We start from the raw sequence: 461373 nt of genomic DNA on the forward strand, positions 1-461373 counted from the left end.
AGCCTCTCGCTCTCCAAGGAGGACACATGTGAGTTCGTCGGCATGCTGTGGTCCACGGTCGGAGGGGTGTGCAGCGTGGTGAAGGAGAAGTGCATGGCCGAGGCCCAGCAGCCGCGGGCGGACGAGGCCCCGGCGCCTGCGGAGAGCTGTCTGCCGCCGGCCGAAGCGCGCACGGGCTGCACCGCGACCGTGGCCGAATACGAGGCGTGCCTGCTCGCGCACGTCACGCAGGTCCGGGCGCTCACGTGCGCTTCGACCGAGACCGACCTGGAGGCGCCCATCCCGGCGTGCGATCTGATCTCGCAAAAGTGCCCGGATCTCGCCGGCGGCGACGAGGAAGAAGGCCAGGGCGCCACCCAGCCCTGACGCCGCCGCGCGGCGCGCCTCGCGGGCCGCTGCCCACCTCGGGCCGCTCGCGGGGCGCTCCGCCTCCTGCTCCCGAGCGCGCTCACGCCCGCGGGCCTCACCGACGTCGCGATCGGATATCTTCTGCGCAGTGGAGCCGGTAGCCTGGCGGTGGGTAGCCTGCCGGTCCACGACGCGTTGGAGGGCTTCATGCTGAAGAAAGTGGCATTTACGATGTTTCCGGTGAAGGACACGCCGCGCGCTCGCGCTTTCTACGAAGGCACGCTCGGCCTGCGCGTGGGCAGCCACTCGGACAACGGGGTGTGGACCGAATATGACCTGCCGGGCGGCGGCTGCCTGGCGCTGTTCAATCACCCCGATCCGAAGTCGGCTGCCGCGCCGGGCGGCGCGAGCATCGCGTTCGAGGTCGAAGACCTGGACGTGCTCGTCGCGCGGCTCAAGAGCGAAGGCGTGGAGTTCATGGCCGACGACGTGCAATCGCCGGTGTGCCGCATGGCGGTCATGCAAGACACCGAAGGCAACACCATCATCTTGCACGAGCTCAGGAAGAGCGCATGAAGCCGGCGCGGAGGGCGCGCCAGGGACCGCCCGTTCGGATTGCGCCCGGACCGGGCTGAGCGGATCGCGGGCAAGCCCCGCGCGGTCCCGTCGGTGTGCTTCAGCGCAACCACCAGCTGCAACCCGCCGCGACCCGACCAAAAATCGCTTGCTCAGCTCCTCACCGCTGAGGCCGGATCGCTGCCGCAGCTCGCGCAGAAACCAGCCCAGTCCATCGGGCCCCGGAGCGCCGCTGCTCCGGGGCGCAGGCCGCCCCTCGCATATCGCGGCCCGGGTCTCTTCGGCGACCCCCGGGGTCCCGCCAGTTTCTCCTTAAGTATCCATGGCTTGTGCCTGCGTCTGGTCTTGCGCGGCGCCCACCAGGACTCGGCCGGATGCCGTCAGCACCCAGAGCCCCGTCCGGTCGTCGGGGATGCACAGGGCCAAGATCCTGCTATAATGTATAGTTCCGGCATGTCGTCCAGGAATGCCGTGCTCGCCGAGGCCCTGCAATTTCCGCCGGAGGAGTGAGCAGACGTCGCGAAGCGCTTGATCGCCAGCCTCGACGGACCCGCGGACGAGGACGTTGAGGCGGCCTGGCTCGCCGAGGTTGAGCGACGTCTATGAGCGGGAGGAATTACACCTGCCCCGCTCGCGACATGGCCAGGATCGCCCCGAACACGGCGCAAGGTACGATCCATGACCACCGACGCCACGCGCGAGGGGAGGTCCCGAGTTCGCGGTTCAGGGTGGGAGCGGGCTGCTCCTCGCCGGGGGCGGGCTGCTTTGCATCAGAGGCGGGGTGCTCCCCGCCGGGAGCGGGCTGTTCTTCGTCAGCCGCAGGGCGCACGGGGCCGCGACCCTACCACGCGCTCGCGCCACCACGACGCGCGCGCACGATCCTCGCCGCAACGAGCGGCCTGGGCGCCGCCGTGCCGGCGTACAAGGCCAGAGCGCGCAGGACATCCGGGCGCACCGGATGGATGCGGCGATGGATCTGACCGGTCCCGTAAGCGACGATCACGAGCATACCAGTATCACCCACAAGAACGCCTCGATTGCTGGACGCAAACTTTTACGCCTGAATTGCAGCAAAGACCACGCAGACGCGCGCATTGTCTCCAGCGCTGAGCCGCGCTGCTCATCTACTCTTTGCATGCATCACGTTCTTACCTTGCTCGTGGTCACCGCTGCTTCCATCTCGTGCACGAGCGCCATCGACACGACGTCAGAAGGCGTTTGCGAGGGCGCGGGACGCGTGGGATCTGCCGCTTCGAGTACACGGCAAAGTATCTGAACCCGTTTCCGTCGATGACCGAGGTCGAGGTCGAGGTCGAGGACTCGCTGTGTGGCGGCCAGCTGAAGCGCAGGATGTCCCGGTCTGGGAGCTCGCGTACAATCATTACGTGGGGCGCAAGGGCCAGAGCCTGCCCCGGAGCCGCAAGGTGCGCGATCGCATCCGGAGCCAGTCCGGCAACAGCAGGGACGAGACCAACGTGCAGATCACCTGGGAGGCGCTGACTCACGGCGACACCGGCAGCGCGGGTACCCCGTAGCGCGCCAGGACATCGGTTGCCGCAGGTGCCCCGGCGCTCGCGGCGGCTGCACCGAGGGAGTAGCGCTCCGGGCGCTGCGGCGCGACACTGGCCTCAAGGTGAGGTCACGCTCCGCCGCGGCGCGGCTCTTCATGGTCTCGGCGGTGCTCGCGGGCGGCGCGGTCGCGCGCGCTCAGCCGACCGCCGCCCCCTTGCGCATCGAGTATCGCGCGGAGGCTGGATGCCCGACGGAGGCGGATTTTCGCGCGCGCGTCAGCGCTCGCCTCCGCCGGGCCCTCGGGGAAGCGGACGCGGCGAGCGCATACGTCGTGACCCTCGAGAAGCTCGATGGCCGCTTCGCCGGGCGCCTCGGCGTACGTGGGGCGGACGGGACGGCATCCGACCGCGATGTCGCGGGGGACACCTGTGACGATGTCGTCGCCGCGCTCGCGGTGGTGACCGCGCTCGCCATCGACGCCCAGCGCGCGGACGCGCCCGCCGCGGTCGCCGCCCCCGTCGCTGCCGCGTCCGCGAGCACCGCCGCCGCGCCGCCTCGGCCCGCCGGCAGCGGGCTGGCTCGCCCACCCGCGCCACCCCCGCCTGCCGGTAGCGGGCGGACGCGTCCACCCGCACCCGCGCCCGCGCCGGACGTCGCGACGCACCTGACGCTCGGCGCGCAGTTCCTGCTTGGCGAGAGGATCGGCACGCCCTCCTTCGGCGCGCGCATCTTCGCGGAGCCCCCCGTCGGCGCGATGGACCGCGGCGTCGGCCCGCTGCGCTTCGGCGCGGGCCTCGAGGCGGCCTCCGACATCCCCGCGGCGGGCGGCTCGGCATCGTTTCTTCTCGTGGCCCTCGCCGCCGACGCGTGTCCGCTCGGCGCGACGGTCGGCGCCCTGCACCTGGCCCCCTGCGCGCGCGTCGAGGGCGGCCTCCTCGCGGCGAGCCGTCGAGGCGTCGCCCCGGTCCGCAGCGCGACGCGCGGGTGGCTCGCGCTCGCCCTGCCGGTGCGCGCGCGGCTGCCGCTCTGGGGTCCGTTCGTGCTCGACGTCGAGGCCGGGGTGCGGATGCCGCTGCTGCGCGACGGCATCCTCGTCCAGGGCGCCGACGCCGTCGCCCGCCCGCCGCCGCTCGACGTCGTCTCCGCGCTCGGGCTAGGCTTGACGATTCCGTGATCTCGGCGCTCGCCTGCGAACATAGCGGCAGAAGACGATGATCAGCGCGACCCGATCCGGCCCCCCTCCCCGCGCGGCGGTCGCGCGCGACGCGGCCGTGGCGGCGCACGCGGAGCGCGCCGAGCGGGTCGCGCCGTCGCCCTCCGCGGAGCGCTACCGCGCGCTGGTCGACGCGCATTTCGACTTCATCTGGCGCTCGCTGCGCGGGCTCGGCGTGCCCGCCGGGTCGGCCGACGACGCCGCGCAGCACGTCTTCCTGATCGCGCATCAGAAGCTCGGCGAGATCGCGCCCGGCCGCGAGCGCTCCTTCCTCTTCGGGACGGCGCTGGGGGTCGCGGCGAACGCGCGCCGCGCCGGGGCGCGCCGGCGCGAGCTCTGCGATGACGACGCCATGGCGGTCGCGGCCGACGACGCGCCGAACCCGGAGCAGCTCATGGAGATGAAGCAGGCGCGCGCGCTGCTCGACGAGGTGCTCGACGCGATGGCGGAGGACCTTCGCGTCGTCTTCGTCCTCTTCGAGCTCGAGGGCGTCCCGACGGAGGAGATCGCCGCGATGCTCGAGCTCGCGAAGGGCACCGTCGCGTCCCGCCTCCGGCGCGCGCGCGAGGAATTTCGCGCGATCGCGAGGCGCATTCAGGCGAGGGCGCTGCATGGGGGAGGCAACCGATGACCGATCCGAAGCGGCTCGGAGAAGACGAGTCGACCGAGTTCGAGCGCACGCTGCTCCGCTCGTGGAAGCACGAGTCGCCGCCTTCGTCGGCGCGCGCGCGCGCTCTCGCCATCGCCGGGCTCGCTGCGGGGACGAGCGCCGCGCCCGCCGCGCCTGCCGCGCCCGCGCCCGGGGCGGCCACCGGCAAGCTACTGTCGCTCGCGAAGTGGGGCCTCGGGACGGCGATCGGCGCCGGCATGATCGGCGCGGGCGTCGCGCTCCTCCGCCCTGCTGCGCCTCCCTCCTCGGCGGTACCGTCGAGCGAGCCGCCGGCGGCAAGCGCACCGCCCGTCCCCGGCGAGCCGCCGGTGGCAAACCCACCGCCCGTCGCGCCCGCATCGACCCCCACCGCGCCTGTGACGCGCGCGCCGCTCCCGCTCCCGGCGAGCGCCCTGCCGAGCCCAGCGCCCCCCGTCGCGAGCCCGCCGCGCTCGAAGAGCACCACGCCGCGCGCGCGATCCGCGCCCGTCGCGCCGACCGACGCGCTCGGCGAGCAGGTCGCCATGATCGATCATGCGCGTGACACCCTCGGCGCCGGCGACGCGGCGGGGTGCCTCTCGGAGCTCGACGCCTACGACAGGAGGTTCCCGCGGAGCGCGATGGGCGAGGAGGCCACCGTGCTCCGCATCGAGGCGCTGCTCCGCCTCGGGGATCGGGCCCGCGCGGCCGACCTGGGCCAGCGCTTCCTCGCCTCGCGCCCGACGAGCCCGCACGCCTCGGGCGTGCGCGCGCTCCTCGGCGCGACGACGAATCCGTGATCGAACGGCGCCCGCGGACACATAGCGACAACAGCGACAAGCGACGGGGCGCTCCTCACCGAGAGCAGATGGCCATCAGGCGCACCGGCGTGAACGTGCTCTCAAGAGCGCTCCGTAGATGACTCGTGTGCTCGGCTCGTCGAACATGTCGAGTTCATTCGACACGAGAACCTTCAACAGAGAGGCTTCGTATGGTCTGGTCATCATGGTCTATGCGCCGCGTGCTGCACGCGGCCCTGGTGGGAGCGGCGGTGTCAAGCCTCTCGCTGCCGGGGAGCGCCGCGGCGCAGGAGGCGATTGCTCCTGCGTGGGAGGAGCGCGAGGCTCGGGAAGACATCGCCCAGCGGCGCGAACGCGCCGCGCTCCTGGCGCCGCACTTCACCGACGCGATCAGGATGCATTCCTCCTCGATAGCGCTGCCCATCCTCTTCAGCGGCGTCGGCGCGGCGGGCCTCGCGTCGAGCCTGGCATGGAGCGCCGATGCGCCGCAGCCCACCGATACACCGCTGCGCATCGCCTTCGCTGCCAGCTCCGCGGCGATACTCGCCGGAGGCCTCGCCGGGCTCGCTGTGCCGGAGACCTACCGGCGAGACACCCTGGGGACCGCCGGGCTGCTCTCGCAAGGGAGCCTCTGGCTCGGGTTCGCGTTCCTTGAAGACGACGGGCTCGCGAGGATGACGCCCGTCGCGCTCTCGGCTGGATTTTACGTGTCCGGCTTCCTCGCCGGTCTGAACCTGGCGCTGTCCGACTACACGCCGGTCTCCCGGCTCCGCGCCGACCATGCGCTGGTGGCGACGCCCGCGTGGCGCGCGCGGCTGTCAGGCGCGCAGATCGCGAGCATCGAGCGGGATCTGCTGGGCACCGCGCCTGCGATCCCGAACTGGGCCGTCTACCTCCCGGCCGCGCTCGGCGGGGTCGTCGCCACCGTGCCCGCATGGGACGGCGATCTGCCGGTGGAGACGCGGGTGCTGAGCCTGGCGAGCGGCCTCCTCAACTCGGCGTGGTCGTTCGCCCTCATGGCCCACGATCATCCGGCGCAGTCCTACCAGCAGGACCTCCGCAGGGCCGGCCTTCGCGTCGCGCCTTCGGGCCCCGACGGCACCGCGGGCCTCACGGTCTCGGGCGAGTTCTGATGCGTTGTCCCCCGAGGACTGCCGCGGCCCGGGATCGTGGACAGGCGAAACCCGGGCCAGCGTCCAGCGGGCCCAGCCGGCGGTCGGCGAGACGGGACATGGTTACGCCTCGGCACGGCGAGGCGACTGAGGTAGTGTCGATGGCCGCCGTGACGAGCTCCTAGCCCATGTCGGCCACGGAGAGGGATCATGGATCGTTCCGTCTACATCACCAGCACTGGCGCTTTCTTGCCTGGCAAGCCGGTCCCCAACGAGGAGATGGAGCAGTACATCGGCAAGATCAGCGACAGGCGCTCCAGGCTCGGGCGCCTCGTCCTCCGGCAGAACGGCATCAAGACACGTCACTATGCGTCGACGCCGGACGGCGTGCCCCTTCACAGCGGCGCGGACATGGCGGCTCGCGCGATCCGGGACGCGCTTTCCCGCAGCGAGATCGCCGCGGAGAGGCTCTCCTTCCTGGCGGCGGCCACCACCCAGGGTGACCTCCTCGTCCCCGGCTTTGCCAGCGCGGTCCACGGCGAGCTCGGCCTGCGGCCCATGGAGATCGCGAGCTTTCAGAGCGTCTGTGCCAGCAGCATGATGGCGTTCAAGTCCGCCTACCTCCAGCTGAAGGCGGGCGAGCACGACTGCGGCGTGGCCTGCGCAGCAGAGCTCTCCAGCCGCTTCTTCCGACCTGGCTTCTATGCCGATCGGGAGCAGGAAGGCGAGGACTCCTCCGCCTTGATGGAGACCGAGTTCCTCCGCTGGACCCTCTCCGACGGGGCCGGCGCCTGGCTCCTGGAGACCCGGCCGAACGAGGGGCGCCGCTCCCTGAGGGTGGAGTGGATCGATCTCTGCTCCTACGCCGACCGCTTCGACCCCTGCATGTACGCGGGCACCTCCAGGAACCGGGCGGGTGAGAGGAAGCCCTGGAGTCACTACGACAGCCCTGCGCTCGCAGCGCAGCAGGGCGCCCTCGTCCTCAAGCAGGACTTCGATCTGCTTTACCGCATGTTCCCCGTGTGGGCGAAGCACTACCTCGAGCTCGTGGATCGGCGACGGTTGAGGCCCGGAGCCATCGACCACTTCCTCGCGCACTACTCGTCCCACTCTCTCCGCGGAGAGATGGTCAAGCTGCTCGCGAAGACCGGGGCGATGGTGCCCGAAGCTCGCTGGTTCACGAACCTCTATTCCCAGGGGAACACGGGGGCCGCATCCATTCTCCTCATGTTGCACCAGCTGATCGAGGAGCGGGATCTGCAGCCGGGCCAGCAGGTCCTCGGCTTCGTCCCGGAGAGCGGCCGCTGCGTCATCGCCTTCATGCTGCTCACGGTCGTCTGACCCGCCGTCATCCCCAGGGAGGTTCAGGATGCTTCCGGAACGTACATCGCCTCGAGACGAAGACTCACCGCAGGCCGTCCTGCGCGGCCTGTCGTCCATCTGGCTGGATTTCGAGTCCCAGGTGCATCACATCCCGATCGTGCGGCGCGTGATCGAGCGTCGCATTCGCCTGGCCGATTACCACGAGCTCCTGCTGAACCACCGGGCGCAGGTCATGAACGGGGCGCTCTGGATCGCGCGCGCCGCCTCCAGCATCGGCCACGACTTCGCCGAGCTGCGCTCGCGCTTCATCCGCCACGCGGCCGCGGAGCACCGCGATTACCTGATGCTGGAGCAGGACTACCTGCAGAGCGGCGGCGACCCGGCCGGGCTCGCGCGGCACGAGCTGAACATCGGCAGCGAGGCCCTGTCTGCCTGGATCTTCCACCGCGCCGATCAGCCGAACCCCTTCGATCTCCTCGGCGCCATGTACATCATCGAAGGCCTCGGCAAGCGGGTCGCGGCCCGGTGGGCCGAGCATGTGCAGTCCGCCCTTCGCCTGGAGGCGCAGGCCGTCAGCTTCTATCTCTATCACGCGAAGGCCGACGAAGATCACCTGGGCGAGCTGGAAGAGGTGCTCCGCTGTGGTATCTTGGATCTCCCGCGGATGGCGCCGAGGATCCTCAAGACCGCCCGGGTCACCGCGCGGCTCTACCGCCTCCAGCTCGAGGAGATCGGGAGCTACTGACATGGATTTTCAGGACCTCTTCAGGAAGATGAAGCACGACCCCAGGGATCCCGATCCGTGGCTGGCCTTGTACCTGGATCGGTCCTTGCCGATCGACGAGAGGGCCAAGGCCGCCCTCCTGAAGAGCCAGCGCAGCACAACGCGCAGGGTCGTGATGCCGATCGTCAGGCCGTTCGCCCGCCTGTCGATCTCCGGCATCAAGCTCATGAAGATCCTCGTCCCGGCGAGCTGGCAATCTCCGTGGCTGTTGCATCGGTCCATTTACTGGGGTCTGAGGCTCTTCGTCGCCCCGGAGGCCAATTACCTCATCCTGCGCCACTTCACCATCGGCACGGAGATCTTGAAGTTCATCGAGGACAACGTCCCGGGCATCGAGCTCGAGACGACAACGCCGCTGAGGACCCGGAGGCTGGAGGACCTGCTGGACAACACGTTCACGGTCCACGATCTGACCTTCTACAACTTCATCATCGAGCTGAACGAGAAGCTTCGCGCCCAGGGGCGTGAGATCGAGCCCCGGAGGTCGATCGACTTCTCTGCCATCACCGAGGACGACGCGAGCATCGACGACCTCCCGGACACCTGGCTGAACGTCGTCGACCTGCAGACCGCCATCGAGATCTACACGCCGCTCTATGCGCTGTTCCTGTCTGACCACCATTTCTGGCGGGCGAGCAATTCGTTGCAGCTGGACGAGATCATCGCGCTCTACGTCGGCAAGATCCTGGACGACCCGCTGCCTGTCGCCCTTGTGCACAACCATCATCCCATGGTGCCCAGCTCGACGCTCGAGGCCGGGTTCCGGTTGACGCTACATGGCCTCGACTCCGAGACCCTGCACGGACACCTGAGGAAGCTGAAGGCAGAAGCGGGGAGAGCGGCGGCCCGGGGAGCCCTCGCGCCGTAGCGTCACGATCTTCACCCCCGGTCTCGAGGTCGGGTAGCGCCTGCTGGAGGCGACCGGCAGCCACCGCACGATATCCAGAGGCCGGGGCCGAACCCGCCGTGGTGCATCACCGACGCCGCACGCTGGGGCCGCTCGAAGGGGCGCGCCTTGTCGCCGGCTCGTTGTGCTTTTCCTTCTCCCTGGGCGCCGCCTGACCCCGGTCGTCGTCGATCATCGCGGCGAGATTGGCCAGCACGCGGCGCAGCAGGCCGTGGAGCGCCTCGATCTCCCGAGCGGAGAGCCCGGCCGTGGCCTCGCCGTTCGACTGGCCGAGGAGCTCGAGCGCCCGTGGCATGACCTCTTCGGCGCGGGCGCTGAGGCGGATGCGGGTGGCCCGGCGGTCGCGCGGGTCGGGCGACCTCTCGATCAGGCCAGCCTTGTCCATGCGCTGCAGCAGCGCGGCGGCGGTGGGCTGCTCGACGTGCGTACGCTGAGCGATCTCCGCCTGGGTCAGAGACTCCTCCTCGGCCAGGCAGAGCAGGACCGGGATGTGGGCGACGCCGAGCCCCAGCGGGCGCAGCTGCGCCTCGGCGACGCGCATGAACGCCCGAGCGGTCCGGGTGACGAAGTAGCCCGTGTCGTAGTCGATATCCATCGGTTGCCACCCTACAACATAGCGTGCTATTCATACACATAGCACGCTATGTAATTGGTCCTTTTCAGGGAGAAACGCTCATGATCCTCGTCACCGGAGCCACCGGACAGCTCGGGTCCGCCGTCGTCCACCGCCTGCTGGAGCGCACCGCCGGCGCTGACATCGCCGCGCTCGCGCGCGACGAGCGCAAGGCCGCCGGCCTCGTGGCGCGCGGCGTCTCGGTCCGGGTCGGCGCCTACGACGACGCCGCCGCTCTCGACCGGGCGATGGCCGGCGTCGACCGCGTCCTGCTCATCGCGGGCAACGCCCCCCAGCATCGCGTGCAGCAGCACCAGAACGTCATCGACGCGGCCCGGCGCGCCGGTGTCGCGCTGTTCGGGTTCGCCAGCCGGTCGCTGAGGGACGTCCACGCCTCGGAGAACGCGCTGATGCGCGACTATTTCGAGACCGAGGACCGCATCCGGCGCAGCGGGCTGCCCCACGTCCTGTTCCGCAACGCCCTGTACCTCGACACCGTTCCGCTCTACGTCGGTGGCGCGCGGGTCTTCGAGACGGGCATCCGGCTGCCGGCCGGCGACGGTAGAGTCGCCTACGCCCTGCGCCGCGAGATGGGCGAGGCCCTCGCCAACGCCATGCTCGACCACGAGGGCGCGGACCGCACCTACGTCGTCGCCGCCCCCCGCAGCTACACCTTCGACGACGTGGCGGCCGCCCTCACCGAGGTGTCGCGCAGGACCGTTGATTACACGCGGATCTCCGACGAGACGTACGTCGCGGACGCCATCCGGGCCGGCGTGCCGGAGCACCTCGCCCGCCGCTACCTCGGCTTCTACTCCGACATCCGGGGCGACCAGCTGGACGAGACGAGCTCTGACCTCGAGACGCTGCTCCGGCGCACGCCCACCACCCTCCCGGAGGGGTTGCGCGAGGTCTTCGGGCTCTCGACGTCAGGCGCTCGCTAGGGCAGCGATGCACTGATTTCCCCCCTGGAGCGACAATCATGATCGAGCATCGAACCATTCGCTTTGCAAGCTTCACCTGAGCTTCGGGCCAGGCGGGGAGCTCGGCTTCGACCTGGGCCTCTTCTTCCCGAAGGCCAAGGCGACTCCCGAGGAGGAGGCCGAGGCTCGTCCCATCTTGATCTCGCTCTCCTTCGGCTCCGGCGAAAGCAGCCTGGGGAGAGCGGCCGGTGCGCTCGCGCGAGGCTCTGATGACCGATCCAGCCGTGGATCGGGGCAAGATCATGGTCACGGGGGTGTCGCGCCTGGGCCAGGCGGTTCTGCTCACGGGCGCCTTCGACGAGCGCATCGCGCTCACCGCCCCGGTGGCGGGGGGCATGGCCTTTCGGTTCTCGGGCGCCGAGATGGGCGGTGGGCTCGGACAGGGCATCACCGAGATCGTCGCTCAGAACACCTACTGGTTCGGGCCGCTCCTTCCCGAGTTCAGGAACCAGACGGAGCGCCTCCCCTCGGACCAGCACTGGCTCCCCGCCCTCACCGCGCCGCGGCTGTTCATTCTGTGCAACTCGCTCGACGATCCGTACGGAAGGGCCTACGCGGCCGTGCAGTCGTATCTCGGCGCTCAACCGGTGTACGACTTCCTCGGCGTTCCTGAGCATCTGGGACTGCACTTCCGGCCCGGTGGGCACGGCGCCACCGAGGAAGACTGGAACGCCATCTTCGACTTCGCCGATCAGGTCCTCCTGGGGAAGCCGGGGGCCCGGCGCTTCGACGTCATGCCGCCGCGCGGGGATACTCCCTAGCCCGATGCCCTTCGTGCGCGGCCGAGCTTCGTGCAATCGTTCCTGGCCGAGCTGAAGCTCCAGTAGGCGGTCTTGGTGGAGCCGATGACCGTGAACTGACAGCTGCTGGAGGCGACGCCGTTGCCGGTGGCGATCGCGAGGCTCCAGGCGACGACCCGGAAGGTGAGCGTCACCGGTGTGCCCGCCGGCAGATCGGAGATCACCACCGCCGAGTCCTTGAACCGCGCCGCGGTCGAGGCGCCAGGACCGTAGCTCGGGAACTGCGTCGAGTCGTGCCCGTCACCGGCCGCGGCGATCTCCGCGTCGAGCTCGCCGATCCGGGCGAGCGATCGACCGTGGGCAGCGCCGGCGACGGTGCGGAGGTCGTTGTTCCAGACGACGGGACCGGCCTCGCTCAGACCGTGACTCGACCGGGGTCGAGCCCGATCCCGACACCAGTGCAGTTGCCATCCATGGTGGAGAAGTCGACATGACCCGCCCGGGAGCCCCTGTTCGCGCACGCCGCAACAGGCCCCTGTCACGGGCGGTGGACAGGTGTCAACTACGCGTGACGATCGGCGCCGGATCCAGCGGCGCGATCGCCCGAGGAATGCGCGCGGGGAGGGGTGGAATGGCCATTGCTACAGGCTACAGAGTACAGGGACCGGCAACCCTGAAAGTACCAGGAGAACACGATCATGAGAAATCGACTCGCCACCGCCTTCCTCGCGCTCACCGCGCTCGCTGCGACGGTGAACTGCACCTCTGTCAGCGGCGGCTCCGCGACAGGCACAAGCCCATCGCAGATCGCGTGCGATAGGCTCGACGAAGCCGCCTGTCTCCTGCGCGAAGACTGCGCTCCGCTCTACGGCGCGGGCTCGGACACCACGTTCGTCAGGTGCGCGGACGGCGCCCTCACGTGCGATGTCGACGCGTGTCCTGAGCCGCCGCCCATGGAATACTGGACATGCCCGGACGGAACCCGCATCTACCCTGCATGCACGCCGACGGATGGGGACTCCTGCGGCTGGGTTTTACCGGCGTGCACTCCGGACGTGAGCGGCGTCTGCGACGCCGACGCGTGTGGTGAGCCGCCGCCCGCGGAATACTGGACATGCCCGAACGGAACCCGCATCTACCCTGCATGCACGCCGAAGGACGGGGACTCCTGCGGCTGGGTTTTCCCGGTGTGCACTCCGGACGCGAGCGGCGTCTGCGACGTCGACGCGTGTCCTGAGCCGCCGCCCATGGAATACTGGACATGCCCGGACGGAACCCGCATCTACCCTGCATGCACGCCGACGGACGGGGACTCCTGCGGCTGGGTTTTACCGGCGTGCCCTCCGGACGTGGGCTCGCGCTGATCGCGCTGCTCGCCGGCGCTCCAGCGCTCGTCGCGGGGTGCGCCGGGGCGACCGGGGAGGCGCCCCGCACGCCGCGGCCCGGCGTCCACGTCGCGCTCATGCCCACCGCATGGGCCACCGAGGCGAGCGTCGAGGGCGTCGACGGCGACAGCGCGATGGCGTCTGCGCTCGCGCGGCGCGGGGGCGCGCGGGTCTCGCGGCTCTCGGCGCGGCTGTCGCGCAGCCCCGGCTGCGCCGACGACGCCGCGTGCGTGCGGGAGGCGGCCCGCGCGCTCGGCGCCTCGAAGATCGTCCGGACCGAGCTCGCGGGGCTCGGCGCGACCGTGCTCGTGCGCGGCACGATCGTCGACGTGGAGACACAGATGAGGGAGCAGCTCATGCAGGAGGTCGTGCACGACGCGGATCCGGCGCGGCTCCGCGCCGCGATCGAGCGGCTGGGCGAGCGGCTCGCGAAGCCCTGGGCGCCCCTCCCGCCGGGGCCGCGCCACGCCTGGTACGAGGAGCCGTGGCTCTGGGTCGGCGTAGCCGCCGCGGCGACGGCCGGCGCCGCGGCCGGGATCGGCGTCGCGCTGAGCAGCGGCGAGGGCGACCCCGACGTGGTGCTCACCCCGCCATGAGCCGGCGCCGGCGCGATCCTCCGGCGCGCGAGCCTGGGCAGGGCGCCGCGAGGGGAGCCTCTCCCGCCCTCCGGCGCACGCTCGCGCTCGGCGCCGCCGGGCTCGCGCTCGGCGCGGCAGGGTGCGCGGAGCCGCCCGCGCTCGACCTGATGCTCGTGCCCGATCCGAACGTGAACACGACCGAGCAGCTCCTCGCGCACGTCCAGCAGGCCGTGCTCGTCGTCGACGCCGAGGAGGGCCTTTACGCACCGGGCGAGGAGCGGTCGCGGGGCGGCGTGCAGGTGAAGAACGCCGACGTGGATGCGGCGCTCGAGCTCGTATTCACCCTCTCGATCGAGCGGGAGCGGCTCCCGATCATCCGCATCGAGCAGGGCAGTCTACCCGACGTCTCGCTCAGTATCCGGGTGCTCGGCCTGCAGGCGAGCCCGGCGCCGGGCAGCTTCGTCGCGCGCGGCGAGCTGATGGGGGCGCGCTTCGCGGCGCCGCCGCCGATGATGACGGTGCCCTTCAACCTGCGGCCGGAGGTGAGGCCGCCTCGCGTCGAGCGCGTCTTGCCCGACGATGGAGGCGTCGCGCTCAGATGTGCCGTGCCTTCGCTCGTCATCTCCTTCTCGCGCCCCATCGACGAGGCGAGCCTGCGCGCGCCGGGCGCCGTCACGATCACGCCAGATCCAGGGCCGATCTCGGTGGCCATGGATCCGTCAGGGCTCGTCGCAAACATCGCCACGCCGAGGCTCGTGGGGGTCGACAGGCTCGCGTATCGCGTCACCATCGCCAGCGCGGTACGCGATCCGACAGGGCAGCCGCTCGATCAGGTCGCGGCAGAAGCGGGCGCGCAGGGGTATCTCGGCGACTTCTCCCTGTCCTGCGAGCCGCCCCCGACGGAGCCGACCGAGCCCCCGTGCGCGCCGGACTACGCGTGTCCCCTGGGCGCCGCGTGCGTCGGCGGGGTCTGCCTCCCCAGAGACTGCCCCGTGCCGTGCCCGGGAGGGCGCGTGTGCGATCGGCTGCGCGCCCTGTGCGTCGACGACTGTCGCGCCGACGCGCTCTTCTCGCCGTGCGCTCCGGAGCACCGCTGCGACGCCACGAGCGGGATCTGCCGCTGACGGCGCACCCTCATCGCGCGAGCTCCGCGAGGAGGGCGTCGAGCTCGGCGTTCGTCGCCTCGTAGCGCCTGTCGAGGAACGACTGCAGCGCCGCCGCGGCGCGGCCCTCGGCGGCGCGCGTGTCGGCGCCGCGCGCACGCGCGGCGCGGAGCAGGGCCCCCACCCGATCGAGCTTTCGGCGCAGGATCTCCTGGTCGAGCCGCAGCCCGGCGGTGGTCGCGACGAACGTGTCGACCTCGGAGGCCGCCGCGGCGACGTCCCCCTCGGCGAGGGCAGCCTCGGCGCGCGCCGCGGAGGCGCGCAGGCCGGGCGGGAGGTCCGCGGCCTCGATCCCGCGCTTCGCGAGCGAGGCGCGGGCGGCGTCGAGCCGAGCGCGCAGCGCGGCCGCGCGCTCGTCGACCGGCGCGCCCTCCAGCCTGGCCGGTGGCGCAGCGAGGGCTTCGCCGGCTTCAGCGCGGGCGGGCAAGCCGCCGTCGGCGGCAGACGGCGCGGAGGCGCCCCCGGAAGGCGCGGAGGCGGCTGCTGGGACGCCGCCGAGGGGCCATGACGCGCTCGGAAAGGACGCTTTCGCCGCGACATCCCCGGCCGCGGGCGCCGACGGGACCCCGGCAACGCTGTCCCCGCTCACCGCCGTGGCGACCGGAGCGGCCCCAGCCGCGGGCGCGGACGGAACCTCGGCGGCCGTGCCTCCGCTCGCCGCCGTCGCGACCGGCGCGACCCGCATCGGGATCGCACGCGACGCCGCTCCGCCTGCGCGCAGCATGCGCTCTCCGACCAGCGCGCCGGCGAGCAGCGTCGCGGCGAGCGCGGCGATGGCGGGCCACGCCGCGCGGGCGGGCTGCGGGCTCCCGGCGCGGGGCTGTCCCGTCTCGGAGGAGGGCGCGGCGCGCGGCGGCTCCGGCGGCGGCGCCGGGGCAGGGTCGGGCGCGCAGGGCGCCGGTCCGGGCAGGGCAAGGGCCTGCGCGCCGCGGGCCAGCCAGGCCCGCTCGTCGCCCCGGAGCTCGGTCTCGAGCAGCGGGGCGAGCGCGCCGCGGAAGGCGGCGGCGGTCGGGAATCGTTCCTCGGGGAAGCGCGCCAGCGCGCGGGCGAGCACAGGGTCGAGGCGCGGGTCGCCGCCGAGCGACGAGGGCGACCGGCGCGGCGGATCCTCCGCTGCGCGCAGCAGCGAGAGCTCGTCGGCTGCGTCGAGCCAAGGCCGGCCGGTCACGAGCTCCCAGAGGAGGATCCCAGCGGCATACAGATCCGCGCGCGCGTCCACGCTCGATCCGGTCACCTGCTCGGGCGCGAGATACGCGAGCTTGCCCTTGATGACACCGGTCCGCGTGCGCGCGTCCCGGAGGCGCGAGCGCGCGATGCCGAAGTCGCCGAGCTTGACGGCCCCCTCGCGCGAGACGAGGAGGTTCTCCGGCGTGACGTCGCGGTGCACGATCCCGAGCGGGCGGCCCGCCGCGTCCGTGGCGCCGTGCACGAACGCGAGCACGTCGAGGAGCGTCGCGGTGACATGCAGCGCGACGCCGAGCGGCACGGCCTCCCCGGCGCGGCGGGCGGCGGCGAGGATCTCGGCGAGCGTTGCCCCTTCGACGTGCTCGAGGACGATCCATCCGCCCGCCGCGTCCTCGCCGTGCTCCAGCGTACGGACGAGGGCCGGATGGACCGGCGTCGCGAGCGCGCGCCCGAGCTCTGCCTCGTGCACGAAGGCGCGGACGAGCTCGGGATCGCCCCGGTGCTGAGGCAGCATCCGCTTCAGCACCGCGCGGGAGGCCCGCTCGCCGCGCACGAGGAACACCTCGGCCATCCCGCCCACGGCGATGCGGCGCACGACGAGCCAGCCGGGGGCGGCGGGGCCATGGAGGTCGCCCTCGGCGGCCGGCTCACTCGACCCGGAGGCCATGCTTCTGCATCAGCCGATAGCACGACTGGCGGGAGAGCCCGGCGAGCCGCGCGGCCTCGGAGACATTGCCCTGCGCCCGCGCGAGGAGGTGCTCGAGGTAAGCTTGCTCGAAGCGCTCGGTCCATGTGCGCTTCGCCTCGTGGAACGGCTCACCGACGGGGATCGGCAGGCCGCCGAGCTCGGCGCCGCCCGGCGCCCCGCTCGAGGTGCCGAGCAACGACGCCGCCGGGACCCCTGGGAGCGTCAGGAACCGCTCGACGACGTTGCGCAGCTCGCGCACGTTGCCCGGCCATGTGTGGCTCGCGAGCAGCTCGAGCATGGACCTGGGCAGATCGATCGGGGCGCCCGGCGCGAGCTTGCCGAGGAAGTGGCTGACGAGCCGCGGGATCTCTTCCTTTCGCTCTCGAAGCGGCGGGAGGCGGACCGTCACGACAGAGAGCCGGAAATAGAGATCTTGCCGGAAGCGCCCGGCGCGGACCTCGGCCTCGAGGAGCCGGTGCGTGCAGGCGATGTACCGGACGTCGATGTGCCGCGGCCTCGGCTCGCCGAGGCGGCAGACGGTGCGCGCCTCGAGCGCGCGGAGCAGCTTCGGCTGGAGCTCGAGCGGGAGCTCGCCGATCTCGTCGAGGACGAGCGTGCCGCCGTGCGCCGCCTCGAAGAGGCCCTCACGGGCCTCGGTGGCGCCGGTGAACGCTCCGCGCGCGTGGCCGAAGAGCTGCGCCTCCAGCAGCGTCGGGCTGGCCGCGCCGCAGTCGAGGATCACGAACGGCCCATCGCGCCGCGGAGAACGCTCGTGGATGGCGCGCGCGGCGAGCTCCTTGCCCGTGCCCGAATCGCCGAGCACGAGCACCGTCGCGTCGCTGCGGGCCGCGCCCTCGAGGAGCGCGAAGGCGGCGCGCATCGGCGGGCTGTGGCCGAGGAGATCGCCGAAGTTCATGGCACGCGAGAGCGGGAGCTCCCGCGCCCCCGCCTCGAGGGTGAAGGAAAGGCGCGTCTCTCCGGCGCGGATCTCCGTGGCCTCGCCGAGCCAGACTTCGCCGGTGCGCCGGCCGTCGACGAACGTCCCGTTCGTGCTCCCGAGATCGCGCAAGCGGAAGCCGAGGGGCGTGGCAGCGATCTCGAGGTGGCGCGCGCTCACCGCAGGATCCGCGAGCGTGAAATCGACGTCATCGCTCGCGCCGACGACCACCGGAGCAGCCTCGACGGCGATCGTGTGGCCCGCGCTCGGCCCGTCCACGGCCGTGAGGCGGCCGCGGGGGACGACGAGCCGCGGACCGCCTGCCACCTCGATCACACGGGTGCCGCGGGCCTCCGGTTGTACGCTGCGCTTCGACACAAGGGCCTGACCGTAGCGTACCACAGGCCCATCGGCGCTCGATCGTTATGCCTGGCGAGGCCCGCCGGCCGTTTCAGAGCGAGAATTCCATAGTTGACGCAAGTGCGCACGGCTCTCCGGGAGATCAGCCCCATGGCGGCAAGGGCGCGCGGCGCGGCATCTTGATCGGCGTCCTCACAAGCTCGGCGCGCTGACGCGCCTCTTCGTCGAGAGCGTGGAGCGGTTGTACGAAGAGCGCGCTGTGCGCCGAGGCGCGCTCAGTCCGGACGAGAGCCGCGGGGGTGCTCGCATCGTTGGTGCTAGTCCCTGTACCGCGGTATTGTACAGCGGCCCTCGTCCTGGCATGCTGTGCGTGATCGTGAGGCTGGCGCTGCCGGCGCAGCCGGGCGCCGGCCCGCCGGGCGGCGAATGAACCAGGATGAGCCCATGCCGAGCAAACCGAAGGAACAACCAGAATCCGCGCTTCCGAAGGGCATCGGGAAGCCGGCGACTCGAGCGCTCGCTGCTGCTGGAGTCTCTCGCCTGGATCAGGTCACGCGATTCTCGGAAGCCCAGCTCCTGGCGCTCCATGGCGTGGGGCCGAAGGCGGTCGGGATCATCAAGGCCGCGCTCGAGGCCCAGGGAAAGTCTCTCGCCAGGAGCGGGTAGCCCTCGCCGGCCACGCGCTGCATGACGCAGCGCCCGGCTCCGGCGGGCGGCTACCTTGATCCGGCGTCGGGCCGCCGGGGCAGCTCAGTCGCCGCCGCTGACGCGATGGTTGATGTACTTCCCCGCCAGCTTCCCGAGCTGGTTCGCCGCGTCCCGCGCGCGCCCGCCGGTCGATGGGTTGAACAACGTCGCTGGCGACTTCGCCTCGATCAGGATCTCGTCGAACACCCTCCCGGCCGGGTCGGTGATCTGCACCGTCGCTTTGAGGAGCGTGTGCTTGTTGAAGACTCCCGTGAAGATGCCGGGCTCGTAGAACGTCACGTTCGCGCGGATGAAGAACGGCGCGTCGGCGGCGCTGATCGCCTTGACGACGATGGCGTCCTCCGACGCTGCCTCCGCCATGAGGGCCTCCGTGAACTGCTCGTTCATCGCCGCCTTGTCCTCCTGCCAGCTCTGCCGCTGCTCGGCGTCCTTCTCGGCCATCCAGTCGGCCTCGGTGACGTCGCCGACCTCGAGGGCGAGGAACGCCACCGGGACGACAGCGAGGCGCCCCTTGCCGTAGAACGGGTTCGGCACAGCCTGACGGGTGGTCTTCCAGGGATGCCCGCACGCGGCGAGCAGGGGAGTCAGGCAGAGCAACAGGATCCAGAGCGCATGTCGACGGTGCACGGAGGGCCTCCTTCTCAGGCGGTGGCGGCGCGCGGGTGCGCGGGCACACGATGCTAGCGGCAAGCGCCGCCGGCAGAGCAAGAAAGCGCGCGCCGCCCGCGAGCGTGGGCGCGGGCGCGGACGCGCGGGCGAACACGGCGAGCCCACTCGAGATGCTTGACAACAAAAGTTGTCAATCTAGGATGGTCGTCGTGCTGGACGTGGAGGTCATCGAAAACCCTGCCGCGGCGGTCGTCGCGCTCGACCCGATCCGGAGCCGGTTGCTCTCGGAGCTGGCGTTGCCGGCCTCCGCCGCCAACCTCGCGGAGCGGGTGGGCCTGGCGCGCCAGAAGGTCAACTATCACCTGCGCGCGCTCGAAGCGCACAAGCTGGTGCGGGCGGCGGGCGAGCGCAAGTGGGGCGGCCTGACGGAGCGCCTGTTCGTGGCGACCGCGAGCGCCTATGTCGTATCGCCGGGAGCGCTGGGGCCTGTCGCCGCGGATCCACGGCGGACGGTGGATCGTCTCTCGGCGAGCTACCTCGTCGCGCTCGCCGCGCGCGTCGTTCGCGAGGTCGGCGGGCTGTGGCGCCGCGCGCTCGGCGCCAAGAAGCGGCTGGCGACGCTCTCGATCGACACGGAGATCCGGTTCGCGTCGGCCGCGGAGCGCGCCGCCTTCACCGCCGATCTCGGCGAGGCGATCGCCGAGCTCGTGGCGCGATACCACGACGCGAGCGCCGCCGGCGGGCGCGACCACCGCCTGCTCGTGATGGCTTATCCGAAGCCGAGCGATGAACCGAAAGAGGAGGAGACATGCCGATAAGGAGCGACGCACGAAAGCGCTGGGTCGAGCTCGAGTTCCTGGTGCCCGGGACGCCGGAGCAGGTGTGGCACGCCATCGCGACGGGCCCCGGCATCAGCGCCTGGTTCGCGCCGACCACCGTGGACGAGCGCGCCGGCGGGAAGGTCGAGTTCACGTTCGGCGAGGGCGTGACGTCCTCGGGGACGATCACGGCGTGGGAGCCGCCGACGCGCCTCGTTTACGAGGAGCACGGCTGGAGCGGGGACGCGCCGCCCCTCGCGTCGGAGTTCGTCATCGCCAGCCGCTCGGGCGACAGGTGCGTCGTGCGGCTCGTGCACAGCCTGTTCTCGACAAGCGACTCCTGGGACGATGAGATCGAGGGGTTCGAGCGCGGCTGGCCCGGCTTCTTCCAGGTCCTGCGCCTGTACCTGCGTCACTTCGCGGGCCAGAACGCCGCCGCCGCGCGCGCGCTGCGCGGAACCCCTGGCACGCATGCCGAGGTCTGGAAGCAGCTCGCCACCGCGCTCGGCGTCCACGGCCCCAACCTGGGTGAGCGACGGTCGGCGCCGGCAGGTGCCCCGCCGCTCGCCGGCACCATCGAGCACGTCGAGCAAGGCGACGAGACCTGTGAAGTCCTGTTGCGTCTCGAGCAGCCGGCGCAGGGCATCGCGCTCCTCGGGAGCTACCGCTGGGAGGACAAGGCGCGCGTCGCCGTCAGCCTGTTCTTCTACGGCGATCGAGCGGCCGAGACCGCCGCGGAGCTCGAGCCACGATGGCGCGCCTGGCTGGAAGCTCGCTTTCCGGCGAACGCCGTGCAGAAGGCGAACGCGTAGCGGCCTGCTCCGCCGGCAGGCCCCCGGGGCTAATCGTTGATCCAGTAGCGATAGCCGTTGGTGCGGAAGGGCACGGCGAGCTCGCGGCAGACCTCGGCGATCACATCGGGGGTGAAGAAGTAGTTGCGGATGCGGGCGAGGTGATCGCCGTCGGTCTCGACGGTCCAGACGGTGCGCACCGCGGGGCCGGTGTCGTGATCGAACCAGAAGAGCAGCAACAGCGCGCCGCGATGCTCGCGCACCTCGCAGCGCGGCGGGCCGCCGAGGTAGCCGACCAGGTGCCGGGCATCGACCCCGCCGGCGTCGGTGGTCGTGATCGGCGAGAGGCTGCCGACGAACGACCCGGTGTGCGGATCGGCCGGGGGCTCGCGCCCGTACTCGGTGACCACGCCGACGATCTCGGTGATCGAGCTGTCGAGGAGCAGCGAGGTCAGGGCCGGCAGGTCGCGGGCGTTGAAGGCGGCGCAGAAGGCGTCGAGCACGCCCGGCGCGGGTGCCCGGGGCTCGTCGGCCTCGGGCGCCACCAGCTTGCCGCGGCCGCGGTGCAGCGCCGCCTTGACCGCGCCGACCGAGGTCGAGAGCGCCGCGGCGACCTCCTCGAGCGAGAGATCGAACACGTCCTTGAGCACCACCGCCGCGCGCTCCTGGGGCGACAGGTGCGCGACAAGGGTGCCGGCGGCCTCCCGTGACGCCCGCGGCTCGTCCAGGGCTTGGCCTGGCGCCGGGCGCGCCGCCGCGGGCTCCGCAATGGCATCGTGCTCGAGCCGCCGCCGCCGGGCGCGGTCGATCCACAGGTTCGATGCCACCCGGAACAGCCAGGCGCGCGGGTTGGGCAGCTCGTGGAACAGCGTGCCGAGGGTGACGAAGCCGCGGGCCATCGTGTCCTGCACCAGGTCCTCGGCGTCCCATGGGCTCCGGGTCAGGTAGCGGCAGTAGCGGTACAGCTCGGGCCGGAGCGGCTCGAACACATCGAGGAACCGCTGCCACGATGCCTTGACGTCGTCGCTCAGCCCGCGGAGGTCGCCCGGCTCGTGGCTCATGCCCAGACCGGCTCGTAGCACAGGACCGACAGCCCGCCGCCCAGGTTCTGGGTCCGGATCTGCCGCAGCGCGAGGCGCCTGTCGCGGCGCGCGAACAGCGGCGTGCCGCCGCCGAGCACCACCGGGTGCACCACCAGACGGAATTCGTCGACGAGGCGGTGCTCGATCAGGGTCGACACGAGGGCCGCGCCGGCCCACGCGACGATCGGCTTGCCGGGCTGCCGCTTGAGCGCGGCGATCTCCTCGGGGTTACGGGCCACGCGGGTGTTGGCCCACGCGGCATGCGCCAGGGTCCGCGACAGCACCACCTTGGGCAGGGCGTTCATCTTGCGGGCGAACGAAAGGTCCTGCGGCGAGCGCGGGCGAGCCTCGGCGTCGGGCCAGTACTGGAGCATCAGCTCGTAGGAGGCGCGGCCGTACACGGCCAGGCCGACGGAGTCGATCATCTCGTCGCAGTACCGCTCGAACTGCGGGTTGCCGTCCTGGAACCAGTCCAGCTCGCGGTTCGGCCCCTCGATGTAGCCATCGAGCGAGGTGATCATGGAGACGTAGAGGCGTCGTTCGGTCGGGGTTGTCGTCGTCATGGCCCACCAACGAACGGCGCGGCCGGCAGGATACGGGGGGACGAGGAAATTGTTGCGGGCCGACCCCACCCAGGTTGGGCCGACCGGGCCCCACCCAGGTTGGGCCGACCGGGCCCCACCCAGGTTGGGCCGACCGGACCGACCGCTGCGCGACGCATAGGGGCTCCTCGGGCCTGACGTCATCGCGGAGCCAGGGACGAACTTGGGCTTCTTCCCTGGTGCCGGCGGACGATCGAAAAAAAAAAAAAAACAACAACGATTTCAAATGGTTCCGCCTTGCGGTCGGCCAGGTCCGCTTCCGGCATGGCCCAACGCGGGCCCAATGAATAGGCGTTTGCGGGACTGCGCCGGGACCTCGCCGCCGCTGCTGCTCAGGCGCAGTCCCGCAAACGCCTATTCGTTCTGCGCTCCCGGTAGTTCGACACGAACTACCGGGGTACGCGCCCGGAAAGAACATCAAGGCGTGTCGCGGGGTTAGCTGTTCTTGGAAGCGCCGCTGAGGGGCTGAAAAACGGGGGAACGAAGGGCTCGATTTGGTAGTTCTGAGCGCCCCTCGACGCCGCGCGGACGTGACCCCGAGGGGGCGCCGGGACCGGCTGCGATCGCGGGTGCGGCCGGGCCGTGGCGGTAGCGGCCATCGGCGGCGTCGCGTCAGATCCATCGCACATCGGCCCACGCTGCCAACGGAACTGCGTCCATTCCGTGCGGTGTCGGTCGTGGGGCGCTCCTCATCGGCAAGGAGCTCGGGCAGCCTCCGCGCGTCCGGCGCGCTCGGCGAGCACGTCCAGCCGCGGATTGGCTTCGTCCTCGGTCCAGCACGTCGGCAGGTTGGCCGTCCAGGTGTTCCCGGGCAGCCGGACGGAGCCCACGCCGTTGGCGCGCATCGCTCCTATTGGTTTGCGGTCGACGCGAGCAGCCGGCTTCGGGTTTTCCGTCAAGCTCGCCGGGCTCAGCGAGTCCGCGTCGGGCGCAGCAATCTCCTCGGACGACGACGGGCGCTCGTCGCAGCGGCTCGATCGCGCCCGCCGGCTTGGCGGACGCTGGCACGCGGGCGACGTCGTGCAGCCCAGGGCGCACCGCCGTCCGTGCGCTCTCACGGCCACGTGGACAGACCGCCAGTGACAGCAGCCTGACGAACACTGGCGCCGCGGACAGCTGCGCAGTGGCCCACGCTCTGGACGGTATGACCCATGTCCATTGGGGTACCCTCCTCCAGGTTGCATTTGACGACCAATCCTGCCATCAGAAGAATTGGTTGCATCGCCAGGTTCTCCGGGCGGTACCAAAGGGGGAAGTAACCGATGAGAACGGAATGCGGACGGGTCGCATCGGCGGCGATGTTCGCTCTCGTGCTCGGTGTCGCTTCGACGCAGGTAGAGGCATCGGAGCTGAGCGCCGGTGTAAGTCTCGGCTGGATCCAGGCTGGCACTGCGCCGCGCTTCGCGGTAGGCCCGCATGCTGCGATATCGTGGCACCTTAAAAAGAACCTCCTGTTGAAGGTTCATGATCTGTGCAGCGTTGTGCCTCCAATCCAGATAGGCGGACCCGGCGCTTACAATCACACCTCCGTTGCCCTTGGATACAGCTGGATGGATGGCGACATTGGCGTGGGCCCATCGGTTGCGCTCTACTTCATGCCAGCGTGCGGAAGCACCTTGTGTGGACAGGTTGCCGGGGTGGCGGTAGGCGGACATGCGCAAGCCAGCGCGTACATTGCGGGGCCGCTGGGCATATCGGCGAGCGCCAACCTGGATTGGATCGACGGAAGAAGTCTTGTTCTACCAGGCTACGCATCCGTCGTTGTTGTTGCCGGCCCCGTGATGCGATGGAGTTCCAGATGAGCTCAAGAACGAGCCTGCTTTTCATCGTAGCTATCGCAGTTTGGGTGTTGGCGGCATGTAACTGGACGGTGGGAGACTGCTACCCTCGCGAGGAATGGACCTCGGGCGCAGGTGCGGGGCCAGGTTCGGAGCCCGTTCCGGTCTTCAGCTCCAGCGCAGCCGGTGACTTCGGTGATGCGCCATCGGGAGAACGGCAAGGCGCCGGCGAGCAAAAGATCCAGTGCAACAAGACGGATAGTTCAGACGAAGAGGAAGAAGAGCGCCCGAGAGACAGCTCGGAGAGTCCGACAAATGGCACATGCTCAGGCCCCGGTGACACCGCCGGAGACGGCCAGACTTACGTATTCTGTAGCGACATCTGCAGCTCGAAGTGTCCGCCGGCCGGAGTGAACGGCTTCTCGCCAACCATCTTCAATTTCGTCACAACGATCCACGACGATGGAACAGGAGAATCGGGAGGCTGGCAAAAAGCCACCGTTAGTCTGAAGGTCAAGCGATGGGTTGAGATATATCCGGAGTTCTGGGAATGTCCACAGATGACGTTCGGGATGCCACTGCGAAACAAAGCTCAGGGGCAAATTCCAGCGGACGAGGCCGCGCGCATCAGTGCCGATGTAGCGACCAAAGCTTCGCGTAAAATAATGAGGGCAAACCCCACTATTCCGCGAGGAATCTACTGTACCATGTTAAAGGACGAGATGGACATCAGCCTCCGCAAGCGCGTGGATGGGTCCAGAGTCACACAGCCATGAAGCACGGGGTCGAGGAGTTGTTCGACGTCGTATATCGCTACTACCCTCGGCGAGTTCCGTACGAGGATCTTGGTCGCGTGCAAACAGAAGAGAATCGTCGGCTGGTGGACGCCCGTCGCCGAGCCGGCGCCGACTGCGAACGGTGGCTTGGCATGTTGCGGCGCCTGCGTGAGCAGTTCCCCGAGAACGAGGTCGACAATTTCTCAGTTCATCTCGCGATGGGAAGTCACGACGGCTGTTATTCCGGCTCTCTCTATCTTCCGAAGGCCACCGGAGAACACCGACATGCAATCGAATTGAGGGTGAGCTTCCTGGTCCCTTATTACATCGTCTACAGCTCGCGCCTCGTTGATGATCTCGAGGGGATCGAGAGGAAGAAATCGCTCCGCGCGACGCCACCTCGTGCCGTCACGATCTTCGTCCATGATACGGCCTACATCCTGCCCGCCTGGGTTGGCAAGCTGATCAAGCTGGTCAGGCCCGAGCTTGTCGAACCACCTTCGATGGAAGATAAACCCACGCGGCAGGTCATCTCCTTTGAGCTATCGCCCGATGAGCAGCCGTACGCTGCAGGGATCGCCCAAGAGATCGAAGCGACATGGGGATACGAGCGCATGCCGCCGGAGGTCGGCAACGTGGTCGTGCCGGACGTGGCGACCAATCTACGACATTTGGGAGAGGCCAGGCTATACGATTGCCTTTTTTCAGACGCATGGTAAGCCGTTGATGCTCTCAACCTCGACACTCACCGACACCCCAAGCGATCTGGCAGAGCATGATGCGCAGCGGACCGGGCTCGAACCGTCCACAGCGGGCCGAGCTCGCCGACGTGTCCTTCGACCTTCGCGCCCGGTTCTATCAAGCCGGATAGCTCGCTGCGGTAAGCTTCAATCCAGTTATTCAGGAAAGCGCAGCGTCTCGACCTGAATGCCGTCCTCCCCCGTGATCGTCTCACCCGACCAGTCCCAGCTGATGCCGCCCTTGCCCGGCGGACCGAGCTCGTAGGTGACGCCCTCCAGCGTGAGCTGGTCCTCGTCGAGGTAGGCGATGCCGATCGAGTCGCCGCCGCGCCCGGGGCCGCCGTAGCCGCCGTCGCCCCCTCGGCCGCCGTCGCCACCGTCGCAGGACCACGTGCCGTCCCCCACGGCGCCGCCGAGCTCGCCTCGCCCGCCTTTGCCACCTTCCTCGGGCTCCCCGCCGTCGCCGCCTGGACCCGCGTCGATGGTCGTGATGACGCTATCGCGCAGCGTCACCTTGGCATGAAGCGCGACGATGCCGATGGTCGGGTGCCCGTTTTCGCCCCCTCGGCCACCCCTGCCACCGCAGCCGCCAGCGCCGCCGGAGCCGCCGCCGGCGCCTCCCTTGGTGGCCACGCCGCACACCGCGAGCTCGCCTCGACGGCCGCCGCCCCCGCCGCCGCCTTGACCCGGCATCCCCCTGCCGCCGTCGCTTGCCCACTCACCCACCCAGCCTGTCTCGGTGATGCGTCCGATGCCTTGACCCGCGGCGCCGACGGCGCCGATCATGCCGGAGAGCCCGGGGGATCCATTGCTGCAATGGGCGCCTGGCACGTCTCCGCCTCCTCCCCAGCCACCCTGCCTGGAGTTTGGGTCTGGCATCGGCTCCCCGTCGTTCCCGTCCTCCGCGCCGTCGGGGAGCCCGTCGCCTCCCTTGCCGCCAACGCTCGGGATTCCACCGTCGCACGGATTCACCACCGCCGGGCCGCCGGGAACGGTATCCGCCGAGCACGCATCGTCGCCGTACACGCCATCCGGTCCGTCCGCTGCACGATGTGGCCCGCGCCCCCCATCATGACCTGCCCAGCCGTACGACGTGCCAACCTCGCTGCGGATGAGCTCCACGACCGTGTCGGATTGCACGAGCATTCCGGTCGGGCCGCCCGACTTGAACCGCATGTCGACGATCGTCGATACACCGTCCGCGGCTCCCGTATCTCCGGCGCTCGCCGGTACGACGAACAAGGCGATGCCGTCGATAGCTGAAATCTGAAGCAGCGAGCGCGTGTCGGGCATGCGATCCCAGTCGATGCAGCTGAAGCCTCCGATGAGATCCACGCCGGAAGGCAGCGTGAGGGGCCCGAAGAAGCCGTCCGCGCACGCGAACACGCGCCCGCGTCCGGTACGTGCGAGCTCCACGGCGCGCTGCAACGTGCGCACGGGCCGCTCCTTCGTACCCGGGTTCGTGTCGTCGCCGTCGCCCCAAACGCCGGCCACGAACACCCCGCAGCCATCCTCCCACACGTCCGCGGCGAGGCGCTCGAGACAGAACGACTCTGTCGGCGCGTCCCCCTGACACGAGGAGGTGCCGTCGCAGCCCGTTCCGCCCGGCTCGTTGGGACCCGGTGCGGTGCCGCAGCCGGCCGCGACGAGGAGCAGCGCGGGGGACAGATAGATCGCTCTTGTGGTTCGCATCGTTCTTCCTCGATGTCGCGTCGTGCATGGGGGGGGACATTCACTGGGGCGGTGGGGGATCGGGGACGTCGAATTGACGGTAAGGCACGGAGTCGCCCTGCAGGCCCATCCCGACGTGGTCATCAGGCGCTGCATTGCCGGCGAGGCCACCCTCCCCACCGCTTCCGGCCTTCGCGGGGGCGTCCGGCCCGAAACTCACGGAGGCAGCGATGGACGCGACGCCATACGAAGGGCCGCCGAGGCCACCTCCGGCATCGCCTCCGCGGCCGCCGTTGCCTCCACGGCCGCCGCTGCACCCCCTCCACATGTTGTTATAGCCGAGCCCACCGTCACCGCCCATAAGCCCCAGGCCGCCTGGTTGGCCCGTTCCGCCGACCCCACCCCGGCCGCCGTTGCCCGCAAACACCTCCGTCCGCTCGAGCGTCAGCGCGCTCCCCTGCAACGCAATGATGCCGATGCTCGCCCCGCCATAGCCGCCGCCCTTGCCTCCCTGGCCGCCGCAGCCCCCGCTTCCTCCCGAGCCGCCGGCCGCCCCGGCTTGAGGTCGGCCCGCCGGGCACGCCGTCATCTCGCCGCGCGATTTGCTGCCGCCACCGCCGCCGCCCCCCTGGCCGACGCCGCCCTTCTTCCCGTCCTCACCACGGACACCGATCCATCCATCGTCGCTGAGGAATCCTGGACCCAAGGCGCCACCCGCGCGATCGGCGTGGGCGCCGTGTGCGCCATCGTTGCCGTCGCTGCATCTCGTGAGATCCGAGCCGAGCCCCGCGTGGCCGTCATTTTCCGAAGTCTCCGCAGGTGCGGGCTGTCCCGTAGCGCCATCGCCCCCCGATTCGAGGTCGCCGTAGCCCCCAGATCCGCCCGTCGACTCGATGCCGTCGTCGCACATCGTCACGACGGGGAGAGCGCCTTTCGCGAAGTCCGCGGTGCAGGCGTCCGCGCCGTCGTTCCCCTGCACGCCGTCGCTGGTCGGTTCGCTGCGCGCGTCCTCTCCCGGCTCCCCGTCCTTGCCGTTGCGCGCGATGATCTGGCTGTCCCGCACGATCGCCCGGGCCCCCGAGCTCAAGATCATCGCGATCGACGACTTTCCATCGATCGCGGAAGCGTCGGCCGCCACGGCGCGCACACCGACGATCAACGACGTCGCGTCGCCCCCCGCGATGCCTGCATCTTCGCCCCCGAGGACCCGCACCGGGATCCTCGCAGGCGGTGCGATGACGGTCGACGCCTTCGGTCCGATGGCCGACCATTCATACGACCAATCGCTGCCGCCGTCACAGAGGCGGCTGCCCCAGAGGTCGACCCCAGAAGGCAGCGTGACCTCCTCCTCGAACAACCCGCCGCACGCATACACGCGCCGGGTCGCAGCCTCGCCGTTGCCTCGTCCGCTCGCGGCGATCCCGATCGCGTGTTGCAGGGTCTTCACCGGTGCGTCCTTCGTGCCAGGGCTCCTGTCGTCACCCAACAACGGGCTGACGAATACGCCGCACTCGTCCAGCGCCATTGTCGTCGCCGGGTCGCCGTCACAGAGAGTCGGCTCAGGCGCAGGGGCGCACTCCATTACTTCCCAACAATCGTCGCGGTACGAAGTGCAAGCTAGCAGCGTGCTGCTCGCTCCCCACGCACAGACCACGACAGCAACGGCGGCGGCCAACGCTCTTCGGTTTTCCCGTTGCCGCATCCCCTCGGTACCCGGCATGGTCACCACACCCCCTCGATCCTCACGCCCGTCTCGTGCCCGGTCACGACGGGCGATACATTGACCCGATCCTGAGCTGGCGTGCGTTCCAAGAAGGAGAAGTCGGTGAAGAAGGACGCGGCGGTGGCCGCGCCGATCACACCGCCCGTGATGACGAGGGCCGTACCCACCCGGTCGGACAGGTTGCGCGCGTCGCGCAGGCGCCGCAGCTCGCCGCACGGCGAGCGCTCTGGCGCTTGCCAGCACATGGACGAGCTCGATCTTGGGTCGCTCTTGAGCTGGTCACGCCGAGCGCTCATATCCTGGTCGAGCTTGCTGGCGCTGAGCATGAGGATGGCGCCTGTCGATACGGTGCCCGTCGCGAGCGTGATTCCCACGACACGCAGCGTCCCCGGCCAGGAAGCCCACGGGCTGGGGGCCTGAGCGCGCGGAGCCGGCAAAGCGCGCACGGGGGTCGGCGTCGTCGACGCGGCCTCCTTGGCGCTGCTCGCCTCCTTGGTGCTGCTCGCCGCCGCACACAGCAACGGCATCGTGAACTCGTGCTCCGCGCCTGCCACGGCGCGCAAGGAATGAAGCGCGTCCTTACAGCCCGGTGCACGGCCCCGCACCATGTGCTGGCCCGGCTCCAAGAACAGCGTGTAGGTCCGCGCGGTCCGGCCGATGCGCTTGCCCCCGATGAGCACCTCGGCGTCGGGCGGATCGACCGCGAGCACGAGCCGCGCGACGTGCGGCGCTGCGTTGCGCTGCCCTGCCTCGAATCGCTGCTGGAGCGCTTCTGGCAATGCTTCGCGCTGTTCGAGGCTCCTGGCCAGGTGCTCGGCCGCGTCGCGGTACTTGTGCAGCGCAAGCTCGCAAAGGCCGAGCTCGCCGGCGAGCTCCGCGCGCTCCACCTCGGTGCTGCTCGCCGCTTCCGCGGCCTCGAAAGCCGCCTTGTAGGCAGCGTATGCCTCGGTCCACAGCCTGGCCTTGCGTGCTGTCCGACCCCGGCGAACATGCTCCTTCAGCGTCGCCCCGTCGCTCGGTCCCGCCTTGGGATGGATATCGCCCGCGCTGGACGAGTTCGTGAAGCCTGTTACGGCCCCGAGCGTGAGAAGAATCGAGAGCGAATGCGCAATGTAACGCATGTAGCGACGGTACTGACGCCGACTGCTCGGCGTCAACCGGCAGAAACCGCCACACGTCGGCGGTTTTTGCGACAATTGGCGGCCGGATGACGGAATGCGCTCGTCCGTCCGCCGGACCTGGTCAAATGTAGTCCAAGTCGCCACATGCGGCTACTTTGTCCGACCGAACTTGTTCCTCGACTCATTTTTCTGAACCGTTTTGGCCGCCTCAGGTGTGCTGCTGACCGTGGACAAGCCAGCCACCGTCTCCCTCGGCTTCGAGCTCTTCCGGCGCCTGGCCAGGCGCCACGGTGTCCCGGCGCGAAACGCTGAGGATGTCGCCCAGGAAGCGCTGCTGCGGGGGTTGGACGCCGACAAGCGGATCGAGCCGGGCGGCGACCCGGCGCCGTACCGCGTCACGATCGCCGTCAACCAGGCGCGCAATCACGTCCGTGACACGCGCTGCCGCGGCGAGGTGCTGACGTCGTTCGATGCGTGCGAGATCCGAGATGAGTGCCCCACGCCGGAAGAGTTGCTCCGGAGACGGCAGCGGGAAGAGCTCACCCGGCAGTTGCTCGCCCAACTCGATCCCAACCACCGGGATCTCTTGATCAAGCACGACCTCGAGGACATCCCGCTCGCCCAGATCGCCGCCGAGCAGGGGGTCCCGCTCGACACGGTGAAGACGCGACACCGGCGGGCGCTCGAGGAACTCGAGGCGCAGGGCGGACGGTGGCGGGCGCGGCAGCGCTCTCACGGATGGGACGACAGCGCCTGCGTGCCGCTCGCCTGGGGGTTCCGCCGTCGCGCGTGGCGGGTGGCCTCGCTGCGCCGTCTTGGGATGAGGATCCTCGTTCAGGCCGCGCTCGTCGTGCTGACGGGCGCGCTCGTCTCCGCGGTGCCGCCCTTGCCCGACCCGGAATCGCGGATCAGGGCGGCGGCGGTCTATGCCCCTGCCACCGCACCCGCGACGCAGGACGCCGTGGCGCCCCCCGCGCGAGGTGGCGCCCACAGCGCCGCGGGTCCCGCCGGCGGAGACGGGGCGCCCGACGCAGCGGCGCCCCCCGCGGCGATCGTCCACGAGATCTCGTCGCGCACGGAACACGGAAGCGCGCACGGCGAAGCGATGGCGATCGGCACGCCCGCTCCCTCGAACGCGAAGACGACAAGTCACCGGGCCGCGCCTCCGGCGAGCGTCGTTCGACCGACCGCCGGCGAGGTCGAGAGGAGCCTGGTCGACCAGGCGCGGAGGGCCATCGAGGCCAACGACGTCATGGCCGACGTCGAGGCTCGCCGGCTGCTCGAGGCCCACGCGCGGCAGTTCCCGCGAGGGCGGCTCGCCGCCGAGCGCGAAGCGCTGTTCAGGCAGCTTCGCTGAATCGTCGGCTACCCATCAATAGCTAGGCAGGCGGGGATAGCGGTGCTGCTTTCACGCAGCGCAAGGCCGAGATCCGCCTTGTTTCGGACAAGAACGCTCACGTCCAGGAGGCGAAAGGTCATGGAAGACATGCTGGGTGCGATGTGGCTCGTGTCGCCGCTCGGGCTCGCGATGATCGCGTGCGTCGCGATCGGCTTCGCGGTCACCGCGCGCGAAGCGCTGGGACGAGAGCGCGGGATTCGCGAGGCGCGCGAGCACGCGCATGATGACGAGGAGGCAGCCCTCACCGATGCGAAGGAGCAGGCAGCGGACGAGCGGGACCGATACCGGCGCCTTTTGGACTGTCACGTCGACGCGGCGCTCGCAGAGCTGACAGAGGTCCACGCGCGCCCGGTCCCCTGGCCAGGAAGGGTCCTCGAGTCGTTCTGCGCGACGATGCCTTCGTGGAGGAGGAAGCTGGCCGAGAGCACTGGGTTGGACCCGCGGGAGGTGGAGCGGCTGCTGAGGAGCGAGCTTCCTATGACGCCCGGTCTTGCTCGGCAGTTGGAGGCCTTCACCGGCACTCCTGCTCGGTACTGGGAGCGCCTCTGGCGGCTGCACGACGACCACCGGACGGACGCCGAGGAGACCGTGGTGATCCAGGTCGGCGAGCCCGTGACCAAGCGCGAGAGCTCGGCGCCGCCGACTCCGCCCACGATACCTGCCCGCGCGCTCGACGTTCCTCCGCCTGTGGTGCCGTCTCCCGAGCTTGCGGCCAGGAGCCCGCGCGCGAAGCTCCCGCCGCCTCCACAGCCGCGCCTTAGGTCGCCGCTCCCTGTCCGCGCCGCCACGGGGACAGAGCTCGTCCGGCGCGCTGCCACGCTGACGAGCTTCCCGGTACAACGCGGCGAAGCGGGGGCGAGCTCCCCCAACGGGGCCGACTGGGAGGAAGCAGAGCGATCTCCGCTGAACACGACGCTGCCGGGAGTAGGGGGCCATGGATGAGCGCCGCCGCGCCTCACAGCTACACGCCATCAGGAGCCTGCTGGCGACCATGGCACCGCTCCGGGAACTGAGCAGCTACGGCTGACGTCTTCCTTTGGCCGCGGACACCTCCGGGGAAGACCGCGAGCCGGTGCCGCATGTGTGCGGAGACGCGGCATCATCAGATGATGGGCGATTGCCCGCGGGGGAGGGTGAAGCCATGGGTCGTCTGTCGAATGACGACGAACGCGCCGCCGCGTGCGCGCGCCTATTTTGCCCGGCGGTGGTACGTGCCGTGCTGCGCTGGCTGCGGAGACTGGGGGTCCCACTATGCCATCGTGCGGATGTCGCAGGTCAAGTCTGGCTCAACGCCTGGGAGAGCTGGCCCAGGTTCGATCCGAAGCGTGGCAGGCCGGAACGCTGGTTGAACGCGATCGCCGTACACGTTGCCTCGCACTATCACAAGCGTATGCAGCACCGCAGGGAGGAGCTCGTCGATTTAAGCGATGTAGCCGATCCAGCACCGGATGCCGCTGCTGCGATGGAATCCGACAGCATCAGATCGGGCGCCATTGACGCGGTGAACGAGCTCGATCCGCAGCTGCGCTTCGTTCTCGTGGCACATGATTTGTATGGGATCCCGATGGCCCAGGTGGCAGAAGACGCGGGGCTACCTCTCTCTACGCTCTACAAGCGACGCACCAAGGCCATGGCTGCGCTGCGCGACATCATCGGGCTTCGGGTAACCATGGAGGACTTCGCCCGGAGAGTGGGGTCGCAATGAGCATCAACGATGAGGCAGCCCTGAGGTCAAGGACTTTAGCGCTCTCTTTGCGCGGCTGGCCGGCTTCGGCTCGGCAGCGGTAGCGTTCGGCGTCGTCAGTGCAGGTCGTTTCGGCATGGACGTCTCCCTTCGCCCTGCTCGGGCGTCGTTTCGCTTGTGCTTGAGCGCCTCGTCGCGTCCACAGGAGCGAGCTGTGGCTCGATCAACGATCCGCATTCACAGGCCGGCGGTCGCCGTGGTGGCCTGGATGCACGCTGGGGGTCCGAAACGGGATCGTGGAGGCGCAATCTAACGCACGGCGTGTTCGACCCAAAGGCCGATCACCCTTGGTGCTCGCGCGCTCATCCACGTGGCCCTCTTTCACGCTCCCAGTGTGACGCGCTCGTGGCGCACGTCCCCCGTGTGGGGGAAGTCAGTGCACCGAGGCCCTCCTTGAGGTCGAGACCGGCCTCGACGGAGCCGTTACCGCAGCGGCGCCAAGTCCCTTGTCGATCGAGCGCTGCCGACGGCGCGCCTTGATCGCGGCATTCTTCATGCCCTGCGCCTGCTGCTCGACCGCCTGTGCTTGCAGCCGCAGGCCCTTGGCCGAAGCGGCCGCTGCGCTCTGCGCATCGTAGACCGTGCCGTCGCGCCACATGGCCCACAGCACCCCCGACAGCCGGCGCGCCAGCGCCACGACCGCGACGTGGCGACCCCGGCGTTCGGTGATGGCATTGGCCCATCGGCCCAGCGGGTCGTCGCCGCTCTTGTGCCGCAGGAACGTGTGCGCAGCCTGCGTCAGCAGCGTGCGCAGATAGGCGTTGCCTTGCTTGGTGATCGAGCCCAATCGCCGCTTGTCGCGCCCCCCGGAGGTGTCCTCTAAGGGGACCAGGCCCAGGTAGGAGGCGAGCTGGTGGGCGTGGTGAAAACGCTTGGCTTCGTCCACCACCGAGACGAACGCGGCGGCGACAACCAGCCCCACGCCGGGTGTCGTGGTCAGCCGCGCGATCTCCGGCTCGTGGGTGCACAGCTGCTCGAGCGCGGCATCGGCCAGCGCGATCTGAGGGGTGAGCATCTCCAGCGCCGTCACCAGGGGGCCAACGAGCCGGCGGGTCTCGGCCGGCAAGGCCGCCGCGCTCAGCACCTTAAGGAAGCCCTCGGTGGTGCACGTCGCGAGCTTGTGTCCGCACGCGCGCACGATGGCGCGCACGGTGGTGACATATTGGGCCCGCGTCTCGACCAGCGCGCGTCGGACGGCCAGCTGGTGGCGGATGGCCCGCCGGCGAGGCGAAAGCACGTGAGCGAGCGGAATGCCCCCGCGCTCGACGGCGCGCGCTAACGCCTCGGCATCGAGGCGGTCATTCTTGCGGCCGTGCTGACCAATGCCGAGCTGACGTGCTCGCGTGGTGTCGACGACCAGCACATCGTGACCCCAGTCGCGCAGCTTGTCGTGCACCGCCCAGGCCTCGCGGCACGCCTCGATCGCCACCCGGGCCGGCGAGGACGACGGACCGAGGACATCCTGAAGCGAATCGAGCGAGCGGACCGTGCGTCGTAGCACCACGGCCCCGCCCGCCACCTCGCAGAACGAGATCTCGTTGACCCCCAGATCCAGCGCTACACTTCGCATGGCTGACCTCTCCTGGGCCCCCGTCTTCTGCGTCTTCGGACGCGTGGGGGTGCCCGCAGGCCACCCTGCAGGCGAGAGGTCAGCCATACTGCTTGCTGCTCCGAGCGGCTCTTTCTTGCGCGCTCCTCTCCGGAGTGATCCTCCCCCGCTTCCGCGGACAGTTTCATTATGCCGCGAACGCGGTCACGTAGGTCTTCAATTCGAACTCGATCGGGCTCATGTAGGCGAGCCGTGAATGCCGTCGTTTCAGGTTGTAGAAGTTCTCGATGTAGTCGCCGATCGACGCGATGGCGGCCGCTCGCGTCGGGTAGCGCTCGTGCTCGACCAGCTCCGCCTTCAGCGTCGCGAAGAAGCTCTCGGCCACGGCGTTGTCCCAGCAGTCGCCGGCGCGGCTCATGCTCGGGATGAGCCCATGCGCCCCGAGCACCCCGCGGTAATCGTCGCTGGCGTAGGGGCTACCGCGGTCCGAGTGGTGCACCAGCCCAGGCGCCGGGCGGCGCGCTCTCAAGGCGGGCGTCAGCGCGGCGAGCGCCAGGGCGCGATCGTTGGTCGCGCTCGCGGCCCAGCCGACCACGCGGCGCGAGAACAGGTCCAACATCACGGCCAAGTACAGCCAGCCCTCGTCGGTGGGGATGTACGTCACGTCGGTCACCCAGACCTGGTTGGGGGCTTGGGCGTCGAACTGCCGTTCGAGCACGTTCGGCGCGATCGGGCCCTTGTGCCGCGAGTTGGTGGTGCGGCGGAAGCGCCGCTTGCTGCGCGCCGCGAGCCGCTCCGCGCGCATCAGCCGTGCGACCCGCTTTTTCCCGACACGGATGCCGCGAGCACGCAGCTCGGCGTGGATGCGCGGGCTGCCATATCTGCCCCGGCTCTTGTTGTGCACAGCCCTGATCTGCGCGCTGAGCTGGGCATCGGCCTTGGCTCGCGCGGACACCGAGCGACTGGCCCATGCGTAATAGCCGCTGCGCGTGACCTGCAGCACCGCGCACAGCACCAGCACCGGGTAGTGCGCCTTCTCCGCGTCGATGAATTCAAACCTCACTCGCTCTCCTTCGCGAAGAAGGCCGCCGCTTTTTTTAAGATGTCGCGCTCCATCTCTAGCCGCTTCACATCGCGGCGCAGCCGCTGCAGTTCCTCACGCTCCAGCGTCGTCAACGCCCCCGGCGGGCCGTGGCCCGCGTCGGTGTCCGTGCGCTTGATCCAGTCGCGCAGCGCCGTCTCGGTCAGGTCGAGGTCCTTCGCTACCTGGCCAATGCTCCGGTCGCCCGCCTTCGCCAGCCGTACCGCCTCCGCCTTGAACTCGGGCGTGAACGCCCTCCTCTTTCTCCGTCCCATCCCTGCCTCCTGGTGCCTCCGGGGGTGTCCACGGAAGCGGGGGAGGACCAGAGCCTGGAGCCCCCGCCGGAGGCCTCCGTCCGCCCATCGCCCGCAGCTTTGTCCGGCTGGAGCGCGCAGGAAGAGTCAAGGGCGGCGGAGCCGGCGAGCTCCGCTCGCGAACCCTTGACGCCTCCGAGCACTCCAGCACGCTCTGCAGCTGCCGATGGGCCGACCGCCACGGTGCTGCGGGCTGCCTTCGCAGGCCCCGCCGCGCGAACGCGTCGAGCAGAAGCTCGGGTCGGTGCGGTCGGCATCGTGGGTCCAGGCGCCGCTTGGGCTGCCTCATCCCATCTAAGGCCTGGTTGTGCACTTCCCGCGCGACTTGGACGACCATGAGGCCGAGCGAATCATCGACGCTCTCATGAATGATCAAAGGGGTCATCAAGGTGTCACCTGTCGCAGCCGGTTACGAGGACGACCTGAACCGGCAGCGGGTCAAGCGAGAGCTGCGCGACAAGATCCTCGCACTTCTGGGTGAAGAATAGGCGTTGGGCTCGGCTCGAGCGCCACCCAGCCGAGCTCGTTCGGCCTCGGGCGGCAGCGGGAAGAAGTCGCCGGCGGCGCGACCCAGCACCAGGCTCTCGAGCCGATCCATGACGTAGAGCCCGTAGTGCGCCGCGATCCGCACCGTGTCGAGCAGCAGCAGCTCGCACGGGTAGTCGCGCATCATGATCGCCAGCCTGCGCAGGGTGCGCAGCGAACGGACGCGCCGCTTGAGCAGCGCGACCTCCGCGATCACCTCGTCGCCGCCGTACGAAAGCTCGCGCTCCTCGGGCGACGGCGTGTCGCGCGTGAAGACCTTCTTACTGCGCGGCGGTCCGTGCTCGGGCGCGGTCACCCGTGTATCGAGAGCTTCGCGCCGGCGGCGACGAGCTCCTCGTGCACGCGGACGAGGTTGTTCTTGCACCGCCGCCGGCTTACCCAGCTCGGCGTCCGGCCGAATCGCTCCCGCACCTCGCGCAGCAACCAGCCCAGATCGAGCGCGTTGTCCGCGTCGCCCGCGCGCAGCATCCGCTCGAGCAACAGCGCATCCGCCTCGCCCAGAGCCCACGCCGTTGCCCGTGTCCTGCCCCAGGCGAGGAAGCAGCCGCACCCGCTTGTAGCCGTCGATCACCACCGGCCGCTCAGACGAGGCCAGGTTCACCGCGACGATCGGCGCCTGCTGTCCGACCTCCGCGAGCGACGAAAACAGGCCCGCTCCCGCGCCGGGCTGCGGCCGCGAAGCTTTTCGTAGCGAAGGTCGAGCTGGTGGAACTCCAGATCCATCGGGCACCGGAGCGCCACTGCTCCGGGGCGCAGGCCGACCCGCGCTCGACGCGACCACCGTCGGCCGAGGGGTGGACCAGTTTTCGCGACCAGAGGCGGGTCAATTCTCGACCATGAAGCACGTGCTGAACCGCGGCGGTCTGGCCGTCCGCAGCCCCCTCGACGGCCCCTTCGGTCCGAGGCGGTGAACGGACCCGTATGTGTCCGGCAATCTCCTGATGATGCGGCCCGCGCCGTGTCACCCATGCGCGACGCCTCCGGCTGCGCGTCCGCCGTGCCCCCGGCCCGCGGAAAGGCAGCGACTGCCGCCGGTGTTAGACGGACCTACCCTATGGCGCTGGGCAGCATTTGGGCCTTGCGACGCAGAGCCGAGCCGTGCGACTTTCCGTAGGGGGAGGTTACTGAAGGCGACGATCTAGACGGATCTCGTGCGGCGGCTTCGGTTGACCAATCGACTGATAGTTGGACAGACAGGATGACCACAGATTCACGAATTGTGCGATGATAGAAGAGCAACTCGGACTGAATATTGGCGATTTCGCCCGCCGCCTTCACGATTCTCTCGGGGCCGCCGCAAATAAAACAACATCGGCCCAACTAGGATTGTTCATTGATACTACATTCTTTGCTGGCTTGATGCGCGAAGAAGGTCAGTTCGCAGCGTTCTCGATCGCGCTTGTTGACGATGAGATGCTCTCTGGCCACGGCGTGAACAGACGGGAGTGGAACCCAATACGATTCCACACGCCTAAACCATTCGATCCCGGGGTGATCGCCAAGCTCGCCCCGGCAATCGATCGACGCCAGACCATTATCGCCGTTTCCCAGCAAGACGCGGGCCTGGTCATCAGCGGTATCATCCGAACAAACACGGGGCGATACCGCTTTGCTCGCGGCGAATCGTTGTCATGTAGTGGTCTTGTGTACGATCCTATTATCCTTACGGTGACAGACATCGGCACCATCACCGTCGACATTGGCCGCCGTCGATTTGCAACGATTTCGAAAGGTAGGGTTCTTCAGGATGGAGTGGGCATTTTCGAGGGGGGCCGGCTCTTTTCAGAACTATACAAGTACGCCACCGCCTCCGGGCTAGACGCAAACATTTATGCCAGATTACTGAAACGTACTATCCATAACTTGGCTGATCGCGGACATGGTGGTATCGTATTGCTAGTTCAGGAAGGCGATCTGTCTTCCTTGGACATTCGCTACTGCACCAATAATGGATCGTCGGCCATTCAGGATGCTATCCGTTTCGCCGAGGGTGATCCACTGGGGTCCACGATCGATATTGGAAGTGTATCAGTCCTCGGCACACCAGAGCCGGATCCCACACAGATTGAAATTGAAAGACAGAGGCGCCGGGCAATCAAGGAACATGAATTTGAGCAAGATGTTGCCAGTTTCGCTGCCGATCTGGCGAGTATTGATGGGGCACTCGTGCTTCGACGGGATCTGTCAATCGTCGGCTTTGGAGCCCACATTCTATGCGCTGAGCCAAAGGAGGTGCCAATCCGCCTGGCTCGCGACACGGACCCGAAGGGTTTTGCCGATGTGAGCACATCGCCGTTGCTCCGACTCGGGACGAGACACAACTCTACCGCCCGCTTCTGTTACAACCACACTGATACGATGGCATTTGTGGTTTCGCAAGACGGCATCGTGTCTTGCCTTACCCGATACGCTGGTAACGCGGTAACGCTCTGGAGGCCCGTCGCAATGGAGCGGCACTGGTGATAGGATGCGCTGACAAGAGCTGCCCAACAAGCCGCTGCTGCCGACGGCGCTCCCGCGCCGCGGCAGACCGGCAAGTCGTTCATCGCGGCCCCCGCTCTGTCGCGTCCGTGTCCACGGGATTGGGAATTCACGGTCGTCTGGTCAGCGCGCAGATGTGCAACTCGTCCGTGCCCTTCTGTACGTGATGCTCATCGAGGATGAGGAGCCCTTCTCAGGCATCATAGCTGCTCGCGCTGCTACCGCCTGCATCGCTCGTGCTCGCGCCATCGCTGCTCTCCGACGAGCCCCGCGCGAGGTTCACACCCGAGCCGCCACCCGCAGCCTGACCGCTGCGACGCCGAGCGGCACCGCCGCAACCCCCTTGATCCGCATGAGTCACCTCCGCGTGATTTCGTTGACCGAGCAATGATGCCCGGGCGGTGGGCGCCAATACATTGGGATGGAACGCGCGGTAGTCACAGGCGGCTCAGGAGCCGCGGGAGCGGCGCGTCGACGCACCCTCACGCGCCTGGGAAGCCCGCGTGGTCTTCGACGCTGCCCGAGTTTTCCCGGCAACTCGGGCAGGGCCTTCGCGCGCCTTCGTCTTGGCCGTGCGGCGCTCGCGCTCGTCCTTAAGCACCTTCCGCTGGCCGCGCCAGCGCGTGGTCATGTCGAGCACGTAGGACGCGAGCGTGACTGGGTGCCTCTCACCCACACTTCGCCGCCTGTCTTCGAGCGCCACCGCAAAGGCCGCCTTGTCGCTCCAGGCAGCGGGGTAGTCGTACCGATCGCATTTGAACCAGAGGACGATGAACGCGCCGTGGCGCGCCCCGGTCGGGAGCATGTACTTCTCGACGAGCTGCTCTTCCAGGCGATCGATCAGCAGGCGTTCTCCGTAGCCTTCGTGTGCGACCTTCAGCTCCAGGATGACGCGGAACGTCGGACCTTCGCCCATAGGCCGCTGGATCAACAGATCGCAGTAGCCCTCTCGGATCGGAATCTCGTCGTCGATGGTGGCAACAAGCCCGGCGCTCTGGAGCTCCTTCCTTAATAGAGGCCAGAGGACGTTCTGGCAGTCCGTCTCCTGTTTCGGGCGCTGGGCGTTCCAGAAGCCTGCGACCGCCTCGGCGCGCTTCTCGAATCCTTCGGCCAGGCGGTCGAGGGCGTCGCAGGTCCACTCGAAGAGGTCGCGCTCGGTGTGCACAGCGCCGACGCGCTCTCGATTTATGAAGTCGAGCAGGTCTCCGGCCGACCAGGCCGACATCGACAAGCGGCTCTCGACGTCCTCGCTGACGTGGCTCAGCCAGCGGGCATCCACGTAGTCGGCGGCTGCGCGCAGGCGCGCCAGTTCGCCGATGGTGCTTGCGCGATCGACGGCCTCCATGATGCCGAGGAGGAACGCTTGCAGGGAGCCCGACCGATGCCAGCGGCTCGTCGTAGGGGTCGCTCGAACGAGGGCGTACCAATCGGCGAGCATGCGCACGGCGTTCGCAGAGGCGCGGGCAGCGGCCGACATGAAGAACGACGCACCGCCTTTCTCTGAATGGGATCTGGGAAAGATGATGTCGTCATCCAGCAGCGGAACGCGTCCTTGCGAGATCCGCTCCTCCAACTCGGACCAGGCCCAGGCGTCGCCAGCCTCCAGCAGGAGGAGCAACGCCAAAAAGGTGGCGGCGTCGTGATGGCGCGGGTTCATCTCGTCGCTGCGGATGACCTCGCGACGATAGTGTTCTTTCAGCGCCCCTGCATACCCGGAAGGCTTGAAGCGCTCCAGGTAGGAGATCATCTCGTAATCTCCGAGAAGCCCGACCTCTCCTCGCTCCAGCCGCTCCAGGCATCGGTGCACATAGAGATCGCTGCCGAGATCGCGCAGGTAGGTGAGCACGGTGCCGGGCATGAAGAAGTAGTCCTCGCCTTCGAGGATGTGGAAGATACATCGGCGCCATAGATCCGGGTCGGCCTGCCGCAAGTCGTCGAGGACCACGGCCCGAGCCTGACGGTTACCGCGGGATAGGAGCGTATGACATATGTTTTCGAGCTTCGTTCCCTCGTTCGCGTTGGCCCGAACCACCTCCGCGAGGTTTGCTCGCAATTCGAGCAATCTTTGCTCCGATGACGGCGTGACATGCTGCGGGGTCAACCAGAAGTGTGACGAAAACGCGGGCGCACGAGAGCGAGCAAGGCTTACGGCGTCCGCGGTGCGGTGATCCTCCAGCCATCGATGGATGGCATGAAACAAAAAACTATTCTGAGCTTTCGTGAGTCCATCGCAGGAGCCCGGCAGCAGATCGAGCAGGGCATCGCCGGCCGCATTGGCAAGCCCCCACGACACCTTGTAGACCTCGAACGAGGCGCTCCCCGTCGAAAGGGATTGCATCGCATGATCCCAGACGCGGCGAAGCAAGGCCGGGTTTGCTTGAAGAAGCCGGCTCGCGGTCGCATCACCGAACTCGGAGCTGTAGTCTGCCTGAGACCAGTCCTTTAGGATCAGGTCTACAGGTACGTCGTAGAAGCCGATTTTCTGAGCCTGTTGGTACAGTCCTTGGAGAGCGCTCCGCCACAAATCGCCCATTTGCTCCTGAACGGAGGGCATGACGGAGAACGCTTCCTTCAGCGCTTCGGGCGTGAGCCGCGAGCAGTAGCGGTAGATCTCCCCCTCCAGCGGACCGTGCATCGTCGTGTCTCTTCTTCCACGGAGAATCCTCGAGAAGTAATCAGCAGGCGAGGGCTCCTCCAGGAGAGCATACGCCTCGAGAGCCGTGGCGCGGATGTTATCGGAGTCGTCGTCGAACAAGCCGTGCAGCCGACGCACCGACGCAATATCCCTCGTCGCGGCGACCACCCTGAGCGCTGTGTTTCGTACGGTGACGTTCTGCGCCGTGTCGAGCGCGAGCTTCACCATGATCGGGTTCAGCTCCAGTGCCCCACCCCACGTTTCTGCGACGGCCACGCCCCAGTCTCGCGCTCGGGGATCATCGCTGCTCAGGTAAGGCGCGAGCAACGAGGCAACATCATGCGGACGGAGCTTCCGCAGAGCATCCTGAGGCGATCGACCATGAGGTCGCACGCCGACCCAAGGAATGCGATCCTGGACTATGCCCCGATCGATGATCTTCCTCGCCAGGGTGTCAGGTACCTCCTGAGGTAGAGCGGCGGGCTCTGCGAGGCCTGCAATGAGAGGCTCGTCTTCAAGCAGGTGTTCACGGTAGCGGTGATCGCGCTCCGCCAGCGCCATCGCGACGCCCCGAAGATTGACATGCACGCGCTCCGGGCCGTCCACCGGGACGCGCAGGAGTTGTCGCTGCTTGCGCAACGGCATCCCGTCGAGCGCTTCGGCGGTCAGGTGCTCGTGATAGAGCTGGTGCACGAATCGGCAGCGCCCGTCCTGCTTCACGAAGAGGGGTTGCTGGACCAGCGCGCTCACCGCCTCCGCCGACGGTCGGTGCCGGTGCTCTCCGAGAGAGCGCGAGTCGTCCAGCCAGTCGACGATCTCTTGCTCGGAGAACTCCGCATTGACGAAGGTTGCAAGACAGGCGACCTGGATGGCCAAGAACCGGAGTTTCTCAAAGGAAGGCCCGGGGGCACGCGCCACATCCTTCGGCTTCCGTCGCAGCATTTCCTTCAAGCGCTGGTCGACACAGATCCTCCTGGAAGGAGGGAGAGGACGGCCGGCGGCGAACTCGCGGGCCAGGTAGAAACCGTCGAAGGGCGTCTCCAGCAACCCTTCGATCCCGCGCTCGTAGCACTGTACCCTGAAGCGACGCAGGTTTGCGGCGTTCGGCACGATCTGCGCGTATGCTGCGTCGTCGAGGCGGTCCGCGCCGTAGGTGACGAACCCCTCGTCGACCAGCCAGCGCGGATCGTACGCCACGCGCCGGCAGGTCACGCTCACATGGGCAAGCGTGGCCGCGTGCGTGCCGAAGAAGTGTTCGACGTCGACAATGCGCCCAGCGTCCGGCCGTGCCTCATCGAGGGCGTCGAGGAAAAGCGCGCATCCGGCGGAGTGCTCCTGCCGTGCGCGCCGGAAGAGCCCGCCGCTCTTGCGGTCCAGCACCTCTTCGATCGGCGTCTGCGAGCTGAGCAGCTTCAACCACTCACCGAAGAGAGGAAGCGGGGCCGCCTCGTCGGCGAGGAAACGCTCCGCCGCCTGCTCGAACGCGAACTGGAGAATGCGGCTCTTGCCTGCCCCGGCATTCCCGAGCAGGACGAGCCGCCTCTCGCGGTGCAGCTCGTCGTCCGGCAGCACGCCCAGCGCCCGGGCCCTATCACGATCATGCGCCCACCAGATGAGTGGGTTGCTGATGCCGTACTCGTCCACGGGACGCTGCTCCTTGAGCACCAACCGGCGGACATAAGGCTCCCGGAGCTTTGCAAGTTCGCGTCGCACCTCGGCCAGGCGCTCAAGCACGAACTGCCGCGCGTTTTCCAGGAAGGTCATGACCGCGCCGGGGATCCCGGAGCGAGTCGAGCACCGAAGGGGCGCCCACGCTTCCCTTGTCCAGCGCCTGATGTCACGGACGTGTCGAAGAGCTTGCCCATACGCCTGCCTGCCCGCATGTTAGCCGTCGCGATGCGCGGGCCGGAAGCGTCTTCGAGGAGGAGCCATCCGGCAAGCGCCGCCCGCTGCACGGCAAAACGCTGCCAGCGGGCGTCGATCGCCTTCCGCGGTGCGGCGAGAGGCCGGCTACGATCGACGATCGCCGCAGAAGGTGCACCGAACAGGCGTCCACCATCGACGACCGCCGAACCCGGGGCGACATTCGCCGCCCCTCCGCCGACGATCGCTCGACCACCGCCGACGATCGCCTGTCGCCGACGCGCGCGCCTTGGCAGGCGGCGTGCCGACGCGAGTCGATGGGATCTCAAGTGGAAGCTCAGGCATGGCGGCGCCAAGGCGGAGCGCGGCGCCGTCACCTGGGAAGCCGAGCAAGCCGATGGATCCGACGGGTGCTGCGCGCCCGCGGCTCATCGGCCGGACGTTAACGCTCGGGTGCTGCGCCGGCCAGCGGGACGCGCTGGAACTCCGCCCGCGGCCGGCACCGTGCCTGGGGCGCGTCGATTCGTTCGAGCTGGCGGACGGCCGAGATGGGGGTCGAGCAGGCGTGCCTGGTGTCCCCTGCCCTCCGGCCACGACCTCTGCTTCTTCGTCCGCCCCACCACGCGACACGACGGCCCCGAGCACACGTGCTGCCGATCACCAACGCGAGGATCAGGCAGCCCGGCACGGCCGCGCACGGCGCATCCCCCGAGCGTCGCACATCGCCCCCCCGTCGCGGCCCGTGCGCCTACCACCGATTCGATCCCGAACGCGCCGGCGGCGCGCTCGACGCGACCACCGTCAGCCGGGGGGTGGACCAGTTTTCGCGACCAGAGGTGGGTCAATTCTCGACGATGAAGCACGTCCTGAACCACGGCGGCCTGCCCGGCCGCAGCCCCCTCGTCGGCCCCTTGGGTACGAGGTTGTGAACGGACCGGTATGTGTCCGGCAACCTCCCTATGAGGCGGCCCGCGCCGTGTCACCTATGCGGGACGCCTCCGGCGGCGCGTCGGCCGCGCCCCCGGCCCCCCGGAAAACGGCGACTGCCGCCGGCGTTGGACGCATCTACCCTATGGCGCTGGACGGCATTTGGGCCTTGCGGCACCGAGCCGGTCCGTGAGACTTTCCGTGGGGGGGTTACAGAAGACGACGATCTAGTCAGACCTGGTCCGGCGGCTTCGGTTGACCAATGGACTGATAGTTCTGTGAACAAGGGGACGAAGGCCACGACCTGCAAGGCGGCACCATGAAAGACCAGTCTCATGGCTGAAGAACGACGCAAGGGTGACCGTGTTGGTCCCTGGAGACTCGAGCGTTACCTCGGCAGGGGCGGAAACGCTGAGGTCTGGGAGTCCATACACGACCACGGTTCGCGAGCAGCGCTCAAGATGCTCAACCAACAGTTTTGGAAACCGGGAAGCCAGCGATACAAGCGATTTTGCGACGAGATCACAGCCCTTCAACAACTGCGTTCCCGACCGGGGGTCTTGACGCTCATAGATGCCTGTGCGCCGGAGCAACCTTCGCACGACTCCCCGCCGCGGCTCGCAACAGTGCTGGCGATAGAGGTTACAAAGTACATCAGAAAAAACGACGCTTCTCTCGCCGACGTTGTGGATGCCATTGCGACATTTGCCGAAACACTAGCATCGTTGCATGCAGACTCGTACTTTCACCGCGACATAAAGCCAGCCAACCTCTACAACCATTCCGGTGCGTGGGTCATCGGCGACTTCGGTCTCGTTGACTTCCCGGAAAAGACGGCCGAGACAGTCCACGGCGAGAAACTGGGTGCGGAAAACTACATCGCACCCGAGATGCTACTGGGCAAACCCGGCGTCAGTGGCGCCAGCGTGGACGTATACGCTCTAGCCAAAACCCTTTGGGTACTCGCTGCAGGGCAAAACTACCCACCGCCCGGCCTCCAGCGTGTCGAAGATCGCGGCCTAGTATTAGACGCGTACATATCACACCCACGTGCGTACCTTCTTGATCGGCTTATTGAGCACGCAACGAGCCCGAACGCTTCTGACCGCCCGAGCATGGCCCAGATGGCCGCCGAGCTTCGCGCCTGGCTGGCCGCCCCTGTGTCTGTCAGACTCCCGTCGGATCTCTCAAGTCTCGCATCACGACTCGCCGCCTTGCACGAGCCGGCCAGAAGAGCCGACGAACTTCAGAAGGCTCGTTTGGAACGTGCCAAGGAAGCATTTCATACTTTGGAATGGCGGCTTCGTCCGCTCGTTAAGCAACTCTCGGAAGTGGTTCCATTTCCTGTCGAGTTCGACGCCGGCGGGCTCATACGCAACATGGCCCGTCAGAATTTGGCAGGCAAAGAGGACGAGTGGAACACCGGCATTGAAGCCACCGTTCGGAGCCCCGGCGACGTACCCGTGACGCTTTGGTCTGGAGCAGCTCTCTTTCTCATGGCTGATGGTAACCTGTGCATCGCCGCCGCTCATGCGGTGTCGGAACATCCCGCGCGCGGGCCAATTACGAAAATATGGATGGACTTACGCACTGTAAGGGTTGGGTCAGCGGAACAGGAGCAAGCCATTGGTCACCTCGTAGACGATCTTTGCGAACACGTTCGTGAGGCAGTGGAGGGATTTCTGTCGGCTCTTGCCTCGAAGTTGTCGAACGAGTCATGAGCAGCATGGCCATCACTCATCACCCGAGCGGCCACGTGCCACGCCTCGGAACAATGCGTGCCCCGCGGCTGGATTGCGCGCCCCGATTGCGATGGCTTTCGAACTTTGAATTGCTACTGACACACCCCTGCACTGCGCAGGGGCGCGCAGCAGAATTCAGCCTTGGTCGCACAAGAAAGAGCCTTCTCAGGTGGTTCTAATGACAGACGACTCGCCCCCCCAGAAAGTCTTCCGCCCCGAGTATCGCCCGCCTTCGTACCAGCTACTCAACCTGCTACTTGGACAAGCGGATGCGGGCATCGAGTGGCTTGAAGTTGGTTTCCGTCATCTCGCGGCAGAATCCAGCGCTGGCGGTAGTGAGCGTGTCCAAAGCCTCGCCGACACCTATGGCGTCAAGGTTAACACCTTTGATCCCGCGTCCCTGCGCAAACAGTGGGCACACTTGCAAATTGTCTCAGTGTGGCAGTACACAGAGCTATTCATGGACAGCTTTCGACGCGAGTTTCCGCGTCAATTCAGGAGCCGCAAGAGCAAGGAGAGCCCGGTTCATTACCTACTTGACATTCTCGGTGTCGCGGAGCGCAAAGCTGGTTCCATCGAGGTCGGAGTGCTGGAGTACTACCGGTTAGTGCGAAACCGGTTTCTTCACGAGCCGGATACAGAGGAGCCCAGGAAGATTTCATCGCGCCGTGACAGTCTTCGTGCTGCTCTCATCGGTTCTCTCTATCAACGCCTAAATGCTCCGAACGAAGTAGAGAACATCGGGTTCGACGACTTCATCCTCTTCACGCGCGCCCTCAAGAATTTTGCTCGCAACCTCTGTGCGCATGCGCAACCGACGGCAGAAGAAATATGTGTATTGGTGAAGGCAGACAAGAGCTTCCTTCGAAAGGTCCATTCGTGGCAGGAAAGCCCCAGGATTCACGCCATCGTTACCGGATACTTGCGCCAGCGCTTCGGACCTTTCGCAGCACCCACAAGCCATGCTACGCTCGTCTCCGTCCCTGACCTGCTAGCTCAACTGGTAGAGCTCCCCCTCCAGGAGCCGGCTGAAACCCAGCCGGTTGCTGAAGGGGGAGGACGAGGTTCGAGTCCTCGGCAGGTCTCCAAGAAAGGGCGTGGCTCGTGACGACACCGTGGGCCAAGGTCCGACGAGCGCGTACATTCGTGCCGAAGCGGCACCGGCTACCACCAAAGGAGGGCGGAACAAGGAATTCCCCCTCAAGATATTCGCTCAGATCATCCGGGGCCAAGGAGAGGGTTCATCCTCAAACCATCTTGCGAGGAGTGGCGGTTAACATGCGCTTGCACCCCGACGAGCGACGGAGGGGCACCTGCGGCGCCCCTCCGTCGCTCACGGGTGAAGCGCGCGTTAGCAGGACGATGACGCAGTCGCAGACCGGTCGAAGCGAACCTCATGACAGGTCAAGGAAGTCCTTATGAACGTGAACGAAGTTGCGTCTATCCTGGGCGTTTCTAAGGAACAGGCGATTCTCGCGATCGAGGAAGGTGTCGAGACTCCTCGAACGCGAACGCGCGTTCGTCTCCCCGCGGTCGAGCTCCCTCACGGATTCGATATCGCCCAAGAGCACCTTGAGGCTTTCATTGCGACCTTTGAACAAGAAGAGCCCGGCCGTCACCCGCCCATCGGGGTCAGGCGCGCACTTTTGCTGGAATCAGGCTACAAGTGTGCTGTATGTCTTGATAGTGCCCCATTGGAGTTTCACCACATCCTTGAGTGGGCGAAGCTCCAGCACCACGATCCCGAGCACATGCTCACCGTTTGTGCAAACTGCCACAGCAAGATCACCCGCTACAGCTCGCCTGACGTGGTCGCACAGAAGCAGATAAAGGGGAAGCTTCGGGCACGACGTGAGGGCGAGGCGTCCCTTATTGTCGTGCAGTCGACCCCCGCAACGTCGACGCCGCTTAATGCGACATCCAAGGATCCCGAGCCAAGGACCGACACCGCTGCGTGGTCGGACTTCTCGTTCGACGACGCTCCTGAGCCGGAGCTGGTTCAAGCCGTCGCCATTACGCCAAACGCGGCTTCCCCTCAGTTTGAACCACTTATGCGCCAGATCTTCTCTCGTGAGATAACTTATTCTGGCCCGAACTCGGAAGAGCTTGAATGGCTCGGTGCCCTCCTCTTCGCCAAGATTCCACGAGTCGATGTATCCGAACATTGCATCACGCTTCTGAGGGTCGTGCGCACCATAACCCAGATACAGCACATACTTTATCCCGAAGCCCACGGGACGGACTGGATAGACGTCGACCGCCTGAAGGAAGCCACAGCGAATGTTCTTGCAGAGGGGGACGCTGACCTCAGCAGGCTGAGCGACTTCACCGACTCAGCAATTTCTGCTGTGAGAAGTCGAATGTTTCTCCAGTTCAGGGATGTCGATCGATGGCATCCTGGGATGGCGAGCGGATCGGGGTGGGTTGAAGAAGCCGCATTGTCGTTGATTGGAAGCAAGATACTGAAGAAGACAGACCCTCCGGAATCGAAGACGTGAAGCGTGAAGAACGAGCCTGCTAACGTGCAGTTGCATTCGATGGACGCCATCGCAGCGCACGGCGCTCTCCGGTCGCCGTGCTTGCTCAGGACGCCAACGGTTGCACTGCACGTTAGACCGCTCTGTATGTGCCGGCCTGATGCATGGGTGGAGCGGGTATGACTAGCACGTCACGCGCGACCGGAACGCCTGAAGAGCACGCTGTCTTCGCTGAATTTTGCGACGCTACGGATCTTGTGCAAAGTGACTTCCGCTTCCTCGATGCACCAGATTTTGTACGCCCGGACATGTCCCTGGGAGTTGAACTTGTCTCGTATCATCGCGATCTTCACGAGAGTTCCTCCCGCTCGAGTGGCTCGGCACGTCGCGCTCGAGAGGCGCGACTTGACCAGCTGCTGTCGCAGGCGAAGGACTGCATCAGCGCCCGAGGTCTGCCTCGCGTTGATGTGTACGTCTTTCCGGACCGCGGCGACTCCGGCCGCATTCCGCAGGGACTTGTTGGTGACCTGGTGGATCTTGTGGCGCGGGGGGCAGCCGAGACGCCAGCGGATAACCTTCCCGGATCCCTGCGCGATGTGCTCAGCCACGTCATGGTCGCGCCGACGCCAGATTACCAAACGGAATCCATCTGGCAAGCTGTCGTGGCCGACTACCTTGAGGTCGAAGAGTCCGCGGTCCAGGCAATTCTTGACGCCAAGGAGCTCCTACTGCCTGCGTATCGCGCTCGCGTCCGGAGTATTTGGCTTCTAGTCCATGGTTCTCGAAGACCTTCCGTCGGTCTGCCAGGACATGGTCGATGGTCAACCCACGGCCAGCTGACCAGGGCCGTTCTCGAGCATCCCTTCCGCAGCTCGTTTGATGGTGTTTACTATCTCGATCGAGACTTGGGTCGATGCGATCGTCTCCGGATCATCCGCAACACGCAGGCGGTCTAACTCCGGTTCGCAGCAGACGCGGCCCTCGCGTTTGCTCGGCCGGCGCAGCTGAACCTGGTAGCCAGCGCGATGCGCCGGAGCTCCGCGTGTGGCCGGCGTCGTGCGTGGGGCGCGTCAATTAGTTCGAGCAGGCGGACGGCCGAGATTGGGGTCGAGCAGGCGAGCCTTGTCCCGTGCCTGATGCGTGCTCGGCGTTACCTTCGAGTGAACCGACCCCGCTCGTGGGAGAGGACTGGCATCGGTGCGGGCTCGCCCCCGTCGCCGGACGCCGCGGGCACGGCGAGCAGCCGGCCGATCGCCTCGTGGACGACACCAGCCGCAACGTGATCCCCGAGGACGACGGCGCGGCTGAGGGCGCTGGCGAGCGAGGCGACCACGGCAGCGCGCGGCGACGGGTCGGTCGGCGCGAGCTCTCCGATCCCGAGGCTCGCGAGCTGGGCCCACGTTGGGTCCATGCCTTCCGAACGGGTGCGATCCGTCGTCACCCCCCTCCCAAATCCCGGGGGATCCAACAGATCGCGACGGTTCACCACCGCAAATTCGTCCTTGGGCGACGTCGCTGGTGCAGAGGAGTGGACGACGGAAGGTGCAACGATCTCAACAGTTTCATGGGACAGGGACGTCTGGGTCCTCATTCCGTTGTGGCCCAGCGCGGGCCCAACCGGCCGCCTTCGGATGCTTCAGCGTCCACCTCGGCGAGGGCGGCAGCGTCGCCCCGGGCCAGCGCCTGGCGGGGCGACCCGGAGGCGAGGGTAAGAGCGAAGCGCGGTTCTCCGGCACACTCACGTACAAGCTGCTGAGATGAGGCGCGCGACCCGGGCCGGGTCGCGACTCCCCAGGTAGCTGAGCCCAGGCAGTGTCAGTGTCGCGCGGCCGGCTCAGTCCAGCGGATCTCCGTCCTCGTCCATCGCGACGGCGAAGGGCCCCTCGTTCGGCCCGGCCGGCATCACCCACCGGCCGGCCACGGCGTCGGGCGGGACGCCGGCGAGCTCCGCGATGCGCTCCTGCCAGTGCTCGGACGCCTCGGTCGCGCAGCGAATCACGGTGGACGCCGTCTTTCCCGCCGCCGGCTCGGCCTCCAGCGCCACGGCGACCTCTGCCGCGAGCGCCGCGTCCGCCTCGACGATCACGGCGTCCGGATCGGACCGGCGGATCAGATCCGCGACGCGCGCGGCCTCCGACGAGCCGAGCACGTACGTCCCCACCTGCGCGCGCTGCGCTTCCACGAGCCGGCCCAGCGCGTCCTTGCCCCCCTCGCCCAGCGAGGCCAGATCGAGCGGCACCGCCCGCGTGCGGGCCGAGAGCCCCGCCTCGGCGAGCGCTTCGGCGACGGCGCGCTCGTCCACGATCTCGCCTCCAAGCACGGCGACATCGCCGAAGCGGTGCCGACGGACCACCTCCCTCGCGGCCAGCGAGGCGCCCTCATGGAGCGCGATCCCCGCCCGCGCGCACCCGATCCGCACGACCGGGAGCGCCGCGCGCGACGCCGCCGCGCTGGCCAGGAGCACCGCGGAGATGCCGTATCCCCGTACCAGGTCGAGGCACAGGAGCACGAGGCGGGCCGCCGACACCCGCGACAGCGTGGCGTAGGGGGCGTGGCGCGTGTCGGAGAGGTGGATGATCCGGTGCCCCTGCACGAGCGACGCGATCTGCGACGGAAGGCGCGCGGCGGCGCCGCGCTCGTCGAGAATAACGAGGGTTCGCTGGCTGGATGAGCTCATGATTGGCGGGGGGCGAAATTTAGCAGGTGGAGCAGACCGTTCGGAAGGCGGCCGATCGAGTAGGTGGCACGATTCACGCACGCGCGCTGGGCTGGCTGCCCTGACTTGGACTCCAGCCCTTCGAGCGTCTCCCTGGGCGTGTAGGAGCCCGAGTGCACCTGTCCCGGCGCGAGGGAGCGGAGGGCCGCGTCGTCGCGGGTCATGATGTCCCGCAGCGACCGCAGCGCCTGGTTGCGCGAACGGAAGACCCGCTCGTGGGGGAGGGCTGCCATCGGTGCGGGCTCGCCCCCGTCGCCGGACGCCGCGGGCACGACGAGCAGCCGGCCGATCGCCTCGTGGACGATACGAGCCGCGACGTGATCCTCGAGGGCGACGGCGCGGCTGAGGGCGCTGGCGAGCGAGGCGACTACGGCGGCGCGCGCCGGCCGACCCGTCGTCTCGGGCCGCCGTGGTCGCCTCGCTCTCCGAGACGCTTGCCAGGGCCGCGGCCTCTGCCGTCGAAGCTGGGTAGAAGGTTGTAGCTACCCCCGCCATCCCAACCTGGGTGGGCACGCTCAACCTGGGTCGGCACGCTCAACCTGGGTCGCTCAACCTGGGTCGGCGCGCTCAACCTGCGCGCTCAACCTGGGTCAGGTCACTCAGGGCCGGGCTCCACCGCAGTCGCCCGGGCAATTGCAGTCGTTCTCACCCGCGCCGCAGGCGCCGTCGCCGCACCTCGCGCAGAGGTGCGCGTCGGGCGCCGTGGTCACGCACGCACCGTCGACGCGCTCCATGCGCGCGATGGGCGTCAGATCCGGGCAGCAGGTCGTGAACGACTTGCCCGACGCCATCCCTCCCTCGCCCGAGCAGCGCGACGCAAGCGCCGCGCACGAGCCGTCGGCTTGCTGGACATACCCGGGCAAGCAGTCGCACTGCGGCCGCCGGGGGCGCAGCACCGGCACCGTGCCGGCCGGACCTCTCGGCCCGAGCTGAACGGCGGTCGCCGCCGAAGACCGCGCCGGCGCGGCGCCGTCCGGGCTCGCCGGCGGCGGGGGATTGGCCCCCTCCGGGCCCGTCGGCCCCGCGGGAGGCGTGGCGATCTTGCCGTCGGGCGTCTGGGACTCGACCGGGATCCAGTCGACGATCTGGCCGTCCGGCGTGACCGTGGTGGCCACGACGTGCTGGCGGGGAGGCCGCGGCGTTCCCCCCGGCGCGCAGGGGTTGTCCGCGCCCGGGCGAGGGGGCCCCGCCGGCTCGGGCTCCCCAGCGGCGCAGCCCGTGGCGAGGAGCAGCAGGGGGCACAGGACCAGAGCAAGCTCTTTCATGGACATGGAAACACGGTAGCCCGCGGGATCTTACGGCGCCGCGCCGCCTGCACCGACGGACACCGTGGCGGAGCGGCCGGCGCCGCGCGGGTGCCTCGGAGGTGACGCAGCGGCGGGGGTGTTGTAGCCGCAACGATCGCTGTGCCGCGCTGTGGACCTGGCCTTGGCTTGCTGATCGCGGGCGCCCTCGCGGGCGCGTGCGCTGCCGCGCCGGACGCGCCCGCGCGGCCGAGAGGCGAGGTCGAGGCGCCGGCTTTCAGCGCGCTGCCTGGGGCCGCGGGGGCGGCGCGGGTGCCCATGCCGAGGCCGGCGCGGGCGCGGCTCGGGGCGGCGGTGAGCGCGAACCGGGCCTGCGAGGGGTGCCACGAGGAGGTGGCGCGGGAGTGGCGCGCGTCGCTCCACCACCGGGCGAACACCGAGCCGGCCTACCGGCGGGCGTTCGCGATCGAGCCGATGCCGTTCTGCCGGGCTTGCCACGCCCCCGAGGCGAGGCCGGAGGAGCCAGAGCCGGAGGCGCTCGGGGCGCTCGGGGTGGGGTGCGTGACCTGCCACGTGACGAGCGACGGCGAGGGCGAGCTCGCGGGGCAGGCGGTGGCGCCGGTGCTCGCAGCGCCGTGGGCGGGGAGCGGGGCGCCGCCGGCGGCGCCGCACGCGGTGATCCGGGACGCGCGGTTCGGGGGCGCGGACGCGTGCGCGGCCTGCCACGAGTTCGCGTTCCCCACGGCGCGGGGGCGGTCGGCCGCGGAGCTGATGCAGTCGACCCTCACCGAGCACCGCGCGTCGCCGGCCGCGGACCAGCCCTGCGCGGCGTGCCACATGCCGCGCGGGCCGGGGGGGCGGCGCGGCCACGGGTTCGCAGGATCGCGGGACGAGGCGCTCGTGCGGAGCGCCGTGGCGGTGACGGCGCGGCGGCGCTCGGCGACGCGCGTGGCGGTGACGCTCGCGCCCGCGAACGCCGGGCACGCGTTCCCGACGGGGGATCTGTTCCGGAGGCTCGAGGTGTCGGCCGAGGCGCTCGGGCCCGACGAGCTGGTGCTGGGGCAGGACGAGCGCTACCTGACGCGGCACTTCGTCCTGCGGCCCGGGACGATCGGGCGGAAGCTCGTGGCCGACGATCGGGTGCACGCGGAGCCCGTGACGGTGGAGCTCGACGTCGGGGCCGCCGGCGAGGGACGGACGATCGCGTGGCAGGTGGCCTACCAGCGGGTGGCACACCCGAGCGGGGTGGACCTGCGCGAGGCGGAGATCGAGGGCGAGATCCGGGTGGCGTCGGGGAGGCTCGCGCCGTGAGCGGACGAAGGAGGAGCGATGATCGGGCGAAGGGCGTGGTGGGGGCTGGGCGGGCTCGTGATGGCGATGGCAGGGTGCGGACCGGCGCCGGCGCCGCGGGCAGCGGACGGGCCGCGCGCGGAGGCCGCAGCAGAGGGGCCAGGCGCGTCGGGTACGGCAGGCGCGGCAGGCGCGTCGAGCACCGTGGGCGCGGCGGGCGGGGTAAAGGCGGACGAGGCGACGACGCCGGCGCCGCCGCCGAGGTCGGCGTTCACGCCGGTGGCGCAGGTCCCGGCGGAGATCGATCTGCGGCTGCACGCGGTGGAGGGCGCGCTGCTCGTGTCGACCACCCATCTGATGACGCCCGAGGGGGAGCAGGTCGCCTCCGCCGTCGGCGTGCTGAAGGATGGGAAGATCGAGTTCCCGAAGCGGCTGCACGTGCCGGGGTGGTGGGTGGCCGTGATCGGCGTCCACGGGCGCTATCCTGACCAGCTCGACCTGATCGCGACGGGCACCACGGGCCGCACCGGCATCGCCGAGCACTACGTGCTGGGGGCGCAGGGCTGGGTGCAGCGGGTGAGCGACCAGGGGCTGTCGTTCACCGGGGTGGCGAGGATGGGCAGCTCGCTCGTGGGGCTGGCGGGGCCGACGATGATGGGGGTCCCGAAGTTCATCACGCTGCGCGGGCCCAGGGTGGGGCTGACGATCACGCCGGCGCCCAAGAAGAGGCCATGCCGCGGGTGGGAAGCGCCGCTGCCTTACCCGGAGACCGAGGTCCGCCCGCGGGCCTTCGGGGCGACGCGCGATGGGACCGCGCTGAGCTACGGGGAGGACTGCAGCGGCGAGGGCGCCCTGGAGGTATGGAAGCCGGGCGAAAAGCGCGCGACCCTCCTGCCGGTCCCGGCGCGGTTCGAGGGGCAGCTCCCCGACGATGCGCGCACGCTGATCCTGCCGGGCCCCGGCGCGGACGAGGCGTGGATCGTGGACGGGGTCGTGCTCCGCTACAAGGACGGGGAGCCGAGGCCGATCGACCCGCCGGCGAAGGGCGCGCACGTGCTCACGGCGTCGGCGGCGCCGGACGGGACGCTGTGGGTGATCGCGGACGGGGCGCTGTTCGCGCGCAAGGGCGAGGCCTGGGAGCAGGCGCCGCTGCCCGACGGGGTGAAGGCCCAGGACGTTGTCGTGGGGAGCGACGGGGCGGTGTGGGTGGCGGCCGGCGGGGCGATCCTGAAGCACGGCGGCGCCAGCGAGGCCGCGGGCGCGGCGCCGGGGCCCCTCCAGCTCCAGAAGGGGCCGCCGCCGAAACCCAAGGCGAACCGGCCCTTCCCCAGGCCCGGCGGGCCGACGTGCCCGCAGAACCTCGTTGTGCTCTACACGTTCAGCAAGACGGCGCCGGACGACTACGACTTCCCGCTGACGCGCAAGGCGCTCAAAGGACGCACGGAGTTCTCGCCGGCGCGCTTCGTCGTGACGCGCGACAGGGGGCAGCGCTTCTTCGCCGCGTTCGTGCCGAGCTGGGATCTCGCGAAGAAGCTGCAGGAACGGATCAAGACCGACGTGCAGGGCTCGACGCCGCAGATCGTGTGCGCCGAGCCGGAGGTGGTGCGGGATCTGAAGCTGGATCTGAAGACGGGAGAGGTCGCGAAGTGAAGACGGGGCGGCGGTGGGCGGGATCGTAGGTGACACCGCGGGCGACCTCGAGGCGCGCGAGCAACGATGGCGTTGGAGGACGCCATGGCGGGGGCGGGCCCGGCGAGAGGCGCTGGAGCAGGCGCGGGCGCTGAGGTCGGCCCGGGTGCGGACTTCGCCGCAGGCACGGGGGTCGGCACGAGCGCAGGCGCCGGCGCGAGGCGGGTCTCGCGGGGAGCGAGCTCTGGGATGCACCCGTGATCGCGGAGGTCCCCCCGGCGTCTGCGGCTCCGGGCGATGCGCGAAGTACGACGGCGCGCCGACCACGGCCATGCTCAGATCCGCGCCGCACGGGATCGCGATCATGTCCTGCGGCACGGCCTCCGCGAGCCGCACGCCCGCGTCGAAGCCCTCGGCGGGGGTGACCCGACCCGACCCAGGTTGGGGTGGGGTGGGGTGGCCTGGTGCGTAGCACCGGGTAGATACGCGACTGGACGCACTGCGGCGCGCGCTCAGCGCGGCCGATCCGCGTCCGCAGCCTGCGCCGCGACGAACGCCGCGGGGCACGGCGTGAAGACGCCGTCCACCCCGAGGTCGCGCAGGCGCGCCAGGTCCTCGACGTGCTCCACCACCCAGACCCACACCCGCTCTCCGCGCGCGTGCGCCCGCCGCAGCCCGCGCCGGCTCAGCACCGGCCGTGCGCCATGGAACTCCGGGATCATCAAGACGCCGCCGGTGCACGGCGCCAGCGCGTCGAGTCGCACGCGCTCCAGCAAGACGCGCAGCAGCACCTCGCGCGACGTGCCGGCGAACAACCAGCCTGGCTGCGCGCTCCGGATCGCGTCCACCACGCGCGGCGTCTCGCTCGCGATCACCACGCGCGACGCCGCGTCGTGGCGCGCCACGAGCGCCGCCACGTCCGCCGCAATCCGCGGCTGCGTCGCGTGGATGTCGAGCACGAACCGGTGCCGCGGGAAGCTGGCCAGCACGTCGTCGACCGTGGGGATGCGTACGCCGCGCTCGCGGTGCGGATGCTGCCCCCGCGCTTCGAACGCGAAACCCGCGTCGAGCCGGGCGAGCGCGGGATACGGCAGCTCGGCGACGCGCCCGCGCGCGCCCGTCGTGCGCCAGGTATCTTCGTCGTGGTGCGCGACGAGCACGCCGTCCGCCGTCCGCCGGACATCGAGCTCGATCACGACGTCGCCCGGGAGCGACGCGGCATGCTGGAACGCCTCGAGCGTGTTCTCGGGCCGCTCGGCGGCGCCACCGCGGTACGCGATGATCCGAAATCCATCCGAGAGCAGCGGGTGGCGGTGGCTCGACATGCGCGCACCGTAAGGCCCATCGCCTGGGGCGCGCATTCACTTCGGATAAGATCGTGCGCGCTTGTCGGGCTGGCCCTGCGCTGATAGCTACGTCGCCCGTGCAGGGCTCCTTCGCTGCGGTCCGCGAGTTTCTGGCTGGCTACGCACGCATCCCCGAAGAGGAGATCCGCCATTTTCTCGGCCTGACTCGGCTGGTGCGCTTCGAGCGCGGCGAGTTCATGACCCGCGCCGGGGAGCGGCCGCGCGAGTTCGGCCTGGTGCGGAGCGGCCTGATTCGAAAGTTTTACGTCACCTCGCGGGGGCGCGACGTGACGCGCGGCTTCGCCGCGGCCGGCGAGCTCGTGGGCGCGTATGCCGCCTTGCTCGGCCGCTGCGCGTCGCAGCTCAGCGTGCAGGCGCTCGAGGACTCGAGCGTGCTCGTCGCCGACTTCGAGGCCTTCGAACGCATGTACGACCGGCATCCGAGCTGGAACACGCTGGGGCGGCGCGTCGCCGAGGCCCTCTTCGTCGAGCGCGAGCAGCGCGCCGCGGAGCTGCTCACGCTCAGCGCCGAGCAGCGCTACGAAGCGCTGCTCGCCCGCAATTCCGCGCTCGTCGAACGCGTCCCACAGTACCAGATCGCGTCGTACCTGGGCATCACGCCCGTCTCCCTGAGCCGCATCCGCGCGCGGCGCGCGGCGCCGAAGCGCGTGACGTGATCCCGGGCGACCCGCCCTGGGCTACCGTTGTCGTTCCGCGGCGGGCGGCGAAACCGGCCGCCTGCGTGGCCACCCGACCTGGAGTCGCTGCGCGCTCGCCGCCAGGGACACGGAAACGAATCGCAGGGACACGATAAGGGCCGCAGGGGACACGATGAGGGCCGCAGGGGACACGGGACACAGGCGGCGCGCTACGCGCAGCAGCAGGGGCTCACGACGGCGACACTGGCGCTGTTCGTGCCATCGGACGACGACGGGGTGCTCGCCGCGCTGTCAGGGGACGAGGTGCTCTCGGGGCTGAAGGTGACGACGGTTGCGATCGGGTGGGACTGAGCGGAGGAGAAGCCGCGACCGGGCGGCGGGGCCGACCGGGCGAGCGAAGCTTGCACGCGCAACCCGGGTCGGGCGGCACGGAATATCACATTCGGCAAACGCCTCGTTGACCGAGCGTGGCCAAGCGTCGCAGAATGATCTCCATGCGTGGTGGAACTGCGAACGGCGAGCACATTGACGCACTAATCGTAACAGCTGTAAGGGAAGAATGCGATGCGGTGCGGGACGTCGACACCGGTGCTGTCGCGGGCAGCGCGTGGGAGGAGCGCGAGACTTCGACGGGTCTCGAGCTCTTCGTGCGCAGCTTCGGGGTGGAGAGTGGCGTCCTTCAGATCGCAGTGACGCGGGCCTTCGGCATGGGCAGGGAGCAAGCAGTGATGGCAGCAGCCCCGCTGCTCGAACGACACCCCACAATTCGTTGCCTCGCCATGTGCGGAGTCTGCGCCGGTCGCCGTGACGACGTCGCACTCGGCGACGTGATCATTGCCGATAGGACGTGGCCTTACGATGAGGGGAAACGCAAGGTCGTGATCGATGATCATGGAAATCGCATCGAGCGCTTCCTTGGAGACATGGACCTCTATCGAATTCATCCGCCCGAGTGGAAGCACCGGGCAGAGCGCTTCATACCTGATCCTGGAGCGCCCTGGCTCGCACGGCCGACTAGCTACGAGGACCAGGGTAACTGGCTCCTCGAACGGCTCGCCCGGGGCGAGAACCCCATCTTGCATCATGACCGGAAGACAAAGTGCCCCAATTACGAGTCGGTCGTGAAGCAACTCTGGAAGCTAAAGTGGCTCGCCGATGGGGAGCTGACGCTTACCGAGGCGGGGCAGAAGCACATCCGGCGCCTGATGACCCTTCAACCCGACGGGCTGCGCGATGCCGGCCCCTTCAAGGTTGTGGTCGGCCCGGTCGCATCAGGTGCCCCCGTGGTGGAGGATCCGACGATCTTCGAGCGACTCGTGACCGAATCGGCCATGCGCAAGGTCATCGGTCTGGAAATGGAGACATCCGCTATCCTCGCGCTCGCATACCTCAAGCAACTGCCTTTCGCCATCGTCATGAAGGGTGTGATGGACCACGCTGACGTCTTCAAGAGTGACAATATGAAGACGTTTGCCGCCCGTGCTTCAGCCGAGTGCCTGATCGCGTTTCTCCGCGAGAACCTTCCACCACACGCCGCGAAAGAACCTCTTGATAACCTCCTGGTCCCGGGTACGTCGGAGCCGCCCGAAGAGGCGAGCCCCGCCGCGCTGCTAAACGCTCGCCACGAGGTCGTGCCCTTCTTCGGCCGCACTGAACTGCTCCAGGAGATCCATTCCTGGTGCGATAATCCGGCCTCCGTGCGTGCACGCCTTTTCTACGGCCCCGGCGGCATGGGCAAGACAAGGCTCTTCATCGAGGCGTGCGCTCGGCTGCGACGCGAGGGGTGGCGAGCGGGCTTCGTTCCAGGAGATGTTGACAGGGGGCAGCTTGAAGCGCTCATAGCCACCGAACGTCCCACGCTCGCGGTCATCGACTATGCCGAGAGCCGCCCGGACCTGCGCGACCTCCTCGCACCTGCGGCGCATCTGCGTGCCGGAAAGGGTTGGGGTCGGCTGCGCTTGGTGCTCCTCGCGCGCAACAGCGGCGACTGGTGGACGTTCCTGCAGGGTTCTGATGCCCAGGTGGGAACGCTGCTCGGCGATCATGCACCGCGAGAGCTGTTACCCGTGGTTGCCAAGGGTCACGCGCGTGCGGTGGCCTTCCAGGAGGCGGCCGTGAGGTTCGCGCGCATCTTGGGGAAACCCGTTCCACTAGCGACGCCGTCGCTCGACGACCGGCGCTACGATCGGGTGCTCTACGTGCACATGGCAGCGCTCGCAACAGTGGAGGGATGGCAGTTCACCCCCGATACATTGATAGGCAGCATGCTCGATCATGAGCAGCGCTTCTGGAGTTCACGCTTCCCGCACGGTGAGTTCTTCGACGCGCAGCGGTTCACCGAGCGGATGCGACGCGCCGTGGCCGCGCTTACGTTACGCGGCGGAACGTCGAGCCGCGACGCGGCGGCGATGCTGGTGGGCCGGACAATGGGGGAGCGCGACGAGAGGATCATCAACCGGTATGTCCTGTTCCTGCACGCCCTCTACCCTGGGCAACGCGACGCCTCCGGCGGAAGAGTCTACCTAGGCGGGCTTGAGCCTGACCTGCTGGGCGAGGCCATGGTCCACCGGACCCTCTCGCTGGAGGACGGCAACGCGAGCACATACCTCGACCGCGTGTTCGATCGCGTTAACGAGGACGCGCTCCGGACTGCATTCTCCGTGCTTGGTCTCTTGTCGGAGAATCACCCTGAAGACGCGGATCCGTGGCTCGCGCACTTGCTAGGGCGCGACGTGGCGAGCCGGTCATTGCCAGCTTTCGCGGCAGCCAAGGCGATCGGGGAGCGCACAGCGCATGCGCGGCTCGGGACAGTGCTCGCGAGGGCGCTCGAGCGGGAGGGGACGGTCGAGCTCGCAGCGCAAATGCAGAAGGCAGGACTGCCAGAGCGCACGGTGTCCCTCCGCGAGGTGGTGCTGTGGGCTGAAAACAAGTTATTGGAGTACCCGCCGGAAGGATCTGATCTGGACATATTGGCCGAGCGAGCACGCTTGCTGAACAATCTGGGTGAGAGGCTGAGCGCGCTTGGACAGCGGGAAGCGGCGCTCACCTCCACCCTAGCGGCTGTCGCGCACTATCGCACGCTAGTGGAGCAGCGGCCCGATGCCTTCCTGCCCGTCCTAGCCATTAGCCTTAACAATCTAGGAAATCGGCAGAGCGAACTAGGGCAGCGCGAAGCGGCGCTCGCTTCCACCCAAGAGGCCGTCGGCATCCGCCGCAGGCTGGCCATACAACTGCCCGATGCCTTTCTGCCCGACTTAGCCGCTAGTCTTAATAACCTGGGCGGTAGGCAGAGCGATTTAGGGCAGCCGGAAGCGGCGCTCGCTTCCACCCAAGAGGCCGTCGACATCCGCCGCAGGCTGGCCAAGCAGCGGCCCGATGCCTTCCTGCCCGACCTCGCCGGTAGCCTTAGCAATCTCGGCATATTTCAGCGCGAGGTAGGACGGCGAGAAGCGGCGCTCGCCCTCACTCAAGAGGCTGTCGCCATCTGCCGGACGCTGGCCGAGCAGCAGCCCGATGCGTTCCTGCCCGACCTCGCCATGAGCCTCAACAACTTGGGCATCACGCAGAGTGAACTGGGACAGCGGGGAGCAGCGCTCGCTTCGATCCATGAAGCCGTCGATATTCGCCGCAAGTTGACCGAGCAGCGGCCCGATGCGTTCATGCCTGATCTCGCCATGAGCCTCAACAACCTTGGAAATCAGCAGTGCGAGTTGGGACAGCAGGAAGCGGCGCTTGCTTCCACCCAAGAATCCGTCAATATCAGACGCAGGTTGGTCAAGCATCACCCCGATGCGTTCATGCCTGACCTCGCCGGTAGCCTGAGCAGTTTGAGCGTGAGGCAGAGCGCGATGGGGCAGCGCAAAGCGGCGCTATACTCCATCCAGGAGGCTGTCGTCATCCACCGGGAGTTGGCCGAGCAGCGGCCCGACGCGTTCATGCCTGACCTCGCCATGGGCCTCACCAACTTGGGCAATCGGCAGAGCGCGGTGGGGCAGTGCGAAGCGGCGCTCGCTTCCACCCAGGAGGCTGTCGCCATCCACCGGAGGCTGGCCGAGCAGCAGCCCGATGCGTTCCTGCCCGACCTCGCCATGAGCCTCAACAACTTGGGCATCACGCAGAGTGAACTGGGACAGCGGGGAGCAGCGCTCGCTTCGATCCATGAAGCCGTCGATATTCGCCGCAAGTTGACCGAGCAGCGGCCCGATGCGTTCCTGCCGAACGTTGCCATAAGCCTCGACAACCTCGGCGGGCTGCAGAGCGAGCTGGAGCAGCACGAAGCGGCGTTATCGTCCGTCCAGGAAGCACTCGACGTGATCTGGCCCTTCTTTCTCGCCTTGCCTCCTGCCTTTGGGGGTGTCACCTCCAGCATTCTTCACAAGTTGAGCCAACTCCTGGAGATGCTTGACCAGCCGGCCTCACCCGAGTTGCTTAAGCGCATCGAGTTGTTTCAGAGCAAGTCCCCGAAGTGACTCTCGACGCCCCCCGGCGGAGCGTGACTTCTCGCTCCGATCAGGTTCAGTGGAGCGTCGAGAGCGGCACGGCTGACCGCTCCACCAGGACCGCCATCGGTTCGTCATCGAGATCGTGCGCCGCCAGGATGCGGCCTCCGGCGGCAGCCTCGACAGCGCGTCCAGGAGCGCCGCTCGTAGCTGCTCGGCGGTGCCTCCTGTTCGCTATTGCGTGTGCGCCTTGCGCGGCCGGCCGCGCTTGGTTTGATCAAGAGTTGCACGACGGAGGAGTGCGCCGGGTGCGACATCGAGCGCGCTTGCTACTGCCGTGGGCGTACACAAGCTGATTTTGTCTCAACTTCACTCTATTTTCTGAATGAAGTACAGATCCAGGTCGGCAGCCTCTCGGAAGCGCATCTTGGGTCACGTCGTGTCGCCCCTCACGGGCCGGAGCCGCTTCGAGCTTCCTCGGCCCCCTCCGGCGCCGCCGCCGGCTGAACCCTGAAGTGGCCGAGCACGGTCCAGGCGTCGAGCGCGTCGTCCTCGCTCGGCCTCGGGCCGATGTTGTGGAGGACGAGCGGGAGGCCGCGCGGGCCCTTGCGATCGCTGACGATGCCGACGTGATCCGGCGCGCACGCAGGGCACCGCTTGAGGGCCCAGACCACGATATCGCCAGGCTTCCATGTGCTCACCGCGGCCTCGTCGAACGTCCTCGGGAGCGGCGTGGCGTGGGCGCGCAGGTAGGTGAGCATCGGCCCGACGCGGCGATGATCGATGTTGCGATCGGGGCGCTCGACGGTCGTGTAGGCGGCGCGGCGCGCGAGGACGTCCTCGTGGATCATCTTCTGGAGATCGACGCCCGTGGCGCGGACGGCGCGGATGACGACATCGGTGCAGACGCCGCGATCGGGGGCCGGATCGCCGCCCGGGTAGCCGATGGCGACCCAGGCGGGATCGTAGGTGACGCCGCGGGCGACCTCGAGGCGCGCGCGGGCAACGATGGCGTTGGAGGACGCCGCGGCGGGGGCGGGCCCGGCGAGGGGCGCTGGAGCAGACGCAGGCGCGGAGGTCGGGCCGGGCGCGGACTTCGCCGCGGGCACGGGGGTCGGCACGGGCGCAGGCGCAGGGGCCGGCGCGACGCGGATCTCGCGGGGAGCGAGCTCTGGCGAGCTACAGGCCAGGAGGGGGACGGCGGCGACGAATGCCCAGAAGCGTGAGCTCATGACCCCTCCTCGGCCGAGGAGGACGATCTGTGACATGGCAGCGCGCGACGCGGCCCCCCGCTGCCGTCTTCCGGCAGGGCCGCGCGAGCGGGTAGGATGGGCGTCGATGCTGGCCTTTCTCAGGAGGCGGCGGCGCGCCGCCGTCCGCCGCGCGCCCTTTCCGCCTGCGTGGCGCGCGATCCTCGACCGGAACGTGCCCTGCTTCGGCCGCCTCCCGGCCGAGGACCAGGAGGAGCTCCTCGGGCATATCCAGGTCTTCCTGGCCGAGAAGCCGTTCGAGGGGTGCGGCGGCCTGGAGATCACCGACGAGATCCGGGTCACGGTGGCAGCGCAGGCGTGCCTCCTCCTCCTGCACCGCGAGACCGACTACTACCCCGAGCTCGAGGTCATCCTCGTCTACCCGAGCACCTACGTGGCCCGCGGCCGGGAGGTGCGGGACGGGGGCGTCGTCGTCGAGGGCGGCCGCGCGCGGCTCGGGGAGTCGTGGTCGCGCGGCGCGGTCGTGCTCGCGTGGGACGGCGTCCTCGCGGGCGCGGCGGACGTGAGCGACGGTCACAACCTCGTGCTCCACGAGTTCGCGCACCAGCTCGACCAGGAGGAAGGCCCCGCCGACGGCGCGCCCGAGCTGCCCGAGCGCTCGATGTACGCCGCGTGGGCGCGCATCCTCGGCCGCGAGTACGAGCGCCTCCTCCGCGACGAGGCGAGCCTCAAGCGCACGGTCATCGACCCGTACGGCGCGACGAACCCGGCCGAGTTCTTCGCCGTCGTCACAGAGGCCTTCTTCGAGAAGCCACGCAAGCTCAGGGCGAAGCACCCGGAGCTCTACGATCAGCTGAAGGCGTTCTATCGGCAGGACCCGGCCGGACGATAGCGCGCCGAGCGCCGCCGCCTTCACCACCCCGCGCGCGCGCCGAGCGCCCGTGCGCCGCCCGTCGTGGTATCTCCCTGCCCCCTCGATGGCTCGAAAGCGCAAATCCAAGTCCCGCAAGCGCAACGCGCCCCCCGCGCCTGCCCCGGCGTCCCCCGCGTCGCCTGCCTCCGCCGCGCCGCCCGCGAAGCGCGTGCGCTCCTTCCGCCTTCGCCTCAACCTCACCGCCCTCGAGCTCGCCTCCGGCCACGACGGCCTCCTCCGCGGCGCGCCCGAGCCTGTCCTCCTCGTCGCCGCATACCTCCTCTTCCCCCCTGACCCGGGCGCCCCGGCCCGCCTCACGGCCCCTCGCCCGCTCGGCCGCACCCTCGTCCGTTTCAGCGCGCCGCAGGGCCGCTTCCCCGTCGTGCTCACCCTCCGCGCTCCCATCTCGTTCAAGGCCCGCGCTCGCGCCCGCGAGGACGACCGTGTCCTCCTCCTCGCCCTCGCCGTCGAGGAGGACACAGGCAAGGAGGTCGAGCGGCTCTATGCCCACCTCGCCGACGCAAAGCACCTTCGCCTCTGGGACCTCGACGCCCCCGTCCCTTCCCCGTCGACCCTGGCCGAGCTCATCGCCGCGCCGTACCTGCGCGACCACGCGGCGCCCGTCCGCGTCGGCGTGCTCGACGACCGCGGAGATCTCCGCGACACGTGCCGCGCCGACGACTTCGTCGGCGCCTGCGCGGCCGTCGTCTCGACGGCGCGCCACGAGGACGCGCTCCGCTTCCACTTCGTCTCCGAAGGCGGCCGCAACGACTGGACCGCCGTGACCACCGTCAGCGTCGACTGAGGCCCTGCCGCCCGGCGCCGCGCGTCAGCGGAACACGCATCGACGCCGACAGCGCACCTGGACCGCCCAGCCGCGCGACCGGGGCGCCGGGGGAACCTCGAGGTCACGCCGCGCGACGAGCTGCGCCGGGGAGGTCGGGCGCCTGCGGCTTCAGCAGGCGGGCCAACGTCTTCACGGTGAACTCGCGGCTGAAGAAGCGAAGGAGAAACGTGGAGAAGTTGTTCCCTGCGCCGTGGAGGACCGAGGCGCGGCCGGCCACGAAGGCCGCGAGGCCGAGGCGCACAACGTCCTCGGGCCGCGCCCTCTTGCTGGTCCCCGGGACCTCGCCCGAGCGCTGGAAGAACGGCGTCTCGGTCGCGCCAGGGCACAAGGCGAGGACGCGCACGCCGCGCGGGCGGTACTCGGCCCAGAGCGCCTCGCTGAAGGAGAGGACGAACGCCTTCGTCGCCGCGTAGACCGCGAAGTACGGGATCGGCTGGAAGGCCGCCATCGACGCCACCTGGATGACGCCCCCCTGACGCCGCTCGACCATGGGCATGAAGAGATGCGTGAGCTCGACGAGCGCGCCGACGTTGAGATCGATCTGCTCGCGTTGCGTCGCCAGGGCGAGGCCGTCGAAGGCGCCGTGGACGCCGAAGCCGGCGTTGTTGACGAGGACATCGACGTCGAGCCCCTTGGCCCTGACGGCGTCGAAGACGCGCTGCGCGGCGCCCGGAGCGGTGAGATCCGCGGCGATGACATGCGCCTTGCCGAGCTCCGAGGCCAGCGCGGCGAGCTTCTCTTCGCCGCGAGCGACGAGGACCAGGGTCGCCCCGCGCCGCGACAGCTCGCGGGCGAACGCCTCGCCGATGCCCATCGAGGCGCCCGTGATGAGCACCGTCTTGCCCGTGAAATCAAAAGCATTCATGCCTGGAAGATGGCCTCCAGCGCGCTTGTCGACAACGGACATCAGTGGTAATCCGATTTCCACGGATGCAAAACGCCGGCCCTCCGCTCTGGGACGATCTCCGCGTGCTCCTCGCGCTGCACCGCCATCGCAGCTTCCTCGCCGCGGGCAGGGCGCTCGGGGTCTCGACCTCCACGGCGGCGCGGCGCATCGACGCGCTGGAAGCGGCGCTCGGACGGCCGCTGGTGCGCCGGGGCAACGGGGGGACGTCGGTCGAGCCCGACGCGCTCGATCTCGTGGCGCTCGCCGAGCAAATGGAGAGCGGGATACACGCGATCCGCCGTGACAAAGGGGAGGAGGCGCTCTCCGGGACCGTGCGTGTGTCGCTGAGCGATGAGATCGTGCGGCCCGTCACGCAGCTCCTCTGCGAGCTCCGGCGGCTGGTTCCGGCGCTGCAGCTCGAGATCCTCTCCGAGACGCGGCTCGTCGACCTCGCGCGGCGCGAGGCGGACATCGCGATGCGCTCGAGCAAATCGTCGTCTCCCGTGGTCGTCCATCGCGCGGTCGGACGGGCTTCGTTCGGGCTCTACGCCGCGCCGAGCTACGTCGAGCGGAGGCTGCGGGGCGGGCGGCTGAGGACGGCGGAGTTCGAGCGCCACGATTTCGTCGGTTACGAAGGGATGATGGGGCCGACGACGAAGATGACGTGGCTCGCGGCTCACGGGGCGAAGCGCTTCGTCCTGCGGTCGAACTCGCACCACGCGCTCCTCGAAGCGGCGCTGCAGGGCCAGGGGATCGCGCTCATGTCCGAGACCGCGGTGCGCTCGATGGGGCTCGTGCGGATCGAGGTCGACGCGGAGCTGCCGTCGCTGCCCATCTACATCGCCTACCATCGAGAGCTGCGGAAGGTGCCGCGCGTGCGCCTCGTGCTCGACACGCTTGACGCGGCGGTGCGCGACGCGCTTCGCTAGCCCGCCGTGGGCACGCCCGAGTGAGAGGCGCGGCTACTCCTGCGCCCCTCCGCCGCCTCTCTTGCGGATCGCGTTGCCGAGACCGGCCACGTAGTCCGCCTTGCCGAGATCGACCCCGTTGTGGCGAAGGATGTCGTACGCCGTGACCAGGTGAAAATAGAATTGCGGGATTGCCCAGTCCTTCAGGTAGGCAAATCCCTTGAGCTCCAGCACCAGGTCGTCGCGCAGCGGGACGGAGATCTCCCGGTCCTCCGCGCCCTCGAACGCGGCCGCCGGCGCCGCCTCGAGGCGAGCGATCGTCCTGGTGATCCGCTCCTTCAGCGCCTCCAGCGTCTCCTCGCCAGCGTCCAGACGCGGCGCCTCCTTGCCCATCAGGCGCGCCGCGCAGTCCTCGGCGCCGTGGCAGACGAATTGCACCTGCTTGAAGAGCGGGAACATGTCCGGCGCGAGGCGTCCGTTCACGAGCACGGCAGGGTCAAAGCCCTTCGCGCGCGCGTGCGCCTCCCCCTTGTCCAGGATGCCGAGCAGGTTGCGCAGCATCATCACCAACGAGTCGACCGCCATCGCGTGCATCGGAACCCTCATGAGACCCTCCGGGAGTGAGGGGCGCCTTCGCTCCTGCGAGCGAGCCGCCCTGAGCGGCGATGACTACCTCACAACCGTGCCCGCCGCGAGCCCGCCGCCCGAAAACGCGTGCGCAAAGCTGCTGAGGGGCGGGTAGGACGTCGAAGACCCGCTCGCCACCCCCTCGCCCGGTGCCCAGCCCTGCCCCGCGCGCCGGTCAGGGCCGCCTGAAGCGCGGTGCTCCGCATCGGGAGCTACACGACGCTGCCCGGCCGGTACCAGTCGAAGTTGTTGTGGAACGGAAAGCTGTTGATCCCCACGCTGATGCTGACATCCAGCGCGCGGACATGGTGCCACCAGCCGACCGGGATGAAGAGCGCCTCGCCCGGCGCGAGCACGGCGTCCTTCACGAGCACCGGGCTCATCGGGTCCTGCTCCGGGTCCCGGTCGGCGTACATCGCGCGCGCGCCTTCGAACAGCGACGTCTCGAACGGCGCGATCATGCGGTATCGCTTCCTGCCGTACACCTGCCCGAAGAGGATGTTCGACGTGTCGTAATGCAGCGGCGTGACGGTCCCGGCGGGGCCGAGCCACAGCGCCGAGCTGCCGAGGAGCCGCTGCGCGGCGCAGTACCCGTCCGGGAGCACCACGTCGTCCAGCAGCGAGCCCAGCCTCGTCCGCTCGAGCACACGGTTGTTGGCGACCATGTAGAAGTCGTTCGTCTCCGTGCGCGCGGCCTCGATGCGCGCGACGAAATCGCGCAGCGACGTGCTCTGCGTGTGCCGCGCCGCGTGCATGTCGTAGTCGGGATCGCTCTGGCGCCCCGTCGTGATATCGACAACGACGTCGCCGAACGCCTCGGCGAGATAGGCCGGAGTCCACCGGCCACAGGCGGGCCAGCGCGTCACCACGTCGGTCAGGATGACCGGGATGTTCCCGGCGACATAGACGTCGCGGAGCTCCGCGGCTGACACGCCCGAGCGCCGTGGGATCCCCGTCGGATCGAGGGCGTTCGACGCCATTCTCTGCTTCAGCCGCACCAGCATCTCCTGCTGCCGCGCCGACCGGGCAAAGGGCCGGGCAGCGAGGAAGATGGGCGAACGGACGATCGTCGAGAGCAGCTCCGTCGCCTGGGCGCGGGTCACGCCCGCTGCCTGGAGCTGCTCCGACACCACGCCTTCCGGCACGCCACGAAGCAGGTTCTCCGTGGCCCAGCGCCACCACTCGGGCGCAACTTCCAGCTCGCGATCACGTTCGCCCATCTTCCACCTCACGAGATCAACGGATGCACCGGCGCGCCCCTCGAACACCTCACTCGCACGGCGGGGGCATCGGCGGCGGCATCGGCGGGATGATCTCGCCCCCCTCCCCGTCCGGCATCGGCGGCGGCATCGGCGGGATGATCTCGCCCTCGTCGCCGCACGGCGGCGGCATCGGCGGGATGATCTCGCCCTCGTCGTCGAGAGGAGGATGCATCGGCGGGATGATCTCGCCCTCATCGTCGAGAGGAGGATGCATCGGCGGGATGATCTCGCCCTCGTCGTCGAGAGGAGGATGCATCGGCGGGATCACCGTCGCGCCGCCACAGCACTCGTCAGGTTGAGGCTCGGTGGCGGGCTGATCACCCTGATTCCCATCCTCGACGCCGGGCGCACCACAGGCAACCACGAAGGCTGCAGCAGCCGCAGCGGCAGCGCGGGATACCCCCCGAACCAGGGCCGCCGTCCGAGGCGGGGGCGTGGGCCGCGGCGATAACAACGATGCATCGTCCGAAAGAAAGAACCGTGACATGAACACCTCCGCTTCTGCATCGTGCACGACATGTGCCATCCCATCGGCGCCTGAAGTCCCTGAATTTCGTGTCGTTTGTGGGTGTGACCCGAGGTCCCCGTCCCCCGTGGCCCAGAGTGGCTCACGCTTCGTGGCTCAGGCTCAGCGCAGGGCCCGCGCGAGCGCGGCGTCGTCGACCTCCTCCTCGGCGGCGTGCTCCAGCGCCGTGCGGAGCGCGTCGTCGGCCGTGGCGTCGGCGGCGACGCGGATGCGGTCCCGCGCCTCGGGGTAGCCGGCGATGCGCAGCAGGAGCGCCGCGCCGATCCGGCGATCCGGCGGGGAGTCGGCGTCGTCGAGGGTGTGGAGCACGTCCTCGGGGTTCAGGGTCGTGGCGCGGTAGTCGCCGGCCGCCATCAGCTTGCGGAGCTCGTCGCGCCACGCCGCGAGGTCGCGGCCGCGCCGCTCCAGCGCCGCGGCGCCGCGCGGCGCCGCGCTGCCGACCGCGGACGCGTGCGCCTCACGGATGCGCTGCGCGAGCGACTCGGTCAGGTCTTCCCCCGTCCTGAGCACGACCGCGGCCTCGCTGCGCCCGTGAGAGAGGAGGAGCCGATCGCCGCGCGTCTGGACCGCGGTGAGATCTGTGTAAGGCAGCCAGACGCTCGCGAACGGCCGCTCGACGCGCACGCCGTCGCTGCCCACCACGACCCGGGTGCGCCGAGCGGCGCGGCGGAAGAGCCAGGTGGACGCCAGGGTGAGGACCAGCCACGCCACGACCAGCGGGGCGTGGCTGAAGAGCGGCCTGGAGATCGCCCCGAGCGTGACGAGCCAGAGGCCCATGAAGACCGGCATGCCCACGCAGCCGGCCACGAGCTCGCGGTTGACGCCGCCCAGCGAGACGGCGACGCGCCGCTCCGCGGGGCCGATCCCGAGCGCCGCGAGCAGGCGCGCGCCCTCCCGCTCCCGCGCGACCTGCACCTCGAGCACCCGCCCCCCGCGCAGGTGGAGATCGACCCGGACGCGCAGCGCGGACACGACAAGGCCCGAGCGGAGCTCGGCGCGCGGGACCGAGCGCTCCACGGCGCCGAAGGTGAGGCGCAGCCCGTCCTCCCCGGCGACCACGCGCACCGGACGCTTCCGGCCGAAGGCGGTGGTGCTGAGCAAGGCGCTCACCAGGGCGAGGCAGAAGGCGATGGGCACGCCGAGCAGGATCGATACGAGCGCAGTGAGCGCGAATCGATCGAGGCTCGAATCGCCCAGCACCTGGGCGAGGACGACGGCGATCGTGCTGACGACGAAAGGCCCCGCGATCGGGAGCAGCGCGAGCCCCCCGATGACGCGGCCCAGGCCCTCGTAACGCCGCGCGACGCGCCGGCTCGTGAGCTCGAAGGAGGGCCGGGACGCGGGCGGCACCGACACGATCTCCGGATCAGCTCGACCTGGAGGGATCGCCGACGCCCGCGCGCGAGATCCAGCGCGCCGCGCGACCGCGCCCGGCGCAGAGGGCTTGTCTCCACGCGGGCGCGCGCATCGCCGCCTCGTCCTCACGCCCGCAGCGACGCTGGCGCGGTCCACTCCTCCGGTTGTGCCTGACATGCGCGGGGTTCACTGGTAGAGTCGCACGCATCGCTTGGGCCATTCTGCGCCCTTTGTTGAGGAGATCTCCAGTATGTCCTTCTCGGCTCGTTCCTTTGCCTTCTTTGCTACGCTTACGCTTGCGTCCGTGGCCGCGTGCGGCGGCGAATCCGACTCCGGAAGCGGCGGCGCCGGCGGTGACGCCGCGGGCCCCGGGAGCACGTCCTCCGGCGCCGGCGCGGCCGGCGGCGGCGTCACAAGCGGCGGCGTCACTACCAGCGGCGTCACAAGCGGCAGCGCCACAAGCGGCAGCGCCACAAGCGGCACCGGCAGCGCCACGACGGGGACCGGCGGCGGCGACGCAACCACCAGCACGTCGACCGGCAGCGCGGGTTCCGATGCGTGCAGCATTTTCTGCTCCGACTTCGAGGGGGGCTCGCTGCCTTCCGAGCTCCAGTTCTTCCCCGAGTACCTGCGCCCCAACGCGGCCGACTACGTCAAGCTGGACAGCACGGCTCACAGCGGTGCGAGCTCGGTCAAGGTCTCGGGGACGGGCTTCAGCCAGATGCTCGGCGTCCCCGTGCCGACCACGTTCTGGGGCAGGGTCTACCTCAGGAGCGATACAGACATCCAGATGGGCCACAACACCTATGTCGCGGCGACGACCTCCGACGGCAATCCCGATAATGGCGAGGCCATCCGCATCGGCGAGCACCAGTGTCAGCTCGAGCTGAACCGCAAGTCCGACGACGCCGAGAAGCTCTCGAACGGCGGGATGTACTCGTGCACCGGCGGCGTGAAGCTCGTCGCGAACACCTGGTACTGCCTCGAGTTCTACTATGACGGGCCGGGCAGGGAGGTGCGCGTGTTCGTGGACGACAAGGAGGTCGACGCGATGCACGTCACGGACTGGGGGCCGTACGACTACAAGACCTTCAAGTTCGGATTCGAGAAGTACCACGGCGGGAACAAGACGATGTGGTACGACGATCTCGCGCTCGGGGCGGAGCGCGCCGGCTGCGGCCCGTGACGGTCGCGCCGCGGGGGTGACGCTGGCCGGGGGCGCGCGCTGCGGCGGCGCCCCCGTCAGCCGCCCGGCCGCGCGCTGGCCCCGGGAGCGCGCGAACAGCACATCACGCGCACGGCGATGGTCATGCCCTCGACGAAGGCCTCGCGCGTCCCGGCGCTGTGCTTCAGCCCGCGCGCCGAAGCGTGCAGCGTGGCCGCGAGCTGGCGCCCCGTGATCCCCAGAGGCCGGTAGACGGCCACGAGCCCGGCGGCGCGCAGGGCCCTGGCCACGGCCTCGATGAACTGCCCCTCGCGCTGCGCCATCATGGGGCCGACGAGCTCGTCCGAGACGGCCGACAGGTCGGCGGCGCCGGGACCGAGCGCGCCGACGAACCGGCCGACCCACGCGTCGAACGCGCCGACCAGCCGCCTCTCCAGGGGCAAGTCCGCGTCGCCGAGCGCGGCCGTCGCGGCCGCGAGCGCGGCGCCGAGGAAGTGCTCCACCGACGCGCGAAACAGCTCCTCCTTCGTGGCGAAGTGGAGGTAGAGCCCCTGCCGCGAGACGCCCGCGGCGCGCGCGATCTCGTCCATCGAGGCCTTCCGGAGGCCGAAGCGCAGGAACACCGTCAGCGCCGCGTCCATCAGCCTGCGGCGGCGCGCGTCCTCGGCGGGTCTGTCGGTGGAGCTCGCTCCGGTCACGGATGACGATTTTGACAACGAGAGGTCAACCTGTCAATGCTCGCTTCTTGACAGGTTGTACCGGGATCGTCACGCTCGTCGAGTGCGGCAGTCCGACCCCCCGGCCGATCGCGCTCCCGGGCCAGGCGGCGCCCCGCCTGCGGCCGTCGCCCCTGGCTCGCCGCCGCCCGACCTCGCCGCCCCCGGCGCCGGTCGCAGGGGGAAGATCGGCGCCGTGGCGGCGGTTGTCGCGCTCCTCGTCGTCGCGCAGCGCGCCGGCCTGTTCGAGACGTTCGGTGAGCCCGCGCGGATCAAGCTGGCGCTCGTGGAGCTCGGGCCGTGGGGGTACGTCGCGTTCGTGGCGGCGTATGCTGCGCTCCAGCCGTTCGGCGTACCGGGCACGGTGTTCATCCTGGCGGCGCCGCTCATCTGGCCGTGGCCGGTGGCGTTCGCGCTCTCCATGGCGGGCACCATGGCGGCGAGCGTCGTGGGCTTCTCGTTCGCGCGCTTCGTGGCGCGCGACTGGATATCGCGGCGGGTGCCGGCGCGCTTCCGCGCCTACGACGAGGCGCTGGGGAAGCGGGCCTTGTTCACGGTGTTCATGCTCCGCCTCGTCTTCTGGATGCCGCCCATGCTCCACGCCTTCTTCGGCGTCTCCAGGGTGCCCTTCTGGACCCATGTCTGGGGCTCGCTGGCCGGGTACATCCTGCCCCTGCTGGCGACCGCCTATTTCGGTCAGAAGGTCTTCGACTTCCTGCGCAACGCGCCCCCCGCGGTGTGGATCGGCATGGGCGCGACGACGGTCGTCCTCCTGGTGGTGCTCTTTCGGGTCGCCCGCCGCTCGCGGCAGGAGATCCGCCGGTCCACCCCGGCGCGCCCGAGCCGCCCTGCTGAAGCCCGCGACTGACGCAGCGAGAACCGCGTCGGCCAATGACCGATTTGCCGTGGCTCGAGGCGACCGGCCGACGTCATCCTCGGCGCGCGGTCGTCGCGCTTTCGCGTCCATGGGCTCGACGCCCATCGATGCGTAGCAGAAGAACACGCCCGGTTCATGGTATGGACGGACAAGGTAGCGCAGCCATGGGACGGGGGAACAGGGAGAGCCGGTGATGGTTCAGGGCAGCCGGGGCAGTGAAATCGAGTCGCCGGAGCCATCGGGCGGCCAACCTGGCCGCTCGGTCCAGGGAGCTCGCGTGGCCGGACGACAGGCCACAGGAGAAGAGCCCGGCCGCTCGGCGCGCGATGCGAGTCGCCTCGCGGAGCCACCCCTGCGCGGAGCAGGCGCCCGCGGGACGCCCGGCGCTCATACCGTGGGCGTCATCACCCCCTATCTCGACGGCTCGTTCTGGAACCCGGTCCTGAAGGGCATCCACGAGGCAGCGCAGCAGCACGGTTGTCGGACGCTGGTGATGCGCGGCACGCCCGCCGCGCTCCAGGCCCCCTCGCTCGCCAGAGAACAGGTCGATGGATGGATCGTCGTGATCGGGGTGGACGGCATCGAGCAGCTCGCCGCCGCGCGGGTCCCGCTCGTCGTCGTCGGCACCCATGTCCACCAGGGCAACTGCCCATCCGTGATTCCGGACAACCACAGCGGAATCCGGAGCGCGGTGCGCCATCTGATCGAGCACGGGCACCGGCGCATCGCGTTCGTTGGCTGCTTCCACGAGTCCGATGTGCGCGTGCGCTTCGAAGCCTACAGAGTGACGCTCGCCGAGGCGGGGATACCGTTCGATCCCGCGCTGGTCATCCGGAGCGACGACAACTGGTATACCGGCGGCGAGAACGCCGCTCCGCAGCTCCTCGCGCAGCGGCATGCGTGCACGGCGGCGGTCTTCGGGACCGACAAGAATGCGCTCGGGATGATACCCTTGCTGAAGGCGGCGGGCGTCCGTATCCCCGAGGAGCTGGCGATCGTCGGCTTCGACGATGTGCCGGAGGCGCAAGCCGTCGACCCGCCGCTGACCACCGTACGCCAGCGGTTCGAGATGATGGGGAGCGCCGCGTGCGATCTCGTCGTCTCGATGCTCGCCGGCGAGACCGCCCCGCCCGACCTCGTGCTCACGCCGAACACCTTGATCCAGCGGCTCTCGTGCGGATGCGACGTGATCCGGAGCTTGCTCGACGAGGACGCGGCGTCCGGGGACGGCGCCGGCAGCGACCTGGACCGACGGATGGTCGAGCTGCTCCTCGCGCCCGAGCGCCTCGCGCCCACCACGTCGCCCGCCGCCGTATGGCCAGGGGTCGCCGTGGTGCTCGAAGCGTATTCGGCGGCGCTCGAGGGCGCCGCGCCCCCGCCGGCGAAGGAGCTGGAGCGCGCTTACCTGCAGGCCGTCGGCATCGCGCCCGATATGGGCACCTCGATGGCGATCGTCCGCCTGCTCCGCCGGTTCCACGAGCGGCGCCGCGAGCGGCTGGGTGGAGACGCCGCGTCCGCGCAGCGGGTCGAAGCGTTCCTGGACAGCGCGCACCTCTCGCTGGCTCGGGCTCGGCTCAACGTCGAGACAGACGCCGTGACGCAGCTCGGGAGGCTCGTGAGGTCCAACTATGACGTCGGCCTCGCGCTGCTCAGCGGCTCCCAGCAAGAATCCCTCTCGCTCTCATGGCTTGCGAAGACCGCCGCGATCTGGGGCTGCCTCGCGCTCCGGGAGGACGCGACGACGCTCGTCGTCGCCGGCGCCTACAGCCGCGATGGCGGCGCGACGCCGCCGATCGGCGGCCGCTATCGGCTGGAGGCGTTTCCTCCTGCGGATCGGCTGCCGCCCTCGGCCACGAGCGGTGCGCTCATGATGATCCTCCTGCCGATCCGCACCGCCCGACGCGACTGGGGGATCCTGGCGCTCATGGGGCCGACCCTCCGCGAGCTGGCCGGCGACGAGGGAACGCTCGGGGTCTGGGCGTCGCAGCTCGCCGCGGCCCTCGAGCGCAACGAGCTCGTCCAGTCGCTCTCGGCGAAGAACGCGGAGCTGCAGGGCGCCTACGTGATGGAGCGCGCGCTCTCGGAGACGGTGCGTGATCTCGGCTGCCCGCTCATCCCGCTCCTGCCCGGCGTGCTGCTCGTGCCGCTGATCGGCGCGATCGACCGGAACCGCGCCGTCCAGGTGCTCACGGCCGTGGCCGAGGGGGTGGGCCGGCACGAGGCGCGCTTCGTGCTGCTCGAGCTCACCGGCGTGCCCGCCGTGGACGCCCAGGTCGCCCACGCGCTGGGCCAGACCAGCCGCGCGGTCGCCCTGCTCGGCGCGCGCGTCATCCTGGTCGGCCTGCGCCCCGAGATCGCCAGGAGCCTCGTGGACGTGGAGCTCGGCGATCTGTCCACCTACTCGTCCTTGGCGTCAGCCCTTCACGAGCTGACGACAGGGGGCCTCCGCCCAGCCGGCGCGAAGCGCGGCGCAACGCGCACCGCCTGATGGCCGGGGCGAGAGGAGGCGTGGACATGCCTGGGGTCGGCGTCGCGCCGCGCCTGGCCGCGCGCCGCGCGCCTCTCGGGTGATCACCTGTAGAAGCCGACGTCGTCGATATAGACGTCAAAATCCTCGCCCTGCGCGAACCGGAACTCGATCACGTAGAGCCCTGCGACGTCGAGGGCCTCGGCGGTGGGCTCGGCGCCCGAGCCGTCGCGCGTGAGCTCCTCGAAGGGGATCACGACCGGGGCCCACTCGGTGCCGAGGCGCGCTGTGTAAAACCAGTGGTCGAAGCACTTCTTGGCCTCATCCTCTCCCGATTCATCGCAGATCCCGCCCGCGGGCTCCGAGACCTTGTCCGAGATGTTGACCTTCATGGTGGTCACCGCGCCGGCGTCGCCGAGCTTGGCCCAGAACACGATACCTGTGTACGCCGACGCGTCGTAGGCGAACAGCCCCATATCCGGGCCGTTCAGCGCGAAGCCGACCCCGGCGCCCCACACCGTGAAGCCGGACCCGGACGTGTGCATCGCCATCGTGCTCTGGCCGCGCGGCGGCGTGAGCGCCTCCGGGATGAACCCGGCGGGCATCTCCTCCGTGTGGACCGGGGGAGTCTGCGTGCCCGTTCCATCATTGTAGCTGTACCAGTAGCCGACCCTGCCACCCGCCTCATCGACGGCGCCGTCGCCGTCTTCCATGTCGTCGATCCACTCGACGTCCGTGGGCACGACCCCCTCGCCCCCGCCCGCCCCCGCGCCGCCCGAGGCCGACGACAGACCGCCCGCCGCGCCCGACGCGCCGCCCGCTGCCTCCACCAGGTGGTAGCTGTCGTCCAGCCCCGCGAGCGCGGTGCACCCGCCGGCTGTGAGCGTCCACGCCGCCCAGAACCATGCTGCGCGCCTCTTCGCCATCTCTTCTCCTACCACCGCCGCGCGGGCGCGGTCCACGGCCGCGCGCGACCGCCGGCGGCGCGGCGCCAGGCGATCGGGCTGTGCGGAGCGAGGTTGCACCGTGATTCATCGCGCGCAGCGGGGCGACGGCTACCGTGTCGCGAATCACCACATCGCAGGGGCTCACTCGTCGATGACCGCCTGGACGATCCCGTCGAAGAACTCCGCGTTCCCGACCGCGTCGAGCATCCCGTTCCACCCGATCTCGTCGAACGGGTTCGGCAGGCCGTGGTTGGTCAAGAGGATCCCGAACAGCTCGCGACGACGGTCGATCCACATGAAGGTCCCCGTGCCGCCCGCCTTCCCGTAAGAGCCCCTCGATAGGCGCATTCCTCCGCTGGAGAAGCGGCGCGTCGCGAGCTCCCAGCCGTAGCCCTTGGGCGTCGACAGGAGGTTCGCCATCGGGGACACGTCGGTCTCCGCCGCCGTGACCTCGGGCGTCTGGTCGCTCACCATCGCCGCGGCGGCCTGGGGGCTCAGGATGCGGGCGCGGCCGTAGTGGCCGCCGTTCAGGATCATCTGGCAGAAGACCGCCATGTCGATCGCCGTCGAGAAGACCCCGTCGCAGCCGACGACGCCGCCGAGCACGTAGTCCTGCTCGTCCTGCACCTCGCCGCGGACCATCCGGCCCCGGATCTCGGAGTAGCCCGTGGCCGCGGTCCGCGGGATCAGCGCCGCCGACGGGTTGAAGGTCGTGTCGCTCATGCCGAGCGGACCCCAGATACGCTCCTTCGCGAAGGTGTCGAGATCCACGCCGGCGGCGGCCTCGATCACCCGCCCGAGGAGGCGGTAGGTGAGATCGCTGTAGAGCACCTGCGTGCCGGGCACGTACTCGAGCCGCGCCTCGGCCATGCTCCGCCAGATGTGCTCGTCGTCCGGATCGTCCTGGAACGGGGCGTCCATCGGCAGGCCGGCCGCGTACCGGAGCATGTCCCGCACCCGGATGGCGCGCTTGCCGTTGGCCGCGAAGTCCGGCACGAAGTCGGCGACCCGATCGTTCAGCCGCAGGACGCCGTCCTGCACGAGGATCAGCGCCGACGTGGCCGTCGCCAGGACCTTCGTGATCGAGAGGAGGTCGAACAGCGTGTCGAGCGTGACCGGCTCGTTCTCGCCGCGGACCCGGGAGCCGAACGCCCGGTGCCCCACGATCTTCCCCTGCCGCGCGATCAGGGCGACCGCGCCCGGGAAGAGGCCGTCCTTCACCCGGCGATCGATGCGCTCGAAGACATCCTCGATGCGCTCCGAGCTCATGCCCACGCGCTCGGGACGCCCGGGGACGAGCTCGCCGTGGCTCGGCGCGTGCGTCGGCGCGTGCGTCGGCGCGTGCGTCGGCGCGTGCGCCTCGGCCACCCGGGTCGACAGGATCGACGGCGCGAACGCAGCCACCGCCGCCGTGTGGCCCAGCCCCTGAAGAAGACGCCTGCGATTCAAAGGTCCATGCTCAGTACACATGATCGCTCCTGATCCGTGAGGTGGCGAACCGCGATCCGCGGGAGACAATCCGCGCGTGCGGAGACCGCCTGGAGGCTCTCCGCGCGCTGCCGTTCAGGTCACCGTCGCCGCCCTCAGCGGTCGCAGAGCAGAGAGCAGGACGCGTGCCGGCCGGCGGACCCAGCAATTTGCGGCGCCGCCGCGCGTCCGCTCCCGGTGACCGGCGCGCCGATCGTGCATCCGCTTGCACGATCCGGACGAACTGCATGGATCTGCATGATTCGTGCAAACCGGCGCGCGGCGCCGCGTAGGATGTGCTCGTGGACGAAGGCTTTCCCGGCAGCGATGCGCGGGGCTCCTGCACGCCCCTGCGGCTCGCGATCGTGGCGGGCAGCACGATCGCCTTCGCCCCCTTGCCGCCCCGCGGCTGCGTCGTCCTCGGCCGCGACGAGGGGTGCGACGTGCGCATCGACGATCGCTCGGTCTCGCGCCGGCACGCCGTCCTCCACGTCGGGCCCCCGCTCCGGATCGAGGATCTCGGGAGCGTCAACGGCACCTTCGTCGGCGAGCCGCAGCTCCCGGCGCTGACGGCGCGGACCCACCGCCTGCGGCGCCTCTCGCGCGACAGCGCCGAGATCGGCATCGGCGAGCGCTTCAACCTCGGCGCGACGACGATCGTGGTCGGCCGCGCGCCCGCGGAAGCCGCCACGGAGCCCGACTGCTGCCACGTGCCCGCCGGCATCGTCGTGCGAGCGCCGGCGATGCTGGGGCTGTACGAGCAGGCCGCCCGCGCCGCGCGGAGCCTCATCAGCGTGCTCGTTCTCGGCGAGACGGGGGTGGGCAAGGAGGTGCTCGCCCGGACCCTCCACGCGCGCTCGCCGCGGGCCAGCGGCCCCTACGTCGAGCTGAACTGCGCCGCGCTGCCGCCGTCGCTCCTCGAGAGCGAGCTCTTCGGCCACGAGAAGAGCGCCTTCACGGGCGCCACCCAGGCGCGCCCGGGCCTCCTCGAGTCGGCCCACGGCGGCACGCTCTTCCTGGACGAGATCGGCGAGCTGCCGCTCGCCTTCCAGGCGAAGCTGCTGCGCGTCCTCGAGGACCGGAAGGTGCTCCGCATCGGAGGCCGCGTGCCCCGCCGGATCGACCTCCGCTTCGTGGCGGCGACAAACCGCGATATCGAGGCGGAGATCGCCCGCGGCGCCTTCCGGCAGGACCTCTACTTCCGGCTGAACGGCATCTCGCTCGTCGTCCCGCCGCTGCGCGAGCGGGTCTCCGAGATCGGCCCGCTCGCCGAGAGGTTCCTCGAGGAGGCGTGCCGGCAGCTGGAGCAGCGCAGCGCGCCGCGCATCTCGCCGGAGGCGCTGGCCGTCCTCGAGGCGTATTTCTGGCCGGGGAACGTGCGCGAGCTGCGCAACGTGATCGAGCGCGCGGCGGTCCTGTGCGCGGGGGACTCGGTCGAGCCCGTCGATCTGCCGCCGCACCTGGCGTATGGCCCCGCGCCGCCGCTGAGCGGACCGCCGCCGAGCGGACCCGCGCCGCCGCCGTCGAGAGGCTCCATGCCGCCGCCGTCGTCGAGAGGCTCCACGCCGCCGCCGCCGTCGAGGCGCTCCACGCCGCCGCCGCCGTCGAGAGGCTCCACGCCGCCGCCGCCGTCGAGGCGCTCCACGCCGCCGCCGCCGTCGAGAGGCTCCACGCCGCCGCCTGGGCCCGCGCCGCCGTCGGCCGGCGACCTCACCCCGGCGCGTTGGGGGCCGGAGGGCGAGACCGCCGAGGGCTCCGGGCCTCCGGCAGAGGCCGCCGCGCCGCCGGGCGCCGACGCCATGGCGAGGCTCCGGCTCGAGATGAAGGCCGTCGACCGCCAGCGCGTCCTCGAGGCGCTCGAACAGTCCGCGGGCAACCAGACGCGCGCCGCGAAGCTCCTCGGCATTTCGCTGCGCACGCTGATCAACCGCATCGACGCGTACGGCATCCCGCGGCCGCGAAAGCGGCCGCCCTGAGCGCTCACGAGCGACCGAGCGCAGGCTGCGCTTCTGGTACGAGTTGAAGTACCCCCGCTCGCCCTCCAGCCTGCTCGATCGTCGCGTGCTGCCAGCCCCAGTCCGAAGGGGGCTTTCCCCATCCAGTGGGTGCCGGAATCACCTCTCCCATCGCTGGATTGATCTGCCGTTCTGCGGCGAGCGCATCATTGGCGAGCTGAAAAATCATTTGGGTGCGGCTCTTCTGGAACGAGGGCGTTTTGCTCATTTCACCCGGCGCAGTTTGGGTCGAGGCGGCGGCAGCGGTGAGGGGACATCGCCTCCTGCATAACGTGCACGGTGCGTTCGGTCATGCTCCTGCTGCAGGTGGAACGCCCAGTAGGCTTCGAAGTCGCCGCTCGAGCGCAGCGAGCGGAGGCGCAGCACCGCCTCTGCGCCTTGGAGCGACCAGCGAGCCCCGGTGCGGTCCATGCGATCCTTGACGAGATGGCGGCATGCGCCCTCGATCACCCCCGTGGCGATGGGCAGCCCCGCTGCGAGCGCGCGATCGTAGTGCAAGAGCGTCCGATGCTTCACGAGGTAGCCGATGCAGGTATCGAGCGTCACCGCTGTCCCCATGTCCACCACGCGGCTGCTGGCATGGCGCCGGATGGTGCTGGCAATGGCTCCGGCCGTGCGCCCCGCGAGCAGCTCGTGCAGCCGGCACGTCACCCACTGCTCGACCTCCTTGGTCCCGTCGGCGAAGAAGCAGTGCGCGGCCTTCCAGAGATATTCAAGCACGTGGATGATATCGAGGACTATTGTGATCTCGACGCATGCCTTCTTCGCGGCGCGCTTGACCAGGGTGATCTGGTCCTTGTTGCCGTCGACCAGCACCACCCACCGCCGAAGGCGTTCCGGATCGCGACGCAGGCCTTCAGCAAACGCCGCCGAGATCACCTCTCGCGATGACTTCTCCACGCTCGCCCAGACCCGTTTGTTCACCGGCCGCGGCCGTTGCGCGGCGACGTCATGCACAGGGCGCAAGTCGTTCACGATGTCGTCAGGCGTGCGGACCCAGGGGTCTATCGTGTAGAGGGTGGCGACCTCGGCCATTCGCTTCCGGTTGCGCTTCTCGCCCTTGGCGAGGCGCTTCGTGAGCTTGTGTTTCCCCGCTTCCGCAGCCTTCCGCGTCGCAGGTCGGAGGTCTTCGCGCCGCATCGCGATCCCCTTGCCGTCGAAGCTGAGTACCAGCAGCGCCTGAGTGTCCTCGACTTCGACGGCGCGGGTGGAGTAGAACGCATCGAAGTCCTGCGCGGCGCGCTCCGCGAGCTCCTCCACCTGGCGCTTCGGCACCGCGGCGCCGGTCGATTTTCTCAATCCCTCAACGACCTCATCGAACGAGCTGCGGGCGGCGCTCTCGGCGACGTAGCGACGGACGCTGTGCGAGTAGAGCTCGTCCGGGAGGCTCAGCGCCGCATCCATCGGATGAAGACCGGGGACGCCCGGCGCCTGATAGGCCGCGCGTGGCACATCGACCTCTCCGACGACCGACATGAGCGCTCTGCTGCTGAGACGTCGATGCTTGCGCTGAACGCCGTCCGCGCCCTTGACCTCCACGGGCCTTTCGCGCTCGGCCCGAAGCTCGAGGTGGGCCTGGAGGAGCCGCCGCTGGTACTCGCGCCCCTCGTCGACGACGAACCCCTCCAGCTCGGCATGCGTGCTCTCCATCGACTCGGATGACCGAAGATGCTTCTCCATGGCTTCTGCCTGCTCCCGGGCGCTCTCGAAAGGGTCCTGACCTGCTGCAACGGCGTACGCGGCGCTCACGACCAAGTCCTCCTGCCGGTCCAACCTGCCTGTCGGGACCGGCCTCTTGCAGAGGCCATGGATACGTCAGATTCGTGGAATTTCAACGCGTTGCATTTTCGCGCCCGGAATTATCACCTGTGGCGAAGTATACGATCGTCAATCCGTCGAATGTGGCCTCGCCCGCGCCCGGATTCTTTCACCTCTCGCGGCCGAACCTGGGCTGCGGCTTCGCGCTTGGGCCGGCGGATAAGTGCACGGCATCAACGTCGCAGGGGGGCCAAGTCCACCGGCTACGTCGACGGGCGTCTGCGTCGATGTGATAGGGGCGCGGTCCCAGGGACCGCGCCTTCGGCGCAACACCATGAAAGCGCACGGACTTTTGTCGTCGCCAAGGATCTACACCCAAATCATTTCATCGCTGTTGCCTGTGATTGGTGTGGTGCTCGTCAATTCGGTCCGACGTACTCGATGACGACACGTCGCAGCGACAGCGCCATCGCGGCCGCCCTCGCGCACAGCAGCGCATGGATATCTCGCGGACGTCAAGCGCCGCCCGGATACCTGCGTTCGGCGGAGATGCGATCTCTCTGGGGTGAGGGGCTTCGATCAGCTCATCGGCCTGCGCCCCTTGGCTCGTCAGCGCACTGGAGAGAGAGGAACGGCAAGAGCGCTCGACCGGGAGCCCCGAGGAGAGCAAGAATGCGCTGGCGGCGAGGGCGCCGTGCTGCCCAGGAAGCGGACGGCGCCGTCCAGGAATCCGGCGCGCCGTCTGCTGCATCCAGCCAACGCGCACGTCTTCACGGCGCCATCGGCGCGCGTCCCGGTCCCGTCGCTCGTCCAGGACACGCCCGTGCTCCCCAGGCAGGGAGGTGAAACCCCGCCACCTCGCCGGCCCACGGGCTCTTGCCCCGGGGGGCACCCCGGGGGGCGGAAGCGATCGTCGCCGTCCGGCTCTGCGAGGGGGACGCCCTCTTCGTCGAGGAGCAGAAAGGTGCCGCCGAAGAGCGACAGTTGCATGCACGCTTCGAGCGGGGAGACCTCGGGGGCCTCGCTTTCGTGCTCTTCGATCGGCCGGTCGTCCACGAGCTTCCTTCGCCGCAGCCACCGCATCATGCGCCTCTCGACGCGCCCAGCGACAGCCGCGATGTCGTCGCGCGAGGGTGCAGGGCCCTCGCGGAAGACCACCTCGGGGCCATCTTACCCCGCTCCCGCCGGGCCGACGCCCGGCGGCGCCACGGCACGCTCCAGCGCAGCGCGTCCTCGATCTGTGCGGCGCTTGCGTGCAGGCAGCGCCTTCAGCGCGGCATCCTGGAGGGGCGAGCCCCCGCGCTTGGAGGTCATGGCCTCCAGGCCACAGCCTCCACACCGGCGCCTGGAGCATTCTAGCAACAGTGCTGGCGTGCTCCCATTCCGGCGCTCGCTCGACGAGCGACCCCTCAAAATCGCCGGAGATCCGCGCCCACCGCACTGGCACGCAGCGTGCTCAGGAGGGAGGACAGCCCGTCGAACAATCAATCCTCGACCGGAGAGAACCCATCATGAAATCTACCGCATCCATCCTCGGCAGCCTCGTTGTCCCCTTCGCCCTCGTCGGTTGCCTCTCGGACTCCGAACCTCACGATGAGGGGCTCATGGACGTCGAGGAGGCCGCCGCCTTCCCCGAGGCGGCCCGCGCCCCGACGGAGGCGCAGCCGTCCGAAGGCATCGGCGCGCAGAACACCGCGCCGGCCGCGGACGCCCTCGCCCAGCAGACGCTGAGCCCCGTCGGGAAGTCTGGCGCAGAGATCGCGGTCAGCTCCGGCGGCGCGCAGTCCCTCGTCCTCCTCCAGCTCCCGATCGTCAACCTGCTTTATAACCCCGGCTTCGAGAACGCGCAGGCCGGCATCCCGTCGGGCTTCATCGATCATGGCAACGCCAACGCCTCATGGTTCGCCGGCTGGGGCACCGCGGCGGGCTCCTGGCCTGCCACGAGCAATGACCTGAACTACGGCGCCATCGCGACATGGCTCAAGACCGACGTCGTGCACACGCCCAACAGCCGCAGCCTCCTCGTGTCCGCGACGACGACCAACGGCGGCATCGCCCAGCAGTACTGGACAGCCGCCAGCCCGCCGCCGAACAACGCTTACCTGCGGTTCAGCGTCTGGGTCTATACCGTGACCGGTCAGGTGACGATCGGGCTCGGCAGCGGCGGGACGGGTTATACCACCAGGACCTCGACCCAGACCGGAAAGTGGGAGTACCTCCAGACCTGCGGCACGTCGTTGAACAACGAGGTATATATCTACACGATCGGCGGGCCGGCCGTGTACTACGTGGACGACGCGAACGTGTCGGCGACGCCTTCGCGCCTCCTCGACCAGTATTGCACGCCCGGCGCCGTCGTCTTCTGATCCACGCCTCCGCCGCTCGGCTCGCGATCCCGCGCAAGCCGGCGTCAAGAGGTCGTGGGGGTCTTGCTGGCGCTCGCGAGACCTCGCCGTGACGCGCGCGGCGGGAACGCCCAGGTCGCTCCGTCAGTCACCGTGGAAGCGGTTCTGGGCGACCAGTTCGTGTTCTTCTCGCTGCGGAAGCAGGTGATGCTGGCGTCCGGTCAGGTGTTGAAGTGAGGCCCATTGTCGGTCGAGTACAGGACGATGGTGTCCTCGGCGACCCCGAGCTCGTCGAGCTTCGAGAGGATCTTGCCGATGTACTCGTGTCCGTGCTCTCGTCGTCGATGGTCTCCATCCGCTCGCGCGTGAGCGGGCCGGCTCGTGGAAAGCCTGAGCTCCACGCCGCGCTGCTGCTGCATCGCTCAGTCGCTGCAGCACGGCGCCCCGCCGGGGGCGCCGCAGGTCGCCGGATCGTCGTTGGATGGGCAGCGGCTCGGTCGGGATGCCCAGATGGGTCAAGATCGCCACGAGGGCCTCGCGCTGCGCACGTTGACCGATATCGGCGATGATCCGCCGGCGCCCACCGCACGAACACGCGAGCACGTCCTTCAGATCGATCGGCCGGTCGTCCACGAGCTTCCTTCGCCGCAGCCACCGCATCATGCGCCTCTCGACGCGCCCAGCGACGGCCGCGATGTCGTCGCGCGAACGCGTACGGCACCCCGCGGCCGCGGAAGCGGCCGCCCTGAGCGCTCAGGAGCTGGACGAGAGGGCGGCGCCCCCCTGGCTCCGCGCACCGGCCGCCCCCTCCCGGATCCCGCGGAGCGCCGCCTCGACGTCCCGCTCGGCGCCGAGGGCGAGCCCCCGCTCCGCGAGCGCGCTCGCCGCGACCGAGTCGCTCCCGGCGAGCGCCTGCTCGGCCGCGTGCAGGTAGAACTCTACCGCGAGCCGCGACTCGCCGCCCCGCTCGAAGTGCTCGGCGAGCACCTTGGCGTCGTGCTCCCCCGCCTGCAGCAGCCACTCGGCCGCCAGCCTGTGGCCGAGCGCGCGATCGTGCTCCGGGAGCATCGCGTAGCAGCCGTCCCGGATGAGCGCGTGCCGGAACGCGTACTCCTCCTGGTCCGAGAAGCGGCTCTGCTCGCGCCGCTCGAGGAGCTCGCGCTGGAGCATCCAGGGCAGCCAGTCCACCGCCAGGGTCGAGCCGCGGGCGTCGCCCAGCAGGGCGAGCGCCCCCTGCTTCCAGAACGTCTCGCCGAACACGCTCGCCGCCCGCAGCAGCCGCCTCGCCTCCGGGGGGATGGCCTCGAGCCTCGCCTCGACCATGCCCAGGATCGTCTCCGGCAGCCTGTCCGCCCGCCCCTCCGCGACCGCCCGGATGAGCTCCTCCAGATAGAAGGCGTTGCCGCTCGCGCGCTCGACGAGGCGCGCGACCTCCGAGGGCGGGAACCCGTCGCCGAGCATCTGCCGCACGAGCTCCTCGGCGGCGCGGCGCGGCAGCGCGCCGAGCGTCATCTCGTGGATCTCGCTGCCCTCCCAGAGGACGGGGAAGGCCTTGCGCACCTCGACGCGCGCCAGGTAGAGCACCGCGAACGGCCGGTCGCGGAGCTCCCGCAGGACCCGCGCGATGAGCTTGAGCGACGCCGCGTCGCCCCACTGGATGTCCTCGAGCACGAGCAGGTACGGCCCCGCCGCGCACGCCGCCTCCATGAAATCGAGGTAGGCGAGCGGGATCTGGTCGGCCATCAGCGCCGGGCTCCGCCGCGCCTCCTGGAACCTCGGATCGGCCTCGCTCGGGAACGGCGTGCCGACGATCTCGCCGAGGAAGGCGGCGATCCGCGTCGTCTGGCCCGCCCCGAGCGCCGGGGCGCGCGCGACGAGCGAGAGGAGCCGCTCGCGCTGCGCCGGGGCGGGCTCGCCCCCGGTGATCCCGGCCGCGCCCCGGAGCGCCGAGCCGAGGAGCGAGAACGGCGACCCGGCGCTCAGCGAGTCGCCGCGGCCGACCGCGATGGTGAGCTCGGGGTGCCGCTCCCGCAGGACCTCGATGAGCTCGAAGCGCAGGCGGGATTTGCCGATCCCGGGCGGCCCGGTGATCACGATGGCGCGCGGCTCGGGCCCGCCGAAGCTGTCTTCCAGGAGCTCGCGCAGGTTCCGGAGCTCCCTGTCGCGGCCGACGTAGGGGCTCGGCTTTCCGATGAGCGTCCGCGCCGTCCGGCCGACCTCGCGCTCCTGCAGCAGGAAGAACGTGCCGGACCGCGCCGCCTCGATCTCGAAGCGCGCGTCGAGCAGCGCCCGGGTGACGTCGTCGATCCGCACGGGATCGGGCCTCTTTTCCGGGCGCGCCCACGCCTCGCGCTCGGCGAGGGCGAGCAGCGCGGCCGCGCGGTCCATGACCGGCCCGACCGGCAAGCTGCCTGTGTGCTCGGCGCGGCCGGTCGCGAGCACGACCGAGGCCTCCGGCAACACCTGGCCGAGCGTCAGCGCGCACCGCGCCGCGCGCGCGGCCTGCTCGACAGCGTCGCCCACGCCGGCGATCGACAGCACGATCGTCCCGTCGGCGAGCGCGTCCACCCGCGCCCCGAACGGCTGCGCGCTCGTGTGGAGCTTCCTCGTGAGGTCTCCCGGCATGGCGGCGACGACGAGGGTGCTGGCCGAGCCGTCGGAGGCGGCCGGGTGCAGCTCCTTCGCGGCCACCATCGAGAGCAGCCGGAGCTCGCCCGTGGTGATCGCCTCGTACAGCACAGACGGCGCGGCCAGGCCGCTGCTCGGATCGCGCTCGAGGGCCTCGAGCGCCTCGAGCACGGCCGAGCCGTCGCGCGGCCGCTGCTCCGGGTCCTTCGCGAGCATGCGGGCGACGAAGTCGTCGAGCTCCTGCGGCAGGTCGGGCCGGAGGTGCCGCACGCGCGGCGGGTCTTCCATGAGCAGCTTGGCGAGGAGGGCCATGACGTGCTGGCCCTGGAACGCCGGCCTGCCGGTGAGGCACTCGAAGACCACGGCGCCGAGCGAGAAGATGTCGGCCCGCGCGTCGAGGCGGTCGCGGTCGCCGGTGGCCTGCTCGGGGGCCATGTAGCCCGGGGTCCCCATCACCGAGCCGGTCCGCGTCAGCGCGCCGATTGTGCGCTTCATCCGGGCGATGCCGAAGTCGAGCACCTTGAGGCCGGCGACCTCGCCGCCGACGAGCAGGAGGTTGCCCGGCTTGACGTCGCGGTGGACGATGCCCCGCGCGTGCGCCGCCCCGAGCGCCTCGGCGGTCGCGCGGAGCAGGGCGAGGCTCTCCTCGAGGTCGAGCTTCTGGCGGGCGAGGCGCTGCGCGAGGCTCTCGCCGTCGAGCCACTCCATGGCGAGGTAGGGCACCCCGTCGGGGGTGATGCCGTGGGCCACGTGCCGGACGATCCTCGGGTGATCGAGCTCGGCGAGGATCCGGGCCTCGTGCTCGAAGCGGTGCGCGGCGCTGCGGTCGGGCTGACCGAGGAGCTTCAGCGCGACGGGCGCCCCGGTGGCCCGGTCGACGGCGCGGTAGATCGTCCCCATCCCGCCGGAGGCAGCGACGCGCTCGATCTCGAAGCGGCTGTCGATGACCTCTCCCGGACGCATGAGGCGGAGGATGCACCGGCGTCGAGCCGCCATCAACGGTCCGGCGGCGGGGGGCGCCTCGTGTGCGCCTCGCCCCCACGCGCCTCGGCGCGGTCGCGACCGAAGAGGCGATGTGATCGACGCACTGATCAGGCCGCGCCGACCGCTCATCCTGCTCGGTCGCCGGGGTCGTCGGCCGGCTGGGCGGCGCAGGGCCACGCGCCCGCGACGCGCGCGTCGCGCACCGCGTGGGCGTTCCGATTCATTCGTTGACGTCTGCGAGCCGGGTCGTCAAGGTGCGTTTCAAACAATCGTATGAACGATCGAGACCGCCCCGCCCACGCGGACGATCCACGCCAGAGGCTCATCGTCGCCGCGATCGAGCAGATCGAGCAGCACGGCGTCGGGCAGGCGACGGTGCGGAAGATCGCGGCCGCGGCCGGCGTGAACATCGCCGCGGTGAACTACTATTTCCGTTCGAAGGAGGCGCTGCTCGCGGCGGCGCTCGAGGGGTCGATTCGCCACATGCTCGAGGACGGCGAGGAGTTCCTCGCCCGGATGCCCGGCGATCCGATGGGGGCGCTCAGCGGGCTGCTCGACTACTACCTCGAGGGCTGCCTGCGCTACCCGAACCTGAGCAGGGCCCACCTGCACGACGCGTTTCAAGCCGACGACTACAGCGGTCCTTTCCCGACGCTCTTCGCGCCCGTGATCCTGCGCCTGCGCGATCTCGTCCGGGCGGCGGTGCCCGGGCTCGATGAGCGAGCGGCCGCGCATCGCGTGGTGGCCGCGCTCTCGGCGGTCTTCTTTCCGGCGTTCTTCGCGGGGCTCTACGAGGGGCTGAGCGCGCTCGGCACGCCGGCCGACCGCCTCGTCTACGCGCGAGAGCTGGCGCGGCAGACCCTGGCGCCCGCGGAGGGTGTCAGCAATCGAAGTAGCGGCGGAGCCCGGGGCGGATGACCTCCTCGAGGGTCTCGTCGAGCAACACCCGCGCTTCCAGGCCGCTGCACAGCCCGAGCTGCTCGCCTTGCGGCGGGGCAGCTCGCCGCTCCAGGGAAGCGGCGCCTGGGCGCTGGCCACTAGAGCGGCTGGTAGAGCTGGATCAGGTTCCCGCAGGTGTCCGAGAGCACAGCCACCATGACCGGGCCCATCGGGGTGGGCTCCTGGGTGAACGCGACCTGGCGCTCCTTCAGGCGCGCGAACTCGGCCCGGAGGTCCGTCACCTCGAACGCGGTGAGCGGGATGCCCTGCGCGAACATCGCCTGCTGGAACGTCTTCGCCGCCGGGTTGGCGTTCGGCTCCAGCACGAGCTCGACGTCGTCGGGCCCCTCCGGCGAGACCACGGTGATCCACCGGTACTCGCCGACGGGAAGGTCGTGCTTCTTCTTGAAGCCGAGCACCTCCGTGTAGAACTTCAGCGCTCGGTCCTGGTCCTCGACCATGATGCTGTTGAGCTTGATCTTCATCGTTCGCCTCGCTGAGCGGATGGGTCTGGGCCGACTCTGCCAGGACCGCCCGGCTCACGCTTCTCGAAAACTGCGAAAGGCGTCCGGCGGCAGCCGTCCCATCAGGCTGAGACACCCCGGGACGAGCTCCCACGGGAGGGTGCCCGGCACCTGGACCATCGCGCGCAGCCGCCGCCCGTAGGCCGAAGGCGGCACGCCGATCCGCTGCGCGAACAGAGCGCTGAAGCTGCCGAGGCTGGAGAATCCCACCTCCATGCACACGTCGGTCACCGAGTGCCGTCCGGCCGCGAGGAGCTGCTTGGCCAGCTCGAGGCGCTGCCGGATGCGATACTGGTGCGGTGTCACGCCGAACACCGCGTCGAACTGCCGGATGAAGTGATAGGGAGAGATCGCCACCTCCCGCGCCACGTCCTCGATCGACAGCTTCGCGTCGTGCACCTCGGAGAGCAGGTCGCGCGCCCGGCAGAGGCTCCTCAGTGCGTCGTGTCCCAGCAGCATCGCCCACGCCCACGATAGGCTGCAGCAGCGGCGGGCACAAGCGACCCTTCAGCCGCCCTCATCCGCCCTCATCCAGCCGCAACAGGCGGGCTCACCTGGCAGCGAAGCTCTCACCTGGATCGTGCCGCCATGAAGCGACGCGAGCGACCCCACGATGGAGAAGGCGCGGCCCGACCCGGGTCGGCCGGCGCCGCCTTAACCCGGGTCGGGTTGCGCCGGAAGGAACGCGCTCTCCTCGTAGTCGCTGCGGGGGTTCCACGCCGCGTAGCCGGCACAGCCGGCGTCGTCGATCGCCCGGATCTGCTCCCGGATGTGCCACGGGGTGTACTTGTAACGCCGCATCGGACGCGAGCTGTCCAGATCGAAGGCCTGCACCCAGCTGCGCAGCAGCGCGATCCGCCCCGGCAGATCGGCGACCCGGCGCCAGCCGGCGGAGAGCGACGCGCGGAGGGTCTCGTACGGGTGATGGGCAGGGTTCGCGAGCCCGAAGCTGCCGGGGCCCCAGTGCGATGGGTACGGCATCGGCATCACGTAATCGAAGAGCTCCACCGCGTCCTCGAGCCGCTGTCCGATGCCGTCCTGCGGCCCGAGGAGCGTGATCCCGAACAGGTCCGCCGAGATCGGGCGGGACGCCGCGTCGCCGACCTCCGCGCGAAGGAACTCGAAGAACGCCCGGATCGTCGGCGTCCTCTCGTGGATCGGAGTCCGCGAGCGCGGCTCGCGCGCCGCGCCGTAGCGCACGTAATCGTAGTTCACCTCGTCGAAGCCCGCGTCGAACGCCCGGAGCGAGATCTCCGCGATCTCTCGCCATCGCTCCTCCGAGCCCGGATCGTACCAGCCCCGTGGACCGCCCTTGAACGCGACGAGCCGGGCGATGAGGTAAATGCCGGCGTGGCGAAGGGCCTCCAGCTGGGCCCTCGTGGCCTCATCGCCCTCCAGGAGGAGCGCTCCTCCGTTCGACCGGATATCGATGACCAGGGAGTTCAGCTCCGTCCGCTGGACCAGGGAGGAGAGCCGCTCCATCCGGTCCGCGTTCCTCCCCGCCGCGAAGTTCACGTAAATCGCCTTGATGACCGTGGGCATGCCGTTCCCCCCGGGCGAACGTAGAGCACGCCGCCGGCCACCCCCAGGTGCACGACCCCGACGCCCGGGTCACGCCCGAGCTATCCCCGCATCGCCTGGATCGGGCTGATCCGCGCCGCGCGTAAGGCCGGGAAAAAGCCGCCGAGCACGCCCATCGCCACGGCGACAAGCACCGACGCGATCAGGATCCCCGGCGTCGGCTCGAACGTGAACACGATCTCGGAGAAGCTCGCGAAATTGATGGTCGAGAAGCGCACGAACCGCATCCCGAGCGCGGCGAGCACGCCGAGCGCCCCGCCCACCATCGCGAGGAGGATCGACTCGATAAGGAACGACGTGAGGATGCTCATCCGGGAGAAGCCGAGCGCCCGCAGCGTGCCTATCTCGCGCTGCCGGTTGGCGATCGACGCGTGCATCGTGATCATCGCGCCGATCATCGCGCCGATCGAGAAGAACACCGCGATGAGCACGCCGATCCCCTTGATGAACATGCTCGTCCCCTCGGACTGCTTCTCGTAATAGTCGCTCTCGCGCATCACCTCGAGCCCGAGGCTCCGGTTCTGCTCGATCGACGCCTCGAACGCGTCGAACTTGCTGTCCGAGGCGAGCCGCGCGCGCACCGACGACACGCCCCCTTCCCGGCCGAACGCCGAGCGCGTCGTGTGCAGATCGGCCCAGACCTCGGAGTCCGACGAGGAGCCGCCGTCGGAGAACACGCCGACCACCTTCACCGGCCGGTTCTTGCGGAGCTCGAACGACTCGCCCATCGACAGACCCCTGAAGCGGCCGTGGATCGCCTGCCCCACGATCACCTCGTCCGTGCCCGGCTGCGCCGGCCGGCCCTGGATGATCTTCACGTGCGAGCGGAACGCGAGCACGTCATCGGTCACGCCGCGCACCTGGACGTTCGAGACGCCCTCCGTGCCGAGCTTGTCGAGGAGGATGACCGCCACGACCTCCCCCACCCCGTCCGGCTTGCCGTCCTGCCGCTTCGCCACCTCGGCGCTCGCGAGGATCAAGCCGACTTGCTGCTCCTCGACGCTGCTCGCCATCTCGACGTCCGATCCCTTCCGGATCACGAGCGCGACGTCGCTCTGCGCGGTGCGCCCGAGGGTGCGCTCCACGCTGTTCGCGAGCATCAACACCGAGGCGAACACGAACACCACGAGGCCGAGCCCCGCCGCCGTCGCGACGGTCGTCGTCTTGCGCACCACCAGATTTCGAACGTTGTAGGCGACGGGGATCATGAGCGCTCTCTCCCGCTTTCAGGGGGTCGTGGACAGGCTGCGACGTCGGTTCGCTCAGGCCACGCGCCGGAGCGCGTCGGTGACCGAGAGCTTCGAGGCGTTGTACGCCGGGAGGAGCGACGCGATCAGCGACAGCCCCATCGAGAGCAGCACCGCCATCACCATCGTCGAGGGCTCGATCCGGAAGTAAGGGAACATGCCGCCCATGTTCTCCTCCAGCCACCGGCCCATCCCGAGCTCGATGATCGGATAGGCGATCGCGAGCCCGGCGAGCCCCGCGAGCAGCCCGACGGTCGCCGCCTCCCCGATGATGAAGATCCTCACGTGCTTCGGCTCGAACCCGAGCGCGCGCAGCACGCCGTACTCCCGCGACCGCTCCCGGACGCCCATCGCGATGGTGTTGCCGAGGATCATCATCATGATGAGAAGGATGATGATGGACACGGCGTTGAGCGCCGTCAGCACGGCCGACATCATCGCCATGAACGACAGGTTCATCGCCCGCTCGCTCATCGTCGCCGTCTGGATGTCCTTCTCGTCGAAGATCTTGTCGATGGCCGCGCTGATCTCCGCGCTCCGCGAGGGATCGTCGATCCGGGCGGCCATCCAGCCGATCTGGTCGCGGTCCCGCTCGGGGATCGACTCGTTCAGGTAGTCGTAATGGAAGATGAACTGCGACCTGTCGATCGACTTGCGCGACGCCGTGTAGATCCCCGAGACGTTGAACTGCCACGGACCGGGGTAGATCGACCCCTCCAGCGTCACCGTGTCGCCCACCTTCGCGCCGAGCCGCGTCGCGAGGACGTCGCCCACGATGGCGCCCTTGCGATCTCCCTGCCACCGCTCCATGTCCCCGGGCGGGACGACCATCTCGTCGTAGACCTTGAAGAAGGTCGCCGATTCGACCGCCATCGAGGCGAAGAAGTTGTTGGCGTCGCGCGGGTCCTTGCCGCCGAACCAGCTCGTGAACGTCCCCTCCGTCACGCCGGGGACCTCGCGGAGCGTGGCCATGTACCGCTTCGGCAAGGGCAGGATGAACGAGATCTTGTGCCTCGTCGCGATCCGGTCCTTCGCGGCGTAGTCGGCGGCGACGTTCCACGCCGACAGCACCGTCCGGAGGAGCACGAACGCGAGCACCGCCACCGCCGCGCCGATCACGGTCAGCAGCGTCCTGAACTTGTTCCGGAGGACGTTCCTGGCGGCGACGGAGACGAGGTTCATGACAGGTTCCCCTTGTCGAGCCGGCGCGTCACCGTCGCGCGCTCGGCCGCCTGAGGATCGTGCGTGACCATCAGGATGGTCTTCCTGAACTCCTTGTTGAGCTTCTCCAGGAGCATCAGGATCTCATCGGCGCTCTTGCGATCGAGATCGCCGGTCGGCTCGTCCGCCACGATGATCGTCGGGTCGTTCACGATCGCCCGCGCGATCGCCACCCGCTGCTCCTGGCCGCCGGAGAGCTGCCGCGGATAATGGCCCATCCGCTCCTCGAGCCCGACCACGCGCAGCGCCGTCTGCGCGCGCTTCCGCCGCTCCGAGGCCGAGAGGCTCGTGAGCAGGAGCGGCAGCTCGACGTTCTCGGCGGCGGTGAGGACGGGCATCAGGTTGTAGGCCTGGAAGATGAAGCCCATGGTCTTCGATCGGAAGCGCGCCAGCTCGCCGTCGCTCATCCGCGTGAGCTCCTGCCCCGCCACGCGCGCGGTGCCGCGCGTGGGGCGATCGAGCCCGGCGATGAGGTTCAGGAGCGTCGACTTGCCCGAGCCCGAGGGCCCCATCAGCGCCTCGTACGACCCCTCCGGGATATCGAGCGTGATGTCGTCGAGCACCACGATCGGCTCCTTGTCGCGGAAATAGGTCTTGCCGACCCCCTGCAGCTCGACAATGGCCTTCGGCTTTCCATCGCGATACCCGTCGGTCATTCGCTCCCCTTTCCCTTCTCCTTGATCTTCTGGCCGTCCTCGAGGTCGGCCGGCGGCTTGACCACGAGGCGCGTCCCCGGGGCCGGGCCGTCGAGCAGCTCCAGCCCGCCCGGCGCCGGCCCGCCCACCTTGATCGGCACCATCTTCGCCTGGCCCTGGTCGACGACGAACACCACCTTGGCGCCGGCCCGCTCGATCACCGCGGCCTCCGGGACGACCCGCTTCGGCGGCTCCTTCATCGCTTCTTCGGACAGCGCCTCGGCGAGGAAGCTCACCCGCGCGCTCATCTCCGGCAGCGCCTCCTTCGCCTCCCCGACGAACTTCACCTTGACCGGGATGGTCGCCTTGGCGCGGTTCACCCGCTTGCCGATCTCGACCGTCGTGCACCGGTGGCGCTTCGAGGGATAGGCGTCGAGGACGACCTCGCACGGCTTGCCGGGCTCGATGAGGTAAAGGCGCGTCTCCGGGACATCGGTCTCGACGACGAGCGACGTGAAATCGGCGATCTCGACGAGGTGCGGCAGCTCGAGGCCGACGACCTCCCCGATCTCCGGCGGCTTCGACATGATCGTGCCGTTGATCGGCGCGACGATCTTCCTGTCGGCCAGCGTGATCCGGAGGCTCTCGACGTCGGCCGCGGCGGCCTTGACCTCGGCCTCGGCCGCCGCGGCCGACTGCGTGAGGGAGTGCGCGCGCGCGGTCAGGTCCTCCATCGAGGCGCGGCCGGTCACCTGGCGCTCGACCAGCGCCCGCTCCCGCGCGACCTGCTGCTCCACCTCGACGATGCTCGCCCGGGAGGCGACGGCGCGCGCCCGCGCGGCGGCGACCTTGGCCTGGGCCGCGGCGACGAGGCTCTTCTGGTCGGCGTCGTCGAGGTCCACGAGCGGGTCGCCCGCCTTCACCACGTCGCCTTCCTTCACGAACACCCGGGCGATGCGGCCCGGGAGCTTGGCCCCGACCCGGGACACGACCTGCGGGACCACATACCCGGTCGACGTCACCGAGATCGACGCCTGCGCGGGCGAGACCAGCGCGATCTCGGTGGTGGCGACCTCGGTCTTGAAGATCGCGCTCTGCGCCCTCGGCGCGACGAGCACGGCGGCGCCGGCGACCGCCACGAGCGCGAGCACGGCGATGAGGGCGGTGCGGAGCGGGCTCCGCCGATCGGGATCGACGTCCCGCTGGATCCGGAGCGAGGCGAGATCCGAGCTGAGCTGGTCGGACACGGCGCCTCCTTAACACGCTTCGGGCGGGGCGTTCATATTCTAGCGTGAATTCCTGACGCGCGGCGCCAGCCGCCCCTGAAACGCGCCGGTACGGCCGCGCCGCGCCTCGGGCGGCGCTTGCCGCACGCCCAGCGCCGGCACCGTGGCAATCTGCCCGTCCAGACTACAATGCACCTCGCGGGCGGCGTGCCCGCGCCTCAGAAGAGCGTCAGGAGGTGTTCGTGGCCACGGAAGCCGATGATCCGGGCCCGCTCCAGCGGATGATCCGGGTCGATCAGCTCCCGGCCAGGACCGTTTCCGATGCCAGGGGCAAGCTCAGCTACCCGGCCAGGACCGTTTCCGATGCCAGGGGCAAGCTCAGCTACCCGGCCAGGACCGTTTCCGATGCCAGGGGCAAGCTCAGCTATCCGGCCAGGACCGTTTCCGGTGCCAGGGGCAAGCTCAGCTACCCGGCCAGGACCGCTTCCGATGCCAGGGGCAAGCACAGCTACCCGGCCAGGACCGTTTCCGGTGCCAGGGGCAAGCTCAGCTACCCGGCCAGGACCGTTTCCGGTGCCAGGGGCAAGCTCAGCTACCCGGCCAGGACCGTTTCCGGTGCCAGGGGCAAGCTCAGCTACCCGGCCAGGACCGTTTCCGATGCCAGGGGCAAGCTCAGCTACCCGGCCAGGACCGCTTCCGGTGCCGGAGGGATGCTCAGCGAGTCACTGGCGACCCCACGTGGCGACCCGGAGCGTCTTCGTCCCGTGCACCGGGCGGTGCGTTTCACAAACGGACCCGGAAAGCTCCCCGCAATTCTAGGTATGAGCACACCTTTTTCGCGCTCCGATGACACCTCCCGCGCTCCTACCTGGAATTCGGTTCACGCTGCCGCAGTGGAGGTCCTCCCCCGCGCGCTCCGGCTCCTCGGGGTCGCCGAGCCCTGTGTCGACGACCTGGTCCTGGCGGTCCTGCTCGCGGCATACGAGCGCCGGGCTTCGCCGGCTAGTCTGCCGGTACCGCCGGCACTCCAGCCGCCCTCACCGCCCACCTCGAACCTGAGACGGACGCTGGCCCGGAGGGGCGGCGCCCTCGGGTCGGCTGCCGCGGGCAGAGGAGCGCCGTCGCGATGAGCGGCCCCAGGGCCAGATACGGGCTCGGCACGCGCCGGGCCCGCTCCGTCCTCGGACGCCTTCGGGGCGCGAGGCGCCTGACACGCGCAGCCATCGCCGCGGCCATGGACCTGCTCTGGATCACCCTATGCCTGCTCTGGATCGCGGAGGCGCACGCCGCGCCGGCTCCGCCTCAGGCCGTGATGCGGCTCGAGATCATGCGAGGCCCCGGCGCCAAAGGCTGCCCCGACGAGACGTTCCTGCGCACGGAGGTGACGCGCAGGCTCGGCTACGACCCGTTCCGGGACGACGCGCCATGGGCGCTCACGGTCGGCCTCGCGTGGGATGGTGCGGAGCTCGCGGCCTCGCTGGCGCTGCGCGACCCCAAGGGCGAGACCCAGTGGGCCGACGGGTTCGGCACCCGGAATGGCTGCGAGCAGCTGCTCTCCGGCGTGGCCCTCGCGATCGCGGCGCGGCTCCTCGGCACGCCGGAGCGGGCTCCCCCGCCGCCCGCGCCGGCGCCGCCGCCTACGCAGGCGCGGCGCGACGCACCGGCGCCACCCCGCCGGGCCGAGCTGCCACCGGCGCGACCGCGGCCGGAGGCAGCGCCGGCTCCGGCAAAGCCGCTCCGGCTCGAAGCGGGGCTCGGGGTGACGCTGGGCCTGGGAATCACGCCGGGCGCCGCAGCCGGGATGATGCTGTCCCTGGGCGTTCGCCGGTCTGACTGGTCGATCGCGGTGGAGGGGCGTGGGCTCGTCGCTCTGGCGCAGGAGGTGGAAGCGGTGCCCCTCGGCACGAGGGCCTTCACGGCGGCTGCGCTGGCCTGTCATCGCGGCCACTACCTGTTCGCCTGCGGGGTTGTCACAGGCGGCGTCGTCCGGTTCGTCCCTCAGGGTCCGTGGGACGTCGTTCCCCCCGCCCAGCCGCTGCTCGGTGCTGGCACACGGCTCGGAAGCAGGTGGCCCTTCTCGGACAGGTGGTCCGCGTACGGGTACGCCGAAGCTGTCTGGTTCGTCGCGGACGCCGTGCTCCGACGCCGGCACGACCCCAGCGAGACCCCCGCGGCCCTCACCTGGTCGTCACCCCCGGCCGGCGCCGCGTTCGGATTCGGTGTCACGGCAACGTACTGAACGAGCTCGCATGACCATGGAGCCTTTTGACGTTGATCATGATATTTTTCGAAACGAATCTGCAATGACCTACGTAACCAGCCGTCTTGCCATGGATATCCGTTGTCAGCGTGGAGCACTGTCGGGTAGCTTGTCCGGCATGCGCGTCTTCTCCTGGCTGCTTGTGGGACTGTTCTCGTTAACGGCCTGCTCCGGCGACTCGATCATCACCGGTCCCTGTCAGCCTCAGGAATACGGCCACCCAGGTTGCCCATGGCCCGAGGAAGGTGGCGGCGGGGCCGGCGGTGAAGGCGGTGCTGGCGGCAGCGGCGGAGCCGGGGACGGCGGCGATGAAAGCGCCTGCGCCGGCGACTGCATCCCGCCGGCACCACTCGGCTGGTTCGGCCCGGCGCTGCTCTGGTACGGCCCGCCAGACCAGGCGCCGGACTGCCCCGCCACCGCGCCGAATCTCGGCTACGAGGGCTTCGCCGATCTGGCGCCGGAGCCGCTCGCCTGCGCGGCCTGCCTGTGCGATCCACCGGAGGCTGCCTCGTGCCAGCTCCCTCTCGGCTGGTCAGCGCACGCCTCGGCATGGTGCGACGAGGCCGCCGGCAGCGTCGCGAATGCCTTCGCGGCGCCCGACGGCTGGGACGGCTCCTGCACCGCCGCGGACGCGATCCCCGCAGACCAGGACTGCGGCGGGCAGCCGTGCGTGCAGTCGCTCTCGATCGACGCGCCGGCCGTGCTGGTGACCGCCGCGTGCACGCCGAGGATGGACGAGCCGCCCCCGCCGGCTCGACTCGATCCCTGGCAGACCCGGGCGCTCGCCTGCTTGCCCGGCGCCTACACAGAGTGCCCGGGCGACCGGAGCACCTGCATGCCATCGCCGGAGCAGCCCGGAGCTCCGCCGCCCGGCGGCTTCCTGACGTGCATCTTCCACGAAGGTGACGTGACGTGCGCGGACCCTTATCTGGACAGACACGTCTTCTACGGCAGCGCCGACGACACGCGCGGCTGCTCCCCGTGCGCCTGCGGGGAGCCGCAAGGCGCGTCGTGCATGATCATGGCCTCGGTCTACAGCGACGGCGCGTGCGCCGAGCAGGTCGCATCGACGCTCATCAGCTCGATGGCGCCGTTCTGCGGGGTCACGCCGCCCGGCGTCGCCCTCGGCAGCAAATTGGCGGAGGTCGTCGCCGTGGATCCCGGCGGCTGCGTCCCGAGCGGCGGCAAGACGGTCGGCGAACTGCTGCCGGTCGCGCCATCGACGTTCTGCTGCCAGGCATAGCCCTCACACTGGAGTCCGATAGCGGCGGTCACCCGCAGCGGGTGACCGCCTCAGAAATCCCAGAGCGTGTGCAGGTGCTCGTAGCCACGGAAGCCGATGATCCGGGCTCGCTCCAGCGGATGATCCGGGTCGAGGCGCAGGTTCGGAAGGCGCGCGAGCAGCTGCTCCAGCGCGACGCGGGCCTCCAGCCGCGCGAGCGGCGCGCCGAGGCAGAAATGGGTGCCCCGGCCGAAGGTGAAATGCCGATCGGCGTTCGGCCGGCAGGGGTTGAAGGTCGTCGGCTCGCCGAACACGCTCTCCTCGTGGTTGGCCGAGCAGATCGCGAGCTGGACCGTCGCGCGCGCCGGCACCGTCACGCCGCCCAGCTCGACCTCCGTCGTCGTCTGTCGCGCGAGCCAGAGGAGCGGCGAGTCGAGCCGCAGCGTCTCCTCGATGACGTGGCCGAGCTGCGCCGGGTCCTCGCGCACGGCGGCGAGGTGCGCCGGGTGCACAAAGAGCAGCGCCAGCGCGTTGCCGATCAGGTAAAGCGTCGTCTCGTGCCCGGCCAGGATCAGCTGCATGGGCACGGAGATCAGCTCCTCCTCGCTGAGCTGCGCCTCGCCGTCTTCATGCGCCCGGATCAGCGCCGAGAGCAGATCGTCGCCCGGGCTCCGCCGGCGCTCCGCGATCACCTCGGCGAAGTAATGCTGGAACGCGCGCAGCCCCTTCGCCGCCTCCACCAGCTGCGGGACGGGCTCGGCGTTCCAGACCAGCTTGATCCAGCCGTCGGACCAGCGCTTGAGCAGATCGATGTCGGCGCGCGGCATCCCGAGCATGTCGCCGATCACGAGCGCCGTGAACGGGAACGCGAACCGCGGGATCAGATCCGCCCGGCCCTCGGCGGCGAACCCGTCGATCAGCTCGTCGGCGAGCGCCCGCATCTGCGGCTCCATCGCGGCGACGCGCTGCGGGGAGAAGCCTTTGTTGATGAGGCCGCGCAGCCGCGTGTGGTCGGGCGGATCGGTCGTGAGCAGCGTCGGCAGCCGCCCTTCGGGGTCTCCGAGCACGGCGACGACCTCGGGCGCCAGCGGGGTCCTGGGGCTCATCAGGTATTTCGAGGAGAAGCGCTCCGTGTCGCGGAGGACGGTCATGATGTCCTCCGCGCGCGTGACGAACCAGCTGTTCGCCGACGCGTTGAAGAAGACGGGGGCGCCGCGGCGGGCCTCTGCGTAGAACGGATAGGGATCGGCCGGGTGCCCGGGGTCGATGAGGCTGTGCGCGCCGAGGGCGGCGCGCAGGTCGTCAGGGGTTGTCATGCTAAGTGTCTCCTGTTCTGGCGAGATCGCGCGAGCGAGGCGCGAGCGCCCGGCACCGGGAGGGAGCCCCGGCCGCGAACGCCTGTCGATGTTATGCCGTGCAAGCCCGGACACATATACTTGTCCGCTACTTCCCCGCCGGCCGGCCAGCTCCCCCTCGCGGCGAGCCGGCCCCCCCACCGGACCCGAGCGCTGCATGCCGCCTTCCCCTGGATCGACCCCGCCCCCCGACAGCCCCCGCCTCCCCGGCGCACCGGCGCGCCCGCGGCGCTCCTGGCGGGGCTGGGCCGGCTTCTCCGGCCTGCTCCTCCTGGCCATCCTCGTGCCCTTTTTCCTCTTCGCGGACCGCCTCGAGGCGGCGGCGCGGGCGCTCCTCGCGGTCCCGCCCTCGGGCGGCGCGGCGGCGCTCGTGCTGGGGGGGCTGCTCGCGGGCGATGTGGTCCTGCCGGTGCCTTCGAGCTTCGTGAGCACGGCCGCGGGCGGCCTGCTCGGGTTCTGGCGCGGGACGGCGGTCTCCTGGGCGGGCATGACGGCGGGCGCGGGGCTGGGCTACCTGCTCGGCGCGCGGGCGGGGGCGCCGGCCCTGCATCGAATGGTGGGCGAGGCGGAGCTCGCGCGGCTCACGCGCGCCGCCGAGCGGCACGGCCCCTGGTTCCTGCTCCTCTTCCGCGGGGTGCCGGTGCTCTCCGAGGCGTCGGTCGTCTTCGCCGGCGCGGGCCGCATGCCCCGCCGCGCGTTCTTCACGGTGACGGCCCTGGCCAACCTCGGCATCTCGGCCACCTACGCGGCGCTGGGCGCGTCCGCCGCGCGGTTCACGTCGGTCCTGCTGCTCTTCGCCGGGATCGTGCTGCTCCCCGGGATCGCGCTCCTCGTCGTCCGCTTGCCGGAATGGCGGCGGAGGTCGGCGCAGAAGCGCAATGGGCCAGTGACATTCTGACCGCGAGTTTCCGCGCGGGGCTTGGCTTGTATCGGCATAGGGGCGCCGGGTTTCCCCGGCGGCCCCTGCCACACCACCGGACAGGCGGGTCCGCATCCGGCGGTTCGAAGAGTTGAGGTCACGCGGCAAGTCGGGGAAGACCCAGCTTGTCGAAGAACGAGGGTGGCAGCGCGAGGTTGATGAGGCGCATCCCCGAGTTGTGCCACCAGCACCTCCGCTGCGCACGGGCCTTCTCTCACGATCCGGCGTGAGTTCGCGCAGGTCACCGCGCCCTGGCCAGCTTCAGCTCCTTGTTCTTGAGGGTGACCTGCGCGAGCAGAACCGGGCCGTAGTACGGCTCCCAGACGTCATTGGCGTCGCCTACCTCGACGAGGACCAGCTCACGCTCGAGGGCGTCACCATCAAGACCGGACGTCCGGGCAAGGGCGGCCCCCTGTGGAACCACGAGGACAGCACGACGGTGGGAGAGAGCGGCGAGGTCCACGAGACGCTTCGCTTTCCCGAATAGCCGCAGTCACGTCACGGGAGGTCGGCGCGGAGATCCGCGACCGAGTCCACGGGTCAGCTCGCCAGGAAGCTGGAGGCCCAAGCGACCATGGCGGCCGGCGGCTCGCCTTCGCCGTCCCACGAAGCGACCGGCGCTTCGAGCTTGTGCGTGGCAGCTTCGAGTTCGTGCGTGGAAGCGATGCCGCAGGCAGTCCTCGGCAACTCCATGAGAGATCGAATCTTCGCAAGCACTCTTGACACCCACCCTTTGTGCAACGCCCCATCCGTCAGCGATCAGGAAGGAGCCCTCGCCACGCCGCTCGTGGGCCGCTCGGCGGCGCGCGCCGCGCTGGAGGAGCTGGGCGCGTAGCCGTACTGGAGGTTGGAGGTGCTGCCCTGGACCGTCGTGCCCTGGAGCACCACCACGCTGCTCCCGGTGCCCTGCAGCTGGAGATCGATGTCGCCGCCGTCCGTGTCGCACGTGGCCTTGAAATTGATCGAGGTGCCATAGAGGTTGTTCGAGGTGTCCGTCCACATGACGGTCCAGTAGTCGCTGCTGCTGGGCACGAGCGCGGCCGTCCACCCCTGCGCCAGGGTGCTCTGGCCATTCGCGACGTTCTCCCCGATCCAGCACTCGATCCACGTGGTCTCGCTGGTGGTGTGCGAGAGCCAGACCTGGCCGATCCCGTAGCCGAGGTTGTTGGAGACGTAGATGTTCACGTAGGTATTGTCGGACATGATGTTTCCTCCATGCGCGGTCCACGAGGGGTCCGCGCGGTCTGTCCGCGAGCGAGCGAGATGCCCCTCGCGAGCCGCCGTGGCGCGGGGTGCACGGGTGGAGCGAGCCGTCGCTCCTGCCCGTCGCCCCGCGGGTACAGAGGAGTCTTAAGCCGCCGCGCCCGACAGCACCATTACACGAGTCTTACGCGCCCACGCCCGCCGCCGGCATCGGCGTGATCACCAGCCGCTCCGTGCCCACGCGGAGCTGCCGGCTGCTGCGGCGCCGCTCGATCACCGCGGCGGCTCTGGCGAGGCCGGCGGCGCTCATCTCCTGCCGCACCCGGTAGATCTCGACGTTGAGCTTGTTCTCGTCCATCGACAGCATCCGGCAGAGATCGTCGACGAAGACCCAGCCGCGCTGCGGGGGGCCGAGCGACCCCGCGTCGCGGTCCCGGAGCCGGGCGCGCGCCAGCGTGAGCAGCATGTAATGGTGCGAGCGGGGCGGGAGCACGCGCGCGTCTCCGCCTCCCGCCACGGTGAGCTCGACCGCCTCCTCGTCGCGGCTGACCCGGAAGCGCAGCTCGGTCTCGTCGATGCGGCCGGCGTGCTCGCCCGCGTCGTCGGTGGCGGCGGGGGGCGTGGGCAGGTGCAGCGCGAACGCCTCGCCCCCGAGCTGCAGGACCTCGCCGTCGTGGGCCGGGCGCGATTGCCCGTCGATCTCCACCAGGAAGCTCCCGCCCTCGGCCTCCACCACGCAGGCGCGCAGATCGTCCGCCGAGGGCAGGGCGAGCAGGGCGCCCGCGCCGGCGAGGAGCGCGCCGTCGGAGAGCCGCCGCGCCATGGGCACGGGCGGCGAGGCGTCGGCGAGGGTCCACGTCGCCTCCGGATCGCCGAACGCGAGCTGGTCGCCCCCGGCGAGGGCTCGCGCGCTCCCGGGCGCGAGGCGCTCGCCGTTGACGAAGGTGCCGTTCTTGCTGCCCAGATCGCGCACCGACCAGGCGCCGTCGCGGTACGACAGGCGCGCGTGCTCCGCAGAGGCGAGCCGCACCTCGATCCGCACCGCGCACACCGACGACCGCCCCACCAGCGCGTGCGCCGCGAGCGCCGCCCGGGTGCCGCCGCCGCGTTGCTCCAGGATCGCCACGGTCGCGAGGCTACCACCGCCCCCCGCGCGGAAAGAAGGGGCAGCTGTAAGGTTCGCGTCATGGATGCGGCCCGGCAGGTGCTTTAAAGGTAGGATCGACAAGGAGGACGAGGATGACGAAGCTCGACGAGACCGCCGTGGGATCGAAGCCGCGGCCGTATCAGCTCACCCCGGACATGAAATATTCGCTGTCGATCTCGGGCGTGACCAGCGCGTCATGGGCTGTTTACGTGACGGGCCTGGCGTCGGGTTTCGGTGCGATCGACCCCGCGTCATCCAACAGCAACAGCTACCCGACGAACACGGAGCTCTGGGAGATCGATCCCACCTTCCTCGATGACCTGAAGAACCCCGAGACGGGGACGACCCAGATCACGATCGGACCAGGGGAGGAGCTGGGGAATGCCCCTTCGACCCCGCCGCCGGTCGACATGCCCGCGCAGAGCCTGTGGACACCGGTGACGGCATCGGCGTTGCCCCCGGCCGGCCTGTTCCTCGGCACCAACGCCGCCGGGGACCAGGTAGGGCTCGATTTCGCGCTCAAACACAAGACGCCCTGGCGAGGGACCGTGACCTGGTATGTCGGCACGCAGAGTGGAAGTCCGCCGCAATATGCCGTCGACAGCAACGGAATCACCCTGACCTACAACACGGTGAGCTCCCCCGCCGGCGTCACGTGGTACAAGATGACGCAATCGCCGCTGTCGTGGGACCAGCCGGCGACCGTCGGCGGCGCCGCGCTCGGCGTGGGGCTCGCGCAGCTGGGCGATACGTTCTACCTCGCATTCACGAACGCCAGCGACAACACCGTCTCCTGTTCCACCTCCGGGGACGGCGCGACGTGGTCGGACCCGACCTCGATTGGCATATCGGCCGCTGGCGAGCCGGCGCTGGCCTCGCTGGACGGCACGCTGTACCTCGTCTACCAGAAGAGCGGCTCGTCCTCGGTGAAGATGTGCACGAACGCCGGCGAGGGCTGGTCGAAGAGCACCCACACCGGGGCCAGCGCCTCGAGCGCGCCGGCGCTGAGCGTGTTTTCCGCCGGATCGACCAGCGTGTTGTGCATGGCCTACCTGACCGCGTCAGGGAAGCCCCACATGCACGTGCGCACATGGAACGGGTCGCGCTGGTCTCCCAACCATGGCAGCCCGGGTGTCGAGGCGGCGGGCGCGCCCGCGCTCATTGGCTATAACGGGCAGCTGCTCCTCGCCCAGCAAGGCGCCGCCTCGCAGACCATCGAGATCTACGCGACACACGACGTCCAGGCCTCGCCCGAATCGTGGTCCTGGCACAAGACGGCGCTCCTCTGGGTGGACGCGTCGACCTTCACGGTCACGAGCGATCCTTCGGCGCCGGAGCCCGCGAGCCCCCTGGTCCTCTCGAACCCGAGCTTCTGCGTCTACCTCGACCGGCTGTACCTCGCGTTCACGGACGCGCACCAGAACGTCTGGATCTGCTCCAGCGACGACGGCAAGAGCTGGTCTGGCTTCGCGCAGCTCCCTGAGCAGATCGCCGGCTGTGAGGCGCTGGCGAATCCGGCTCTCGCAGCGCTCACCCCCAGCGGCGACGTCACCACGCTCGCCCTCGCGGTTGTCACAGGGAGCGGCGTCTCCGTGCTCACCGCGACCTGATCCCGATCAGCCCGGAAAGGAGCGCGCCGGCCGGATGCCCACGAGCGGCCGGCGGATCCCCGGGCGCGCGCCGAAGCGCACGGCGGCGCGCGAGTACGCGATCGAGCTCCCCCAGCCGCCCCCGCGAATGGCGCGGAAATCGTCGTCCTCCGGGTCGGCCGCCTCGAGCCGCAGCCGCCCGCCCTCCACGGGCGGCCCGCCGTGCCGCCACACGTTCGCGCACCAGTCGCGCGCCGTGCCGCCGAGCCCGCGCGCGCCATAAGGGCTCTCGTCGGTGGGCGGCTCGTCCACGGGCCACGGCGTGGGCTCGCCGCGGTGGATCTCCAGCACGCACGCGAACGCCGGCTCCGCGTGATCCCCCCAGGGGAACAGCCGCCCGTCGGCGCCGCGCGCCGCCTTCTCGCGCTCGGTCTCGTCCGGCAGCCGCCACGGCTTCCCCGTGCGGATCGCCAGCCAGCGCGCATAGGCCCCGGCGACGTGGCCGTCGACGATCGCGGGCCAGCGCTCCTGGGGCGGCGGATCCGGCGTGTCGCGGCGCAGCGCGAAGCGGCCCGCGGCGTCGCGCGTGATCCCCGGCATCCCGAGCGCCTCCGCGAGGACGCCGGGGTGGGCCGCAGGCAGCCCCAGCGCCGCGTTGTCGAGGCCCTGCCGCGCGAGGTCGTCGAGAAACTCCAGGAGCTCACGGTTGGTCACGGAGAAGCGCCGGAGGACGAAGCCGTCCACCCAGATGCGTCGCCGCGGCAGCGCGTCGGCCGCCTCGGGATCGCCGCCGGTCCAGGCGTACCCGGCGGGCACGTAGACCTCGTTGGGGCCGAGATCGCCCTCGCGCGGGAGCGCGATGGGGACGGGCGCGGACGCGCCGGACGGCGTGCTGTCCCAGTGCTCGCCGCGCTCGACGAGCACCGGATAGCGGACCTCCCGGCGCCCCGGCGCCGAGACGCGGAGGAGGTAGCTGCCGTGCGGCAGCGCCGCCGCATGGAGCGGCGTACGGCCCAGCTCGCCCGCCGGCTCCTCGACGAGGCGCCGCCCCCGGAGCACGTAACGGTGCACGGTGACGCGCGCGCCCGGCGGATCGGTGACCAGGGTGACGGCCCCGTCGCCGCGCAGGAACGCCGCGTGCCTGCCGCGATCGTGGGCGCGCAGCAGCACCTCGGCGCGGGCGGCGTCGGCGAGGCGGCGCGCGCGCTCGGCGTCGAGCAGCTGATCGCGGTAGTGGTCGGCGAGCGCGCCGTGCGCTTCGGGCAGCTCGGGGTCGATCGCCAGCGCGCCGTGCACGGCCTGGATCCACTCCGCCTCCCGAAGCGAGGCCTCGCGCTCCAGCCGCTCGGCCTCGTCCTCGCGCTCCCAGCCCGGCGCCTTGGCCTCGATGGCGTCGGACGGCTTCACGCCCGCGAGCGCGCGCCGCGCCTCGTCGCGCGCCGCCGCGGCCCGCGCCCGCAGATCTGCGCGCGCCTCGCCCAGCGCGCGCACGCCCACGAACGCCGCGAGCGCCCGCTCGCGCCGCCGCGCGCCGTCGAGGAACGCCTCGACGTCGCGCGCCAGCGCGCCCGCGTCCGGGTAGCGCGCCTCCACCTCGAGCGCCATGGCGCGCCGGCAGATGGCCGCGAGCTCCGGCGGCACGTCGGACGTCCCGCGCGCCCCGTCGAGCAGCGGCGGATCGTCCGACGCCACCCTCGTTGACGCGGCGGGCGGCGGGCGGCCGACGAGCACGTCGTGCAGCATGGCCCCGAGCGCGTAGGTGTCCGTCGCGGGCCCGTGCCGCCACACGTCGCCGCGCGCCTGCTCGGGCGCCATGTACGCGGGGGTTCCGATGATGTCGCCCGCACCCGTCAGCCCGGCCGGCGCCGCCGCTCGGCCCGCCCCCGCGCCGGGCCCGGCGACATCTTCCCGCTCTCCGGCGCTCCGGGCGATCCCCCAGTCCATCACCAGCACCTCCGCAAACGCGCCCACCATCACGTTGGCCGGCTTCAGATCGCGGTGGATGACGCCGCGGCTGTGCGCGTAGGCCACGGTCTCGCAGACGCGCGCGAACACATCGAGCAGCCGGCGCCGCGGCACGTGCCCGCCGCCCGCGCGAAACGCCTCCTCGATGACCGCCCGCAGCGTCCGCCCCCGCACCTCGGCCATCGTGAACCACAGCTGTCCCCCCTCGAGCTCGCCGTAGTCGTAGACCGCCACGATCCCCGGGTGCGACAGCCTCGCGGTCAGCTCGATCTCGGCGAGGAACCGCGCGCGGCGCGCCGCGGACGGCGCCACGTCGGGCCGGAGGATCTTCATGGCCACGGCGCGCTTGAGCTTGCGATCCCAGACGCGCCGCACCTCCCCGAAGCCGCCGCTGCCGAGCTGGCCCCGATCCTCGTAGCGCTCGGGCAGCTCCAGCGCGCCCGCGAGCGCGCCCGCCGCCCCGGCGCCCGTGGCGGTGCTCTCCGTGTCGTCGCTCGGCGAGAGCTTCGAGGCCATGCGGCGCGGCGATGGTACCGGCAAAGCTCGGCCGGGACAGCCCTCGAGGCGCGCGGGAGGCGCTGAAATACTCGCGTCAGCGCGTAGGTAAAAGAAGCCGGAGCGCGTAGGTAAAAGAAGCGCCTGTCGATCCAGCTCTTTGATGGCGGGGTGCTCGACCCACCGGAGAACGCCATCGCCGAGGCGGATCAGGCGCGATGACGGGGGGTCCGGAGGAGGCAAGCCTTCTCGGAAGCCGCCCTGGCGAGTCGGTCGACGTTCTCGCAAACGCCCGACCGCCCGTCCATCTGGAAGCGCGGGTCGGTTGCGCGTGGCCGTAAGAGGATCCACTCGAACGAACGCGGTGACGACGCGTGCATTTGCAGAGAATCCCGCCCGAGCTCCGCGCCCTCTTCGCGCGCGTGCCGAGGCGGCGGCCCTCGTGCGCCTCGCGCCGCCCGCGTGAATGCGCAGCGCCGAGAAGGAGGACCGCGCTCGTCGCGCTCCCCGGCGCCCCTCCCGCGCGATGGCTTCAGGACGATCGCGCCGTCGTACCAAGCGTGACGAGAAGCTCATCGAGCTGCTCGAACGTCTCGCCCATCCCGCTGTACGCGCCCGAGGCCAGGGCGGCGTCGCGCGCTTGCTTCGATCGATAGAGCTCGTGCAGCACCTGCAGCGTCTTGCCGCCTTTTTCCTCGAGGGTCACGGTCGTGACGGCGCCATCGTCGCCCGCTTCGTCGTTCGTCCACACGATGCGCGAATGCGGTGTCACTTCGAGGTACGTGCCGAAGAACGCCATCGGCTGCGCGGCATCGTGACCAAAGACCAGGCGGTAGCTGCCGCCGGCGCGGATATCCGCTTCGTAGGAAAGTAGAGGCACGGGCATCGACTTCGGTATCCACCACCGCCTGAACAGCTCCGGCGTGGTCCACGCCTGGAACACGATGCGCGCCGGGGCATCGAAGGTCCGTGTGACGACGATCTCGCGATCGGACTTCGGTTCCACCGTCGTGCGATTACTCGTCAATTGGGGCTCACTCTCTTTACTTGCGTCCATCGACGTTCTCCTTTCGTTTCAGCTCCTCGATGACCTTGTCCAGCTCGTCGAAGCGTGCGGCCCAGAGCTGGCGGTACCTCTCGATCCACGCCGTCTCTTCGTCGAGCGGGCGCGGGCCGAGCTTGCAGGTACGCACGCGGCCGACCTTCTCGGTGGTGACGAGCCCGGCCCGCTCGAGGACGCCGACGTGCTTCTTCATGCCCGTGAGGGTCATGTGAAATTTCTCGGCGAGGTCCGTGATCGAAGCGTCGGCTCGTCCGAGCTGCTCCAGAACGCCGCGCCGGGTCGCGTCGGAAAGCGCGGCGAAGGAAGCATCGAGGCGGGCACTCGAATACTGAACCATGTGGTTCAGCATCTAACGCGCGAGTCGGCATCGTGCAAGAGGAGATCGAGCGCGTGCTCCGTCGCGAGCCGACTTTGATTCAGAAATTTGCGACAATTTGCAGCGACAGCGGAATACGGCTCGGCGCCGCCACCCCGCCTCGCCGGGCCAACGCGCCCCCGGCCGCGGGGGTACGGGGCCAGCAGGCGGTTGGACTACCCAATCCCGTACGGGGCAGCAGGCGGTTGGACTACCTAATCCCCGACGACGACGGGTGTGGGTGCGCTATGCCTGGTAGCAGCGCGTAGGTAAAAGAAGCCGGATCGCAGCGCGAAGAAGTGTAGCGCAGCAAACCTAAAGGGTGGGGCCGCGAGTGTCGTGATGGCTCGGTCCTGGGTCGAAAGAGCGTGGTCCGGGCGGCGCCGCGCGCGCTGAGGGGCGCATCGGCGTGCCGTGGGCACACGTGTCCGCCCGGGCGTTGGTCTGGCCCGGGACGCGCGACGCGAGACGCTATACGGCGTCGCCGGGCGCCTTGCGGCGCACAACGGTGCTTTTCCAGTACGGTGGCCGCCGCGTGGACGCTGGGAGAGCGTGCTGGAACATCGGCTCGCCGAGCGCGGAGAGGAAGCGGACGATGTTCCGGGGCTCGGTGACCATGGCGACGAGCTTCATCCGCCCCTTGCAAGTTGGGCACTCGAGGACATCGATCGCACATGTGCGGCGCAAGGGCTCGGCGCGGTTTGTCGACCGCTCGATAGCCGCCACGCTTGCGTTTCGGAGCGGCGTCATCGTCCGCCTTCGTAGGCTCTTCTGGCTTCACAGGGCGCGGTCCGATGCGCTTGCGCGCCAACGTGGGCGACTTGCCGAGGCGAGCACGCCAGCGTACTTGACGGTGTGAAAGCGCGGCGGCGGGACGCTGGCCGCGAGGTGGCACAGGAGCGAGAGCGGATCCATGTCCACCGCGACAGTCCCGTCAGCGAAGGCGCGCTTGAGCGAGAGCCGCACCAGGCCGTCCTGCTGCGGCTCGACGCGCTCCTCTGCGATCGGGGGTCGCAGCACGTAACGCAGCAGCGCCTCCCTCGCCGCGGCATGGTGCGCACCGGCGCGCGTCGTCGTGCCCGGAGCCGTGCGCGCCATGGGAGCAGGTCACCGGTTGCCACGCGCCGAGTCAACTCCAGGGTGACTGCCGCCTGACCCCCATCTCGCTGGCGGCCATCCACCGACCCCACCACGCCCGTGCCCCAGCTCCACGTCACCGGCGCCGCTGTCGAGACGGCGCTGGCGTCGCCTTCGCCACCACGCAGGCGCTGGGCGACGTGCGGCGAACCCCTCTCGAAGCGCTCACGCGCCCTGTTCAGCGCGCAGCGTCGGCACCCCGCCGCCCTCGACCCACGCGACGTGCACCCCGTGCAGGCCCGCAGCCCAGGGAGCCGCGAGCTTCTCGAGGGCCGCGGCCACAGGCGGGCTCTTGCCCAGCCCGATGGCATGGCGGGCGAGGCGCGGGCCCCTGTCGAATGCATGAGGCCAGGCCCGCAGATCTCCGACCCCGGCGCGCTCGAAGGACGAGAGCAGCGCGCGGATCCGGCCGCGCACCCAGCCCAGGCCGGAAGCCACGCCCTCGGGTTCGGGCGCCTCGACGGTGATCACGGCCCAGGCGGCGTGGCGCCGGTGCAGCGGCGGGGGCGCGAGCAGATCGGGCAGCGGATCGCGGCCGGCGGCCAGGGCCGACTCCACGGCTTCCCAGGCGGAGTACAGCTCGTCGGACAGCGTCGCGAGGGCGGCGGCGCCGACGGTATCGCTGCACGAGCGCACGGGCGCCGTCGGCGTCGCGATGCGCACGGGATCCCCGGGCGTGCCGACCGCCGGAGCCGAAGGATCCAGCGCGATAGGCCGGCGAAAATCCCAGGCTGCCCAGGCGCCGAAGAAGCGGGACAGCAGGGGCCCGGGCTCCAGGTCCGGGGCGTCGCAGACGACCCGCGCGGCCAGGACGAGCCATGCGATGCCCGGCAGACCACCGAACGGCGCAGCGTCGATACCCTTTGCGCGAGCCCATGCCTTGACGGCGCGGGCCAGCGCCAGGAATGCCTCGCGGCGCCGAGGAGCAGCGGAGGGAGCGGACGCCGCATCGACAGCCTCGAGCAGCGCGTCGGCGTCGGTGACGGCGCTCAGGGCCACCGCGGCGGCCTCGCCCAGCTCGAGGCGCCGCGCGACGGCGTGCTCGGGTCGCACCGCGCCCGCGTCGACGAGCGTCAGGTCCGCGTCCAGGCCAACCGCGCAGAGCTCGAGGCACGGCACGCGGATCGCCTGCACACGCCGCACGGTCGACGCCTCGGGCAGGGCCGAGCGCACCTGGACCTCGACGGCGTCGAGATCGATGGGCCCCGGCAGGGCGGCGACGAGGTCGAGGTCCGCGCCGGGCAGCGCGCAGCCGAGCCGCCGCGAGCCCGTGACGTGGAGCGCGCCCCCGGGCAGGGCCGCCTTCAGCCGGGCCACGAGCGCTGACGCGCGGTCGGGCTTCGGAGCGCGGGGGGACGCGGCCGGCGCGGGCTCGGCCGCCCAGCGCACCGAGCCGCTGCCCAGCGCGACCGAGGCCCGCACCTGCATCGGCTCGGCGCCGCGCCGCGACAGCAGGACCAGCTCGCCGACCGCGGCCTCGCGGCGGCCGAGCTGCGCGGCCCAGCCGGGCTGCACGCGCGCCGGGTCGTCCACGCGGCCCAGGGTCAGGTGGGGCGTATAGCCCTCGGCGCGCCCCACGCACCGCGGAAAGCGGCGCGCCAGCGCCTGATGCAGCCGCGCCCACGGATCTTTGCCGCCCGCGGCGGGGTCGAGCCAGACGGTGGCGTCCGCGCCGTGCCGGAACGAGCGCGTACCCTCCAGCACCGCGGGGAACGGGCCGACCTCGCGCGCGGCGGCCGAGAGGAGCGGGAGCGCCGCCTCGAAGCTCGACTCGGGCACGAAGCCGAACAGGAGGTTCACGTGCGGCGGCCAGCGGTCGATCTGCGGGTCGTAGAGCGCGCGGATGGCCTGGATCTCGGGCCAGAGCGGCTCGGGCGGTACCCACGCGAGGGCCGTGCGCGCGGTCGTCGCCACGTCGAGGACCTCGCCCGGCGCCTCGCCGACGGAGAGTTCGACACGGACGCCGTAATGGTCGGACAGGAACAGGCCATCCGGCGGAAGCGGCGTCGTCCCTTCCAGATCGGCGGTGATCGGGCGCAGCGCCGCCCCGCGAAACATCACACGATCCAGCCGGGAGGCGCGGCCGGTCAGCGACGAGACGGCGGCCAGCGGGTTGACGGTGGGATCGAACGTGGGCGCCTCGTCCCCGGCGCCGCGGGCCTCCAGCCAGGCGTCCACGAGGCCGAGCTTCGACGCGGGACCCGGCCCGCCGTCATTGAGGTCGCCCAGCAGCACCAGATCGCCCTCGACGGCGGAGAGGCCCACGGCGAGGTCTTCCAGCTCGGCCGCGCGTTTCCGTGCCCCCTCCTCCGCGTGATCGCTCGTGAGGTGCGTGGCCACCACGACGAGCGGCTCTCCCGCGAGCGCCAGCGTCATCGCGACGGCGGCCTTGTACTTCCCCAGGGCGTGCCACCCCACCTCGATCACCGGCAGCCGGCTCAGGAGCAGCAGGTGGCAGCTCTCGACGTCGCGCCCGCGCGGCCCGTCGCTGACGGTGTAGTCGGCGCGGACCCAGCCGGCGCCGAGCAGGAGATCGAGCAGCGGCAGTTCGACCTCCTGCAGCGCGATCACGTCGGCGTCGGCGCGGCCGAGCGCCTCGACGAGCAGCGGCCGGCGCCGCGCGGAGTGGATGCGCTCGGCGTCGTAGCGGTCCCAGAGCGTGTTCCACGAGAGGACGCGCAGCCGCGCGCCCGCTCCCGGCGTGAACCGGGGCGCCGCGGCCTCGGCCGGCGCCCAGCAGCCCTCCGTCGCCTCCCAGCGCATGGCCACGCGCGCCGTGAAGAACGGCGGCCGCAGCCGCTGCGGCGCGCGCACCCGGCCGGCCTGCGTCGTGTCGAGGGAGTCGAGGCCCGTCTGACGATCCCAAACCCTCTCGCCCTCGGCCTCGATGTACACGACCCGATGCCAGGGCAGGTCGCCCCCCGGCACGAAGGCCGGCAGCGGGACGCGCTTGGGCTCCGCCGCGTGCACGTCGATGCCCATCACGAAGCGTGCGGGATCGAGGCGCGCATCCCAGCGGATGCGGTGGTAGATCTCCTCGCTCGTACGCATCGCGATCTTTTAGGTCTCCTTCACGCGAATCGTCCAGTGTGGCGGCCAACTGAAGCCTCCGGCCAGAGATTCATCTCTCCGGGGAGGCTGTCGACAGCCTCCGGCCAGAGATTCATCTCTCCGGGGAGGCTGTCGACAGCCTCCGGCCAGAGATTCATCTCTCCGGGGAGGCTGTCGACAGCCTCCGGCCAGAGATTCATCGGTGGTGGCCGGATCCGGCCACTGGGCTGGGCTGGTTGAATTTGGGTTCTACCCCTCCGGCGTGTCCGACGGGCCGGGCTTCGAGGCGAACAGATCGAGCTGGACCGGGTCACGGGGAGGGTCGTCCGCCCCCCCGGACGACTTCGTGCTCCTCCTCCTCCAGTGCGCAAGAAAACGAAGCCGGCTCGCCGCGCGAGGAAGTGTGGCGCGGCGAGCCGCCGTGGCCGGACGGCGCGTGGCGCGAAGCCTCGTTCATGGGTCGCGGTGAGGAAGCGGGCAATGCTGCCTCAGGATCTACCCGTCCCTCCGTGAGAGCGCTCGGCTTCGGGTACTGAAGACACCCGAGCAGCTCCGGGTCGAACCTCGTGATAGGTGGCACGGGCTCGGTATCAACGGATTGCTCGGCCGTCATGGTTCCATAGACAGGTCATCGGGGGCTGCCGCTCCGGCGGAGCGCCACCGGCGGCGCCGCGGGGCGCCGGCGGGTCACGGCACCGCGTGGCCGTCGGACGGATCGAGCGAGTAGCGCCGCTGCCGCCGGAGCGCGGCGAGCTCCGCGTCGAAGGTGGCGCGCGGGATGTCTGGGAGCGCGGCGCGGAGGGCGTGGAGTGTGACGTAGTTGAGGCGGCCGGAGGCGCGGGCGAGGGAGGAGAAGGCAGCGTCGAAGCGATCGACGAAGGGCACGGGCGGGGCGGCGGCTTGGGTGGGGGCCGCATGGCCGGGGCCGTCGGAGGTCGCGTTGCCGGGGCGGTCTGGGGCCGTTTGGCGGGCAGCGCCGTCGGTCGTCGCAGGCCGCGCCGGCGCGCCGGCGGCCGGGAGGACGGCGTCGGCGAGGAAGAAGAACAGCGGTTTCTTCCCGGTCAAGACGCCGATGGTGCAGGGGAGCCGGCGCTCGGCGATGCGCTGAGCGAGCGCCGCCGTGAACGCGCGGCCCAGGGCAGGCAGGAGGCCCTTGGGGAGCTGCGCCAGATCGACCGCGGGAGCGTCGGCCTTGCGCGCTGACTGGAGCTGCAGCTCCAGGAGCCGATCGGACTGCGCGACCGCCTCGACGTCCTCCGCGAGCAGCACGAGCGTCGCACCGGGCGCTGGCTTCTTCTCGCGGGAAAGCAGCACGCGCGCCTTTGCCTCCTTCAGCGCCTTGCTCGTCTTCGCGGGCTTCTCACCGAAGAGCTCCGCGAGCCGCTCGAGCGTCGGCGGGTACGACGCGCCGCCGAGCTGCTTCTGGGACTCGAGGACGCCGAGGAGCCTCGGCACCGGCGAGGGCGGCGGCTCCTTCTTGCGCGTCGCAGCCTTCTGCCTCGCGGGAGCCTTCTCCTTCGGCGCAGCGGCCTTTCGGGGCGCGGCTGCCTTCTCCGGCTCCCCGGCGCTGTTCCTCCTCGCTGCTGTGGTCTTCGTGGTCGTCGCCCGCGCGCGCGAGCACGATGAGCTGTTCGGGTTCGTGGCCCACCTCTCGAGTGCCCGAGATTACCCGGGCGTCCAGCCATGGGAAGGGGCTCTGCGCCGCCGTGCCGCCGCCGGGGAGGGCGCGCAGCTCGTGTGTCGCTGGGTCGGCGCGCAGCACGGGGCCGTCAGGCGGCGCTGCGTCGGGGGCGGTTCGAACAGGATGGGGAGCACGACAAGGGCGCCGGACGATTTCTTGGCCCGCTCTTCGAGACGAGGGGAGAAGGCCAATCATGGATGGTCCCTCGATCTCGGCTCCGGTGGCTGACCCGGCGGCGCAGGGCGCAGCGCCCCCCCCCGAGATCCGTACGGCGAGCCCGGCGTGTCCGTGCTCCGGGTCCTGTGCGGTCCCTGTGCGCGCCGACCCCGGGGGGCAGAGCGCCGGCTCCGAGCCCGTCGTGCTGGAGCGCGCGCAGCGCCTGTCTCGCTCCGTGCTGTGGAAGCTCCAGCGAGCCTACTTCGAGAAGACGGGCATCGACGCATGGCGCAGCGGCGAGGTGCCCCATTACATCACGTCGAATGCCTTCGTCGCCGCCTCCTATGCGCGGGTCGTGACAGGCTTTCTGCGCGATGTCGCGTCCGCCGGGAGGCGCGCACCGGGCGAGCGGCTCACCATCGTGGAGCTCGGCGCGGGCTCGGGGCGCTTCGCCTACCATTTCCTGCAAAAGTTGCTCGCCGAGCCGCGGATCCCGCTGCTCGAAGGCGCCCTCGTCCGCTACGTCATGACCGACGTCTCGCCCGCGAACCTCGCTTTCTGGCGGGCGCATCCACAGCTCCGTCCCTTCTTCGACGCCGGCGTGCTCGACGTGGCCCTGTTCGACGCGGAGCGCGACGAAGCCCTGCACCTCCAGGTCGCGGGGACGACGCTCGCGCCGGGCTCGCAGGCGCCTCTCGCGGCGATCGCCAACTACGTGTTCGATGGGCTTCCGCAGGAAGCCTATCGGCTGAAGGCCGGCGAGCTGCTCGAGGCGCGGGTGACCCTCCGCGCGCGCGGCCCGGTGGGGGATCGGTCGGATCCGGCGCTGCTCGACGGCCTCGGTGTGGAATACGTGCTGTTTCCCGTGGAGGGAGAGATCGATCTCGACCCGGATTTTCGTTTCCTCGTGGACGACTATCGTGGGGTGATCGGCGACGGGGCATTTCAGATCCCCACGGCGTCGCTCGCGTGCGTGCGCTCGCTTTCGCGGATCGCGGGCGGCGGGCTCTTGCTCCTGTCGGCCGACAGGGGGTATTGCCACGAAGAAGAGCTGCTCGATCGGCCGGAGCCGGACATCGCGCGGCATGGCAGCGTGTCGCTGCCCGTGAACTATCACGCCGTCCGAAGGTATGTGGAGCGGCTCGGCGGGCGCGCGCTCTTCCCACCCCAGCCGTCGCGGAGCTTGTGTGTCGGCGCGTTCTTGATGGACGCTCCCGCGGGCGGCGCGGAGACGGTCGCGGCGTTCTCCGAGGTGGCCTCGGGGTTCGGTCCGGATGACTGGTTTTCGTTGAAGCAGGCGGTGGAGGCGGCGCAGGGGGCGATCGGGCTGCGGCACGTCCTCTCGGCGTTGCGGCTCGGCGGCATGGACGGCAAGTTGTTCATGGATGTGTTCGACCGTGTGATCGAGCTCTCGGGCTCGGCGTCGGCCGAGGAGCGGCGGGCCTGTTTCCGGATGGCGCGGCGCATGGAGGAGCTGCACTACGAGATCGGCGAAGAGCGAGATCTGGTGTTCCATCTCGGTGTGTGGATGCGCGAGCTGGGGTATCTGGCGGAGGCGATTCGCTACTTCGAGCGCTCGTGGAGAGCACGCGGGACGACGCCGGCGACAGCCTACAACCTGGCATACTGCCACTTCGGTCAGCAATGCTGCGAGGAGGCGCTGCGATGGCTCGACGCGGCGCTCGCGGAGGACCCGGACGTGAGAGGGGGCAGGGCGCTGCGCGTGCAGATCGGCGCGGTGATGCGGGACGAGGGGGCGGGGACAGATGGCGGGCGGTGAGCGCCCGCCGCTGCCGCCGCATCCGGCGACCGTGCAGCTGCGAAAGCGGCTGCACCCGGCGATGGAGACCCGACCGCGCCTGGTGAAGCCGAGCCTCCCGCCGCACCCGGCGGCCGTGGTCCAGCGGCATCCAGCGACCGTGCGCCCCACGGCCCTCCCGCCGCACCCGGCCACCGTCGTCCGGCTGCGGCCGGCGATGGGCGCACCGGTTTCAGGAGCCACCGCGGTCCAGCGGTCGTCCATGTCGAAGAAGCTGTCGCCCGGGGAATTCTCGCACGTGCTCGCTGCCCTGGCGCTGGGCATTCCCGTGCCGACGTCGCTCCTCGATCAGCTCACGGCTGGACAGAGCGAGCTGGCATCGATGGTGCGCAGCAACCTGAAGGCGGCCGACCTCAAAGGGAGCGACCTGAAGAGCTTCAACGCCATGGATGGATTCGTGTGCAAGCGCTACACCGCGGACGCGGCGCCGAGCATCGCCCTCGCCTTCACCCACCACGAGCCCGGCAGGCTCCCCAAAGAGCTGAGGACTCTCGTCGACGACCAGCTCCCCAAGGTGAACGACGACAAGCTCTCCGTGATCATCCGCCTCCGGCCCTGCAAGCACTCGAGCCCCATCCTGTCGTCGGTGGTGATCGAAAAGCTCTGCGCGCTCGCGAGGACCGCCGGGATCGGCCACATCATCTTCCTGGGGAAGCAGCCGACCCAGAGCGCCCTCCGCTACTCCATACCCAGCGCCGCCGACATCGTGGACTTCACCGTGGACAACAAGACGACGCTCGCCGCGATCGACAAGGTCGCATCGCATTTCGAGAACCAGCTCACCGAGGAGGCGGCTGGCATCCTCGCCGAGCACCTCCTGCTCTCACGCCTGTGCCAGCGCTTCAGCGTCGTCGCCCAGTTCGGGGCCAAGTCGGGCTACCTCGATCTGCTCGCTTATCCCATCATCGGCAAGACGGGGATCAAGACGTATTCAATCGACTCGACCGACACGAATGGCCGGCTCAAGTCGATGATCGACTGCGGCATCCTCAACGTGGTCCAGGTGAAAGCCACGTCAACCAAGGACGAGAAGCTGAGCGACGGCAGTGCCATCGTCATCCAGGCCATCGATCCGGCGAAGGTCGGCGACATCTCGACTTTTCTCTCGCGCCGCATCGCCGAAGTCCAGCAGCAGAGGAAGGACTTCATCCGACAGCGGGAGGTCGAGGCGAGGAGGGTCGAGGCCGAAGCGAGGAGGGCGGAGCGCGCGCGGGAGGAAGGCACGCTCGAGTGGATGATCGAGCAGGGCATCGGGGGGTCGTGATCCCCCAGGCTCAGTCGTCCTCGCCCTCCTTCACCGGCACGGCCACGTCGGACACCGGCGCCACGATGCCCGGCGTGCGTGACTGCGGCCCGCACTCGAGTCCCCAACGCACGCCGGTGCTGCGCTCGGTCGCGGATGGCCCGATCGATGGCGATGCGGTCAGCGCCGTCGCTGAGCATGTACTGGGGCCCCTGCGCCTGTCTACTCGTCTTCGTCCTCTTCGTCGTCTGCGTCCGTGGTCTCCGGGGCCTCGCGCTCGAGCTGCTCGGTGATGGTCTGCACCTGGATCTCCGCGGCGTGGATCTTCTGGCGGCAGAGCGTCACCAGATAGGAAGCGGACGATGTTCCGGGGCTCGGTGACCATGGCGACGAGCTTCATCCGCCCCTTGCAAGCTGGGCACTCGAGGACATCGAGCATCGCGCTGCCGCCGCCGGACGGCGGCTGCTTCGAAGGCCGAGGCGGACCGCCCCTCTGTTCCAGACGCTCCCTCCACGAGATCGAGGTCGTCGGCCCCGCAGGCCGCGGCGTGCTCGACGGCATCCGCGCATTTCCCCGTCTTGCAGCCGGCCGCGAGGAGCGCGGTCGCAATGAAAATCGACGCCATGAGATAACTCTTGCGCATAATCCAGCTCTGCAGCTCGCAACGTGTGGATGGAGGGGAGCCGGCCGGCCCATGCAGCGCGGCGCCCCGTAAGCGGCCCGCCGTTGCCGCCGGCCCCTTCACCCGATGGAGAACGTGGGGGAGCCAGTTTGGGCACGGGCCGATGTCGATTTTTTGGCTTCCAGTATTGCTGGAATACGGCGAAGATTGAACCGGAGGATCGGCCCGCTCGGATGGGAAGTGATCGCGTCTCGCAACTTTCGGCCGGGCGCATCGCGTACCGGCTCAAGTACCCGACGCGGGGCGCCCCACACCGGATCATGACGCCGGTAAATTCATTGCTCGACCTGCCGCATTGATTCCTCCGCCTCGGCATCCATTGGTGCGATACAGCAGCGTGCTCGCACCGCGCTCGAAATGGCACGGCGCCGTGACACCACGCGTCCCTTCGATACCACGGAAGGACAACTCGGCAGCTACCCGGAGCGGCGGGCCGGGGGGCGGCGGGCCGCGACGCTCGCTGCCGCGGCGGCGGAGGTGCTCGCCGAGCACCCGGCTCGCGCTCGATATGTCGGCCCAAGCTTGCTCACCCCTCCGGTGCCACCGGCAGCCCGAGCAGCCGACCGATCGCCTCGTGAACGACCCGGGCCGCTGCCTCGTCTCCGAGGGCGACGGCGCGGCTCAGGGTGCTGGCGAGCGAGGCGACCACGGCCGCCCGAGGCGACGGATCGGTCACGGCGAGCTCCCCAGGCCCGGGGCTTGACCGCTGGGCCCGGGTTGGGTCCACGCCTCCCAAGGGGGTGCGATCCGTCGTCACGCCCTCCCCAGATCCCCGGGGATGCGACGGAACGCGACGGTTCGCCCCCGCGGAACAGTCCCGCCAGGAACACCTGGTCGATGACGAGCGGGCCGCCGAAAACGGTAGCGAATTTCATGGTGTCCGCCTGTTGCGCCGCCGAGGGTGGCTCCGGTGTGGCCCAGCGGGGCGCCCTCCGCCGCCGCATCGCCCGCGGTGAAGGGTTCGTGGCATCACCGGTCCCACCGTACGCCCACGCTGCACGCGCTGGTTGACATAGAGGACCTTACATGACCGACTCAGTCGGCGGGATCGTACCGGCACAGGACGGACCCGCGCGGCCGAGGCGTGGGCCAAGGGCAGCTTGGCCACGGCGGGATCCAGCCCCGTCGAATCAACTGTTCGCTGGCCACCCAACGTCCCGGCGCCCCGCTGCACGGCGCCGTTGCGCTCCACGGGCCCGCTCGGTACCCTCGGGGGAAAAATGACGTCCACCGCGCCGCAGGGCTGCTGCGAGAGGAGCCATGTCCACCGTTCGGCTCCCCCTCTGACCAGAGCTCTGCCTCCGCCGCCGCTCCCTCCGGCCCGATGAACAAACGGCGCCCCGTCCCCGCTCCAAGGCATGTTGCACACAGCGGCGCACACCGACATGCGAATCAAGCACCACGCCAGGGCCGAACGCCGTGGCTTCGCAGACCGATGAAAGGAGTTCTGACGACATGAAGACGTTCTTGGCTCTTTTTTCCGCCTTGGGTTGCTCCCTCGCCACCTCGCTCGTGCTCGCGGCGCCTCTCCCTGTGACCGGCCAGTGGCGGACGATTGATGAGCAGGGGGTCGAGCAGTCGGTGATAGAGATTTACGAGAGGGGCGGGAAGATCTTCGGCAAGATCGTGAGCCTGAAGCAGCCGCTCGACGCGAAGGGGAAGCCGAAGATCTGCACCGCCTGTGAGGGTGCCGACAAGAACAAGCCCCTTGTGGGGCTCGTCATCATCAAGAACATGGTCCGCGATGACGACGAGTACGATGACGGTACGATCCTGGATCCGAACAACGGCGAGACCTATAGCTGCAAGCTCGAGGCGATCGAGGGCGGGAAGAAGCTGAAGGTGCGCGGCTTCCTGGGCATCTCCCTCCTCGGCAGGACCCAGACCTGGCTGAAGAAGTAGCGGGCATGACGCGGGACCACACGAGGATCCCAGTCGCAGAGGGTGGCGCGTGTGCGGTGCGGTCTCTCGATCCGCCATGCTGAATCCGTTTCTCCCCTTGCAGCCTGCCCGAGCCCACGATGCTCGACCGATCCGCTCGCCAGGGGCTCGAACGCCCTCCGCTCATCCATACGCGCGATCTGGAGGCGGCCCGCGTGCTCCTCGCGACGGTCTACGGCGACCTCACCGCCGACGTCGTCGGCCGCGGTCACCGTTTCGAGTAGCGCGGGGCCGCGGCCGGGCGGCTCCAGGAGGCGGGGCACGCGGTGCAGGCATTCGCGTCATCGCTCGCCTTCCTGGAGGCGGCGCATGCGGCGGTGTCGGGCGGCGCGGTGATCGACGTCCAGCTCCCCGATTTGAACGGCCTCGAGGTGAGGGCCCTCCTGCGCGAGGACGGGCGCGCGCTCCCCGTGGTCTTCACCAGCGACGGCGGAGACGTGAGGGTGGCCGTGGAGGCGATGAAGGCGGGCGCCGTGGACTTCCTCGCCGAGCCCCTCGACGCGGAGGCCCTGCTCGCCGCCGTGGCGCGCGCCCTGGCCCGCGACGCGGAGGCGCGGGCGGCGCGGGCCGAGGTGGAGGCGCTCGCCGCTCGGCTCGCGGCGCTCTCGCCGCGCCAGCGGGAGGTGTGCGAGCGGGTGACGCGGGGGATGCTGAACAAGCAGATCTGGCGGGCGAGCCCGTCGCAGCACGGCACGTTGGCGTCGCAGGGCACGTCCACCGGCAGACAGCCGCCGCCCTGACAGGTCGGGTCGCGCACGGCGATGTAGTCGTGGGCGTGGCCGGAGTGATCGTGAATGCAGGCCTGCACGCTGGCGTTGATGATGATGTAGGGGTAGCTCGCCGAGCCGGTGTAGTGGCAGAGCTGGACCTTGCCGTTGACCGCCAAGAGCGGGCACAGCACGCCGAGGAGGAGCTCCTGGTCCGCCGCGCCGAGGTGCTCGGCGGTAGGCCCGTCGGCCGTGTCCGTGCTGGAGCACGCGCCGCCGAGGCCAGCCACGCCGCCGAGGCGCCCGCGGCGCCGCCGCTGGAGGCGGCGGAAGAGGAGCCGCTGGCCGATCCAGCGTGAGGTGAGCCTGCGGTTGTGAGATCGCTTGCGTTTACTCTAAAAGCCGAGGGGTATTCATAAGATACAGCTCCGCGGACCAGAATGCGTTGTGGTCGCGGGCGAGCGCGCTCCCGAGGGGACCAGAGGTCAGCGCGCCGGCGTCATCGGTCGTCCCTAGAACGCCGAATAGGTTGAAATTCGGCTAAATTCAACAGATTGTGGCACCCGTCGGAGCCGCCGAGGAGCACGCTGGAAGGGCACGGCACCCAGTCAGACGAGAGACCGCAAGGGCGCGAGAGGCGCAAGGGAACAGAGATAGAATTATATTCTTCTCCCTCCTTGCGCCCCTTGCGTCCTTGCGGTCCTCTTCCCATGAGTCGATCTTAGCGGAATTTCAATGTGATCGGCGTTCTAGGGTGAGGCTGAACGCGCTTCCCCCGTGAACGAGGCATAACAGCGCTGCGCAGGTAGCTGCGAGCTTTCTCATCATCATCTCCGTATGTGGATTCGTGGTTTCAACATAGAGACCTACACCCGGAATGGCCGGAAGCGTCACCCTGCGCCGGCACGTCCGAGGTCGCGACCTGGATCGTGATCCAGCTTTCGAAAGCGCAGGCTCTCGTGGTAACGTAAAGGTCTGCCGGCGACCTGCTCCAGCGAGCCCGCCGTTGCCTGAAACCTGAAACAAGGAGGTCGCTCGGATGACACGCAGGGTTCAGCTTCGGATCGTTCTCATCGCTTCTTTCTCTCTCTTGCTCTCGTTCGCCGGGATCCGCCCGGGCGCCGCCCAGTCGAGCTTGCCCTACTGGACCGAGATTCCGCAGGGCGGCGCCGTCCCCGACGCCATCTGGGACGGCGCGAGCGCCTATCACCAGGGCCTCTTCTACATCTTCGGCGGGTTGAACGGGACCTACCCGGATGACGAGCCCGTGGCCGCTTTCAGCGCCTTCGACGTCGACACGGCGACCTGGTACGACCTCGGCCAGTACCCGGGCGGGCCGTCCGCCAGGGCCGAGTCGATGATGTGGTGCGTCGCCGAGGAGGACGCGCTGTTCGTCTCCGGCGGGAGAGGTCCTTTCCGGCGCGGGCTCGACCTCACGCACCAGGACACGTTCCGGTTCGACCCGGCGCACGGGTGGACGCAGATCGCGCAGAGCGCGGCCGAGATCGGGCGCGCCAACCGCTCCACGGAGGCGGTCGCCGTGCGCAAGAAGGGGAAGCACAAGACCGTCGCGTACGCCTTCTCGGGCTCTTCGTCGACGCTGCCGGCCTTCATCAACCGCCCTGACGGCCTCCAGCACAACATGGTCCGCTACAAGAACGGCTGGAAGCAGGTCGCGACCGGCTCGCCCGCCCCGCGCGCTCGCGCCCATCATCCGCTCGTCTACGCCGAGGGCTGGAACGCCCTGCTCGTCTACGGCGGGTACACGAACGACGCCGTGAACGGGACCGGCCTGTTCGCGCCGGAGAACTACCTCGGCGATCTCTGGAGGTTCGACGTCGACAGCGAGACCTGGGATCAGCTCGTCTTCGACGAGGCCGGAGGACCGGGCCACCGCGACAACGCGAAGCTGATCGCCGATGAGCACAACGACGGCATCTGGCTCTTCGGGGGCAGCCAGTTCGACGGGTCCACCCTGTCCGATCTCTGGTACTTCGATCTCCACACAGGGACCTGGACGCGCGTGGACACCGCGATGACGGGGCCGGCGCCGGCGCCGAGGTTCGGCCAGTTCTACTTCTCTCGCAGGACCGCCACGGCCTACGAACTCTACATCTTCGGGGGAGCGACAGCGGAGTTCGCGCCGGTGCTGCTCAACGACATGTGGAGATTGACGATCCCCCTCGGCTGCGGCGGCTGATCGCGAGCGATCCGGGTGGGCTCACGCCTGGACGAGCGGCGCCGGAAGGAGGGAAACCATGAGGCGATGCCTCAGGGAAGCCTCCTCACGATACCACGAGAGCCTGCGCCTCCGAAAGCTGGATCACGCTCCAGGTCGCTCCCCTCCTCCAGATCACCCCCGAGACAGCCGTGCAGGTCGGCGGCGCCACATCGGCGGCTCCCGTCACCATCACGCTCCAGGCGCTCAGCGATCCGTCGCTGCTCCCCTCCTCGCTGCCCACCGCGGATCCGGTGCTCTTCCCGATCTGCCAGTTCGGCCCCTGCCGCGCAGGGACGGCGCTTCAGGTGTCGTGGGGCACGGGCTTGCGCGTGAGCTGGACGAAACCCGCGAGCGCGCCGGGGGCTCCTGTCAGCGCACGAGGGGCTCCGAGGCGTACTTCAGGCCGGTCAGCACCCTGTAGCGGGCGGCGATGGCTTCCAGCTCGCCGGGGGCGAAGACGTCCTCGATACGGTCGAAGCCGTCGGGCGCGCGCTCGTAGGCGACCTGCAGGCACTGCTCCGGACCGTTGCGGCGATTGGCCGCGACGATGGCGGCGGTGGCGGGAAGGCGCTCGGCCTCGTAGGCGGCCAGCGCTTCCACCGGATCGGCATGGGCGGCGAGCGCGCGGACCAGGGCGCGGGCGTCCAGGATGGCCTGGCTCGCCCCGTTGGAGCCGTTCGGATACATGGGATGGGCGGCGTCGCCCAGCAGCGTCATGCGCCCATGGCTCCAGCGCGGCAGGGGATCGCGGTCGACGAGCGGGAACTCGTAGATCGCCTCGGCGCTCCGGATCAGGCCGGGCACATCCAGCCAGCCGAAGCGCCAGTCCTCGAACCTGGGCAGGAAATCGGCGGGGTCGCCCGGCCGGTCCCAGTCCTCCCGTCGCAGGTTCCTGGCGACCGCGAGATCGGCGGCCCAGTTGATCCTCTGGCGGCCGTCCGGCCCCGGTGGGGAAATCGGATAGACGACGAACTTCTGGTCCTGATGCCCGGCAATGATCATGCTGGCGCCGGTGAGGAAGGGCGCCGCCAGGCTGGTCGCCCGCCACAGGATGCGGCCGCCATAGACCGGCGGCCCCTCGTCCGGATAGAGGCCGGCGCGCGCCGCCGAATGGATGCCGTCGGCGCAGATCAGGAGGTCGGCGGGAACCTTCGAGGCCGCACCCGCGCGATTGAAGAAGCGCGCCACGATGCGGCCTCCGTTCTCTTCATGGTCCGAAAGGCGCCGGTCGCAGATCACCCGGCCTTCGCCCAGCCGCTCGACGGCGGCGTCGAACAGCACGTTCTGCAGGGCGCCGCGGTGCAGGGAGATCTGCGGCGCGGCATGCCCGGCGAAGCGGCCGCGCGGCTCGCCCCAGATGCGCTGACCGAAGCGGTTGAAATAGACAAGCTCGCGGGTCGCCACCCCGTTGGCCAACAGGGCCTCGAGCAGGCCCAGCTCGCCCAGCACCTCCACGGCGTGGGGCAGGAGGTTGATGCCGACCCCGAGCGGCAGGATGCTGGGCGCCGCCTCGAACACCGCCACCTCATGGCCCGAGGCGTGCAGCGCCAGAGCCGCGGCCAGGCCGCCGATCCCGGCGCCCGCGACGATCACTTGCATAAGTCCTCCCGTGGACATGCGGCTCGACGCCGCCCCTTGTTGAAGCCGCTGCCCTCTCGATCGCCGGCACGGCGGCCGCGGAGGGTCATCATCGCGGCCGCCGTGCATAGCCCCGATGCAGGCGAGCGGCCCGATCTCGCCGTTCTCGTCGGTGCCGGCGAGCGCGCGGGCTCGCCCATCCTCCGGACGCTGCCCGCCAGCGCCCGGAGGCCGGCGAACCAGGACGGCTTTCGCGGCAGGCGCTCCCGATGTCGCGGGAGCCGATGACAGCGAGACGTCGCGTCACCATGTATCCCGCGGTCCTGGGGACATGCCGCTCGTAGATCAGGGAGAGAGTTGGCCATGGTTCATTTCGAGCTCGACGAGCGCGAAGCGAGAGATATGAGGACAGCGCTGTCCATCCGGCTCGTGGGGATGCGAGAAGAGCTGGTCCATACCGACAATCGAGAGTACCGGGAGTATCTGAAGACGGCGATCGAGCGGCTCGAAGGGGTGCTCCGGCGCCTCGATGCGATCCTGGCCGGGCTGACATCGAGACCGTAGACCGGGAGCGGCCGCTCGATCCAGGCGCCGTCGGCCACGTGCCAGGCGCCGTCGGCCACGTGCACGGGAGGGCCGTGATCGGCGACCCCTCCTCGGCGACGACCGGCCGGGGAAGGATCGCGCTCACGGAGCTCGAGGACGGCCGGTGCGCGTTCATCGGATGGCCGGCCGTCCTCCGCGAGCCCGCTCGTGCCATCCAACTGCTCGGCGACGGGCTGCGAGGCCAAGGAGCCCGGGGCGGGGACTTGAACGGCCCTCTCGCGGGCCCTGCCGCCCGGCGGCCGTTCAAGCCTTGAGGGCGTCGTACTCGCCCGGGCTGTGGATCCTGGGGGGATGGGTGCCACCGCCGATGAAGTCCTCGGTGCGGTCGTACATGCCGAGGGAGAAGGAAATCGAAATGCTTCGGAGACGTCAAGCCCCAACTGCGGGACCTGCCCTCGGTCGACAGACCATTCTGCCATGCGATCCGGCCCTCCTGGAAAACGACGCTGTATCAACAAATCATCCATGGCACGCTCCACGCCATGAACGAGCGCGATCCGGATTAGAGGTTTGCTGTCGCAACACACGACCTGAAGCGGATCTCGATGGGCCGGATAGCGGAAGATGCAACGAAGCTGGCCATGAGGACGACTTGAGCCGCGAACGAGTCGAGCGATGGCGCCTCGACCAGTTCGCCGCGGACGGTATCGGCGACGTGCAAGGCCCCCGCGCCGAGCCCGTCGGAATCGTGCGCATGCCAACCAGCGGCAGGCGCGCGGGGCGCCCGACCAGCGCACCGAACAGCGCACCGAACAGCCCACCTCGACGCCCCGGGGTCGCACGTTTAATCTGCCGCGATGGGGTTCGTCGCGAGTCTCCTCATCGTTTACGGCGTCGCCGGGGTGGTGCTGGGCGCCGCCGTCGCGATCGCGATCGGGCGCTGCCTCCACCACCAGCGGCGCTCGCAGATCGCCGCGTACGCGCGGAGCCCTTCGGCCTCGCCCGGCGCGATGCGCGAGGGGTTCGCCCTCCTCCGCGGCGAGGTCGTCGCGGAGGACGCCGCGCCGGACGACGCGGTGATCGCGGTCGAGATCCCGTGCAGCGGCCGGGCCGGCGCCGCGCCGGGCGCGTGGCACACCCGGGCGCGCGCGTTCTCGCTCCGGCTCCCCTCGGGCGCCGCCGTGCGCGTCGAGCCGGTGTGCAGCCGGCTGAACCTCGACACCACCTTCGTCCCGGCGCGCCGCGGCGGCGTGCCCGTCTACCTGTCCGAGGTCCGCCCGGGCGACGCGATCTACATCGCCGGCTCGGTGCGCCGCGAGGTCGACGCGAGCGCCGCCGGCAAAGGGTACCGCGACGCCGCGCAGGCCTGGGTGCTCCGGGCGCCCACGTACGGCAGCCTCTGCGTCTCCTCGGAGACGGTCATCGCGCACCACGCCCGGCGCGCGCGCTTCCACCGCGCCTGGGCGCTCTCGCTCGGCGCGGCGCTCACGGCGCTGCACCTCGGCCTCTTCCGGGCGTTCCACGCGAGCGTCTTCGGCGCCCTCGGCCCGGCCGGCGACATCGGCGTCGGCCCGGCGGCGCTCGCGGTGCTCTTCGTCGGCGCCGCCGCGCTCGCCTACCGCACCCTGGCCGAGCAGACCTCGCCCTGGACCGAGCTCCGCGTGGAGCGCCCCAGGGCAGCGTAGACCGGCGAGGTGACCGCGCTCCCGGGAAGCGGACGCTGGAGCGGGGGTCGCCTACGCGCTCTCCCGCCGCGGCCCCGGCGGCGCGGCGCCGGGGCCGCCGGCGGAGCGCCCCCGCCGGGGCTCCTCGCGCCGGCCGCGCGCGCCGGCGCGGAGCCGGGCGGCGGCGCCGATCGCGACGGCGGCGAGCGCGGCGAGCCACCCCGAGCCTGAGCCCGGGCGGCGGGCGGCGGGCGGCGCCATGCCGCAGGTGATCTGCTGGTCCGCCGCGCACTCCGGCGAGAACCCGTGGGGAGGGATGGGGTTGCACTCCGACGTGGAGAGATCCCGCGGGGGGTAGATCTGGCAGATGCCCGCGATGTCGTCCGCGTGCAGCGTCCGGAAGTTCATCGGATCCGACCGATCGTACCGCTCGTGCATGGTCGCCTCCGGGCCGGCCTGGGAGTGGTCGAGGCCCAGGAAATGCCCGGCCTCGTGCGTGACGATGGCGAGGAGGTCCTCCCTCGGCGCCGCGGAGTCGTCATCGACGGTGAAGTCGTAGAGATGGGTGTTGATCTCCATGTCGGCGCCCCAGAGATCACCTGTGTTCTTGTCGAACTGCACCGTCGTGAGCGCGAGCATCTCGCTCCTGTGCCCCGCGGCCGCGAGCCAGTCCAGGTCGCGGAAGGCGACCACGTTGGCGTTGCCCGGCACGAGCCCGTCGACGACCCGGGTCTTGCCGTCCCTCGCGTTCAGCTCCACCGCGCCGCAGCTCACGGGCCCGAGGTTCTGCACGCGGAAGCCGGGGGTTCCCCCGTCGCAGGGCGCCTCCTGCCATGTCCTGAACGCGGCATCGAGCACGTCGGAGATCTCCTGGTAGGAGATCTCGCTCGACGCGTCCTCCTGGATGCTGAAGCCGATGCAGCTGCCCGGCCAGCGGAGCGGCTTGCAATAGCCGACCGGCAGGTCGTCCTGCAGGCAGAGATCCGAGACCTTGCAGGTGTTCGAGCGGCAGTAGGCCGAGGCCTGCTGCGCGCTCGCCAGCGCGGCGAACGCGGCAGCCGCGCAAAGGCACCTCGCACTCTTCGTCGACATCGACTCCTCCACGATCGCTTGACCGTACGGCGACGGTACCAGCCCGCGACGGGGGCGTGGGGATTTCGCGGCGGCGCCCTTGCCGCCCGCGGGCCCGGCGCCATCCTGAGCCCATGGGGCGAGCTCGTGGGTGAGGCGGGCGGCGGCGAGGATCCGGCCCAGGACCGGGAGGATCCGGCCCAGGGCGGGGCGGCGGCGCCGAGCTTCCTGTGCGACGCGATGCTCGGCGGCCTGTCGCGCTGGCTGCGCGGCGCGGGGTACGACGCGACGTTCGAGCACGGGATCGACGACGGCGATCTCGTGCGGCTCGCGCTGCAGACCGGCCGGGTGCTGCTGAGCTCCGACGCGGGGGTGTTCGAGCGGCGCCCCCTGCGCACGGCGGCCGTGCGCGGGCTGTACGTGCCCCGCGGGCTGCGGCCGATGGAGCAGGCGGGCTTCGTGCTGCGGGAGCTCGGGCTGCGCGTGCGGGATCCGCGGTGCATGGCGTGCGGCGGCGCGCTCGCGGCCGCGCCGAAGGACACGGTGCGCGGCGCGGTGCCCGGGATGGTGGCGGATCGCTACGACGAGTTCTGGCGCTGCGAGCGCTGCGACAAGGTCCTGTGGAAGGGCAGCCACTGGGAGGGCATCGCCGCCGGCGTGGCCGCGGCCGCGGCCGGCGCGGGCGCCGAGCCCCCCGCTGCGATGTCGATCGCGGCACGTCGACAGCGCAGCTCAACCTGAAGGTCGAGCGTCTCCCCCCGCCCGAACGGCTCGGCGGCCCGGCCGGCGCACGCTACAGGCACGTGTTGTCGACGACCACGCCGGTCGCCTCGAAGCGCTCGGTCTCGGGCTCCCCGTCGAGCGTGGCGGTGATGTCCATGTCGATGATGCACGGGATGCCGGTGGCCGGCTCGGACTCCCACGACATGGTGCCGGCGGCGCCGGTCACCTCGTGGAGCCCGTCGGCGTCCGGCGTGCGCGGCTGCGTGCAGTCGCGCATCTCCCCGGTGAGCGACACGCTGAGCAAGGCCCAGAGCTCCGGGAGCTCGACGGCCGCAAAGCGCGGAGGGCTCTCGGTCGGCCAGGCGAGGTAGAGCGTCAGGCAGCGGTTCGCCTCCAGATCGGCGTGGTGCACGTAAACGCTATCGTGCGCGCCGATCACGTAGTCCGCGCTGGCGCAGGACGTATCCTCCGACGCGTTCATCCCGGCCGCGTGCGCCAGGCACGCATTGCAATAGACGCGCTGATCGCACCCGCAGACCCCCGGGCAGTCCTCGGGACAGTCCCCGAGGCTCGGCCGGGGGACGCACACGCCCTGCGCCTCTCCGGGGCACGCGTCGCCAGCCGTCTCGCGGGTATCGCAGTACTCCGTCTCGCCGCAGGTCGCTCCCGCGCTCCCCCCGCAGACCACCGGCGCCCCGCCCCCGCCGCCCCCCGTCGAGCTTGCGCCCTCGCCGCCCGCGCCGCCCTCGCCGCCCGCGCCGCCCGCACCGCCGCTCCCGGGCGGCGCCTCGGTATCGTCGCCGCAGGCAGCGAGGAGGAGTGCGAAGAGAGCTGAGCCAAGCAATCGACGATTCATGCGCGCACTATGCCATGACCGGTTGCCGGAGAGGAGCTCCACCTGAGGTTACTGCGCCGTGGACGGTGCAGTGAGGCCCGAGAGCGCATCGTGGAAGTCGACAAGAAGTTCTTCGTGGACTTCGGCGCCGAGATGAACGGCGACTGGTCGCCGTGGGGTCTCGACCGAGTCGCTGGACGCCTTCGCGCGCATGGCGAACGATCCGTATTTCAATCCGTGACGGCGGGTGCCCGGGCGTGGTCCCGGGCCCCTTCCTGGCCCTTCGCCGAGGTGTTGCCGCGCCGCCGCCGGCGGAGCGCGCCGGCCAGCACGAGCGCGATCGCCGCGAGCGGCGCCCCGAGCGAGCCCTGCGCGCCGGCCACGCGGCAGCCGCAGCCGCCGTCCGCGCCGGCGCCATCCGCGCCGGCCCCGCCGGCCCCGCCGGAGCCGCCGCCGGCACCGCCGCTGCCACCCGCGCCGACGCTGCCGGCCGGACCCGTGGCGCCGCCGCCCGCGCCGACGTCCAGGCCCACGCCCGTCGAGTCGCCGGCCCCGCTGCCCGCTGTCGTGCTCGGGTCGTCCACGCAGGCGCCGCCGGCGCAGGTCTGCCCGCTCGGGCACACCGCGCCGGCGCACGCGTCCACGCAGGCCCCGGCGTCGCAGCGCTGGCCGGGCGGACACGCGACGTCGACGCAGGCCGGCTCTCTGCAAAGCCCGCTCGCCTCCTCGCACGCGCTTCCGCCCGGGCACGGCGTGCAGGGACAGCTCGGCTTGCACACGCCGCCGTCGCAGACCGCGCCGCTCTCGCAGGTCACATTGCTGCACGGATCGACACAGACCCCGACCCGGCACACCGCCGGGAAGGGGCACAGCACTCCATCGCAAGGCGCCCGGCACGCCCCGCCGACGCACACCTGCCCCGCGTCGCAGGCGACCTCGGCGCAGGCTGGATCGACGCAGAACCCCGCGGCATTGCACGCCTTCTCCGGCGGACACCCGAACTCGCCCCTGCCGCACGCCTGCACGCACACGCCCCGGTCGCAGACCTGATCCGTCGGGCAGAGCTCGCCCTCGTCGGTCGTGCCGTTGCAGTCGTTGTCGAGCCCATCACAGGCCTCCTGCGATGAGGGCACGAGCCCCTGGCAGGTGAGCCCGTCCGCCGCGCACTGGGTCAACCCCGGCGCGCACACGCCGGGCAGCCCGGTCTCGCACGGCTCGCCGCCGCCGGTGCAGGTGAGGCCGCTGAAGAAGTAGACGTAATCGTTGTAGTCGCCGTCGTTGTTGAAGTCGTCGGGGTTCGGGCCGACGCTGCCGTCCTCGAAGGCAACGTAGAACGCGTTCGGCGTGACCACCGAGGTATAGATGACCGCGGTGACCCAGGGGCCGGGCGTGGCGCAGCCCGTGCACACCTGATTCCACCGCTGCTCGGAGTAATGAATCTGCGAGCCGATGAGCGCGAAGCCGATCTGCCCGCCCGCATAGGCGGGATCGCTCCGGATATCCGCCGCGGTGACGAGGGTGCCGACGGGGGCGCCGGCGGGGACGATCTCGTGGATGTCCGCGAGCGCCGGCGGCGCCGGGGCGGCCGGGTCGACGTTGTACCAGCCGACCCCGAGCCGAGCCCCTGTCTGGGTGAGCACGAGCTCCGCCGTGAAGCCGCAGAGCGGCGAGAAGGTGGACGGCGTGGTGTTCCCATCAGCCTGGTAGTCGATCGCCTCTCCCCGATCGGCGAACAGCGTATAGAGCTGGACCTCGCGATTCATCGAGTCCCGCGGCATCACGGCGCCGTTCGGCTGCGTGACCAGCGCGCTCGCGGAGAGCGACGAGAGGCCGAGTGAGAGAGCCCCCAAGAGAATCGAAGCGTACTTCATCACACGGTGATACAGAAACGCGCGCCCCAGCGTCAACGGAAACATTCGATGACAGCAGATGAGCCAAGTGTCGGGCGCCCGCCTGCAACGTCGTTTCCTCGGCGCACCTCGGCGTGAACCGCGGCTCAGCGATCGCGACCCGAGTTGCGCGACCCGGCGCGGCCCGACCCAGGTCGCCGCGAACCGGCCCAGCTCGCTGTGGCCCGCGGCTCGCCTCCGGCGGGCACATCCTGTCGCCAGGTTCAGGACATCAGCCGGCACGCGCTCGGAGCGCTCTCGGGGCGGATACGCGATGCGCGGTCACGCTCGTGCTTGCCGCTCCGGCGCGCCTGAGGCAAGGAGCACCTGCGGCGACGGATCGCAACGCAAGCGGCGCCTCGTCTCCGAGCCAGATCAGACCGCCCCGTGAGCCCATGACAAATCCCCGAATAACAATCGCTGGCTTCGACATCGAATGGGACCTGGAGAACGGCATCAATCAGTGGGCCGGAATGCCCACCCTGAGCATGTGGATCCCGAGCTCGGTGGCCGGTCTGATGTCGGGCATGGTGGCGATGGTGGGGGTCGACCGCTTCAATCTGTGTCTCCAGCTCGGGGGACGGCAGAGCGTCGACGGTGACTGGTCCATCATCAGCACACAGCCGAGCTTCGAGGAGGGCTTCCGCCGGCTCAACGAGATCGCCAGGCCGGCCGGGTGGGGCCGGTGGGACATCGTCGCGCTGGACCGTGAGCGCCGTGAGGCCCGGTATCGCACCTTCAACAACTGGGAGTCGATCTACCAGCGCGCGCTGGAGGTCAGCTGGGGGAGCTCGATGACAGCCGGCAAGCTGGCCGGCATCACCGAGCGCCTGTTCGGGGTCCCCTGCTGGGCCGAGCAGACCGCGTTCGCGGCGAAGGGCGCGGAGTACGACGAGTTCCTGGTCCGTCCGACCCACGAGACCGTCGAGGCGCGGCTGGCAGCGTTCCGCGAGACGGATCAGGCCACGAGCACGGATCTCGCGGTCGCGCTGGCCACGCTCAAGAAGGAGGTCGCCGAGCGGGAGCGGACCGAGCTCGCGCTGCGCGAGAAGCTGCAGCTCATCGAGCAGCAGGAGTCGGCGCTCTGCGCGATGGTGGCGCCGATCATCCAGGTGTGGGACGGCGTGCTCACCGTCCCTGTCATGGGGGGGCTCGACAGCCAGCGCGCGTCCGCGATGATGGAGCGGCTGCTCGGCGCGATCGTCGACAGCCAGACGCGCCATGTCATCCTGGATCTGACCGCGGTCGATGCGGTGGATACGGGCACGGCCGATCACCTGATCCGCATCGTGCGCGCGGTGGAGCTCCTCGGCGCCCGTGTGGTGGTGACCGGCATCCGACCCGCGGTGGCGCAGACCGTCGTGTCGCTGGGCATGGACCTCGAGCGGATCGTGACGCTGCGCAACCTCCAGGAGGGCCTCAAGGCGTGCATGGCCGCGGGCTCCGGGGCTGTATCCCGCCTCGGGTGACGGTGGGTCCCTGCGCGATCCCCCTCCTGAAGAAGCGACCTCGACACCGCGACGACCAGGGGTGAAATCCGCCGATTGACAGAGGGCGCATCCTCTCCTATCGTCATATTACGATGAGAACGACGCCAGAGGCGACCGACCGCTGCTGTCCGCCTGCGCGCGAGCAGGTAGACCTCCGGCCGATCGAGGGCGACGAGGCCGACGAGGAGCTGGCCAGCCTGTCGAAGGCGCTCGGACACCCGGCGCGCGTGAAGATCGTGCGCATCCTGATCCGGAAGAACGCGTGCGTCTGCGGCGACATCGTGGACGAGCTGCCGCTCGCGCAGTCGACGGTCTCGCAGCACCTGAAGGTGCTCAAGGAGGCCGGCCTCATCCGCGGCGACGTCGACGGCCCCCGCGTCTGTTACTGCATCGAGCCCCGGGCGCTCCGGCGTCTGAAGGCCCTCGTCGGGGGGCTCTGATGGCCGTCGCACGTCCAGATTATCGTTTATCGACGATTAACGAAATGAAGTTCCCATGCCCGTGACCCTCCGCGTGTTCGACCCCGCCATGTGCTGTTCCACCGGCGTCACAAGCCCGGCTCGCTCTCTTCGCTGAGCCCGGCCAGGTGAGCGCGGAGGCAGCGCCATGACAGCGCAGTCGGGTACGGACGCCTCGCACGACCACAAGGAACTGAACTCGCATGACCCACGCGAACGCCGGCCTGCTCGGCAAGCTCTCCTTCCTCGACCGCTACCTGACGCTCTGGATCTTCCTCGCGATGGGCCTGGGCGTCGCCCTCGGCTTCCGCGCGCCCGGCTTCACGACTGCGCTCAACGACATGAGCGTCGGCACGACGTCGATTCCTATCGCGGCCGGGCTGATCCTGATGATGTACCCGCCGCTCGCCAAGGTCCGCTACGAGGAGCTCGGCAAGGTCTTCCGCAACAAGCGGGTGCTCACGCTGTCGCTGGTCCAGAACTGGATCATTGGCCCGCTGCTGATGTTCGGGCTCGCGGTGGTGTTCCTGCGCGACAAGCCCGAGTACATGCTCGGCCTCATCCTCATCGGGCTCGCGCGCTGCATCGCGATGGTCATCGTCTGGAACGATCTCGCCAAGGGCGACACCGAGTACTGCGCCGGGCTCGTGGCCTTCAACTCGATCTTCCAGGTCCTGTTCTTCTCGGTCTACGCGTACTTCTTCGCCACGCTCCTGCCGACCTGGCTCGGACTCGAGGGAGCCGTCGTGAACATCAGCATCGGCGAGATCGCGACGAGCGTGGCCATCTACCTCGGCGTGCCCTTCGCCGCCGGGTTCCTCACGCGACGGGTGCTCGTGCGCGCGAAGGGGCGTGACTGGTACGAGAAGGCGTTCGTGCCTCGCATCGGCCCCATCACGCTCGTCTCCCTGCTGTTCACCATCGTGGTGATGTTCTCGCTGAAGGGCGAGACCATCGTGCAGCTGCCGCTCGACGTCCTTCGCATCGCGGTGCCGCTGCTCATCTACTTCGTGCTGATGTTCGCGGCGTCGTTCTTCATGAGCAAGCGCGTCGGCGCGGACTACAAGCAGTCGGCGACGCTCTCGTTCACGGCTGCGTCGAACAACTTCGAGCTGGCCATCGCTGTCGCGATCGCGAGCTTCGGCATTCACAGTGGCGCGGCGTTCGCGGCGGTCATCGGTCCTCTCGTCGAGGTGCCCGTCCTCATCGGCCTCGTGAGCGTCGCCCTGTGGGCGCGGAGGCGCTTCTTCCCCGACACCCCGCTCGAGGTCGCGCCGCCCGCGTGCGCCGGCCCGAGCACTCCCGAGAGCAAGGCCTGACCACGATGAACACCGGCAAGACGATCCTCTTTCTTTGCGTCGCCAATTCGGCACGCAGCCAGATGGCCGAGGGCCTCGCTCGCAAGCTCTTCGGCTCGCGCATCGCCGTGCAGAGCGCGGGGAGTGAGCCGTCGAAGGTGAACCCGTACGCGATCGAGGTGATGCGCGAGGTCGGGGTCGACCTGACGACGCACCACACGCTCATCGCATCCGCGATGGGCGGGCAGCCTTGGAGAAGCGCGGGAGCACGGGTGCTCGCGCAGCTCGTGGGGCCGGCGCGGCGACGTTGGTCGCATCACAGATCGCGCCGCTCTGGGCTACCGGGAACGCGACCGTGGCCGGCGCGCGCGGCGACGGCGGTCATCTGCCCGGGCCGCGTTGACCGGCGTGGGTGGAGCTGGTAGCCCCCTTGGCCGGGCCCGCGCGACAGCGCTGCGCGCCGCCCCGGCGCCGACACGCCTCGGAGGTCCACGCATGTTCCGCAAGACGCTCGCCGCTGCGCTCCCGCTCTCGCTCGCGCTCTCCGCCGTCCCCCGCGAGGCCGCCGCCTCGAACTACCCGCCCAGCTACGATCACTGCGGGCCCACGGCGACGGTGCACACCGGCCCGTTCGAGCTCATCCAGGATCCGGTGCGGAGCGACGCCGCGAAGCTCACCGTGGCCTATCGCGGCTACCTGCGCGCCTATTACCCGGATCACGAGATCAACCTCTACGTCCGGCTGAACGGCAGCGACGCGTTCCTCCCGGCGAGCGCGGGCGCGCACGGCGACGCCTACGTCCTCGCCAGCAACGCGCCCCGCGACTGCGCGTGGTGCTCGCCGCCGCCCGACGACGCGGGCCTGCGCCTCTGCGGCGGCGCGCCGCTCCCGCCGGGATCGAGCGGCACCTGGGTCTGCAATGAGCCGACCGCGGTCGAGGAGGCTCTCTTCCTGTGGGCCTACGATGAGCACGGCCACATGAACGCCTGGGACATCGAGGTGGCCGCCGAGTCCCACGGCCTGTGGGACAGCGACCTCGGGGCGAACTACGCGGCGCGCTTCGAGGCCCGATCGAGCTGCTTTTGAGCGCCCCGCGCGGGCGACGGTGGGAGACACGCAGATGGCAGAGTCGTTGAACAAGGAGAAGGCGCGGCGCGCGGCCTCGCGCCCGGACAGGCCGGGAGAGCAGTGCCGGGCCGAGCCCGGCGCCTTCCGTCCCGTGGTGGACCGGAACCGGTGCGAGGCGAAGGGCGATTGCGTCGAGGTGTGCCCCTATCGAGTCTTCGAGGTCGCCCGCATCACGAGCGCCGATTTCGAGGCCCTCTCGCTGCGCGGAAAGCTCAAATCGCTCGTCCACGGCCGGAAGACGGCGATGACGCCGGACGCGGCGCGGTGTCAGGCGTGCGGCCTCTGCGTCGTCGCCTGCCCGGAGAAGGCGATCCAGCTCGTCCCGGCGCGCGGAGCGGGGTAGCCGGTCCCATGGCCCGGGCGCCCGGCCGGGCTCAGGCGACGCTGCGCGCGGCCCCGGACGCCGGCGCGGCGCCGTACGCGGCGCGGTACCGCGCGCACCGCTCCATGAGCTCGCTCGTGGTCTTGGGCATCGGCACACGCGCGCGCGTGATGTACGAGATCACGTTCTTGCCGCGGACGATCAGCTCGACGCCCCGGGCCGCCTGCTCCCGCTCGGCGGGCGAGGCGTCCGGGCCGAGCAGCGGCTGGAAGGCGGCGAGCTTCTCCGCCGACACGACGAACGACGTCCAGACCTCGAAGATCTCGGGGTCGGTGCGCAGCGTCTCGCACTTCACCTTGGCCGCGTGCGCGAGCTCGCAGGCCAGGCGGTCCAGCCCGGTGAACATCGGCAGGCCCGCGAAGGTGGCGAGCATCTCGTCGCGAATGCCGTCGATCGCCCTCATGCTCTGTGCGATCTTCACGTACCGGCTGTTGTAGAACGCGTCGATCGGGAAGGAGAAGGCCTTGAACGGCTCTCCCCAGAGCTCGTCGAGCCCCTCCTCCCCGCTGCGGTGGAGCACCATCTTCCCGAGGGTCAGCGCCTCGAGGAGGTGCTCTCCGCACTCGCGCATGAGGGCGTTGTCGGGCTCGATGGTGACGCCGAGCTCCTGGATCTCGACGAGCTTGGTGAAGATATCCGCCGCGCGATTGAAGATCGCGCCGGCGAGCATGGCGCCCTTGACGCGCTTGCGCTGCGGGTCGGGCTCGGACTCGAAGGCGCGCCGCGCCTCGTCCAGCCGCTTCCCGGGCACGTTGATGCCGTGCTCGACATGGTTGAACAGGCGCCGCGTCAGCGCCTCGATGAGGCGCTTCTTCGCGAGCAGCGTGTCGGCCGGCGCCTCGTACGCCTTGATCCAGTAGCCGTGATAGTAGACCCGCAGCTGGCCGTCGATGATCTGCTTCTTCCCGAGCGGTATCGCGCTGTCCATGGCCCGCCTCCGATCGGCTGCCAGGCGGCGCCCCGCGCCGGAAGCGCGGGGATGCGTGCCCGTGCGAGATGCGAGTAGCACGGGCGCGAGGCGGCCCGCAAGGCGCGAGCGACGCGATCCAGCAGAGTCGTCCGCCCGAAACCGGGACTCAACCGACAGGAAAGACAGAGGCTCGTGGGGTGATCCCCGCGGCCGCGCGCGCCCGCGCGCGGCCCGGGGCTACTGCGCGCACCCCTCGAGCTCGGCCATCATGCGCCAGAAGGCCATGGCCTTGCTCTCGCAGCTGCCCTGCGTCGTGTGGGTGTGCTCGTACTCCGCGTTGCCGGACGTCTCCACGTCGAAGCGCGGGTGCTGCATCGGTATCTCGACGCCTTCCACCTCCGCGGTGTGCCGCTCGCCGTTCCAGTGAACGTCGAGGTCCTCGAAATCATAGAGGATTTTTCCGTGCTCCCGGGAGAAGTCGCGGATCTGCTGGTTGCGCTTCGCGCGGTTCACGCCGTTGTACTCCTCGTCCCCTGGCCCGGTCATGTAGATGAAGGTCACCTCCGGGAACTCCTGCCCGAGCGCGTCGAGCACGTCGAGGTAGCGCTGCACGTCCTCCTCGGTCTGCTCGGAGATCTCGGACGACCATGCCCACATCGTGTACCGGATCTCCGGGTGCTCGCTGAGGATGGTGCGCAGCTCGTCGACCCCGGCATCGCTCCCCCAGTACTGGTCGCCCACGACGAGGTTGTTGTCGATCATCCCGTCCCACATCCGAAAGACGCCGGTCTCCGCCGGGACGCCGCAATACTCCGTCTCGAAGCCGTAGGCGGGAGAGTTTGCCTCGAGGCTCTCGGCGCCGACGATGATCTGGTAGCCGTGCGAGCGATGGGCATAATGGAAGACGAAGTCAGCCGACTTGAGCGCATCGATGCAGCTCGCCGGGATGCCGTCGAGCGTCGCGTGCCGGTGGTCGAAGGTCCGCGCGTCCGCGGGATCGGGATCGGGATCGCCCCCTGACGCCGTGCTCGCCCCGCCCCCTGACGCCGTGCTCGCCCCGCCGCCCGACCCCGTGTCCGCCCCGCCGCCCGACCCCGTGCTCGCCCCGCCCGTGCCGCTGTCGCCCGCGGGGCGGTCGCCCGCCGGGTCGTCGCTTCCACAGGCCGCGACGCCGAGAGCAAGGGTGAGCCCAACGACGATGAAACTTGAATGGTACAAGAATTTTATCATGGCACTGTGGATTCTAGACGCCGGCAAGGCGAGCGCAACAGGTCTCGCAGGCGATATCGTGCTGGCGCGCGGGGGCCGCGCTTGCGCAGCGCAGCACGCCGAGCGCGGACGCAGCGCGCTGTCGCCGTGAAGGAAGCGCAGCGACGCGGGATGCGGAGGACGAATCCGCTCGTGCTCGGCGACGCGACCCGACCCGACCCGACGTCGATGGAACCGCGGAAGAGGCCCGCGACCCAGAGCGTGCCGCCGGAGGTGAGCGCCATGCCCTCGGAGGAGCCGGCGCTCGACGCGTAGCGCTGGAGCGCCGTCTCCTCCGAGGACGCGCTCGCGTGCAGCGCGAACGGGGTGTAGTCGAGGGTGACGCCATCGTCGTAGCGACCCGCCGCGTAGGCGCCGCCGGCCACGTCGGGCGCGAGGCCGTACATCGTGCCGCTCGGCTCCGGCGTGATCACCCACTCGGCGGTCCCGCTCTCCGTGAGCTTCGCGACGAACGGCGCGCCCTCGATGTCCGCGTCCCAGGCCGGACGGATCGCCGTCGTCGCCACACGCCGCGCACAGGAGCCCCAGAGTCAACCAGGTCGGGATTCTCATCCATGCACCGTAGACGAGCGGAGCCCGCCATCGCGCGTCCCTCGCGCTCCGGCGCTCGACAGAGCACGTTTGCCGCGCCAGATATTACTGAATTCTATCAGCGAGGGTGGACAGCCAGGGACAGACGCGCGCCAGCGCTCGATCTCGGTCTTGCTCGAGCGTGCGTGCCGGCGTGCCGGCCGCCTCGGGCGGCCCAGACGGGGTGTTGGCGATCGCCGGTCGCCTTGTGGCTGTGTGAAGCCCGGAGTCGCCCGGAACGTGGCGCGCGAAAGAACAATCTATCTGTCATCTCCCGGCGCATCGTGGCCGGAACCATTCCTATCCTGTAGGCTCATCTCACCTCCCACGGCGGCCAGGAGGAGGCCATCACCATGCATTATGCCCCGGACTCCGTCGTAGGTGGGAAGTACCGTCTTGAGCGACCGCTCTCGGCCGGCGGGATGGGCTCGGTGTGGGTGGCGCGGCACGTCAGCTTGGGCTCTCGCGTCGCGGTCAAGTTCATGGCGCCGACGTATGCAACGTCGTCCACGTTCCTTGCCCGCTTCGAGCGCGAGGCGAGGATCGCGGCGAGCCTCCGGAGCCCGCACGTCGTCTACGTCCAGGACTACGGCATCGACGACGACACCCCGTTCCTCGTGATGGAGCTGCTCCAGGGCGAGGACCTGGGCACGCGGCTCCAGCGCGTCGGGCGGCTCTCCCTCCTGGACGCCACGCTCATCCTCGTGCAGGCCGGCAAGGCCATCCGCCGCGCGCACGAGGCCGGCCTCGTCCACCGCGATCTCAAGCCGGCCAACCTCTTCCTCGTGCGCGTGGAGGAGGAGCAGGAAGAGGTCGTCAAGGTCCTCGACTTCGGCATCGTCAAGGAGACCCGCGCTCATCTCACGGACGAGGTGACGCGCACCGGCGAGATGATCGGCTCCCCTCACTACATGAGCCCGGAGCAAGTTCGGGGCGAAAAGGACGTGGACCAGCGCAGCGACCTCTGGTCGCTCGGGGTCATCCTCTTCTGCGCCGTCACGGGTGAGCTGCCGTTTCAGGGGGAGCAGCTCGGCGCGGTGATCGCCAACATCCTTGTCACGCCCATGCCGAGCGCCTCCCAGCTCGCGCCCGACCTGCCGCCGGCGATCGACGCCTTCTTCGCGCGGGCGCTGGCCCGCGACCGGGCGCAGCGATTCCAGTCGATCGGCGAGATGATCGGCGATCTCCGCCGGCTCGCCGGCATCGCGTCGCCGTCGATCCCGGATCTGCAACATCCCTGCTCCGGCACACCGAGCTCCGCTCAGCCGAGGATGAGCGGGACGATACCGCTGCACGCCGTGGCGCGGAACAGCGTCCCGCCGGCCGCGCTCCGGTCGGCGACGCCCGGCACCCTGACCGGCGCCGGAGCGACGGCGCAGGAGGCGAGGCCGCAGGCGCCCACGCGCGCGATGCTGGTGATCGGCGTCGCGATGGCGTTGATCTTCGGCGCCGGCGTCACGGTCGCCGTGGGAGAGGACAGCACGCGCGGCAGGGGCGAGGCGGCCGCGGAGGTCTCCTCGGCGGGCGCGCTGGAGCCGGAGCGAGACGCCGTCGGGACGCCGGTAGAACAACAGCTCTCGCCCGAGCCGCCGCCGAACGTGCCCCCCGGGGAGCCGTCGTCGCACGAGCCGCTGACGACCCCTGACGAGCCCTCCTCGGCGGCGGCGGCGACGGTCCCCGGAGACACGCTGGTGCAACCGGCCCCGCCGCGGCCGACCAAGGCAGCACGACCGCCGTCGGCGGCCAGGCCCAGAGCACAGCGTACGGCGGCGCCCGAGCCCGCCAAGCCGCCTCCGGCTCCAGAGCCAGCAGCACCGGAGCTGGATCGCGCTCCCATCCCAGAAGTGCCCTTTTAACGGGTGCTCGGCCGCGCCTGGCATGAGGACCCCGGACGAAGAAAAAGAACCGCCAAGGCGCCAAGGGACGCCAAGAGAGAGAGAGAGATTGAGAGATAGAGGACATCTCCTTGGCGCCTTGGCGCCTTGGCGGTTGAATCTCCTCTCTTTCGAGCGCCGCTTCGGTCAACGCCACCGGTGGTCTTCGGTCTACGACCCGGTGGACTGGTATCGCCGCTCCCCGAAGCGCCAGATGCGCAGCGACACGAGCAGGAACACCACGCCGACCAGCGGTGACGCCCAGCGCGCGGCCTCGGGCAGCGCGGGGACCGTGGGGCGCTCGAGCAGCGCCCCCGCGGGGATGTAGCTCACGAACCCGAGCGGCACGACGAACGTGAAGAAGCGCCGGAACCAGTCGCGGTACAGGGTCAGCGGGTACTGCGCCGCCTCCGTGCCGCCGTAGGTCAGCGTGTTCATGAGCTCGAGCGACTCGACCGTCCAGAAGCACAGCGTGGCCTGGAGCACGAGGAGCCCGTAAAACACGCACGCGCCGCCCGTGATCGCGCCGGCGAGCAGCGCCACCTTGGCTGCTGTCCACCCGACGTCCAGCGCGGAGGCCGCCCAGAAGAGCATCACGAGGCCGACGGCGAGCCGCCCGGCGCGCAGGAACTGGAACTCCCGGGTCGCCACCTGGAAGGCTGTGGAGCGCGGGCGCAGGAGGAGCCGGTCGAAATCGCCGGACCTCACCATCGTGGAGAAGGTGTCGAACCCGCGGCCGAACGACTCGGCGAGCGCAAACGAGACATTGACCAGCCCAAACAGGAGCGCCACCTCCGCGAAGCGCCAGCCCCGGACCGCGCCGAACCGGTCGAACAGCGCCCACGCCCCGAGGAGCTCGATGCCCACCGTGATGAACTGGCCAATCGACCACATCGCGAACGACGCGCGATACTGCATCTGCGCCCGCAGCGACGCGGCGGCGAGGCGGAGGAAAAGCTTCGTTGCGTCCAGCGACATCTCGCCTGCTCCTCGCCCCTCAGCCGCCCTGCACCACGAGCCGCCGCAGGCCGCGCGCCACGAGCACGCGGCCGAGCGCCACGAACGCGGCGGTCCACAGCGCCTGGTGCAGCAGCACGCCCGGGAGCGCCGCGGCCGGCAGGTGGCCGAGGTAGAGGCGGAACGGGGCGTCGACCATGCCGCGGAACGGCAGCGCGTCGAGCCAGGGCTGCATCCACGACGGGAACAGCGGCAGCGGCACGATCATGCCCGAGGCGATGAGGACCACCGACGGCACGATCCGCGAGATGCCGTCGCCGGACGTTGTCCACAGCATCGTCGACGTCACCGCCGTCGCGAACGCGCCGACCAGCGCCGCCGCGAAGGCCATGGCCGCCGCCCACGCGCCCGCGGCGGCGAGCGACGGCGGCAGCGACATGCCGAGGAGCGGCACCGCGACAGCGAACATCGGGACCGCGCGCAAGGCCGTCGGCGCGACGCGCGCGGCGAGCGCGCGGGCGAGCCAGAGGGTGTGGAGATCGAGCGGGCGCGCGAGCTCGTAGCCCACCGCGCCGGTGCGGATCAGCTCGCGCACCTCGGGGTCGGGGTTCGTCGAGAACGGCATCAGCTGGAAGAACGCCTGTCCGAGCCAGGTGTACGTGATGGCCTGTCCGAGCGACATCGGCGGATGCGCGCCCGGCGCGGCGTTCGCGTAGAAGGCCTCGAGCACCATCACCTTGATCAGCCCCCAGAACAGCTGCGTACCGAACCCGGCCGCGGCCGCGGCGCGGTACTGCAAGAGCGCGCGGAAGCGCGCGCGAAAGACGGCGAAACAGGCGGCCAGATCCGCGAGGTGAGCGCTCACGGCCGCGCGCCCGCCGCGCCGTAGAGCCGCGCCACGATCTCGTCGATGGGCGGGTTCTGCACCAGGAGGTCGCGCACCGGATAGCGGGCCGTGACGCGCCCGACGAGCTCCGCCGTCGAGATCACCGCGGGATCGAAGCGCAGCGTCACGCGGCCGCCCTCGCGGCGGAGCACCTCGGCGTGCGGCTCGGCGATCTCGGCGGCGGGGTCCGTCAGGTCCACGATGAGCCAGCGCTCGGCCGTGACCTTGGCGCGGAGCGCCTCGAGCGAGCCGTCCGAGAGCACCCGGCCGCCGGCGATGAGGAGGACGCGCGAGCACAGGGCCTCGATGTCGTCCATGTCGTGCGTCGTCAGGATCACCGTGACGCCGCGCTCGCGGTTGAGCCGCTGGACGAAGCGCCGCACCGCGAGCTTCGAGACGGCGTCGAGGCCGATCGTGGGCTCGTCGAGGAAGAGCAGATCGGGCGCGTGGAGCAGCGCGGCCGCGAGATCGCAGCGCATGCGCTGGCCGAGGCTGAGCTGTCGCACCGGCGTGTCGAGCAGCGGCGCGAGATCGAGCATCGCGACGAGCTCGTCGCGCGCGCGGGCGTGGTCGGACGCGCCGACGCGGTAGATGTCGCGGAGGAGCTCGAACGAGTCGATCACCGGCAGGTCCCAGAGGAGCTGGGTGCGCTGGCCGAACACGACGCCGAGCCGCCGCACGTGCGCGACGCGCTCGCGCCAGGGGACGCGGCCGTCCACCTCGCAGCGCCCCGAGTCCGGCACGAGGATGCCGGCCAGGATCTTGACCGTTGTCGACTTGCCGGCGCCGTTCGGCCCGATGTACCCGACGAGATCGCCCCGCTCGAGCGAGAACGAGACGCCCGCGAGCGCGTCGACGGCGCGGTAGCGCGGGCGCACGAGCCCGGCGACCGCGCCCCACGCGCCCGGACGGCGCTCGGCCACCCGGTAGGCCTTGCGCAGATCCTCGACGACGATCAGCGGCATGGCGGCGGCGAGGGTCGCACGGGTCGAGTCTCACCCGCCAGACTCTTCACGAGACGTCGCGCACCCAGGAGTGGACGGCGACCGTGCCGGGCAGGCCGAGCGTCGCTCGCCGGAGGCCGCATGGGCCGATTCCGCGATGGCGACCCTGACGCGCGCGGGTTAGCGTGCCCGGCGCGTCGATGCCGACCGATCCCAGCGCGCCCCCGGGCGATCGAGCCCTGTTCCCGCCGTTCGACGGCCCCGGCGGATTCGACCGGATCCGCGCCGATCTGGGCGCCTTTCTCCCGGCGATCCGCGCGGTGTGCGAGCGCCACGGCCTGACGACGAGCGGCCTCTCCGCGTTCGAGCGCGGGACCAACGTCGTTGTCTCGAACGACGCGGGCCAGATCATCAAGCTGTTTCCGCCCTTCCTGCGGCACCAGTTCGAGGCCGAGCGCCTCGCGCTCGCGCGGTTCCACGGGAAGGTCCCGGTGGCCACGCCGGAGATCCTCCGGGAAGCGGAGCTCGACGGATGGCCCTATCTCGTGTTGTCGCGCCTCCCGGGGCGCACGCTGGAAGAGGTCTGGCCCGCGCTGAGCGGGGCGGAGCGGGTCGAGGCGCTCGCCCGCATCGGCGAGATCATGAGGGCCGCTCACGCGCTGCCCACCGGCGGACTGGAGAGCATCGACCTCGGCTGGGACGCGTTCGTCGAGCGCCAGATCGCCGGATGCGAGGGCCGCCACCGGCGAATGGGCCTGCCCGAGCACTTGGTCTCCCAGATCCCGGCGTACCTGGCGTCCGCCCGTCCTCTCCTGCCGACCTCCGTGGTCCCGGTCCTCCTGACGGGGGAATACACGCCGGAGAACCTCCTCGTTACCCCGACGGGCGGGGCGTGGCGCCTCACCGGTATGATCGACTTCGCGGACGCGTGCCTTGGGCCGCCCGAGGTCGACCTGCTGGGCCCGTGCCTCTTCCTCGCCGCCGGCAGCGCGGACCTCCTGCGCGCCTTTCTGGGCGCCTGTGGATACCGGCTCACCGACCTGAGCCCGGCGCTCGGCCGCAAGCTGATGGCGCTCGCGCTCCTGCACCGGTACAGCAACCTCCGATACCAGCTCAGGATCGAAGGATGGGAGTCCCAGGTCTCCTCGCTCTCCGAGCTGGAACAGAGGATCTGGCCGTTCTCGGCCCGCTGATCTCGGCGCGAGATCTCGTGACGGGGAGCCCGCGAGCCGCTGCCGCGGCGCGACGCGCGGCGTAGCCCCGCAGCACGGAGCCCCGCCACGGCGCCCGGCGGTTCCATCTCAAAGAGAAATATCTAACCACGACGTAAATTTTGAAGCTTCCCGTTGCATGGGTCCCTGGTCGCGAAGCACACCACAGGCGTCACAGGCACAACCAGCCTGTGATTTTCCTTTCGCTTCTTCGTTACTTGGATCGGTGATCCTCGTTTGCATCAAGGCAAGGTGACCATGCGTGTTCTTGGCGGTCTGAACGTGCGGCAGGCTCGACCGTGGCAGTGCGCGCGGTCGAGCCTTCCCCGTGAAAGCCCTCAAGCACAGAAATAGTGTAGCTCGCGCGTTCCTCCGGCGCGGCAGCGGACGACCAGCAGATCCTGCATGCCGCCGGGATAGGGCTCATACGGGCACTTGGGTCGCCGGGAGCTGCTCTTTGGCTCGGGCAGTCTCGGCGCGAAGATGATGCCCCGATAGCGGATCTCTGGACCTTCCCGGACAACCTCGTCGATCTGGTGATGAGCAGCCATCCGCAGGATGTGCTCGGCGAGGAGCCTTCCGTTCTCGATCTGCTGCCTGGAGCCGTCGATCCTGCCGGATTTCAGCTCGCACAGGAATACATACACAGGGTTTCCCGTCTCTTCGCGGTGCTGGTAGAAGATGATGTAGTCGCAGATCGAGTGAACCCCGGGCCGCGCCACGAAGAGCGGGAAGACGCGGTCACCTACCGAGAACGTGCGCGGGCAGTCGGTTCGCTCACACGCCCTCGGCCCCCGCGGCCGCCAGGAGCTTCTTGCCGATGCCCTCCAGCCCCTTCGGAGGCGTGCGCAGGAGACCGTACACGCTCCACGCGAAGTACGTCTTTCCCGTGTTGTTCGGCCCTGTGAGGACGATCAGGTCCTTGGACAGGTCCACCTCCGCCTCGCGCAGCGGTCCCAGGTTCTCGACACGGAAGCGCATGGTTTCACCCGCAAGCTACCCCCCTGCCCGCGCCAGGAGCAAGCTCTTCGCTCCGTCTCCTCGCGCGCTCCTGTGGCCGGTCGCCCCGGGCGGTCTGCGCCAATGGAGGAGGCCCGCTGTGGCCCTGCAGCGCGTCGCTGTACCCCGGAGCTCTCAACCCTGCGCGAGCAGCTCAAGCGCGAACGACGCTGGCCATGACCCTGTAAGCGCGCGGCCGCTGTGCGGCGTCCGAGCTACGGAAGAGCACAGCCAGACGTCTTGCCACGCCAGCTCTCACGCGTCTCCAGATGGACGCCGGGCCCTGCCCGGAATAGATCCACATGAGATATTCGATGACCGCGCCTCCCCGCCACCCTGTGACAGCCGACCAGCTTCGCCCGGGAGATCCCTACGAGCTGTCAGAGGGCCGCCTCGTCGAGTGCCTGCCCAGCGGTCGCCGCGGCGGCCGGAGCAACGGCACCGGGTTCGAGGTGCTCGACAGCGATCCGCTCGCCGAGGCCGCCGCGGTCGATCTCGGCGTCTCGCTGCGGCCGGAGATGCTGCGCGCGCCCGACATCGCGGTCGGCCCCATCCCGGACGAGCCCGGCTGGGCCACCGAAGCGCCGCCGCTCGCCGTCGAGTACGCGGACACAGGCCAAGACGAGGCGGAGCTGCAAAGCAAGATCGACGAGCTGCTGGCGGCCGGCACGCGCTGGATCTGGGTGGTGCGCCTTCAGGGCACGCGTCGCGTCGAGCTCTACGAGGCCTCGGGATCGGCCGGGCAGAAGGCGCCGGCTCGCAGGGCGCGGGCGAGCGTCGGCGCGCAGAAGACCCGGCGTCTGCCAGCGCGTGTGGCCTTCCCGGGCGAGGCGCTGGTCGCGCCGGGGGTGCTGAAGAACCCGGTGCTGGTCGAGGCGCTCTACGATCGCGAGGCCGCGCACGAGGCGACCCTGCGCAACCTGCTCCAGCGCAGGGGCTACGCAGACATCGAAGCGGTCCGGGAAGAAGGGCATACGCGGGGACTGCGAACCGCGGTGCGGGACCTGTGCGAGGTGCTCGGCATCGCCCTGCCACCGGACCGCGAGGCAGCCCTCGAGGCCATGGCGGGACCGGAGCTCTCTGCCCTGCGCGAGCAGCTCAAGCACGAACGACGCTGGCCCTGACCATGTAAGGGTGGGACCGCTGTGAGGCGTCCCTGCCAGGAAAGCGGACAGCCAGACGTCTGGCCACGGCCGCTCTCACGCGGCTCCCCTCACCTCCCCCGCCCCTCCCGCCTGCCCAGGCACACGCGCACGTAGTCGGCGACCATCCTCTCCAGCGAGAACCGCTCCCGCGCGCGCTCCCACCCCGCCGCGCCCATGCGCGCCCGCCGCTCCGGGTCTTCCGCCAGCTCCACGAGCGCCCCCGCGAGCGCTTCCGCGTCGCCCGGCGGCACCAGCCGCCCCGTCACGCCGTCGTCCACCTGCTCGGACATGCCGCCGACCGCCGTGGCCACGACCGGCAACCCCTCGGCCATCGCCTCCAGCGACGCGTTCGGGCACCCCGCGGGCTCGGCGATCAGCGCGAACATATCGAGATCGCTCAGGAAAGCGCGCGTGTCGGCGAGCTCGCCGACCCACTCGACCGAGAGCCCCGCCGCCATCCGCCGCAGCGCCTCGGCGTGCGCCTCGGCGCTGCGCTCGACGCCGCCCGCGATGCGCAGCACGTGCGGCGGCAGCCGCGGCGCGGCGAGGCGCAGCGCGGCGAGGAGCTCGTCGAGCTTCTTGTGCGGGTGGACGCGCGCCGCCGTCCCGATCACGAGCCGCGCGCGCTCGCCGGCGGACGCGCGCGGCCGCGGCGCCGCGCCTCCAGCGGCGAGCGGGCGCGGACCGAGCGCGACGCCGTTCGGCACCACGTGCGCCGGCGCCCCGAGCACCTCGGCGGCGAGCGCCGCCTCGGCCCCGAATTTGACGATCACCCCGGCCAGGCGGGCGCCGTAGTCGCGCGGGGCGCGGTACGGCAGCCCGCGGCGCGGCGACGCGAAATAGCGGCGCAGCGAGGCGAAATACATCTCGCCCGGGCTGATGTCGAAGAGCGGAACGTCGAGCAGCCCGTCGGCCAGCAGCACCTTGTGCTCGGCGATCACGTTCCACATCAGCACGGCCTCCGGCGGGTCCTCCTCGATCGCGCGCAGCAGGCGCTCCACCGCCTCGGCCGGCTCGACGTCGGCCGGCGGCGGCACCGCCAGCACCGGGATGCCCGCGGCCGCGAGCGCCCGCCGGCCCGGCGTCGGGTGCTCCGGCTGCTCCTCGATCACGGCCGCCCGGCCGCGCACGCCCGCCGCCGCGAGGCCGAGCAGCAGCCGCCGCGCGCTCGACTGGGCACCGCCGGTCGAGAAGTTGTTCGTCACGAGGAGCAGCCCGTCCCCCCGGCGCAGGCCGCGGTTGCGCGCGATCGCCCGCGGGTAGATCCTCGCATAGCCCTCGGCCATCCGCGCGACGCTGAAGTGCCGCGCCACGACCTCCCGGCCGCCCGGCGGCGCGGCCCGATCGCGCGCCGCCGCCGCGATCGCCTCGGCGAACCGCTCCGGCGCGGCGTCGAGCGGCAGGTGGACAAGCGCCGGGGTCTCGGCCGCGATCTCCGCCGTGCCGCCGGCGCCGGTCGCGACGACCGGCAGGCCCGCCGCGAGCGCCTCGAGGTGCGCGAGGCTCAGCCCCTCGTGGGCGCTCGGCGATACGAGCACGTCGGCCGCCGCGAGCAGGCCGGCCACGTCGGCGACCGCCCCCGCGAAGCGCACCTCGGCGCGCAGGCCGAGCCGGTCGATCTCGCGGCGGATCTCCGCCTCCGCGGCGAGCGCCGGCTCGCTGCCGGGCGAGGCGCTCCCGGCGATCACGAGCCGCGCCGCCCGCGGATCGCCGGCCGCCGCGAGCGCGGCCCGCGTGGCCGCGAGGATCGCCGGCAGGAGGTGCAGCCGCTTCTGCGGCCGCGGGTTCGCCACGGCGAGCAGGACGAGATCGGCCGGCGCGATCTCGAGGCGACGCCGCCACGCCGCGGCCGCGGCCGAGCCACCACCGCGGGCCTCCGGCGCGGCCTCGCGGGCCTCTGCCGGCCCCGCCGATCGGCGCGCCGCCTCCGCCGGCCCGAGATCGATCCCGTTCCAGACCGTGCGCCGCGGCACCGGCAGCGCGCACGCGGCGAGCTCCGCCTCGACCGCGCGCGCGCACGCCACGAGCAGCGCCGCGTCGTCCGGACCGAGACGATCGAGCCCCGCCGGCCAGCCCGCGGCCACGTTGTGCACCGTGACGAGCGGCCGGTACCCGCGCGCGGAGAGGCGCGCGAGGTCGTCGGCGTCGAGCAGGTGCGCGTGCGCGAGATCCGCGCCCCACGCGGCGAGCCCGCGGGCGAGCGCGTCGAAGCGCGCCTCGCGATCGCCGCGCGCCCCGGAGAGATCGAGCGTCCCCGGCGGCGCGTCGAACGTGGGGCGGGTCGGCCGGTACACCGCGTAGACGCGCGAGCGGATGCCGCGGCGGGGCAGCTCGGTCGCGAGGTCGATCGCGATCCGCTCGGCGCCGCCCTGCTGGAGGCTGGTCACGACCTGCGCGACCCGCGGCGCCGCGTCGTCGCACACGTCGAGCGGCGCGTGCCTGACCACGCGCGCGCGCCGCGCCGCGAGCTCGCCCTGGAGGGCGGCGTCGAGCGGATCGCCCGCGCGCAGGCGCGCCGCGACGCCCGCGGCGAGCGGGGCGTCGAGGTACACGCTCGCCGCGCGGGGCAACCCCGGTGGGCGGCGCGCGCGCGCGGCGCGGCTCAGCTCACCGCCCGTCGCCCGCAGCAGCTCGGCCCACGCCGCGGCGTCGGATCCCGTCGCTGTGCACGCCGAGGCCGCGGTCGGCGCCGAGGCCGCGGCGAGGTCGAGCGGCGCCAGCACGGCGCCGAACGCGCAGAGCGGCAGCCCTGTGTCGCTCGGCGGCGGGAACGGATCCAGATCGAGCGCCGCGGACGGCGCGGGCCAGGCGCCCCCGCGCACGAGCCACACCGGCCCCGCCGCGAGCGCCTCCGCCGCGGCCGCGAGCGGCGCCGGCGTGAGGTCGACCGGCGCGAGCCCGGCGAGCCGGAGCGCGCGCAGCGTGCGGCCGGCGCGGGCGCGGTGCGCGGGCGCTTCGGCGAAGACGGCGCAGATCGGAGGGCGCATGCGGGACCGGGCGGCGCGGCTCAGTAGGCCGAGGGATAGCCGCGGAAGGGCGCGGCGACGGCCACGTCCGGCGCGCTCGAGATGCGCTCCCGCGAGCGATGACCGCCCCTGGCGGCGCGCGGCGCGGGAGAGGGCGCCGCCGCCCACGCGGCCGCGCCGAGCTGCTCCACCTCCACCGCAGACGGCGCGCCTCCCGTGTAGACGAACTGCCCGCGCGGGCTCGGCTCGATCGGGACCGACGCGCGCCGGATCACGCCCTTCACGAAGCAGCGGTAGTGGAGCACCGACCCGTGCAGGTGCGGGGGCGCGTTCAGCCAGAAGCCGTCGCCCTGCGGCCGGAACGTCACGCCGGGCGGCGCGCCGGCCATGGGCTTGCGGCGGGACGCGCGGTGCACGAGCACGCCGACGAGGCCGACGACGGCGCTCGCCAGGACGAGGCCTCCGCCGACGAACGCCACCGTCGCCGCGGTCGACAAGGAGCTCGAGCGCGGCGCCGCCGGCCCGGTCGGCGACGCGACGGCCGCGGGGGCGCTCGCCTCCAGCGCGGCGACCACGCGGAAGCCGTTGTCCGCGTTGCGGCTGCCGGGGTCGTTGCGGTACCGCGCCGCGGCGCGCAGGTGCTTCGCGTCCTTGAGCCACGACCCGCCGCGCAGCACGCGCCGGGGCTTGTCGCCGCCCGGCGCCGAGGTCTGCTCGGGGTCGACCGCCGGGCCGGGGGCATAGGGACCGTACAAGTCGCGACACCACTCGTAGACATTGCCGCTCATGTCGTGCAGGCCGAAGGCGTTCGGCTGCTTCTGCCCGACTGGCTTCGTGCCGCTCCCGGCGTTGCCCTTGAACCACCCGAGGGCGGCGGCGGCCCCGTCGTCGTTCCCCGCATAGAACCGCGTCTGGGTCCCCGCGCGGTGGGCGTGCTCCCACTGCGCCTCGGTCGGCAGATCGAAGACGCGGCCGGTTCGCTGCGTCAGCCAGCGGGAGAACTCGCCCGCGTCCTTGAAGGTCACCAGCGTCACCGGGTGCTGGTCGGTCTGCGGGAAGCCGGGCGCCCTCCAGGTGAACTCCTTGCGCTGCGAGAGGCCCTTGCCATCGAAGCCGAACCCGCCGGAGGCGCCGACCTCGGCCTCGGTGCGGTAGCCGGTCTGCTCGACGAAGCGCTTGAACTGCCCGACCGTGACCGGAAACTTCCCCAGGTAGAAGGCGCGGCTCAGGGTCACCTCGCGGATCGCCTCGTCGTCGCCGCGGCCCGCCTCCGCCGGCGGCGAGCCCTGGCGAAAGCGGCCGGCCTTCACGAGCACCAGGTCGAGCTGCGCCCCCCCGAGGTCGATCGCGAGGGCGGGCGCCGGGTCCGCCGCCTGCGCGGCTGCCGGGGCGAGGAGCGCGACGGCCGCCGCAAGGACGAAGACAGGAGGGAGGTCGCGGGAGCTGGGGTGGAGCTGCACCGGCTCAGGCTACCAGACAGCGCGCGCGAGCTGTGCGAGCTCGACGCAACCGCAGCGGCCCAGGGGCCCGAAAGATGCGCTCGCCGCGGTCGCCCTCGCCCCACGCCCTCCCCCTCCCCACCGGAGAGAGGGGCGCGCCGGCCGCGCGGCGGGCAACGCAGGCTGCGCTCTTGCCCCCTTGCCGGACGCGCGTCATGCCTCCGTGTCGCACTCTCCATTCGACCGAGCGCGCTGGCCCAGGCCCGCTCGCGAACCAGCGAGCGACGCAGCCAACATCCCGTCCCTATCGATTGACCTCTTCGCCCGACGCCGACGACATCACGTTAGTCCAGATATCTTTGCAATTCTTAACTCGACACATCGAGCGCGCCCTGGCCACGATGCGTGGCTCGTCTTCCCGCGCGAGGACGTCGTATTCTTGCTACGCGATGGGGACATCGGGAAGCTCGACGCGGCGCTGAGCGTAAGGATCGACGCCATGAGCGATACCGTCGAGGAGCGTCGGAAGAGACCGCTGGACAACGATGTTCTGACGCCGCGGACCCAGGCCGAGGTGCAGAGCGACCTGCTGAGCAAGGATGCCCTGGTCGTCGCGTTCGATCTGCTGCGAGGCGACGATGCAGGCATTGCTTTCGGCGGCGACACCCACTATTGCATCGGGGCGACGCTGGCTCGCCTCGAGGGGCGGATCGCCATCGACTCGCTCCTCAGCCACTTCCCCGAGATGGAGCTCGCGGGGCCGGCGGTGTTCGCTCCGCACCTCTCGATCCGGAAGATGTCCTCGTCACCCGTCTGCCTCCGGCCCGCCAGAGGATGAGGGCGGCTGCGGCCAGTCCGGCGCGGGACAGCCGGCGACGACCGATTTCCCTGGGCGAGCGCGACGCCGCCGCGGGGGGAACAATGCGCGCGCACGATCACGGGCGCGCGCACGACGTGAGACCAACACACAGCAGGGATCAACGCATGCGCACAACTACCTCGCTTATCGCTCTCCTCGGCGCCGTTGCGCTCTTCGGATGTTCTTCCTCGGACACAGGCACCGGGAACGAGACACCGGAGGACCAGCTGCTGGAGCCGCCGGCCGAAGGCGCCGGCGTGCAGTATCGGATGACCTCCACGATCCAGCCGGGGGAGGAGGTCGAGCGCTGCCAGCTCTTCGTGGCGCCGCCGGAGGGGCTCAATGTCAACCGGGAAGTCGTGCGGTACTCGGGCGGGAGCCACCACGTCCTCCTCTACACGACGCCGTATACAAAGATCCCGACCGAGACGATCAACGGTGTTGCCCTCGATGCGACCCAGGTCCACGACTGCAGCAACGGCCCCCAGGCCGAGTGGGACGTCAACGGCGTGGTCGCGGGCTCGCAGTCCCCCGACCGCAACTCCTTCCTCGGCGAGCTCCCGGAGGGCGTGGCGGTCAAGGTCGCCCCGGGCACGGTGCTCCTGATGAACACCCATTACCTGAACGCCTCGAGCGCGCCCCTCGAGACCGACGCGCGCATCAACCTCTACACGATCGCGGACGACGAGGTGGAGATCGAGGCGGGCATGCTCTTCCACTACAACCCGTTCATCAGCGTGCCGGCGCGCGACGAGTCCTCGGCGCGGATGCGCTGCACCACCGAGAAGGACATCTCGGTCGTGAGGATCCAGTCGCACATGCACCGCCGCGGCGTCGGCTACGTCGCCCAGAAGGTCGACCTCGACGGCAAGATGACCGAGCTGTACGCCCACGAAAAATGGGAGGGGGTCCCGTCGCAGGAGTTCACGCCGTTCCTCGAGGTCAAGGCGGGAGAGGCCCTGGACTACCGCTGCGATTTCAGGAACAGCGAGGATCGCGACATCGCGCAGGGCCTGACCACGAAGGACGAGATGTGCATGCTGATCGGGCCGTACTTCCCGCGCTCCCGGGCGTACGAGAATTGCGCGAGCGAGGAGGGGGGCTTCCGCGCCTCGACGTGGTTCGGCTCCGGGACGTCCACGTGCACCGAGGCGCTCTCGTGCCTGAACACGCCCGACCAGGACGAGGCCGCGTTCTACGGCTGCGTGGTGAACAGCTGCGAGAGCGTCGGGCCCCAGCTCTCGAAGGTGATCACCTGCCAGATCAGCGGGGGTTACGGCGCGTGCAACGAGGACTGCAGCCAGGACCCCGAGGCGTGCAACACGTGCATCACCACGGCGTGCGCCGCGGAGATGGAGGCCTGCGAGGCCGCCACGTGCGACTGACCTGACCAGGAGCGGCGCGGCGGGGCGGCTCCCGCCCGCCGCTCACGCCTCCCCCCACCGATCGCATCAGAACTTCCCCTGGATCTCGATGCGCCCGAGGCCCACTCCGGCGCTCCAGACCACGCCGCGCTGCGCTCGCGGCGAGGCGCCCGCGGCGTCGGGCGCGGCGTCGCCGCCGGGCCGGACCACGAGCAGCACGACGCCCGCCGCGGCCGACGCGGCGCCCACGATGAAGCTCACGGTGGACACACGGCCCAGCGTGGTCGCCGCGTCGGCATCGCCCTTCAGCTCGGGCGGGCAGCGCCGGCCGTCGCAGCGCTCCTCGATGTCGGACACCTTGGAGAGCGACACGAGGCCCGTCGCGGCCCCGACGCCGATGCCCACCGCCCCGAGCCCGAACGCGAGCCCAGCCGGCAGCAGCGAGCCGCCGCCCTCCGCGCCGCCCGGGGCGGGCGCGTCGCGGGGCGGGAGCTGAGGCGCGGCGGGCGCCTCCAGCGTCGCGCGCACCGCCGCGAGCTCGGTCTCGGCGTCCTTCCGCGCGTCGAGGAACGCCGGCGGCGGGTCCTCCGGGAGCGGCTCGGCGAGGACCTGCTCGTACAGCTCGCGCGCGGCCCCCAGCTGGCCGAGCTTGCGCTGGCACCGCGCCATGTAGAGCACGAGCGTCGGCGCATGATAGAGCCCGTCCGCCTCCTTGAAGATCTCGAACGCCTCCTGCCAGCGGTCCGCGCCGTAGAGCTTGAGCCCCTCGTGCGCCCTGGTCCGGGCGAGCTGCTGCGCCTCGGCCGAGGCGCCGTCCGGCGGCTTCGCCGCGAGCGCCGGCGCCGCGGCCAGCAACGTCACCGCGAACGCGCACCGGCGAAGACAGTTCGAGAGCATCATCATCCTTTCCATCAGAATCAGAATCCATCCGAAGCAGAAGAGAGCGCCGCGCCTTTTGTCTGCTGCACGGCCTTGCGCGCCCCCACAAGCAAGCTCGCCAGGGCGGTCGACACATTAAGGGGGATCGTGCGCCACCGTCCAGCGGCGTCACGGACGGTCCGGGGCGCGATCTCCTCCGATCCTGGACATTTCGGTCGCTCGGCCCAACGCGGTCACCGCGGCGTCGCCGCGCCGTGACACCGTGGCCAGGACCGGCGCGCAGATCGCGCCCGACGGCGCAGCGGCCCCCGCCGAGATCGCCTCGCCGCGGAAACCGATCGGATACATTGAGCGTGTTACGCCTCATGGATGACCGGTCTCATCAAACGCTCGGAGGAAGTGTCGACGAGAGCGCGATGGAAACTCGATAACGTGCTGACGGACGAGCGGTCGCTCGTGGAGCTGCTCCGGGTGGTCACCGTCGACGTGCACGAGGCGGCGAGCGTCGAGGAGGCGCTGCATCGCACCATCGCGCACATCTGCGACCATCTGAGCTGGCCGGTTGGACACGCGTACGTGCCGGCGGCGGACGATCCCGCGCTGCTCCTCCCCACGGCGCTCTGGTACCTGCACGACGAGGTGAAGTACGCGACCTTCAAGGCGGTCACGGAGGCGACGCAGTTCACCGCGGGGGTCGGGCTGCCCGGGCGGGTGCTCGCCAGCAAGCAGCCGGTCTGGGTGCGCAACGTCACGGAGGACGCGAACTTTCCGCGGGCCAGGCTCGCGAAGAACCTCGGGGTCAAGGCGGGGTTCGCGTTCCCCGTGGTGGTCGGCGCCGAGGTGGTGGCGGTGCTGGAGTTCTTCTCCGACGCCGAGCACGCGGACGACGGGAAGTTCACCGTGACCATCGGCCGCATCGCGCGGCAGCTCGGCCGCCTGTTCGAGCGCAAGCACGCGCAGGAGATGCTGGGCCGCGAGCGGGACTTCATGGCGGGCGTCATGGACCTCGTCGACGGCCTCATCGTGGTGCTCGACGCGCGCGGGCGCATCGTGCGCATGAACAGCGCCGCCGAGCGGGCGCTGGGCAGCGCGCGCGGGTCCCGCGAGCCCCGGTACCTGCGGGATCTCACGCCCGATCCGGCGGCGTCGGCGCAGCTCGAGGGCCTCTTCGAGGAGCTCGGCACGGGCGCGTCGCGGAAGCAGGTGGAGGTCCCCTGGACGACGACGGACGGCGCTCGCCGGGTGACGGCCTGGTCGGGCGCCGTCCTGAGCGGCAAGGACGAGGGGTTCCGGTTCGTCATCATGACCGGCATCGACCTGACGGAGCGCAAGCGCGCCGAGGAGGAGCGCGCGCGGCTGCGGGAGGAGGTGATCCAGGCCCAGGACGCGGCGCTGGCGAAGCTCTCCATGCCGCTCATCCCCATCCGCGACGACGTGCTGGTCCTGCCGCTCATCGGCCCGCTCGAGGCCGGGCGCCTGCGTCGCGTGACCGAGGCGCTGTCGCGCGGCATCGCGAAGCGCCGCACGCGGATCGCCATCCTCGACCTGACCGGCGTGGACGAGCTCGAAGCAACGGCGACCGAGGCGCTGCTCGAGGTGGTGCGGGTCGTGGGCCTGCTCGGCGCGCGGGCGGTCCTCACGGGGATCCGCCCCGAGGTCGCCCACCGCCTCGCCGGGAGCGGCGTGGACCTCGGTCGCCTCGACGTGAAGAGCTCTTTGCAGAGCGGGATCGCCTTCGCCATGAGGGGCCGCTGAGCCCCGGCGTCGGGCGCGCCGAACCCCGCCGGGCGCCGCGACCCGGGACCGATGTCGCTCGTTCTCAACACGAACCGCATCATCACTGCATGGGACACGGGCGAACATGGCCCCCGCTGTGCCCCTGTTTCGTGTTGCAATGCAATGATCCCGAGAAAGGCCCGGTGCAACGATATGCGATCGATGTCTTCGATGCTGGAGCGGCTCGTACGGGCCCGGCTGCCTTTGCTTGTCGCGGCGCTGGCCGCGGCCGCATGCGCGGCCGGGTCGCCGCTGGACGGGGAAATAGGCCCGGAGGCGGCCATCCTGGGCGAGCACGCCGACGCGCTCTCGACGCGCGTCCGGCTCATGGCCGCAAACCTCACGAGCGGCAATCACCAGAGCTACGATCCGGGGCACGGCAGGCGCATCATGCAGGGGGTCCAACCCGATATCGCCCTGCTGCAAGAATTCAACTACGGCGGCAATACAACGTCCGACATTCGCTCCTTCGTGGACGTCACGTTCGGCGCCGGGTTCAGCTACTACCGCGAGGGAGGGGCGCAGATCCCGAACGGGATCGTGAGCCGGTGGCCGATCGTCGCGTCCGGCGAGTGGGACGACACGTCGGTCAGCAACCGGGACTTCGCCTGGGCGCGCATCGATGTTCCCGGCCCGACCGACCTCTGGGCCATCAGCGTCCACTTCCTGACGTCGGGCTCGGGGGCGCGCAACACGGAGGCGGAGCACCTCGTCTCGTTCATCAATACGCACGTCGATGAGGACGATTACCTGGTGATCGGCGGCGACTTCAACACCGGGAGCCGGACCGAGGCGTGCATCGGGACCCTCTCGGAGGTCGTCGTCACGTCCGCGCCCTATCCAGTCGACGGCAACGGGAACGGGAACACCAACGCCGGCAGGACCAAGCCCTACGACTGGGTGCTCGTCGACGGCGCTCTGGAGCCGCTCGAGACCGCCGTTGTCATCGGCGGGAGCAGCTTCGCGAACGGCCTCGTGGTGGACACGCGCGTCCATTCTCCGCTCTCGGCGATCAGCCCCGCGCTCTCGGCGGACAGCGGCGCATCGAACATGCAGCACATGGGCGTCGTGCGCGACTTCCTGATCCCCGCCGGCGGCGCCGGCGGCGGAGGCGGCGCCGGCGGCGGAGGCGGCGCCGGCACGGCCGTCGTGATCATCAACGAGGTCCTCGCGAACGAGCCGGGGAGCAACGTGGCCGGCGAGTTCGTGGAGATCGTCAATGTCGGCTCGGGGGCAGCGTCCCTCGCCGGCTGGACGATCTCCGACAGCACCTCGACGCGGCACACCTTCCCCGCCGGAGCGTCGCTCGCGCCCTCCACGGCCGTCGTGGTGTACGGCAACGCCTCGGCGGTGCCCGGCACCGTGAGCGGCGCCGTCGGCGCGTCCACGGGCTCACTGAGCCTCAGCAACAGCGGCGGCGACACGGTCACGCTGCGGAACGCCTCGGGCGCGACCGTAAGCAGCGTGACGTACGCTTCCACGCTCGCGAGCCAGGACGGCGTCTCGATGAACCGCAGCACCGATCTCGACGGGGGCGCGTCGTTCGTGCTCCATTCCACCCTCGGCGGGAGCTCTTCACCGGGCAAACGCGTGAACGGCGCGGCGTTCTAGCCGGCGTGGCGCTCGGGCGAGAACGGGGTGAACTCACCGCTTCTCGGCGGACTGAGCTTTCTGTATCCTCCTTCCTCCACCGAAGCGCAAGGGAGACCCGTCATGTCGCAACATTGGAAAATTGCGGCCGCACTGTTCACCTTTGCGCTGCTGGATGCCGGCTGCGCGGATGCCGAGCAGGACGCCTCCTCCGGCGCGGCGAGCGGCGGATCCACCTCGGTGAGCTCTGCGTCCAGCTCGACCGGCGGAGCCTCGTCGAGCGAAGCCAGCAGCTCGTCGACAGGCCAGCCGACAAGCAATCCGGTCGAGGTCGATTGCCGCACCCCCGGGGACGGGAAGTCCACCCTGGCCTTCGTCAACAAGTGCGACAAGCCGCTCCAGTTCCTGGGGAGCCTCATCGATGGCGGGGAGCTCGACCCGGGGCAGTTCGCGTGCCGCGACGTGGGCACAAGCGAGGAGCCGCTGTCGTCGCTACGCTACTGGGCGTATGCCGGGTCGGACCCCGGCGGGGGCCGACACACGCTGGCCGAGATGACCCTCAACACCGATTTCAACGACTTCGACTGGTACAACATCAGCCACGTGGACGCGCACAACCTCCCCATGGCGATCGTGCCCGTCGACCTGCCGGATTGCCGGACGCTGTCATGCCCGGAGAGCCTGCTCGCGCGGTGCCCGGAGGTGGGTCACCACAAGGACGCGAGCGGCGCGACGATCTCCTGCGTGAGCCCCGACCGGGATGATCCCACGAACCCCGTGGCCGCGTACTTCGAAGAGCAATGCAAGGACGCGTATTCCTGGTCCGGGGACGACCAGGAGTCGATGGCCGCCTGCGCCGGGGAAGACTACGACATCGTGTTTTGCCCTTGACCTGCTCCCTCACATCCCCGCTCGCCGCGCCGCCGCTCCGGGAGGCGCCAGAGCAACTCGGCCACGCCGAGCAGGACGTAGGCGCTGATCAGCCAGACAACGACGAACGCCGGCGCCCAGCGGGCCGAGATGATCGCGCTCGAGCCGACAACGAGCGCGACCGACAGCGCGGTGCGGGCGTCGAGGCGGAGATCCTTGAACGAGCGGAACCGGAGGGTCGACACCATCAGGAGCGAGAGGAGCAGCGTCGTCGCGAGGACGGCCGGCGCGGCGCCGGCGCCCCCGAGCCGCCCGTCCGCAACGCCATGCTCCATGACGATCGCGACAAGGATCCCGGCCGCGCCGGTGACGGGGAGGCCGACGATGTACCGCGGCGGCGTCGACGATCGGCCCGCCTCCCGGATGGAGATGACGTTGAAGCGAGCGAGCCGGATCGCGCCGCACGCCGCGAAAACGAACCCGCCGAGCACGCCGGCGAGGCCGAGACGGTGCAGCGCCCACTGGTACACGAGGACGGCCGGGGCCACGCCGAACGAGACGAGATCGGCCAGCGAGTCGAGCTCCCGCCCGAACGCGCTCTCGGTCCTGGTCATCCGCGCGACGCGGCCGTCGAGCGCGTCGAGGAGCATCGCGAACAGGATGAGGAGCGCGGCGCGCTGGAAGTCGTCGTCGGACCGCGCGGACGCCGAGAGCCGTACCGCGTCGAAGCCGCAGAAGATGGATGACAGCGTGATCAGGTTGGGGAGGAGAAACAGCGTCTTCCTGGGGGTGCTCAGCGGCCGCGTCGTCTCGCCGCGCGGTCGCTCGAGACCCGCGCCTTGGCCCGATCGTGAGCTCGCGGGGCACAAGCGCTCGACGCCGGCGCCCCGTCCTCCTGGATTGAAATCTGACATGATGGCGATGTCGGCGGGGCACCAGCGCCGCGCGGATCTCGACCCGCGGCGCGACGAGCCCGCTCGCCCGGCCTCGTAGTACACGAGGCCACGCGCCTTCAAGCCGGGAGGCGCGCAGCCGCGCAGGCGGGAGCGCGCGCAGCCGCGCAGGCGGGAGCGCGCGCAGCCGCGCAGGCGCCCCCTGGCGGATCCTCGGGTCGCTAGCCCTGCAGATCGGTGCTGAGGAACACCTCGTGGATATCGATCTTGCTCGGCCCCGCGAACATCTCCTTCGGCGCGCGGTTCCGGTGCGCCTCCGCGAACGCGGGGCTCCTCGTCCAGGCGATGAAGTCGTCCATGGACTGCCACCAGGTCTTGACCTCGTAGAACCCCTGCGCGTCCGGGTCCGGGCTCCACGCGCCGGTCGCGTGGTCCAGCTTCATCGGCTTCGGCCGGTGCACCTCGTTCCGGATGAAGCCGGGCGCGCGGTCGACCAGATGGACCCGGTTCTTGAAGCGGTCCTCGAAATCGGCCTCATGGCCCTCGGCGACGGGGATGCGGTTGGTGACGACGATCATGGCTCCTCCTTGCTGGTACCCGGGGGCCCGCGCCGGCGCGGGCGGCGGCGAGCTTAGCAGCGCTCCCCCCTTTGCGGGGTCCCCGCCTCGCACGTTGCCCCCGCTCGCTGCAAATTATCTTGGAAATTCTCAGAGCTCATCGCAACGCAGTCTGCGGCATGCAACCGGCCACGTCCGGAGTGGCAACTCCGCCGAAATTGGATTGACAGATCGGCCTTTCGGAGCCCTCATCTCGGGAGGTCCCGTCATGAACGACTCCGAGACGGCTCGCGACGTCCCGACAGGAGAGGGGCTCGACCGCTCCGAGGTCGAGGGCGTCGTGCGCCGGAACATCCAGGCGCTCTTGCAGGTACGGAAGGAGCTCGAGCGGAACAAGGGCTTCCAGGAGACCCTCGCCGACGCGATCACCGGGTTCACGGGGAGCATGACGTTCGTCTTCCTCCACGCCGTCCTCTTCGGGGGCTGGCTCGTGGTGAACACGGGCGTCATCCCGGGCGTCAAGCCGTTCGATCCGTTCCCGTTCGTGATGCTGGCGATGATCGCGTCGGTCGAGGCGATCTTCCTCTCGACGTTCGTGCTCATCAGCCAGAACCGCATGCAGGCGCTCGCCGACAAACGCGCCGATCTCGATCTCCAGATCAACCTCCTGGCAGAGCACGAGGTCACCCGTCTCATCGAGCTCGTCGACGGCATCTCCAGGCACCTCGAGGTGCCCCGGGACAGCGACCCGCACCTCGAGGAGCTCAAGAAGGATGTCCACCCCGAGGTGGTGCTGGAGGAGATCGAGCGCGCGCAGCGGGACGTGAAGGAGTAGTCAATACGGGCTCTCCCTAGAAAGCGCCGGTCGCGCCTGACATCGCCGCGAGGTGAGGTGACGAGACCTCCACCGCCCGCAGCCCCCGCGCACCTCGCTTGTCTGGTACAGATTGGGTACCGATACCCCTGAAGACTGTCCGTGAAATCCCCGAAGGCCTTGTCGGGATTCGGACGCTCGCCAGCGTGATTGCAAGCTCGTACTGCGCGGGATCTTTTTGCATCTCTCACAAACCACTCTTGCAAGCACGTGAGTTAAGTGTTAATCGGATGGCGTCCGGGGCGTCGATTATACGATGTCCGCACTGGACATAATTGGACACGGGCGCAGCGAGCCGTCCGGGCGCGGTGCCGCTGTGAGGGCACCTCGTTATCCAGCCTAGCCTAGCCTCTTTCACTCAGGTTCGTGGCGTTTTGCCACGCATTGACCATCGACCCAGAGGAATATGGCCAGTCACGTCCTCATCACCGGTGGAGCGGGGTTCATCGGCTCGCACGTCGCCGACGAGCTCCTGCGTCAAGGGTATCGCGTCCGGGCGCTCGACAGCCTCAACCCCCAGGTGCACGGCCCCGAGCGCCGGCGCCCGGCGTACCTGAACCCGGAAGTCGAGCTCATCGTGGGCGACGTCCGCGACCGGAGCGCGGTGAAGTCGGCGCTGCGCGGCGTGGACGTCGTGTACCACTTCGCGGCCAGGGTCGGGGTCGGACAGAGCATGTACAAGATCGAGGAGTACACCTCGGTCAACAACGTCGGCACCGCCATGCTCCTGGAAGAGATCGCCGAGAGGCCGGTCGCCCGGCTCATCGTCGCTTCCAGCATGAGCGTGTACGGCGAGGGGCTCTACCGGACCGCCTCGGGCGCGGTCATCCCCGGCACGAGCCGCCCGCTCGATCAGCTGAAGCGCGGCGACTGGGAGGTCCGGAGCGAGGCGGGGGAGGCGCTCGTGCCCGTCCCGACCCCCGAGTCCAAGGCGCCGGCGCTCGAGTCCGTCTATGCGCTCTCCAAGTACGACCAGGAGCGGCTCTGCCTCACGATCGGGCGCGCCTACGGCATCCCGACCGTCGCCCTCCGCTTCTTCAACGTCTACGGCCGCCGCCAGGCCCTCTCCAACCCGTACACCGGCGTCCTCGCCATCTTCGCCTCCCGGCTCCTCAACGATCGTCCGCCCCTCATCTTCGAGGACGGGCTGCAGCGGCGCGATTTCGTGAGCGTCGCCGACATCTCGCGCGCCTGCGTCCGGGTCCTCGGCGCCGACGCCGCGGTGGGCCAGGTGCTCAACATCGGCAGCGGGCGATCGACAACCGTGCGCGAGGTCGCCGAGCACGTCGGCAAGGTGATGGGGAAGGACGGGATCGACCCCGAGATCACCGGAAAATCGCGCCTGGGCGACGTCCGGCACTGCTTCGCGGACATCAGCGCGGCGCAGCGCAAGATCGGGTATGAGCCCCAGGTCACCCTCGAGGACGGGCTGCGCGATCTCGCCGGCTGGCTCGAGGGGCAGGTGGCGAAGGACGCTGTCGCCCAGGCCCGCGCCGAGCTGGAGTCCCGGGGGCTCACGGTATGAGCGCCGTGGGTCGCGATTCCAGCGGTGCGGCCAGGGAGCCGGCGCGCCCGGCGCTGATCACCGGCGGCGCCGGCTTCATCGGGTCGAACGTGGCCCACCGCCTGCTCCTGGCGGGAGAGTCGGTGATCCTCTTCGACAACCTCTCGCGCCCCTCCGTGGCGCGCAACGTGGACTGGCTGAAGCGGGTCCACGGCGACCGCGTCACGCTGATCACCGGCGACGTGCGCGACGCCGGCGCGGTCGCCGATGCGGTCCGGCGCGCCTCCAGCGTCTTCCATCTCGCCGCCCAGGTCGCCGTGACCACCAGCCTGGTCCAGCCGGTGGAGGACTTCGAGATCAACGCCCGGGGGACGCTCAACGTCCTCGAGGCGATCCGCGCAGAGAGCGCCCCGCCGCCGCTCCTCTTCACGTCCACCAACAAGGTGTACGGCGGCCTCCCCGACGTCCCGCTCCGGTGCAGGGATCGGCACCATGAGCCCGAGGACCCGGAGCTCCGCGCCTCCGGGATCTCGGAGGCCCGCCCGCTCGACTTCCACAGCCCGTACGGGTGCTCGAAGGGCGCGGCGGACCAGTACGTGATCGATTATGCCCGCACCTTCGGGCTCCCCGCGGCGGTGTTCCGGATGAGCTGCATCTACGGACCTCGCCAGTTCGGGACCGAGGACCAGGGGTGGGTCGCTCATTTCCTCCTCCAGGCGCTCCGGCGCGAGCCGATCACCCTCTACGGCGACGGGATGCAGGTCCGGGACGTGCTGTTCATCGACGATCTCGTCGACGCCTTCCTCCTCGCCCGCAAGCACATCCGGCAGATCTCGGCGTCGGCGTTCAACATCGGCGGGGGCCCGGAGAACACCCTCGGCCTGCTCGAGCTGCTCGATCTCATCGAGGAGCTCGACGGCAAGCGCCCCGCGACCGGCTTCGAGGCGTGGCGGCCCGGGGATCAGCGCTATTACGTCTCGGATTGCCGCCGGTTCAACGCCGTGACGGGGTGGTGGCCGCGCGTCCAGTCGCGCGAGGGCGTGCGCAAGCTGTACGGCTGGCTGCGGGAGATGCACGGCGCCGGCAAGGCCGCCGCCGGCCAGGCGACCGAGGAGCTCCGCATGGAGGGCGCCGGGTGAGATTCGCGCTCGTCAACCCGCCCTGGAGCTTCGAGGGGAGCATCTACTTCGGCTGCCGCGAGCCCCACCTGCCCCTCGAGTACGGCTACGCCAGGGCGCTGCTCGCGGCCGCGGGGCACGAGGCGACGATCGTCGACGCCCAGGCCCGGAATCTGTCGCAGGACGCCGTCCGCGACGAGGTGGCCGCGCTCCGCCCCGACGCCATCGTGGTGACCACCGCGCCGAGCTACCTCTTCTGGCGCTGCGCCCCGCCCGAACTGCGCGTCCCCCAGCAGACGCTCCACGCGCTGCGCGACCTGCCGGGCCTCCGGTTCGCCGTGGGCCCCCACGCCTCCACCACCCCCCGCGCCACCCTGCGCAAGCTCGCTGTCGACGCGGTGGTGATGGGCGAGTGCGAGGAGGTGCTCGTGCAGCTCGCCGATCTTCCCCCCCGCGCGCGGTGGGGCGAGATCGCCTCGATCGCGTACGTGGAAGGCGAGGAGGCGCGCGTCCAGGGCGGGCCGCACGCGTCCGACATGGGCCGGCTCCCGGCCCTCCGCTGGGACGCGGCGACGATCGCGCGCCACGCCCACCACCACCACCGCTTCGACAGCACGCCGGTCGGGCCGGGCGCCGAGGTCGAGGCGTCCCGAGGGTGCCCGTACCACTGCACCTTCTGCGCGAAGGACAGCTTCCGCGATCGCTACCGCAAGCGCCCTCTCCCGGCGCTCCTCGACGAGCTCGATGGGCTCATCGCGCAGGGCGTCCGTTACGTCTATTTCATCGACGAGATCTTCCTCCCCGACCGCCCGCTGCTCGAGGCGCTCGTGGATCGCCCGGTGTCGTTCGGCGTCCAGATGCGCATCGACAACTGGAACCGAGAGTCGCTCGATCTGCTCGGGAAAGCGGGGTGCGTCTCGATCGAGGCGGGGGTGGAGAGCATCACGAAGGAGGGGAGGAGCCTCCTTGCGAAGCACTGCAAGCTCTCGACCGAGCAGCTCAGCGACCTCCTGATCCACGCCAAGAAGAGCGTCCCCTTCGTCCAGGCGAACCTGATCCAGTCGCGGACCGACGACCCCGCGGACGTCACCGCCTTCCGGGAGCGGCTCCGGCAGCACGGGGTGTGGGCGAACGAGCCGGTGCCGATGTTCCCCTACCCGGGCTCGCCCGATTACACGATGCGCTGGGGCAGCCCCGACGATCAGGCGTGGGAGCGCTCGGTCACGCACTACCTCGATCAGTTCGACCACTTCAGCGACCTCCAGGAGAGCCGTCCTCTCCCGCTCTCGGAGCTGGAGCTCGCCGCGCCCGGCCATGGTTGACGCCCTGCGCGCCCCCGGCTCCGTCCTGATGACCGCCGACACGCTCGGCGGCGTCTTCTCCTACGCGATCGAGCTCGCGCGCGCGCTCGCGGAGCGCGGGGTCCGGACGTCGCTCGCCACGATGGGCGGGCCGCTCTCGGCGCCCCAGCGCGAGGCCGCCGGCCGCGTGCCCGGGCTCTCCGTCGTCGAGAGCTCCTTCCGGCTCGAGTGGATGGACGATCCCTGGGACGACGTCGCGCGCGCCGGGGACTGGCTCCTCGAGGTCGAGGAGCGCGCCCGCCCGGACGTGATCCACCTGAACGGCTACGCGCACGGCGCCCTCGGCTTCCGCGCCCCGAAGCTCGTGGTGGCCCACTCGTGCGTCCTCTCCTGGTGGGCCGCCGTCCTCGGCGGGGAGGCGCCGCCGCAGTACGATCGCTACCGCCGCGAGGTGGCCCGCGGGCTCGCCGCCGCGTCGGCGGTCGTGGCGCCGACCCAGGCGATGCTCGACGCCCTCGTGCGCCATCACGGCGCGCTCGCGTCCTTCCGGGGCGCCCGGACGGTGGTGATCCCCAACGCCGTCGCTCCCGACCGGTTCGCCCCGCGCCCGAAGGAAGGGCTCCTCCTCGCGATCGGGCGGCTCTGGGACCAGGCCAAGAACATCGCGGCCCTCGGCGAGGTGGCCCCTCACCTGCCCTGGCCCATCCAGGTGGCCGGGAGCGACGTCCACCCCGGCGGGGGCGCGCGGCCCATCCCGTCGCTGCATCCCCTCGGCGTGCTCTCGCCGTCCGGCGTCGCCGCCGCGCTCGCCCGCGCGTCGATCTACGCGCATCCGGCCCGCTACGAGCCCTTCGGCCTGTCGGTCCTGGAGGCGGCGCTCTCCGGCTGCGCCCTGGTCCTGGGCGACATCCCCAGCCTGCGCGAGGTCTGGCGGGACGCGGCCCTCTACGTGGATCCCGGCGACACGGCGGCCCTCCGGAGCGCGCTCCAGGCGCTCATCGACGATCCCGGCAGGCGCCAGGAGATGGCGTCGCGCGCCCGCGCCCGCGCCTTCGACTTCTCGCCGCGGCGGATGGCCCGGAGCTACCTGCACCTCTACGGCGAGCTCCTCCGGGACAGCTCCAGGAACGAGCGCTCGCCGGCGCGCGAGACGCGCGAGACGTCGAACACCGCCGCGGCGGCCGCCGCGGGAGACGAGTGAGCCATGCGCATCGCCCTGTTCTGCCACTCGCTGCTGTCCGACTGGAATCATGGGAACGCGCACTTCCTCCGGGGCGTGGTCACCGAGCTCGCCGAGCGCGGGCACGAGATCGTCGTCTTCGAGCCGCGGGGCGCGTGGAGCCTCCAGAACCTCGTCGCCGATCACGGCGAGGCCCCGCTGCGCGAGGTGCGGGAGGTCTATCCGCACGTCGACCCGATCCGCTACGACCTCGCCTCGCTCGACCTGGACGAGGCGCTCGAGGGCGCCGCGCTGGTGATCGTCCACGAGTGGAGCGAGCCCGAGCTGGTCGCCCGCATCGGCGCCCACCGGACGGGCGCGTCGTACCGGCTGCTCTTCCACGACACGCACCACCGGTCGGTCACCGACCCCGGGGCCATGACCCGCTACGACCTCACCCACTACGACGGCGTCCTCGCCTTCGGCCGGGTGATCCGCGACATCTATCTCGAGCGCCGCTGGGCCCGCCGGGCGTTCATCTGGCACGAGGCCGCCGACACCCGGGTCTTCCGCCCGCGCCGCGAGCTCCAGCCCGAGCGCGACCTCGTGTGGATCGGCAACTGGGGCGACGAGGAGCGCACCCGCGAGCTCGACGAGTTCCTGATCGGCCCGGCGCGCGCTCTCGGCCTCTCCGCCCGCGTGCACGGGGTGCGCTACCCCGAGCACGCCCGCGCCGCGCTCGAGGCGGCCGGGATCGAGCACCGCGGCTGGCTCCCCAACCACCGCGCGCCCGACGCCTTCGCGCGGGCGAGGGTGACCGTCCACGTGCCGAGGCGGCCCTACGTCGCGTCGCTCCCGGGCATCCCGACCATCCGGCCGTTCGAGGCCATGGCCTGCGCCATCCCGCTCGTCTGCTCCCCGTGGAGCGACGCGGAAGCGCTGTTCTCGCCCGGCCTCGACTACCTCGTCGCGCGGGACGGCGCGGAGATGAAGAAGCACCTCGCGGCCCTCCTCGCCGAGCCCGCCATGGCCGCCGAGCTGGCGGAGCGGGGGCGCAAAACGGTCCTCGCCCGCCACACCTGCGCCCACCGCGTCGACGAGCTCCTCTGCATCTCGGCCGACCTCGGTATCGAGGTCGATCTCACCGTGCCCGCCATCACAACCCAGCGAGCCACGTCATGAATCGACACAACCAACGCCCGACCTCGAGTCGACAGCTCGACATCGCCTTCTTCGGATCGAGCCTCGTCTCCGCCTACTGGAACGGAGCCGCCACCTACTACCGCGGCATCATCCGCGCCCTCGCCGCGCGAGGGCACCGGGTCACCTTCTACGAGCCGGACGCCTACGACCGACAGGAGCACCGCGACATCGAGGATCCGCCGTGGGCCCGCGTGGTTGTCTACTCCGGCGCGGACGCCGCCGAGCCCAGGCGGCTCATCGAGCAGGCGAGGAGCGCCGACGTGGTCGTCAAGGCCAGCGGCGTCGGCGTCTTCGACGAGCTCCTCGAGGCCGAGGTCGCCGCGCTCGAGCGGCCGGGGCTGACGACCGTCTTCTGGGACGTCGACGCCCCGGCCACGCTCGAGCGGGTCCGCGCGAGCCCGTCGGAGCCGTTCCGCGCCCAGATCCCGCGCTACAGCCTGGTCTTCACCTACGGCGGCGGCGACCCCGTGGTGCGCGGCTACGAGGCGCTCGGCGCCCGGCGCTGCGTGCCGATCCCCAACGCGCTCGACCCCGAGACGCACTTCGAAACTGCATCAAGTCCTCGATTTGATTGTGATTTTGCGCTCCTCGCCAACCGCCTCCCGGACCGGGAGCGGCGCGTGGAGGAGTTCTTCCTGCGGCCCGCGGCCGCGCTCCCCGAGCTCCGGTTCCTGCTCGGCGGCAGCGGCTGGCAGGACAAGGCGATGCCCCCGAACGTCCGGTACGTCGGGCACGTCTACACCGCCGATCACAACGCCTTCAACGCGAGCGCCCGCGCGGTGCTGAACGTGGCCCGCGACAGCATGGCGTCGGTGGGATTCTCCCCGGCGACCCGGGTCTTCGAGGCCGCGGGCGCGGCCGCGTGCCTCATCACCGACGCGTGGGAGGGGATCGAGCTCTTCCTCGAGCCCGAGCGCGAGGTGCTTGTCGCCAGGAGCGGCGACGAGGTCGCGGAGCTCCTCCGGGCGCTCACGCCCGCGCGGGCCCGCGCCATCGGCCAGGCGGCGAAGCGGCGCGTGCTGGCCGAGCACACCTACGCGGAGCGGGCGAAGCAGGTCGAAGCGCTGCTGGCCCGCCCCGACGACGCACCCCTCACCGCGGTCGCGCCGTGAGGCCCATCTCCTTCGTTTTCCTGGGCCTGTCGATCACCTCGTCGTGGGGCAACGGCCACGCGACGACCTACCGCGGGCTCCTCAAGCGGCTGGCGGAGCGCGGGCACCGCGCGCTGTTCCTCGAGCGGGATCTCTGGTTCTACGCGGAGAACCGCGATCTGCCGCGCCCGCCGTACGGCCGGACCGAGCTCTACCAGGGGCTCGACGACCTCCGCGCGCGCTTCGGGGACGCGGTGCGCGACGCGGACCTGGTGGTCGTCGGCTCCTACGTGCCCGACGGGGTCGAGGTCGGCGCCTGGGTGACGGAGGCGGCGCGCGGGAAGACCGCGTTCTACGACATCGACACGCCGGTGACGCTCAGGAAGCTCGAGCGGGGCGACACAGAGTACCTGTCTCCGGCGCTGATCCCGCGCTACGACCTGTACCTCTCGTTCACCGGCGGCCCCACGCTCGAAAGGCTCGAGCGCCGCTACGGGGCGAAGCGGGCGCGCCCGCTCTACTGCTCCGTGGATCCGGACGAGTATTTCCCGGAGCGCACCTCGCCCCGGTGGGATCTCGGTTATCTCGGCACCTACAGCCCCGATCGCCAGCCCACGCTGGATCGCCTCCTTGTCGAGCCGGCGCGCCGCTGGGCGCAGGGCCGCTTCGCTGTGGCGGGGCCGCAGTACCCGGCGGACATCGGCTGGCCGGCGAACGTCGACAGGGCGGATCACATCCCGCCGGGCGAGCACCGCGGCTTCTACGGCGCGCAGCGCTTCACGCTCAACGTCACGCGGCGGGACATGCTCGAGGCGGGGTACTCCCCCAGCGTGCGCCTCTTCGAGGCGGCGGCCTGCGGCGTGCCGGTGATCAGCGACGACTGGCCGGGGCTCGCCGAGCTCTTCGAGCCGGGCAAGGAGATCCTCGTGGCCCGCTCCCCGGAGGAGGCGCTCCGCCTGCTCCGCGAGCTCCCGGAGCGGGAGCGGATCGCGATCGGGCAGCGGGCGCGCGGGCGCGTGCTCGCCCGGCACACCGCGGCGCACCGCGCCGAAGCGCTGGAGAGATACGCCCGGGAGCTCCTCGAGGAGCAGGGAAAGGAGGTCAGTGAGACATGAGCGCTGCGCTGCGCATCCTGGTGACCGGGGGCGCCGGCTTCGTCGGCTCCCACCTTTGTGATCGGCTGATCCGCGACGGCCACGAGGTCGTCGCGCTCGACGATCTCTCGACCGGATCCCGGGTCAACGTCGCTCACCTCCTTCCCCATCGCCGCTTCCGGCTGGTGGAGCACGACGTCACCCGACCGTACGACGTCGAGGTCGACCGCATCTACAACCTCGCCTCGCCGGCGAGCCCACCCCATTACCAGCGCGATCCGGTGCGGACCACGCTGGTCAACGTGGTCGGCACGTTCCACGCGCTGAAGCTCGCCGAGGGCCGCGGGGCGCGGGTCTTCCAGGCGTCGACGAGCGAGGTCTACGGCGATCCCGAGGTCCACCCGCAGCCGGAGAGCTACAGGGGCTCGGTGAACCCGGTCGGGATCCGCTCGTGTTACGACGAGGGGAAGCGCTGCGCCGAGTCGCTGATGATGGACTTCCACCGTCGTCACGGCGTCGAGGTGCGGCTGGCGCGGATCTTCAACACCTACGGTCCGCGGATGGCGCTCGACGACGGGCGCGTGGTGTCGAACTTCATCGTCCAGGCGCTCCGGGGCGAGGATCTGACGGTCTACGGCGCCGGCGCCCAGACCCGGAGCTTCTGTTACGTGGACGATCTCGTCGAGGGGATCGTCCGGCTGATGGAGCACCCCACCGAGACGGGCCCTGTGAACCTCGGTAACCCCGAGGAGTTCACGGTGCTGGAGCTCGCCGAGGAGGTGATTCACCTGACCGGGAGCCGGAGCCGGATCGCGTTCCGCCCGCTGCCGCAGGACGATCCGCGGCAGCGGCAGCCGGTCATCGATCATGCGAAGCAGGTGCTCGGGTTCGAGCCGAAGGTGCCGCTGCGGGTGGGCCTGCGCCGGACGATCGAGGGTTTCCGGAGCGCGCTCGGGCTGGCCCGTCACGCGCCTGCGCTGGCGGGGTCGGAGAGCGACACGCCGCTGCCCCGGGCCGCCAACGGCTGAGCTGGATCGAGGCAGGCCGGGAGCGGCTGAGCTGAATCCTGTCGAATCACCCGGCCATCTCGCCGAGATCCGCTGTGTGGTCCTCTGTCTCGTCCTACTGGCGAGCGACGCGCTTCAGCGGGTACGGCGCGGCTTCTCTCTCGGTCATTGTGAAATATCCGGAGCCGTCCGCATCGTATTCGATGGACTCGCCTTGCCCCTCCACCGTGTCGGTGAGCGCGACGGGCGACGCCGCAAAGGCTGACTCGAAGCTCCCTCCGGCAGGCGCTCGGTACTCGTAGACGGCCCGGTAGGTGCGCAGCAGGAAGCGGTTGGCGCACGGATGGATGGTCCCGGCGGTGACCGACCGGGCGTTCTCGTCCGCGCCCAGGGGTATCTGGAGATCTGCCACGTGAATCAGCGTGGACATGGTGTTGGGCGCCGGAAGCGGCTTGGGGAACTTGTACGCCTTGCTGAGCCCTGTGGTGCCGACCTTCGTGACGACGTAGATGTCCCCCGTCGTCGGGTGCACCATGAGCGCCTCCGCGTTCTGCGGCGTGTCCGGATACTGGAAGGGGAACCTGTCGCCAGACACCGTGCCGCTCGTCTCACCCGCGGCGAGGTTCGGCTCCCGCATGCGGTACACGGCGAAGGTCGTCGGCTCGGGCGGCGGATGCCCGCTCTTCTTGCCGATGTCTGCCATGAAGATGCAGCTCCCCGCAGGGCACGGGCCGGTCGCGATGTCCTCCCAGTCCCAGGGGAGCACGCCGGCGACGTAGTTCCCGACGACCAGGGCGGCGTCGGTCTTGTTGATCGCCACGAAGTTCGCGTTGTTCTCGCTGTGCGCGTACAGGATGCCCGGGTTGACGCGGCTCGCGGCGAGCCCGGACACCTCGACGATGTCGGTCGAGGCCAGCTTCCCGAGCGTGGTGTAGGTGCTCGCGAACGTATCGCCCGCGGAGCAGCTCGGGGCGCCGGCCGGCCTCAGCGTGATGACCTGCGCGGTGTTCGTGTTGGGGAACGGAGAGGTGCCGCTCCACGCCGGCTGCGCGCCCGCAGCGCCGAGCTGCGCGTACGCCGCGTCGAACAGGAGACCCGTGGACGACGAGAGGAGGCACGTGTCAAAGGGCTCGGTGAAGCCCGAGGGCGGCTGGATCGGGCTCGCCGGGCAGGCCGAGCCCGCCCAGACCTGCGTGCCGAACCAGACCGCGACGCCGTTCGCCGCCGTCGTGGTGACCGCGGGCGCGGCCAGGGTCGCCGAGTTGCCGTTCTTCTGGCCGCTCACCGCGTCGATCGGGTTCGCGGGATCGGCGCCGCTGAAAGCCACGATGCTCCCCGCCACGTAGGCAGAGACGTCGAAGCCGAAGGAGTAGCTCGCGGGCTCCGCGCTTGTCGCCACCTTCCAGAGGACCCATGACTTGATGGCGGACGCGCTCTGATCCGAGCGGAGCAGCGTCCATCCCGCCGGCGGAGCGATCACCGCCTCCACGTGGTTCCGGTTGGCGACGCGCGCGATCAGGACATCGCCTTGCACGACGCCCGCCGGCCTCGCGACGGCCAACGAGGTCACGTTCTTCGCCGTCGCTGTCGAGCTGGAGCGGAAGGTTACAGTCGAGAGGGGTTGAACGGCCTCGCCCACCTCACCGACGATGTCGCCCTCGAGGTCCGTGCCCTGGGGATCGGGGGAGGCGCAACCGGCCCATCCAAGCAGCGAGATCGCGCCAACGACGCAGGCTCTGGCGCCGAGATTCGTCAAGTTCAACGTCGGTTTCCTTTCGGTTATTGTTAAGCAGCTCTTCAGTCAAGCGGCTCGATAAGGGAGAGGAGACTAAACCACAAAAGACACATGGCGCAACCCGGGTGACGCCGACTGCGGACCATCCGGGGGTGGGTGAGCTCATGAGAGCGTCATTTACCCTGGATCTGCACGGTCACACTGGCACCTACACGACCCACATAGGAATCGACGCCGGGGAGGAGCGGAGATCCAAGTACCAGAAAGCCCGTGGCGAGCGTGTGCGCGGTGGACGGCCGCCCGCGCTGGTGCTCGGCGGCCCAGCACTCGCGGACGGCGCGGCGGGATTCACGAAGATCTCCACGGGGACGTCGCCGAACCAGCGCTGCAAACGGCGCGTAAATAAAAGAAGCCGGATCGCTGCGCGAGGAAGTGTGACGCGGCGAACCGAAGTGGCGGGACCGCGAGCGTCGTGACGCCGCTCCCCTTCTCGTAGGTCCCCACGAGCTTGACGTGCGCGAGGCCCGGAGACGATCCGGATGGATCTCATCGACTACAACTTTGCTGAACATTTGCATTCTAACCAAACGCTGCCCGCTCGGTCGTACGATTCCCAGCGATAAGCGTGATCGAAGCGCCCTCCGCTGGGAATGGGCGTCTGGTGATGTCGTTCCGGCCAACCTTCTCCGAACCTCTCCCCCCAACGGCCCTCCTGCCCCTGCTCGTCGCGTGCGGCCCCAGCGATGGCGGCATCACAGTCGATGAGGATGACACCACCAGCACCGGCAGCCCGACCGGCGGCTCTTCGTCGGCTGGCACCACGTCGTCCGTGGCCGGCGCCGGCGGCGGTAGCACCCGTGGCGTGACCTCGGGAACGGGCGGTCCCTCGACGAGCGGTGCGGGCGTCGGCGGCTCGGACCCGACGGGCGGCGGGGGCACCACGCTGGTCGGGGTGGAGACCCCCGGCGCGGACTGTGCCGTGCCCAACATGCCCGCCTTCAGCGAGGCGGCGGGTGTGCCGGCAGCGGGAAATCTCGGAGATGATCCAGCACGACGAGACCGGCCCGAAGCAGACCAAGGAGGCCACCGTGACGGACAGCTGCGTCGCTGCGCCAGCTCCCAGACCACCGGCTCCGAGGCTCTTCCCTCCGGACCCGGCTGGACCGGAGGCGTCGTCCGGGAAGAAATTCTCCTCATCGAGCGACGTCCGCCCACCGCAGGCGACTGCAGAGAACACAGCGAGGAAGCGAGAGTTCGTGCTCGCGCGGAGCGCATAGCCAGATCCGGGACTTGCTCCCTCAGGCCTCGGGCGCGCCGCTCTCATAGCTCAGTTCACGGGTCCTCGGCTTGACGGCGAATGAATCGCACCGCGCCCTGAGACTTCTCGTTCACGTGCCATTGGCATAGTCACACCGCAAATTCGCACACATCACGAAAACAGCGTCACAAACGCGAAAAAACGCACAGATTTCACTATCGTCTGCTATAAACACCGCGGTTATCCCGCGTGTCACGTAGTACGTGTCATGCACCGCGTGTCGCATTCCGGCACTGCACTCGAAACATGGAGGCCTTCATGCCTGTCCGTTCTCGTGCCTCGCGCAAATTAGCCGCTCTCGCGATTCCCGTCCTCGCCCTCTTGAACTTCCCTGGCTGCTCTTCGGAAATAGGATCCGGCGGTGCCGGGGGAGACGCTCCGGGCACAGGCGGCGGGACATCGAGCGGGAGCGGGGGGGTCACCACGGGTGGAGGCTCCGCGACCAGCGGTGCTTCCGCGACCAGCGGAGTCGCCGGTACGGGCGGCGGTGCTCCGACGGGTGGAGCCGGCGCGGGCGGCTCCACGACCAGCGGGACTGGCGGGACCAGCGGGACTGGCGGCGGCGACTTCACGTGTACCCTGCCCACTTTGCCTGAACCGAGTGGTCTGACCGAGGTGAACCGGAAACTCCCGGATCCGTTCACCTTCTTCGACGGAACGAAGGTCACGACCAAAGAGCAGTGGGAGTGCCGCCGCAAGGAAATCCTGGCGATGGCAGCCAAGTACCTCTACGGTCCAGTCCCCCCCGAACCGGATGAGGTGACCGGAACCGTATCCGGAGGTACCGTTTCAATCACTGCCAAGGCAGGTGGAAAAACAGAGAGCTTCTCGGCGAGCATCAGCGGATCCGGCGATGTGATCGCGCTCAAGCTGTCGGGCGGGATCTTTCCATCAGGCAGCAAGACGCTGTCGTTTGGAAGCGGCTTTGAAGGCAAGATCAGAAATCTCTTCGGCCTGTCCGAGATCAACACCAACATCGCCAACGGATGGATGATCGACCGGGTGATGGACGTGTTGGAGCAGAACCCGGGCGGCGGGCATGATCCCACAAAGATGATGGTGTCGGGATGCTCCGGGTGTGGAAAAGGTGCTTACCTGGCGGGTGTCTTCAGTCGTGTACCGGTGGTTGTCATCGTGGAATCGGGCGGTGGTGGTGTAGCCAACTTGCGTCAGGCAGAGTGGTTCAGGCACGGCGAGGGTGGTGCTACTTGGCAGTGCCGAGATGCCAAACCTCAGAGCATCGACAACCTCGAAGACAGCGGCATCTGCGGCCCCTGGGTGACCGGCGCGGCCCGCTGGCTCCGAAACGACCCCTCGAAGGTATACAACCTCCCCTTTGATACGCATTTGCTCCTGGCGACTATCGCTCCACGGCATCTGGTGCACTTCACGAATGCCAATGGCAAGGACGCATGGTGTCACCTGGGGGGAACCTGTGAGGCGCTCTCCGCATGGGCCGCAAAACCGGTATGGAAAGCGCTCGGTGTTCCAGAGCGCATGGCTTTTCAGATGTACAGCGCAAACCACTGCGGCGCATCGGGCTCTCAAACCGCCATTGCAGGCGAAATGTTCAAGCGAGCATTCGACGGCAATGCCAGCGCAAACACGGACGTGATGAACATCCTGGACGATGGCGTTCAACAGCCGGTCAGCGAATGGAAAAGCATGTGGATTGACTGGGATATGGAGACAGTGCTGCAGTAGTGATGCCCTTGGGGGGCATGAAGGCCGTTCTGGCCTTGCCCTCCATTCGGCGTAATTCCCGGGCGTCGGTCATTCGCCGTCCAGGCCCGGCTCGCTCGCCGGCGACGAGCAGACGACCAGACGCTGCGAGATCGCGACGAGAGAAGCCTTGCTCGAAAAATGTCGCCTCATCGGATGCTCCACAAGCGCTACTTGGCGCGAGGCGGTCCCAGAACCGAGCAGGACAGATTACATCGGCTGCATGCATGATGTAACTTTGCGGCTGGGCTGAAGTCTGCCCACGCCAGCGATGCGATTCCCAGCGATAGGCGTGATCGAACCGCCGTCCGCTGGGAACGGGCGTCCCAGGATGTCGCTCCGACCCAACCTCTCCCCCTGACCGCCCTCCTCCCTCTGTTCGTCGCGTGCGGCCCCAGCGATGGCGGCATCACGACGGATGAGGATGACCACCACCAGCTCCGGCGGCCCGACCAGCGGCTCTTCGTCGGCTGGCAACACGTCGTCCGCGTCCGGCACCACGACCCGTTCACCATGTTGGACGGCTCGAAGGTGACCACCCGAGCGCCGCGGGTGTGCCGGCATCGGGAAACCTCGGAGACGGTGCGCGTAAGCAAAAGAAGCCGGATCGCAGCGCGAGGAAGTGTGGCGCGGCAAACCGAAGTGGCGGGACCGCGAGCGTCGTGACGCCTCGTTCATGGGTCGAGGGTCTCGCGGCGGGAGGCGCTCAGGAAGCTGCAGGAGGTGCTGAACATCGACGCCGTCGAGGCCACGCGGCTGCTCTGGGAGACGTATCGGCCGTACGAGATCTGGTACGCGTTCGCGGCGGCAGGGGTCGTGTCGCTGGTGGGGACGCCGATCTTCACGCAGCGGTCGAAGAGGTGGAAAGCAGCCCGTTCGGTGGGCGGACATGACACCGACGCACATCCTTTTTCGAGGAGGGAGGCAAATTAAACCACAAGCAAAGCAACGAGCTCTCAACCTGAAGCAGGCTCCCCGGCGCAGGCTTGACAACGCCGGGCAATACCGTATCTCATCTCCTTGATAGCTTTGATCTTGCTTGGTGGCGCCATCGCACACGCTCCCTCCCGGATGCGCGTGAAATGATCCACCGAAAGGAGACCTCCTTGAGCTTACGCACTACCGTTCCCACGCTGTGTGTCGCCCTGACGGCCGTTCTCGCGGGCTGCGTCGTGGGCGCCGATACGGGCGCTGACGAGGGCGCCGCGACGGACAGCGATCACGTCGGTGACCAGCGGCAATCGTCGCTCGCGGCGCCTGGCTGCACGGTCCGTCTCACGCCGACGAGCCTCGTCGCCAGCGTCGCGCAAGCCGAGAACCCGGCGGCGAACGTCGCCGATGGCAGCCCGGCCACCCGGTGGTCGGGCCGCGGCAAGGGCGCCTACGTGACGGCAGACCTGGGCGCGACGCAGCGTATCTGCGGCATCTCTCTGGGCTGGTACAACGGCGGGGTCGATGGGCGCATCTACGATTACGCGCTCTCGACGTCCACGGACGGCCGAGAATTCTCGCCGCTCTTCGCGGGGAAGAGCCTGCCCAGCACCTCGCTCCAGCCTGTCGAGCTCCAGGCCGTCGACGCGCGGTACGTCCGCCTCACGGTCAACGGGAATACCGTGAACGACTACGCCAGCGTGACGGAGCTCCAGATCTCCGCCAGCGCGGCCCCCGCCGGCGCCTTCGTCCATCCGGGCATCCTGGTCAGCAAGGAGCAACTGGATTTCGTCAAGGCGAAGATCGGCAGCGGCCAGCAGCCCTGGAGCAAGGAGTACCAGCTCGCCAGGGGCTCGAGGCACGCAAAGCGGAACTACGTCGCCAGCCCGGTGCCGGTCGTGAAGTGCTCCACGCCTGGCTCGAAGCAAAAAGCCCTCGATCTGGGCTACGAGCAAGCGGGCTGCAGCGAGATCGTCAACGACGCGAACGCCGCCTATACGCAGGCGCTGCTCTGGCACTACAGCGGCGACGCACAGTATGCCGAGAACGCGAGGCGCATCCTCGACGCCTGGGCGCGCACGCTGACCGCCGTTCTGTTCGATCAGCCCCGCTTTTCGGACAACAACGGTCAGGTCTACGCCAACGGCCACTTCGCCGCTGGCTGGGCGGGCACCAACTTCCTGCGGGCCGCGGAGATCTTGCGTTACACGTACAGCGGCTGGACGGCCGAGGACACGGCGCTGCAAGAGAATCACTTCAAGACCGTCTACTGGGGCCTGGTGAAAGACGGCTGGACGGGCGCCGGGAACCGGACCTCCGTGATGAACGAGACGGCGCTCGGCATCGCGATCTTCACGAACGATCGCGAGAAGTACGAGTACGCCGTGAGCCAGGTGGAGCACTCGACCAAGGCCATGATCTACATGCCGAGCGACGGCCGCCAGCCGCTCTATCCGATCTACCAGGGCCAGCCGCGCTACACAAACGACGCGAAGGGCCAGCTCGCGGGGATCTGGACCAACCCGACGCGCTACATCGCCGGCCTGGAGCAGGAGACCTGCCGCGACCTCGGGCACATGCAGATGGGCATCAGCTCGCTGGCGAACATGGCAGAGACCCTTCGCATCCAGGGCGATGCTCGCAGCGCCTACAGCGACGACCCGGTTCATCACGAGAACCGCCTGCGGGAGGCGCTCGAGCTGAACGCCGATTACGTGCTGCAGTACCTCGACAATACGGGCAATCGGGTCGGCGTCGAGGTGACGCCCACGGGCTGGATGCCGGCGCGGAACTGGCCATGCAGCAGCTTCGCCAAGACCGCCGGCGGCGGCTCGGCGGTCATGGGCTGGGAGATCGGGTACAACGAATTCCGCAACCGGCGCGGGATCAGCATGCCGAAGACCCAGGAGCTCATCACGCGCGCCAGGGCGATGAGCAGCGCTTCCACCCGGGTCGGCAACCACATCGGCTGGGAGGCGCTGACGCACGCGGGCGCGCCCTAGCCGCCCCGCGCCGGGGCGCGCGGCTCACCCCTTCACGCAGACGACCTGCCGCAGGGTGTGGACGATCTCGACGAGATCCTTCTGCGCCCGCATCACGTCGTCGATCGGCTTGTAAGCCGCCGGCGTCTCGTCGATCACGTCCTCGTCCTTGCGGCACTCGACGCCTGCGGTCGCGGCCTCGTGGTCCGCCACGGAGAAGCGGCGGCGCGCCTCGCCCCGCGACATGACGCGGCCCGCGCCGTGGCTCGAGCTGCAGAAGCTCTCCGGGTTGCCGAGCCCGCGGACGATGAACGAGCGCGCGCCCATGCTGCCCGGGATGATCCCGAGATCGCCCGCCTGCGCGCGGACGGCGCCCTTGCGGGTCACGAGGACGTCCTTCCCGTAGTGGTGCTCGCGCGCCACGTAGTTGTGGTGGCAGTTCACCGCCTCCACGGTCGCGTCGAAGGGCGGCAGCTCGCCCGAGCCACGGAGCGCCTCGATCACCTGCGCCATCATCAGCTCGCGGTTCACCGCCGCGAAGTCCTGCGCCCACGACACGGCCTGCATGTAGTCGTGGAAGTGCCTCGTCCCGTCCGGCAGGTACGCGAGGTCGTCGTCGGGCAGGTTGATGAAGAAGCGCCTCATCTCCTGCCTGGCGAGCTCGATGAAGTAGCTCCCGACCCGGTTGCCGACGCCGCGCGACCCGCTGTGCAGCATGACCCAGACGCGGTCCTCCTCGTCGAGGCAGAGCTCGATGAAGTGGTTGCCGGTCCCGAGCGTGCCGAGGTGCTCGATGGCATAGCCGCGCCCGATGCGCGGGTGCTTCTCGACGATCTGCCGGTACCGCGGCTCGAGCTCGGCCCACGCCGCGACCTGGGCGGGGGGCGGCGAGCGCCACGCGCCGCGGTCGTTCTTCCCGCCGTTGTCGGTGCGGCCGTGCGGCACGGCGCCCTCGATGGCCGTCCGGAGCCCGCGCAGCGCGTCCGGCAGCCGCGACGCGGAGAGGCTCGTGCGCGCCGCCATCATCCCGCAGCCGATGTCGACGCCCACCGCCGCCGGGATGACCGCGCCGCTCGTCGCGACCACGCTCCCCACGGTCGCGCCGATGCCCTGGTGCGCGTCGGGCATCACGGCGATCCACTTGTGGATGAACGGCAGCGCGGCGAGGTTCTTGAGCTGCGCCTCCGCGGCGGGCTCGAACGGCACGCCGACCGTCCACGCCTTGATGGGCACGCCCGAGTCCGTGGGGATGACGTTGTAGCTTCGCTCCATGGCAAGATCTCCGGTGAGGGGTCGAGCCGTCCGGCCCGCGCCGCGACGCTCGTTCACGATGGGGTCCGTCGGTCTCTGTCGGTCTCCGTCGTTTCCGTCGTCGCTGCGTGTCGCACGGCGCGTGCCACTCGAAATCCAGGCGATCGCGGGCCGCTGGCGCTGCGGATTAGATGTGTGTATAAAACGGTTAGATAAAATTATATGACACGCAAGACCGCCGTGGTCCTCGGAATGCTCGGCCCGACGCTGGACTTCGTGGTAAGCGACGAGCCATGAATACAAGCGGTTCGATGACGTGCGCGATCGGTGTCGCTCTCTGGGCTCTCCTGATCGTACCCCTCGGCTGCCAGCCCGAGGCGGAGCGCCAGGAGCCCTCCGTCGTGCCGGCCAGCAACATGGATCCGGCCGGTCCGGAGGTGGCTGGCTGGGAAGCCGCCTCCGCCGATGGATCCGTGTGTCGGCATCCGGCGGTGGTGGCCGAGTGCGCGAATGGTTGGTGTCGCATTCCGCCGGGCTGCTTCATCATGGGCTCGCCGGAGAGCGAGCTCTGGCGTGGTGAACACACCGAGATTCCAAGGGCGGTCACGCTCGAGCGCGGGTTCGAGATCGGGCAGTTCGAGCTGACGCGCAAGCAGTGGTCGGCGCTCGTCAGCGTCATGCCAGAGAAGCCGGAGAAGGTGCGGGAAGGTCCGGTGACCTGCAAGGACGACGAGTGCCCGCTTCGCTATGCGACGTGGTTCGAAGCCCTGCTCTTCGCGAACCTGCTCTCCGCACGTCACGAGCCGCCGCTCGCGCCCTGCTTCGAGCTCTCCGAATGTCAAGGCGAGCTGGGCCGTGGCGTGAGTTGCGGTCGCGTGGATCTCACGGGCGACGCGACGAGCGTCTACGAGTGCGAGGGCTATCGCCTGCCAACGGAGGCAGAATGGGAGTACGCCGCGCGCGCGGGAACGAGGACGGCATACTACGGAGGTGACATCACCGGAACGAATCCGGATGCGCGCTACGACCCCGAGCCGAGCCTCGAGCCCATCGCATGGTATGACGTGAACGCGGGAGGGCGTACGCACCCCGTGGGGACGAAGCGGCCCAACCGCTGGCTCTTGTTCGACATGCTCGGCAACGTCGTCGAATGGACCAGCGATCGACCCGTCTTTCGCGAGGTCGAGTGTCCAGTGACGAACCCTGCCACGGAGATCGCCCTGAGGACCGACGCGCCGGATCTCCGCGTGGCCCGAGGCGGCAACGTTGCGGGCTCGCGGTATATGCTGCGAGTCGCCAGCCAGAATTACCCAGCGTCGGATTCGGTGGCCCGAGGCGTCGGCTTCCGTCTCGTCCGAACCATCAAGTGAGGCTCAGCCGCCGCGCGCCTCGCGGCGGAGGGCCTCGTCGGGCTGGGCGTCGGCGGCCGCGAGCAGCCCGGGATCGTCGTCGCCCTCCTCGCTCAAGCCCCGCGCCACCTCCAGCCGGTGTCTGGCCGGCGCGCGATCAGAAGACGATCGTGCCCAGCTCGATCCGGTCCGAGACGGTGGTGCCCTTCAGCTGGCCGACGAACAGGAGCCGGCCCGCGGCAGGCGAGGTCGGCGTGTTCCAGATGAACACGATGAGGATGTGGCCGTCCTGATCGCGGTCGCGATCGAAAATGGTGGAGGCGGCCTGCTCGGCGGACCCTCAGCCAGCCTGAGCGTCAACAGCGTCCCGACCGTGACCGAAGCGCGGCGCGAGGACGTGGTTCTCGAGGTGAACGTGCTGAAAGACGTCCCGCTCGATCGCCTGAAGCTCGCCGAACAGCGCGCGATAACTGCCGCAGGCCCAGTCGGGGAGCGCGAAATCGTCGCTCGCATCACGGAGGGTCTCGAGGAGCTTGGCCACCCCGAGGTGCTCGTCGCGCATCGCGGCGAGGGCCCGTGTTGTTTCCGGGTCGACGTCGGTGCCCGCCGAACGGAGCGCCGGAAACAGGTTCGCCTCCTCGTCGTCGAGGTGCGCGAGCAGGGTCTCCGAGAGCTCGCCCACGGCGCCGTCGAGGACGCGCAACTTCGGGTTGTGCTCCCCGTGAACCCGCGCGACCTTCGCCGCGAGCGGTCGCACGAAGGGCAGCGCCGTTCGCAGATACGCGTGGTGCTTGCCGACGATGTGGTCGATGAGAGCGGGCGTCGAGGCTTCGCGCATCGTGCCCGGCGTGTCGCCTCGCCGTTCCGCGATGGCGCGCTCGAGCTGCCCCAGCAGCGCGGTGAGCTCGACTCCGCGCTCCTTGGCGGCTTGCTCGAGGCTGAGCTCTCCGCGGCAGCAGAAGTCGATGCGATGCTGCTGGAAGACCTGGGCGCACTCGGAGTGATCAAGGACGATGTTGGCGACGGGTTGGGTTGGGCTCAGCACGGTGGACCTCCTGTCGTCCGTACAAGCAGGGCCCGTGCCGGCGCTCCATCGCCCGCGAATCCGCGTTGATTCGCTCTCGAAATCGCTGGCTGCCTTGCCTCTTGCCGTGGTGCGTTCCAGAATGGAACACATGGAACACACGTGCCCGCAGAGCTGCGAGGTTTGCGGCCTGATCCCGCTCGCGCCGCGCCTCTCCGGGGCGACCGACGTGGTCGCCCGCAGCGCCGCGATGCAGACCGTGTTTCGACGGGTGGCGCGCTTCGCGATGAGCGAGGCGCCGGTCGCTGTCCTTGGCGAGACGGGGACCGGCAAGGAGGTCGTCGCGCGGATGCTGCACGCGAACTCACCGCGCGCGTCCGGCCCCTTCGTTCCGGTCAACGTCGCGGCCTTGCCGGCCGAGCTCCTCGAGTCCGAGCTCTTCGGGCACGGCAAGGGAGCCTTCACCGGCGCCACGCAAATTCGGCGCGGGCTGTTCGAGGCGGCGAGCAAGGGAACGCTCTTCCTCGACGAGGTGGCCGAGCTGCCTCTGCCGCTGCAGGCCAAGCTGCTGCGCGCTCTGCAGGACGGCGAGATCCGGCGCGTCGGCGAGAACCAGGCCTTCGAGAGCGACGTCCGCATCGTCTGCGCAACGCACAGAGATCTCCTGCAGCGCGTGCGAGGGGGGACCTTCCGGGAAGATCTCTACTACCGCCTCAAGGTTCTCTCCGTGCAGGTTCCGCCCCTCCGTGAGCGGCGAGACGACATCCTCCCGCTCGCGCGCCGCATGCTGGGCGAGGAGCGCACCAGGGCGCATGGCTTCACCGACGCCGCGAAAGCCGTGCTCCTTCGCCACCCCTGGCCGGGCAACGTGCGCGAGCTGCAGAACGCCGTGAAGCACGGCGCGGCGCTCGCGACCGGCGAGTCGATCGACGCCGAGGACCTCCCGGAGGAGCTGCTCACGGCGCCGCCCCCACCTCGCGCGCCCGTCGCGCTCCGGTCGCTCGCGGAGGTCGAGCGAGAGCACATCCTCCGCGTCCTCGATGCTTGTGGCGGCGCTCAAGCGGAAGCCGCGCGCGTGCTGGGGGTCGGGCGCAACACGCTCTGGCGCAAGCTGCGCGAGTACAGCGCGAGCTGATGGCACGTCTCCTGCTCCAGCGTCCGGATGAAAGCATCCGGATGAAAGCATCCGGTGAAAGCGTCCCGTGAAAGCATCCCGTGAAAGGAGTCGCCCATGCTCTCGACCCAGTTTGCCCACCACCTGTCGCTCGAGGTGTCGTGTCCCGCGTGCCCGGAGACCTACGCGGTCCCGCTCGACGTCGTCGAGCAGAGCCAGAGCCTCCTCGACGAATGCGGGCCCTGCTCCGGAATGGTCAGCTACGAGTGTCCGACTCCGTACCTCGCGTCGCTCGCGCCCCGAGGAGCGATCGCACGCCTGCATGAGGCGGTTCGCGCGTTCGAGGAGGAGGTCCGGGGCAGGGGCGCGCTGGCTGTATGGGCCGGAGGCCAACCCGACGCGCCGGACAACGGTCATCACCTCGGCAGCATCGTGAAGGCGTTGCTGGCCTCGGCAGGTCTGGCAGGCACAGCGGCGAACGTGGCCGCGCCCTCGAGGTCGCCGTCCGAGATCGTGGCGATCGCCGTGGAGCTCACGCGCTGGGACGACGACGGCGGCGCGCTGCGGGGACCGGAGCCGTCATGAAGCGCGATCGGCGGCTCCGCGGTCTGTCCTCCGAGCATCACCACGCCCTCGTCCTCGCCCGCGCCATCGAGCGGCAACTCGACGCCTGGTCGACGTCGGACGGCGCACGCCTCCGCGAGCAGTTCGATCGGCAGCTCGAGCCTCACTTTCTCGCGGAGGAGCAGGTCCTCCTGCCCGCGCTGCGCGCCGCGGGCCGGCTCGACCTCTGCGAACGCGTTGAACGCGACCACGCCCGCCTGCGACGCGCGGCCACGTCGGCGTCGGCGGGCGACGCGAGCGCCGCTCGGGCGTTCGGAGCAGAGCTCGCCGAGCACGTGCGCTTCGAAGAGCGGGACTTGTTTCCCGTGTGCGAGTCGCTCCTCGCCGACGAGATCCTCGACGAGGTCGCGCGCCGAGGGCCCAAGGAGGATTCATCCTGCTCGTGACCCTCGGCTCTCGTCCACGGCAAGACGGGCTCATCGGCCTGCTGCTCGAATGCCACCAGCGCGTTCGCTTCTTCACGGCGCTCGCCGAGCGTATCGGTCGGGAACCGGCGATTTCAGACGCAGATCGGCGCGAAGCGTGCCGGCGGAGGTGACGTATCATCCGCCCGACGGCGTGCTCGAGCACCTGACCGACCCGCGCGCGTCGGAGGATGACCGAGTGCCTCAGCGCGACCTCGGGCAGCACGTCCTCGATCAGGTTTGCCGCCGTGGCGCACATGCGTCGGCCAAGGCACGACGGGCAGAAACCACGTCCTTTACAGCGGAAGGCGACCAGCTGGCTCTCGTCGCAGCTCTCACACCGCAGCCGTGCGAACCCGCGGCAGCGCAGCCCGCGCAGCAGGCGCCTGCCGCGGCGCCCCGGCCTTGGCCGATTCGAAGCTCTGCGCTTTTCAGGCGGTTTCAGCCCGTTCGTCGCGCTGGACGCTCAGGCCGCCAGCACTTCCCGGACCCGGGCCTCGAACTCCGTCCAGTGGGACCGCACTGACGCGACGAGGTGTTCGCGGTAGGGTGCGAGATCCTTCCAGTATTCGCCTGTCGCGGTCTCGTAGCGGTATGCGGGCCACCAAGCGCTGGAGGCGAGCTTGTGCTTCTTGAGGAGGCCGGCCTCTCCGAAGGCCGCACAAAGCTTCCTCGACAGCTCCTTGCCGCCGTCGATGTCGAAATCCACCCATATGCCTGTGTACGCGCAAGCAGGAGAGGTCGTGAAGTTCAAATGTCGCGACTTGTTCCACTCCAGGCCGATCCCGACCCTGGGGACGCGCTCGCCCTCGCGCGACGCGAACCATCCTGGCAAGACCAGCAGGATCTTCGGCCAGTCTTCGTCTTCCTCCAGAAATTTGTAAACGTCAACGTCTGGAGAGAGCTCGGAGGCAAGATCGGCGATCCCATCTGCGCACGAGCATAGAAACCCGTGCGTGAGGTCGGCGGCGGACTCGCGGAGGGCGGCCCACTCCTCGATGAGCGCCTGATGCCGGAGGTAGAAGACGGCACGCGGATCGTCGATGCGGTTCATTGAAACTCCCTCTCCAGGGTGACGAGATAGTTGGAGGCGGCCTCGCGCCCATGCGCCGTCGCGTCCTTGCCCGGCGCCGAGGCGAGCGCGTCGCGGAGCATCGCCGCGATATCGGCGTAGCTCATCGGCTTGAACGCCTCCCGCGCGTCGCCCGTGGCTGTCACGGGCGCTCGTCCGGATGGCGACAGGAAGATGAACAGCGCACCTGGCTCTCGACCGAAACTCTCGTAAAGGCGATCGCATTGCTTGGGCTGCTCACGGGCATCGACCTTGTTCTCGATCACGAGGCAGAGTCCAGGCCCAGCGACGACGACATCGGCGCGGGCATTGCCCCGGCTCACCTCGCGCGCGGACCGGGCGCGGCTCAGCTCGGCCGGCGGATCGGCTGTGCAGCGGCGGAGCAACGCCTCGAGGAAGCCAGAGCCGAAGCCATGTCGACCCTGGGGATCGAGCAGCCATGCCAGCAGCGTAGAGTGATACAGCTCCTGCCGGCTCTGCCCGAGGATGCTCAGGAGGTCGTCCGGTCCGCCTATCCAGTGGCCACCCCTCAGGAGCGCCTCTTGCTCGGTGTGGATCTCGGCGAGCTTTGCATCCCACACGGCAACCTGCGCCACGCGGTTCTCCTGCTCCCTTGCCACGGCGGCGCGCCATTCCCCGGCGAGGCCGGCGAGCCGGGGCTCGTCTGCTTCAGACGCCGACACGAAGATTGTCATCTACCTCGATCCTCCTTTCTGTGCTCTCCACGGGCCGCTGGACCGCCCGATGTTATAGGTGGCCATGGCTTGTAGCGACCGACCGGCCTGCGATGCGGACAGGTTACGCGCGCGCCGGATCAACAGTCAACGCCGAGCGCTTCGCGTAACGCCGCACGGACGCTGGAGCCAGGGCGAGGGGGTCAGCACATGGCGGCTGCCTGCCTACCCCGACGGCTGTCGCTTCGCCCGCGGGCTGCGCGGCGGCCTCCCGCGCGTCACCCCGGGCAGCGTGGCGCGGCGCAGCAGGACGCCGGGCTCGACGGCGACCGCGTCGGCGAGCCGGACCAGGACCCCGACCCCGACGTTCGTCGTGCCCCTCTCGACGCGCTGCAGAAAGCCCGCGCTGATCTCCGCTGCCCTGCCCTTGCAGGCTGGGCACTCGAGGACATCGAGCGCAAGCCGCTCGGACGCAGCTCCTCGAGCATCGACTGTCGAGCTCGGTCTGGCGTTATTGACGGGGAGGATGGAGGCCGCGGCCATCGCCCCTCGACGGGACCACGCGCGCTGGAAGCCGGGACGACAGGCAAGCTCCTGGCGGTGGCCTCCGGTGCGCGTCGTGGGGAGCGGGTGCCGCGATCAGTAGTTGCAGGCGCCGAGGTCGGTCCACGCGGCCGGGCACCAGGCGGCCGGGCTGCTGGGCGAGCAGACCGGGTCCGACCACCAGATCTGCTGGTTCGCCAACCAGATGCGGCCGCCGTTGGTGACCAGGGTCGAAGGCGTGTACACCTGCCCCGACGCCCACGCGGGCAAGCTGTTGCAGGTCTTGCAGGCCTCCCAGGTCGACGGCGACGCGCTGAGATTCTTGTTCTGGTAGACGTAAGGAGGCTCGTCGTGGAACGACCAGGTGCTCGCGCCCGACATGTTCTGCCAGACGCCCGCGGTCGTCTTCAGCTGCTGGCGAACCATCTTGATGGGCGCCGAGCAGGAGATCTGCGGCTCGGTGTACTGCGTGCCGACGTCGCGGAAATGCTCGACGTCGTGCGTGTACATCTCGACGGTGGTGCGCTCGTCCTGGGCGAGGAACTGCCAGCCGTCGCCGTCCTTCATGTCGACATAGAGACAGAGCTGGGTGCCGGTCACGCTCGCGACGCGCTCGGGCGTGCACCACTCGTACTTGAAGACGACCTGCTGCCCGGGCTCCAGGTCGCCGAGCGAGCCGCCGCAGGTGCCCCCCGAGCCCCACTGGTTATTGCAGCTCGAGTGGTTCCCCGTGACCCCGTTGTCATCGCCGAAGTAGTAGACGAACCACCCGTCCGGGCTGTGGTAGATGCCGGACTCGAGGTTGTAGTACCACTGGCCCACCACGGTCCAGGCCGTGGACTCGTTCAGGAGCGCGGGGACCTCCCACTCGATGAGCCAACCGCGGGTGTCCCCGATGGTGCCCGTGTAGCTGCTCGACAGATCGTAAGTCCCGAGCAGGAGCGCCTCCCCGAGGGGCTCCTCCTCCACGGCGACGCCGGAGGTGCAGGCGGCGGCGCCGACGGCTCCGAGGAGCAACAGCGCCGCGCCGACGCGCGGCCAGGCAGCGCGTGACGGACGACGAGGGTGGGTATGCATGGACTGGGTGCTCTTCTCGATCATGAGGTTCTCCAGGAAGCGAGGTTTTCCCCCCGCGGCGTGAATAGCGCAGGCTGAGCCCGACCGCTATTCAGACGTGTTGAGCGATACGACGTCATCCTGGGATGAGGTGCTTGGCGCGCAGGTGGCCGTCCGCGAGGCTCGCGGCTTCGTCGCGGGGTGACTCGTTGCGCGGCGATACGGCTCGATTCGAGGCGGATCATTCGCCATGACGTCAAGCCCTCGGCCGAGTACACGCATCGCAGATGCGCGGGAGGACGTGGAGGCCCTGCCGGGCGCTCGTTTCGATGCCCCCGCGTGGTCTCGACCAGGCGCGAAGGCTCCGCTTGAGCCGATGGCCTGGTCGAGACCAACTCATTTGTATGAAATGATCCATTTCTTTTGATCGGGACCTGTTCCCGGGCCGAAAAGATCCTCCGTGATGGGTCGTGACCTCTCCGCGGCCTCGTCACGAGCGCCGGCGTTGGTCGTCGCCTCTGGAACACCCTCTTTTGGGCCGGCCGGGCGTGTGTGCCCTACATCTCCGCGCGGGCGTTCGCCGAAGGGCTGGCGCGGCCTACCGAGAGCCGCAGCCGGCCGGCGTAGCCGCAGCCGGCCGGCGTTGTGGCGGCGCCCCGCGGCGGCGCCCGGCTTGACCGGCTCGGCGCCGGTTTCGTAGCATCCGCCGCGCATGAGCGCCGCGCGATCGCAGGCAGCGTCGACGCTCCTCCTCGACGAGCACTTCGAGGCAGGCGACGACCGGTTCGTCGACGAGGTGCTCGTGTCGGAGGCGGGCCGCAAGCTGAAGGCGCTCGCCCCGCGCTGGTACGCGGACCGGCGCCCGTTCGCGCGGCGCGCGCTGCTCCGCTACATCGACGACGGCTGCGACCGGCCGCACCACCGCGCGATCGTCAAGGTCCTTTACAAACTCGCCGAGCAGGCAGGAGACGACGAGGTCGTCGGCCATTTCATGGTCGCCTTCGACCGCCTCGTTCGCCGCAAGCTGGTCAAGGTGCCCCGCTACGACTGGCAGACCAGGACGTCCCGCGACGAGCCCTGCCTCGTGAACGACACCCTCGCGCCCGGCCGCCTCCCCCCGGGCGACGTCGCGTCGCCGCGCTTCTCGGTGCGGACGCGCCACTACCTGCGGCGCCGGGCGTTCCGCTACTTCAGGCGGCTCGGCCGGCGCGACGCCGCCCGCTACGGCAACGCGATCCGCGCTGCGCTCGCGCTCTACCGCGACGAGCACCTCGACAGGCCCGAGCGCCTGCTCGACGCCTGGGGGCTGCTCCACGCGCTCTACTGGGGCTCGCCCGCCCTCGATCGCCTCCCGCGCGGCGTTCGCCTCGCCGAGGGCGCCGCCCTCGCCGATCTCGAGCCCGCGCCGCTCTACCCCGAGGCGTGGCAGGGCGCCTTCGAAGAGGTGCTCGGCCTGGTCACGGCCGCGAGGAGCCGCACGGTCCGGGCGTTCGCCGTCGGGCTCCTCGGCCACGCCTACGCCGCCGAGCTGCGCGGCCTGCCCCTCGCTCGTGTGCGCGCGCTCCTCGAGAGCCCGCACGACGAGGTCCAGACGCTCGCCGCCGGCCTGCTCCGGCACATCCCGGGCCTCGGGAGCCTGCCGATCGCGGACTGGCTCTCGCTGCTCCGGACCGAGAACGCCGCGGCGCTCGCCTTCCTCTGCGAGGCGGTGGTCGAGCACGTCTCGCCGGCGCGGCTCTCGCTCGCCGAGTGCGTGGACCTCGCCCGCGCGCGCGCCGCGCCGGTCGCGGAGCTCGGCCTGCGCTGGGCGAGGACGAAGCCCGTCGAGACCGCCGCCGATCTCGACACGATCGCGCGCCTCGCGACCGCAGGCGCCCCCCGCGTCCGGGAGGAAGCGGTCGCGTGGCTCCTCGAGGTGCTCGGGCGCTCGCCCCACGGCCGGGCCGAGCACGTGCGCGATCTCCTGGACTCCCGCCACGAGGACGTCCGCGCCCGCGCGCTCGAGCTCCTCGAGGCCGCCCCCCGCTTCCGCGACGACACAGGCCTGTGGGCCGCGCTGGCCGAGACGCCCCACGCCGACGCCCGCGCCTTCCTGATCCGGCACCTCACCGCGCGCAAGGCGGCCCTCGCGCCCGAGGCGCTGCGGCACGTGTGGGCGGCCGCGCTGCTCGCCGTCCACGGCGGCGCGCGCGACAAGCGCGCGGTCGTCAGGCAGATCGCGGACCGCGTGGTCGCCCGGCCTGGCGAGGCCGACGCGCTCTTGCCGCTGCTCGGCGTCGCGCTCCGCAGCGTGCGCCCGCCCGAGCGGCGCGCCGCCCTCGGCGCCCTCGCCCGCGCCGCGTTCCGCGCCCCCGCGCTCCGTGACGCCATCGCGCGCAGGCTCCCCGAGCTCCGGCTGTTCGCGGGGGAGGACGCGGCGTGAGCTTCGATCTCCGCTACCTCGGCAAGAGCGGCGTCAAGGAGCTCGGCGGCGGCGCCGCCCTCAGCTTCGCGCCCAACCTCGCGCGCCCCAGGGTCTTCTTCGACGGCGAGCTCGCGCGGCCGGTGCGCTTCCGCGAGGCGATCAGCGCGCTGCACGACGTCGTCGTGGGCGACCTGCGGCGCAGGCCGAGGGATCGCTCCGCCCACGAGGCGTGGAAGCAGCAGGAGGCCGAGCGCGAGGCCCGGCTCCGCCAGGAGATCCATGGCGAGGCCATGAAGGCCGAGCTCGCGCGCCTCGCGAAGGTGCCGCTGCCGCCGAACCTCGAGGCCGACTTCCGGGCGATGCACAAGGTCTACTGGGGCGCGCGCGTCCGCTGGGCGACGGAGCTCGCGCGGAGCGACCCGGAGCTCTTCCGCCACCTCGTCCCCTGCGATCCGGTCGTGACCGTCGCGCCCGATGTCGTCTTCTTCGAGTGTTTCTCCAAGGACGAGTCGAGCTACGGCTGCCTCTCGGTCGATCGCGACGCCTTCCGGGGCGCGCAGGACGCCGGCCTCGGCACGACGAACGTCGACTACTCGCTCGCGCTCCACGAGCACTTCCAGACGCTCCGCAGCTACCGGCCGACGCGGCTCCTCGTCGATCCGACCGGCTTCGAGGTCGCGGTCGACGGCCGCGGCGACTACCGCGAGGAGAAGATCGACCTCCCGCCCTCGTGGTTGCGCGGCTTCGGCCAGCTCCAGGCGGCGATGTGCCTCCCGAGCCGCAAGGTCGACGTCCCCGTGGAGGCGGCCTACTCGCTCCTCGCGCACCTCGATCGGCACCGCGAGCGCGCGGGCCCGCGCAGCCTGCGCTTCCTGCTCACGCCGGGCAAGGCGCCGATCCTCGTGCTCGACCCCTGGGGCGTCTCCATCCCGTGCCGCGGCGTCACCTGCGACGACGTTCCCGTGGCCGCGGGGCCCCGGCAGGGCGCGGGTGGGTCCGGCCCGTACCGCTCCGCTGCGCCGAGGGGCGCGGGGGCGACCGAGGAGATCAAGGTGTGGGGGAGGCGCCGTCTCTCCGCGCTCGCGCGGCTCCTGCCGCTCGCCGACCGCATCGAGGTGCGGCTGCTCGGCTCCGGGCTGCCGAGCCTGTGGATCGTCACCATGGGCGAGATGCGCTTCACCCTCGCGCTCTCGGGCTGGACGGCGAACGACTGGACCTCGGGCTCCCACCTCGACGTCATGGCGGACGCCTTCACCCCGGACGCGCAGCTGGCGGACCGGGTCGTGCGCCACCTGGAGAGGGTCCGGCGCGCGTCTCCCGGCGAGCTCGCCGTGTCGCTGGGCGCGCCGGACGACGCGCTTCGCGGCGCGCTGCACCTCGCCGCGAAGCAGGGGCAGGTGGTTTACGACCACGCCGCGGAGTGTTATCGCTGCCGCCCGGTGATGCCGGTCGCCCTCTCCGACGCGCTCCTCGGCCCCGAGCCCCCGGAGCTCGCGGAGGGCCGCCGCATCGCCCGGGGCGGCGTGGAGATCGCGCGGGACGAGGCCCTCTCCGGCGGCCGCCGCGTCGTCGTGGCGAGGGCCGAGGCGACGAGCTGCGAGCTGCTCCTCGACACCGACGGTGCGATCAAGAAGGCGAAGTGCAGCTGCTCGTACTTCTACAAGAACCGGCTGCGCGCCGGCCCGTGCCGGCACCTGCTCGCGATCAAGCTCCACCTGTCCGGCCGCGGTGACGCGGGGCCCTCGCCGGAGCCGCCGCGGCCGGCGGAGGCCGCGCCGGGCGGCCCGCGGGCGACGGGCGGCCCGCGGGCGACGACGGCCGCCCCGCGCGGCGAGGCGGTGCCGTTCCCCGCGGAGCTCCTCGGTGAGATCGAGCGCGCCGCGGCCGCCCGGCGGGCGGGCCTCGCGGAGGTCGTCGAGGCGTCGTGGGACCTCGCGTTCGAGCGCATCCAGGGCTGCCGCTCCTGGGCCGAGGCCCTCGCGCTCGGCGGGCCGGAGGCGGAGCGGGCGCTCCGCGCGCGCGAGCTCCACGCGCCGGTCGTGAGGACGCTGGCGGTCCACGCGGCCGTGCTGGCCGAGATCCGGCGCGTCGCCGATCAGTTCAAGGCGAGCCCCGCCGCGGTGGTGGGCCTCGCGTGGCTCGTCGCCAGGCGATCGACGAAGTGAGGTTCACACAAGACCCGAGTGTCCAGTCCTGCAAGGAGGTCCGTCCGATCGAGCCCAACATGCTGCGGCGCTCCGCCGTGGTGGAGGTTGTTCTTCCATGCATCCCCACCCCCGATGTTCTTTGGGCGCCTTTAGCACCTGTGCGGTTCCACCCAGAGGGACCTGACGGTCCTGGAACCGCACAGGTGCCCGGCGCCTGGGTGATCGGGCGTGGTCACGAGCAAGTAGTCGGGCGGACGGGCTTCCTTGGAGGGCTGGACCGGGGGCTGGCCAGCGGAACGTTCGAATGGGCTTCTGGGACAAGCTGAAGACGATGCTCGGCCTGGGCGGGGCCGAGCCGGGCGAGCGAGCGCCGGCCGGGCCCGCGGCCGAGCAGGCCGCCGTGCGGCCGGCCGCCCGCGCCGGGCAGCCCCGCGCCGCGGCGGCGGGCGCGACGCCGCGGCGCGCGGACCCGTACGACGCCCGCGGGATCCTCGGCCTCTCCGCAGGCGAGCTGCGCAGGCGCGCGCTCGAGATCAACCCGTACAGGACGGCCTGGATCGGCCGCGTGGACACGATCCCGCCGCAGAGCGACGAGCGCACCGCGCTCATCGATCGGGGCCTCATCCTGCGCGGCCTGCTCACCGAGGCGCAGATCGCCGAGATCCACCGCGTCGGCGATCTGTGGCTCACCCACCAGGACGCCGCGCGGCTCGCCGGCGCCGCCGCGGCGCGCTCGGCCGACGAGGCGATCGAGCAGCTCAAGCGCGAGAAGCTCGCCCGCAGGGAGGAGAAGCGGCGCCTGAGCGCCGAGCGCAAGCGGCAGCGCGCCGAGGCGGTGGCGCGCCGCCGGGCCGAGGACATCATTTACCTCGGCCCCGACGTCTCGGCGGGCCTCGCCGACCGGCGCTCGCTCGTCGAATCGCTCGTCGAGCGCGGTTTGCCCGTGCTGTCCACCCCGGCCGACCTCGCCCGCGCCCTCGGCGTCGCCGTCCCCCGCCTGCGCTGGCTCTCCTTTCATGGCGAGGCCGTCGAGCGCCCTCACTACGTGTACTTCGACGTCCCGAAGCGCTCGGGCGGGACGAGGCAGCTCGCGGCGCCCCACGCCTCTCTGGCGGCTGCGCAGGCGTGGGTCCTGCGCGAGATCCTGGAGAAGCTGCCCGTCGAGGAGCCCGCGCACGGCTTCGTGAAGGGGCGCTCCACGGTCACCAACGCGCGCCCGCACACGCGTCGTGACGTGGTCGTCAACCTCGACCTGTCCGAGTTCTTCCCGACCATCACGTTCCCGCGGGTGCGCGGCGTCTTCCATCGGCTCGGCTACTCCCCGGCGGTGGCCACGCTCCTCGCCCTGCTCTGCACCGAGCCGCCGCGGCGCCCGGTCGAGTACGACGGCCAGCGCTTCTGGGTCGCGGTCGGCGATCGCGCGCTGCCGCAGGGCGCCTGCACGAGCCCGGCCCTCTCGAACCAGATCGCGCGGAAGCTCGATCGGCGCCTCGCCGGCATGTGCGCCCGCGCGGGCTTCACCTACACGCGTTACGCGGACGACCTCACCTTCTCGGCGCCCCCGGGCAAGCGCGGCGACATCGCGATGCTGCTCGCCCGCGTCCGTCATATCGTCGAGGAGGAGGGCTTCGCCATCCACCCGGAGAAGGGCCGAATCCAGCGCGCGGGCGGGCGGCAGGTGGTGACGGGCGTCGTTGTCAACGACAAGCCCTCGGCGCCGCGCGAGGAGGTGCGCCGCCTGCGCGCGATCCTCCACGGGGCGAAGAAGACCGGCCTCGCCGCCCAGAACCGGCGCGGCGTGCCGGACTTCGAGGCGCACCTGCGGGGCAGGATCGCGTACGTGCAGATGATCGACCGCGAGAGGGCCGCGCCCCTGCTGTCGGCCCTCGACGCGCTCACGGGGTGAGGGGGTCGGACGCGGGGCTGCCGGTCACTCGAGCTACTCCCTCGACGTCGCGAAGAGCGGGAAGCAGCCAATGCTGAGCTTGCCGCAGGGCCCCTCGAGCAAATAGGCACCCCGGTCGGTCTGCTCGTAGAAGTCCATGGTGAGCGCGCTGCACTCGGGGAGCACGTTGTACGAGTACGCGCGAAATTCGACGGCGCACGCGTCGATCTCGGCGATCGTGGCCGTGCACTGCGTCGGCGTCCCGCAGGGCTCCGCCTCGACCGTCGCGATGGCCTGCTCGATCATCGATTCCACCTGATCCGTATCGGCCATGCACGCCTCGAAGCGCTCGGAACAGCGCGCCCGCAGCCCGGCGTCGTCCGTCCCGGGCTCGTCCCCGTACATCGCGCCGAGCACGCCCCTCATGCGACACAGGTGCTCCGGGGTCAGCCTCTCGGCGCTGCAGCGGCGATATCCCCTGCACGCCTGCTCGACCTCCGCCGGCGAGAGCTCGCTGACGAGGGCCGACGTGTAGAGTCCGGAGCAGGACGCCTCGCCATCTCCCCCGCCCTCCTCCGACCCCGCCGGGCCGCCCGGCGTCGCCCCGTCATCGTCGCCACCGCAGCCCAGCCCCGAGAGGCCGCACGAAAGGCACATCCCCACCACACAAGCCCAGAACGTCGATCGCATGGTTACGCGCTCCCCTCGAAGGAATAAGGATTGAGCTCCGCCCACCGGCAGAACCACCCTTCCCTACGCAGGGCCGCCGTCATTTCTGCCCTGGCGCGGCCGTCGCGATGCTGCTGTCTGCGCGCCGCGACGCCGGGACCTGCTGCGCTGCGCTGCCTGAGGGCGAGGCGCCGGCGTGTGCACGAGGCGAGGTGCACGTGCCTGGTCAGAACTCGGAGATCGTCAGGACCACGGGCTGGCTGACGTGCGCTCCGTTGGCCGCCGTCACCTGATACTCGCCGGGGTCATACCCGTATGCGAGCAAGAGGCTGCGCAGGGTGTAAGATTCGATAGGGACGCTCTCGTCGACGCCGTTTCCTGTGACGCGCACGGTCGTCACGCCTTCGACGAAGTTGTCCCCGATGACGTAGATGGGGAAGAAGACCGAGCTCTCCAGCCGGTCCGTCCTGAAATGCCGGATGGTCGGCGGGCGGTTCTCATCGGGCGTGGGCTCGGCTTCGCATTCGACCCACGTCGGGCAGTCGCCGAGGACCCGGTACGGATCACGTCCGAGGATCTCCTGAACTCCCCATTCGGCCGTCAGCCGCATGTGCAATCCGGCGTTGGACCCGATCTGGGGCGGCGACGGCTCCACGGGCGCGGCGTCGAAGCACCCGTCCCCGACGGCGTGGTCGCGGCACAACGCCACGTCGAACTCTCCGGCGACGCTGAACCGGGGGAGCCACTCGTCGATCGGGAGAGGCGCCTTCGGCTCGACGGCAGGGTCGAGGATCATGAGCCGTCCATCGACGCGGACCACGGGCGCGACGTGATGAACCCAGCGCACCTGTCCGCCCGGCTCGTTGTCCGTCCTGAGGATGAGCCGCTTGGGCAGCTTCACCAGGACCCTGGCATAGTAGGGCGTCGGGTAGTTCCAGCTCTTCAAGTAATAGCTCGCTGCCTCGGCCCGGTCCTCGCACCCGTTGTCGGCCGCGAGCCAGGGGATCCGCCGATCGAAATCGGGATCCTCTGGCAAGATGATCATCCGCCGGTCGCGGATCTCGGTGAACCCGTCGTTCAGCTGCTCCTGGGTCCACGTGGGGACGCAGCCGCCTTGCAGGCTCCCGGGCGGACCCTTCATCTGATGCACCGTGCGTGGACCGTCGGGCAGCTGGCAGCTCCCGCTCGCCTCGGCGTCCGCGTGTTGCAGCAGGACCCCGTTGTCGGAGCTGTCGATGTCGAGATCCGGATCGGGGTGGGCGCCGTCGCCGCTGCCGCAGGCCGCGGAGGCAAGCGCCACTGCCGCGACACAAGCAAACTTCGTCAAAGCAAGATACGACTGTCTCATGGATCGGCTCTCCCTGCGTGCGAGACACGAAGCGTCTCGAGGATGAACAGCCGCGCTCGGAGCCTATCGGGTCGCACGATGTATGGCCCAGCAGCCCCTGAAGGCCCCTGCAGACTGGAAAATGACGCTGCCCCGACGACTCCAGCCGTCTGGATCTCGGGGCCCGACGCGATCCTGCGCCACGGCTCGGCTGTTACCTGGTGAATGCCGGCGAGGTCGGTCGTCCTTCGCTCGAATCGCACCGGACCTCGAAAGATCCAGGACGTCGCCCGGTACCGCGAGCGCCGCGTACGGACCGTCACCCCCGTCGGAGCGGTGCGTCATGGCCCTCGGATCGGCCGTCGCGTGCGTCGGAACGAGCCGTCAGGTGTGGTGGACCCCCTGAGGCATCCCCTCTGTAGAGCGACAGGAAGGATGGCTCTCCCGCACTCTTGCTGAAGGAGAGGAACAGGCTCGTCCAGCGTCGTTGATCGCAGAGCGCGGGCAGGACGCGCGCGGTGCTCGACGCCGCCAGGGCCGCCAGCGTCGGACACCTCGTCTACTCCTCCGTCGCGAGCGCCGATCGTGGCACCGGCGTGCCGCTCTTCGACAGCAAGTTCCAGGTGGAGGGGCACCTGCGCTCGCTGGATGTCCCCTTCACCATCCTCGGCCCGGCGTTCTTCATGGAGAACTTCCGGCGCGTCTTTCTCCTGCCCGGCCTCCGCGAGGGCAGGCTCCTCATCGCCATGTCAGGGACGCGGACGCTCCAGCAGATCGCGGTCGCCGACGTCGCCCGGTTCACCGCCCTGGTCCTCGAGCAGCGCGAGCCGTTCCTCGGCGCGCGAATCGACATCGCCTCGGACGAGGTCTGCGCGCTCGACGCAGCGGAGGCGATCACCCGCGCGTCCGGCAAGAAGATCCAGTACGTCGAGCTCCCGCTCGCTGCCGTGCGCGCCGGCAGCGAGGCCATGGCCACGATGTTCGCATGGTACGAGCGCGCCGGCTTCACGGCCGACATCGTCCGGCTCCGGCGCGATTACCCCGAGGTCGGGTGGCATTCGTTCTCGGCGTGGGCGGCGGAGCAGGACTGGACCTTGCTCGACACCTGAGGCACGGGGGCGACGGCGCCGGGTGAGGCACCAGCAAATCAGCGGGTGAAGCGGTGGATGGCGTGCCGGATCTGCCCGGCCGTCATCGGATCCGTGGACAGCGCGCTGTGCAGCACGAGGCCCTCGATCAGCGCGTCGAGCTCCCGCGCCGTCACCGGGTCGAAGTGGAGCTCCAGCGCGCGTCGGCTCCGCAGCATCCAGGCCTGGGTGACGGCGCGCAGCGCGGGCCTCCGGGCGGCAGCGACGTAGAGCTCGACGCTGAGCACGAGGTCGCGCGGCGAGCCGAGCAGGTCCGCGGTGAGGTGCTCGACCAGGAGCTCGACCGCGGCCGCGCGGTCGCAGGCGGCGCGCATCCGCTCCTCGAAACAGGACGCCACGGTCTCCGCATGACGGCTGAACGCCGCGGCGAGGAGCTCGTCGATCGAGGCGAAATGATACGTCGTCGAGCCGAGCGGCACGTCGGCGGCCCGGGCAATGGAACGGTGCGAGGCGCCGGCGACCCCCTGCTCGGCGATCACGTCGAGCGCCGTCGCCACAAGCCGGTCCCTGCGCCCCGGGTCGTGGCGCCGAGCCCGGCGCGCCGGCGCGGCGGTCCCCGCCCTCGTCGCGCTCATCGCGCCTCCGTCGTCACCCGCCGGTCTCGCCCTGCGCCGGCGCGGACGCGGCCACGGCGCCGTCGAGCGTGCGGATCACGCGAGCGGGGTTGCCCACGGCGACAACATTGGCCGGCAGATCGCGCGTCACGACGGAGCCGGCGCCCACCACGGTGTTGTCCCCGATCGTCACCCCGGGCAGCACGATCGCACCGCCGCCGAGCCACACGTTGTTCCCGATCGTGATCGGCTTCGCAGCCTCCCACTTCTTCCGCCGCGGCTCGGGCTCCACCGGATGGGTCGGCGTGAGCAGCTGCACGTTCGGCCCGAACTGGACGTCGTCGCCGATGAGGATCGGCGCGACGTCGAGCGCCACAAGCCCGAAATTCGCGAAGCAGCGCGCCCCGATGGTGATGTGCGCGCCGTAATCCACGTAGAACGGCGGGCGGATCTCGGTGCCCTCGCCGATCGATCCGAGCAGCTGCTCCAGCAGGCGACGGCGCAACGGGCGCTGGCGCACCGAGGTCGCGTTGTAGGCCGCCATCAGGTCCAGCGCAGCGGCGCTCTGCTCGGCGATCTCGGGATCGTCGGCGATGTAGAGGTCGCCGGTGAGCATGCGCTCGCGCATGGACCGCGTGTCGGCAGGGTTCGTCATATGTACCATTGTACACATCATAAGAACGACTGTCCACATCGCCAACGAGAAGAGATCGCCGCGGCCCCGCCAGGGCCCGCCTCGCCGCGCCCCGCTCACCCCTCGCGCAGGATCCGGCGGTACGTCTCCAGATAAGCCGCCGCCGTCCTCGCCGCCGAGAAGCGCTCCTCGGCCGCGCGGCGGCACGCCGCCGGGTCGAGCCGGTCCACCGTCGCCATGGCCTCGGCCATCTCCCCGGCGCCGTCCACGAGGTACCCCGTCCGGCCGTGCTCCACGATCTCCGGCAGCGCGCCGGCGCCGCGGAGCGCGATCACCGGCGTGCCCGAGGCGAGCGCCTCCATGGCGACGAGGGAGCTGGTCTCCTGGACCCGGCTCGCGACCAGCAGACACCGGGCCGCCCCGAGCAGACGGCGCTTCCGGACGAGGCCGACCGGGCCCAGGAAGCGCCGCACCGGCCCGGCGCCGCCCAGCATCGGCAGGAGGACCTCCCGGAGATACCGCGTGTGCTCCTCGTAGCCGAACGCCTGCCCGGCGATGAGCAGCGGCGACCCGGCGCGGACCGCGGCCTCGACCGCCACATGAACCCCCTTCTCCGGGCAGAGCCGGCCGAGCGCGAGCGCGAAGCCGCGCCGGTACCGCCTCGGCCGGTAATGCTCCAGCCGGACGCCGTTCGGGATCTCGGGCAGGAGCCGCGCGCCCGGCGGACAGGCGCGTCGCTGCGTCGCCGAGACGCAATGGAGGAACGTCCTCGGGCGCTCGATCCGGAACACCGCCGGCGAATAGAAGCTCGGCGGGAGATGCAGCGTCGCGAGCACGGGCACGCCGGGCTCGGGCAGGTAGCGATCGAAATCGACACCGTGCAGGTGGACGAGGTCGATCGAATACCGATCCAGCGCCCGGACAATGGCGCTCCGGTGGTGGCGCCAGGCGTGCTCCCTGGCCGCCTCGTCGAGGACCGCGCCCGGCGGAGGCGCGGGCGTGGCGACCAGCGTCCCCGCGCACGACGAGCCCGCCGGGGCGACCACGATCGACCGGTGGCCGCCGCGCGAGAGCGCCTCGTCGAGCATCGAGAGCACCTGCTCGGCGCCGCCGACGGCGTCCGGTCCCACGGGCGCGAGCGGATAGCCGACGTGCAGGACCGTCAGAGGCACGGCTCACGCTCGAGGCCGAGCAGCGTGAGCGTCTTCACGGCGAGCTTCCGCCAGCGCGCGCCGTCGATCGGAAAGCCGAGGCGCTCGTAATGGAGCGCCCCGTCGTGCGGAGGCCTCCGGAAATCGTACGCGGGCGCGGGCCGGAAACGCTCGACCTCGGCGGCGAACGGGGCGAGCGTCTCGCGCTGGCTGGTGAAGCAGGCCAGCATGGCGCGCTTGCGCGACGCCTCCTCGTCCGAGAGCCGGAGGGCGATCTCGGGGACGCCGAGGTGCGCAATGAACTCGCCGGCGACGAGATGACCCCGCGCGGCGTGGTACGAGGCCGCCTCGAAGATCAGCGGCGAGGTGACGCCGTTCCAGAGGGCGAGCACCGCGGCCGAATGCACGGCGAGCGCCGCCGCGTCGTGATCGGGATGGCCGCCTTCGTACGGGTGGGTGAACACCACCTCGGGCCGCGTCCGGGCGAACAGCTCGAGGAGCTTCCGGGCGAGGCTCGGGGCCTCCTCGATGGCCTCCTGATCGACCGCGCCGAGGCACCTGAGCCTCGACGCCGGCACGTTGCCCAGGGCGAGCGCGCGAATCACCTCGTCGCGCCGGAGGGCGGTGTAGCGCTCGCGCCCGATCTCGACGAGCTCCGCCGGCATGAAGCGGCTGTCGCGGGGCGCCCCGTCGGTCACATGGACGACCTCGATCGGGTGGAGCCGGCCGATCCGCGCGCCGAGCCCGAGGGTCTCGTCGTCCGGATGGGCGACCACGACGAGGCAGCGCGGCGCCCGTCCCGACGAGAGCCACGAGAACGGCGGCCACGCGAGCTCCGGCGGCGTGCGGCCCTGGCGGCGGAGCGCGGCGAGGTTCACGACAGCGCCTCCCTCGCCACAAAGAGCCTGCCGTAGGGCCCGGCGCGCCTGTCGGATCCCCCCGAAAAGCCGCCGTGCTCCTCGGGCCTCTCTCGCTTCGGGCTGCTCGCGACGTGGGACATGAGCCACCTGGAGTGCGTAACGTCAGGTCATCCGGGCGCCGAACTCGTCGACCTCCACCCTACCAAACGGCTACGCGGTGCGCCAGATGGGCGCGTCAACCGCGGACAGACGAGCAGGCGAGCCCGGACGAAACAGGAAGGACAGCCCGCAGGCGGCGCAGAGATGTGATTTCCGCCAGCACAGCTGCTGGCGCCTACCCCGTATAGCGTCGCGTCATCCGGGCGCAGAACTCCGCGAATTCCTCTATCCGCTGCGGGGGGCTCGTGTGGTGCGGCCGGACGCCGGCGTGCTCCGGGGTGAAACAGTAGGTCAGGGTCACGTCGAACGGCTCGAGCGCCTTCATCTGCCGGTCGAACCAGGCCTCCGCGCCGGGGCGGAAGCTGTCTGCCCAGCTCAGGCCGGTGCGGAGATGGCGCACCCCGAGCTTCTTCAGCCACTCCACCGCGTCGTCCAGCCGGTGATCCTCGAAGTGGAACCACTGGCACAGACCGAAATCGGGGGTGCACTCCGGGAAGAGCCGGAGCGCGCGCTTGGGCGTCCCGTCCTCGCGAAGCAGGCCCATGTAGAAATGCCGGTAGTACGACGAGCCCTCGGCCTCGCGATGCCGGGTCGTCGCCGGCCACGCGCGCGGCAGATCGTAGAGGCTGTACCAGTGGACCCGATCCACCTTGCCGCGGAGCAGCTCGGCGCTCCGCCTGAGGCCGAACTCCTGCACCTCCTCGGCGCCGAACGTGGAGACGCCGATCTCGGTGATCCAGAGCGGCTTGTCGGTCACCGCCCGGATCTCCTCGAGCTTGCTCGGCCACTCGTGGAGCTGCCAGTGGTTCCAGTCGAGCGGGAAGCCGTGCACCGCGACCACGTCGACGTGATCGAGCACGCCCTGACGGCCCATGTTGGCGATGAACCCAGGATCGATCGGCGAGACGCCGCCCAGCACGCGGGGCAGATGAGGGCGCTCGCTCCGGATCGCCTCCGCGGCGAGCTTCACCATCGACCCGTACGTCGTCCACGCGGGATCGATCTCGAAATCCCAGTGCGACTTGTTGTTGGGCTCGTTCCAGAGCATCACCGCCTCGATCATGCCTGCTCTCCCTTCATGCCGGCTCGCCTGCCCGGGTAGACCGCGCCCGGCGCGCCGTCCGCCTTCTCGCGGCGGCGGCAGATGTACACCTCGGGCTCGGGGTGGTTCACGATCTCGAAGCCGGCGCTCCGCAGCATCGCCTCCGCGCAAGCGCCGTTGGGCACCCACCAGTTTGTCGGGTCGTGCGAGTAGCTGCGCTCCACGAAGTGGAGCCGGGGATAGCCCGCCTCGTCGAAGATCCGCCTCTCGGAGAAGGGATAGTCCTCCTGGAGCGGCGTCACCTCGGCGCTGCCGCGCTGCATGCTCTGGAAGACAAGCGTCTGCCCGACCACGTGCTCGTGCAGCAGATCGAGCGCGAGCAGCGGGTGGCGGAGGTGGTACAGGACGCCCATGAAGAGCACGAGATCGAAGCGCTCTCCGAGGCTCCCGACGTCGTACACGGAGAGGTTCCGGAACTCGATGTCCGCTCCGGAGACCTCCGCGGCGAAGCGCGCCTGCGCCAGGTAGTCGTCGTCGCTGTCGATCCCGAGGACCCGGGCCGCCCCGCGCCGCTTCATCTCGAGCGAGTAGAAGCCCGCGTTGCAGCCGATGTCGAGGACCGTCTTGCCCGTGAGATCCGCCGGGATCGCGTGGGCGAAGCTCTTCCACTTGAACGCTGGATAGTCGCCCAGGAAATGGTCCGGCGCCGTCTTCACCCCGCCGAGATCGATGTTGTGGAACCACTGCCCGAGCCCGCGCACGCGCTCCTGGATCTGCTCCCGGGTCCACTTCACCGCTCTGTCAACGCTCCGCACGTTCCGCCCGCTCCGCACGCTCCTCTCCATGGCTCCTCCGATCACTCCACCACGCCGCTGAGGAGCTGGATGGCCTCGCGGTAGCCATGCAGCGTCCCCACGTCGACATACGCCTCGCCGGCCCGCGCCGCCCGCGCGCTGCCGCCGCGGGCGAGGTACTCGTTCACCAGCGTCCCGATGTACAGATCCGTCCGCCCGCGCTCGCACCAGAGGTCGTGGAGCTCCAGCATCACCGCCCCCGTGAGCTTGAAGGCGCCCCAGACCCACCGCGAGCGCGCGTCCCGCTGCTTGACCTGGATCTCGAGCACCCAGCCCTGCTCGTCGGTGACCACCGCGTCGAAGAGCTCCGGGTGCTCGACCGGAAAGAGCAGGAACGAGAGGCCCCCGCCGTCGAGCGAGCGGAGCCCGTGCTCCGGGAACCAGACCGTATCGGGGAGCCCCACGAGGACCTCCTCCTCCGGCTGGAGCCAGGGGAGCGCACGGAAGATGGCGTCACAGAGCCCGGCGGCGACCGGCTGCACAACATAACAGATGTGCGCCGGGCCGACGCTCGCGCCGTAATACTCGACGATATCCGACTTGCCCGGCGAGATCACCATGCAGATCCGGGTCGCGCCGGCGAGGATCATCCGATCGATGAGGTACTCGCTGACCGCGCGCGGCCGCTCCACGTCGCCGTCCCTGCGCGTCCCCACCGGGAGCAGCTCCTTCGAGAACGCGAGCGGCTGGATCCTGCTCCCCAGGCCCGCCGCCGGAATCACTCCCCACATCGTCCTCTCCTTTCGTTCCATTCCTTCATCGAGCCGTGACCGACTCGAGGATCGCCACGAGCTCCGCCGCGCGCCTCGCCGCGGTGTGCTCCGCGAGCACCCGCTCGCGCGCCGCGCGGGCAATGGCCGCGACCTCGGCCGCCGGCCGCGAGAGCGCCGCGACGGCCTCGTCCGTGGTCGTCGCCACGAGGATCTCCTCCCCCGGCGTGAAGAACCGGTCGAGCCCCTCCCAGCTGTCGCTCAGGATCGGCGTCCCGCACGCGGCCGCCTCGAAGAGCCGCCCGGAAGGACAGTACCCCATCGCCGCCATCGCGCCCCGGGTGACATTGAGCGTCAGCGGCGAGGAGCAATAGAACGCCGGGTGATCCGGCGGCGCCACGTGGCGCATGTAATAGATGTTCTCCGCCCACGGGAAATTCTCGGGGTAGAGCGAGCCGCCGATGACGAACCGCTTCTGCGGCAGCCGCCTCGCCACCTCGAGAAAGAGGGCAGAGAGCGCCTCCTGCCGGTCGGCGGCGTACGTCCCGAGATACGAGAGGTCCCCGCAGAGCTCCTCCCGCGGCGCGACCTGACGGTGCACCGCGGGGTCGGCGCTGCCGTAGAGCGGGAACACCCGCCGGGCGCCGAGCTTCGTCTGGAGCTGATCGAGCGCGGCGCCGCCCGTGTAGCTGAGCACGCAGTCGAAATCGACGAGGCCCCGCGGGCCGATGTACCCGACCGACTGGCCCGCATCGAGCCGATCCAGGGTCACCGGCGTGTCGAGATCATAGAAGACCTTGAGACCGCGCGACTCGAGGACCACCTCCGTCGCCGCGCCGCCGTCGGGACAGTACGAGGTCACCATCGCCGCGTCCGCCTCCCGGACGGCGCGCCGGGCCTCGGCGAGGATGTCGTCGAACGAGGTGTAGAGCCGGAGCTCGTTGCCGTGCGAGAGCGAGCATAGATCCCGGTGCGCGGCGTAATACGGGGCGTCGCGCTCGAAGAAGGTGACGCGGTGCCCGGCCCGCCCGAGGGCGTCGAGCACGCCGCGCCACAGCGTCGCGTGGCCGTTGCCCCAGGACGAGCTGATCGTCAGACCGAAGATGACGAGCCTCATGGCGAACCAGCCCTCCTCTAGGCCTGCGTCTCCGCCGGGGCAGGCGCCGATGTCCGCCTCGGCTCGCCGAGGATCATCGCCTCCACCTCGGGGCGGCAGCGGATACGCGGCAAGAGCGCCCTCGCCTCCGGGCGGAGGCGGCGGAGCGTGTACACCACCTTGGCGCGGGTGTGCTCGGGACCGTAGTAATCGAGGAACCCGGCGCTGTTCAGCGAGAAGAACGAGAGCGCGTCGGCGTCGTTGAGCAGGGCGAGCTCGGCGTCGTCCCCCGGCCGCTCGTGCGACCCCACCAGGGCGCCGATCCGGTCGAGGACCTCGGGCGGGAGCCCGACCCCGGCGAGCGCGGCGCACGCGAGGGCCGCCCCGCGCCGCGCGTGCTCGTCCTTGAAGGCCTGGTAGTCCGCGGCGCGGTGCTCGATCCGGACGTTCGCCTCGGAGACGAGCCGCTCCACGTCATGGAAGAGCGCCGCCGCCTGCGCGGCCACGCCGGCGCGCGGATCGAGGCGGAGCATCCATTGCCAGACGTCGATCGCATGATCGTGGTCGGCCCGGACAAGCGGCCTGTCGAGATCATAAAGCTCCCGGTGCCGCCCGAGGACCCGGGCGAAGACCGCGGTCGCGGAGGCGAGGTTCCTCCTGCGGAGGAAGCGCTGACAGCGGGTGAGGACCTCGTAGGCCGCGCGCGCGGCGGCCTCGCGGTCGAGCCCGCCGAGCCGGATATCGAAGGGGCCGCGGGCGTCGAGCGCGTGCAGGTGGGTGTCGAGCGCCCACAGATCGAGCGCCGAGGCGCGCCACGCGCGGGCGTCGACGGCGGCGTGGGGCGCGTCCCCGGGCGGACAGGGGGCGTCGATCTCCACGCCGGGGAACTCCCGGGAGAGCGCCGCCTTGTCCGAGGGGGAGAGCAGCGGTGTCCCACGGGCCCAGGGTTCATCGCTGCTCGAAGAAGAGCTGGCAATGAGGATCAGGCGCTTGAGCATGGGGTTGCGTTCTTCGGTCAACCACGGGCGCTTCGCCCGGAGCAGCTTCCGGAGACGGCTGCCGCAGACGAACAAGGGGTGAGTCGTCGAGAACCTATCTCCGCAACGCCCGCCGCACCATCGCGGAAATTCCGTACAGCAGCGTCGGGAAAGAAATGAGCACGAGACGTGAGCGCCGTAGCCGAGCCAGCGGCGCTACCCGAGAGCGCCCGAGAAGGCCGAGGGGGCGAGCCCCTCGATCAGGGCCGCGCGATAGCGATGCCGCGCCGCCATGAAGCGCCGCGCCTCGCCCTCGTCCGGGAGCGATGCCGCGGCCATCGCGGCGTAGCCGAGGCGCAGCAGCGAGTAGGCCAGCAGATACGCGGGCAGACGCCGCTCGGGGTCGTCGCCGGAGCGGCGCCGGTAGCGCTCGAGGAAGGCGCGCCGGGCGTCGGGCGCCATCCGCCACTCGATGATGGCCCCGGCGAGATCCCAGGCGATGTCCGCCGGGCCAGGAAGGAAGTGATCGTCGCCGTGGCCCGATGCGTCCACCTTGAAGAGCTCGCCCGAGGAGGACCCGAGCCACTCGTGAGGATCCATCTTGCCATCGACGAGCGCGGGACGCGCGATCTCCAGGTGGAGCTCGTCCGGGAGGTCATCCCCCATTTCTGTTGATAAATTGGTGCGTGCCATCGCAATGAGCTCGTCGACCGCGGGGCTCGGGACAGGGAAGGCCGTGGCGCGGTAGGCGCAGTAATCGGCGAGGCGCTCGAGCACGGCGGCGGACAGGTCGCCGGCCTGGAGCGGCCGGCCCGGGAGCCACGGATACGAGAGGAAGCCCTGACCCTCGTCACGCGGCTCCGGACCGAAGCCGGCCTGAGCGACGCTGCGAGCCCGCTCCAGGCACTCGGCCCCATAGCGGCCCATCCCTTCGAACTTGAGAATCCGGCTGCCGTCACGGGAAAGACACTTGAGGCGCTCCATGGACGTCCAGGACGGCGGCCAGCGCAATTCGTCATCATAGCAGCGGCGGCGCCACGCCCCGGCGCCGATGAACTCACCTGCATCGCCCGGGAGCTGCGTCCCGCACTCGACGCGCTCCGCGCGGAAGGACCGCCAGCGGCGGGCGCCGTCGGGCGCGATGAGCGCGTCGGGATCCATCGCGCGGGAGCCGAGGAAGACGACGTTCCCGCGCGGGACGCCGGCGCTGACGAGGGCATCGCCGGTGGAGAGGAACGAGGAGCCGCTGAAGCCCGGCCCCTCGTCGGCGACCCAGAACTGCGCTCCCTCGGCGATGCCGTCCTGGACCCACCGGAGCTCCCGGGCGCCGAGCTCGACCCGGCGATCGTAGGGGTGTCCGGACGGGCGCACGGTGATGCGCCCCGCCCGGATCCCCTGCCGACGGAGCGCCGCGGCCGTCACCGCGCTCAGGGTCGTGCCGATGCTGCGGATCCCGACGACCCGGACCGGCGCCGCGGGGGACGCGAGCCGCTCGGCGAGCCGGGCGAAATCGAGCGGGTGGAGCGCATAGAAGGAGAACCCTTCGGGCGGCGAGATCCGGACCGTCGCCGGGACATCGATCACCGCGAGCGCGGCGAGGGCCTCGGGCGTGGTCGGACGTCGGGCCGTCCGTGGCCAGACGTCGGCCCCTCCGTGGTCGGACGTCGGGCCGTCCGAGATCGCGAGCGCGCCCGCGTCGTCACCGCCGACAAGCATGGCGGCGAGGTCGTCGGTGAGCCCCGCCAGCAGGGAGGCGCTGCCCGCGCCGGCGTCAGCGAGGATGGATTCGAGCTCGCCGGCGCGGATCAAGGCGCGGAGCACGACCCCGGGGCGGCGATCGGCGCCGGCGGGCGCGGCGAGCGCCCGGAGGTCGTCCGCGAGCTCGGCGACGAGCCGCTGCCCTGGGACGTCGCGGCGGCCGCTGCGGAACACGTACATGCTGTATCCGGAGCTGTCTGTCATGGAGGGCGTCCGCGGGGATCGGCTCGCAGGGGCCGGGCTGGCTCTCATGAGCTCGCCCGGCCGCAAGGAGCGGTGTGCGCAGTCCGGCCCGCGCACCGGCGTGGTGCTCGGTCTCCCGGGCTGCTCCCGCTGCGTGGGGCGGGCGGGAGGCGATGCCAAGCGGGGCGCGCCGTAGCGCAGGGAAGCCCGGACGGCGGCGCCGGCGCGCACGTGGTCGGCGGCGCCGGCGCGCACGTGGTCCTCACGTGTCGTGTCCTGCCCGGAGGCTCCGCTCAACGAGGGGCGCCGAGCGCGAAGTCGATGTGCGCGTGCTCGTCGTGGCGCCACCAGACCTGGCGCCGGAGGATCGACCCGGCGAGCGGGCCCAGCTTGCGGCCCGCGGGGCTCGCGAGGAGCAGCGGCACGTACTCGGGGGCGAGGATGATCCGCTGGATCCGGAGCCCCCTTGGCCTGGCCTTCTCGTCGAGCTCGGAGAGGAGCCGCGCGAGGTCGTCGAAATCGATCGTCAGGTCGCCGCGGCGGCCCTGCGCGTCGAACTCGAGCCCATAACCGAGCTTGTTCCAGGGGTAAGTCGCGACGTCCGCGGGCTGACCCTCGCTGTCGCGCAGCGGAACGAAGACGTCCACGCTCAGCCCGTTCTGGTGCGTGCGATGCGGCCAGAGCGGGCCGCCGCGGCGGTTGCCCGTCTCGCCCACGACGAAGCGCCGCCCGGGCCTCGCGGCCGAGACCGCGGCGAACGCCTCGCGCAGCGCGTCGCGCACCGCGCCGTGCACGTACTGGCGCCCGAGGCTCGCCCCCAGGTAGGAATAGGTCACGTAGCCCGGACCCGACGGAGGGATCGCGTGTCCATGCAGCAGGCGGCCCTGCGCCGGGGTGCCGGCGCTCTCCGAGGGCGCCCCGTCGTCGAGCCAGACGCGGCCGTGCGCCACGACGAAGGGCGCGAGGAGGAGGAGCCCGGCGGCGAACGCGAGGCGCTTTGCGAGCCGGTGGTGGCCCCTGGGCATCTGCCGGTGTCGTATCAAGCTCCTTGCCGCCGGTCGAGGCGCTGCGCGGGCGCGCGAGGGAGCGCGGAGCACCGGTGTTCGGGAACCCGGCAGTCTCGTGTTCCTCATGGCCGACGACACCCCGCGCCGCGTGTGCAAGACTGCGCGCCGATGCCCTACGACGATCTCCTCGGCCGCGTCGTGACCCTGCCGATACGGCGGTTCGGCCCGCCGGGCGCGTTCCTCTCGCCCGATCCGGGCGACCTCCGCCCGAACGCGCCGGTGCTCCTCCTGCCGGGCGGCGAGGTGCCCGAGGGGGCGAAGGAGGGAGACGAGCTCGAGGTCTTCGTGCACCTCGACTCCGAAGATCGCCCGATCGCGACCGCGCGCCGGCCGAAGGTCGCGCTCGGCGAGGTCGCCTTCCTCGCGGTGACCGACGTGGCACCCTTCGGCGCGTTCGTCGACTGGGGCCTGCCGAAGGAGCTGCTCGTGCCGCACGCGGAGCAGACGCGCGATCTGCGGGTCGGACAGCGGCACCCCGTGGGGCTCGTCGTGGACAGGACCGGGCGCCTCGCGGGGACGATGCGCGTGAGCGAGATGCTGCGCGACAAGGGCGAGTTCGATCTGGACGAGTGGGTCGAGGGCGAGGCGTGGCGCAACGAGCCGGAGCTCGGGCTCTTCGTCATCATCGAGCGCCAGTTCGTCGGCCTGGTCCCCGCGGACGAGCCGCACGCGCTCGCCCGCGGCGAGGCGGCGCGGTTCCGCGTGACGAGCGTGCTGCCCGACGGGAACGTCGAGCTGTCGCTGCGCGGCCACGCGCACGAGGAGCTCGAGAACGACGCGCAGAAGATCCTCGCGGGGCTCTCTCGCCCGGGCGCCCCGCGGATCGGCGACCGCTCCAGCCCGGACGAGATCCGGGCGATCTTCGGCCTGAGCAAGAAGGCGTTCAAGCGCGCCGTGGGCCGCCTCCTGAAGCAGCGCGCGGTGGCGGTCGACCCCGAGGGGTTCCTCGTCCCGCACCGGCGCTGATCCGGGTACCCATGGCCCGGCTCGCCCGGGCCATGGGTACCTGGCCAGCCCTGCCGCCGCCCGAGCTCGGTCGGCCGGCGAGGCGGGGGGGCTACTCGAGCAGGCTGCGCAGCATCCACGCGGTCTTCTCGTGGAGCTGCAGGCGCTGGGTGAGCAGGTCGCAGGTGGGCTGATCGTTCGCCTTCTCGGCGACCGGGAAGATCTCGCGCGCGGTGCGCGCGACTGTCTCGTGGCCCTCGACGAGGCGCTTGATCATGTCGGTGGCCTTGGGGATGCCGTCGTCCTCCTTGATGGAGGCGAGCGCCGCGAACTGCTTGTAGGTCCCCGGCGCGGGGAGGCCGAGGGCGCGGATGCGCTCGGCGACCAGGTCCACGGCGAGCGCCAGCTCGTTGTACTGCGTCTCGAACATGAGGTGCAGCGTCTGGAACATGGGCCCTGTGACGTTCCAGTGAAAGTTGTGTGTCTTCAGATAGAGCGTGTACGTGTCGGCGAGGACACGGCCCAGCCCCGCGCCGATCTGCTCGCGGTTCTTGGCGTCGATTCCGATATTGATCTCCATCATGGCTCCTCTCGCGTGTCGTATGCTCTCGGCTCGGTGGCCCGTCAACAGCGCCGGGAGAGCCCTCCCTGCGGCGTCCTCCCCGCGCGCGCTCCTGGCGACCCGCCAACCTTCGTCCCACCGACCGCCGCGTCAATCAGGCCGCCCCGCTCTCTCCTCTCCCGGAGGCCGAGGAGGCCGTCAGCGGGCGTGCCCCTCAGGCCTCGCCGATGCTGCGCATTGACAGCATTTCAATCGGGCGCAGCCCGAGCAGCCCATATGACTTCTCCCAGCGCTGCTCCGCCGCCACGTCGAACAGGATCCGCTCGTCGAGGGGCACCGGCAGCCACGCGCCCGAGGCGATCTCGCGCTCGAGCTGCCCTGGCCCCCACCCGCTGTAGCCGAGGAGCACCGTCCTCCGCCGCGAGTCCGTCGCGGCCGCGCCGCGCACGGCGTCGGCCGCGAGCGTGTCGAACGCGCTCCGGGACGACGTGACCCGCACCCGCGAGCCCACCGGGATCACGCCCGTCTCCTCGGCCCCGAGCGACGGATCGAGGCACAGGATCCACCCCGAGCTCGGCTGGACCGGCCCGCCGAGGTAAACAGGCGCCGGGTCCTTCAGGTCGTTGCCGTAGCCGGCGAACGACAGGAGCTCCCCGAGCGACATCGGCGCCGGCCGGTTCACCACGAACCCCAGCGCCCCGCCCTCGCTGTGGACCGCCAGGAGCACGACCGTCTTGTCGAAGTTCGGATCGCCCAGGGGCGGCGACGCGATGAGGAACCCAGGGGCCAGCACGCTCGCTTCGCGGTTCATCGGTGATCCTCCCTCGCAACGGCCAACCGGCCACTTCGTCCCGCACGAACCTGCCTGCCCATGTAGCGGGGCCGGACGGGGAGCCGTCCGCACCTTACCCCCGCGCGCCGCGGCAGGCGATTGCGATCTCCCTCCAGGGCCGGGAAGGCGGGTATAGTGTGGCCATGTACACGGTCGGCGTCCGCGATCACATCATGGTGGCCCACAGCCTCAAGGGCGAGCAGTTCGGCCCTGCACAGCGCCTGCACGGCGCGACCTACACCGTCAGCGTGGAGGTGGACCGGGAGGAGCTCTCTCCGCTCGGACAGGTGGTCGAGACGAGCGTGCTGCGGGACAACCTGCGCGGCGTGCTCGCCGAGATCGACTACCGCAACCTCGACGATCACCCTGCCTTCGAGGGCAAGCGCTCGACGCCGGAGCTCATCGCGCGCTACATCCACCGCGAGCTCGGCCGCAGGCTCCCGCTCAGCGCCGGCACCGCCCTGACGATCACGCTGCATGAGTCTCCCCTCGTGTGGGTACGCTACCGCGCGCCGATCCGCGGCGCATCGATGATGCCGACCGAGCTGGCCTGATCGCCGCTCTCCGACGCTCTCCGGGCTTGGCACGGGGCCCTGGCCGCGGCAAAAGAGCCCGCCGATGACCGAGCCGGTCCGCACAGCGCCGATCGTCCTGAGCTTCCAGGGCGGCACCCTCCGCATCGAGGGCGTCGCGCCGCGCCCCGCGCTGGCGCCGGCCGGCGAGCTCGACAGCAGCGCGCTCCCCGCGGAGGCGCCCGACGGCGGCGGACCGCCGGGCTCGTCCGCGGAGGGCGCGCCGCTCGACCCCGCGTGCCTCCCCGCGTCCTGCCGCTGGGACGCGCGCGAGCGCGTCTACCGGGTGCCGGCCATCGACTACGCCGAGCTCGTCCTCAGGCTCCGCGCCCGCGGCGTCCCCTTCACCGACGCCGCCCGCCGGTACGAGGCGCTCCCGCTGGCGCCGCTCGCCAAGCACGACCCCTTCCCGTACCAGCGCGAGGCGCTCGACGCGTGGGCCGGGCGGCGCAGCCGGGGTGTCGTCGTGCTCCCGACGGGCGCGGGCAAGACGTTCGTCGCGACGCTGGCGATCGCCGCGCGGCAGCGCAGCGCGCTCGTGGTCGTCCCGACGCTCGACCTCCTGAACCAGTGGTACGACGGGCTCTCCGCCGCGTTCGGCGTCCCGATCGGCCTGCTCGGCGGCGGTTACCACGACGTCCTCGACCTGACGGTGACCACCTACGACTCCGCGCACGCGCACATGGACCGGCTCGGCGCCCGCTTCGGCCTCGTGATCTTCGACGAGTGCCACCACCTGCCGAGCCCTTCGTATGCGCTCGCCGCGAAGATGTGCCTCGCGCCCTTCCGCCTCGGTCTCACCGCGACCCCCGAGCGCGCCGACGGCCGGGGCTACGACGATCTCATCGGCCCGATCGTCTTTCGCCGCGAGATCACCGAGCTCTCCGGGCAGTACCTCGCGGCCTACGATGTCGTCCGGCTCGACGTCCCGCTCTCGGAGGACGAGCGCGCCGCGTACGAGGCGGCGCGCGCCGTGTACATCGGCTTCCTGCGCGCGAACGGCATCCGCATGCCCGAGGGGTGGGGGCAGTTCATCATGCTGAGCTCGCAGTCCGACGCCGGCCGCCGCGCCTTCGAGGCGTACCGCCGCCAGCGGAGCCTCGCCCTCTGCGCGCCCGGCAAGATCGACGTCCTCGCGCGGCTGCTCCACGCCCACCGCGCGGATCGCACCCTGGTCTTCACCGAGGACAACGCCACGGTCTACCAGATCTCGCGGCAGTTCCTGCTGCCGGCGATCACCCACCAGACCAAGGTGAAGGAGCGCAGCGCCATCCTCGAGGCGTTCAACCGCGGCACGCTGTCGGCGGTGGTCACGTCGAAGGTGCTGAACGAGGGGGTCAACGTGCCCGAGGCGAACGTCGCGATCGTCCTGTCGGGCAGCGGCTCGGTGCGGGAGCACGTCCAGCGGCTCGGCCGCATCCTGCGGCGGAGCGAGAACAAGACGGCGATCCTCTACGAGCTCGTGGCCCTCGGCACGAGCGAGCAGCGGGTGAGCGACAAGCGCCGGGAGCACGTTGCTTACCAGTGACCTCGTCCGCGTCCGCCGGCGGGGCGGGCTGGTGATGCCGCAGTACCTGCGCGGCGCGGCCGCCGAGCGCCTGCTCCCTGTCGCGCGCGCGTACATCGACATCCTGTCCCAGCGCGTCGGCGAGAGCCGCGACGAGATCGAGGCCGCGCTCGACGCCATCGAGGTGCCCGCGCGGGATCGCGTCGCCGCGCTCGGCCTGAGGAAGGTGCTCGAGGACGGCTGCGAGTACGAGGTGCAGGAGGGCGTCGATCCCGAGGCGCTCCGGCGCGAGCTGTTCCTGGCCGCGGCGGCGGCGCACCGCGCCCTCGACGTCCGCGCCCGCTTCGACCGCGCCGCGGTGCTCGACGAGGTGGCCGCCCGGCTCGGCACGACGCCGGCGGCGATCGAGGCGGGGCTCTACGCCGACCTGCGCGGGGCCGAGATCCTCCGGCGCGCGGCGACGGATGCGCCCGAGATCCTGCTGGATCGGTACAACCTCTCGCTGGCGCAGTCGATCCTCCTGCGGGCGACGCAGGTGACGATCCGCGTCGAGGGGGAGAGCGCCCCGCGGTACCGGCGGCTCTTCCGCGCGGCCCGGTTTCACGGGCTGATCCATGTGGTCCAGGGCGATCCGGCCACCGGCTACACGATCGTGCTCGACGGCCCGTTCAGCCTGTTCGACGCCGTGCAGCGCTACGGCTTGCGGCTCGCGATGTTCCTGCCGGCGGTGCTCGCGTGCGCCTCGTTCCGGCTGCGCGCCGAGCTGCGCTGGGGGCGCGACAAGGAGCCGCTCGCGGTGGAGATCGGCCCCGCGGACGGGCTCCTGTTCCACGGGCGCGAGCTCGCGGAGACGACGCCCGAGCTGGAGGCGTTCTGCGAGGGGTTCAGGAAGCTCGGGTCGCCCTGGACCGTGGCGCCGAACGAGCGGCTGTTCGCGCTGCCCGGAGAGGTGGTGTGCGCCCCGGACCTCGTGTTTCAGAACGCGGAGACCGGGGAGGAGGTGTACCTGGAGGCGTTCGGGTTCTGGAGCCGAGACGCTGTGTGGCGGCGCGTCGAGCTGATCCGGAAGGGGTTTCCGGCCAGGATCCTGCTCGCGGTCGGCAAGCAGCTCCGCGTGAGCGAGGAGGTGCTGGGGGAGGAAGAGGCGGGGGAGATCTATGTGTACCGGGCGACGATGTCGCCGCGGGCGGTGCTGGGGCGGCTCGACGGCAAGCGCGGGGGGGCGTGAGGAGCTCTCACGGCTCCAGGGTCGCGTAGGCCGCCGTCCACGCCCGCTTCCCGTCCGGCCGCGTGATCCGCGCCCGCACGTAGCGCTCCCCTCCGCGGAGCCGGTACGTCGCCCTCCCTGCCAGCGGCTGCTGCCGCTCCAGCACGCGCCCGCCCCGCCCGACGAACTCGACCTCCACGCCCGTGGCCACCGGCCACACCGAGAACGCATCGTCGGCGACCTTGATCCTCCGCAGCCGCGCGCCCGACGACGCGTAGAGCCGTCCCCGGGCGAGCGCGCTGCAGATCGCGGCGCGCGACACCTCGCGCGAGAACACCTCGATGAACCCCCGGCCCGGCCCCGCCGGCGGCGCGTTCGACCCGGCCACGAGCTGGTGCATGTCGTCCACCGCGACCCCGACGATCCCCCCTCCGGCGAAGCCGCGCGCCGTCAGCACCGTGTCCCACAGCGCCTCGTGGGACGGCCGCGTCGCGTCGCCCGCCGTGTACACGTACGGGTGCCCGCTGTGGATCTCCAGCAGCTCCGCCGCGGGCGCCCCCAGGAGGTCGCCGGCCGAGAGCACCCAGTCGAAATTCGGATGGTTGATGAGCGCCACGCCGCCCTCCGCCCGCACCCGCCGGATCGCCCAGCTCAGCGCCTCGCCCTTGGTCGGGAAATCGCCGCCGCCGATCGTCGCCCGCGTGCAGAGCGCGTTCACGTGCACAGGCCGCCCCTCGGCCGACATCGTGACCTCCTCGCCCGGGATGACGGTGAAGCGCGACGGCGCCTGGAGCTCCTCGAAGCTCGCAGGATCGACGCGCCGGTTGTGGTCCGTGAGGGCCACGAACGCATACCCGTTGTCGCGGTACCAGCGGACGACCTCGCGCGGCTCGCTGTCCCCGTCGCTCAGCGACGTGTGCGTGTGGAGGTTGCCGCGCTGGAACACCTGCACGTCGAGCGCCTTCTCGAACCGCAGGCGACCCGGCGGCCCGTCCGGCAGAGCGGCCGAGTCGGAGTCGGAGGCGGACGAGGCGCGCACCTTCCAGCAGGCGAACGCGAGGACCGCCGCTGCGCCGATAAACAGGAGAGCTCTCGAGCGTCCGCGCGTCCTCATATGGATGACCAGGACAACAGTATACAGAATGCATCTGCCGCCACCAATCCAATGCGGCGCCTCCGCTCGTCGGCTCTCCGGCGCGCCCCTCCCCCGTCGGCCCCTCTCCTACCCAACGTCGCGGCGCCCTCGCGCCCGGCTGCCTACGTCCTACGCGCCGCGCCCCTGACGCCGCGCGCCGCTCACCATGACGGCCGCTCAGCCGCCGTCGCCGTCCTTCCCGAGCCAGCCCTTGCGGCGGTAGTACGTGAGCAGCCCGATGACGCTCGTCAGCATCAGGCACCAGACGAGCGGATAGCCGTAGTACCAGTCGAGCTCCGGCATGTTGAACGGCGAGCTCTCGTGGTGGAAATTCATCCCGTAGATGCCCGCGATCGCGGTGACCGGGAGGAAGATCGTCGAGATGATCGTGAGCACCTTCATGATCTCGTTCATCCGGTTCGACATCCCGGAGAGGTGGAGATCCATCAGGCCCGAGCTCAGCTCGCGGTAGGTCTCGATCATGTCCATCAGCTGCACCGCGTGATCGTACGTGTCGCGCAGGTGGAGCCGCGTGTCCTTCGTGATCATCGGGTTGTCCTCGCGGATCAGCGCGTTCACGAGGTCGCGCTGCGGCCAGATGGCGCGCCGCAGCGTGAGCAGATCCCGCTTCAGGTCGTGGATCGGCTTCGACATCGTGCGCTTCGGGTTCAGGACCTCGATCTCCAGGTCCTCGATGCGCTCGCCGAGCCGCTCGAGCACCGGGAAGAACCCGTCGACCACCGCGTCGAGCAGCGCGTACGCCAGGTAGTCGGCGCCCCGCTGCCGCACCACGCTGCGGCCGACGCGGATGCGCTCGCGCACGGCGTCCATCGCGTCCCAGTCGGCCTCTTCCTGGACGGTCAGGACGAAGGTCTTGCCGACGAGGATCGCGAGCTGCTCGGTGCGCAGCTCGCAGCGCTCGGTCACCTGCGCCATCCGCGAGATGATGAGGACGTGCTCGCCCCCGAAGACGTCCGCCTTGGGCCGCTGGGGCACGTTGACCATGTCCTCCAGCGCGAGCGGGTGGATGTGGAAGATCTCGCCCAGCCGCTCGAAGGTGGCCTTGTGTCCGAGCCCTCGGACATCGACCCACGTGATGGAGGGCCGGTCGTCCGTGAGGTACGGGATGCACTCGTCGAGGGTCTGGATCTCCTTCTCGGCGACCACCTCGGCGTCGTAGTCGATGACGAAGATCTTCGGCCGCCGCGTGTCCTCGATGACGAGCGTTCCGGGCGGCGACGCCGGCGGCGGCTCGTGCCCGAGCCGATCGCGCCTGGGCCGCAGCGTCCGGTCGAGGTCGGCCCGCTCCTGGGTCCACGAGGTGCGCATCGGCGGCTCGCTGCTGCGCCGCGATTCAGGGGGTAGCGTGGTACTCGTCACGGGGGTGGGATGGTAGACGAAGATCCCCCGGCAGCGAGGGCGCACTGGCGCTCGCTCCGCGGCGCCGCGTGGCGTATGCTGATCGGGCCGCGGAGGGGAACGGGCGCTCGCGGGGCCACCTCGTCCTCCTCGTCCTGCCGGCCGGGGGAGCGCCGCGGGGGCGCGCCGGTCTGCGCCTCGCGCCCTTGCCCTTCTGGATGCCCATGGGAACGACCCTCGACATCGCGATCGGCCTCGTCAGCGTCTTCTTCCTGCTCAGCGTCCTCTGCTCGGCCATCTACGAGGCGCTCGCCGGCGTCTTCCGGCTGCGCGCCCTCAACCTCGCGCAGAGCATCGAGATCATGCTGGCCGATCGCGCCCTCGACCCGCACGTGCTCCGGTCCCTCGCGGCCCACGATGCCGCCGCGCACGGGGCCACCGCCCCGCGCGAGCCTGTCACGACGCGCTTGATCCGCCACGCGGCCGAGCTCGTGCGCGTCCGGCTGATGCCGGGGCCGCCCCCGAGCCCGCTCGCGGCGGCGCTCCGGCAGCACCCGCTGATCAAGGATCTCAAGTACGGCTGGGTGGGGCCGTCCTACATCCCCTCGCACGTCTTCGTGGCCGCGCTCATCGACACCCTGCGGCACATCGAGTGGCACAACGGCGACGCGCCGTCGCTGCCGAAGGCCGGCGCCGCCGCGCCGTCGCTCCCGCAGGCCGGCGCCGCCGCGCTGGCGCCCCTGCTGGCGAGCGCCGCCGTCGCCCCCACCGCGACCCCTTCGCCTGCTCCGGCAGGCGACGCCGCGCCCTCGTCCCCGGCGAGCGCCGCTGAGCCTTCCCCCGCGCCCGCCGGCGCCGCGCCCCCGTCCGCCGACGCCGCCGCTCCCCCGCCCGCCGGCGCCGCGGCGCCTCCGCCGGGCGGCGGGGCCGCGCTGCCGAGCTGCGACGAGGCGCCCCTCGACGCGCTGAAGGGCCTCATCGGGCGGATGCCCGGGGAGAGCGATCTCCGGCGCGCCCTCGCCACGATCGTCGACGGCACGGTCCGGGACATGCGCGAGGCCAACATCCGGCTGGAGCGCTGGTTCAACGACGCCATGGAGCGGGCCGCCGGGCGGTACAAGCGCCGCACGCAGCTCCTCATCAGCGCGACGGCGCTCGTCCTGTGCATCGGGTTCAACGCCGACAGCATCAAGCTCGCGAGCGCCCTCTCGCGCGACGCCGTGGTCCGCGCCGCCATGATCGCGGCGGCGCAGGAGATGGCGAAATCGCCGCCCCGCGCCGCCCCGCACACCGGCGGCATGGACAAGGACGAGGACATCATGGCCGCGCTCGCCCAGGGTGGAGGCGCGCACTCCCAGCTCACCGGGCTCGATCTCAAGATCACCTGGGGCGTGCAGGCCCCCGAGCAGACGAGCACCCCGGGGCTCTGGAAAGCGCTCTCGGCGATCCTCGGCCAGGGCCTTGTCGCCTGGATCCGCGGGGTGCTCGACCGGCTGCTGAGCCCCGGCATCCTCATCACCGCGGCCGCCGCCTCCCTCGGCGCGCCGTTCTGGTTCGACCTGCTCAACAAGCTCGTGAACCTCAGGACCGTCGGCAAGAGCCCTGAGCCCTACGAGCCCCCCAAGGGCGCCGGACCGGACAGCAGCGTGAACCGCTGACCGGCGCGCGCAGCGCCCCGCAGAGCAGCGAAGCGTCCATCGGCACGAAGCTCGGACGAGCGAGGACGCTGCCACCGCGTCAGGCACGCCAGGAGAAGGGGCGGTCGCGCTCATGACACTGGTGCGCGACGTGGCGGGCGACCGGAGCTCGCTGTGGATAGCGGTCGTGGTGGCGGCCGCCGTCGTAGGTCTTCCTTACGTCGTAGGTCTTCCTTACGGGTACGTCGTCGGCCTCGTCGCGGGAACGCTGATCGCCTGGGGGGTGCGTCGGGACTGGGTGAAGACGCCTGCCGTCGCCGTGGCCGAGCCTGCGCGGCTGACGGAGGTGACCGGCGAGCAGCTCTCTTGACGAGGCTGCCGTCCGCGGGTAAGACGTGGCCTAGAATTTGCGAAGGCGGTGGAGTCCGCCGACAACCGCGGTCGTTCGCGACCGCCAATGACTCCTACGATGCCGCCCACGAGGGCGCCGTAGGAGCTCACGTGAGCCCCTCCGGCGCAAAGCCAGGAGAGAAGCCACGTGACCCACGACTCCGACAGCACCCAGCCCCTCAGCGTCCTGCGCATCTACCTGCGTCGCCGGAGCTCGGCGCCCGGGCGCGGCTTCTGGGGGCGGCGGTTCGAGCGCTCCCTCTCCTGCGATCTCGCCGAGCGCGCCATCAAGGCCGGGGTCACCTGCGCCACCGTGACGTTGGGGCATTCCGGCTTCGTGCCCGGAGCCACGCGCATCGTCGCAGACGTCTCCGAGATTCCGCCGACGACCCTGCCGACCTGCGTCGAGCTCGTCGCCCCGGTCGCGGCGCTCGAGGCCTTCGTTGACGCCAACCGCGGCGAGCTTGCCGACGCAGTGCTCCTGCGGCTCGACGGCATCGGCGTCTCTCTGCGCGGGGTGCCGGCGTGACGAAACGCGACCGATTCGCGGTCCTCGGGCAGTGGCTCCTCCTCGGCTCGCTCGTTGGCGTGCTGTGCGGCGCTGCGTCCGCGCTCTTTCTCTGGCTGCTCGAACGGGCGACGGAGCTCCGGACGGGCCACGAGGCGATCGTCTATACGCTGCCCGTCGCAGGTCTGATCATCGGCTGGATCTACGAGCGCTTCGGGCAGTCGATCAAGGCGGGCAACAACCTCGTCATCGACACCATTCACGACGAAGGTCCCGAGATTCCGCTGCGGATGGCGCCGATGGTGCTCGTCGGCACGGTGCTCACGCACGTCTTCGGCGGCAGCGCGGGCCGTGAAGGCACCGCGGTCCAGATGGGCGCGAGCATCACCGACTGGGTCTCGCACCGCCTGCGCGTGAGCAAGCCCGTGCGTCGGCAGCTCCTCGCAGCAGGCGTCGCCGGTGGATTCGGCTCGGTCTTCGGAACGCCCGTCGCCGGAGCCGTGTTCGGGCTCGAGTTCATCGTGCTCGGGCGCATCGAGTACGATGCCCTCGTTCCCGCGCTCGTCGCCTCGCTCATCGGCGACATGACGACCCGCGCGCTCGGCATCGGGCACACGCATTACCCCGCGGCTTCGCACCTCCCGCTGACGCCGCTCCTGCTCCTCAAGTGGCTCGCCTTCGCCGCGGCCGTCGCCGTCGTCACGACGGTCTTCATCGAGCTGACCCACTTCATCAAGAAGCGTGGCGAGAGGCATATTCCGCGGATGCCCGCGCGGATGTTCCTGGGTGGCCTGGTCGTGGTGGGCCTCTGGAAGCTCGTCGGCACCAGCGACTACCTCGGCCTCGGTGTTCCGATGATCGTCCGCTCATTCGAGGACCCGAACCTCCCGGTCTACGCGTTCGCGCTGAAGCTGATCTTCACGGCCGTGACGCTCGGCGCCGGCTTCCTCGGGGGCGAGGTCACGCCGCTGTTCTTCGTCGGGGCCGCCCTCGGGAGCGCGCTCGCGCGCCTGCTCGGGATCCCCGTCGAGCTGGGGGCTGGCGTCGGACTCGCTGCGGTCTTCGCCGCGTCATCGAACACGCCCCTCGCGCTGTCGATCATGGCGATGGAGCTGCTCGGCGCTCCCGTCTTTCCTCACGTGGTCATCGTCTGCGTCCTCGCGTACCTGCTCGCCGGGCACCGCAGCATCTACCCGGCGCAGCGCCTCCTGAACGGCAAGGGAGGCGAGAGGCTCTCAAGACCGACTGCTCTGCGGGAGCTACTGCCAGCCCCCCAACCACCGCCAAAAGGCGACCGGCCCGGAGGAGGCTGATGCCCTCTGCCCTCGACGCGACGGAGGTCCTGCTTCCCGAAGATGTGCACGAAACGACTCACCTGTCATGAACGCTCTTGTCGCGCATTGAGACGAGAGAATAGTTGCACGAAGATCACCGAGCCGGGCTCGCCGCCGGGCGTGCCGCGTTCGGTCGTCTTCTGCTTCTGCCAGCGCGCGAGCTCCTCGACGAAGATGCGACCCGCCGATGTGCCCGCGCGCGCTCGTTTATCCCTGGCATGCCCTTCGCAGCGCAATTCCGCGCCCGACGGATCGCGTCGTGTGGAGGTGGCACATGCACACCAGGATCGGCTTGGCCATGGTCGCGCTCATCGGAGCGCCGGCCTGCGGCACGGCGGACGAAGTGACCGAGGCACGGGCGGACCGCGGCGACGTGGAGGGCGCCGAGATGCCGGCGGCGAGCTTCTACGTCGGGCTCGACCGAGCGACGACGGCCGAGAGCGCGATCCCGCAGATCCTCGAAGCCGGGCGGCCCGAGCTCGCCGCTGCGTGCGCCGACAGCCCCGACGCGATGATCCGCATCTTCAACCCGTTCGACCCCGGCGCCTTCGCTGACGTGCCCTGCGCCTCGATGCTCTGCGATGGCGAGCGCAGCGCCGCGCCGGCCTCGGAGGAGAGCGGCGAGCCGATTGCGGTGGCTCAGCAGCCGTGGAGCCCGATCGGCCTGGGGTGCGGGATCTTCATGTTCGGGGTGACGATGGCCGCGACCTCCGTGCTGTGCCCCAGGGCAAGGGATCCTCGGGATGCACAGCGCTGCTCCAACTACTCGGGCACCGCCCTCGGCACCTTGGGTGTCCTTTGCGCCCTCATCTGAGCCATGGGTAGAACCCTGAGAACCATCGGCATCCTGGCCTCGGGTGTGGCCATCGTCGCCGCGGCGTGGCTCGGCGCGCCGGTTCCCCCGGGGCCACTCTCGCCTGTGGGCTGGCTCCGCGCCGGCCTGCCGCTCTATCTGTACGTATTCGCGCAGTGCTGGCTAAGCGAGGGTCGGGCACGCGAGCGGCGCGCCCGTGGTGAGCCGGACGAGGACTAGCCTCCCGACGCGGCGAGCGCGGCTCCCGACGAGCCGGCGGACTGCGCGCGCTCCAGGGAGCGGCGCGGCACGCCAGAGGGGATCACGAAAGACAGAACCGCGCGGGCCACCAAGGCGGGCTGGGGCTCGGGGATGCGCGGGGCACGAAAAGGCCCAAGAACGAGGGCGCCGCTGGCATGGGGTCTAGCTGCGGGCAGAGGTTGGCCAACCGCTCGGCGCGGACGTCGTCGCCCGCCCACGCCGATGGGCTCGGTACCGCGGTCGAGATGGCAGCGGCCGGGGTGCGGCCGCCGGTCAGCGGTTCACGCTGCTGTCCGGTCCGGCGCCCTTCGGGGGCTCGTAGGGCTCAGGGCTCTTGCCGACGGTCCTGAGGTTCACGAGCTTGTTGAGCAGGTCGAACCAGAACGGCGCGCCGAGGGAGGCGGCGGCCGCGGTGATGAGGATGCCAGGGCTCAGCAGCCGGTCGAGCACCCCGCGGATCCAGGCGACAAGGCCCTGGCCGAGGATCGCCGAGAGCGCTTTCCAGAGACCCGGGGTGCTCGTCTGCTCGGGGGCCTGCACACGCAACCGCGGCGCTCGCCAGCAGGGGCAACGGCGCGGCGGCGCCGGCCTGCGGGAGCAACGGCGCGGCGGCGCCGGCCTGCGAGAGCAACGGCGCGGCGGCGCCGGCCTTCGGCAGCGACGGCGCGTCGCCGGTGTGCCACTCGATGTGCCGCAGGGTGTCGAGGAGCGCGGCCACGAAGGTGTGCGAGGACGAGCACGAGACCCAGCCCGAGGCGGCGGAGGCGGCTGATCCCGAGTCAGCGGAGGCGATCGACCCCGACGCGGCGGAGGTGGTTGGAACCGCGCAGCAAGCGGCGTATGAAAGCTCATGGGAGTGCTTGCCGTGGAGTGATTTCCCGCCACCCCTGCCGGGCGTCCGCGGCCCTTCCCGCCACCCCTGCCGGGCGTCCACAGCCCTCCCCGCCACCCCTGCCGGGCGTCCGCAGCCCTTCACGCCACCCCTGCCGGGCGTCCACAGCCCTTCCCGCCACCCCTGCCGGGCGTCCACAGCCCTCCCCGCCACCCCTGCCGGGCGTCCGCAGCCCTTCCCGCCACCCCTGCCGGGCGTCCACAGCCCTTCCCGCCACCCCTGCCGGGCGTCCACAGCCCTTCCCGCCACCCCTGCCGGGCGTCCACAGCCCTTCACGCCACGCCATCGCACCGGCCGCCCTGTCTCCGTCCACCCCCTCCGTGGCGCTCTTCATTCCCCGGGTCGCTGCACCAGACCCGACGCCGCCCCCCGCGCTCCGCGGGCGCACCCCCCGCCCCTCACCGCTCGCCGCGGTCGAGCCACGCGCGCGCGTCCTTCTCCAGCAGCGGATCCCCGAGCCGCACCGACAGCTCCAGCAGGTCCTCGTACTCGCGCCGCGCCAGCGCGTCGTTGCGCGCGTTCTTCAGCAGCATCGCCGCCGCCCAGCGGCCCTGCAGCACGTCGCGCCAGTAGCCCTGCTCCTCCGCCTGCGCGGTGAGCTCCTTCAGCCGCTCGCGCGCGTCCCCCACCCCCTCCACCCCGTCGAGGTACGCGAGGAACATCCGGTTCGAGGCCGCCACCCGGTCGTACCCCGCCTCGTCGGCCCGCTCCAGCGACTCCGCGAACAGCGCCCGCGCCCGCGCGAGATCGCCCTGCCGGACGCACGCATAGCCCAGGTTGTGCAGGTTCATGACCCCGTCGAAGCGGAGCCCCAGCGACCGATCCAGCTCGAGCGCGCGCTCGCACGCCCGCACCGCGGCCCGGAAATCCCCCGCGTAGAGCTCGACCATCGCGAGCAGCTTCGCCCGCACGGCCTCCACGCCCAGGTCCCCCGACGCCGAGGCGGCCTCCGAGCGCGACAGCGCCTCCATCGCGCCGGCCCGATCGCCCGACGTGGCCCGCGCCAGGGCGACCGACAGGAGCCCCCGCAGATCCTCGATCGGCCCGAGCGCGTCGAGGTCGAGCGCCGCGCGCCGCGCGCGCGCGAACTGCCCCTGCAGGCACGAGACCTCCACGTCCACCATCAGCGCCTCGCGCAGGAGCTCGCGGCGCCCGACCGCCATCTCGACAACGTCGTCGAGCAGGTCGTGCGACAGCCGGAACAGGTTCGTCGCCCCGAGCGCGCGCGCGAGCTCGATGCGCGCCCTCACCCGGAGCTCGAGCGACGCGCCCGCGTCCACGCGCGTCAGGATGCGGTCCGAGACCGCCGAGAGCGACGGCGCGCGCCGCCCGTGGCCGACCGCCCTCGAGAGGACCGCCACCCACCCGCCGAGCTCGCCCGGGTCGCGCCGCGCGACGTCCACCAGCTCGAACGCCCGCGTCATCGCGGCGATCGCCTCGTCGAACTGGCCCACGCGCGCGCGGACCCCCGCCGCGCGCGCGAGGTGCCCCGCCGCGCCGTCGGCGTTCCCGAGCGCGAGCGCCTCCTCCGCCGCGCGGCCGAGGTGCCGGTCGACCAGCGCGAGCGCCGCCGGATCGTCCCCGCCCACGCGCTCCAGCCACTCGGCCGCGAGCCAGTGGCCGAGCGCCCGATCCGCGTCCGTCAGCATCTCATACGCCGCGTCCCGCACGAGCGCGTGGCGGAACGCGAGCTCCACCTCCCCCCGCAACATCGACTCGGGCCGCGGCTCGAGCAGCTCGCGCTTCTCCAGCGTGAGCAGCCACGACTCCAGCTGCGGCACCTGCCCGCCCCCGCCGAGCAGCGCCTCGAGCCCCCCCCGCCAGAACACCTCGCCCATCACCGCCCCGGCGCGCAGCACCCGCCGCGCCTCGGGCTCGAGCGCCGCGATCCGCGACTGCATCATCGCGAGCACCGTCTCCGGCACCTCCCCCGCCCGCCGCTCCACCGTCGCGCGCACCAGCTCCTCGAGGAAGAACGCGTTGCCCGCCGACCGGTCGATCAGCGCCGCGAGCTCGGCCGCCGGCAGCTCGTCGCCGAGCACCTCCCGCACGACCCGCTCGCACGCGCGGCGCGACAGCTCCCCGAGCCGCATCTCGGTCGCCTCGCGCTCCTCCCACAGGTCCGGGAACGCCTCGCGCACCCCGGGGCGCGCCAGCGCCAGCACCATCAGCGGCTGGTGCCGCAGGAGCCGGAGCGCCGCGTCGATGGTGTCCACCGTGCCGCGATCGCTCCAGTGCACGTCGTCCAGCACGATCAGCACCGGCTGCGCGTCGCTCTCGGCCCGCAGGAGGTCGAGGAACGCCCGCCGCGTCTGCTCCTCCAGGACCGCGCGGTCCTGCCGGGCCGCCCGCAGCGCCGGGCTCTCCGGGAACGGCGCCTCGCAGAGCTCGCCGAGCAGCTCGGTGACCCGCTCCCGCGCGGCGGCGCCGACGTGCCGCGCGACCCGCGCCGCGAGCTTCTCCCGCCGCGCCTCGATCGGCTCGTCGCCGCGCAGGCCCGCCTCCCGCCGCACGAGCTGCGCGAGCAGCCCGAGCGCCGCCCCGCCGCGCATCGGATCGCCGTGCGCGCGCCACACGGCGACCGGCTCGCTGCGCGCCCCGACCCGCCGGATCAGCTCGTCGCCGAGCCGCGACTTGCCGACGCCGGCCCCGGCCGTGATCAGCACGACCCGCGCGACCCCCTCGGTGGCGCACTCGTCGAGCAGGTCCTCGAGCGCCCGGAGCTCCCGCTCGCGCCCCACGCACGGCGTCGCCTTCCCGAGCACCTTGCGCCCGCCGTCCTGGGGCTCGCGCGCGCCGAGCAGCGTGGGGCCCTGGCTGCCCGCGGCGATCTCGAAGCGGTCGCCGAGGAGCGCGGCCGTCATCCGGTCGATGAGCACCGGCCGGCCCGACGACGGATCGTCCGTGGCGTGGCGGACGCGCGCGTCGAGCAGCGCGCCGGCGCGGTCGATGACCTGCCCCACCGCCTGCGTCCCGGCGATGACGTCCCAGCCGGTCGCCAGCGCCACCCACGCCCCGGGCAGGAGCGCGTGGATCGAGAGGGCGCAGCGGGCGGCGTTCCCGGCGAGATCGGTCGGCGAGCCCGCGCCGGCGACGACGGCGGCGACCGAGCCGTCGGCGAGCACCTCCAGGACCGCGCCGTGCGACTGCGCGGCCTGCCGGACCTCGTGGAACGGCGTGGTCGGCGGCGGCGCCGGCCGGGGCTTCACCAGCGGCATCGGCGCGAGCAGGTCCGCGGGCAGCGCCTCCTTGCTGCCGGACACGACGGTGGCGTGGTGGCCCGACAGCATCGTGTCGTCGATCCGCGGCGGCGGGCTGAACAGCCCCTGCGGGCGGCCCGACGGCGGGCCGCGCTTGCCGGCGCTCATCTCGGCCGCGAGGACGACGCTGACGAGCCGCCGCTCGCTCTTCGTCAGCGCGGGGGTCGGCAGGCCGTTGCCTGTCGACGTGTTGCCCTCGACGACGCTCAGCATGCGGAGCTCGGCGGCGACCTCGCCCGCGTCCCCGGGGCGCTCCGCGGGGTTCTTCGCGAGCAGCCGGGTCACGAGCAGATCGAGCGGCGGCGGGATGTTCGGGCAGAAGGTGCTCGGGCGCGGGGCGGCCTCGAAGAGCACCTTGGCGAGGACGGACAGCGGGTGCTGGGCGACGAACGGCGAGCGCCCGGTGAGGCACTCGAACAGGAGGCACCCGATCGAGTAGAGGTCGGCGCGCGCGTCGACGTCGAGATCGCCGCGGACCCGCTCCGGCGCCATGTAAGCGGGCGTGCCGATGGCCGAGCCGGTGAGGGTGAGCTCGTAGGTCGCGTCCGCCTGGCGCGCGATGCCGAAGTCGATGAGCTTCGCGCTCCCGATGTCGCCGCGGGGCAGGAACACGTTGGTCGGCTTGAGATCGCGGTGCACGATGCCGCGCTCGTGGACGGCGGCGAGCGCCTCGGCGACGCGGCCGACGAGCATCAGGCTCGGCTCGATCCCGAGCGGCCCGCGCGACAGCCGCGCGCCGAGGTCCTCGCCCTCGAGCCATTCCATGGCGAGGTAGTAGAGCCCGTCGGCCGTCACGCCGTGGTCGATGTAGCGAGCGACGGCGGGGTGCTCGAGCTCCGCGAGCAGGCGCGCTTCCCGCTGGAAGCGCACGACGTGCTCCCTGCCCTGGTTGAAGATCACCTTGAGCGCCACCGCCTGGCCGCTCTGCCGGTCGACCGCCCGCCACACCGCGCCCATCCCGCCGGAGCCCGCGAGGCGTTCCAGCTGGAAGCGGTTGGCGAGGACGTGACCTGAATGCATGGCGCAAGTATCGGGGTGCTGACCTTCGCGGTCCAGAGCGGCGTCACGCAGCTCTCGCCCTCCCCGTCCGTGGACACCCTTGCTGGATCTCGCGCCAGCGCGCCTGTCGGTCTCGCGTGGGCCCGAGTGGGCCCGGGCGCGACGGCGCGGCGCGCCGCCTGCGCCGCCGCGGCGGGGGCCTCAGCTGGCGAGGCGCTCGATCCGCGCGTCGACCTCTCGCTCGGCGTTCAGCCAGTCTTCAACGGGGTTGTTCCGGAAGCCGGCCCTCTCGGCATATCCGTAGGCCACCTTGGCGATCAGGCGGTGCCGCTCCTCGCGCGACAGGCGCGAGGGCGGAGGCGCGGCCTTCGGGGCCTCGACGCGCGGGCGGCCGGCCGCGCGCGCCGTGGCCGGAGAGGGCCTCTCGACGGCGGCGGGGGCGGAGACCGCGCTCGGCGGCTGCGCCGACGTGGCCGGGGCAGCGAGCGGGCTCGGGACCTTCGTGGTCTTGGTGCGGGCCGGGGTCTTGCGCTTCGAGCTCATCTCGTCGTCTCTCCTTTCGGGTACAGGGGTCGACTAACCCAGGTCCGCGCTCACGCACAAATTTTGAGCACGTAGTTCCTCGTCGGGCAATCCACGTCCTGATGACGCCCGGCGACGCCCGGCGACGCCCTGATGGCGCCCGGCGGCGCCCGGCGATGCCCCGTCGGGATCTCCCTTCCACCAGAACGTGGTTCGCGGTAGAGTGGATGTCGCTGACCGGGTGAGATCATCCGGCATATGTCAGTCATCGTCCCTCGTTGGTCCTCGTCGCGGCTCGTCCGCCATCGTCCATCGTCGTACCGGGTGGCTCATCGCTGGTCGCCGCCTGCGCTGAGGGCAGCACGGTAATGTAGACAACGGCAGACGCGGCGCCCGCCGTCTGCCCTCGAATTATCCACGAATCGAGGAGATGCGATGTGGAAGCAAGCGCAGCCCCTTCCCGGCGCACGGAACACCTCCGCTGGTTCGGCGGCGGGATGACGCGCGTCCTCTGGCTCGAGGATGACAGCGAGGTGCGCGTCGTCGGCGCCTCGGAGCGCTGGGTGCGCGCGATGGAGCGGCTGCGCGAGCTCTCGGGGCACGAGCGCGCGCCGCTGCTCATCGCGGGCGAGCCGGGCACGGGCAAGGAGCTCTGCGCGCGCCTGCTGCACGCGGCGAGCCCGCGGGCGGGCGGGCCGTTCGTGGCGCTGAGCGCGGCGCGGCTGCCGGCCGAGCGCCTGCGGGAGGAGCTCTTCGGCGTGGGAGTGGGGCTGGGGGCGGGGCTGGGGGTGGGGATGGGCGCGGGGGCCGACGGGCGGCATGCGGCGCGCCCGGGGCTGCTCGAGCTGGCCCAGGGGGGCACGCTGTTCCTCGACGAGATCGGCGCGCTCCCGCTCGAGCTCCAGCCGCGGCTGCTGAGTGTGCTCGACGGCGAGCCGTTCTGCAGGAGCGGCGGCGGGGAGGCGCTTGTCGCGGACGTGCGCGTCATCGCTGCCACGAGCCGCGATCTCGCCGCGCGCGTCCTGGACCGCTCGTTCGACGAGGGTCTTCACGGGCGGGTCAGCGCGCTCGGGCTCGTGCTCCCGCCGCTGCGCGAGCGCGACGGCGACGTGCGCCGGCTGGCCGAGCACTTCCTTTCGCGCCAGAGCGTCGCGGCGGGGCTCCCGAGCGGCGGGATCTCCCCGCGCGCGCTCGCGCAGCTCGAGGCGTACCCCTGGCCGGGGAACGTCGGCGAGCTCCGGAGCGTCGTCGAGCGCGCGTTCCTCCTGGCGCACGGCGCGCCGCTCGATCTCGAGCACCTGCCGCCCGAGATCGGCGCGGCGGCCCCGCGGCCGGCCGCACCGCCGCGGTCGGGCCCGCCGGGCGCGCTGCGGCCGTCGCCTCCGGCGCGGGGCAGCGCGTCGCTCGGGGAGGCCGTGCGCCGGCACATCCTCGCGGTCTACGCCGCACAGGGCGGCAACGTGACCCGCACGGCGAGCGCGCTCGGGATCACGCGGGTCTCGCTTCGCCGGCACCTGCGCCAGTACCTCGCCGCGGGCGCGCGCGACAAGGAGCCGCTCAGCAGTCGCTAGATCTGCGGGCTGCTCGGAGCACGTCGGACTACGCACCGCCGGCGCAGGATGGCGCCCGTCGGGCGGTGATGGCTTGGGGTTCTCCACGAACGCCGGCGAGGCGACACGGCTCTGTTGCCGAGGGGCGCATCGGCCGGCCGCTGACGTCCCGATCTCCGGCAAGGTCGCCGCCTCCACCGGCGCGTCGCAACCTGGCGTCGATCGAGTCGCCTGATCGCCCCGCACCCCCGGGTTGACATGTCGGGTTGGCCGTCGGCTACGCTACCGCCTCACGATGCGCAGGGGGCACGATGGGTGGGATCGGATGGTTCGGCGGTCGATCCAGGAGCGCCGGTCCGTTGGCCCGGAGGCGGATCACGCCGAGCTGGCCGCGATCGAGTGAGGCCTTGACCGCATCCGAAGGCGCGCGTGCCTGCTGCGGATCGACGAGCCGGCCGAGCGCACGCGCCCCCTCGAACTCGATGGCCCCTTATGAGGCCGGCGACGCTGGGCGTGCGGGCGCCCGGCGATGGCGAGCCGCGCGCTCCAGGGCCGCCGTCTCCAGCCAGGTCGATCACCCGGCCAGGCTCGCTGGAACATACGAGGCGGATTTTCCGGAACCAATCATCGGCGTGGGAGTGCGCAAGGTGCGGAGAATCGAAAGTATTTTGACCGGATCCCGGTCGCACGGTGCGCGGTGCCATCAGCTGATTGCGACGTTAGCCCGAGACAAAGGCGACAATGAAGCACGAACAAGCTGTCGCGGACGCGCTTAACAGGTTCCTGTCCCGAAAGGCAGCAAAATTCGGCAGGAATATTCATTCGCTCGCCCTGGATGGCCAGGATCGTGACGCGGGAGACTACCTGCTCACTGATGAAAGCGAATTTGCTATTATCGAATTCAAGCATACCGATGTCGACATCAGCCTCAAAAAAAAAAAAAAAAACAAGAAACCAAGACGGCTGCGGCCTTGCGAGTCATTGGAGGCCAACGCAAAAATGACGGCGTCGCACGACCGGTGTCATTTCATTGCGTGGACGCAGCTACTGAAACAATATATGCAGCCCAACGTATATCGCCATGATGTTTGTAATCGTAAATTTTCGGCGATGGGCGCAAACTAACGTGCGTGGCCCCATCCTTTGACTCCAGAGTGCTTGCCAGTCAGTTCGCCGACGAACTGTTCGGTGCCACCGGGACCAGAACAATCTCACTTAATCACACACCCGTAGGACTAACAAGCCCATGCAGCTGACCGCGCTTCACGCGGCAACAGAGAGGCAAATCGTTGGCCGGAGGGGGGTCGGTAGACGCCGTCTCAAGATGAGCTTGGCTCAATGCTCTGCCGCTCCTCAGCCGCCCAATGGGACCTGCACTTCTCACTGGAGGCATCCGATAACCACACGGGCGGCCCCACGCTCCGCAATCGACCGGCTTCCAGACCCGATTCAGGTCCCGATGAACGATGAACAACGCTAGGGCAATGCTCATCCGCGGCGACGCCTACCTGTGCGATCAGCGGCACGCGGAGGCGATCGCCGAGTACCAAGCCGCTGCCGATCTGTACATTGGCGCTGGTTTCGCGCTGAGGGCAGCCGCCGTGCTGCGCCAGGTTGTGGAGATCATCGAGAAGGCAGCGCCCGAACACGCCGAGGCGCGCGGGCGCGCCTTGCAAGCGCTCCTTCACTGCTACACCGCGCTCGGTCTGACGAGCGAAGCGGAAGAAGTGAGGCGCCTTCTCAACTGAATCGTCCCCCATCCAACATCCCGCTGGAGCAGGCGGCCGAAGCGGCCGCTGCTCAGCGGGTGTACGTTCAGCGGGTAGCGCCGAGGTTTGTCTCTCCTGGAACCTGACGGCCCAATCGCCCGTAGCGTGTACCAGCAAAGAGCTGGGTCATGGCGAAGACGCGTTCGCAGGCGCTTACGAACAAGCCGGCTGGCGTGCTGAAGAAGCACCTCGTCGACCGAGGTCAAACCTCGAATCCAGGCGCCTCCGTCGAGGTTCGTCCTCGGGAAGAGCGACAAGCCCGACGGAGCTACGTGCGCGCGAAGTACGTGCCGTGCTCGAGGTCGGCGAGCAGGCCGGGCTGCTCGGGCTTCCAGCCGAACCGCGCCTGCGTGAGCGCGCTCGACGCGGGGGTGTCGAGCGCGAAGAACGCGCCGAGCCAGCCAAAGTGCTCCTTGGGGACCGACTCGACCGGCAGGCCGAGCTTGCGGCCGATCACGCCGGCGATGGCGCGGGTCGGGCTGCCACCGTGTTCGCCGGGCGGGACCAGTTGAAGAGCCTCATCGCGCGGTGGTGCCCCAGCGACGGCGTGCACGCCTCGCCGGTGCCCGGAATTTCTTGCATCAAAGTCTCGCGCCAGGATCAGCGCGCGAAGCGGCACTGGCGCGCGTCGTTCTGCATCATCGTGCAGGGCACGAAGGAGATCCTGCTCGAGGGGCAGGTCTATCGCGAGCGCGAACCACACTACATTGTTAGCCCGATCGATCTGCCGGTGACGAGCCGGGTCGCGGGCGTGTCATCGGCGCACCCGTTCCTGGCCCTGAAGATGGACTTCGATGCGGTCGCGCTGCGCGAGGTCGCGGCGCAGCTCGACCGCGCGCGGCCGGAGGACCTCGAGCCCCCGGGGCGCGCGATCTTCATCGGCAAGGCGAGCGACCGCATGCTCGACGCCGCGCTCCGGCTGGGCGCGCTGTTCGTGACGCCCGACGACGCGACCGTGCTCGCGCCGCTCGTGATGAAGGAGCTGATCTTTCACCTGCTGAAAGGCCCCGACGGCCCGGCGATCCGCCAGCTCGTGCGCGCGGGCAGCCAGGCGCACCGCATCTCCGAGGCGATCCATCGCCTGCAGGCGTCGCTCGACAAGGACGCCGACATCGCCGCGCTCGCGCGCACCGCAGGGATGAGCCGGGCGGCGTTCTTCAAGCGGTTCAAGGAGGCCACCGCGATGAGTCCGCTGCAGTACCAGAAACGCCTGCGCCTGCTCGAGGCGCGCCGCCTGATGGTCGAAGAAGGCCTGGGCTCCGAGGCCTCGGCGTTCCGCGTCGGCTACACGAGCGCCTCGCAGTTCAGCCGCGAGTACTCGCGCATGTTCGGCAACGCGCCGCTGCGCGATACCCGCGCGCTGAAGCAGACGGCCGCGGTCGTCCAGGACATGTAGTCCGTAAACGCCAAACCCGGCAATCGCTTGCTGGGCCGGTATCTGTGCGGTCATGCCGATCCATGCCTTCGCTGGGAGCACAAGCGAGGAGATCGGCCACCGAACCCGCGGCGGCCGCGGGCAGGAACGGCGATGTCGCGGCGCCTTTCATCACGGATATCGTTCCCGCCATCTCGGGATCCAACATCCGCGAAGTCGCCTGACCCCAGCGCAACGAAACGCGATGAAACACGTCTTCGTCGAAACCAGCTTCCTCATCGAGCTGCTCCGCCCCTTCCCGTCGAAGGATTCCGAGCAGCTCTTCGCACGCAACGATGGCGTGGATGTGCGCTTGTATATCCCGTCCCCTGAAGCAACCACCTCCTGGATGACAATCTGACGCGCACAATGGCCACGGAGCGGCCCTACAAGCGCATGCAGCCGGCGCCGCTTGGCGATGCGGCTGATGCGCTAGCTACGGGTACTGTGATTCGTACGGAAACGGGCTCCGGCCCGAACGGATGCAGGCGGACGGACTCGCCGGGGCCATCTGGGACGGGTCGTGAGCAGCGTCCTCCTTGGCGTTCTCTTCCCGGGTCTCGCGGCGCTTGATCGCCGGACAGCGCGGAGTAACATGTAGGCATGGCTGTTCAAGCTGTAACCGTGAACCTCCCGGAGCCGCTGTACGAGCGGCTGGCTCGACGCGCGATCAGGACCCACCGCACGGTCGAGGCCGAGATCGTCGAGGCGGTCAGCAGTTCGCTTCCCGAAGAGCCCGGCGAGCTGCCGGCCGACATGGCGGAGGCGATCGCCGCGCTGCATCTCCTCGACGACGAAGACCTATGGCGAGCCGCCAGGACGTGCCTCGCCCCCGAGAAGGCTGCCGACCTGGAGGAGCTCCATATCAAGCGTCAGGGGGAGGGGCTGTCCGCATCAGAGACAGAGGCGCTCGCGACGCTCATGAGCGAAACCACGCGGATCATGCTTGTTCGCTCCCGAGCTGCTGCGCTGCTCAAGCAGCGAGGACATGACGTCTCGGGGCTGCGCCAGGAACATGAGCCGTAGCTACGTTCCCAAGGCGCTGCGGGAGCAGATCACCGCGGACGCGCGTCATCGTTGTGGGTACTGCCTTACCTCGTCGAGCATCACCGGCACGCCGATGGAGCTGGACCATATCATCCCGGTGTCGCTGGGCGGACCTACTGCCAGAGAAAACCTCTGGCTCGCATGCTCGATGTGCAACGATCATAAAGGCAACAGGATCGCCGCCTCCGACCCGCACACCGGAGAGATCTCGCGCATCTTCGACCCACGGCGGCAGGTCTGGCAAGACCATTTCGGCTGGAGCACAGAGGGGGACATTGTCATGGGCAAGACGCTCACTGGCAGAGTTACGATCGCCGCGGTTCGTCTGAACCGCGCTGAGCTCGTGGAAGCCCGACGGGGTTGGATCATCGTCGGCTGGCATCCGCCCAAGGATTGAAGCGGAGATAGGACCAGCGCCGCGCCTGTGGGCGACGCGACAGTATGGGCGGAGCGTCGCTCTTCTCCGCGCCGCTCGGGTCGACTTTCCGCGACGCCTGCGCAGACACGTCTCCTGCGATCGGATATTCCTCGAGGCCATGTTGCGCCGCCGCATTGCCCTCGTGTTGGCCGCTGTCTCCGCGGCCACGCTCCTCACCGTCCCGCTCGCGTGTGGGAACGATCACGAACTCGACACCGGTCACGGAAAGGGCACCGGCGGCGCCGGTGCGGCCGGCGGCGCCGGGGCAGCCAGCGGCGCCGGGGCAGCCGGCGGCGCCGGGGCAGCCGGCGGCGGCGGTGGCAGCGGTGGCGGCGATTGGCAGGGCGACCTGCTCTGTCCGACGTCGTTCACGTTCACCGCGCCCCCGGGGGCCACGGACGTCCGCCTCCCTGGCGAGTGGAACGGCTTCGATCTCGGCTCCGCCCCGCAGCTCCTCGAGGGCGGCGCACAGGGCCAGCCCGTGGCCACGGTCGACCTGCCGCCGGGGCTCCACGCCTACAAGATCGCCTATCGGCTGGGCAGCGACGTCTCATGGGTGCTCGACCCGGCGGAGGGGCGCCGCAAGTACGTCGACGGAATCGAGAACTCGGCCGTCAAGGTCCCCGACTGCCGCCTTCCGGCGTTCTCGGTCGCCTCGAGCCAGGTGACCCGGGCCGCCGCCGGAGAGGGCGCCTTCGAGGCGCGGCTCGCGTACCGGGACGGCATCGAGGGCGCGGGCCCGGACACAGCCGCGTTCGAGGCGATGCTGCAGGACCAGGACGGCGAGGCGCGCCCGCTCACCGAGCAGGAGCTCTCGGTGGACGAGCGCGGCGACGTGCGCATCGACGTGCGGGGCCTCACCGACGGCAAGCACCGGATCACCCTGCGCGGGGCGACCCGGAGCGGCCGTGTCGGCGAGCCGCTCCGGCTCGTCTTCTGGGTCGAGGCCGAGCCGTTTTCCTGGGAGGACGCGCTCATCTACATGGTCGTCACCGATCGTTACCGCGACGGCGATCCGGACCTGAACGCGCCCGCCACGCCGGGCGCCGACCCGCGGGGCGACTGGGCCGGCGGGGATCTCGAGGGGCTGAGGCAGGCGATCGAAGAAGGCACCCTCGACGCGCTGGGGGTGCGGGCCATCTGGCTCACGCCGTTCCAGGAGAACCCCGCCGGCGCGTACCCGGCGAGCGATGGAGTCCACCAGGTGACCGGGTATCACGGGTACTGGCCCATCAAGGCGCGCGAGGTGGATCCGCGGCTCGGCGGCGCCGAGGCGCTGCGCGCGGTGGTGGCCGAGGCGCACCGCCACGGGATCCGCGTGCTCCAGGACTTCGTTGTGAACCACGTCCATGAAGATCACGAGTACGTCGCGTCGCATCCGGACTGGTTCCGGACGGGGTGTGTCTGCGGCACGGATGGCTGCGACTGGACGTCGCACGCGCTCGACTGCATGTTTGCGGGGTATCTCCCCGACGTGAACCACACGGTGCCGGAGGCCAACGCCGCGTTCGTGGAGGATGCGGTCCACTGGCTCGATGCGTTCGATCTCGACGGGCTCCGGGTGGACGCCGTGAAGCACGTGGAGGAGATCGCGACGCGCAACCTCGCCGCGGAGGTCCGCGAGACGTTCGAGCCGGCCGGCACCCGTTACTTCCTGATGGGCGAGACGGCGATGGGCTGGAGCGACTGCGGGCAGGGCGCGTCGTGCAACGACGAGAATTACGGGACGATCGCGAAGTACATCGGTCCTCAGGGGCTGGATGGCCAGTTCGATTTCGTCCTCTACCACGGCGTCTCTTACCGCACGTTCGCCTGGGGCGACGCGGGCATGCTGCACGCCGCGTACTGGGTCGAGGACGGGCAGAAGCGGTGGCCGGAGGGCGCGATCATGACGCCGTACCTCGGCAGCCACGACACGGCCCGGTTCGCGACGCTCGCCGACTACCGGGGTCAGGACGCGGCGCACGATCGGGATGTCCCGAACCGCCAGTGGTCGGACACCGCGGAGGGCCCGGACTCGCCCGAGGCGTATGCCCGCGTGCGCCTGGCGATGGCGTGGCTCCTGGGCCTCCCCGGCGCGCCGCTGCTCTATTATGGCGACGAGTACGGCGAGTGGGGCGGCGTCGACCCGAACAACCGCAGCCTGTGGCGTCCGGAGGCGGATCTCGCGCCCGACGAGCTGGAGACGCTCGATTTCGTGCGCCAGCTCGGCGTCGCGCGCCGGGACATCCCCGCGCTCCGCCGCGGCGCCTACGTGAACCTCACCGCCACGGAGGACACGCTGGTCTTCGGCCGCCGGCTCGCCGAGGGGAGGTCCGCGGTCGTGGCGCTCACGCGCGCGGCGACGGCGCAGAGCCTCTCGGTCGAGGTCGCGCACGCGCTGGGCCTGCCGGCTGGCACCGAGCTCACCGACGCGCTCGGCGGCGGGGCCGAGGTGGTCTCCGCGGCCGGCATGCTCTCGATGAGCATCCCGCCGGGCGGGGCGGTGATCCTCGCGCCGTGATCCCTCGGCCCGGCGCGCCGCTCACGACGCGACGCGCACAAGCAGCTTGCCGAAGTTCTCGCCCTTGAGCAGCCCGATGAACGCCTCGGGCGCCTTCTCCAGCCCCTCGACGACGTCCTCGCGGTACTTGATGCGGCCCTCGCCGATCCAGCGGCTCACCTCCCGGAGGAACTCGGGGTGCTGCTCGGCGAAGTCGCTGACGATGAAGCCGCGCAGCGCCAGGCGCTTCGACAGCACCTGTCTCATCAGGCCCGGCAGGCGGTCCGGCCCGGGCGGCGGCGCGGTGTCGTTGTAGTGGGCGATGAGGCCGCACACCGGCACGCGGGCGAAGGGGTTCAGGAGCGGCAGCACCGCATCGAACACGGCGCCGCCGACGTTCTCGAAATACACGTCGATCCCGTCCGGACAGGCCTCCTTCAGGCGCGCCGCCAGCTCGGGGCTGCGGCGGTCGAGGCAGGCGTCGAAGCCGAGCTCGCGCACCACGTAGTCGCACTTGCGCTGCCCGCCCGCGACGCCGACAGCGCGGCAGCCCTTGATCTTCGCGAGCTGCCCCACCACCGAGCCCACCGCCCCCGAGGCCGCCGCGACCACCACGGTCTCGCCCGGCTTCGGCTGACCCAGGTTGAGCAACCCGGTGTAGGCCGTCATGCCCGGCATGCCCAGCACCCCGAGCGCCGTCGAGACAGGGCCGAGCGCGGGATCCACCTTGCGCAGGTCGCTTCCATCGGTGATCCCGTACGTCTGCCAGCCGGTCCGCCCCTCGACAAGGTCGCCCGGCGACAGGCCGGCGACGCTCGACCGCAGCACCTCGCTCACGGTGCCCCCGACCATCACATCGCCGACCTCGACCGGCGGCGCGTACGACGGGCCGGCGCTCATGCGGCCGCGCATGTACGGATCCAGCGACAGGTAGAGCGTGCGCAGCAGCGCGCGGCCCTCGCCGGGCTCGGCGAGCTCCTCCTCGATCAGCTTGAAATCAGACGCCTTGGGCTCGCCGACCGGCCGGGCGGCGAGGACGATCTTGCGGTTGCGCAGGGTGCTCATGGTCCGGCGATCCTGCTCGAACCGAGCGCGATTTCCAGAGGAATTCGGCGAGATTCGGCTTGCGGCGAGCGGCGCCCGCGAGCGGCGGGCTGCCTCGCGGCGGCGGCGGCGGGCGGCGGAGGACAGCAGGAATGCGGCCTCGGCCGCGCTGTCCGATTGAGCTCCGCCGCCGTCGCGAGTATGTCGAAGTCGAACGATGGAGTCACTCAACGCGATCGAGTTGCCCGAGGAGCTGCGCGAGCCGCCCCCGCGTCCCTGGGCGGCCCTGCGGCACGCCCGGCATCAGCTGGCCGGCGTCGGGTACGCGCTGGTCGTCTGGGCGGGGCTCCTCGGGGTCGGCACGTTTTTTCAGAGCATCGATTTCGTTGCGATGCTGCTCGCCTTCTCGTTCGCGGTCATGCCGTTCGTGCTCCTGTACAAGGTGCTGGGCAGCTACACCGCCTGCCGCCTGGCGCTGCGCGGCGCGCCGTCGGCCGCGCAGATCTACGAGGGTGTCGTCGTGACGAGGTTCGGGACGGTGCAGATATGGCACGTCGTCGTCGCCGGCCAGCACGTGCGGATTCGCGCCGACGCCCCGCTCGTCAAGAGCATGGTGGTGCTCGTGACGCCCGAGACGAGCGGGGGAAAGCGCCGGATCGGCGTCTATCATCCCCGGATCGGCATCTGCACATCGCTCGTGTGAGCCGCGCTCACAGCGCCGCTCGGGTGTGAGCCGCGCGCGCGGCGCCGCTCGGGTGTGAGCTGCGCGCGCGGCGCTGTTGTGGCTGGCGGGCCCGCGTGAGACATTCGCCTGTATGCGAGCAGGGTCGGGTCTTCGCGTGCTGGCCATGGCCGTCCTGGTGCTGGCCGTGGTGGGGTGGATGGGCGCGCTCGGGTGCGCGGCGGGGCACGACGGCGCGGCGGCGGCGGCGGCGGCGCTCGTGCAGCGCCGGTTCCCGGCGCAGGCCGCCGAGGTGCTGGGCAGCGGTGCTCCCGGCGCGCCGGCGGCGACCGGCGGCGGCTTCGCGCTGGGCGCGCCTGGCCTGGCGGGGCGCGGGCCGCGTCTCCAGGCCGCGCTGCCGCGCGACGGCGGCGGCTGGATGCGGCTCTCGGGCCCGGGCGGCTTCGAGGTGCGGGTGCGGGAGACCGGCGCCTCCGGCCCGGGGGCGGTGGTCGACGGCGCGGTGATCTACGGCCGCGCGGGCGGCGCGTCGTTCTGGCGGGCGGCCGACGGAGGCATCGAGGAATGGCTCACCGTGGAGCCGGGCGCCGTACCGGCGGGCGAGCCGGCGGCGGTCTGGGAGGTGGACGGCGCGGCGCTGCGGCAGCGCGGCGAGGCCGTCGAGGTGGTGGACGCGGCGGGGATGCCGCGGCTGCGCGTCACCGCGCCGCGAGCGTTCGCGGAAGGCGGACGACCGATCGCGGCGCGCCTCGAGGCGCGCGGGGCCGAGATCGCGCTGCTTGTCGAGGCGTCGGGGGAGCTCCTGCTCGTGGATCCGCTGTGGCGCCCCGTCGGCGCGATGGCCACGAGGCGGGACGCCGAGCATACGGCCACGCGGCTCGGCGGTGACGACGGGCGGGTCCTGGTCGTGGGCGGCCATGGCGACGAAGGCTATCTCGCGAGCGCGGAGCTGTACGATCCGGCGGACGACAGCTGGGCGCCGACGCGGCCGATGAGCGAGGCGCGCGGCCGGCACGCCGCCCTGCTGCTGGCCAGCGGGCAGGTCCTGGTCGTGGGTGGCCGGGACAGCGATGGCTTGTTGATGAGCGCAGAGCTGTACGACCCGGCGGAGGACCGCTGGACGCCGACGCGACCGATGAGCGCCCCGCGCGAAGGGCACACGGCGACGCCGCTCGGCGACGGGCGGGTCCTCGTCACGGGCGGCCTCGACGGTGAGCTCGCGCTGGACAGCGCGGAGATCTATGACCCGGCCGAGAACATCTGGACCGCCGCGGCGCCGATGAGCGTTCGTCGTTACCAGCACACGGCGACGCCGCTCGGCGACGGGCGGGTCCTCGTCACAGGCGGACTCGAGTGGCGGGGCGCGCTGGACAGCGCGGAGATCTACGACCCGGTCGAGAACATCTGGACCGCCGCGGCGCCGATGCGCATCGCGCGCCAGGAGCACGCGGCGACGCGTCTGAACGACGGACGCGTCCTCGTCACGGGCCTCTCGACGAACGACCGGAACGACGAGGGCGAGGAGGAAGAGGAAGAGGGAGAGCTCGCGAGCGCGGAGATCTACGACCCGGCGAGCGACAGCTGGGCGCTCACGGCGCCGATGAGCGTCGGGCGCGCTCGCCACACCGCGACGCTGCTGGACGGCGGATCGGTCCTCGTCACGGGCGGGTCCGCGTCGTCCGAGTCCGGGCCCCTGGCGAGCGCGGAGATCTACGACCCGGCGGCAGGCTCGTGGTCGAACGTGCCGGCGATGGTCGCGGGCCGCAGCGCTCACACCGCGACGCTGCTCCCGGGCGGCGATGTGCTCGTGACGGGCGGCAACCAGGACTTCGAGGCGAGCACAGAGATCTACGACCTGGCGGGCGCGAGCCCGTGGTCGGAAGCAGCACCGATGCTCGACGCGCGCTACGACCACACGGCGACGTTGCTGAGCGACGGGCGGGTCCTCGTCGCGGGCGGCTACGGAACCGCTTATGTCAGCCTCTCGGGCGCGGAGATCTTCGACCCGGCGCAGGGAACTTGGACCGCGGCGGAGGCGATGAGCGACTCGCGCAGCGCGCACACGGCGACGCGGCTGAACGATGGGCGGATCCTCGTCGCGGGCGGCCAAGGGATCGACCATGTCAGCCTCTCCAGCGCGGAGATCTTCGACCCCGACACGCGCGGCTGGAGAGCGGTAGAGCCGATGATCACGGCGCGCCAGCTCCACACGGCGACGTTGCTGAGCGACGGGCGGGTCCTCGTCGCGGGCGGTTATGGGGCCGACTATACCAACCTCTCGAGCGCGGAGATCTTCGACCCCGACACGGGCACCTGGTCGGCGACAGAGCCAATGAGCACCGCGCGCCAGGGTCACACGGCGACGTCGCTGAGGGACGGGCGGGTCCTCGCCGCGGGCGGTTATGGGGCCGACTATACCAACCTCTCGAGCGCGGAGATCTTCGACCCCGACACGGGCACCTGGTCGGCGACAGAGCCGATGAGCGCCGCGCGCCAGAGCCACACGGCCACGCTGCTCGATGACGGCCAGGTCCTCGTCGTAGGCGGTTATGGGGCCGACTACGCCAACCTCGCGGCCGCGGAGGCGTATGATCCGGCGACCGATCGCTGGACGGCACGGGCTCCCATGAGCGCCGCGCGCCAGCGCCACACAGCCACGTCGCTCCTGGACGGGCGGGTTCTCATCGTGGCGGGCATCGCCGGCGCTTATGGCTATACGGGGAGCGCGACCGCGGAGGTGTACGACCAGGCCACCGACAGCTGGTCTCCGGCAGAGACGATGTACTTCCAGCGATCCAACCATGCGGCGACGCTGCTGAGCGATGGCAAGGTCCTGGTCACTGGCGGCGACGGGCCCGGCGGCATCCTCGCCGACGGCGAGCTCTTCACCCCTGCCCTCCCCGGCGATCCTTGCGACACCGACGCGGACTGCGCCGGCGCCTCCTGCGTCGACGGCGTCTGCTGCGACGCCCCTTGCGCGGGCGCGTGCATGGCCTGCTCCACCGCGAAGAAGGGCGCCGGCCCCGACGGCGCATGCGGGCCCATCCAGGCCGGCGCCGATCCGGACGACGACTGCGCCGCGGAGCCTGCCTCCTCCTGCGGCACCACCGGCGTCTGCGACGGCCGCGGCGGCTGCCAGCTGCAGGCGCAGGGCGTCCCCTGCGGCGCGGCCTCGTGCAAGGGCACCTCCGGGCTCGTCGAGGCCTCCCTCTGCGACGGGCGCGGGGTCTGCGCCGAGGGCGACACGCGTTCTTGCGCCGAGTACCGCTGCGTCGCGGGCGCCTGCCTCACGGGCTGCACCTTCGACACCCAGTGCGCCGACTCGGCCTACTGCGCGGCGACCGGCGGCGACTGCCTGCCGAAGAAGCCCGTCGGCGCCGCGTGCTCGCTCCCGAAGGAGTGCCTCAGCGGGCAGTGCAGGGCCGGAGCCTGCGAGCTCGACACCGACGAGGACGGCATCGCCGACAGCGAGGACAACTGCCCTGCGGTCCCGAACACGCTCCAGGCCAACACCGATGGTGGCCTGTCGGCGGGCGACCTCCTCGGCGACGCCTGCGATGACGACGACGACGCCGACGGCGTCATCGACACGGTGGACAACTGCCCTCTCATCGCGAACCCCGACCAGGCCGATGTCAACGGCGACGGGACCGGCGACGCCTGCGATTGCTCCAGCCCGCGCAAGCCCGACGGCAGCTCCTGCGACGACAGCAACGCCTGCACGCAGACCGATACCTGCCAGAACGGCGTTTGCGTTGGCGGCGATCCCTTCCTCTGTCCGCAGCCCGACTCCTCCACCTGCCGGCGCGCCGTCTGCGAGCGGTCGACCGGCACCTGCGAACGCCGCTACAAGCTCGAGGGCGCGCCCTGTCCGGGCGGCGAGTGCATCGCCGGGGGCTGCTTGCTCGTGGAGACCACCGGCGGCGCGGGCGCCGGCGGCGCGGGCGGCGACGCCGGCGCGGGCGGCGATGGCCAGGGCGGCGGCGCCGCCGCGGCGACCGGCGCGGGCGGCAACGGCGGCTCCGGTGGCGCCGGCGACTCCGGTGGCGCGCCGCCGGCCCCGGAGGAGAGCGGCGGGCCGCGTGTTCACGGCAACGGCTGCGCCGTGGCGCCCATCGCCGGCCCTGTCCAGGCCGGCGCGCTCGCGCCCTGGCTGCTCGCTGCGGCGCTGATCGCCGCGCGGCGCCGCCGTCCGGCGACACGGCGCGCGGGCAGCACCGACGGCGATTGACGGCTCGCCGGGCGTCGCCGGCAGGGATCCGCGACCATGCCAGTCGCGAATCGCCCAAGCAGAGGCCTGCCGGGCCGCCCCCCCGGGCGGGGCGCCCTCCCTCAGACGGCCGACTTCACGAGGCGCAGCCGCTTCTCGGCCTGTCCGCGCTCGTTGAGCCGGAGCTCCGAGGCGGCGGGCGCGCGGCGCCGCACCGGCTGGTGCAGCCGGGCGCTCGCCAGCATGGCCTCGCACAGGTCGCCGAAATCGTAGCCTGCGGCCGCCGCGATCTTCGGCAGGAGGCTCGTCTGGGTCATGCCCGGCAGGGTGTTCACCTCGAGCACGTACTCGTTCTCTCCGCCGGTCACGAGCAGATCCACGCGCACAGCGCCGGTGCACCCGAGCGCCTGGGCCGCCCGCTCCGCCAGGTTCAGGACCCCGCGATAGCGGGTCGGCGGGAGGCGCGCCGGCATGTGGTACTCGGTCATCCCCGGCGTGTACTTGGCCTCGTAGTCATAAAGCCCCTTCGCCGGGACGATCTCGATCGCGCCAAGGACCTTCCCGTCCAGGATGCCCACGTTGACCTCGGTCCCCGCCACGAACCGCTCCACGATGGCGGCGTCGTCGAACTCGAACGCCAGCGCGAGCGCCACCTGGAGCTCCTCGAGCGACCCGACCTTTGTCACCCCGAGGCTCGACCCCTCGCCGCGCGGCTTCACGATGACCGGGAACCCGAACGAGCCATGGATCGCGTCGAGCTCCTCGAGGCCCTGGTGCGCACCCACAGTGTAGTAGGGAGGCGTCGGCACGTTGTGCAGCCGGAACATCTCCTTGGCCTTGAGCTTGTCCATCGCAAGGGCGCTCCCGAGCACGCTCGACCCGGTGTACGGGATCTGGGCGAGCTCCAGGAGGCCTTGCACGCACCCGTCCTCACCGAGCCGCCCATGTAGGGCCAGGAACGCCGCGTCGAGCCGCGCGCGCTGCAGCGTGGCGCAGAGCTCCGCGCCGAACCGGTCCCCGAGCGTGATCCGGACGACATCGTACCCGCGCGCCTCGAGCACCTCGGCGACGGCCGCGCCCGAGCGCAAGGACACATCGCGCTCGCCCGACGAGCCGCCCATCACGACGCCGACCCGCTTCCGGACTTGCCGCTCCACCATCGAAGAACCTCCGTCGCCTTCCCGTGAGGACACCAACACCACGCCAGCGCCTCCCGTTACAGCCAAGCTGCCGGAGAGGTGCTGCGCAAAAACCAAGCCAGCTGCTCCCAAGGCCAAAAACAGACGGCCTTTGCAGCGGGGGGCGCTATTCCTGAGCTGTTGTTGAGGAAAACGGCGCCCGCCCGCCGTGTTCACCTGCCCACGGCGCGCTGACAGCCAACCCGGTATCAAGGCCAGCGGCGGAGGTCAACTAAACGGAGCGATCGTGCCGTCGGGGGGGCGGGCGCGCCGGGGCCTCGGATCGTGGCGTGCTCGGTAGTCGAGGGACGAGGAGGATCGCTCCGCGCGCCCCTCCGCCCCGGGGCGGCGCAGGCGCGTCGGCCGCTTCGCGCCCCGCGACGCGCCACGCGCGGCACACGGGATCTTGGAAGGGCGGGCGGCGCCTTCGCCGGCTCACGGCGCGGGCACCGGAGAAACGCAGGCACGCATCGGAAACCGAAATGGTCCACCCGCTGAAGAAGTAATGCGAGGCGCCCTGTCGCCCCTTGCGGCGCATCGATCGAGCGCCGCGCAGGCCCCGAGTCTGCTGCGCGAGACACGCGAGGCACGCGGGGTACCGAAGAGCACGGGTCAGCGTTCGCAGGTGAATTCATGTGATAATCTCCAGCGACTACCCGTAAGTGGTCGCAAGGGACAATCGTCGCAATTCGGCACGAAAAAGCGCTTTTCTGCCCCGCGGCCTTACACCCTTTGGTAGGCTCTCTCTCAGCCCATGCGGAGTGCTCTTGGCGCCTGTGGGTCCGGTCTGATCCTGCGGAGTTCCTCGGCTCGGTTGTAGAGGACACACCGCGGCGGCCTCATCACACGGCCCCTCGAGCGTGCGCTCTCGAAGGGCCAGGGTAGGATATCTGCGTGCTCGTTTCCGACCTCGTTGCCACGTCTGATCGTGTTGCCGCGACCTCCAGCCGTCTCGAAAAGATCGGTGCGCTTGCCGGCCTCCTGCGCCGCCTCTCGCCGGAGGAGGTGCAGATCGGCGTCGACTGGCTCGCCGGGCGGCTGCGCCAGGGCCGCATCGGGTTCGGGCCTGCGATGGTCACCGAGGCCCGCCGCGCCGGCCCGTCCGCCACCGAGCCCACGCTCACCCTGGGGGAGGCCGACGCGGTCTTCAGCGAGATCGCGCGCATCTCGGGCCCTGGGTCGGCGGGGCAGCGCCGCGCGGCGCTCGGCGGGCTCCTTGCTCGGGCCACCGAGCTCGAGCGCGACTTCTTTGCCCGGCTCCTCGTCGGCGAGCTCCGCCAGGGCGCGCTCGAGGCGGTCATGATCGAGGCGGTGGCGCGCGCCGCGGGGCTGCCGCCGGCCTCGCTGCGGCGCGCGGTCATGCTGGCCGGCGACGCGGCCGAGGTCGCCAAGGCCGCGCTGCTCGAGGGGGCGTTCGGGCTCCAGCGCTTCTCGCTGCAGCTCTTCCGCCCGGTGCAGCCGATGCTGGCGCAGGCCGCCGACGACGTCGCCTCGGCGCTGGGCGAGCTGCGCGCGGCGGCGCTGGAGTGGAAGCTCGACGGCGCGCGCGTGCAGGTGCACAAGGCCGGCGACGAGGTGCGCGTCTTCAGCCGCAGCCTCGGCTCCGTCACGAACGCGGTCCCGGAGATCGTCGAGGCGGTGCGGGCGCTCCCTGTCCGCTCGGTCGTGCTCGACGGCGAGGCGATCGCCTTTCGCGCGGACGGCGCGCCCCACCCGTTCCAGGTCACGATGCGCCGCTTCGGCCGCATGCTCGACGTGGCCGCGCTGCGGGCCGAGCTGCCGCTCCGCGCCATCTTCTTCGACGTGCTGCACCTCGACGGCGAGGACCTGCTCGACCGGTCCGGCGGCGAGCGCGCCGCCGCGCTCCGGCAGGTGCTCGACAGGTCGCTGCGTGTCCCGCGCATCGAGCTGCCGACGAGGACCGAGGCCGAGGCGTTCTTCGCCGACGCGCTCGCCCGCGGCCACGAGGGGGTGATGGCCAAGTCGCTCGGCGCGCCCTACGAGGCCGGGCGTCGCGGCAGCTCGTGGCTCAAGGTGAAGCGGGCGCACACCCTCGACCTTGTCGTGCTCGCGGTCGAGTGGGGCAGCGGCAGGCGCCGGGGGTTGCTCAGCAACCTGCACCTCGGCGCGCGCGACCCCGGCTCCGGCGGGTTCGTCATGCTCGGCAAGACGTTCAAGGGCATGACCGACGAGGTGCTCGCGTGGCAGACGCAGCGGCTGCTCGAGCTCGAGATCACCCGCGACGCGTACACGGTCCATGTGCGGCCGGAGCTCGTCGTCGAGATCGCCTTTGACGGCGTGCAGGCGAGCCCGCAGTACCCCGGTGGCGTCGCGCTCCGCTTCGCGCGCGTGAAGCGGTACCGGCCCGACAAGACGGCGGTGGACGCCAGCACGATCGACGAGGTGCGGGCCATCCATGCGGGCGCGCTCGCGCACGAGGCGGCCGAACGGAGGGAGTCGGGGGCTGGAGGAGAGAAGGGCGGATGACGCTCGAGGCGACCCGTCCGTCTCAGAGCGGCAGGTGCGCGAGGAGGAAAGCCCATGGGGTCGTATTCCAGTCGAGACCGGGGGACGGCGCCGGTGATCCGGGGCGGACGCCGCCGAGTTCGTGCCTTCTCAACGAAAGCTGAGCGGCGCGAGCGTTCGCGAAGCCGCGCTCGAAAGAACGCCCCGACTCTGCGCTGCTGGTGAGGGGCGGGCTCACGGTGCTCCCCCGGCCCGGTGAACCGATGTTCGGCCGGTTCACCGAATCGCGTGCGGAGCCCCGACCAGCGGCAGCGCATGGGCTCCGGTCACCGTCCCCCGTGTGGTCCTTCGGGCCTTGACCTGCGCGGAGCGGCGCTGGTAAGGTTGCCCACCATCCGCGGGGGGCGTGGATCGGTCAATCTGGGAGGGGAAACCGATGAACCATCGGCTCGGCGTCCTGCTCGTTCTGTTCACCTGCGGCTGCTCTATCGTGGATCCCGGCGACCGCGACGAGCTGCGAGACCAGATCGCGATGATGCCACGCGAGGAGAGATCAAGGCTCAAGACTTTGGGCATGAACTCCGCGGCGATCGATTGGCTCAAGGGCAGGCCAGAGGGAGATCAAATGGGCAAGATCCAATGCCGCTACCAGGCTGGCGGTCATTGGACCAACTGGGCCGACCAGGAGCCGCCGTTCATTGTGGACGACATGCGCGATTGTCTCATAAAACGGCCTTTCTTGGTGACGTACCTGATGTGCATGGACGAGTGGGCATCCGTGGAGCGTCAAGCAAGAAAAACCAATCTCTTGAACAGCCTGCCGATCCCGGGCGGAGCGACCGTCGAGTGCCGTTTCGTGTGGGATTTTCGCTATGACCCCGAGAAGGCGCCGGCCGAGGTGACGGACCCCAACGCGATCGACGCAGACGACATCATCAATACCCTGATCGCGCTACCCGCGCCTCCTCCTGGATGGGCCTTTCCTCGCCTCGTCCCTCTCCTCTGCCCGCTCGGCGCTGGACCGGGCTGGGGCTGCCCGCCCACGCCCACGGATCCGACAGGCGGACAGCCCACAGACCCGACGGGCGGACAGCCGGGAGATCGGCCATGAGGTGGCTGGCGAAGCGCCCTGGAATGATCGAACCGCAGGAGGCAGGCTACGGATACGGCCTGTTCACGACCAAGAGCCCCGATCTCTGGAAATGGCACCTCGAGAATCTCGGCCAGCTGTGCGCTGAAGCGTGGGACGATGACCTGCCCGAGGAAGACTGCGCATGGGCAGAGCCATATCGCAAGAAATTCAGCAGGTGGATTGACGATTCTGGACACGCTGACACCGGCCACAAGGCGAATGCGGCGGATCTCCAGAGCCGCCACGGCCGCTTCGGTGGCGAGCCCGCGCCACCCTGGCCCATGCTGCTGGAGGCCGTTCAGAGCGCGTTCTTCGGTATGCTAGAGGGCTTCAAGAAAGAGCGCCCCGGCGCAAGCGAGCCTGCTGCGGCCGACCCGATGTCGCGCCTCCACAAGACCTATCTCTGGCAGACGCTGACATCCGACGACACGGCCCAGGAGCACCGAGTCGACGCGCTCCGCGCCTTCCAGAGGGGTTTTCGGATCGGACGCCGCGGAAGACCGAGGACGCTGACGAGGCCCATCCCCCCGATGCTGGAGCCTCCTGCGATCTGGGAGATCGGAGCGCCTGCGCTCCCCGGTCCGAGCGCCGCGCGCGAGCGGGCCCTCAGGGCGCTGCCGGTTCCGGACGATCCGAAGGAGCTTACGGCACGCGCGCAGGAGCAGCGAGCGCTGTATGCGAGCGCATGGCGAGATGACGTGCCGGAGGAGAACCGCATCTGGGCAGCGCTGTACCGCGAAACGTGCATGCTGTGGGTCAACCAGCGAAGGCGAAATGCCCTCGCGCAGAGCGCCTACGAAGGCTATCTCCAGAGCAGCGATGGCCGCTTCGGCGGCGAACCTGCTGGACCGTGGCGTAGCGTGAGCGCTTTCGCCCACGAACCCTGGTATTCTTTCGCGGACCGTATCGAGGACGCGCCCGAAGGCGAGAGCGAGCCGGCGACGGCCGAGGCAGCAGTATGGGAATACTGGAACGCGCGCTACCGGGAGGCCCCGCCGTGGGGCAGCGACCCGGATCAGGCGCACTGGCTCGCGGCGGTCCGCGCCGGTCGAAGAAAGGCGCAGGCCGATGATGATCCGCCGCAGATGGGCCAGTAGCGCGCTGGAGGGGCCGTGCGCCGGGATCGTCGCGCTGTCGCTCTTCTCTACAGGCGCCCGAGCGGGAGAGCGCGCGTCGCCGCGATGGCAGATCGATGTCAAAGCCGCCTATGTCGTGCTTGGCGCCCGTGCCGCGCGCGCGACAGGAGGCATCATGTGGCCCTCCGCAGCTTGACCGGCGCAGGCCGACGCTGGTAAGGTCGGCCACAGTCGGCGCGTACATGGACCACCAATTGGGGAGGGGAAAACCGATGAAACATCGGCTCGGCGTCCTGCTCGTTCTGTTCACCTGCGGCTGCTCGATCGTGGACCCCGGCGACCGCGATGAGCTGCGAGACCGGATCGCGATGATGTCACCGGACGATATACCGTTTGCGAAGCGATGGACCATGAACACCAAGGCGGTCGACTGGCTTCGCCGCAGGCCACCTGGAGATCAGATGGGCAAGCTCCAGTGCCGCTACCAGGCCGGCGGTCAATGGTCCAACTGGGCCGACCAGGAGCCGACGTACATCGTCCTTGATATGCTGGAATGCCTCTTAAAACGACCTTTCGCGGTGACCTACATATTGTGCAAGGAGGAATGGGAGGCATTGGAGAGCCAAATCAGGAGAACCGACCTCCTCAACAGCCTGCCGGTGCCTGGCGGTGCAAGCGTCGAGTGCCGGTTTGTGTGGGATTTTCGCTACGAGCCCGAGAAAGCGCCGATCAAGGTGACAGATCCTGACGCCGTCACGCCCGACGACATGATCGATGCCATGATCGGACTGCCCGCACCGCCTCCGGGATGGATGTTCCCTCAGCTCATCCCGCTCCTCTGCCCGCTCGGCGCTGGGCCGGGCTGGGGCTGCCCGCCTAGACCCACCGATCCGACGGGCGGAGAGCCCACGGACCCGACCGGCGGAGAGCCGGGAGATCGGCCATGAAGTCGTGGGCGAAGTTCCCCCCAGGAATGCTCAACGTGCGTGAGGCAGCCTGCGGATACAGCCTGTTTACGACCAAAGATCCCGATATATGGAAGTGGCATATCGAGGAGCTGGGCGAGCTGTGCACCGAAGCATGGGATAACGACCAGCCCGCGGAGGATCGCGCATGGGCAGAGCGGTACCGCAAGAAATTCAGCAGGTGGATTGACGATTTCGGGCACCCTGCCATCGGCGACAAGGCGAACGCGGGAGCTCTCGAAAGCCACGATGGACGCGTCGACGATGAGCCGGCTCCCCCCTGGCCCATGCTGCTGGAGGCCGTCAAAAGCGCGTGTTTTGCCATGATCGAGGGCTTCACGAAAGAGAACACCGGCGCGACCGAGTGTGCGGCGGCCGATCCGACATCGCGCCTCCACAGAAGCTATCTCTGGCGGACGCTGACATCCGACGACACGGCCGAGGAGCACCGGGCCGAGGCGCTCCGCGCCTTCCGGAGGGGCGTTCGGATCGGGCGCCGCGGAAGACCAAGGACGCTGACGAGGCCCATCCTCCCGGTGCTGAAGCCGCCCTATCACTGGGGCGGAGTCGGTTTCCCTGAGTACCCCGGACCGAGCGCCGCGCGCGAGCGAGCAATCAAGGCGCTGCCACCTCCAGCCAATCGGGAGGAGCTGGCGGCACGCGAGGAGGAGCTGCACGCGCTGTACGCGAGCGCATGGGGCGAGGACGTGCCGGAGGAGGACCGTGTATGGGCAGCGGCGTACCGCGATATTTGCACGCTGTCGGTCAACGGCCGCCGGCGGAGCGCCATCGCGCAGGGCGCCTACGAGGGCTATCTCCAGAGCAGCGACGGACTCTTTGACGGCGAGCCCGCTCGACCGTGGCGGGAGCTGAGCGTTCGCGCCGGGGAGCCATGGTGTTCTTTCGTGGACCGCATCGAGGACGCGCCCGAAGGCGAGAGCGAGACGGCGACGGCCGAGGCGGCAGCGCGGGAATACTGGGACACGCTCTACCGGGTGGCTCCGCCGTGGGACAGCGACCCGGACCAGGCGCACTGGCTCGCGGCGCTCCGCGCTGCTCGAAGAAAGGCGCAGGCCGACGATGGTTCGCCGGAGATGGGCAAGTAGCGCGCCGACGGTGCCGTGCGCCGGGATGGTCGCCCTCTCGCTCGTGTCCACGGGCGCCCGGGCGGAAGAGCGCGCGCCGCCTCGATGGGAGATCGACGTCAAGGCGGCCTATGTCGTGCTGGGGGCCCGTGCCGCGCATGCGACGGGAGGCATCATGCCGTCGGTCACCGGCTTGCGCCGGTGGCCCGTCCGTGACGCCGTGGACGTTGGCATCGGCGCCGACGTGGGGCTCTTCGGTCTGGGCGGCGACGCACGCTGGCTCGGCGTCCTGGGAGGCCCGGCGGCGGCCGTCCGGGTCATGCCGTTCCGCGCGCCCTTGTCCTTCGAGCTCGCGGCGCGGCTCGACTTCGGGCGCATCCCCGTGTGCAACGCATGGGGGTTGTGCCTGCGGTACCTCGGACTCTTCCCCGCCGTGGAGGCCGGCGCAGCCTACCTGTCGACCCAGCATGTGGCGGTCGTGGCGACGTGCGGCGTCCGCTTCATCAGGACGCTCGCGTGGTCCGGTGTCAGCGTGGAGCCGGCTGCGGCGGGTCGGATCTTCTGGTAGGGTTGACCGCCCGACGGGCGGAGAGCCTACCGGCCCGGACGCTCAACCCGGAGCAGATGGATGAAGTCATCGATGGGGAAGACGAAGCCCCTCGTACGCCGCGACCTCTGCGAGGCGGCCCTCGGGCACCGGCTGTTTGCGACCAGGGATCCCGACGGCTGGAAGGCGCACTTCGAGGTCCTGGGCACGCTGTGCGCCGAAGCATGGCTCGACGACCTGCCGGAGGAGGACCGCGCATGGGCAGCGGCGCACCGCGAGAGATTCAGGGAGTGGGTCGACGCTCCGGGGCCGAATGGCGCCGACCCGAGGTCCAGCGCGAGCGCCCTCCAGAGCGGCCAGGTCCCCGTTTCGGGGGAGTTCGCCCCATCGTGGCCGATGCTGCTCGGCGCCGTCGAGAGCGCGTTCTTCGCGTCCGTCAGGGTCTTCGAGGTGGCACCTGCCGGCGAGCGCGAACGTGCGGCGGCCGACGCGACATCGCGCCTCCACCGGACCTACCTCTGGCGAACCCTGTCGTCCGACGCTGCGGCCGAGCAGCACCGGCCCGAGGCGCTCCGCGCCTTCCAGAGGGGGTTTGAGCTCGGGCGCGGCACGTCGAGCTCCATCCGGAGCCCTGTCCCCCCGATGCTGGAGCCGCCGTGGTACTGGGGGGCAGGTCTGCCAGAGTATCCTGGGCCGATGGCCACGCGCGAGCGAGCCCTCCGGGCCTTGCCGATATCCGTCCATCGGGCCGAGTGGCTGTCACGCAACCGGGAGCTGCGCGATCTGTATGCGAGCGCCTGGCGAGACGACGTGCCGGAGGCGGACCGCGAATGGGCCCAGGTGTACCGCGATTGCTGCGCGGGGCATGTCAACCGCCGCCGGCGGGACGCCATCGCGCGGAGCGCCTATGAAAGCTATCTCCAGAGCAGCGGTGGGCTCTTCGACGGAGAGCCCGGCCGACCGTGGCTGAATCTGAGCCACTCCACCTCGGAGCCCTGGCGAGCTTTCGCCGACCGCGTCGAGGACGCGCCCGACGGCGAGAGCGAGCTTGCGACGGCCGAGGCGGCGGCGCGCGAATGCCGGGAAACACTCCATGGAAAGTTCCCGCCATGGGACAGCGACCCGGACCATGAGCACTGGCTCACGGCGGTCCGCGCAGCTCGCGCCCAGGCGCTGGCCGGCGATGCACCGCCGGACAAGGCGCGATAGCCCCAGCAGCCCCTCCCGGCTAGTCGGCCCCGCTGCAGTCCGAGACGTGAAAGACCGCCGTCTCGAGGCGCGCCTTCGCACCGTCGAAGAGACGGATGAGGTCGCACGGCCCCGCCGTCACGTCGGCCTCGTACGGGTCGGTTGGCTGCTCCTGGACGATAATCGCGCACGGGCCCTGGTAAAGATCTCCGTCGATCTTCGCAGATGCATGAGGCAGGCCGCCATCGTCCATGATGTTGACGTAGGAAAGCCCGGCGTCACCCCCGTTATCCACTACCACGCTGAGGTCACCTGCGTTCCGCACGACGCACAGGCCTATCGGATCGTCGTCTAGGCCTACAACATTCGTTCCGTTGCCGCCGGTGTCGATCACGAGCTCTTCGCCGGCGCGCGTCACCACCGCCTTGCCCGAGACCTTGGGCTCGGGATGGGCGCGGCATCCTCCGACCGAGCTCCACACGGCGACCCAGAACAGGGGCCGGAGCGTCCGCGCCACGGCCCTTGCGATTGGATCGATCATGTCGTGCATCCGCCATGACTCTGCGGAACCACAGTCGGCGGGTTCCCCACGGGCGTGCAGCACATCACGTGCTCTTCTCCATCCGCCTCGACGTACACCGCGCGGTCCTCGTATCCCTCGTAGCAGATCTCCTCTACCTCGGTCGGGATCACGCAAAGGGTGTACCCGTCCGGGAGGGCGTCTCGAACGATGCCCGCGCAAGCACGCGCGAACGTCCGCGATTCCGGTGCGTTGGAGGTATCTTCCCGCCAGCCGTCCCAGAGGACTTCCGTCTCTTCCGCACAGTCTTGCACCTCGCTCTGCGAGCCCTTCCAGAGCCACACAGCACGGTCCCCCTCGTGGGGTCCTGTGCCAGGGCAATCGCGGTCGGGCACACACGACACCCCGGCAGTCGCGCCGATGAACAGAAGAATGCATCGCATCGACAGAAGCCCTCCTAGTACAGCGCAGGACCACAGCTCACATCGCCGACTTCGCAGTACGGCCGGTGCAGATCGGCTCTTGCCGCCACGCCCGTTCGCCGCGAGAGCGCGGCGCGCGGCCGGCTGTCCGCTTCCCTCAAGACGGTCGGCGCCGACCCCGGCGGCGGCGCCGAACGCTGCACCTTTCGTGGCGGAGAGATCCTCTCCACCAGGATCGTTGCATGCTTCTCCGCGCGGAGCACGACCCGAGCCGGGCGGGTCAGACAGAGCACCCCCGTGCATATCGCGGCCAACACCGCGAGCGAAGCAGCGACCCATAGGGGGAATGACCGGGGCGGCGTTCCGGAAGGCCTCCGCCGGGCGGCCATGAGATCTCGTTCAGGTTGCCGGATCAAGGACGGTGGCGGCGGCAAGACCGGCTGCTTCGCAGCGGATGCCGGCCGCGAGGGCACATCAAGCGGGGGAACCTGGGGCAGCGGAGGATCGTCCTCGTTCGAAGGCGGAACCCCAGATGACACGACCCCGGGCGCGACCTCGGACGGCGGGGTATCTGGACCTACCGTGATCGATGCTGGCGACTGCGGCCCTTCCAGGTGCGAACTGCGCAGCGTCGACGGCGCTGCGCCGGCGACGGAGGCGCGGCCAGCGCGGCCGCTCGGTGTCTGGTCCAACGTAGGCCATGCGTCCACAAGGTCTTCGAGCACCGTGATGAAGTGGTCGACGTTCCTGTACCTGCGACGCGGATCCTCAGCCAGGGCCATCTCGATCGTGGCGGCGACAGCGCGCGGTAGATCGGTCGGAATGACCGGGCTGAGCCACGGCGCCCCCAGCTCACCTGTCTGGCCGATGTCCAGAGGGCAGCGGCAGGCGAGCTCGTACAGCAGGGCTCCGAGGCCATAGACGTCCGCCCGTGGGCCCACGTCGTCGCCGCTCAGCAGCTCAGGCGCCACAAGCCGCTCTCGCGCGGCTTCGTGCGGCTCGATCCGGAACAGTCGGACCAGGCCGAACTGGCGAATGCAGTAGTCGCGCTGCGACGTGATGAACACCCGGTCCGGCCCGAGCGCTCCATGGTACCAGCCCAGCTCGTGGCAGCGCTCGATCGCGCGGGCGACCTCGAGCACCATTCGCAGCGCGGTCGCCCCGAGATCGGCCCCGCAGGTTGCGTCCTTGATGCAGATGCCGTCGCTTCGCCGGCACGCGACCCAGGCAGAGAAGCCGCCCGCGTCGCCGTAGAGAACGGGCTCGATTTGCGGCACCGCGCGCGAGATATCCTGCAACCGCTTCAGCTCGGAAACGAAGGCCGTCCTATCCACGGGTTGGCCCTCGCGGAGGTGCAGCCAGACGGTCGCGCCCTCATCGCCTACCTGTCGGGCGAGGAACGTGCGGACCATGCCATCGTGAACCTCGCCGAGGATCCGGTGACCTTCCCAGACTGTACCAGGCTCTACCACGAGAACATCACCTCCGCGCCAGCCGTGCGCGCGCGGATCTGGGCGCCGTTCGGCAGCACCGCAACCGCGAGTGTCGCGGCACCCAGCGCGGTGCCGGCGACGAGCGCCGCGGTGCTGAGGTGCTGCTTCACGTCGACGGCGTGCTGCTCTCTTCGAAACGCTCCCGCATTCTCGATGTCCGAGTGGGGCTTGCACATCTCATCCCTCAAGGCGCTGTCCTCCAGCGATGCCACGATGTGCAGCACGATTCCCGATACCAGGAACGCGCCCGATGCTGCTGAGCCCGCATAAATAAGCCACCGCCCCGGAGGGGCTGCCGGTTGTGCCGGCGCGCCCGCCGGCCTCGCCGGCGGCGGAGCGGCCGGCCGAATGCTCGCGGGCTCGGCGCTCAGGAGGACGGCGCGCGGCTCCGATTCTCCCGCGGTGACGTGCACGGTGGAGCGCACCGTTCGGCCGTCCGGCATCGCCGCAGCGACCTCGTGCTGCCCGGGTGCGACGTAGATTCGACCGCTCTCGTCCACGAGACGCCCGTCGACGAGCACCGGCGCCGCCCCGGCGGGCGCGAACACACGGAGCTCCGCCACCTGCCGCCGCGCCGCGGCCAGGTCCGCGTGCCGCGTCTCGTAGAGCTTCTGCTCCTCGGGCGTGGCCGGCGGGCGCATCTCCTGCACGCAGCGCGTGAGCTCCACGACGGCGTCCACCCAGCGCCCGAGCCGGCGGTCGAGCTGCCCGAGCTGGCAGATCCCCACGGTGGATCTCTCGATATCGTAGATCTGCGCCCATAGATCGCGAGCGCGCGCGGTGTCGAGCCGCTCCAGGGCGGCCTCCGCTTCCCTGATCAAGGCGACCACGCGCGGCGACCGTGGTGGCGGCGGCGCGGCGAACGCCGGCGGAAGCACGAGGAGGAACATCGCGACGGCCGCCGCGTGCGACCAACAGACGACCAGCGCAGAACGCAGCAAGGCTCACCTCGGCCCAACGAAGGGAACCGGATGCCGCGCTGGCCCAATCCGGCGCGTCACCGCCCTTTCCGCCCAGCCTCGGCCTGAGCGGTGTCCATCCCTCGCGCCGACGAGAACTACCATGGGTCTCCCTGCGCTGTGAATCCCCGACAGGCCGAATTTCCGCCCGCGGGCGCATTGTGAATCGCTGGCAAAAATTCTCATCGATTCGCTCTCCTGGCGGCGGAGGTGCGCCGGCACGGAGCACGCCTCGGGAAGAAGGAAGGAAGACAGCCGCGACGAGGAGATGAGACATGGGCTGGCCGTCCGTCCAGGCGCCGCGACGCGGGCCGAGCGCGACCGGCCCTCCTCCAGCCACGGAGCAAGATCGCGACGCCAGTCCGGGCGCCCAGCAGCTTGCACTCAGCCAGCCCAGGACCGACACTCGGAGCGCCCCTTACCAAAGGAGGGTATCTCATGGGTTATCGCAATCTCAGTCCCCAGGCGATGGTCAACATCTCCGCGCCCTGGCTCGATCCGGCGCAGGATCGGAAGGTCTTCACGTCGCTGCCGCTGCTCGCGCCGCTCCTGCCCGCGGTCGAGGAGGCGCACGGCCGGATCCTGACCACGCAGCGGCTCGGCTCCAGCCTGCAGCAGCAGGCGAAGACGCTCATGGAGAGGGCGCTCGCGCTCGACGCGACGCACGACCGCAAGCTCCGCGGGGCGTACAACTACCTCGGCGCGCTCGCCGAGCTGACCGACGATCCCGCCTTCGCGGCGGCGCTCCTCGATCTGCGGGATCGGCTCGCGCCGGCGGGGCTCAAGGCGATCTCGCGGAGCTACGGCGACCAGGCGGGCGACGCCAAGCTGCTCCGGTCGCGGCTCGACGAGGCCTCGGAGAAGCTGCTCAAGAAGCTGAAGACGCCCGAGGGGCCGCTCGCGCAGGTGGTGGACGCCTGGGTCGCGGCCGCGCTCGAGATCGAGAAGGTGGAAGCGCAGCGCGAGCAGCTCGCGCAGAGCGCCCCGTCGAACACGGACGGGGCGACGCCGCGCGAGGTGCTGAACGCCCGCAACGGCTGGATCCGCGTGGCCCGCGCGGTCGAGACGAACCTCGCCCTCGAGAAGGCGGCGACCGGCGAGATCGCTGACCGCCTCCTCGGCCGGCTCCACCGCGAGTCCGCCCGGGCCGACCGGCGCGGACGCAAGGGCGGCGCCGAGGGCGAGGCCGAGCCCGCGCCGGCCGACGACGCCGCGCCGCCCGCCGCCGGCGACGACGACGATTCCTTCGACGGCGCCTGATCCTGGCGCTCCTGGCCTCCGCGCCACGATCAAGCCCCCGCGCGGGGCGCGCGAGGGAAGACGCCTTGCTCGATCTGCCGCCCTCCACCTCACGAAAGCAAGCTATATTACTTTTTTCGCCGCCTGCCGCCGGGTGCGCGGCTGTCCACTTGCGCGGAACAGGTGTCGGGCAGCGATTTACGTGAAACACATTACGCTAAACTGCCGCCGAGCGGCGATCCTGAGTAAGACATCTTACGTCGAAGCGCCGCCGAGCGGCGATCCTGAGTAAGATATCTCACGTCGAAGTGCCGCCGAGCGGCGATCGCCGATAGTTGACTTGCGCCGAGCGCCGCCGGGCGGCGATTCGTCGTAAGACATCTTACTTTTATGCGCCCCCCGCCGGGGCTCGCCGGATCTGGGCAAGCCCAGAGCGCTCGGGCTGCGACGCCGAGAAGAGGGCCCGACCACGGTCGCGAGCAGCAGGGCCGTCCCGAGCGCCTCGGCGACGGCCCTGCGGGGGAGATCAGCGCGCGGCGGCATCGTCGAGCTTGGACGGCGCGCAGCACGCCGGCGCGCAGCACGCGGCATCGCTCTTCGCGGCATCGCTCTTCGAGGGCACCGCGGGCTGACTCCCCATCACGGCCGCCTCGCCCTTCACCACGAACACCTCCCACGAATTGCCGTCGGGGTCCTCGATCCAGACCTTGTCCTGCACCGCATAGCAACAGGCCGTGTCCTCCTCCGTGAAGGTCCTGAGCTCCGCCGCCTCGAAGCGGCTCTTGGCCTCGAGCACGTCCTCCGTGCTCGCCACCTGGACGCCGAAGTGGCTCGCGTTGACGCCCGTGCGCGGCGCCTCCTGCATCGTGAGGTTCAACGAGGGCGACGCGAGGTCGAACTTCGCATAGCCGGGACGACGCTTTGTGGCGCTCACGCCAAAGGCCTTCTCGTAGAACGCGACCGAGGCGTCGATGTTGGAGACGTTGAGCGAGACATGAGGCTTGAGAACATTCATCGCGCACCTTCCTTCCAAAAAATTCGAAATATAGGGGCAAAAAAAATCAGCAGCACGCCTTGCCGCGCTTGCAACAGTCCTCCCACAGGTACGCGGTCAGGGCACGGAGCGCCTCGTAGTCGGCGCTGTAGTAATGAAACGTCCCTTCCCCGCGTGTCCTCAGGATGCCCGCATCGACGAACCGCTTCAGGTGATGGCTCAGCGTCGAGGCGGCCAGTCCGACGTGCGCCTGGATGTCGCCGGCGGAGGCGCCCTCCGCGCCGGCCTGCACAACGAAGCGCAGGACAGCCAGCCGCACGGGGTGCCCGAGCACGGCGAGCTGCTCGGCGTGACGATCGAGCTTCGACGACACGCCCTACTTCTACAATTATCGAAGCATCGGCGCAAGCCCTTCTTCCAGAAAATACGAACTGGTGCCGCGTCCCCCCGGGGTCCTCGGCGCCTTGGTCCCCCTCCTCGCTCGACGTGTGTCCGGGCCCGCCCCCGCGGCGACCCCCCGCGACCGTCGCGGCCGATGCTAGCAGCTCGCCCCGTCCCGGCGGCACAGGTCGCTCATCTCGCGCGCGAGCGCCTCCATGCGCCCGAGGCTCCCGAGCAGCGCCTGCGCGCCATCGCCCGGGGCGGAGAGCGCCGCCTCCACCCGGTCGGCGAAGCGCTCGGGACACCGCGGGAGCGCCCGCGTCCTCTGCAGGGAGCCCTTCTCGTTCGAGAGGTAGCGCTCGTTCAGCGCGAACAGCGCCTGCACCAGGCAGGCGGCGGCGCGGAACAGACAGCCGCTCACGTACGTCACGTCGCCGCGCCTGGCCGCCTTCTTCGCGGTGTCGATCGCGAAGCCGGCCTCCCACAGGAACCGGTCGAGGAGCGCCCTCCTCAGGGCCGGCGGATACGGCGTCACGAGCGCCTTGAGCGGGGCCAGCGCGCCTCCCGGATCGAAGAGCGGCCGGCAGTCGTGGAGGTCGGCCAGGTAGATGGAGCTGAGGAAGCCGTGAGGGTGCCCGGGCTGGTAGTCGCACGTCACCTGCCCCGCGCGGCATTCCTCGATCACGCGCCGCATGCGGGCGAGATCGCGGTAGAGCCAGTCGACCCGGTGCCCCTCGATCTCGAGCCACGCGCCCCCGTTGATCCACGGTCCCCACGCGCCGAGCGGCGTCACGTCGTCCCCGGCGGCCGTCGCGAGGAGCTCCCGCGCGAGCGGCGTCACGGTATCCCCCGCGCCGCTCGCGCAGAGCTCCCGCGCGAGCGCGCGCAGCGCCGGGAGGTCGGGCGGGCGCTCCGGCTCGTAGTAGATGCCAAGATCGATGTCCGAGTCCGGGTGGCCCTCGCCGCGGGAGCGCGAACCGCCCAGCACGACCGCCACCACGCCCGAGATCGCGCCGAGCCGAGCCGCCACGCGCGCTGCCACGTCGAGTGCCCCGTTTGCCCCGTTCACGCCGCCTCCTGTCGCTTCCCCGCGACACGCCGAGCGTAACATCAGGACGCGCCCGGGCGCCCGGACCGGACAGGCGCCGCCGCGCCCCGCCCGCTCGCAGCCCACGCCGCGCCCCGCCCGCTCGCAGCCCACGCCGCGCCCCGCCCGCTGTGCCTGCGCCCGCCGTTCTGCTAAACGGCAACGCGTGCCCGACCTGATCGTCCACCCGGCCGAGCGACCTCTCCTCGGGAGCGTGCCGGTTCCCGCGGACAAGAGCATCGCCCACCGGGCGCTCCTCCTGGCTGGGCTCGCCATCGGGCAGAGCCGCATCCGGGGCGGAACGCTCGGCGGCGACATCCTCTCGACCGTGAACGCGCTGCGCGCCATGGGCGTCCGCGTCGAGGAGCCGGCGCCGGGCGACCTCGTCGTCGACGGCGCCGGGCTCTCCGGCCTCCGCGCCCCGGCGGGGCCCATCGACTGCGGCAACTCCGGGACCACCATGCGGCTCCTCTCGGGCATCCTCGTCGCCCAGCGCTTCGCCGCGCGGCTCGTCGGCGACGCGTCGCTCTCGCGCCGCCCCATGGAGCGCGTGGCGAAGCCGCTCCGCCTCCGCGGCGGGCACATCGAGGGGCAGCTCGACCCGCGCAAGATCGGCGAGATCACGGCGCCGCTCGACGTCGGGCCGCTCCCCGAGCCGCACGTGCTCTCGTCCATCGAGTACGACCTCCCCGTCCCGTGCGACCAGGTGAAGAGCGCCCTCCTCTTCTCCGGCCTCTTCGCCGACGGGCCCACGTTCGTGCGCGAGCCGATCGTCTCGCGCGACCACACCGAGCGCATGCTCACCGCGCTCGGCGTCCCGGTCGACTCGGTCGGCGCGATGGTCTGCCTCGACGCGGCCCGCTTCTCCGGCGCGCTGCCGGCGTTCGACGTCGACGTGCCCGGCGACCTCTCCGCCGCCGCGTTCCTCATCGCCGCCGCGCAGCTCGTGCCGGGCAGCCGCGTGACCGCGCGGCGCGTGGGGCTCAACCCGACGCGCACCGGCCTGCTCGAGGTGCTGCGCGACATGGACAGCAGCGTCGCCGTCGAGATCAAGGGCGAGGCCCTCGGCGAGCCCACCGGCGATCTCCACATCGCCTCCGGCGGCGCCCTGCGCGGCGGGCGCGCGGGCGGCGAGCTCGCGTCGCGCGCCCTCGACGAGCTGCCCATCCTGCTCGGCCTCGCGGCGCGGGCGCGCGGCCTCACCGAGGTGTTCGACGCGCGGGAGCTGCGCGTGCAGGAGACCGACCGGATCGCGGCGATGGCGTCCGTGCTCGGGGCCTTCGGCGTGCGCTGCGAGGAGCGCACCGACGGGCTCCTCGTCGAGGGCAGGCCCGACCGGCCGCTCGACGCGGCGGACATCGACAGCCGCGGCGATCACCGCATCGCGATGACGGCCGCCGTGCTCGGGCTCGTCGCGAGCGGGCCCACGCGCGTGCGCGACGCGGGCTGCATCGCGACGAGCTTTCCCCTCTTCATCGGGACGCTCCGCGCCCTGGGCGCGCGCATCGAGGTCGAGGGCGCCCGCGCGGCATGAGCGGGCGAGCAGGTGAGCGAGGAGGAGCGCAGGTGACGGAACGGCAGAGACAGGACGACGCACGCCACCTCCCGGGCCAGGGCGAGCTCCGGCGGCTGCGCGTCGCCATCGACGGACCGGCCGGCGCCGGCAAGGGCACGGTCGCGCGGGGGCTCGCCGAACGGCTCGGCTACCTCCTCGTCGACACCGGCGCGATCTACCGCGCCGTCGCGCTCGCGGTCCACCGCGTGGGCCTCGCGTGGGACGACAGCGGCGCGATCGGCACCCTCGCCGAGGATCTCGCGAGCGGCGGGCGCATCGCCCTGGAACGCGGCGGGCCCGGCGCGCCGCCCGACTCCACGGACGCCCGCGCGGCGCACGACGTCCGCGCGGCGCACGACGCCCGCGCGGCGCACACCACCTCGGACGCCGGCGCAGCGGACGACGGCTCGGCCGACGGCCCGGCCCACTCGAGCGTGGGGGGCAGCGGCATGCGGGTGCTGCTCGACGGCGAGGACATCTCCAGCGCGATCCGCGCGCCCGAGATCAGCCTCGGCGCGAGCCGGGTCTCGGCCATCCCCGCGGTGCGCAAGGCGCTGCTCGCGATGCAGCGGCAGGCCGGCGCCGGCGGCGGGGTCGTGCTCGAGGGGCGCGACATCGGCACCGTGGTGTTCCCCGACGCCGAGGTGAAGTTCTTCCTCACCGCGCCGGCCGAGATCCGCGCGAAGCGGCGGTACGACGAGCTCGTCGCGCGCGGCATCGACGTCAGCTTCGAGGCGACGCTCTCCGACGTGCTCCGCCGCGACAAGGCCGACAGCGAGCGCGCCGTCGCGCCGCTCCGCAAGGCCGACGACGCGATCCTCGTCGACTCCGGGCACCGGAGCCCGCAGGAGATCATCGACGAGATGGCGACCCTCGTGGAGATCCGTGCGCGCGGCGCGTGACGTCCGCGCCGCCGTCGCCGTCGTCACCGTGATTGCGCTCGCGCTCCCGGCCTGCGGGGGCGCGGCGCCGCAACCCGAGGCGCGCGGCGTGGGGAGCCCGGCCGGCCCGCGGATCGTCCGGCGCATCGAGCCGGCCGATCTCCTCCCGGCCGATCTCGATCTCGTTGTGCGCGTCGACGTCGCCCGTATGCGCGGCGACCTGGGCCAGGCGGCCGCGGACGAGCTCGCGCGGCGCGCGCTCGACGAGGTGCCCGACGAGGCGCTCGAGAGCGCCCTCCACCGCGCGGACATCGTCTGGCTCGGCCTGCGGCTCGCCGATCTCGAGGAGGGCGACCGCGTTGTCGTCCTGGAGGGCCGGATGGCCGGGCTCACGCCCGATCCCGATCGCTGGGAGGCGTCGCCGGCAGCGAAGGGCGTGCAGGGCGGCGTCGCCGTCTTCGACCGCCGCGACGGCAGCGCCGGCGCGCGCGCCGACACCGCGCGGATCGTCGCGCTCGGCGATCGCGCCGTCGCGCTCGTGTCCGCGGTCGAGGTGAGCAGCGTCGCGCGCGTCCTCCGCGACGGCCCCGACGAGCGCCGCGGCGACCCGGCCGCCGAGGGGCTCGTGAGCCTCGACCTGCGCGCGCGCCGGCTCCCTCCCTCGCTCGCGCGGCGCTTCCCGTCGATCGGCGCGGTCGTCGCCGGCGTCGAGCGCGTCCGCGCCGTGGCGTCCCTCACCGACGAAGGGGTGCGCCTCGATGCAGAGATCGTCGGCGTCGACCCGGCCGGCGCCGCGCGCGCCCGCCGGCTCCTCGAGGTGCTCCGCGACAACGTCGAGGAGGCACGTTACGTGGACCTCATGAAGGCGCTCTCGATCGAGCAGGTGGAGCGCACCGTGCGGCTCCGCTGGCTCTTCCCTGCGCCCCTCGTGCTCGCCCTGCTGTCTCGGAGCTCTCCCGGCTGAACCCATCCCCGACGCGCGTCGGTTTCGTTTACGTTCTCTGGCTGTCCCGGCGCTCCCCCGGCTGAAACCGATGTCCGACACCCTGATCGAAGAGCCGATCCGACCGACCGTGATCGACGACCCCGCGGCGCCCGCGCCTGCGCCCGTGGCCGACCCCGCCGAGGCGCAGCCCGCGAAGCCCGGCGACGGCGGCGCCCCGCCGCGCCCTGCCCGGCCGCGGGGGGCCGCGTGCCTCGTCGCCGGGCTCGCGCTCGTCGCGCTGCTCGCCGGCGTCGCGCTCGGCGTCTACTTCCTCTTCTGGCGCTACGAGCCGACGGCCCGGCGCCACATCCCGGGCGACGCGAACATCGTGCTCCGCCTCGAGACCGCCGATCTCGCGCTCTTCGGCCCCGTGCGCCGGCACTTCCTCCCGCTGCTCGACGAGGCGCCCTCGGGCACGTCGCGGCGGGCGCGCATCGAGGCGGCCACCGGCCTCGATGTCCTCTCGGATCTGCGCGAGATCGTGATCGCCTCGACCGACGCCGCGAGCTGGGTCGCGCTCGCGGGCGGGCGCATCCCGAAGGACCGGTTCGTCGCCGGCATGGAGAAGGTCGCCCGCGAAGAGGGCTGGGCCGGCCTCCGCCGCGAGGGAGATCTCCTCCTCCTCGGGCCGCGGGCCGTGATCGGCCAGGCCGACGACGGCACGCTCGTCCTCGGCACGGACGTCGAGATCGTGAAGGCCGCGCTGCCCGCGTCGGACGAGTGGCAGCGCCTCGATCTGCCCGAGCAGGGCCCCGTCACCTTCGCGCTCACCAGCGCCGCGTGGTCGGGCGCCGCCGGCGTGGTGTCCGCCGTGCTTCCGCGCGCCGGAGCGCTGTTCCGCCGCATCGATCACGCCTCGGGCACGTTCACCCTCGGCGCGGAGCCCGCGCTCGCGATGCGCCTCGCGCCCGTCTCGGGCGACGCCGCCGCGGCGCTCGCCGCGGACACGCAGGCGTTCCTCGGCAACCTCAAGCTCGCCCTCGCGCTGCTCCCCGACGTCGCCGGCGCCGGGACCGCGATCGAGGGCGCCCAGGCCGTAGCGCAGGGCGATCGCGTCGAGCTCCGGGCGAAATGGCCCCACGAGGGCCTCGATCGCGCATGCGCGGAGCTCGCACAGCGGGCCCGCGCCGCGCGAGACGCCGGCGGCGCCCCGCGCCCCGCGCCCTGAGGGGCGCGCTGCTTTGAGCCGGCGGGCGCATCGTTTCTCGGGGAAACGACAAAAACCTCTCGTGGCTCGGTCGTTGCATTGACAGAGGCCCCTCCTCAGACTACAGGCTCGCCTCTCCCGAGGGGCCGGGTACATCGGTACGCGTGTGCCTGCCCCTCCGTCGCTCGTGCGTGGCACCAAGGGTCCACGCCTGCGCCCGCTGCGACGAATCCCAGGGAAGGAAAGGAAACAAGAACGAACAACATGACTAGTAACATCCATATGGAGGCTGGCTCGTCCGGGGCGAGCATGGAGAGCTTTGCCGCGCTCTTCGAACAGAGCGTGGAAGGGGGCGATTTCGCGCGTGAAGGAGAGATCATCTCCGGCACCGTGGTCGCAGTGAACCGCGACTCCGTCGTGGTCGACATCGGCGGCAAGAGCGAGGGCGTCATCGCGCTCCGCGAGTTCGCGGACGCCGGCGGCGTGAGCGCCGTCAAGGCCGGCGACAAGGTCGACGTCTACATCGAGAGCCGCGAGAACGACGACGGCCTCGTCACCTTGTCGAAGGAGAAGGCCGACAAGATGAAGGTCTGGGATGAGATCTCGAACGCCTGCGAGGCGGACGAGCTCATCGAGGGCACCATCAGCCAGCGCGTGAAGGGCGGCCTCTCGGTCACCATCCGCGGCGGCGTGAAGGCCTTCCTCCCGGGCTCTCAGGTCGATCTTCGCCCGATCCGCAACTTGGACAAGCTGATCGGCCAGACCTACAAGTTCAAGGTCATCAAGTTCAACAAGAAGCGCGGCAACATCGTGCTCTCGCGGCGCGTGCTCCTGGAGCGCGAGCGCGACGAGATGAAGGCCAAGACGCTCGAGACGTTGACCGAGGGGATGACCGTCAAGGGGACCATCAAGAACATCACCGAGTACGGCGCCTTCGTCGACCTCGGCGGCATCGATGGCCTCCTGCACATCACGGACATGTCGTGGGGCCGCGTGAACCACCCGAGCGAGGTGTTCCAGGTCGGCGACGAGGTCCTCGTGAAGGTCCTCAAGTACAACGCCGACACCGAGCGCGTCTCCCTGGGCCTCAAGCAGACCCAGGAGGACCCCTGGAACCACGCCGAGGAGGCCTACCCCGCGGGCAAGAAGGTCCGCGGCAAGGTCATGTCGATCACCGACTACGGCGCGTTCGTCGAGCTGGAGCCGGGCGTCGAGGGCCTCATCCACGTCAGCGAGATGAGCTGGACCAAGAAGGTCAAGCACCCGTCGAAGCTGCTCGAGGTGGGCCAGGAGCTCGAGTGCCAGGTGCTCGAGGTGGACGCGCGCGCGAAGCGCATCAGCCTCGGACTCAAGCAGCTGGAGCCCGATCCCTGGATGCTCTTCACGGACAAGTACCACCCCGGCGACAAGATCGCGGGCAAGGTCCGTTCGCTCACCGACTACGGCGTCTTCGTCGGGATCGAGGAGGGCGTCGACGGCATGGTCCACAAGAGCGATCTCTCGTGGTCGGTGCGCGTCAACAACCCGAGCGACCTGTACCACAAGGGCGACGACGTCGAGGCGATCATCCTCTCGATCAACCACGACGAGAAGAAGGTCTCCCTCGGCATCAAGCAGCTCTGGGACGATCCGTGGCCGACCATGCTGACGGAGTACCCGCCCGGCCGCGTCATCGACGAGTGCCAGGTGGTGAGCATCGTCGACTACGGCGTGTTCGTGCGGCTGCGCGAGGGCGTCGAGGGCCTCGTCTCGCTGGGCGACGTGCAGGAGCCCGAGGAGGGCAAGCTCAAGGTCGGCGACAAGGTCAAGGCCGAGATCTCCTCGCTCGACACGGTCGATCGCCGGCTCTTCCTGACGATGAAGAACATCGGCATGGAGCGCCCCGCGCCCGTCCAGCGCCAGCAGCAGAAGCGCAAGGAGGAAGGCGGGGACGACAAGCCGGTGGCCGGGACGATCGGCGATCTCATCAAGGAGAAGTTCGGCGGCAAGCTCGACCTGAAGTGACGCTGCCCGGCGCGCGGCCGCTCTGAGTCGGCCGCGCGCCAGGCGCTCACTCCGCCGCACGCCAGGTACGGCGGGCCGCGGGCGCCCCGGTGCCGCTCGGCTCGCCGTGTGGACCCGATGTCGACGAGAGGCGAGGCCCTTCCCAGGGCCTCGCCTCTTGCTTTTTCCAGGGGCGCCGTGGACGATCCTCGCCCCGATGAGAGGCCCCCTCGCGCGCTCTGCCCTCGCGGCGCCGGTCCTTGCCGCCCTGGCGTTCGGCGCGCCCCCCGCCCGGGCCGACGGCCCCCTCGCCCGCCCGGCGGGCGGCGATCCGCTGGCCCGCCCGGCGAGCGGCGGCTCCCTTGCCAGCGCCGCAGGCCGCCTGCCCCCGGTGGCGTTCCCGGGGCGGCCGCTCGTGGGCGCCCTGGCCCTGCGGCGCGACCCCGACCCGTGGTTCGGCGATGACAAGGCGCGCCATTTCTACGCGTCAATCGCCCTCGCCGGCGGCGGGTACGCGCTCGGCGCGCTCGCGACCGACGACACCCACGGACGGATCGTGGTGGGGGCCGCGGTCGCGCTCGGCGCCGGCCTGGCGAAGGAGGCCTTCGACGCCGCCGGGCACGGCACCCCGTCCTTCCGCGATCTCGTCTGGGATGCGCTCGGTACCTCCGCCGGGCTTGCCCTCTCGGTCTGGTTCGACCTCGCGGCGACGCCGATCTCGTTCTGAGGTCCGCGCCGCGGCCGGCGCGAAGAACGGGCGGTGGTCCCGCGCGCGCGGCCGTCGTGCTAGCGTCTCCGCGACATGGGTAACCCCCTGTGGGCGCCCTGGCGCATCGAGTACATCCTTGCGCCGAAGGGCCACGCCGACTGCATCTTCTGCGGTATTCCCCGCGCCTTCGAGCAAGAACAGCGCGAGCGGCTGGTCGTGGCCACGACCCGCCGCGCGTTCGTCATGCTCAACCGCTACCCGTTCGCGTCGGGTCACCTCCTCGTGGTCCCGCACGCGCACGTCGCCTCGCTCGACGCGCTCGATCCGGCCGACCATGAGGCGCTCTTCCGCCTCGTGCGCGAGTCGACGACCCGCCTGCGCGCCGCGCTCAGGTGCGAGGGCATGAACGTCGGGATCAACCTTGGCACCGCCGCGGGCGCCGGCATCGCCGAGCACCTGCACGTGCACATCGTCCCGCGCTGGCCCGGCGACACGAACTTCATGCCGGTGCTCGCCGACGCGCGCGTCGTGCCGCAGGCGCTCGAGGCGACGCGCGATCACCTGCTCGGCTTCTTCGCCGACCTGCCCGCGTCGCTCGTTGACGACGGCGTCCCGGGCTCGGCGTCGCGCGGCGGGGCGCTGTGAGCGAGGGCATCTCGCCGCGCACCGTGTTCCTGACGATCAGCGCCGTCCTCACGGTGGCGTTGCTCATCGTCGCCCACGCGGTGCTGCTCCCCTTCGTGCTCGCGCTCGTCGTGGCCTACGTGCTCACGCCGGCGGTCCTCCGGCTCGAGCGCGCGCGCGTCCCGCGCTGGGCCGCGATCCTCGTCGTCTACGCCCTCGTGCTCTCCGGCGTCGCCGGCTTCTTCGCCCTCAGCGTCCCGCGCCTCGTGGCCGAGGGAAAGGCGCTCACCGTCGAGGCGCCACGGCTCGCCGCGCGGCTCCGCGAGGAGTACCTGCCCGCGCTCGACGTGCGGCTCCGTCGCTGGTCGGGCCGCGAGCCTCTGGCGCCGCCCTCCGCGCCGCCCGAGGCCACGCCGGACCGGCCGTTCGGCGAGCGCGCCGCGCCGCCCGGCTCGATCGCCGCGCTCCGAGAGGAGAGCGCCGAGCGCCCGCCTGTCCGCATCACGCCCGGCCCGGGCGGCTCCTTCGACGTGCACATCGCCGACGACGTCGAGATCCGCGAGGCAGGCGACGGCGTCTGGCAGATCGCGCAGGCGCGCCCGAAGCACCCGCTCTCCAGCGCGAACATGCTCCAGGAGGGTTACGAGAAGGCGGCCGACTACCTCAAGGAGAACTCGCTCACGGTCCTGCGGATTGGCCAGGCCATCGCGACCGCCATCTCGCGCGGCATCTTCAACCTCTTCATGACGTTGATGCTCGCCGGGTACATCATCCTCACGCACGAGAAGATCTTCCGCTTCTTCCGCGAGCTCTGGCACCCGATCTCGCGCGACTCGTTCGATCGTTTCCTGCGCCGGCTCGACCGGGGCCTGTCCGGCGTCGTCCGCGGTCAGCTCCTCATCTGCCTCGTGAACGGCGTCCTCTCCGCGATCGGCTTCTGGCTCTTCGACCTCAAGTACTGGCCGATCCTCTCGGTCCTCGCGGGGGTGATGTCGCTGATCCCGATCTTCGGCTCGATCCTGAGCTCGATCCCGGCGGTCGCCATCGGCCTCACGCAGTCGTTCGGCACGGCGGCCGGCGTGCTCGCGTGGATCGTGGGCATCCACCAGCTCGAGGCGAACTTCCTGAACCCGAAGATCATCGGCGACTCGGCGAAGATCCACCCTGTCCTCGTGGTGCTCGCGCTGCTCATCGGCGAGCACTTCTTCCAGATCACCGGCGCGCTCTTCGCGGTCCCGTGCCTGTCGATCGCGCAGACGATCTTCCTCCACTTCCGCGAGTCCACGCTCGGCCTTGCCGACCCGACGGCCTCGATCCCCCCGCAGCGCGGCCCGCAGCTCGCCACCCCCTCGATCGAGCCGCTCCCCCCGCTGCGCGGCTTCGAGACCGCCGGCCCTGCCATGACCCCCCTCCCCTCCTCCGGCGCCGATCCGGACCCCGCCCCCCGCGCGAACGACCCCGTCACCTAGCCGCTCCCGGGCAAGCCGGCTATGAGAGCCCGAGCCCCGCCAGCGGGAACGTCAGATCCACGACCTCGATGAAGACCCCCGGCAAACCCACCCTGACCCCGACCCCGAAGAAGCAGAGCCCCAAGCAGCAGCGCGAGCAGGCCATCTCGGCCCTCCGCAGTGGAAAGCCGCCGGCCGATCCCCTCGCCCAGCTGAACCCGCGCTCGCTCGCCCTCCGCGTCGGCATCCCGGCGCTCATCGTCTGGGCCATCGCCCTGGCCCTCCCGGGGATCTGGCCGAAGGTGGTCGCCGGCGTCCTGACGGTCATCGTCGTGGGCGTCATCCTGTGGGCGCTGCGCTTCGCGACCAAGACGCGCGCCGTCGCGCAGATCGTGCAGACCGCCGGCACCGCCGAGGCCCGCAAGGACGCGATCGCCAAGCTCGACACGGAGTTCAAGAAGGACGACGCGGCCGCGACGTTCGCGAAGGCGCAGCTCCAGATGCAGGAGGACCCGCGCGCCGCGCTCAGGACGCTGGAGACCATCAACCTCGACAAGGTGATGGCCCCCATGGCCGACGAGGCGCGCGCCCAGCGCGGCATGATCCACCTCATCCTGAGCGAGACGGACGAGGCGCGAATGCTCGTCGACAAGATCGACATGAGCCGCCACAAGGAGCCGAAGATCCGCGCCATGATGGCCGCCATCGTCGGCGAGGCGTGGGCCCGCACCGGCCAGGCGGCGAAGGCGGTCGAGCTGCTCGAGACGTACGATCCGAGCGACGAGGCGTTCGCCGATCTCAAGCCGCAGCTGCTCCGCTCGCGGGCGTTCGCCTACGCGTGGGCGAACAACACGAAGCAGATGAAGAGCACCCTGCGGACGCTGAGCGCGCTCAACCCGCAGTACCTGAGCGGCTTCGTCACGAAGAAGAAGAGCCCCATGGGCGTCCCGCCGCGCGGCGTGCACCCCATGCTCGAGAAGGAGGCGTTCGAGATGCTGATGCGATCCGGCGCCGTCCCTCGCAAGATGCAGCAGGTGAGGCGCGGCTGAGCGGCGGCCGGCCGAGGTCGACGGCGCGGACCGCGCCCGCCTCAACGCCTGTCCGCCGCGCGCGGCCCCTTGACGCGGGGCGCGCGGAACGGCTCACATGCGCGACCTGATGAGAGGGACCGCGCTGATCTACAGCTCGCACAGCCGCTGCAACGTCATCCACAACGACTACATCGCGCAGCGCGCCCTGGCAGGGCGGGACAACAAGCGCATCCTGTTCCTGCCGATGTCCGAGGCGCCCCGCGACGGCAACGAGCTCGAGCGGCAGGAGTTCGCGTACGGCAACTTCCGCTGGTTCTTCCGGTTCTACGAGCGGTTCGGCCTCGAGCCCGTGCCGTTCTACTGGACCCGCCACCTGCGGCGGGAGGACGTCGACGTGCTCTGGCACCTCCTCGGATCGTCCGAGGTGGTGATCCTCGGCGGCGGCTACAGCACGACGGGGCTCTCGCGCTACAAGCAGCTCGGCGCCCTGTTCGAGGGCGAGCCCGGCAAGTTCGGGCGCCTCCTGCACGAGCGCCGGCAGCAGGGCCTGCTCACGGTCGGGTTCTCCGCCGGGGCCGACCAGCTCTGTCAGCACCTCTTCCGCCGGGTGTGGGACAGCCCGGGCGACAGCGACGGGTTCGGCCTCGCGCGCGACACGCTCGTGACGCTCCACCACGAGCCGAGCCGCAACGGCGACCTCTGGCACGCCGCGAGGCGCATGCCCCATTGCTTCGTCTTCGGGCTCCCGAACGACTCCGGGCTCAATGTGGACTGGGGTGTTCTCCCCTCCGGCAATCTCTGGCAGGTCTACGAGCTCATCGTCGACACCTCCTGGGACGATCCGGCCGACGCCCTCCACGTGAAGACGCGGCAGGGTGCGCTCATCGACCACTTCGACAACACGGGCCGCCACTGGGCGTTCCACGGCGGCGACCACATCGCGCGGATCACGTCGCAGGACGGCCGCTTCGACCGGGCCTGGATGACGGCGGGCGGGCGGCTGCTCGACTACTGGACGCGCGAGCCCGCCGCCCATGGGTCGATCGACGAGATCCTCGCGAGCCACTGATCGCGCTGCGGCCGCATGGCGCGCCCGAGCCAGGGTTGACGTTGGGCAGGCGGCGCCGCATCGCTGATCGAGGCCGCCATGCCCGCTCGACCTTGCGTTTTCTGCAGCATCGCCCGGGGCGAAACGCCGGCCTACGTCGTGCTCGACGAGCCGGAGATGATGGCGTTCCTGGACGCCCGCCCGCTCTTCCCGGGTCACTGCCTGCTCGTCCCGCGCGTTCATCACGAGGTGCTCACGGACCTTCCGTCGGAGCTCGTTGGCCCCCTCTTCATGACCGCCCAGCGGCTCGCGCGCGCCGTGGAGTCGGCGAGCTCAGCAGACGGCTTCTTCGTCGCGATCAACAACCGCGTCAGTCAGAGCGTCCCGCACTTGCACGTCCACGTGGTCCCGCGTCGCCAGAAGGACGGTCTCAAGGGCTTCTTCTGGCCTCGTTACAAATATGCCGGTGAGCGCGAGATGCACGGTCTTCGTGACGCCATCGTGACGGCGTTGTCTGAAGGTTGAATTCCGTCGCAGTAACGGTTATCTGAGCGTGACGCCGGCCTGGCTCAGGCGAAAGGCGTCCGTCCCTGACCGCGGCATTCTGCCACACACGGTTGGTACGTCGTGGCATCTTGCGACGCGCCAGGCCTGCTGCCACGTTGGGGAATAGACCGCGATCTACCCCGGTTCGAACGGCCGACGCTCTATCCATCCCTGAACGATGCTGAGTTTCCGGTCATTTCTCCCTCGGCTCGCGCTGCTCTTCGCGCTGATCCTCGCCCCAGTTACGCTGGTACGGGGGAATCTCAGCATCATCGAAGCGAGCAGCTCGGATGTTTCGGGGGCGTTTCGAACCGGATCCATCGAGATCGATCAAGGTGATCTCGCGGGGCTGCACCTGCCGTTCCGCGGTTCGTCCCATCACCGCCGCGCGCTCCACGCGGTGCCGAGCGACGGCGAGGGGCGGGCGCGGGTCGACCTCGTGGCCGATCTCCGCCCCCCCCGCGTCGCGTCGCCCGTCCCTCACCCTCCTTTTCGTCGTCCTCCACCACGTTTCCTGAATTGATCGCCTAGCTCCGTGGCTGAGGCCGCTCGCGGCCGGGCGCGGAGGATCTGGAAACCGGAGGTGTTCACGACGACTGCCGCGCTGAATCGGCGCGGTCAACGAGAGGGTTTGTTCCATGCAGAAGCTCGCTGACGGGTTGCACAAGTTCCATGCCGAGGTTTGCCGCTCACATCAGGATCTCTTCCGCCACCTGGCGGGGGGTCAGCGGCCCGAGGCGCTGTTCATCACGTGCTCGGACAGCCGGATCAACCCGAACCTCATCACGCAGACCCAGCCGGGCGACATCTTCATCGTGCGCAACGTCGGCAACATCGTGCCGCCGTACGGCGCGAGCAACGGCAGCGAGGCCGCGGCGATCGAGTTCGCGGTCGCGCACCTGGGGGTCAAGCACATCATCGTCTGCGGCCACACGCTCTGCGGGGCGATGCGCGGGCTGCTCCATCCCGCGGGTCTCGACGAGCTGCCGGCGGTCAAGGGGTGGCTCCAGCACGCGGAGCTGACCCGCCGCCTGGTGCAGGAGAACTACCCGCACATCGAGGGGGAGGATCGGCTGACGATCACGGTGGAGGAGAACGTGCTCGCCCAGATCGAGAATCTCAGGACGCACCCGACGGTGCGTGCGCGGCTCGCGCGCGGCGAGCTCTCGGTCTACGCGTGGGTCTTCAAGATCGAGACAGGGCAGGTATATCAGTTCGAGCATTCGACCGGGCAATTCGGGCCCATCTGCGAGGCGGCGCCCCCGTCGGCGTTACCGGAGACCAAGGTCTACCGGCGCGCCGGCTGAGCACCTCACAGGCACTGAACCAAGGATCACTGGAAAGAGGACCCGTTCAATGCAGTTCCCGAATGCCATCCAAGCAAGCGCCGGATCGGAGCGCGCAGACTCCCGTACCGATTCTGCTGGCGTCCCTGGCAGCGCAACAGCAATCCCCATCCAGGTGGCGCCTCCTGCGGACAGCGCGCCGCCGCTCGATCCGCGCCTCCGCGCGAATCTCAAGTACGATATCCCCGCAGGCCTCGTCGTCTTCCTCGTCGCCCTGCCGCTCTGCCTGGGCATCGCGCTCGCGTCCGGGGCCCCTCTCCTGTCCGGCATCGTGGCCGGGGTCGTGGGAGGGCTCGTCATCCCGCTCGTGAGCCGGTCCGCGCTCAGCGTGAGCGGCCCGGCGGCGGGGCTCGCGGCCATCGTGGTCGCGGGCATCGCCACCCTGCAGAGCTTCCAGGCCTTCGCGATGGCCGTGGTCATCGGCGGCGTCCTGCAGCTCGCGCTCGGCTTGCTGAAGGCCGGCGCGATCAGCCATTTCTTCCCCTCCTCCGTCATCAAGGGGATGCTCGCGGCCATCGGCGTCCTGCTCATCCTGAAGCAGCTCCCCCACGCCGTCGGCTTCGACCAGGACAACTTCGCCTCCGAGTCGTTCCAGGTCGAGGGCGGCAACACCTTCACGATGCTGGCCCAGGCGCCGCAGGCGATCGAGTGGGGCGCGTTCCTCATCAGCGCCGTCTGCCTGGGCATCCTGGTCGGGTGGGAGAAGACGCGCTTCGCGAAGATCTCCTGGCTGCCCGCGCCGCTCATCGCCGTGGTCGTCGCCACGCTCGGCAACGAGCTGTTCAAGACGGCGGTCCCGTCGCTCGCCCTCGATCAGAAGCACCTCGTGTCGCTGCCGATGGGCGACGGGGCGCAGGGCCTGCTCAGCGTCCTCCAGCTGCCGGACTGGTCCGCGATCCTGCGGCCCGAGGTCTGGGTGCTGGGCGTGACCCTCGCGATCGTGGCCAGCCTCGAGACGCTGCTCAACCTGGAGGCCGTGGACCGGATCGATCCGTGGCACCGCAAGTCGCCGCCGAACCGGGAGCTCGTCGCGCAGGGGCTCGCCAACATGCTCTCCGGGTTCGCCGGGGGCCTCCCGGTCACATCGGTCATCGTCCGCAGCAGCGCCAACACGAACGCCGGCGCGCGCACGCGGGTCTCCGCCTTCACGCACGGCGCGCTGCTCCTGCTCGCGGTGGTCTTCGCCGCAGGGCTGCTCTCGCACATCCCGCTCGCGTGCCTCGCGACGATCCTGCTCGTCACCGGCTACAAGCTGGCCAAGCCAAAGATCTTCGCCGAGATGCACAAGCTCGGGTGGAGCCACTTCATCCCGTTCGTGGTGACGATCGTGGCCATCGTGCTGACCGACCTCCTGAAGGGCATCGCCGTCGGCCTCGCGGTCGGCGTCCTCTTCGTGCTGAGGACCCAGATGTCCCGCGTCTTCGACGTGATCCACGAGGGGGCGCGCGTGACGATCCGGTTCAACAAGGCGGCCTACTTCTTCACCCAGGGCAAGCTCGTCGCGCTGTTCGAGCGGCTGCCGAGCGACACCCACGTGGTCGTCGACGCCCAGAACGCGTCCTACATCGACCACGACGTCGCGGAGCTCATCCGCCGCTTCCAGCAGTCCGCGCCCCGGCGAAATATCCACGTAGAAATCCGCGGCCTTTAGAGCGACGCTGGCGGGATGCGCCCCGCCCTCGAACCGGTCGATACGATAGACAACCTGTCCCTCCCGCCCGCCTCGGGTTGATCGTGGTCGCTCGATTCGTCAGCGGGGCGCACCGGCGATCCACGCGAGGGGCAGCGGGCGGGGGGGGCGCGTACGTCGGGGGCGCGCCGCTGCCGCCGCGGCTCGACGAGATCCCTCGAAAGCCGCTCTGCATGCTCCAGGGCTATGGCGGGCAGCACCAGTCGTGTGGAGACCTGTACACCCCGGCGTCGGTCGAGGAGCTCAGGGTGCTGTTCGGCATGGCGCGGCGGACAGGGCGCAGGATCACGTTCCGCGCCGGGGCCCAGTCGTTCGACGGGCAGGCCCTGAACGACGACATCGTGATCTCGATGACGGGCTTCACCTCCATCGAGATCGACGAGGAGGGCGCGCAGATGACCGTGGGCGCCGGCACCCCGTGGGGTGCCATCGCCCGTGAGCTCGCCGCCCGCGGGTTCGTGCCGTACACGGTCGTATCGACGAGCCACGCCACCGCGGGAGGCACGGTCTCCGGAGACTGCCTCTCTCGCTTCTCGGGCACCGGCGGCAAGGAGGGGCACTACGTCGAGCGGCTGACGCTCCTCACCCTGGACGGGCAGCTGCTCTCCCTGAGCCGCGACGAGCCGACGAGCGCGCTGTTCCACGCGGTGATCGGCGGGCTCGGCTACCTCGGCGCGGTGCTCGACGTCACGTACCGCATCGCACGCGTCGCGCCGGCAGGGACCCCCATCCGGGTCGTGACCCAGGCGACGCGCTGCGGGTCGCTCGACGAGCTCGCCGCGATGCTCGTCCCGCGCGCCGAGCAGCTCCTGCCCTCCGAGGGAGGGAGCGCGGTCGAGGACGGATGGGTCCCCGAGGCGCTCTACTCCATCGCCTTCCACACCCTCGACGGGAGCAAGAGCATGGTCCTGCGGTCGCGGTACGTCGCGGGGACGTCGCACGCGCTCCGCCCGCTGCTGAACCACCGCCGCGGGTACCCGCTCCGCGTCCCGATCGAGTGGCTGATGCGGACGTCCGTGGTGAGCCGGGGAGTCTGGACCCTCATCGACCGCTTCGTCTTCGATGTCTCGCGCCCGAACGTCGACGAGCTCATGGGCTTCCTGTTCTTCATGGACGGCAACGTCCTCGCGAACCGCATCGGGCAGACCCTTGGGGCGCCAATGATCACGGTGCAGCAGACCTTCATGATCCCCTACGACCCGGGCGCCCCGGAGGACAGCCTGCGGCGGCTCGTCGATTTCATGAACAGGATCGACGAGATAGCGACACGAGACGGAACCCCGCCGCTGCTGCTCGATGTGCTCCACATCCAGGGCGACCGGTTCCTCCTGTCGGCGAACTACGGGGCCGACGGGTTCGCGGTCACGGTCGCCTTCGCGGGCAGCGATGAAGACAGCGTGTGCCGGATCCGCCTGCGGCTCACCGAGCTCAGCGCGCACACCCTCGAGCTCGGCGGGCGGGTCCATCTGGTGAAGAACGTCCACGCGACGGCGGAGCATCTCCAGGCGATGTACGCGCACGCGCTCCCGGAGTTCGTCCGGCTGAAGGAGCTCGTCGATCCCGACGGGCTCCTGCGCAACGAGTTCCTCGAGCGGGTGTTTCCCGCGCACTTCCGTCCGGCGCCACGGCTCGCCCGCGCGTGACCGCGGCGCGCCGCGGGACGGAACCCTTCCCTGCTTTCCGACAACGGCCCGGACAGCGGCGGAGAATCGCTGGTTGGGATCTTGCACCTCGGAAGGCTGGGAGGCCGGGGGCGCCAAGAGGCCATGCACACAAGTCAGCAGCGAGATCGACCCCCCGGTGCGCGCGGCGCGTACGGGTGGGCTCGGCGGCTATCCCGCGTGCTCACCCCGCTGGTCCCGCTCGCTGTCGCCGCTTGCCGCGGAGATTGCCCGCGCGTCGAGGCCACGCAGCCGCGCGCAGACGCCGCGCAGCCCCGCGCAGCCGCGCCGGCGAGCCCGGCGGAGACCGCGCAACGAGAGAAGCCATCGCGCCCCGCGTCAGCAGCGACCGTCGTCCCGGCGCCGTGGCACCTCACGATCCAGCCGACCGCAGGCGAGGGCGTGAGGATCGCGAGCATCGATATCCGCAGCTTCACGTCCCCCCTGCTGGAGCCGGGCGACGTGATCCTCGCGGTCGACGGGCGACCCGTCCACTCGATGACAGGGCTGGAGAGCTACCTGCACGCCTGCGCGCCCGGGGACATGGTGGTGCTCACCGTGCTGCACAACGAGACGACGATCGACTACGCGATGCTCCAGGTACCGGCCAGGGACGCTCCGGCGCCCACGCCGGCCGGCGCAGCGGCGCGGGGCGGGCCTGTCGACGGCGGTTGAGCGGGCTCTCGGGTCCGCCGCGGGCGCGCGGGGGCGGTCCATCCGGGGCGGCTGCCTGTGCGTCCCTCATCGCGGACGAGCTCCGCGCCCTCTGCCGGGCTCCTTGACCCCGCCTCGCTTGCCGCTCAGGAGCGCGAACGCCTTGGATCGAACGAATAGACGTCGCGGTTCCAGAGCTGACCGGGGCCGACGTCGCCGTCGCAGGCGAAGCCCCACCCCGAGAACACATACATGGTGCCGTTCACTTCCGCGGCGACATGTCGCTTGAGCTTGACCAGCGGATCACCGCCCGGCGACAGCTGGGTCCATTTCCGGTTGTTCGCGCTGTACCGCCAGAGCTCCTCGATCGGGTTCTGCTCGAACGGCGCGCCGCAGCCCGACGACCCGTCGCCTCCTTGCAGGTACAGGTTCGAGCCGATCACCGCCGCGGCGCCGTAGTTGCGCGGCGGCGTGATCCCCGACGCCCGGCCGGCGTGGCCGCGGCCGCCGGCGACGCGAGCAGCGTCCTCCCTGCACCGGGCGGGCGCGGCGCCGCCGGCGCGGAGACGGCGCCGGTCGCCGCGAGGACCGGCGCGGCCCGCTCCGCGGTGAGCGGCGCGTCGACCCCCCGCGCGAGCGACTGGTGCGCGAGCGACGTGCCGGCCACGTCCGCCGTGACCCCGCGCTCGACAGCCCAGGACGCCAGGGCGCGGCCGAGCGACCGCATGCTCGGCCACCGCTCGGCCGGCGCCTTGGCCAGGCCTCGCCGGAGGATCGACCAGAGCTCCTCGTCACCTGCGCCGAGCTGGGTCGTCGGCACCGGCTCCTTGCTGAAGATCGCCGCGATCACCGCGCCCAGGCTCTCCCCGCTGAACGGCCGCCGTCCGGTGATGAGCTCGTAAAGAACCACGCTGAACGCCCAGATGTCGGTCTGCTCCCCGTGCTCGCATCGCCTCTTCTGGCGAACGATCCGCGCTGGCCGAGGACAGGGTGCTTTTCCTGCATGACTCGCCTTTCCCTCATCGTTCATCGTTCATCGTTGGGTGGTGGCCCTATTTGCCCCGGAGTGATGCACATGAAGGCGGGAAGGCGGGAAGATCATTGATCTTTTCTTCCCGCCTTCCCGCCTTCATGTTCAAATCCGGCCACCCCCCTGCGTCGCGCTGCCCGGGACTCCCCATCACCGGGAGCCTCGCAGGCCCTCAGGCGTCCACGTTCACCGCGGTCTGCCTCGTCAGGACGGTGGCCGAGTGCCCCGCGTGCAGCGTGAACACGCCGGGCTCGACCTGCCAGCGACCTGCCGCCCAGTGCGCAAAGGCCCGCGACTCGATGGTGGCGACGACCTCGGCCGTCTGGTCGGGCTCGGCCTCGACGGACGCGAAGCCGGCCAGCCAGAGCACGGGGCGCTCTACCGCGGAGCCCGGCCGCGACAGGTAGAGCTGGATCACGTGACGGCCGCGGCGGGTCCCGACGTTGCGGACCTGCACCCGCACCTCGACGGCCGCGCCGGCGGCGACGCTCGGCGGCGCGTCCATGTCGACGATCTCCCAGCGCGTGTAGCCCAGGCCGTGCCCGAACGGGTAGGCCGGGGTGACGCCGGCGCGGGCCCAGGCCCGGTACCCGACGTGCAGCCCCTCGGCATAGACCAGCTTGCCGTTCTCGGGCTTCGTCGAGAGCACGGGGACGTCCTCGTCGCGCGACGGCCACGTCGTGGGCAGACGGCCGCCGGGCTCCACGGCGCCGAGCAGCACGTCGGCGGCGGCATTGCCGAGCTCCTGGCCCGGGAACCACGTGAAGAGCACCGCGGCCACCTCGTCGCGCCAGGGCAGGGTCACCGGCCCGCCGGAGTTCACGAGCACGATCGTCCGGGGGTTCACGGCCGCGACCGCGCTGACCAGCTCGTCCTGGCGGCCAGGGAGCGCGAGCGTGCTCCGGTCGAAGCCCTCGCTCTCGATCGCCTCGGTGGTGCCGACGACCACGATCGCCACGTCGGAGGAGCGCGCGAGCTCCACGGCGCGCGCGAGCTCCTCCTCGTCGGGCAGCGCGGGGACCTCGGCGCCGAGGGAGAACGCCACCGCGATCGTGCCCGGAAAGACCGAGTGCGCGAGGGCGAGGTCGATCTCCTGGCCGGCGGCGAGGGACAGCTCGGCCGCCCGCTGCGGCGGGGCGAGCAGGGCCGCGGCGAGGTCGTCCTTGTCCGGCGCGATCATCCCGTCGAAGAGGACCTGCCCGCCGCCGGTGAGGCGGTAGGCGCCCACGCCGGCCACGCCGATCCGGTAGCGGCCCGCCGCGGCGGCGCGGAACCGCGCCGTCACCTCGATGGTCGCGGCCCGCGTCGCGCGCTCGTCCCCGATGAACGTGAGGCGCCCCACGTCGCGATGCTCCTCGTGCACGACGTGGCCCTTGGCGTCGAGGAGCCGCACGTGCACGCCGGCTGTGCCGGTCACGGGGTCGACAACCTGGTCTCCGGCCACCGGCACGAGGCCCTCGTGGATGCGGGCGCCGAGCGCGTGGAGCACCTCGGCGCGCTGGCCGAGCGCGGCGCGCAGCCCGTCGAGCGGCGAGACGGCGTAGTGCGGGTGCACGCTGGCGCTGCCGCCGCCCTGGATCCGCCCCTGCGCGGCGCCGGGGCCGATCACGGCGACGCGCCGCAGGCTGGCCGCGTCGAGGGGGAGCGCGTCGCCCTGGTTGCGCACGAGCACCATGCCGGCCGCGGCGGTCTCGCGGGCAAGCCGGGCGGCCTCGGCGGCGGGGAGCTGGGCCGGGGCGGCGGCGGCCGGCGCGACGCCCTCGAGCGCGCCGACCCGGGCGGCGAGGCGCAGGAGGCGGCGGACCTTGTCGTCGATGGCCTTCTCGGGCACCGCGCCGCGCTGGACCGCGGCGACGAGCGCCCGGCCCCACGGCCCTTCCGGGCCAGGCATGACGAGGTCCAGCGCCGCGCGGGCTGCAGCCTCGGTGGAGCGGGTCGCGGTCCAGTCCGAGATCACGACCCCGTCGAAACCCCACTCGTCCTTGAGCGGCGCGTCGAGCAGGGCGTTCTCGGTCATGGTCGCCCCGTTGACCGCGTTGTACGAGGCCATCACGAGCCACGCGCGCGCGCCGACGATCATCCGCTCGAAGGGCGCGAGGTACAGCTCGCGCAGCGTGCGCTGATCGACGCGGACGTCGACGGTGAACCGCTCGGTCTCGGAGTCGTTGGCCACGTAGTGCTTGGGGGTGGCGCCGACGCCGTGGGCCTGCAGCCCCCGGACGTAGGCCGCGCCGATCCGACCGGTGAGCAGCGGGTCCTCGGAGAAGCACTCGAAGTGCCTGCCCCCGAGCGGGCTGCGGTGCAGGTTGACCGTCGGCCCGAGGACGACATCGACGCCCTTGCGCCGCGCCTCGGACGCCAGCAGGGCGCCGACGCGCTCCAGGAGGGCCTCATCCCATGTGGCGGCGAGGGCGGTGGCCGAGGGGAGGCTCACCGAGGGATCGCGCTCGTCCCAGTGCTCGCCGCGCACGCCGACCGGACCGTCCGAGACGACCATGCGGCGCAGGCCGATGGCGGGCTCGGGGTAGGTGCTCCAGAAGTCGGCGCCCGTCAGCAGGCGGACCTTCTGCTCGAGCGACAGCGCGGCGAGGGCGTCCGCCACCCGCCGCTCGACGGCCTCGGGTGGATGATCGGTCTTCTGGGGATGTGCTGATAGCGAGTCGGCGACGGCCATGGACCCTCCTGGAAGCGCAGAGACGCCGCCCGCGGAGGCGGCGTGAGCACGGTACGTACAAGGTCAGGGGAACGCCAGGTTCACAGGAGCGCGACGATCATCGGGGGTTGGGGATCATCGGGGCAGGTGGTGAGAGGGGCACCACCTGTGTTGGTGCCGCGTCGGTCGGCACGGGCGGTAGAGCTCGCGCGCCCGCGGCGTCCTCGGCGGGTCCCGGCCGCTCCGGCAGCCGTGCACGAGCCGGGCCCGGAACCCGTCGTCGTGGCGCGATCCGTCGCGGTGATGGCAGCCGGCGAGGAGGGAGAGCCAGCAGACGGCGAGGAGGCGCACCGGGGGATTGTCGTGCCGCGCGCGGGGGGCGTCGAGACCTCGCGGAGATGGGAGACGGGAGCCGTTGTTGCTCCGGGACGGGAACGAGGCAATCCTCCGGGGCCCCTCGAGCGAGGTCTCCGCCATGAGCCTTTCGACCGTGCTCCGCGTCCTCGGCCGCACCGACGGCGAGGTCCACAGCGTTTTCCGCACCGGGTCCCGCGTGTACGGCACCGCGACCTCGACGTCCGACGAGGATTTCGTCGCCGTCCTCGCGCGCCGCGACGCGAGGCAGGACCTCGCGTTCTCGCCCGGCATCAACGTCGTCCTGCACGGGCTCGACACCTTCCGCAACGCCATCGCCGAGCACAGCGTCTTCGCGCTGGAGTGCCTGTTCCTCCCGCCCGATCACCGGCTCAAGGAGACGAGACCGCCCTTCGCGTTCAAGCTCGACAGGAAGAAGCTCGCCGCGTCGGCCGCGAGCCGCTCCGCGTCCGACTTCAAGAAGGCCGGCGCCCGCTTCGACGAGGAGCCGGAGGCCTCGAAGAAGAAGCTCTTCCACGCGCTCCGGGTGCCGCTCTTCGCCGTGCAGATCGCCGAGACCGGCGCCATCCACGACTACGGCGCCGCGAACCCGTACTGGCGCGAGCTCGTCGCGGACGAGCGCCTCGACTGGGAGGACTACCGCAAGACCTACGGCCCGCTCCGCGAGAGGCTCTGCGACCGGCTCGCGGCGCTGGCCTCACGACGGTAGCCGCGCCGCCGGCCTCAGGGCGGCGGCCCTCCCGCCGGATCCGCCGCGAGCTTCTGCGGCCGGATCTCCTGGTGCATCCAGTGCTCGTCCGTCTGCACGTGCCCGCGCCGCACCCACTTGGCGAGGCTGCGCTGGAACATCGTGTCCGGGAACTCGCCCGCGATCCGCACCACCACCCCCTCGCGCTGGCCGCCGAACGCGGAGGGCTCGCGCGCGAGCCCGCTCGTCAGCGCCTCGAGCTCGCGCTCGCTCTCGACGATGCCCCGGAACAGGACAGGCACCGTGGGGAGCCCCAGATCCTTCGCCTGGGCCACGACCATATCCCACTCCCAGAAGAGCCCCAGCGCGTCGTCGCGCACGCCGAAGACCAGCGAATACCCCGGCAGCGCCTCGTACTCGATGGAGTGGACCGCATAGCAATACTCGCAGAAGAGCGACATGCCGTCCGAGAGCCGGTGAGCGATGCTCGCGTGCGTGGCCTTCGCGAGGTCGAAGCTCGGGTGGGACGGAGGGCCCGAGTGCGAGCGGGAGAAGACGCTCTTCCGCGTGTACGTGAGGTTGCTCCCGTCGCACTTCTCGGTGATGACGATCTCGACGCCGAGCAGCCCCGATACGTCGGCCATCCTCTTGTCGTCGGACGTGCCGCCGGGCGACCATGGCAGGTGGAACGAGCGCGGGTATTTGGCGGACATGGCGGCGGAAGGGTAGCACCGACCTCCCGGCGCGGACATGCTACGATCCTCGCGCGTTGCGCGCCTGTGTCCGGCGCGCGCCCGCCATGGGGTGCTCCGTCATGTCGTCCGCGTCCTCGCTCCTCGACCTCCTCACGCCCGATCCGGAGCGTGTCCCCTGGGACGAGCTCCAGGTCTTCGACTGGGTCCGTGCGCTCGAGGGCTGCCCGCAGGACCCGATCCACCACGCCGAGGGCAACGTCTGGATCCACACCCGCATGGTGCTGGAGACGCTCCTCGGGCTGCCCGAGTGGCGGGCGCTGCCGGCGGAGGAGCAGCGCGTCGTGTACCTCGCCTGCCTGCTCCACGACGTGGCGAAGCCGGCGACCACCCGGGAGCAGGACGGGAGGATCACGGCCAAGGGCCACTCGCGCGCGGGCGAGCTGCTCGCGCGCCGCCTGCTCTGGGAGCTCGGCGCGCCGTTCGCGCTGCGCGAGCAGGTGTGCGCGCTCGTGCGCTACCACCAGATCCCGTTCTATCTCATCGAGCGGGACGACGCGCGGCGCGTCGCCGCCGAGATCAGCCTCCACGCGCGCTGCGACCTGCTCGCGCTCGTCGCCGAGGCCGACATCCGCGGGCGCGTCTGCGCGGACATGGGCCGCGTGGTCGACAGCATCGAGCTCTTCCGCGAGTTCTGCCGCGACGAGGGGTGTTACCGGGCGCCGCGCGCCTTCGCGTCGGATCACACGCGCGTCGTGTACTTCCGCTCCGACCTCACCGGCGGGCGCCACCCGGACGTGGAGGTCTACGACGACACGCGCGCCGAGGTCGTGGTGATGAGCGGGCTCCCGGGCGCCGGGAAGGACACCTATGTCCGCAACCACCTCGCCGACTGGCCGGTCGTCTCCATGGATGCGCTGCGGAGCGAGCTCGAGATCGATCCGACCGAACCGCAAGGACAGGTGGTCCAGGCGGCGCGCGAGCGGGCGAAGGAGCACCTCCGGCGCGGCGAGCGGTTCGTGTGGAACGCGACGAACCTCTCGCGACAGCGGCGCGGGCCCGTGCTGCAGATGGCGGCGGACTACGGGGCGAGGGTCCGTGTGGTCTACGTGGAGGTGCCGGCGGCGGCGCTGTTCGCGCAGAACCGCGCGCGGGAGGCGGTGGTGCCGGAGGCGGCGATCCGCAGGATGATCGAGCGGTGGGAGATCCCGGGGAAGACGGAGGCGCACGAGGTCGTGCTGGCGGTGCGCGGAGAGGGGTAGGGCGTGCCGAGCTGCCCGGCCCCCGGAGAGGGCGTTCGTCGCGCGGGGTGGGGGCCCCGCCGAACTCGGCGGAGACATGGATCATCCGGCGATGCCGGATGATCCATGTCTCCGCCTCAAACATCGGCCCATCCCCCACCCCGCGCGACGAACGCCCTCTCCGGGGGCCTACCGTTGTGCCTGGGGAGAAGCACGTCTTGATGGCGATGCTTGGATAACTGCCGAGAGGCCCTCGTGCCCCGATCGGCCGAGCCGAGGAGATGTCCGGCGGAGTTCAACGCTCGTCGCAGAAGTGGCTCAGCGTCCACTCGCCGCCACACGGGTAGTGGATCAGCTTGAGGCCGGCCAGGCGCTGGCTGGACTCTTCGTACTTGACGGGTGCGCGCCCGATGCCGGTCTTCGGGGGGCGAACGCTCGAGCTGAAGAGCAATCCCCGGTAGACGACCCGCAGATCCGACTGGACCTGACCATGGTACTTCACCAAGGAGACGATGTACTCGGCCAGGAGCATCCCGTTTTCAAGCTGCCCCCTATTGCCGCGGACGTTCTTGGATTTCAGCTCGCACAGGAAGACATAGAGGGGCCTGGGCGTGGCGCTGCGCTCGCTGTCCCGCTGGTAAAAGATGATGTAGTCGCAGAGGGCGCGGACCCCTGGAAGGGCCTGGAACAGGGGGAAGAAACGATCGTCGACCGAGAACGTGCATTCACAGTTCAGGCGCGAGCAGCGACGGGGAGCGAACCCGTTGGTCCTCGGATGCCAGGAGCACCTCGCTCAAGCGCTCGATCGATTCATTGGTCAGTTTGGGATGAAAATGAAACAACCCGTAGACCGCCCACGCGAGGTACGTCTTCCCCGAGTTGTTCGGCCCTGTCAGCACGATGAGGTCCTTCGAGAGGTCGACCTCCGCCTCGCGCAACGGGCCCAGATTTTCGACGCGGCAGCGCATGCCCTTCGTCCCAGGAGATCCGCGCGAAACGCGTACAGCCGCGGCCCGCAGGAACCCCGAGCAACCCACCGCCTCCCCTCCGGGTCGGGCAAGGTTGCGAACGGCACCGAGCAGGCAGGCGCGCTCATTTCTTCACCGTCCTCAATGTCCTGCGATCATCGAGAACGTCTCGTCCGCCACGCCGACGGAGGACACCGGAACCGCCGGCGATGAGGAACGCGCAGCCGCGGGCTCCCTGCTCTTCCGCTCGGGATCGGGCCGCTGATCCCAACGGCACGCGGACGTCGCGCGGCCGCGGCCGCCGGCGCACACGTTGACGAGCGATGTCTTAGCCGGCAGCCTCGACCATGGCGCAGGTGAGGTCGGCGCGAGTTCGCTCTCCCAGGTCATCGACCCGAGCGCAGCTTGGATGCTCCTGCGTCTCAGGGCGACGTCGGCCTGCCTCAACGCGCACGAGCTCTCCGCCTAGGTCGACCCCGGTTCCCCTCAATTTGTACAAGGTTTCGGGGTCGCCGGACCTCGGTCATCTCAATTTGTACAAGGTTCTCCCCTCTGTCGACCCTGGTTCCCCTCAGCTTGTACAAGGTTTTGGGGTCGACCGACCCCTGCCATGCTCAACCTGCACAAGGTTCCCCCGTCGGCCGATGCCTGCCCCCGGCTCTCACCCCCGACCCGCACGGACATGACGCGCGGCCGACCCAACGAGCTCCTCCGCGAGCTCTGCCGCAACGAGGGCGGTTACCGGGCGCCGCGCTCGTTCGCGCCGGATAGGTGTTCCCCCGTCCAGCCGGCATCGGCCGGCGCGCGCCGCACGGGCCGGCCGGCTGCGCTCGCATGCGCGGCGCGGTACGCTGCGCCTGGAGCCGCGTATGCCCTTCCAGAGCGAGAACTCTCCCGTCCCGATTCCCCCGCCCGGCGAGGACCAGCTCCCGTACGACGATGGAGAGCCGATGGAGTCCGAGCGCCACCGCGCACAGATGGACCTGCTCATCGAGGCGCTGAAGCTCTTCTGGCACGACCGCGATGACGTGTACGTCGCCGGCAACATGGCCATCTACTTCAGCGAGCTGCAGGCGAAGAAGAACGACTTCCGAGGCCCCGACGTGTTCGTCGTGCTCGACACCAACCGGCGCGAGCGCAAGTCATGGGTCGTCTGGCAGGAGGACGGGAGGACGCCCGACGTCGTGATCGAGCTGCTCTCCGAGAGCACCGAGGCCGTCGATCGCGGCGACAAGATGCGCGTCTACGCGAAGCTCCTGCACGTACCGGAATACTACCTGTTCGATCCGTTCTCGGGCACGCTCGAGGCCTATGCGCTCGATCAGGCCACGCGGTCCTACGTGCCGGTGCCGCCCGAGTCGAACGGCGACGTCGCGAGCGCGTGCCTCGGCCTGCGGCTCGGAGTACGCCATGGCACCTACCTCGGCCTCGAGGCCGGCTGGCTGCGCTGGATCGATGCCCAGGGGCGCGTGCTGCCGACCGGTGAAGAGCGGGCCCGCGCCGCAGAAGAGCAGGCCCGCGCCGCCAGCGACGAGGCGAAGCGGCTCGCCGCTCGGCTGGCGGCATACGAAAAGCAGTTTGGACCGCTGCCGGGCGCCTCGGAGTAGCGGCCCGCCTGACCCGCGCCGCCCGCCGAAAGGCGCGGCTCAGCCCCAGCCGACCCGCTACCTCCGCCCGAACCCCGGCACCAGCATCGCCGTCCACCGCGCCGGGCTCTTGATCCGCTCCCGCGCCATCACCGCGTCCGCCTCGAGGAGCCGCTGCAGCCCCTTCTCGCCGCCGAAGAGCTCGCCCGACTGACGCCGCGCCGCCGCCGCGTAGAGCGGCATGTCCGCCGCGTCGAACCCGGCCGCCGCCACCTCCAGCTGCAGGATCGCCTCGTCCCGCTCGCCGCGCAGCTCCGCCGCGCCCGCGCGGAGGAGCGGCACGAACGGGTCGGACCACGCCATCCGCTCCCGGGTGAGCGCGGCGGCGTCCCGCAGCGCCGCCTGGATCAGCGGCTCGGGATCGGTCGCCCCCTCGGCGGCAGCGAGCGCCGTGCTCGCGCGCTCCACGTGGGCCATCACCCGGCTGTTCTGCATCATCAGCAGCATCGAGCCCTCGATCGCCGGCCACGCCTCCGCGAGCCGCTTCATCGCGGGGCCGGCGCGGCCGGCGTACCGGTCGACGTAGGTCTCGCCGAGCAGCCCCACGAAATGCTCGAGGTGGAACCCCGACGTCGTCCACCTCGACAGCGCCCCCAGGACCGCGCCGCGGGCGCCCGCCACGTCGTCCGACGCGAGCGCCACCCACACCGCCTGCACGCTGAAGATCGCCGCCGCATAGCGATCGCCCCGCTGCTCGGCCCCCCGGAGCACGGCCGGCATCGTCCGCGCGAGCGCGTCGATCTGCCCGCGGTAATACCGCATCCACGACGTCATCACCTGCGTCGTCACGAGCTCCCAGGCGGCGCCGGTGCAGCGGTCGCGCAGCAGCTCGTCGGCCCGCTCGTACCACGTGAACGCCGCCTTCCAGCGGCCCGCCGTGAACGCCTCGAGCATGCCCGAGACCATCATCGACAGGCCGAGGAGGTGCGGGCTGTCGAGCCGCTCCGCGAGCGCGCGCACCGCGGCCACGAGCTCCTCCGCGCGCGCCCGGCCCGGCGCCCCCATCATGCACGCCGACGAGGCCTCGAACGCGAGCGCGCGGCCGACGCGGTACGGCTCGCCGGCGCGCAGCGCGAGCAGCAGGGCGCGCGCCGAGAACTCGGCGGAGCGCACCATGTCGACGGCCGACAGACCCACCGTCACCGTCCAGCAGGCGTCGATGCGCGCGAGATCCTCCGGACGCACCTCCGCCTCGGACCGCTCGCGGAACCGGAGGCCCCGCAGGCGCAGCTCCGCCCGGTGCAGGAGCAACGCCACGAGCGCGCGCCGCGGCGTCTCCGGGAACGATAGGCCGACCGCCCTCAGCACGGCGCGGACGAGATCGAGCCCCTCGTCGATGTGCCCGCTCCGCAGGTGCTGCTCCGCGGCGCGGCGGCGGAGCTCGAGCGACCGCGCGCTGTCCGCCCCCTCCGCCGCGGCCGCGTAGCGCCTCGCCGCCTCGGCGCCCTGGCCCGCGTTGACCAGCGCATCGGCGCACCGCACCCCGAGCGCGCGCCGCTCCGCCTCCGGGAGCTCCGCCTCGCGCGAGAGCAGGCCGAGCGCGAGCTCGTAGAGCCGCGCCGCGCGCTCGAACGCGAGCGCCTCGGCCGCCTGCTCGGCCGCGAGCGCCGCGAGCCGCCCCGCCCGCGCCGCGTCGCCCGCGCCGAGCCAGTGCCGCGACAGCGTCTCGGCGTCCGCCGTCCCGAGCGCCTCGAGCGCCCGCCCGAGCCGCCGGTGCCGCGCCGCGAGCTGCTCTGGACCGAGCCGGCCGACCACGGACGCGCGCACGAGGTCGTGCGACGCCTCGACGAGCTCGCCCTCGCCGGCGCGCCGCGCGACGATGAGGTCCTCGGTGAGCAGCAGCGTCATCGCCGGCGCGCGCTCCTCGTCCTCGAGCTTCGCCGCGCGCGCCGCGACCGCCGCGTCGATCGGCTCGCCGGCGACGGAGATCACCTCGATCAGCCGGAGCGCCTGCTCCGGCAGGCGGTGGAGCCGCGCCTTGAGCGCCCGGTCCAGCGCGGCGTCGCCCTGCGCGCCGGCCTCGCCCGCCGGCTCCTGCGCGTCGCGGGCGAGCTCGCCGAGCAGCCGCGGGTTGCCGCCGGACGCGCGGGCGACGGCGTCCGCCCGCGCGCGGGTGCCCTCGTCGCGCGCGAAGAGGAGCGCGAGCGCGAGCTCCTCGGCCTCGAGCGGCAAGAGCGGGCCGACCTCGATCTCGCGCAGCTCGCCGTCCCCGCGCGGCGGCTCGACCCGCTCCCGACCGCCGGGGGCGGCCTCGCTCTCCCCGGCGGCCGGGCGCGCGGGCCCCATCCCGTCGAGCAGCGCGCGGAGCGGCGCGCTCGTGGCCACGTCGTCGGTCCGGTAGCTGCCGAGGAACATCATCGCGGGCGCGTCGGGCGGCCGCGTGAGCTCGAGCAGGAGCGCCACGCTGTCGGCGTCGCAGAACTGGAGGTCCTCGATCGCCACGACGAGCGGGCTGCGCTCGGCGATGCGCCAGAGCAGCTGCCGGAGCGCCGCGAAGGCGCGCTGCCGCAGCTCCTGCGCGTCGGGCGACTCGCTCACGCGCGGCGCGGACGCGACGGCGGGCACGCGCGAGAGCGCCGGGAACACCCGGACGAGCGCGCGGACGTCGCGCGGCAGGAGGCGCTCCACCTCGTCGGCGGAGACGCGCCGGAGGAACCGGCTCAGCGACTCCATGACGCCCCCGAAGGCCTTGTAGGACTCGGTCGCCCCGAGGGCGCAGCGCCCCCGCAGGACGACCGGCCCCTTGTCGCGGCGGAGCCCCATCAGGAAGTGGTGGATGAGCGCGCTCTTGCCCATCCCCGCGCCGCCGCGAACGAGCACGGAGATGGGCCGCTCCATGAAGAGCGACGCGGCGGCGCGATGCAGGGCGCGCAGGTGCGGGCGGCGGCCGATGAAGTGCTCGATCGTCGGCGGCACGAGCGGGTGCAGCGCGCTCTCCGGAGCGGGCTCGGCGCCGCCGGGCGCGGGCTCGGCGCTGCCGGGCGCAGGCGCGGCGCTCGGCGTCGGCTCGGCGCCGCCCGGGTCCTCCGCTCCGCCCCCTCCGCCCTGGGCCACGGTCACGTCTTGCTCAGGAACGCATCCATCGCCTGGCGGTGCTCCGGGCCGTTCCACTGCTCGGCGAACGCCCGCCGCTCGACCTCTACGGCGGAGGCGCGCAGCGCCTCACGCACCTTGCAGAGCGCCCGCTTCATCGCCGCGACCGAGGTGCGCGGGCTCCGGGCGATGCGGTTCACCTGCGCGATCGCACGGCTGCGCGCCGTGCCGGTCGCGACGACGTCGCTCACGAGGCCGATCCGGAGCGCCTCGGCGGCGCTGATCTTCTCCGCCGTCAGGAGCAGCCGCGACGCCTGCAGCGGCCCCACCCGCTCGCAGAGCCGCGTCAACCCGCCCCAGGCCGGCGACAGGCCCATCTTGACGTGGCGGAACGAGAGCGCGGCGTGCTCCTCGACGAGGACGAAGTCGCAGAGCAGGAGCAGCTCGCAGCCGCCGCCCAGCACGTCGCCCTGCACCGCGGCGACGATCGGCACCTCGCTCTCCTCGAGCGCCGCGAGGCCCTCGAACATCGCGAGGATCTCGCCGCCCTCCGCGCCGCCCGCGGCGAGCGCGGAGAGCTCGCGGATGTCGCCGCCCGCCACGAAGACGTCGCTGCTCGTCGCGGCGATCACGATGCCGCGCACGCGCGGGTCCGAGCCGGCGAGGCGGACCGCCTCGCCGAGGCGCCTCGCGAAGACGCTGTCGATGGCGTTCCTGCGCTCGGGGCGATCGATGGTGAGGACGACCGCGTCGCCGGCCGCCTCGACCCCGAGGGTCACGAGACGGCCCTCCGCGCGCCCCTCCCGTTCGTGAGCGCCGGGGGCTTCCTGCGGCTCGCGCCCGCCCCGTTCTCCACCGCGCGGCTGAACCGCCGCGGCACCGGCATGCGCTCGTCGTGGATCACGTCGGCGATCCGCGCCTCGAGCGTGCGGCGGCTGAGGCCGCGCTGCTCCTCGGCGTACCGCTCGGCGTAGCTGATGATCGCGCCCGCGACGTCGACGCCGCTCGCGCGCTCGACCCCCTCCAGCCCGGGCGAGCTGTTGATCTCGAGGATCTTGGGCCCGGAGCGCGCCTCGAGCATGTCGACGCCGGCGACCTCGAGGCCCATCGCCTTCGCGGCGCGGATCGCGACGCTCCGGTAGGAGCGCGGCAGCTTCACCCGGTCGCCCTTGCCGCCGCGGTGGAGGTTCGAGCGGAACTCGCCCGGCTTGGCGACCCGCCGCATCGACGCGACCACGCGGCCGCCGACGACGATGACGCGGATGTCGCGCCCCTTCGACTCGCGCACGTACTCCTGGAGCACGATGTCCTGGCCCATGGCCCAGAACGTCTCGAGCAGCGCGTGCACGGCGTGGGGCGTCTCGGCGAGCATGGTGCCGATGCCCTGGGTCCCCTGCTGGAGCTTCACGATCGCCGGGCAGCCGCCGACGAGCGAGAGCGCCGCCTCGACGCCGGCCGGGTTCCTGGCGCAGACGGTGATCGGCACGTTGAGCTTGCGGCGCGTGAGCAGCTGGAGCGCGCGCAGCTTGTCCCGGCTCCTCGCGATCGAGACGGCGCCGTTCAGGACCGGGACGCCCATGAGATCGAACTGCCGGACGACGGCGAGGCCGTAGTTCGTGATGCTCGCGCCGATGCGCGGGATCACGATGTCGAAGCGGGGCACCGCCGAACCACCGACGAGCAGCGACGGGCGGCCGCTCGACACCACGATCTGGAAATCGAGCGGATCGATGACGCTGACGTCGTGACCGCGCGCGCGCCCCGCGAGCACGATCCGGCTCGTCGAATAGAGGGACGCGTTGCGCGACAGGACGAGGAATCGCATGTGGCCCGGAGGCTAGCAGAGCCCGCAGACTGCGTGGATGGGAGCGCGAGTGGATTCATTTTTCGCGCTTCGGGTCCGGCGCGTTCAGCGTGTTCGGCGCGGTTCTTCGAACGCCCCCACCGCCCGCGCTGCCTGCCCCGCGTCGCGCGCCGCGCCATCGGCCCTCGTTTTCCATGCGGCTTCCATGCGGCCCCATGCGGCTCCGTTCGATTTCGATGCGGCGGACCGGACGCGAGCGGAAGCGCGGGTGAAGAGCGGCGCTTGCGCTGGAAAATGTTTCGTGTACGAATTATTTCGGTCCGCCGACGAGGAGGGGTTCGCGATGTGGCAGCCGTTCACGGAGGAACATCAGCAGTTCAGGAAGACGGTGCGGGCCTTCGCAGAGAAGGAGCTCGCTCCCCATGTGGAGGAGTGGGAGGCGTCGGAGTGTTTTCCCGGCTGGGTGTTCAAGCGCGCCGGCGAGCTCGGGATCCTCGGCGCGCACTTCCCGGAGGAGCACGGCGGCGCCGGGCTCGACTACTGGTTCTCGGCGGCGAAGGCCGAGGAGCTCGTGCGCTGCACGATGGCGGGCGTCTCGATGGGGCTGCTCGTGCAGAGCGACATGGCGACGCCGGTGATCAGCGACATCGGCACGAAGGAGCAGATCGACGAGTTCCTCAGGCCGGCGCTCGCGGGCGACAAGATCGCCGCGCTCGGCGTCTCGGAGCCGGCGGCCGGCAGCGACGTGGCCGGGATCCGGACGACCGCGCGCAAGGACGGCGACGACTACGTGTTGAACGGGCAGAAGACGTTCATCACGAACGGGACGCGCGCCGACTTCGTGACGCTGCTCGCCAAGACGTCGCCGGACAAGGGGGCCCACGGCTGCTCGTTCTTCCTCGTGCCGACGGCGCTGCCCGGCTTCAGCGTCGCGAAGAAGCTGAAGAAGATCGGCAACAAGTCCTCGGACACGGCGGAGCTCTTCCTGGAGGACGTGCGGGTGCCGCGGCGCTACCTGCTCGGCGAGCCGGACCAGGGCTTCGCCTACCTGATGCAGAACTTCCAGACCGAGCGGCTCGTCGCCGCGGTGGGCGCGATCGCGAGCTCGTTCATGACGCTCGACAACACGGTCGACTACGGGCGCGAGCGGGTGGCGTTCGGCAAGCCGATCATCAAGCGCGAGTCGTGGCAGCACAAGTTCGTGGACCTGTACACGCGCTGCGAGGCGGGGCGCGCGTTCGCCTACAAGTGCGTCGACCACTACAACGACGAGCGGTACGTGCGGAAGGTGCCGATCAGCTTCGACACGGTGAAGCTCATCTCGATGGCGAAGATCCTGGCCGGCGACGTGGCGAACGACGTCGTGGACACCTGCCTGCAGTTCCACGGCGGCTGGGGCTACATCGAGGACTTCCCGATCGCGCGCGCCTGGCGCGATCAGCGGCTCCTGCGCATCGGCGGCGGGACGACCGAGACGATGAAGTACTACCTGGCGAAGCTGATGAACTTCTGAGGGCCGCCCGCGCGAACGGCGCCAACCGACGCTCACGGACATAAAAAACGCGCCGGTCGAAAAAAAGTAGAGACAAGCCGAGCGGGAGGCTGTACATCTGCCGCTCCCAACGACCGGGGCTGTAGCTCAGCTGGGAGAGCGCATGACTGGCAGTCATGAGGTCAGGGGTTCGATCCCCCTCAGCTCCACCGATAGGACCGAAGGACTCCCGCGGGAGTCCGGCACGCCGCGCCTGCCTGCCGGCGTGCTCGCTCAGAACGCGCCGAGGTAGCGCGGCGGCAAACCGACCCGCGGGTCGACGTGGATGCTGGCCGCGTGCACGACCGCGCGGCTGCCCTCGCCGACGTCGAAGCGGTGGACGACGCCCCCTTCGGTCTCGGCGTCCGCGGCGAGGCACCGCCCGCAGGCCTCGGCGCAGCGCACCTCGCCGAGGGAGGACGGGAGCTCCGTCGAGCGCAGCAGGACCTCGGGCTCGCCGCGCGCCGGTCCGGAGGCGGCGAGCGCGACCGTCGTGAGGGTGTCGTCGACCGGGCCCCCCTCGCTGAGCGCGTCGCGGCCGAGCGTCGCGAGCAGGAGGCGGTCCTCGGCGGCGAAGGCGACCGAGAAGCCGGGCGTCCCCGCGCCGAGCTCGGCGGCCGTCCAGCGCGCCTCCTCGACGAGGGTGCCCTCGCGGCGCGCGAGGACGACGAGGCCCGCCTCGCCGGCGTTCGACGCGGCGTCGCGGCCGAACGTCCCGGTGCACACGACCGCGAGCCGCGAGCCGCCCGCGGACACCGCCAGCCCCCCGCACCCGTGGAGCCCGTCGAGCACCGTGACCTCCCGGATCGCGTCGCTGCGCGTGTCGATCTCGACGAGGCGCGACTCGGCCGACGCGCTGAAGTCGAGCGAGGTCGCCACGAGGAGCACGTAGAGGCTGTCGTCGACGAGCACCGCGCGGCCCGGCCGGGGGTAGAACGCCGGATCCTCCCCGGCCAGGGCGGGCGCGAGGTCGATCCGGCCGACGATCGCGCGGGCGCCGGGGTCGACGACGAGCACGTCGCTGCCGCCGTCGATCGGCGCGGCGGCCGGGTCGAGGTTCGGCTCGTGGCGCGTGACGTACGCCTTCCCGGGCGAGACCTCGACGTAGTCCTGCGGGTTCGCGCGGAACGCGGTGGCGACGGCGAGCTGCCCCGGCACCTCGCCGCTCCGGACGTCGACCCACGTGAGCACGGACGCGGCGCGGTCGAGGAGCACCAGCCGATCCCCGCGGACCGGCGCCGTCGGGACGAGGACATCCCCCGAGAGCGGCGAGGCGAGGCCGGGCGAGCTCGAGCCCGACGAGACGATCGACGCGGAGAGCACCGCGCCGTCCCAGCTCACCAGGCTGACGTTCGTGGACAGGTAGTCGCTGCTGACCACGACGGCGCCGCGCCCGCACGGCCCCGCGACGACGTCCGTGCCGCCGGTGCTCGGCGGCGGCTCCGGCGCGTTGCACCCGAGCAGCGCGCACGCCGCCCCCGCGGCGAGGATCTTCAGGGAGGGAGCCCCGGGGGCCGCCCCCCGTCCCAGGTCGAAGCGAGACGCCATCACCACCACACCTCCGTCGCCGCGTGAAAGCTCCGCCCGGGGAGCTCGAGGTTGAGCAGATCGAAGGTCCTCGCGGCGAGGACGTTCGTGATCGCGAAGCGCGCCGAGAGCCGCCGCCGGAGCGCGAGGATCGCGAGCTCCACGTCGGCCGTCGCCTGCTCCGGCAGCGGCCGGAGCCCCGCGGGATCGCCGACGCGCGAGGCGCGGTAGAGGAGCCGCGCCGAGAGCGAGGCGCGGTCGACGCCGAGCCGCGCGGGCTCCGCGTACACCTCCAGCGACGGCGCCGCCACCAGGCGCGACTGGAACGGGATGAGATCGTTCGCGATCGCGCGGCCCGGCGAGGTGTCCCTCGGATCGAGCGCGGTGAGCGCGAGGCCGGCGCGGAGGTGATCGAGCGCCGAGGCCGAAGCCGTGAGCTCCAGGCCGAGGACGCGCGCGCTCGCGACGTTGTACGGCCGCAGCACGCCGGCGAACGCGGGGCGGTGCGCGACGAGCCCCGAGGCGAAGCGCGAGAAGCCGAGGAGCTCGCAGGCGATCTCGGCGCGCGCGCGCGGCGCCGCCGCGGCGAGGCGCACCCCGAGCTCGGCCGAGAGGCCGCGCTCGGGCGCGAGCTCCGGGTTGCCGATGACGATCGGGGAGCTGCCGTAGAGCTCGCCGAGCACGGGGACGCGCACGTAGCGGCCGAGGTTCCCGAAGAGCGAGACGCCGCCGCCCGCGAGGCGGAGCCGGGCGCCGAGGCGGCCGCTCGGCTCGAGCGCGCGAAGGGGAGCGCCGGCGCCGCCGTGGCTCGTCCGGTGGAGCTCCACGGCGCCGAGGGCGTAGCCCTCGAGCGACGGGCCCTTCGCGTAGCGCAGGCTCACCGAGGCGCGGGACGTCGCGCGCGACGCGCGAAGCGGCGCCTCGCCCGCGCGATCGAGCGCGAGGAGCTCGCGCTCGTGGGCCGCCGAGGCCGAGAGGGAGAGGTCGTCGGCCGGGCGGTAGCGGAAGGCGGCCTGCCCGGCGCCGCGCGCGCCGGCGCTGGCGACGAGCGGCGACAGCAGGCCGAGCTCGCCCCGCGGATCGCGGACGACCTGGCTCGAGAGGATCGCCGAGCTCGTGAGCTCGAGGCGGCACCGGTCGAGGCCGCCCTCCGGCGGGCGGGCGCACGGGGCGACCGCGTTGACCGCGCCGAGCCAGCGCTGCACGTGGGTCCGCGCCGCCCGCGCCGGCGTCTCCGAGAGGCCTGTCGCGCCCTGGTCGCGCGCGAAGCCGTTGCCGATCGCCGTGACGCTGCCGCCCCCGGGCAGCTTGTAACGGCCGATGCTCCAGAGGTCGTAGGCGTCGGCGTCGGCGTTCGGCCTGGGCAGCGCCCGCCCCAGCCGGCTGTCCGTGACGAGGTAGTCGTTGTCGGCGGCGCGCCGGCCGAGCGCGATCACGGCGCCCGCGCGCTCGTCGCCGAGGCCCACCGACGCCCACGCCGCGCGCTCGCCGAAGCTGCCCGCGCCGAGCCCCACGGAGGCCCGGGGTGCGCGCGGCAGCGACGGCTCGAAGAAGATGGCGCCGCCGATCCCGAGGCGATCGGCGTGCTCGGGCGCGTTGCCCCGGTAGACCTCGACGCGCTCGATCATCCAGAGCGGGATCCTCGAGAGATCGGCGGTGCCGGTCACGTCGTCGTTGAGCCGGACGCCCGCGAGGTACACCGGCGTCTCGGCGCTGCTCGCGCCCCGGATGGACGCGGTCGCGATATCCGACGCCGCGCCTGTCCGGGAGACCTGCAGGCCGGGGACGCGGCTCAGCACCGCGGACGCCGCGGCGCCCGGCGCGCGGAGCTCGTCGCCGCGGATCACGTGGGACGCCGCGGTCGGATCCCGCGCGGCCGAGGTCGACGCGCGCTGCCCCTCGACGCGCACCTCGAGCGCCCGGCCGCGCGGCCGGGCCGGCGCAGCTGCGGCCGGAGCGGCTCCGCCGTCGTCTCCTGCTTCGCGCGCGCCGCCTCCGCGCGCGCCGCCGCTCGCCGTGTCGCCCGCGCCCGCCTCCTCCCCCTGCGCGCTCGGCGAGAGGCCGGCGACGGCCAGGAGCGCCGCGCAGGCGAGCCCCCCGGGGCGCCTCACGGACACAGCGCGTGGACGATGCCCACCGCGTCGAGGTCGAAGACGTCGGGCGTGCCGGCGCGATCGGTGATCCGCACGAAGCGGGCGAGCGGGACCCCGATCTCGGCCAGATCGAACGGGTCGCCGCCCGCCGACGACGGATCGAGCGGGTCGACGTCGTTCTCGTCGGGGTTGGCGTGCACGGGGTGCCACCCGGCGCAGCCGTCGTAGGGATAGCGATCCGCGGCGCAGGGGAAAGCCGCCCAGGCGACGCCGTCCTCGCTCACCTCGACCGTGGCGAGCTCGGCGAACACGCTCGCGGCGTCGCCGCCGCGCTCGAAGGCGTTCTCGAACACAAGGAAATCGGCCCCGGGCCCGTCGATGATCGCGTTGCCCTCGAACGCGAGCACGATCGACCCGCCGTCGCCGAGCGAGAGCACATCCAGCGAGCCGCCGCAGCAGCCGGCGCCCTTCGGCGGGCCGAGGACGACGTCCGGAGCCCGGTCCTGGCCGAACCCCTGCACTGCCCCGAGGCAGGCCGACACCACGCTCGTCGCGAAGCGCGCGCCCGGACCGTCGCACGACGCCGCCCCCGCTCCAGGAGCGCCGCCGTGGCCGCCGGAGAGGCACGAGCCGCCCCCGCCCGCAGCGGCGGCGGGCTCGCCGGAGCCGTCGTCCGGGGGCGCGTCGACGCCGCCGCACCCGGACAGGACGCCGGCGGCGGAGCAGAGGCAGACGAAGAGGGCGCGCAGCGACATCCTGGACCTGTTCGAGCGAGCTGGCGCCGTGGATCTCCGCGCCGGCGGCGACCGGCTTGTCCCGTTCCGGGGAGGATCTCCATCTCCCCGCTTCCCGCGAGGTACCTCTTCGGCCGGATGGGCCGCTATCACGGGCTGCAGGGACGGTCAACGCGCTTCCCCGGCCTCCCGCGGGAGAGTAGAAAACCTGAAACATGGACCTCTCGCCTCCCTGGGTGTTCCCGGAGCTCGACGCGGGCGCGCTCGCCGCGGCGCGCGCGCGGCAGGACACGCTGACCAAGCCGCGCGGCAGCCTCGGAGCGCTCGAGGATCTCGCCGTCGCGCTCGCGGGCATCCAGGGCGGGAGGCCGGCGAGCCGGCCTGCGGCGGCGGTGCTGTTCGCCGCCGATCACCCCGTCACCCGGCACGGCGTGTCGGCCTACCCGGCCGAGGTCACGGCGGCGATGGTGGCGAATTTCGTGCGCGGCGGCGCCGCCGCCAGCGTGCTCTGCCGGCACCTCGGGGTCGAGCTGCGGGTCGTGGACGTCGGCGTCGCCCACCCGTACGAGCGCATCGGCGTGGACGTCGGCGGCGCCGGCGCGCGGCTGCGGCGCGACCCGGTGGCCGACGATCCCATCGGCGATCTGCGGGTCGAGGACGCGCTCTCGGAGGCCGTCTACGAGCGCGCGCTCCGCGCCGGCGCCGCCGAGATCGACGCGCTCGGGGGCGACACGCGCGTCGTCCTGCTCGGCGAGATGGGCATCGGCAACACAACGGCGGCCTCCGCCATGGCGGCGCTGCTCCTCGGGCTCGCCCCGGAGGACCTCGTCGGGGCGGGGACGGGCGTCGGGGGCGACGCGCTGGCGCGCAAGATCGAGGTCGTGCGCGACGCGACGCGGCGGGTTCAGGGCGCCCCGGGCGCCGAGCGCCCCGATCCGCACCGCATCGTGCGGGCGGTCGGCGGAAAGGAGATCGCCGCGCTCGTGGGCGCCATGGCGCGGGCGATCGAGCGGCGGATGGTGGTGCTCGTCGACGGCTTCATCGTCTCGGCGGCGGCGCTCGCGCTCGTCCGGATGGAACTCCAGGCGCGGGCGGGCATGCTCTTCGCGCACCGCTCGGCCGAGCGCGGCCACGCCCACGTCCTCGCGGCGCTCGACGCCCGCCCCTTGCTGGATCTCGGCATGCGGCTGGGCGAGGCGAGCGCCGCCCTGGCCGCGCTGCCCCTCCTCGACGCCGCGTGCGCCCTCCACGCCGGCATGGCGACGTTCGCGAGCGCGAACGTGCCCGACCGCGCGCCGCCCGGGACTCCATGACGATGCCGCCGGTCCTGCGCGGCGCCCGGGCGGCGACGACCTTCCTCACGCGCGTTCCGGTCGGCGGCTTCCCCTATGCCGACGCGGACTGGCGCTGGGCCTCGGCCTGGTTTCCGTTCGTGGGCGCCGTCCTCGGCGCCGTCCAGGCCGCTGTGTGGCTGCTCGTCGACGGGGGCGGCGCGCTCGTCGCGGCCAGCGTCGTCGTGGCGCTGGGCCTGCTCCTCACCGGCGCCTTCCACGAGGACGGCCTCGCGGACACGGCCGACGCGCTCGGCGGCGGCTTCGATCGCGCGCGCGTGTTCGAGATCCTCAAGGACAGCCGCATCGGCTCGTTCGGCGCCGCGGCGCTGATCGTGGTCCTCGTGCTGCGCATCGCCCTGCTCGCGCGGCTCGACGCCGCGGCGCCGGTCGCGCTTGTGCTGACGCAGTGCCTCTCGCGCACCCCGCCGATCTGGTTGATGGTCGCGCTGCCCTACGTGACCCAGGGCGGCTCGCGCAGCCGGCCGGTCGCGCGGGCGGCGCTCCCGCAGGCGCTCCTCGGCTCGCTCTGGCCGGCGCTCGCGCTCGCCGCCGCGCACACCGCCGGGGTCATCTCGGCGGCCGAGGCGGCGGCCATGCTCGGCGCGGCCGCCGCCGCCGCCGCGGTCTGCGGCCTCCGCTTCCGCGCCCGCGTCGGCGGCCTCACCGGCGACTTCCTGGGCGCGACGCAGCAGATCGCCGAGTGCGCCGCGCTGCTCGCCCTCGCGCTCGCGCGGGGCGGCTGAGCCGCGGGCGCGCCGGCATGGATCCCCTCCCCTTCGGCCTCATCGCGTTCCGCCACGCCCCGGTCCCGCTCTCCGGCGTCTGCTACGGCCGCCTCGACGTCGCCGCGGAGCTCTCCCCCGACGGCGCCGCGACCGCGATCGAGCGCGCGCTCGGCGACCTCGGCCTCCGCCCCGGCGTGGTCTGGTCGTCGCCGCTCTCCCGCTGCGCGCTCCCCGCGGCCGAGCTCGCGGCGCGCCTCCGGGTGGCGCACGCGGTCGACGAGCGCCTCGTCGAGATCGCCTATGGCGCCTGGGAGGGGCGCGCCTGGTCGGACATCGAGCGCGACGATCCGGTCGCGTATGCCGCGTGGCTCGACGGCTGGGAGCGCGCCGGGCCGCCGGGGGGCGAGTCGGCGATCGAGGTCGAGGCCCGGGTGCGGTCGTTCTGGTGCGCGCTCTCTCCGGCGTGCGGGGCGCCCCCGCACCTCCTGGTCGCACATGCGGGCGTGCTGCGGGCCCTCCGCGTCGTCGCCTGCGGCGCGTCGTGGATCGAGGCGATGAGCGCGCCTGCCCCGTACCTTGCGGCCGAGCGCTTCCCCCTGCCGGCGTCCGCCGTTTCGCTGGAAGCCCGCTAGTCGCCCGTTCCGCGCATCAGAAATCCTGGCAGGACTGTTCCGCGGGGGCGAACCGTCGCGATCCGTCGCATCCCCCGGGATTTTGGGACAGCGTGACGACGGATCGCACCCCCTCGGAAGGCATGGACCCAACCCGGGACCAACGAATAGGCGTTCGCGGGACTGCGCCTGAGCAGCAGCGGCGGCGAGGTCCCGGCGCAGTCCCGCGAATGCCTATTCGTTGGGCTTGCGTTTCGGAGCGGTCATGCCGAGCTCGTCACTCGCACCAGACGGGGCTCATGCCGCGCGCACAAGTTCTCCGGCGGCGCCAGGTCGACGTGATTGACGCGAGTCGGGATCGCGGGTCTGCTTTTCGAGGATAGCGGGAGACGATGATGCCGAGCGCTTCGGAGCCTGACCCATCGATGCCGGACCGCGCGGCGACCGCGGCACCCTCGACGACCGCGCGCGGAAAGCCGGAGGGGAGGCCGCCGCACCCGGCCACCGCGGTGCAAACCAAGCCGCACCCGAAGGCGCGCGCCGAGAGGCCGCCGCACCCGGCCACCGTGGTGCAAGCCAAGCCGCACCCGAAGGCGCGCGCCGAGAGGCCGCCGCACCCGGCCACCGTGGTGCAAGCCAAGCCGCACCCGAAGGCGCGCGCCGAGAGGCCGCCGCATCCGGCCACGACGGCGCGGCCGGCGGCGGGGGGGCAGGGCGCTGCCGCGCCACGCGCTCCCGGCGAAGGGCCATCATCACCGGGTGAAGGCACGGCGCAGCCGCTGCTGACAACCGTTGCCACCGTCGCTGCATTGGCATGGGGCACTGCCTACCTGCGCGATTCCCTGTTCGGTAGCTCCGAGCTGCCCCGGCGTGGCGTGCGGAACGATGACATGGTGGACGCGGTGGCGCAGGACTACACCGTGGAGAAGGGGCTGCAAGTCACCACGCGGACACGGACGCGGACTGTGGTCTCGTTCGGCCGCATCCTGACCGTGAACTACGACACGAACGACTCTTCGTTCAACATCGGAGAAATCGAGCGACCAAAGGGTGTCAAATACTTCGCGAGCGACATTCTCGAGTTCGCTTTCAGGCGAATCGAGGCCTATCTCAAGAAAGGGCCATTGCCGCTCGCCCTCATCCGTGGGGCCGGCATCGTCAATCAAGGAACCGCCTGGATTGCCAATTTTCCTGGCGTCCAGGCGCTGTCATGGCTGGTGTCCGGGACCCTGTCCGTGGACGTCGGGAGGCAGACTCCGCTCGGCAAGATGATCGAGCACTTCCTCGCCGACTACCATCCCGACCTGTTCATGAAGAGCATCACCGTGGAGCCGGGGCCGCAATCGAACGCACGGAACACGGTGGTGAAGCTCGGCACCAAGGAGTGAAGCGCGGTGGAGGGCGGCCCCGAGCGCCTTGCATTGCGGTCGGCGGCGAGATAGGTGTGCGGATGCTCGGATGACGGCTATACCGAGCGCCGAGCGCTGGTCCGAACTTCCAGTTGGGCCGTTGAACCCAAGCAGAAGCCGATTCGGAAAGCTCGAGCACCTCGTCTCGAGTGAGCGAGAACGTCAGGGCGCCCGCGTCTTGTCTCGCCTGCTTCGCGTCCTTCGCTCCTGGAATCGGAATCACGCCCTGCTCGATCACCCACCGCAGCGCGACCCGCGCGGGCGTCTTCCCGTACTTGGCGCCGATCGCCTCCAGGCGCGCCGTGCTCGCCCCGGCCGCGGCGATCTCCGTTGGCCGAAACACCCCGGTGAGCCGGCGGCGGACCCAGTCCCGTGGGACATCTCCCGGGCGGTACTTTCCAGAGAGGAGGCCCATCGCCAGAGGCATGAACCCGACTGGAGTGACTCCGAGCTCCCGACACGCGTCAAGCACGCCATCGAACTCCGGGCGACGGTACCAGAGCGAGCTCTGTGCTGCCGAAGAGGTTTGATGTACTTGTTCTTCCACCACGCGGCGGTGCCTACGCCGAGGCGCGAGACGAGGACGTTCGTCTTGCCCAGACGCACCTTCTCCGTCTCGTCCAGGGCAGCCGCAGTTCTCGATGGGTCATTGGTTGAGTTGGACATCGGGTCACCCGTAGCTGTCACGGGTGCGGTTGAAGCTGCTCGGCCAAGGGGCGGAAAGGCGCCTCCCTCGACCTGAGGTCTCGCCACCACGGCGTTGGAGCATCGAGCTGCGAGGGTTCGACGACCTGGCCGAGGCTCGGTGTGACAACCCGTAGGCCCTGTTCGGCCGCGAGTCGCACGAGCGTCTCCGCAGGCTCATCCCACGCGTGGAGCGCAAGATCGAAGGTACCCCAGTGCACCGGCAGCAAGGTCCCGCCGCCCAGCATCTGCAACACCTTGAGCGCGTTCTCGGGCCCCAGGTGAATGGCCTCAAAGCCTGGGTAGAACGCGCCGATCTCGAGCATGACGAGGTCGAACGGCCCGTACATCTGGCCCGTCTCGCGGAACTGTTCGGTCAGCCCCGTGTCGCCCGAGAAGAAGACCTTGTGCCGATCTGACTGGATGACCCATGACGACCAGAGGGTCGCGTCCCGGTCGCTCAGGCTGCGACCTGAGTAGTGCTGGCTTGGGGTCGCGATGAAGCGCAACCCGCGAACGTCGCATGATTCACCCCAGTCGAGCTCGTGAATGCGCTCTGGCGCAATTCCCAGCCGCTCGAGGTGCGACCCCACCCCGAGCGACGTGACGATCGGGATCGCCGGCATGCGAGCGAGACCGGCGATCGTGGTCGCACACAGGTGGTCGTAGTGGTCATGGGAGAGCACCACGGCATCGAGCGGAGGTAGCTCTCCGAGCCCTGCCGGCACGGGGTGAAAGCGCTTCGGGCCCGCGAAGGAGACCGGGGATGCCCGCTCGCCGAAGACGGGATCTGTCAGGACTCGATAGCCGTCGATCTCGATGAGCACGGTGCTGTGGCCGAGCCACGTCGTGCGGAGCCCGGAGCTGACCGGACGACCCCATGCTTCATGGGGGCGCGTCGTCGGCAAGGGAGCTTTCGGTCTACGTCGAGCCCCCCCGAAGAGGAGCTCGGGGAGCATCGGAAGAACTCCGGTCGTCGACGCCCTCCACGGACCCAGCGGGTTACGAAAGACGTCGCCGTCGAACTGCCTCGACGAACGAACTCGTTCCAGACGAAGACCATGAAAGCTCATGCGTTGCCTCTCGCCGCCCGAGCCGCCGCCTCGGCGCCGAGCTTCTCGCTCGACGTCCACAGGTCGGCCGCGAGCTTCGGATCCATCGCCTGCTTCTGCGGGGTCGCCGGCCGTCGCTTCGAGATGTACTCGCCCTTGAGCGACGCCGCCTCCGGCGAGGTCGGTGTCTTCGCGAGGTCGAGTTTTCCGCGCGCCTGCATGGAGCTTGAGGTCGACACGACGCGCGCGCCGGGGGTCTTGCGGATGAGGGCAAGCAGCGACGTCGTGAGCAGGAAGTACGCGAGGTGGTCTAGCGCGAACGTCAGCTCCAACCCGTCGGGCCCTATCGTCGGCTTCTTGAAGGTGGCGCCCGCGTTGTCCACGAGGACGTCGAGCCGATCGTGCTTGGCCTTGAACTCCTCGGCGGCGCGCTTCACGTCGGCCATCCGCGACAGGTCGCAGAGAAGGATGTCGAGGTTCGGGTGCTCACTTGCTCTCCTTGGGAAAGTGGGGACGCAGAGCAGCGGCAAAGAGGAGGTCGAGTATCCGGTCGGGCAGGATGCGCACCAAGGTGAGGAGTGCGGCCTCGCGGCCGACGGTGTAGCGAGTGCGCGGCTTGCGCGCCGTCACTGCCTTGGCGATCACCTTGGCCGCAGCGTCAGCGGGCAGGCCCGACTTGGTGTGGTAGGCGGTCTGCGCGATGATGGCTTGCACCAGCCCGCCGTAGCGCTGGCTTTGCTCGGGCGTCATGGTCGACGTCACCTCATGGGCGCTGGCGATCGCCCGGCCGGGCATCTCCGTTCGCACGGCGCCCGGTTCGACCACGACCACCTGGACGCCCAGCGGGGCGATTTCGCGTCGCAAGGAGTCACTGACCGCTTCGAGCGCGAACTTCGTGCCTGCGTACGGACCATAGGTGGCCATGGCGACCTTGCCGCCCACGGAGCTGATGTTGACCACGCGACCCTTGCTGCGGATCAGGGCCGGCAGGAGTGTCTGGGTAACGGCGATGTGGCCGAAGAGGTTGACCTCGAACAGGCGTCGCCACTCGTCGATCGCGAAGACCTCGACCGGTGCGTTGACCGCCATGGCGGCGTTGTTTACCAGGGCCCGCACTGCCCGGCCCTGCGGGTCCCCGTGCACCCGAGTCGCCAGCGCCCGGATGTGGTCCGGGTTGGTGATGTCGAGGATCAGCGGCTCTATACCTGGCCCCCGGATTGCGTCGGCGTCCCGGTCGCGCCGGACACCCGCGAGGACGTGGAACCCCCGCCGAGCCAGCTCGCGTGCCGTGGCCGCGCCGATGCCGGTAGACGCACCGGTTATGATGGCGATCTCTTGGATTTCAGGTGCCGCTGTCATGGCCGCGCTCCTTTCTTCGACGAGCGAGGAGCGAAGCGCGCTGCGAGGAGCTGCGTCCGCTGCTCCAGCACCTCCATCGACGGTTGGTCCGCGAGCAACCCGTCGAGCGCGAGGAGGAAGACCTCGGCGCTCGCCTCATCGCCCAAGATGGCGGCCACGCACTCGAGCGCGATCTTGCGATAAAGTGCCTCGCTCTCGGGATCGATGCGCTCGCACGCCTCGATGAAATCGCTCCCCATCGGTGCCCCGACCATCTCAGCCCAGGGCTCGAGCGCCAGCAGACGGCAGACGCTGAGCAAGCGCTCATAGGCGCTCCCCGGGCCGTTCGCCGCCTCCTTCGCGGCGGGGTGCCGAGAGACCAGCCAGTCCACGAATACGGCCCGGTAGATGTCTTCTTTGTCCTTGAAGATCCTGTAGAGCAGCGTGCGCGAGAGGCCGGCGCGCTTGGCGATGTCCTCGAAGGCCGTCTTCGCGAAGCCGAAGTTGAGGAAGCACCAGCGCGCGGCGGTCAGGATCCTCGCGCGGCGGGCGGCCGCCTCGTCGTCTGTCGTCGTCGCTCGCATGAAGACATTGTGACAACTTATGCATCAACTGTCAACATGCTCCCGATGGTCCCAGGACTGGTCCGCGAAGTCGGAGAGGCCGAGGCGGATGATTCGCTCGCTCGTGCGCGGCTCGACGTCGGGCACGAGCTCGGCTGGTTGCCTCTGAGGTTCCACGTGAACACCAGCAGATCGCGCACGGGCGAGGGCGACGCCGGGCCCTCGGGGACTGCAAGAGCGCCCCGCGCGCGATGAGCCAGGACGAACTCGGGCGGCCACAACGTACTGGCCCATCACCTCGCGACCGAGCGCTTCCCGCTCCTTGCGCCCGCCCTTTCGCTGGCGGCCTCCTGAGGGGCGCGTACCCTCGTCGGGCATGACCCCGCACGAAGAGCTCGCGCTCCTGCTGCGTCCGGCGGCTGGAGGCCTCTACCTCGTCTCGACCGGGCGCGCGCAGCAGCTCGAGGTCCAGCGACGGCTCTACGGCGCCACGACCCAGGAGGAGGTCCTCGCCCGGTTCCGCGCGTCGTTCGACCGCATCGCCGGCGCGCGCGCCGTCTTGCTCGGCATCCCCTCCGACGTCGGCGCCGGGTTCCTCCGCGGGTCCAACATGGGCCCGCAGGCGATCCGGACCGCGCTCCTCGACGCCTTCCCGGACTTCCCCGAGCGGGCGCGCGACGTCGGCCTCGTCGACATCGGGGACGTGTTCGTCGTGCCGCAGCTCCTGCACGACGACATGCTCTCGGAGGCCCAGAAGGCCGCGTCGCGCCGCGCCCTGTACCCCGGCGTGCCCGAGGCGCTCTCGTCCCGGCTGCCTGTCTCGCCGCTCTCCATCGCCGAGCGCGCCCTCGATCTCGTCTTCTCGATCAACCCCGACGTCGCGCCCATCGTGCTCGGCGGCGATCACTCCACGGCCTTGCCGGTCGCGCGCGCCCTCTCGCGCGTGCAGAGCGCGCGGAAGCGGCCGTGGGGCATCGTCCAGCCCGACGCGCACACCGATCTCCTCGAGGAGCGGCTCGGGGTTGCGTACTGCTTCGCCACCTGGTCGTACCACGCGAACGAGCTTGTCGGGCGGGGCGGCCGGCTGACCCAGGTCGGGGTCCGCGCCTCCCAGAAGCCGCGCGAGCACTGGGAGGGCCGCTACGGCGTGCGGCAGTTCTGGGCGGCCGAGTGCCGCGCCGATCCTGCGGCGGCGCTCGACGCCATCGTCGCGCACGTGAAGAGCACCGGCGTCGAGGGCGTGTATTTCTCGAACGACATCGATGGCACCGACGCCGCGTTTGCCGATGCCACCGGGACCCCGGAGCCGGACGGCCTCTCGCCCGACTTCGTTGTCGCGCTCATCCGCCGGCTCGGGCGCGAGGTCGGCCTGCTCGGCGGCGATGTCATGGAGGTCGCGCCGGCGCTCCAGCCGACGCCGGAGAGCTCGGCCCGCACGCTCGCGCTGGCGGTGCGCTACCTGCGCGAGACGATCGAGGCGGTCGTCGGCCGCGCGCTCGCCTGACATCGCGCGCTCGCCGGGTGCACGCGCGCTCGCCTGACGCCGCTCAGGGCTCGGCGCCCTTCGCCGCGGGCAGGGAGGCGTCGCGGGCCCAGTCGCTCCACGAGCCCTCGTAGAGGATCGCGTCCGCGCGGCCGAGCATCGCCAGCGCGAGCAGGTCGTGGCAGGCGGTGACGCCGGAGCCGCAGTAGCAGACGACGGTGCTCGCCTCGATCGCGCCGAGGTCGCGGTAGCGCCGCTCGAGCTCGGCGCGCTCGCGGAAGGGCCCGGCGGGCGCGCGGAGGTTCTCCGCGAACGGGGCCGAGCGCGCCCCGGGGATGTGGCCCGGGCGCGCGTCGACGGGCTCGCTCTGCCCTTCGTAGCGCTCGCGGGCGCGCGCATCGAGGATCACCGCCGAGGGATCACCGCGCAGCCTGTCGACGACCGCCTTGTCCACGACCGTGGCGCCTCCGGCGGCGAGCTCCATCGGCGGCGCCGGCGCGATGGCGGGCACGTCGGTCGAGAGCGGGTGTCCCGCGGAGGCCCACGCCTCCAGGCCGCCGTCGAGCACGCGCCCGCCCGGATGGCCGAAGTAGCGCAGCAACCACCAGAGCCGGGCCGCGATGGCGCCGCCCGCGTCGTCGTAACCGACGACCAGCGAGTCAGGGGCGATCCCGATCCTGGCGAGCACGCGCGCGAACGCCGCCGCGTCGGGCAGGGGGTGGCGCCCGGGGCCTGCCTGCGCCGGCCCGGAGAGGTCGGCGTCGACATCGAGGTGCACGGCGCCCGGGATGTGCCCGCGTGCGTACTCGTCGGCGCCGCGGCGACCGGTGAGGTACCAGCGGCAGTCGACAACGCGAACGCGCGGGTGGCCGGCGTGCGCTGCGAGCCAGGGGACATCGAGGAGGGGGCCGGTGGGCACGGAGAGGGGGGCGCGCATGCAGGGCATGGTAGCAACACACGGTCGGCCGCGGAGCCCGGCGATCGGGAGCCCTGATGGGCATGCGCGGATCGCGCTCGCCCCCGAGCTGGCCACCGCCCGGCGCCAGCGACGAATGCGCCGCTCTGGGCCTCCGCACCGGTCGACGCCACCTTGCTGTTGGGGCGGTGCTCGACCTCCTCCACCGTCTAGAGCATCCCGTAGCCGTCGCGCAGGGCCGAGCGCGCCACGAGCCCACGCCGGTAGATGTCCTCGTTCCGGTAATCGACCTCCTCGACCGACATCGCGGAGACCCCATTCCCATCCTCATCCTCGCCCAGCACCGTCGTCGTGACACGCCGGTACCCGAGGTCCATCCGCTCGTCGCGGTGATAGATCCCATCTCCGTAGGTCTCGATCCGCGTCCGGTACGTGTGCACCCCCTGCGCGCCGCTCACGCCCTCCACCCCGTCGCGCACCACCACATCGCTCAGCACCCACTGGCTCGACGGCATGTCGACCACCGCCGTGCGGTCGTCGCTCTCGTCCACCGGCGCATTCCCGGCGACCTCCCTCGGCACCACCAGGTTGCCCTCGCGCCGGTAGTCGATCTCCACGCTCCCGCCCAGCGGCCGGTGCACCCGCCACAGCAGGTTCGCCTTGCCGATCTCGTTCCTCCGCGTCCGCACCGCGCTGTCGCCGTCCCGCTTCAGCACGTGGTCGGCCAGCCCGTCACCGTCGATGTCCTCGAACCCGAGGTGCGACGCGCCCGTTCCCTCCGAGTAGTACACCGACCCGCCGACGCAGACGAAGTAACAGACCTGCAGCGACACGCTGCCGTCGTGGCTCTCCGAGCGCCGGAAGCCCACCGCGTCGCCGCTCCCCATGAACGCGTACTCCAGCGGATCGAGGTCCACTCCCCAGTCGCCGGCCGGCCAGTGCTCCTCCGCCGCGAACCGCGCGCCGAGGTTCAGCTGCACCCGGAAGAACGCCTCTTCCGGCGCCTTCATCACCTTGTCCGGCAGCCCATCGCCGTTCACGTCCACGAAGTCCACGATCGTGCGCGCCGTCGTGCGCGTGTAGCCGATCCCCGCGCCCACGCTCGCGCTCACCCCGCCGCTGGAGCCGCCCGCGCTCGCCCCGAACCCGATGCTCTGCGCCCCCGTGTCCTCCAGCCGCACCGCCTCCGGGCCCGCTGCGTCCGAGAAGAAGCCCAGCACCTCGCCGAGCGCATCGTTCAGCGCGCCCGCGTTGAAGCTGGCCTTGTTGAACGCGTCCCGCTGCCACGGCACCGGCGCCGTGAACCGGTAGCCCAGGTTCAGCGCCACCGTCATCTGCCCGCTCTCGGGGTTCTGCGCCACCTGGTCGACAAGCCCATCACCGTTGATGTCGAGCAGCTCCACGTGCGCCGCCGATAGCCCGTAGCTCGTCCCGGCGCTGAAGCTCGTGCGCAGGTAGCCTTGCGAACGCCCCTTGCTGTCGGTCTTGTTGAGCGTCTGCTCCTCCTCGTCTCCCGCGCTGAACGTCAGCGACGCAAGCTCGCCGCTCAGCCGCACCGTCCGGTGCTCCACCCGCCGCAGCGCCTCCGGCAGCGAGAACGACGCGCTCGGACCGAACCCCCGGCCCGTGCTCAGCACCACGCCCTCGCGCGTCACCCTGTCCGGGAAGCGGTCGCCGTTCAGATCGACGAGCTCCAGATCCGTCGTCGTGCTGCCGAAGCTATAGCCTCCTCCCACCGGGCCCGCGCCCGCCGTGGTCGGGCGACGCCTTCGCGTAGAACGCGACGTAGATCGGCTCGCCGGCCTCGACCGCCAGGTCCACAGTCATGGGTGCCGCGGCTCCGGCGCTGCTCGGCGCCACGTACAGCTGCTTGTACAGCAGCCGATGCACCCCCTGCACCAGCAGCGTCACCGGCGTCGTCCCCGGCACGAACAGCAACCCCTCGAGCCGCACCGTCCCCGTCGCCGGCGCGATCCAGGGCGCGCGCCGCGTCCCCGGCGTCCACCGCTGCACCGGCATCGTCACGTACGGCTGCTGCTGGATCAGCGCCACCGGCAGCGCCGCGTCCTCGGCCGTGTCGCTGTCCAGCTTGCAGCCGGCGCGGCCGTTCGGCTGCACCCCGCACTGCACAGGCCCGCATCGCCGCTCGCCGCTCTGCCGATCAGCGCGGCAGTACGTCCTGTACTCCACCGCCGGCGCCCAGGCGACGCGCGCCGGGTCGTCGGGCACGCGTGTTGAAGGCCGCTTATGGCGATTCCGGCCGCCGTTGCTCTCCGACTGCGCTGAGGAGAAAACGGTAGAAATCGAACGCTATGCCAACTGGATCGTAAAGCGGTATCTCAAAGCGAGCTCCGGAGCGCAGCCACACGCAGAGCGAAAGAGACACAGGTTCCTTCACTGGAAGTACCAGCCGTGCAACATCGGCAAATTTAAATGACTTAACCTCGGATTCACAGAGAACAGTCAACCCTTCCTCGGCAATTACCAGCGCATCTCTGTCTGAACCTTTGCAGTTTTCGTAGACCCCAACGATTGGACCAGCAACGGGCGGATGCTCATCGTCCCACCAGTGAGGCTTCGGGCCACGTCCGAAGGAGAAATATCGGTCGATTCCCCTTCTACTACCGTCGGAGAGAACCCGCGGCCGCAGGTTTCGGTTGGCATGCATTTCGATTGTTGCCATCAGAGTCCTCCCTCATAGAACATGGTCCCGTTTGGACGCCTTTGGAAACCAAGCTTGGAAAGAATTTTGGAGAGCCTTCCGGTCCGTTCAATCACCGGTGTTGTTTCCACTCGGACACTCGTCGCTCCCTCTGCGCGTGCGGCATCCTGAAGCCGTGACCAGGAGCGCGGCCCCAATCTACCCACCCCTTTCACACTTCCGATATAGTCGACCTTCACGAGAGCACGCCCATCCTTAACACGGAAAGTTCCCTGTATCTCCGCATCTGTCCCCTCGAATCCAAAGTCGGACTGAGTTAGAGCGCGAGAAATCGTCATCCCTCCCTTCTCCGGCTTCTTTGGCGGCTCGGCCGCAACGGCCGCAGGAGGCTTCGGAGGCTCCTTCGCCCCACCCCCACCCGCTGCCGGCGGCGGTGGCGCAGCGGTCTCCTTGGGCGTGTCCTCGGGTATGGGAAACGACTCGGGGGGCTTCGGCGGGTCTCCATTCGCGGCAGCATCAAAGATCAAGTAACCCGCGTAGCCTATGGATCCTACAACGACCGCACCAGCAACGACCAGCTCTCCGACAGGCGTCGGTTCGACCAGTGCCGCTGCAAGCGCCGTGGCAAGGAACTTCCGGGTCGCATCATCGAACTGCCCGGTCGGGTCAACGAGGACCACAGGGTTGTTGCTTGCATACGTGTACAGCCCCAGGTTAATCGGCCTGTACACCCCGCCGTTGATCCTGCCGGCCATGTACTCGGCAAGAACCGGATCCGGGCTCATCCACACCCCGAGCCGCGGCTCGTAGCTCCGCGCCCCGTAGTGGTAGAGCCCCGTCGACAGGTCGAGCTCCTTGCCGGTGAACAGGTACGGCTGCCGGTTCTGGAACTGCGAGTCCGTCTGGTCGGTCCACAGCTCCCCGCTCGGCAGGTACTCGACGTGCTGGCTCAGCTGCTGGTCCTGGTCGGTGACGTACTGCGTGCTCCCGAGGTGGTCCGGGTGGTAGTACAACACCGGCGGCTTCTGGAACCAGTCCGCGTCGATCTTGCTCGCGAGCCGCGTCTCGCCCGCGAACAGGTGCTTTGTCGCCACCACCCCGTTGCGCACCACGAGGTGCTGGTCGACGTACGCCGTCTCCTCCTCGCCGGCCACCCGGTGCAGGTGCACCCGTCGCTCCCCGGCGCCGTCGTACAGCGCCCGCGACATCTCCTGGTTGTTCTCTCTCACCGACACAAGCCGCCCGTCTTCGTCCCAGCTCAACGTGCGCTGCGGGCTGCCCCGGTATCTCCACTCCTTGTGGTTGCCGTTCGCGTCATAGAACAGCTCCCGCAGCCGCGGCTGTGTCTCCGCCACCACGAACTCATCCACCTGGTTCGCCGCGTGCGGCCGCGGCCCGGTGTAGCGGTACTCGTTGCGGTACGTCCTCTCCCGGATCGGCTCCTGCTTCTGCCACTCCCCCGGGGCGCCCCACTTCGGCACGTACCGGGCCACCTCCTGCCCCTTCGTCTTCACGTTCCCGAGGACGTCATACGCGATGTCCAGCGCGTATCCCTGCCGCTCGTTCCCCCGCTCCTGGTAGGTCCCCGAAGCCTCGGTCAGCTGGTAGAGGTCGTCGTACGCGAACCGCTGCTCGGTCGTCGCGACCATCACGGCCCCACCGAGCGACTCGTCGAACGGCGCGTCGTTGTCGAGCGCGAGCACGTTGCCCACGAGGTCATAATCATACCGCAGCCGCTGGAACGCCCTCGGCGGCCGCCCCATCTGCTGCATCTGCGGCGTCCGGTGGTCCGCGTCCACCTCCGACAGCCGCCGCGTCGACGCCTCGTACCGGTACTTCGTCTCGATCCCGTTGCCCGCCACCACCCGCACCCGCTGACCGAACTCGTCGTACCCGATATGCCTCAGGTACTCCGTCGTCATCGGTTCATTCGGGTGCTGCGGATTGACCTTCTGGTTCTCCCCGACCACCGACACCACGGCGCCGCCGCGGTCGTACCCGTAGCGCACGATCTCCTCGCCCGACCCGGGGAAGTGCAGCTCTTGCATCCGACCCAGCGAATCGAACACGTATTTCAGCGTCGCCTCGTACGGTCCCCGGTGTGGCTCGCGCAGCCGCGGGAACTCCGCCACGAGTTCCGCCACATTGCCGAACCGGTCATACCGGTAGCTCCGCGTCCCCGCCGCGCTCGTCTCCTGCTTCATCCGCCCCGCGCGGTTGCCCTGCGCGTCGCCGGCCTCCTCGGCTTCGCCGTACGTGTACACCACGTCCTGCGTCACCGGATAGTCGATCTTCCACAGCCGGTTGTGGTCGTACTCGTACCGGATCAGCTGCCCGTGCAACGCGAGCTCCGCCGTCTGCTTCGCGCGAAGGTTCCCGGCCAGGTCGTACCGCCACTCCGTGCGCCCCGCGTCGGGGCTCACGAGCGCCACCATCCGGCCCGCCGTGTCGTACGTCGCCGTGGTCGCGTTGTTGCGCGCGTCCGTCACCCGCACCAGCTCGCCCACCGGGTTGTGCTCGTACCGCGTCACGATCTGCTGGCCCACCTCGTCGATCGTGTTCCACTCCTCCACCGCCGCGATCCGCCCGCCCACGTCCCGGTAGGTGTTACGCGACTTGCCGTTCGCGTCGATCACCGTCTCCTGGAACATGAGCTGCCCGTCGAGCTGCACAAGGTCGTGCTCGACCCACGTCCGCGCGTACCCGTCCGTCGTATCCGCCTTGGGGTCCGGCATCTCGACAAGCCGCGTCCGCGACAGCACATCGTGCTGAAAGTGCGTGCTCCGCACCATCTCCACCGCCGTGAACGCCGTATCCGGCTCCACGCTGAACACCGGCTGCCCCTGCTCCACCACGCGACCGAGCGCGTCGAACCGCACCGCCCCGCTGACCGTCATCCCGACCTCGGTGCCCGTACCCGTGTCGCGCTCCTGGTCCTTCTTGGTCTGGATCACCCGCCCGAGCCCGTCCGCGAACGTCACCGTCACGATCGGATCGCCCGCGTGCTCCGCGTCCTTGTGGCTCGTCCTCGCCCACGCCGGCAGCGCGGCGGACTGATCGGGCTGGAGCGCGTACTCGAACCCGACCGCCGGCTCGCCTTCCCCGTTGAGGTCTTCCTCGCTCCAGATCTTGCTCGGCGTGCATCCAACCGGAAGCGCCTGCGGCTCGGTGAGGTCGTTCGGTCCCCAGACCCCGGTCAGCCGGCCGAAAGCGTCGTACCGATGGACCATCGTGTGCCCGTTGACGTCGGTCTCCTGCGCCACCGTGCCGAACAGCAGGTTGGGCACCGTGATCGAGCGGTATCCGAAGCTGTCGGTCACGCACGTGCGGTAGCTGCGCGTCAGCGCATCGTAGCCGTAGGTCAGCTTGTAGCTGGCCGGATCGGTGAAGGTCGCGAGGTTGCCCACCTCGTCGAAGCTGAAGCGCCAGGTCGCCTGGTCGCCCGCATACGGTGAGCCGTCCGGCCGCTTGCCCCCGGCGATGACGTTCGTGAGCGTCGCGAGCGCGCCCGTCCCCGGCCAGTACGTCGCCGTGCGCTCTCGCAGCACGCGGCCCTCCGCGTCGGTCGTCCGCACGAGGCTCGGCTTCACGAAATAAGGAGCGTCGTCCTGCTCATACCCGATGTGGTGGTGCACATCGTCCACCGCGCTCCCCTCCTCGCCATAGGAGAACACGTCCGTGAGATTGCCGTCCTCATCATAGAACCGCGTCTCCAGCGCGCTCTTGTGAACCGCCCCCGGGTCGTCCGTGGTCCCCTCGTAGAACGCGCTCGTCCGCGCCGTCTCCCTCGGGAAGAACCACCCGTTCGCCGCGATCTGCCCCAGATCGGGCGGCAGGTGCTCGACCTCCTCCACCCTGTAGAGCATCCCCTCGCCGTCGCGCAGGGCCGAGCGCGCCACGAGCCCACGCCGGTAGATGTCCTCGTTCCGGTACTCCACCTCCTCGACCGCCATCGCGGAGACCCCATCCCCATCCTCATCCTCATCCTCATCCTCGCCCAGCGCCGTCGTCGTGACGTGCCTGTAGCCGAGGTCCATCCGCTCGTCCCGGTGATAGATCCCGTCCCCGTAGGTCTCGATCCGCGTCCGGTACGTGTGCACCCCGTGCGCGCCGCTCACGCCCTCCACCCCGTCGCGCACCACCACATCGCTCAGCACCCACTGGCTCGACGGCATGTCGACCACCGCCGTGCGGTCGTCGCTCTCGTCCACCGGCGCATTCCCGGCGACCTCCCTCGGCACCACCAGGTTGCCCTCGCGCCGGTAGTCGATCTCCACGCTCCCGCCCAGCGGCCGGTGCACCCGCCACAGCAGGTTCGCCTTGCCGATCTCGTTCCTCCGCGTCCGCACCGCGCTGTCGCCGTCCCGCTTCAGCACGTGGTCGGCCAGCCCGTCACCGTCGATGTCCTCGAACCCGAGGTGCGACGCGCCCGTTCCCTCCGAGTAGTACACCGACCCGCCGACGCAGACGAAGTAACAGACCTGCAGCGACACGCTGCCGTCGTGGCTCTCCGAGCGCCGGAAGCCCACCGCGTCCCCGCTCCCCATGAACGCGTACTCCAGCGGATCGAGGTCCACTCCCCAGTCGCCGGCCGGCCAGTGCTCCTCCGCCGCGAACCGCGCGCCGAGGTTCAGCTGCACCCGGAAGAACGCCTCTTCCGGCGCCTTCATCACCTTGTCCGGCAGCCCATCGCCGTTCACGTCCACGAAGTCCACGATCGTACGCGCCGTCGTGCGCGTGTAGCCGATCCCCGCGCCCACGCTCGCGCTCACCCCGCCGCTGGAGCCGCCCGCGCTCGCCCCGAACCCGATGCTCTGCGCGCCCGTATCCTCCAGCCGCACCGCCTCCGGCCCCGCCGCGTCCGAGAAAAAGCCCAGCACCTCGCCGAGCGCATCGTTCAGCGCGCCCGCGTTGAAGCTCGTCTTGTTGAAGGCGTCCCGCTGCCACGGCACCGGCGCCGTGAACCGGTAGCCGAGGTTCAGCGCCACCGTCATCTGCCCGCTCTCGGGGTTCTGCGCCACCTGGTCGACAAGCCCATCACCGTTGATGTCGAGCAGCTCCACGTGCGCCGCCGATAGCCCGTAGCTCGTCCCGGCGCTGAAGCTCGTGCGCAGGTAGCCTTGCGAACGCCCACGGCTGTCGGTCTTGTTGAGCGTCTGCTCCTCCTCGTCTCCCGCGCTGAACGTCAGTGACGCAAGCTCGCCGCTCAGCCGCACCGTCCGGTGCTCCACCCGCCGCAGCGCCTCCGGCAGCGAGAACGACGCGCTCGGACCGAACCCCCGGCCCGTGCTCAGCACCACGCCCTCGCGCGTCACCCTGTCCGGGAAGCGATCGCCGTTCAGATCGACGAGCTCCAGATCCGTCGTCGTGCTGCCGAAGCTATAGCCTCCTCCCACCGGGCCTGCGCCCGCCGTGAGCTCCGCGTTCCACGTCTCTGCGTAGCGCACGCTGCCCCGGTGCCGCTGCCCCGACAGCCGCCCCACCACCGACGGCAACACCCGCTCTCCGCCCACGAACGCTTCCGACGCCGCCGCGCCCCAGATCGGCGCGCCTTCCTCCGGCGAGAGCGGCACCGCGAGCGTGAAGCCGCGCTCGGGGTCGCGCGTCGGAAACAGGATGTTCGCCTCGGAGAACGCGCGGTCTCCGTTCATGAAGCCGATCGACCAGCCGCGGAACCCCCCCGCCGTCGGATCCTGCGGCGCCCCGTCGACCAGCGCCTCGGACGCCGCGTCGGGCACGAGCCGGGCGACCCACACCGGCGCCCCATCGATGTTCGCGTTGCCCGGGAGCGGGATACCCTCGGGCGCCGCCTTCGCGTAGAGCGCGACGTAGATCGGCTCGCCGGCCTCGACCTCCAGGTCCACCGCCACGGGCAGCGCGGTTCCGGCGCTGCTCGGCGCCACGTACAGCTGCTTGTACAGCAGCCGATGCACCCCCTGCACAAGCAGCGTCACCGGCGTCATCCCCGGCACGATCAGCAACCCCTCGAGCCGCACCGTCCCCGTCTCCGGCGCGATCCAGGGCGCGCGCCGCGTCCCCGGCGTCCACCGCTGCACCGGCATCGCCACGTACGGCTGCTGCTGGATCAGCGCCACCGGCAGCGGCGCGTCCTCGGCCGTGTCGCTGTCCAGCTTGCAGCCGGCGCGGCCGTTCGGCTGCACCCCGCACTGCACCGGCCCGCACCGACGCTCGCCGCTCTGCCGGTCAGCGCGGCAGTACGTCCTGTACTCCACCGCCGGCGCCCATGCGACGCGCGCCGGGTCGTCGGGCACGTCCGACTTCACCCGGAACCACAGCCGATCGCCCTCCTTGACCCCAATCAGCCCGTTTGCATCGCCGTGCAGCCGTCCCGCGAGCGCCAGCACCCCGGCCTCCGCGCTCACCACCTCCTCATCCATGACGCTGTAGAACGCGCCCTCGCTCTCCCGCGCGATCGACACCCTCAGCTGATCGCTCGTCGACCCTTTCACCAGATCGCCCGTGATGCTCACGACGCCGTCCGACGACGCCACCCACGGCACCTCGGGCCGCCCTCCGAGGCGATGGTCCTCCCTGTACTCGAATCGATGGATGGGCCGCCCGTCCGGCCCCACCTGCCCGAGCAGCTCCTCGCCGACCTCGTAGGTGATCGACGGGCTCCACGACAGCAGGTCGGATGTCGTGTTCACCGCCCGCTCCGGGTCGATCTCGGGCGTCGCGCTCACCCGGAAGTAGAGGCGATCGCCCGCGAGCACGTGGACCGAGAGCGCCGCGCCCCCGCAATCGCCCGCGCCGATCGCGCACGGCCCGAGCTCGTCCGGACCGAACACGTGGCCGAACAGCGGCGGCAGCTCCCCGTTGCGCACCAGCTCCACGCGCAGCCCGTCGCCCCCCGCCTCCTGCTTCTGCAGCACGCCCCCGATGCGCACGTCCCCCTCGAACGGCGCGATCCACCGGAGCATCGGGTCCGCCGGATAGAAGTCGGCGCGCGACGCCAGCGCGAAGTCCGGGCGGCCCGACGGCGCGCTGACGCCGGCGGTCCCCCAGTCCTGCACGCCCAGAAACCCGCCGCGTCGATCGTTGATCGCGACCTGGACCTGCCCGAGGTCCCCGACCGACACGAGATCAGGGAACCCGTCGCCGTCGAGATCCGACGCGACCCGCTCGTCCTCCGCCCGGCTGCGCGTGTACGCCGCCGACGCGCTGAGCGCATCGCCCACGTTGATGCCCGCGTGAATGCTCCATCCCGAGGTGTCCGTCAGCCCGAGATCGCCCGGGTCGAGCCCGCCGAGGTGGAACGGATCGAGGTGATTCTCCCTGGGAAGGCGCAGCAGGTTGCGCAGCGCGTCCCCGCCGTCGCCGACGAAGTCGGGCAATCCGTCGCCGTTGAGGTCGAGCAGGCTGGCGCGCGTCGTCTGGTCGCCGCCGTACCCGCCGCCGCCCACGCTCACGATGCCGAGCAGCCCCACCGACACGCTGCCGCCGAAGGTCGAGTCCTCCGTGCGCGACAGCCCGTTCTGCGACCCCACCTGGCCCCACGTCACGGCGTCGGCCGCCAGCGCCCCGGGCTGCCCCGACGCCGTGCGCGGCGCGGTGAAGTACTCGAACGTGTGGCGATAGAGCTCCTCGCTCGCGAGCGTCCCCTCGCCGTCGCGGCTCCCCTCGCCCGAGACCGCGATCGCCTGGAGCAAGCTCTTGCCGAAATCTCCTCGGGTGTATTCGAGCGCGTAGCTGCGAATGATCGTCTCGCCGAACCGCACGTCCACGCGCTGGAGCCGCTCGCTTGTCTGCTCCAGGAAGCCCGGCCTGCCGTTCAGCATCCCATCCGGGCGCCCGTCCTCCGAGATGAAGTCGACGGCATACGCCGCCTCGACGCCCTGCGACGTGTTGGCCGTGTACTCGATGCGCTCGGGGTGCACCTCGATGTGCGGCGCCGGGCCCGCGGGCTCGACCCGATGCGCGTAATGGAAGAACATCTGGTTGCCGAACGGGTCGCGCACCTCTTCCAGGTACCAGCGGAACACGTTGCGCGGTCGGCCCGGGTCCGGATCGTCGAGCCGCGCGGTCGCGCTGCGCCCGTAAACATACGTCGTCCCGCTCCTGTCCGTGACCTCCCAGAAGTAGCTGTCGGGCCCGGTCCCGTGGCGCACGATCCGCGCGAAGCGCCCCTCCACCCGCTGCCGGTAGACCTGCGACGCGCTCGACGCGCCGCCCACCGGCACGAGCTCGCTCCCGTCGAGCGCATACCGCTCCTCCTCCGTCGCGTACGTCGGCACGCCGAAGCGCGCGTCGATCTCCACCCGCGACAGCCGCAGATCCCAGCCCACGCCGAGCCAGCCGTTGCGGTGCTCGCTGTCGTAGCGAATGGCGAGCGCCGGCTGGAGCCCGTTGCGCCCCGGCGGGACCTCGATCGGGTGGCTCAGGTGCGCCGAGCCGCTCGAGCTCGCCTCCGGCGGCGCGATGAGCGTCACCCCGGCGAGCGGGCTGCCGAGCGCGAGCCCCTTGATGCTGCTCGGATCGAACGAGCGCGCCCCCGGCGCGTCGGGCATCGCCAGCGTCGCCCCGATGAAATCGGTGAAGTGGTCGGTCAGGCTCGCCAGCTTGCCCTCCGCGGCCACGCCGGCCCGCTCGACGCCCTGCCAGCTGCCGAGCGACTCGTCGAAATAGAAGCCCGTCACGTGCTGCGCCGTCATCCCCGGTGGAATGGCGTGCTCGTCATAAGGCAGCGTCAGCCGCACCGGCTTCTTGAACCTGAGGCCGTGCGGCCCGAAGCGATAGGCCCTCCCTCCGGGCGTGACGTTGACCATCGCGCGTCCCATCGGCCGCACCTCGCCCTCGGGCAACGGCCGTATCGTGATCCGCACCGGCTCGTCCACCGCGCCCTCGGGGATCTCCAGGACAGCCCCCGCGAACGCCACCACCCGCGCCTTGTCGGGGAGCACCATCTCGCCATGGGGCGCCCCCACGTCCTCGACCAGCGGCGCGTCGAACCGAGGCCCCAGCAACAGGCCCCCTGCGCCGTCGCTCGGCAGCCGCAAAGGGATCGCCGACAGGGCCACCCCGCCGCCCGGAGGCGACAGCGGCAACAACAGCCGCGGCTCCGGAGGCCCGGCCAGCGCAATGCCCTCGTGCCCCCGCCCGAGCAGCAACATCACAGCACAAAACACCACGAGACGAACAAGCCAGCGCGCCTGTCGCATTCGAGATCCCCCCCACGCAACGTCTGTTGGTTGGCGCACAGAGATCCACGGCCGGACACACCGTGTCAATACGTACCTGGCGAAAACAATAAAAGCGCGCCGCCGTCTTCTATGGGCGCCAGCCGCCTCTTCCTCCCGTGTGCGGGACCGCTGCTCGGCGCGCCGGCGGATCCAACCGTCACGCGATAGGCGGCAGCTCAGGCTCGCTCGGCGCCTGCGCCGGGGCCGGCGTGGCCGGCGCAGCGGGCTCGTCCTCGCCCGTCTCCGGGTTCACGTCGGCGATCGCGCGCCGCGAGCGCAGGTATTGCCCGATCGCCTCGTTCTGCTGGAGGATCGGCGCGAGCAGCGCGAGCCGGGCCGCGATCCCCTCCCGCGTGCGCGCATGGTGCTTGCCCAGGAGGATGGCGACCGCCTCCAGCAGGAGCCCCTGCCCTTCGGCGCGCGCGGCGCGCACCCGGCCCCAGTCGATGAGCGACGGCGGCGACGCCTCGAGCGCGTCGCGGTACTGGCCCGCGAGCTCCGCGAGGCGGGTGACCAGGCGGCCGAGACCGAGCTCCTTCGCGGCCGGGGCGAGCTCCCCTTTGAGCAGGGCGACGATGTCGTCGACGGCCGCGAGCTCATCGACGTACGGAAGCGACGTAATCGCCTGCACGCTCACAGGGAAGAGCGGTTTCAGGAACGCCGCGACCTCCTTGTGGATGGGATCGTCGGGCGCGGCGCCCTGCGTCTGCGCGACGACATGATCGCGGATCGCGCCGAGCGTGCGGTCGACGAGCGCGTCGATGCGCTGGGCGGCGGGGTTCGCCCCCGTCGCCGCGGGCTCGCCGGCCCAGCGGCGCTCCAGCACGCGCGCGGCGAGGTCGTGCTCGATCGCGACGTCGCAGTGCTTCACGAGCTCCGTGAAGCGCTGCTCCTTGGCAATGGCGCGGACCTGCCGGAGGGCGAACAGCCGGCGACCGGTGGTGAAAACATACAGGTTGAAGATCGATTCAAGCGTGGCATCCATGGAATCCTCCCTTCGGGCGAAGGGAGGAACTTACAATGATGGGGGCCACCGCCGGCAAGGAGAACTCGATGGCTGGCGGGCGGATAGCACGAAATCGACGCACGGGATCCATCGCGGCAGCGCCCCGCACCGTATCCGGCTGGCAGACGAAGGATCCGTCTTCGATGTGACGACCAGCCCGGAAGACGCTCGTTGCGAGGTCGCCGCATGCGAGACGCGTCAGGCCCTCGACCGCGCCTCGTCGCGGGGATTCGCCCCCCCTCTCGCCTGCCCTCCTGCCTGGTCGCTGGGGGGCTCGGCCCCCCTCTCGCCTGGCCTCCTCCCTGGTCGCGGGGGGGTGCGGCCCCCCTCTCGCCTGCCCTCCTGCCCGATTGCCGGGGGGTTCGGCCCCCCTCTCGCCTGGCCTCCTGCCCGATTGCCGGGGGGCTCGGCCCCCCTCTCGTCTGGCCCTGCACCCGATCTCGCGGGGGTCAGCCGCCATCTGGCCTGGTCTTGCGCCCGATCGCCGGGGGGTTCGACCCTCCCCCTCCCGGCGTCCTTCGCTCCTTCGCCCCTGACCTCCTTTCGATACCGCCCGCTCGACTCGCACGCGCCGCCGCGCTCGCCTACAGTCCGCAGGCCAGCGCGACCGGCCACGTGCCCCCACGGGAGGCGACCCTTTGAGCCCCATCCTCTCTCTCTGTGAAGGCTATCGACTCGATCTCTCCGACTACGCGCGCACCGGCCTGCGCGTCGGCATCTGGGCCTCGTCCGGTCGCGGCAAGAGCTTCGGCGTCGGGGTCCTCTGCGAGGAGCTGCTCGCGGCCGGCGTCCCGGTCGTCGCGATCGATCCCGAGGGGGAGCTCTACACGCTGCGGGAGCGGTTCCGCCTGCTCGTCCTCGGCGGCGCCCACGCGGACTTGCCGCTTCCGTCCAGCGAGCGCGCGGCGGAGCTCGCGCTCGCGCGGGTGCTCGACGAAGGGCTCGGCCTCGTCGTCGATCTGTCCGACCAGCCGACCAACCGCGCCCAGCAGGAGGCCGCGCTCCCGTTCCTCGAGCGGCTCTGGGCGCTCCTGTCCGAGCGCCGCGCGCCGGCGGCCGTCGTTGTCGAGGAGGTGCACATCTTCGCGCCTCAGTCGGGCGCGTCGCTCACCTCGGACATCCTGCACCGCTTCGCCAAGCAGGGCCGCAAGCGCGGCGTCCTCCTCGTCGTCGCGAGCCAGCGCACGCAGGCCGTCTCGAAGGAGCTCATGAGCCAGCTCAACTTCCCGGCGATCGGCGGCTTCGAGATCGAGCGCGACTACGACGCGGTGAAGGCGCTCGTCGACGGCCACACGTTCGAGGAGTTCCGCGCGCTCCCGGCCGGCCAGTTCTTCCTGCCCGCCGCCGGGCGCTTCGAGCGCTGGCGCGCCCGCCACACCGCCCACGGCGGCGACGCGCCGAGCTGGACCGGCGAGCCCGGCGGCGCGCCGCGGATCGCGGACTCCACGCTGAGCACGCTCATCGACGAGCTCCGCGAAGCGCTCGCGGACGAGATCGCGCGTTCGCGCGCGCCGGATCCGAGCGCCGCGCTGCGGGCCGAGATCCGCCGCCTCAAGCAGCAGCTCGAGCAGGCCGACGAGGCGCGCAGGGCAGCCGAGGCCGAGGCCGAGCGGCTGCGCACCGCGCTGCAGGTCGCCGGCGTCGTCAAGGTGGTGATCCAGAACGAGATCGTGGTGCGCGCCGGCCAGAGCCACGAAGCGCGCGCACAGCCGGCGCCCGCTCCCGGCGCGCACGCGGCGCCCGCTCCCGGCGCGCCGAGGGACCGCGTCCCGGCGTCGCTCGCGGCCCCGCCCGCGCCGGCGCCGGGCGGCGTGGTCGTGAAGGTCGCCGCGAGGCCGGCCTCGCCGTCGCTCCGGGATCTCGCGATGCCGACCGGGGCGTTGCTCGAGGCGCGCGGCGTCAAGCGGATGGTGAGCGCCGCGAGGAGCCACGCGCAGCGGCGATCCCCCCGCTCGGCGGCGCACGTCGCCCTGGCCGCGAAGCTGCTCGCCGGCGGCGCGGCGCTGACCGCGGAGGAGCTCGCGGCGCGCGGCGGCTCGCGCAGCCAGGTCGAGATCCGCCGCGCCGCGCGCGCTCTCGCCGCGCTCGCCCGCGCGGGCTTCGCCTCGGTCCAGGGCGGCCGTCACGCGCTGAACGAGGCGGCCGTGCTTCGCGCGCTCCAGATCGGCTGACGAGGCTATGCTGCCGGCATGAGCGGCGTCGCGAAGCAACTCGCCAGCAAGCCCGCCACGCTGGAGGACCTCCTCGCCCTCCCCGAGGAGGACCGCCGTCACGAGATCATCGACGGGGAGCTCGTCGAGAAGGGAGCGGCCACCGGCGAGCATGGCGGCGCCCAGGCGGACCTCGTGACCACCCTCAACCGCCGCTTCGGCCGTCGCCCTGGGGGACGCTGGCCAGGCGGCTGGTGGTTCGCCACCGAGGTCGAGATCTCCTTCACCTCGGGCCAGGTGTACCGCCCCGATGTCGTCGGTTGGCGCCGCGAGCGCGCGCCGCAGCGCCCCACCGGCGTCCCCGTCACCCTTCTTCCCGACTGGATCTGCGAGATCCTCTCGACGAACCGGCGCAACGACCTCGTCAAGAAGAAGCGCACCTACCATCGATGCCAGGTGCCGCACTATTGGATCATCGACCCGGCGGAGGAGACGCTGGCCGTCCATCGCTGGGGGCCGGATGGCTACATCGAGATCCTGGCGGCGCAGCGGGGAGAGATCGTCCGGGCAGAGCCGTTCGACGCCGTCGCGTTCCATGTCGGCGTGCTCTTCGGAGACGACGAGCCGGAGGAGTAACCCCGCGTTCGAGGCAGCGCGCGACGCGCTCCCTCACGCCGACGCTCCCCTCCGCGGGCCGGCTGCCCCACCGCGCGCGCAGCGCGCAAGCCACCCCGCGGCTCAGCTAGCAGCTGGAGATGGACAGCAGGCGGATCGTCGCGATCGCCCCCAGCACGAACAGCCCCGTGAGGAAGATCCTCCGCTTGCGCCGCAGCTGCTCGGCGGTGAGCCCGGCGCTCTCAGGCGCCTCGTCCGGCGTGATCTCCCCGTCGCCCCGCCCCGCGGGCGCTACGGCCACCTTGCTCGCCTGCATCGGCGTGCTCGCCCCGCTCGCCTTGCTCGCCGCGCTCGCCTTGCCGGTCTGCTGCGCCGCGCCGCCCGCGGCCTCCACCGCGGCGCGGCTTCGCTGGAGCTCGCCCTCCGGCGTGCTCGACGCCGCGAGCGCGCGCGGGCGCGGCGTGTCGTCCAGGCCGTCGAAATCGAGGTACTGCACCGAGAGCGCGCCCACGGCGGCGCCGAGCGGCCGCGGGGCGCCGCTCTTGCGCGCCGAGGGCGCGCTCCGCCGGCCATCCGGCGACGACGGGCGGTCCCCGGACACGGAGCGGCGGTCCCCGGACGCGGAGCGGCGGTCCGCGGACGCGGCGCCGGCCAGCGCCTTTCCCAGGAGGTCCGGCGAGCTCTGCCCCGGCCCGCTCGCCGGCGGGAGCGACGGCGCGGCGTGGCCGCCGGCGCCGCTCAGCGAGCCCGCCCTCGCGATGTAGGCCTCGACGTGCCCCTTCAGCTCGTTCCGGGCCTCATTCTCCGCGCCCTCGCCCATCCCGCGGAGGACCTGCTCCAGCTCCTCGGCCAGCTTGCCCGCGCTGACGGTGCGCCTGTCGACGCGGAACTCGGTCGCCGCGTCGAGCGCGTCCGCGAGCGGCGCGCACAGGTCGGGCAGGAGCTCGCGCGCGCGGGGGCTCGGCATCGACGCGACGCGCATGATCAGCTGCGCCTGCGTCTCGGCCTTGCGCACGCGGCTGCCGAGCAGCGCCTCGAGGAGCGTGAGCCCCAGGGAGAACACGTCCGCGCGCCCGTCGAACGGCTCGCCGCGCGCCTGCTCCGGGGGCATGTAGGGGAGCTTCCCCTTGAACACGGCGCTGTCGGCCTGCTCGCCCGCGAGCCCCGGGATCCGCGCGACCCCGAAGTCGGTCAGGCAGACGCGGCCGTCCCGCGCGATCAGGATGTTGGACGGCGAGACGTCGCGGTGGACGACCGCGTAGCGCCGCCCGTCGTCCTCGCACAGGCTGTGCACCGCATCGAGCGCCCTCGCCATCTCCCGGCCGATGTAGGCCACGGCGCGCGGCGAGAACGCGCCCACCTTCCTCAGCACGCGATCGATGGCGGGGCCGTCGATGTAGTCGAGCGCGAGGTACACGGAGCCCTCGAAGTCCCCGAGCTCGATCAGCCGGACCACGTTCGGGTGATCGAGCCGCGCGATCACCTGCGCCTCGGCGAAGAACGACTCGCGCGCGGAGTCGCCGAGCTCGGACCGCGCGGCCAGCCGCTTCAGCGCGACGCGGCGCAGGAAGCCCGGCGTCATCTCCTCCTCGGCGAGCCACACCTCCCCCATGGCGCCCTTGCCCAGCATCCGGATGAGCCGGTACTTGCCGGCGAACAGCTCCGGCAGCGGATCGGAGTCGGCGTGCTTGCGGCGCGGGCGTGAGGCGGACATCTCGGGTGTGCAGCGCAGGGCCTCGACGCTCGCCGAGCCTAGCCCTCCTGCTGCTGGTGGAGAGGGTGCATGGAGGGCATGCCCGATCCTATCGCCGCCCGCGCGCCGCAGGAATCATCGCGTCGATGCCCGGGGCGAATCCAGCCCGCGTGTACAGCGCCCCGGTCCACCCCCCGCGAGCGCGCCGGTCGCTCCATCACTCCTGCGTGTGCTCCTCGCGGATCGGCTCCCGCATGGTCGTCGCCGGGAACCACTCGAAGAAGCGGTGGATGAGCTGGCGCCGCTCGGGCTCGATGTACTCGAACACGGCGCCCCGGTCGTTGATCTCCCAGAACTCGTTGCTCGTCACGGCCAGGAGCTCGGCGCGGATCGAGCGCAGCCGGTCGGGCCGCTCGTCGCGCATGTCGCGGTAGATCTTCCGCGCGAGCGCCTCCTCGCCCTTCTGCAGGTAGTACGTGGCGAGCTTGACCTGCGCCTTGCGGACGCCGCGGAGCGACGGCTCCTGCTGGTCGAGCTCGGCCTCCTTGTCCACCTCGAGGAAGATCCGGAGCAGCTCGTCGCGGGCAGGTGCGTGGAGGTCGTACGCGCGCTCGTTGAGCACGCAGAGGTCGAACGCGACGGTCTCGGTGAGGAACGCGAGCCCCATCGCGTGCGCCGTCTGCGCGTAGTACTTGAAATACCGCGCGATATCGAGGACCTGATCCCCCCAGCCGGCCTTGAGCAGCTCCTCGGCGAGGTAGCGGTACTGGTTCAGGTTGTTGTAGGCCGCGGCGATGTCCTTCGCGTTGAGCGACCGGCGCATGTAGGTGTTGAAGAACTTCACGACGACCGCGACGGCCGCCCGGTCCCCCGCGGCGATGGCGGTCTGCCCGATGTAGCGCGTGTCGATCGCGATGCGCGTGATGAGGTCGGGCATCGCCGTGAGCGCCTCGCGGTAGACCATCAGGAACTGGCGGAGCGCCTTGTACTCGAGCCAGGTCCGCGTGGCCGAGAGCTTGCCGAGCGCCTCGGCGTTCATGCTCACGAAGTCGGTGTCCCTGGCGAGGCGGTCGCGGATCTGGAACCAGCGCGGATCGAGCGTCGCCTTGTGCGGCAGGTACGCGACGACGAGCTCCGACAGCGAGTCGACCGTCTTCGACGCGATCCCCTTGTCCTTCTGGTCGATCGCGTTGAGCGCCACGTCGGCGAGCTGCTCCAGCGACGAGAGCGCCGTCACCCGCCGCTCGTCGACCTCGCCCTCGCTCTCGCTGCCCGCGGGGCGCAGCGCCTGCTCGACGCCGCTCTTCTTGATCCGCCCGACCACGTTGTCGGGCTCGACGAAGTCGAACACGTACCCGAAGTAGGGCGCCATCATGAGCAGGCTCGCGGTGAGCAGCCCCATGGTGACGAGGACGCCGTACGACGGGACGAAGGCGTGCTCGGTCGAGCCGCCCCCGCCGGCGCGGATCGAGAAGTTGACCCACAGCGAGAACACCGCGCTGACGACGAAGAAGCCCATCACGAGCATGTTCGTCCGGTCGCGGAAGAACATCTCGGTGATCCGCGGCGTGTACCGGTTCGCGGCGAGCTGCACGATGATGGAGGCGACCGTGATGACGATGCCGAGGATGGCGGCGATGACCTCGCCGATGCCGCCCATGATGTGCTCGGCGTCGCCCGGCGACATGCGCACGAACACCTCCCAGAGCGGGAGGGGCTCGTTCCCGTCGCGCGCGATGTCGAGCAGGTAGACGGCCGACAGGGCCGCCATGCTGACGCCGAGGAGAGACGACATCGGCCGCAGCCAGACGCGGGCCACGGCCGCGCCGCCGCGGCGCCTCCCCTCGGCGTCCTCTGCGGTCCGATCCTGCGTCATGAGGTGATCGCCGCTCGATCCACGCGCCTTGCCCGCGTTCGCCACGCCAGGCGGCCGCCCGGCTATTTCTTCTCCGGGGGGCTGTCGAGATCTTCCGCGAGGTAGCTGAGGATCACCTCGTCCAGCGACTTCTCGCTGATGAGATCCTCACCGAAGATCGACGCGCCCTCCGCCGGCCTGTTGGTGGCGAAGATGCTGGCCGGGCGCGAGGCCGCGTAGCGGCCGGAGCCGGGGCCGCCGGCGAAGTGCTCGACCGCGACCGGGGCCGCGGGCGGCGGCGAAGGGTGCTCCGGGTGGACGTTGCTGTAGACGCCGGCGCCCGAGGCCGCGGACTCCGCTCGCCGCCCGATCACCGACGCGGGCGGCGGCGGGAGGTCCTGGATCTGCTGGAAGAACGGCGTCTGCGCCTCGGCCGCGGCGCGCTCGAGGGCGTCGAGATCGAGATCGATGGACGGCTCGGATTTCTTGATCTCCGGGGGCGCCGTCGAGCGCACGGCCCTGCCGGCGAGCGGGCTGGCCGCGCGCCCGCCGCCGAGCCCCTGGAGCCCGACCGGATCGAGCTCGAGCCGCGGGCGCGCGCTGGCCGACGCGGGCGCCGGCTCGGACGCCGCGGAGCGCGCCGGCGGCGCGGCGGCAGGCGCGATCGCCGGCCTCGGGGGCGGCGCGGCGGGCCTCGGCGGCGGCGTGGGCGCGGCCGGCCTCGGGCTCGGGCGCGGCGCCACCTCGGACGCGAGGGGCGGCGCGATGGGCGACGCGAGGGGACGGGACGGCGGGGACGGCCTCGGCGCGCTGGGGACCTCGGGCGACGACGGGGCCGGCGGCCGCGTGGCCGCGCTCGGCTCGGGAGCGACGCGCGCCGCTGCGGGGGGGGCCGATACGGGCGGCGCGACGGTGTCGTCGAAGAGGTAGTCGAAGTGGCCGTCGCGCAGGGCGATGAACATCGCCTTGTGCTGCTCCTTCATCATGCCGCGCACCGTGTCCGCGAGCGTGGCCAGGCCGACGTGCTCCGCGTACGACGTCTTCGTGGTCTTGAGGATGCGCCCGCCGTCGGCGAAGAGGTGCGTGATGATGTGAGGATGGCGAATGCCCGAGTCCTCGGTCTGTATGTGGAACAACCGCCCCTTGTGCCGGACGTTGTTGTTGAAGCCGAGCAAGGGCGACGGGGCTTTCACGACAGGCAATCCGAGGGTGGGGAGGTCAGGAGATCGCGCCAGAGGGGAGCGCTCGCCACGGCCGAGACTATCACAGCACGGCGCGCCAGGAACGATTCGCAGCGCGCCGGCGTTCCTTCGCCCTCCTTTGCGTTGCTTCAACCCCGGGGGGCGCATGTCGGAGCCGGCCGCCCGCCTGGCGCCGCGCGCCTGGCGCCGCGCGCCGGTCGCGTCAGGGCAGGCAGCGCTCCAGGTCGTCCGCGCTGCCCGCCTTCAGGGCGCATGACACCTCCGCCTGCGTGAGGTCGGCCTCGCAGCGGACGAAGCCGCGCTCGCCTGCCGCCTTCCGCGCCATCGCCTGCCGCTCGGCCACGTCGGACGCGGCGGGCTCAGGCACGGCCGCGCGCAGCACGAGCTCGACGTAGCGATCGAGGAGCGCGGCGCACGCCTCGGGGGACGGGCGCGCCGAGAGGCGGCGGAGCGCCGCGCGCCCGGCGACGACCCCGATCACGAGCAGCACGATCGCCAGCGTCGCGAGCACGTCGGCGCGCGTCGCGAGGCGCGTCATTCCAGGCATCGATCGACCTGCTCCGGGGTCGTCGCCTGCCGGACGCACGCCATGGCGCCGTCGGTGATGCTCCGCCCGACGCACCTGTCGATGAGCTCCTTGCCGCGGGCGTCCCGCACCGCGGCCGTGCGCTCCTCGACGACCTTCGGATCGACGACGTTCTGGGCCCGGAGCTCGATCTCGGCGCTCCGCTTGAAGATGGCCTCGCACTCGTCGCGGCTCGCCGGGTGCCCGCACCCGGCCGCGAACGACGCGCCGCCGAGCAAGGCAAGACACGACGCGAGCCAGAGGACCCGGCCCCGACCCGGACAGCCGGCGACCGTGGAGACGGAATGCCGCCTCCGCTGAAGGGAAGTTGAGCCAGGGCGGCGACGCATGGCCGCGACGATGGCCCCACGTCCGGTGGGGCGCAACCAGGTCCAGCGACTGGCCTGAAACCGGCAGCTGGCGGGGGTGGCCCTGTGGGCCCCGGTGCGATTCCCATGAGGGAGGCAAGCATTTAAAATCATTGATATTTTCTTCCAGCCTCCCGCCTCCATGTCCAGATCCGGCCACCCCCCGCTGGCCGCCTGAAACCGGGCCGAGCGCCGGTCCGGCCCGAGTCAAGATGGAAAGCTCGCGTATTGCTGGAACGCGTGTGCAGGTCTGTTAGGATTGCTTTTGTGCGCAAGGCGAGCGAGCACGGTGACAGCGTGGACGGCGCTCGATCCGTCCGTACGGGCTCCAGGGGGCGCCGCACGAAGTCGACGGCGACGACCGTTGCGGGCAGCGGGGGGGACGCTCCACGAGAGAAGCGGGCCGGCAATGCGCCGCGCCGGCGCGCGCCGCCGCCGGCGCTGACCTCGGAGGAGATGCTGCGGCGCGCGCTGGGCGCGGAGACGCCGCGCTCCCGGGCGCTCTGGGCGCGGCGGGGCCTGTCGCTCCGGGGGCCGCTCGACCGGACGACGCAGGCAATGCTGCTGCGGCAGCTCTACCTCGCCTATTTCGAGACACGCCGCTTCGAGCGGGCGGCCGAGGTGGCGGATCAGGTCCTGGCGCTCGGCGTGCTGCGCGACGTCGCCCACCAGGACGCGGCGCGGGCGAAGCAGGCGCTCGGCGACATCGAGGGGGCGGTGGGGCACCTGCGGCTGGCGGCGCGCACGGGGCCGGCGAGCCGGAGGGCGTTCCACTGGTGGACGCTGGGCAGCGTGTACCACCTGGCGCGCCGGTACGACGAGGCGATCGGCGCGCTCACGCGCGCGGCGCGCTGGGGCACGCGGGAAAAACCGCTCTACCAGGGGCACCTCGCCGTCGTGCAGTGCGAGAGCGGCGAGACGGTGGAGGGGCTCGGCACGCTGATCGACCGGCTCTCGGCGGTGCCGGCGGGTCAGGGGTACGGCCGGTTCGTGCTCGGGCAGATGGCTTATTTCGACCGTCGCTGGGGCGAGGCCAAGAAATACCTGGAAGCTTTCGTGCAGCGGAGCACCTCGGGGAGGGCCGCGGTCGCGATCGCGCTCGGCGGGGAGATCGAGGCCGCGCGCCGGACGCTGGGGTCCCTGCCGGAGCGCTGAGGCTGGCCTGAACGGACGGCGGCGCGCCGCACGACCGCGATCGCTTTGCTATAGAACCTCTGTGAAGACCGCTTCGACTCGTTTCAAGGGGAACGCCGGCGCCGTCCCGGCGGATCGTGAGCGCGGCGGGGCCGGCGCGCTGGCGGCGCTCGCCGCGCTCTCGGTGCTCGCGTTCCCGGCGCTCGCCGCGGCCGGGGATCAGCCGGATCTGTTCACCCGCGGTCTCCAGGCGGGGCCGCTCTTCGCGGGGCTCGCCGCGCTCGCGGGCGGCCTGCTCACGTGCCTCACGCCCTGCGTGTACCCGATGATCGCGATCACCGTGAGCATCTTCGGGGCGCGGGAGGCGAAGTCCCGCCGCGAGGCGATGCTGCTCTCGACGAGCTTCGTGCTCGGGATCGTCGTGCTCTTCACGACGATGCTCGTGGTCGCGGCGCTCACGGGCAGCCTGTTCGGGAGCGTGCTCTCGAACCGGTGGGTCATCGTGGGCATCGCGGGGGTGTTCATCGCGCTCTCGCTCTCCATGTTCGGCGCGTTCGACATGACGCTGCCCGACACCCTGATGCAGCGGCTCTCGCAGGTCGGCGGCATCGGCTACGGCGGCGCGTTCCTGCTCGGGCTGGTGAGCGGCCTGGTCGCGGCGCCGTGCACCGGGCCTGTCCTCACCGGCATCATCCTCTGGATCGGGCAGACCCAGAGCATCGGCCTCGGCGCGCTGGTCGGCGCCGCCTTCTCCATCGGGCTCGGCCTGCCGTTCTGGCTCGTCGGCGCGTTCGCCGTCGCGCTGCCGAAGGGGGGCAAGTGGATGCTCGGGGTGAAGTCGTTCTTCGGGATCGTGATGCTGATCGTCGCGCTCTATTTCCTGAAGACGACGTTCCCGGCGCTGTCGTCGCTCGCGCAGCCCACGCCGGTGTTCATGGCCGTCATGGCGGGCCTTGTCGTGGTCGGCCTCGTGCTCGGCGCCGTGCACCTCTCCTGGGACGACGGCGGCTCCGGGGTGAAGGCGCGCAAGGGGCTCGGGATCGCGCTCACGGTGACCTGCGGCTTCCTGCTCGTCGCGAGCCTGGATCTGCCGCGGCTCGCCTCGCCCGTCCCGTCGGCGGTGGCCGGCGAGGCCGCGCCGCGGCAGCTCACGTGGCTGCACGAGGAGCCGGCGGCCGTCTCGAAGGCGCGGGCGGAGAAGCGCCCGCTGCTCGTGGACTTCACCGCGGAGTGGTGCGGCGCCTGCAAGCAGCTCGACAAGGAGACCTTCTCGGATCCCCGCGTCATGGCCAAGGCGGCCCACTTCGTCGCGGTGAAGGTCGACGCGACGGACGACGAGGATCCGCAGATCGACGCGGTGAAGGGCAAGTACAGGGTCGTGGGCCTGCCCACGGTGGTGATCTACGACTCGACCGGGGCCGAGCGGAAGCGCTTCAACGACTTCGTCGGCCCGGAGGTCTTCCTGGCGGCGCTCGAGGGCATCCAGTAGCGCCGCACCTGCGGTGGTGCTGTCATCTGCCCAGAGAGGTTTCACATGAAGGCGGGAAGGCGGGAAGAAAGGTCAATGATCTTCCCGCCTTCCCGCCTTCATGTGCATTACTCCGGGGCCAATCGGGTCGCCACGACCCTGCGCCCCTTCCTGCTCGCCGCCCTCGCGCTCTGCTTCGTGGTCATCGCCGGCTGCGGCGCTCCTCCGGGACCGACCACCGGGACCGTGGTGATCGGGGTGACGAGCGAGCTGCGCGCCGGGGTCGAGCTCGATCGGATGCGCGTGGCCCTGCGCGCCGGCGGCGAGCTGCTCCGCGAGGACGAGCTGGCGCAGAACAGCGGGCAGCTGTTCTTCCCCAGGGAGTTCTTCTTCAGCGATCTCGAGGACGGGACGGCGGTGGAGATCTCCCTGGAGGCGTTCGGGGCGGAGGACGCGGAGCGGCCGCTGCTCGTCCGCACCGCGTCGACCCGGGTGATCGGCGGCCGCACGCTGCTGCTCCCCGTGCGCCTCGAGCGGGAGTGCGCCGTCGCGCCCGGGGATCCCACGTGCCCGGCGCCGCAGACCTGCGTGGCCGGCGGCTGCAGCGCCCCCGACGTGGATCCCCGGCGGCTCGAGCCGTACAGCGCCTCGTGGAACGCGGACGCCGAGCCGGACGCCTGCAAGCCGTCCGGCGGGGGAGCGCCGGTCGTCGCCGTCGGCGAGGGGCAGGCCGACTACTTCGCGCTCGAGGATCTCGACGAGGTCCAGGTGGAAGCGGGACCGCAGGGCGGGTTCCACATCTTCGTCGCCATCCGGCTCAAGAACCTCCGGCGGTCCGGCTCGATCACGGTGGTGAACGGCGTCGTGCCCGAGCTCGGGTACGCGATCGAGCCGCTCAAGGTCATCTTCACCCTGGATCAGGACGAGGGTGGCTTCTGCAAGCTCGCCGGGCTGCGGTTCCGGCTGGACGGGGAGCGGACGATCGACGAGCTGCTCGGGAAGGTCGTGGACGTCGAGGTGAGCGTCACCGATACCGACGGGGACACCGGGACCGGCAGGCGCAAGGTGACGCTCTCGCAGACCCTCCTGTGACGCGCGGCCTCACTTGCGCGCGGCGCGCCAGCGGGTCATCGAGCCGCCGGTGAGCAGGTCGAGGGACGCCTCGGCCTCGATCGCCGCGAGCGTGGCGGCGCGCTGCTCCTCGGGGCTCCGGCCCGGGTCGGCCGCGAGCGCGACGGCGCGCTGCCAGGCGAAGAGCAGCTCGAGCACGCGCGCCGTGAGCTTCGCCTGCAGCTCGGCGCGCTCGCGGCGGAGGCGCTCCAGGGCGATCTCCTCGTCGGCGAAGAGCAGGCGATCGAGCCGCCAGGTCGCGCGCGCTTCGAGCCAGAGGCTCATGCCGCCGGAGGCGGTCCTCCGCGCCGGATCGTACTCGGTGGGGGCCAGCTTCTCCGCCTCGTCGATCAGGCGCGAGACGCGGAGGCGGAGCTCCGGGAGCAGCGACGACGTCCGGGCGCGCGACGCGATGGCGTCGATGCGCGCCTCGGGATCGAGGAGGCGCGACTGCCGCAGCGCCGCCTCGACGATGGCGCGGGCCATGGCCGGCGTGACCCGGACCGGCAGCGGGAGCGGCGGCTCGACCCCGGCAGGCGGCGCGGCGGGAGGTGCCTCCGGGAGCGCGGGCGCCGGCGCCGCGCGGGGCGGGCTCGGAGGGGCAGGTTTCAGCCGAGGCGCTTCGGGTTCGGCGATGGCGGAGGGAGGGGGCGCGCCGGGGCGCTCGGACAGCCGCTCGAGGGGGATGCTCGCGAGCAGCATGCCGCTGACGGAGCGCTCGCCGCCGTCGAGCCGAGCCAGGCCGAGCTGGAGCGAGACCGAGAGCGGTTGCGCGCGTCCCGGGGACGGAGCCCAGAGCTCGTGGGGCGCGGCGTCGAGGCGGTCCACGCGCGGGTCGAACGCCGTGGGCTCATCGTCGGAGGGGACCTCGGCGCGCGCCGCTGGCGCGGACAGAGCGCAGGCGAGCGCGCCGAGGAGGAAGAGAGCGGAGCTGGCGATGGATCGGTGGTTCGTTTGCACCCGAGCTGGGTCGACCACCGCGCGCCGCCAGTTGCGTGAGCCGGTCGTCCGGCTCGCTCAGCGGTTCCCCGAAGGCGGGCGCGCCCGGGTGGCGAAGCTTCGCCAGAGCTGGGTTCCGCCGCCGAGGGACCGAGCCCGGAGCGCCTCGCTGGCGTGGGGCTGACCGCTGGGCCCTGGTCCGGCGCGCCGGAGCGCCTCGCTGGCGTGGGGCTGACCGCTGGGCCCCGGCCCGGCGCCCCGGCCGCCCCCCCGGACAAGGTCGCTCGACCCGCCGCGGGTCGCCGCGACCGCCTGCGCGAGCGCCTCCGGGGTCGGCACCGTTCCCGAGGGGAAGCGGGGCGGCCCTTCGCTCGACGGACCGCGGGTCGCCGCGACCGCCTGCGCGAGCGCCTCCGGGGTCGGCGCCGTTCCCGTCGGGAAGCGGGCGGGCCCTTCGCTCGGCGAGACGAGCGCCGGTGCCGCAGGGATCGCTGCGCTGGGGCCGGGCGTGACCACATCGGGAGCGGGGCCGCCGGGCGGGGCCGGTGCGGCAACGCCAGGAGCGGTCTCGCTGCTCGACATGGGCGCGGGGGCCGCCGTGGCGTCGCTGCTCGCGGCCGGTACGGCACCTTCCGCAGCAGCGTCACGGCCCGCGGCCGGTACGGCACCTTCCGCAGCAGCGTCACGGCCCGCGGCCGGCGCGGCAGCCTGCGTGGCGACATCGCTGCCGCCGGCGGGCGCCGCCGCGGCCGCCCCGGTGTCCGCGCTGCTGCGCGCGGCCGGCGCGCTCGGCGCCGGTGGAGGCGCGGTCAGGGAATCCGCGCTCGCAGCCTGCGTCGCGGCGGCGGGTCCCCCAGCCTGATCGCTCGCACCTGAAGTTGGCGGCGACGCTCCGGACACGTCGAGCGTGCCGGACGCCGGGGACGGCGCATCGCCGGCGGCGCCCTCGAGGCGCGGCTGCGCGTCGCTCGTCGGTGCGGTGGGGCCGTCCGCCGGGATCTCGTCCTGGAGCGCCGCCTGTGCGGAAGCTTCGGGCTCCGGCGGAGGCGACCTCGGCGCGACCGGCAACGGGCGTGGCGCAGCGACCTCGAGGCCCACCGCAAAGGGCTCGAACACGTCGCCGTCGAGCCAGCCCGTGCACATCCGGAGGTGCGCGCCGGCCGGGATGTCGCGCACGAACATGTCGCCGAAGAGCGCGTCGATGGCGAGATCCCGCTGCGCGACCACCGGCCGCTCCCAGCTCGGGAGCACCGCGACCACGCGGATCACGAGCTGGCCTTCCGCGCGACGAGCGCGCGCCCGCGCGAGCGTCCGGGGACGCACCTCCCAGTAGACGTAGAGCGTCTCCGGATCGACCGCGAGGCCGACGACCTCGTCGACGTTGTACCGCGCGGGCAGCTCCGCGCGCTCGTCCTGCAAGGCCGCAGCCAGGCCGAGGGCCGCGCCCGCGGCGACGCCTTCCGCGATCGCCGCCGGCGCAGGAGCATCCGCTGGCGAGGGATCGCGCGGCGGGTGCGCCGGGGCAGGGTCGGAAGCTACGGAGACGGGCTCGGGCTGCCGATCCTGCTCGCCCGGGATGGGGGGCTCGATCGGCTCGCTCGAGCCGGCGTCCCCCGCCGCAGGAGCGCCCGCGGCTTCGACGCCAGCGTCCTTCGCGGCCTCGGTGTCTGCGCCGGCGTCCTCCGCTTCCGCCTCGGCGGCCTCGGTGTCTGCGCCGGCGTCCTCCGCTTCCGCCTCGGCGTCCTCCGTGTCTGCGCCGGCGTCCTCCTCCTCCGCGTACTCCTCCTCCGCGTCCTCCTCCTCCGCGCCTCGCGCTTCCGCGCCCTCTCCCTGCGCGCGCTGCGCCTTCTCGAGCAGCCGCTCCCGGAGCCGCCGCGCCTCCTCGTGCTCCGGCTCGCGCGCGAGGAGCTCGTCGAGCACGGCGATGGCGCGATCCGTATGCCCCTGGGACGCGTAGATCTCCGCAAGCGTCGTGGTGGCCCGCGGCCGCGGCGGGGGCGGCGGCCACTGCTCCGGCGGGGCCTCGCCGCGCAGCGCGCGCGCGGTCTCCGGCATGTGCAGGCCGCGCTCGACCACGCGCGAGAGCAGATCGCGCGCCCGCCCGAGGAAGCCGCGCAGGCGGGCCCGCTCCGGCTCGCCCTGCGCGGAGCGCGCCAGGATCTCGTCGACGAGCTCGGCCTTCGTGAGCACGCGCGGCCGCGGCACCCCGAGCCCCTCGGCGCGCGCTATCAGCTCCTCCCGCGTCAGCCCGTCGAGCTCCCGGCGCTCCATCGCCGTGGACGCTACCACATCCTGCGCTCGCCCACGTCGCGGGGCCGCTCAGCGAAAGGCGCCCTCCGCCGCCGGATCCTCGGCGAGCGGCGCGAGCCGCGCGCGCGCAGCCTCGGCGTCGCGCGCGATCTGCGCCTTGAGCTCCGGCAGGCCCGAGAACCGCCGCTCCTCGCGCAGCCGGGCGATCAGGTGCACCCGCAGCGCCGCGCCGTAGAGATCCTCGTCGATGTCGAAGAGGTGCACCTCGAGGTTCGGCCGCGCCTGCCTCGACGGCTCGACCGTCGGCCGGACGCCGAGGTTCGCCACGCCGCGGGCGAGCGCGATCGCCCGGCCCGACGGCGTCACCCGATCGACGAGCGTCGCGTAGACGCCGAACGGCGGGAGCGCCTCCTCGATCTCGTCGAGGTTGCAGGTGGGGAAGCCGATCGTCCGGCCCCGCCGGGCCCCCTGCGCGACGACGCCGGACAGCATGTGCGGGCGCGACAGCATCCGCTCGGCCGACTCGAGATCCCCGCGCGCGAGGGCCGCGCGGACGCGGGTGCTCGACCACGCCCCCTCGGCGTCGCCGACGAGCGGGTGCGATCGCGTCTCGAAGCCGAGATCCTCGCCGAGGCGGCCGAGCGTCGTGAAGTCCCCGGCGCGCCCGTGGCCGAACCGGAAGTTCGCGCCGACCAAAACGACGCGCGCGGCGAGCCGATCGAGCAGCACGCGCCGCACGAACTCCTCCGGCGTCTGGGCCGCGAACGCGCGGTCGAACGTCACCACCTCCACCCGGATCGCCGGCCGCACGCGGCGGATGAGCTCGATCTTGCGCGGCAGCGCCGTCAGCGTCGGCGGCGGGGTGCGGCCAAGGACGCTCGCCGGATGCGGCGCGAACGTGAGCGCCACGGGATCGAGCCCCCGCCGCTCGGCGTCCAGCGCCGCGTCGGCGAGCAGCGCCTGGTGCCCCCGGTGGACGCCGTCGAAGTTGCCGATGATGACGAGGCTGCCCCGCGGCCCGACCGCGGCGCGCCCATCCTGCCCGCCTGCGGCGGCAGCAAAATACTCCACAGCCGCTACCTAACCCGAAGCAGCGCCGAACGAAAAGCCGGCGGATAGGGGAGTCGCCCGGCACGATACGCCTGTCCAGCCAAGCGTCCGATGTACAGAGTCGCTTGACGTGTCCATGCCCGACTGATAGAGCCGCGCTCCCGTAAATGGGCTGGAGGCGCGCCGTGTTTAAGAGAGTCAGTATCTTCTCCGGCAACGCCAATTTCGCGCTCACCCAGGAAATTTGTCAGGTTCTGGAGCAACCGATGGGGAAGTCGCGCGTATCGCGCTTCTCCGACGGGGAGACGTTCTGCGTCATCCAGGAGAACGTCCGAGGCGTCGACACCTACGTCGTGCAGCCCACCTGCTCGCCGGTGAACGACAGCGTGATGGAGCTCCTGATCATGGTCGACGCGCTCCGCCGCGCCTCGGCCGGCTCGATCACGGCGGTCATCCCTTACTATGGCTATGCCCGGCAGGACCGGAAGGTCGCGCCGAGGACGCCGATCACGTCGAAGCTTGTCGCCGACCTCATCGTCGCCGCCGGGGTGAACCGGATCGTCGCGCTCGACCTGCACGCCGGGCAGATCCAGGGCTTCTTCAACATCCCGTTCGACCACCTGTACGCGATGCCGGCGCTGCTCGAGCATCACCTCCGCGAGCACTACGGCAAGGACGTGGTCATCGTCTCGCCGGACGCCGGCGGCGTGGAGCGGGCCCGCGCCTACTCGAAGCGCCTCCAGGGCACGCTCGCCATCATCGACAAGCGCCGCGAGCGAGCGAACGAGAGCGAGGTCATGAACATCATCGGCGAGGTGTCCGGCAAGCACTGCCTCATCCTCGACGACCTCATCGACACCGCCGGCACCCTGGTGAACGCCGCCAACGCCCTGATCAAGCAGGGCGCCAGGAGCGTCGCCGCCTGCGCGACGCACCCGGTCCTGTCGGGTCCGGCGGTCGAGCGCATCAAGGACTCCCCCCTCACCGAGGTCGTGGTGACGAACTCGATCCCGCTCTCGGACGAGGCGAGGGCCTCCGGTAAATTCAAGGTCGTCTCGGTGGCGCGGCTGCTCGCCGAGGCGATCCGCCGCATCCACCACTCGGACTCGGTGAGCTCGCTCTTCGTCTGACCGGCGGCGGGGCGCGCGGGCGCCCCTGTCGCCCCGCGCTCACGCAACAAAATGCGTCGCCCGGCGACGAAGGCTCGACTTTCTCTTCTTCGTTTTGCTATAGCGCCGCACCCTACGCCGGAGTGGACCGCACCGCGGGCCTCCGGAACACTTCTGGAGCCGTCGTCATGGAGATCATCAAGCTCAACGCCACGAGGCGCGAGGATAGCGGCAAGAGCGCGTCGAGCCGCCTGCGCCGCGCCGGACAGATTCCCGCCATCGCCTACGGGCGCGAGCTCGCGCCGCAGTCGGTCGCCGTCTCGCCGAAGGCGCTCCTTCAGGTGCTCGGCTCCGACCACGGCAAGAACTCCGTGGTCGAGCTCGCCATCGAGAACGGCGAGACGCTCACCGTCATGGTGCGCGACTACGACTACCACCCGATCTCACGGGAGCTCGTCCACGCCGACTTCATCCAGGTGAAGCTCGATCAGCCCGTCGACGTGCAGATCCCCTTCCGCTGCGTGGGCAAGCCGAAGGGCGTCGTCACCGGCGGCATCCTCCAGCAGATTTTCCGCACGATCCCGGTGCGGTGCCTGCCCGAGAAGATCCCGTCGTTCATCGAGATCGACGTGACCGAGCTCGACATGGGCGAGTCGTACAAGGCCAGCGGGCTGAAGCTGCCCGAGGGCGTGAAGGCCCTGCTCGCGGACGAACAGACGATCGCGGTCGTCAACGCGCCCGAGAAGGCCGGCGCCGAGGAAGAGGCGAAGCCCGCTGCCGGCGCGCCGGCGGCGGCCGCTGCTCCGGCCGGCGCCGCGGCCGCTCCCGCGAAGGGCGGCGCTGGCGACAAGAAGGACAAGAAGTAGCCCCGGCGCGGGAGCGGGCCGCCCCTCGCCTCGGCACCACGAGGCGCGCGCGGCCCGCCCTGCCCTGCGCTCCGTCCCCGCGCGTCGCCGCCGGCTCGGCTGGCCCGGCCTGCTCCGATTCCAGGGACTCAGCAGAACCCGCTCGTCATGCTGCTCGTGGTCGGCCTGGGAAATCCGGGCAAGGAATACGCCGCTCACCGGCACAACGTCGGCTTCATGGCCATCGACGCGCTGGCCGACGAGGTCCGGGCCGATCCGTTCCGCGAGAAGTTCTCGGGCGTGCACGCGAAGGCGGAGATCGCCGGGCAGCCGGCGATCCTGCTCAAGCCGATGACCTTCATGAACGAGTCGGGGCGCAGCGTGCAGCCGGCGATGGCCTTCTTCAAGGTCGAGCCGTCCTCGCTGATCGTGCTCCACGACGAGCTCGATCTGCCCTTCGGCGCGGTTCGCCTGAAGGTCGGCGGCGGGCACGCGGGACACAACGGGTTGCGCTCGATCATCTCGCACTGCGGCACCGGCAACTTCGGGCGCGTCCGCCTCGGCATCGGGCGGCCGCCGGCGGACTACCGGGGCGAGGTCGCGGACTACGTGCTGTCGGGGTTCGACGCCGTCGAGCGCGCGGGCCTGCCCGACGGCTTGAAGCAAGCCGTCCAAAGTGTGCTAGAAGTCGCCGCCCGCGGCTTCGACGCCGCGATGAACGTTCGAAATACCCGGCCCAAGCCGGGCAAGAGGCAGAAGGGCGAAGGGGACGGGTCGACAGATCCAGCCCCTGCCGCAAAGGGAGAGAGGGATCCCCTCCCCCCGACGCAGAAGCCCTGATCCTCGACGGAGACAGCTTGCCGAGCTCGCCGGTGCGTCGCTCGACAAGCTGCTCCTTTCCTCGCTCCGGGGCGTCGCCCCGGGGCCACAGGCCGAGAGGGAAGACCGAAGAATGAGCCGACAGGTAACGGCGCCCGGGCGCGCCAGAGAGTACGAGACCATCTACATCCTGCGACCCGACATCGACGCCGACGGCGCCGAGAAGATCGGGTCGCGCCTCGCCGAGGTCGTCGGACGCGAGTCCGGCCGGCTGACCAAGGTCGAGACGTGGGGACGCCGCCGCCTCGCGTACGACATCGCCAAGCACCGCCGCGGCGTGTACGTGTACCTGAAGTACCTCGGGGGCGGGAAGGTCGTCTCCGAGATCGAGCGCAACCTGCGCCTCTTCGACGGCGTGCTGAAGTACCAGACGGTGCTCGTGCGCAACGACGTCGAGGCCCAGGACGTCACGATCGCCGACGAGGACGTGAAGTTCGAGCGCCTCGAGCTCACGCCGCTCGAGGACGACCGCGACGATTCGCGCGAGCGTCAGCTCGGCCTGATCGAGCCGGAGCGCCGCATCGACCGGAGCTCCGAGGCGGCCCCGCCGGACGTCGACGAGGCTGAAGAGACCGAGACGGAAGGCGCCGCCGACGAGGAGGAGAGCTGAGCAATGAACGGCCGCAACAGTGACATGGGCCGCAACGGCGGCGGAGACTACGACGATCGCGACTTCGGTCGCACGCCCGACCTGAACGCGGACGCCCCGGGGCGCCGCCGCACGGGCCGGAAGCGCGTCTGCCGCTACTGCGCGGACAAGGCGTTGATCATCGACTACAAGGACCCGCAGGCGCTCAAGTATTTCATCTCCGAGCGCGGCAAGGTCGTCCCGCGCCGCATCAGCGGCAATTGCGCGCGCCACCAGCGCAAGGTGACCCTCTCGATCAAGCGCGCGCGCAACATCGCGCTCTTGCCGTTCACCGTGACGGCGTAGGAGGTCGATCATGGCAATCCACATCCATGTGGTCCTCACGGAGGACCTCCACAACGTCGGCAAGAGCGGCGAGCTCGTGAAGGTTCGCCCCGGCTTTGCGCGCAACTACCTCATCCCGCGCGGCCTCGCGATCGGCGCCACCGCCGAGAACGTGTCCCGGATCGAGCACGAGAAGCGGGTCGCCGAGTCGCGGGCCGCCAAGACGCGCGCCGAGGGGGAGCAGCTCGCGGGCAAGCTCAGCCAGGTGAAGCTCACCATCAGCCGCCCGGTCGGCGAGGGCAACAAGCTGTACGGCTCGGTCACGGCGCGCGACATCGAAGAGGCGCTCGCCGCGCAGGGCTTCAGCGTCGACCGGCGTCGCATCGAGACCGACACGATCAAGACGCTCGGGGCGCACGCCGTCGTGATCCGCCTTGCCCCGTCCATCACGGCGTCGGTCGAGGTCACGGTCGCCGCCAAGTAGCGCCGGAAGCGCGGCTCGCCCGCGCTTCCACCTCGTCCGCAAAGCGCGGCTCGCCCGCGCTTCCACCTCGTCCGCAAAGCGCGGCTCGCCCGCGCTCCCGCCGCCCACGCCCGCCTCACCCGCGCTTCCGCCTCACCCACGCCCGCGCGACGTCGTGCCCCCGCGCCACCGCGCGCAGCAGAAGCGCCGGGTCTGCCCACCGCGTTTGCTCCTCCCACACGAGGCTCGCCAGCATCCCGGCGCAGAACGCATCCCCCGCGCCCGTCGGATCGATCGGCCGGACCGGGCGCGGCGCGATCGCGCGCTCGCCCTCCGGGCCGAGCACGAGCGTCGCCCGCGCGCCGTCCGTGACGACCAGCGTCGCCTCGGGCCGGAGCCGGTCGCGGAGCGCGCGCGCCGTCATCCCCAGCACGTCGAGGTCGCCGGTGCTGCACTTCACGACGTCCGCCTGCGCGAACAGCCGGAAGCAGCCCCGCACGCCGGCGTCCGCCCCCGGATGCGGCGCGGCGCGCCCGGCGCGCGGCCACATCCGCGGGCGCGCGTTGATGTCGACCGAGACGGCGCACCCTTCGCGGCGAGCGCCCGCCGCTGCCCGCGCGAGCGCGCCGATCGCCCCGCGCACCGGCGCGATCCCGGTGAAATGCACGACCCGGGTCTGCCATCGCGCCGGCAGCGCCGCGGCGAGCGCGCGCGCCTCGAGCTCGCCCTGCCGGTAGCCGGCGAAGCGCGCCTCGCCGCGCGTGATCGCCACGAACATCAGCCCGGTGCGCGCCGCGCCCAGCGCGAGCCGGCCCACATCGACGCCGGCCGCAGCGACCTCATCCCTCAGCCCGCGCCCCAGGGCGTCGTCGCCCAGCGCGGCGCACAGCCCCGAAGGCACGCCGAGCCGGGCGAGCGCCGTCGCGGTGTTCACCGCGCCGCCCCCCGCCACGCGGCGCAGCAATTTTGCCCGCTCCAGCGGAACGCCCTCCGGCGCGTAGAGGTCCCACAGCGCTTCACCCACGCAGACCACTTCGGTGGGTTCAATCCTTGTTTGACGCGTTTTGTGATCCACAATGGCGGCTCCCCGCGACGGCGCATGCCCGGGCGCGAAGCGTCATCGCAGCTGAGTCAAGCGGGAAAGGAAATGCCGATGAGACCGGGGTTACTCGATTTCCATACCTTGCCGCTCTCGGCAACGCCTCGGCGCGTCGCTCCCCCGCGATCGGAGCGGCGCCCCTCGAACGTGGAACCTGCATTGGGATGCCCACCGCACGAACGCTCACTGCAATGCAAACAGAAACCCTTCTCAGGGCTGCCCATGTTCTGATAGACGGAAATCGACCCTGCACCCGACGCCCCGAAGGACCGTTGCGCCTTCGGGGCGTCGCCCATTTCGACGCCTGTGGAAAAGCTCGGGGCGGGATGGGGGTAATCGGTGGGGAGGAGATGCACGGATGATGAGAATGATGGATCGCCGGGGCCAGCGGCCTCAGAGGGTCGAGCCTCCCATCGTCGCCGGACGCGTGCCGCCGCACGACCTCGACGCCGAGGCGGCGGTGCTCTCGGCCATCCTGCTGCACCGCGACGCGCTCGATCGGGTGCTCGAGATCCTGAAGGCGGAGCATTTCTACAGCGAGGCGAACAGCCGCGTCTACGAGGCCGCGCAGGAGCTCGCGTCCGCCGGCACGCCCCTCGACATCGTCTCGGTGGCCTCCTGGCTGCGCGATCGGGAGCGCCTTGCCCAGGTGGGCGGCGCGGCGTACCTCGCCCAGCTCGCGGACGCGACGCCGGCGGTCGCGCACGTCGGCGCGCACGCGCGCGTCGTCTACGAGAAGTGGCGCGTGCGCCAGCTCATCGCCACGTGCCAGCGCGTCGCGGCCGAGGGGTACGGCGACGTCGGCGTGGTGCAGGAGTTCATCGACGGCGCGGAGCAGTCGGTCTACCAGCTCGCGCGCACGCCCCAGGGGACGGCGACGCAGCCGCTCGCGCAGGTGCTCAAGGCCGCGTTCGAGCAGATCACCGCGGCCGCGGAGCGCGGCGACCGCATCACGGGCATCTCGACCGGGTACGAGAAGCTCGACGCCAAGACGGCCGGCCTGCACGACGGCGACCTCACGATCATCGCCGCGCGCCCCGGCATGGGCAAGACGTCGTTCGTCCTCAACCTCGCCGTGAACGTGGCGTCGCCGCGCACGGTGAGCTCCCCCGGCCCCGACCAGGCGGGGCACGGCATCGAGCGGCACGAGCCCGGCTTCGGCGCGGCCGTCTTCTCGCTCGAGATGCCGCGCGAGCAGCTCGCGACACGTATGGTCTGCTGCGAGGGCCGCGTCGACCTCGGCAAGCTCCGCCAGGGCTTCCTGCAGCCCGACGACTGGCGCCGCCTGACCGAGGCCGCGTCCTTCCTCTCGACCCTGCCCGTCTGGGTCGACGACACGCCGGCGATCACCCTCCTCGAGCTGCGCGCCAAGGTGCGGCGCATCCAGGCCGAGTACGACCGGGGGCCCAGCGACGGCAGCTCGGGGCGGCGCATCGGGCTCGTCGTCATCGACTACCTGCAGCTCATGAAGGGGCGGGACGGCGTGAACAGCCGCGAGCAGGAGATCAGCGAGATCTCCCGCGGGCTCAAGCAGCTCGCGAAGGAGCTCAAGGTGGCGGTCATCGCGCTCTCCCAGCTGAACCGCGCGGTCGAGACCCGGACCACCAAGGACAAGCGCCCTCAGCTCTCGGACCTCCGCGAGTCCGGCGCGATCGAGCAGGACGCCGACAACATCATCTTCATCTACCGCGACGAGTACTACAACCCGGAGACGACCAACCACAAAGGCATCGCGGAGCTCATCGTCGCGAAGCAGCGCAACGGGCCGACGGGCAAGGTGATGACGCGGTTCACCGCGTCGTGCACCCGGTTCGACAACCTCGCGCCCGGCGACTACCCGGAGATGGCGGACGACGAGTAGACGAGCCGCCGGCGGCGTGACCGCCACCGAGCGGTCCTGACCCAAGCCGCGCCGCGGCCGTGCATCGGAACAGCACCGATGATCCGCTCGCCCGAGAGGTCCCTCCGCTCCCCCGCTTTCCCCCCGCGCGCCTGGCGCACGGCGCGCCGCTCCCTGAACCCTGCGGGCCTGGCCGCCCTCGCGTTGGCCTGCGCGACCTGCGCGCCGCCCGTGCAGGGCGGCAGCGTCGTCGTGTCCTCCGGCGCGGCCGGGCGCCTCGGCATGCTCTGCCGGTGGGGGTACGGCGGCGGGGAGCAGGGCGAGCTCTGCCCGAGGGCCGAAGGCGCGGCGCGGCCGGCGCGCGTCCGGCGGATCACGGGGCCCGCGGACGCGCTCTCGGGGCCGCTCGCGGCGGGGCGGCGCGGCGACTACGTGCTCGAGAACGACGAGATCGCCGTGGTCGTCGATCAGCTGGGCCCGGGGGCCGGCCTCGCCGAGAGCGGCGGCCACCTCATCGACGCGGCGGACGCGCGGGCGCGGCGCGACGAGCTCGGGCAGATCGTCCCGCGGATCGGCGCGCCGCCGCGGCAGGTGCTCTACCGCGACATCGCGACGGGCGCCGGCGAGGACGGCGCCGCCTGGATCGAGGCGCGCGGCGAGGTGCGCGGGCGCGAGCTCGCCGGCGGCGCGCTCTCCGTCACGACCCGCTACACGCTCGGGCCGCGCGATCGGGCGGTCGTGATCGCGACGTCGCTCCGGAACGACGGCGATCGCCCGGTCGAGGCGCTCGACCTCGGCGACGTCGTCCACTGGGGGTCGGCGGAGCACGTCGCGCCCGGCGTGGCGCCGGGGCACCGCGGCGATCACGAGGCGCCGTACCTGGCCGGCGTCGGGGCGGGCGTCGCGTACGCGCTCGTCCCGGCGGACGGCGCGACGATCCGCGCGCGGAGCGGCGCCGGCTTCAGCGACGCGACGTTCGCCCGGCAGGCCGCGCTGCCGCCCGGCGGGCGCGCTGCCTACCAGCGGGTCCTCGCGATCGCGCCCCGCGGCGACTCGCTCGCCGTCGCGACGGAGGTCTTCTTCCTCGGCGGCGGCGCGCCCGGCGGGGTGGCGCTCGCGCTCGTGGACGCCCGCGGCGCGCCGCTCCCGCCGCTCGCCGGCAGGGCGACGCTGACCCCGATCGCCGAGGGCGGCGCCGCGCCGGCCGCCGGCGCGCTCGATCTGTGGTTGCGGACCGGCGAGGACGCGCCGCTCGCCGCCGAGGCCCCGCCCGGCCTCTACCTCGTCGGCTTCGAAGGGAGCGGCCGCCGCGCGCTGGGGAGCGCGCGGATCCGGATCCGCGCCGGCGAGATCGCTCCCGCGCGGCTCGCGCTCTCCGGCGCCGGCCGGCTCGACCTCCAGCTGCAAGAGCGCGGCGCCCCGGAGCCGGCCGAGGACCCGGAGCTCCTCGGTCCGCTCACGCCGGCGAAGGTCAGCCTCTTCGACGCCACGACCGGCAAGGCCGTATCGCTGCCCCGGCTCACGTTCACGGGCGAGCTCCAGATCCCCCTGCCCCCCGGGCGGTTCCGGGTCGTCGCCTCGCGCGGGCCCGAGTACGCGCTCGCCGAGGCGATGGTCGACATCGCGGACGGCGGCAGGTCGCGGCTCGATCTCACGCTGGAGCGGGTGGTCGACACGTCGGGCTACATCGCCTGCGACCTCCGGCAGCACACCGCGCAGAGCGCCGACGCGGGCGTCGACATGACCGCGCGGATCGTGTCGAACCTGGCGGAAGGCGTGGAGTGCGCTGTGACGAGCGAGCACAACCTCGCCTTCGCCTCCGATCTCCGGCGGGACATCGCCCTCCTGGGGATCGAGTCGCAGCTGCGCATGCTCCCGGGCGTGGAGCTCACGAGCGGCCGGAGCGGCGCCGGGATCGGGAGCCTCAGCGTGTTCCCGCTCGGCGCGGAGGCGGCGGCGCCCCGCGAGGGCGCGCTGCGGTGGGTCGACGAGACCGCGGGGGAGATCCTCCGCGAGGTGCGCGCGCTGCCCGGCGAGCGCGTCGTCCAGGTGAGCCGGCAACACGGCGGTGGCTCATCGCTGCACGGCGGCGGCTCACCGCTGCACGCGGCCGGGGCGCCGCAGGACGCGCCGGACCCGGGCCCGAGCCTGCTCGCGCAGATCGTCGGGGACGGCGCCGGCGCCGATGCCGTCGAGGTCTGGACCGGGCGCGAGGTTGCCGCGCGGGACCGCGCGCTCGAGGAGCTCTGGGCGCTGCTCCGCGCGTCCCGCCCGGTCACGCCGACGGCGACGAGCGACACGCACGGGCTGCACGGCGCGGAGGCGGGTTACCCGCGCACGTACATCGCCGTGGCCGACGATGATCCGGGCCGGCTCGACGTGGCCGACCTCGTCGCGGGCCTGCGGCGCCGGCGCGACGTCGTGATCACGAACGGTCCGTTCGTGACGATGCGCCTCGGCGACACGCGCCAGGGCGGCGTCGCGTCGGCACGGCGCGGGACCCGGGGCGGGCCGCTGTCGCTCTCGATCCGCGTCGAGCGGGCCCCCTGGGTCGACGCGCGCGAGCTCCACGTGCTCGTCGGCGGCGTCGCGAGCGGCGCGCCGATCCCCCTGGAAGGCGCGCGCACGACGCCCGCGGGCGCGCTCCTCGACGAGATCGCGATCCCCGTCGTCCTCGGAGCCGGCGGCGGGCGGCGACCGCCGCGGCCGGGCGCCCGCGACGGCGGTGCGCCCGGCGACCAGCGGCCCGGGCAGAGCGGGCGCGGCGCGATCTCGGTCACCGAGGACACCTTCGTCGTCGCGATCGTCCGGGGGCGGCGGCCGCTCGAGCCGGTGCTCACCGGGGATCCGGGCGAGATCCTGCCGTTCGCGATGACGGCGCCGCTCTGGATCGACGCCGACGGCGACGGCCGCTCCCTCGGCCGCGCGGTGGAGCCGTGAGCGCGGCGAACTCCGTGGCTCGCTCGATGAGAGCGCGAGCTGGCACGACTGCGGGAGGTTACCCCGGATCAACAGACAAACCGCCAAGGCGCCAGGGCCGCCAAGAGGAGAGAGGAAGCGCCGTCCCCGCATTTTCCCCTCCTATTTCCCTGGTTTCTTGGCGCCCTTGGCGTCATGGCGGTTCGTCTCCCGACCCGACTTCCCGCAGTAGAGCCAGGGCCTGAACGCGCGTCGCTCTCGGCGCTTTCGGGCCCGGCTCAGGCCACGAGATCGCCGTCCCCCGCGCTCGCCTCCTCTTCGTCTTCACCCACCGCCGGCTCCCTCGGCTCCTCCACGCTCGACCCCTCGCCCGCGGTCGCCCCGCCATACCGCTTGCCGGCCCGCTCCGAGGCCTTCAGCACGGGCCCTCGGATCGTCTCGATCGCCTCGGCCGGCGCATCGGAGAGCTCCAGGTTGGAGAGCACCGCGGAGACGACCCGGAACCACTGGCTGCGCGCCGCCGCGATCGTCGCCCTGGTCACCGGCGCCGTCTTCTCCTTCGCGGCGAGCTCGTCCCGCTGGTGCTCGATCGCCTCGAGCTCCTTGCCCGTCTTGATCCACCGCTGCGTCGTGTGGAGCAGCGTTGTCTTCCCGGCCGCCGGGATCCCCTTCAGGAACTCGCCGATCGACGGCTCCTCATCGAGGAGCCGGGCGACACGCGCGGTGTTACCCGCCTCGGCGGTCGGCGAGGCCTTGATGATGGTGAGCCCGTTCGGAAACAGCCTCGGCTGCACCTGGTCGCAGGTCGCGGCGCGCCCTCTCTCCGGAGGGTCCTCTCCGAGGCAATGCTCGCGGTGCGCGTCGATGCCCCAGCACACGGCCCTGGCGAGGTGATCGTGCCGCTCGTCGACCCGCGCGACCTCCTCGTTCAAGGCGCTCATCCTGGCCGATGGCCCGGCCTTGCTCGGGCGCACCGCGAGCACGGCCTTGTGGGCCGAGATCACCTTCGGGTGCAGGCCGGCGATCTCGGGTATCGAGAGGAACAGCCGCTTCCGTTGCGCGCTCTCGACCCACGGGGCCAAGAGCGCGACCATCTCTTCGATCATCAGGTGCTTCAACATCGCATAGACCTCCTCGTCCGGGGTACAGCGTGTCCGGTCAGGAGACGGCGGAGCGGCAGAGCCCGTCAAGAGGACCGCAGGTTTGCGACGGCGCGAGACCAACCCGGCCGCCTGAAAAGGAGGTGCCACGGAGGTCACGACCAGCGCCGGCGCTCGTTGCGAGGCCGCGGACAGGTCGCGATCGACCGCGGAGGATCTTTTCGGCCCGGGAACAGGTCCCGATCAAAAGAAATGAATTTTTTCATACAAACGGCGTGGTCCCGACCAGGCCATCGGCTCAAGACGAGCCTCGCGATGGGTCGAGACCACGCGGGGGGCATCCGAACGAGCGGCCGGAAAGGTCGAGACCCCTCGGCGGCCTCCTGGGTGAGTGCTATCTCAGGGGGACGGAAGGCACAGGGGCCGCAGCCCCATACCCACCGGGGTCAGCAGCTACGGGGGACCGGTTCGAAAACGGTGACGACGTGGGGAGCGGCGCCACTGAGCAGATGGCAGGGTGCACGCCCGACAAGAGATGCACAGACATGTTCGTCGATTGCCAGGACATCGGCGGCAAGTGCATCACGGGATATCCAGGCTGCGACAAATGGCGCCATACATCGTGCAAAAGCTGCCTTGAAGCCTGCCAATCGGGCGCACCTTACCCACCAGCGTGCAAATGCAGATCGTGCGGATTCAGATGATGAATGAGCTGAACCAGGGCGCAGTCTACGTTGCCATGGGCGGGGTTGCCGGAGCGGCTCTAGCCAAGGTTGCATCCCCGGTCGTGGTCGACGATGACAGTCTCCTGCTGGGGCCATCAAGAATCGACCCGAAACGTCATCGCGCTGCGCGCATCAGATACTTTGGTGGAGAGCCGTCTACCGATCTAAATGAAGAGCTTGCGCGTTCTGATGGGCCGCCGGTCTGCGTGGCGCTTCCGCCGACACCAGACGGCCTGATGAGCCTCTGTCGGATCTGTGCTTCCGTAGTCGAGCGAGGGCGCGCGTTGTTCGTCGTTGATCTCAGCCCAGACGCCGCCGGAGCATCTCCGCAAGGGCCCGGCCCAGGCAGGGCCATCGCCCTCGATGTCGCGGATGCTCTGCTACGCAAGCCCCCTGTGGTCCAATGGTCGAAGCTCGAGACAGCTCTCGCGGCTACGCTCTGGAAATTGTGGTGCCGCCGCTCGCCCGTTGCCTTTTCCAGGTTCTGTGCATCTGGGAGCATGTTCCACCCGCAGCTGGCCAACCTTGGGCGCTATCATGCCGGACTCTTTCCCAGACGGGTAGGCCACAAGCTCTTACTATCACGCTTTGACGAGCGTCTCCTACGACAGCTATCGCAAGAGTGGCTCTCGCCAGTTAAAGTGTTCGTCAACGCGATCAACGCCGAATCTGAGCTCGCTGCATGGTTTTCACACACAGGGGATCTGTACGTGGCCAAACGGCTCAATGATTGGTATCACCACACGCGAGGCCGTATCATCGAACGCCGGAACGCGAATCACCCGAGACCTTCCGAGATGACGAGGTGGTCCTTTCGATGGCATGCGGGGAGCGAGGAGTTCCTCGACGCGCTGCCGAGTGTGCAAGCGGCCCCGCCTGTATCTATCGGAGGTGCTACCGCGTACGATCCTGACCACGTATGGGTATGCCAATCTGATGCACGAGGCACACCTTACCTGAGCCGATTTGACACCCCATCGTCAGGCGACACGCTGGAATAGGGCGTATCGGATAGCGCCTGTGACGATGCAAGGTCCTTCGCCAGCGCGTCCGTTGCTGCTGAAACGCCCCTCCGCCTAGCGGTTCGTCAACCATGTGGTTGGCGAACAGTCCTCGCCCAGAATCCGCTGCCCCACGACGATTTCGCTTGACCATGGCACGACGGCACCGGCTCGCCGGCGTACTCCGCGATCGCCGCGGCTTCAGCGGCGGAGGGGGCCGTGCCGAGCTCGCGCCCATGCTCCGCGTCACCCGCACGGCTCGCGAGCGCGGCCAGGGGAATGAGGTCACCATCGACCGACCGGGCTCGTGCTCGAGGACCTCGACGCCGAACCTCACGCGCGGTCACGACCGAGACGCGAGGCATTTCCCGTTGCGATGCTTTTTGCGGCCCGCCGAGAGAATTTTCGTCGCTTGTGCGCAATGCTTCGCGTCGACATCGCGCGGAACGCGCGGCGCTTCTGCGCGCCCGGCTGCACCGTCACGGTGGTATGAAAAGCAACGCCGCACTGGATTGGGCCAGCGCGGCGTTGTGGTCCCCCTCGAGTGCGCCGAGGCGAACCGTGCGTGCTTCTGTTCCAGCAGGCCATCCACGGCAGGCGGCCGCCCTGGCAGCCGTCCTTGCCTCCACGTTCCCCCTACAAGCCGCGGCCGCGGACCCGCCCCCGCGGTCCCGCGAGGTCCAGGAGCTCATCGACGAGGCGGAGAAGGCCGCCAAGCGGCTCGATCTCGATCGCGCTCGCGCGTACTGGGCGCAGGTCAACGAGCTCGAGCCCTCGCCGATGGTCGCGAGGTGAGCGCGGGCGGCCCCGTCTTCCTCGCGCCCGGACAGCACGAGGTCACGGCGACGGGAAAGCAGGGGCAGGTAGCCCGTGAGCTCGTGAAGGTGGCGGCCGGCGAGTCGCAGCACGTGTCGCTCACCTTCAGGACCCCGAAGGCTGCCCCGGCGCGGACGCGCAACCCGTGGATCATCGGCACCGGCGCGGCTGCCTCGGCGGCCCTGCTCGGCGCCGGTGTCGGCCTTCACCTGGCCGGCGACGCCGCTGAGCGCGAAACAATCGCCAAGGTGGCCCGCCTGAACGACGGCTCGATGCTCCACAGCAGCCCGGAGTATCGCCAAGTCTACGACGAAGCGGACGCGGCCGACACACGAGCAAGCCTGTTCCCTGGCTTGGGCTCGGCTGCGATCGTCGCCGGCGCAGCGCTCGGCGCCGCGACGATCGTCTACGTCGTCTGGCCGCGGAAGGCCGAGATCCGCCCGCGAGGCGCCGGCGCGGAGGTCCAGCTCGTATGGTAGCGGCGGGTGAAATCTGGGAAGGCCACGAGCTGCTCAACGAGGAACGCGGCCTGGTCCGTCACTTCCTCGCGCGGCAGGTCGGCGACAAGGGAGACCTCGTCTGGTTGCACGTCCACGAGGGCGCGGGCCTCGAGGAGAGCGCCTTCGCCGAGGAACTGGCGCGCCTACAGCGCCTCTCCGACGAGGTCCCCGAGATCGTCCGCGTGCTCTACGGGGGGGTGCGCGGCTCCGTGGCGTGGGCAGCGACCCCCGTGCTCCGCGACGCGGTCCCGCTCCTCGACGCCATGCGCGGGCAGGACCTCGGGCCGGCCGCGCTCCAAAAGCTGATCGCCATCGGCCGCTGTCTCGAGCGCGCTCATGAGCGCTCCATGATCCATGGCGCCCTCAGTCCGGACCGTGTCTTCGTCGTGGGCGAAGGCCGGTACGCGATAACGCACTTCGGCTTTGTGCGGCTCTTTCAGCTCGGCCCAGACGATGCTCTGCGCGATCCGTACGGGTACGCACCGCCGGAGCGCTTCTCCGGTGGACGCATCGGACTTCGCGCGGAGGTCTACGGCTTCGGCACCGTCATGTACGAGCTCTTGTGCCAACGCCCCCTGTCGACGTGGACCGAGCCCACGAGTTTCCCCGTCGGGATGCCGCTGATGCTTCGGATGATGATCAAGGGAGCCCTCGAGGAGAACCCCAAGCGACGGCACCCGAGCGTCCGAAAGATGCTCGTTGCTCTGACGCCCTTCGCCCGCGCGTGGGAAGAGCTCGGCGAGCCGCCGGAACCTTCGCACGCGCACATCTTCGCCGCGCCGTCCGGCGCTCGGCGCAAGCCGGACGAGGGAGCGCCGATCTCCGTGGAGAACGAGGCGGAGCCGCTCGGCTCGGGTGAACAGGTGGGCCGAACCAGCACGCTCCCCACGCCGCGCCCGTCCGAAGCGCCCGACACGGCCAGGAGCGCGCCGCCGCGGGACGCGCAGGACCACGCCACCCACGCGCCGCCGCTCGCCGAGCCGCGCCCTCCCGGCACGCCCGACACGCTCAAGAGCGCGATACCGCCGCGGGACACGCGGGACCACGTCACCCACGCGCCCCCGGTCGTACCGCCGGCGCCTCCAGCGCCCGAGCTCCCGGACCTCCATCCGCCGCTGCCGGTCCCGCCGGCGCCTTCGATCGCTCCGCCTCCTCCGCTGCTGCTGGTCGCGCCAGCGCCCTCGACCTCTCGAGATTCAAGCACCACACCGGAGCGACGCTCCCGCGCGCGCTGGTACGGCGCGGTGCTCGCGCTGGCGTTCGTGCCGGGCAGCGCGGCCGCGGTCCTCTGGCGCGAACCTTCCCGCCGAGCCGCGATATGCCTGGGGCCGGTTGTCCAGGCTGCTGCGGTTCGAGCCGCTCCGCCGCACCCCGCTCGACCGCTCGCTCGAGGCCCTGAGCCGCTCCCCGAGGCTGCCCCGCCGCCGGTCCCGCCGCGGCGTCGCGCGACCCGCCCCGCCGCTCCCGCACGGCAGGCCATGAAGACGCCGGCCCAGGAGTTCGATCTCTGCGACGGCCTGATCCCTTGTCAGAAGGACTTTTACTGAGCAGCTGAAGGGGTTCTCATGCGGTCGAGCGCTTGCTTTGTAAGTGTCGCCGTTGTGCTGACGGCGTGTGGGGACGGGCTCGATGCCTACGGTGTCGCTGCCCCGCGGACGGACGACAACGCCGTATGGCTCTGGACTGGCGAGAGTCCCGATGCACCGGCATGTCCGGGTCACCGGCTGGATTTCTGGGAGGGATGGGCTGAGGTGGGCGCTGTCGACGAGTGCGGCGTGTGCACGTGTGGACCAGCCCTGTGCACGTTGCCGTCGAGCGTGACAGCACACAGGTCGCTGCGCTGCAGCGACTACGGAACCCAGATCGTCTTCGATGATCAAGACGCGGACGAGGATCGCGCGGGCGTGTGCCGCAAGGCGGCCCCTCCTGTGCCAAGCGAGGTGTTCACCTCGGTCACCTTCGATCCGCCGACCCTCGCTGCCGAGTGCGTTGCCTCGCCGTCGTTCGATCCCCCGCCGATCTCCGCCACCTTCGCAAAAGCCTGTCCGATGGAGTCAACCACCCATCCACGGAGGGATTGGCGAGCGTGTATCTCTCCCGAAGATGACGAACTATGTCCGCCAGGGTTCAACATACGATTTGAGTTCAAGGAACGAATCGCAGACGCGCGCACGTGCGCCCCATGTTCCTGCGAGGCTCCAGAAGGTGGGAGCTGCGAGGCTGAATTGCTCGTGTATGCCGAATCGAGCTGCACCACCAAGATCATCGGAGGTGGGTTCGGCGTCGACCAGAACGACAGTCGGTGCACCGACATCGATCCCCTTCCGATCGCGGCGATGCGTGCTGTGCTTACCCATGAAGATCCGGGCACGTGCACGCCGAAGTCGCCCGTCTCCCAGGTAATCGGCGATCTCGTCAGCGGAGAACCGCGCGTCTTCTGCTGCTCCAACAACTTCAACTGAAGGGCGGTACCCACGATGCGATCGAATGCATCATACCTCCTTGCAGTGTTCGCACTGCTCGGGTGCTACTCGATAGACCTTCCCCCAGAGCTACCGGAGCCCGATCGTACGAAGGAAATATTTATCCTCATGGAAGGCGCTGGAGAATTCAAGCGATGTGAGGCGTTCAGCGCGGAGCTTTTATGGGAAGGATACTTCGAAGAAGAGGGGTTCAGCGCGGAGGACAAGTGTGAGCCCTGCGAATGTGCGCCGGCCGAGTGCGAACTGCCGTCGAAGGTGACTGCCAGCGCGTCGGTCTGTTCTCGTGAGGACGCCGTCGGCACGCTTGAAGCCGGCGCGTCATGGGACGGTTCCTGTTCAGCGGCCGAAGAGCCGATCCCGGGAGACGCCGTCGCTACAGTAACGTTCGAGCCGTCGACCCTCGCGCCGTGCGCTCCGGTGTCTCCGGTACCGAAACCGTCGATGGGCAGTCTACAGTTCGTCAGGGCCTGCAAGTCCGATCCTCCCGCGTACGCACCGACGCTCAGCATGACGTGCTACCCTCCTCAGGAAAACGGCGAGTGCTGGAAGGGCTACGACCGCAAGCTCGAATATCCCATGCTCAACGACACCCGCCAATGCTCTCCGTGCTCTTGCGGCGCGCCGAGCGGCGGAAACTGCACGGCGGAAGTCATGCTGTACCAGGATCCAGACTGCGTCAGCGAGGTCGTGGCCGAGTACGTCACCAATCACAGCAACCCTGTTTGCACCAGGGCGACGAGCGCGCCGCTTGCGGCGATGCGATCGGTGTTCTTGAAGAGCGAGCCTGGAACGTGCGCCCCGTCGACCGACTCCGAGATCGTGAGCGGTTCGCTGGAGCCCGGGGTCACACACGTCTTGTGCTGTGAACGCTAGGCGCCGCAGGCGGACACGGCGGCGGCCGCGCGGAGATCGCCGACGTGCCCGTGCTCGCCGGCCGGAACGGCGTCCAGCGGCAGGCGCCGCCCCATGCGAGGGCGGCGCGGCGCTGGGCGTCGAGCCGGCCGTCGAGGCGGGCACGCGGGCCGAACGCTCGCGCATCTGCACCACGTCGCCGAGGCGGAACACCACCCCGAGGGGCGACCCCGCGGAGCTCGGCCAGCCGGAAGCGCGTGTGGCCGCGGGCGTCATTCCTCGTCCTGCGTGGCGCGTTCTTCAAGTCGCTGGACGCGCGGGTGAGCTGTGCCGTCGTCCACCACCACCCAAGGAGCCAGCGGATCGTACGCTGTGACACCCCACACCGGCAGCGGCGCTCCTTGAGCGATTTCAGCAAGACCGTGTCGCTTTATTTCATCGCCGACAGCCGTCAACCTATAGTGAGCCTCTAGCATAGGTGCTCTGTCCGTCCTATAGGGCACACTCTCCAGCGCGGCCTCGGCCCCACGGTGCTCGGCCCACTGGCGCAGCCGCATGGCGAGAAAGCAATCGCCGATGCGCATCCCCCAACCATGACGCAGCTCTTCGCCAGCCGGTGAACGGTGCATGAATACGTCCACGGGCGTCGACCAGTCTTTATCGAGACACGCGAACAAGAGCTCGTCAACCCAAGACAAGGTGAGCGCGCTGCCGTCCACCCGAGGAAAGAATGCAGCTTGGTGGGTGCCCAACTCTACGAACTCCTTCCGTGCTCGATCTGCGCGCCCCCCCTCGGTGGACAGCACCGGAGACCGACCGGATAGCTTTCGCCAAGAGCGCGCCATGTGCTGGACGCGCGTCCGAGATAGAGCGCGCGCGTCGTCCAGACCGCGGCGCGCGTCGGCCGGCTTCACGTGGACGAATCCACGGCCAAACCCGTCCTCCGGCGCATCTCCCAGGACGACGATGTCGAGATCCGGGTGCTTGGGCCGATAGCGGAGCCTCCACGCGCAGAGCGCCCACAGCATCAGCCTGTCCCTCCACAAACCGGAGGTCCATACGACGATTCGCTGACGCGATTTCAACGCATTGACAACATCATGAAACCGCGAATAAAACCGTGTCCTCTCCCGCCCTCGAAGGTTCCAATAATCGCACCGCCGCTCACAATGAACTTCGGAATCGGACGCACACGGCCCCTCCAGCACGTTATCGCTCACGAAACGTACAGGAAGACCAAGCCCGCGCCGGATCGCTCTCCGAATGTCCTCATTTGCAGTGACGTGAATCGTCATTAAAACCTCAGAATAGACACTTTTTGCAATCCGACGATGGAGGATCCCCGGACTCGCATCGTCTATAGCAGGTTCGACACTTCGTTTCGCCTGCGTCTCCAGACCCTGGTCTCGCACAAGACCGCCACGGACCGCGGTCCATGCAATCCTGATACTTCTCATCGCAGCTTCTATTGCTTGTCCGCTCGCAACCCTCTCGACAGCTCTTGTATCTAGCGTATGCGCTATCCCGACACGCTGTCCGCTGCGCTTCGTTCTCCATCTTTCCACACTGAATATTGTCAGACTCGGAGCCCGCCTCGCATTTCTCCTCACACGGTGTCTGGCTCGCGATGTTGCAGACTGGAGGAGAAGGCGGATCCATGTCCTGCGTCTCCAGCGGTACGGGTCCGATGCCGCCGGCTCCTGTCTGGCCGAACCCGTAGCCGCCCGCCCCTGTCGCGGTGATGATGATCCCGCCGGCGCCGCTCTCGCCCTCAGCCCGGAGGTAGCAGTCTCCGACATCGAAGTTGCACCCCGCAAGACCGAGAAATCCAACAGCCAACAGCTTGTTCATTCCGGCTCTCCCCCGAATCTCCAGATAGGCCCAGCGGTTACCATCACGACCACGCTGCCAGGAAGAACACGACTGCTCCCGCCGGCCCAGTCCACGTTGAGGCTCGTGGATACCCCCAGACGCCCAGCGAAGTACCAGTCGGACTGTGCGCGCCCGCCTGGAGCAAACCCCATCACGCGGTCACAGATCACGGCACCGCATACCGGCATCGAGTAGAGCGACAGGGATGGACCAAGGCTGACGTTGCCCGTCTTCGTGACGTATCCAACGGCAACCGCCGTTCGATCATAAACACCTACACGTGCCCCCGGGATGATGCTGAGCATGTTGTGGACTTCGATCCGGAAGTCCCTCTCTTTTCGCCAGAGCCAGCCGGCGAAGGGGCTCACGGCCAGCTTGGGTTCGGTCCCGACCTGGATCCCGCCCACGCTCACGCCACCGCTGAACTCGAGTGCCTGCGCCGACGCCGGAACAAGGACGAGCGCGCATGCGCAGAGCAGGCAGACGTTGCCGTGTGAGCGCATCGACATGGTGGCCGTCCCCCCGGCCGAGCCCCGACACGCGCCATGTGGGGCGCAAACAGTTTTTCTGGGCGTGATTCGGGCGTCAAGGAAAATGGGGAATTTCGGCTAGTCGATAGAAGGGCAGTTCGACCGTCTCGGGTGCATCTGGTACGCAGGCGGTTACGCGGTGGCGCCGTTCGTCAACCAAGTGGTTGGCGAACAGTCCTCGTCCAGAATCCGCTGTCCCGCGACGATTTCGCTTGACCATGGCACCGTGCTCGCCGGCGTGCTCCGCGACCGCCGTGGCTGCAGCAGCGGAGGAGCACGACCCCGGGAGCGGGCGGCTGCTCGGGACCTTCCCCCAGGCGTTCAGCCACCTTGCGCTGGTCGGCACCGCGTTCAAGCTGACCCCGGATCGCTCAGGTCCCGCGGGTCATCGAGCCCGTCGACGCTCCAAGGAAAGGAGAGCTGGATGCGCGCCATCACGGTCGAGCCCGGCAAGCCACGCTCCGGGCTCCTGGAAGACATCCCCGAGCCGCCCGTCGAGCACGGGCCCGTGCTGGTCAAGACGCTCGCCATCGGCGTGTGCGGTACGGACGTCGAGATCGTGAACGGCGGTTACGGCTGGGCGCCGCCGGGCAAGACGCGACTCGTGATAGGGCACGAGTCGCTCGGCGAGGTGCTCGAGGCGCCGCCCGACAGCGGGCTCGACAGGGGCGACTGGGTGGTGGGAATCGTGCGCCGCCCCGACCCGGTCCCGTGCGCGAGCTGCGCGAAGGGCGAGTGGGACATGTGCCGCAACGGCCGCTACACCGAGCGCGGCATCAAGGCGATCGACGGCTACGCCTCGGAGCGGTACCGCATCGAGCCCGAGTTCGCGGTGGTCATCGACAAGAAGCTCGGGGAGCGGGGCGTGCTGCTCGAGCCGGCGAGCGTCGTGGCCAAGGCCTGGGACCAGATCGAGCGCATCAGCGCGCGGACGAGCTGGAAGCCGAGGAGCGTGCTTGTCACGGGGGCGGGCCCCATCGGCCTGCTCGCGGCGCTGCTCGGCGTGGAGCGGGGCCTCGAGGTGCGCGTGCTCGACCGGGTGACCGAGGGGCCGAAGCCCGGTCTCGTGCGCGAGCTCGGCGCGGCGTACCACGCGAGCAGCGTGCAGGAGGCCGGGGCGGGCGTGGACGCGGTCATCGAGTGCACGGGGGTCGGGAAGCTCATCTACGACGCGATGCAGATCGTGGCGCCGGTCGGCCTTGTGTGCCTGGCCGGCGTGTCGTCGGGGGGACGGACGCTCCCGGTCGACGTCCAGGGCCTGAACCGCGAGATGGTGCTCGAGAACACGGTCGTCTTCGGCACGGTCAACGCGAACCGGCGGCACTACGAGGCGGCCGCCGCGTCGCTCGCCCGGGCGGATCAAGGCTGGCTCGATCGCCTCATCACCCGCTGCGTCCCGCTCGACCGCTGGGCCGAGGCGCTCGTGCGCCAGCCGGCGGACGTGAAGCCCATCGTGACCTTCGGGTGAGCGGAACGGCCCCGTGGGCAAGAGCGCCGCGCCGCAGCGCGCTTGGTCGAGACCGCGAACGGGGCGCTCCCTCGGCCCCGCCCGCGCCCCGTGACCGCCCCGTCGGTTTTCGTTTGCCTCCCGCGCGCACGGGCAACATGGACCGCGGCGCATGCGAACCGAGCGGCTCGCCGCGGACGCGGCATCCATCGCACGGGCCGCCGAGATCCTCCGCCGCGGAGGGCTCGTCGCCTTCCCCACCGAGACCGTGTACGGCCTCGGCGCGCGCGCCGACGACGCGCGCGCGGCGCGCGGCATCTTCGAGGCGAAGGGCCGGCCGCCCGGCAACCCGCTGATCGTCCACGTCCCGGATGTCGCAGCCGCCCGCGCGCTCGCCGACGGCTGGCCGGCGGACGCGGAGCGCCTCGCGCAGGCGATGTGGCCGGGTCCCCTCACCCTCGTCGTCGCGCGCCGGCCCGACCGCGTCGCCGACGAGGTGGCCGCCGGCGGGCCGACCGTGGCGATCCGCGTGCCGGTGCACCCTGTCGCGCGCGCCCTGCTCGAGGCCGTCGCGCTGCCGATCGCCGCGCCGAGCGCCAACCGCTCCACCGAGATCTCGCCGACCACCGCCGAGCACGTCGAGAAGAGCCTCGGCGGGCGCATCGACGCCATCCTCGACGGCGGGCCCACCGCGGTCGGCATCGAGTCCACCATCGTCGACGTCACGACCTCGCCGGCGCGGCTGCTTCGCCCGGGGCACGTGGCCGCCGAGACGATCGCCGCCCTCGTGCCGCTCCAGACGACCGCGGGGCTGATCACCGCCCCGGCCGAGCGCGCCCCGTCCCCGGGGACGCACGCGCGCCACTACGCCCCGCACGCGCACGTGGCGCTGGTCCCCGCGGAGGCCGTCCGCGGCGAGGTCGAGCGCGCCGCGCGGGCCGGCGCGCGCGCCGGCGCCATCGAGCACGGCCGCCGCACCGCGACCGGGCCGCACGCCGAGCTCCTCCCCGCGGATCCCGCCGGCTATGCGGCGGCGCTCTACGCCGCGCTGCACCGGCTCGAGGACGCCGGCTGCGACGTGATCGTCATCGCCGCCGTCCCCGAGGATCCGGCGTGGAACGCCGTGCGGGACCGGCTGACGCGCGCCTCCGCGCCCCCCTGAGCCGGCCGCGCGATCGGCGAACAACGCTGAACAACGCTGGAACAGGGCCTCGGCCGCGCCCAGGTGGGTTTTCATCCCCCGCGCTGGCGGTTTGTGGCAAATCAGGGTCGCCCGCCCGCCGGGTGAGCTACCTTCCGTCGCGCGTCTCGCCCTTCCTCGTCGACCCCATGCCGGCAACGTCCCGCGCCGCCGTCCCCAGCCTCGCCGCCGCCGTCGGCCTCGCCGCCGCGCTCGTCGCCGCCCCGCCGGACGCCGGCGCCAGCCTGCTCGACGAGCCGCCGAAGCGCGCGAGCTTCAACCTGAACGAGACGGTCGCGCCGGAGCTGCCGCTCCTCCGCGCCTTCCGCAACGCCGCGGTCGAGCGCCCCGGCCCGCTCCGGCTCTACATGAGCAGCGCGTACGGGAAATGGCAGCAGCAGCCGTGGTGGCAGCTCGCCTGGGGCAGCGCGCGCCCGGACGCCGCCGACCTCGGCGAGCGCGGCCTCGCCGCCGCCGCCCCCGGCGCCCCGGCGTTCGCGAGCGCGTACTCGCCCTTCTCCCCGTTCGAGCCGCCCGGATCCCTTCACCTCGATCCGGCCGCCCCGGCGTGGCTCCGCCAGCTCGATCCGATCCTCGCCCCGCCGTTCCTCGCGACCACGGGGCCGAGCCTCTCGTCGAACGGCTTCGATCTGCTCTGGGACCCGCCGAAGAAGCAGCCGCCCGACTGGCGATGCCGCCGGGGCCCGGTCCAGTTCGCCCGGTACGGCGGTCAGCACGACGCCTTCGAGCTTGTGCGCTGCGACGGCTCCGTCGCACCCGGCGCGCTCGATCGCCTGTCGATCATGGCGCGCCCCCCCGAGGCGCCGGACCCGGGCGAGCTGCTGCCCGACGAGCCCGACGAAGGCACGTGGCAGCGGGCGCTCGAGTGGGTGCCCCAGGTCCGCCTCGTCCACCCGCGCCTGCTCTGGGCGCTCCAGCAGATCGCCGACGCCTTCCCGCGCCGCGGGGTCCACATCTTCAGCGGGTACCGCCCGCGCCCCGCCGGGGACGGGCCGGCGCGGGGGAAGGCCTCCGGCGGTCACCACAGCCAGCACGCCGAAGGCCGCGCCATGGACATCCTCGTCATGGGCGTCCCGAACGCGGCGCTGTTCCAGTTCTGTCGCACGCTCGACGACGTCGGCTGCGGGTTCTACCCCAACAGCAAGTTCGTCCACGTCGACGTGCGCCGCCCCGGCACCGGCCGCCTCTTCTGGATCGACGCCTCCGGGCCCGGCGAGCCGTCGGAGTACGTCGATTCCTGGCCCGGCGTCGTCGAGAGCGGAGGGCTCTCCTGGGGAGCGCAGGGCGCGCGCACCGGCGCGCCGGCGCCTCGCTGACGTCGCCTGCCCGCGGGCGTTCTCGCACCTCCTCCGGGCTTCACCTGCGCTATCGGGGCGCGCCGCAGCCTATTCCCGTTCCGGATGGAGAAAGCTCCAGGGCGCGGCGAGCTTGCGTCCCCGGGATCGGTGTTAAGCTTGGGTTCCCCCTGGGCGCGCGGCGCACGATGGAGGGCGGAGCTCGGAGAGCCGGGCTCCGCTCCCGCACCTCCGGCGGCCAAGGCCGCCCCGCGGTCGCCCCGGAGAAAAAGGTGCGAAATGGGCGAGTTGCGGACAGGGATGGTTGAGAAGATCGCGGCGCTTCAGGACTTCGCGCTCTACCGCGATCTCGCGTGGGAGGGCACGTTCGAAGAGTACCTCCAGATCGTGCGCCAGAACCCGCAGGTGACGCGCAACGCGTTCCAGCGGGCGTACGACATGATCATCCGCTACGGCATCGAGGAGTACACGGACAACAAGAAGAAGCTCATCCGGTACAACTTCTTCAAGGATGAGATGCACGGCGGCGCCGACGCCGTGTACGGGCTCGACATCCCGCTGATGCGGCTCGTCCACGTGCTCCGGGCCGCCTCCGAGGGGTACGGCCCGGAGAAGCGCGTCATCCTGCTGCACGGCCCGGTCGGCTCGTCGAAGTCGACGATCGCCCGGCTCCTCAAGAAGGGGATCGAGCACTACTCGACGACCCCCGACGGCGCGCTCTACACGTTCGACTGGGTGAACCTCGACGACGTCGGCATGGCGGGGACGGAGAGCGCCCGCTTCAAGTGCCCGATGCACGAGGAGCCGCTGCGCCTCGTCCCGCCGTCCTGGCGCGACCGCGCGTTCCGCGAGCTCGGCCTCTCGAGCCCGCAGTTCCAGGTCCGCTCCGAGGGCGACCTCGACCCGGCGTGCCGCTTCATCTTCAACCGCCTGATGGACAAGTACGGCGGCGACTGGTCGAAGGTGATGCAGCACGTGCGCGTGCGTCGCCTCGTGCTCAGCGAGAAGGACCGCGTCGGCATCGGCACCTTCCAGCCGAAGGACGAGAAGAACCAGGACTCGACCGAGCTCACCGGCGACATCAACTACCGCAAGATCGCCGAGTACGGCTCGGACTCGGACCCGCGCGCCTTCAACTTCGACGGCGAGTTCAACATCGCGAACCGCGGCATCGTCGAGTTCATCGAGGTGCTGAAGCTCGACGTCGCGTTCCTCTACGACCTGCTCGGCGCGTCGCAGGAGCACAAGATCAAGCCGAAGAAGTTCGCCCAGACGGACGTCGACGAGGTCATCATCGGCCACACGAACGAGGCCGAGTACAAGAAGCTCCTGAACAACGAGTTCATGGAGGCGCTCCGCGACCGCACGATCAAGATCGATATCCCCTACATCACGAAGGTGTCGGAGGAGATCCGGATCTACGAGAAGGACTTCAACAAGGAGAAGATCCGCGGCAAGCACATCGCCCCTCACACGCTCGAGGTCGCCGCGATGTGGGCCGCGCTCACCCGGCTCGAGGACCCGAAGAAGCACAACCTGTCGCTCGTCCAGAAGATGAAGCTCTACGACGGCAAGGTCCTGCCCGGCTACACGCAGGACACCGTGAAGGAGCTCCGCAAGGAGGCGTCGCGCGAGGGCATGGAAGGGATCAGCCCCCGCTACGTGCAGGACAAGATCTCGAACGCGCTCGTGAACGACCTCGGCGAGGGGACGATCAACCCCTTCATGGTCATGAGCGAGCTCGAGAAGGGCCTGCGCCACCACTCGCTCATCACGAACGACGAGCAGCGCAAGCGCTTCACCGAGTGCATCGGGATGGTGAAGCGCGAGTACGAGGAGCTCGTCAAGAACGAGGTGCAGCGGGCGATCAGCGCCGACGAGGACGCGATCCAGAAGCTCGCCGCGAACTACATCGACTCGATCAAGTCCTACACCCTGAAGGAGAAGGTGAAGGACCGCTTCACCCGCGAGGACGTCGAGCCGGACGAGCGGCTCATGCGCTCGATCGAGGAGAAGATCGACATCCCCGAGAACCGGAAGGACGACTTCCGCCGCGAGATCATGAACTACATCGGCGCGCTCGCGGTCGACGGCAAGAAGTTCGAGTGGCACACGAACGACCGGCTGCGCCGCGCCCTCGAGCTCAAGCTGTTCGAGGACCAGAAGGACGCGATCAAGCTCCAGACCCTCGTGTCGAGCGTCATCGACAAGGAGACGCAGGAGAAGATCGACATCATCAAGACCCGGATGATCAAGTACTTCGGGTACAACGAGGTCTCGGCGCGCGACGTGCTCGACTACGTGGCCAGCATCTACGCGCGCGGCGACACGAAGTGACCCGGCGGCGCGCGTAGATGTAGATGCTGACCGGGCGCGGCGTCTCGCCCGCGCCGCGCCGCGGTCAGCCGTCCCGCCTGAGCTTCGCGATCTCGCGCTCCAGGGAGGCCACCGTCCGCTTGAGGTCGCGGACCTCCTCGACGGTCGCCAGGCCCATCGCCTTGGCGAACGTCTCCTTCTGCTCCGCCGTGAACGAGGAGACCCGGCCGGGCACGCTCATCGCGGTCATGAACAGCCGCATGAACCGCTCGTCCTGCATCAGCTTCGCCACGTTCGGGTTCGCGGCGAGCTTCAACCCCTCGGAGACCAGTTTGTCCTTCAGCGCCATGCACGCAGCCTAGCCGACTTTCGAGCGGGCGCGTCAGCCCGCGCGTCAGCCCACCTCGACCAGCACCGCGGTGATGTTGTCCCGCCCCCCGCGCCGATTCGCGAGCTCGATGAAGAGGTCGACGGCGGTGTCGCCGCCCTTCGAGGCGATGCTCGCGATCTCCTCCTCGGCGTGGAGATAGCCGTGCAGCCCGTCGGAGCAGAGCAGGTATCGATCGCCCGCCTCCACGGCCACGATCGAGGTGTCGACCTCGACATAGTCCCTGTTGCCCACCGCGCGCGTGATCACGTTGCGGTGGGGCGAGCTCTTCGCCTCGTCCGCGGAGATGAGCCCGTTCTTGATCTGCCACGCGATCAGCGTGTGATCCTCGGTCATCTGCACCGCGGTCCGGTTGCGGACCTGGTAGATGCGGCTGTCGCCCACCTGACCGGTCACGAGCGCGCCGCCGACGATGAGCGCCGCGCTGATCGTCGTGCCCATGCCGCTCTTGTCGCGGTCGAGCTCGGCGATGGCGAAGACCATGTACGTCGCCGCCTGGATCGCGCCCTCGAGGATGCGCAGCACGGCGCGCGCCTTGGGCTGCGTCAGCGGCTCGTCGGGGTCGCCGATGGCCGGCAGCCCTCGCTTGACCATGCCGTAGATCGTCTCGACCGCCTCGGCGCTCGCGACCTCGCCGGCCGCGTGCCCGCCCATCCCGTCCGCGACGATGTAGAGGCGGAGCTCGTCGTCCCGGAAGAACGCATCCTCATTGGCGCGTCGGTGGCGCCCGACGTCGGTGCGGCCAAATGATTCGATCCTCATCGAGCTTGCCCGGTCCTTCGATCGCCGCCCGGTGGGGAAAGCCCCGAGGCGTCGGCGCGACTGTCGTACGATAAACTTCTTCAGCGGGGCCTGTCGAGTGGGCGAGGGCTCGGTTAGGATGGATGGGCCAGCCATGGCACGAAGCTTCTCCGCGACCTGTGGGCCGGATGGCCTTCGCCACCACCTGGCCGACCTGCGCAGCGCCGTCCCGTCGGCCTCGGGCGGGGTCGTCTTCGTGTCCGGGCAGCTCGCCCAGCGCGCCTCGAGCGTCGCCGAGCTCGTCCGTAGCACCTGGCGCGGCACCCCCGCCTGCGTGGTGTCTGCAGCGGGCGTGCTCAGCGAGCGCGGCGAGATCGAGGGGGACACCGGCGCGAGCGGCGTGCTCTGGTCCGGCGGTCGGGTCACCCCGTTCGCGCTGCCCGAGCGCGCCGAGGAGCCGGGCCGCCGCCTGCGCGAGCCCCTCGCCCGCACCATCGGCCACCGCTCCGCGACCGCCATCCTCTTCGCCCGGCCCGGCGCGTTCGCCCCCGAGATGCTCGAGGCGCTCGCCTCCTGCGCGCCCGGCGCGTGCCTGTTCGGCGCCGGGACCGCGTCCGGCTCCGCCATCGGCGTGACGTCCGAGGGCGAGCTGCTCGAAGGCCCGGCGATCGGCCTCGCCATCACCGGGTTCGCCCCGCCGATCGTCGACGCCTCGCCCGCCGCCAGGCTGCTCGAAGGCTTCCACCCCATCGAGGACGTGAGCGGCGGCGTCGTGCTGCGCGCCGGCGGGCGGCCGGCGCTCGACCTGCTGTCCGCCGCGACCGCCTCGCTCGGCGAGCCGCCCAGCCCCCAGCAGCTCGTCGTCGCCGCGCTCGCCGACCCGCTCGATCCGCGCGGCGGGGCCGCGGTGCCGCGCGGCGAGGCCGCGGAGCCGGCGGCGGCGCTCCGCTCCGAGCGTTACGTGCTGCGGCCGATCCGCGGCGTCGATCCGTCGCGGCGCGGGCTCCTGCTCGGCGACGACGCGAGGCCCGGCGTGCGCCTCGCCTTCGCCGTGCGCGACGCCGCCGCCGCCCGCGCCGGGCTCGAGGGGATCGCCCGGCAGGTGTCCCGGAGCGCGCTCGGGTCGGCGCCCCGCTTCGCGCTCTACCTGAGCTGCGCCGGGCGCGGCCAGGGCCTGTACGGGGCGCCGGACGTCGAGGCGCGCATCCTGCGCCAGCGCTTCGCGGATCTCCCGATCGCCGGCATGCACTCGAGCTTCGAGATCGCCCCCTGGGCGCCGGGCCAGGCCAGGCTCACCCTCTACACCGGCGTGCTCGCGCTCTTCCGCGCGCCGAGCTGAGCGCCGGCTCCCCGGACGCCGCGCGCGTCAGCGCTCGCGGTACACCGCGATCACGGCGGAGGCCCGCCGCTTCACCTCGGCGTGGATTGTCGCGTAGCGCGGCTCCGCGCGCAGGGACGCGAAGACGGGGCAGCGCTCGATCCACATCAGGTCGAACAGGCCGTCGGCCAGCGAGAGATCGAGCGCGGTCAGCGCGAGCTCCGGCTTGCCGACGAAGGCCGCGATCTCCGCCTGGAGCTGCCGCATGAACGACGTGCGCCGCAGCGCCGTGACGCCCGGGCCCGCGCCCTGCGCAGGCGCCGTCCGGACGTCCGACAGCCGGTCCTCCAGGACGTCGTCGATCAGCGACAGGAACGGATCGGGGGTGTACGGGAAGGCGTCACGCGCGCGCTTCTGCAAGAGCACCTCGAGCACCTCCGGGGCGCGCTGCCACATCGCGCGGCGCATCCACAGGACGGAGTGGCCCGTGGTGCTGGCCCCGGACGGCAGCGCATCGACCACGGCTTCGGCCTCCGCCCACCGGTCCAGGAGCGCGTACGCGCGCGCCAGCGCGTAGGCCACGAGCACCACCTCCGGATCGCGCGCCAGCGCGGACCGCGCCCGCCGCGCGCCGTCCTCGAACGCGCCGCACTCGAGCAGGATGCTGGCGATGAGGCCCTCCGCCTCGGCGTTCCCCGAGCGGGACGCGAGCGCCGCCTTGAGCTCCCGCATCGCCTCGACCACGTCGAGGCGCTGGAACCGCACCGACGCCATCGCGAGCCGCGCGTCCGGCAGCTCGGGCGCCGCGGCGACGGCGCGCGTCGCCGCCTGCGTGGCCAGGTCGCCGCCCTGATCCGTGAAGAACCAGAAGCGCGAGCGCGCGAGCGCGTAGGCCGACAGGATCATCGGATCCTCGGGCGCGCGCTCGAGCGCCTGCTCGAAGAGCGCGATCGCGCGCGCCTGGTGCTCCGGCCAGAACCTGCGGTACTCGTGGCGCCCGCGCAGGAACAGGTCGAGCGCGACAGGATCGCTCGGCGCCGTGCGGCTCGGGGCGGCCCCGTCGAGGGTGAGCGCCGCGGCGACCGCCTCGGCCACCTCGTCGTTGATCCGCAGCACCTCGGTCTCGGGGCGGTCGAAGCGCTTCGCCCACAGCTGGAAGCCGTCGGCGACGGAGACGAGCCGCGCGCTGATCCGCACCGTCCCGTCGCGCCGCCGCACCGAGCCGCCGACGACCACCTGCACCCCGAGCTCGCGCCCGAGCTCGCGCGGATCGACCTCGCCGTCAGGGCGCCGCGAGGCCGCCCCGCGCGGCCTCACCCGCAGGCCCGGGGTCATCGAGAGCGTGTCGATGAGATCATCGGTCAGCTCCTCGGCCAGGTACGCGTCGGACGCCGAGCCCTGGTTCGTGAACGGCAGGACCGCGACGCTCTTGCCGCCCGGATCGCCCGTCCCGGAGATCGACCCCGAGATCGCCGTCCGCTCGTGCGGCGGCGTGAACGCCGGCGGGATGACCGTGGCCGGGCGCGTGAGCGACGCGAGCTCCTGCGCGACGCTCTCGACGGACGCGTACCGGTCGTCGCGAGAGCGCGCCATGCAGCGGAGCACCACGCGCGAGAGCGCGTCGGGCAGGTCGGCGCGCCGGTGCCGCGGGTCGGGCGGGTCGGCGACGAGCCGCGCCGCGGCGACGGCGAGCGGCGCGTCGCCCTGCCACGCGCGCTCGCCCGTGAGCATCTCGTAGAGCATCGCGCCGAGCGCGTAGAGGTCGGCGCGCTCGTCGATGTCGGTGGCGCCCTGCACCTGCTCGGGCGCCATGTACGCCGGCGTCCCCAGGACCGCGCCCAGCGTCTTGCCCGCCTCGCCGTCCGGCACGATGGCGCGCGCGATCCCGAAGTCGGTCAGGACGACGCGCCCGTCGCGCCCGAGCAGCACGTTGTCCGGCTTGAGATCGCGGTGGATGACGCCTGCCCGGTGCGCGGCCTTGAGCCCCGCGCACACGCCCTCCACGATGTCCATGGCGCGGGTCACGGCGAGCCGCCGCTCGCGCGCGACGAGCGCGGCGAGCGGCTCGCCCTCGATGAACTCCATCGTCAGGAACCGGTCGCCCTCGTGCTCGCCGATGTCGAAGACGCGCGCCACGTTCGGGTGCGTCACCTTGCGCGAGAGCCGCACCTCGCGGCGGAACCGCTCGATCACGTCGGGCGCGCCGCTGAGCTCGCGGCGCAGCACCTTGACCGCGACGACCTCCGCGAGCTCCAGGTCGCGGGCGCGGTACACGCTCCCCATCCCGCCGATGCCGACAAGCCCGAGGAGCTCGTACCGCCCGGCGAGGACCTGCCGCGGGCCGGTCGCCGCGGCGGCGCTCGCCGACGCGGCCCCCTCCCGGGCGCCGCTCGCCGGGAGCGGGGTGTCGTGGATCGTGTCGTCCTTGAAGCGCTGCGGCATAGGGGAATCCGGGCGACCGTTGCCCCGCACGCATCGAGGTTAGCTCAGGAAGGGCGGGTCGAGCACCTCTCGTCGTGAGAGCTCGAGCGCGGAGGTGCTAGTGTCCGCCGACCATGGTAGAGACGTCGAGCGCCATCGCGGTGGAATCGCTCTCCAAGACGTACCGGGTCCACGAGCGCGCCCCCGGCTTCTCCGCCATGGTGCGCTCGGTTTTCCGGCGCCGCACCAGGTTGGTCCACGCGGTCGACGATCTCTCGTTCTCGATCGCGCCGGGCGAGCGCGTCGGCTTCCTGGGCCCGAACGGCGCCGGCAAGACAACGACGCTGAAGGTCCTCGCCGGGCTGCTCCACCCGTCGGGCGGCCGGGTCCGGGTGGCGGGCTTCGTCCCGCAGCACCGCGAGGCCAGCTTTCTCAAGCGCATCACCCTCGTGATGGGCCAGAAGCAGCAGTTGCTCTGGGATCTCCCGCCCGTCGAGACCTTCGCCCTGAATCGCGCCATCTACGGGATCAGCGATGCGGATTTCAAACAGACCCTGGGTGAGCTGGAAGACCTGCTCGGGATCGCCGCCATCGCCACGAAGCCGACACGGCAGCTCTCGCTCGGCGAGCGCATGAAGTGCGAGCTCGCGGCCGCCCTGCTGCACCGGCCAGAGATCCTGTTCCTCGACGAGCCGACGATCGGGCTCGACGTCGCGATGCAGCTCGGCGTCCGGGAGTTCATCCGCCGCTACAACGAGCAGCGGCGCGCCACGGTCGTGCTCACATCCCATTACATGGACGACGTGGCGGCGCTCTGTCCTCGGGTCATCGTCATCGACAAGGGGAGGCTGCGTTACGACGGCGATCTCGCGGCGCTCGTCCGGAGCGTGCGGCCTCACAAGCGGATCGCGCTGCGCTTCGGCGGCCCGGTCGACCGGGCGCTCCTCGAGCGGGTCGGCGCCGTCCTCTCGCTCGATCCGGGCCGCGCGGTGCTTCAGGTGTCGCAGGAGGAGCTGCGGCCGGCCATGTCCTGGCTGCTCAGCCAGACCGACATCGCGGATCTCACGGTGGAGGATCCTCCCCTGGAGGAGGTGATGCGCGAGCTCTTCGCGGGCGAGGAGCGGGCGGGCGCCGCGGGCGAGGCCGCGTCGTGAGCGCGCTCTCCAGGGCGGCCCGGGCGTTCCCGACGCTGCTCCGCGTCGGGCTCGCGGCCGCGATGGCGTACCGGGCCGAGATGCTGATCTGGATGCTCACGACGACGATGCCGCTCGTGAGCCTCGCGCTCTGGTCGGCGGTGGCCGCGAGCGCCCCGGTCGGCCGCTTCGAGGCGAGCGACTTCACCGCGTATTTCCTGGCGATCCTCATCGTCCGGCAGATGACCGGCTCGTGGCTCGTCTGGGAGATGAACATGGAGATCAAGAGCGGCGCCCTCTCGCAGCGCCTGCTCAGGCCGATCCACCCGCTCGTCGCCTACGCCGCCGACAACCTCGCCGCGCTGCCGCTGCGGGCGGCGCTCTGCTTGCCCATCGCGGTCATCGCCCTCGCCGTGACCTCGGGCGAGCGGTTCCATCCGACGCCCCTCGATCTCGGGATCTGGGCGGCGTCGCTCGTCGGCGCCTGGATGATCAACTTCTTCACGATGGCGCTGATCGGCTCGCTCGCGTTCGTGATCGAGAGCTCGACCGCGGTGTTCGACATCTACCTTGCGGCCTTCATGGTCTTCGCCGGCTACCTCGTCCCGCTCGAGCTGTTTCCCTCGTGGCTCGGCGACGTCGCGCGGGTCCTGCCGTTCCGGTACAGCCTCGCGTTCCCGGTCGAGCTCATCACTGGCCTGCTCGACCCGGGCCGCGCGCTGACCGAGCTCGCCGTGCAGTGGGCCTTCGCGGCCGGCACCGCCGCCGCGGCGCTCGTCGCGTGGCGCGCGGGTGTCCAGCGGTTCTCGGCGTTCGGCGGGTGAGCGGCGTGCGTTATCTGCGGTTGCTCGCGACGCAGCTCCGGGTGTCGCTCGCGCTCGGCATGCAGTACCGGTGGGATTTCCTCCTCGGCGCGGTGATGACCGTGGTCTGGACGCTGGTCGGGCTCGTCCCGCTCCACATCGCGCTCGCCGCCCGCCCGCCGATCCACGGCTGGACCTACGAGCGCGCGCTCGTGGTGGTCGGGTGGTTCACGCTGCTCAAGGGCATCCTCGAGGGGGCCGTGAACCCGTCGCTCATCAGCGTGGTCGACCAGATCCGGAAAGGCACGCTCGACTTCACGCTGCTCAAGCCGGCGGACGCGCAGTTCCTCGTCTCCACGGCCCGGTTCGAGGTCCGCAAGGTCGTGGACGCCGCGGCCGCGGCGGCGATCTTCGTCTATGCGTTCACGAAGATGGGCCGCGCCCCCGAGCCCGCCCACCTGGCGCTCTCGCTCGGCCTGCTCGTGACGGCGACCCTGGTGCTCTACTCCATCTGCATCCTGGTCATCTCCGCCGCGTTCTGGGTCGTGCGCCTCGACAACCTGGCTTACCTCTTCAACTCCCTCTTCGATTTCGCGCGCTGGCCTGTCACGATCTTCAGCGGATTCTGGCGCATCGCGTTCACGGTCGTCGTCCCGCTCGCCCTGATGACCACCTACCCGGCGGAGGCGATGCTCGGCACCATCGCCCCGCGCACGGCCGCCGCCGCAGCGCTCGGCGCGCTCGCCTTCGGCGCCGTCGCGCGCGCGGTGTGGAAACGGGCGATAGGGCGGTATACGTCGGCGTCGAGCTGAGCGTCGCGAGGGCTTCCGGCGCGCTGCGCGGGGCACTACGCTGGCGGACTGACCTCCTGTCGCGAGGAGGACCGGCGGCATCGGGAAGGAGACATGGTGAAGAACGGAGGGCTGACGCTCGAGGAGTTTGGCCGGAGCCTCATCGAGCTCACGATGACCGAGGACGTGATTCGCCGGCGGGCGATAGCCCTCCTTTCGCTCGCGCGCCGCGAGGAGAGGGAGCTCAAGGTCCTCGGGAAAATGTCGCGCCTCACGGTCGATTTCCAGGCCGGCGACGCGACGGTGACGCGCGGCGCGAGCGGCGCCTTCGATGTCTCGCTCCCGCAGGCCCTGACGGTCCGGGTCGACACGGACGGGGAGGCCGAGGCCGCGGAGCACCGGCTCGGCGCGACGATCGTGCTGCGCATCACGCCGAGGCCGTGCGCGCCGCTCGGGATCTTCCTTGACGTCGCGGAGCCGGCGGCGGAGTCGGTGCTGTTCGCCGAGCCGCAGGCCGGCTCGAGGGACTACCTGCACGCCCGGATCGAGGAGGAGGTCCGGAAGGAGCTCCTCCGCCTCGTCCGCGCCCGGATCGCGGAGACCGGCGCCGAGCGCACCGTCGATCTGGAGGAGCCGCTCGCGCGCGCGCTCGGGCTCGCCGGGGCGGACCCGGGCGGCCGCGAGGCGCCGCCGCCGAGCCGGCTGCGCGGGGCCGGCGCCGCGCCCCAGCAAGCCGCCGCGGTCCGGCAGGGCGCTCCGACCGACGAGCTTGTCGCGCAGCTCCGGGTCTTCGGGAACGCCATGCCCATCCAGGTGTGGACCTCGCGCCCGGACGGCCAGCTGAACTTCGTGAACCGGGCCGTCCTCGACTACTTCGACCGCACGGAAGAGCAGGTGCTCGGCGAGGGCTGGCTCGGGGTCCTGCACCCGGATGACGTCCAGAAGACGGTCGCGAGGTGGACCCGGAGCCTGGAGACGGGGGAGCCGTACGAGACGGAGTTCCGCCTGTGGCGGGCGAGAGACCAGACCTACCGCGAGCACGTGGTGAGCGCGCTGCCGCAGCGCGACGCGGCGGGGAACATCGTCCTGTGGATCGGCAGCACCACCGACGTGGCCGACGTGCGCCGGGCCGAGGCCGCCCTGCGGACGAGCGAGGCGCGTTACCGGCTCTTCGCGGAGGCGTCGAACGAGGGGATCTGGTTCTGGAACATCCGCGAGGACACGACGGAGTGGAGCGATCGCCTGCTGGAGCTGATGGGCGTCGGCCGCGAGGCGTGGGGCGGGACGTTCATGAGCTTCTTCGAGCGCGTGCACCCCGACGACCGGAGCGCCATCCAGGCCGCGCTGAGGGCGCACCTGGAGGAGCGGCGGCCGTTCGAGCTCGAGCAGCGGCTGCGGCACGAGGACGGGGAGTACCGCGACATGTTCATCCGCGGCATGGCCGAGTGGGACGAGCGCGGCGTGCCGTTCCAGATGGCGGGCGGCGCGACCGACGTCACCGAGCAGAAGCGCCATCAGGCCATGCTGAAGGAGCGGCTCGAGATCATCGAGCAGCAGCAGGAGGCGATCCGGGCGCTGTCGACGCCGATCATCGAGGTCTGGAAGGGTGTCCTGACGATGCCGGTGCTCGGCGCGCTGGACGAGCAGCGCTCGCAGCAGATGATGGAGGTGCTGCTCGACGCCGTGGCGCGGACCCGGTGCCGTCACGCGATCATCGATCTGACCGGGGTGAGCGCCCTGGACGCGGGCACGGCCGATCATGTGCTGAGGCTGATCGACGCCGTCGCGCTGCTCGGCGCGCAGGGCATCGTGGTCGGCATCCGGCCCGAGGTGGCGCAGACGGTGGTGTCGCTGGGGCTGGATCTGTCGAACATCAAGACGCTCTCGAACCTGAGGGAGGCGCTCCTCTTCGCCATGCAATCGAGCGGGGTGTCCGTCCGGAGGCGGCGGAGGCGGAGGGCTCTGCGCGAGGACGCGGACGACGCGCCGAGCGCGCGGGAGCCGCTCTCGGCGCGCGGGCGGTGACGGGCGGGCAGGCGCCCGCCGCGTGGACGAGGGCGCGAATCCGCGCAGATCGCAAGGTCAGGGGTTCATCCCTCTTCGCGGGCTTGCTTCGACCGTGTCACACGACCCTGCCCCCCTGATGGAAGCGTCGGAGTCATCGCGACGTGCGCCGGCAGGACCGATGAGCTCGGACCGGGACCGGAGACGAACAACGAGCCGGCGCCTCGCCCGAGGGGCCCTTCGCAGGAACGACCGGAGCTGTCATGCTCATGCCGCATCGCGACGACCGCATGAAAGACCCATCGCGTGCTTTGATTCACAGACACCTCCACTTCTTCAAGATCGTGCCGTGACTGTAAATATGGCAACTGTCGTAAAAATATCGTACAGGTGAAGAATGCATAGCCGATGGGCGACGAGCGCCGGTTCGTTCCAGCGTGCACCGCTCTTCTCTGGCGCGACGCGGCGCACGGCCTGCGACGCGGGCCTGGCGCAGCCAGATCCGCTCCTGTTACTGATCGTAACGCGATGTGGTCCGCGTGTTACCGATCGTAACGTGATGTCGCCGAGCGAGGCTTCCCGCGCGCTTTGACAGCGGTGACAGGTGTATTCTCTCGACCCCTCGTGCGATACCCGAAACGGGGAGATCTGCGGACGGCGCGTGCGCTGCGCAGCGGGCATCTCGACGCGGGGCGGCCGCTCCTCCGGAGGGCAACGCGTTCAACGCAAGCATCGTGAGAACGGCGGTTGCGACCCCTGGGAGCTGATCGAAATGCCTTCCACCGGGAATGTACATGCGGTCGCGCTGCGCGTGTTTCCGACGGGGAAGAGCGCAGCACGACCGGTTCGACCCTGACCGTGCCGAGCCCCTCAGACTCAGCGAGGCCCACCATGTCCTTTCGATCGAAGTACTCCAAGCTGCTCACCGCAACCGCCATCCTCCCCCTGCTCGTCGCGTGCGGCTCGAGCGATGACACGGGCGACACCAGCACCGGCGGCGGCAGTCCGACCGGCGGCGCTGGGTCGACCACCGGCACGTCGTCGGCGAGCGGCACCAGCGGCAGTGGAGCCGGTGGCGCAGGCCCCGCCACGAGCGGCGCGGGCGGTGCAGGGACTGGTGGCGGTGCCTCCGGCGCAGGCGGCGGTCCGGTCGTCGGTGATGGCTACCCCGAGCACACCGGCGCCGACTGTGAGGTGACTGCCGGTGGACTGAAGAAGAATGACAATCTGCCCAATCCCTTCGTCATGGACGACGGGACCGCCATCACCACCAAGGCAGCATGGAAGTGCCGGCGAGCGGAGATCAAGGCGGAGATTGAGAAGTACGAAATTGGCCCCAAGCCTGAACCCCCGAAGGTCGAGGCCAGCGTCTCCGGCAACAAGCTGAACGTCGTCGTCACGACAGCTGCAGGCTCGATCACGCTCACCTCCGATATCGGAGGGTCGGGCAGCTGCGTCGCCATCGGGATGAACGGGAACGCGGGCCTGATCAGCGGCTGTACCCAGATCCCCTTCATGCACGATCAGGTGGTGGGCTACGACGGGGGCAGCGGCTCGCACAGCCAAAGCAACCCCTTCTACAAAGTGTACCCCGACCTGTGGGGCAAAATCGGAAAGTACAACGCCTGGTCATGGGGTATCAGCCGCCTCATCGACGGCATCGAGCAGGTGAAGGACGAGCTGAACGTCGATCCGACCAAGATCGGCCTGCAGGGCTGCTCCTACGCCGGGAAAATGGCCCTGTTCGGCGGTGCGTTCGATGAACGGGTGGCGCTCACCGTCGCCCAGGAATCGGGAGGGGGTGGCATCACCTCCTGGAGGACGTCTCAAGACTTCACGACCCGTACGGGGACGAACATCGAGAAGATCGACAACACCAACGGCTCCTGGTTCCTGGGCAGCATGAAGCAGCTCGACCCCTACAGCTTGCCCCACGACCACCATGAGCTCATCGCCATGATCGCCCCCCGCGCCGTCATCGCCCTGGGCAACCAGGACTTTGAGTGGCTGGGTGATGAATCCGGATGGAAATCGGTCAATGCCGCCAAGGAAGTCTGGAAGGCCATGGGAGTGCCAGAGAACATCGGCTTCGACTTCACGAGCAACCACGGTCACTGCGCGGCCCCGGCAGCTCAACAGGCTAGCGTCAAGGCGTTCGTGGACAAGTTCCTCAAAGGAATGAACGCAGAGACCGAGATCGTCATCCGGCCGCAAGAGGGCAACTTCGATCTGGACTTCACCAACGTGATCGACTGGGAGACCCCCGCCCTGCGGTGAGCGAGTCCTCTGCTGGCTCGTCGATCGGGAGACCGAGCTCGATTGGCGCCCAGGGAGAACGCCTCGGCTTCAGCTGCCGACGCCGCGAGAAACCCGAGACCGTGGCGATACGTTCCAGATAGCCGCTGAGCCATGGCCCCGGCCGGAAGTCGGTAACGGATCCGAGACAGGCCGGACGAGAGCCCTACGCGTGGATCGCGCCGAGAGGCGCGTTCCGGCTCTGGGATGGGAGCGGTTGAGGTCGCGCCGCGGCGGCGGGCGCGACGCCGCCAGGTTCGGACGCATCTGAGGCTTTGCTTCGTCGACGTTCGCCGGCGCAGGCCGCGATCACCTCAGCCACGTCTCGGACCGGAGCCGCTCGACGAGGAAGTCGACGAAGGCACGCACCCTCGCCGCCGCGCGCCGGCCCTCGGCGTGGACGACGTGGATCGGGACCGGCGGGGGCTCGAACGCCGGAAGCACGATGGAAAGACGGCCGTCGCGCAGCTCCGGGCCAATCTGATAGGAGAGCACCCGCGCGAGCCCCCGCCCGGCCACGGCCGCCGCGATGGCGACGTCGGCGGTGTTGACGAGGAGCTGGGACGGCGGGAGGACCTTCTCGACCCGCGCGCCCGACGCGAACGACCACTCCGCGGGAGCGCCCGTCGGCGAGAAGGAGATGGTGTCGCGCTGCGCCAGGTCGGCCGGCGCCGCGGGCGCGCCGCGCGCGGCCAGGTAGCCCGGCGACGCGCAGACCACCCGCCGCACCGAGCCGACACGGATCGCGGTCAGCGACGAGTCGGGCAGATGGGCAATCCGGACGGCCACGTCGAGCCCCTCGTCGAGCATGTCGACGATGCGGTCGACGAGCAGCGTCCGCGCCGACACGCGCGGATGGCGCGCCAGGAAGTCGAAGACGACCGGCGCGACGAACATCCGGCCGAACATGACCGGCGCCGTCACCCCGATCTGCCCCCGCAGCGCGGCGTGGGACCCGGCCGCCGACGCCTCGGCCTCCTCGAGCTCGCCCAGGATCCGCTTGCAGTCCGCGAGGAACCGGGCGCCCGCCTCGGTCAGGCGGACGACGCGCGTGGTGCGGTGCAGGAGCCGCGTACCGATCCGCTCCTCGAGCGCGGAAATGGCCCGCGTCACCGCCGGCGGCGACATCGACAGCCGCCGCGCCGCGGGCGCGAAGCCCTCCTCCTCGGCGACGGCGACGAACACGCGCAGGGTGTCCAGGCGATCCATCGGATTATTCCATTTCCTGAAACAGTCTCTTGTCAAGGACGGGCATTACCCGCGGCGACCGGAATGGGTATCTTCGGTTGGCGAGCGGGAGGCAGGCACACGCGGGCTGTGCCGCCTCCTGCGGCCATCCAGTCGAAAGGACACCTCGATGACGATCCCTGCCAGCCCACTCCGTCTTTATCGCCATCCGCTCTCGGGGCACGCGCACCGTGTGGAGCTGTTCCTGTCGCTGCTCGGGCTTCCGTTCGAGCGCATCGACGTCGATCTGAAGAGCGGCGCCCACAAGACGCCCGAGTTCCTGAGCAAGAGCCCCTTCGGTCAGGTGCCGGTGATCGAGGACGGCGACGTGACGATGGCCGACAGCAACGCGATCCTCGTTTATCTGGCCGCGCGGTACGACCCGTCGGGGCGCTGGCTCCCGCGCGATCCGGTGGCGGCGGCGCGCGTGCAGCAATGGCTCTCCGTGGCCGCGGGGCAGCTCGCGGCCGGGCCCGCGGCGGCGCGCCTCGTGAGCGTGTTCGGCTTCAGGCTGGATCACGAGCGGGCCAGGGCGATCGCCGCCCAGCTCTTCGCGGTGCTCGACCAGCACCTCGCGGCGCGGCGCTTCCTCTCGGGCGATGAGCCGACCCTCGCCGACGTCGCGATGTACACGTATACAGCGCACGCGCCGGAGGGCGGCGCGCCGCTCGACCCGTATGGCCACATCCGCGCGTGGCTCGCCCGCGTGGAGGACCTGCCCGGCTTCGTGCCAATGCAAAGGGCGCTCCCGTGACCGCCCCGTCCGGCTGGCCCGGTGAGGGATCACCCTATCACCCGGGCGAGATGGCCCTGCAGGCGCGGGCCGGCGCGCGCGAGCGGGCCGAGAAGGCCGGACGCAGGATCATCCGGGACTTCATGCCCGACCAGCACCGCGAGCTGTTCACGAAGCTGCCGTTTCTGCTCGTCGGGAGCCTCGACGCGCAGGGGCGGCCATGGGCCTCCATCCTGGTGGGGCGGCCGGGGTTCATCGCATCTCCGGATCCCCGGACGCTCGCGGTGAACGCGCGTCCTCCGCCCGGCGATCCGCTCGCCGCACACCTCGTGGCCGGCGCGCCCGTGGGCCTCCTCGGCATCCAGCTCGAGACCCGCCGTCGCAACCGGATGAACGGCACGATCGCCGAGGCCGGCGACGGGGGCTTCGTCGTCGAGGTCGGGCAGAGCTTCGGCAACTGCGCGCAGTACATCCAGGCGCGAGAGCCGAGGTTCGTGAGAGAGCCGGACGCGACCGCCGCGCCTCCTGCGGCGCAGGCGGAAGGACCGGCGCTGTCGGCCGGCGCGGCGGCGCTGATCCGGCGCGCGGACACGTTCTTCATCGCGACCGCCGCGCCGGCCGCGCGCGGGGGCAGCGCGGTCGAGGGGGCCGACGTGTCCCACCGGGGCGGCAAGCCCGGCTTCGTGCGCGTGACCGAGGAGGACGGCCGCACGGCGCTGACCTCGCCGGATTTCACCGGCAATTTCGCGTTCAACACGTTCGGCAACCTGGCGCTGAACCCGCGCGCGGGGCTGCTCTTCGTGGATTTCGCGTCGGGCGGGGTGCTGTCGCTGACCGGAGAGGCCGAGGTGCTCTGGGACGGACCGGAGCTCTCGGCCTTCGCCGGAGCCCAGCGGCTCCTGCGGTTCCGGGTGGCCGAGGGCGTCTTTCGGGAGGACGCTGTGCCGCTGCGCTGGTCGGCGCCGGTGGCGGCGCCGCAGCTCGCGGCGACCGGCTCGTGGGAGGGCGTGGAGCGCGCGTGACGCCGCGCGGCGGCGGGCCGGCCCGGGGGAGTTTTGCCCCGCCGGGGAGATCCGGGGCGACCGAGGCCAGCCCGCGACGCGACGCGCGGCCTTGAGAATGCGCACGCGTCCTGCATTCTGCTCCAGCAATCATGCGGCTCGCCAGCAAACTCACCTTGGCCCTCGTCCTCGTCATGTGCGCCGTGCTGAGCCTCTACGGCTACCTCTCGGTCCGGCGCGAACGGGCGCTGTTCGAGGCGGACGTGCGGCGCGACGAGCACCTCATCGGCATCGCGCTCCGCGCGGCGGTGACCGAGACATGGCGCCGGGACGGGATCGACGAGGCGCTCCGCGTGCTCCACGAGGCGAGCGAGCGCGAGGATGGGGTGCGCTTCCGCTGGGTGTGGCTCGACGCGCCGGCCGGCGATCGCTTCGCGCCAGCGCTGCCCGCCGAGGAGATCGCCGAGCTCTCCGGGGGCGCCGAGGTGTTCCGGATGCAGCGCGAGGGCGACAGGACCGGGCGCATCTACACGTACGCGCCGGTCGCCGTGGACCCGGCGCGCGTCGGGGCCATCGAGATCTCGGAGTCGCTCGAGGAGGAGGAGACGTACGTCCAGGCGAGCGTGGTCAACACGGTGACCACCATCATCGCCCTCGCGGCGCTGAGCGGGCTCCTGGCGATGACCTTCGGGCAGATCCTCGTCGGGCGCCCGACGCGACGGCTCGTCGACAAGACCCGGCGCATCGGGGAAGGCGACCTCGGCGGTCCGCTGCTCCTGCCGCAGCGCGACGAGCTCGGGCAGATCGCCCGCGAGATCAACGCGATGTGCGAACACCTGGCCGAGGCGCGCGAGCGCGCCGCCCGGGAGACGACCGCGCGCATCGCCGCGCTGGAGCAGCTCCGGCACGCCGATCGGCTCACCACCGTGGGCAAGCTCGCGTCGGGCATCGCGCACGAGCTCGGCACGCCGCTCAACGTGGTGGGAGGCCGCGCCAAGATGATCTTCCGCGGCCTGCCGCCGGAGGAAGCGGCGGACAGCGCCCGCATCATCGCGGAGCAGGCGGACCGGATGACGAAGATCATCCGGCACCTGCTCGATTTCGCGCGCCGCCGGGTGGCGCAGAAGGCGCCGGCCAATCTCGCGCAGATCGTGCGCCAGACGCTGGCCCTCCTGGAGCCCCTCGCCCGCAAGCGGAGCGTGACGCTCCGCCTCGACGAGGCGGATCTCGCCCCATCGCGCGCCGAGGCCGAGGTGGACGCCGGGCAGATGCAGCAGGTGCTCACGAACCTCGTCATGAACGGCATGCAGTCGATGAAGCGGGGCGGTGAGCTCACCGTCCGCGTCGAGCGCGCGCTCGCGCGCCCCCCGGCCGATCACGGCGGCGCCGAGGGCGAGCACATCGCCATCCGGGTGATCGACCGCGGCGACGGGATCGCGCCCGAGCACATCGCCCGCATCTTCGAGCCGTTCTTCACCACGAAGGACGTCGGCGAGGGCACCGGCCTCGGGCTGAGCGTCTCCTACGGCATCGTGCGCGAGCATGGGGGCTGGATCGACCTGGAGAGCGAGCGTGGCAAGGGCTCGACCTTCACGGTGCACCTCCCCCCGAGCGACCGGGGAGGCGCGGGCCCGGCGGCCGGGGACGAGGGCGCGCCCTCGCCGGGGCGGGGCGGGCCGGCCGGGGCGGCGGCCTAGCCGCGGCTGGCCGCAGGCGCGGCCCTGTACTACGGGATCCATCGAGGAAACATGGGAAGGCGAGCGCTGATCATCGACGACGACGAGGCCATGTGCGCGTGGCTCGCGGCGGACCTCCGCTCGCGGAGCGTCGAGGCGACCACGCAGACCTCACCGGCGGAGGCGCTCTCGCTGCTCGAGGAGGACGAGCGCTTCGACGTCCTCCTGACCGATCTGAACATGCGCGGCATGGACGGGATCGCTGTCTGCCGCCGGGCGGCCGAGATCCGGCCGGACCTGCCCGTGGTGGTGATCACCGCCTTCGGCAGCATCGAGACCGCGGTGGAGGCGATCCGCGCGGGCGCATACGACTACGTGACCAAGCCGGTCGACATCGAGGCGCTGGCGCTGGCGCTGGAGCGGGCGATCGCGCACCACACCCTCAAGGCCGAGGTGCGGCGGCTGCGCCGCGCCGTGGCCGGGCCCGGGGCGTCCCCGGACCTCATCGGCCGGAGCGGCGCGATGCGGCGGGTGCAGGACCTGATCGAGCGCATCGCCGACGCGGAGGCGACGGTGCTCATCACGGGCGAGAGCGGGACGGGCAAGGAGGTCGTCGCGCGGGCGCTGCACGAGCGGAGCCGCCGCAAGGGGGGGCCGTTCGTGGCGATCAACTGCGCGGCGGTGCCGGAGTCGCTGATCGAGAGCGAGCTCTTCGGGCACGTGCGGGGCGCGTTCACCGACGCGCGCGCGTCGCGCCCCGGGCTGTTCGTCGAGGCGAACGGCGGGACGCTGCTCCTCGACGAGATCGGGGAGCTGCCGCTCTCGGTGCAGCCGAAGCTGCTCCGCGCCCTGCAGGAGCGCCGGGTGCGGCCGGTGGGCGGGAACGCGGAGGTGCCCTTCGACGCGCGCATCGTGGCGGCGACGAACCGCGATCTGGACGCGGCCGTCGAGGAGCGCCGGTTCCGGGAGGACCTGTACTACCGGGTCAACGTGCTCCACGTGGAGCTGCCGCCGGTGCGGGCGCGGGGCAGCGACGTGCTGCTGCTCGCGCAGCGCTTCCTGGAGGACTTCGCCGCGCGCTCGGCCAAGGAGGTGGTGGGCCTGTCGCCGGCGGCGGCCGAGCGGCTGCTCGCGTACTCGTGGCCGGGCAACGTGCGGGAGATCCAGAACTGCATCGAGCGGGCGGTGGCGCTCACGCGGTACCAGGAGATCACGGTGGACGATCTGCCGGCGAAGATCCGGGAGCACCGGCCGTCGCACGTCCTCGTGGCGGCGGACGATCCGTCGGAGCTCGTGCCGCTGGAAGAGGTGGAGCGCCGGTACATCCTGCGGGTGCTCGAGGCGGCCGGCGGGAACAAGACGCTGGCGGCGCGGATCCTCGGGCTCGACCGGAAGACGCTGCACCGCAAGCTCGATCGGTGGGAGCCGCCCGCCGTGCCGGCGAAGGGCGGCTGAAGCGCGGAGGAATACCCCGGGCGAGGAAGGACGCCCCGGGCCGGGGGCGGCCGGCGAGGCCACCTCGACCAGGGCCACCTCAACCCGGGTCGGTTCGGGCGGGCGGGCGGCCGCCAGCGGCACGCTGCCTGCAATGGATGGAATGGTCAATGGCACGATATCTGCACAAGGAGCGGTCATAAGGAGACCCCGATGACCCCCCAGCAGCTCCGCGAACATGCCTGGTCCCCGAGTGTGACCCCCGAACCCCAGCCGAGCGTCCGCCTCGTCGCCGCGCCCGTCCGCGTGCTCCTGGCCGAGGACGACAGGGAGCTGCGGCTGCTGCTCGCCACCGCCCTCCGCCGCGACGGCTACGACGTCCTGGAGGCGCGCGACGCCAACCACGTCCTCGATCTGATGGGCGACGCGCTGGTCTCCGGCAACGGCGCCCCGGTCGACGTCGTGGTGAGCGACATCCGGATGCCGGGCAAGAGCGGCCTCGAGCTGCTCGCCGGGCTGCGCCGCGACGACTGGGCGACGCCCGTCGTCCTCATCACCGCGTTCGGCGACCCGGAGACCCACGCCGAGGCCTACCGCCTGGGCGCCGACGCGGTGCTCGACAAGCCGCTCGACATCGACGATCTGCGGATCATCGTCCACACCCTCACCTCGATCCGCAGCTGACGCGCCGCCCGGCCGCGCGCGCCCCCGTCGCCCCCACCGGCGCCGCGACGCCTCACCCCGGCTCCACCGGCAGCCGGCGCGGCTCCCCCTCGCGCGGAGCCTTCAGCCGCGCCCGACGCATCTTGTGCCACGCGAGGATCCCCGCATCCGCACGCACGAAGCGGCACGCGTCCAGGTCCGCGTCGCGCGGCTCCGACGACGCGAGCATCCGCTCGTCGCCCGGCTGGATCAGCCGGAACTCCATCAACATCCCGAGCCTCGCCAGGAGCCGCCCGATCACCGGGATCGGCAGGTAGTACCGCCCCACGATCGCCGTCCGCCCCGCGTCGATCGGCGCGCACCCCACCAGGCCCTCCACCACCTTCCCGAACGACAGGCGCAGCAGGCCCGGGAAGCGCACCTCCAGCTCGAACTTCAACCCCCGGCGGCCGTCCCACGGCTCCCCGTCGTCGTGGCGGAGCACCCCCACGGCGTGGATGACGTCGCCCTCCACGCGGACGTCGTAGGGATCGAGCAGCGCGCCGACGCCGGGCACCCAGGGCCGGTGCGCGAACGGCAGGTGGTGAACGTCGAGCATCCCCTCCATCGCGCGCGCGAACGGCACGTCCCAGTCCATCGACGCCGTGTGGGCGTGCCGCTCGTCGGCCGGCAGGCCCTCGAACCAGGGCACCGGCGGCAGCTCCGCCGGTCGCTCGCCCCAGAAGAGCCACACGAAGCCCCGCTGCTCGCGCACCTCGTAGCGGGTCAGCGCGAGCGCATCGGCCGCGGCGCGCGCGCTCGCCCCGCGCCCCTCGCACGGGATCGCCACGCAGCGCCCGTCCGAGGCGAACCGGAAGCCGTGGTACGGGCACTCGATCGTCCCGTCCACGACCCGCCCCAGGCCGAGATCCGCGCCGCGGTGCGGGCAGCGCGCCCGCGCCGCGACCAGGGCGCCGCGCTCGTCCCGGAACAGCACGAGGCGCGTCCCGAACCGCTCGACGGTGACCGGCCGCTTGCCCACCCGGGCCGCGTCCGCGATGATGTACCAGGCGCCCTCGACGAACCCGCCGCGCCCTTCCTCGATGCCGTCCCTTCGCATAGTGCTCCTCCGCTTGCCCGGAAGCCTGAGGCTCCCTCGGCGAGGGGGCAGTGACCGCGCGCGCCACAAGGGCTGACATGCGGCGCCAGGCCGCCCGGGCGCCGGCGCGCGCGCCGACGATCTGGGCCCGCACCGCCGCGCAGCTCGCGGACCACGCGGCGCAGCGCGGGGTGGATCGCGCCGCGCTGCTCGAGGCCGCGGGGCTCCCGGCCGCGGCGCTCGCCGATCCCGACGCCCGCGTGCCGCTCGCGGCGTTCTACGCGCTCGTCGAGGCGGCCGTGGCGGCCGCCGCCGATCCGCACCTCGGCCTCGACTTCGCGGGCCGCTTTCAGCCGGAGCACTTCGACGCCCTCGGCTTCCTCGCCATGAGCAGCCCCACCCTCGGCGAGGCCTTCCACCGGATGCTCCGCTACCAGCAGCTCTGGAACGAGGGCGAGCGCTACACCCTGGAGCTCCGCGGTCGCTGCGCGCACCTCACCTTCGCGCCGTTCGGGCCCGATCGGCCGGCCCACGGCCAGGTGGCGGAGATGTTCGCGTTCGACGTGCTCGTGAACGCCGGGCGCATGTGCGGCGACCCGATCCAGGCGGTCGCGGTGCGCTTTCGCCATGCGCCCGGCGGCGATCCGGAGGAGAAGGCGCGGCGGCTCGGCGCGCCGGTGCTGTTCGGGGCGCCGCAGACCGAGCTGGTCATGCCGGTCGAGGCGCTGGACCGGCCGCTGCCGCACGCGAACGAGGCGCTCGCCGCCTTCCTGGAGCGCCAGGTGCGCGTCCTCGCGGCGAGCCTGCCCGGCGCGGCGCCGCCCGCGCTGTCCGACCGCGTGCGGGCGCTCCTCGGCGAGCGGCTGCGCGAGGGGGCCGACCTGGGCGCGCTCGCGGCGCGCCTGCGGATGAGCCCGCGCACGCTCCAGCGCCGCCTCGGCGACGAGGGCACGTCGACCCACGCCCTGCTCGACGAGGTCCGGCGCGGCCGCGCGGCGGCGCTCCTGGAGACCGACATGGCGATCGGCGAGGTGGCCTACCTGCTCGGCTACTCGGAGCCGAGCGCGTTCCACCGGGCGTTCCGGCGCTGGACCGGCGTGACGCCGGAGGCGTTCCGCGTCCGCGCCAGGGGAGCTGGGCCGCGGTGACAGGTGCCGAGGAGGAGCCGAGCGCCGTCGCGAGCCGCAGGACGCGAGGGCCTGCGCGCGAAGGCGGACGAACGGCGACGGCCGAGGCGAGCGCGCGCGGCGCCCGGCCTCGGCCGGCTTCCGGAGCTCATGCTCGCCCGGCCGCGGCCCGCGCCGCCGCCGGGCGCGCGTTCACGGGCCCCCGGGGGCGATCTCGAGCTTGCCCATCACGTTGGCGCTCGCCGTGAGGCTCGCCTCGATGTTCTCGACCGCCTGCGTGATCGCGTTGGTGGCCGGGATGATGCACGCCCCCGCCTTCACGCTGCCCGTTGCATCGAGGTTGGGCGCGATCGTGACCACCGCCTCGGCGCTGTTGAGAAGCAGCTGGCCACGCGCCTGGGCCGCGACCAGGAGCCGCGGCAGGTTCGTCTTGAGCGTCGCGATCACCACCTCGGCGTCGGTCCCGCCCTCGATGTTGACCGCGGGCTCCTTGCAGCTCGCCTTCGCGCTCGCGCTCGCCTTGCAGGAGCCGTCGCACTCCGCGGTCCCCGTGCACTCGGCCTTCGGCTCGCTGAGCTCGGCCCTGCACTTCGGCGCCTTGAAATCGACGTCGCACTTGCCCGAGCAATCGGCGTTGCACTGCACGTCCACACCGGCATCGAACGAGCACGAGCCGCGGCACTGGCCCGTGCAGGTGCCCTTGCACTCCCCGCGGCAGTCGCCGCCGGCGGTCGTCGCGGCGCAGTCGCCCTCGCACGTCCCCTCGCACGTGCCCTCGCACGTGCCCTCGCAGTTGACGGCCAGGTTGGCCGAGCCCTCGCACGAGCCCTCGCACGAGCCCTCGCAACGCCCCGAGAGCTCGCCAGGCTCACAGCGCGCGACGATCTCCCCCGGCGTCAGCTGGCACTCGACGTTGGCGCTGCACTTCGCCTCGCAGTTCGCCTGCACGCTCGCGTCGACCGTGCAGCTCGGCGGCTGGAAGGAGATCGACAGATCGGCCGTCGTGTCCCCGAGCGCGTCGATGGCGAGCTCACACCACTGCGTCGCCCGCTCGCTCGGCTTCGTCGCCGTGATCGTCGCCGCGTCCTCGCCGAGATCCAGCGCGATCGCCTGACAGGCGCTTGTGACGTCGGCCACGATGGCGCCCGCGGCCCCGGTGAAGTCGGACACGGACTGCATGAAGGCACCATAATCGAGCTCGGCTCGTGCATCGAGCCCCCACTCCACCGCGGTGAGATCGGCGCCCGGCGTGAAATCGCGACAGCAGAGGTCATTCTGCAGCTCCGCGGCCTTGTCACACCCCATGAGCGGAACGAGCGAGAGCCCCGCCAGCACCAGAGGGAATGTCGCGATTCGCCACGTCACACGGATATCCATCAGGAAACTCCTTGGTTCTTTGTCGGGAGCGCGTCCGGTGCCCGATCGCCGCGAGAGCGGCAAACCCCCCATGGGGGCAGCCGCTCACCTTCGCGCTCGGGCGGCAGCCGCCTCCGGAGCAGGGCGACAATAATTCATAGACCGACCCGGATGACAAGGACCATCCTGCGGAATCGTCGCCGCTCTCGACGTGCCCCTAGCGCGAAGCCCGTCAGCGAGCCAGCAATGCATGACGAGATCTGTTGATGTGCGTCTCGGCGCGGGTAAAATGCCCGGATGCGGCCGTCCAGGGATGCTCTCGACGCGGCATGACACGGCACGTCGTGTTTTCACATAGCCATCATCGAATAGCCGTTGCAGAGCTCGGTCGAGCCGTAGGACAATGGCCCCGTGATGACGCTCGGCCCACAGGTCCCCCGGCTCTCGCGGCTCTCTCTCGTGCTCGCCCTGACGGCCGCGTGCAGCGGCTCGTCCGACGACGAGGGCACGGTGGGCCAGGCCGCCGGCGAGCCGCCCGGGATGGCCGGGATCACGGCGGTCCACAACAGGGCGCGCGCCGCGGTCGACCCGCCCGCCGACCCGCCGATCCCCCCGCTCACGTGGTCGCCCGAGATCGCCGCGGCGGCCCAGGCCTACGCCGATGGGTGCGTGTTCGGCCACAGCAAGACCGGCTACGGAGAGAACCTCTACGCCACGAGCGGCTCCGCGACCACGCCGGAGGACGTCGTCGCCGCGTGGGTCGACGAGGCGGCCAACTACGACCTTGCGAGCAACGCCTGCAGCTCCACCTGCGGCCATTACACTCAGGTGGTCTGGGCCGACTCCCTGCGGCTCGGCTGCGGGGTCGCCGATTGCACGGACGGCTCGCCGTTCGGCGGCGGGTCCTGGCAGCTCTGGGTGTGCAACTACGATCCTCCCGGGAATTTCAACCAACAGCCCCCCTACTGAGCCGAGCGCGGGCGCCGCGCGCCGTCCTCGCACCCCACGTCGCGTCATCGCCGCCCCTCGCCCGCTCTGGTATCGCAGCGGCGATGGACTTCGGATGGACCCCGGCCCAGCGCGCCGTCCACGACCGCATGCGCGCCCTCGGCGCCGAGGCCGACGCCGCGGCCCCGGACGACCGCATGCGCGTCCTCGCCCGGGGGGGCGCCCTCGGCCTGCCGATCGCCCGCGATCTCGGCGGCGAGGGCCTCGACCTCGTCACGACGGCGCTCGCCTACGAGGGCCTCGGCGCGGCGCTGCGCGACGGCGGCGTCCTGCTCGCCGCGGGGGCGCACCTCTTCGGCGTGGCGCTCCTGCTCGCCCGGGTGGGCACGCCCGCGCAGCAGCGCGCCTGGCTGCCGCGGATGGCGACCGGCGACTGCATGGCGACGGTCGCGGCCACCGAGGCCGGCGCCGGCTCGGACGTCGCGTCGGTGCAGGCCACCGCCGACCGCGCCGCCTCCGGCTACCGGCTCACCGGCGAGAAGCGGTACGTGACCTGGGCCGACCGGGCCGACGTGTACCTCGCGATCGCGCGCGACGGCGGCGAGGGCCGCGCCGGGGGGGCGCCGGCGCGCGGCCTCACGGCGCTGCTCGTCCCCCGCGCCGGCGCGGGCGGGGCGGACGCGGAGGGCGCTCGCGCCGGCGCGGCGGGGGCCGACGCGGCGCGCATCCGCCCGGGCGCCCCGCTGGCGACCGCGGGCCTCCGCGGCGCGCGGCTCGCGCCCGTCTCGTTCTCCGGCTGCGAGGTCGGCCCCGACGCGCTCCTCGGCCGCGCCGGCGCCGGCCTCGCCGTCTTCCAGATCGCGATGACCTACGAGCGCGCGCTGATCCTCGCCTTCCGCCTCGGCGCCATGGAGCGCGCCCTCGGCGAGGCCGTCCGCTTTGCCCGGGAGCGCGCGATCGGCGGCCAGGCGATCGCGCGCCACCAGGCCGTCGCGCACCGCCTCGCGCAGATGAAGCTGCGGCTGGAGACCTCGCGGCTGCTCGTCTACCGCGCCGCCTGGGAGCTCGACACGGGCCACCGCGGCCAGGCCGAGGCCGCGCTGGCCAAGTGGCACACGGCGGACTCGGCCGTGCAGTTCGCGCTGGACGATCTCCAGCTCCGCGGCGGCGCCGGCTACCTCGAGGAGAGCGGCCTCCCCTCCGCCGTGGACGACGCGCTCGGCGGCAGCATCCATTCGGGGACGTCCGACGTGCTCGCCACGATCGTCGCGCGGTGGCTCGGCGCCTAGCGCCGCCCGCTGGATTCCGGCCACGATGCCCGGACCCCTGCGCCGCGCTCCGGCGGCTTCGCGCGCCCGGCACTAGCCAACCCCCCAGGACGCCTTTACCAAGGAAGGGCTGCGCGGCCCGGCCGAGGGTAGCCGGCGCCGCGCCCCGTCCGTCGGCCCCTCACGCCCAACCAGGAACGATCATGACCGAAGCGACCGACAATCCCCTGCTCTCTCTCGGCTTCGAGATCCCGTTCGATCGCATCCGGAGCGAGCACGTCGAGCCCGCGGTGCGCGCGCTGCTCGACGACGCCCGCGCCCGGCTGGAGGCCCTCATCGCGACGCCCGGCCCCCGCACCTACGACAGCACCCTCGCCGCGCTCGAGGCCGTCACCGATCGGCTCGACCGCGCCATGAACGTCGTCTCGCACCTCGAATCGACGTCGACCACGCCCGAGCTGCGCGCCGCCTACAACGCCGTCCAGCCGGAGGTCAGCGAGTTCCTGAGCGGCATTGCCTTGAACGAGGGCGTCTACGGCGCGCTCAAGGCGTTCGCGGCCACGCCCGAGGCCGCGGCGCTGACCGGCCCGCGGCGCCGCTTCTTCAAGAAGACCCTCGACGATTTCCGCCGGAGCGGCGCCGAGCTCGACCCTCCGGGCAAGAAGCGCCTGTCCGAGATCGACGTCGAGCTCGCGACGCTCACCCTGCGCTTCTCGCAGAACGTGCTCGACGCGACGAACGCCTTCGAGTTCGTTGTCGAGGACCCTGCCCGCCTCGCCGGCCTGCCGCCGAGCGCGGTCGAGGCCGCCCGCCAGAGCGCGCAGGACAAGGGCGTCAAGGGCTACCGCTTCACGCTCCAGGCGCCGAGCTACATCCCGGTCCTCACGCACCTCGACGACGCCTCGATCCGCGAGCGCTTCTACCGCGCCTTCAACACGCGGGCGACCGAGGGCGACCACGACAACCGCCCGCTCCTCCGCCGCATCCTCGAGCTCCGCCGCGAGAAGGCGGCGCTGCTCGGCTACGCGACCTTCGCCGATCTCGTGCTCGAGGATCGCATGGCCAAGACGGGCGCCGAGGCGCGCCGCTTCGTCGCGACGCTGCGGGAGCGCACCGAGCCGGTCTTCGCCCGCGAGAAGGAGGAGCTCGCCGCCTTCCGCCGCGAGATCGAGGGCCCTTTCGCGCCGCCGCTCTCGCCGTGGGACGTCGCCTACTACGCCGAGAAGCTGCGCCGCGCCCGCTACGACTTCGACGACGAGGCGCTCCGCCCCTATTTCCCGCTGGATCGCGTCGTCTCCGGCCTGTTCGAGGTCGCCCACCGCCTCTACGGCGTGCGCATCACGCCCTGGCAGGACGCCCCCACGTGGCACCCGAGCGTCCGCGCCTACAGGCTCCTCGAGGCGGACGGCGCCCAGAGCGCCGCCTTCTACCTCGACTTCGCGCCGCGCGAGCAGAAGCGCGACGGCGCCTGGATGCACGGGCTCGTCACGGGCGCGCCGAGCGAGGGCGGGGGCGCGGCCGGCGAGGACGCGCGGCACCTCGAGATCCTGGCGGGCAGCTTCACCCCGCCGGTCGGCGGCCGCCCCGCGCTGCTCAACCACCGCGAGGTCGAGACGCTGTTCCACGAGTTCGGGCACATGATGCACCACGCCTCGAGCCGGGTGCCGATCCGGAGCCTCGCCGGCACCAACGTCGCCTGGGACTTCGTCGAGCTCCCCTCGCAGATCATGGAGAACTGGTGCTGGGAGCGCGAGGCGCTCGATCTCTTCGCGCGCCACCACGAGACGGGCGCGCCGGTCCCGGACGACCTGCTCCAGCGGATGCGCGCCGCCCGCACGTTCCGCGCCGGCGCCACGACGATGCGGCAGCTCGGCTTCGCCGAGATCGACCTCGCGCTGCACATGGACTGGGCCCCCGAGCGCGGCGATGTCGTCGAGTTCGCGCGCGAGGTCCTCGCGCGCTACTCGCCCGTCCCGCTGCCCGAGGGCTACGCCATGATCGCCGGCTTCTCGCACCTCTTCTCGAGCCCGGTGGGCTACGCCGCCGGCTACTACTCCTACAAGTGGGCCGAGGTGCTGGACGCCGACGCCTTCTCCCGCTTCCAGGAGGAGGGCCTGTTCAGCCGGAAGGTGGGCGACGCGTTCCGGAGCCAGATCCTCGCGCTCGGCGACACGCAGGACCCGATGGATCTCTACAGGAGCTTCCGCGGCCGCGAGCCCACCCTCGACGCCCTGCTCCAGCGCAGCGGCCTCGCCTGAGCCCGCTGGGCGGCGCCCCCCTCCGAGCAATCACTTCATCGAGAAGTTGCAAGCCGACAGCGACGCCGCCGCCACGGTCTGGGTCATCGCCCAGTTGTTGAGCGACCGGATCTGCGCCTGCTCGGTCCTGAACGCGTACCCGTTCGCGAGCTGCACCTCGGTGCCGTTCCGCGGCCGGATGAACACCGAGTACCGCCGCGACGACGTCTCGACCACCATCCGGACCGTGTACGTCGTCCCGGCCGAGTACGGGAACACCGTCGTCGCCTGGTAGCGCGAGCCGTTCCGCACCCGGACGTTGCCCTGCTCGTCGAAGATCACGCTCGCCGCGAGCTCGGTCCACGCATCCGCCGCGCCGCTCGACAGCCCGACCACGCCGTCGATCTTCGACGCGCTCGGCGTCACGTCCCAGGTCGCCGTGAAGGTGCCCCACTGCGTCGTCAGCGGCGTATTCACCCACTCGCCGGCGTCCACGCTCGGGCACGACGGCGCCGGTGTCGTCGGCTGCGTCGGCTCCGTCGGCTCCGTCGGCGCCGGCTGGGTCGGCGTCTGCGTCGTCCCCGAGCCGTACTCGAAGGCGCCGATGTCGATCGCGCCCACCGAGGTCCGCCGCAGCGCGCCGCCGACGGCCGCGATCGCCCCCTTCGGCGGGTGGAAGAGCGGCAGCGCCAGCGGCGACGGGAACGCGCGCCCCGAGATCCCCGACGTCTGGCTCACGCCGGCGTTGCGGAGCGGGCTCGACGCCAGCAGCGACACGTCGCGGTTGGCGATGCTCGTGAAGCCCGGATCGCTCACGATCCGCGTCCCCGTGAAGCCGGAAGGCACGGTCGTGCCCGTGGGCACGGCGTTGTTGACGCCCTTGATGAGCGGGCTGCCGGTCTTCCATCTCGCGTCGTCGCGGAAGACCTGGACGCTCCCGCCCCCGACGCGGTGAAAGACGTTGTTGTGCAGCTCGATGCTCTCGATGCCATCGAACAGGTGGATCGCCGCGCTCGACCCCGCCATCAGCAGGAACGTGTTGTTCACGAACCGGTACCGCCCGTTCGTGTCGCCCGTGCCGTCGCCGCCGACGCGCACCACGTACTGCGTGTGCGTCTTGCGGAAGACGTTGCCGACAACGTCGGAGTCCTCCCGCGCGAGCCCCGGATCCTGCCCGTCAGGGCCGATGAGCTCGAGGTCCTTGTAGAGCCCGCCCTCGATCCAGTTATAGTAGATCTCGTTCCGCTCCGCGCGGGACTTCACCGCATTGCCGCCGTTTGCATCATGGACATAGCTGTGCTGCATCCGGAACACGGCGCCCGGATAAGCGGTCTCGTCCGTGGCCATGTAGATCGGGTGCTTCTGCGTCCCCTGCCCGCACTTGTAGACCTCCACGTACTCCAGGGTCAGCGAGCCCGAGTCGCCGTCGGCGCCGAGGATGCCGTGCGCGGGGCAATCGTGGACCACGGTGTCACGAATGGTGACATCGTGACCATGGTGAAAAATGCACCTCGACGTGCCACCGGTCACATCGAACCCCTCGATCACGACGTGGTTCGCATTGAGCTCGATGGTGTTGGTGCCGCCCTTGAGGACGGGGCGCTTCCCGGAGACGCGCTTGCCGCGGATGGTGATCTTCGCGGTGGGCGTGCCCCACTTCGTGATCCTGATGTTGCCCGAGTACGTCGCGTTGCCGTCGACCTCCACCACGTCGCCCGGCTTCAGCCGGCCCGCGACGTCGCCGATGGTCTTGTAAGTCCGCGTCGGGCCGACTTGATACGTCGTGCCGGCGGCCTGCTCCTCCGCGTCCAGCTCCTCCGCGGTCACGTCCTCGTCGAGCGGCGCGCAGCCGGAGCCGACGATCGACATCGCCACAAGCGAGGCGATGAACTTACCGGCAGCGAACGACCGCGACCCAAAGCCCTGAGAAATCGAATGCATGGCTTTTTCTCCCCCGGCGTCGTCGAACCCCTGTGGTGAACAGGACCGTAACGGGCGAAGGCCACAGGGGGCAGTAAGCTAGCCTCCCACTGTCGGCCTTCGCGCCGCGAACCATCGGTGCAGACCATTCAGCACCAGAGGGGCGGATACCGGCGCTCTCGTGAGATCACTTATTCCCGGATTGCCGCGAAGGGTCAAGACGAAATGCTTTCGAAACCCAAACCAGCGATCAATTAGGTCGCACACCCGAGCTGTTTTTCACATCAAGGTTGCAAAATTCGATGCAAAACTGCAATGCGCAGTTCGTCCGCTGATGTGAGGAATGTGTAGCGAAGTGGTCGCTCGCCCGCTCCATCAAGGGCGAAATCCCGCTGAAATGTAGGTCAACGCCCAATACAACCGGGTTCTCCACGCCATTCACTGACCTTCACCTACGTTGCCCCCCGCGCTCTCGAGCTCGGAGGCGGCGTCCACGCCCCGTCGAGGCGAGTTTCTTCCCGGAAAGACGCTGCGTTCAGGAGCAGGAACTCGCGCTGTCGGCCTCGGCGATCTCGCCGCGTGTGCGCGGGGAGCAGCACCATTCACGCTTCGAGCCGCTGCCGCGGAACGTCGAGCGCGCGCCGCGGTAACACGGGCGCCGGGCGCTCTTCCGCGGCGACGAGCGCTCGCCCACGCGCTCGTCGCCGCGCGCGCGACTGAGCCGCTCTCATGTCCGATTCGGCAGCTTGTTGCGGCGGCGCCCCGACCCCGAGGAACGAGGAGCCGCTCAGGAAGGAATACTGGGAAGGACGAATCGACTCGGAAGGAGGCTTCGTCTTCTTTCGTGGATTCCCGGCTTCCTCCGGGATCCACGGGATCCGGCGCACCGAGCGGCGCCCGGCGGCGCGCTCAGCGCCTGCCCTTGAAGCCCATCATCTGCTGCACCACCGCCTCGCTCTCCTCGGCGATCGCGCCCTCCTGGGCGGCGCGATCGGCGCAGTCCTCACAGACCTTCTTCTTCTTGGTTCCGACCTTGATCGTCTTGAGCTCGTCGACCTCGCTGTTGCACTCGCGGCACGTGGGCATCGCCGGCCTTCCTTTCGCCGCGCCAGCATATCGCACCCGCGCCGGGATCGCGCACCCGCGCTGCGAGCCGCCAGCGGGGCCCGCCCGCCCGATGTTTGGCCCGGGCGTGCCGCGCGGCCTAGGCTTGGCGCCCCCACGAGGACCCCAAGGAGGAACCCCATGGATCGTAGGCAGGGCGCGCGTGCGCAGGTCGACTTCCCCGTCTCGGCGCTCGTCGACGGCCACAGGCACCGGTGCCGCGCGATCGATCTCTCCCCCACGGGCATGATCGTCGAGCGCGCGCCCGCGCTCGCGGGCCGGGCGCTGCCGGCGCTCACCCCGTTCGAGCTCGATATCGGGGCCGGGCGCCCCATCCGGCTGCGCGCCCGCCCGGTCTGGGACCGCGACAACCTGCTCGCCGTCCGCTTCGTGGTCATGAGCGACGCCGACCGGCTCACGATCGCCGAGCACCTCGACGACAGAGCCCGGCGCCGCGAGCCACTCCATTAGAGATGGCCGCCCCCGACGCAATGCGCGCCTGCAAGGGTGAAATCGCAGGAGTGCAACCCCCGGAGGATTCGCCCGGGACATCTATGCGAACTTGCAGGGAATTTTGATCTTCTCGCGGTGGCACGCGAGCTGCTAATCCAGAGGGCAGCGTTGCTGGTGCGGCCCCTCCCCCCCCGGGCCCCGGCGACGCTTTTTCTTTTTGTCGCTCGCCGGATCCGCGGGCCGTTCACGCCGCCCGGCGCTCGATGGCGGCCCCCGCGCGGCGCCCGGGCAGCCGCCCCGGAGCGGGGGCGTCCCGCGCTACGTGCGCGGCTCCCTGCGCCGGCGTGCGGCGGAGATCGACGTCCGCGGGATGCAGGCGGCAGAGCGGCGAAGCTCGTCGAGGGCCTGCTCGGGCAGGCGCTGCACGCGGGGCTCGGCGGCGGGCGGCTCGGCAGGGGCGGCCGGGCGGGCGCCCAGGTACGGCCAGAGGCGCTCGCGGATGGGAGGCGGCAGCACGTTCTCCAGGTACTCGAGCGCGGTCCCGCGGAGGTGCGCGTCGTCGGCGTGGAGCGCCCGGTAGGCGATCTCCAGGGGCTCGCGCTCCAGGCAGAGCGAGAGCACCCGGAAGACATGCTCCAGGCTGCGGCTCGTCCGCTCGACGAGCAGGCGCTCTCCAAGGGGCGCCTCGGCCGGCGCGGACGCGTTCGCGGGCTGGGCGTCCCACACCCGGCGGTCGATCTCGATCTCCCGCGTCGCCGCCGCGATCACGTCCTCGCGGGGCAGGTGGATCGGCGCGCGATGCTGGAGCAGGCGCGCGAGCGCCACGCCGCACTGGTAGCGCACCTCGAAGCGCTCGTCGGCGAGGCCGAGCATCAGCCCGTCGGCGGCGCGCTGGGTGGGGCAGGCCTGGAGCACCCGCGGGACGCGGCGCCGGACGGCGACGCTCCCGGCCGGATCGAGCAGCGCGTCGAGGAGCTGGCCGGTCGCGCGGGGGGCGACGGCGCGGAGCGCGCGGATCGCCTCCGAGATGAGCCCCTCGCGTTCGAGGAGCGGGAGGAGGTGCGCGACGAGCGCGGGGTCCGGCTCCCGGACGAGCCCCCGGCGGACGCGCTCGGGGTCGCCCGAGCGGAGGTCGGCGATCACCGCGAGCACCGGGTCGGACGCGATCGCCGCCGACGCGGCGCGCGCCGAGAGCGGCCCTTCGGCGACCTTGCGCTCGCCCGCCGGAGGCCCGTGGCCGTCCCCGGGCGCGCGGCCGGAGAGCGGCGCGCGGCCGGAGAGCGGCGCGCGGCTGGAGAGCGGCGGACCGGCGTACGACGTGTGCTCGCCGTCCCCGGGGGCGCGCTCGCCGTCGGACCGCGCCGCCGCCCCCTTCCGGAGCGCGGCGAGCTCGGCGAGCACCCTGTCGCGGCTGAGCGCGTCGACGGTGCCGCTCAGGGTGCGGCGGGTGGTCGCGTCGACGACGCTGGCCGGGTCGAGCGAGACGGCGCCCGAGCGCAGGCTGCTCTCGAGCGCGGCCACGTAGCCCCGGTGCAGCCGCGGCGTGAAGAGCAGCGTGACGCCCACGACCGCCGTGCCGAGGCCGATGAGGAGCGGCGGCGACCCACCCCCCGGCGCGACAATGAGCAGGACCATCGCGACGCCGCTGCCCGCCGCGGTGCCGATGCGGTCGAAGCCGACGTCGATGAGCGTCTTGATCGACCGCTTCTGGTCCGGCGGCAGGGGCGTGTAGAGCAGCTCGTAGCCCGACCGGAACAGCGAGTTCCGGAGCACCGCCTCGGTGGCGCGGACGATGGCGGCCGACCAGAGCCGCGGCGCGACGACCACGGAGAGGGAGCTCGTGAGGACGGCGGCCGGGAGGATGCCGATGGTGGCGGCGAGCCCGAGCCGGTCGAGCGAGAAGGTGGCGGCGAGCGACTGCGCCAGGAACGAGAGCACGCTCACCGAGAGGTGGAAGAGCGCGAAGAACGAGAGCAGCTCGTTGCGGTCGCGCATCGCGGCGGCGGCCTCGGCGCTGAGGGCCACGTCGAACAGCGCGCCGCTCACGGCGCCGAGCGCGACGAGCAGGGCGAGGTCGCGCAGGTGGCTGCTCTCGCGCAGCGCGCGGAGCCCCGAGGCGCCGGCGCGCGGCCCCTCGCCCGCGGCGCCGGCCGCGCCCCCGCCCGGGAGGCTCGCGCCGAGGAGGTGGGTCGCCCAGGCGGAGAGCGCGCTCACTCCGGCGAGGGCGAGGAGCATGGTCGGGGCGTCCATGAGGCGGCTGGCGCGCCAGGCGAACAGGCCGCCGATCACGCCGCCGAGCGTCCCGCCGCCCGCGATGCGCCCCATGGAGTGGCGCGCCGTGTGGGGGTCGAAGCGCTCGTTGACGAGCGACCAGAAGGCGGAGATGAGGGTCGCGCCGAAGACGGCGATGTGCAGGTAGAAGACGAGGGCGGCCGCGCCGGGCGCGCGCAGGGCGAGGGCCCACTCCAGGACGAGGAGGACCGAGCTCGCGGCGCAGGTGGCGGGGACGACGCGCGCCGGGGAGAGCTGGAGGAGGGCGCGCGAGAGCAGGAGGACGGCGGCGAACGAGAGCACCGCGCCGGCGGCCATGACCTTGGGAACGTCGGCGGCGCCGAAGGTGGCGAGGAAGAGGGCGTCGCGGGTGGCCCGGCCGGCGACCTGCTGGGCGATCATCGTGCCGGACGCGATGGCGGCGAGGAGGACGGCCCTGCCGCTTCCGCTCGCCGCTTCCACCTGTTCCAGCGGCATCCTAGGCGGGTTCGGCGGCGAGCACGCGGGCGTCGGTCACGACGGTCCCGAGCGCGACGTCGCCCTCGGTCGCGGGCACCTCGGCGACGAGCTGGAAGTCGAACGCGACGCCGACGGCGTGCGCCGGGGGGCAGAAGCGCGGGAGCGTGCTGTCGTAGTAGCCGGCGCCGTAGCCGATCCGGTGCCCGCGCGGGTCGATCTGGAGGGCGGGGACGACGATGACGTCGAGCGCCGCGGCCTCCTCGTCGGCGGGGTCGGGCTCGCGGAAGCCGAGGCCGCGCTCCTGCATGGCCTCGGGATCGGCGACGAAGCGGAAGGTCATGACGCGCGACTCGGGATCGATGGCGGGGTACGCCACCTGGACGCCGCGGGCGCGCAGGAGCGGGTCGAGCTCGCGGAGGTCGACCTCGTTGCGGTCCTCGATCGGGTAGAAGAGCGCGACGCGCCGGGCCGCGGCGACGGCCGGCAGCTCCGCGAGGGCGCGCTGGATGCGGCGCGACCGCTCGAGGAGGGCGTCGCGGGGGATGGAGCTGCGGACGGCCCGGGCGCGCTTCCGCAGCTCGGCTTTTGCGCGGTAGCGCAGGGCGATCTCGGCATCGGGATCCATGCTCGGTGGTTCCTCCGGCGCGCATCCTAGAGAGGCCGCCCGGGATCGGGGAACCGTCGTGTGAGAAATCGGCGCGCGGCGGCGCATGCGGTCGCGGGTGTGGCGGTTTTGCAGGGGGTGGGGCGCGGCCGAGGTTCCAGAGGGGGCAGAGGCCGGCTCGAGGGGCGGCAGCGGGCGGTGGCGACGGGCGAGCCGAGGTGAGTTCACGGACGAGCCCGGTGGCACCGCTTGTGTTGACGGCCTCGCCCGCGTAGACAGCGTGGGCAGGGCGGATGTTTGAAGCGCCAAGGTTCCGATAAGGCAATGAGCGAGCCAGGGTGGCCGCCCGAGCACGGGCCCTCGGCGATGGGAGAGAGCGATGTTCTGGGAGGATTTCAAGAAGTTTGCGATTCGTGGCAATGTCATCGACATGGCGGTCGGCGTCGTGATCGGCGCCGCGTTCGGCAACATCATCAAGTCGCTCGTCGATAACCTGATCATGCCGCCGATAGGCCTGTTGACGGGCGGCATCGACTTCAGCCAGCACTACATCGTCCTGAAGGCGCCGGGCGCGCCCGGTACGTACGCGAGCGCCGAGGAGATGGTGAAGGCCGGCGCGGTCCTCCTCCAGTATGGCCAGGTCATCAACAACCTGGTGAGCTTCATCATCGTCGCCCTCTGCGTGTTCCTGCTGATCCAGCTCATGGGGAAGCTCCACAGGAAGCAAGAGGAGGCGGTGACGACGAAGGATTGCCCCGAGTGCGCGATGAGCATCCCCCTCAAGGCGGTGCGCTGCGGGCACTGCACGGCGGCGCTGAAGGCGGCGTAGGGGCCGGGCTCTTCGGCAGTGGCTCCTTTCGGTGGAAGGCCCAGAACCGGCTTTTGGGAACAGGTTCTGGCGCGGGCCTTCGCATGAGGCTGACCATCGTTGCTCTCTGCCATGGATTCGCTGGGCCCATGAGGACCCCATCCTTCGAGTAGTGGTGGCGGCGGCGCGGCCTGCTGCTGGCCAGCAGGCCGCCGTGACGGAGAAGCCGGTTGCGGGGCCACGCCGCCCATACGCACCGTCCGAGGCGGCGCCGCCGCCCGCCGCAGCTCGAACCGCGAGTCCGACGCGTCGATCCACAGCTCCCCGGTCGGGAAGTACTCGTCCCGCTGCGTCAGCGTCTGCTCGTTGTTCGACGCGAAGCTCGTGCTCCCCAGGTGGTCTGGGTGGTAGTAGAGCGTCGGCGGGTCCCCGAACCAGTCCGGATCCATCTTGCTCGCGATCCGCGTCTGCCCCGCATAGATGTGCTTGGCGAACGTGTGAACATACGCCGGCGTGCCCAGGCCGTCGTCCACCTCGACCCGCGACAGCACCCATTTGCTGCCGGGCTCTTGCCGAGCGACGGCAGCACGCTGAGCACCGCCGCCGTCGTGCCGCTCGCCTCGAGCTTCTCCGCCACCGCCGACGCCGCCGACCCGAAGCCGAACCCGAAGCGCGCGCTCATGCTCTCGATGACCCGGAAGTCCCCCGGCCCTTCGAGCGCCAGGTCGCCATACTCGCCCGGCTGCCAAACAAAGACGGCCGGGGGCCTCCCCGTGAAAAGACCCATGAAATGGCCGCAGTCCCTCGATCCGGAGCACGATTCCGGCGCTTCCGTCCATGGTCCCTCCCTCGGGCCATCGAATTCGGCCTACTCAGCCGCCGGAAGCTCGGCTAGCGTTCCACGCTCCGGCAACACCCTGAGCTCGCCTCTCTGGACCGCCGGTGCATCGCGGGGGCGGGCGAACCACGTCATGACGGAGGTAACCTTGCGTAATCTCACGATAGGAGACCTGAAGCTCGCCTTGCGCGATCTCTTGGATGAGAGGGCCGACGAGCTGCGCCTGTCGGCGACAGGCAAGCTGTACGAGCGGCGACTCAGAGCAAAGCAGAAGGAGATAGACGCCATCCCCGACGCCGCGGGGACGCAGGCGCCGCTCGCCAGGGAGCTCTCCGAGGCCGACGTCCGGCACGACGGGCTCGGGGCGGCCATCTTCTTCCTCTGCAAGGCCATCGAGGCGCACCCCGCCTTGCCGTCGGCGCTCAAGGACGCGGCGGCGACCGCGCAGCAGACGTTCGTCCCGAAGCTCGAGGTGCTCCGCGCCCCCTACGCCGACGAAGCGTCGGCGGCGCTCGACAACCGGCCCGAGCTGGCGCGGCTCAAGGCAGAGCTGAAGTCCACGGCCACCCCGGGCGGGGGCAGCCTGCACGACTGGGTCAAGGCGTTCGTCGCCGCCGGCGACGACATCGACAAGCTCCTGCGCAGGCGCGCCACGCTCCTCGCCACCGGCGAGAACGCCGCGGCCACCGGGCCGCTCCGGGGCGCCGCCGTCGGGCTGCTCGGGCGCTTCCGGGAGGCGCTCCGGGACGAGATCCAGGAAGAGGGCAGCGCGCTTCCGTCGGATCACGAGGCGCGGCTGTTCGCCTACATCGACAAGCTGAACGCCGATCGCGAGCGGGCCGCGCGCGGGCGCGCGGCGCCGGAGCAGGGCGCCCCCGCGCCCCCCGGCCCGCCGGCTGTGCCCACGGCGCCGGAACCGGCCGAGCCGGTGGTGCTCACCGACCCCGGCCTGTAGCCGGTACCGCATCTCCGACGCGCCCGCCCGGCCAGGCCACCGCCCATGTCGCGATGTCGCGACATCCCCGCCGCCCGCCCGACCAGGTAGCGCCCGAAGCAGGGCGCGCGAGGGGCGAGCTGGGGCACGGCGATCGACTCAAAGCGGGCCACGTCGCGTGAGGTGACCTACGGCGACATGGCTCCGCGGGTATACAGGCGATACAGGCGGATCCAACCACGCAGGGCGTGCTCGGGCCCTGCAACCTGCTCCGCCCACAACGGGAGCCGTACCCGTACGGTGACGTCCCGGGCAAGCGGTCGAGCCAGGGTCCTGGGTCGGAGCGCGGATATGGTAGGAACCGAGCCATGGTCATGCAGCGCCCTCTGCACCTCGCCGAGCCCGAGCGGCTGGCTCGCTGGGCACTCGAGCAGATCGACACCGGGGATCGTATCGGAGCGATCGTCGGCCCTGTGGGCGCCGGCAAGTCCCGCGTCCTCGCCTGCCTGCGCGAGGCGAGCCGCATCGTCATCGTCGAGCCGCCGCCGCTGCGCGACGGCGATGCCGTGTTCCATGCGCTGGCCCAGCTCGCGGCGGCCGCCGGTGCCGCGGGCGAAGCCTACGAGGCGCTCGCGAGCGTGCGCGAGCGGGCGGCGAGCGCCGCGCGGCGCCTCTCCGCGCGCGACGACGTGGTCCTCGTGCTCCGGCTGCCCAGCTCGTGGAGCCGGCTCGACGCGGTGTCCGGACGTGACCAGCTCGTCTTCCGCCGCCGCGCCATCGAGCTATTGCAGGGGCTCCGGGACGCCGCCGGCCTGCGGCTCGTGATGCTGGCGACCGCCATCGACCAGGCGCTCGAACGTGTGCTCGGCCTGCACGGCCGGATCCAGCACCTCTCGGCGCCCGCCGTGCGCCTCGGCGCGCTGCGGGACGAGGCGCTGTGGGGGACGTATGCCTCCCACGCGCGCCGTGCCGCCGATCTCCTCGGCGCGGCGCCGCGCGCGACCCCCATCGCCGCCCGCGTCCTCGTCGGGTGCCTGGCGTTAGGCGCCGAGGAGGCGAGCGCGACCCATGCGCTTGCCTCCGCTGCCCCGCTGCGCCCGCTCCTGGTGCTGCTCTCGGATCGACTCGCGCAGCCGGAGCACCGCGAGCTGGCTGCCGGACTCGCCTCCGCTCTGGCGGCCCGCGGCGAGCTTCCCCTCGATGTGGCCGAGCGTCTCGCCGGCCTGCCCGCAGAGCACCAGCCGCTCCTCCGGGGCTGTGTCGGCTATCAGCCGGAGGCGGGTTCCCTGCGTGTGACCGAGACCGTCCGCCTGGCGCTGGGCAGCGCCTCGCCCGAGGCGCACCGCTCGCTGGCGGAGCACTACCAGACGCTCGACGGTCAGCCCTCGCTTGCCGCGCTCGACGCCGAGCGCGCGCGCGCCTGGCTGGAGAAGGTTCACCACCTCGCCCACGGCGGACCGGAGACCGGCCTCCGGTGGGAAGAGCAAACCCGCGACGCGCGCGAGCTGTTCTGGGATCGAGGCCGTGCCCTCAGCATCGACGCGCAGCTCCATCGCCTCGCGGCCGAGGTCTATCGCGCATGCGTCGAGCGATTCGGCGACGATGCCTACGCCTGGCACTACCTCGGCTACAACCTGGATCGCGCTGGCGTTGAGCCGCTCCACGCCGAGGAGGCGTTTCGCATGGCCGCGAAGCTGGAGGGGGATAACCGCTGGTGGCACAGCCGCCTGGTCACCTTCCTTGTGGAGCAGGCGCGCTACGCTGACGCCGAGGAGGCGATGCGAACTGCGCTCGCCCAGCTCGATCCCGACGGCAGCGGAGTCGACGAGGATCCACGGCTCTGCCGTGACTTCCACGGCTGGGTTGTGACCGCGTGGCTCGACGCCGGGGAGGTCGGGCGGGCGCGGCGGACGTTCGATCTGCTGCCGCCCGAGGTCGTCGTCCGGGAGGACGTGCTGCGCCTGCTGAAGTGGCGTCTGGAGGACGCCGAGGAGGCCGAGCGGCTCGGCGACTCCGTGCACCCGCCCGGCGTGCGCATGGACCAGCGTTGGCGGCGGCCCGCGCGGATCGCCGAGCATGGCCCCGACGGGGCGCGGCTCGTCGAGGCGCTCCCCGCGCGGGTCGTCGCTGCCACGAACGAGGCGGTCACGCTCGTGGTCGGCATGACGGTCGACGGGCGGCACGAGCTGGTGCGTACGGAGATCACCGCGGACGAATGGCAAGCGGCCAACGCCTGGTGTCCCGCCGAGCGAGCTCGCGGCTACCTCTACCTCGCGTACTACGAGGGCGGCGTGCAGCGGGTCTTCGCGCAGGACGAGCCGTCGCCGCCCTGGAAGGACGCCGAGCCGTCGCCGGATCCTCTACGCCACCTGCGCGGCTGGGCGGCTGAGGCGCATGCTGCCGCCGAGTGAGCCGCTCGGCGCGCTGACGCGGCTCGATCCGAGGGAGCGTCGTGTGCCGAGCGCCCGACACGACGGTGGCGCGGCCACTCCTGCAGGGCAGCGACGTGGCCAAGCGCGCCAACGAGCTCAGCGCGGTGCTTGAGATCCAGTGGGGAGGCACGCGTGTCATCCTCGGCGGGGATCTCCCTCGTGTAGAGACGAACCGACAGCGGGAGGTCCCGATCCCCTCGGGCTGGGAGCTGGTGATGCAACAGCGCCCGGAGCTCGGCGAGCATGCCGGGTTGAAGGTTCCTCACCATGCCTCCTGGGCGGCGATGCACCTCTCGCTGATGCGGCCGGCGCCCGCCCCGCGGCGCGCCTGGGTCGTCACGCCGCTGCACAACGGCAGCAATCACCTCCCGAGCCTCGACGTGAATGATGGGCTCGATCTCCTGCACCTGACCGAGCCGTGCGTGATGGTCACGCGCGAGCCGAGGGTGGCCGCCGGCTGCGCCGTCTGGTCCCTGCCTGCGCTCCGGAGCTCCGTTCGCAGGCCCGCCGCGGCGAACCCGCTCGTCGCCCGGGGCAAGGTCCTCACGCCCAACGCGCCGCTCGCGCCGCTGGACGCAACCTGGGCCGTTGCGCTGGACGACGCGGGCAGCATCGTCGCGCGCTATCGCGGTGCGGCAGCGTTCGACGCGGTGCCCTAGCAGATTCCGCGACGAGCCCCGCGTGCTCTGAATACGGCACCATCACTCGAATCAGGGCATCACCCCCCCACGTCGCGACATGCCCGCCGCCTGCTAGTCGGGTGATGTCCGGAACCACATCGGCGCCACCCGCGTTCCGGACACCCCCCGGCGCATTCCGGACACTACGATCTACTGAAGGGACCTTGCGGCGACAGTCAGAGCGCGACGCAACGGTCAAGCCGGCGACCGCCTCGGAGTGGGCGCCGTGGCCGAGACAACCAGGCCGCGGAGGATGGCCTCCAGCCATTTAGCAGCGAAGCTATCCCTTCGCGGCGCGCACGATGAAGTGAAGCGATCTGCCGATAACGTAGCCAAATGTACATTTCGCAGCGATTGCGATCCAGCCCGCGTCAAACGGACCGCTTTTGGTTGCTGCTCCTAGGGCGTCGACGACCGCATATCCAGACCACGCGAGCACCACTGCCCAGATCGTGAACGTGATACCGTCATATATCTGCGACCGCGCAGCCACGTTGGCACTTGGCCGCTTGATGAGTTCCGCCATGACTTGCGCAAAAGGCTCGTGTGCACCGATTGGCCTCCACTGTTCTTTGCCAACTGGCCTCGCCTTCGTTGTCGGTAGTAGTCCCTTACGGATCTCCGCAATGACTTCCACCTCGGTAAACGGGCCCAATGTCGTCTTCCCGTCCAAGATCTCCCACTCCATGACCCGAGCCTATCGCAGTCGACGAGAATCCATCCGGCGATTCTGTCGCAGCGCGCTCGGGCAACGCCAGCGTCAGGGTAGATACGTGGAGTTACATGTGTGCGCATTTTGCATGCGTATGCTACATTGCGCCACGCATGGTAGTGCTCAGTTTTGAGCAACCGGCTCGTCCTCGTCCTGCCGATCGATCCGCTGCCGCAGCCACGCCATCAGCGCGTCTTCCTCCTCCACATCCCACTCGTACCGCTTCGTGAGCTCGATGTGGGCCATGTGCGCCTCTGGGATAACCTGCATCATGAGGTCGTCGCCGTCCTCGCGCAGGTAGACGTCCGCCTCTCCGCGCTCCGCATGGAGCTCCACGCTCACCACCATCCACGCGCGCTCCGCAAGGACGAAAGAGCCCACGGTGGGCACCTCCGGTAGGTGTAGCCGTTTGGTGATGGCGTGACCGCCGTTCTCCAGGATAAGCCTCACGCGCCGGAGAATGCCAACAGGTTTGAGACAGGCCGGACGAGAATCCTATGAGGGATCGCGCTGAGGGTCACTACAAACCCAAGGCATTTCGAATGGGCGAGCAGGGTTACACCGTCGGGTGGATCAGTGACGGCAGACCAAGGTCGGCGCTGTCGCCCCATTTGAGCTCACCCGCGTCGCGCCACGGCTTGAGCAGGTCGCCCACCTTGCACATCGCCAGGAACAGCGCCTGGAACGGATCGGAGCCAATCGCGTAGTCGAGGACCGGTGCCTTGAACGACTCCTCAATCTCGATGTCAACGATCCATTCGCTCTCTCGATGAACGGGACTGTGTGGCCTGCTGAGCAGGATACGAACCTTGCGCGCGAAGCTCCCATCATTCGGCGTGAAATCCAGATGCCTGGAGGCGACCACGTTTCCGTCGTGCATGCCCGGTAGATAGGGCAGCGCTGGCGTCAGCGGAAGTTGTTGGTGCAGAAGTTCGTCCATTCCCGCCCGCCCTGATTCGCGGCGGGCCAGCACTGCCTCTTGAGCCTCCTGGGGCACGCGAAACGACAAAACATCTCACGAGAACTCTGTCGCTTGCCGGCGAGCAAGCACGCCTGCTTGAGGCGCGGCTCGGCTGCCGCACCAGTGTCTTCATCTGTCGGCTCTTCTGCCTCTTCCGGCTCCGCGATCTCGTCCCCTGGCTGGACCACGCAGGACGACATGAACACAGCGGCGACGATCGTCGCGATCCTCATGGCCCTCCGCGAATGCGAGCTGCGGGCCACGCGGCCGTGAGCGCTCGCGTGACATGAGCGCGCCCGCCACCTCGACCATTCACTGCGTATTCCAGCCTGGAATAATCGGCGATGAAACGCCGAATCGTGACAGGAACGGCGTCTGGGGCGAGCCGGGCGCCAGGCGGCCGGCGTCCTACTCCGCGCCGTCCGGCGGTTCGCCGAACAGGCTCAACTGCATGGAGAGCCGCGGCTTCGGGCGCCAGGCGAACAAGCCGAGCTGACCGGTCGGCTCGGCACCGGATGGAAGGTAATCGACATGAGGAGCTCCCACAGAGGGGGCCGCGGTTACGGGATCGAAAACGGATGGTGCCCCCATACGACCGAGAAGAGACAGAGGTAGATTGTAGCTGTCCCCTTCCATATCTTGTCCACATCAGGGACAACCTCATTACCGAGCTCCGGGAGGATTGGCTGGTAGCCTCGATAGGCGGCCTCGATTTCCTGAGCGATGTCGCTCGCCACCGGCTCCTCGTCGGGGCCGTCCGTGCGATGGACGGCGTAGTAGGGCCCGAGGAAGCTCACGTGGAAACCGAGCGAGTGTGTGGGAAGGAAGATGTGGGCCGAGTACGCTGGGTCGACCCACCCCGCCAGGATATGGAGCGACTCGTCTTGCAGGTGGTATCGATCCCCCAATCGGCGGAGCATCGTCTCCCACGTCCCGTATTCTGCCCGCCCGCGTTTTGCGGCTTCCACCAGGCGGCGGTGCTCCTCCGTAGCGTCGTAGCCGGGCTCGTGGCGAGGAATGCCCCTTGGGTAAAAGCGGTAGATGACGTCGAACAGATCAGAGCGTGTCACGGTCATTTCTTGACTCTAGCGCCGAGCTTTGGGTCGAAGGCTGGAGTTGCTCTTGAGCCTCTCCGGTCAATTCGTCGGGGGTCGCCTCGGCATCGAGGACGCACGAAACGGCGAAGATCGCGCAGAACAGGGCGACAGCGAGAGCGGACAGACTCTTCATGCGCGGAACCTAACGTGCGCTCTCAAGCCATCCAGTCCGGCGATTCCGCAGAGCATCGGTAGTCGTTCTGCCTACGCTGTCTCAGCGACCGCTCTTCGCAGCCAGCGAGCCCCTGCGCGCGCGTCGGCGCGTGGCAACACGCACGCGTGGCGCCGCCATTGAGAGCGTTCGGGATCGTCAGCGGCCCGATGCTCCTCGCGCGGCGCTACTTCGGGGAAGGACGCGCCCGCGGGCGTGCTGAGGGGCAGCGGCGAGGGACACAGGAGGGGGACAGCGATGAGACGACGGCATTTGGGCAGACACGGGCGTGGCGTCGAAAGCAATCCAGCCACATCCCCGCCGCCTGCCCGGCCAGGCCCCCGCCCATGTCCCGACATCCCCGCCGCCTGCCCGGCGAGGCCCCCGCCCATGTCCCGACATGCCCACCGCCTGCTCGGCCAGGCACCCGCCCATGTCCCGACATCCCCGCCGCCTGCTCGGCCAGGCACCCGACCATGTCCCGACATGCCCGCCGCCTGCCCGGCCAGGCACCCGACCATGTCCCGACATCCCCGCCCAGCCCAGCGACGGCCCCCGCGCCGATCCGCTCAGCCCCCCGCGAGCAGCCGCGCGATCTCCCCGCGCTGCCGCCGCGCCGAGCGCGCCAGCGACAGCTGCCCGGCCGCCCGCTGCAGGTTGTGCGCGACCCGCGTCGGGAACCGCGCTGCGTCCCAGCCGAAATACCGGTCCTCGAAGGCATCCCGGCAGAACCGCGCCGCGAGTTCCAGCGCGATCCGCTCCACGGCGTCCGCGAGCGCCTCCCGCTCCTCCGCGCCGAACGGCCGCACCTCGCGGTAGCCCGCCACCGCGGCGGCGAAGACCTCCCGATCGAAGCGCGCCTCGGTCGCGTCCTCCCCGACCGGGTTGCACCACGAGCGCCACGCATCGCCGAGCTCGACGTCGATCGACTGCAGCGCCAGCGTGTCGAGATCGAGCAGGCAGATCCCCTCCCCCGCGGCGGAGAAGCGCAGGTTCGAGATCTTGAGATCGCCGTGGCAGTGCCGCAGCGGCAGGTCGAGCCGCCCCTGCCACGTGCGCCACGCGTCGAGGATCGCATCCGCCAGCCGCCTCCCCTCCCCCCCGGTGGCCGCGCCGTCCAGCCGCTCCATGTGCAGCGCCGTGTCGTGCGCGCCGGCGCGGACATGGCGGTACGCATGCTCGAGGTCGTCCACCGCCCGGTGGAACCGCCCGACAAGCGCCCCCGCCGCGCGCGCGAGCGCGGGGGAGCCGACCCGGTGGTGCGTGCGGCCGGGGATGAAGTCCATCACCCGCCACACCGCGCCCGCGCCATCCCGCGCCCAGAGGGCGCCGTCGCCCGCGCGCAGCAGCCGCGGCGTCGCGAGCCCGCGGCTCGCCAGGTGGGCGGTCACCGCCTCGATGTCGTCGTGGACCTCCGGCGCGAAGATCGGGCTCACCCGCTGCACCACGAACCGCGGCGGCTCACCGGCCCCGCCGACCTCACCGGCCCCGCCGACCTCACCAGCCCCGCCAGCCCCGCCGGCCACCCACGTTCCATTGATGAGGCCCTCGTCGTCGCAGCGGCGCACGGCGAGGCCGCGCAGGGGCGCCCATACGTCCGGGATCATCGGAACCGGAGGCTACCCGCGCCCGGTCTCCGGCGGCAAGGAAGCCGCCTCCGGCACGGCAGCGGCCTCCCGGCGCAGCGCCGCGGCCCGCCGGCGCTGCATCCACCGCGACCCGAACCAGGCGAGCACGCCGGCGCCGAGCCCCAGCCACGCGGCCGCCCCCGGGACCCCGACCCGCTCGACGAGCACCGCCCCGCCGAGCGACGTGGCGCACAGGCCGACCGTGAGGACCAGGTTGTCGATGGCCGAGAGCCGCCCGACGAAGCGGTCCGGCGAGAGCCGCTGGATCTCCGCGCTCGACAGCACCCAGTTCGCGCCGCTGCCGAGCCCCCACACGAGCGCGACAGCGATCAGCGCCGCCGCGTGCCGGGTCACCGCGAACGCCGCGATCGCCGCGAACGTCACCCAGGCCGCCCCGGTCGCCGCGAGCTCGCCCCGCAGGCCGCGGCGGACCAGCGCGACGCCGACCAGCGGGCCGATCCCCGTCCCCGCGCCGCGCACGCACTGGAGCACCCCCAGCGTCAGCGCGCCCGTGCCCGCGAAGGCGAGCTGCGTCGCGAGCACGTTGAGCAGCAGCAGCGCCCCGCCGTTCGCCAGGTGGACCGGCGTCTTCGCGAGCACCGCGTCGAGCAGCGGCGGCCGCTCCCACGCGTGCGTCCAGGCGAGCGCGATGTCCCGCCGCACCGACGCGAGCGCCCCGAGCAGGCCGCCCTCCGCCGGCCGCCCCTCGACCACCATCGACGGGAGCCCCCAGAGGAACAGCGCCGACAGGCCGAACGACGCCGCGTCCAGGGCGAGCGCCATCGCAGGGCCGAGCGCCGCGATCAGGCCGCCGACCGCCATCCCGACCGCGAACATGACGCTCCACGTCGCCGACACGATCGCGTTCGCCTCGAGGAGCTCGTCCGCCTCGACGACATGGCGCAGCACCGCGCTCTGCGCCGGCAGGCGCAGCGCCCCCACCGACCCGCGGGCGAAGACGAGCACCTGCACCGCCGCCACGCTGCCCAGGACCGCGGCGCCGAGCATCGCGACCGTGAGCGCGCCCTGCACCACGCTCGTCGCGATGAGCAGCCTCCGCCGATCGAGCCTGTCCGCGAGCACCCCCGCCACCGGCGCGAACAGCGCGTTCGGGAGGTGATGCCCGACGATGACCAGCGCGAGCGCCACGACCCCGCCCCCCTCGCCGCCCAGCGCGAGCAGGCTCACGGCGACGAAGCCCATCCAGTCGCCGAGCAACGAGACGATCTCGCTCAGCCAGACACGACGGAAATGGGGGCGCCGGCGGAGCAGGCTCGGTCGGGGTTCCGGGCGAAGGGCGCCGGCCGGCGTCGAAGGGACACGCACGTGGAGGCTCCTTGTCGCGCGAGCGCTACCCGACCACGTAGGGCCGCGATCGCCCGCCATGCGCCGCGTACCCGCCCCTGTCGAGCCCGGCCGGACGTCGCTCCGCAGATCGCTCCGCAGGCGGCGTGGACGCACCGGACAGATCGTGCCTGCCGCTGTTCATCCAGGGCACACCATGCTAATCGCGCTCTGCTTCATGCGGATCTGCGCCATCATTCCTGCCTACCAGGCCGAGCGCAACGTGGAGGACGTCACACGAGGGGCGCTCCGGGTCAACGGCCTGGGCGGCGCCGTCTTCGTTGTGGACGACGGGTCGAGCGACCGGACGGCCGAGCGCGCGCGCGCGGCGGGCGCCACGGTGCTGATCCACCCGGAGAACCTGGGCAAGGGCGCGGCCCTGCGCACCGGGATGGAGCTCGCCCTCGCCGCGGGCTTCGACGTGGCGGTCACGATCGACGCGGACGGCCAGCACCCGCCGGAGGAGGCGCGGCGCCTCATCGAGGCCGACGTCGACCCCGAGGCGCTCGTGCTCGGCATCCGGGATCTCGTGTCGGCGGGCGCGCCGCGCGCGAACCAGATCTCGAACCGGATCTCGAACTTCTTCCTGTCGCTCTTCGCGGGCCGGCCCTTCGCCGACACGCAGTGCGGCCTGCGCCGCTACCCGCTCCGGACGACGCTCTCGCTCGGCGCGCGCGACGACGGCTACGCCTTCGAGGCGGAGATCCTCCTGCGCGCGGTGGCCGCCAAGCTCCGCATCGTCGAGGTGCCGACCCGGGTCATCTATCCGACCGAGGAAGAGCGGCTCACGCACTTCGACAGCGTGCGCGATCCGGCGCGGATCGTGGGCCGGGTGCTGGCGACGCTCGCGCTCACGCGCGGGCTCCGCCACGTGCCCGCCGCGCCGGCGCCGTCCCCCGACGCGCGCCGCGCCGCCGTGGCGAGCGCGCGCGCCGCCGAGATCGACCCCCACCCGTCGCAGCCGACAGCGGCGCCCCCCTGATCCGGGACGCGCGCTCTGGAACGCGTGACGGCCCGGGCCGGATCCAGCGCGGACGCGGCGTCGGGCAGCGCCGCGCCCGGCAGCGCCGCGCCCGGCCCCCCCGCGTCCGGCCCCCCCGCGGGCGCGCTCCGGCGGCCCTCGCGCCTCGCCCGCCACCGGCGCAAGCTCGTCGCGGCCGCGGCGCTGCTCGCCGCGCCGGTCCTCGCGCACCTCGGCATCGGCGCCGCGACGCGGATCGAGCCGCCGCCGATCCGCGCCGTCGCCGGTGAGCCCGCGGCGGGGCCGGCGGGGCTGCGCGTGCTCGGCCCCGCCTACGCGCGCCGCCGCGGCCGGATCCTCGAGGCGCGCCTCGCCGGATCGCCGGAGGAGATCGGCCACCAGCACGGCCGGCTCTTCTACCCGGAGATGGTCCAGAACGAAGGCACCCTCCACGAGCAGCTCCGCCGTCACGTGCCCGTCGCCCCGCTCCGGTGGCTCCTCATGGACCTCTCGCGCCTCCAGTTCCGCGGCGTCGACGAGGGCATGAGCGACGGCGCGCGGCGCGAGATCGCCGCGCAGGCCCGCGCCTTCTCGCCCGACCCGTTCGACGGGGTCCTCCCCACGTACCACCGCTTCATCTTCCTCCAGTCGCTCTACGACATCGCGCTCTCGTTCGAGCACTCCCCGCTCATCGGCTGCACGAGCTTCGCCCTCACCGGGGCCGCGTCGGCGGGCGGGAACGCGGTGCTGGCCCGCAACTTCGACTTCGAGGCCGGGCCCGTCTTCGACGAGGGCAAGGCGGTGTTCCTCGTGCACGAGCAGGGGAAGATCCCGTACGCGTCGGTGTCCTGGCCCGGCCTCGTCGGCGCGGTGACCGGGATGAACGCCGCCGGCCTCGCGCTCGTCGTCCACGGCGGGCGCGCCGGCGAGCCGCGCGCGGCGGGCGAGCCGGTCGTGCACACGATGCGCGACGTGCTCGGCCGCGCGCGGGGCGTCGACGAGGCGCTCGCGATCCTCGAGGCGCGCGCGCCCATGGTCTCCCACCTCGTGATGCTCGTCGACGCGGCCGGCGAGGCGGCGATCGCCGAGCGGGCGCCCGGCGCGCCGCTCCACGCGCGCCGCGGCCGCGGCAAGGTCCCGCTCACGAACCACTTCGAGGGGCCGCTCGCCGGCGACCCGCGCAACCGGCGCGTCGAGGCCGAGACCTCGACCCACGCGCGGCGCCGCCGCCTCGACGAGCGGCTCGCGGCCCTGCCCGACGGCGCGACCGTCGAGGCGGCGGTCGACGTCCTGCGCGACAGGCGCGGGCCCGGCGGCGCGCCGCTGCCGCTCGGCGACCGGCGCGCGATCGACGCGCTCATCGCGACGCACGCGGTCGTCATGGATGCGACGGCGCGCGTCCTCTGGGTCAGCGAGGGCCCCCACCTCGCCGGCCGGTTCCTGCGCTTCGACCTGGCGCGGCTGCTCGACCCGACCTTCGACCCCGCGCTCGACCCCGCCGAGCCGGTGGCGCTGCCCGAGGATCCGCTGCTCACGAGCGGCGACTACGCCGCCTGGGAGCGCGCCGGCTCGCCCCACACGGGCGAGCTCGGCAGCAGCGCGCCCGGCCCTTCCGCCGGGGACGGCGAGCGCGGCCGCGACGCGCTTAAATAACCTCCGCGACGCGCGCAGCTTCACAGCCGAGGCCGGTGCGCAACTGTTTCGCCCTCGTTTCACAACAGGGCCGCGTCGTCCACGCCCGTACACCGGGGCTAGGACACCTCTCGTCCGGCGCTCCCGTACCGCAAGATTGCCTAGCGCGCGCTTCCGTCCGACAATGCGATTCGGGGCGCAACGTCGCCGCAGCGGAGCGTCGACCGGACCATGACGGACATCAACCTGATCAACACCACCCTCGATCAACGCTACCTCATCCTCGGGCTGCTCGGTGAGGGCGGGATGGGGGCAGTCTACGAGGCACGGCACCTGGGCACCGGCCGCCGCGTCGCCGTCAAGGTCATCACGAGCAAGCTCGCGCAGGACGACGCGGTGATGGCCCGCTTCGAGCGCGAGGCCAGGGCGGCCGGCGCGATCGAGAGCGAGCACATCGCGAGCGTGCTCGATAGCGGGAGGGACCGGGCGACGGGCCTGCCCTTCCTCGTGATGGAGCTGCTCGCGGGCGAGGACGTCGATCAGCTGCTCCGGCGGCTCGGCCCGCTGCCGCCCGAGCTCGCGCTCTGCATCGTGGCCCAGGCGTGCATGGGCCTCATCAAGGCGCACGACGCGCGCGTCCTCCACCGCGACATCAAGCCCGCCAACCTGTTCCTGGCCCGGCGCGACGGCGGGGAGTTCTCGGTCAAGCTCCTCGACTTCGGCGTCGCCAAGATGCAGGCCGACGACAGCTTCGAGCACCACCAGGAGCTCACCGCCACGAGCAACCTGATCGGCTCGCCCATCTACATGTCGCCCGAGCAGGCGCGCAACATGAAGGACGTCGACGGCCGGACCGACCTCTGGTCGCTCGGCATCGTCCTCTTCAAGATGCTCGCCGGGCGCACCCCCTACCGGAACTCGCGGGGGCTCGGCGAGCTCATCGTCGCGATCTGCTCGGTGCCGGCGCCGCCCATCCAGAGCCTGGCGCACTGGGTGACCTACGAGGTCGCCGAGATCGTCCACCGCGCGCTCCAGATCGACAGGAACCTGCGCTTCCAGTCCGCGGAGGAGCTGCTGAACGAGTGCCGGATGCTCCTGCCGCACGGCTTCTCGATCCGCGAGGACATGCTGCAGCCGCTCCCCGAGTCGCTGGGGGCCGACATGCCGCCGCCCTCGCGCGCGAACCCCGAGGCGCCGACGCGCCGCCCGCCCACGCCCGTGGCCACGCCCCGCAGCTGGCAGGACGGCGGCGATCCGTCGCGCCGCCCGCCGACGCCCGTGCACACGCCCCGCAGCTGGCAGGACAACGGCGATCACCCGTCGCGCCGCCCGCCGACGCCCGTGGGCACGCCCCGCAGCTGGCCCGAGCACGTCACGGCGCTCTCGCAGAGCGGCCCTGGCCACCTGGGCCAGAGCGGCCACCACATGAGCCAGAGCGGCCAGCACCTGGGCCAGAGCGGCCACCTGATCCGCGGGCGTCCGGACGGGCCGCCGCCCTCGTCGAGGACCGTCGCCGGCACCTCGGTACCCTTCCAGAAGACGATCATCGTGGCCGGCGAGGCGCAGCCCACCGCCGAGCGCCCCCGCAGCAGGGCGGCCCCGCTCGTGGCGGCGGCGGCGCTGGTCGCCGCGACGGGCGCCGGCGTGGGCGCCTGGCTCGTGCAGAAGACGACGACCGCCGCGCCCTCCCCGGCGCCCGGCGCGGCGCCGGCTGCGCCCGCGGCCGCGGCCGCCGCCGCGCCCGCCGCGGCCCCGGCCGAGCCGGCCGTGCAGATCGATCCGGAGCGGCTCGGGAGCTTCAACCCGCTGCCGGCGCTCGTCACGTCCTCGAGCAACCCGCTCACGGACGAGAAGATCCAGCTCGGCCGGATGCTCTTCTACGACAACCGGCTCTCGAAGAACCACGACCTCTCGTGCAACTCGTGCCACCCGCTCGACCGCCACGGCGCCGACGGCGCGAAGGTGTCGATCGGCCACGCCCACCAGAGCGGCCGCCGCAACACGCCGAGCGTCTACAACTCGGCGGGGTTCTTCTCGCTCATGTGGGACGGGCGCTTCGACAGCGTGGAGGAGCAGGCCAACGGGCCGATGATGAACCCGAGCGAGATGGCGATGACGCCGGTGCGGCTCGAGGCGACGCTGCGCTCCATCCCGGACTACGTGAAGGCGTTCAGCAGGGCGTTCCCGAACGACCCGTGGCCCGTGACCGTCAACAACGCCGCGAAGGCGATCGGCGCGTTCGAGCGCAAGCTGTTCACGCGCGGGCGGTGGGATCAGTTCCTGGACGGGGAGCCCGACGCCCTGACCAACGCCGAGAAGGAGGGGTTCAACACGTTCGTCGAGGTCGGCTGCGTGACGTGCCACTTCGGCCCGCACGTCGGGGCGACGATGTTCCAGAAGCTCGGCCTCGTGCGATCGTGGCCCGACACGATGGACCGCGGGGTCTTCGAGATCACGAAGAAGCAGGCTGATTTCATGGTCTTCCGGGTGCCGACGCTCCGCAACGTGGCCGCGACGGCGCCGTACTTCCATGACGGGTCGGTCTCCTCGCTGCAGGAGGCCGTGCGGCTCATGGGCAAGCACCAGCTCGGCAAGGACCTGAGCCATGCGCAGGTCGACCAGATCGTTGTCTGGCTCAAGTCCCTGACGGGCGAGCTCCCGACGGAGTACATCGCGAAGCCGGAGCTGCCGGAGAGCGGGCCCAACACGCCGAAGCCCATTGCAGATTGAGCGCGGCTCGCCCGTCTGAGGGAAGAGGACGAGGATGCAGCGACGATCTTTCCTGATGGGCCTCGCGGCGAGCGGCGGCGCGCTGTCGCTCGCCGGCCGCGCGCGCGCGGACGAGGTGGGCGACGCGCTCGCCGAGATCACGAGGGCGCGCGCGTCGGTGAAGACGCTCGTCGCGCCGTTCACGCAGGAGCGGACCATCGGCCTGCTCGCGACGGCGGTGAAGAGCGACGGGGAGATGACGCTGGTCCTGCCGGACCGGCTCCGCTGGGAGCTCAAGCCGCCGGACGCGATCACCTACTGGATCACGCCCGAGGGGTTCGGCTTCGCGACCCCGAAGGGCGCGTCGGGCGCGGGGCGCGGCGCGGCGGGGCGCTTCGGCGCGGTGCTCTCGGATCTGCTCGTGCTCCTCGGCGGCGATCTGGCGAGGCTGCGGGCGCGCTACGATCTGTCGATCCCGAGCCGCGCGGACGGGATCACGCTGGTCGCGCGGCCGCGGGCCGAGGAGGTCGCGAAGCACGTGCGGAGCCTCGAGATGGCGTCGGGGCCGGAGCTGTGGTCGGTGCGGCGGGTGGTCATCGAGGAGAAGAACGGCGACCGGAGCGTCATCGCGTTCGGCAAGGTGGCGCGGGACGGGACGGTGGATCCGGCGCGGATGAGGGCGCCGAAGCAGGGCTGAGCGGGGGCGCCGGTGAGCGGGCGCGGGACGCGGCGGGACGGGCGCGGGACGCGGCGGGACGGGCGCGGGACGCGGGCGCGGGCCGAGGTCGCAACGCCCGGGTTCCCCTCGCCGCGATCTCGATTATGACGCCCCGCATGCGACCGACGCCCCGCATGCGACACCTCCTGCTCCCCTTCCCCGCCCTGACGCTCGCCGCCGCCTGCTCCGGCGCTCCCCCGGAGCCCGCTCAGACGGCGGCTCCGCGCGCGCACGAGGAGCGCCCGCCCGCCGCCGCGCCGTCCCCTGCCGGGACCGCGGGCGCGGCGCCCCCGGCCGCCGAGGCCGGCGCGCCGGCCGCCGAGGCCGGGACGGCCGGCGGGGTGAGCGCCGCCGCCGAGGAGGAGCAGGCGTGCCCGGCGGACATGAAGCTCGTCGAGGGCGAGTACTGCACCGAGGTCGAGCACAGCTGTCTCCGCAGCTGGTACGACAAGTCGAACAAGAAGACCGTCTGCGAGGAGTTCGCGCCGACCCCCGCCCGCTGCACCGGCGAGAAGGTGAAGAAGCGTTACTGCATCGACACGTACGAGTGGCCGAACAAGAAGGGGGAGCGGCCCGAGGTGATGAATCGGTTCCACCAGGCTCAGGTCAAGTGCGCCGCGGCCGGCAAGCGCCTCTGCACCGAGTCGGAGTGGACGCTCGCCTGCGAGGGGCCCGAGATCAAGCCGTTCCCTTATGGGTACTCGCGCGACGCGGCGAAGTGCAACGGCGACCATCTCTGGGACGATCCCGACATGAAGAAGGTGGCGAAGCGCGACCCGGGCGAGCTGGCCCGCCTCTGGAAAGGGGTGCGGAGCGGGTCGCAGGAGCAATGCATCAGCGACTATGGAGTCGCCGACCTGCCCGCGAACACGGATGAGGTCGTGGCGAGCGAGACGAGCGGCGGCTGGCGCGGCAAGTTCGACAGCGTCCACACGGGCGGCCCCTGGTACAAGGGCGTGCGCAACCAGTGCCGGCCGAAGATCTACACGCACGACGAGGGGTTCTATTATTACTTCCTGAGCTTCCGCTGCTGCGCCGAGCCCGACGGCAAGGCCACCGAGCCGCGGACGCCGCGCCAGGTCCAGGAGGGGTGGTCGATGGATCGGGTCGAGCGGATGGCGCAGTTCACGGTCGAGCAGATGCGCGGGAAGCTCGAGCTCAAGGAGCAGGGCAAGTGCGAGTGCAGGCCGACCGACATCCTGTGCAAGACGATGTGCGGCACGCTGCTCGGGCCGGGCGCGGTGGACGCCACGCCGGGGGGCGCGCCGGCGGCGACGACGGGCGGCGCGAAGCGGTGAGCGGCGAGAGGCGGTGAGCGGCGCGAGGCGGACGCCCTGCGGCTGCGCGCGCCGGCGGCCCCGTCGGGGACAGTCCGCTCCTCCGCGCCCTGGGTGACGTCGCGCTGGCGGGGGGCCGGACCGGTCGCAACGCCGGAACACCAGAGCGGGCAGCGTCTCCGGAGGGACGCTTGCCTGGCCGGCATCGCTCAGCTCGGGTCGTCGAGCACCTCGGCGAGCGATGCGACGACGACGGCCCGTTCATGCCACCGTTCCAGGATCTCCGGATTCTTCTCGGCCAGGATGCGCTCCCGCGCCACGTCCGGCACGGCGATGCCGCGAACCCGGAGCGCCGTCAGCACGGCACGCGCCGCCTCCTCGGCACGGCCTTCGTTGCGGCCTTCGTTGCGGCCTTCGTTGCGGCCTTCGTTGCGGCCTTCCTTCTGCGCCTCGGCCCGCAGCTGCTGCTTGTACTCTTCAAACCACGCACGGATCTCTGCGCTCACATCGTCCTCCTCGTCAATCGTCGGCTCCTGGGTTCCGAGCCGGAAGTGTACCAGCAGCGGCGCGGCGACGCTCTTCTCCCAGGCATCGTCGGGCAGCGCCGCGAGATCTGCCACCGCCTCGCGCAGGAGGCGGCCTGAGCCGAGCAGCCGCAGGAGCAGCGTCGCCCGCGTCCGCAGCAGCTCGGCGAGCACCACCACCCGCATCGCCAGACCCGGCACAGCCTGGTAAACGCCTGGTTGCACCGGCTCGCAGCGGTAGGCGTCGAGCACCGTCTCAGGGCGCCCCGACCCGATGACGACCAGCGCAGGGAAGTGCACCGCCGGCTGCGGCGGCGCGGCGGCATCCTCGTCCGGCACGACGGAGCCGGTCGCAGAGCGGGCGCGGCGCTCGAGCTCGTGGTGCCACGTGAGCTGCTTGCGCAGGCAGTGGCGGGTCTGACGAAGGCTCGGCGTGCGATGAAACGGCTCGAACAGGCTCGGCTCCGCCGAGAGCTCGCCGAGCAGGCCCATGGCGGCGCGCTCGGCCTGCCGTGCTGGATCAGGCACGCTGTAGACATCGATCTTCTGTGTCGCCGCCAGGACCTCTACCTCGGTCTCCGCCGCCGAGACGAGGCTCAGCCCGTCTCGCAGCAAGTTCTTTGAGAACTGGTCGGAGCGATTGTGCATCGGAGTGCGACCCTAATCCATGACGGCAGCATGGGCCACCGTCGATCGACGGGGGGAGACGAATTGAATGGCCCGCAAAAAGCGCCGCGAACAGCGAGCCGTTCCCGTAACGCCTCATCGAGCAACACGCACTTACCGGCAGGAGGAGTGAATCATGTGGAAATCGTTCTCGGCGGCGTGAGATTGCCGGTCACCTGGGGGATGAGCGCACCATGGCTCGCTCGACACGCTGCGGCGCTCTGAAGGGTCCGGCCGGTGACCGGCCGGGACGTTGCACTGCAAGGCGACTTCCTCGGCTCAAAGGGCCAGGCTTCGAGAGTCGGGTCGCGCCGTCGTCCGGTGTGAAGCCCGCACGCTCCTGTCTTGGTCTCCTTGACAGGGCGGGGTATCGGTCGGATATGCTGCCTTTCCATGATGCGTGGGGGCGGCACGATGGGGTGGGATCGGAGGTCAGGGCGCTCCACGCGGAGGCGGTGGTCAGCGGCCCTGGGGGCTGATGACGCCGACAGGGCCGCGGTCAATGAGAGTTGCGGACCATGATGATTTACACCCACATGCACCATGACATGTCGTGCATCACAGCGGATTGTGACGTTGGGCGGAGAGAGGGTCGTCGATGTGCGTTCTCCGTGTAAGCGGGTCGAGCTTCGATCCCGAAGGCTACCTTCGGACGTCGAAGCTCCAACCTTCGATGGTGTTCCTGGCGGGCACGCCTCGCCTCACGACGAGACCGGAGGGGATCAAGCACACACACTCCGGCTTCACCGTGACGGTGAGTGACGCGGAGTGGACGCTGCGGGACCAAGCGCATGACGCGTGCGCATTCCTGGATGTACACGAGGCGGAGCTCGCGACGCTGAGCTCCTGGCCCGAAGTCGAGGACGTGAGGCTCGATTTTCCGATTGAGAAGCGCGATGTCCTGGCGCAGTCCGAGTACTTTCCTCCCGAGCTCGTTCGTGCGGCCGGCCGCGCCGGCATCGGGCTCGAACTCTCGATTTACCTCTGCACGGAGGATGAAGCGTGATCGAGACGCCGCCACGCCTGCGCGCCTGCGCTCTCTGCGACGAATGCGGCAGCACCTACTTCACCGATTCGTCGCAGATGGCCGGCCTTTGCGCCGAGTGTGCTCACCACCTGTATGGGTACCCAGAGTGCGTTCACGCGTTCGCCGAGCGCCGCTGTTCACGCTGCGGATGGGACGGCTCGCGCTCCGCGTACCTCCGGGGCCGCCTCGGGGAGGAACGGTGATCCGCCAGGCCGGTCCCGTCCACGGCGAAGGAGCTCCCCACAGCGCGCCCACGGTCGACGACGTCCTGACCGAGCGCTGATGGCGGACGGCGGTAGAACCCCGGCTCTGGCCCGACCCGTGCCAACCGCTCGTCGTTGCGGCCGGACGAGCAGACCCGGGAGAGCCGATGAGGCAGGCAGGCGGCCGTCTCACCGCGCCTCCCGCGCCTCCGCCACCTCGAGCGCGCTCTTCCGCCCCACCCGGTACGTCCTCACCGGCTCGCCCCGGACGATCCGGTCGTGCTCGCTCCAGCGCGCGGCCTCCCCCTCTGCGACGCGCCGTGCGGCGCGCTCGGCGAGCCGCTCGGCGATGCGCTCCACCGCGCGGCGGACGTTCGCGCGCTGCGAGCGCTCGTCGGCGACGCGCACAATGATCCCGCTCGGCCGGTGGTGCACCCGGACCGCCGACAGGGTCTTGTTCACGTGCTGCCCTCCCGGGCCGCTCGCCCGGCAGGCGGAGATCTCGAGCTCGCGGAGGTCCACGCCGGCGCCTCCCCCTGCGTCTGCCCCAACGCCGGCGTCCGCCCCCGCGGGGTGGACCGCCACCCCCGCGAACCACCGCTTGCGCGCCGCCCGCCCCCGCTTCGCGCTCTTCTCGACCAGCGCGTGCGTCCCGAGCTCGCCCTCGAGGCGGCCCCGCGCGTCGCCCTCCACGAGGATCTCGACCGAGGCCGGCGCGTCCTCGTCGCCGTGCACCGTGACGTCGACAACCGCGAGCCCGCGCTCCCGGCAGAGCGCCTCCATCCGCTCGGCGAGCCGCGCCACGAACCGCCGCACCTCGACCGGCCCCCGCCCCGCGCTGATCTGCACCCAGGCCCGGCTCATCGCTTCACCGTGAGCACCGGCACGAGCGGCGCGACCGCGGTCGCCAGGCCGGCGTCCACGAGGCTCTCGATCACCGGCGCGATCGGCTTGTACGCGTCCGGGTGCTCCTCGAGCAGCAGCGCCGGGTCGTCGCACACGACGCGGCCGCCGAGCTCCGTGCGGGCAAGCTCGCGACGCCGGTACCTGGCCGCGATCTTCTCGCGCGCCTCGCTGCGCCCCATCTTGCGGCCGGCGCCGTGCGCGACCGAGCGCAGCCCGGCCTCCGCGTCGCTCGAGCGCATCACCCACGACGGCGCGCCGCGCGACCCGAGCACCACGGTGAAGTCGCTGCCCCGGGCGGGCGCGGCCCCCTTCCGGTGCACCCACGCCGGCTCGCCGCCCACGGTCTCGCGCGCGACGTCGTTGTGGATGAGGTCGAGCCCGCCCGCGATCTTCGACGCCCGCGAGGCGCCGAGCGCGCGCAGCATCCGGTAAGCGAGCAGGAACCGGTTCGCCTGCGCGAAGCGGCACGCGCCGGCCAGCTCGCCGAGGTACGGCTCGGCGGCGTCCCCCTCGAGCACCGCGGCCCCCCAGCGCTGCCCGAGCGCGCCGCCGAGCCCGCGCGAGCCGGAGTGGGCCAGGACGACGAGATCCCCGGCGGAGAGGCCGAGGGCCTCCGCCGCCGCCGGATCCCGGGGCGCGCCGACGCGGGCGATCTCGAGGAAGTGGTTCCCCCCGCCGACCGAGCCGAGCGCGCTCTCGTACCCCGCGCGGTACGGCGACGCGTCGCCGCTCGGGCGCAGGCCGTCCTCCGGCTCCGCCGCCGCGAGCCGCGCGAGGGCCTCGGGCACGCCGTCGATCTCGGCGAGGCCGCGCGCGCCACGCCGCCAGACCTGCTCGAACACCGCCGCCGGGTCGCAGCCGTCGAGCGGGTCGTCCTCCATCGCCTGCCGGGCGCGCCGCTCGAGGAGGTCCGGCGCCATGCGGCCGATCGACGTCGCGACGAGTCGCACGCCGCACCCGGCGTCGCCGCCGATGAGCTGCGGGACGACGCGGTCCGCGAAGGCGAACGCCGCGCCGATCGGGATGCCCCGCCCCGCGTGCAGGTCCGGCATGCCGACGGCGCGGACGCAGCCAGGCAGCGCGGCGACGCGCGCGAGCTGCTGGACGGCGTTGCCCTCGAGCCAGACGTCGTCGCGGGCGACGAGGCGGGCGTGGGCAGGAAGAACGACGCTATCGGCGGGCGCTTTCATGAGATCTCCGTGGCGGGCGGCCAGCCCATGGCGGGCGGCGAGGGGGAACGCGGCGGAGACTTGCGGATCCCGTGCCAGCGCGCGACCCGCTGCGACGCCGGCAGATCGCTTCAACCTGGTGCATGGCGCACCAGACTGAGTGGTGCATAGTGCATCACATCTGGTGTACGGTGCACCGGTGAATCGCCTCCTCCTCACCTGGTCGGACGCGGGCACGCTCGGGCCGGCGCCGGCGCACCAGGGCCGCCGGCCGGAGGGCGATCGCGGGCCGGTGCTGCGGCTCCTGGACCAGGAGGAGAGCCGCTACGACGCCATCGTGGTGCTCACCATCCCGGCGGGCGAGGCGCCGTCGCAAGCGCTCGTCGAGCGAGCGCGGGCGCGGGCACCGCGGGTCGAGCTCCGCGTCGTCGACGTCGACGATCCATCGGACCACGCGAAGCTCTTCCGCGCGCTCGGCAAGCTGTCGGCGCAGCTCAAGCGCGCCTTTCCACAGGCGGCGTGGGCCACCGACGTCCTGCTCTCGGCGGGCACGCCGCAGGCGCAGACGCTCTGGGTCATCCTTGTGCAGGCGGGGATCCTGCCGGCGCGCATGCTCCAGGTCATCCCGGCGGCGTTCGTGCCGCACCCGCACCCGCGGCCGGTGCGCGAGGTGCGGCTGGACATCGAGGGCTTCCCCGAGATCCGCGCGCTGCGCGAGGAGGTCGTGCGCCTGCGGGCCGAGGCGCGCACCCGCGACGTGGTCCTCGTCGGCGAGAGCGAGCCGATGCGCTTCCTCCGCGCCCGGATCGCGCGGGTCGCCGCGACCGACGTGCCGGTGCTGATCGTCGGCGAGACGGGGACCGGCAAGGAGCTCGCGGCCAGGGCGATCCACGAGCACAGCCCGCGCGGGCGGGGCCCGTTCATCGCGGAGAACTGCGGCGTCTTCGCCGAGGGCGTGCTCGCGAGCGAGCTGTTCGGCCACGAGGCGGGCGCCTTCACCGGGGCCGCGGGGCGGCGGCGCGGCGTCTTCGAGCAGGCGCACGGGGGCACGCTGTTCCTCGACGAGATCGGCGAGCTGTCACCGCGGGTGCAGGCCTCGCTCCTGCGCGTGCTCCAGGACGGGACGCTGCGCCGGGTGGGCGGCGAGGCGAAGATCGAGCTCGACGTGCGCGTCCTCGCGGCCACGCACCGCGACCTCGGGGCCATGGTCGAGCAAGGGACGTTCCGCGAGGATCTCTATTACCGGCTCCGCGGCGCGATCATCGAGATTCCGCCGCTCCGGGCGCGAGGAGGGGATATCGAGATCCTCATCGACGCGTTCCTCGACGAGGTGCGGGCACGGCGCAAGGGGCGCGGGCTCGAGGTGACCCGCGAGGCCCTGCGGCGGCTCCACCAGCACCCCTGGCCGGGCAACGTGCGCGAGCTGCGCGCCGAGGTGCTGAGGTGGGGCGTGTTCTGCGATCACGCGGTCGACGTGGGCGACCTCGCGCCGGAGATCGCGGAGCCGGCGGCGCGGCGACCGGCCGGCGGCGCGGGCGCGCGGGGGGCGGAGGCCGGCGGCGAGGACGTCGCGCCGCTCGCGGAGGCGGTGGCGTCGACCGAGCGCGCGGCGATCGGGCGCGCGCTCCGGGTGCATCGGGGCAACATCTCCCGCGCGGCGCGGGCGCTCGGCATCGACAGGAACACGCTCAAGCGCAAGATGGCGGCGTACGGCCTCCGCGGAGACGAGGCGGCCTGATCCCGCGGCGTGGGGCGCCCCCTGGCACGGCGCGCCGGTCACCGGCGCTCGCCTGCGGTGGGAGGGGCAAGCGCCTTCGAGGGCCGCCAGACCGTCGCCCCGTGACACGGGTTCGCTACGAGAGGGCGGGTGTGGGGGCATGCGCGTTGACCTTGGCGGTCGGGCTGCTGGCTCCAGGTGAGACGCATGCAGAGGGAGGGACCAGCCGCTGGGCTCGGCTGGGATGACCTCTGCCCGAACAGCGGGGCGACCTTGCAGGGTTGGAGCCGCTGGACGGCCTCGAACAACGACGGGCATACTCGATCACGGAAAGAGGGCGAGGCGCCGCGCCCCCGCATGGCCCCCGATCCCTCCGCGATCGCGCCGTTCCACGAACGGGCAGCTCCGCGGAGGCCCGTTCGCGGGTCGGCGCGCACCTACTTCGCCGCTGCGTCCACGGCCTCCTGCGCCTTGCGGTAGGCGGCCATCTGCGCCTTCGTCGCCTGGAGGATCTGCGAATACGTCGCGTCGTTCCCCGCTGACTGGCACGTCTGTGCGTCGGCCCCGAACAGCGCGTCCTTCATCATTCGGCGGGGCCTCGACTTCGCCTGGGCGACGAAGTTCAACCCTTTCTCTCGCCAGAAGGCGCAATCCTCTGCCCCGAGGTCTTCGCACATCCGTGCGTCCAGATCCTCACAGACGTTGCACCCCATCGCCAGGGCACCAACAACAGATAACATCAAAATGTTCATCTTCGATTGCATGAAATGACTCACGAGCCGCACTAGGGTTTCGGCCGCGGAGGGTACCCCAGGTCCGCCTCCGAGAACAGGGGGGACGGCGCGATGGCGAGCCGCGGTGGATGACGAGCCGCACGCACCTGGTGGTCCGGCGCAGCGGGCGTCCTGCGGCGGGCCCGCCGGCAGAGGGAAGGTCCCGACGATCGTGGCGTACGCGACCTCGCCATCATGGGTCGAGGTCGACAGCGACATCACGATGACGCGAGAGCCGTCGTCGTGGTCGCCGGCCGGATTGACCGGCTCGCAGGACGAGCTCAGGGAGCGCTGTACTGGGCGCTGCAGCGGGAGAGCGCGTGACGGAGAGCGTTCTGGAGCAGCCCGAAGGTCAGGAACGCCCCCTCCGCGCTGCCGATCTCGGTCATGGTCCGCGCGATCGCCGGCGAGATCCCGGAGACGAGGCACTGGCTACCGAGGAGGCTCGCCGCGCGCACCACGGCGAGCAGGTGCGACACCGTCGCGGCGTCCACCGCGCTGACGCCGGTCAGATCGAGGATCGCGAAGCGCGCCTGTGTCCGGACGATCTCGGGGAGCAGCCGCTCCATGATCTGCGCCGCCCTCGCGGTCTCCACGGTGCCGATGACCGGCAGCACGAGCACGCCCTCCCACGCCTGGATGATCGGCGTGGACATCTCGATCATCGTCTCCTGCTGCTGCCGCAGCAGCGCCTCGGCGCGCTCGCGCTCGGCGTTCTCCTCGGCGAGCTGGCGGTTCTTCCGCTGGAGCTCCTCGGCGTCGCTCTCCCGGCGCTGGAGCGCCTCCCGGAGCTGCGCTTCCAGCCGCTTGGACGCCGTGATGTCCCTGACCGTCACCGCGACGCCGTCGTCGAGCGGGACGATCTGGAATTGCAGCCACAGGCTCTCGCCCCCGGGCAGCACGCTCTCCGTCTCCTCGAGGAGCCGCTCGCGCGTCCGAAAGACGCGCTCGTATTTCTCGAAGAGCCCGGAATCGTGGACCGTGGGAAAGACATCGACGAGCCGCCGGCCGATGATCTCCTCGCGCGACCTCGACGTCACCTGGCTCACGAGCAGGTTGGCCTCGGTGAACACGAAATCAACGGTCTCCCCCGGCCCGCCGACCGTGCGACGCAGCACGCAGAACCCGTCGAGGCTCCCGTCGATCGCCGCCCGGTACCGCGACTCGGCCGCGACCAGCGCCTCCTCGGCGCGCCTGCGCTCGGTGATGTTGCGCGCGACGCAATAGACGAGCTCAGCGTCCGGGTAGATTGTCGAGTTCCACTCGATCCACAGATACGAGCCGTCACGGCATCGATATCGGTTCACGAACGTCGCGGTGAGGTCGCCGGACAGCAGCTTCGCCGACGCGGTCACGGTGCGCTCGAGATCTTCGGGATGAATGAAGTCGAGGAAGGGCCTGGCCAGGAGCTCTTCGCGCGAGAAGCCGAGCGTCTGCTCCCACGCCCGGCCGATGCGCTTGAAGTATCCGTCGAATCCGGCGATTGCTACCATGTCGGCGGAGAGCTCGAAGAAGCGGTCGAGGTCGTCGATCCGAGAGGCTTCAGGCATGATGAAGAGCATGCCTATCATCTCCGTCGCGGGCCGTCGACCCCCTCGGCCAGGCGCCCCGCAGCGCGCCGCAGCGCGCCGCGCGATGGACGCAAGGCACACCACATCAGACCACGAGGTCGTGGTGAGTGCGCGGCTGTCGCGTCCGCGGCTGTCGCGCCCGCCGGCCGACGCCGGCACAGGCCGTGCACGCTTCCGCGCCATCGACGCGCGGGACTAGAAACTAGAGAGCCCGCATGAACGCCGTGAGGTCGGCCTTCTCCTGGGCCGTCAGCTTCGTGCCGAGCACGAGGTTGAAGAACTCCACGGTGTCCTCCAGCGTGAGCAGGCGGCCGTCGTGCAGATAAGGAGGGCTGTCCTTGATGCCGCGCAGCGGGAAGGTCTTGATGGGACCGTCCGCGGTGGCCATCCGGCCGTTGATGAGCTCGGGCTTGAAGAAGCGCTCTGCGCGCAGGTTGTGCATCAGGTTGTCGGTGTAGTACGGCGCCGCGTGGCACGTGCCGCACCGGCCCTTGCCGTGGAAGACCTGCTCGCCGCGGAGCTCCTCCGGCGTGGCCTTCGCGGGGTCGAGGCGCCCGTCCACGCCGAGCTTCGGCGCCGGGGGGAAGTCGAGGATCTCCTGGAACTCGGCCATCGCGTGCACCTGGTGCCCGCGATCCAGGATGTTGATCCCCTTCTTCACGGCGATGACGATATCGCCGTCGAAGTACGCCCCCCGCTGCTCGAACTCGGTGAAGTCCTCGACGGTCTTGAGCGCGCGCTGCGAGCCGAAGAGGCGCTGGATGTTCACGCCGCGCAAGGTCGGGGTGTCGACCCGGTGCCGGAACTCCTGCGGCCTTGTGTCGCCCACGAGGTGGGTCGCGTTGTTCGTGTGCCCGTTCGCGTGGCAATCGAGGCAGGCGACGCCGAGGCTCGCCCTCTCCGAACGCCGGTCCGCTGTCGCGTTGAACTGCATCTGCGGGAACGGCGTGACGAGGAGCCGGAGCCCCTCGAGCTGCTTCGGCGTCAGGATGCCGTTGAAGAGCTCGTAGAAATTAGCGATGTTCACGAGCTGCCCCTTGGAGACGTCCCCCAGATCAGGCCGCGTGGTGAGATAGATGGGCGCCGGGAACTCGGAGAGGATGTGGTCCGGCAGGTCGAAGTCGAGATCGAAGCGCGTGAGGTCGCGCCCTTCCTGGCGCTTCAGCTCGTCGATCTGGAACCTCGGGAAGACCATTCCGCCTTCCGGGTGGTTCGGGTGCGGCAGCGGCAAGAAGCCCCTCGGCCAGAGCCCCCGCTCCCGGATGGCGTCCGGCGTGAGCGCCGCCAGCGCATCCCATGTGGTCCCGTTCGAGAGCTTCACGCGCACGCCGGCCTGGACGGGCTTGCCGCGCGACATGGTGACCCCCTGCGCAGGGCGGTTCGACAGGTCGTACCGCTCCTCGAGCAGCGTCTGCTGGCGCTTCATCACCGCGGGCTTGTCGGCCTTCATCCGGGCGACCATCGCCGCGAACGGCTCCTTGTCCTCCACCGGCAGGTAGCTCGTCCGCGGCGTCTCGGGCCCGGGCGGAGGATTCGCGTTCATGGGCGCCCGCGGGCCGGCCGGCGCGATCGTCCCGGCCGTCGCCGGCGGCGCCTCCCGCAGGCCGGCAGGATCCTCCGGTCCCGCGCTCGGCGCCGAGGCGCAATGCACGAGGCCCAGCGAGAGCGCCGCGGTGCACGCCACAAGGCACGAGATATCCATTCTCTTCACGGACATAAAAGCGCTCCTTCGCGAGGGATACGTCGACAGGGAACGATCGACCGGGCGCACCGCTCTCCGGCGCGCCGAGCTCCCGTCCGGCTCACACGAGATGTCGGCTCGCCGGGCACCCAGGGCAGACGCCATGAGCAATTCCGCCCGTAGGCGACTCTCGTGCCAGGGTCGGGTCCGCTGTGCGCGTCGAGCCCGACAAGGAGCGGAGCGCGGCGTCCGCCGCGCGAAATCGCTCTCTTTTCGCTCGGGTCGGGAGGCGGGCGACCCATCGAGCCATCCAAGGCGGGCGGTATGCCCGGGTTCAGGCGCGCGATCTGCTTCGCGCAGGAGCCTGGCAAAACGAGACGAATTGCCACGGTGCGTGGCAGGGTGGCTCGCCCGGCGGAGCCGGGCGAGCTGATAGAGGGGTAGCCTGGACGGATGCGCGCCGATCAGCCGCCGCGCGGACGCCTCTCCGTCGCCATGCGGAAGAAGGGCTCCTTGACGTCCCGAACGTCGAAGAAGAACACCCGATCCCAGCACGGCACGCGCTCGCGCTCCGACAGCGCGAACACCTCGCCTTTGGACAGGCTGCCGACGAGCTTCGCGCTCGACTGGCCTCGCATGCTCCACCGGAACTCGTACGGGAGCAGGAGGCTCGTATCGCTGAACATGCCGCGCCGTTCGGTGAAGCTGCGCCGCGCAGCCTCGGACAACTCCTGCGCGTGACGCAGGTTCGGCGCGACGATGTACGTGATCGCCAGGCCCTCCTCGAGGAGCTGCTGGTTGATGAGCCGACCTCCTGACAGGACATGGGCGAGCACGCGCCCGTAAGCGTCGAACGGCTGTTCGTCCGTCTGGATCTCGACCTCGGCGCCTTCGGGGAGCAGCTCGGCGAGCCGCGCGGACGCCGCCTCGGCCCAGCGGCCCTGCGAGGCGCCGAGGAAATGCGTCTCCGGCGTGTCGATCGAGAGCATGCGGATGGGATGGTTCACGCCCCGTTCGTCGCGTACGTGGAGCGTGTCCCCGTCCACCGTCCTGACCACCTCCGCGTGGAAGCTCTTGCCCGGCAAATCAGGCGCTCTGCGCAGCCTCCGCCTCCGGGAAACAAGGGACACGTAGCCGATGAACCTCCGGAATCCCGGAAGCAGTCCTGTCATCGCCCCCTCCTGTGCTGGATAGACTCCCAGAAACCACCGTTGTAGTTCGCTCGGACGTTCGCCCGGCCCAGGCGGCCTGTTCCATGATGGTATGGACCGGGCCCGGGCCGGCTGACAGAGCTCGCTACGCCTGATCCGGGGGCCGGAGGTGGCCTGAAACACCGAGCGGTGGGAGGAGAGCAAGAGAGAATCAACGCAAAGTCGCCAAAAGAAAGATACGCCTTGTTCCTCTTCTTCTCTTTGCGCTTTTGCGCCTTTGCGCCTTTGCGTTCAACTCTCTCCTTCTGCTCTTCTGTTCCTGAGCCAGGAGAAGGCGCCCACGAAGGCCAGCGCCATCGGCGCCCGGCTCGATCTCTCCTCGGGAGAGGTCACGCTGGAACAGGACGACCGGCGGTCGACCGGGGTGTCCGGCATCCCCCTCCGGGTCGGGGCCGAGCGAGCTCTCGCACGCGCTCGGAGACGTCCGGGTCACGGCCGCCGACGCCGGCCTGTCTCGGCCGTCGCCATCGCCGCGCCGGAGGCCGGCGGCTCGAGGGCGCTCGCCGAGGGCTCGCCGGCGCTCGATCGGAGCGACGCGACGCCGCTGTCGGAGCTCATCGCGGCGTTGCGCGAGCTCCGGTGAGGCGGCGGCGGCGGGAGGCTTCTCCTGAGATCGAACGCCGGAGGACCGGGACCCCCCCATGGGATCCCGCCTCGCCGATCACTGCCCCTTCAGCTTCGCGGCCAGGAACCGCCGCACCTTCTCCCAGGCGTCCGCCGCGGCCTTCGTGTCGTACCGCTCTCCCGAGGGGTTCGCGAAGGCGTGGTCGGCGTCGTACCGGAGCACCTCGTGCTCGACGCTCGCCTCGTGGAGCGCCTTGTCGAACTCGTTGACGACCTCGGGCGGAATGCCCTTGTCCATGTTGCCGAAGACGCCGAGCACCGGGGCCTTGATCGCCTTGAGCTGCGCGGGATCGGTGACGAGCCGGCCGTAGTAGAGGACGGCGGCGTCGAGCTCCGGCTCGTTCAGGGCGAGCTTGAGCGACCAGGCGCCGCCGAAGCACCACCCGATCGAGCCGGTGCGCGGCGCCAGGACGCGCGCGTCGGTCGAGAGGAAGCGGTGCGCTGCGCGCACGGTCTCGATCCCCTTCGCCTCGTCGACGGCCTTCATCGCCGCCATCGCGTCGTCGGGCGTGCTCGCGACCTTGCCGCCGTACATGTCCACGGCCAGCGCGGCATACCCGTCCTCCGCGAGGCGGTCGGTCCAGTGCTTGATGTGCTCGTTCAGGCCCCACCACTCGTGGACGACCACGAGGGCCGGGATCGGCGGCTTCGCGTCGCGCGGCAGGCTCAGGTACGCCTGCGTCCCGGCCACCTCGACCATCTGTCCGCGCGCGGGCGGGGCCTTGTCCGACCGGAGCTGGTGGAGCGCCTTGAAGTCCTCCTCCGAGAGCAGCCCGGTCGGGCTGTCCGCGGCGCCGGAAGGCGCGGGCGCGGGTGCCGGGGCGGCGGCGCCCCCCGGCGGCTCGGCGGGGGGCGGGGGAGACGAGGCAGAGCAGGCGGTCGCCGCGAGCAGCGCGAGCGGCGCAGCCAGGCGGCGGAAGAGCGAGCGGAGCTTCATGGCCGCGCACCCTACCAGCTCGGGGCGGCGCGCCGGAAGGCTCGGCGCGGGGAGGTCGCGCCCGCCTACGTGAGGTCGCGCCCGCCTACGTCGACGCGCAGGCGCAGCTGGCTCGACGCGACGCCCCGCTGGATGGCGGACACGAGGGTGTCCGGGGAGAACGGCTTCGCGACGAACGCATGGGCGCCGAGCCGGAAGGCGCGCTCGCGCTCGCGCGCCGACGACATCGCGGAGACGACGACGAGGGCGACGTCGCGGTGGTGCCGGCTCTGCCGGATGAAGCGGATGAGCTCCAGCCCGTCGATGTCCGGCAGGTTGATGTCGATGATCACGGCGTCGTACGCGCCGCGATGCATCAACCGGAGCGCCGCGAACCCGCTCGCCGTCTCCGCGATCTCCACCGCCGGCCCGAGCTCGGGCGCCCTCTCGAGCGCGGCCCACATGTGCGCTCGCATCGCGGCGGAGTCGTCGATGAGAAGGATGCGCGTCATACGGGGCCTGCGGGGCTCTCGGGGCGCCTAGTACAACAGAAACAGCAAAAGCAAAAGCGGTTGCCAAATTTCCGACCCCGGCGGCCGGCGCGCGCCGTCTTCCGCTGCCGCGCTCCGCCTCGCCTCCGCACCGGCCTCGGCCGCCAGCGACGCATCGCATCATTTTGTAGCCTCGGGCCTACCGCCCACGCCGTTGGGGCCCCAACGAACCGCTCCCAGGGGCGGCCTGTCCGGGTCCGCCGCGAGCGCCTGCGTGATCAAATCGGTCTCCTCCGGGAATTCAGTCCTGTCCGGGAATTCGTCTGACCCCACGAGAAATCGTGGTGCGCACCGGCTTATTGCACATCTCCGCCACAGCTGTCGGGCCACTCCTTGCAAGCTGTACAAGCCCGCCGGCCCTCTCCTGGTCGGCGCCATAGACCGGACATTGCTCACGGTCAGACTGACACCGATCTGGCAGCTGGCGATCTCGCCAGCCGATCCGGTATAGTGGCGCTCAGCCGAGGCCGACCGGAACCATGGGAGCCCCAGCGGCGCAGCTCGAGGTCCTGCGCAAGTGGATCCAGGATGACGCGCAGGCCCTCATCACCCTGGATCCCTGACGCGGCGATCCGCGTGAAACAGCGGTAGATAACTACAAGAGGGTGGGAAGATGGGCTCGGCTCGGGTCCCATCTTCCGCGCTCCGCGCTGTCATGCTTTAATGTTGCCGTTCTTGGGAAGATGCTGTCTTTTCGGCGCCTTGTCCAGCCGGACGGACAGGTCATCGACCACCTGAGGAGAGCTGCTTATGAGCAAGGAACGAGATACCGAGACCCAGGGCCCGTCGTTCAGCTACGTTGATCGGCGGCAGGCCCTCCTGGGGCTCGGGGCGATCGCCGTCACCGTGTCGTGCGGAGATGGCAGCGATTCGGATCCGACCGGCGCCGGAGGCTCTGCGAGCTCCGGGGCCAGCGGGACCACTGGCCCGGGCACGGGAGGCGGGGGGGCCGACCCCGCCACCACGTCGGGCCCCGGCTCGGGCGGCACGGGACCGGGCTCCACCACGGCAGGCTCGGGCGGCTCAGGCACGGGAGGCACCGACTCGGGCGTTGGAGGTGGCGGCGGCGGCGGCGGCGGCGACGGCCTCAGGGCGCCGCCGTTCGACGACGTGCCGATGTGCACGGCGTTCAACAAGACGGACGGCGCCGGCCAGGGCCCCTTCTTCATTCACGAGCTCGAAAAGGGCGACGACATCTCCCTGTTCCGGCAGGACATTCGTGGTCGCTACAATGAAAGTGCACCAGCCGGTGTGGAGATGCATCTCCACCTGCGCGTGCTCGACCTGAGCAAGCCCGACTGCAATGGCAAGGGCGTAGGCCTGGCCGACGTGGACGTCTACATCTGGCACACGGACGGGCAGGGGTTCTACAGCGGCTTCGGGACCAGGGGGACCGCCAACGAACAGAAACCCGACTCACCGTACTCGGGCAGGCCGAGTCAGAATGATCTCGATGTCAGCGAACGCTTCTGTCGCGGCGTGCAAACCACGGACGCAGACGGTGTCGTCTCGTTCCAGAGCATCTTCCCCGGCTGGTACAACGGCCGCGATGTTCACATCCACTTCGTCTGCTTCAAGAAGGGATCGATGTCGAAGGGTCGCGCCACGTACAGCGGTGGAGACCACATTTTCACGACGCAATTCTACTTCGAGCCCGCCTTCACCGACTCCGTCCATACCAAGTACGATCCGTACAAGGCGCGCACCACCGGCAATCTGGCGACGGCGTACGCAGGCGCCATCAAGGCGGACGAATTCAACAACAGCGGCCTTCGTGCCAAGGCTGTGATGGACGGGGACATCGTGGTCGCTCAGATGCAGATCGCCGTGAATCCGACCTAGAGCTGACTCGAAATCTCGTCCATCGAGTCCGTCGCTGCGGTCCGCGGGCACGGCGCGTCGCCGGCCCCCGACCGACCTGAACATCACCTCGACATCCCGAGATCCCGTGGGCCGCCGCGGAGGCGACGCGGGCGTGATCCGCGAGCGGCTGCTCGTCCCGCGCCAGCGGGCGAGCGCCTCGCAGGGCGGCGCGCGCCCGGGAGCTGCCGCGGGACGTCGCGCGCGAGAGATCCTGGAAACATGGGTCGCGCCCCTGCTGGTGGTCGCGGCGTCGCGGGAAACGGACCGGACAATCCGCCTCCCGGACGCCAGACTGCGCCATGAGCGACGCGGATCGACTGGATCCCGGGAGCATGGCGCGCGCGTTCCGCGAGGCGCGGCGCCGCGGGATGGATGTGGAGCCTGCGGTCCTGTTCCACGACCTCGGGCGCATGCGGGCGCGGATCGGGCGGATCGGCGCGGCGTTCCCGCCTGACGCCCTCCACACGGTGGCGATCAAGGCGAACCCCCTCGTGGAGGTCCTGCGCGCGGCGGTCGACGGCGGCGCGGGGCTCGAGGCGGCCTCGCTCGAGGAGGTGAAGCTCTCGATCGCCGCCGGCTGCCCGCCCGGCCGCATCGTCTACGACTCCCCCGCCAAGACGCGCGCCGAGATCGCGGAGGCCCTCCGCCTCGGCGTGCGGCTCAACGCCGACAACCTCGATGAGCTCGAGCGCATTGACGAGCTCGTCCGGCCCGAAGGGGCGGCCGATCGCATCGGGCTGCGCATCAATCCGCAGGTCGGGGCCTCCAGCATCGTCCTCACCAGCGTCGCGGACCGGCGCTCCAAGTTCGGGGTCCCCCTCGAGCAGGCCGACGCCGTGCGCGCCGCCTTCGCGCGGTATCCGTGGCTCGCAGGGCTGCACGTGCACGTGGGCTCGCAGGGGTGCGCGCTGGCGCAGCTGATCGACGGGATCCGCCGCGTCGAGGCGCTGCGCCAGGAGATCCGGCGCGCGCTGGGGCCGGGCGCCGCCGGCGTCATGGACATCGGCGGCGGGGTGCCGGTCGCCTACCGGAGCACGGACCGCCCGCCGGCGCTGGAGGACTACGCGGCCGCGCTGCGCCGCGAGGCGCCGACGCTCTTCGAGGAGGGGACCACGCTGATCACCGAGCTCGGGCGCTGGGTCCAGGCGGGCTGCGGCTTCGCCGTCTCACGCGTCGAGTACGTGAAGAGGGACTCGGCTGGGCGGACTGCGATCCTGCACCTCGGGGCCGACTTCCTGCTGCGTCGCGCCTATCACCCGGACGACTGGCACCATGACTTCGTGGCGCTCGACCCCGACGCCGCGCCCAAGGAGGGGCCGCTCTCGCCGTGCACCCTCGGCGGCCCGCTCTGCTTCGGCGGCGACGTGATGGCCCGCGACCTCCCGCTGCCGGACCTGTCGCCCGGGGATCTCGTGCTCATCCGCGACACGGGCGCGTACACGCTGAGCATGTGGTCTCGCCACTGCAGCCGCGGCATCCCCGCGGTGCTCGGCGTCGACGGCGGCGACATCCGGGTCCTGCGCGAGCGCGAGCGGCCGGAGGACGTCGTCGCGTTCTGGAGCCGCGGCCGCGGCCAGCCATGAGCTCGCCGCGGGGCATTCACACGGCTGTTTCCACGCGAACCCAGCCTGTGAGAGCCTGGAGCGGCCAGCGCAGCGGAGTGGAGGAGCGGAGATGAGAACGAACGGTGCTTCCGGGGTCCTGGGGCGATGCGCGCGAGCGTGGCGGGTCACGCTCCTCGGCGCGATGCTGTGCGTACCGCCGATCGCCGGCGCGGGCTGCGGAGACGACGGGACGGCGAGCCCCCCCGAGATGTCCATCGGCACCGGCGGCGCCACGGGCACCGGCTCGGGCGGCGGCGCTGCCGGCACCGGCGGACAGGGCGGCGATGGTGGCACCGGTGGCGGCGACACCGGTGGCGCGGGCGGCACAAGCGGCGGCGACACCGTGAGCGTGCAGCTCCTCGCCTTCAACGACTTCCACGGCCATCTGGAGCCCCCCGCGGGTAGCAGCGGCAGGATCACCCTGGCCGACGCCACGCAGGTGGACGCGGGTGGCGTCGCTTACTTCGCGTCGCACGTCGCCGCCCGCCGCGCCACGAACCCGAACACCGTGGTGGTCTCGGCCGGCGACCTCATCGGCGCGAGCCCGCTCGTGTCGGCGCTGTTCCACGACGAGCCCACGATCGAGGCCATGAACCTGCTCGGCCTCGACATCAACGGCGTCGGCAACCACGAGTTCGACAAGGGCACCGCCGAGCTCCTCCGGATGCAGTCGGGCGGGTGCAGCCCGGTCGACGGCTGCGCGGACGGCACCCCCTTCGCGGGGGCGAGCTTCCAGTTCCTCGCCGCCAACGTCGTCGTGGACACGGCGAGCGGCAGGACGCTGTTCCCGCGCTACGACGTCCGCGAGTTCGACGGCGTGAAGATCGCCTTCATCGGCATGACGCTCGAGGACACCCCGTCGATCGTGACGCCGATCGGCGTCGCGGGGCTGTCGTTCATGGATGAGGTCGACACGGTGAACGACATCGTCCCGGAGCTCCAGGCGCAGGGCATCGAGGCCATCGTGGTGCTGCTCCACGAGGGAGGGCTGCCGACAGGCCACTTCAATGAGTGCCCCGACGTCTCGGGCCCCATCATCGAGATCGCCACGAACGTCGACCCCGCCGTGGATGTGATCGTCACCGGACACACGCACCAGGCGTACAACTGCCTCCTCGGCGACAGGATCGTGACGAGCGCGGCGTCGTTCGGGCGGCTGGTGACCGACATCGATCTGGAGATCAGCAGGAGCACGGGCGAGGTGACGGCGAAGACGGCGAGCAACGTGGTCGTGACGCGCGACGCGCCCGACGCGGGGGTGGAGGCCCTGGTGACGCGCTACAAGGACCTCTCGGCGCCGCTGGCCAACGTGCGGGTCGGCACGATCACGGCGACGCTCGACCGCGCGGTCCCGCCCATGGGCTCGGGGCTGTTCACGATGGGCGCGGTCATCGCCGACGCCCAGCTCGCCGCCACGCGCGAGGCGAGCAAAGGCGGGGCCGAGATCGCGCTGATGAACCCGGGCGGCGTCCGCGACGACCTGCCCCACGCGGCCTCGCCCACAGAGCCCATGGATGGAGTGGTCACGTTCGGCGAGATCTTCAAGGTGCAGCCGTTCGGCAACAGCCTTGTCGTGATGACCCTCACGGGCGCGCAGATCCACCAGCTGCTGGAGCAACAGTTCCGGGTGGACCCGACGGGCGCGCCGCGGAGCGTGATCCTTCAGGTGTCGGGCGGCTTCACGTACAGCTATAGCCAGAGCGCGCCCATCGACTCGAAGGTCGACATCACCTCGATCCGGATCAACGGCGTCCCGATCGAGGTCGCGCGGACCTACCGGGTGACCGTGAACAGCTTCCTGGCCACGGGCGGCGACGGCTTCACCGTGCTCAACGACGGCGTCGATCGCCTCGGCGGAGCGCTCGATCTCGACGCCCTGCGGGACCATTTCGCGGCGAGCTCGCCCATCTCGCCGCCCGCGCTCGACCGGATCACGGTCGTGCCCTGAGCGGCCGAGGAGGCCACGCCATCCGCTGCTCGGCCGCGGCCCCGGGCGAGCGGTGGATGGCAGGGGACGACGCGAACGACGCGTCCGCCGCGCCGCCGTGGCCCACCACCTTCCTCGGCCACCAGTCCATGCTGAGGTGGATGTGGTGATGGTGATACGGCCACCCATCGCCGTACGCCATCCGGTCCGAGAAGCTCGCGAGCTCGTCGTCGGTGATCTTCCTCCGATCGCGCGCCGGAAGAGCGTTCAGCTTCCGGGCGGTCTTCGAGAGGAACGGCGCGATGATTTTGTCCACGCCGATGACGCGCGTGCGCGCCGAGCGGAACAGCCTGGCCATGAAGAACGCCTGGCGCTCGAGATCGACGAAGTGCTTCCGCTTCGCCGCCGAGGAGCAGTACCCGTCCTCGTGCTTCGACCCGTCCCCGCAGATGATCTCCCCGTCGTTCGCGCCGTCCGTCTGGAAATAGGCGATGTCGATGTTGCCGCCCTGATCGTGCGTCGACTCGGGGTGGCGCGGGTCGCCGACGTCGTAACCAGGCGTGACGCCGTTCAGCTGGCAGACGTCGATCAGCGAGAGCGGCGTCGTGCCAGGGAAGGCCCAGAGCGTCTCCGCCAGCGCGTCGCGGACGAGCATGATGAGCTCGCGCCGAGCAAAGCGGTAGTTGCTGAAGGTCTCCCAGACGTAGCCGCCGCCGACCACCGAGTCGTCAGGATCGGGGAACGGGAACGGCAGGAGCCCGCTGCCGCCGTCGCCGAAGCCGGCGCACTCGTCGAACGAGAAGCCGGCGCCCACGCAGCTCGGGCCGTCGACGTAAGGAGTCGAGGTCACGTCCAGATCATAGGCGTTCTGGCCCCCGTCATGGCCGACGACCCGGACGAGGTACTCGGCGCCGCCTCGCTCGGAGTAGAACCCGTAGAACTCGGTGTTCGTCTCCTGGTCGCGGTACGAGTACGGGTACTGCTCGCCGTAACGCGAGCCGAGCAGGCGGCCCTCGCCGTCATAGGCCACGAGATCGATGTCGCCGGCGGCGTGACGGAACCGGATGCCCACGCGGACGATGGTCCGCGCCGGCACCACGATCCTGAACCAGTCCTCATCCCCCTCGCACAAGGTGAGATCCTCCGTGACGCCCACGGGCGCGCTCACCGCCGCTCCCGCGTCGTCGTTGGGCTCGAGCACGTCGCCCTCGGACTCGCAGACGAAGGAGTCCTTGCGGCACGCGCCGTCGTCGCAATGGCTGCCTTCCGGGCACCAGCCGGAGGGGACGGCCGGCGAGCACGCGACCTCGTCCGATACGCAGAGCTCCCCGAGGCAGGTCGTGCCCTTCGGGCAGGTCGCGGCGGCGTCGCAGCCGGCGAAGCACGCGGCCCCGCTCTCCTCGTCCACGACGTGGCACACGTAGCCAGGCCGGCAGTCCAGGTCGCTGCCACAGGTGTTCATGCACACGGGCGCGCCGCCCTCCGCCGCAGGGAAGCAGCCCGCCTCCGGGCCGCACGCGTCGTCGCTCTCGCAATCGAACGCGAGGCAGTACCCCTCGACCCAGCCGTTCGGCGCCGCGGGGTCCGCGTCGCGATAGCAGGTCGCGCCGGGCAGCCAGCACGCCTCCTCCGCGTCGCAGGCCGCGCCCACGCGCCCGGGGCCGACCGTGTCCTCGGCGCACGCCGCGCCGCAGGCCGCGTTGCACCCGTCGCCGCGCCGAGGCGAGCAGAGGCCATGGCGGTTCTCCACGCCCTCGCAGGCCGCGGGATCGTAGACGGGATAACACACCCCCGTGTCCGTCAGGATGTCGGTGTTGAAGCAGCGGGAGCCGGGCGCGCAGCCCTCCTCGCTGTTCGGCGCCGCACACAGCCCGCCCGCGCGCTGCATGCAGACGCCCAGCATGCAGAGGGCCGCCTCGCCGTCGCAGTCCGCATCACAGCTGCAGCTCGCGCCGATGGGGCTCCGCTTCGGGCCCGCCCCACCGCGCATGTCGCCATCGCCGTCGCCCGGCAATACCGGCATCCATGGGCCCATATCACACGCTTCCAGAGAACCCATGAGCGCCGGCACCACCACGAAGAGCCATCGCCAACGTAGATTCATGTCACCTTGCCTGTCGATGAACGCGAGACCGCTCGCTGCGAGCGTTCTAGTCCCAGGCGAGGCGCGACTGGCTATCGAAAAGACCGGAGGAGTCACGCAGGCCACGCGGCGCGAGGATATTTCCAGCTTCCCAGCGGCGTTGTTCCGCTCGCCGGTGGGGGCGCCTACTCGATGAGAGGCCGGCCCGCGTGCAGGACGATGAGCTCGCTGTCACCGGCGCCGCGCTCTGGCGAGTCACGTCATGCTGTGTCTCTCGAGGTCGACGAGGCGCGCAGCCCGACGCCACGGGCGGGAGGCGCGCCCGGGATCATCGGGTGATGGCAGCGCAGCGCGCGGCCGCTACTCGTACTTCCGGCTGACGCGGAACGAGCCGAGCGAGCGCACGCCCGTCGCGTGCTGCTCGAGCAGCGCGAGGGCGTCCTTGAACTCAGGCTCCTCCGTGCTGCCCTCGCACTCGACGAGGAAGAGGTATTCCTCGGGGCTGTCCGGCAGCGCGCGCGAGACGATGCGCGTGAGGTTGATATGGTGTCTGCCGAGCGCGGACAGCGCCGCCACCAGGGCGCCCGGGCGGTGGTCCAGCCCGAAGAGGAGCAGCGTCCGCCCGCCCGATGGCGGCGGCTCGGCGGTCTTGCCGACGACGAAGAAGCGCGTGATGTTCTCGCCCTTCGCGCCGAGCTTCGGCACGAGGATCTCGAGCTTGTAGATCGCCGCCGCGCCCTTGTTGCCGATCGCCCAGGCCTCGCCGTCCTGCGCCGCGCGCTCGACCGCCTCGGCGGTGCTCTCCGCCGCGAGGATCTGCGCGCCGGGGTAGTTCTCGCGCAGCCAGTCGCCGCAGTGCTTGAGCGGGACGAAGTGCGAATAGATGCGCTTCGGCGCCACGCCCGCCCTGCCGAGGAGCGACAGCGTGACGTGCAGCGAGAGCTCCTCGCACACGACGAGCGCCGCGCCCGTGCCCTCGCGTCCTATCAGCTGATCCACGGTGTCGTAGATCGGGCCGCCCACCGCGTTCTCGATCGGCACGACGCCGTAGGTCGCCGCGCCTTCGGCCACGGCGTCGAACACGTCCGAGATGGTGCGCCGGGGCTCGAGGTCCGCGCTCGCCCCGAAGCGCCGCGACGCCACCTCATGGCTGAACGTCCCAGGCCGCCCGAAGTAGGCGACCCGCTGGCGCGGCGCCGAGGCCTCCCCCGCGTCGCCCGCCGCCGCTCCGTCGCGGCGCGCCGGCCCCGGCTCCCCCGCGTCAACCGACATGGCCGGCGGGCGCCTCGCCAGAGCCCGCGCGGGCGATCGCGACACGCCCGCTGCGGGGCGCGCTGTTCCGCCGCGGGTCCGGCATTCTTCGATAGAACGTGCGCATTCGAGCGCCGCCTGTCTACCGGCGCGATGCCGTGGCGTCCAGCGAGGAAAGCGGCCCATCGGCCGAGGCGGCCCGGCGCGGAGGTGCCGCGCCGGGCCGCCGCCCGCTCTGGACCGCGCCGCGAGCGCGCGCCGCAGCCCCGGCTGCACGAGCGCGGCCGGCACAACGGAAGACCCCCGCCGTCGAAGCCGAGAGATGAACGATCGTTACATCTCCGAAACGATCGTCGTGCGGCGCTTTTACGAACGTTTCAGCCTGCATCCGCGCAATATGCATGAAGCCAGGCACCGCCGACAACGCCCACATGCACCCACACTAAACCACCCGAAAAGGTGAAAATCTGCCTGAGATCGCTTCGACCGCATTTTGCAAGTTTGGTTTCTTGTGATAACGATCGTTTCGCAATGCCGGGCACAGAGCATGGAGGCGACGGTGGACGGCCGCCAAACGACAGGGAAGGGGCTTATTGGCGGCTCTTCAACAAGAAAACGATCGTGCTCGTGCGGCGATGGCTGCGTCTCCTGGGGGTGCCGCGCCGTGATCGCCGGGACGTCGCCCAGAACGTGATGCTCGCGGCGCACGAGAGCTTCGCGAACTACGACCCGGCGCGCGGCCCGCCCGACCGGTGGCTGAACCGGATCGCGGTCCACACCGCCTCCCACTATGCCGAGCGCGCGCGGCGCCGGCAGGAGGAGCCGTTGCCGGACGACTTCGACGCGGTGCTCGAGGAGCCGTCGGCCGAGGAGCAGATCATCTCGGAGTGCGATCGCCTGCTGGCGCTCTCGGTCCTGCGGGAGCTCAACGGCGAGCTCAGCGCGGTCCTCGTGGCCCACGACATCGAGGGCGTCCCGATGGCGGATTTCGCGAGCCAGTCCGGAATCCCCCTCTCGACGGCCTACAAGCGGCGGACGCGCGCGCTCGCTGTGTTTCAGCTCCTCGTCACGCAGCGGCTCGCGTCGATGGACGGGAGTGACACCCGGAACGGCGGCCACCCGGCGTCCGCCGGTGCGGCCCCGGTGCTCGTCCTTCTCTCGTCCGCGCGGCCGTGACCGCTCAGAGGCTCATCGCCCGGGCCGCCGGCTCGACGACTAGGGGACGGAGCCCCGTGAGCCGCGCTCATCGGGCCGGGGCCGGGAGCGCGGCCGCGCGCGCTCCGGATCATCGTTGATGAGGGAGAGGATGGCCTGCTTCTTCGGCGAGTCCTCCGGCTCGATCAGCAGGAAGAGCAGCGCCTCCTGGAGCGCCTCGGGCGCGCGGTCGAAGCGATCGGCGACGACGGCGGAGACCGGGCTCCTCCCGTCTCCGGGCAGCAGAAGGCGAGCATCGCAGTTGAGCCCCTGTGCGATGAGCGCCAGCGCGCCGAGCCCGAGATCGCGCTCGCCGCGCTCGACCTGCCGCAGGTACGTCGCAGAGAGGTGCGCCTTCTCGGCGAATTCGGCGTAGCTGAGCCCGTGCAGCAGCCGGAGCACACGAATGGCCCGACCGACCTCTTTGGGAAGCGCATCGCCCATGGCCGGCGCAGCCTATCAACTCCCGCCACAACCAGAAAAGGACGATCGCACCTTTCTCGCGTCCTTCGCTGGGTCGCGCGCGAGTCGACGCCCGTTACTTACTATAACTGATTCAGCTCCTCCACGAGCGCCCGGGAGTGCGAGTTCTCGCTCTTTTCGAACACCATGTTGGCGACGACGGACGCGCGGCTCACGTGAGGTGGCCGCCCGGCGCCCGCTCGGCTCGCGCGGGCGCGCGTCGCGTCGCCGCCCGGCGACGGCGCCGGGTCGGCGCTCGGCCAGCGTCGGTTGCGACCGCGGGGCGCTTCTGTCATTTCTGGCGAGTCGCGTACCATGATGTGCGCTGTCTCGAGCGCGCGTCTCGGCCCCTCGGGGAACTGCAAGGGCATCGATGATCCGTCTGGAGCTTTCAGGAGAGCACACCCGGCTGCACTCGACGCTGTGCGGCCAGTGCCCGCAGGGGCCCGCGGGGTGCTGCGCCAGCCCGCCCGAGCTCGACTGGACGGACATCGGGCGCATCGTCTCCCTCGAGGGCCGCGGCTGGCTGCTCGAGCAGCTCGCCGCCGGCAACCTGCTCCCCGTGAGCCGCGGGCTCGAGCTCCGGCGCACGCGGAAACGGGAGGAGCGCACGGCCCCGCGGCGCTCGAAGTGCGTGTATCACGGCGCGCGCGGCTGCACCGTCCCCGCCGAGCGGCGGGCGGCGACCTGCAATTACTTCCTGTGCGAGGACGCCTTCGCCGAGCGCCCGGGCGGCCAGGCAGATCCGGCCTCGGCCGCGAGCCGCCGGGCGCACGCGCTCCTCCGGGAGCTCTACGGCCGGTGGGACCGCGAGCTCGCCGAGGCGATCGCCTCCCGGCCGGAAGGGCCGTCGTGGGACGCGGCGTTCCTCGACTGGCTAGGCGCGGAGTTCGAGCGGCTCTCGAGCGCGTCGCGCGCCGAGCTCGGCGAGCTCACCGCGCCGGGGTAGCGCCGACCGCGCCGGGGTAACGCCGAGCGCGCCGCGCCCGGGTGGAACGCCGCGCGCGGACCGCCGCTCACAGCATGGCGACCGGATCCACGTCGATGATCACCCGCGCGTTCCGGTCGAGCCCGTCCCGTATCAGCCCGGTCAGCGCCGCGAGCGTTCCCCGGAGCGGCCCGCGCTCGCGCGCCCTGAGGAGCACCCGGAACCGGTACCGCCCGCGCAGGCGCGCGATCGGCGCCGCCGACGGCCCGAGCACCTCGACGCGCCGCGCGACCCCCTCCGGACACGTGCGGGCGTGGGCCGCGAGCTTCGCCGCCGCACCGCGGCCCACGCCCTCGTCGACCGCGTCGATGCGGATCAGCGCGAGGCGCGTGGCCGGCGGATAGCCCACCTCCTCGCGGTCGCGGATCTCCCGATCGAGGAAGCCCGGCACGTCGTGCGCCGCGGCGAACGCGATCGCCGGGTGCTCGGGGTTGCGCGTCTGGATGAGCACCCGGCCCGGGCGGTCGCGCCGCCCCGCGCGCCCGGCCACCTGCACGAGCAGCTGGAAGCCGCGCTCGGCCGCGCGGAAGTCGGGCAGCCCCAGCGCGGCGTCGGCGTTCACCACGCCGACCAGGGTCACGTTGGGCAGATCGTGGCCCTTCGTGACCATCTGCGTGCCGACCAGGATGTCGATCTTGCCCTCGCGCATCCTCGCGAGGATCGCCTGCGAGCGGTCTTTCCCCGCGACGTCACGATCGAGGCGGGCCACGCGCGCCTCCGGGAACGACTCGGCGATCGTCGACTCGAGCCGCTCGGTGCCGAGGCCCTCGAGCAGCAGGGTCCGCGAGCCGCACGACCCGCAGCGCTCCGGCAACGGCCCCGCGTAGTCGCAGTAGTGGCAGCGCAGCCGCCCGCCCTGCGGCCGCTCGTCGAGCGGCGCCGCCGGCGGGGGCGCGCCCGCCGGCGCCGGCGTGTCGCGGCGCCGCCCGCGGTGGTAGGTCAGCGCGACCGAGCACGCCTCGCACGTCGTCAGGTTCCCGCACGAGCCGCAGACGACGCTCGGCGCGAAGCCGCGGCGGTTGAGGAACAGGATCGCCTGCTCCTTCGCCGCGAGCGTCCGCTCGAGCGCGCGGTGGAGCGGCAGGGAGATCAGCGGATCGCCCGAGGGGCCGGCGCCGAAGCGGCGGAGATCGACGAGGGTGACCTCGGGGAGGCTGGCCTCGCGGTGCGCGCGGTCCGGCAGGCGCAGCTCGACGAGCTTGCCGCGGCGCACCAGCGCGACCGACTCGATGGAGGGCGTCGCCGAGCCGAGCACGCACACCGCCCCGGCGCGGTGGGCGCGGAGCAGCGCCATGTCGCGCGCGTGGTAGCGCACGCCCTCCTCCTGCTTGAACGAGCCGTCGTGCTCCTCGTCGACGAGGATGAGGCCGAGGTCCGGCACCGGCGCGAACAGGGCCGAGCGCGCCCCGATGGCGACGCGCACCTTGCCGCCGTGGAGGCTCGCCCACATCGCGTGGCGGTCGGCGTCGCCGAGGCCGCTGTGCAGCACCGCGAGCTCGTCGCCGAAGCGGGCGCGGAAGCGCGCGACGAGCTGCGGGGTGAGGGCGATCTCGGGCACCATCACGAGCGCGCCGCGGCCCCGTTCGAGGCAGCTGTTGATGGCGCGCAGGTACACCTCGGTCTTGCCGGAGCCGGTCACGCCGAAGAGGAGGAACGCGCTCGGCCCGGCGGACCGCGCCTCCTGCCCGGCGGGCTGCGGCTCGCGCGGGGCGGCCGCGCCCACCTCCCCTTCCCCGGACGCGGACAGCGCCGCGAGCGCCGCGTCGATGCGCGCCGCGGCCTCGGCCTGCGCCGCGTTGAGCTCGGGGGGCACGTCGCGCTCCTCGGGGAGGCGGAAGAACGGGTCGCGCGGCGGCTCGCGCTCGTCGAGGGCGACGAGGTTGCGCTCGGCGAGCTTCTTCAGGGCGCTGCGCGCGTTGCCGAAGCGCTCCTCGATCCGCGCGACCGGCTGCTCGCCGGTCGCCCGTAGCAGCGCGAGCACGGCCGCGGCCTGCCCGCGGAGCGTGCCGGGCTCCTCGACGGCATCCGTCGCCCTGGCGTAGGCGACCTTGCGGCCGCCCACCTGCTTGGCCCGGCCGAGGTCGAGCATGCCGTCGAGCTCGCCCTGCGCCTTGAGCGCCCGCACCTGCCCGCGCTCGATCGCCGGCAGCGCGAGGCGGAGCACCTCCCCGATCGGCGCGAAGTAGTAGGAGGCGAGCACCTGCAGGAACGAGAGCAGCTCGGCCGGCAGCGCCGGGCGGGCGTCGACGAGCGCCGCCAGCGGCTTGATCTTCGACGGATCGATGGCCGCGCTGCGCTCGCTCACGGCGAGCACGACGCCGATCAGCTTGCGCCGGTGGAACTCGCAGAGCACCCGCGCCCCCGGTCGCACCTCGCCGGCGAGCGCGGCGGGGACCTCGTAGGTGAAGGCCTGCGAGAGCGGGACGGGCACCGCAACATCGGCGAGGAGGGGCATCGCTCCGGGGAAGGCCGCGCGCGCGGCGCGGCACGGGCGAGATACCAGAGAACGCCGCCCGGGACGAGGAACCACGGCACGCGCGCGCACGGTGCGCCCGTGCAGGCCCGAAAAGAGGCAAAAAAAAGCGCCACCGGGGCCTTGGGGGGGGAAGGCCGCGCCGGCAGCGCTGCCGGACATAGAGCACCGTCCGTGCCATCTCTGCTGTTCGCGATCTGAACGTATTTCGCTCCAGATGAGACGGCTGCGGCTTCCGAACCTGAAATTTCAGCAATGCACCATTGCAGAAGCGAATTGCGCTGGCCTGCTCGCGCGTCGCACAGGCACGCACCGCGCGGGCGATGGGAACGCCCGAGCCGCTTCCGAGGGGCCCGCCGATTGCTCGGGATCCGGTCAGGGGTTCACCGCTGGACGGTCGGCGGGGCGGGCGCCATGGGCTGGAAATGCGTGCAATCACGCGCCTTTGAGGAGGGGACATGATCAGAACCGCGGTCTTGAGCGGAATCGAAGAGCAGGACTGGATCGACCGGATGGCCGACCCGCTTCAGCGCGGCATCCGGTCCGTCCTGAAGCGAGCGCCCGCGGTCGCGAAGGTGCTCCACGGCAAGTTCCTCGGGCACCCGCTGCATCCGGTGCTGGTGACCATCCCCATCGGCGCGTGGTCCTGCGCGCTCGTGCTCGACCTTGCCGGCATCGGCCGCGGGCGGCGGCTGCATCGGGGGGCGGACGCGACAGCGGCCATCGGCCTCGGCGGGGCGCTCGTGGCCGCCTTTGCCGGGCTCGCCGACTGGAGCACCACCCTCGGCTCCGCGAAGCGGATCGGCTTCGTCCACGGCGCGATGAACATGGCGATCGCCGGCCTGTACGGCGCCTCGCTCGGCTCCCGGGCGATCGGGCTGCGGCCCCTCGGGATCGCGCTGTCGACCGCGGGGTTCGGCCTGGCGGGTGCGAGCGGCTGGCTCGGAGGAGAGCTCATCTACCGCTACGGCGTCGGCGTCGGCAACGACGCGTGCGAGCGGCGGCCGGAGACGCAGGTGCCCGTGCCCGAGGCGCCGATCGCCGGCTGACGGCGACGGGAACCGCCGGTGCGCTAGCGCGCCGCGAAATAGCAGCCCGCGACGACGAGCGCGGCGAGGGCGAACAGCAGCGCGGCGTGCACGAGCAGCGGCACGAGCCCGCGCCCCTGCGGGCGAGCGAGCGGACGCTGCGCCGTGGCCCAGGGCGACGGCGGCTCGACCGCCGCCCGCGCGGCGAGCGCCGCGCTCTGCGCGCCGGCCGCCCTTGCGAGCTGCGCGGCGGCCTCCCTCGCCGCCGGCGCGGCCACCGCCATCGCCCTCGCGATCGCGGCGCCGCCCTCCATCGCGCGCGGCGTGGCGGCCGCGGTCGCGAGCGGCTCGAGCACCGCGGGCGGACCGAGCTCCAGCGCGCGCACCGCGCGCTCGCGCGCCCGGCGGGCCGCGACGATCTCCATGCCGAAGTTGTCGCGCAGCCACGCCCCGAAGCGCAGCGGGCTCGCCGTCAGCTCGGACGCCGCCGCGTAGGCCGCGACGTCCCGCAGCATCGCCGCCGCGCTCGGGTAGCGCTCCTCGGGCGCCTCCGCGAGCGCCCGCGCGACGATCGCGTGGAGCGCCGCCTCGTCGGGGAGGCCGCGCTCCATGAGCGGCGGGATCTCCGCGCGCCGCGCGAGCTCGAGCAGCTCGCCGCGCGCCTCTTCCTTCGAGAGGCCCGCCCCCGGGGCCGGGCTGTACATCCGCCGGCCGGCGAGCAGCTCCCACAGCAGGATGCCCGTCGCGAAGAGGTCGGAGCGCGCGTCGAGCGCGTCGCCGCGGGCCTGCTCGGGGCTCATGTAGCCGGCCTTGCCCTGCAGCGCCTCGTCCAGCGTCGCGCCGCTGCGCTCGTGCGCGCGGGCGATGCCGAAGTCGCAGAGCTTGATCTCTCCCTCGAAGCTCAGGAGCACGTTCGACGGCGAGACGTCGCGGTGCACGACGCCCTTCCGGTGGGCGTAGGCGAGCCCCTGCAGCGCCTCGGCGATGATCAGGAGCGAGAACGCGACCGGGAGCTTCACCTTCTGGCGCGCGCAGCGGCGGAGCAGCTCGCGCAGGTCGAAGCCCTCGACGTACTCCATCGCGATGAACAGCGAGCCGTCCTCGCGGCCGAGATCCTCGACCTGCACGATGGCCGCGTGGCGCAGCCCCGCGGCGAGCCTGGCCTCGCTCGCGAGCATCTCCACGAAGCGCGGATCGTGCGCGAACCTCGGGGTGACCTCCTTGATGGCCACGAGGCGCGCGGCGCCGAGATCCGTGCGCACCCGCGCCAGGTACAGATCGGCCATCCCCCCCTGGCCGATGTGGTCGAACAGCGTGTAGCGGCCGAATTGGCACGGCAAGAGCCGCCCTGCGCGGGGCGCAGCCCGGCGCAGGGGGAGATCCTCATGACCGGGACCGCGGGCGAGGGGCGGCAGGCCAGAAGGCGGGTACGGGAGCGTGCCTCCGCGACGCACATCGAGGCGATCGATCTGCACGAGCCCTCGTCGCAGACTTCGCGCGGGCGGGCCAACTAAACGGGCGCCGCCCCCGGCAGCGGCCGGGGCCCGGGGCCCGGCGGCCCGGGCATAGCTGCCGGGACGCGGCGGTCCGACGCCGCGCCGACGCCCGGCGAGCGCGCCGACCACGTGCAGCGTGCGCGGCGGCGGGCTACATCCGGCGCATGACGTTCAGTGCGGGCTGGGGACAGCCCTTTGCCGGGTCGTTCATCCGCATCGTCGACGACCGGGGGCGCAAGCACGAGTGGCGGACCCCTCCGCGGCGCATCGTCTCGCTCGTCCCGAGCGACACCTACTCGCTCGTCCGGCTCGGCGCCCGGGACCGCCTCGTCGGCCGCACCCGCTACTGCGTCGCGCCCGCGGAGGACGTCGAGGGCATCGAGCTCGTCGGCGGCACGAAGGACGCCGACGTCGATCGCATCGCCGCGCTCGACCCCGAGGTCGTCGTCGCGAACCAGGAGGAGAACAGCAAGCGCGACATCGAGCGCCTCGACGCGGCGGGCCTCCGGGTGCTCGTCTCGTTCCCGAAGCGGGTCGCGGACGGCGTGGCCCACCTCGCCCGGCTGGCGCGCCTGCTCGGGCACTCCGCGATGACCGCGGCGGCCGCGCCCGCGGCGGTCCCGGAGCGCGGCGAGCCGGACCCGTCGCGGCCGCCGGCCGCCGCGCGCGAGCAGGTCGCGGCCGCCTACCGCGCCCACGCCGCGGCCGAGGCGCGGCGCCGCGCGCGCCCCCCGCTCCGCGCCTTCATCCCGATCTGGATGGACCCGCTGATGACCGTCCATGGCGACACCTTCATCTCGGACATGCTCGACCTCGCCGGCGCGCAGAACGTCTTCGAGGATCGGCCCCGGCGCTACCCGCTCGCGGCCGACCTGGGCAAAGCGCCGCCGCTCCCGCCCGAGCGCGTCCAGGGCCGCGACGTCCGCTACCCCCGCGTCACCCTCGACGAGGTCGTCGCCCGCGCCCCGGACCTCGTGCTGCTGCCCGACGAGCCGCACGCCTTCACCGACGCCGACGCGGCAATATTTCGCTCCCTCGACATCCCCGCCGCCCGCCGCGGCCACGTGATCCGATGCGATGGCAAGGACCTCATGTGGTACGGCGCGCGGGCGCTCGAGGGGCTCAATCGGCTGCGGGAGATCATCGACGCCGCCCGTCCCTGATGCACGCACGACGCGATCGTCTGTCCAGGGGCGCGCGGCCCCATGCGCGCGCCGCGCGGCCGAGCGAGCCCCCTCCTCGCCACGTCGCAATTGGGGTAGGACCGTGGGATGACGTGGACACGGGAGACGTTGCGGGCAGAGATCATCCAGCTCCTGGAAGGACACACGGCCGGCGAGGTAAAGATCGAGGAGTCGAGCCATCTCGTCGCCGATCTCAGCCTCGACTCGCTCGGGGTGATGGAGATCGTCGCGGATATGGAGGATAAGTTCGACCTCTCGATCCCCGACGACATGTTGCGCGAGGTCGACACGGTCGCCGACGTCGTCAAGGCCATCGAGCTCAGGCTCAAGAACGAAGGAAGGCTCTCGGGATGACGGCTGTTTGGAAAGCGCGGACGGTCGCCCAGGCGATCGAGGACGCAGCGGCGAGCACGAAGACGGGCTATCGCTTCATCGAGGAGTCGAGCGAGAACGAGCCGTTCTTCACGCATGGCGGCATCGAGCGCGCGAGCGCGCGCATCGGCGGCGCGCTCCAGGCGCTCGGGCTCCAGAAGGGCGAGCGTGTCGCGTTGATCCTGCCGGACAACGCCGACTTCATCTTCGCCTTCCTGGGCGCGATCCGCGCGGGCATCGTCCCGGTGCCCATCTACCCGCCGACGGGCCTCGGCAAGCTGACCGGCTACCTCGAGAACACGCTGCACATCGTCGCGAAGAGCGGCGCCAAGGTCCTGCTCACGAGCGCCGAGATCAAGCGCGTGCTCGGCACGATCCAGGCGCAGGCGCCGGAGCTCCAGCAGATCGTGGCGGTCGAGGGCATCCGGGGCTCCCGCGAGGAGCTCAAGCCGGTGAAGGTCGAGCTCGACGACGTGTGCTTCCTGCAGTTCACGAGCGGCTCGACGTCGCGCCCGAAGGGCGTGGTGCTCACGCACGCGAACCTGGCCGCGAACGTGCGGGGGATCGTGGAGCTCGGCCTGGCGGTGCGCGAGTCGGTCGACACCGGCGTGTCGTGGCTGCCGCTCTACCACGACATGGGGCTCATCGGCTTCGTGATCGCGCCGCTCTACTACGTCAACACGGTCACCTTCCTGCCGCCGCTCCTGTTCCTGAAGCGCCCGGTGCGCTGGCTGGAGACGATCACGCGCCACCGGGGCAACGTGTCGTTCGGCCCGAACTTCGCCTATGCGCTCTGCGTGAAGCGGATCCGGGAGCAGGAGATGGCCGGGCTCGACCTGTCGACGTGGCGGGTCGCCGGCTGCGGCGCCGAGCCGATCCGGGCCGACAACCTGCGCGCCTTCGCCGAGAAGTTCGCGCCGGTCGGCTTCGACGAGAAGGCGTTCGTCTGCTCGTACGGCATGGCCGAGAGCACGCTGGCGGTGTCGTTCAGCGCGCTCGGGACCGGGCTGCAGACCGACGTGGTGGACGGCGAGACGCTCTGGAAGGAGGGCAAGGCGGTGCCCGCCCCGGCCGACAGCGACGGCGCGTCGTCGCTCGTGCAGTGCGGGTCGGCGTTCGAGGGGCACGAGATCGCGGTGTTCGCGTCGGACGACGCGGAGAGCGCGCGCCCGCTCGGCGACCGCGAGGTCGGGGAGCTCCGGCTCCGCGGCCCGAGCGTGATGCCCGGCTATTTCAACGACCCGGATCTCACCAAGGAGGCGTTCGCGGGCGGCTGGCTGCGGACGGGCGATCTCGGGTACCTCGCCGAGGGCAAGGTCTATATCTGCGGGCGCTCGAAGGAGGTCATCATCGTCAACGGGCGCAACTACTACCCGCAAGATCTCGAGTGGGAGGCGAGCCGCGTCTCCGGGGTCCGGAAGGGCAACGTGATCGCGTTCGGGACGATGAAGCCGCACAACGACCGCGAGCGGGTGGTCATCGTCTTCGAGACGCCGGCGCTGGACGAGCAGGAGAAGCAAGCGGTGAAGGGCGAGGTGCGCCGCGTCGTGCAGCAGGCCATGGGGCTCACGGTCGACGACGTCGTCGCGGTCGGGGCGGGCGTGCTGCCGAAGACCTCGAGCGGGAAGCTCCAGCGGAGCAAGGCGCGGGAGCTCTACGAGAACGGGGAGCTCCTGATCCGCAGCTCGTCGCGCGACGGGGACCGGCTGGACGCGGCGAAGGAGTTCGCCAAGAGCCAGATCAACTACTTCCGTCACGCGATCTTCCGCGGGCGCGGGGGGTGATCCTGGCGGGGGGCGCCTCGAAGGGGCGCCTCCTCGGAGGATCGCTGGACGGCGGGGGCAAGGGGGCGGGCGGCTCTCCGGTGGAGCGAGCGGGCGCGAACGCATAGCCGCTGGTGCGGGGGGCCGTTATCGTCGGCGGCCGGAGGGCGATCCATGCCTGCTTGGCTCAATCAGCTGCTGCCGATCGCTCTGCTGCTCGCGGCCATCGCGGTCGTCATGCGGCGGCTGCCAAAGATCGAGCTCGGACACACGGAGGAGTTCAAGCGCCGGCGGTTCTTCAACTGGTTTCCGCTCGGGCTCACTTACGCCTTCCTCTACATGGGGCGGTATAATCTCTCCGCCAACGCGTCGGCGCTCGACGCGATGCAGCTCGTCAGCAAGCAGGAGTTCGGGAGCATCGACGGCTGGGGGTCGGCCGTCTACGGGGTCGCCTTCCTGCTGAACGGGCCGCTCACGGACCGGTGGGGCGGGCGCACCACCATCCTCCTCGCCGCGGGCGGGTCGGCGCTCATGAACCTGCTCATGGGGGCAGCCGTCCGCGTCGCCCAGGAAGGACAGCTCGACCACGACGGGGCCATCACCACGATGACGGTCCTCTTCGCCGGCAACATGTACTTCCAGAGCTTCGGCGCCGTATCCGTCGTCAAGGTGAACGCGCCCTGGTTCCACGTCCGCGAGCGCGGGATGCTCGGCGGCGTCTTTGGCATCCTGATCTCGCTGGGGCTCTACTTCGCCTACGACTGGAGTCGATTCATCGCCAAGCACCTGCCCATGCAGTGGGCCTTCCACATCCCCGCCCTGCTGCTGCTCGGGTTCCTGGTGCTCGACTTCTTCGTCATCCGCGACACGCCGGGCAAGGCGGGATTTCAGGACTTCGACACGGCCGACGCGTCCTCGGGCGACACCGGCGAGCGCATGGGCCCGCTCGGCGTCGCGCGGCGCATGTTCTCGCAAAGGGTCATCTGGATCATCGTCGCCATCGAGTTCTGCAGCGGCTTCCTCCGCAACGCCGTCATGAAGTGGTACCTCATCTTCGCCGACAAGACCGACCTCGAGGGCTTCGTGTCGACCCACTGGGGCGTGCTCCTCTGCATCGCCGGCATCCTGGGCGGCGTCTTCGCCGGCTTCATCTCCGACCATGTCTTCGATTCGCGCCGCGGCCCCGTGGCCTCGGTGCTGTACGCAGGCCTCGTGCTCGGCGCGGTGATCGTCCTCTTCACGCTGAGCCTCCCCATCGCCGGGTGGACCGTCGTGTTCATGTCCCTCTGCGTGATCGGCGTCCACGGCATGCTCTCCGGGACCGCGAGCATGGACTTCGGCGGCAAGAAGAACGCCGGCGTCGCGACAGGCATCATCGACGGCTTCGTCTACCTGGGCACGGCGACGCAATCGTTCCTCTACGGGAGCATCCTGCCCTCGGGCGACGCGGCGAAGGACCCGGCGAACTGGATCTCATGGCCCCTCGCCATGCTCCCGGTCGCCCTCGTCGGCTTCGCGCTGGCGACGCGCGTGTGGAACGCGAGGCCGCAAAGGCAAGCCGCGGCCCACTGACGCGCGAAGTCGACGCGCTACAGGATGATCGGCTCGCAGTTCGTGTACTTGAGCGTCGAGATCATGAAGCTCGATCCGCCGCTGCGGCGCTCCGCGAAGAAGATGTCGAGCGGGTAGTTCTTCCCGAGCTCGAGGCCGAGCGCCTCGGCCATCGCGTCGAGATCGAGTGTGTCGAACATCGAGCCGTGGACCCCGCCCAGATCCATCACCAGCTGGTTGTTGATGAACACCCAGATGTCGTCATCGCCACCGAAGATGAAGTCGTCCCCGCCCCTGTACCTGAAGCTCATGTGGAGCTCGAACGTGAAACCGTAATTGTGGTCCCTGTCCTGGTTGCCCCAGCCTTCGCCGTCGATGGGGAAGAACTCCCTGCTGGAGAAGAGGCGAAACTCGTCATCGCTCACGTCGAGGGGGACGACGAACCGGATCGAACGGTTGATCTCCGGGACGTCCCGGAACCATTGATCGAAGTGCTCGCGCCCGGACGTGTACTCCGTGGCACCCTCATGGGCATATACCGGCTTCTGGTCAGGGCCGAGCACACGCTCGACGATGCCCGGCGAGCCCGTGCCCTCGAAGCGCTCGAAGTCCGGGTGCCCGCCGGGAGTGCCGTACGCCTTGAAGTCGCGCACCACCCCTTCGAGCCGCGGCTCGCAGCCGGCTTGCCCGCCGCTCGAGGAGGACGTGCCCGGGGCCGAGCCGCCGCCGGCCGGCGAGAAATCGCCGCCCAGGCCGGTCCCGGAGGAGCCGCCGCCCGTCCCCGAGGCGTCGATCTCGATCGTCTTCCCGATGACCTCGGGGATGGCGGTACACCCGGCGAGCGCGAGCGCCGAGGCTGCGGAGAGAAGGATGGCCAGCGATTGCGGAGAGCATGACACGACACGGCACATCGTCAGTGATGCCGATATAGCATATCGGGTCGACTCGCGCCCGCGTGCCGCCCTGCTCCGGCACCCCTTGCGGTCACGACCGCTGGAACGATCTGCCAGGATCGACGAGGCCATGGGCAAGGTGGAAGACGGCGCGATCCAGGGGGTCGCCGGCGCCGGAGAGTTCCTGCCCGCGGCGCGGTTCGGAGACGCCCAGATCCGCCTCGAGTTCCATCGCCTTTCGCGCCGCCCGGGCGGTCGCGGGCGGGGAGATCGGATAGCGGTGCGCACGACAACGAGGGAGCGGTCAGCATCACCACCTGTCCTCGATCGCCTCCACCCTCACCTCGCACGCGTCGTCCCCCCGGAGCGGCGACCTCGTCTCGTGCACCCGGAACCGCGTCCCGATCTTGAACAGCCCGCCGTACGTCTCCGCGTCGATCGGCCGCTCCGTCCCGAAATCCACGCGGTGCAGGAGCTGCATGATCGCGAGCGCCGTCCCCTGCTGGAACAGGAGCCGCGCCCTCGCCGTCGGCCCGTGCCTCATCGCGTAATACGCGCTCTCGTGCGTTATCGGCGCGCGCAGCACCAGCACCCGGCCCGGCTGGAACTCGGGCGCGGAGAGCGCACCCCACCCGAGCGCGCGGGCGAGCCCGAGCAGCTGCTCCAGACGCTCATGCTGGTCCCTGCCCACCGGGCCGCACACCGCCTCGAACGACGCGGAGGCGAGCATCCCGCCGAGCAGGTGGAACGCGCCCGTCTGCGCCGCCTCCCGCACCAGCGCCTCGAACACAGGGACCAGCTCCGGAGACCGACGCTCGATGAGGTGCACCGTGTCGAACGTCTTCTGCTCGAGGTACCCCACCGGCAAGACCGCCAGGTTCACGCCGTACGCCGGGATGAGCCCGCGCTCGTCGGACCGGAGCGCCCCGAGCTCCTCGAGCATCGCGAGCCCCGCGCGCTGCGCCCGCGCCTCCGGGCCGCTCTCGGGTTCCCAGCTCACCCGCGACGACTCGATGACCGCGCGCGTCAGCGCCTCGCCGAAGCGCGGCCGCTCGGACCGCCGCGTGAGCAGGAAGGCGCAGGCCACGTCGCCCCGCGCGACGCACGTCACCTCGTCGGCGTCGAGCCGACCCCAGTCGGACGGGAACGCGAGGCTCGCCGCCGCCGAACAGTAGCCGGAGGCAAACGCGTCCACGACCATCCGGTTCTGGATGCGACCGCCGTACTTCGCGAGGAAGCTCGTGCCGTGGAAGAGCGCCTCCGCCTGCACCATGCCGCCCTCCGCGCTCAGCTCGAACCGCAAACACCCCTGCCCCATCGCGGCGAACAGCTCGGCCGCGAGCTCGAGCTTCTCCCGCGGCGAGGCGCCGTGGCGCGCCGCGTACAGCGGGCCGAGCAGCGCGTGCGTCGCCTCGAACGCCGCCTGCCGGCGCACGCCGCGGCTCTCCCCGCCGAGCGCGTCGTAGATCGTCTGCTCCAGGAAGAGCGCGTAGTGGTGCGAGTGCACGATCACCAGCTGGTCCGCCACGTGGAGCAGGCCGTGGGGGGCGATCGGGCCGAGCAGATCGCCGAGCGGCCCCTCGATGCGGCCCCGCAGTCCGCGCCGGAGCGCCGTCACAGGAGCCTCCGCAGCGCGGCGCGCTCCAGGCCGAGGATGTCCGCCGCCGCCGTCTCGATGAGGACCATCGCCTCCGCGCCGAGCTCGTCCGGGTGCTCCAGCGCAAGCGGCGTCAGCCCGGCGCGCAGGGCGAGCCGGAGCCGCGCGACGTGCGGCTCCGGCGCGCGGGCCTCGAGCAGCGCGAGCAGCCGCTCGGTGCGCGCGGCCTCGGCCGACGGCGGATCCGGGGGCGGCGGCGTGCCGCCCGTCCGGCGCGACGGGATGCTCGACGAGCCCCGCGGCGGCGCGGAGCGCGCGACGCCCCGCACGAGATCGTCCACCGTGTCCGCGCTGAGCGCCTCCTCGAACAGCCCCGGCGGGTCGCTCAGCATCTCCTCGGGCGGCTCCTCGAGCGGCAGCTCGGGCGCGAGCTCCGCGGCGAGCCGGTGCGCCACGAGCCGCGCCATGCCGAGCGGCATCGTGCCGTCGAACAGGCTCGCGACCACGCACGCGCGGACGCGGCGCAGGAGGACGGTCCGGCCGCTCAGCTCCAGGGTGACCACCGGGTCCGGGAGCTCCTCCCCGCGGCCGTGCGAGCCCGGCGGCTTGCTCGACGACCGCGCGCCGCGGCCCCGGACGGGCCGGGCCGACGCCTCGCGCTCGGGGACGAGCCGCTGCGCGGCGAGCTGGCTCCCGAGGTACGCATCGCGGAGCCCCGCGGCGACGTCGCCCGGCGAGAGGGCCGCGCCCTCGCGGACGAACAGGGCGTGGACGCGCGCGTCGCTCAGGTGGAACACGACGATCGCCTCGAGGCCGTCGACGCCGTAGCCGATGCTGTCGAGCGCGATCGGAGCGAGCGGGTCGTCGTCGTCCAGCGCGCCCGCGACGGCCGTGACCCCACCGCCGAACGAGGACTCGGCGTGGTCCGCGCTCACCTGACGACCCTGACCGCGACGTCGAGCGCGTGCCGGCACGCGATGCGGACGGCGTGCGCCTCGCGCGGCATGAGGGGGACCGGGCGCATCAGGCCGACGATGTACCCGGCCGAGCGCACCTGGAACCCGATGAGCTGGAAGCACGGCTCGTCGCCGACGCACAGGTCGAACCGCTGCGACGGGGCGCCCGGCAGCGCCGCCACGAGCGAGCCGATCGCCGACGCGATGAGGCCCGAGGCGGCGAGCCGCGCCTCCGTGTCGCGGATCGCGCCGGCGAACGGGAGCCCGGCCGCGTCCGCGAGGAAGACGTCCGTGGCGCCGGTCACCTCGGCGATCCACTCGATCACCCGCTCGCAGCGCGCGACCGGCCCGCCCGCCGCGGCGAGGTCCGGGAAGCGCGGCTGCGCGCGCCCCGCCGCGAGCGCCTCGACGGCGAGGTCGAGGCGCTCCGCGAGCGGCTCGCGCGCCGACACGAACGAGGCCGACGAGGCGGGCGACGGCAGGTCGAGCGGCGCGCCGTGCCGCGCGTCGACGTCGTCCGCCGACGAGGGCAGCGCGCTGCGGAGCCCGAGCTCGCCGCCCGCGCCCGCGCTCGACATCGGCAAGAGGTCGCTCGACGGCGCGAGCTCCTCGAACGACGGCGAGAGCGGCGCCGCGGACATCGGCTCCGGCTCCGCCCGCGAGGGCGGCGGCGGCGACCCGAACGACACGAGCGGCGCGCCCGCGGGCGCGATCGACGGGGGCTGCCGCTTCCGCGGCTTCGACTGCTTGACGAGCGCCGCCGCGGTGAGGACGGCGCTGTCGATGTCAAAGGAGGAGCGAGATCGGGCCATCGTCATCGTCCGGCGAGGTGGGCTCCAGGCGAACCAGGACGTCGTTCGCGAGCTGATCGAAGACGCGCGCGAGCGGCGGAGGCCGCTTCTGCATGAGAAGGAGCGGCGCCCCGCGGAGAGACGCCTCGAGGAACGCCTCGTCGCGCGGGATGACGGTATCGAGGATGATCCCGTCGGGGAACCTGGTCCAGAGCGTCTCGGCGACGTCGAGCGACGCGGACGCCTGCCGATCGAACATCGACAGCACCATGCCGAGCAGCGACAGGCGCGGGTTCGTCTCGGCGCGCACGCGATCGATCACCGCGAGCAGCTGGCCGACCGAGCGGAGCGCCAGCGGCTCGGCCTGGAGCGGCAGGAGCGCGTGCGTCGCCACCTCGAGCGCGCGCGTCGTGACCTTGCCGAGCCCCGCGGGGCAGTCCACGACCACGAGGTCGAAGTCCGGCGCGAGCCGCGCGAGCACGCTCGGGAGCACCGGCGCGCGGGCGAGCGCGTCCTCGAAGCCGGCGACCGTCGTGGGATCGACCCGGCCGACCGTGAGCACCTGGAGCTGCGGATCGCGCGTCCGGAGCAGCACCGACTCGAGGCGCTCGGCGCCCGTGAGCAGCTCCGCGACGCCCGGCCGCGCGCGATCGGCGAGGCCCAGCGACAGCCCGAGGCTCCCCTGCGCGTCGAGCTCGAGGACCAGCGCGCGGTTGCCCGCGCGCGCAAGGGCGAGCCCCAGGTTGAGGGAAATCGTGGTCTTTCCCACGCCGCCCTTCTGGCTCGCGACCGCAATGACGTACATGGACTCCCCGACGGCGCGCAGTCCCGGCGCCCGGGGGGCATCCTAACAGGACGGATGCCGCCGGAAACTAGAGCAGCGAGATCCGCTTCATCAGCGTGCCGCACAGATCGCTCTGCGGGTTGCGCCCGCGCTCGAGCGCGAGGCCGGCGCGGAAGATCTTGTCGGCGCTATCGAGGTTGCCGAGCACCACGTGGCAGAGCCCGAGGAGCTCGTGATCGGCGGGATCCCCGTGGATCGAGACGAGCTCGGTCAGCGCGGGCACCGCGGCGCGGTGGGCGTCGGTCATCGCTTCGGTGGGCTTCGACGGGACGCCCTTGGCGAGGATCATGAGCCGCAGCACCTGCCGCTGGTCCTCGGCCCGGTGCTTGAGAAACTCCGGCTTCTGGAAGAGATCGCGGTATCCCCGGTAGGCCGCGTCGAGGTTACCCCCGCGGGCGAGGGTGACGATGGTCTTGACCGCCTGGACGAGCGCCTCATTGGCCATATCGAGACGATACACGGGCCGGCGCCCCGCGGGGAGCCCGCCGCTGCGCCGACGGAACGTCACGCGGCCGCCGCGCGCTTCCGTCGCCGTCGCTCGCACAGGCGCCGCGCCCGCTTTTGTCGGCGTCGTTCGCGCCGTGCCCGCTTCTGTCGCCGTCGCTCGCGGACGCTCCAGACCGCGAGGCGCAGGGGCGCGTCGCTTGCGGCACCGCTGTACGCCGTGGTAGTCGCCTGGGGCTCAGTTGCCCATGCGCGCTTCTGGACGAGAAACAGGCCCGCCGGCGCCTCGCGCAGGCGCGCCGCACGCGTCCGCCTCCAGGGTCGCGAGGGAGGCCGCTGTCCGCGCCCGCGAGGGCTCCGTCGCGCCGCGGGGGCGCATTCTGCTCGCGTGCTGCCTCTCGGCCAGCGCGCTCGTCACGCTCGCCGCGCCGGCGGCGCTCGCGCAGCCCGGGCCGCCGGCGGACGCGGTCGTGGCGCCGCAGATCCTCGAGCACGTGGACCCTGTGTACCCGCCCGAGCGGCTCGCCGAAGGCGTCGACACGACGGTCACGCTGCTCGTCACGGTCGAGAAGGACGGCACCGTCAGCGACGCTGTCGTGGCCGAGTCCGGCGGCGCGGGGTTCGACGAGGCGGCCATGAAGGCCGTGCGGCGGTGGCGCTTCTCGCCGGCCCTGCGCGGCGGCGCGCCGGCGCGGGCGCGGATCCGGGTGCCGTTCCACTTCGCGCCCGGCCCCCACGAGGAGCAGCCCGAGCCGCCGGCGAGGCCCGATCGGCCGGAGGCCTCCCCGCCGCCGGCGCCGCCGAAGCCGGTGGAGTTCGCCGGGGGCGTCGCGGGCCCGCACGCCGTGGCCGAGCCCGGCAAGCCGATCGAGATCCACGTGCAGGGCCGCCCGAACCCGCCGCGGCGCGCGTCGAGCGACTTCCGGATCGGCCGCGCGGCGCTCACCGCCGCGCCGCACGCGTCCGCCGCCGACCTGCTCCGCACGGCGCCCGGCGTCCACGTCGCGCACCCCGAGGGCGAGGCGGTCGCGCAGCGCATCTTCCTCCGCGGCTTCGACGCGGAGCACGGCCAGGACATCGAGCTCCGGGTCGGGCCGATCCCGCTGAACCAGCGCTCGCACGTGCACGGCCAGGGCTACGCGGACCTCAACGTGGTCATCCCGGAGGTCGTGCGGTCGCTCCGCGTCGTCGAGGGCGTCTACGATCCGCAGCAGGGCGACTTCGCTGTCGCGGGCAGCGCGTACTTCGACCTCGGCGTCGAGGAGCGCGGGCTCCTGCTCAAGGGCACGCTCGGCTCGTTCAACACGCGGCGGCTGCTCGCGATCTGGGCGCCGGAGGCGCAGTCGGAGGACACGTTCGGGGCCGCCGCGGTGCGCACGACGGACGGCTTCGGCGACGGCACGCGCGGGGCGATCTCGGGCGCGGCCGTGGGCCAGTACCGGATGTACCTGCCGGACGAGTTCTCGCTGCTGCTCCACGTGGCGGCCCACGGCAGCCGCGCGAACCTCGCGGGCGTGCTCCGGCGGGACGACATCGCGGCGGGGCGCGTCGGCTTCTACGACGCCTACCGCGACCCGTCGGCCCGCTCGCAGTCGGCCGCGTCGACCCGGCTCCAGCTCGGGCTCCTCGCGGAGCGGGCGGACGACGACGGCTCCCAGAAGAGCGCCTGGCTCTGGGCGATGACGTCCGGGTACCGGAGCCGGATGAACTTCACCGGCTACACGCAGCGCTCGCGCGTGCGGCCCGCGTGGGCCGGCCGCGGCGATCTCGTCGAGCAGTCGAACCAGGACGTCGCGCTCGGCGGGGGCCTCGCCTACCGCACGCCGCGGGTCCCGCTCGCCTCGTGGCTCACCGGCCAGGTCGCCGTCGGGGCCGAGGTGCAGACCGACGGCATCGATCAGGCGCAGAACCTCCTCCAGCCGCCGCAGAACGAGACGTGGGACCGGCGCGTCGACGCGTCGATCCAGCTGACCGGGATCGGCGTCCACGGCGACGCGCTGCTCGAGCTGTCGCGCTGGGCGCGCCTGCGCGGCGGCGCCCGCGCCGACGTGCTCGTCTTCGACGTGGACGACCGCCTCGGCAACTTCATCCCGGCGTTCCAGAAGGAGACGCACATCGAGGGGTTCCGGCGCACGGCGGCGGGCGTCGCGTTCGGCCCGCGGGCCACGCTGGAGGTCGACCCGCTGCCCGAGCTGCGCCTCTCCGCAGCGTACGGCCACGGCTACCGCTCCCCGCAGGCGCGGCAGCTGGAGGAGGGCGAGAACGCGCCGTTCGCGACCGTGAAGAGCTACGAGGTCGGCGCGACGCTGCGCCCCGGCGGCGGCCTCAGCGCGACCGCGGCCGCCTACGAGACGCGCCTCTCCTACGACCTCGCGTTCGACGCGGCGGAGGGCGGCCTCGCGCGCATCGGCCCGACGACCCGCCGCGGGCTCGTCGTCTACCTGCAGGCGGCGCCGAGCCCGATGCTGACCGCGGGCGTGAGCGCGACGCTCGCCCACGCCACGCTGGACGCGCCGCCCCCGCCGACGCCCGAGAACCCGACGCCGCCGTACGTCGAGGGGCAGCAGCTGCCGTTCGTGCCGCCCGTGGTGGTGCGGGCCGACCTCTCGGTGAAGCGGCCGCTCGTCACGATCGCCGGCCGGCCGATCGTGGGGCGGCTCGGCTACGGCGCGACGTTCCTCTCGGCGCGGCCGCTGCCGTACGCGCAGACCGCGGCGCCGCTCCTCGTGATGGACGCGTCGCTCTCGCTCCGCCGGAGCCTCCGCGCGGGCGGCGATGCCGCGCAGGAGGGCCCGTGGATCGAGGTCGGCGTGGAGGCGCAGAACCTCCTCGACGCCCAGCATGCGGACACCGAGTACTCGTTCGTCTCGAGCTGGCAGACCACCCCGCTGCCGTCGGCGCTGCCGGCCCGGCACATCAGCGCGGGGCCGCCGCGCACGATCCTCGGGAACGTGACGCTCTCGCTATGAACGCTCGCAACGCTCACAACGCTCGCCCGGCCGCCCGCTGCTTGCTCGCCCTCGCGCTCTCCGCGGCGCCGGCGCTCGGCTGCGCTGGCACCGGCCAGCCGGAGGTCTCGTACCTCGCGTACGCCGAGGCCGCGCCGCCCGGAGAGATCGCCGCCGGCGCCTGGACGGTCGTGCTCGACGAGGCGTCGGTCGCCTTCGGGCCGGTCCAGCTCTGCGCGGCGGAGTCCGGCTCGGCGACGCTTTGCGGCACCGCGATCGCCGAGCTGCTCTCCATCGTGCGCGTCGACCTGCTCGATCCGGGGGCACAGCGGCTCGGCCGGGTCCGCGGCTTCGAGGGGGAGATCCGGAGCGCGTCGTTCGACTACGGGATCCACTGGTTCCTGACCGAGTCGGCGCCGGTGCGGTCGCCCGAGGCGCCCGGCGGGCACTCGGCGCACCTGCGCGGGCGCGCGACGCGGGGGGCGGTGGCGCTCGACTTCGTGGCCGACGTCGACGCGCTGCCGCAGTTCCAGGGGCAGCGCGCGGTCCCGAGCGTCGCGGCCGCGGCGACCGTCGGCGCCGAGCCGGTGCACCTCGCGGTCCGCTTCGACGTGGGGGCGTGGGTCGCGCGGGTCGACTTCGATGCGCTGGCCGAGGAGGCCGGGAGCGAGGGCGCAGGCGGCGAGGGCGGGACGACCAGCGCGGTGATCGCGCCGGGGTCGCGCGCGCACAACGCGCTGCGGATCGCGATGACGGCGCAGGAGCCGCCGGAGCTCGTCTGGTCGGGGTCGCCGTGAGGGGGCCGCCGCGGCGCCGCGGCAGGCCGAGGGCCGGGCGCCCAGCCCCGGCGATGGGGTCGCCACGCAGGACGCGCTGCGCCAGCGCCACCTCGACGACGATCACTGCGACGCGTCCGCGCGGTGCGGTCAGCTCGGCGCGCCCGTGCGCGCTCGTTCGGACTTCCAACGAGTGAGGAGCAGGATCATGCAGAGCATCGGACAGTCAAGGATCGCGGTCGCGGCGTGCGCGCTCGCGCTGGTCGCGGGTTGTGGTGGTGACGACGACGGCGCGGGGTCCGGGACCGGCACCGTGCAGATCTTCGTGGAGCCGGAGGACACGATCCCCGAGGGCCTCGAGCCGGGCACGGGGGAGGAGAACATCGCGGACGGCTGGAGGGTCACCTACGATCGATTCCTCGTGACCATCGGCAACGTGCGCGCGGCGCGCTCGGACGCGCCGCAGGCGACGCTGAGCGATCCGTCGGTGTTCGTCCTCGACCTCAAGAACGCTCCGGCCACGAGGTATGTGATCGCGGAGTTCGAGGGCGCGAGCGCGGCGCGCTGGGATCGCTTCGGCTTCGATCTCCCGAACGCGCGGGAGGGGGTGAAGACGCTCTCGCCCACCACCGAGGACGACGTGGCCCTCATGGTCGATAACGGCTACTCGGTGTTCTTCGAGGGCTCCATCGAGAAGGAGGGGGGCGAATCGTGCCCGCCGGACGGGGAGTGCGTCCCCGCGGAGGAGGTGCGCTTCAGCTGGGGTCTCTCGGCCGGCACGTCGTTCGAGGACTGCGCGACCGAGGACGAGCTGCCCGGGTTCAGCGTGCCGACGGGCGGGACGATCGCTGTGAAGCCGACCATCCACGGCGATCACTGGTTCTTCAACAACATCACCGCGGGCGTGGAGCTCACGAAGCGCTACGCGCAGTACATCGCCGACTGCGATCTCGACGGCGACGGCGAGACGACGATCGAGGAGCTCAAGCAGGTGAAGGTCGCCGACGTCTTCGGCCAGGAGTACAACCTCGCCGGCGCGATCGGGGAGCTCGAGACGGCGTACGACTACGTGGTCGCGCAGGCGCGCACGCTCGGCGACTTCCAGGGCGACGGCGAGTGCCCGAAGCGCACGGTGCTGCCGTGATCGGGTGAAGGCGGCGGGCCGCGCCGGTCGTGACGGCCGGCGCGGTCCTGCCTGCGTCAACGCCTCTCGTCCAGGTTCGGCCCACGTCCGGAAGGCGCAAGACGGCACCACACACGACGCGCGCTGCGCTCCAATCGTCGTAGTACGCGCGGGCATCATTTATCGGCGGCGCTATCGACAATGAACGCAATTCTCCTTGACCTCGTGCAGGAAGAGGGAATGCGCTGGCGTGGAGGTCATGATGAAAACCTGGTTGAGCCTGTACGCGGCGCGGCGCGGTTCGGTTGCCGCGCTGTGCGTGAGCGCGGTCCTCGGCTGTGAGCGCGCGCCACGGTCGAGCCCTGCCCACGCCGCCCCGGCGCAGCTGCCATCGCCGCCGGCGCCGGCCGGGCGATCGCCGGCGCGCGCTCCGTCCGGCGACCAGACCCCAGGGAGCGCCGCAGCTTCGGCGCAGCCGCCGGCCGCGGCGACGAGCCCGGCGGACGGCGCAGGGCGATCCGAGGCCGGCGCGAGCGCGGCAGCCGCCTGCGGTCGCTGCGACGGCGGCCTCGAGTGCATGGTCGTGGGCGATGTGGCTCGCTGCGTGGAGCCGCTCGACTTCGAGGCCCTGCACGATCGCGAACGCTGGCAGGGGCGCTGGGTGGGTATCCGCGCCCGCTACTTGCCCCTGCAAAGGAGCTGCACGAAAATGGACTGCCCATCTGACGGATGCTGCAACAAATGCACGGCCGGATTCCTGGCCTTCAGCTCGAGCAGCGGGAGTGTCACACCGCTCCGCAACGGCGCCCGGCTGTCGTGTGCCGCCAGCATGGACTGCGAGCACAAGTGCGGCATGAGCCCCGGCCACTACGATGTGATCGGCAAGCTCTCGTCGGCCAGCCAGGACGGCAAGCACGACGGGCACTGGATGCTCGAGGTCCTCGCGATTCAGGCTGCGGGCACGTAGCCGCCCGACACGTGCCGAGACGTGCGGCGACGGCATCTGGAGCGGGCCCGGGGAGGGCTCGGGACTGCGGGGGCCCGACTGCCGTCCCTGCGAATCGCCGGCGTGCACGCTCGGCGACCTCCGCCTAGCGCGCGTCGTGCTCGCGCCAGAACGCGAACGCCTCGTCCAGGTAGATCTCCTTCGCCCCGTGGCCGAACGGGTGCTCGGCGACGCGCACGGGCCAGCCCGCGCCGCGCAGGACGCCGGCGAGGGCGCGGGCCGATCTTCCCACCGAGTCGTGGGCGCCGAAGCCGATGTAGAACGGCCTGGGCGCCAGCGTCGCGAGCTCGGGCGTCGCCTGGCCTCCGCCGCCGGACATCGCGCCGAAGCCGTCGGCGTCGATGCCGCCGCGCAGCGCGAGCGCCGCGGCGAAGAACGCGCCCGACGACGAGCCGGCGACGTACACCCGCGAGAACGAGACGCCCGCGATCTCCTCCAGCTTGCGCCGCTTCTCCGCGAACGCCGCCACGAACGCGGCGGCGTGCTTCTCGTACGCCGGCCCGCCCGTCGGCCAGCCCCACCAGCTCGCGTACCCCTTCGGCGCGAGGCCGACCTTGCCGCGCGGCATCAGGGCGGCGACGCCCGCTCGTCGGGACGCGCGCGACACGACCGTCTCGAAGTTGGTCTTCTGCTGGCTCTCCTTCCCCGGCGGGACGATCCCGTGCAGGTAGATGAGCAGCGTGCGCGTCGGCGCGTCGGGCAGCACGTAGCAGGCCTCCTCGTCGAGCGCGTCGACGCCGTCGATGCACCAGTCCGACTCGACCCGCGGCGGGCGCGCGCGCGGCCAAGGCGCCTGCTCGGGCTGCGCGCTCGTGGCCGGGGCGGCAGCCGGGATCGGCGGCGGCGCCGGGCCGGGCTCCGCAGGCGCGAGCGCGCCCCCGTCACGCACGAGCGCGCGCCCGCGCCTCGGAGCGTCTGCCGCGCTGTTGCACGCGCACGGGACGACGAGGGCAACGATCGCGGTGAGCTGCCCCGCGATCCGCCGCGCGGCCGATCCAGCGGACGGCCCCCTGGCGCGAAGGCCAGGGCCGCCCAGCGCGCCGCTCGCCGAAGGCCAGCCCATCACCCCGCCCGCGCGTCGCTCACCGCGATCAGCGCCCCGAGCGCCGCCGCGCACACCGTCTCGGTGCGCAGCGTCAGCGCGCCGAGGCGCACGCGCTCGAACCCGAGCGCCGCGCACACGCCGAGCTCCTCCGGCGTGAACCCGCCCTCCGGACCGACAGCGAACGCCGCCTCCATGCCCGGCACGAGCGCGGCGAGCCGCGCGCCGAGCGGCGTCTCCGCGTAGGG

At 71.1% G+C, this 461373-nt stretch carries 385 protein-coding genes, 2 tRNA genes, 6 pseudogenes and 1 riboswitch (2 of these 394 only partly in view); of the genes and pseudogenes, 209 read left to right on the plus strand and 184 right to left on the minus strand.

Going from position 1 to position 461373, the window contains the following annotated elements; genetic code table 11:
- The 3 genes and pseudogenes from WMF17_RS34240 to WMF17_RS34250 all read left to right on the plus strand — a co-directional run.
- On the plus strand, positions 1-366 hold the 3' portion of the coding sequence (locus tag WMF17_RS34240) for a hypothetical protein (RefSeq protein WP_437597479.1). 165 nt of this gene lie to the left of the window's left edge; the window shows 366 of its 531 coding nt (coding positions 166-531); the start codon falls outside the window, past its left edge; the stop codon is at positions 364-366.
- 189 nt (positions 367-555) lie between these two features.
- Positions 556-924 carry a VOC family protein gene (locus WMF17_RS34245; RefSeq protein WP_437597481.1) on the plus strand — a complete coding sequence of 123 codons (369 nt, stop codon included), beginning with the start codon at positions 556-558 and terminating at the stop codon, positions 922-924.
- A 522-nt stretch (positions 925-1446) separates the two neighbouring features.
- Positions 1447-1530 (plus strand): annotated as a pseudogene (locus WMF17_RS34250) (addiction module protein); the annotation flags it as partial.
- Positions 1531-1765: 235 nt separating this feature from the next.
- Here WMF17_RS34250 and WMF17_RS34255 read toward each other — a convergent pair.
- The gene (locus tag WMF17_RS34255; RefSeq protein ID WP_437597482.1) at positions 1766-1933 is read right to left on the minus strand and encodes a hypothetical protein; all 168 of its coding nucleotides are present in this window, start codon (positions 1931-1933) and stop codon (positions 1766-1768) included.
- Between the two features lie 316 nt (positions 1934-2249).
- Here WMF17_RS34255 and WMF17_RS34260 point away from each other — a divergent pair, with 316 nt between their 5' ends.
- The 8 genes from WMF17_RS34260 to WMF17_RS34295 all read left to right on the plus strand — a co-directional run bounded on the left by WMF17_RS34260 (position 2250) and on the right by WMF17_RS34295 (position 9164).
- Complete coding sequence (locus tag WMF17_RS34260) at positions 2250-2459, plus strand: hypothetical protein (protein WP_437645220.1); 210 nt, start codon at positions 2250-2252, stop codon at positions 2457-2459.
- A 98-nt stretch (positions 2460-2557) separates the two neighbouring features.
- The gene (locus WMF17_RS34265; protein WP_437645222.1) at positions 2558-3610 is read left to right on the plus strand and encodes a hypothetical protein; all 1053 of its coding nucleotides are present in this window, start codon (positions 2558-2560) and stop codon (positions 3608-3610) included.
- A 37-nt stretch (positions 3611-3647) separates the two neighbouring features.
- On the plus strand, positions 3648-4280 hold the full coding sequence (locus WMF17_RS34270) for an RNA polymerase sigma factor (protein ID WP_437645223.1): 633 nt from the start codon (positions 3648-3650) through the stop codon (positions 4278-4280).
- Positions 4277-5077, plus strand: coding sequence for a hypothetical protein (locus WMF17_RS34275; RefSeq protein ID WP_437645225.1), 801 nt, complete (start codon positions 4277-4279; stop codon positions 5075-5077). The genes WMF17_RS34270 and WMF17_RS34275 overlap by 4 nt, the downstream gene beginning before the upstream one ends.
- A 251-nt stretch (positions 5078-5328) precedes the next feature.
- Positions 5329-6210 (plus strand): hypothetical protein, encoded by an 882-nt coding sequence (locus tag WMF17_RS34280; protein WP_437645227.1) that lies wholly within the window; start codon positions 5329-5331, stop codon positions 6208-6210.
- 189 nt (positions 6211-6399) lie between these two features.
- Complete coding sequence (locus WMF17_RS34285) at positions 6400-7530, plus strand: beta-ketoacyl-ACP synthase III (RefSeq protein WP_437597490.1); 1131 nt, start codon at positions 6400-6402, stop codon at positions 7528-7530.
- Between the two features lie 28 nt (positions 7531-7558).
- The gene (locus WMF17_RS34290) at positions 7559-8257 is read left to right on the plus strand and encodes an iron-containing redox enzyme family protein (protein WP_437597491.1); all 699 of its coding nucleotides are present in this window, start codon (positions 7559-7561) and stop codon (positions 8255-8257) included.
- 1 nt (position 8258) lies between these two features.
- Entirely contained in the window at positions 8259-9164 is a 906-nt protein-coding gene (locus tag WMF17_RS34295) for a DUF6999 family protein (RefSeq protein WP_437597492.1), read from the plus strand.
- 106 nt (positions 9165-9270) lie between these two features.
- Here WMF17_RS34295 and WMF17_RS34300 read toward each other — a convergent pair whose 3' ends face one another.
- The gene (locus WMF17_RS34300) at positions 9271-9798 is read right to left on the minus strand and encodes a MarR family winged helix-turn-helix transcriptional regulator (RefSeq protein WP_437597493.1); all 528 of its coding nucleotides are present in this window, start codon (positions 9796-9798) and stop codon (positions 9271-9273) included.
- Between the two features lie 80 nt (positions 9799-9878).
- Here WMF17_RS34300 and WMF17_RS34305 point away from each other — a divergent pair, with 80 nt between their 5' ends.
- Both WMF17_RS34305 and WMF17_RS34310 read left to right on the plus strand, forming a co-directional pair.
- Entirely contained in the window at positions 9879-10760 is an 882-nt protein-coding gene (locus tag WMF17_RS34305) for an SDR family oxidoreductase (protein ID WP_437597495.1), read from the plus strand.
- A gap of 248 nt (positions 10761-11008) precedes the next feature.
- On the plus strand, positions 11009-11560 hold the full coding sequence (locus WMF17_RS34310; protein ID WP_437597497.1) for a glucuronyl esterase domain-containing protein: 552 nt from the start codon (positions 11009-11011) through the stop codon (positions 11558-11560).
- Here WMF17_RS34310 and WMF17_RS34315 read toward each other — a convergent pair.
- Positions 11557-12060: a hypothetical protein gene (locus WMF17_RS34315; RefSeq protein WP_437597499.1), complete on the minus strand. Its 504-nt coding sequence runs from the start codon at positions 12058-12060 to the stop codon at positions 11557-11559. The two genes, WMF17_RS34310 and WMF17_RS34315, sit on opposite strands and share 4 nt — an antisense overlap.
- Before the next feature lie 177 nt (positions 12061-12237).
- Here WMF17_RS34315 and WMF17_RS34320 point away from each other — a divergent pair, with 177 nt between their 5' ends.
- Genes WMF17_RS34320 through WMF17_RS34330 form a run of 3 tightly spaced genes read left to right on the plus strand, consistent with a single transcriptional unit; the run spans position 12238 to position 14626 of the window.
- Entirely contained in the window at positions 12238-12903 is a 666-nt protein-coding gene (locus WMF17_RS34320; RefSeq protein ID WP_437597501.1) for a hypothetical protein, read from the plus strand.
- A complete protein-coding gene (locus WMF17_RS34325) occupies positions 12876-13520 on the plus strand; it encodes a hypothetical protein (protein ID WP_437597503.1) in 645 nt (214 codons plus the stop codon). Before WMF17_RS34320 ends, WMF17_RS34325 begins: the two co-directional genes overlap by 28 nt.
- Entirely contained in the window at positions 13517-14626 is a 1110-nt protein-coding gene (locus WMF17_RS34330; protein WP_437597504.1) for an Ig-like domain-containing protein, read from the plus strand. The genes WMF17_RS34325 and WMF17_RS34330 overlap by 4 nt, the downstream gene beginning before the upstream one ends.
- A 10-nt stretch (positions 14627-14636) precedes the next feature.
- Here the strand turns inward: WMF17_RS34330 and WMF17_RS34335 are convergent, their stop codons facing one another.
- The 3 genes from WMF17_RS34335 to WMF17_RS34345 all read right to left on the minus strand — a co-directional run bounded on the left by WMF17_RS34335 (position 14637) and on the right by WMF17_RS34345 (position 19170).
- Complete coding sequence (locus WMF17_RS34335) at positions 14637-16517, minus strand: serine/threonine-protein kinase (protein ID WP_437597505.1); 1881 nt, start codon at positions 16515-16517, stop codon at positions 14637-14639.
- On the minus strand, positions 16498-17853 hold the full coding sequence (locus WMF17_RS34340) for a sigma 54-interacting transcriptional regulator (protein ID WP_437597507.1): 1356 nt from the start codon (positions 17851-17853) through the stop codon (positions 16498-16500). The genes WMF17_RS34335 and WMF17_RS34340 overlap by 20 nt, the downstream gene beginning before the upstream one ends.
- A gap of 732 nt (positions 17854-18585) precedes the next feature.
- Entirely contained in the window at positions 18586-19170 is a 585-nt protein-coding gene (locus tag WMF17_RS34345) for a hypothetical protein (RefSeq protein ID WP_437597508.1), read from the minus strand.
- A 191-nt stretch (positions 19171-19361) separates the two neighbouring features.
- Between WMF17_RS34345 and WMF17_RS34350 the strand changes: the two genes are divergently transcribed.
- Positions 19362-19970, plus strand: coding sequence for a helix-turn-helix domain-containing protein (locus tag WMF17_RS34350; RefSeq protein ID WP_437604331.1), 609 nt, complete (start codon positions 19362-19364; stop codon positions 19968-19970).
- Positions 19961-20782, plus strand: coding sequence for an SRPBCC family protein (locus tag WMF17_RS34355; RefSeq protein ID WP_437597509.1), 822 nt, complete (start codon positions 19961-19963; stop codon positions 20780-20782). The genes WMF17_RS34350 and WMF17_RS34355 overlap by 10 nt, the downstream gene beginning before the upstream one ends.
- 29 nt (positions 20783-20811) lie before the next feature.
- Here WMF17_RS34355 and WMF17_RS34360 read toward each other — a convergent pair whose 3' ends face one another.
- Both WMF17_RS34360 and WMF17_RS34365 read right to left on the minus strand, forming a co-directional pair.
- Positions 20812-21822: an RNA polymerase sigma factor gene (locus WMF17_RS34360; RefSeq protein ID WP_437597510.1), complete on the minus strand. Its 1011-nt coding sequence runs from the start codon at positions 21820-21822 to the stop codon at positions 20812-20814.
- Positions 21819-22406, minus strand: coding sequence for a dihydrofolate reductase family protein (locus WMF17_RS34365; RefSeq protein ID WP_437597511.1), 588 nt, complete (start codon positions 22404-22406; stop codon positions 21819-21821). The genes WMF17_RS34360 and WMF17_RS34365 overlap by 4 nt, the downstream gene beginning before the upstream one ends.
- A gap of 1837 nt (positions 22407-24243) precedes the next feature.
- Here WMF17_RS34365 and WMF17_RS34370 point away from each other — a divergent pair.
- Both WMF17_RS34370 and WMF17_RS34375 read left to right on the plus strand, forming a co-directional pair.
- Positions 24244-24999 carry a hypothetical protein gene (locus WMF17_RS34370; protein ID WP_437597513.1) on the plus strand — a complete coding sequence of 252 codons (756 nt, stop codon included), beginning with the start codon at positions 24244-24246 and terminating at the stop codon, positions 24997-24999.
- The gene (locus tag WMF17_RS34375; protein ID WP_437597514.1) at positions 24996-25718 is read left to right on the plus strand and encodes a hypothetical protein; all 723 of its coding nucleotides are present in this window, start codon (positions 24996-24998) and stop codon (positions 25716-25718) included. The genes WMF17_RS34370 and WMF17_RS34375 overlap by 4 nt, the downstream gene beginning before the upstream one ends.
- Positions 25719-25895: 177 nt before the next feature.
- Here WMF17_RS34375 and WMF17_RS34380 read toward each other — a convergent pair whose 3' ends face one another.
- From WMF17_RS34380 to WMF17_RS34390, 3 genes are read right to left on the minus strand one after another with little or no spacing between them, the layout of a single operon-like run.
- Complete coding sequence (locus WMF17_RS34380; RefSeq protein ID WP_437597515.1) at positions 25896-27431, minus strand: hypothetical protein; 1536 nt, start codon at positions 27429-27431, stop codon at positions 25896-25898.
- Between the two features lie 40 nt (positions 27432-27471).
- Complete coding sequence (locus WMF17_RS34385; RefSeq protein ID WP_437604332.1) at positions 27472-29130, minus strand: hypothetical protein; 1659 nt, start codon at positions 29128-29130, stop codon at positions 27472-27474.
- A 2-nt stretch (positions 29131-29132) separates the two neighbouring features.
- On the minus strand, positions 29133-30254 hold the full coding sequence (locus WMF17_RS34390; RefSeq protein WP_437645229.1) for a hypothetical protein: 1122 nt from the start codon (positions 30252-30254) through the stop codon (positions 29133-29135).
- 226 nt (positions 30255-30480) lie between these two features.
- On the opposite strand from WMF17_RS34390, the gene WMF17_RS34395 reads away from it, so the two are divergent.
- The 3 genes from WMF17_RS34395 (at position 30481) to WMF17_RS34405 (ending at position 33358) form a co-directional block, all read left to right on the plus strand.
- Entirely contained in the window at positions 30481-31611 is a 1131-nt protein-coding gene (locus WMF17_RS34395) for an RNA polymerase sigma factor (RefSeq protein WP_437597516.1), read from the plus strand.
- Positions 31612-31731: 120 nt separating this feature from the next.
- On the plus strand, positions 31732-32595 hold the full coding sequence (locus tag WMF17_RS34400; RefSeq protein ID WP_437597517.1) for a helix-turn-helix transcriptional regulator: 864 nt from the start codon (positions 31732-31734) through the stop codon (positions 32593-32595).
- A 199-nt stretch (positions 32596-32794) separates the two neighbouring features.
- Positions 32795-33358, plus strand: a complete 564-nt coding sequence (locus tag WMF17_RS34405; RefSeq protein ID WP_437597520.1) for a sigma-70 family RNA polymerase sigma factor — start codon at positions 32795-32797, stop codon at positions 33356-33358.
- 412 nt (positions 33359-33770) lie between these two features.
- Here WMF17_RS34405 and WMF17_RS34410 read toward each other — a convergent pair whose 3' ends face one another.
- From WMF17_RS34410 to WMF17_RS34425, 4 genes are all read right to left on the minus strand, one after another.
- The gene (locus WMF17_RS34410; RefSeq protein WP_437597522.1) at positions 33771-34967 is read right to left on the minus strand and encodes an IS110 family transposase; all 1197 of its coding nucleotides are present in this window, start codon (positions 34965-34967) and stop codon (positions 33771-33773) included.
- Between the two features lie 166 nt (positions 34968-35133).
- Positions 35134-36302 (minus strand): IS3 family transposase gene (locus tag WMF17_RS34415; RefSeq protein ID WP_437595299.1). Its coding sequence is split into 2 segments (ribosomal slippage): positions 35134-36050 and positions 36050-36302, totalling 1170 coding nucleotides; the frame shifts between segments, so codons are not numbered across the junction.
- Between the two features lie 448 nt (positions 36303-36750).
- Complete coding sequence (locus WMF17_RS34420) at positions 36751-37182, minus strand: hypothetical protein (RefSeq protein ID WP_437597524.1); 432 nt, start codon at positions 37180-37182, stop codon at positions 36751-36753.
- Positions 37179-37367 carry a hypothetical protein gene (locus tag WMF17_RS34425; RefSeq protein WP_437597525.1) on the minus strand — a complete coding sequence of 63 codons (189 nt, stop codon included), beginning with the start codon at positions 37365-37367 and terminating at the stop codon, positions 37179-37181. Before WMF17_RS34425 ends, WMF17_RS34420 begins: the two co-directional genes overlap by 4 nt.
- A gap of 744 nt (positions 37368-38111) precedes the next feature.
- Here WMF17_RS34425 and WMF17_RS34430 point away from each other — a divergent pair.
- Positions 38112-39350 carry a putative sensor domain DACNV-containing protein gene (locus WMF17_RS34430; protein WP_437597526.1) on the plus strand — a complete coding sequence of 413 codons (1239 nt, stop codon included), beginning with the start codon at positions 38112-38114 and terminating at the stop codon, positions 39348-39350.
- Between the two features lie 466 nt (positions 39351-39816).
- Here the strand turns inward: WMF17_RS34430 and WMF17_RS34435 are convergent, their stop codons facing one another.
- Positions 39817-43767: an NACHT domain-containing protein gene (locus WMF17_RS34435; RefSeq protein ID WP_437597527.1), complete on the minus strand. Its 3951-nt coding sequence runs from the start codon at positions 43765-43767 to the stop codon at positions 39817-39819.
- 1361 nt (positions 43768-45128) lie between these two features.
- Between WMF17_RS34435 and WMF17_RS34440 the strand changes: the two genes are divergently transcribed.
- The 4 genes from WMF17_RS34440 to WMF17_RS34455 all read left to right on the plus strand — a co-directional run bounded on the left by WMF17_RS34440 (position 45129) and on the right by WMF17_RS34455 (position 49968).
- Positions 45129-46514, plus strand: a complete 1386-nt coding sequence (locus WMF17_RS34440; protein WP_437597528.1) for a protein kinase domain-containing protein — start codon at positions 45129-45131, stop codon at positions 46512-46514.
- A gap of 1006 nt (positions 46515-47520) precedes the next feature.
- Positions 47521-47623 (plus strand) — tRNA-OTHER (locus WMF17_RS34445).
- 330 nt (positions 47624-47953) lie between these two features.
- Positions 47954-49033, plus strand: coding sequence for an HNH endonuclease (locus tag WMF17_RS34450; protein ID WP_437597529.1), 1080 nt, complete (start codon positions 47954-47956; stop codon positions 49031-49033).
- A 158-nt stretch (positions 49034-49191) separates the two neighbouring features.
- Positions 49192-49968: a hypothetical protein gene (locus WMF17_RS34455; protein WP_437597530.1), complete on the plus strand. Its 777-nt coding sequence runs from the start codon at positions 49192-49194 to the stop codon at positions 49966-49968.
- A 194-nt stretch (positions 49969-50162) separates the two neighbouring features.
- On the opposite strand, the gene WMF17_RS34460 is transcribed toward WMF17_RS34455, so the two are convergent.
- The 4 genes from WMF17_RS34460 to WMF17_RS34475 form a co-directional block, all read right to left on the minus strand.
- Positions 50163-50423, minus strand: a complete 261-nt coding sequence (locus WMF17_RS34460; RefSeq protein WP_437597531.1) for a hypothetical protein — start codon at positions 50421-50423, stop codon at positions 50163-50165.
- 423 nt (positions 50424-50846) lie between these two features.
- Positions 50847-51689: a hypothetical protein gene (locus tag WMF17_RS34465; protein WP_437645231.1), complete on the minus strand. Its 843-nt coding sequence runs from the start codon at positions 51687-51689 to the stop codon at positions 50847-50849.
- A complete protein-coding gene (locus WMF17_RS34470; protein WP_437597536.1) occupies positions 51686-51961 on the minus strand; it encodes a hypothetical protein in 276 nt (91 codons plus the stop codon). The genes WMF17_RS34465 and WMF17_RS34470 overlap by 4 nt, the downstream gene beginning before the upstream one ends.
- Before the next feature lie 366 nt (positions 51962-52327).
- Complete coding sequence (locus WMF17_RS34475; protein WP_437645232.1) at positions 52328-52993, minus strand: hypothetical protein; 666 nt, start codon at positions 52991-52993, stop codon at positions 52328-52330.
- Between the two features lie 168 nt (positions 52994-53161).
- Here WMF17_RS34475 and WMF17_RS34480 point away from each other — a divergent pair, with 168 nt between their 5' ends.
- Both WMF17_RS34480 and WMF17_RS34485 read left to right on the plus strand, forming a co-directional pair.
- On the plus strand, positions 53162-54283 hold the full coding sequence (locus tag WMF17_RS34480; protein ID WP_437597538.1) for a multiheme c-type cytochrome: 1122 nt from the start codon (positions 53162-53164) through the stop codon (positions 54281-54283).
- Positions 54284-54301: 18 nt separating this feature from the next.
- Positions 54302-55912: a hypothetical protein gene (locus tag WMF17_RS34485; RefSeq protein WP_437597539.1), complete on the plus strand. Its 1611-nt coding sequence runs from the start codon at positions 54302-54304 to the stop codon at positions 55910-55912.
- A 491-nt stretch (positions 55913-56403) separates the two neighbouring features.
- Here the strand turns inward: WMF17_RS34485 and WMF17_RS34490 are convergent, their stop codons facing one another.
- Positions 56404-57216, minus strand: coding sequence for a glycerophosphodiester phosphodiesterase family protein (locus WMF17_RS34490; protein ID WP_437597540.1), 813 nt, complete (start codon positions 57214-57216; stop codon positions 56404-56406).
- Between the two features lie 53 nt (positions 57217-57269).
- Between WMF17_RS34490 and WMF17_RS34495 the strand changes: the two genes are divergently transcribed.
- Both WMF17_RS34495 and WMF17_RS34500 read left to right on the plus strand, forming a co-directional pair.
- Positions 57270-57914 carry a Crp/Fnr family transcriptional regulator gene (locus tag WMF17_RS34495; protein WP_437645234.1) on the plus strand — a complete coding sequence of 215 codons (645 nt, stop codon included), beginning with the start codon at positions 57270-57272 and terminating at the stop codon, positions 57912-57914.
- A gap of 551 nt (positions 57915-58465) precedes the next feature.
- Complete coding sequence (locus WMF17_RS34500) at positions 58466-62365, plus strand: tetratricopeptide repeat protein (RefSeq protein ID WP_437597542.1); 3900 nt, start codon at positions 58466-58468, stop codon at positions 62363-62365.
- 419 nt (positions 62366-62784) lie between these two features.
- Here the strand turns inward: WMF17_RS34500 and WMF17_RS34505 are convergent, their stop codons facing one another.
- Complete coding sequence (locus WMF17_RS34505) at positions 62785-63567, minus strand: DUF1287 domain-containing protein (RefSeq protein WP_437597543.1); 783 nt, start codon at positions 63565-63567, stop codon at positions 62785-62787.
- A gap of 106 nt (positions 63568-63673) precedes the next feature.
- On the opposite strand from WMF17_RS34505, the gene WMF17_RS34510 reads away from it, so the two are divergent.
- Complete coding sequence (locus WMF17_RS34510) at positions 63674-64438, plus strand: zinc-dependent peptidase (RefSeq protein ID WP_437597545.1); 765 nt, start codon at positions 63674-63676, stop codon at positions 64436-64438.
- 85 nt (positions 64439-64523) lie between these two features.
- On the plus strand, positions 64524-65264 hold the full coding sequence (locus WMF17_RS34515) for a hypothetical protein (RefSeq protein ID WP_437597546.1): 741 nt from the start codon (positions 64524-64526) through the stop codon (positions 65262-65264).
- Positions 65265-65367: 103 nt separating this feature from the next.
- On the opposite strand, the gene WMF17_RS34520 is transcribed toward WMF17_RS34515, so the two are convergent.
- Positions 65368-66171 (minus strand): SDR family NAD(P)-dependent oxidoreductase, encoded by an 804-nt coding sequence (locus WMF17_RS34520; protein ID WP_437597547.1) that lies wholly within the window; start codon positions 66169-66171, stop codon positions 65368-65370.
- Positions 66172-66236: 65 nt separating this feature from the next.
- Between WMF17_RS34520 and WMF17_RS34525 the strand changes: the two genes are divergently transcribed.
- Positions 66237-67121 carry a LysR family transcriptional regulator gene (locus WMF17_RS34525; RefSeq protein ID WP_437597548.1) on the plus strand — a complete coding sequence of 295 codons (885 nt, stop codon included), beginning with the start codon at positions 66237-66239 and terminating at the stop codon, positions 67119-67121.
- A gap of 33 nt (positions 67122-67154) precedes the next feature.
- On the opposite strand, the gene WMF17_RS34530 is transcribed toward WMF17_RS34525, so the two are convergent.
- The 4 genes from WMF17_RS34530 to WMF17_RS34545 all read right to left on the minus strand — a co-directional run bounded on the left by WMF17_RS34530 (position 67155) and on the right by WMF17_RS34545 (position 70865).
- Positions 67155-67706 (minus strand): DUF1993 domain-containing protein, encoded by a 552-nt coding sequence (locus WMF17_RS34530; RefSeq protein ID WP_437597549.1) that lies wholly within the window; start codon positions 67704-67706, stop codon positions 67155-67157.
- A gap of 233 nt (positions 67707-67939) precedes the next feature.
- Positions 67940-68947: a cupin-like domain-containing protein gene (locus tag WMF17_RS34535; RefSeq protein WP_437597550.1), complete on the minus strand. Its 1008-nt coding sequence runs from the start codon at positions 68945-68947 to the stop codon at positions 67940-67942.
- A gap of 49 nt (positions 68948-68996) precedes the next feature.
- Positions 68997-69245: a hypothetical protein gene (locus tag WMF17_RS34540; RefSeq protein WP_437645236.1), complete on the minus strand. Its 249-nt coding sequence runs from the start codon at positions 69243-69245 to the stop codon at positions 68997-68999.
- Between the two features lie 372 nt (positions 69246-69617).
- Entirely contained in the window at positions 69618-70865 is a 1248-nt protein-coding gene (locus WMF17_RS34545; protein ID WP_437645238.1) for a hypothetical protein, read from the minus strand.
- Between the two features lie 310 nt (positions 70866-71175).
- Between WMF17_RS34545 and WMF17_RS34550 the strand changes: the two genes are divergently transcribed.
- On the plus strand, positions 71176-72057 hold the full coding sequence (locus WMF17_RS34550) for a hypothetical protein (RefSeq protein WP_437645239.1): 882 nt from the start codon (positions 71176-71178) through the stop codon (positions 72055-72057).
- A 56-nt stretch (positions 72058-72113) separates the two neighbouring features.
- Here WMF17_RS34550 and WMF17_RS34555 read toward each other — a convergent pair whose 3' ends face one another.
- Positions 72114-72734, minus strand: a complete 621-nt coding sequence (locus WMF17_RS34555) for a TetR/AcrR family transcriptional regulator (protein ID WP_437597554.1) — start codon at positions 72732-72734, stop codon at positions 72114-72116.
- A gap of 214 nt (positions 72735-72948) precedes the next feature.
- Here WMF17_RS34555 and WMF17_RS34560 point away from each other — a divergent pair, with 214 nt between their 5' ends.
- Positions 72949-73620 (plus strand): TVP38/TMEM64 family protein, encoded by a 672-nt coding sequence (locus WMF17_RS34560; protein ID WP_437597555.1) that lies wholly within the window; start codon positions 72949-72951, stop codon positions 73618-73620.
- A gap of 403 nt (positions 73621-74023) precedes the next feature.
- Positions 74024-76117, plus strand: coding sequence for a substrate-binding domain-containing protein (locus WMF17_RS34565; RefSeq protein WP_437645241.1), 2094 nt, complete (start codon positions 74024-74026; stop codon positions 76115-76117).
- An 83-nt stretch (positions 76118-76200) separates the two neighbouring features.
- Here the strand turns inward: WMF17_RS34565 and WMF17_RS34570 are convergent, their stop codons facing one another.
- Together WMF17_RS34570 and WMF17_RS34575 are read right to left on the minus strand one after the other, a co-directional pair.
- A complete protein-coding gene (locus WMF17_RS34570; protein ID WP_437645243.1) occupies positions 76201-77022 on the minus strand; it encodes a hypothetical protein in 822 nt (273 codons plus the stop codon).
- 162 nt (positions 77023-77184) lie between these two features.
- A complete protein-coding gene (locus tag WMF17_RS34575) occupies positions 77185-78492 on the minus strand; it encodes a serine hydrolase domain-containing protein (protein WP_437645245.1) in 1308 nt (435 codons plus the stop codon).
- A gap of 320 nt (positions 78493-78812) precedes the next feature.
- On the opposite strand from WMF17_RS34575, the gene WMF17_RS34580 reads away from it, so the two are divergent.
- Complete coding sequence (locus WMF17_RS34580) at positions 78813-80486, plus strand: sigma 54-interacting transcriptional regulator (RefSeq protein WP_437645247.1); 1674 nt, start codon at positions 78813-78815, stop codon at positions 80484-80486.
- Between the two features lie 4 nt (positions 80487-80490).
- Here the strand turns inward: WMF17_RS34580 and WMF17_RS34585 are convergent, their stop codons facing one another.
- On the minus strand, positions 80491-80733 hold the full coding sequence (locus WMF17_RS34585) for a hypothetical protein (RefSeq protein ID WP_437645249.1): 243 nt from the start codon (positions 80731-80733) through the stop codon (positions 80491-80493).
- Positions 80730-82274, minus strand: a complete 1545-nt coding sequence (locus WMF17_RS34590) for an ISKra4 family transposase (protein WP_437643636.1) — start codon at positions 82272-82274, stop codon at positions 80730-80732. The genes WMF17_RS34585 and WMF17_RS34590 overlap by 4 nt, the downstream gene beginning before the upstream one ends.
- Before the next feature lie 1520 nt (positions 82275-83794).
- Here WMF17_RS34590 and WMF17_RS34595 point away from each other — a divergent pair.
- Positions 83795-84649: a hypothetical protein gene (locus WMF17_RS34595; protein ID WP_437645250.1), complete on the plus strand. Its 855-nt coding sequence runs from the start codon at positions 83795-83797 to the stop codon at positions 84647-84649.
- A 63-nt stretch (positions 84650-84712) separates the two neighbouring features.
- Positions 84713-84865, plus strand: coding sequence for a hypothetical protein (locus WMF17_RS34600; RefSeq protein ID WP_437645252.1), 153 nt, complete (start codon positions 84713-84715; stop codon positions 84863-84865).
- Here the strand turns inward: WMF17_RS34600 and WMF17_RS34605 are convergent.
- Positions 84850-85047, minus strand: a complete 198-nt coding sequence (locus WMF17_RS34605; RefSeq protein ID WP_437651490.1) for a hypothetical protein — start codon at positions 85045-85047, stop codon at positions 84850-84852. The two genes, WMF17_RS34600 and WMF17_RS34605, sit on opposite strands and share 16 nt — an antisense overlap.
- A gap of 334 nt (positions 85048-85381) precedes the next feature.
- Positions 85382-88219: a serine/threonine-protein kinase gene (locus WMF17_RS34610; protein WP_437597564.1), complete on the minus strand. Its 2838-nt coding sequence runs from the start codon at positions 88217-88219 to the stop codon at positions 85382-85384.
- Between the two features lie 294 nt (positions 88220-88513).
- On the opposite strand from WMF17_RS34610, the gene WMF17_RS34615 reads away from it, so the two are divergent.
- The gene (locus WMF17_RS34615) at positions 88514-89158 is read left to right on the plus strand and encodes a TetR/AcrR family transcriptional regulator (RefSeq protein ID WP_437645254.1); all 645 of its coding nucleotides are present in this window, start codon (positions 88514-88516) and stop codon (positions 89156-89158) included.
- Between the two features lie 119 nt (positions 89159-89277).
- Here the strand turns inward: WMF17_RS34615 and WMF17_RS34620 are convergent, their stop codons facing one another.
- From WMF17_RS34620 to WMF17_RS34650, 7 genes are all read right to left on the minus strand, one after another.
- Positions 89278-89664 (minus strand): VOC family protein, encoded by a 387-nt coding sequence (locus WMF17_RS34620; RefSeq protein WP_437645255.1) that lies wholly within the window; start codon positions 89662-89664, stop codon positions 89278-89280.
- A gap of 54 nt (positions 89665-89718) precedes the next feature.
- Positions 89719-90162, minus strand: a complete 444-nt coding sequence (locus tag WMF17_RS34625; RefSeq protein WP_437645257.1) for a helix-turn-helix transcriptional regulator — start codon at positions 90160-90162, stop codon at positions 89719-89721.
- Positions 90163-90357: 195 nt separating this feature from the next.
- Complete coding sequence (locus WMF17_RS34630; RefSeq protein ID WP_437645259.1) at positions 90358-91245, minus strand: putative glycoside hydrolase; 888 nt, start codon at positions 91243-91245, stop codon at positions 90358-90360.
- 80 nt (positions 91246-91325) lie between these two features.
- A complete protein-coding gene (locus tag WMF17_RS34635) occupies positions 91326-92492 on the minus strand; it encodes an ABC transporter permease (RefSeq protein ID WP_437645260.1) in 1167 nt (388 codons plus the stop codon).
- Positions 92493-92546: 54 nt separating this feature from the next.
- On the minus strand, positions 92547-93713 hold the full coding sequence (locus WMF17_RS34640; RefSeq protein ID WP_437597586.1) for an ABC transporter permease: 1167 nt from the start codon (positions 93711-93713) through the stop codon (positions 92547-92549).
- Positions 93710-94408 carry an ABC transporter ATP-binding protein gene (locus WMF17_RS34645; RefSeq protein ID WP_437597587.1) on the minus strand — a complete coding sequence of 233 codons (699 nt, stop codon included), beginning with the start codon at positions 94406-94408 and terminating at the stop codon, positions 93710-93712. The genes WMF17_RS34640 and WMF17_RS34645 overlap by 4 nt, the downstream gene beginning before the upstream one ends.
- Positions 94405-95634 carry an efflux RND transporter periplasmic adaptor subunit gene (locus WMF17_RS34650; RefSeq protein WP_437645262.1) on the minus strand — a complete coding sequence of 410 codons (1230 nt, stop codon included), beginning with the start codon at positions 95632-95634 and terminating at the stop codon, positions 94405-94407. Before WMF17_RS34650 ends, WMF17_RS34645 begins: the two co-directional genes overlap by 4 nt.
- Before the next feature lie 221 nt (positions 95635-95855).
- Here WMF17_RS34650 and WMF17_RS34655 point away from each other — a divergent pair, with 221 nt between their 5' ends.
- From WMF17_RS34655 to WMF17_RS34665, 3 genes are all read left to right on the plus strand, one after another.
- Positions 95856-96743 carry a hypothetical protein gene (locus tag WMF17_RS34655; RefSeq protein WP_437645264.1) on the plus strand — a complete coding sequence of 296 codons (888 nt, stop codon included), beginning with the start codon at positions 95856-95858 and terminating at the stop codon, positions 96741-96743.
- Positions 96744-96847: 104 nt separating this feature from the next.
- A complete protein-coding gene (locus WMF17_RS34660) occupies positions 96848-97852 on the plus strand; it encodes a hypothetical protein (RefSeq protein ID WP_437645266.1) in 1005 nt (334 codons plus the stop codon).
- A gap of 139 nt (positions 97853-97991) precedes the next feature.
- Entirely contained in the window at positions 97992-99116 is a 1125-nt protein-coding gene (locus WMF17_RS34665; RefSeq protein WP_437645268.1) for a hypothetical protein, read from the plus strand.
- A 50-nt stretch (positions 99117-99166) separates the two neighbouring features.
- On the opposite strand, the gene WMF17_RS34670 is transcribed toward WMF17_RS34665, so the two are convergent.
- Positions 99167-100411 carry a cytochrome P450 gene (locus WMF17_RS34670; RefSeq protein ID WP_437645270.1) on the minus strand — a complete coding sequence of 415 codons (1245 nt, stop codon included), beginning with the start codon at positions 100409-100411 and terminating at the stop codon, positions 99167-99169.
- 196 nt (positions 100412-100607) lie between these two features.
- Between WMF17_RS34670 and WMF17_RS34675 the strand changes: the two genes are divergently transcribed.
- The gene (locus WMF17_RS34675; protein ID WP_437645271.1) at positions 100608-101348 is read left to right on the plus strand and encodes a TVP38/TMEM64 family protein; all 741 of its coding nucleotides are present in this window, start codon (positions 100608-100610) and stop codon (positions 101346-101348) included.
- Between the two features lie 262 nt (positions 101349-101610).
- On the opposite strand, the gene WMF17_RS34680 is transcribed toward WMF17_RS34675, so the two are convergent.
- The 4 genes from WMF17_RS34680 to WMF17_RS34695 form a co-directional block, all read right to left on the minus strand.
- Positions 101611-101832, minus strand: coding sequence for a hypothetical protein (locus WMF17_RS34680; RefSeq protein WP_437651492.1), 222 nt, complete (start codon positions 101830-101832; stop codon positions 101611-101613).
- A 77-nt stretch (positions 101833-101909) separates the two neighbouring features.
- Entirely contained in the window at positions 101910-102062 is a 153-nt protein-coding gene (locus WMF17_RS34685) for a hypothetical protein (protein WP_437645272.1), read from the minus strand.
- A 66-nt stretch (positions 102063-102128) separates the two neighbouring features.
- Complete coding sequence (locus WMF17_RS34690) at positions 102129-102572, minus strand: hypothetical protein (RefSeq protein ID WP_437597610.1); 444 nt, start codon at positions 102570-102572, stop codon at positions 102129-102131.
- Between the two features lie 184 nt (positions 102573-102756).
- The gene (locus tag WMF17_RS34695; RefSeq protein ID WP_437597611.1) at positions 102757-103698 is read right to left on the minus strand and encodes an FHA domain-containing protein; all 942 of its coding nucleotides are present in this window, start codon (positions 103696-103698) and stop codon (positions 102757-102759) included.
- A 113-nt stretch (positions 103699-103811) separates the two neighbouring features.
- Here WMF17_RS34695 and WMF17_RS34700 point away from each other — a divergent pair, with 113 nt between their 5' ends.
- Positions 103812-105329, plus strand: coding sequence for a hypothetical protein (locus tag WMF17_RS34700; RefSeq protein ID WP_437645274.1), 1518 nt, complete (start codon positions 103812-103814; stop codon positions 105327-105329).
- A gap of 6 nt (positions 105330-105335) precedes the next feature.
- On the opposite strand, the gene WMF17_RS34705 is transcribed toward WMF17_RS34700, so the two are convergent.
- The 7 genes from WMF17_RS34705 to WMF17_RS34735 all read right to left on the minus strand — a co-directional run bounded on the left by WMF17_RS34705 (position 105336) and on the right by WMF17_RS34735 (position 114829).
- On the minus strand, positions 105336-107789 hold the full coding sequence (locus tag WMF17_RS34705) for a protein kinase domain-containing protein (protein ID WP_437645276.1): 2454 nt from the start codon (positions 107787-107789) through the stop codon (positions 105336-105338).
- A gap of 511 nt (positions 107790-108300) precedes the next feature.
- Positions 108301-108774 (minus strand): SRPBCC family protein, encoded by a 474-nt coding sequence (locus tag WMF17_RS34710; protein ID WP_129572587.1) that lies wholly within the window; start codon positions 108772-108774, stop codon positions 108301-108303.
- A gap of 37 nt (positions 108775-108811) precedes the next feature.
- Complete coding sequence (locus WMF17_RS34715) at positions 108812-109168, minus strand: ArsR/SmtB family transcription factor (protein WP_437645278.1); 357 nt, start codon at positions 109166-109168, stop codon at positions 108812-108814.
- A gap of 489 nt (positions 109169-109657) precedes the next feature.
- Positions 109658-109936 carry a hypothetical protein gene (locus WMF17_RS34720; protein ID WP_437645280.1) on the minus strand — a complete coding sequence of 93 codons (279 nt, stop codon included), beginning with the start codon at positions 109934-109936 and terminating at the stop codon, positions 109658-109660.
- Positions 109937-109963: 27 nt separating this feature from the next.
- Complete coding sequence (locus WMF17_RS34725) at positions 109964-110284, minus strand: transposase (protein ID WP_437645282.1); 321 nt, start codon at positions 110282-110284, stop codon at positions 109964-109966.
- Positions 110285-110488: 204 nt separating this feature from the next.
- A complete protein-coding gene (locus tag WMF17_RS34730; RefSeq protein ID WP_437645284.1) occupies positions 110489-113374 on the minus strand; it encodes a poly(A) polymerase in 2886 nt (961 codons plus the stop codon).
- Between the two features lie 687 nt (positions 113375-114061).
- Positions 114062-114829: a hypothetical protein gene (locus tag WMF17_RS34735; protein WP_437597621.1), complete on the minus strand. Its 768-nt coding sequence runs from the start codon at positions 114827-114829 to the stop codon at positions 114062-114064.
- Between the two features lie 539 nt (positions 114830-115368).
- On the opposite strand from WMF17_RS34735, the gene WMF17_RS34740 reads away from it, so the two are divergent.
- Both WMF17_RS34740 and WMF17_RS34745 read left to right on the plus strand, forming a co-directional pair.
- Positions 115369-116991, plus strand: coding sequence for a hypothetical protein (locus tag WMF17_RS34740; RefSeq protein ID WP_437645286.1), 1623 nt, complete (start codon positions 115369-115371; stop codon positions 116989-116991).
- A gap of 31 nt (positions 116992-117022) precedes the next feature.
- Positions 117023-118294, plus strand: coding sequence for a hypothetical protein (locus WMF17_RS34745; RefSeq protein ID WP_437645288.1), 1272 nt, complete (start codon positions 117023-117025; stop codon positions 118292-118294).
- A gap of 201 nt (positions 118295-118495) precedes the next feature.
- Here the strand turns inward: WMF17_RS34745 and WMF17_RS34750 are convergent, their stop codons facing one another.
- Together WMF17_RS34750 and WMF17_RS34755 are read right to left on the minus strand one after the other, a co-directional pair.
- A complete protein-coding gene (locus WMF17_RS34750) occupies positions 118496-118618 on the minus strand; it encodes a hypothetical protein (RefSeq protein ID WP_437597624.1) in 123 nt (40 codons plus the stop codon).
- Positions 118619-119482: 864 nt separating this feature from the next.
- Positions 119483-119632 (minus strand): hypothetical protein, encoded by a 150-nt coding sequence (locus WMF17_RS34755; protein WP_437645289.1) that lies wholly within the window; start codon positions 119630-119632, stop codon positions 119483-119485.
- A gap of 779 nt (positions 119633-120411) precedes the next feature.
- On the opposite strand from WMF17_RS34755, the gene WMF17_RS34760 reads away from it, so the two are divergent.
- From WMF17_RS34760 to WMF17_RS34775, 4 genes and pseudogenes are all read left to right on the plus strand, one after another.
- Positions 120412-120858, plus strand: a complete 447-nt coding sequence (locus WMF17_RS34760; protein WP_437597625.1) for a DUF2147 domain-containing protein — start codon at positions 120412-120414, stop codon at positions 120856-120858.
- A 119-nt stretch (positions 120859-120977) separates the two neighbouring features.
- Entirely contained in the window at positions 120978-121121 is a 144-nt protein-coding gene (locus WMF17_RS34765) for a hypothetical protein (protein WP_437645291.1), read from the plus strand.
- Between the two features lie 30 nt (positions 121122-121151).
- A pseudogene (locus WMF17_RS34770) lies at positions 121152-121637 on the plus strand (response regulator transcription factor); the annotation flags it as partial.
- 1006 nt (positions 121638-122643) lie between these two features.
- Positions 122644-123804, plus strand: coding sequence for a Kelch repeat-containing protein (locus WMF17_RS34775; RefSeq protein WP_437645292.1), 1161 nt, complete (start codon positions 122644-122646; stop codon positions 123802-123804).
- A 390-nt stretch (positions 123805-124194) separates the two neighbouring features.
- On the opposite strand, the gene WMF17_RS34780 is transcribed toward WMF17_RS34775, so the two are convergent.
- Positions 124195-125424, minus strand: a complete 1230-nt coding sequence (locus WMF17_RS34780) for a flavin-dependent oxidoreductase (protein ID WP_437597629.1) — start codon at positions 125422-125424, stop codon at positions 124195-124197.
- Positions 125425-125766: 342 nt separating this feature from the next.
- Between WMF17_RS34780 and WMF17_RS34785 the strand changes: the two genes are divergently transcribed.
- Together WMF17_RS34785 and WMF17_RS34790 are read left to right on the plus strand one after the other, a co-directional pair.
- Positions 125767-125967, plus strand: a complete 201-nt coding sequence (locus WMF17_RS34785; protein WP_437645294.1) for a hypothetical protein — start codon at positions 125767-125769, stop codon at positions 125965-125967.
- Between the two features lie 839 nt (positions 125968-126806).
- Positions 126807-127634, plus strand: a complete 828-nt coding sequence (locus WMF17_RS34790; protein ID WP_437645296.1) for a hypothetical protein — start codon at positions 126807-126809, stop codon at positions 127632-127634.
- Positions 127635-127685: 51 nt separating this feature from the next.
- Here WMF17_RS34790 and WMF17_RS34795 read toward each other — a convergent pair whose 3' ends face one another.
- Complete coding sequence (locus tag WMF17_RS34795; RefSeq protein ID WP_437645298.1) at positions 127686-128705, minus strand: matrixin family metalloprotease; 1020 nt, start codon at positions 128703-128705, stop codon at positions 127686-127688.
- An 18-nt stretch (positions 128706-128723) separates the two neighbouring features.
- Here WMF17_RS34795 and WMF17_RS34800 point away from each other — a divergent pair, with 18 nt between their 5' ends.
- Complete coding sequence (locus tag WMF17_RS34800) at positions 128724-129425, plus strand: Mut7-C RNAse domain-containing protein (protein WP_437597633.1); 702 nt, start codon at positions 128724-128726, stop codon at positions 129423-129425.
- Between the two features lie 52 nt (positions 129426-129477).
- Here the strand turns inward: WMF17_RS34800 and WMF17_RS34805 are convergent, their stop codons facing one another.
- Positions 129478-130263 (minus strand): hypothetical protein, encoded by a 786-nt coding sequence (locus WMF17_RS34805; protein WP_437645300.1) that lies wholly within the window; start codon positions 130261-130263, stop codon positions 129478-129480.
- 209 nt (positions 130264-130472) lie between these two features.
- Complete coding sequence (locus WMF17_RS34810) at positions 130473-132092, minus strand: MYXO-CTERM sorting domain-containing protein (RefSeq protein WP_437645302.1); 1620 nt, start codon at positions 132090-132092, stop codon at positions 130473-130475.
- Between the two features lie 434 nt (positions 132093-132526).
- Here WMF17_RS34810 and WMF17_RS34815 point away from each other — a divergent pair, with 434 nt between their 5' ends.
- The 6 genes from WMF17_RS34815 to WMF17_RS34840 all read left to right on the plus strand — a co-directional run bounded on the left by WMF17_RS34815 (position 132527) and on the right by WMF17_RS34840 (position 136848).
- Positions 132527-133600 (plus strand): STAS domain-containing protein, encoded by a 1074-nt coding sequence (locus WMF17_RS34815; protein ID WP_437597636.1) that lies wholly within the window; start codon positions 132527-132529, stop codon positions 133598-133600.
- Positions 133601-133713: 113 nt separating this feature from the next.
- Positions 133714-134061 (plus strand): ArsR/SmtB family transcription factor, encoded by a 348-nt coding sequence (locus WMF17_RS34820; protein WP_437575279.1) that lies wholly within the window; start codon positions 133714-133716, stop codon positions 134059-134061.
- A 221-nt stretch (positions 134062-134282) separates the two neighbouring features.
- Positions 134283-135398, plus strand: a complete 1116-nt coding sequence (gene arsB / locus WMF17_RS34825) for an ACR3 family arsenite efflux transporter (RefSeq protein ID WP_437645304.1) — start codon at positions 134283-134285, stop codon at positions 135396-135398.
- Between the two features lie 5 nt (positions 135399-135403).
- Entirely contained in the window at positions 135404-135802 is a 399-nt protein-coding gene (locus WMF17_RS34830; protein ID WP_437645306.1) for a hypothetical protein, read from the plus strand.
- Between the two features lie 70 nt (positions 135803-135872).
- Positions 135873-136463: a hypothetical protein gene (locus WMF17_RS34835; protein ID WP_437597640.1), complete on the plus strand. Its 591-nt coding sequence runs from the start codon at positions 135873-135875 to the stop codon at positions 136461-136463.
- 34 nt (positions 136464-136497) lie between these two features.
- Entirely contained in the window at positions 136498-136848 is a 351-nt protein-coding gene (locus WMF17_RS34840; protein ID WP_437645307.1) for a 4Fe-4S binding protein, read from the plus strand.
- 31 nt (positions 136849-136879) lie between these two features.
- Here the strand turns inward: WMF17_RS34840 and WMF17_RS34845 are convergent, their stop codons facing one another.
- From WMF17_RS34845 to WMF17_RS34855, 3 genes are all read right to left on the minus strand, one after another.
- The gene (locus WMF17_RS34845; protein WP_437645309.1) at positions 136880-137815 is read right to left on the minus strand and encodes a hypothetical protein; all 936 of its coding nucleotides are present in this window, start codon (positions 137813-137815) and stop codon (positions 136880-136882) included.
- Positions 137816-138034: 219 nt separating this feature from the next.
- A complete protein-coding gene (locus tag WMF17_RS34850) occupies positions 138035-139027 on the minus strand; it encodes a hypothetical protein (RefSeq protein WP_437645311.1) in 993 nt (330 codons plus the stop codon).
- Positions 139024-139572, minus strand: a complete 549-nt coding sequence (locus WMF17_RS34855) for a hypothetical protein (protein ID WP_437645312.1) — start codon at positions 139570-139572, stop codon at positions 139024-139026. Before WMF17_RS34855 ends, WMF17_RS34850 begins: the two co-directional genes overlap by 4 nt.
- A gap of 417 nt (positions 139573-139989) precedes the next feature.
- On the opposite strand from WMF17_RS34855, the gene WMF17_RS34860 reads away from it, so the two are divergent.
- Positions 139990-141492: a serine/threonine-protein kinase gene (locus WMF17_RS34860; protein WP_437645313.1), complete on the plus strand. Its 1503-nt coding sequence runs from the start codon at positions 139990-139992 to the stop codon at positions 141490-141492.
- A gap of 189 nt (positions 141493-141681) precedes the next feature.
- Here the strand turns inward: WMF17_RS34860 and WMF17_RS34865 are convergent, their stop codons facing one another.
- The 3 genes from WMF17_RS34865 to WMF17_RS34875 are packed head-to-tail and all read right to left on the minus strand — an operon-like array spanning position 141682 to position 144318.
- Positions 141682-142488, minus strand: coding sequence for an ABC transporter permease (locus WMF17_RS34865; protein WP_437597647.1), 807 nt, complete (start codon positions 142486-142488; stop codon positions 141682-141684).
- A gap of 19 nt (positions 142489-142507) precedes the next feature.
- Positions 142508-143332: an ABC transporter permease gene (locus WMF17_RS34870; RefSeq protein WP_437645315.1), complete on the minus strand. Its 825-nt coding sequence runs from the start codon at positions 143330-143332 to the stop codon at positions 142508-142510.
- Positions 143329-144318, minus strand: coding sequence for an ABC transporter ATP-binding protein (locus tag WMF17_RS34875; RefSeq protein ID WP_437645317.1), 990 nt, complete (start codon positions 144316-144318; stop codon positions 143329-143331). The genes WMF17_RS34870 and WMF17_RS34875 overlap by 4 nt, the downstream gene beginning before the upstream one ends.
- A gap of 179 nt (positions 144319-144497) precedes the next feature.
- Between WMF17_RS34875 and WMF17_RS34880 the strand changes: the two genes are divergently transcribed.
- Positions 144498-145490, plus strand: coding sequence for a phosphotransferase family protein (locus WMF17_RS34880; RefSeq protein WP_437645319.1), 993 nt, complete (start codon positions 144498-144500; stop codon positions 145488-145490).
- A gap of 356 nt (positions 145491-145846) precedes the next feature.
- On the opposite strand, the gene WMF17_RS34885 is transcribed toward WMF17_RS34880, so the two are convergent.
- Positions 145847-146230 (minus strand): hypothetical protein, encoded by a 384-nt coding sequence (locus WMF17_RS34885; protein ID WP_437597651.1) that lies wholly within the window; start codon positions 146228-146230, stop codon positions 145847-145849.
- A gap of 55 nt (positions 146231-146285) precedes the next feature.
- Complete coding sequence (locus WMF17_RS34890) at positions 146286-146489, minus strand: hypothetical protein (RefSeq protein WP_437645321.1); 204 nt, start codon at positions 146487-146489, stop codon at positions 146286-146288.
- 356 nt (positions 146490-146845) lie between these two features.
- On the opposite strand from WMF17_RS34890, the gene WMF17_RS34895 reads away from it, so the two are divergent.
- Complete coding sequence (locus WMF17_RS34895) at positions 146846-147631, plus strand: Uma2 family endonuclease (protein WP_437645323.1); 786 nt, start codon at positions 146846-146848, stop codon at positions 147629-147631.
- An 89-nt stretch (positions 147632-147720) separates the two neighbouring features.
- Here the strand turns inward: WMF17_RS34895 and WMF17_RS34900 are convergent, their stop codons facing one another.
- Both WMF17_RS34900 and WMF17_RS34905 read right to left on the minus strand, forming a co-directional pair.
- Positions 147721-150639, minus strand: a complete 2919-nt coding sequence (locus WMF17_RS34900) for a glycosyltransferase (RefSeq protein WP_437645325.1) — start codon at positions 150637-150639, stop codon at positions 147721-147723.
- 20 nt (positions 150640-150659) lie between these two features.
- Positions 150660-152078 (minus strand): formylglycine-generating enzyme family protein, encoded by a 1419-nt coding sequence (locus WMF17_RS34905; protein WP_437645327.1) that lies wholly within the window; start codon positions 152076-152078, stop codon positions 150660-150662.
- Positions 152079-152556: 478 nt separating this feature from the next.
- On the opposite strand from WMF17_RS34905, the gene WMF17_RS34910 reads away from it, so the two are divergent.
- Positions 152557-152895, plus strand: coding sequence for a hypothetical protein (locus tag WMF17_RS34910; protein WP_437645329.1), 339 nt, complete (start codon positions 152557-152559; stop codon positions 152893-152895).
- A gap of 146 nt (positions 152896-153041) precedes the next feature.
- On the plus strand, positions 153042-154301 hold the full coding sequence (locus WMF17_RS34915; protein ID WP_437645331.1) for a hypothetical protein: 1260 nt from the start codon (positions 153042-153044) through the stop codon (positions 154299-154301).
- Between the two features lie 66 nt (positions 154302-154367).
- Here WMF17_RS34915 and WMF17_RS34920 read toward each other — a convergent pair whose 3' ends face one another.
- Positions 154368-155192, minus strand: coding sequence for a tetratricopeptide repeat protein (locus WMF17_RS34920; protein WP_437645333.1), 825 nt, complete (start codon positions 155190-155192; stop codon positions 154368-154370).
- A gap of 399 nt (positions 155193-155591) precedes the next feature.
- On the opposite strand from WMF17_RS34920, the gene WMF17_RS34925 reads away from it, so the two are divergent.
- From WMF17_RS34925 to WMF17_RS34935, 3 genes are all read left to right on the plus strand, one after another.
- On the plus strand, positions 155592-156914 hold the full coding sequence (locus tag WMF17_RS34925) for an STAS domain-containing protein (RefSeq protein WP_437645334.1): 1323 nt from the start codon (positions 155592-155594) through the stop codon (positions 156912-156914).
- Positions 156915-157088: 174 nt separating this feature from the next.
- On the plus strand, positions 157089-158546 hold the full coding sequence (locus WMF17_RS34930) for a lamin tail domain-containing protein (RefSeq protein WP_437645336.1): 1458 nt from the start codon (positions 157089-157091) through the stop codon (positions 158544-158546).
- 102 nt (positions 158547-158648) lie between these two features.
- Complete coding sequence (locus WMF17_RS34935; protein WP_437597661.1) at positions 158649-159416, plus strand: thaumatin family protein; 768 nt, start codon at positions 158649-158651, stop codon at positions 159414-159416.
- Here WMF17_RS34935 and pssA read toward each other — a convergent pair.
- Together pssA and WMF17_RS34945 are read right to left on the minus strand one after the other, a co-directional pair.
- On the minus strand, positions 159392-160309 hold the full coding sequence (gene pssA / locus WMF17_RS34940; RefSeq protein ID WP_437597662.1) for a CDP-diacylglycerol--serine O-phosphatidyltransferase: 918 nt from the start codon (positions 160307-160309) through the stop codon (positions 159392-159394). The genes WMF17_RS34935 and pssA overlap by 25 nt on opposite strands.
- 200 nt (positions 160310-160509) lie before the next feature.
- Positions 160510-160866, minus strand: a complete 357-nt coding sequence (locus WMF17_RS34945; RefSeq protein WP_437480252.1) for an antibiotic biosynthesis monooxygenase family protein — start codon at positions 160864-160866, stop codon at positions 160510-160512.
- A 247-nt stretch (positions 160867-161113) separates the two neighbouring features.
- Between WMF17_RS34945 and WMF17_RS34950 the strand changes: the two genes are divergently transcribed.
- From WMF17_RS34950 to WMF17_RS34990, 9 genes are all read left to right on the plus strand, one after another.
- Complete coding sequence (locus WMF17_RS34950) at positions 161114-161680, plus strand: DUF1003 domain-containing protein (protein ID WP_437645338.1); 567 nt, start codon at positions 161114-161116, stop codon at positions 161678-161680.
- Positions 161681-162125: 445 nt separating this feature from the next.
- A complete protein-coding gene (locus WMF17_RS34955) occupies positions 162126-163244 on the plus strand; it encodes an NAD-dependent epimerase/dehydratase family protein (protein ID WP_437597664.1) in 1119 nt (372 codons plus the stop codon).
- Positions 163241-164362 (plus strand): SDR family NAD(P)-dependent oxidoreductase, encoded by a 1122-nt coding sequence (locus tag WMF17_RS34960; RefSeq protein ID WP_437645339.1) that lies wholly within the window; start codon positions 163241-163243, stop codon positions 164360-164362. The genes WMF17_RS34955 and WMF17_RS34960 overlap by 4 nt, the downstream gene beginning before the upstream one ends.
- Positions 164359-165663: a TIGR04295 family B12-binding domain-containing radical SAM protein gene (locus WMF17_RS34965; RefSeq protein WP_437645340.1), complete on the plus strand. Its 1305-nt coding sequence runs from the start codon at positions 164359-164361 to the stop codon at positions 165661-165663. Before WMF17_RS34960 ends, WMF17_RS34965 begins: the two co-directional genes overlap by 4 nt.
- The gene (locus WMF17_RS34970) at positions 165656-166843 is read left to right on the plus strand and encodes a glycosyltransferase family 4 protein (protein WP_437597668.1); all 1188 of its coding nucleotides are present in this window, start codon (positions 165656-165658) and stop codon (positions 166841-166843) included. The genes WMF17_RS34965 and WMF17_RS34970 overlap by 8 nt, the downstream gene beginning before the upstream one ends.
- Before the next feature lie 3 nt (positions 166844-166846).
- Complete coding sequence (locus WMF17_RS34975) at positions 166847-167983, plus strand: CgeB family protein (RefSeq protein ID WP_437645342.1); 1137 nt, start codon at positions 166847-166849, stop codon at positions 167981-167983.
- Positions 167980-169116, plus strand: a complete 1137-nt coding sequence (locus WMF17_RS34980; RefSeq protein WP_437597670.1) for a CgeB family protein — start codon at positions 167980-167982, stop codon at positions 169114-169116. Before WMF17_RS34975 ends, WMF17_RS34980 begins: the two co-directional genes overlap by 4 nt.
- Entirely contained in the window at positions 169113-170210 is a 1098-nt protein-coding gene (locus WMF17_RS34985) for a CgeB family protein (protein ID WP_437597671.1), read from the plus strand. The genes WMF17_RS34980 and WMF17_RS34985 overlap by 4 nt, the downstream gene beginning before the upstream one ends.
- Positions 170207-171217 carry a UDP-glucuronic acid decarboxylase family protein gene (locus tag WMF17_RS34990; protein WP_437645344.1) on the plus strand — a complete coding sequence of 337 codons (1011 nt, stop codon included), beginning with the start codon at positions 170207-170209 and terminating at the stop codon, positions 171215-171217. The genes WMF17_RS34985 and WMF17_RS34990 overlap by 4 nt, the downstream gene beginning before the upstream one ends.
- 94 nt (positions 171218-171311) lie before the next feature.
- Here WMF17_RS34990 and WMF17_RS34995 read toward each other — a convergent pair whose 3' ends face one another.
- On the minus strand, positions 171312-172958 hold the full coding sequence (locus WMF17_RS34995; protein WP_437597673.1) for a cell wall anchor protein: 1647 nt from the start codon (positions 172956-172958) through the stop codon (positions 171312-171314).
- A gap of 1906 nt (positions 172959-174864) precedes the next feature.
- Between WMF17_RS34995 and WMF17_RS35000 the strand changes: the two genes are divergently transcribed.
- The 3 genes from WMF17_RS35000 to WMF17_RS35010 all read left to right on the plus strand — a co-directional run bounded on the left by WMF17_RS35000 (position 174865) and on the right by WMF17_RS35010 (position 178904).
- Positions 174865-175953: a glucuronyl esterase domain-containing protein gene (locus WMF17_RS35000; protein WP_437645346.1), complete on the plus strand. Its 1089-nt coding sequence runs from the start codon at positions 174865-174867 to the stop codon at positions 175951-175953.
- Positions 175954-176694: 741 nt separating this feature from the next.
- Positions 176695-176904, plus strand: coding sequence for a hypothetical protein (locus tag WMF17_RS35005; RefSeq protein WP_437645348.1), 210 nt, complete (start codon positions 176695-176697; stop codon positions 176902-176904).
- Between the two features lie 173 nt (positions 176905-177077).
- Complete coding sequence (locus tag WMF17_RS35010; RefSeq protein WP_437645349.1) at positions 177078-178904, plus strand: discoidin domain-containing protein; 1827 nt, start codon at positions 177078-177080, stop codon at positions 178902-178904.
- A gap of 24 nt (positions 178905-178928) precedes the next feature.
- On the opposite strand, the gene WMF17_RS35015 is transcribed toward WMF17_RS35010, so the two are convergent.
- Positions 178929-180155: an RtcB family protein gene (locus WMF17_RS35015; RefSeq protein ID WP_437597678.1), complete on the minus strand. Its 1227-nt coding sequence runs from the start codon at positions 180153-180155 to the stop codon at positions 178929-178931.
- 272 nt (positions 180156-180427) lie between these two features.
- Here WMF17_RS35015 and WMF17_RS35020 point away from each other — a divergent pair, with 272 nt between their 5' ends.
- The gene (locus WMF17_RS35020; protein WP_437645351.1) at positions 180428-181504 is read left to right on the plus strand and encodes a formylglycine-generating enzyme family protein; all 1077 of its coding nucleotides are present in this window, start codon (positions 180428-180430) and stop codon (positions 181502-181504) included.
- A 319-nt stretch (positions 181505-181823) separates the two neighbouring features.
- Here WMF17_RS35020 and ric read toward each other — a convergent pair whose 3' ends face one another.
- Positions 181824-182528, minus strand: coding sequence for an iron-sulfur cluster repair di-iron protein (ric, locus tag WMF17_RS35025; protein WP_437645353.1), 705 nt, complete (start codon positions 182526-182528; stop codon positions 181824-181826).
- A gap of 130 nt (positions 182529-182658) precedes the next feature.
- Between ric and WMF17_RS35030 the strand changes: the two genes are divergently transcribed.
- From WMF17_RS35030 to WMF17_RS35040, 3 genes are all read left to right on the plus strand, one after another.
- Positions 182659-183642, plus strand: a complete 984-nt coding sequence (locus WMF17_RS35030) for a sigma-54 interaction domain-containing protein (protein WP_437597682.1) — start codon at positions 182659-182661, stop codon at positions 183640-183642.
- A 96-nt stretch (positions 183643-183738) separates the two neighbouring features.
- A complete protein-coding gene (locus WMF17_RS35035; protein WP_437597684.1) occupies positions 183739-184206 on the plus strand; it encodes a hypothetical protein in 468 nt (155 codons plus the stop codon).
- Positions 184203-184631 carry a hemerythrin domain-containing protein gene (locus tag WMF17_RS35040; protein WP_437645355.1) on the plus strand — a complete coding sequence of 143 codons (429 nt, stop codon included), beginning with the start codon at positions 184203-184205 and terminating at the stop codon, positions 184629-184631. The genes WMF17_RS35035 and WMF17_RS35040 overlap by 4 nt, the downstream gene beginning before the upstream one ends.
- A 223-nt stretch (positions 184632-184854) precedes the next feature.
- Here WMF17_RS35040 and WMF17_RS35045 read toward each other — a convergent pair.
- The 5 genes and pseudogenes from WMF17_RS35045 to WMF17_RS35065 all read right to left on the minus strand — a co-directional run.
- Positions 184855-185094, minus strand: a pseudogene (locus WMF17_RS35045) (transposase zinc-binding domain-containing protein); the annotation flags it as partial.
- A gap of 21 nt (positions 185095-185115) precedes the next feature.
- Complete coding sequence (locus WMF17_RS35050) at positions 185116-185703, minus strand: hypothetical protein (RefSeq protein WP_437597687.1); 588 nt, start codon at positions 185701-185703, stop codon at positions 185116-185118.
- Positions 185700-186416, minus strand: coding sequence for a PD-(D/E)XK nuclease family protein (locus WMF17_RS35055; protein WP_437597688.1), 717 nt, complete (start codon positions 186414-186416; stop codon positions 185700-185702). The genes WMF17_RS35050 and WMF17_RS35055 overlap by 4 nt, the downstream gene beginning before the upstream one ends.
- Positions 186417-186620: 204 nt before the next feature.
- Positions 186621-186938 (minus strand): helix-turn-helix domain-containing protein, encoded by a 318-nt coding sequence (locus WMF17_RS35060; protein ID WP_437645357.1) that lies wholly within the window; start codon positions 186936-186938, stop codon positions 186621-186623.
- 96 nt (positions 186939-187034) lie between these two features.
- Positions 187035-188039: a hypothetical protein gene (locus tag WMF17_RS35065; RefSeq protein WP_437597691.1), complete on the minus strand. Its 1005-nt coding sequence runs from the start codon at positions 188037-188039 to the stop codon at positions 187035-187037.
- A 667-nt stretch (positions 188040-188706) separates the two neighbouring features.
- Here WMF17_RS35065 and WMF17_RS35070 point away from each other — a divergent pair.
- The 3 genes from WMF17_RS35070 (at position 188707) to WMF17_RS35080 (ending at position 194451) form a co-directional block, all read left to right on the plus strand.
- Complete coding sequence (locus tag WMF17_RS35070) at positions 188707-190416, plus strand: hypothetical protein (protein ID WP_437645359.1); 1710 nt, start codon at positions 188707-188709, stop codon at positions 190414-190416.
- The gene (locus WMF17_RS35075) at positions 190413-192563 is read left to right on the plus strand and encodes an SWIM zinc finger family protein (protein WP_437645361.1); all 2151 of its coding nucleotides are present in this window, start codon (positions 190413-190415) and stop codon (positions 192561-192563) included. Before WMF17_RS35070 ends, WMF17_RS35075 begins: the two co-directional genes overlap by 4 nt.
- A gap of 286 nt (positions 192564-192849) precedes the next feature.
- Positions 192850-194451: a reverse transcriptase family protein gene (locus WMF17_RS35080; protein WP_437645363.1), complete on the plus strand. Its 1602-nt coding sequence runs from the start codon at positions 192850-192852 to the stop codon at positions 194449-194451.
- Between the two features lie 33 nt (positions 194452-194484).
- On the opposite strand, the gene WMF17_RS35085 is transcribed toward WMF17_RS35080, so the two are convergent.
- On the minus strand, positions 194485-195120 hold the full coding sequence (locus tag WMF17_RS35085; RefSeq protein WP_437645365.1) for a hypothetical protein: 636 nt from the start codon (positions 195118-195120) through the stop codon (positions 194485-194487).
- A gap of 205 nt (positions 195121-195325) precedes the next feature.
- Positions 195326-196399, minus strand: coding sequence for a protein-glutamine glutaminase family protein (locus WMF17_RS35090; RefSeq protein ID WP_437597696.1), 1074 nt, complete (start codon positions 196397-196399; stop codon positions 195326-195328).
- A 545-nt stretch (positions 196400-196944) separates the two neighbouring features.
- On the opposite strand from WMF17_RS35090, the gene WMF17_RS35095 reads away from it, so the two are divergent.
- Positions 196945-197535 carry an NmrA family NAD(P)-binding protein gene (locus tag WMF17_RS35095; protein ID WP_437597698.1) on the plus strand — a complete coding sequence of 197 codons (591 nt, stop codon included), beginning with the start codon at positions 196945-196947 and terminating at the stop codon, positions 197533-197535.
- A gap of 38 nt (positions 197536-197573) precedes the next feature.
- On the opposite strand, the gene WMF17_RS35100 is transcribed toward WMF17_RS35095, so the two are convergent.
- The 11 genes from WMF17_RS35100 to WMF17_RS35150 all read right to left on the minus strand — a co-directional run bounded on the left by WMF17_RS35100 (position 197574) and on the right by WMF17_RS35150 (position 208577).
- On the minus strand, positions 197574-198149 hold the full coding sequence (locus WMF17_RS35100) for a TetR/AcrR family transcriptional regulator (RefSeq protein WP_437597699.1): 576 nt from the start codon (positions 198147-198149) through the stop codon (positions 197574-197576).
- Positions 198150-198162: 13 nt separating this feature from the next.
- The gene (locus WMF17_RS35105) at positions 198163-198783 is read right to left on the minus strand and encodes a sugar O-acetyltransferase (protein WP_437645367.1); all 621 of its coding nucleotides are present in this window, start codon (positions 198781-198783) and stop codon (positions 198163-198165) included.
- A gap of 95 nt (positions 198784-198878) precedes the next feature.
- Positions 198879-199934, minus strand: coding sequence for a glycosyltransferase family 4 protein (locus WMF17_RS35110; RefSeq protein ID WP_437645369.1), 1056 nt, complete (start codon positions 199932-199934; stop codon positions 198879-198881).
- Entirely contained in the window at positions 199925-200791 is an 867-nt protein-coding gene (locus tag WMF17_RS35115; protein ID WP_437645371.1) for a PIG-L deacetylase family protein, read from the minus strand. Before WMF17_RS35115 ends, WMF17_RS35110 begins: the two co-directional genes overlap by 10 nt.
- 316 nt (positions 200792-201107) lie before the next feature.
- Complete coding sequence (locus tag WMF17_RS35120) at positions 201108-201995, minus strand: glycosyl hydrolase (RefSeq protein WP_437597704.1); 888 nt, start codon at positions 201993-201995, stop codon at positions 201108-201110.
- Positions 201992-202819: a TIGR04290 family methyltransferase gene (locus WMF17_RS35125; protein ID WP_437597705.1), complete on the minus strand. Its 828-nt coding sequence runs from the start codon at positions 202817-202819 to the stop codon at positions 201992-201994. Before WMF17_RS35125 ends, WMF17_RS35120 begins: the two co-directional genes overlap by 4 nt.
- 11 nt (positions 202820-202830) lie before the next feature.
- A complete protein-coding gene (locus WMF17_RS35130) occupies positions 202831-203559 on the minus strand; it encodes a sugar phosphate nucleotidyltransferase (protein ID WP_437645372.1) in 729 nt (242 codons plus the stop codon).
- A gap of 25 nt (positions 203560-203584) precedes the next feature.
- Entirely contained in the window at positions 203585-204655 is a 1071-nt protein-coding gene (locus WMF17_RS35135) for a CgeB family protein (protein ID WP_437645374.1), read from the minus strand.
- A gap of 17 nt (positions 204656-204672) precedes the next feature.
- A complete protein-coding gene (locus WMF17_RS35140) occupies positions 204673-205632 on the minus strand; it encodes a DUF4202 family protein (RefSeq protein WP_437597708.1) in 960 nt (319 codons plus the stop codon).
- Positions 205633-205827: 195 nt separating this feature from the next.
- A complete protein-coding gene (locus WMF17_RS35145) occupies positions 205828-207573 on the minus strand; it encodes a hypothetical protein (protein WP_437597709.1) in 1746 nt (581 codons plus the stop codon).
- Positions 207574-207845: 272 nt separating this feature from the next.
- The gene (locus WMF17_RS35150; protein ID WP_437597711.1) at positions 207846-208577 is read right to left on the minus strand and encodes a penicillin-insensitive murein endopeptidase; all 732 of its coding nucleotides are present in this window, start codon (positions 208575-208577) and stop codon (positions 207846-207848) included.
- A 150-nt stretch (positions 208578-208727) separates the two neighbouring features.
- On the opposite strand from WMF17_RS35150, the gene WMF17_RS35155 reads away from it, so the two are divergent.
- Positions 208728-209585, plus strand: coding sequence for a CvfB family protein (locus tag WMF17_RS35155; protein ID WP_437597712.1), 858 nt, complete (start codon positions 208728-208730; stop codon positions 209583-209585).
- A 91-nt stretch (positions 209586-209676) separates the two neighbouring features.
- On the opposite strand, the gene WMF17_RS35160 is transcribed toward WMF17_RS35155, so the two are convergent.
- Both WMF17_RS35160 and WMF17_RS35165 read right to left on the minus strand, forming a co-directional pair.
- The gene (locus WMF17_RS35160) at positions 209677-210147 is read right to left on the minus strand and encodes a Dps family protein (protein ID WP_437645375.1); all 471 of its coding nucleotides are present in this window, start codon (positions 210145-210147) and stop codon (positions 209677-209679) included.
- A 193-nt stretch (positions 210148-210340) separates the two neighbouring features.
- Positions 210341-210937 (minus strand): YqgE/AlgH family protein, encoded by a 597-nt coding sequence (locus WMF17_RS35165; protein ID WP_437597715.1) that lies wholly within the window; start codon positions 210935-210937, stop codon positions 210341-210343.
- 164 nt (positions 210938-211101) lie between these two features.
- Between WMF17_RS35165 and WMF17_RS35170 the strand changes: the two genes are divergently transcribed.
- From WMF17_RS35170 to WMF17_RS35180, 3 genes are all read left to right on the plus strand, one after another.
- On the plus strand, positions 211102-211512 hold the full coding sequence (locus WMF17_RS35170; RefSeq protein ID WP_437575348.1) for a 6-pyruvoyl trahydropterin synthase family protein: 411 nt from the start codon (positions 211102-211104) through the stop codon (positions 211510-211512).
- A 64-nt stretch (positions 211513-211576) separates the two neighbouring features.
- The gene (locus WMF17_RS35175; RefSeq protein WP_437597717.1) at positions 211577-213058 is read left to right on the plus strand and encodes a DEAD/DEAH box helicase; all 1482 of its coding nucleotides are present in this window, start codon (positions 211577-211579) and stop codon (positions 213056-213058) included.
- On the plus strand, positions 213045-214265 hold the full coding sequence (locus WMF17_RS35180; RefSeq protein ID WP_437597718.1) for a DUF790 family protein: 1221 nt from the start codon (positions 213045-213047) through the stop codon (positions 214263-214265). The genes WMF17_RS35175 and WMF17_RS35180 overlap by 14 nt, the downstream gene beginning before the upstream one ends.
- Positions 214266-214272: 7 nt before the next feature.
- Here WMF17_RS35180 and WMF17_RS35185 read toward each other — a convergent pair whose 3' ends face one another.
- Both WMF17_RS35185 and corA read right to left on the minus strand, forming a co-directional pair.
- A complete protein-coding gene (locus WMF17_RS35185; RefSeq protein ID WP_437597719.1) occupies positions 214273-215358 on the minus strand; it encodes a PHP domain-containing protein in 1086 nt (361 codons plus the stop codon).
- Between the two features lie 198 nt (positions 215359-215556).
- Entirely contained in the window at positions 215557-216759 is a 1203-nt protein-coding gene (gene corA / locus WMF17_RS35190; protein ID WP_437597720.1) for a magnesium/cobalt transporter CorA, read from the minus strand.
- 68 nt (positions 216760-216827) lie between these two features.
- On the opposite strand from corA, the gene WMF17_RS35195 reads away from it, so the two are divergent.
- The 6 genes from WMF17_RS35195 to WMF17_RS35220 all read left to right on the plus strand — a co-directional run bounded on the left by WMF17_RS35195 (position 216828) and on the right by WMF17_RS35220 (position 221640).
- Positions 216828-218396, plus strand: coding sequence for a hypothetical protein (locus WMF17_RS35195; protein ID WP_437645377.1), 1569 nt, complete (start codon positions 216828-216830; stop codon positions 218394-218396).
- Positions 218397-218508: 112 nt separating this feature from the next.
- Complete coding sequence (locus WMF17_RS35200; protein WP_437645379.1) at positions 218509-218745, plus strand: hypothetical protein; 237 nt, start codon at positions 218509-218511, stop codon at positions 218743-218745.
- Between the two features lie 35 nt (positions 218746-218780).
- Positions 218781-218849: riboswitch (Fluoride riboswitch) on the plus strand.
- Between the two features lie 64 nt (positions 218850-218913).
- The gene (locus WMF17_RS35205; protein WP_437645381.1) at positions 218914-219294 is read left to right on the plus strand and encodes a hypothetical protein; all 381 of its coding nucleotides are present in this window, start codon (positions 218914-218916) and stop codon (positions 219292-219294) included.
- Positions 219291-220586 carry a chloride channel protein gene (locus WMF17_RS35210; protein ID WP_437645383.1) on the plus strand — a complete coding sequence of 432 codons (1296 nt, stop codon included), beginning with the start codon at positions 219291-219293 and terminating at the stop codon, positions 220584-220586. The genes WMF17_RS35205 and WMF17_RS35210 overlap by 4 nt, the downstream gene beginning before the upstream one ends.
- A 295-nt stretch (positions 220587-220881) precedes the next feature.
- A complete protein-coding gene (locus WMF17_RS35215) occupies positions 220882-221421 on the plus strand; it encodes a hypothetical protein (RefSeq protein ID WP_437645385.1) in 540 nt (179 codons plus the stop codon).
- Positions 221422-221424: 3 nt separating this feature from the next.
- Complete coding sequence (locus tag WMF17_RS35220) at positions 221425-221640, plus strand: hypothetical protein (protein ID WP_437645387.1); 216 nt, start codon at positions 221425-221427, stop codon at positions 221638-221640.
- A 294-nt stretch (positions 221641-221934) separates the two neighbouring features.
- On the opposite strand, the gene WMF17_RS35225 is transcribed toward WMF17_RS35220, so the two are convergent.
- The 3 genes from WMF17_RS35225 to WMF17_RS35235 form a co-directional block, all read right to left on the minus strand.
- Positions 221935-222201 (minus strand): hypothetical protein, encoded by a 267-nt coding sequence (locus WMF17_RS35225; RefSeq protein ID WP_437645389.1) that lies wholly within the window; start codon positions 222199-222201, stop codon positions 221935-221937.
- A 750-nt stretch (positions 222202-222951) separates the two neighbouring features.
- Entirely contained in the window at positions 222952-226833 is a 3882-nt protein-coding gene (locus WMF17_RS35230; RefSeq protein WP_437645391.1) for a protein kinase domain-containing protein, read from the minus strand.
- A gap of 180 nt (positions 226834-227013) precedes the next feature.
- On the minus strand, positions 227014-227355 hold the full coding sequence (locus WMF17_RS35235) for a DUF2934 domain-containing protein (RefSeq protein ID WP_437597725.1): 342 nt from the start codon (positions 227353-227355) through the stop codon (positions 227014-227016).
- Positions 227356-227771: 416 nt separating this feature from the next.
- On the opposite strand from WMF17_RS35235, the gene WMF17_RS35240 reads away from it, so the two are divergent.
- The 3 genes from WMF17_RS35240 (at position 227772) to WMF17_RS35250 (ending at position 230632) form a co-directional block, all read left to right on the plus strand.
- Positions 227772-228905, plus strand: coding sequence for a sigma 54-interacting transcriptional regulator (locus WMF17_RS35240; protein WP_437645392.1), 1134 nt, complete (start codon positions 227772-227774; stop codon positions 228903-228905).
- A gap of 720 nt (positions 228906-229625) precedes the next feature.
- Positions 229626-230009: a hypothetical protein gene (locus WMF17_RS35245; protein WP_437645394.1), complete on the plus strand. Its 384-nt coding sequence runs from the start codon at positions 229626-229628 to the stop codon at positions 230007-230009.
- A 359-nt stretch (positions 230010-230368) separates the two neighbouring features.
- The gene (locus WMF17_RS35250; protein WP_437645398.1) at positions 230369-230632 is read left to right on the plus strand and encodes a hypothetical protein; all 264 of its coding nucleotides are present in this window, start codon (positions 230369-230371) and stop codon (positions 230630-230632) included.
- Between the two features lie 289 nt (positions 230633-230921).
- Here WMF17_RS35250 and WMF17_RS35255 read toward each other — a convergent pair.
- A pseudogene (locus WMF17_RS35255) lies at positions 230922-231206 on the minus strand (3-beta hydroxysteroid dehydrogenase); the annotation flags it as partial.
- On the opposite strand from WMF17_RS35255, the gene WMF17_RS35260 reads away from it, so the two are divergent.
- The 5 genes from WMF17_RS35260 (at position 231201) to WMF17_RS35280 (ending at position 236035) form a co-directional block, all read left to right on the plus strand.
- Positions 231201-232049 carry an AraC family transcriptional regulator N-terminal domain-containing protein gene (locus WMF17_RS35260; RefSeq protein ID WP_437645400.1) on the plus strand — a complete coding sequence of 283 codons (849 nt, stop codon included), beginning with the start codon at positions 231201-231203 and terminating at the stop codon, positions 232047-232049. The pseudogene WMF17_RS35255 and the gene WMF17_RS35260 sit on opposite strands and share 6 nt — an antisense overlap.
- Positions 232050-232272: 223 nt before the next feature.
- Complete coding sequence (locus WMF17_RS35265) at positions 232273-232428, plus strand: hypothetical protein (RefSeq protein WP_437597738.1); 156 nt, start codon at positions 232273-232275, stop codon at positions 232426-232428.
- Between the two features lie 242 nt (positions 232429-232670).
- Positions 232671-233093: a hypothetical protein gene (locus tag WMF17_RS35270; protein ID WP_437645402.1), complete on the plus strand. Its 423-nt coding sequence runs from the start codon at positions 232671-232673 to the stop codon at positions 233091-233093.
- Positions 233083-233511 carry an HNH endonuclease gene (locus WMF17_RS35275; RefSeq protein ID WP_437645404.1) on the plus strand — a complete coding sequence of 143 codons (429 nt, stop codon included), beginning with the start codon at positions 233083-233085 and terminating at the stop codon, positions 233509-233511. Before WMF17_RS35270 ends, WMF17_RS35275 begins: the two co-directional genes overlap by 11 nt.
- A 139-nt stretch (positions 233512-233650) precedes the next feature.
- The gene (locus WMF17_RS35280; RefSeq protein ID WP_437645406.1) at positions 233651-236035 is read left to right on the plus strand and encodes an alpha-amylase family glycosyl hydrolase; all 2385 of its coding nucleotides are present in this window, start codon (positions 233651-233653) and stop codon (positions 236033-236035) included.
- A gap of 21 nt (positions 236036-236056) precedes the next feature.
- Here the strand turns inward: WMF17_RS35280 and WMF17_RS35285 are convergent, their stop codons facing one another.
- Positions 236057-237079, minus strand: coding sequence for an NADP-dependent oxidoreductase (locus WMF17_RS35285; RefSeq protein WP_437645408.1), 1023 nt, complete (start codon positions 237077-237079; stop codon positions 236057-236059).
- A 196-nt stretch (positions 237080-237275) separates the two neighbouring features.
- Between WMF17_RS35285 and WMF17_RS35290 the strand changes: the two genes are divergently transcribed.
- Both WMF17_RS35290 and WMF17_RS35295 read left to right on the plus strand, forming a co-directional pair.
- Positions 237276-237761: a hypothetical protein gene (locus WMF17_RS35290; RefSeq protein WP_437645409.1), complete on the plus strand. Its 486-nt coding sequence runs from the start codon at positions 237276-237278 to the stop codon at positions 237759-237761.
- 112 nt (positions 237762-237873) lie between these two features.
- Positions 237874-241971 (plus strand): kelch repeat-containing protein, encoded by a 4098-nt coding sequence (locus WMF17_RS35295; protein ID WP_437645411.1) that lies wholly within the window; start codon positions 237874-237876, stop codon positions 241969-241971.
- 101 nt (positions 241972-242072) lie between these two features.
- Here WMF17_RS35295 and WMF17_RS35300 read toward each other — a convergent pair whose 3' ends face one another.
- Entirely contained in the window at positions 242073-243110 is a 1038-nt protein-coding gene (locus WMF17_RS35300) for a D-alanine--D-alanine ligase (RefSeq protein ID WP_437645413.1), read from the minus strand.
- Between the two features lie 912 nt (positions 243111-244022).
- Between WMF17_RS35300 and WMF17_RS35305 the strand changes: the two genes are divergently transcribed.
- From WMF17_RS35305 to WMF17_RS35335, 7 genes are all read left to right on the plus strand, one after another.
- Entirely contained in the window at positions 244023-245615 is a 1593-nt protein-coding gene (locus WMF17_RS35305; RefSeq protein ID WP_437645415.1) for an ATP-dependent DNA ligase, read from the plus strand.
- A 415-nt stretch (positions 245616-246030) separates the two neighbouring features.
- Positions 246031-246705: a hypothetical protein gene (locus WMF17_RS35310; RefSeq protein WP_437645417.1), complete on the plus strand. Its 675-nt coding sequence runs from the start codon at positions 246031-246033 to the stop codon at positions 246703-246705.
- Between the two features lie 23 nt (positions 246706-246728).
- Complete coding sequence (locus WMF17_RS35315) at positions 246729-247823, plus strand: hypothetical protein (RefSeq protein WP_437645419.1); 1095 nt, start codon at positions 246729-246731, stop codon at positions 247821-247823.
- A 251-nt stretch (positions 247824-248074) separates the two neighbouring features.
- Entirely contained in the window at positions 248075-248749 is a 675-nt protein-coding gene (locus WMF17_RS35320; RefSeq protein WP_437645421.1) for a hypothetical protein, read from the plus strand.
- Positions 248746-249873: a hypothetical protein gene (locus tag WMF17_RS35325; protein WP_437645423.1), complete on the plus strand. Its 1128-nt coding sequence runs from the start codon at positions 248746-248748 to the stop codon at positions 249871-249873. Before WMF17_RS35320 ends, WMF17_RS35325 begins: the two co-directional genes overlap by 4 nt.
- Before the next feature lie 10 nt (positions 249874-249883).
- On the plus strand, positions 249884-250420 hold the full coding sequence (locus WMF17_RS35330; RefSeq protein WP_437645424.1) for a hypothetical protein: 537 nt from the start codon (positions 249884-249886) through the stop codon (positions 250418-250420).
- A gap of 72 nt (positions 250421-250492) precedes the next feature.
- On the plus strand, positions 250493-251608 hold the full coding sequence (locus WMF17_RS35335) for a hypothetical protein (protein WP_437645426.1): 1116 nt from the start codon (positions 250493-250495) through the stop codon (positions 251606-251608).
- 19 nt (positions 251609-251627) lie between these two features.
- Here the strand turns inward: WMF17_RS35335 and WMF17_RS35340 are convergent, their stop codons facing one another.
- The 3 genes from WMF17_RS35340 to WMF17_RS35350 all read right to left on the minus strand — a co-directional run bounded on the left by WMF17_RS35340 (position 251628) and on the right by WMF17_RS35350 (position 254963).
- Complete coding sequence (locus WMF17_RS35340) at positions 251628-252128, minus strand: hypothetical protein (RefSeq protein ID WP_437645428.1); 501 nt, start codon at positions 252126-252128, stop codon at positions 251628-251630.
- A gap of 436 nt (positions 252129-252564) precedes the next feature.
- The gene (locus tag WMF17_RS35345) at positions 252565-253941 is read right to left on the minus strand and encodes a protein kinase domain-containing protein (RefSeq protein ID WP_437645430.1); all 1377 of its coding nucleotides are present in this window, start codon (positions 253939-253941) and stop codon (positions 252565-252567) included.
- 53 nt (positions 253942-253994) lie between these two features.
- Positions 253995-254963, minus strand: a complete 969-nt coding sequence (locus WMF17_RS35350; protein ID WP_437645432.1) for a hypothetical protein — start codon at positions 254961-254963, stop codon at positions 253995-253997.
- Between the two features lie 456 nt (positions 254964-255419).
- Between WMF17_RS35350 and WMF17_RS35355 the strand changes: the two genes are divergently transcribed.
- Positions 255420-256241 (plus strand): hypothetical protein, encoded by an 822-nt coding sequence (locus WMF17_RS35355; protein WP_437645433.1) that lies wholly within the window; start codon positions 255420-255422, stop codon positions 256239-256241.
- Between the two features lie 505 nt (positions 256242-256746).
- On the opposite strand, the gene WMF17_RS35360 is transcribed toward WMF17_RS35355, so the two are convergent.
- From WMF17_RS35360 to WMF17_RS35370, 3 genes are all read right to left on the minus strand, one after another.
- Positions 256747-257235 carry an ArsI/CadI family heavy metal resistance metalloenzyme gene (locus WMF17_RS35360; protein WP_437575385.1) on the minus strand — a complete coding sequence of 163 codons (489 nt, stop codon included), beginning with the start codon at positions 257233-257235 and terminating at the stop codon, positions 256747-256749.
- 46 nt (positions 257236-257281) lie between these two features.
- Positions 257282-257587, minus strand: a complete 306-nt coding sequence (locus tag WMF17_RS35365; protein WP_437480477.1) for an ArsR/SmtB family transcription factor — start codon at positions 257585-257587, stop codon at positions 257282-257284.
- Positions 257588-257752: 165 nt separating this feature from the next.
- Complete coding sequence (locus tag WMF17_RS35370; protein WP_437645434.1) at positions 257753-258664, minus strand: nucleotidyltransferase domain-containing protein; 912 nt, start codon at positions 258662-258664, stop codon at positions 257753-257755.
- A 184-nt stretch (positions 258665-258848) separates the two neighbouring features.
- Here WMF17_RS35370 and aroA point away from each other — a divergent pair, with 184 nt between their 5' ends.
- The 16 genes from aroA (at position 258849) to WMF17_RS35450 (ending at position 276011) form a co-directional block, all read left to right on the plus strand.
- The gene (gene aroA, locus WMF17_RS35375; RefSeq protein ID WP_437597766.1) at positions 258849-260216 is read left to right on the plus strand and encodes a 3-phosphoshikimate 1-carboxyvinyltransferase; all 1368 of its coding nucleotides are present in this window, start codon (positions 258849-258851) and stop codon (positions 260214-260216) included.
- A 32-nt stretch (positions 260217-260248) separates the two neighbouring features.
- A complete protein-coding gene (cmk, locus tag WMF17_RS35380) occupies positions 260249-261139 on the plus strand; it encodes a (d)CMP kinase (RefSeq protein WP_437645436.1) in 891 nt (296 codons plus the stop codon).
- Complete coding sequence (locus WMF17_RS35385; RefSeq protein ID WP_437645438.1) at positions 261123-262082, plus strand: hypothetical protein; 960 nt, start codon at positions 261123-261125, stop codon at positions 262080-262082. The genes cmk and WMF17_RS35385 overlap by 17 nt, the downstream gene beginning before the upstream one ends.
- Positions 262083-262152: 70 nt before the next feature.
- The gene (locus tag WMF17_RS35390) at positions 262153-263271 is read left to right on the plus strand and encodes a hypothetical protein (protein ID WP_437645440.1); all 1119 of its coding nucleotides are present in this window, start codon (positions 262153-262155) and stop codon (positions 263269-263271) included.
- A gap of 78 nt (positions 263272-263349) precedes the next feature.
- The gene (locus tag WMF17_RS35395; RefSeq protein ID WP_437597770.1) at positions 263350-265254 is read left to right on the plus strand and encodes a 30S ribosomal protein S1; all 1905 of its coding nucleotides are present in this window, start codon (positions 263350-263352) and stop codon (positions 265252-265254) included.
- Positions 265255-265450: 196 nt separating this feature from the next.
- The gene (locus WMF17_RS35400; RefSeq protein ID WP_437597771.1) at positions 265451-265960 is read left to right on the plus strand and encodes a hypothetical protein; all 510 of its coding nucleotides are present in this window, start codon (positions 265451-265453) and stop codon (positions 265958-265960) included.
- Positions 265961-266035: 75 nt separating this feature from the next.
- Entirely contained in the window at positions 266036-266587 is a 552-nt protein-coding gene (locus WMF17_RS35405) for an HIT family protein (protein ID WP_437645442.1), read from the plus strand.
- Positions 266584-268035: an AI-2E family transporter gene (locus WMF17_RS35410; RefSeq protein WP_437645444.1), complete on the plus strand. Its 1452-nt coding sequence runs from the start codon at positions 266584-266586 to the stop codon at positions 268033-268035. Before WMF17_RS35405 ends, WMF17_RS35410 begins: the two co-directional genes overlap by 4 nt.
- Positions 268036-268103: 68 nt before the next feature.
- A complete protein-coding gene (locus WMF17_RS35415) occupies positions 268104-269063 on the plus strand; it encodes a hypothetical protein (protein ID WP_437597775.1) in 960 nt (319 codons plus the stop codon).
- Between the two features lie 97 nt (positions 269064-269160).
- The gene (locus WMF17_RS35420) at positions 269161-270114 is read left to right on the plus strand and encodes a hypothetical protein (RefSeq protein ID WP_437645446.1); all 954 of its coding nucleotides are present in this window, start codon (positions 269161-269163) and stop codon (positions 270112-270114) included.
- A gap of 78 nt (positions 270115-270192) precedes the next feature.
- Positions 270193-270618: an HIT family protein gene (locus WMF17_RS35425; protein ID WP_437645448.1), complete on the plus strand. Its 426-nt coding sequence runs from the start codon at positions 270193-270195 to the stop codon at positions 270616-270618.
- 199 nt (positions 270619-270817) lie between these two features.
- On the plus strand, positions 270818-271162 hold the full coding sequence (locus tag WMF17_RS35430; protein WP_437645450.1) for a hypothetical protein: 345 nt from the start codon (positions 270818-270820) through the stop codon (positions 271160-271162).
- A 115-nt stretch (positions 271163-271277) separates the two neighbouring features.
- A complete protein-coding gene (locus tag WMF17_RS35435) occupies positions 271278-271946 on the plus strand; it encodes a carbonic anhydrase (protein WP_437645452.1) in 669 nt (222 codons plus the stop codon).
- 154 nt (positions 271947-272100) lie between these two features.
- On the plus strand, positions 272101-273636 hold the full coding sequence (locus WMF17_RS35440) for a SulP family inorganic anion transporter (RefSeq protein ID WP_437645454.1): 1536 nt from the start codon (positions 272101-272103) through the stop codon (positions 273634-273636).
- Positions 273637-273719: 83 nt separating this feature from the next.
- Positions 273720-275318: an FAD-binding oxidoreductase gene (locus WMF17_RS35445; RefSeq protein ID WP_437597781.1), complete on the plus strand. Its 1599-nt coding sequence runs from the start codon at positions 273720-273722 to the stop codon at positions 275316-275318.
- 198 nt (positions 275319-275516) lie between these two features.
- Positions 275517-276011, plus strand: a complete 495-nt coding sequence (locus WMF17_RS35450) for a PDZ domain-containing protein (RefSeq protein WP_437645456.1) — start codon at positions 275517-275519, stop codon at positions 276009-276011.
- Between the two features lie 125 nt (positions 276012-276136).
- Here WMF17_RS35450 and WMF17_RS35455 read toward each other — a convergent pair whose 3' ends face one another.
- The 3 genes from WMF17_RS35455 to WMF17_RS35465 form a co-directional block, all read right to left on the minus strand.
- Entirely contained in the window at positions 276137-276433 is a 297-nt protein-coding gene (locus WMF17_RS35455; RefSeq protein ID WP_437645458.1) for a hypothetical protein, read from the minus strand.
- Positions 276430-277020, minus strand: coding sequence for a protein kinase (locus WMF17_RS35460; protein WP_437645459.1), 591 nt, complete (start codon positions 277018-277020; stop codon positions 276430-276432). Before WMF17_RS35460 ends, WMF17_RS35455 begins: the two co-directional genes overlap by 4 nt.
- 172 nt (positions 277021-277192) lie before the next feature.
- Positions 277193-279694: a beta-glucosidase gene (locus WMF17_RS35465; protein ID WP_437645461.1), complete on the minus strand. Its 2502-nt coding sequence runs from the start codon at positions 279692-279694 to the stop codon at positions 277193-277195.
- A gap of 454 nt (positions 279695-280148) precedes the next feature.
- On the opposite strand from WMF17_RS35465, the gene WMF17_RS35470 reads away from it, so the two are divergent.
- Positions 280149-280757: a hypothetical protein gene (locus WMF17_RS35470; protein ID WP_437597788.1), complete on the plus strand. Its 609-nt coding sequence runs from the start codon at positions 280149-280151 to the stop codon at positions 280755-280757.
- Positions 280758-280771: 14 nt separating this feature from the next.
- On the opposite strand, the gene WMF17_RS35475 is transcribed toward WMF17_RS35470, so the two are convergent.
- Entirely contained in the window at positions 280772-281449 is a 678-nt protein-coding gene (locus WMF17_RS35475; protein WP_437645463.1) for an RNA ligase family protein, read from the minus strand.
- A 101-nt stretch (positions 281450-281550) separates the two neighbouring features.
- Between WMF17_RS35475 and WMF17_RS35480 the strand changes: the two genes are divergently transcribed.
- Positions 281551-282690, plus strand: a complete 1140-nt coding sequence (locus WMF17_RS35480) for an AAA family ATPase (protein WP_437645465.1) — start codon at positions 281551-281553, stop codon at positions 282688-282690.
- A gap of 274 nt (positions 282691-282964) precedes the next feature.
- Here WMF17_RS35480 and WMF17_RS35485 read toward each other — a convergent pair whose 3' ends face one another.
- Positions 282965-283174: a hypothetical protein gene (locus WMF17_RS35485; RefSeq protein ID WP_437597792.1), complete on the minus strand. Its 210-nt coding sequence runs from the start codon at positions 283172-283174 to the stop codon at positions 282965-282967.
- 220 nt (positions 283175-283394) lie between these two features.
- Positions 283395-283637 carry an AAA family ATPase gene (locus WMF17_RS35490; protein WP_437597793.1) on the minus strand — a complete coding sequence of 81 codons (243 nt, stop codon included), beginning with the start codon at positions 283635-283637 and terminating at the stop codon, positions 283395-283397.
- Between the two features lie 869 nt (positions 283638-284506).
- Between WMF17_RS35490 and WMF17_RS35495 the strand changes: the two genes are divergently transcribed.
- Positions 284507-285244 carry a Uma2 family endonuclease gene (locus WMF17_RS35495; RefSeq protein WP_437597795.1) on the plus strand — a complete coding sequence of 246 codons (738 nt, stop codon included), beginning with the start codon at positions 284507-284509 and terminating at the stop codon, positions 285242-285244.
- A 57-nt stretch (positions 285245-285301) separates the two neighbouring features.
- Here WMF17_RS35495 and WMF17_RS35500 read toward each other — a convergent pair whose 3' ends face one another.
- The 3 genes from WMF17_RS35500 to WMF17_RS35510 are packed head-to-tail and all read right to left on the minus strand — an operon-like array spanning position 285302 to position 290141.
- Positions 285302-288343, minus strand: a complete 3042-nt coding sequence (locus WMF17_RS35500) for an ATP-binding protein (RefSeq protein ID WP_437645467.1) — start codon at positions 288341-288343, stop codon at positions 285302-285304.
- On the minus strand, positions 288340-289095 hold the full coding sequence (locus WMF17_RS35505) for an enoyl-CoA hydratase/isomerase family protein (protein ID WP_437597798.1): 756 nt from the start codon (positions 289093-289095) through the stop codon (positions 288340-288342). Before WMF17_RS35505 ends, WMF17_RS35500 begins: the two co-directional genes overlap by 4 nt.
- The gene (locus WMF17_RS35510; RefSeq protein ID WP_437597800.1) at positions 289092-290141 is read right to left on the minus strand and encodes a RimK family alpha-L-glutamate ligase; all 1050 of its coding nucleotides are present in this window, start codon (positions 290139-290141) and stop codon (positions 289092-289094) included. The genes WMF17_RS35505 and WMF17_RS35510 overlap by 4 nt, the downstream gene beginning before the upstream one ends.
- 322 nt (positions 290142-290463) lie before the next feature.
- Between WMF17_RS35510 and WMF17_RS35515 the strand changes: the two genes are divergently transcribed.
- Together WMF17_RS35515 and WMF17_RS35520 are read left to right on the plus strand one after the other, a co-directional pair.
- Positions 290464-291633 (plus strand): acyl-CoA dehydrogenase family protein, encoded by a 1170-nt coding sequence (locus WMF17_RS35515; RefSeq protein ID WP_437604335.1) that lies wholly within the window; start codon positions 290464-290466, stop codon positions 291631-291633.
- A gap of 115 nt (positions 291634-291748) precedes the next feature.
- Positions 291749-291821, plus strand: a tRNA-Ala gene (locus WMF17_RS35520).
- A 64-nt stretch (positions 291822-291885) separates the two neighbouring features.
- On the opposite strand, the gene WMF17_RS35525 is transcribed toward WMF17_RS35520, so the two are convergent.
- Genes WMF17_RS35525 through WMF17_RS35535 form a run of 3 tightly spaced genes read right to left on the minus strand, consistent with a single transcriptional unit; the run spans position 291886 to position 296026 of the window.
- Complete coding sequence (locus WMF17_RS35525) at positions 291886-293202, minus strand: hypothetical protein (RefSeq protein WP_437645469.1); 1317 nt, start codon at positions 293200-293202, stop codon at positions 291886-291888.
- Entirely contained in the window at positions 293199-295289 is a 2091-nt protein-coding gene (locus WMF17_RS35530) for a TonB-dependent receptor plug domain-containing protein (RefSeq protein WP_437597804.1), read from the minus strand. The genes WMF17_RS35525 and WMF17_RS35530 overlap by 4 nt, the downstream gene beginning before the upstream one ends.
- Positions 295286-296026, minus strand: a complete 741-nt coding sequence (locus tag WMF17_RS35535; RefSeq protein WP_437597805.1) for a hypothetical protein — start codon at positions 296024-296026, stop codon at positions 295286-295288. The genes WMF17_RS35530 and WMF17_RS35535 overlap by 4 nt, the downstream gene beginning before the upstream one ends.
- A gap of 194 nt (positions 296027-296220) precedes the next feature.
- Between WMF17_RS35535 and cobT the strand changes: the two genes are divergently transcribed.
- The 4 genes from cobT to WMF17_RS35555 all read left to right on the plus strand — a co-directional run bounded on the left by cobT (position 296221) and on the right by WMF17_RS35555 (position 300063).
- The gene (gene cobT / locus WMF17_RS35540) at positions 296221-297318 is read left to right on the plus strand and encodes a nicotinate-nucleotide--dimethylbenzimidazole phosphoribosyltransferase (protein ID WP_437597806.1); all 1098 of its coding nucleotides are present in this window, start codon (positions 296221-296223) and stop codon (positions 297316-297318) included.
- Positions 297315-298082, plus strand: a complete 768-nt coding sequence (locus tag WMF17_RS35545; protein WP_437597807.1) for an adenosylcobinamide-GDP ribazoletransferase — start codon at positions 297315-297317, stop codon at positions 298080-298082. The genes cobT and WMF17_RS35545 overlap by 4 nt, the downstream gene beginning before the upstream one ends.
- Positions 298083-298099: 17 nt before the next feature.
- Complete coding sequence (locus WMF17_RS35550) at positions 298100-298696, plus strand: histidine phosphatase family protein (RefSeq protein WP_437597808.1); 597 nt, start codon at positions 298100-298102, stop codon at positions 298694-298696.
- A gap of 371 nt (positions 298697-299067) precedes the next feature.
- Positions 299068-300063, plus strand: a complete 996-nt coding sequence (locus tag WMF17_RS35555) for a hypothetical protein (protein ID WP_437645470.1) — start codon at positions 299068-299070, stop codon at positions 300061-300063.
- Here WMF17_RS35555 and WMF17_RS35560 read toward each other — a convergent pair.
- The 5 genes from WMF17_RS35560 to WMF17_RS35580 form a co-directional block, all read right to left on the minus strand.
- A complete protein-coding gene (locus tag WMF17_RS35560) occupies positions 299996-300634 on the minus strand; it encodes an aldo/keto reductase (RefSeq protein WP_437645472.1) in 639 nt (212 codons plus the stop codon). The two genes, WMF17_RS35555 and WMF17_RS35560, sit on opposite strands and share 68 nt — an antisense overlap.
- Before the next feature lie 133 nt (positions 300635-300767).
- Positions 300768-301841, minus strand: coding sequence for an MBL fold metallo-hydrolase (locus WMF17_RS35565; protein ID WP_437597811.1), 1074 nt, complete (start codon positions 301839-301841; stop codon positions 300768-300770).
- Positions 301838-302350 carry an SDR family NAD(P)-dependent oxidoreductase gene (locus WMF17_RS35570; RefSeq protein ID WP_437597812.1) on the minus strand — a complete coding sequence of 171 codons (513 nt, stop codon included), beginning with the start codon at positions 302348-302350 and terminating at the stop codon, positions 301838-301840. Before WMF17_RS35570 ends, WMF17_RS35565 begins: the two co-directional genes overlap by 4 nt.
- Positions 302307-303179 (minus strand): SDR family NAD(P)-dependent oxidoreductase, encoded by an 873-nt coding sequence (locus tag WMF17_RS35575; RefSeq protein WP_437597813.1) that lies wholly within the window; start codon positions 303177-303179, stop codon positions 302307-302309. Before WMF17_RS35575 ends, WMF17_RS35570 begins: the two co-directional genes overlap by 44 nt.
- A complete protein-coding gene (locus tag WMF17_RS35580) occupies positions 303176-303742 on the minus strand; it encodes a TetR/AcrR family transcriptional regulator (protein ID WP_437597814.1) in 567 nt (188 codons plus the stop codon). Before WMF17_RS35580 ends, WMF17_RS35575 begins: the two co-directional genes overlap by 4 nt.
- A 355-nt stretch (positions 303743-304097) precedes the next feature.
- Between WMF17_RS35580 and WMF17_RS35585 the strand changes: the two genes are divergently transcribed.
- Positions 304098-305225 carry an arginase family protein gene (locus WMF17_RS35585; RefSeq protein WP_437597816.1) on the plus strand — a complete coding sequence of 376 codons (1128 nt, stop codon included), beginning with the start codon at positions 304098-304100 and terminating at the stop codon, positions 305223-305225.
- 43 nt (positions 305226-305268) lie between these two features.
- On the opposite strand, the gene WMF17_RS35590 is transcribed toward WMF17_RS35585, so the two are convergent.
- The 6 genes from WMF17_RS35590 to WMF17_RS35615 form a co-directional block, all read right to left on the minus strand.
- Positions 305269-306141: a sulfurtransferase gene (locus tag WMF17_RS35590; protein ID WP_437597817.1), complete on the minus strand. Its 873-nt coding sequence runs from the start codon at positions 306139-306141 to the stop codon at positions 305269-305271.
- 188 nt (positions 306142-306329) lie between these two features.
- On the minus strand, positions 306330-307856 hold the full coding sequence (locus tag WMF17_RS35595) for a toxin TcdB middle/N-terminal domain-containing protein (protein ID WP_437645474.1): 1527 nt from the start codon (positions 307854-307856) through the stop codon (positions 306330-306332).
- Complete coding sequence (locus tag WMF17_RS35600) at positions 307840-308349, minus strand: hypothetical protein (protein ID WP_437645476.1); 510 nt, start codon at positions 308347-308349, stop codon at positions 307840-307842. The genes WMF17_RS35595 and WMF17_RS35600 overlap by 17 nt, the downstream gene beginning before the upstream one ends.
- A 16-nt stretch (positions 308350-308365) precedes the next feature.
- On the minus strand, positions 308366-308803 hold the full coding sequence (locus WMF17_RS35605) for a hypothetical protein (protein WP_437645478.1): 438 nt from the start codon (positions 308801-308803) through the stop codon (positions 308366-308368).
- Positions 308803-317913: a SpvB/TcaC N-terminal domain-containing protein gene (locus tag WMF17_RS35610; protein ID WP_437645479.1), complete on the minus strand. Its 9111-nt coding sequence runs from the start codon at positions 317911-317913 to the stop codon at positions 308803-308805. Before WMF17_RS35610 ends, WMF17_RS35605 begins: the two co-directional genes overlap by 1 nt.
- A gap of 226 nt (positions 317914-318139) precedes the next feature.
- A complete protein-coding gene (locus tag WMF17_RS35615) occupies positions 318140-318967 on the minus strand; it encodes a hypothetical protein (RefSeq protein ID WP_437597821.1) in 828 nt (275 codons plus the stop codon).
- Positions 318968-319626: 659 nt separating this feature from the next.
- Between WMF17_RS35615 and WMF17_RS35620 the strand changes: the two genes are divergently transcribed.
- Both WMF17_RS35620 and WMF17_RS35625 read left to right on the plus strand, forming a co-directional pair.
- Complete coding sequence (locus WMF17_RS35620; protein WP_437597822.1) at positions 319627-321159, plus strand: helicase HerA domain-containing protein; 1533 nt, start codon at positions 319627-319629, stop codon at positions 321157-321159.
- Between the two features lie 18 nt (positions 321160-321177).
- Positions 321178-321774: a Uma2 family endonuclease gene (locus WMF17_RS35625; protein ID WP_437597823.1), complete on the plus strand. Its 597-nt coding sequence runs from the start codon at positions 321178-321180 to the stop codon at positions 321772-321774.
- A gap of 106 nt (positions 321775-321880) precedes the next feature.
- Here WMF17_RS35625 and WMF17_RS35630 read toward each other — a convergent pair whose 3' ends face one another.
- From WMF17_RS35630 to WMF17_RS35650, 5 genes are all read right to left on the minus strand, one after another.
- Positions 321881-323467 (minus strand): protein kinase domain-containing protein, encoded by a 1587-nt coding sequence (locus WMF17_RS35630; RefSeq protein WP_437645481.1) that lies wholly within the window; start codon positions 323465-323467, stop codon positions 321881-321883.
- Between the two features lie 196 nt (positions 323468-323663).
- Positions 323664-325322: a DUF2254 family protein gene (locus WMF17_RS35635; protein ID WP_437645483.1), complete on the minus strand. Its 1659-nt coding sequence runs from the start codon at positions 325320-325322 to the stop codon at positions 323664-323666.
- Positions 325323-325384: 62 nt separating this feature from the next.
- Positions 325385-326494: a hypothetical protein gene (locus WMF17_RS35640; protein WP_437597826.1), complete on the minus strand. Its 1110-nt coding sequence runs from the start codon at positions 326492-326494 to the stop codon at positions 325385-325387.
- Positions 326495-326705: 211 nt separating this feature from the next.
- Positions 326706-327050 (minus strand): hypothetical protein, encoded by a 345-nt coding sequence (locus WMF17_RS35645; protein WP_437645485.1) that lies wholly within the window; start codon positions 327048-327050, stop codon positions 326706-326708.
- Positions 327038-327307, minus strand: coding sequence for a hypothetical protein (locus tag WMF17_RS35650; protein WP_437645487.1), 270 nt, complete (start codon positions 327305-327307; stop codon positions 327038-327040). Before WMF17_RS35650 ends, WMF17_RS35645 begins: the two co-directional genes overlap by 13 nt.
- 396 nt (positions 327308-327703) lie before the next feature.
- Between WMF17_RS35650 and WMF17_RS35655 the strand changes: the two genes are divergently transcribed.
- The 3 genes from WMF17_RS35655 (at position 327704) to WMF17_RS35665 (ending at position 331130) form a co-directional block, all read left to right on the plus strand.
- Positions 327704-328591, plus strand: a complete 888-nt coding sequence (locus WMF17_RS35655; RefSeq protein WP_437597829.1) for a tetratricopeptide repeat protein — start codon at positions 327704-327706, stop codon at positions 328589-328591.
- A 61-nt stretch (positions 328592-328652) separates the two neighbouring features.
- A complete protein-coding gene (locus tag WMF17_RS35660) occupies positions 328653-330059 on the plus strand; it encodes a protein-disulfide reductase DsbD family protein (protein ID WP_437645489.1) in 1407 nt (468 codons plus the stop codon).
- A gap of 75 nt (positions 330060-330134) precedes the next feature.
- Entirely contained in the window at positions 330135-331130 is a 996-nt protein-coding gene (locus WMF17_RS35665) for a hypothetical protein (protein ID WP_437645490.1), read from the plus strand.
- A 9-nt stretch (positions 331131-331139) separates the two neighbouring features.
- Here WMF17_RS35665 and WMF17_RS35670 read toward each other — a convergent pair whose 3' ends face one another.
- Genes WMF17_RS35670 through ribF form a run of 3 tightly spaced genes read right to left on the minus strand, consistent with a single transcriptional unit; the run spans position 331140 to position 335408 of the window.
- Complete coding sequence (locus WMF17_RS35670; RefSeq protein WP_437645491.1) at positions 331140-332108, minus strand: hypothetical protein; 969 nt, start codon at positions 332106-332108, stop codon at positions 331140-331142.
- A 57-nt stretch (positions 332109-332165) separates the two neighbouring features.
- Entirely contained in the window at positions 332166-334376 is a 2211-nt protein-coding gene (locus tag WMF17_RS35675; RefSeq protein WP_437645492.1) for a DUF4912 domain-containing protein, read from the minus strand.
- Between the two features lie 30 nt (positions 334377-334406).
- Complete coding sequence (ribF, locus tag WMF17_RS35680) at positions 334407-335408, minus strand: riboflavin biosynthesis protein RibF (protein ID WP_437597834.1); 1002 nt, start codon at positions 335406-335408, stop codon at positions 334407-334409.
- 146 nt (positions 335409-335554) lie between these two features.
- On the opposite strand from ribF, the gene WMF17_RS35685 reads away from it, so the two are divergent.
- From WMF17_RS35685 to rplI, 6 genes are all read left to right on the plus strand, one after another.
- Entirely contained in the window at positions 335555-336517 is a 963-nt protein-coding gene (locus WMF17_RS35685; RefSeq protein ID WP_437480630.1) for a ribose-phosphate pyrophosphokinase, read from the plus strand.
- 167 nt (positions 336518-336684) lie between these two features.
- Positions 336685-337362 carry a 50S ribosomal protein L25/general stress protein Ctc gene (locus WMF17_RS35690; RefSeq protein WP_437597835.1) on the plus strand — a complete coding sequence of 226 codons (678 nt, stop codon included), beginning with the start codon at positions 336685-336687 and terminating at the stop codon, positions 337360-337362.
- Between the two features lie 147 nt (positions 337363-337509).
- A complete protein-coding gene (pth, locus tag WMF17_RS35695; protein WP_437645494.1) occupies positions 337510-338181 on the plus strand; it encodes an aminoacyl-tRNA hydrolase in 672 nt (223 codons plus the stop codon).
- Between the two features lie 112 nt (positions 338182-338293).
- Positions 338294-338830 (plus strand): 30S ribosomal protein S6, encoded by a 537-nt coding sequence (gene rpsF / locus WMF17_RS35700; protein WP_437597837.1) that lies wholly within the window; start codon positions 338294-338296, stop codon positions 338828-338830.
- Between the two features lie 3 nt (positions 338831-338833).
- Positions 338834-339154, plus strand: coding sequence for a 30S ribosomal protein S18 (gene rpsR / locus WMF17_RS35705; RefSeq protein WP_437480642.1), 321 nt, complete (start codon positions 338834-338836; stop codon positions 339152-339154).
- A 10-nt stretch (positions 339155-339164) separates the two neighbouring features.
- Positions 339165-339617: a 50S ribosomal protein L9 gene (gene rplI / locus WMF17_RS35710; protein WP_437597838.1), complete on the plus strand. Its 453-nt coding sequence runs from the start codon at positions 339165-339167 to the stop codon at positions 339615-339617.
- 115 nt (positions 339618-339732) lie between these two features.
- Here the strand turns inward: rplI and WMF17_RS35715 are convergent, their stop codons facing one another.
- Positions 339733-340671 (minus strand): PfkB family carbohydrate kinase, encoded by a 939-nt coding sequence (locus WMF17_RS35715; protein WP_437645496.1) that lies wholly within the window; start codon positions 340669-340671, stop codon positions 339733-339735.
- A gap of 382 nt (positions 340672-341053) precedes the next feature.
- On the opposite strand from WMF17_RS35715, the gene dnaB reads away from it, so the two are divergent.
- Positions 341054-342556 (plus strand): replicative DNA helicase, encoded by a 1503-nt coding sequence (dnaB, locus tag WMF17_RS35720; RefSeq protein ID WP_437597840.1) that lies wholly within the window; start codon positions 341054-341056, stop codon positions 342554-342556.
- Positions 342557-342634: 78 nt separating this feature from the next.
- Positions 342635-345475: a hypothetical protein gene (locus tag WMF17_RS35725; RefSeq protein WP_437645498.1), complete on the plus strand. Its 2841-nt coding sequence runs from the start codon at positions 342635-342637 to the stop codon at positions 345473-345475.
- 257 nt (positions 345476-345732) lie between these two features.
- On the opposite strand, the gene WMF17_RS35730 is transcribed toward WMF17_RS35725, so the two are convergent.
- Positions 345733-346575, minus strand: coding sequence for a hypothetical protein (locus WMF17_RS35730; protein WP_437645500.1), 843 nt, complete (start codon positions 346573-346575; stop codon positions 345733-345735).
- Between the two features lie 2266 nt (positions 346576-348841).
- Between WMF17_RS35730 and WMF17_RS35735 the strand changes: the two genes are divergently transcribed.
- The 5 genes from WMF17_RS35735 (at position 348842) to WMF17_RS35755 (ending at position 352952) form a co-directional block, all read left to right on the plus strand.
- Complete coding sequence (locus WMF17_RS35735) at positions 348842-349075, plus strand: hypothetical protein (protein ID WP_437597844.1); 234 nt, start codon at positions 348842-348844, stop codon at positions 349073-349075.
- On the plus strand, positions 349072-349575 hold the full coding sequence (locus WMF17_RS35740; RefSeq protein WP_437597845.1) for a hypothetical protein: 504 nt from the start codon (positions 349072-349074) through the stop codon (positions 349573-349575). The genes WMF17_RS35735 and WMF17_RS35740 overlap by 4 nt, the downstream gene beginning before the upstream one ends.
- Positions 349569-351143, plus strand: a complete 1575-nt coding sequence (locus tag WMF17_RS35745) for a protein kinase (RefSeq protein WP_437645502.1) — start codon at positions 349569-349571, stop codon at positions 351141-351143. Before WMF17_RS35740 ends, WMF17_RS35745 begins: the two co-directional genes overlap by 7 nt.
- A gap of 684 nt (positions 351144-351827) precedes the next feature.
- Positions 351828-352058, plus strand: a complete 231-nt coding sequence (locus WMF17_RS35750; protein WP_437597847.1) for a hypothetical protein — start codon at positions 351828-351830, stop codon at positions 352056-352058.
- Positions 352059-352073: 15 nt separating this feature from the next.
- Complete coding sequence (locus WMF17_RS35755; protein ID WP_437597848.1) at positions 352074-352952, plus strand: hypothetical protein; 879 nt, start codon at positions 352074-352076, stop codon at positions 352950-352952.
- A gap of 251 nt (positions 352953-353203) precedes the next feature.
- Here the strand turns inward: WMF17_RS35755 and WMF17_RS35760 are convergent, their stop codons facing one another.
- Together WMF17_RS35760 and WMF17_RS35765 are read right to left on the minus strand one after the other, a co-directional pair.
- Complete coding sequence (locus WMF17_RS35760; RefSeq protein WP_437645504.1) at positions 353204-354226, minus strand: hypothetical protein; 1023 nt, start codon at positions 354224-354226, stop codon at positions 353204-353206.
- A gap of 552 nt (positions 354227-354778) precedes the next feature.
- The gene (locus tag WMF17_RS35765) at positions 354779-355312 is read right to left on the minus strand and encodes a hypothetical protein (protein ID WP_437645506.1); all 534 of its coding nucleotides are present in this window, start codon (positions 355310-355312) and stop codon (positions 354779-354781) included.
- A 445-nt stretch (positions 355313-355757) separates the two neighbouring features.
- Between WMF17_RS35765 and WMF17_RS35770 the strand changes: the two genes are divergently transcribed.
- The 4 genes from WMF17_RS35770 to WMF17_RS35785 all read left to right on the plus strand — a co-directional run bounded on the left by WMF17_RS35770 (position 355758) and on the right by WMF17_RS35785 (position 361613).
- On the plus strand, positions 355758-356801 hold the full coding sequence (locus tag WMF17_RS35770) for a glucose 1-dehydrogenase (protein ID WP_437645508.1): 1044 nt from the start codon (positions 355758-355760) through the stop codon (positions 356799-356801).
- A 151-nt stretch (positions 356802-356952) separates the two neighbouring features.
- On the plus strand, positions 356953-357942 hold the full coding sequence (locus tag WMF17_RS35775) for an L-threonylcarbamoyladenylate synthase (protein ID WP_437645510.1): 990 nt from the start codon (positions 356953-356955) through the stop codon (positions 357940-357942).
- Between the two features lie 167 nt (positions 357943-358109).
- Positions 358110-359297, plus strand: a complete 1188-nt coding sequence (locus WMF17_RS35780; protein ID WP_437597853.1) for a YcbK family protein — start codon at positions 358110-358112, stop codon at positions 359295-359297.
- A 258-nt stretch (positions 359298-359555) separates the two neighbouring features.
- The gene (locus WMF17_RS35785) at positions 359556-361613 is read left to right on the plus strand and encodes a PrkA family serine protein kinase (protein ID WP_437597854.1); all 2058 of its coding nucleotides are present in this window, start codon (positions 359556-359558) and stop codon (positions 361611-361613) included.
- 64 nt (positions 361614-361677) lie between these two features.
- Here WMF17_RS35785 and WMF17_RS35790 read toward each other — a convergent pair whose 3' ends face one another.
- On the minus strand, positions 361678-361941 hold the full coding sequence (locus tag WMF17_RS35790; protein WP_437575454.1) for a hypothetical protein: 264 nt from the start codon (positions 361939-361941) through the stop codon (positions 361678-361680).
- A 45-nt stretch (positions 361942-361986) separates the two neighbouring features.
- The gene (locus WMF17_RS35795) at positions 361987-362742 is read right to left on the minus strand and encodes a PP2C family protein-serine/threonine phosphatase (protein WP_437597855.1); all 756 of its coding nucleotides are present in this window, start codon (positions 362740-362742) and stop codon (positions 361987-361989) included.
- Between the two features lie 133 nt (positions 362743-362875).
- Here WMF17_RS35795 and WMF17_RS35800 point away from each other — a divergent pair, with 133 nt between their 5' ends.
- Positions 362876-364060, plus strand: a complete 1185-nt coding sequence (locus tag WMF17_RS35800; protein ID WP_437645512.1) for an FIST C-terminal domain-containing protein — start codon at positions 362876-362878, stop codon at positions 364058-364060.
- A gap of 27 nt (positions 364061-364087) precedes the next feature.
- Here the strand turns inward: WMF17_RS35800 and WMF17_RS35805 are convergent, their stop codons facing one another.
- On the minus strand, positions 364088-366481 hold the full coding sequence (locus WMF17_RS35805) for a protein kinase domain-containing protein (protein WP_437645514.1): 2394 nt from the start codon (positions 366479-366481) through the stop codon (positions 364088-364090).
- 236 nt (positions 366482-366717) lie between these two features.
- Between WMF17_RS35805 and WMF17_RS35810 the strand changes: the two are divergent.
- From WMF17_RS35810 to WMF17_RS35830, 5 genes and pseudogenes are all read left to right on the plus strand, one after another.
- Positions 366718-367614: pseudogene (locus tag WMF17_RS35810) on the plus strand (ABC transporter ATP-binding protein); the annotation flags it as partial.
- Complete coding sequence (locus tag WMF17_RS35815; RefSeq protein WP_437597858.1) at positions 367611-368417, plus strand: ABC transporter permease; 807 nt, start codon at positions 367611-367613, stop codon at positions 368415-368417. The pseudogene WMF17_RS35810 and the gene WMF17_RS35815, both read left to right, overlap by 4 nt.
- Before the next feature lie 5 nt (positions 368418-368422).
- Positions 368423-369208 (plus strand): ABC transporter permease, encoded by a 786-nt coding sequence (locus WMF17_RS35820; protein ID WP_437604336.1) that lies wholly within the window; start codon positions 368423-368425, stop codon positions 369206-369208.
- 93 nt (positions 369209-369301) lie between these two features.
- Entirely contained in the window at positions 369302-371212 is a 1911-nt protein-coding gene (locus WMF17_RS35825) for a PAS domain-containing protein (protein ID WP_437597859.1), read from the plus strand.
- 870 nt (positions 371213-372082) lie between these two features.
- Positions 372083-373468 carry an alpha/beta hydrolase family protein gene (locus tag WMF17_RS35830; RefSeq protein ID WP_437597860.1) on the plus strand — a complete coding sequence of 462 codons (1386 nt, stop codon included), beginning with the start codon at positions 372083-372085 and terminating at the stop codon, positions 373466-373468.
- Between the two features lie 327 nt (positions 373469-373795).
- Here the strand turns inward: WMF17_RS35830 and WMF17_RS35835 are convergent, their stop codons facing one another.
- Positions 373796-374695, minus strand: coding sequence for a LysR family transcriptional regulator (locus WMF17_RS35835; RefSeq protein WP_437645515.1), 900 nt, complete (start codon positions 374693-374695; stop codon positions 373796-373798).
- 148 nt (positions 374696-374843) lie between these two features.
- Between WMF17_RS35835 and WMF17_RS35840 the strand changes: the two genes are divergently transcribed.
- The 5 genes from WMF17_RS35840 (at position 374844) to WMF17_RS35860 (ending at position 380241) form a co-directional block, all read left to right on the plus strand.
- Positions 374844-375467 carry a glutathione S-transferase family protein gene (locus WMF17_RS35840; RefSeq protein ID WP_437645517.1) on the plus strand — a complete coding sequence of 208 codons (624 nt, stop codon included), beginning with the start codon at positions 374844-374846 and terminating at the stop codon, positions 375465-375467.
- Positions 375464-376468 carry a flavin-nucleotide-binding protein gene (locus tag WMF17_RS35845; protein WP_437645519.1) on the plus strand — a complete coding sequence of 335 codons (1005 nt, stop codon included), beginning with the start codon at positions 375464-375466 and terminating at the stop codon, positions 376466-376468. The genes WMF17_RS35840 and WMF17_RS35845 overlap by 4 nt, the downstream gene beginning before the upstream one ends.
- A 155-nt stretch (positions 376469-376623) precedes the next feature.
- Complete coding sequence (locus WMF17_RS35850) at positions 376624-378144, plus strand: sensor histidine kinase (RefSeq protein ID WP_437645521.1); 1521 nt, start codon at positions 376624-376626, stop codon at positions 378142-378144.
- 51 nt (positions 378145-378195) lie between these two features.
- A complete protein-coding gene (locus WMF17_RS35855; protein WP_437645523.1) occupies positions 378196-379578 on the plus strand; it encodes a sigma-54-dependent transcriptional regulator in 1383 nt (460 codons plus the stop codon).
- Positions 379579-379770: 192 nt separating this feature from the next.
- Positions 379771-380241 carry a response regulator gene (locus WMF17_RS35860; RefSeq protein ID WP_437597866.1) on the plus strand — a complete coding sequence of 157 codons (471 nt, stop codon included), beginning with the start codon at positions 379771-379773 and terminating at the stop codon, positions 380239-380241.
- A gap of 52 nt (positions 380242-380293) precedes the next feature.
- On the opposite strand, the gene WMF17_RS35865 is transcribed toward WMF17_RS35860, so the two are convergent.
- On the minus strand, positions 380294-381319 hold the full coding sequence (locus WMF17_RS35865) for a Rieske 2Fe-2S domain-containing protein (protein WP_437645525.1): 1026 nt from the start codon (positions 381317-381319) through the stop codon (positions 380294-380296).
- Between the two features lie 77 nt (positions 381320-381396).
- Between WMF17_RS35865 and WMF17_RS35870 the strand changes: the two genes are divergently transcribed.
- A complete protein-coding gene (locus WMF17_RS35870) occupies positions 381397-382446 on the plus strand; it encodes an AraC family transcriptional regulator ligand-binding domain-containing protein (protein WP_437645527.1) in 1050 nt (349 codons plus the stop codon).
- A 171-nt stretch (positions 382447-382617) separates the two neighbouring features.
- On the opposite strand, the gene WMF17_RS35875 is transcribed toward WMF17_RS35870, so the two are convergent.
- A complete protein-coding gene (locus WMF17_RS35875; RefSeq protein WP_437597869.1) occupies positions 382618-383802 on the minus strand; it encodes a hypothetical protein in 1185 nt (394 codons plus the stop codon).
- A 393-nt stretch (positions 383803-384195) separates the two neighbouring features.
- Here WMF17_RS35875 and WMF17_RS35880 point away from each other — a divergent pair, with 393 nt between their 5' ends.
- The 3 genes from WMF17_RS35880 (at position 384196) to WMF17_RS35890 (ending at position 388255) form a co-directional block, all read left to right on the plus strand.
- Entirely contained in the window at positions 384196-384750 is a 555-nt protein-coding gene (locus WMF17_RS35880) for a CAP domain-containing protein (RefSeq protein WP_437604337.1), read from the plus strand.
- A gap of 83 nt (positions 384751-384833) precedes the next feature.
- Positions 384834-386018, plus strand: coding sequence for an acyl-CoA dehydrogenase family protein (locus tag WMF17_RS35885; protein WP_437645529.1), 1185 nt, complete (start codon positions 384834-384836; stop codon positions 386016-386018).
- Positions 386019-386200: 182 nt separating this feature from the next.
- Positions 386201-388255 carry a M3 family metallopeptidase gene (locus WMF17_RS35890; protein ID WP_437597871.1) on the plus strand — a complete coding sequence of 685 codons (2055 nt, stop codon included), beginning with the start codon at positions 386201-386203 and terminating at the stop codon, positions 388253-388255.
- A 30-nt stretch (positions 388256-388285) separates the two neighbouring features.
- Here the strand turns inward: WMF17_RS35890 and WMF17_RS35895 are convergent, their stop codons facing one another.
- Positions 388286-390175 carry a right-handed parallel beta-helix repeat-containing protein gene (locus WMF17_RS35895; RefSeq protein WP_437645530.1) on the minus strand — a complete coding sequence of 630 codons (1890 nt, stop codon included), beginning with the start codon at positions 390173-390175 and terminating at the stop codon, positions 388286-388288.
- Between the two features lie 641 nt (positions 390176-390816).
- Here WMF17_RS35895 and WMF17_RS35900 point away from each other — a divergent pair.
- Positions 390817-390921: pseudogene (locus WMF17_RS35900) on the plus strand (protein adenylyltransferase SelO family protein); the annotation flags it as partial.
- Between the two features lie 142 nt (positions 390922-391063).
- On the opposite strand, the gene WMF17_RS35905 reads toward WMF17_RS35900, so the two are convergent.
- Entirely contained in the window at positions 391064-391240 is a 177-nt protein-coding gene (locus WMF17_RS35905) for a hypothetical protein (RefSeq protein WP_437495098.1), read from the minus strand.
- Positions 391241-391399: 159 nt separating this feature from the next.
- On the opposite strand from WMF17_RS35905, the gene WMF17_RS35910 reads away from it, so the two are divergent.
- Positions 391400-391729: a PilZ domain-containing protein gene (locus WMF17_RS35910; RefSeq protein WP_437480723.1), complete on the plus strand. Its 330-nt coding sequence runs from the start codon at positions 391400-391402 to the stop codon at positions 391727-391729.
- Between the two features lie 300 nt (positions 391730-392029).
- Here the strand turns inward: WMF17_RS35910 and WMF17_RS35915 are convergent, their stop codons facing one another.
- Together WMF17_RS35915 and WMF17_RS35920 are read right to left on the minus strand one after the other, a co-directional pair.
- Positions 392030-394459 (minus strand): hypothetical protein, encoded by a 2430-nt coding sequence (locus WMF17_RS35915; protein WP_437645532.1) that lies wholly within the window; start codon positions 394457-394459, stop codon positions 392030-392032.
- Position 394460: 1 nt separating this feature from the next.
- Positions 394461-395066, minus strand: coding sequence for a 5-formyltetrahydrofolate cyclo-ligase (locus WMF17_RS35920; protein WP_437597874.1), 606 nt, complete (start codon positions 395064-395066; stop codon positions 394461-394463).
- 358 nt (positions 395067-395424) lie between these two features.
- Between WMF17_RS35920 and mscL the strand changes: the two genes are divergently transcribed.
- The 4 genes from mscL to WMF17_RS35940 all read left to right on the plus strand — a co-directional run bounded on the left by mscL (position 395425) and on the right by WMF17_RS35940 (position 400716).
- A complete protein-coding gene (gene mscL / locus WMF17_RS35925; protein WP_437645534.1) occupies positions 395425-395874 on the plus strand; it encodes a large conductance mechanosensitive channel protein MscL in 450 nt (149 codons plus the stop codon).
- A gap of 965 nt (positions 395875-396839) precedes the next feature.
- The gene (locus tag WMF17_RS35930; protein WP_437645536.1) at positions 396840-397646 is read left to right on the plus strand and encodes a hypothetical protein; all 807 of its coding nucleotides are present in this window, start codon (positions 396840-396842) and stop codon (positions 397644-397646) included.
- Positions 397647-397993: 347 nt separating this feature from the next.
- A complete protein-coding gene (locus WMF17_RS35935) occupies positions 397994-400036 on the plus strand; it encodes a hypothetical protein (protein WP_437645537.1) in 2043 nt (680 codons plus the stop codon).
- Between the two features lie 65 nt (positions 400037-400101).
- Complete coding sequence (locus tag WMF17_RS35940; protein WP_437645539.1) at positions 400102-400716, plus strand: hypothetical protein; 615 nt, start codon at positions 400102-400104, stop codon at positions 400714-400716.
- A 301-nt stretch (positions 400717-401017) separates the two neighbouring features.
- Here the strand turns inward: WMF17_RS35940 and WMF17_RS35945 are convergent, their stop codons facing one another.
- The 7 genes from WMF17_RS35945 to WMF17_RS35975 form a co-directional block, all read right to left on the minus strand.
- Positions 401018-401425, minus strand: coding sequence for a hypothetical protein (locus tag WMF17_RS35945; RefSeq protein ID WP_437645541.1), 408 nt, complete (start codon positions 401423-401425; stop codon positions 401018-401020).
- Between the two features lie 147 nt (positions 401426-401572).
- Complete coding sequence (locus tag WMF17_RS35950) at positions 401573-401830, minus strand: hypothetical protein (protein WP_437645543.1); 258 nt, start codon at positions 401828-401830, stop codon at positions 401573-401575.
- Positions 401831-402005: 175 nt separating this feature from the next.
- Positions 402006-402389 carry a DUF6968 family protein gene (locus WMF17_RS35955; RefSeq protein WP_437645545.1) on the minus strand — a complete coding sequence of 128 codons (384 nt, stop codon included), beginning with the start codon at positions 402387-402389 and terminating at the stop codon, positions 402006-402008.
- Positions 402356-402643 carry a hypothetical protein gene (locus WMF17_RS35960; RefSeq protein ID WP_437645547.1) on the minus strand — a complete coding sequence of 96 codons (288 nt, stop codon included), beginning with the start codon at positions 402641-402643 and terminating at the stop codon, positions 402356-402358. Before WMF17_RS35960 ends, WMF17_RS35955 begins: the two co-directional genes overlap by 34 nt.
- A 327-nt stretch (positions 402644-402970) precedes the next feature.
- The gene (locus WMF17_RS35965; RefSeq protein WP_437645549.1) at positions 402971-403486 is read right to left on the minus strand and encodes a hypothetical protein; all 516 of its coding nucleotides are present in this window, start codon (positions 403484-403486) and stop codon (positions 402971-402973) included.
- Between the two features lie 741 nt (positions 403487-404227).
- A complete protein-coding gene (locus WMF17_RS35970; RefSeq protein ID WP_437645551.1) occupies positions 404228-405265 on the minus strand; it encodes a phosphotransferase enzyme family protein in 1038 nt (345 codons plus the stop codon).
- Positions 405266-405277: 12 nt separating this feature from the next.
- Complete coding sequence (locus WMF17_RS35975; protein ID WP_437645553.1) at positions 405278-406612, minus strand: MFS transporter; 1335 nt, start codon at positions 406610-406612, stop codon at positions 405278-405280.
- 175 nt (positions 406613-406787) lie between these two features.
- Between WMF17_RS35975 and WMF17_RS35980 the strand changes: the two genes are divergently transcribed.
- The 5 genes from WMF17_RS35980 (at position 406788) to WMF17_RS36000 (ending at position 413948) form a co-directional block, all read left to right on the plus strand.
- The gene (locus tag WMF17_RS35980) at positions 406788-407612 is read left to right on the plus strand and encodes a glycosyltransferase family 2 protein (RefSeq protein WP_437597879.1); all 825 of its coding nucleotides are present in this window, start codon (positions 406788-406790) and stop codon (positions 407610-407612) included.
- 24 nt (positions 407613-407636) lie between these two features.
- Positions 407637-409244, plus strand: a complete 1608-nt coding sequence (locus tag WMF17_RS35985) for a C45 family autoproteolytic acyltransferase/hydolase (protein WP_437645554.1) — start codon at positions 407637-407639, stop codon at positions 409242-409244.
- A gap of 210 nt (positions 409245-409454) precedes the next feature.
- Positions 409455-411953 (plus strand): cytochrome c peroxidase, encoded by a 2499-nt coding sequence (locus WMF17_RS35990; RefSeq protein ID WP_437645556.1) that lies wholly within the window; start codon positions 409455-409457, stop codon positions 411951-411953.
- A 34-nt stretch (positions 411954-411987) separates the two neighbouring features.
- A complete protein-coding gene (locus WMF17_RS35995) occupies positions 411988-412629 on the plus strand; it encodes a LolA family protein (protein WP_437597882.1) in 642 nt (213 codons plus the stop codon).
- A gap of 137 nt (positions 412630-412766) precedes the next feature.
- Positions 412767-413948, plus strand: coding sequence for an SUMF1/EgtB/PvdO family nonheme iron enzyme (locus WMF17_RS36000; RefSeq protein WP_437645558.1), 1182 nt, complete (start codon positions 412767-412769; stop codon positions 413946-413948).
- A 188-nt stretch (positions 413949-414136) separates the two neighbouring features.
- On the opposite strand, the gene WMF17_RS36005 is transcribed toward WMF17_RS36000, so the two are convergent.
- A complete protein-coding gene (locus WMF17_RS36005; RefSeq protein WP_437645559.1) occupies positions 414137-414943 on the minus strand; it encodes a hypothetical protein in 807 nt (268 codons plus the stop codon).
- A gap of 847 nt (positions 414944-415790) precedes the next feature.
- Here WMF17_RS36005 and WMF17_RS36010 point away from each other — a divergent pair.
- Positions 415791-416123 (plus strand): hypothetical protein, encoded by a 333-nt coding sequence (locus WMF17_RS36010; protein WP_437597885.1) that lies wholly within the window; start codon positions 415791-415793, stop codon positions 416121-416123.
- A gap of 413 nt (positions 416124-416536) precedes the next feature.
- On the opposite strand, the gene WMF17_RS36015 is transcribed toward WMF17_RS36010, so the two are convergent.
- Both WMF17_RS36015 and WMF17_RS36020 read right to left on the minus strand, forming a co-directional pair.
- On the minus strand, positions 416537-417211 hold the full coding sequence (locus WMF17_RS36015; RefSeq protein ID WP_437645561.1) for a peptide chain release factor-like protein: 675 nt from the start codon (positions 417209-417211) through the stop codon (positions 416537-416539).
- Positions 417208-418443, minus strand: a complete 1236-nt coding sequence (locus tag WMF17_RS36020; protein WP_437645563.1) for an RtcB family protein — start codon at positions 418441-418443, stop codon at positions 417208-417210. The genes WMF17_RS36015 and WMF17_RS36020 overlap by 4 nt, the downstream gene beginning before the upstream one ends.
- 178 nt (positions 418444-418621) lie before the next feature.
- On the opposite strand from WMF17_RS36020, the gene WMF17_RS36025 reads away from it, so the two are divergent.
- A complete protein-coding gene (locus WMF17_RS36025) occupies positions 418622-420160 on the plus strand; it encodes a sigma-54 interaction domain-containing protein (protein ID WP_437645565.1) in 1539 nt (512 codons plus the stop codon).
- A 416-nt stretch (positions 420161-420576) separates the two neighbouring features.
- On the opposite strand, the gene WMF17_RS36030 is transcribed toward WMF17_RS36025, so the two are convergent.
- The 4 genes from WMF17_RS36030 to WMF17_RS36045 all read right to left on the minus strand — a co-directional run bounded on the left by WMF17_RS36030 (position 420577) and on the right by WMF17_RS36045 (position 425336).
- Positions 420577-420903 carry a hypothetical protein gene (locus WMF17_RS36030; protein WP_437597889.1) on the minus strand — a complete coding sequence of 109 codons (327 nt, stop codon included), beginning with the start codon at positions 420901-420903 and terminating at the stop codon, positions 420577-420579.
- A 290-nt stretch (positions 420904-421193) separates the two neighbouring features.
- A complete protein-coding gene (locus WMF17_RS36035) occupies positions 421194-422462 on the minus strand; it encodes a PAS domain S-box protein (protein ID WP_437645567.1) in 1269 nt (422 codons plus the stop codon).
- A gap of 223 nt (positions 422463-422685) precedes the next feature.
- A complete protein-coding gene (locus tag WMF17_RS36040; protein ID WP_437651426.1) occupies positions 422686-424026 on the minus strand; it encodes a cytochrome B6 in 1341 nt (446 codons plus the stop codon).
- Between the two features lie 602 nt (positions 424027-424628).
- Positions 424629-425336: a thermonuclease family protein gene (locus WMF17_RS36045; RefSeq protein ID WP_437645569.1), complete on the minus strand. Its 708-nt coding sequence runs from the start codon at positions 425334-425336 to the stop codon at positions 424629-424631.
- Between the two features lie 256 nt (positions 425337-425592).
- Between WMF17_RS36045 and WMF17_RS36050 the strand changes: the two genes are divergently transcribed.
- A complete protein-coding gene (locus tag WMF17_RS36050; protein ID WP_437597900.1) occupies positions 425593-425958 on the plus strand; it encodes a hypothetical protein in 366 nt (121 codons plus the stop codon).
- Between the two features lie 78 nt (positions 425959-426036).
- Here the strand turns inward: WMF17_RS36050 and WMF17_RS36055 are convergent, their stop codons facing one another.
- Entirely contained in the window at positions 426037-426936 is a 900-nt protein-coding gene (locus WMF17_RS36055; RefSeq protein ID WP_437597901.1) for a dienelactone hydrolase family protein, read from the minus strand.
- 65 nt (positions 426937-427001) lie between these two features.
- Complete coding sequence (locus WMF17_RS36060; RefSeq protein WP_437597902.1) at positions 427002-427427, minus strand: response regulator; 426 nt, start codon at positions 427425-427427, stop codon at positions 427002-427004.
- Between the two features lie 789 nt (positions 427428-428216).
- Here WMF17_RS36060 and WMF17_RS36065 point away from each other — a divergent pair.
- From WMF17_RS36065 to WMF17_RS36075, 3 genes are all read left to right on the plus strand, one after another.
- On the plus strand, positions 428217-429308 hold the full coding sequence (locus tag WMF17_RS36065) for a hypothetical protein (RefSeq protein ID WP_437645571.1): 1092 nt from the start codon (positions 428217-428219) through the stop codon (positions 429306-429308).
- 320 nt (positions 429309-429628) lie between these two features.
- The gene (locus WMF17_RS36070; RefSeq protein ID WP_437645573.1) at positions 429629-430912 is read left to right on the plus strand and encodes a diaminopimelate decarboxylase; all 1284 of its coding nucleotides are present in this window, start codon (positions 429629-429631) and stop codon (positions 430910-430912) included.
- Positions 430913-431003: 91 nt separating this feature from the next.
- The gene (locus WMF17_RS36075) at positions 431004-432881 is read left to right on the plus strand and encodes a bifunctional metallophosphatase/5'-nucleotidase (RefSeq protein ID WP_437597905.1); all 1878 of its coding nucleotides are present in this window, start codon (positions 431004-431006) and stop codon (positions 432879-432881) included.
- Here WMF17_RS36075 and WMF17_RS36080 read toward each other — a convergent pair.
- Together WMF17_RS36080 and WMF17_RS36085 are read right to left on the minus strand one after the other, a co-directional pair.
- On the minus strand, positions 432865-434883 hold the full coding sequence (locus WMF17_RS36080) for a hypothetical protein (RefSeq protein WP_437645575.1): 2019 nt from the start codon (positions 434881-434883) through the stop codon (positions 432865-432867). The two genes, WMF17_RS36075 and WMF17_RS36080, sit on opposite strands and share 17 nt — an antisense overlap.
- Before the next feature lie 420 nt (positions 434884-435303).
- Positions 435304-436215 carry a prephenate dehydratase gene (locus WMF17_RS36085; protein ID WP_437597907.1) on the minus strand — a complete coding sequence of 304 codons (912 nt, stop codon included), beginning with the start codon at positions 436213-436215 and terminating at the stop codon, positions 435304-435306.
- Positions 436216-436815: 600 nt separating this feature from the next.
- Here WMF17_RS36085 and WMF17_RS36090 point away from each other — a divergent pair.
- Positions 436816-437370, plus strand: a complete 555-nt coding sequence (locus tag WMF17_RS36090) for an RNA polymerase sigma factor (RefSeq protein WP_437645577.1) — start codon at positions 436816-436818, stop codon at positions 437368-437370.
- 39 nt (positions 437371-437409) lie between these two features.
- Here the strand turns inward: WMF17_RS36090 and WMF17_RS36095 are convergent, their stop codons facing one another.
- Positions 437410-437832 carry a helix-turn-helix domain-containing protein gene (locus tag WMF17_RS36095; protein WP_437645579.1) on the minus strand — a complete coding sequence of 141 codons (423 nt, stop codon included), beginning with the start codon at positions 437830-437832 and terminating at the stop codon, positions 437410-437412.
- Positions 437833-438223: 391 nt separating this feature from the next.
- Between WMF17_RS36095 and WMF17_RS36100 the strand changes: the two genes are divergently transcribed.
- Entirely contained in the window at positions 438224-438799 is a 576-nt protein-coding gene (locus WMF17_RS36100; protein ID WP_437645581.1) for a hypothetical protein, read from the plus strand.
- 67 nt (positions 438800-438866) lie between these two features.
- Here WMF17_RS36100 and priA read toward each other — a convergent pair whose 3' ends face one another.
- Positions 438867-441293: a replication restart helicase PriA gene (gene priA, locus WMF17_RS36105; RefSeq protein ID WP_437645583.1), complete on the minus strand. Its 2427-nt coding sequence runs from the start codon at positions 441291-441293 to the stop codon at positions 438867-438869.
- Between the two features lie 476 nt (positions 441294-441769).
- Between priA and WMF17_RS36110 the strand changes: the two genes are divergently transcribed.
- Positions 441770-442360, plus strand: coding sequence for a DUF2231 domain-containing protein (locus tag WMF17_RS36110; RefSeq protein ID WP_437597912.1), 591 nt, complete (start codon positions 441770-441772; stop codon positions 442358-442360).
- A gap of 23 nt (positions 442361-442383) precedes the next feature.
- On the opposite strand, the gene WMF17_RS36115 is transcribed toward WMF17_RS36110, so the two are convergent.
- The gene (locus WMF17_RS36115) at positions 442384-443679 is read right to left on the minus strand and encodes a serine/threonine-protein kinase (protein ID WP_437645585.1); all 1296 of its coding nucleotides are present in this window, start codon (positions 443677-443679) and stop codon (positions 442384-442386) included.
- A 320-nt stretch (positions 443680-443999) separates the two neighbouring features.
- Here WMF17_RS36115 and WMF17_RS36120 point away from each other — a divergent pair, with 320 nt between their 5' ends.
- The 4 genes from WMF17_RS36120 to WMF17_RS36135 all read left to right on the plus strand — a co-directional run bounded on the left by WMF17_RS36120 (position 444000) and on the right by WMF17_RS36135 (position 448726).
- A complete protein-coding gene (locus WMF17_RS36120; RefSeq protein WP_437597914.1) occupies positions 444000-444998 on the plus strand; it encodes a helical backbone metal receptor in 999 nt (332 codons plus the stop codon).
- Between the two features lie 108 nt (positions 444999-445106).
- Positions 445107-445373, plus strand: coding sequence for an acyl carrier protein (locus WMF17_RS36125; protein ID WP_012239660.1), 267 nt, complete (start codon positions 445107-445109; stop codon positions 445371-445373).
- The gene (locus WMF17_RS36130) at positions 445370-447175 is read left to right on the plus strand and encodes a fatty acyl-AMP ligase (protein WP_437597915.1); all 1806 of its coding nucleotides are present in this window, start codon (positions 445370-445372) and stop codon (positions 447173-447175) included. The genes WMF17_RS36125 and WMF17_RS36130 overlap by 4 nt, the downstream gene beginning before the upstream one ends.
- Before the next feature lie 153 nt (positions 447176-447328).
- Complete coding sequence (locus WMF17_RS36135) at positions 447329-448726, plus strand: MFS transporter (protein WP_437597916.1); 1398 nt, start codon at positions 447329-447331, stop codon at positions 448724-448726.
- Positions 448727-448743: 17 nt separating this feature from the next.
- Here WMF17_RS36135 and WMF17_RS36140 read toward each other — a convergent pair whose 3' ends face one another.
- From WMF17_RS36140 to WMF17_RS36170, 7 genes are all read right to left on the minus strand, one after another.
- Positions 448744-449604, minus strand: a complete 861-nt coding sequence (locus tag WMF17_RS36140) for a fibro-slime domain-containing protein (RefSeq protein ID WP_437645587.1) — start codon at positions 449602-449604, stop codon at positions 448744-448746.
- Between the two features lie 85 nt (positions 449605-449689).
- Entirely contained in the window at positions 449690-449830 is a 141-nt protein-coding gene (locus tag WMF17_RS36145; protein ID WP_437597918.1) for a hypothetical protein, read from the minus strand.
- A 78-nt stretch (positions 449831-449908) separates the two neighbouring features.
- On the minus strand, positions 449909-451216 hold the full coding sequence (locus WMF17_RS36150; protein WP_437645588.1) for a hypothetical protein: 1308 nt from the start codon (positions 451214-451216) through the stop codon (positions 449909-449911).
- Positions 451213-452130, minus strand: coding sequence for a hypothetical protein (locus tag WMF17_RS36155; RefSeq protein ID WP_437597920.1), 918 nt, complete (start codon positions 452128-452130; stop codon positions 451213-451215). The genes WMF17_RS36150 and WMF17_RS36155 overlap by 4 nt, the downstream gene beginning before the upstream one ends.
- A complete protein-coding gene (locus tag WMF17_RS36160) occupies positions 452127-452963 on the minus strand; it encodes a hypothetical protein (protein ID WP_437645590.1) in 837 nt (278 codons plus the stop codon). Before WMF17_RS36160 ends, WMF17_RS36155 begins: the two co-directional genes overlap by 4 nt.
- A complete protein-coding gene (locus WMF17_RS36165; protein WP_437597922.1) occupies positions 452938-453747 on the minus strand; it encodes a ParA family protein in 810 nt (269 codons plus the stop codon). Before WMF17_RS36165 ends, WMF17_RS36160 begins: the two co-directional genes overlap by 26 nt.
- Positions 453748-453814: 67 nt before the next feature.
- Positions 453815-454231 (minus strand): hypothetical protein, encoded by a 417-nt coding sequence (locus tag WMF17_RS36170; protein ID WP_437597923.1) that lies wholly within the window; start codon positions 454229-454231, stop codon positions 453815-453817.
- A 247-nt stretch (positions 454232-454478) separates the two neighbouring features.
- Here WMF17_RS36170 and WMF17_RS36175 point away from each other — a divergent pair, with 247 nt between their 5' ends.
- The 4 genes from WMF17_RS36175 to WMF17_RS36190 all read left to right on the plus strand — a co-directional run bounded on the left by WMF17_RS36175 (position 454479) and on the right by WMF17_RS36190 (position 460044).
- Complete coding sequence (locus tag WMF17_RS36175) at positions 454479-457199, plus strand: TonB family protein (protein WP_437645592.1); 2721 nt, start codon at positions 454479-454481, stop codon at positions 457197-457199.
- A complete protein-coding gene (locus WMF17_RS36180) occupies positions 457196-457975 on the plus strand; it encodes a hypothetical protein (protein ID WP_437645594.1) in 780 nt (259 codons plus the stop codon). The genes WMF17_RS36175 and WMF17_RS36180 overlap by 4 nt, the downstream gene beginning before the upstream one ends.
- 187 nt (positions 457976-458162) lie before the next feature.
- Positions 458163-459098: a hypothetical protein gene (locus WMF17_RS36185; protein WP_437645596.1), complete on the plus strand. Its 936-nt coding sequence runs from the start codon at positions 458163-458165 to the stop codon at positions 459096-459098.
- Between the two features lie 238 nt (positions 459099-459336).
- The gene (locus tag WMF17_RS36190) at positions 459337-460044 is read left to right on the plus strand and encodes a hypothetical protein (protein WP_437645598.1); all 708 of its coding nucleotides are present in this window, start codon (positions 459337-459339) and stop codon (positions 460042-460044) included.
- A 124-nt stretch (positions 460045-460168) separates the two neighbouring features.
- Here the strand turns inward: WMF17_RS36190 and WMF17_RS36195 are convergent, their stop codons facing one another.
- Together WMF17_RS36195 and WMF17_RS36200 are read right to left on the minus strand one after the other, a co-directional pair.
- Positions 460169-461146, minus strand: coding sequence for a hypothetical protein (locus WMF17_RS36195; RefSeq protein WP_437645599.1), 978 nt, complete (start codon positions 461144-461146; stop codon positions 460169-460171).
- On the minus strand, positions 461146-461373 hold the 3' portion of the coding sequence (locus WMF17_RS36200) for an RsmE family RNA methyltransferase (RefSeq protein WP_437597929.1). Its footprint extends 522 nt past the window's final position; only the last 228 of its 750 coding nucleotides appear in the window; its start codon lies off the right edge, out of view — the gene reads right to left on this strand; its stop codon occupies positions 461146-461148. The genes WMF17_RS36195 and WMF17_RS36200 overlap by 1 nt, the downstream gene beginning before the upstream one ends.

It is taken from the genome of Sorangium sp. So ce362, from assembly GCF_051519845.1.
In the GTDB taxonomy this organism is placed as follows: domain Bacteria; phylum Myxococcota_A; class Polyangia; order Polyangiales; family Polyangiaceae; genus Sorangium.

What these genes read in the sequence shown, in the direction of transcription:
- WMF17_RS35155 (WP_437597712.1), top strand. Translation starts at nt 208,728, where the DNA reads ATGCCCTACGACGATCTCCTCGGCCGCGTCGTGACCCTGCCGATACGG.
- WMF17_RS34640 (WP_437597586.1), bottom strand. Translation starts at nt 93,713, where the DNA reads ATGAACCTCGTCTCCGTCGCCGCCAGGAACGTCCTCCGGAACAAGTTC.
- WMF17_RS34610 (WP_437597564.1), bottom strand. Translation starts at nt 88,219, where the DNA reads ATGCGTCCGGGAGAGGTCATCGACAGCCGCTTCGAGATCGAGCGCGTC.
- rplI (WP_437597838.1), top strand. Translation starts at nt 339,165, where the DNA reads ATGGCAATCCACATCCATGTGGTCCTCACGGAGGACCTCCACAACGTC.
- WMF17_RS35250 (WP_437645398.1), top strand. Translation starts at nt 230,369, where the DNA reads ATGCTCATCCGCGGCGACGCCTACCTGTGCGATCAGCGGCACGCGGAG.
- WMF17_RS34720 (WP_437645280.1), bottom strand. Translation starts at nt 109,936, where the DNA reads ATGACGCCGCTCCGAAACGCAAGCGTGGCGGCTATCGAGCGGTCGACA.
- WMF17_RS35585 (WP_437597816.1), top strand. Translation starts at nt 304,098, where the DNA reads ATGACCCCGCACGAAGAGCTCGCGCTCCTGCTGCGTCCGGCGGCTGGA.
- WMF17_RS34795 (WP_437645298.1), bottom strand. Translation starts at nt 128,705, where the DNA reads ATGTCGACGAAGAGTGCGAGGTGCCTTTGCGCGGCTGCCGCGTTCGCC.
- WMF17_RS35905 (WP_437495098.1), bottom strand. Translation starts at nt 391,240, where the DNA reads ATGCCCACGTGCCGCGAGTGCAACAGCGAGGTCGACGAGCTCAAGACG.
- WMF17_RS36045 (WP_437645569.1), bottom strand. Translation starts at nt 425,336, where the DNA reads ATGACAGGACTGCTTCCGGGATTCCGGAGGTTCATCGGCTACGTGTCC.
- WMF17_RS35320 (WP_437645421.1), top strand. Translation starts at nt 248,075, where the DNA reads ATGAAACATCGGCTCGGCGTCCTGCTCGTTCTGTTCACCTGCGGCTGC.
- WMF17_RS34285 (WP_437597490.1), top strand. Translation starts at nt 6,400, where the DNA reads ATGGATCGTTCCGTCTACATCACCAGCACTGGCGCTTTCTTGCCTGGC.
- WMF17_RS34730 (WP_437645284.1), bottom strand. Translation starts at nt 113,374, where the DNA reads ATGCGTACGAGCGAGGAGATCTACCACCGCATCCGCTGGGATGCGCGC.
- WMF17_RS34615 (WP_437645254.1), top strand. Translation starts at nt 88,514, where the DNA reads ATGAACGATCGAGACCGCCCCGCCCACGCGGACGATCCACGCCAGAGG.
- WMF17_RS36160 (WP_437645590.1), bottom strand. Translation starts at nt 452,963, where the DNA reads ATGGCCCGATCTCGCTCCTCCTTTGACATCGACAGCGCCGTCCTCACC.
- WMF17_RS35880 (WP_437604337.1), top strand. Translation starts at nt 384,196, where the DNA reads ATGACGCTCGGCCCACAGGTCCCCCGGCTCTCGCGGCTCTCTCTCGTG.
- WMF17_RS35040 (WP_437645355.1), top strand. Translation starts at nt 184,203, where the DNA reads ATGAAGCGCGATCGGCGGCTCCGCGGTCTGTCCTCCGAGCATCACCAC.
- WMF17_RS35085 (WP_437645365.1), bottom strand. Translation starts at nt 195,120, where the DNA reads ATGCGATCGACGTTCTGGGCTTGTGTGGTGGGGATGTGCCTTTCGTGC.
- WMF17_RS35730 (WP_437645500.1), bottom strand. Translation starts at nt 346,575, where the DNA reads ATGTTGAAGCACCTGATGATCGAAGAGATGGTCGCGCTCTTGGCCCCG.
- WMF17_RS34835 (WP_437597640.1), top strand. Translation starts at nt 135,873, where the DNA reads ATGTTCCGCAAGACGCTCGCCGCTGCGCTCCCGCTCTCGCTCGCGCTC.
- WMF17_RS35665 (WP_437645490.1), top strand. Translation starts at nt 330,135, where the DNA reads ATGATCTTCCCGCCTTCCCGCCTTCATGTGCATTACTCCGGGGCCAAT.
- WMF17_RS34625 (WP_437645257.1), bottom strand. Translation starts at nt 90,162, where the DNA reads ATGCTGCTGGGACACGACGCACTGAGGAGCCTCTGCCGGGCGCGCGAC.
- WMF17_RS35130 (WP_437645372.1), bottom strand. Translation starts at nt 203,559, where the DNA reads ATGTGGGGAGTGATTCCGGCGGCGGGCCTGGGGAGCAGGATCCAGCCG.
- WMF17_RS35630 (WP_437645481.1), bottom strand. Translation starts at nt 323,467, where the DNA reads ATGTCCGCCTCACGCCCGCGCCGCAAGCACGCCGACTCCGATCCGCTG.
- WMF17_RS34990 (WP_437645344.1), top strand. Translation starts at nt 170,207, where the DNA reads ATGAGCGCTGCGCTGCGCATCCTGGTGACCGGGGGCGCCGGCTTCGTC.
- WMF17_RS35070 (WP_437645359.1), top strand. Translation starts at nt 188,707, where the DNA reads ATGAGCGCCGCGCGATCGCAGGCAGCGTCGACGCTCCTCCTCGACGAG.
- WMF17_RS34450 (WP_437597529.1), top strand. Translation starts at nt 47,954, where the DNA reads ATGAACGTGAACGAAGTTGCGTCTATCCTGGGCGTTTCTAAGGAACAG.
- WMF17_RS34330 (WP_437597504.1), top strand. Translation starts at nt 13,517, where the DNA reads ATGAGCCGGCGCCGGCGCGATCCTCCGGCGCGCGAGCCTGGGCAGGGC.
- WMF17_RS35910 (WP_437480723.1), top strand. Translation starts at nt 391,400, where the DNA reads ATGGATCGTAGGCAGGGCGCGCGTGCGCAGGTCGACTTCCCCGTCTCG.
- WMF17_RS36135 (WP_437597916.1), top strand. Translation starts at nt 447,329, where the DNA reads ATGCCTGCTTGGCTCAATCAGCTGCTGCCGATCGCTCTGCTGCTCGCG.
- WMF17_RS35245 (WP_437645394.1), top strand. Translation starts at nt 229,626, where the DNA reads ATGAAGCACGAACAAGCTGTCGCGGACGCGCTTAACAGGTTCCTGTCC.
- WMF17_RS34630 (WP_437645259.1), bottom strand. Translation starts at nt 91,245, where the DNA reads ATGCCCACGGTCATCAAGGCGATTTACGTGAACTTCGCGGCGGGGAGG.
- arsB (WP_437645304.1), top strand. Translation starts at nt 134,283, where the DNA reads ATGACCCACGCGAACGCCGGCCTGCTCGGCAAGCTCTCCTTCCTCGAC.
- WMF17_RS34845 (WP_437645309.1), bottom strand. Translation starts at nt 137,815, where the DNA reads ATGGACAGCGCGATACCGCTCGGGAAGAAGCAGATCATCGACGGCCAG.
- WMF17_RS35550 (WP_437597808.1), top strand. Translation starts at nt 298,100, where the DNA reads ATGGATCCCCTCCCCTTCGGCCTCATCGCGTTCCGCCACGCCCCGGTC.
- WMF17_RS34975 (WP_437645342.1), top strand. Translation starts at nt 166,847, where the DNA reads ATGCGCATCGCCCTGTTCTGCCACTCGCTGCTGTCCGACTGGAATCAT.
- pssA (WP_437597662.1), bottom strand. Translation starts at nt 160,309, where the DNA reads ATGTCAGATTTCAATCCAGGAGGACGGGGCGCCGGCGTCGAGCGCTTG.
- WMF17_RS35035 (WP_437597684.1), top strand. Translation starts at nt 183,739, where the DNA reads ATGCTCTCGACCCAGTTTGCCCACCACCTGTCGCTCGAGGTGTCGTGT.
- WMF17_RS35610 (WP_437645479.1), bottom strand. Translation starts at nt 317,913, where the DNA reads ATGTTGCTGCTCGGGCGGGGGCACGAGGGCATTGCGCTGGCCGGGCCT.
- WMF17_RS35685 (WP_437480630.1), top strand. Translation starts at nt 335,555, where the DNA reads ATGGGCTGGAGGCGCGCCGTGTTTAAGAGAGTCAGTATCTTCTCCGGC.
- WMF17_RS34385 (WP_437604332.1), bottom strand. Translation starts at nt 29,130, where the DNA reads ATGCCGGGTACCGAGGGGATGCGGCAACGGGAAAACCGAAGAGCGTTG.
- WMF17_RS34915 (WP_437645331.1), top strand. Translation starts at nt 153,042, where the DNA reads ATGCGCACAACTACCTCGCTTATCGCTCTCCTCGGCGCCGTTGCGCTC.
- WMF17_RS35465 (WP_437645461.1), bottom strand. Translation starts at nt 279,694, where the DNA reads ATGGCCGTCGCCGACTCGCTATCAGCACATCCCCAGAAGACCGATCAT.
- priA (WP_437645583.1), bottom strand. Translation starts at nt 441,293, where the DNA reads ATGCCCCTCCTCGCCGATGTTGCGGTGCCCGTCCCGCTCTCGCAGGCC.
- WMF17_RS34700 (WP_437645274.1), top strand. Translation starts at nt 103,812, where the DNA reads ATGACGAAGCTCGACGAGACCGCCGTGGGATCGAAGCCGCGGCCGTAT.
- WMF17_RS35120 (WP_437597704.1), bottom strand. Translation starts at nt 201,995, where the DNA reads ATGATCGAGGCGGTGATGCTCTGGAACGAGCCCAACAACAAGTCGCAC.
- WMF17_RS36180 (WP_437645594.1), top strand. Translation starts at nt 457,196, where the DNA reads ATGAACGCTCGCAACGCTCACAACGCTCGCCCGGCCGCCCGCTGCTTG.
- WMF17_RS34840 (WP_437645307.1), top strand. Translation starts at nt 136,498, where the DNA reads ATGGCAGAGTCGTTGAACAAGGAGAAGGCGCGGCGCGCGGCCTCGCGC.
- WMF17_RS34245 (WP_437597481.1), top strand. Translation starts at nt 556, where the DNA reads ATGCTGAAGAAAGTGGCATTTACGATGTTTCCGGTGAAGGACACGCCG.
- WMF17_RS35890 (WP_437597871.1), top strand. Translation starts at nt 386,201, where the DNA reads ATGACCGAAGCGACCGACAATCCCCTGCTCTCTCTCGGCTTCGAGATC.
- WMF17_RS35860 (WP_437597866.1), top strand. Translation starts at nt 379,771, where the DNA reads ATGACCCCCCAGCAGCTCCGCGAACATGCCTGGTCCCCGAGTGTGACC.
- WMF17_RS36020 (WP_437645563.1), bottom strand. Translation starts at nt 418,443, where the DNA reads ATGAAAGCGCCCGCCGATAGCGTCGTTCTTCCTGCCCACGCCCGCCTC.
- WMF17_RS35480 (WP_437645465.1), top strand. Translation starts at nt 281,551, where the DNA reads ATGTCGTCCGCGTCCTCGCTCCTCGACCTCCTCACGCCCGATCCGGAG.
- WMF17_RS35100 (WP_437597699.1), bottom strand. Translation starts at nt 198,149, where the DNA reads ATGAGCGCGACGAGGGCGGGGACCGCCGCGCCGGCGCGCCGGGCTCGG.
- WMF17_RS34290 (WP_437597491.1), top strand. Translation starts at nt 7,559, where the DNA reads ATGCTTCCGGAACGTACATCGCCTCGAGACGAAGACTCACCGCAGGCC.
- WMF17_RS36015 (WP_437645561.1), bottom strand. Translation starts at nt 417,211, where the DNA reads ATGAGCCGGGCCTGGGTGCAGATCAGCGCGGGGCGGGGGCCGGTCGAG.
- WMF17_RS34515 (WP_437597546.1), top strand. Translation starts at nt 64,524, where the DNA reads ATGGCTCGAAAGCGCAAATCCAAGTCCCGCAAGCGCAACGCGCCCCCC.
- WMF17_RS36075 (WP_437597905.1), top strand. Translation starts at nt 431,004, where the DNA reads ATGAGAACGAACGGTGCTTCCGGGGTCCTGGGGCGATGCGCGCGAGCG.
- mscL (WP_437645534.1), top strand. Translation starts at nt 395,425, where the DNA reads ATGTTCTGGGAGGATTTCAAGAAGTTTGCGATTCGTGGCAATGTCATC.
- WMF17_RS35575 (WP_437597813.1), bottom strand. Translation starts at nt 303,179, where the DNA reads ATGACAGCGGCACCTGAAATCCAAGAGATCGCCATCATAACCGGTGCG.
- WMF17_RS34355 (WP_437597509.1), top strand. Translation starts at nt 19,961, where the DNA reads ATGCCGATAAGGAGCGACGCACGAAAGCGCTGGGTCGAGCTCGAGTTC.
- WMF17_RS35060 (WP_437645357.1), bottom strand. Translation starts at nt 186,938, where the DNA reads ATGGCCGCGGCCTCCATCCTCCCCGTCAATAACGCCAGACCGAGCTCG.
- WMF17_RS34725 (WP_437645282.1), bottom strand. Translation starts at nt 110,284, where the DNA reads ATGGCGCGCACGGCTCCGGGCACGACGACGCGCGCCGGTGCGCACCAT.
- WMF17_RS35065 (WP_437597691.1), bottom strand. Translation starts at nt 188,039, where the DNA reads ATGATCGAGAAGAGCACCCAGTCCATGCATACCCACCCTCGTCGTCCG.
- WMF17_RS34460 (WP_437597531.1), bottom strand. Translation starts at nt 50,423, where the DNA reads ATGGACCCAACGTGGGCCCAGCTCGCGAGCCTCGGGATCGGAGAGCTC.
- WMF17_RS35725 (WP_437645498.1), top strand. Translation starts at nt 342,635, where the DNA reads ATGATCCGCTCGCCCGAGAGGTCCCTCCGCTCCCCCGCTTTCCCCCCG.
- WMF17_RS35970 (WP_437645551.1), bottom strand. Translation starts at nt 405,265, where the DNA reads ATGATCCCGGACGTATGGGCGCCCCTGCGCGGCCTCGCCGTGCGCCGC.
- WMF17_RS35345 (WP_437645430.1), bottom strand. Translation starts at nt 253,941, where the DNA reads ATGGTCCGCACGTTCCTCGCCCGACAGGTAGGCGATGAGGGCGCGACC.
- WMF17_RS36005 (WP_437645559.1), bottom strand. Translation starts at nt 414,943, where the DNA reads ATGGGCCTGCTCGGCGAGCTCTCGGCGGAGCCGAGCCTGTTCGAGCCG.
- WMF17_RS35875 (WP_437597869.1), bottom strand. Translation starts at nt 383,802, where the DNA reads ATGGATATCCGTGTGACGTGGCGAATCGCGACATTCCCTCTGGTGCTG.
- WMF17_RS34255 (WP_437597482.1), bottom strand. Translation starts at nt 1,933, where the DNA reads ATGCTCGTGATCGTCGCTTACGGGACCGGTCAGATCCATCGCCGCATC.
- WMF17_RS35770 (WP_437645508.1), top strand. Translation starts at nt 355,758, where the DNA reads ATGCGCGCCATCACGGTCGAGCCCGGCAAGCCACGCTCCGGGCTCCTG.
- WMF17_RS35360 (WP_437575385.1), bottom strand. Translation starts at nt 257,235, where the DNA reads ATGAATGTTCTCAAGCCTCATGTCTCGCTCAACGTCTCCAACATCGAC.
- WMF17_RS34310 (WP_437597497.1), top strand. Translation starts at nt 11,009, where the DNA reads ATGACCGATCCAGCCGTGGATCGGGGCAAGATCATGGTCACGGGGGTG.
- WMF17_RS34760 (WP_437597625.1), top strand. Translation starts at nt 120,412, where the DNA reads ATGAAGACGTTCTTGGCTCTTTTTTCCGCCTTGGGTTGCTCCCTCGCC.
- WMF17_RS36095 (WP_437645579.1), bottom strand. Translation starts at nt 437,832, where the DNA reads ATGGGCGATGCGCTTCCCAAAGAGGTCGGTCGGGCCATTCGTGTGCTC.
- WMF17_RS35420 (WP_437645446.1), top strand. Translation starts at nt 269,161, where the DNA reads ATGCGCGACCTGATGAGAGGGACCGCGCTGATCTACAGCTCGCACAGC.
- WMF17_RS35625 (WP_437597823.1), top strand. Translation starts at nt 321,178, where the DNA reads ATGAGCGGCGTCGCGAAGCAACTCGCCAGCAAGCCCGCCACGCTGGAG.
- WMF17_RS35460 (WP_437645459.1), bottom strand. Translation starts at nt 277,020, where the DNA reads ATGAACGATGAGGGAAAGGCGAGTCATGCAGGAAAAGCACCCTGTCCT.
- dnaB (WP_437597840.1), top strand. Translation starts at nt 341,054, where the DNA reads ATGATGAGAATGATGGATCGCCGGGGCCAGCGGCCTCAGAGGGTCGAG.
- WMF17_RS35290 (WP_437645409.1), top strand. Translation starts at nt 237,276, where the DNA reads ATGGAGTCACTCAACGCGATCGAGTTGCCCGAGGAGCTGCGCGAGCCG.
- WMF17_RS35645 (WP_437645485.1), bottom strand. Translation starts at nt 327,050, where the DNA reads ATGCCTGGAATGACGCGCCTCGCGACGCGCGCCGACGTGCTCGCGACG.
- WMF17_RS35105 (WP_437645367.1), bottom strand. Translation starts at nt 198,783, where the DNA reads ATGACGAACCCTGCCGACACGCGGTCCATGCGCGAGCGCATGCTCACC.
- WMF17_RS34920 (WP_437645333.1), bottom strand. Translation starts at nt 155,192, where the DNA reads ATGGAAAGGATGATGATGCTCTCGAACTGTCTTCGCCGGTGCGCGTTC.
- WMF17_RS34950 (WP_437645338.1), top strand. Translation starts at nt 161,114, where the DNA reads ATGAACGACTCCGAGACGGCTCGCGACGTCCCGACAGGAGAGGGGCTC.
- WMF17_RS35160 (WP_437645375.1), bottom strand. Translation starts at nt 210,147, where the DNA reads ATGATGGAGATCAATATCGGAATCGACGCCAAGAACCGCGAGCAGATC.
- WMF17_RS34620 (WP_437645255.1), bottom strand. Translation starts at nt 89,664, where the DNA reads ATGAAGATCAAGCTCAACAGCATCATGGTCGAGGACCAGGACCGAGCG.
- WMF17_RS35405 (WP_437645442.1), top strand. Translation starts at nt 266,036, where the DNA reads ATGGGTAACCCCCTGTGGGCGCCCTGGCGCATCGAGTACATCCTTGCG.
- WMF17_RS35590 (WP_437597817.1), bottom strand. Translation starts at nt 306,141, where the DNA reads ATGCGCGCCCCCCTCTCCGTGCCCACCGGCCCCCTCCTCGATGTCCCC.
- WMF17_RS34510 (WP_437597545.1), top strand. Translation starts at nt 63,674, where the DNA reads ATGCTGGCCTTTCTCAGGAGGCGGCGGCGCGCCGCCGTCCGCCGCGCG.
- WMF17_RS34300 (WP_437597493.1), bottom strand. Translation starts at nt 9,798, where the DNA reads ATGGATATCGACTACGACACGGGCTACTTCGTCACCCGGACCGCTCGG.
- WMF17_RS34665 (WP_437645268.1), top strand. Translation starts at nt 97,992, where the DNA reads ATGCGCGTCTTCTCCTGGCTGCTTGTGGGACTGTTCTCGTTAACGGCC.
- WMF17_RS34435 (WP_437597527.1), bottom strand. Translation starts at nt 43,767, where the DNA reads ATGACCTTCCTGGAAAACGCGCGGCAGTTCGTGCTTGAGCGCCTGGCC.
- WMF17_RS35835 (WP_437645515.1), bottom strand. Translation starts at nt 374,695, where the DNA reads ATGGATCGCCTGGACACCCTGCGCGTGTTCGTCGCCGTCGCCGAGGAG.
- WMF17_RS34775 (WP_437645292.1), top strand. Translation starts at nt 122,644, where the DNA reads ATGACACGCAGGGTTCAGCTTCGGATCGTTCTCATCGCTTCTTTCTCT.
- WMF17_RS35805 (WP_437645514.1), bottom strand. Translation starts at nt 366,481, where the DNA reads ATGCCGCAGCGCTTCAAGGACGACACGATCCACGACACCCCGCTCCCG.
- WMF17_RS35605 (WP_437645478.1), bottom strand. Translation starts at nt 308,803, where the DNA reads ATGGCAACAATCGAAATGCATGCCAACCGAAACCTGCGGCCGCGGGTT.
- WMF17_RS36030 (WP_437597889.1), bottom strand. Translation starts at nt 420,903, where the DNA reads ATGCAATCGAAGATGAACATTTTGATGTTATCTGTTGTTGGTGCCCTG.
- WMF17_RS34490 (WP_437597540.1), bottom strand. Translation starts at nt 57,216, where the DNA reads ATGTCGAGCCACCGCCACCCGCTGCTCTCGGATGGATTTCGGATCATC.
- WMF17_RS35615 (WP_437597821.1), bottom strand. Translation starts at nt 318,967, where the DNA reads ATGGATGCCACGCTTGAATCGATCTTCAACCTGTATGTTTTCACCACC.
- WMF17_RS34405 (WP_437597520.1), top strand. Translation starts at nt 32,795, where the DNA reads ATGGGTCGTCTGTCGAATGACGACGAACGCGCCGCCGCGTGCGCGCGC.
- WMF17_RS35475 (WP_437645463.1), bottom strand. Translation starts at nt 281,449, where the DNA reads ATGTCCGCCAAATACCCGCGCTCGTTCCACCTGCCATGGTCGCCCGGC.
- WMF17_RS35545 (WP_437597807.1), top strand. Translation starts at nt 297,315, where the DNA reads ATGACGATGCCGCCGGTCCTGCGCGGCGCCCGGGCGGCGACGACCTTC.
- WMF17_RS34440 (WP_437597528.1), top strand. Translation starts at nt 45,129, where the DNA reads ATGGCTGAAGAACGACGCAAGGGTGACCGTGTTGGTCCCTGGAGACTC.
- WMF17_RS34605 (WP_437651490.1), bottom strand. Translation starts at nt 85,047, where the DNA reads ATGCAGCAGCAGCGCGGCGTGGAGCTCAGGCTTTCCACGAGCCGGCCC.
- WMF17_RS34645 (WP_437597587.1), bottom strand. Translation starts at nt 94,408, where the DNA reads ATGACCGACGGGTATCGCGATGGAAAGCCGAAGGCCATTGTCGAGCTG.
- WMF17_RS35300 (WP_437645413.1), bottom strand. Translation starts at nt 243,110, where the DNA reads ATGGTGGAGCGGCAAGTCCGGAAGCGGGTCGGCGTCGTGATGGGCGGC.
- WMF17_RS34685 (WP_437645272.1), bottom strand. Translation starts at nt 102,062, where the DNA reads ATGGAGTTGCCGAGGACTGCCTGCGGCATCGCTTCCACGCACGAACTC.
- WMF17_RS35745 (WP_437645502.1), top strand. Translation starts at nt 349,569, where the DNA reads ATGGTAGCGGCGGGTGAAATCTGGGAAGGCCACGAGCTGCTCAACGAG.
- WMF17_RS34305 (WP_437597495.1), top strand. Translation starts at nt 9,879, where the DNA reads ATGATCCTCGTCACCGGAGCCACCGGACAGCTCGGGTCCGCCGTCGTC.
- WMF17_RS34900 (WP_437645325.1), bottom strand. Translation starts at nt 150,639, where the DNA reads ATGCGCCCTCCGATCTGCGCCGTCTTCGCCGAAGCGCCCGCGCACCGC.
- WMF17_RS34400 (WP_437597517.1), top strand. Translation starts at nt 31,732, where the DNA reads ATGGAAGACATGCTGGGTGCGATGTGGCTCGTGTCGCCGCTCGGGCTC.
- WMF17_RS34520 (WP_437597547.1), bottom strand. Translation starts at nt 66,171, where the DNA reads ATGAATGCTTTTGATTTCACGGGCAAGACGGTGCTCATCACGGGCGCC.
- WMF17_RS34780 (WP_437597629.1), bottom strand. Translation starts at nt 125,424, where the DNA reads ATGCAAGTGATCGTCGCGGGCGCCGGGATCGGCGGCCTGGCCGCGGCT.
- WMF17_RS34705 (WP_437645276.1), bottom strand. Translation starts at nt 107,789, where the DNA reads ATGGCCTCGAAGCTCTCGCCGAGCGACGACACGGAGAGCACCGCCACG.
- WMF17_RS36040 (WP_437651426.1), bottom strand. Translation starts at nt 424,026, where the DNA reads ATGAACGCGAATCCTCCGCCCGGGCCCGAGACGCCGCGGACGAGCTAC.
- WMF17_RS34535 (WP_437597550.1), bottom strand. Translation starts at nt 68,947, where the DNA reads ATGGGCGAACGTGATCGCGAGCTGGAAGTTGCGCCCGAGTGGTGGCGC.
- WMF17_RS36000 (WP_437645558.1), top strand. Translation starts at nt 412,767, where the DNA reads ATGCGACCGACGCCCCGCATGCGACACCTCCTGCTCCCCTTCCCCGCC.
- WMF17_RS35885 (WP_437645529.1), top strand. Translation starts at nt 384,834, where the DNA reads ATGGACTTCGGATGGACCCCGGCCCAGCGCGCCGTCCACGACCGCATG.
- WMF17_RS34890 (WP_437645321.1), bottom strand. Translation starts at nt 146,489, where the DNA reads ATGCGCTTCCGTGTCGAGAACCTGGGACCGCTGCGCGAGGCGGAGGTG.
- WMF17_RS34660 (WP_437645266.1), top strand. Translation starts at nt 96,848, where the DNA reads ATGGACCTGCTCTGGATCACCCTATGCCTGCTCTGGATCGCGGAGGCG.
- WMF17_RS35785 (WP_437597854.1), top strand. Translation starts at nt 359,556, where the DNA reads ATGGGCGAGTTGCGGACAGGGATGGTTGAGAAGATCGCGGCGCTTCAG.
- WMF17_RS35830 (WP_437597860.1), top strand. Translation starts at nt 372,083, where the DNA reads ATGTCCTTTCGATCGAAGTACTCCAAGCTGCTCACCGCAACCGCCATC.
- WMF17_RS34320 (WP_437597501.1), top strand. Translation starts at nt 12,238, where the DNA reads ATGAGAAATCGACTCGCCACCGCCTTCCTCGCGCTCACCGCGCTCGCT.
- WMF17_RS34865 (WP_437597647.1), bottom strand. Translation starts at nt 142,488, where the DNA reads ATGTCGCTGGACGCAACGAAGCTTTTCCTCCGCCTCGCCGCCGCGTCG.
- WMF17_RS35765 (WP_437645506.1), bottom strand. Translation starts at nt 355,312, where the DNA reads ATGTCGATGCGCTCACACGGCAACGTCTGCCTGCTCTGCGCATGCGCG.
- WMF17_RS35425 (WP_437645448.1), top strand. Translation starts at nt 270,193, where the DNA reads ATGCCCGCTCGACCTTGCGTTTTCTGCAGCATCGCCCGGGGCGAAACG.
- WMF17_RS35325 (WP_437645423.1), top strand. Translation starts at nt 248,746, where the DNA reads ATGAAGTCGTGGGCGAAGTTCCCCCCAGGAATGCTCAACGTGCGTGAG.
- WMF17_RS35960 (WP_437645547.1), bottom strand. Translation starts at nt 402,643, where the DNA reads ATGAGGATCGCGACGATCGTCGCCGCTGTGTTCATGTCGTCCTGCGTG.
- WMF17_RS34360 (WP_437597510.1), bottom strand. Translation starts at nt 21,822, where the DNA reads ATGAGCCACGAGCCGGGCGACCTCCGCGGGCTGAGCGACGACGTCAAG.
- WMF17_RS34970 (WP_437597668.1), top strand. Translation starts at nt 165,656, where the DNA reads ATGGTTGACGCCCTGCGCGCCCCCGGCTCCGTCCTGATGACCGCCGAC.
- WMF17_RS34595 (WP_437645250.1), top strand. Translation starts at nt 83,795, where the DNA reads ATGAAATCTACCGCATCCATCCTCGGCAGCCTCGTTGTCCCCTTCGCC.
- WMF17_RS35895 (WP_437645530.1), bottom strand. Translation starts at nt 390,175, where the DNA reads ATGCATTCGATTTCTCAGGGCTTTGGGTCGCGGTCGTTCGCTGCCGGT.
- WMF17_RS35980 (WP_437597879.1), top strand. Translation starts at nt 406,788, where the DNA reads ATGCTAATCGCGCTCTGCTTCATGCGGATCTGCGCCATCATTCCTGCC.
- WMF17_RS34295 (WP_437597492.1), top strand. Translation starts at nt 8,259, where the DNA reads ATGGATTTTCAGGACCTCTTCAGGAAGATGAAGCACGACCCCAGGGAT.
- WMF17_RS35315 (WP_437645419.1), top strand. Translation starts at nt 246,729, where the DNA reads ATGATCGAACCGCAGGAGGCAGGCTACGGATACGGCCTGTTCACGACC.
- pth (WP_437645494.1), top strand. Translation starts at nt 337,510, where the DNA reads ATGCTGCTCGTGGTCGGCCTGGGAAATCCGGGCAAGGAATACGCCGCT.
- WMF17_RS36085 (WP_437597907.1), bottom strand. Translation starts at nt 436,215, where the DNA reads ATGTCGGTTGACGCGGGGGAGCCGGGGCCGGCGCGCCGCGACGGAGCG.
- WMF17_RS35185 (WP_437597719.1), bottom strand. Translation starts at nt 215,358, where the DNA reads ATGAGGACGCGCGGACGCTCGAGAGCTCTCCTGTTTATCGGCGCAGCG.
- WMF17_RS35415 (WP_437597775.1), top strand. Translation starts at nt 268,104, where the DNA reads ATGAAGACCCCCGGCAAACCCACCCTGACCCCGACCCCGAAGAAGCAG.
- WMF17_RS35580 (WP_437597814.1), bottom strand. Translation starts at nt 303,742, where the DNA reads ATGCGAGCGACGACGACAGACGACGAGGCGGCCGCCCGCCGCGCGAGG.
- WMF17_RS35230 (WP_437645391.1), bottom strand. Translation starts at nt 226,833, where the DNA reads ATGCATTCAGGTCACGTCCTCGCCAACCGCTTCCAGCTGGAACGCCTC.
- WMF17_RS34960 (WP_437645339.1), top strand. Translation starts at nt 163,241, where the DNA reads ATGAGCGCCGTGGGTCGCGATTCCAGCGGTGCGGCCAGGGAGCCGGCG.
- WMF17_RS34505 (WP_437597543.1), bottom strand. Translation starts at nt 63,567, where the DNA reads ATGAGCTCACGCTTCTGGGCATTCGTCGCCGCCGTCCCCCTCCTGGCC.
- WMF17_RS35490 (WP_437597793.1), bottom strand. Translation starts at nt 283,637, where the DNA reads ATGCGCTGCCGCGTCGAAAATCTGGGCCCGTTGCGCGAGGCGGAGGTC.
- WMF17_RS34370 (WP_437597513.1), top strand. Translation starts at nt 24,244, where the DNA reads ATGAGCTCAAGAACGAGCCTGCTTTTCATCGTAGCTATCGCAGTTTGG.
- WMF17_RS34790 (WP_437645296.1), top strand. Translation starts at nt 126,807, where the DNA reads ATGGGGTTCGTCGCGAGTCTCCTCATCGTTTACGGCGTCGCCGGGGTG.
- WMF17_RS34930 (WP_437645336.1), top strand. Translation starts at nt 157,089, where the DNA reads ATGCGATCGATGTCTTCGATGCTGGAGCGGCTCGTACGGGCCCGGCTG.
- WMF17_RS35775 (WP_437645510.1), top strand. Translation starts at nt 356,953, where the DNA reads ATGCGAACCGAGCGGCTCGCCGCGGACGCGGCATCCATCGCACGGGCC.
- WMF17_RS34540 (WP_437645236.1), bottom strand. Translation starts at nt 69,245, where the DNA reads ATGCATCCTCCTCTCGACGACGAGGGCGAGATCATCCCGCCGATGCAT.
- WMF17_RS35955 (WP_437645545.1), bottom strand. Translation starts at nt 402,389, where the DNA reads ATGGACGAACTTCTGCACCAACAACTTCCGCTGACGCCAGCGCTGCCC.
- WMF17_RS34765 (WP_437645291.1), top strand. Translation starts at nt 120,978, where the DNA reads ATGCTCGACCGATCCGCTCGCCAGGGGCTCGAACGCCCTCCGCTCATC.
- WMF17_RS35310 (WP_437645417.1), top strand. Translation starts at nt 246,031, where the DNA reads ATGAACCATCGGCTCGGCGTCCTGCTCGTTCTGTTCACCTGCGGCTGC.
- rpsF (WP_437597837.1), top strand. Translation starts at nt 338,294, where the DNA reads ATGAGCCGACAGGTAACGGCGCCCGGGCGCGCCAGAGAGTACGAGACC.
- WMF17_RS35555 (WP_437645470.1), top strand. Translation starts at nt 299,068, where the DNA reads ATGATGCCGAGCGCTTCGGAGCCTGACCCATCGATGCCGGACCGCGCG.
- WMF17_RS34475 (WP_437645232.1), bottom strand. Translation starts at nt 52,993, where the DNA reads ATGAAAGAGCTTGCTCTGGTCCTGTGCCCCCTGCTGCTCCTCGCCACG.
- WMF17_RS36060 (WP_437597902.1), bottom strand. Translation starts at nt 427,427, where the DNA reads ATGACGCGCATCCTTCTCATCGACGACTCCGCCGCGATGCGAGCGCAC.
- WMF17_RS35990 (WP_437645556.1), top strand. Translation starts at nt 409,455, where the DNA reads ATGACGGACATCAACCTGATCAACACCACCCTCGATCAACGCTACCTC.
- WMF17_RS34275 (WP_437645225.1), top strand. Translation starts at nt 4,277, where the DNA reads ATGACCGATCCGAAGCGGCTCGGAGAAGACGAGTCGACCGAGTTCGAG.
- WMF17_RS35295 (WP_437645411.1), top strand. Translation starts at nt 237,874, where the DNA reads ATGCGAGCAGGGTCGGGTCTTCGCGTGCTGGCCATGGCCGTCCTGGTG.
- WMF17_RS36190 (WP_437645598.1), top strand. Translation starts at nt 459,337, where the DNA reads ATGATGAAAACCTGGTTGAGCCTGTACGCGGCGCGGCGCGGTTCGGTT.
- WMF17_RS35435 (WP_437645452.1), top strand. Translation starts at nt 271,278, where the DNA reads ATGCAGAAGCTCGCTGACGGGTTGCACAAGTTCCATGCCGAGGTTTGC.
- WMF17_RS35800 (WP_437645512.1), top strand. Translation starts at nt 362,876, where the DNA reads ATGGCACGAAGCTTCTCCGCGACCTGTGGGCCGGATGGCCTTCGCCAC.
- rpsR (WP_437480642.1), top strand. Translation starts at nt 338,834, where the DNA reads ATGAACGGCCGCAACAGTGACATGGGCCGCAACGGCGGCGGAGACTAC.
- WMF17_RS35165 (WP_437597715.1), bottom strand. Translation starts at nt 210,937, where the DNA reads ATGAACCGCGAAGCGAGCGTGCTGGCCCCTGGGTTCCTCATCGCGTCG.
- WMF17_RS35760 (WP_437645504.1), bottom strand. Translation starts at nt 354,226, where the DNA reads ATGACGATTCACGTCACTGCAAATGAGGACATTCGGAGAGCGATCCGG.
- WMF17_RS34380 (WP_437597515.1), bottom strand. Translation starts at nt 27,431, where the DNA reads ATGCGAACCACAAGAGCGATCTATCTGTCCCCCGCGCTGCTCCTCGTC.
- WMF17_RS35470 (WP_437597788.1), top strand. Translation starts at nt 280,149, where the DNA reads ATGAGCCTTTCGACCGTGCTCCGCGTCCTCGGCCGCACCGACGGCGAG.
- WMF17_RS34715 (WP_437645278.1), bottom strand. Translation starts at nt 109,168, where the DNA reads ATGGTTCAGTATTCGAGTGCCCGCCTCGATGCTTCCTTCGCCGCGCTT.
- WMF17_RS35275 (WP_437645404.1), top strand. Translation starts at nt 233,083, where the DNA reads ATGAGCCGTAGCTACGTTCCCAAGGCGCTGCGGGAGCAGATCACCGCG.
- WMF17_RS34375 (WP_437597514.1), top strand. Translation starts at nt 24,996, where the DNA reads ATGAAGCACGGGGTCGAGGAGTTGTTCGACGTCGTATATCGCTACTAC.
- WMF17_RS34875 (WP_437645317.1), bottom strand. Translation starts at nt 144,318, where the DNA reads ATGCCGCTGATCGTCGTCGAGGATCTGCGCAAGGCCTACCGGGTGGCC.
- WMF17_RS35140 (WP_437597708.1), bottom strand. Translation starts at nt 205,632, where the DNA reads ATGCTCAAGCGCCTGATCCTCATTGCCAGCTCTTCTTCGAGCAGCGAT.
- WMF17_RS35825 (WP_437597859.1), top strand. Translation starts at nt 369,302, where the DNA reads ATGGTGAAGAACGGAGGGCTGACGCTCGAGGAGTTTGGCCGGAGCCTC.
- WMF17_RS36035 (WP_437645567.1), bottom strand. Translation starts at nt 422,462, where the DNA reads ATGCCTGAAGCCTCTCGGATCGACGACCTCGACCGCTTCTTCGAGCTC.
- WMF17_RS34670 (WP_437645270.1), bottom strand. Translation starts at nt 100,411, where the DNA reads ATGACAACCCCTGACGACCTGCGCGCCGCCCTCGGCGCGCACAGCCTC.
- WMF17_RS34470 (WP_437597536.1), bottom strand. Translation starts at nt 51,961, where the DNA reads ATGGCAGCCCTCCCCCACGAGCGGGTCTTCCGTTCGCGCAACCAGGCG.
- WMF17_RS35965 (WP_437645549.1), bottom strand. Translation starts at nt 403,486, where the DNA reads ATGACCGTGACACGCTCTGATCTGTTCGACGTCATCTACCGCTTTTAC.
- WMF17_RS34465 (WP_437645231.1), bottom strand. Translation starts at nt 51,689, where the DNA reads ATGAGCTCATCCAGCCAGCGAACCCTCGTTATTCTCGACGAGCGCGGC.
- WMF17_RS36145 (WP_437597918.1), bottom strand. Translation starts at nt 449,830, where the DNA reads ATGGAACTCGAGGCGGATCTGGGCGTCTCCGAACCGCGCCGCGGGCAG.
- WMF17_RS35795 (WP_437597855.1), bottom strand. Translation starts at nt 362,742, where the DNA reads ATGAGGATCGAATCATTTGGCCGCACCGACGTCGGGCGCCACCGACGC.
- WMF17_RS35135 (WP_437645374.1), bottom strand. Translation starts at nt 204,655, where the DNA reads ATGAGGCTCGTCATCTTCGGTCTGACGATCAGCTCGTCCTGGGGCAAC.
- WMF17_RS36195 (WP_437645599.1), bottom strand. Translation starts at nt 461,146, where the DNA reads ATGGGCTGGCCTTCGGCGAGCGGCGCGCTGGGCGGCCCTGGCCTTCGC.
- WMF17_RS35265 (WP_437597738.1), top strand. Translation starts at nt 232,273, where the DNA reads ATGAAACACGTCTTCGTCGAAACCAGCTTCCTCATCGAGCTGCTCCGC.
- WMF17_RS35235 (WP_437597725.1), bottom strand. Translation starts at nt 227,355, where the DNA reads ATGAGCTCGAAGCGCAAGACCCCGGCCCGCACCAAGACCACGAAGGTC.
- WMF17_RS34675 (WP_437645271.1), top strand. Translation starts at nt 100,608, where the DNA reads ATGCCGCCTTCCCCTGGATCGACCCCGCCCCCCGACAGCCCCCGCCTC.
- WMF17_RS35755 (WP_437597848.1), top strand. Translation starts at nt 352,074, where the DNA reads ATGCGATCGAATGCATCATACCTCCTTGCAGTGTTCGCACTGCTCGGG.
- WMF17_RS34485 (WP_437597539.1), top strand. Translation starts at nt 54,302, where the DNA reads ATGATCGGGCGAAGGGCGTGGTGGGGGCTGGGCGGGCTCGTGATGGCG.
- WMF17_RS36175 (WP_437645592.1), top strand. Translation starts at nt 454,479, where the DNA reads ATGCGCGCTTCTGGACGAGAAACAGGCCCGCCGGCGCCTCGCGCAGGC.
- WMF17_RS35030 (WP_437597682.1), top strand. Translation starts at nt 182,659, where the DNA reads ATGGAACACACGTGCCCGCAGAGCTGCGAGGTTTGCGGCCTGATCCCG.
- WMF17_RS35175 (WP_437597717.1), top strand. Translation starts at nt 211,577, where the DNA reads ATGACCGAGCCGGTCCGCACAGCGCCGATCGTCCTGAGCTTCCAGGGC.
- WMF17_RS34455 (WP_437597530.1), top strand. Translation starts at nt 49,192, where the DNA reads ATGACTAGCACGTCACGCGCGACCGGAACGCCTGAAGAGCACGCTGTC.
- WMF17_RS36110 (WP_437597912.1), top strand. Translation starts at nt 441,770, where the DNA reads ATGATCAGAACCGCGGTCTTGAGCGGAATCGAAGAGCAGGACTGGATC.
- WMF17_RS34690 (WP_437597610.1), bottom strand. Translation starts at nt 102,572, where the DNA reads ATGTCCGACAATACCTACGTGAACATCTACGTCTCCAACAACCTCGGC.
- WMF17_RS35780 (WP_437597853.1), top strand. Translation starts at nt 358,110, where the DNA reads ATGCCGGCAACGTCCCGCGCCGCCGTCCCCAGCCTCGCCGCCGCCGTC.
- WMF17_RS34830 (WP_437645306.1), top strand. Translation starts at nt 135,404, where the DNA reads ATGAACACCGGCAAGACGATCCTCTTTCTTTGCGTCGCCAATTCGGCA.
- cobT (WP_437597806.1), top strand. Translation starts at nt 296,221, where the DNA reads ATGGACCTCTCGCCTCCCTGGGTGTTCCCGGAGCTCGACGCGGGCGCG.
- WMF17_RS35945 (WP_437645541.1), bottom strand. Translation starts at nt 401,425, where the DNA reads ATGGAGTGGGAGATCTTGGACGGGAAGACGACATTGGGCCCGTTTACC.
- WMF17_RS36055 (WP_437597901.1), bottom strand. Translation starts at nt 426,936, where the DNA reads ATGAAGCTCCGCTCGCTCTTCCGCCGCCTGGCTGCGCCGCTCGCGCTG.
- WMF17_RS35050 (WP_437597687.1), bottom strand. Translation starts at nt 185,703, where the DNA reads ATGAACCGCATCGACGATCCGCGTGCCGTCTTCTACCTCCGGCATCAG.
- WMF17_RS35270 (WP_437645402.1), top strand. Translation starts at nt 232,671, where the DNA reads ATGGCTGTTCAAGCTGTAACCGTGAACCTCCCGGAGCCGCTGTACGAG.
- WMF17_RS36130 (WP_437597915.1), top strand. Translation starts at nt 445,370, where the DNA reads ATGACGGCTGTTTGGAAAGCGCGGACGGTCGCCCAGGCGATCGAGGAC.
- WMF17_RS35935 (WP_437645537.1), top strand. Translation starts at nt 397,994, where the DNA reads ATGGTCATGCAGCGCCCTCTGCACCTCGCCGAGCCCGAGCGGCTGGCT.
- WMF17_RS36100 (WP_437645581.1), top strand. Translation starts at nt 438,224, where the DNA reads ATGATCCGTCTGGAGCTTTCAGGAGAGCACACCCGGCTGCACTCGACG.
- WMF17_RS35080 (WP_437645363.1), top strand. Translation starts at nt 192,850, where the DNA reads ATGGGCTTCTGGGACAAGCTGAAGACGATGCTCGGCCTGGGCGGGGCC.
- WMF17_RS35125 (WP_437597705.1), bottom strand. Translation starts at nt 202,819, where the DNA reads ATGGAGAGGAGCGTGCGGAGCGGGCGGAACGTGCGGAGCGTTGACAGA.
- WMF17_RS35995 (WP_437597882.1), top strand. Translation starts at nt 411,988, where the DNA reads ATGCAGCGACGATCTTTCCTGATGGGCCTCGCGGCGAGCGGCGGCGCG.
- WMF17_RS35870 (WP_437645527.1), top strand. Translation starts at nt 381,397, where the DNA reads ATGCGGCGCCAGGCCGCCCGGGCGCCGGCGCGCGCGCCGACGATCTGG.
- WMF17_RS36185 (WP_437645596.1), top strand. Translation starts at nt 458,163, where the DNA reads ATGCAGAGCATCGGACAGTCAAGGATCGCGGTCGCGGCGTGCGCGCTC.
- WMF17_RS36165 (WP_437597922.1), bottom strand. Translation starts at nt 453,747, where the DNA reads ATGTACGTCATTGCGGTCGCGAGCCAGAAGGGCGGCGTGGGAAAGACC.
- WMF17_RS34815 (WP_437597636.1), top strand. Translation starts at nt 132,527, where the DNA reads ATGACAAATCCCCGAATAACAATCGCTGGCTTCGACATCGAATGGGAC.
- WMF17_RS36120 (WP_437597914.1), top strand. Translation starts at nt 444,000, where the DNA reads ATGACGTTCAGTGCGGGCTGGGGACAGCCCTTTGCCGGGTCGTTCATC.
- WMF17_RS35790 (WP_437575454.1), bottom strand. Translation starts at nt 361,941, where the DNA reads ATGGCGCTGAAGGACAAACTGGTCTCCGAGGGGTTGAAGCTCGCCGCG.
- WMF17_RS35915 (WP_437645532.1), bottom strand. Translation starts at nt 394,459, where the DNA reads ATGCCGCTGGAACAGGTGGAAGCGGCGAGCGGAAGCGGCAGGGCCGTC.
- WMF17_RS34935 (WP_437597661.1), top strand. Translation starts at nt 158,649, where the DNA reads ATGTCGCAACATTGGAAAATTGCGGCCGCACTGTTCACCTTTGCGCTG.
- WMF17_RS35430 (WP_437645450.1), top strand. Translation starts at nt 270,818, where the DNA reads ATGCTGAGTTTCCGGTCATTTCTCCCTCGGCTCGCGCTGCTCTTCGCG.
- WMF17_RS34430 (WP_437597526.1), top strand. Translation starts at nt 38,112, where the DNA reads ATGATAGAAGAGCAACTCGGACTGAATATTGGCGATTTCGCCCGCCGC.
- WMF17_RS35495 (WP_437597795.1), top strand. Translation starts at nt 284,507, where the DNA reads ATGCCCTTCCAGAGCGAGAACTCTCCCGTCCCGATTCCCCCGCCCGGC.
- WMF17_RS34410 (WP_437597522.1), bottom strand. Translation starts at nt 34,967, where the DNA reads ATGCGAAGTGTAGCGCTGGATCTGGGGGTCAACGAGATCTCGTTCTGC.
- WMF17_RS35340 (WP_437645428.1), bottom strand. Translation starts at nt 252,128, where the DNA reads ATGATCGATCCAATCGCAAGGGCCGTGGCGCGGACGCTCCGGCCCCTG.
- WMF17_RS36065 (WP_437645571.1), top strand. Translation starts at nt 428,217, where the DNA reads ATGAGCAAGGAACGAGATACCGAGACCCAGGGCCCGTCGTTCAGCTAC.
- WMF17_RS35535 (WP_437597805.1), bottom strand. Translation starts at nt 296,026, where the DNA reads ATGTCGCTGCGCGCCCTCTTCGTCTGCCTCTGCTCCGCCGCCGGCGTC.
- WMF17_RS34850 (WP_437645311.1), bottom strand. Translation starts at nt 139,027, where the DNA reads ATGATAAAATTCTTGTACCATTCAAGTTTCATCGTCGTTGGGCTCACC.
- WMF17_RS36070 (WP_437645573.1), top strand. Translation starts at nt 429,629, where the DNA reads ATGAGCGACGCGGATCGACTGGATCCCGGGAGCATGGCGCGCGCGTTC.
- WMF17_RS35565 (WP_437597811.1), bottom strand. Translation starts at nt 301,841, where the DNA reads ATGAGCTTTCATGGTCTTCGTCTGGAACGAGTTCGTTCGTCGAGGCAG.
- WMF17_RS35055 (WP_437597688.1), bottom strand. Translation starts at nt 186,416, where the DNA reads ATGACAATCTTCGTGTCGGCGTCTGAAGCAGACGAGCCCCGGCTCGCC.
- WMF17_RS35515 (WP_437604335.1), top strand. Translation starts at nt 290,464, where the DNA reads ATGTGGCAGCCGTTCACGGAGGAACATCAGCAGTTCAGGAAGACGGTG.
- WMF17_RS35285 (WP_437645408.1), bottom strand. Translation starts at nt 237,079, where the DNA reads ATGAGCACCCTGCGCAACCGCAAGATCGTCCTCGCCGCCCGGCCGGTC.
- WMF17_RS35020 (WP_437645351.1), top strand. Translation starts at nt 180,428, where the DNA reads ATGAATACAAGCGGTTCGATGACGTGCGCGATCGGTGTCGCTCTCTGG.
- WMF17_RS35015 (WP_437597678.1), bottom strand. Translation starts at nt 180,155, where the DNA reads ATGGAGCGAAGCTACAACGTCATCCCCACGGACTCGGGCGTGCCCATC.
- WMF17_RS34525 (WP_437597548.1), top strand. Translation starts at nt 66,237, where the DNA reads ATGCAAAACGCCGGCCCTCCGCTCTGGGACGATCTCCGCGTGCTCCTC.
- WMF17_RS34570 (WP_437645243.1), bottom strand. Translation starts at nt 77,022, where the DNA reads ATGGCGAAGAGGCGCGCAGCATGGTTCTGGGCGGCGTGGACGCTCACA.
- WMF17_RS35690 (WP_437597835.1), top strand. Translation starts at nt 336,685, where the DNA reads ATGGAGATCATCAAGCTCAACGCCACGAGGCGCGAGGATAGCGGCAAG.
- WMF17_RS35220 (WP_437645387.1), top strand. Translation starts at nt 221,425, where the DNA reads ATGGGTAGAACCCTGAGAACCATCGGCATCCTGGCCTCGGGTGTGGCC.
- WMF17_RS35215 (WP_437645385.1), top strand. Translation starts at nt 220,882, where the DNA reads ATGCACACCAGGATCGGCTTGGCCATGGTCGCGCTCATCGGAGCGCCG.
- WMF17_RS34365 (WP_437597511.1), bottom strand. Translation starts at nt 22,406, where the DNA reads ATGACGACGACAACCCCGACCGAACGACGCCTCTACGTCTCCATGATC.
- WMF17_RS34910 (WP_437645329.1), top strand. Translation starts at nt 152,557, where the DNA reads ATGAGCGATACCGTCGAGGAGCGTCGGAAGAGACCGCTGGACAACGAT.
- WMF17_RS34880 (WP_437645319.1), top strand. Translation starts at nt 144,498, where the DNA reads ATGCCGACCGATCCCAGCGCGCCCCCGGGCGATCGAGCCCTGTTCCCG.
- WMF17_RS35855 (WP_437645523.1), top strand. Translation starts at nt 378,196, where the DNA reads ATGGGAAGGCGAGCGCTGATCATCGACGACGACGAGGCCATGTGCGCG.
- WMF17_RS35355 (WP_437645433.1), top strand. Translation starts at nt 255,420, where the DNA reads ATGGGTTATCGCAATCTCAGTCCCCAGGCGATGGTCAACATCTCCGCG.
- WMF17_RS35840 (WP_437645517.1), top strand. Translation starts at nt 374,844, where the DNA reads ATGACGATCCCTGCCAGCCCACTCCGTCTTTATCGCCATCCGCTCTCG.
- WMF17_RS34805 (WP_437645300.1), bottom strand. Translation starts at nt 130,263, where the DNA reads ATGAATCGTCGATTGCTTGGCTCAGCTCTCTTCGCACTCCTCCTCGCT.
- WMF17_RS36080 (WP_437645575.1), bottom strand. Translation starts at nt 434,883, where the DNA reads ATGCCGGTATTGCCGGGCGACGGCGATGGCGACATGCGCGGTGGGGCG.
- WMF17_RS34955 (WP_437597664.1), top strand. Translation starts at nt 162,126, where the DNA reads ATGGCCAGTCACGTCCTCATCACCGGTGGAGCGGGGTTCATCGGCTCG.
- WMF17_RS34390 (WP_437645229.1), bottom strand. Translation starts at nt 30,254, where the DNA reads ATGCGTTACATTGCGCATTCGCTCTCGATTCTTCTCACGCTCGGGGCC.
- WMF17_RS35170 (WP_437575348.1), top strand. Translation starts at nt 211,102, where the DNA reads ATGTACACGGTCGGCGTCCGCGATCACATCATGGTGGCCCACAGCCTC.
- WMF17_RS36170 (WP_437597923.1), bottom strand. Translation starts at nt 454,231, where the DNA reads ATGGCCAATGAGGCGCTCGTCCAGGCGGTCAAGACCATCGTCACCCTC.
- WMF17_RS34860 (WP_437645313.1), top strand. Translation starts at nt 139,990, where the DNA reads ATGCATTATGCCCCGGACTCCGTCGTAGGTGGGAAGTACCGTCTTGAG.
- WMF17_RS35920 (WP_437597874.1), bottom strand. Translation starts at nt 395,066, where the DNA reads ATGGATCCCGATGCCGAGATCGCCCTGCGCTACCGCGCAAAAGCCGAG.
- WMF17_RS35335 (WP_437645426.1), top strand. Translation starts at nt 250,493, where the DNA reads ATGGGGAAGACGAAGCCCCTCGTACGCCGCGACCTCTGCGAGGCGGCC.
- WMF17_RS35150 (WP_437597711.1), bottom strand. Translation starts at nt 208,577, where the DNA reads ATGCCCAGGGGCCACCACCGGCTCGCAAAGCGCCTCGCGTTCGCCGCC.
- WMF17_RS34270 (WP_437645223.1), top strand. Translation starts at nt 3,648, where the DNA reads ATGATCAGCGCGACCCGATCCGGCCCCCCTCCCCGCGCGGCGGTCGCG.
- WMF17_RS34530 (WP_437597549.1), bottom strand. Translation starts at nt 67,706, where the DNA reads ATGAGGGTTCCGATGCACGCGATGGCGGTCGACTCGTTGGTGATGATG.
- WMF17_RS36125 (WP_012239660.1), top strand. Translation starts at nt 445,107, where the DNA reads ATGACGTGGACACGGGAGACGTTGCGGGCAGAGATCATCCAGCTCCTG.
- WMF17_RS35200 (WP_437645379.1), top strand. Translation starts at nt 218,509, where the DNA reads ATGACACTGGTGCGCGACGTGGCGGGCGACCGGAGCTCGCTGTGGATA.
- WMF17_RS35400 (WP_437597771.1), top strand. Translation starts at nt 265,451, where the DNA reads ATGAGAGGCCCCCTCGCGCGCTCTGCCCTCGCGGCGCCGGTCCTTGCC.
- WMF17_RS35280 (WP_437645406.1), top strand. Translation starts at nt 233,651, where the DNA reads ATGTTGCGCCGCCGCATTGCCCTCGTGTTGGCCGCTGTCTCCGCGGCC.
- WMF17_RS35635 (WP_437645483.1), bottom strand. Translation starts at nt 325,322, where the DNA reads ATGACGCAGGATCGGACCGCAGAGGACGCCGAGGGGAGGCGCCGCGGC.
- WMF17_RS34820 (WP_437575279.1), top strand. Translation starts at nt 133,714, where the DNA reads ATGAGAACGACGCCAGAGGCGACCGACCGCTGCTGTCCGCCTGCGCGC.
- WMF17_RS35865 (WP_437645525.1), bottom strand. Translation starts at nt 381,319, where the DNA reads ATGCGAAGGGACGGCATCGAGGAAGGGCGCGGCGGGTTCGTCGAGGGC.
- WMF17_RS34635 (WP_437645260.1), bottom strand. Translation starts at nt 92,492, where the DNA reads ATGATCCCCGTCGCCTACAACGTTCGAAATCTGGTGGTGCGCAAGACG.
- WMF17_RS34945 (WP_437480252.1), bottom strand. Translation starts at nt 160,866, where the DNA reads ATGATCGTCGTCACCAACCGCATCCCCGTCGCCGAGGGCCATGAGGCC.
- WMF17_RS34335 (WP_437597505.1), bottom strand. Translation starts at nt 16,517, where the DNA reads ATGGCCTCCGGGTCGAGTGAGCCGGCCGCCGAGGGCGACCTCCATGGC.
- WMF17_RS34980 (WP_437597670.1), top strand. Translation starts at nt 167,980, where the DNA reads ATGAATCGACACAACCAACGCCCGACCTCGAGTCGACAGCTCGACATC.
- WMF17_RS34585 (WP_437645249.1), bottom strand. Translation starts at nt 80,733, where the DNA reads ATGAGCAAAACGCCCTCGTTCCAGAAGAGCCGCACCCAAATGATTTTT.
- WMF17_RS34785 (WP_437645294.1), top strand. Translation starts at nt 125,767, where the DNA reads ATGGTTCATTTCGAGCTCGACGAGCGCGAAGCGAGAGATATGAGGACA.
- WMF17_RS35390 (WP_437645440.1), top strand. Translation starts at nt 262,153, where the DNA reads ATGTCCGACACCCTGATCGAAGAGCCGATCCGACCGACCGTGATCGAC.
- WMF17_RS35510 (WP_437597800.1), bottom strand. Translation starts at nt 290,141, where the DNA reads ATGCGATTCCTCGTCCTGTCGCGCAACGCGTCCCTCTATTCGACGAGC.
- WMF17_RS36010 (WP_437597885.1), top strand. Translation starts at nt 415,791, where the DNA reads ATGGTGTTCCTGGCGGGCACGCCTCGCCTCACGACGAGACCGGAGGGG.
- WMF17_RS35145 (WP_437597709.1), bottom strand. Translation starts at nt 207,573, where the DNA reads ATGACAGACAGCTCCGGATACAGCATGTACGTGTTCCGCAGCGGCCGC.